Raw genomic sequence first — 461,373 nt, forward strand, 5'->3', positions numbered from 1 at the left:
CGCGCTCAGGTCGAGCGTCGCGCCCGCGCCGGCCAGGTCGAACAGACTGGCCGCCGACAGGCCGCCGCCCGCGCCCACCGCGAGCGTGCTGCCATTGCCGATCGTCGTGTTGCCGGTGTACGAGCCGAGCCCCGTGAGCGTCGTCGTTGCCGGGCCGTTCACGGCCAGGTTGCCGCCGCCGGTGATCGCGCCGCCCAGCCCAAGATTGTTCGCACCGCCAACCGTCAGCGTCGCGCCCGTGCCGAGATTCACCGCGTTGCCGAGCACGGTGCCGCCGACGCTCGTGCCGAGCGTGCCGCCCGCGCCCGCGACGTTCAGCGTCCCCGTACCGAGCGCCGCGCCGTTGCCGGCGATCAGCCCGCCGCCGCTCAGCGTCGTGCCGCCCGAGAACGTGTTCGCACCGAGCAGCGTCGTCGTGCCGCTGCCGGTTTGCGCGATCCCGCCGTTGCCGGCAATCACGCCGCCCAGGCTCAGATCCGCCGAGCCGTTCAGGCCGAGCGTCGCGCCCGCGCCGAGATTCACCGCATTGCCGAGCAAAGTGCCGGCGACGTTCGTCGCCAGCGTGCCGCCAGCGCCCGTCACGTTCAGCGCACCCGTGCCCAACGCCGCGCCATTGCCCGCGATGAGCCCGCCGGCGCCCAGCGTCGTGCCGCCCGAGAACGTGTTCGTACCGGTGAGCGTCGTCGTGCCCGTGCCGGTTTGCGCAAGGCTGCCGTTCCCGGCGATCGTGCCACCCAGGCCCAGGTCGGTCGCGCCGTTCAGCCCCAGCGTGACGCCGGTGCCGAGATTCACCGCATTGCCGAGCGTCACGCCCGGCACGCTCGCGCCGAGCGACGCCGAGCCGTTGACGTCGAGCGCGCCCAGGCCGAGCGCCGTGGCGCTGCCGACCACCAGGCTGCCGCCGGTCAGCGCCGTGCCGCCCGTGAACGTGTTGTTGCCCGTCAGTGCTTGCGAGCCGGTACCCGACAGCGTCAGCCCGCCCGCGCCGCCGATGTTGCCGGCGAAGACGCCGTTGCCGCTACCGGCCAACGTCAGGTGGTTCGCCCCGAGATCGATCGCCGAACCCGCGACGCCCGACAGCGTGCCGATCGACTGCGGCGTGGTCGCACCGGCCACGCTGAAGTGCGCGCCCGCGCCCGTCAGGTTGACCGGGCTCGACGCGGCAAGGCTGCCGCCCGCGCCGATTGCCAGCGTGCCGCTGCCGATCGTGGTGCCGCCGGTGAACGTCTCGGCCGCGGTCAGCGTCGTCGTGCCCGGACCGGTGACATTGAGGCCGCCGGTGCCCGAGATGATCCCGCCCAGCCCGAGGTCGTTCACGCCGCCCACCGTCAGTGCGGCGCCCGCGCCGAGCTGGATTGCATTGCCCAGCACCGTGCCGCCGACCGTCGTGCCGAGCGAGCCGCCCGCACCCGTCACGTTCAGCGCGCCCGTCCCCAGCGCGCCGCCATTGCCAGCGAGGAGCCCGCCGCCGCTCAGCGTCGTGCCGCCCGAGAACGTATTGGCACCGAGCAGCGTCGTCGTGCCGCTGCCGGTTTGCGCGATCCCGCCGTTGCCGGCGATCACGCCGCTCAGGCCGAGATCGTTCGCACCACTCAGCGCCAGCGTCGCGCCCGCGCCGAGGTTCACCGCGTTGCCCAATACCGTGCCGTTCACGCTCGCGCCAAGCGCACCGCCCGCGCCCGCGACATTCAGCGCACCGGTGCCGAGCGCCGCGTTGTTGCCGGCGAGCAGCGTGCCGGCGCTCAGCGTCGTGCCGCCGCCGAAGGTGTTCGCGCCGGACAGCGTGGTCGTTCCGGTGCCGCTCAGCACGAGCCCGCCGGTGCCGTTGATCGTGCCGTTCAGGCCGAGGTCGTGCGCGCCATTCAGCGTCAGCGACGCGCCGTTCAGGTTGATCGTGTTCGCGAGTGCCGCGCCGGCGGCCAGGTCCGCGCTCAGCGAGCCGCCGAGGCCGCTCACGTTCAGCGCGCCGCCAATGCCGAGCGCCGTGTTGCCTTCGACGATCAGGCTGCCGCCGCCCGTCAGGCTCGCACCGCCGGTGAACGTGTTCGCGCCGGACAGCGTCGTGGCGCCCGCGCCGCCGAGCGCCAGGCCGCCGGCACCGGCGATCGTGCCGCTCAGGCCCAGATCGGCCGCGCCGTTCAGGCCGAGTGTCGCGCCCGCGCCGAGGTTCACCGCATTGCCGAGCACCGTGCCGCTCGCGTTGGTCGCGAGCGAACCGCCCGTGCCGGTCACGTTCAGCGCACCCGTGCCCAATGCCGCGCCGTTGCCGGCGACGAGACCGCCCGCGCCCAGCGTCGTGCCGCCCGTGAACGTGTTCGTGCCGAGCAGCGTCGTCGTGCCCGCGCCGGTTTGCGCGAGACTGCCGTTGCCGCCGATCGTGCCGCCGAGGCTCAGGTCGGCCGCGCCGTTCAGGCCGAGCGTCGCGCCCGCGCCGAGATTCACCGCATTGCCGAGCAGCGTGCCGCTCGCGTTGGTCGCGAGCGAACCGCCCGCGCCGGTCACGTTCAGCGCACCCGTGCCCAATGCCGCGCCGTTGCCGGCGACGAGACCGCCCGCGCCCAGCGTCGTGCCGCCGGTGAACGTGTTCGCGCCGAGCAGCGTCGTCGTGCCCGAGCCGGTTTGCGCGAGGCTGCCGCCGCCACCGATCACGCCGCCGAGGCTCAGGTTGGCCGCGCCGTTCAGGCCGAGCGCCGCGCCGGCGTCGAGGTTCACCGCGTTGCCCAGCAGCGTGCCGCCGACGCTCGTGCCGAGCGAGCCGCCCGCCCCGCTCACATGCAGCGCGCCGGTGCCGAGCGCGGCGCCGTTGCCCGCGATCAGCCCGCCGCCGCTCAGCGTCGTGCCGCCCCCAAACGTGTTGAGGCCAAGCAGCGTCGTGGTGCCCGAGCCGGTTTGCGCGAGGCTGCCGCTGCCGCCGATCGCGCCGCCCAGCCCGAGGTTGGCGGAACCGTTCAGGCCCAGCGTGACGCCGGTATCCAGATTCACTGCATTGCCGAGCACCGTGCCGCCGACGCTCGTGCCGAGCGTGCCGCCCGCGCCCGTCACGTTCAGCGTGCCGGTGCCGAGCGCCGTGCCGGTGCCGACGACGATCCCGCCGCCGCCCGTCAGATTCGTTCCGCCGGTGAATGAATTGGCGCCGTTCAGCGTCAGCGTGCCGGTGCCGCTCGCGTTCAGCGCACCGCCGCCGCTCAGCGCCCCCGACAGCGCGAGGCCCGTCGCGCCGTCGACCGTCAACGCCGTGCCGAGCGCCACGTTGTTGAGCAGGTTCACGCCGGCCGCGCCGGCCTCGAGGGTGCCGCCGCCGGCAACGATCGTCCCCGTCCCCAGCCCGCCGCTGTTGTTGAGGATCGCGGTGCCGCCGGTCAGCGACGCGTCCGACGCGGTCGATGCGCCGTTGATGTGCCACGTGCCGCCCTGGACCGCGAGATGGGTGAAATTGCCGAACGTATCGACCGCGACGGTGCCGTTCGCCGCGCTGCCGGTAGCCGTGTTCAGCTGCAGGTTGAGCGTGTTGTTGCCGCCGAGGCCCGCATCGACACCGAGGCCGACCGACGATCCGGTCAGCGCATTGAACGTATTCGACGTACCGACGGCCGCGCCGAGCGACACGTTCCCCGTGACGGTTCCCGCATTGGTGAACGTATTGCCGGTGCCGGCCAGTCCGCTCGGGGCCAGCACCACGGAGCCATTGATCGCACCGCCGCTCGCGTTGGTGAAATTGACCTGCGCGCCCCCCGATGCCGTAACCACCTGCGCGGTCGGACCCGCGGTGAAGCCGAGAATGCCGGTCGTGCCGATCGTGCCGGCATTCGTGATGTTCGTCGTCCCGCCGATGCCGTTGTAGACGGTCAATGCCGGCCCGTTGCCCAGCAACCCGCTGGTCGAGCCCATCATCACGCCGGTGCTCGCGTTCGTGACGTTGACCGTGCTCGGGGACAGCACATTGCCGACGACCGTGCCGTTCGACACGACGCTCAGGCCGGCCAGCGAAGGGTCGATCGTTCCGTTGTTGGTCAGCGTGACGCCACTGCCCGTCAGCGACATCGCGGTCCCGCCGAACAACGGCACCACCGAAACGGTCGCGCCCTGGGCGACCGTGACGTTGAGGCCGTTCGTGCCGTTCGCGTAACTCGAGGTCGCGCCGGTACAGGTGACGGTGGGTGTTCCGGTGCAGGCGGCCAATGCTTCTGCGGGAATGACCCCGGCGCCGACCAGCGCGACCAGCATGCCGGTCGGAACGAGGAATTTCGGACGTGCATCCGCGCGCTTTTTATTCGAACCCATGCGCATACGCATAATCACACCTTCCCATAAAGAGAATCGACGACCCGAATCCTTCCCGCAATTGGGAATACGGAAAGGAAATACCGGAATGCGTTATTCGATTTTTCTGGATAAATGCCGCCCCGTCATCAAACCAAAACGGATGACCGGATTGACAACTGGCGAGAATTAATCAACTGGCATTATTTAATCAGCATTTTTTACTTTTAATCCCCCTGACCGGTAAATCTTCCACTTATTAGAAATCGCTGTTTCCGGCAGATCAAAACGCGACCGGAGAACCCACGCTGATTACGCGCCTCTATATCCAGGTCAAACGGCAGACGCAGCCAAAGTGCCCGCGCGGCAAGCCTTGCGCCACGAAAACAAACGCCGGAATCTCCCTCCGGCATTCAATCGGGGAACTGTTGTTTCATATATGGAATCACCTGTCTCCACCGTTCGATTCGCACTCCCCGCCTTGATCGCGAGTCCAATATAGGCTCGACTCGCAAACGTTTTCCATGGGGCCAGCGAGTTTTTGTCAAAACTCAACATTCTTTCTGCGACATTCGCACATTCGTATACTGTTTGTAAATTTTATATTTTAACTAATTAGCCTGAATTATTAAGAAAGGCAAAAAAGCCGATTTTCGAGATGCTGATTTTTTCTCGAATCTGCTTTAATTGGTTCACATCCGTCGCATTGCGGTTTTGTCTCGCGAACGATAACGCGGTGTCCAAGGGAGGACTTCACGATGGTGACGTTGAACATCAACAACCGGGCGGCGGACGTCGATGCCGATCCGTCGACGCCGATGCTCTGGGTGCTGCGCGACAACCTCGGCCTGACCGGCACCAAGTTCGGCTGCGGCACCGGCGACTGCGGCGCGTGCACCGTGCACGTCGACGGTCGGGCCGTGCGTAGCTGCACGCTCGCGCTGTCGTCGGTAGGAAGTGCGCGCATCACGACGTCCGAACACCTCGCCGACGATGCGATCGGCAAAGCCGTCCTCGACGCGTGGGTCCGCCACGACGTCGCCCAATGCGGTTATTGCCAGAGCGGCCAGATGATGAGTGCGGCAGGGCTGCTGCGCGGCAACAAGGCGCCGACCGATGCCGACATCGATCGCGCGATGGCCGGCAACCTGTGCCGTTGCGCCACCTACCAGCGCATCCGCTCCGCGATTCACGACGCGGCCAGCGCGCTTGCCTGAGACCGCCGGGAGACTGTGACCATGCGTATCCGCACTGCCGGGCGCCCGGCGAACACCCCCGCCCCCGCCGCTGCCTCCGACGCTTCGACCGTCACCGGAGCCGGTGCTCCGATGCTCGGCCGGCGCGACTTCCTGAAACTCACGATGGCGGCGAGCGGCTGTCTCGCGCTCGGCATCAAGCCGACGCGCGCCGGCGCCCAAGCCGGCATGACCCTTCGGACCTCGCCGCCTCAAGCATTCCTGATCATCGCGCCGGACAACACGGTGACGGTGGCCGTCAACCGGACCGAATCCGGCCAGGGCGTCAGCACCGCGCTGCCGATGGCGCTGGCCGACGAACTCGACGCCGACTGGCGCAACGTGCGCACCGTGCTCGCGCCGGCGGGCGAACCGTACAAGGATCCGGTGACCGGGATCCAGATGACGGGCGGCTCGACGTCGATCAACCATTCGTTTACGCAATACCGCGAACTCGGCGCGTCCGCGCGCGCGATGCTCGTCGCCGCGGCCGCCCGGCGCTGGAACGTCGATCCGGCCACGTGCCGGACCGCGCAGGGCGTCGTGACGTCCGGCAGCCACACCGCGACCTACGGCGAACTCGCGGCGGACGCGATGGCGATGCAGGTGCCGCAGCACGTGCCGCTGAAGTCGCCCGACCAGTTCCGCATCATCGGCAAGCCGACCCCGCGCGTCGATTCGCGCGCCGTGCTCGACGGAACGCTCAAGTACGGAATGGACTGGCGCCTGCCGGACATGATGGTGGCCGTGGTCGCGCGCCCGCCGCGCTTCGGCGGACAGGTTGCAAGCTACAACGCGGCGGCGGCCCGGGCCGTCAAGGGGGTGGTCGAGGTCGTCGAAATCCCGACCGATCGCGGCGGCACCGGCGTGGCCGTGATCGCGAACGGCTACTGGCCTGCCAGGCTCGGTCGCGATGCGCTGCAGGTCACGTGGAAGGACACCGGTTCGACCGTCACGTCCGCCGAACAGATGCAGGCATACAAGCAGCTCGCCGGCACGCCCGGCACCGTGGTGCGCACGGCCGATGCCGGCAACGCGCCGCCGGCGGCCACGCGCATCCGGCAGGACTACGAATTTCCGTACCTGGCTCATGCGCCGATGGAACCGCTCAGTTGCACGGTCGACGTCGGGCCGCCGAGCTGCGCGTGCGGGATCAAGATCTGGGGCGGTTCGTCGATGCAGACGACCGATCGCGCCGCGGTCGCGAAGGCACTCGGTGTCGCCCCCGAGAAAGTCCAGATCTTCACGATGATGTCGGGCGGTGACTACGGCCGGCGCTCGACGCCCACGTCGGACTACGTGGTCGAGGCCGCCCATGTGTCCGCCGCGTACCTGGCAGCCGGCCACCTGGGCCCGGTCAAGACCATCTGGACGCGCGAGGACGACCTGCGCGGCGGCTATTACCGCCCGATGGTGCTGCATCGGGTCGACATCGGCGTCGACGGCAGCGGCGCGGTGCGGGACTGGCAGCACGTCGTCGTCGGCCAGTCGGTGCTGAAGGGTTCGCCGCTCGAGCGCACGACGATTCGCAAAAGCGGCACCGATCCCGACCTCACCGAAGGCGTGGCGAACAGCCCGTACGGTTTCCCGATGCAGGTCTCGGTCCATCAGCCGGACGTCGACGTGCCGGTCCAGTCATGGCGCTCGGGCGGCAATACGCATACGGCGTTCGTGATGGAGACGCTCGTCGACGAACTCGCGCACGCGGCCCGCCAGGATCCGGTCGCGTACCGGATGGCGCGGCTGTCCGGCCCCGAGCACTCGCGCCATCGCCAGGCGCTCGCCCTGGCCGTCGACAAGTCGGGCTACGGCGCGCGCACGCTGCCTGCCGGGCACGCGTGGGGCGTCGCGATGCACGAAACCGCCGACACGGTCGTCGCGTATGTCACCGAGGTGTCGATCGAAGGCCAGCAGCCGCGCGTGCACCGCGTGACGGCCGGCGTGCATGCTGGCCGCATCGTGAACCCGACCGGCGCGGAAGCGCAGATCCAGGGCGGTGCGCTGTTCGGCCTCGCGACGACCAAGCCGGGTTTCGCGATCGACGTGGAGCATGGTGCGGCCCGCAACGCCGGCTTCGCCGACTACTCGCCGGTGCGGATGCAGGAAGCGGCGCCGGTGGACGTGTTCTTCGTCCCGTCGGACGCGCACCCGACCGGGTTGAGCGAGGCCGGCGTGCCGCCGATCGCACCGGCGGTCGCCAACGGCGCGTTCGTCCTGACCGGCGAGCGGATGCGCGCGTTGCCGTTCGCGCCGATGCTGGTCGCGTCGACCGCGCCCGTGATGCCGGCCGCAGCGGCGCCAGTGGAAGACGATCCGTACGCCGACCTGCCGGCCGGCGGTTGCCGGATGCCGCACAAGGCGAAGACGGCCACCTTGAAGCCGAAGGTCAGTCAAAGCCAGGCGGGCGTCGGGCAAGGCAGCTCGGTGCCCAAATTTCTCCGTCCCAAGCGGAAGGCAGGCATCCCGTGCATCGACGATCTCAAGAAGCCGACGACGACCTGATGCCCGTGATCGGTTTGGCGCGCCGAATGCCGGGATGGGAGGAGGCGTGTGCGCGGCGGCGTTTATCGGGTAGGTCACTGACGTTGAGGGCTCGCCCCGCGAGCCCGAATCCCGCGCGCCGCCGCCTGCCCCAGATTCCGCCAGGCCATCACCGCGCCCACCATCAGCAACAGAGCCGAAACGATCAATGCCCGCTCCATTCCAAGGACAAACGCCACGCCCCCTGCCTCACGAACGAAGAAGCCGAACAACGCGACGCCCATCACGCCGCCCACCTGTCGCGCCGTATTCAACAACCCCGACGCCACACCTGACTGCGCGCCGCTCACCGCCGCGAGCGCCGCGTCCATGATGGTCGGTATCGTCAACGCAATGCCGCCGCCTGCAAGCAGCATCGGTATCGCAAGCAACCCGCTGGAATGCGCAGCAATCGCCGGCCACATCGCCAGATAACCGACCGCCGAAATCGACAACCCGGCCGTCGCCAGCGTGCGCGCGCCCAGCCGGCCGGTCAGCCGCCCGGCGACGATACTCATGATCATCAGCACCCCCATCATCGGCAGAAACGCGACACCTGCGCGCACGGGGGTCATATGCCAGACCGACTGAAACAGCAGGCTCAATGTAAAGACGATGCCGTAGAAGACCAGGTTCGCGATCGCGCCGATCACGATCGAGCTGCGGACGATCCGGTCCTGCCACAACGCGGCCGGCAGCATCGCGTCCGGCTTGCGCGCTTCCAGCCGGACGAACGCGACGCCCAACGCAACGCACAACGCGAACGCACTCACGATGACCGGACTGCGCCACCCCAGCGCACTGATCTCGGTCGATGCGAACGTGAGCGCCGCCAGCGCAAGCGCACCGGTCAGTTGCGCGGGGAGATCGAGGCGCCTGCCGCCCTGCGCTTGCGTGTCGGGCGCGAACCGCCACGTCATCCAGATACCGGCGATGCCGACCGGCACGTTGACCAGGAAAATGCTGCGCCAGCCGACGGTAGCGATGAGCAACCCGCCGGCCAGCGGCCCCGCAGCCAGCGCGATGCCGCCGCCGGCGCCCCACCAGCCGATCGCGCGGCTACGCGCTGCCGCGTCGTCGAAGGCGAGACGCAGCACGGCCAACGAGTTCGGCACCAGCAGCGCGGCGCCGATCCCCTGAACGAGACGCCAGGCGATCAACGCGCCGATGGCATGCGCGGTGCCGCAGCCGATCGACGACAGCGCGAAGATCGCGTAACCGGCAATGAACATGCGCTTTGCCCCCAGCCGGTCGCCGAGCGCACCCGCCATCAGCAGGGTCGCCGCGAACACGAGCGCATACGCGTTGACGACCCATTGCAGGTCGGTGAGCGCGGCGCCAAACGCCGTTCGCAACGCATCGAGCGCAACGTTGACGACGCTGACGTCGATCAGGACGACCGCGTAACCGAGGCACGCCGCCGTTTGAACCCGCCGCGGATGAGGGGTGGATGAGGTCTGCATCGGCAATCCTTCGCATTCGGAGAATTGAAGCGTAGAGGATCGCCTTCTGTGCGAATATTCCGCAAAACAGCACGGCACCCTGGAGAAAATGCACCGATGTTCGACTGGGAAAACCTGCGTTACTTCGTGGCCGTCGCTCAAGCCGGGAGTCTTTCCGCGGCCGCCCGGCGATTAAACGTCGACCACGCGACAGTCAGCCGTCGCCTCGCCGCGCTCGAATCGGAATTGAAGATGCGCGTGATCGACAGGTTGCCGCGCGCGTGCCGGCCGACTGCCGCCGGCCGGCAGATCCTCGAATTCGCCGGGAAAATGGAGGAGCACGCGTTTGCGATCGAGCGCCTCGCGCTCACGGAACACCTGCCGATGCACGGCACCGTGACGATCAGCGTGCCGCCCGTGCTCGCCAACAATTTCTACGCGAATCATCTGTATGCGTTCGCGCAAATGCATCCGGGCATTCGGCTGTCGCTGGCCAGCCAGGCGCAAAGCGTCTCGCTCGCCCGCCGTGAAGCGGATATTGCCGTGCGCCTGTTCCGCCCCGAGGAGCCGCAAAACGTGACGCGCAAGCTGGGCGAGATGGCTTTCGGGCTCTATGCGAGTCGCGACTACGCGCACGCGTCGACGCCTGACGATTGGGCGTTCATCTGCTACGACGCGCAATTCGCCGAAATGCCGCATCAGAAATGGCTCGAGTCGATCGCTCGAGGTCGCCGCATCGCGTGCGAAGTCAGCGATATCACAACGCAGCAGGTCGCGGCCCGGACGGGCATCGGCGTGGCGGGCCTGCCCGTGTTCATGGGCGATGACGATCCGGGGTTGCAGCGCCTGCCGTTCGACGGGGAACCGTACTACCGCGAAATCTGGCTGGTCGTGCATGCCGATCTCAGGCATTCGCCGTCGATTCGCGCGGCGATCGACTTCATCGCTGACGTGACGGGCAGGACCTTCGCGCCGGATTCGCGGCAGTAGCGACGGCCATCGCCGTGGCATGCGATACCAGGCGCGGGGATCGATCGCGATGCCTGCGCCGAGCTTCACCACGCCCCTTCTTGCGGGCGCGCGGCGTCAACCACCCATCTGCACACACGCGCGCCCCATCAAACCACCGCCCTCAACCACCCCAGCACATCCCCCTGCGCACTCCCCGCCACCACCGGCTCCGGCGTCAACAAGCAGTAATGCGAACCATCCTCGACGAACCCCATCGGCGCGACCAGCACCCCGCTTTCAATATCATCGCGAACGAGATGCCACGGGCCGATCGCGACACCAAGCCCCGCAACCGCCGCCTGCAGACTGAAATAGAAATGGTCGAACGTCTGCCCCCGCCCCTTCGCGGCCGGCTGATTCGCCGCCACCGCCCATTCCTTCCACGCGTCCGGCCGTGTCCGCGTGTGCAGTCGCGGAACATCCGCCTTCAACGCACGACTGCCACGACGCGCGGAAAACCACGCATCGACCTTATCCGGCCGGCAGACCGGCCCCACCTGCTCCGCGAACAGCCGCTGCGCGTGATAACCCGCCGGCCACGCAAAGTCATCGCGCCGAATCGCCATGTCGATGCCGCTGTCGAATGAGAACGGACCGCCCGCGGCAGCCAGGTGGACGTCGACGCCCGCATGCCGCGCCTGAAAATCCGGCCAGCGCGGAATCAGCCAGCGCATCAGAAGCGTCGGCTCGCACGACAGCACCCAGCGCCGTGCCCGGGCAGCCTCGGTACGCAATGCCTGCGCGGCGTGACGCATCAGCCCCAGCCCGTCATGGACGGCCTGCGCCAGCTTGCGGCCCGCATCGGTCAGGAACACGCGACGGCTGCGCCGCTGGAACAGCGCGACGCCCAGGTCGTCCTCGAGCAATCGCACCGCGCGGCTGACCGCGCCATGGGTCAGGCACAGCTCGTCGGCCGCACGGCTGAAATTCTCGTGACGCGCCGCCGCCTCGAAGCAACGCAACGCCATCAGCGATGGCAGGTTCGTGCGAACCGATGGTGAGTCAATCTCACCATTCTGGTCAGAAATCATCGCTTTTCCCGCTGGAACATGACCCTTAAGATTGCGCCATCAAGCCATCAATCGCAAGGACAAGACGATGACCGAACTGATAGTTGTAGTCACCATCACGCTGCTGGCCGTGATCAGCCCGGGGCCGGATTTCGCGATGGTCACGCGCAACAGCCTGATGCTGTCGCGCCGCTCGGGCGTGCTCACCGCGCTGGGTATCGGGCTCGGCGTAACGGTGCACGTGAGCTACACGCTGCTGGCGTCGGCCTGCTGATCCGCCAGTCGCTGTGGCTCTTCAATGCCGTCAAGCTGGTCGGCGCGATCTACCTGGTCTACCTCGGCGTGAAGATGCTCATGACGAAGGCCGGCAACGGGCAGACGGATGCACCGGCCGCCCCGCTGTCCGACCTGGCCGCGCTGCGCACCGGCTTCCTGACCAATGCGCTGAACCCCAAGACCACGGTGTTCATCGTCAGCCTGTTCATGCAGGCCGTGCGGCCCGACACGCCGTTGATCGTGCAGATCGGCTACGGCGCGTTCATCGCCGTCGCGCATGCCGGCTGGTTCAGCCTGGTGGCCCTGTGCTTCTCCGCGACGGCCGTCCGCGATCGCCTGCTGGCGCTGCGGCACTGGATCGACCGCACCTTCGGCTGCCTGCTCGTGGGCTTCGGCGTCGCGCTCGCCATCGCGCGCGGCGGGCGCTGACGCGCCGCGCCGTCGACCACACCGGCGCGCTGCATGCGAAGCAGCCGCGCGCCGGTCACGGTGCGTCGTCAGTCTCAGCGCTTCGCGCTCAATCCCGCCCGCACGCCCGCCGGTTCCCGGCTGCGCCCGAGCAGCGCCGCCAGCGACAGATCCGCGAGCTTGCCGAACGGCGCACGCAGCAGGCTCGGCAGGTTCCAGCGCCCCAGCACGAACACGCCCTTCGCATGGCTCATCGCGCGGAATCCCTCGATGCCGTGATACGCGCCCATCCCGCTCGGGCCAACGCCGCCGAACGGCAAGTCTTCCTGCGCGACATGCAGGAGCGTGTTGTTGATGCCGACGTTGCCGGACGTGGTGCGCTTGAGCAACGACTCGCAGTCGCTGTCCTGCGCACCGAAGTAATACAGCGCGAGCGGCCGCGGACGCGCATTCACGTAGTCGACGACTTCGTCGATCGTGCGATACGTGCGCACCGGCAGGATCGGCCCGAAGATTTCTTCCTGCATGACGGTCGTGTCGTCGCCGGCCCCGACGATCAGCGTGGGCGCGAGCGTCCGCTTGCGGGTGGCCGCCTGCTGCGGGTTCACGCCCGCCTCGATCACGCGCGCGCCCTTGCTGCGCGCTTCGTCGACGAGGCTTTTCAGGCGATCGAAATGCCGGTCGCTGACGATCGACGTGTAGTCGGGGCTGGTCGGCCCGCCCGGATAGAAGCGCGCGACGGCCGCATCGTATTGCGCGACGAACGCGTCCAGGTCGTCTTCATGCACCAGCGCATAGTCGGGCGCGACGCAGGTCTGCCCGCCGTTCGACAGCTTGCCGAACACGATGCTGGACATCGTCCGGCCATTGACGTGCCCTCTCGCGACGATCGCCGGGCTCTTGCCGCCGAGTTCGAGCGTCACCGGCACCAGGTTGTCGCTGGCCGCCTTCATCACCTTGCGGCCCACCTGCGTGCTGCCGGTGAACAGCAGATGATCGAACGGCAAGCCGCTGAAGGCGGCGCCGACTTCCGGACCGCCGAGCACGACCGCGACTTCCTCGCTCGGGAAGGTTTCCGCGAGCATCCGCCGCATCACCTCGCTCGTGCGCGGCGTCAGTTCCGACGGTTTGAGCATCGCGCGATTGCCCGCGGCCAGCGCGGTGGCCAGCGGAATGAACGTGAGCGCGAACGGGTAATTCCACGGCGCCATCACGCCGATGACACCCAGCGGCTGGTACTCCACGTGCGCCTGCCCGGCCCGGTAAAAGATCCCGACGTGCCGACGCTGCGGCTTCATGAAGCGGCGCAGGTTGCGCGTCAGGTAGTCGATCGCCTGGATCACGCCGACCAGTTCCATGATCGCGGTCTCGTGTCGCGAGCGGTGCCCGAAATCGGCGCTGACCGCCTCCTCCACTTCGCTGCGATACGCGAGCACCGCGGCTCGCAGCCGCGCGAGCCGCGCCTTGCGCTGCTGCACGCTCGGCGGCCCCTCGCTCACGAACGCGTTGCGCTGGCGAGCCAGCAACGCCGCCGGGTCGAAGCTCGAGCTGGATTCTGCGGAAACGGCCATGGTGCACCTCACGAGGTTGCGTCGATGTAGACACTGTCAACTTGCATGCGGCGGATCATAGGCTCACAATGTGTTCCCTGTCAACATAGGAGCAACGCGATGTCGTCGGATGGGGCTGCGGACGCCGGGCAAAAGACTTATCACCATGGGGATCTGCGTCGCGCGATCATCGAAACGGCGCTCGACACGCTGCATGAACAACAGGGCTGGCAGTTCACGCTGCGCGAAATCGCACGGCGAGCGAACGTCAGCCATTCGGCGCCGTACCGGCATTTCCCGGACAAGGCCGCGTTGCTGCACGAGCTCGCGCTGATCGGCTTCGATCGGCTGAACGACGACCTCGCCGCGTCCGTCGATCCCGTAGCGGACGCGCCGGACGTGCTGCGCGCGCTCGCTTACGCCCATCTGGCGTTCGGCCAGCGCAACCCCGATCTCTATCGACTGATGTTTGCCGCGGATGCCGGCGAGCCGACGGACATCCATCTCGATCCGCGCGTGCAGGCGCCGTTCCTGCTGGTCGTCGACATCCTGGAACGCGGCCAGCGCGCCGGCACGATCCGCCCGCGCCCGGCGCTCGGCCAGGCGACGGCCTGCTGGGCGCATCTGCATGGCCTGACGATGCTTGCGATCGACGGGCGGCTGGTGCGCGAGAAGGTCGGCGATCACGCGATCGAAGATGCGCTGACCACCTTGCTGGACGGTCTCGTGCTACCCGCCAGCCCCGCGCGGTCAGCGAAGACGAAAAGGCCTTGACCTTCAACTTCACTTAAAGGTTATGGTTTGCCTCGGCAGCGTATCGAGGCCATGGGTATGGGTACTGCCATCCGACAATCCGGCGGCGCGTCGACGACGTCCGCCCGTGGCCGATGAAAGGGAACCGCATCATGAGCAAGCGCATCCTTCACGTCGTGAGTAACGTCGCGCACTACGCCGATCCGTCGCAACCGACCGGCCTGTGGCTGTCCGAGCTGACCCATGCCCATCACATCTTCGCGGCGAAAGGCTATGAGCAGCGGCTCGTGAGCCCCAAGGGCGGCGTGTCGCCGCTCGAGCCACGCTCGCTCAAATGGCCGCACGCCGACGCCGCCACGAAAGCGTGGCGCGCCGACAAGGCCAATGAAGCGCTGCTGGCCACCACCGCGCGCCCCGACGAGATCGATCCGGCCGATTTCGATGCGATCTACTTCACCGGCGGCCATGCGGTGATGTGGGACTACCCGGACGATGCGGGGCTGCAGCGGCTCACGCGCGAGATCTACGAGCGCGGCGGTATCGTGTCGTCGGTCTGCCACGGCTACTGCGGACTACTGAATACCAAGCTGTCGGACGGCTCGCTGCTGGTGGCCGGCCGCCGGATCACCGGCTATTCGTGGGTCGAGGAAATCCTGGCAGGCGTCGCGAAGAAGGTGCCCTACAACGTCGAGGAGCAGATGCAGCTGCGTGGCGCGCGCTACGAGAAGGCGCTGCTACCGTTCACGTCGAATGTAGTCGTCGACGGCCGGCTCGTGACCGGCCAGAATCCGCAATCGGCGAAAGCGACCGCGGAACAGGTCGTCGCGTTGCTGTGACGGGATGCGCCGGTGCGACGCCGCTAGGCGCGGGGCGACCGGCGGCGCACAACTGCTTCATCGAGATCGGCGGCGGCAGTCGTCGCCTTACCACTACTGCCCTCCACCGCACTCCCCGATGGGATGCGCGAAAGTAACCGCTTCGCATGGGTTGCACAATCGACCGACTCCGGTTTCGCGGCGATGTCGGCGATCAGTGCCACGATCTGCGCCTTGCTTTGCGCGAGCCGCGCCTCCAGCGCCTCGATGTCCTGCACCTTGGCACACAGCGCGTCCAGCAACGAAGCGCAGGGCCACTGCGCGAGGTCGGCCGGCATCAGCGTGCGAATCTCGTCGAGACTGAAATCCGCCTTCTGCGCGGCCGTGATCAGGTCGAGCACCGTCACCGCTTCCTGCGGATACGTGCGATAGCCGTTCGCTTCGCGCTCGACGAGCGTCAACAGACCGATGCGTTCGTAAAAGCGGATGCGCGAAGGGGTCAGGCCGGTGCGTTCCGCCAGTTCCCCGATCTTCATGTTCCGATACTCCCCGGCCGGATCGCGTCCGGCCATCTGTGCCATCTGTGTCGTCGTGACTGTCAGCTGTCTCCCGATGTTGATTTGCAATCCGATCTTTATCGGCTTCCTGTCGAATGGCGCGCGGACGATGCGCGCTCAAATCACTTCGAAACGCAGCCCCGCATGGCGCTCCAGGCGCTCGATGTAGCGCGCGTCGAACATCGTCGCGGGCGTCCAGAAGCCGCCGCCGCGGCCGGTCTTGACGCCGTCGCCGACGCAATCCAGCGCGAGACTGATCGCGGCCTGGCCGAGCATTTTTCCCGTGGAGCCGTAGCCGGGATCGCGGTCGCCGGTGACTTTCACGCGCAGGGTCTTCCCGTCGTCGGTGCGGCCGAAAAAGCGCAGATCGTAGCGGCCGGCCAGCTGCGCCGCGGCGCTCGGCCCCTCGCCGGGTTTCGGCAGCAGGAAGCGCTCCATCAGGCTGCGCACCGGCTTGACGACGACACCCACCATGAACGCGCCGAGACCGGCCACCATCGTCACCGCCGTCAGTCGGCCCTTCAGGCCCGTGCCCGTCATCACCGCTTCGTCATACGTGAAGCGGCTGCCGTACGCGTTGCCGGCAAGCGCATTGGAGCGATGCACGACGCGCTCGTTGATCGCCGCCATCACGAAGGGCGCGATCCACGCGTCGAAGTCGCGATCGAATGCGGCGGATCGCACCGCCTGCTGGCGCATCGTGAAGCCATGCCCCTTCGGGCACAGCGAATACGGATCGAGCAGTTCCCGGCGCAACGCCGGATCGGCCGCCGCTTCCCGGACGACGTTGATCACGCTCGCCACCGTGCCGCCCGACGCGCCGCCCTTCAGCGTTTTCACCCGCATCTTCACCTGCTCGGCCGGCACGCCCCACTGCTGCCGCGCCTGTTGCTGCAGAAAGAACACGCCCATGTCCGACGGCACCGAATCGAAGCCGCAGCAATGGACGATGCGCGCGCCGGATTGTCGGGCCGCCGGCTCGTACCTGTCGATCATCCGTTTGATCCATTGCGTCTCGCCGGTGAGGTCGCAGTAGTCGGTGCCGGTTTCCGCGCAGACCCTGACCAGCGGCTCCCCGTAAAGCGCATAGGGGCCGACGGTGGACACGACCACCCGCGTCTGCGCGCAGAGCGCGCGAAGCTGCGCTCCGTCGGCCGCGTCGGCGACGATGATCGGCACCGACTGCCCGGCCGCGCCCAGCGTATCCCTGACCTGCCTGAGCTTCGCTTCGGAGCGGCCGGCGATGGCCCAGCGCAGCGTTTCGCCGCTGCCTGACAGGTACTCGGCCAGGTAGCGGGCGAGGATCTGCCCGACGAAACTGGTGGCACCAAATACGACGAGATCGTGGGTCGGACGGGTCATGGGCGATTCCTTCGGCGCGGGCGTGCCGTGAAGTGGCGTGGCGTCAGCGTGGCTTTCCGGGTTCATCGAAGGCCTTCAACGGGGTCGGCAGGTTCAGCACCAGTTGCGCGTCCTTCACCACGTCCAGACGCAGGATGGTCGACGCGCCCAACCCGTCGAGCAACTGGCTCAGCGGGCCGCCGTGCCGCACGAGCTCGACGTTGCGCGGCAGCAGGCGCTGGGCGAACGATAGCGCATTCGTCTGCACTAACGTCTGGTGCCATTCGCCGTCGATGCGGTTGATCATCGTCGACGTGCCCATGTGCGACTGCGACGCGACGTTCGTCAGCGCGGGCATCGGTACGCTCAGGCTCAGGTCCGGCCGGCCGCCCGGACCGGCAATGCGGGCGCTGGCGGTGGCGCCGAGGTTCACGTCGATATCGGCGAGCCACTTGGGCAGCTGATAGCCGTGCACGCCGCGTACCCGCGCGATTTCCGTGGTGACCGGCAGCGCGAGCACGTGCGCGAAGAAGCTCCGGCGCCGCATCGAATCGAGCAGCTCGAGCGCGTGCGACCCGGTCGCGCCGGGCCGCCGGATCACCACCGCGACCGACACTTCGTCATACGGATCGTTGTCGCACACCGAATACGAGAAGAAGGTCAGCGCGACCAGCCCGTACCCGGGGAGCGCGCGCAGCGGCTCGAGCGGCACCGGCAGCGTGGTCCGCAGGCGTTCGAGCGGCGCCAGGAACAGCAACTGAATGCTGCTGGAACGGTAGTAGAAATTCGGCGCCCAGGTCGGGCCGACCCGCGACGCGACCTGACGCTTCGGAATCCGACGGAAAAAATCGATGTTCCCCGCCGCGGGATCGCGCGCTACCTCGTCGAGGTCAGGGTTCATCCGGAACCGGTCGTAGTACCCGCCTTCGGGCACGTCGACCTTGTGCGGACCGAATTCGACCTGTGTAAAACGCCTGTCCATGTTCGTTGCCTCTCGTCGATGATCGACCGTGGCAGGCAACACCCGATGCCCGCTGACTCACCGCCGTCAGCAAGCACTCTAAGATTTAAGTCAACTTTAAGGTCAAGGCCCCGAATAGAGGGGCACGTCGGATTGCATCCGGGCGACCGGCAGGCGCTCAGCATGCCAGTGCCGGATCATTTGGCGGTCGTGCGACGGCCCTTGCCGGATGTCGACACCTCGCCCGGATTGCGCAACCGGTCCATCACCCAGCGCGTACGCTCCGAGCAGGTCAGTTCGGTCGGCCGGTTCTTGATGCTGTCGATCGCGACGCGCAGTTGCGCCTTGTTCTCCTCGAGGCGCTTCTGCATCGCGTCGATCTCGGCGACTTTCCGTTCGAGCGCCTCCACCAGCCCGTCATGCTGCCAGTTGCCCGCTTTCAACGGCAGCAGATGGCGAATCTGTTCCAGCGAGAACCCGGCGCTCTGCGCGCCGGCGATGATCTCGAGCATCCACACCGCGTCTTCGCCGTAGTCCCGATAACCATTCGCACCGCGCTCGACGGCTGTGAGCAACCCTTCAGCCTCGTAGAAACGGATCCGCGAGGCCGTCAGGCCACTGAGCTTCGCGAGCTCCCCGATTCGCATACCTGCCTCTCCAGCGTGTTGACATTAAACCTAACTTTAAACCTAGAGTGAGCGCATCGCCAAGGCAGGCGGGCAGCGGATGCCACCGCATGCGCAGCGCCGGCCCGGCGACCCTCGCGACCGGCAGGACCGTCACGGATCGATATCGCCCACCGAACAGGAGCAGACATGGGATACGTCACAACGCAGGATGGCGTCGACATCTTCTACAAGGACTGGGGGCCGCGCGACGCGCAGGTCATCTTCTTTCATCATGGCTGGCCGCTCAGCGCCGACGACTGGGATGCGCAAATGCTCTTCTTCCTGGCACAGGGCTATCGCGTGATCGCACACGACCGTCGCGGCCACGGGCGCTCCAGCCAGGTCTGGGACGGTCATGACATGGATCACTACGCGGATGACGTCGCCGCGGTCGTGAATCACCTCGGCGTGCAAGGCGCCGTTCATGTCGGCCATTCGACCGGCGGCGGCGAGGTGATCCACTACGTCGCCCGTCACGGCGAAGACCGCGTGGCCAAGGCCGTGCTGATCAGCGCCGTTCCTCCGCTGATGGTCAAGACGGACAGCAATCCGGGCGGCCTGCCGAAAGCGGTGTTCGACAACCTCCAGGCGCAACTCGCGGCGAACCGCGCGCAGTTCTATTACGACGTGCCGGCCGGCCCGTTCTACGGCTACAACCGCGACGGCGCGAAGCCATCGCAAGGCGTCATCTGGAACTGGTGGCGGCAGGGCATGATGGGCAGCGCGAAGGCCCACTACGACGGCATCGTCGCGTTCTCGCAGACCGACTTCACCGAAGACCTGAAAAGCACCACGATCCCCGTGCTCGTGATGCATGGCGACGACGACCAGATCGTCCCGTATGCGGATTCCGGGCTCCTGTCGGCGAAGCTGGCGAGGAACAGCACGCTGAAGACGTATGCGGGCTTCCCGCATGGCATGCCCACGTCCAACGCCGAGACGATCAACGCCGATCTGCTCGCGTTCATCCGCGGCTGAACACCGACGGCGCCCGTGCGGCCTTCGGTTGCCCTTGCATCCGAAGGCCGCCTCCCGCCCGCGCTCGAACGCGGCTAGTCGAGCCCGCGCAGAAAGTCGGGAACGTCTTCACCGATCGACGCAAGATAGCCGGCCATCGCACCGGCGACCTTGCGCACGGCGGGACGTGCCGTCATCCGTTCACGCCACGCGAGCAGGCGGGGCGTTTCGTCCGTCATCGGTGCGCCCTTGCGCGCGCCGAACAGCTGCGCCATGTAGAACGCGATGTCGGCATAGGAATACGTTCCGGCCAGAAACGCGCGATCTGCCAGCACGTGCTCCATGCGCCGATAGTATTCGGCTGCCGCGGCGCGCGCAGCCTGTGCCGCCGGATCGTCCGGTGTCTCCTCCAGCCCCATCAGCCGGATGACGTGCGGAAAATAGAGTTCGTCGCTGCAGTGCTCGAGCTGACGCGCGATCGCGCGCGCCGCCGGATGCGCCGGCCACAGCGCGGGATCGGGCTTCAGGTCCTCGAGATACTCGAAAATCTGCGTGGAATCGAAGAGTTCCAGATCGCCGTCGATCAGCACCGGCACCTGCCGCTTCGGGTTGATGCGCAGCACGTCCGGATGCTTCGGATCGTAGCCGCGACGCTGGCTGAACGGCACCATCACCAACTCGAACTCGATGCCCTTCTCGTGCGCGGCTATCTCGACCTTCGCGCCAAACATGCTCAGCGGCCCGGAAATGATCTTCATCGTTTGATCCTCTGTGGTGTCCTGATGCGCAACCCGCGTCGATGAAACGGATCGGGAATGCGCGAAAGCATAAGCCCAAAAACATGACACCTCATGTCAGGTATTTGAGGTAACGTGTCGCTCATGAAAGCGAGCCGCCTGTTGTCGATCATGATGATGCTGCAAGCGCGCGGCCGGATGACCGCACCGGCGCTCGCCGAAGCATTGGAAGTATCCGAGCGCACGATCCTGCGCGACATCGACCAGCTCTCCACGGCCGGCGTGCCGATCTGGGGCGATCGCGGCCGCAACGGCGGCTTTCAATTGAGCGACGGCTGGCGTACCGATCTCACCGGGCTCACCGAGCACGAAGCGCACGCGCTGATTCTGGCCGGCTTGCCCGGGCCGGCGCGAGAACTGGGCCTCGACGGCATGGCAACTTCCGCGCGGCTGAAGATGATCGCGAGCCTGCCGCCCGGCTCGCGCGAGCATGCCGATCGCGTCGCCAGCCGGCTGCACGTCGACACCGTCGACTGGTACCGCGCGCAGGAAACGCCGGTTTTCCTGCGTGAAGTGGCCGATGCGGTGTGGGGTTCGTATCGTATCGACGTGAAATACCAGAGCTGGCGCGGTGTATCCCGCCGCGAACTCGAGCCGCTCGGCCTCGTGCTCAAGGGCGGCGCGTGGTACCTGGTTGCCAAGGTGGTCGGCAAGCCCGGCGCACTCACGTTCCGGCTCGCGAATATCCTCGAACTCGATGCATCGCGCCGCCGCTTCAAGCGGCCCGCGCGATTCGACCTCGCGACGCACTGGCGCGACGCGATGAGCCGGTACGAAGCCGACCTCGATCGGCTGACCGCCCATATCGCCGTTTCGCCGCGCGGCGAAACCTGGCTGGCCAACGCGCGGATCAAGGCCGAGCCGGTCGCGCATGAAAAAGGCAACACGGAGGTGCCGCCGGGATGGAAGGCGTTCCTGATGCCGATCGAATCGATCGAGCACGGCGCGCGGAAACTGCTGGGGTTCGGCGCACACGTGAAGATCCTCGGGCCGCAAGCGCTCAAGGATCAGTTCATCGACGAGTTGGCGCAGGTGCAGGCGCTTTATCAGGCAGGTGACGATTGAAGCTTCGCGTTGCGCGCCAAAGGGGTCACGGCGATTCGAAACAATGGAACCGTGGAGTCTTCGTCAAGCCAGCAACGCGTTGGCCAGATCCTGAAAGGGTGTGAACGCTGGGAAAGTCATCGGGGAAAGCGGTCGAGGTCGGGATGCCGATTATCGCCGCAAGCACCGCGAGGCATACGATCCGCAATCCGATGCGCCCTTGATTCCGACCGATCAGGCAAACCGTTACCTCCTGCAACACCCGGTTGGCTTATAGTGCGGGTTGCCAATTCGACGAGGAGCGCTGCAATGACACTGCTGGCCAATGGTGCGTTTGAAGTGAAGCTGAATCCGGAATCCCTGAGCGCCGTCGCGGAACAGACCCGGCTCGGCCGCATGTCGCTGGACAAGCAGTATCACGGCGACCTGGAAGCCGTCGGCCACGGAGAGATGCTCGCGTTTCGAAGCAGCGTCCAGGGCTCCGCCGGCTATGTGGCGATGGAAACCGTGCAAGGTGCGCTGGGCGGCCGCCACGGCAGTTTCGTCCTGCAGCACAGCTCCACCATGACCCGCGGGCAGCCGCAGCAGTCGATCACCGTCGTGCCCGATTCGGGCACGGGAGAATTGCTGGGGCTCGCCGGCTCGATGATCATCACCATCGACAACGGCCTGCATTCGTACCGCTTCGACTACACGTTGCCGGAATCGCCTCGGTAAGCCGGCTCATGCAGCCGATACGGCTGCTTCGTGTGGTCGCCGCGCCGGGGCAATGACGCCCTCCATGCAGCATTCACTTGCCCGATACCCGGCAATTGCGCTTCGACGAATAGCATTACCGGTTTCGATCGTGAACACGCGGATGCGTTCGACCGCGGTGACGCACTCACCCGTCACCGCGCCATGACACCACGATCGTCACGCGTTCAATTCCACGCATGGCGCGCCGGCCGCACACCGTTCAGGTAGTAGTTGCCGACGAGGTGATATTTCCAGCGCACCGGATCGTGCAGCGTATGCGTGCGTGCATTGCGCCAGTGCCGGTCGAGGTTGTGCTCGGCCAGCGTCGACTGCGTGCCGGCCAGCTCGAACAGCTTCTCGCCCGCGAGCAGCGCGACTTCCGTCGTCAGCACCTTCGCCTCTCCCACAGCCACCGATGCACGCGCGACATCGTCCTCGGTCACGTCGCCGCGCGCCGCGATCTCGTCGAGCGTACGCGCCGCACGCTCGAGCAGCGCCTCCGCCGCATGCAGCTGGATGTGCAGATGGCCGACCTCGCGAATCGTCAGCGGATCGTCGGCCGCCCGCTCGACGCCGCTGTCCACCCACGGCCGCGTGCGCGAGCGCACGAACGCCAGCGTATCGTCGAGCGCGGCCTTCGCGATGCCCGCGTCGATCGCGGCCTGGATGATCTGCGACAGCGGGCCGTTCAGCGTCGGCAGATCCGACACGCGCTGCGCCGGCAGTACATGCGACGCCGGCACGCGCACGTTGTCGAGCACGACGGTGCCGCTCGCGGTGGTCCGTTGCCCGAACCCCGACCAGTCATCGATCACGGTCAGCCCCGGCGCGGGCTGGCGAATGTACGCGAGCCACGCGTGGCCCGTGTCGTCGAGGCCGAGCACCGGCACGTAGTGCGCGAACAGCGCGCCGGTCGAATAGAACTTGGTGCCGTCGACGACGTAATCGTCGCCGTCCCGCCGCACGCGTGTCTTCAGGTCGAGCACGTGCTTCGTGCCCTTCTCCGAAAAGCCGTTGCCGAACCGCTTGCCGCTCAGCACTTCCGAGAACAGGTGACGCTTCTGCGCGTCGGTGCCGGTCAGCGCGATCACGTCGACCAGCCCGAAATGATTCTGCGGCAACTGCCCGAGCGACGGATCGGCCGCCGCGACGATCTTCACCACCTCCGTGAGCGTCACGTGCGACACGCCCGCGCCGCCGTATGCCTTCGGCACGGTGATGGCCCACAGTCCCGACTGCGAGAACCATTCGATCTCGTCACGCGGCAGCCGGCGCTCCCGGTCGCGCTCCGCCGCCCCTTCCGCAAGCCGCTTCGCAAGCGCATGCGCGGCCGCGATGGCCTGCGCGTCGTCGGCGATCACGTGTGCCGCTTGCGGTTGCGTTTCGACCGGCCGTTCCTGGATCGTGGCGCTCGTCTCTGACATCGGGCTCTCCTGCTGATTGACGGAAGCATTCAATCTAGCAGCGCCCCGCACGCCGGCAAACCGAGCGATTCGCACAACGATATTCCTTCGCATGACAAACGATGCGGTGTGCGGGCCGTAATAAACCGCGCGTCAGCGACGAAATCGACGCCCTGGCATCGACGCCACACCGCCTCGCCCGCGTAATGCCCGATGGCGATAACGATGTATGAATCCGTTATTGGATCGTCCGAAGCCGGCTTCCTATACTAGGGCCTGTTCACGCTAATAACGGGCTTGCGAACGCACCTTGCCGGACGTAGTGCAAGGAGTGAGGAGCGCCGTTTGGCCGAGCCAAACAAGCGACGATCGACGCCGCAATACGGCCGGCAAGGCGCGTTCCCCTGTTCGGAAAAATTCATTCGTGGGGCTGGCCACCAGAAGGGCCGATCGCCGCGTCATGCTCCTCGCGAATACGTTGAGTATTCGCTTCGTCGCAATCCTCGCGCTCGGCCCTTCTGGTGGCCAGCGCAAGCCCGTTATTAGCGTGAACAGGCCCTAGCCTGCCGGCATCGACGGCCCTGCCTTTCAAGGATCACCGCATGACTTCGTCTCCCCCAGCAACCGAACTTTCCACCGGCACCGACTATGACGCGCTTGCCAGCCGCTTCAGGCCCATCTTCGAACGCATCGCGGCCGGCACCGCGGAACGCGAACGCCACCGCGAGCTGCCGCACGAGGCGATCGGCTGGCTGAAGGCCGCCGGTTTCGGCGCCGTGCGGCTGCCGGTGCGCGATGGCGGCGCCGGCGCGTCCCTGCCGCAGCTGTTCCGGCTGCTGACCGAACTCGCGACTGCCGATTCCAATCTGCCGCAGGCATTGCGCGGGCACTTCGCATTCGTCGAGGACTGGCTGAACGCGCCGCCCGGCGCCGATCGCCAGATCTGGTTCGACCGCTTCGCGAGCGGCCAGCTCGTCGGCAATGCATGGACGGAAACCGGCGACGTGGCGCTCGGCCAGACCATCACGAAGGTATCCGAAAAGAATGGCCGTCTCGTGCTGAACGGCCGGAAGTTCTACAGCACCGGCAGCCTGTTCGCCGACTGGATCGACGTGTTCGCGCAACGCGCGGACGACGGCCGCGACGTGATCGTCGCCGTCTCGACCGCACAGCCCGGCGTGATCCGCGAGGACGACTGGGACGGCTTCGGCCAGACGACGACCGGCAGCGGCACCACGCGCTTCGAAGACGCGGCGGTCGACGCACGGGACGTGATCGACTTCGCGCGACGCTTCAAGTACCAGACGGCGTTCTACCAGCTCTTCCACGTCGCGACGCTGGCCGGCATCGGCCACGCGATCGTGCGCGACGCGGGCGACCTGGTGCGCCGCCGCACCCGCGTGTACAGCCACGGCAACGCCCCGCGCGCGGCCGACGACGCGCAGCTGCAGCAGGTGATCGGCGAGATCGCGTCGTGGGCCTATGCGGCCGACGCGCTCGCGCTGCGCGCCGCGCAGCCGCTGCAACGGGCCTACGAAGCGCACTTCGATGGCGACGAGGCGGCCGAGCACGATGCGAACGTCGCGGCCGAGATCGAATCCGCGCAAAGCCAGCTCGTCGTGTCGGACCTCGTGCTGCGCGCGGCGACACGCCTGTTCGACGCGCTCGGCGCGTCGGCGACCCGCAGCACGACGGCGCTCGATCGTCACTGGCGCAACGCGCGCACCGTGTCGTCGCACAATCCGCTCGTCTACAAGGCGCGGATCGTCGGCGACTGGGTCATCAACGGGCGCACGCCGCCGTTCGTCTGGCAGATCGGCAACGGCCCGGGGGCGCGTACGGACGCGAGCACGCATGCAGAAACAGGAGCCGCCCAATGAGCAAGACCATCCGCTTCAATGCGTTCGAGATGAACTGCGTCGGCCACCAGTCGCCCGGGCTGTGGGCCCATCCGCGCGACCGGTCGTGGCAATACAAGGATCTCGACTACTGGACCGACCTCGCCCGCGTGCTCGAACGCGGGATTTTCGACGCGATCTTCATCGCGGACGTGATCGGCTATTACGACGTCTACAAGGGCAGCAATTACCACGCGCTGCACCAGGCCGCGCAGATCCCGGTCAACGATCCGCTGCAGCTCGCCGCGCCGATCGCGATGGCGACCGAACATCTCGGCATCGGCATCACCGCGTCGACGACGTTCGAGCATCCGTACACGTTCGCGCGCCGGCTGTCGACCGCCGACCATCACACGAAGGGCCGGCTCGCGTGGAATATCGTCACGTCCTACCTCGAAAGCGGCGCGAAGAACGTCGGCGACAACGGCCTGCGCACGCACGACGACCGCTATGCGGTCGCGGCCGAATACGTCGAGGTGCTGTACAAGCTGTTCGAAGGCAGCTGGGAAGACGGCGCGGTCGTGCGCGATCGCGACGGCCGCGTGTTCACGCATCCGGAGAAGGTGCACGAGATCGGCCACAAGGGCCGCTTCTTCGACGTGCCCGGCTACCACCTGTGCGAGCCGTCGCCGCAGCGCACGCCGGTGCTGTTCCAGGCCGGTGCGTCCGGCCCCGGCAAGGCGTTCGCCGCGCAGCACGCGGAATGCGTGTTCGTCGCCGCGCCGACCCGCCCGCAGCTCGCGCGCTACGTGGCCGACGTGCGCGCGCAGGCCACGGCCGCCGGGCGCGATGCGAGCAAGGTCCTGATCTACAACCTCGTCACCGTGATCGTCGACGAAACCGACGAGAAGGCGCAGGCCAAGTTCGACGAGTATCGCAAGTACGTGTCGTACGACGGCTCGCTGGTGTTCATGTCCGGCTGGACCGGCATCGACTTCGGCCAGTACGCGCCGAACGATCCCGTCCGGCGCGTCGAAACGAATGCGATCGTGTCGGCGGTCGAGCACCTCGCGGGCGGTGACACCGCGTGGACGATCGAGGAACTGGCAGCCTGGGGCGGCATCGGTGGCCTGGGGCCGGTGTTCGTCGGGTCGGCGCAAACCGTCGCGGACATCCTGCAGGAATGGGTCGCCGCCACCGACGTGGACGGCTTCAACCTCGCGTATGCGGTGGCGCACGAAACCTTCGAGGACGTCGTGCGTTATCTCGTCCCCGAGCTGCAGCGGCGCGGCGTGTATCCGACCGGCTATGCGCCGGGCACGCTGCGCGAGAAACTGTTCGGCGGGTCGGCGCGGCTGCCGGACGAACATCCGGCCGCGCAGTATCGCGACATCGAGCAGGTCAAGCGCGATGCGGAGCGGGTGGCTGCCTGAGCGTGCCTTCAATGTGACGCCTCGTCGGCCAGCGTGCGGGCCGGCTTCATGACGCCCGGGTGCCCCGTGCACCACGACGCTCGCCCGCCACGCCGCGCGTGCGAGCGCCCTCCTCCCTCCGGCGTGCATTTGAGGCCGGATGCAAAACGACGGCATTGACCGGGAAGTCGGCGTGGACCCACGCACGTCGACAAGAAAGGGCAAGCTCATGTTGATCACTTTCAGCGGCTTGCCCGGCACCGGGAAGAGTACGCTTGCGAGCCGACTCGCCGTTCGCCTGGGAGCGGTCTATCTTCGCGTCGACTCCATCGAACAAGCGATCCGGACTTCGGGCATTCTGGACGAGGGCGCTGAAATGGGCGGCGCCGGCTATGCGGTCTGCTACAGCGTGGCGGCCGATAATCTGGCGATCGGAACCACCGTCGTCGCAGATTCCGTCAACCCGCTCGAGGTGACGCGAAACGCATTCAGGAACATCGCGGCGCACATCGGTGTTCCCGTGTTCGAAATCGAGATCGTATGTTCCGATCGGCAGCAGCATCGACAGCGTGTCGAAACACGGCAGTCCACCATTGCAGGGCTCGTGTTGCCCACCTGGCAGGAAGTCGTTGATCGCGATTACAACGCGTGGGACCGCCCGCACCTGCAGATCGATACAGCGTTCAAGTCCGTCGAGCAATGCGTCGATCAGATCCTTCGCGCGTTACCGGTGGCATGAACGGAAGGCGTGGAGTCGCGATCCACGTGTTCCGATACCGGAACACGGGATACCGGTGGTTGCGCGCCCGGTTGCGTTCAGGCAATGCCCTCCTCGTCATCGATATCCCGCGCCGTCGGCTCGTAACGCACGATCAGCAGGAACACGATCGGCGTGGCCGCGCTGATCGCGACCACCCAGAACATGTCCGTGCCGAGCCGCGCCTGCAGGATCGGCAGCACGAACAGCGCGAGCGCCTGGCCGATGCCGCACAGCGAACGCCCGAAACCGACGCCGGTGCCGCGGATCGCCGCCGGATACGACAGCGTCGGATAGATCATCATCTGCGCGCCCGGCCCGAACCCTTCCGCGAACAGCCAGGTGCCGAGCATCAGCAGCACGAAGCCGATCGCGACTGCGCCATGCGGATGCCCTGCCAGCGCGAGCGCCACGAGCGCGACGAACTGGAGCGCGAAGCCCGCGATCGCGACATGGCGCGACGCATGGCGATGGGCGAGACGCATGCCCAGCAAGCCGCCGGTGAACGCAAACAGCACGTTCAGCGCCAGCGACGCCGCGATCGTTTCGAACACGCCCGCGCCGAGAAACTGCGACAGGATCGACGGCAGGAAGAACGCGATCGCCGTGTATTCGAACGGGATGCACAGGTTCATCACGCTGGCGACGATCGTGCGCCCCAGGTACGGGCGCTGGAACAGCACGCGAATGCGCACGGGCGGCTGGCTCGGCGCGCGCCGGGCATCTTCCGCTTCGTGCGCATGAATCCCGTACGACTCGCGCAGAATCCGCGCGGCGTTGGCCAGGTCGCCCTGGTTCGCGGCCCACAGCGGCGATTCGTTCATGAACCGGTTCCTGAACAGAATGATGATCAGGGCGGGCACCGCGCCGAAGATCAGCGACGCGCGCCACAGCCACCCCGCATGCTCGGCGGGCAACAGGAAATACAGCCCGAAGATCAGCAGGAAGCAGACCGACGACGCCACGTACCACATCGGGCACCACGCCGCGAGCCGCGACGCCTTGTTGCCGCGCCCGTTGAACTTCGAGAATTCCGCGAGAAACGCCATCGCGACCGGCAGGTCGATGCCGACCCCGAGCCCCATCACGAAGCGCGCGCCGATCAGCACCCAGACGTTCGGCGCCAGCCCGGCCGCGATTGCCGCGACCACGAAAAACAGCATGTCGGCCATGAACACCTGATAGCGGCCGATCTTGTCGGTCAGCCATCCGCCGATCAGGCTGCCGAAGATCGTGCCGATCATGATCGCCGACCCGACCAGCCCGGTCAGCGCCGGCGTCAGGCCGAACTCGCGCGCCACGTCGTCGATCCCGTAGGACAGCGTCGTCAGGTCGTACGCATCGAGAAACACGCCGCCCAGCGCCAGCAGCACGATCATCCGGGCATGGCTGACCGAGCTGTCCACCGTGTTGATCAGCCGCGCGACGTCGCTTGCCGAGCGAATGGGCGAGGATACCGGTGTCACGGCGTTCAGATCGATCGAACTCATCGCATTCCTTAGTTTTTCGCCGCATGACCGGCGAGGTCCGCATGGAGCCGGAAGTCGGGCGTATTCAATCGCGGCCCGCAGAGAACCCAGGCAGCCGAGCGCTTCCCGCCACGCGACGCCATCACGTTCCGGCAGCACGCATTCTGTTCTCCCGATTCCGTTATCCCAAGCGATATAAATCGATAAATTAATCGGCCCGCGTCATAAAGTTGCTCGCCGCCCACGCTTAGCAGCAGCGTGCATGTTCAATCGCGGAATTCTTCGTTCACGGAGCGCCGATGCTTCGCTACATTGACCGGTCACCCTGCCTGTTCGCGGCATCTTGCCGCCCTTCCGGAGAATCCCCGATGAAGCTGTCCTGGTCCCGCGCGTGGCAATCCGCGGCCCTCGTCGTTGCCGCGTTCGCCAGCCTCGTTTCGGTGCATGCACGCGCCGCGACGCCCGCGGAGATCCGCGTCGACTATGCGTACTACTCGCCCGAGAGCTTGGTGATCCGCCACTTCGGCTGGCTCGAGGACGAATTCAAGGCCGACCGCACGTCGATTCGCTGGGTGCTGAGCCTCGGCAGCAATCGCGCGCTCGAATACCTGAACAGCGGTGCGGTCGATTTCGGTTCCGCGGCGGGCCTCGCGTCGGTGCTCGCGCGCGCGAACGGCAACCCGATCCATACGGTCTACGTGTTCTCCCGCCCCGAGTGGACCGCGCTGGTGGTCCGCAAGGATTCGCCGATCCGATCGCTCGCGGACCTGAAGGGCAAGAAGATCGCCGCGACGCGCGGCACCGATCCGTTCCTGTTCACGCTACGCGCGCTGCACACGGTCGGCCTGACCCGCGACGACGTCGAAATCGTCAACCTGCAGCATCCGGACGGGCGCACCGCACTCGCGAACGGCCAGGTCGATGCGTGGGCCGGCCTCGATCCGCACATGGCCGCGGCGCAGCTCGACGACGGCGCGCGCCTGCTCTATCGCAATGTCACGTTCAACACCTATGGGTTCCTGAACGTCCGCGACGCGTTCGCCAGCCAGTACCCGCAGGCGGTCACGCGCGTGCTGAAGGTCTACGATCGCGCGCGCCAGTGGATCGTCGCGCATCCGGCCGACACCGCGCAGATCGTCGCCGACGAATCGAAGGTGTCGCTGCCGGTGGCGAAGCTGCAGCTGCAGCGCAACGACTTCAGCGATCCCGTTCCGGGCGACACCCAGCGCGCGGCGCTGAAAGCGGCCGCCCCCGTGTTGACGGCCGAACAGCTGACCAAGCCCGGCGTCGATCCCGCGAAGATCGTCGATACGCTGATCGATCCGTCGTTTGCGCGCCCGCTCGTCGACGCGTCGCGCTGAGCTGCCGCCCATGACCGACACCGCCGCCCGCGACGACACGCTCGCGCCCCGCCGCCCCGCGTCGCCAACCGCCGGCCGGCGCGATCCGCTGCGCAGATGGCGAATCGCGGGCCTCGCGCTGCCGTTCGCGGCGCTCGCGTTGCTGGAGGTCGTCGTGCGGCAGGGCTGGCTGCCGAATCATCTTGTCCCCGCACCGAGCGAGATTCTCGACACGCTCGCCCGCCTCGGCGTCACACGCGTGGCGCGCCATGTCGGCGCGAGTACGCTGCGGGTCGCGGCGGGGTTCGCGGCGGGCGCGGGACTCGCGCTCGTCGTCGGCGCGGCGATGGGCCTGAGCCGCCGGATCGACGCACTGTTCGAGCCGACGTTCCAGGCGCTGCGCGCGATTCCGTCGCTCGCGTGGGTGCCGGTGTTGCTGCTGTGGCTCGGCATCGACGAAGCACCGAAGATCACGCTGATCGCCATCGGCGCGTTCTTCCCGGTCCACCTCGCGGTGGTCGCCGGCATACGCGACGTCGACCGCAAGCTCGTCGAACTCGGCGCGGTGTACCGGCTCGGCCCGTTCGCGCTGTTCCGCCGCATCCTGCTGCCGGCCGCGCTGCCGCAGATCGTCACCGGCTTGCGCACCGGCCTCAGCCTCGCGTGGATGTTCATGGTCGCCGCGGAGCTGATCGCGGCCACGCGCGGGCTCGGCTTCCTGTTGAGCGACGGCCGCGAAACCGGGCGCCCGGATCTCGTGTTCGGGGCGATCCTGCTGCTGGCGCTGCTCGGCAAGCTGACCGACGGCGCGATGGCGCGCATCGAGTCGCGCTGGCTCGGCTGGCGCGACGCATTCGACGCCACGCCACGTAAAGGGTCGACATGAGCACACGTGCTTCCTCACCCACGGCGGCCCGCACCGCGACTCCGCTGCTCGACCTGCGCATCACCCGCAAGCTTTACGGCGATCGCACGATCCTCGCCGACGTCCCGCTGCAGGTCGCACGCGGCGAAATCGTCTGCGTGGTCGGCCCGAGCGGTTGCGGCAAGAGCACGCTGCTGCGGATCGTCGCCGGTCTCGACACCGATTACCGCGGCAGCGTGAAGCTGGGCGGCGTCGCGCTCGACGGCCCGTCCCCGCGCGCCGGCGTGATCTTCCAGGAGCCGCGGCTGCTGCCGTGGCTATCGATCGCGGACAACGTCGGCTTTGCGGCCGGCCCGCGCGGCGGGCGCGAGCCGGCCGTCGCACGGCTGCTCGACGAAGTCGGCCTGGCCGGGGTCGCCCGGCAACTGCCGGCCACGTTGTCGGGCGGGATGGCGCAGCGCGCGGCGATCGCGCGCGGGCTGTTCGGCGAGCCCGACCTGCTGCTGCTCGACGAACCGTTCAGCGCGGTCGATGCGATCACCCGGATGCGGCTGCAGACGCTGCTGCTCGACGTCGTCGCGCGGCACCGGACGGCCGCGATCGTCGTCACGCACGATCTGGACGAAGCGCTGTATCTCGGCGATCGCGTGCTGATGCTCGCGCCCAATCCGGGCCGCATCGACGACGAGATCCACGTCGGGGTCGCCCGGCCGCGCGATCGGCGCGACCCGACGCTGGCCGTGCTGCGCGCGCGGCTGCTGGACGCATTCCAGCAGCTTCAGGATCGTGCCGACGAGACGACGCGCCGAACGCGCGACCTTCAGTCGTCCGAAGCCTGACTTCGCGCCGGCCGATTCACGACCGGCATCGCCCGGCCCCGATTCGGCACGCGCTCTGCACCGGAACGACGCATCCGTCATCGAATACCGGTGCGGCAGGATCGCAGTCGTATAGGAGCGCCGCCAGGGTGCGCGAGGTATCGCACGCCTGCTCACCTCTCAGCGAGGTGACATGCTGCAACCCACCGGCGCACTTCAACCGTGCGTATGCCGCAACTCGCCGTCGATCGTCTGTGGCAGTCTCAGCAGGTTGAAGATCGGGCAGATGGCCTCGACCGCCTGATGCAGCGCACGAATCGTGTCCGGCGGTTCGGGCGACACGATATCGAGCGTATAGCGGAGGTTGTGCGGAAACACCGGCACATGCTCGAACCCCGGCTGCTGCGCGAGTGGATGCTGGTCGCCGGTCACCTCGACCTCGATCGAGTCGATTTTCAGGCCGCGCTCCGCGGCCTGGATCAGCGTGATGTGCGTCAGGCAACTGCCGAGCACGCCGAGCTGCAGCTCCGGCGACGCCGGCCCGAGGTTGTAGCCCGCGAAGTCGGGCGGGCTGTCGCTGATCACCTGGAAGTCGCGAATGCGGATCTCCCGCACGCCACTGCGGCCCAACGCGCGCACGGTCGCTTTCAGCGGGGTCGCCTTGAGTTCGGGATTGTTACGGGCAGCTTCTTTTTTCGCGAGCCACGCGTCGCGCTTTTGTTCGAGATAGTCGTTCAGTGTCGTCATGTCGGGCCGATACGGTCGCAATGACCGGCCGCGCATACCGCGGCCAATCGAGAGGGAGCTTCATGCTATTCCCTTCCCCGATTGCCACGAAACGATCAATCCAGCAAAGCAATTCGCAGGATGTGATGTCGCATTGCGGCACGCGCGCTCGGCAATTTTCGGCTGTCGTTCATCCCCTCGAGTTATCCACAATTTCCGTGCATAACCCTGTGGAGAACGTTGGTGAAATTCCCCGTCCGCCTTGACCGGTAAGGATTGCGGCGACGCCGTGCTGCCTCGTGGGCCCTGAACGCAGACCCCATCGCATCGCGTTCGGCAATCGTCTCCGATCGTCTTGCTTCACCGTGCCGGTGCATGGATCGCGTCGACTTCTGCGGTCAAGACGTCCGCACCGGAAATGTGCCGCTTCGACACCGATGCACCGCGTCGGCCATCCGTCCGACCCGACGATCCAGCACCGCCACCGGCATCGGTGCATCAGGCGAGCGCCTCGTCACGCAGACGGAACTGCGCAACTGCCGCACTCAGCCGCGAGCCCTGTTCGTCGAGCGACAGCGCGGCGGCCGCGGCCTCCTCGACCAGCGCGGCATTGCGTTGCATCGTCTGCTCCATCTGGATGACCGCGGCGTTCACCTGCTCGATGCCCGACGCTTGCTCCTCGAACGCCTGGCCGGTTTCGCTCATGATCATGTTGACGCGCTCGACCGCCGCGACGAGCTCGGCCATCGCCGAACCGGCCAGTGCGACGAGGCCGCTGCCGTCTTCGACGCGCTGCGCGGAATGGCCGATCAGTTCACGGATCTCTTTCGCCGCCGACGCGCAGCGCTGCGCGAGCCCGCGCACCTCGGTCGCGACAACCGCGAAGCCGCGCCCCTGCTCGCCTGCGCGCGCGGCTTCGACCGCAGCGTTCAATGCAAGGATGTTGGTCTGGAATGCGATGCTTTCGATCACGCCGACGATCCCGGAGATTCGCGTGGAACTGAGCGAAATCGACGACATCGTCTCGACCACGCGCTGCATCGCCTCGCCGCCGCGTGACGCGATGCCGGCCGCGCCTTCGACATAGGTGCGCGCATCGCGCGCGTTGTCCGCGTTCTGGCGCACGGCAGCCGTCAGCTGCTCGACGCTCGCCGCCGCCTGTTGCAGCGAGACGGCCTGCTGCTCGGTGCGCGCCGACAGGTCGACGTTGCCGCTCGCGATCGTGCGGACGTCGCCGACGATCGTCTCGGTGCTCGCGCGCACCTGGTTCACGGTGACGACGAGGCCGTCCTGCATCCGCTTCAGTGCATGCAGCAGATAGGCCATCTCGTTCTCGCCGGGCACGACGACCGTTCCGGTCAGGTCGCCTTTCGAGATCTTCTCGAACTGGCCGACCGCGAGCTTGATCGGCTCGATGATCGCCTTCGCGAGCACGCGCTGCGCCAGGAAACCGACGACGAGTGCGAAGGCCGCGACTGCCGCCATCCCCCACACGATCCGGTGGAACTGCACGCCGGCCGCGTCATAGCGCGCCTTTTCGCGCGCGACCTGGAACGACTCGAGCGCATCGATCGCCTCCTGGTAGGCGGCGAACAGCTCGGGCGGCGCGGTACGCTGCGTGTCGAGGAAACCGAAGCCGTCGTCGCCGTCGAGTTGCGAGAGCGCCTTCAGGAACACGCGGTCGAGCAACGCGCGACGGCGATTCTGCAACGTGTCGAACAGCGCCTGCTCGTCGGCGTTGCGTGCGTGCAGGCCCGCATAGGCATCGAGTTCGTCGTTGCTCTGCTTGAGGAGCGTGCGGAGTTTCGCGATCTCTTCCTTGCCCGAGTGGCCGGCGCTGATGATCTGCGCGACGTCGCTCATGCGTTCGCGCAACACGAGCATCCGCTCGGAGCTGGTCTTCAGGTGCAGCAGCGACGCGGTGTCGTCGCGGTACATCGCCTCGAGCGAACCGTTGCCCATATAGAGCGCCGCGATGCTCGCGCCGACCACCAGCACGAGCAGCACGGTATAGCCGGCGATGGTCGCGACGAGGCCACCACGGATAGTGAGTTGTTTTCGCATGACGTTCCCTTGCGCCGGCCGGGCGCGGCCAGCGGCGGATGTGGATTCCGGATCACGAAAGACGCGCGCCGTGTCGCAACACGGGGCGCATGGGCTGCGAACGGGTTAACGGCGGGGGGAACGGGGAGGTTTTACCGATACGCGACGCGAATCTTGACGATTGCGACAGGGGCAGAAGCGAAGCGGTACGTGACGGGTGCGCGAAGCCGTGCCGATGATCACCTGGGCAGGAAGACAGGCATCCTGATCACTTCGACGCCCCCGGACGCGTATCTAGCCGCCGTTCGTCAGCCTCGAACGAATCTCGTCAACCGACAGGTCGCGCTGATGCGTCGCGATCTGCCATCGATTCCCCCACGGATCCTTCACCATCGCCCGCCGGTCGCCGTACGGCATGTCGGCGGGGGGTTCGAGCATGGTCGCACCCGCTGCAAGCGCCCGCCGATAGGTCTGGTCGGCGTCCTCGACATACACGTACAGGAATGCCGGGATCGGCTCACGCAGGCCATCTTCCCCGCTGATCATCACGACGGAATCGCCGATCCTGATTTCCGCGGGCAGCCCCGGGCGGTACTCGCCCTGTGCGTGAAATACCGTCCGGATGAATTCGATCAGGTTTTGCGGATCCGGCACGACGATGCGGGGCGTGACGGTGTGCCATCCATCGGGCTGGAACCTGGCCATGTCGGGCAGCCTCCGAAGAGATTTCCGGCGGGTATTGTGCGCCGGGCGCTTTCTGTCGGTAAAGGGGCGACGAGACGCTGCGCGGGAACCCGCTGCCGCTTCAATCGACGATGAACAGCCTGGCGCCCGTCCGTTTGCGACGCACGGCGCTCGCGACCGGGCCGCTGTCATTGCGGACCGCGATCGAATTGCCGTCGGGAACCCCTTCGGTGTGCGCATCCAGTGCGTCGACAACGGCCATCGCGCCGGCTCGGTTCGCGGTGCAGTCGTCCGACGCCGGCAGCACGCATCACCCGGCCCCGTCGCGCCCCTTCGGAAACACGCCACGGCTCATCGCATCGAGCTGCCGCCCGATCTCCGCGCGCAATTCGGCGGAGATCTCGAGGCTGTCGAGCAGTTTCGAAATCCACAGCCCGTCGGCGGCGAGCCGGCAGATCATCAGCGTCGCGGCCTGCTCGAGCGGCACGGGGTCGGGCCGTGTCCATTCCCGCATCGGCACCGACCAGCGCGCGCGCGTGTCCTGGTCGGTAATCATCGACGCGACCAGCACGCGCAGCACGTCGGTACTCGCGACCGCATGCGACTCGTCGAGCACCGCATGCATGTAGGCCCGCGCCACCGCGCCGGCGCCCTCGGCATCCGCCGCCACCCGCGCGGCCATCTGCGCGGCGAACCGCTCGGTCGCCTGGCCGAACAGCGCATCCAGCAGCCCCTGCTTGTTCGCGAAGTGATACTGCAGCGCGCCTTTCGTCACGCCGGCCCGCTCGGCCACCGCATCGAGCGTCAACGCGGCCACGCCGTGATGTGTCGCGATTTCCGATGCAGCCGCCAGCAACTGCGCACGCACCTGATCCGGCGCTTTTTTCCGGCGCACGCCGGCGGTGGGGACGGCCGGCGCCGAGGAGGCGTCAGGCGCCCGCGCACCGGCCGTTCCAGCCGGTTCGACGGGCACGGACGCATCGTGCGGCGCGGGTTCGAGGTGTTTTTTCATGGTGCGGATGGTAGCACCCGGCGTCTCGATATAAACATTCCGTCCGGATGGTATGATCCGCTGCATGACTACAGCCACCCCCTCCCCCTGGTCCGCGCTCGACACCGCCATCGCCCGTGGACGCGACGCCCTCGTGCGTCTCCAGCAGCCCGACGGCAGTTGGTGTTTCGAACTCGAATCCGACGCGACGATCACCGCGGAATACATCCTGATGATGCATTTCATGGACAAGATCGACGACGTGCGCCAGGAGAAGATGGCGCGCTACCTGCGCGCGATCCAGCGGCTCGACACGCACGGCGCATGGGATCTGTACGTCGACGGCGATCCGGACGTGTCGTGCAGCGTGAAGGCGTACTTCGCACTGAAGGCGGCCGGCGACAGCGAACATGCGCCGCACATGGTCCGCGCGCGCGACGCGATCCTGAAGCTCGGCGGCGCGGCCCGCGCGAACGTGTTCACGCGCATCCTGCTCGCGACGTTCGGCCAGGTGCCGTGGCGCGCGACGCCGTTCATGCCGATCGAGTTCGTGCTGTTCCCGAAGTGGGTGCCGATCTCGATGTACAAGGTCGCGTACTGGGCGCGCACGACGATGGTGCCGCTGCTCGTGCTGTGCTCGCTGAAGGCGCGCGCGCGCAATCCGCGCAACGTCTCGATCCGCGAGCTGTTCGTCACGCCGCCGGACGAGGAACGCCAGTACTTCCCGCCCGCGCGCGGCATGCGCAGGCTGTTCCTCGCGCTCGACCGCACGGTGCGCCACGTCGAGCCGCTGATCCCGAAGGGGCTGCGGCAGCGCGCGATCCGCCATGCCGAGGCGTGGTGCGCGGAGCGCATGAACGGCGAGGACGGGCTCGGCGGCATTTTCCCGCCGATCGTGTATGCCAACCAGATGATGCAGGTGCTCGGCTACCCGGACGACCATCCGCTGCGGCGCGATTGCGACAACGCGCTGGAGAAGCTGCTGGTCACGCGGCCGGACGGCAGCATGTACTGCCAGCCGTGCCTGTCGCCGGTGTGGGACACCGCGTGGAGCACGATGGCGCTCGAGCAGGCGCGCGGCGTGGCGGTGGCGGAAGACGGCGAGCCGGGCGACGCACGGCGCGCACTCGACGAACGCATCGCACGCGCGTACGACTGGCTGGCCGAACGCCAGGTGAACGACCTGCGCGGCGACTGGATCGAGAACGCGCCGGCCGAGGTCCAGCCGGGCGGATGGGCGTTCCAGTACGCGAACCCGTACTACCCCGACATCGACGACACGGCGGTCGTCACCGCGATGCTCGATCGCCGCGGCCGCACGCATGCCAACGCGGACGGCACGAACCCGTATGCACCGCGCGTCGCGCGCGCGCTCGACTGGATGCGCGGGCTGCAATCGCGCAACGGCGGCTTCGCGGCATTCGACGCCGACTGCGACCGCATGTACCTGAACGCGATCCCGTTCGCCGACCACGGCGCGCTGCTCGATCCGCCGACCGAGGACGTGTCGGGCCGCGTGCTGCTGTGCTTCGGCGTGACGAAACGCGCGGACGAACGCGAGTCGGTCGCGCGCTGCATCGACTACGTGAAGCGCACGCAGCAGCCCGACGGCAGCTGGTGGGGCCGCTGGGGCACGAACTACATCTACGGGACGTGGAGCGTGCTGGCCGGCCTCGCGCTCGCCGGCGAGGACAAGTCGCAGCCGTACATCGCACGCGCGATCGAATGGCTGCGCTCGCGTCAGCATGCGGACGGCGGCTGGGGCGAGACGAACGACAGCTACATCGACCCGAAGCTGGGCGGCACCAATGGCGGCGAGAGCACGTCGAACTTCACCGCGTGGGCGCTGCTCGCGCAGATGGCGTTCGGCGACTGCGAATCCGATTCGGTGAAGCGCGGCATCGCGTATCTGCAGTCGGTCCAGCAGGAAGACGGCTTCTGGTGGCACCGCTCGCACAATGCGCCGGGCTTTCCGCGCATCTTCTACCTGAAGTATCACGGCTATACCGCGTACTTCCCGCTGTGGGCGCTCGCGCGCTATCGGCGGCTGGCGGGCGCGGCGGCGGCGCGGGCGGCGGCCGCGCACGGTGCGACGGCAGTCAAGGCGGCGGCCACGGTGGTCGCCTGAGCGGTAACGTGACGGCGCAAGGCCGTCACACGAAACCCTCTTCGACCAGCGTGCAGCCGTGCGCCGTGATCTCGTGCCGCTGGCCCGAGCCGTCGACCACGCGGCTCCAGCTCGTCGACACGAGTACGGCCGCGGCGCCGTCGGCGTGCAGTGCATAGTCGAACCCGCCATACATGCCCGGCACCGCGAACCATACGCGTCCGGCCTGCGCGTCGAGTTCAAGCAGCGGCTCGAGTTCGGGCAGGCGCAGCGCGTCGACGCGCAGGTGTGCGATGCGGCCGAGCATCATCTCGTGGAAGTGGCGCTGGATGTCGCGCAGCGTATCGTCGGGCACGAAGCGTCGCGGCTGCGGTGTCAGCAGATCGATCAGATGCCGATGCCCGCGCTGCGCGGCCAGATCGACCGGGCGCGCACCCTGTGCATCGCGCAGCATGCGCCATGCGCCGAGCTGCAACAGTTCGGTGACGACTTCTTTCGGCGCACCGTTGTATGCAGCCTGGTGCAGCGGGGTATAAAGCGACTTCCCGCCAAGCCGTGTCGCGTTGACGAGCTTGTGCTCTTTTGCAATGCAATCGAGCATCGTCGCCCAGTCGCCGTTGCGCGCCGCGTCGGCCAACGCGTGCCGGCTCGCGACCTGCGTGTCGTCGAGCACGCCGACGCCCGTGATTCCATCCCATGCGATGCTCAATCGCTTTCTCCTTTCGGCTCTCGCGCATCCGGCCGGCGCGTCGTCCGCTCATCATAAGCGCTCGTCACGGCCGTGCGTTCGCGACACGAGACGCGGCGCCGGCTACCACCCAACCCACCCGCAAGTATGGAATCATGCGAACGCGCCGTCGGCGCGTTCATTTCACAACGACTCTGCACAACGACTCAGGATGCCAGCCGTGCTCGACATTTCCACCATCACCGACGCCCTCACCCCCAATGGCGAACCCGTGCAATACCGCGTGCCGCCCGAGAAGCTGCTGGCGGGCGACCCGCTGCAGACGCTCACGCCCGGCTTCACGAGCCCGTGCGGCCGCTTCTCGACCGGCATCTGGGAAAGCACGCCCGGCCGGTGGCGGGTCGCGTATACCGAAGCGGAATACTGCGAGATCCTGGCAGGCACGTCGGTGATCACCGACGAGGAAGGCAACGCGAAAACCCTGCGCGCCGGCCATCGCTTCGTCATTCCGCCGGGCTTTCGCGGCACGTGGGAAGTCGTCGAGCACACGCGGAAGATCTTCGTCGCGTACGAAGCGCAGCCGCAGGAATAAGCCGCACCGGCCCCGGCGTCGGAAACGTTACCGCCCGCCGTCGAGCGCGCCGAGGATCCCGTACGCGGCCTTCACGCGGTCCTCGTTCGGATAGCTGCGGTTCGCGAGCATCACGATCGCGATCCGCTTCGACGGGACGAACGCGACATAGGTACTGAAGCCGTTGGTCGAGCCCGTCTTGTTGATCCACGTATCCGCGCTCGGCGCGAGCGGCGGCTTGATCGCGGCGGCCGGCAACCCGTCGCGCAGCATCTTCATCGAATTGCCTTCGAGCAGCGTCGGCAGCGCGACCGGATACGGGTACTGCTCCCAGATCAGGTCCTGCGTCAGCGGCCCCGCGCGGAAGTAGCCGGTGTGCGTGCGTTCGAGCGCGCGCTGCAGGCGCGGCGCGGTCTCGATCAGCCCCATGTTCGCCTGCACGAAGCGCAGCAGGTCGGCCGCCGTGGTCCGCACGCCGTAGGCCGGCTGCCACAGCATGCCGCCCGTCATCCGGATCGGCTTGCCGTCCTGCGTATAGCCCTGCGCATAATCGGCCTGGCGTGCTTCCGGCACGTTGATGTACGTGTGCGTCATCCCGAGCGCGGGAAAGAGCCGCTGCTCCATCAGCACCGCGAAATCCTTGTGCATCGCCTTCGCGGTGAGCCACCCGAGCATGCCGACCGACACGTTCGAATACGTCCGGTACGTACCCGGCGCGTGTGCGGGCCGCCACGCGCCGAGATAGCGGATCAGGCCCGCGTCGTCGCGGATGCTGTCCGGCACCTGCACGGGCATGCCGCCGGACGTGTGCGTGCCGAGATCGCGCAGCGTCACGACACCGAACGGCTTGCCCTGCAGCGCGGGAAGGTATTTGCCCACCGGGTCGGCCAGCGACAGTTCGCCGCCCTCCTGCGCATCGGCCGCGAGTGTCGCCGTCAGCGTCTTGCTGACGGAGCCGATTTCGAACAGCGTATCGCCGGTGACGGGCTTGCCCGATTGCGTCGACATCACGCCGTAGTCGAACACGTAAGGCTTGCCGTCGGCGACGATGCCGATCGCCATGCCGGGAATCGCGTACTGCTTCATCAGCGGCGCGATGTGGCGGGTGACGGTGTCGTGGAGTTCGTCCTGGGTGACGGCGGCCGCGCGGCCGGCCGTGGCGGTAGCGCACGCGGCGACGAACAGGGTCGCGGCGAAGCGTGTCGCGTTGAATCGCATGGTTGCGGTTCCTTCTAGTTCTGATGGTTGCGTGGACAACGGATCCGGCCGTGCCGTGCGGTAGTCGCAGCGGCCGGCCAGCCGAAGCAGGACTATCCGCTGTCGATCGGCCGCCAACAATCGACGATATGTTGCGCGAGACTAAAGAAAATCTTATGAGATACGCGAAGGACTGCTTTGGCGTGATGCCATTGCCGAACCGCTCGTCGTTTTGCCGGAAAAACCTGTCGGTTTTAACAGCATGCAATCCGGCGGCCGAATCGCACCGCATCGAAAATCGGTGAAAAAGAGATAAGTCTTGTCAGATCCCGATGCGCTGGCGCATCGCGCGATTGATTCACCCGCGCGGATCGCAGTAGACTCGCGGAAGCAAAAAATAAGATCCATCCTGAGAGAACCAATGAATCGCCATTCGCTGATCGCCTGCTCCCGCGTCATGGGCTGTCGCCCGGTCGCGTGATTTTCACGCATCGACCGCTCCGCAGCGGGTACACGCCACGCCGCCGCGCGCCACGTGCGCGCCCGTTCGCTGCATCGCCCGCCAGCCGAAAGAACCGCCAGGGTCCCGCGCGCATGGCCCGCGCACGCCCTGCCTGACCGGAGAGCAACCCCGTGACCGAAACCGTGGCCGCGTCCGCCTATCGGCCGCGCGATGTCGTCAATGCGCCCGACATCAAGGCGGCCATCGCCCGCCGCAGCGCCGAGCGCGGCGATCCGGCCGACATCCGCGCGTGGCTCGGCAACCACTTCTTCCGCTGGGTCGTCGGCGCGTTCGAGCAGGCGCAGCCGCTCGATTCGCTTGCCGACTACCGCGCGCTCGCCGGCGCCGACCGGCCGGCGCCCGACTGGCTCGTGCGCCGGTTCCGTCCGCAACCGGCCTCCAGCGCGGCGGCCGATCCGGCGCCGCTGCCGGCCGTCGAACCCAAGCCGCTCTACTTCATCGATCCCGAGCACATGCTGCTGACCGACCGCGAGCGCGTGCTGGTCGAATTCCTGCGCTCGCGCGCCGGCACGCGGCTCGCGCAGAAGCTGCAGCGCATCACGTGCGCCATGGCGCTCGACATGTGGGAGCGCGAGCACCAGCGCATGCAGGCGCGTCGCGACAAGGGCTGGGTGCCGAGCAGCGGCCTCGCGCTGCGTGAGGTGCTGCGCACGCCGAACGGGATCGTGTTCGAATTCGCGGGCGACCACGCGGCGCTGCGCGAGGAACTCGCCTACGAGTCGTACTACATGCAGCACTGCCTGGGCCAGTTCGCGGATCGCCGCCGGCTGCGCGGCGGCTACGGCGAACAGTACGCGCAAGCCGCGCAGGAGGGCCGGCTGCGCCTGTTCACGCTGCGCGGCGCGGGCAACCAGCCGCACGTGACGATCAGCCTGCAGGTGACCGGCAACGGCCTGCGCATCGACCAGATCAAGGGCAAGCAGAACCGCCATCCGGTGCGCCGCTACGCCGACGACGTCCGCCAGTTCCTGCGCGCGCTCGCGCCGCGCGGCGAGCGGCATCCCGATTGCGAAGGCATGGGGCTCGTGTTCGAACCGGACACGCCGGGCGCGGGCACCGGCGAATGGACCTTCGTCACCGACGTGCGCTCGCCCGACCATCTGCTGAGCGTGATGAGCGAGAACTTCCACCTGATCGAGCATTTCCCGCAGCCGCCGGCGGTACTCCAATGGCTGTTGCTGCGCAACGCGCCCCATGCGCTTGGCCAGCTTCGGCAAATCGATCCGGCCGTTGCAGCGGCCGCGCGCCACGCATTGCCGGCCGATGCGCTGCCGGCCGTGCAAACGCCCGGCAGCGCACCGCCGGTCACCACCGCGTTCGAGATCGAAGGCATCGCGATCGATCCCGCGCTGTGCGCGACGTTCGCGTTGCCTGCGCCGGCAGGCGGGAGCGCGCCATGCTGAAATGGTTGATCGGCGCAGCCGTGCTGTGGGTCGTGTGGTACGTGTGGCGGTCGGTCCGGGTCGCGGCGCGGATGGTGCGCGAAGTCGACGCCGACCAGGTCGCGGGCGCCGACGCTGCGGTCACGGTCCGGCAGACTGCCGCCGTCAAGCTCGCCCAATCACTGGCCGAGCAGGCGCCGCCGAACCGCCGCCGCTGGTCGCTTGCACTCGCCGACATCCTGCTGATCCGCAACGGGCTGCGCTGCGATTGCGACGCGCTCGTGTACGCACTGCCCGATGCGCAGCGCGGCAAGCTCGCCGCCCAGCTGCGGCGCGAGCTCGACCTGCCGGCCGACCTGCCCGAGTGGCAGGTCGTGCAGCGCGTGCCGGCCATCCTCGTCGGCTGGATACGCGGCGTCGGCCGCTCGCACGAAGGCTTCTACGAACAGCTCGCCGCCGAAGGCCGCGTGCGCGATGCGCTGGCGTTCGATTGCGCGCGTACCGCGTTTCTCGTGCGCTGCATCGCATTGCTCGGCTGGGCGTCCGAACAGCATGCGTGGGTGGTATTGCTGCTCAATGCCCAGCGCGCGCAGGACAGCTTCGACAGCTGGGAAGATTTCGGGCTCGCGTATGCACGCGCGCGCCAGCACTGGCTGCGCGGCAGCGGCCAGGACGGCCCCGCGTCGTCGCGCGCGACCCAGGAAGTGCGCGAGCACCTGCGCAATCCGTCCGGAAACTGGCTTTCGCTGCCGTGGAAGCGCTACCGCATCTTCGACCCCCAACCCGTTTCGTCATGACCGCCGACACCGACATGTCCTCCGTTCCCGCCGACCTGATTCCGCCCGCGAAATCCCGCTGGTTCATCTGCGACGTCGACGCGCTGCTGCACGCAGGCGAGTTTGCCGCGCTCGACACGCAGCTCGATGCCGCGCTCGCCGCGAGCTTCACCGACCGCACCGCCGAAGCGCGGTACGTCGACGCACTGCCGGCCGACGTGCAACCCTGCATCGAAGCCGGCGCGGAAGGCCTCGCGCGCCTGCGCGCATGGCAGGCCGCGAATCCACGCTCCGCCCATGCGTGGCTGTGCGAAGCGCACTACTGGCACCACTGGGCGTACGAGTATCGCGGCGGCGGCTGGGCCGAGACGGTGACCGAAGCCGGCTGGATCGGCGCGCATGCATGCGCGGCGCTGACGATCGTCGCCGCGCTGCGCGCGCTGGTGCTTGCGCCGACGATGTGGAGCGCGCCGAAGGTGATCTTCACGAGCGTGTCGTCGTTCGGCGAGCCCGAGTGGCTCACGCAGCTCGTACGCGAGCGCCGCTGGCCCGTCACCGAACTGCACCTGAACGTCGGCGCCGAAGACGCAGCCACGCGCGCCGAACTGCAGCGCATGCTTGCGCGCTCGGGACTGAATCCCGACGAGCCGGTCGCCTGCCCGGCGGAATTTCCCGACGCGCTGCCCGGCCCCGTCCAGGGCAAGAAGCTGCGCAAGGAAAAGTGGTACTGGATGGAGGCGACGCTGCACATCCACCCGACCCAGTACTTCTCGATGCGCACGTTCATCTGGTACATGCAGCCGCGCTGGGGCGGCTCGCACGACCACGTCCGCGCCTTCATCGATTCCGATGCGTGCGCGCACCTCGACGCGGTCGAGAAAGACCGGCTGCGCCACGAGATCTGGCGCGACGAGTATTACGGCGAGACGCTGGATTCGGATGACGACGACGACACCGTACGCCGCGCGATGGCCGCGACGCTCGCCCGCGCGAACGCCGCGCTGCATCCGTATCACCGCTGGGAGACGCTGCACTGGCTCGCGCGCAGCCATTTCATGCGCAACGAAGACGAACAGGCGTACGCCCGCCTGCAGGAAGCCGAACGCAACGAGCCGATCGACGACAACCGCGCGATGGCGATGGGTTTGCGGCTGACGCTCGCCCTCGATCCGCACGGCGACTGGCTGACCGGCGCGATCCAGCGTGCGTCGGACGCACGCGCCTGCACGGCGGCGATGATCCTGCGCGGCTACGCGCATCGCACCGGCACGTTCGGCTTCGCCCAGGACGACGCGCGCGGCGCTGCATGGCTGGAAGCCGCGCGCCTGAACGAGCCCGGCTCGCTCGCATGGAACCAGCTCGCCACCGCGATGGAGGATGGAAACCGGCGCCCGGCCGATGCCTTTGCAATCTGCCAGCTCGGCTACGAGGCGGGCGGAAATTCATGCGGCTACCTGCTCGGCTGCTTCTACAGGGACGGTACGCATGTCGAGGCCGACCCATACCGCGCCGCCCACTTCTTCCGCGAGTCGATGGAGGCCGGCGGCAACGTGGCCGCTTATAAACTGGGATACACGTACCACCACATCGGCCAGACCAGCACGGATCGGGCCGAGCGCGCGCGCATGCAGGTCGAGGCCGTCGAGGCCGCGCGCAAGGCGCACGAGATGGGGCATACGGATGCGCTCGAGAGCATGCTGATGTTCATCAGCGACATCGAGGATCATGCGTCGCGCCATCGCTATCTCGACGAACTGCGCCAGCATGCCGAAGCGGGCCATCCGGCCGCGATGGCCACGCTGTCGTTCTGCCTCGCCGACATCGGCGACAAGTCGCTCTACGACTATCGCGAAGGCGTGCGCTGGATCATGGGCGCCCAGGCGATCGCACCGGACGACGAGTTCGTGCGCACCATCACGCGCATCAGCTACGAGGACGGCATGCTCTCGAGGCTGCGGTTCAAGATGCAGCGCAAGCAGATCAAGGCGCACGAGATTCCCGGCGCCGACAACGCGATGGTCTGAACCCCGGGCGGCAAATGCGCGCGCCCGCGGCCGGGCCGCGCGCGCCGTCCGAATCTCGACCGGACGGTCAGCCCGTGGTCGTCCCGCGCATTACCCCGGCAGCCGGTCGAGAAATGCCAGCATCGCCGCGTTGAACCGCTCGGGCCGCTGCAGCGGCGCGAAATGGCTCACGCCGGGCAGGGTCGTCAGCGTCGCGCCCGGAATCGTGCGCGCCAGGTACGCCGCGTGCTCGGGCCGGATGAATTCGTCGTGCTCGCCCAGCACGATCGTCACCGGCACGGCGATCGCCGCGAGATCCTGCGCGCGGTAATCCGGTTGCGTGCGCATCATTTCGCTGACCGACGCGACGAACGCGTCGAACTGGTCCGGCGTCGCGGACAATGCTGCGTAGTCCTTGCGGTGCCGTGCGAAGCAGCGGTCGAGCAGCGGGCTCGGCACGATCTCCTTCGTGCCGCCCGGGTCCATGTTGCACGCGAAGAAGAACACGCCGGCCGCCCGTTCCGGCGCGCGGTCGGCCAGCACGAGCGCGATGCACGCGCCGTCGCTCCAGCCGACGAAGCGCGCACGGTCGACGTGCAGCGCGTCGAGGACCGCCAGCACGTCGGAGGCCATGCGTTCGTAGGAATAGGGTTCGTCGTCGCGCGTGCTGCGGCCGTGGCCGCGGCTGTCGATCACGATCGCGCGGTAGCCGGCCGCGAGCAGCGCCGGCACCTGGTTGCCCCAGTTGCCGCTGTGGCCGAGGCCGCCGTGCAGCAGCACGACCGCCGGGCCATGGCCGAACGACGCGTGCCAGATGCGCGCGCCGTCGTGTTCCAGCCATCCTTGTTCATCGGCCGCCGGCAGCGGCGTGCCGCCTTGCGACTCGAAGCGGGCGAGATCGTCGTCGTTGAATTCCGCATGCATCGTTCAGCCGTCCTGTCGAGGGAGACGTGCTCGCGATTGTAATGCGTGCGGCCGACCTGGCCGCGACCGGTCAGGCCTGCGTCGACACCAGCCCGCCCGCCTGCGAGCCGCCCGATTTCTGGATCGCCGCCGCGAGTTGCGAGATCGCGGTCGACAGCGCCCCCGAGATCGCGCTGGCTTGCGCGCTCAACGACTGCTGTTCGATCGCCCCGGCCGGGTCGTCCTTTGCGCGCTGGCTCGCGCTCGCCATCTGCTGCTCGAGTGCCGCGAGTTGCTTCTGCAGCCGCTCGATCAGCGCCTTCAACTGACTGACCGCCGGATCGTCCGACGACGCACCCGATGCACCGAGCGTTTCGCCGGTGGCGCCGGCCGCATCCTTCGTGCCAGCGGTGGCGGTCGCACTCGTAGCACCCGAGGTACTCGTCGCGCCATCGGTGGATGACGTTGCAGCGGGCGCGGCGGACGTCGTCGCCGCAGCGCCGGACGAAGCATTCGCGTTCAGGTTGCTGTCCGCCAGCGGCAAGCGTGTGGTCGTGGAGAAATCGATCTGCATCGTGTCGGTCCGTATGTCGGTAAGCGAATCGTGACTGGGATGAAACTGCCTTCCAACTCGTTTACGGCATTCGTCACACGAAACTTGAGTATCGGGGACGGACTGATTTAACCGAAGATCGACCGGTTTAGCCACGAAAGGGCCAGATTGACGGCCCGGCGGCGCTGGTAAAATCGCCGCTTCGCCAGCGGGATCCGCGCGCCGATCGCCTCCGGGCACGAGTGCGCAACGCCGCCGGCTTCGACTCCCGCCCTTCCGGGCGCGGCACGCGGCACGTGCCGGCGCCGCGGTCGCGGCTGCGCGGGTCGCCTTTTTCGTCCGCCGGTGTGCCTCGCTCGCCCTGTCGAGCGGCGAGCACCATGCGGCGCGCACGCACTTCATCACGCATTCGAGGAACCCACGATGGCCCGCATCGGCGCCTTCTGCATCACGACGTGGCTTGCCGCCGCGATTCTCTACTTCGGCCAGCACTCCGTCGCGATGATCGTATTGAGCGGTGTCGTCGTATTCGGCGGGTTCGATCTGCTTCGCCCGTAAGCGCGCGGGCTCGACACGTTTCTCGATCCGTCACGGCCGGCCTGCCTGAAGCGAACGCCGCGGGCTTTCGACCCGGCGCGTCACCGGCTCGCTCCCGCTTGGCGCGCCTTCACGCAACCCACGCCTCCGTCAGCAGGCCGCGAACGTCGGCACCGTCGGCGCGACCGCCAGCGCGCGCTCGTTGAACAAGACCGGCACGCCGGCCGACCCCAGGCGGCAGTTCGGGCGATCGAGCCGCCACCCGTCGACGCGCAGCGCGATGCGCGACACCGGCGCGCCGCTCGCATGCGGCAGGTCGATCGTGATCTGCCGCTTCCCGCCGGGGATCGGGTTCAGGGAGTTGTCGCTGTAGAACGCCGGTAGCACGCGCGCGCCGGTCGACGGATCGAATAACCGGCGAGCGCTGCGCTGTATGACAGGAATTTCCGGCGCGATGTCGATTGAACGGTGTCGTGCTCCCGGATGGCGTTGTCTCGACGGGCGCGCAGGGTGGCCCCTGCGCGTCGTGCCCGCTTGGGTTTATCGCGCGCCGCCCTCGCGCATGCGCATCGCCGCTGCCGACCCGCCGGCTGTCATCTGCGTGTAGTCCGCGTTCGGCCCGGACGGCGGCGTCAGGTTGTCGGCGGCCGCCCATTGCGTCGGCGTCGCGGACAGCGTGTAGTTCATCGTCCCGCCATTGGCGATCTTGCCCAGCGGTAGCCATGACCCCGCGTAATCCGCGCCATTGACCTTCAGCGACTGGATATACGCGAACGACGGGCGCCCCGCGCTGTCCATCGCGACCTGCTTGTCGCTTTCGAGCCGGAGCGTCTTGCCGTTGCCGAACCACACCGTGATCCCGCTGAACTGCGGCGTGGACAGCGCGAGCCCCGCCTCCGACGGAATGACCGGGAACATCCCGAGCGCCGCCCACACGTACCAGCTCGACGTCGCGCCCATGTCGTCGTTGCCCGGCAGCCCGTCGCGAGCGGTCGTGAACGCCTTCGACATGATGATCGGGAGAACGTACTGTGCGCCGCTCGGCTGCCCGGCCCAGTTGTACCCCCACGGCGACTGGAACGACGGTTCGTTGCCGATGTACAGGGTGTTCGACGATTCGCCGCCGTTCAGGCTGCTGGAGGACGGCACGGTCGAGAACGGTGTCGTGATCGCGAACAGGTTGTTCAGCCGCGTGACGGCCGCCTGCTTGCCGCCGATCGCATCGATCAGCGCACTCCAGTCCTGCGCGAAGGTCCAGAAGTAGTTCGGTTCCGTCGATTCGTGGAACGAACCCTGCACGAGCGTGCCCAGCGTGCCGGGCGCCGAGCCGGCCGGCGGCGCATTGCGCGCGGCGATCACCTTGTTCGTGTAGTCGAAGATGTTGCGCCACCACCCGGCGCGCGTGTACAGCGTGCCGATGTTGTCCGGCGTTACCCCGACCGACGGCGCGTTCAGCACGCTCGCGGGCAGCGCCTGCAGGAACGCAGCAGCCGAGCGGTCGCTCAGCACGCGCTCGATGGTCGCCGACGACGAGTGACCGTCATCGCCCTGCGACAGGTAGTGGGCCGTCAGGAAATTGGCGAGGCCCGCCGCGCTCGTGCGGTCGTTGCAGGCGCTGGACGGATCGAACACCGACTGCTTCGTCAGGCGGGCAGCCGATACGAGGTCGAAATCGGTCGCGCCGAACTTGTACGCGCCGGCAATCACGTTCAGCGCATTGTCGCCCGCCATCGGCGTGGAGTCGTCGCTGCCGTCGACCCAGTGCGGGAACGCACCGCACTGCAACCCGTCGACGACGAGCGACTGCATCATGTCGCTCGACTCCTTCGGTGCGAGCAGCGCCAGCAACTGCGCTTGCGACCGGTACGTGTCCCACAGCGAGAAACCCGTGTAGTGGTTGCCCGCGCCGCCCAGCGATCCGTCGGCACGCCGGAATGCGTAATCACTGACCTTCGCCGTCGCCCGCGGCGGAATGGTGCCGGTCTGGTCGACCGACTTCAGATAGCTGCCATCCGCGTTCCTGGGCTGGCGCATGCTGCGGAATTCGCCGTTCGTGTCGCTGTAGAGTGTCGGCGTGCCGAACACGCGATAGAGCGCGGTGTAGAACTTCGTCAGGTTCGCCCTCTGCGTCGCGTTCAGCGCTGCGGGCGTCGCGGCCTGGTCGATCTGGATCGTGTTGAGGCGGTCATTCCACAGGCCGGACGCATTCTTGCGTGCGTCGTCGAATGCGAGCGTCTCGCCCTCGGCCTTCAGGTTCGCCTGCGCATTCCGGACGCTGACGGACGACACCCCGACTTTCACGGTGACGGTCCGGTCCGCGTCGGTCAGGTCGAACTGCAGCGTCGCCGCACCGTTGCTGGCCGTATTCACCGCGGAGGTGCCCGCCTGCTTGCGCAGCGGCTTGTCGAAGGTCGCGTAGAAATACACGGGCGCATTCCACACCGTGCCGTACGGCGTGCAGAACGCGGGCGCCACGGCCTGCCCGCTCATCGACTTGCCGTCGCTCGCGAGCGCCAGCGCGACGTGGTTCGCGGTGACCTTCGTGCTGCCCGAATCGCTGTTGCCGTTCAGCTTCGCGTCGATCGAGAAGAAGCCCTTGTCCTTGCTCGTGTACGTGAAGCGCGCGATGCCGGTGCGCGCGGTCGCGCTCAGCTCCGTCACGATGCCGTTCGCGAGACGCACCTTGTAGTACCCGGGTTCAGCCGTTTCATCCGCGTAGCGGTATCCGATGCCGATCGGCCGGCCGCCCGATGCCACGGCCGTCGCCGCGTCGGTCGGCAGCATCGCGACCGTGCCCTGCCCCGGGCACCCGACACCGCTCAGGTGCGTCACGCTGAAGAAGTCGATCGTGCCGCCCGACCCGCCCGACGACAGGTAGCCGCCCGAGCCGTTGAAGTCGTAGCGCGGCGTGTTCGGTCCGAAATTCACCATCCCGAACGGCACCAGCGCGCCCGGGCTCACGTTGCCCGCGTAGCCGGAATCCGCATTGACCTGCGTGCCGATCAACGGATTGACGAACTGCGTCAACGCCATGTCGGTGCGCTTCGGCGGGGCCGGTTGATCCGGCTGGGACGGCTGGGACGGCCCCGCCGTCGGCGGCACGGTCGACGGCGTGTCGCCTGCGCCGCTGCTGGGTGCCTGGACACTGTTCACGTCGTCGCCGCCACACGCGGCCAATGCCGCGCAAGCCAGTGCGGCGACGAGCAAGAGTCGTGGATTTTTCATATTTTCGTTTAGTACCGTTAATTAAAACGATGGATCCGGCGCCGATGATCATCCGGCACGCCGCCCGGCTTGCGGCCTTGCGCGGCACATCGATGCCGCGCGGCGCGACGTCGGCTGGCCCCCCCCAGGCGACGTCACGCTGACTTTCACATGCGAGCAGCCGGCGACGATCGTTGCTGCCGCAACCGTCGCCTCCACCGCCCTGACTCCCGGAACGTCACATGCTTCCCACGGGCTTACAGTGCCGCAACGACTGTTTATTCACTACAGGAAGTTTCCCGAATTTTCAGTTTGTTTAACTAAACAATCCGGGGTTAAGTGGCTTTGGGTACAAAGTTCCGCCATTTGTTGCGTTGCAACGGCGGCGCACAGGAGGTGTGCTTTGACGGGCGCCCGGCGAACCCGGGCGCCGCATGAACCTGCGAAACTGAACGAGTCGAGGCCGTGCGCGTCAGCGCGGCAACGTCCTCAACGAAGACGGCCCGCCCGTCAGCGCGATCCGCTTGCCCGTATCGCGCAGCTTGCCACCTTCGACCGAATAAAGCGCCAGCTGCCGTTCGACGTTGAACTGCACGATCACGTGCCGGCTGTCGGCGGTGAACACGATGCCTTGCGCGGCTTCGCCGCCGGGCAATTCGCTCACCTTCACGGCCTGCCCATTGCGGATCTCGAACAGCAGCACCTTGCCGATCTTGTGGCGGCCTGGGTTGTCGGCCGTCAGGTTCGAGCCGTCCATCGCCTGCACGGCGATCCACTTGCCGTTCGGCGAGATCGCGACGCCTTCCGGCAGTGACGGCACCGTCAGGTACTGAACCGTGCGGAACGGCACGCGCGACACGTCGATCAGCGCAACCGAATCGGCGTCGCCCGCCAGCGTGCCCGTATAGCCCGGCAACCCCGCGAGCCCGACGTTGCTGACGACGGCCCAGCGGTTGTCGCTCGACACGTCGATCGTGTAAGGCGCGACGCCGGTGCTCAGGCGCGACCCGCTGTCGGTCACCTTGCCGTCGTCGACGTTCAGCACCGCGATGCCCTGCTCGTCGCGCAGCGACACGAGCGCATGCTTGCCGTCATGGGTGAAGCTGATCCCGGCCAGCCGCTTCTTGCCGACCTTCAGGTTGCCGTCGAGCGTCACGTTCGTGCCGTCGATGCGCAGGATCGACACGCTGCCGTCGACGTTCGCGACCAGCGCGAGCTTGCCCGAGCGGTCGATCGCGATCCCTTGCGGATGCGTGCCGAGCTCGATGCGCGTGATCGACGGCGGTGCGGCGTCGAGATTCACGACCTGCAGGAACGTGTCGAACACGAGCTGCTTCGCGGCCGCGTCGTAGCGTGTCGGCGCGCCGACGAGCGCAAGCTTCGCGTCCGGCGTGATCGCGACGGCCTGCGGCGGCCCCTGGATGCCGTTCTCGACGTCGACCTGCAGCGCGACCTTCGGCGGGAACGTGCTGGCGTCGAGCAACGTCAGCGTGTCGGCGGGCGGCGACGCCAGATAGGTGTCGCGGCCCTCGACGCGCTGGTACTTGCCGTCGTTGCCGGACACGATCCAGTCGGCGGCGTGGGCGGCAACGGCCGTCGTGGCGAGGGTCAGCGCGGCGAGCAGGCGCGCGCTGCGCGGGCGAAAAGGATTCGAATGCATGTCGGTCGATTCTCCGGATCGGTTGCGGACACAATGGATGGCATCGACCCTGCTGCTCGACGGGTCGGTGCCATCGCATGATGCCCGAAAGCCGGCAAATCCGGCGTCTCGCGCCCGGTCCGCTTCCGTCACGCCATCCGTCACGCCATCCGTCGCGTGCCGGACGACGGCCATTCGCCCACCTCATCGAGCGGATACACGGGCCGCGCCAGCCGCTCGTAACGGAACAGCCCGTAGTCCGAACCCGTCACGCCGCGGCTGTCGCACTCGACCAGCGCAGCCGCGATCGGCACGAACACCGGCCGGCAATACATCCGCGACTTCAGCAGCAGGAAGCGCGCACGGCGCGGATCGACGCCGACGCTCTCGAACACGCCGAGATCCCACGGCTCCTGCGTCCGCTCGGTAATGACCAGCGTGGCCGCGCCGATGTCGAGCACGGCCGTGCGGCCCATGTATGCGCGCTGGCCCGTGTACGTCGGCCCCGTGATCACGTATTCGCCGTCGGTGAGCGCGCGCACGACGCCGGTCGCGCGAAACGGCTCGCGCCGCACGCCGCCGTGTGACGGCATGCGGTTGCCGACCGATACGGTGACGGTCGCGCCGACACCCGCGTCGATCAGCGTCGCGACGGCTTGCGGGTCGCACAACGGCCCGCTGACGATGCCGTCGAGTCCGTGCGCGAGCGCGGCCTCGAGCAGGTCCATCGTGTCGCATGGGCCGCCCGACATGCAGTTGTCGCCATGATCGAGCATCAGCACGGGGCGATCCGCGCCGCGCGCGAGCGCAGCGGCCTGCGCAACCGATTCGGCGAGCGGCGCGCTGCGATACACGAAATCGTCGCGTGCGTCCCAGATCTGCCGCGCGATGCGCTCGGCCACCGCGTCGGCGGCGGCCCGGTCGCCATCGGCCACCACCACCACGCTGATGCACGGCGCGGGAATGTCCGCGAGCGAGAAGCCGGGCAGCACCGATACCGCGAGCATCCCGTCGGCCTCGGCCGCGCGCGCGGCCTCCACCGCGCGCCGCATCGCGCCTTCCGCGCTCGCGCTGCGCAGCGTCGACGTCATCAGCGGCGGCTGCCGCCACGCGAGCACGGGCCGCGCGCGGCCGTGCAGCCGGTCGAGCAGCACGCGTGCCGCATGCTCGCCCGTCTCGACCATATCGACGTGCGGGTAAGTCTTGAAGCTGACGATCACATCCGCGTGATCGACCATCTTCTGCGTGACGTTCGCATGCAGGTCGAGCGCGACCGCGATCGGCACGCCGGGCAGCGCCGCGCGCACGCGTTCGAGCAAGTCGCCTTCGCCGTCCGCGCTCTGCTCGGCGACCATCGCGCCGTGCAGATCGAGCATCACCGCATCGCAACCGGGCGCCGCCGCGACGATCGCGTCGCAGATCGCCGCATACGCGTCGGCCGCGACCGGCCCGCTCGGGTTCGCGGCCGCCGAGACGGGCGTCACGATGTCGGCGCCTTCACGCTCGGCCGCGTCGAGAAACGCGGCCATCGCGGTGCGCATCCCGCGATTCGCGCGATAAGCGTCGTCGCCCCAGTCCGGGCCGTTTCGGCCGAACGCGGCAAGCGGCGTGGGCACCGGCGAGAACGTGTTGGTCTCGTGGTTCATCCGCGCGATCAGGATCTTCATCGTGCGCGGCCCTCCGCGCGCGCCATCGCACCGCGCCGGTCTTCGGTCGTGTCCATCATCTGCATCGTCGACATCCTCCCGATCGATCCATCGGTCCATCGATTCATCGATGGAAAGGCACGGCGGCGTCGATCAGGACGCCGCCCTTTCAGCGCATCCGCGCGTCGCTCAAGCGTACCCCGTCGTGCCCTTCGTCTCCAGATACTCGACGAGGCCGAACTCCGCATACTCGCGGCCGTTGCCCGAGCGCTTGTACCCGCCGAACGGCGCGGCCGGGTTCCATGCCGGGTAGTTGATGTGGACGTTGCCGACCCGCAACCGCGCCGCCACCCTGCGCGCACGCTCGATATCCTTCGACTGCACGTAGGCCGCGAGCCCGTAGACCGAATCATTCGCGAGCGCGACGGCTTCATCCTCGGTCCGGTAGGTCATGATCGCCAGCACCGGCCCGAAGATTTCCTCGGTCGCAATCGTCATGTCGCGCGTGACGTTCGAGAACACCGTCGGCCGCACGTAGAACCCGTCGCCGAGCCCGTCCGGACGCCCCGGCCCGCCGGCGACGAGCGCCGCGCCTTCTTCGATCCCGAGCCGGATGAAGTGCTGGATGCGGTCGAACTGCGTGCGGCTGACCACCGGCCCGATACCGGTCTCGGTCGAACGCGGATCGCCGACGACCGTGCGCTCCGCCTCCCGCCGCGCGGCCTGCTCGGCCAGCGCCAGATGATCGGCATGCACGAGCATGCGCGTCGGCGCATTGCACGACTGGCCGCTGTTGCTGAAGCAGCTGCGCGCGCCGCGCGTGACCGCATCCTCGATATCGGCATCGGGCAAGATCACGTTCGGGCTCTTGCTCCCGAGTTCCTGGTGCACGCGCTTCACGGTATCGGCCGCCGCCTTCGCGACCTCGACACCCGCGCGCGTCGAACCCGTGAACGACACCATGTCGACATCCGGGTGCCGCGACAGCGCATCACCCACTTCATGCCCGTAGCCGTGCACGAGGTTGAACACGCCGGGCGGCACGCCGGCTTCGTGCAGGATCTCCGCGAACAGGATCGCGCTGAACGGCGCGATCTCGCTCGGCTTGAGCACCATCGTGCAGCCGGCCGCGAGCGCCGGCGCGACCTTGCACACGATCTGGTTGATCGGCCAGTTCCACGGTGTGATCAGCGCGCATACGCCGATCGGCTCGTGCGACACCAGCAGCGAATCGGTCTGCGTGCTGAAGCGGAACGACTGCAACGCGCGGATCGTCTGTTCGAGGTGCGCGGTGCCGACGGCCGCCTGCGCCGCGCGCGCAAATGCGATCGGTGCGCCCATCTCCTGGCTGATCGTCTGCGCGACCTCCTCGTAGCGGCGCTGGTAAATGTCGAGCACGCGCCGCAGCAGCGCGACGCGCTCGTCCACCGGCCAGCGCGAATACGTGTCGAAGGCCTGCTTCGCCGCGCCGACCGCGCGGTCGACGTCGGCCGCATCGCCGATCCTGAGCTGCGCATACGGCCGCGCCGTGCTCGGATCGATCACGTCGATCGATCGTGCATCGGCCGGATCGAGCCACTGGCCGTCGATATAGGACTGTTGTGACGTTCTCATCGAATGCTCCTGAAATGAAGGACGCCGCGCTCAGTGCGTCGCCCGCGCATAGGTGTCGACGAGGATGTCGCGGATCTTCGCGACGAACCACACGATCTCGTCGCGCGACATCACGAGCGGCGGCGAGAACTGCACGATCGGCGTGCCTTCGTGATCGACGCCCGCGCGGCACAGCAGCCCTGCATCGAAGATCGCGGGGGCGAGCAGCGTCGACACGAACGCCTGCGCGCTGATGCCGGCCGCCCAGCGGCGCGCGGCCTTGTCGGTCACGAGTTCGAGCGAATAGTGGTAGCCGTCGCCGCGCACGTCGCCGACGCACGGCAGTTCGAGCAGGCCGTCGAGCGTCTGGCGGAACACCGCTTCGTTGCTGCGGACGTTCTCGAGCACGCCTTCGCGCTCCATGATCGCGAGGTTCGCGAGCGCGGCCGTGCACGCGACCGGGTGGCCGCCATAGGTCGCGCCGTGCAGGAACATCTGCTGCGGGCCGTCGAGCACCGTGTCGACCACCGCGTCGCTCGCGATCACGCCGCCGAGCGGCACGTAGCCCGACGCGATGCCTTTCGCGAACGTGATGATGTCCGGCTTCAGCCCGTAGCGCGCGGAGCCGAAATATTCGCCGAGCCGGCCGAACCCGCAGATCACTTCGTCGGCGACGAGCAGCACGCCGTGCCGGTCGCAGATGTCGCGCAGCCCGGCCGCATAGCCGGCCGGCGGCGTCAGGCTGCCGCCCGCGTTCTGCAGCGGCTCGACGACGATCGCGGCGACGGTATCCGGCCCTTCCTGCACGATCAGCGATTCGATCTCGTCGAGCAGGTGGCGCGTGAACTGCGCTTCCGTCTCGCCCACCGGTCGGCCGTAGCGCTTCGTATTGCCCACGTGCCGCACACCCGACATCAGCGGCTCGAAATGCTTGCGGAAGTTCGTCATCCCGTTCAGCGCGAGCGCGCCGAACGACGTGCCGTGATACGCGACGCGCCGCGCGATGAACTTGCGCCGCTGCGGCTCGCCGCGCGACTGGTGATACTGGCGCACCAGCTTGATCGCCGATTCGTTCGACTCCGAGCCGCTCGACGTGAAGAACACGCGGTTCAGCCCGTCCGGCGCGAGCGCTGCGAGCTTGTGCGCAAGCCTGATCGCCGGCTCGTGGCCCACCCCCCAGTTGGTCGCGAACGGCAGCCGCACCATCTGCTCGCGGATCGCGTCGCCGATTTCCGCGCCGTGGCTGTAGCCGACCTGCACGCAGTACAGCCCGGCCAACCCGTCGAAGTAGCGCTTGCCGTTGCGGTCGACGAGCCAGCAGCCTTCGCCGCGGTCGAACACGGTGAGCGCGTGGTCGCGATACGCATCGGCGTGCGTGAAATGCATCAGCAGGTGGCGTTTGCCGATGGCCTGCAGGTCCGCATCGAGATTGACGTCAACAGCGTTCATGGGTCGTTCCTCCTTCAGGGTTTCAGAGCCGGTGGCCGTCAGCCGGCCACCGGTCATTCAATTCATCGACAGCGTCGGCGCCGGGCGCGTGAAGCCGCGCGTGAGCCACACGAGCTGGCAGAGTCCGAGCACGAGCCAGCCGGTGCCGACGTAGAACGTCTGGCGCGACAGGCCCGACCAGAGCCACACGTTCATCGCGAAGCCGATCGCCGGCATCGCGCCGAACGCGATCCAGCCCGCGAAGCGGCGATGCTCGGGCCGGCACAGATAGCTGCGCATCACGCACAGGTTCACCACCGCGAACGCGACGAGCGCACCGAAGCTGATCATCGTCGACGCGAGATCGAGCGTGATGAACAGCGCGGACAGCGACACGATGCCGACCGCGAGCGTCGCGCGCACCGGCGTACGCAACCGCGCATGCAGGTGGCCGAAGACGCGTTCCGGCAGCACCCGGTCGCGGCCCATCGCGAACAGCACGCGCGTCACGCTCGCCTGGCCCGCCATTGCGCTCGCGAAACAGCCGGCCACGTACACCGCGACGAAGAACGCCGACAGCGTGCCGCCGCCGATGCGTCGCATCAGTTCGAGGCTGGCCGAATCGAGATCCTTGAAGGCGTGCCAGTCGGGAACCACCACTTGCCCGACGTACGCAACCAGCATGAACAGCACGCCGCTCGCCAGCGTGCAGAGCAGGATCGCGCGCGGCACCGTGCGCTTCGGCTCGCGTGTTTCCTCCGACAGCGTGGTGACCGCATCGAAACCGAGGAACGACAGGCACAGGATCGCGGAGCCGGCGAAGATCGCCCGCGCATCGCCCGACGACGGCAGCGCGACGGCCATCGACAGCCCTTCACCCGACGCGACCCGCGCGGATGCAATGAAGAAGATCGCGATGAACACGAGCTGGCTCGCGATCAGGATCAGGTTCACGCGATTGACGAGCCGGATGCCGACGATGTTCAGCCCGGTGATCAGCACGATGCTGCCGACGATCCATACGCTCGCCGGCACACCCGGGAAAATCTGCTTCATGTAGATGCCGATCGCGAGGTAGCTGATCATCGGGATGAACAGGTAGTCCATCAGCAATGCCCAGCCGACCATGAAACCGGCCGACGTGCCGAAATTGCGGCTCGCGAACGTATAGGCAGACCCGGCACTCGGCATCAGCCGCGCCATGTGGCCGTAGCTGCGTGCGGTGAACAGCATCGCGACCAGCGTGACCGCGTACGCGGCCGTGAGATGCCCGTTGGTCTCGCTCGTGACGATCCCGTAGGTCGTGAACACCGTCATCGGCAGCATGTACGCGAGGCCGAAGATCACCAGCGTCGCGAGCCCGAGCAGATGCGGCTTGCGGCGCTCGTCCGCGTCGCCTCGCATCGCGTGCGCGCCGAAGTCATGCGTCGCGGCGGCTGATGCGTATCGACCTGGGCTGTCGTTGTCCATGCTGTCCTCACGTGGGTGGCGTTCACGGCTTCAACTCTCGTTCGCCCGGCACGGCCGGCGGCGCACGACTGGGGGAAAGTGTGGTGCGCCAAAATATCGGCCACGAATGAGAAATACGGACGTAATCAGGGGATATTTTCGGACACGTCGCCGCGTGTCGCGCCCGCGAGCCATGCATGCTGCTGTGCGGTACTGGCGTTTTGCGGACATTCCGGCTATGTTCTACGCGCCTCCACTGCCGCATCCGCACCATGGCAAGCCCTTCCGACCGAAACCAGAGCCGTGCCGAACGCAGCCTGCGTTCGTCGCTCGGCCTCACGCGTCCGGCCGGGCGCCAGGAGGACATTCCCGCCACCGTCCACGCGATCGCGGTCGCACTGGACGAATGCCGCGTGCGGCATATCGACGGTGCCGCGCTGCTCGAAGGCACGGGGCTAGGCGCCGACGAAGTCGCGTCGCCGAACCTGCACGTGAATCGCGGCCAGGAACAGCGCTGCTTCCACAACCTGCTGCAATGCAGCGGCGTGCCGTCGATCGGGCTGTCGATCGGCGCGCGGCTGCACGTGTCGACGCTCGGCCTCGCCGGCTACGCGATGCTGATCAGCGGCTCGGTGATGCAGGCATTCCGGTGCATGGGCCAGTTTCCGCTGTTCATGGGGCTGTATTTCGATGTGCGTATCGATACGCACGCGGACGGCATGAGCGTGACCATCAGCCGCTACAACGGCGAACCCGATCTCGAGGTGTTCCAGGTCGACATGTGCCTGTCGAGCCTGCGGCTGATCGTGTCCGATCTCGTCGGCAAGCCGGTCTGGCCCGAGCAGGTGCAGCTCGCGCGCCGCACGCCGCGCAATGCGGCCGACTACACGCGCCACTTCGGCTGCAAGGTCATGTTCAATGCGGGCGACAACCGGCTCGTATTCTCGTCGGTGAACGGCACCGAGATGCCGCTGCTCGCGAACGAAGTCAGCTTCAATGCGCTGCATGGCCAGTGCGAGGCGCTCGAACGGCAGTGGGCCGCGTCGGTCGGCACGCGCTTCGCCGATCGCGCGAGGGAGCTGATGGCGCGCGACCTCGCGCGCTTCAAGTCGATGACGTCGCTCGCGGATGCCCTGCACCTGACGGAGCGCACGCTGCGCCGGCGGCTCGACAAGGAGGGCCTCACGTTCCAGTCGCTGCTCGACGATGTGCGCCGCGACGAAGCAGTGCGGATGCTCGACGATCCCGAGCTGACGGTCGCGGCCATCGCGGAACGTCTCGGCTACAGCGAGCCGCGCAGCTTTCGTCATGCGTATCGACGCTGGACTGGGCGCACGCCGCGCGCCGGCGACGCCCCCGATGCGTAAGGGGCGAGCGTTCAGTCCGTTCCGTACCGGGTCGAGCGCGGCCCGTACAGCAGCCCATTCGGCGGCCCGGCGGATAACAGCCGGCTGCTCGTCAACCCGGCCACGTCATGCGCCTCGTCCGTCAGCGCATGCGCGACCTGCTTAACGGCCGCCTGCACGAGCGAGCCCACGATCCCGAACACGTTGATGTTCAGGTTGTTGCCGACCTCCTTCCCGGTTGCACGACCCTCGCCTTGCCACAGCACGTCGCCGCTCTTCAGGTCGACGAGCCTCGCCGACGCCGCGACCACCGTCGTGCTGTCCACCACCTGATACACGGAGCCGTACTGCGTGACCTTCGAATACAGCGCGGCATCCGCACCGAAGATCTCGCGCAGCTTCGCGGGCGGCGTGCCCTGGATATCGGCCGCCTGCGTCAGCCCGTTTTGCCTGAACGTCTCGTCCATCACGGCGACCGGCACCACGTAATAGCCGGCCTCGGCGAGCGGCAGCGTCATCTGCGACAGCATCCCGTAGGTCGCGCCCACATCGGTGGTGTCGTTGACCGGCGGCAGCACGAGAATCGAGCGCGGCCGGCTCTGCTTGAAGGCCGCGTAGTCGGGGCGTTTTACCGGCTGCGCGCAAGCGCTGAGCAGCGCGGCGATCGACAGTACGGACAGCAGCTTGAATGAGAGTTTGTTGAGCATGATGCGCACGTCACTGTTGAGCGGTTTTCTGCGGAGCGGATTGCTTCTTCATCAGGAAATCCATGTAGGTGGACGATTCCGGAAACAGTTGCTTCTCGGCCTGCAACTCCTGTCCGGCTCGCTGCGCGTTGCCCACGCTCGCATACAGCATCCCGAGATGCGCATGGAAGCCCGGGGGCGGCGTCCCGCCCTTCGCGCGAATCGCCTGCAGCGCCTGTTCGAGCGCATCGATCTGCGCCTGCGGCGACGCCTTCCCCTTGAAGTACTCGTACACTTGCGGCTGATAGCCGTTCCACTGATAGAGCGGTGGCGTGGTCGGTGCCGCGCAGCCCGCGAGCAACATCGCGGCGGCCGTCGTCGGCAGCCAGATACTCCGTTTCATGGTCTGTTTCCTCGTTGTGCGATAGAAAATGCCGAAGCACGTCGCGCTTATTGCGCCGCCTTCAGCGCGCCTGCGTCGACCTGATCGACGAGATGGTTCACGGCTTCCTGAATCGCGAGATCGAGCACCTTGCCGTTGAGCGTCGAGTCGTAGCCAGCCGTGCCGCCGAAGCCGATCACTTCGCGGTTCGACAGGCTGAACTCGCCCGCGCCCTGGCTCGATGCGATCACTTCCGATGTCGTCGTGTCGACGACGTTCAGGTTGACCTTTGCATAGGCGACCTGCGTCTTGCCGCGGCCGAGAATGCCGAACAACTGGTGATCGCCAACGTCCTTGCGGCCGAATTCGGTCACGTCGCCCGTCACGACGTAGCCCGCGCCTTTCACGGCGGGCGCTTTCTTCAGGAAACCGGCTTCCTGCCTGATTTCGTCAAGGTTCTCGCGGTCGAGCACGTTGAAGCGCTTGCTCTGCTGCAGGCGCGTGACGAGGATCGTCTTCGCCTGGCCGCCGAGGTGATCGATGCCGTCCGAGAAGATGCCGCGCATGTAGCTCGAGCGGTTGTCGAACTTGCCGACCGCGATCGCGATCGGCTTGCCCGCGTACGGCTTCGCTGCACTGCTGACGACCGGCACGTCGAGCGTGCGCGACGATTCGGTTGCGCACGCACTCAATCCCGTCACGATGGCCGCACACGCTACCGTGTAGATATGACGATGTTTCAACACTTCATTCCCTCCTTGATCGTGTGCCAATTACTCAAAACTGCGCAGTCAGCTGGAAGCCGACCGTCGCGCATGCGGTGTCGAATCCGGACGGCTTGTAGACCGGCGTGCCGGCGAACAGGTCGTACGCGTATGCGCCGAACCGCGTCCCGACGCTGCCCTTGATCCCGATCGCGGCGCCCGCCAACTGCGTGCCGACCAGCGCGACCGGCTGCGGGCCCCATACGCGGCCGTAGTCGAGGCCCGCATAGACCGCGTGGCCGGTCTGCCCGATCGGCGCCTGCAGCTCGTTGCGCCAGTAGAAGCCGCGCGCGGCGGCGAGCATCGTTTCGCCGTCGAAGCCGCGCACCGAGTAGCGGCCGCCGATCGTCAGATCGTCGACGTAGTACAGCGTGTTGCCCGTGTACTGGCCGTGGACCGTCGTCACGTAGCGCAACGGCCGCCCCGCGAGCGCGAAGGGGACGGACAGGTTTCCGTCCAGCACCGCCATCCGGTAGCGATAGGTCGGACCGCCGCCGTACACGAGGATGTCGTCCTGCGCGCCGAACGCGCCGATGCCCTGGCGGTACGCGAGCGTGCCGTCGAACTGCGCGCCGCCGAAATAGTGGCGGTCGGTCAGGCCCAGTTCGACGAACGTGTTGTTGCGGCGCTGCTGCGGGATTTCGGTGTCTTCGATGAAGCTCTGGCCGAAGCGACGCGACAGGCGGATTTGCATGCCGAGTACGTCGTTCTGGCTGCGTGCGAGTACACGGTGCAGTTTTACGTCGACCGTCTTCGAGTTGCCGCTCGCGACGAACGTCTGGTTCACGCCCGCGATCCGCTGGTAGTAGGTGTTCGTGTAGGCGGAGAGCGTCGCCGTCCAGTAGCCCCACGGGATCGAATAGAAGCCGTTCCAGCCGTGCGAGCCGAGGCGCTTGTCGCCGAGTTCCAGGTCCTGGCTCGCACCGATGTTGAAGATGTCGTTCAACCCCAGCGGGTTGTCGATGCCGAGCGACAGGTTTCCCTGCAACCTGCCGGTCGCGCGCGTGCCCGAGTTGTCGACCGATGCGACCACCGTCCACGGCTTGCCGCGCTTCACGTCGAGCACGACGTCGCTTTCGCCGGGCGTGTCGGCAGGGACGATCTGCATCGTGACGTCCTGGCTCGACACGCGCTTCATCTGCTCGAGGCCCTGTTCGAGGTCGCGCAAATTTACGAGCGCGCCATTGCCGGTCGGGAAGGCGGTTTTCCACGTGCCACGCAGTTTCTCGTCGGCGAAGCGCACGTGACGGATCACGCCGGGGATCAGCGCGAGCGTCAGCGTGCCGGATGACAGGTCCTGTTCCGTCAGCAGCACGCGCGTCGTGACGTAGCCACGCGACAGGATGACTTGCGACAGGCTTTTGACGAGCATGTCGACGCCTTGTTTGCCGATGCAGGCGCCGGCGTAGTGATCGAGCCAGTTGCGGGCGAAGGCGAAGCGGTCCTGGGGGAGTGCCGATGCGGCGTGGGACTTCACCGCGTCAGGCAGTGCTTCTGGAACTTTGAGCACGTAGCTGTCGATGCGGAAGCAAGGCGATTCCTCCGGTAACGCAGGGCGAGCCTCGATGTCATGCATATCTGGGCGCACCGTCGGCGCGTGGACGGCGGTCTCGCGTTGTTGCGCCTCGCGTAGCTGTTGCAACTGCTGTATCTGTTCCGCGTTTGCGCGCGCGGCCGCCGCCGCGTCGGTGGCCGTCGGTCTTTGCTGCTGCGCAATTGCTACATGCGAGGCAAAGGCGAGTGGCAACACCACGAGTGGAAAAATGACCCTCATCTTATATTTCCTTTACATACTTCTTATACCAAGCCCTTTAATCAACCTTTAGTCGAATGAAATTTGGAATGATATTTTTCAAAGCGATATTACTTTGACAACCATAGCCAGCCACTCTCCGAGAACCCCAAACCACCTTGATCGAGAGATCAATCCCTTAAATAGATACCCAAAAATATCAGCATTGCAGCTAGCCCAAACGTCCCAAACAAAACAAACCAACTCCTTCGATTGAAAGGCGCGGAAGTCGAACCACCAACACACTCAATCAGCGCTTGCAATATAATTGAAACAACAACGAAAACCCACTTCACAGCACACACAACAAACCCTAACACCTCAAGCGCAAACAAATTAAATGTATTTTTACGATATGCGCTTACTCGTGGCCGCTTAAATTCCGGCCTACGATTAAATACCATTACTCACCCCCATCACTCTCAACCCCATGCCAGACCAAGGCAAAAAACTGGATTTTTATTGAAAGCCGATTTCCAAATCAGCCACAAACAGCTCAATCAATGTATGAGTCGCATCAGATTCTCGGCTTTCTATACTCGGCACGCACGTAATCCGTATCTGTCTTCGACCTCTTCTAGCGGGCGCCTACAGCCGCGCCTTTCAACCAGTTGCTTCGCGAGCGACTTTTCCTTCGGATGTAACTGCCGATTGAACCGGTCAACGTTGTACGCGAGAACACTCCCAACTCACCACCAACAACTCCACCAATCTACCCATCGTGATCATGTTCGCTACGAATGCCACCATACTTCACTCACTTCTTTACTCCCCCTTCTTTGCAGTCTGATTCGTAGCTCTTGCGAGCTCTCTTGCAGCTATTGTCGAAAGGTTTGATTTTTAGTAAATGTGCTCTGCTCGCATACCCGCCAACTGCCGCAACTCCCAACCCAAGCAGCACCAGAAATCCTCCATACGGTGCTGGTGGCACGTATTTACACGCGACAAAAATTATTAGAAGACCGATAACAAGCAGGATAGTCCGAACCCATCCTGAAAAATTTCCATCCTCGATAAATCGAATTTTCATTTATCTCCCCAATAATTAACGAAATTATTCCAGTATTTATTCATAAAATCCTGCATCTGCCGACCTGCGCTGCTGCTGTTGAACATGTTCGCCGTTTCATTTATCGCCGGACCGAATCCCGGCACTCGATCTGACAAATTTCCTGCGATCAAACCGGCGATTCCGGATACGGTATATTGGCCTACGTCGGGCTTAACAATTTGACCTAATGCATCGGCAAAAAATCCAGCAACTGTAGCCGCATAAGCTGCTGCTGAAAGACCACCAGAGTATGGCGATGGAATCGCCGCCATAGCAGCAACAGTCGCACCAAACCTCGCGGCATTCGTTGAAACAACCGACGTCGCATCCGCCGTCGTGTTCCTCATAGAGTTCGCATCCGACGTGTCGAACTTCGTAAATGGTCCGGTCAGCTTGACACTAGAACCATTTTTTCCAGTCTGGTCATACGTGATGTTCGGCACGCCATCCTGTGCCGCCCCGGAATTTTTCAGAATGAAGCTTTGCAACTCCGAACTTGGCTGCACCGTGATCTGCGTCAGTATCGGCTTGCCATCGTCAGTCGTACCAGCGTATTGCCACCGCGCTCCAGAATCAGTAGGCATCTGTCCGACCAAAGTATCAGGGGTGCCTAACTCTCGGTCTCCGACAATCGAGCCGCTCATGATCCGCATCTGATCCTCGATTTGTTCTAGTGTGTACTTGCCATCGCTCCTTTTGGCCAATTCCTTTGCGAGCGCCCTTTCATCAGGATGGAGTTGCCGATTAAACCGATCAACGTTGTACCCCGAGAACGCCCCCGACTCGCCGCCCACAACCCCACCCTCCCCCGTCGCGATCACATTCGCCAAGATATTGCCCAACGCCTTGTTCATATCGGCGTCACCGGTCGGATCGCTTCCCGCGATCGCGCTGCTCAGGTCGTTCAGCTTGCCTGCGGCGATCGACGCAATCGCTGCGCCCGCCGCACCGCCGACGGCATTCCCACCCGCCAGCCCCGTCACCAGCGCCGCGCCCGCGCCTTGCATCAGCGCGCGGTTCACGCCGCCTTCCTTCCATGCGTCAACACCGGCCTGATCGCCATTCTCCGTAGCGTTCTTCTTCATCCGGTCGGCAAAGTCGCCGATCCGGCGCGACACGGCCTCGCCTGCCGCACTGGCTGCCGACATCATGTCCGCCTGCTTGCTCAGCACGTTCTGCATGTCCGGCAGCCTGGCTACCGTGCCATTCGTCTCGGTCGTATCGCGGTTCAGACTCGCCACGTCCTGCTTCTGGTTCGTCGAATCCGTGATCGTGACGGCCCCCTCGCTCACGCCGCTCTTCGTCGTCGCGCTATCGCTGCCGCTGTCGTGCTGACCGAGCATGGGTGACGCGCCGCCCATGTTCTTGCCCGCTCCACTGCCGTGCGTGCTGTAGTTCATCCCGCCATCACCCGTCGTCGCACCCGCGCTGAACCCGCTCGACTTCGCGTCGTAGCTCGACTGGTTCTGAATATCCGAGAAAGACAACGATCCGGTCGTCAGCGAATTCTTCGATGCATCCGCGTCACTCGCGATCACCGCACCCTTCAGGTCGGTGTTGCCCTTGACGTTGAGATTGAAGCCGCCGTCGGCCGCCTGAATCCCGGCCTGCTCGGCGACGCCCGCATAGCTGCCCGTCGCGTTGCCCTTGCTCTGACTGAAGTTCGCACTGGCGCCGGCCTGGCTGACACTGAAGCCCCCACCGGTACTCGACTGATGCGCCGCGCTCGACAACGTGTCCTGCACGCTCGCAATGTTCAGGTTCCCGCCCACGTCGGCATTCACCTGATTCCCGCTCACATTCGAGCCGACGATGTTCGTATCGCCGCCCGAGATGATCGTGACCGTATTCGCCGCCTTCACATGGCTGTTGTTCTGCGTGGCCAGATCGCTGTTGCCGTCGCCATTGGCCTTCGACATCGCCGCCGACACGCCGAAGCCGCCCGTGCCCATCGACATGCCCACACTCGCGCTCTTCGATTCGTTCGTGCTGCGCGTCGAATCCGTATCCGTCGTATTGACGATATTGATCTGGTTCTTCGCCGCCAGGATCACGTCGTTCGCGTTCACATCCGAGCCTGCGATCGTCACGTTGCCGCTACCCGGCTGCCCATTACCCGTCGCGGCAAATGCAACCGTCCCACCTGCGTTTACGCTCGAACCGCGATTCGTCACGCTGTCTTCGCTGAACGCACTCTTGCTGCGACTGCTGCCGACGCTGACCTCCAGCTTGAACTGGGGCGTCCCGCCGGTCTCCAGTGTCTTGACCAGATCGCCAGCAGCCATGTTCGCGTCCCACGCCGCACTCGCTGCCGCCATCCCGCGCAACGCCGTCGCTCGGCCATCCTGGCTCTGGCTCGCCGCACGCGACTGGCCAACCGCGTTCGACACTGCATCGATCACCGGCGCCTTCAGCGCCAGCGTCATCCCGCTCTTCGAGATTTCCTGCGTCTGCGTGCGATGAGCGGTATCCTGCACCGCATCGATCATCACGTTCGCGCCCGCGCCGCTGATGTTCTTCGCGGCAATCAGGTCGCTGCCCGTCACATGCAGGTCGTTCCCGGCGGTGATGCTCAGATTGCCGTTCAACGAACCGATCGTGCTGCCGTTGTTCGACACCTCTCTCGTCTGGCTGGTCGTCTTCAGCGAACTGCTGCCGACCGATACCGACAGGCCGCCGCCCGACATCAGCCCTGTTTCCTTCTTCCGGTAGTAGCTCGACGACGCCAAGGTATCCTCCGACGTCGTGACCGTCACGTTGCGCGCCGCGCTCAGTGCGACGTCGTTCGTGCCGACGACTGTGCTGCCTTGGATAGTCAAATCCCGGCCGGCGGCAATCGTCACGCTATCCGCCGACACCAGGCTGCCCTGGTTCAGCGTCATCGTCTGGTCGACCCCGCTCGCGACCTTCGTTCCACTGACGATGCCGCTACGGCTATGCGTTTCGTGCGCATTCAGTTCGTGCGTTTCGGTTGCCGCGCCAATGTTCACGTCGCCAGCCGCCGCCAGCGTCGCATTGCCCTGGTCCAGGCTGATCGCGCTACCGATCACGTTCAGGTCCTTGCCGGCCAAGATCGCCACGCTGTCGCCACCGGTCAGCGTCGTACCCGTCAGGACTTGATCCGAGGAGTGGTAGGTTTCCGCATAGCTGCGGTTCCCTTCGTTGCCCGAGCTGTTGCTGTTCACGGTCGACGTCGCGCTCGCCGCGCCCAGCGTCACGGTGCCGCCGGCCACGATTGCACCGCCACCACGAAGCTCGATTTGCGCCCCCTTCGCGGTCAGGTCTCCACCTGTCGCGATCGCCGACTTGCCGGCGACCTTGACCGAGCTGCCCACCGACCGATTGATGTCCGTATCGGATACGCCATTCGCCCGCTTGACCACCTTGTGCTCGCCGACCTGCTGCGCGCCGAGTGTCCAGTCGCCGCCGACCTGCATCCCGAGATCGCCACCGACACTCAGGCTCCCCGCGTTCTGCTGGAAGTTGCCGCCCGTCGCGATCGCCGCGTTGCCCGCGACATCGATGTTCGCTTGCGGTCCGAGCGCCGTCGAGATGCGCGTCGCGCCGTCTGCGTTCGTCTGTTGGCGAGTCTGCGTCGCGGTATCGAGGATCAGATCGCCACCGGCCGCCAGCGCCAGACTGCCCGCCTTCACGCTCGCGGAGGTCAGGTCGACCGTTCCGGTCGTCGCGAGCGTCATCCGGCCGCCGCTTTGCAGTGCGCCGAAGCGGTTGTCGATGCGTTGACCACCGATCGACAGGCTGTCCGTTGCGCGAAGCGTGCCGCTGTTCGAGAACGACTGCACGTCCTTCAGGTCGATGTTGCCGGCTGCGATCAACGGGCCGCCACTCATGTCCTGCTGGCTCGCCCGCGTCAGATACACGACCGGCACCAGCACCGACTGCCCGTCGACGACGCGCGTCTCCATCAGCACCACGTTGCCCTGCAATTGCGCGACCTGCTCGGCCGACAGCCCCATCCCCAGAGGCAAATTGAGTGACTTCGAAAGCTCCGCCCCGGACGACAGCAGCGCCTGATACATCGATTCGATGTCCGTGTACGGCCCGAGCACGGCCTTGCCCGTCAGGGACGTGAACTGGTTGCGCACCAGCCATTGCTCGTAGAACCCGTCTCCCAGGCGCTTTTCCGTCTGGTCCGGGTTCAGCCCGAGTTGTCGCAGGTAGTAGTCGCTCGACATGAACGACCGCGTGTTCGTGAACGCCGGATTCGACTCGATCAGGTAGTTCGCATCCGGCGCCGGGCTCGGGCGGAACAGGCCACCCTGCGGGATCGTCAGGTTCTTCAGCACATCGACCGCCGTCGCGCTGGCGATCACCCGGTCGATGCCGCCGCCGATCGCGCCGACATCGATGCCCGGCGGCAAGCCGATCGGCGGAATTCCGGCGTTGCCGGCCGGATTGTCGATGCTCACTCCCGTACCGGAGAGCGTGCCGTTCGCGACGAAACTCGATTCGTCACTCGGCAACGCATATTCACGCGAATCCCCTGGCGCATTGCAGCCGGGTGCGTCGCAGAACGAGTAGCTCCAGATCCTGCCTTTGTACGTTCGGTACCAGTACTGACCGGTGTACGTGACCTTGATCTGCGGTGCGAGCTGCCCCTTCCAGCTATCCTGATCGAGCGTGCCGGGCATGGCGATGTCGCCCGCCGCCGTCACGCGACTCCAGTAATTCTGGAATGTGTCGACCGAGGAGGCATCCAGATTGCCGCCAACGACGATCTGCGCCACCGGGCTGATCTTCGAGACCAGGTTTGCCAGCAGCGTACCCGTGTAGGTCGTGTACAGGTAATCGCTGTTGTCCTTGCCGCCGTGCGGCGGCTCGATATACACACCGCCGATGTTCGCCGGATCCTTCACGTTGACTTCGCCGATCTGCCCGCTCAGGCTGATGCCGAGGCTTTCAAGCAGCGTGGCATCCACTTGCGAGGTCCACGCCGTCTGCATCTCGCGCCGCGTGTTCGTCACGAGCTCGGCATGCAGCGCCATGTCGCCGTCGGACTGGATCAGCCCCGACTGGTTCAGGATGCGTGCCGCCTTCGTGTATCGGCCCGCCGCATCCTTGCCCCCTGCCAGCACCCCGCGCCCCAGGCCGTAGATCGCGGTCAGCGCCGGGGTATCGGTCGACGTCGTGTCGTCGCGGTTCTCGATGGTCTGCGCGAGCAGTTCAAGCACACCGCTGCTGTCCGACGCGCCGATCAACGCAGTCGGGCCGACGTTCGCGAGCGTCGACGCAGCCGACAGCGACACGCTGCCGCCCACCAGCGCGCCGGTGTTGGTCAGCGTGTTCGATTTCGTGCGCAGCAAGCCGCCGGCCGACATCGCGCCGCTGTTGACGATGTCGCCCGCATCGAGATTCAGATCGTTGACGGCCAGCAGCCCGCCGGCGTTGCTGAACGTACCCGGCAGCGTAAACGCCAGATTCCGGCCTGCATTGAACCGGTAATCCGAGGTGTTCGTGAAATTGCCCTGCAGATACAGCGCCAGGTCGTTCCCTGCACTGTATGCGCCACCACCGTAAAGCGTGCTCGCGCTGACCGACAGGTTGCGCGTCGCACCGATCCGGCCGCCCGAGTTGGACACCGCGCCGGTCGTCGCAACGCTGACGTCGCCGTTCGCGCCGGTAATCCGGCCGCCGTCGTTGCTCAGGCCATTCGCACGAAGCCGCACGTTCGCGCCGCTCAATTGGCCGCCTTGCGTGTTGGTCACTGAACCCGCTTCGAGCGTCACGTCGCCGTTGGCAGCAAGCGAGCCGCCGGTGTTGTTCAGTTCGCCGCCGATCCGGGCCGACACCGAACCGAGCGCGGTCAGCATGCCGCCCATGTTGTCGAAGGCGCCCGCGGACAACGTCACCATTCCGCGGCTCGCGATCGAGCCGCCTGCGTTCGCCAGCAGACCGGAACCGAGGCCCGGCATCAGGGTCAACGCGCCCGTACCAGCATGGATGATCGTGCCGCTTGCGTTGTTCAGCATCGACGGTGCCAGCGTCAAATTCGCGCCGTTGGTCTGGATCGTGCCGTTCGCGTTGTCGAGCGTGCCGCTCACATTAAGCACCGTATCCTGACTGCCATACTGCGTAAGCGTGCCGCGCATGTTGTGCAGATCCGTTGCCTTCACGTTCAGCCGGTCCGCCGCCATCGTGCCTTCGCGGTTGTCGAGCAGGGCAGCCGTGACCTGCAGTGCCTGCTGCGCCGTCAGGCTGCCGTGATTGACGACCGTGCCCGCTTTTACCGATACGTCGCCATTGCTGCCGATCACGCCACCCTGTGCACCGGTCGCCGTCGTACCGCCGGCATTCGTCAGTTGGCCGCTCAGCGACAGCGACAGACCGTCCGCGCTCAGCGACACCATCCGACCCGCCGTGTTGTCGAGCGAAGTGCCCGTCACCGACAGCCCGCCACCGCTTTGCATCGTGCCGGCGTTGTTCGCGATCTCGCCTGCGTTCAGCGTTAATGCGCGGTCTGTGACGAGCGTGCCGTCGTGATTCGCGAACTGGCCCGACAGGTTGATCGCGAGCGGCCCGATTGCGGAAATCTGCCCGCCCCGATTCGAAAGAGCGCCTGCCTCGAGGGTCGTGCCTGCCCGGCTCGACAGCGTGCCGTGGTCGTTCGCGAGCCTACCCGCGGCACGCGCGTCGATCGCGCGTTGCGCGCTGGTCGTTGCGTTGGCCAGGTTGAGGTCGCCTGCCCGGGCACGCAGCGAAACGTTTGCGCTCGCGGCCGTCTTCGAGCCGGACAGATCGATGGCGATGCCCGTCAGCACGACGTCACCGCCCGCGACGTTCCGGCCCGTCGCCGTCAACTGGCCGGTTGTCGCAACGCTCAGGTCCCCGCTGCCGCTCACTTCGCCATCCGCATTCATGCCCGCACCCAGCGAACCCGTCGATGCAACGCTGCCGGCGGCGATGTTCAGGTTCTGCTGCGCTGCCAGCGCGCCGCTGTTTGTCAGCGCACCCGCTGTCGAGACCGACACGTTCTGCTGCCCGTAGGTCGTGCCGCTGTTCTCGATGCCGTCCCGCGCAGTGATCGTGAGATTGGCGGACGCATTCGTCTTGCCGCTCGACACCAGACGGCCATTCGATTGCAGCGCCAGGTCCCCCGACTGCGCAGCAATCGTCCCGGCATTAGCGACTCCGACGCCATGTTCGTTCGAGACCAGCAGGATCCTGTCGGCATACATGCCCCCCAGCCGACTCACGTCGATCGCCACGCCCGGCGCGGCGCCATTGCCTTGAATCGGCGTGGCCGCGAGCGTCGCGCGATCGACCTGATTGGTACCGGCGACTACGTTCAGGTTCTTTGCATGGATTGCCGCATTGGCCTGTACGGCACGCGTGATCAGGTCGACTTGATCGACGTTCGATGCGTTCAGACCCGCACCTTGAACCGTGATCAGCCCGCGATTGACGTGGTAGCCCGCGAGTGAGCCGTCCGCGCCGTAGTATGGCTGGCCAGTCGTCAATGTGGCGCGACTGGTATTGATGAAGCCGCCGCCGTCCACCACGATGCCGGCCGGGTTCGCGAGCACGATTTCCGCGCGGTTTCCCGCGACTTCGACATAGCCCCGGATCTGGCTCGCGGCCGTACTGTTGACCTGGTTGACGATGATGCGCGCCGATTGCCCGAGCCCGAAGTTCTGGTTGCCGTTGATCATCCCGGCCTGCTGCGTCTGCACCATCGTCGGCGAGTTGTTCAGGATCGCGCCGTTGCGTTGTACGTCGAACTGGTTGTACGTATTCACCGACACGCCTGTGCCCGACGGCTTCGCGATATTGACTTGCGGCAATCCGTTCGGCGTCGGGATCACGTGCGTCGGTGTGCCGGGCGTCGGTACGATCTGCGCCTGGATGATCGCTGGCGCCGCGCCGAGCATCGCGGCCATCGCCGTCACGACAACGCCGCGCGACGCGCCGCGCCGTTGTGGGCACGTCTCGCCACCGGCCAAATTCCCCGCGGCGGAAGCCGTTTCCCCGACAGCCACCACCATCCCCCGGGACCTGGAATACACCAGGCGGTAGGTCTTTCTGTTCATCGTTATTCTGCAGGCACTTTTCAGAGTGATGAACCATATTAGAAACGATTTCGAGAAACCGAAATCGTTTCATAAATACTACGAAGCAATATGAATCATATTCGTCTGATTGACATGCATCGAGAACCTTGCATGTGAATAATCGAACGGGATGACCAATACGCTTTCGAAGATCAAAAAAATCAAACCACCTACGCCAGGTTGATTTAAATTTTCATTCCTTAAATACGGTTGCATGAATTCCATCTACCCGATTCCAATTTCTCCGGTTACACAAAAATTTTCATTTAAATACACGCCTCCAATTTTCCTCAAACTATTTCGACCAACCAACACCCGACAATGCATATCGATCGCGCATCGAATAATCCTGATCCCGGAATGCACCTCGAACGGAACCGACTCGAGTAAAATGCCCGCAACCATCAAGCCGAGCGGGGCCACGCCTCCATTCCACTCGCACCGGCGCAACGCGAACACGACAACACGAACAAGACCCGCGGCATCCACCGGCGGCGCCGACCCGACCGGGCGTGGGCCGCCACGACGATCGCCCGCCGACCACGCCTCCATGAGCAAACCGATCCTGTACCTCCTCGCCGGCAACGGCAGCGCGGCCGACTGGTGGGATGATGCGCTGCCCCACTTCCGGCATTACCAGCCTGTGCCGCTGGAACTGCCGGGCTTCGGCGACAACCCCGCGCCGCCCTGCGAGGATCTCGCCGCCTATGCACAAGCGCTGCTCGACATGACCGAGGCGGGCCACGCGATCATGGCGGTCGGCGTGAATGCACTGCTGGTGCTGCACGCGTTGCAGCGACGCCCCGGCTACTTCAGCCGCAGCGTGCTGCTCGCGCCCGTCGGTGCGTTTCTGTGGGAACGGCGCCTGCCGAAACTGATGGCGCCGAAGCCGCTGCGCAAGACCATCCACTGGCTGCTTGCGCATTACCCGACGCTGTTCGCCCGCAAGTTCTCGAACCTGACCTGGACGCGCGCGCAGTACCGCCGCATGGGCGCCGGCTATGCGCGCTGCCGTGCGTTCCTGCCGCACTGGGATCTCGTGCGCGCCGATACCGCGCTGCCGCTGCTCGAGTGGGTCACCGATCGCATCGAACTCGTGTGGGGCGACCAGGACAACGTGCTCGGGGTGCGCCAGGCCGCCGCGTGGTCGGCCATCCTCGCGCGCGCGGACCTCACCGTCACGCTGCAGGCCGGCTGGGGACACTATCCGTGGATCGACGCGCCGGCGGCATTCGTGCACTGGCTCGAAGCGGGCGATGTCGGCTTCGTCGCGCATACCAAGGGCGGGCGCCTGGCGCTGGCGACGATGGCCGGCCTGCCCGTGCCGCCCGCGCTGTCGCTGACCCGCGCCGACGATTCGCGCCTGCCCGGCTTTCTCGCGAGCCAGCCCGACGCCGAGTGGGCGGTCCGCTCGTCGAGCCACGGTGAGGACCAGGCCGATGCGGCGAACGCCGGCCTCCATACGACGTTCCTGCGCGTACCGGCCGCGCAAGTGGCCGCGCGCGTGGCCGAGCTGCTCGACGGCGGCCTCGAGGAAGCGGTCGTGCAGCGCTTCATCACGCCCGTGCTGTCGGGCATCGCGTTCGTGCGGCATCTGGCCGTCGAAGTCGAATGGGTGGAAGGCCACCTCGAGACACTCGCCGACGGACAGGCCAGCCCGCAACGCGCGATCCTGTCGCGGCTAGGCGAGCCGTGGCAGCGCGGTACGTTCCCGACCGCGCACGGCTTGAGCGCGACGCAGCTGTGGGCCTTCCTGCAGCGTGTGCTGCGCGCGTTCCACTACGTGCCGGGCGACGTCGAATGGGCGTGGGACGGCCGGCAGCTGTGGCTGCTGCAGTACCGCCCGATCAGCAGCTACGGCTGGCATCGCCACCTGACCGCCGCGAACATCGCCGAGATCCTGCCGCCGCAGCCGAGCCGGCTGGTCGAGTATGCGCAACGACGCGCGGCCGGCAGCATCCCGGCGATCATGGCGCGCTGGGATGCACGCGTACTGCAGGATAACGAACCATTTACCGCACTCTATGGCGGCGCGTCGTACATCAACAACGACCTGTTCCTCGCCCGCCTCGCCGACTGGGGCGTGTCGGCCGGCAACTACAGCGGCGAGATCGGCGGCGCGACACCGCCGCTGCGCTGGCGGCCGCTGCGGCTGCTGCGTTCGCTGCCGGTGTTCTGGCGCATGCTGCGTGTCGCGCGCGGGCACCTGCCGACGCTCGAGCGCGGCTTGCAGCGCTTCGACCAGGAACTCGCGACGCTCGTCGAGCAACACGCCGACGGCCAGCAACTGGCCGACTGGTTCACACGCTTCTACGTGTTCGTCGTGCAGGGCAACCTGTGCATCGCGTCATCGCTGGCCAGCAGCGGCGGCGCACTGTGGGGCCGTCCGCCGACCGCATACGGCCAGCTCGACGACAGCCCGCATCGCCTGCCGTGGGAAACCGATCCGGGCACCACGCGGCCCATGCCTACCGATCTCCCGCTGCAGGCGTTTCCCGACTGGCCGCTGCCGGTTCGCGTGCTCCACGCACTCGGCGCGCGCGGCATGCGCGGCTGGTATCTGCAGGTGCGCGAGTGGTATCGCGACAACCTGATGCGCGTGTTCTTCCGCCTGCATCATGCGATGCCGGCCGCCGATCGCGACACGTGGTTCGCGCCGCATCCCGAGCGCCGCGAACGCAACGGCAGCTTCTGGCAGGACGGCAGCGAAGGCACCGACGAGGCGGCCGGCTTCATGATCTATCCGGGCCACACGCAAGGCGTGCTCGGCTACGACATCCTGCTGGAAGACACGCTCGATCCGGGCCGGCACGCGCAGTACCAGGCCGCGCGCGCCGTGATCGCGCGCATGGGCGGCCGGCTGTCGCACGGCGCGACACTGCTGCGCGAGCTGCGCAAGCCGTCGGCCGTGCTGCCGCGCGTCGATGCGGCGTGGGTCGGGCGCGAGGTGCGGCTCAGCGACGGCCAGCTGACGCTGGTCGAATGAACGCGATGCGGTGGCCGTCCGCCTGAGCCTGAACTGCGTGCGGGTCAGCGCACCGGCGCGCGGACGACTCCGTCGACCTTCAGCGTGCGCCGGTCGTGCGCGGCTTCGTATTCGACCGTCTGCGCGGGCGTGACGGCGCCGTACGAACGGCCGTTCACATAGACGATGCCGTCCCGCAGCTCGACCCGGTCGCCGTTGACCGTCGCGGTGGCCCGCTCGCCCTGCAGCACGGCGCCCGAGCAGCCGGCGCTCGAAAAGCTGCGTACCGACGTGCCCGGCATCGCGGCGACACCGCCCGGGTCCGCCGCATGCGCCGCGCTGCACGGCGGCGCATCCATGCTGCCGGCCGCGTGGGCCGCGCCCGCGCTGATGCCGCATCCGGCAAGCAACGCAATCGTCATCGGCTTCAGAGGGTTCATGGTGCGCTCCGTTGTCCGCCGCCGCGGATCGATGGCCGGCCGACGCCCTTGCTCGCATGGCGGGCAGGCCGGATGCACCCAGTATGCGTCCGCTTCGCGGCACGCCGCCATCCGCGTCAGTACCACTCGTCGCCGCCCCGGTTTGCGGCGACACCGGCCCCTGGAAACACCTCCTGGCGCGCAACCCGCCCCCATGAAAATCCGCCTTGATCAAGTTGCGATCCGCAACTATTATTGATTGCGATCCGCAACCATTCCAGGCCAGCCATGGACCTCATCGACGCTCCCGCCAAGCCTCGCGAAGCCACGATCCTCGAGCTGCGCGACTTCTCCCGCAAACTGGTTCGCGAGCTCGGCTTCATGCGCGCGACGCTGGCCGACAGCGACTGGGCGCCGTCGGCCGTCCACGCGATCCTCGAGATCGGGATGGCGCCCGGCATCAACGCCCGCGATCTGGGCAACATCCTGCGGCTGGACAAATCGAACACGAGCCGGCAACTCGCGCGACTCGAGGCGGCCGGTATCGTCGAGCGGCGCGTGTCGAGCGACGATGCGCGTGCGATCGAGCTGTACCTGACCGCCGAAGGGAAAAAGCTCCAGAAGAGAATCGACACGTTCGCGACGGACCAGGTGTCGAATGCGCTGCGCCGCATGGTGCCCGCCGACCAGCAGGCGCTGCTGCGCTCGCTCGCGATGTATGCCGATGCGCTCGCGCAAGACAACGCCGCGAAAGCGCCCGTCGCGGCACTCGACGCGCCGGCGATCCGCGAAGGTTACCAACCGGGCTGCATCGGCGATATCGCGGGCCTCCACGCGCGCTTTTATTCGGAACACTGGGGCTTCGGCGCCTTTTTCGAAAAACGCGTGGCGACCGAGCTGGCCGAGTTCGCCGGTGCGCTGCCGGCCGACGGCAAGGCGCTCTGGCTATGCCAGGAAGACGGGCGAACGCTCGCGTCGCTCGCGATCGACGGCGACCCGGCAACCGGCGTCGCGCACCTGCGCTGGTTCATCGTGAACGACGCGCTGCGCGGGTCGGGCATCGGGCGCCGGCTCATGACGGAAGCCATGCGCTTCGTCGACGTGCAGCGGTTTCGCGAAACCTATCTGTGGACGTTCAAGGGGCTGGACTCGGCGCGCCATCTGTACGAGTCGTTCGGTTTTGCGTTGACCAGCGAATCCGCGGGCACGCATTGGGGAACCGAGGTGGTCGAGCAACGCTTCAGCCGGCCAGGGCCATCGGGCGGCTGAGGGTCGATGGGACCGCTCCGTCGCGCTACCCCATCCCGAAGAGCGAATCGAAGACGTTCTTGATTTCTCGATGTAAAAGACGAACGCGCAGGATAACTGCACGCGAGCGACCACACGGCGCGCGGCCGGCGCGTCACTTGATGCGCTGCACGCGCGCGATGCCCCAGACGAGTATCGCGGTAACGACGGCGGTCACCCCGCTCGCGAGCCAGATCGACTTCGTCGTGATCCACGTCCCGATGAATGCGGCGGCAAAGATGCAGGCCGCGCCCCATTCGAGCACGTTGTCCAGCCGGTTTCTCGATCGATAGCGTGGCTTGTCGGACGGATCGCGCGGAATCGGTGCCGCCTGCCGCGCGCGCGGCGCGCAAGCGGGAAACGCCTCGACCAGCGCACGGCTCGGCCACGGGTGCGCATCGGCATGCGCGTCGCCCGATCCCGTCACTCGCCAGACGGCGTCGGCATCCGGCGCGCGGCGCAGTTCCTGGATCTCGCGGGCCAGGCCCGCATCGGGATCCTTCTGCCGCTCCAGCAACGCGACCTGCGCAAGTTCGGTTGCAAATGCGTCCGTGATATCACACACGTCCGGCAATCCGCTCGTGCGGACCAGCACGAATTCCCCGAACGCGGTGGCGACGTAGTCGACGAATGCATCGTAGATCGAACGGTAGCGCTCGCCGAGCAGATCGACGAGGGTGTCGCGGCGTGCGGCCGCACGCGCGAGCGCGTTCGCCTTCGTCGTGACCAGGTACGGATAGCGCGCGTCGCGCTCCTCGGGCGTCGCACCTTCCAGATATTCGTCGAGTTCGTCAGCCTGGTCCTCCGGATCGAAATCGTCGATGCGATACGCGAAGCGCACGTCGTCGGGCCCGAACAGCACGCGCCAGAACAGCGGAATGAACGCATTCGCTTCGAGCGACGGGCCGCCCGCCGCGAAATAGGCGTTCAATTCGCCTTTGCGCCCTTCGGGCATGCGCGGCCACGGCGGGCTCTCGAGAAACACGGGATGGGACATAACGCGGGCCCCCAGTCGGGATGATCGGATGTTTGTCTTTTTCGGAACGACTTTCACCAACGCACGACAGGCCGACGCATTTTGTCCGACTTTACAAACCTTGTCACCCCGGTCTTTCGACTGGCTTTCCGATGATCGTTCGGTGGCGATCCGGGCGGCAAACCGTCGAATAGTCCCATCACTTCGAATACATCATGGCCAGCAAAAGCAACCCCGCTTGCGCGATTTTCCCGTCATCGCCTGGGCATGCAAAAACGTCCGTTCCTCCGTTGCCGGCCACGACAGGCACGGCAGTTCCGCCATCATCCGCAGACGTCGCAGAAAGCCGGCCTTCGACCTCACCAAGTAGCCGCATCCCGCGCACGCCGCTGCGACCGGGCGCGTGCGCGGTCACCTTCTGCGTCCGCGTCTCGGGAATGTGATCGTCGCGCACTCCGTGCCGAGGCGCTCAGTCGACCGCCGGAATCCACGCGGCGGTCGCCGCGCCGCTCGCGCGGAACGCCGGAAACTTCGCGGCGAGTTCGGCCACGGTATGAATGTCGTTCTTCACGAGATCGTCGCGCGTGATCAGCGTCGGCTTCACCGCGATGCGCGCGCCCGGGTCCTGCCCTGCGACCAGCAGCGCGGCGGCCCGCACCGACACCGCGCCGACGACCGCCGGATTGGTCGCGGCCGTCGCGACCCACGCGCTGTTCGGCGCGCGGATGGCCTCGATGTCGGCCGTCGACACGTCCGCGCTGTAGATGCGGAGTTTCGACGAGAGCCGGGCCTCGTCCGCCGCGAGCTTTGCGCCGCGCGCGAACTCGTCGTACGGCGCGAACACGACGCGAATGTCGGGATTCGCGCGATACACGGCCGCCGCCTGGTTCGCGACCGATTGCGCGATCGGATTGTCGACGGTGCCCCAGCGCGCCTTTTCCTGCACCTTCGGGTGCGCACGCTTGAAATCGCGCCACGCGGCGTCGCGCCGGTCGAGCGGCGCGAATCCGGCCACGTACACGTACCCTGCCGCGAACGCGTCGCCGTTGTCCTTCACCGCCTGATCCAGCAGCAGGTTCGCCAGGTCGCGATCGTTCTGCTCGATCTGCGGCACCTTCGGATTGGCGAGATCGACGTCGAACGCGACGACCTTGATGCCTTTGTCGAGCGCGCGCTGAACGACGTCCTTCAGCGATTCCGGCAAGCCGTGATTGACGATGATCGCCGACACGCCGATGCTGATCGCCTGCTGAATCTGCTCGCGCTGCTCGGCCGCGTCCTGCCGGCCTTCGTAGATGCGCAGATCGACGCCGAGCGCGCGTGCCTGCTTCTGCGCGCCGGCTTCGTAGGCCTGGAAGAAATCGCCGGTCGACAGGTAGTTGACGAGCGCGATCTTCACGCCGCCCTTGTCGAACGGCGCAGGCGCCCCCTTGAGCGGGCCGGCGTGGGCCATGGGCGCACCGAGCACGAGCGCGGTGCCCAGCGCGAGTGCACCGAGTTTCAGTTCGATACGCGACTTTCGGCGAAGCAACGAGCGCATGGCGTGTCTGTCTCCCAACAAGGACGATATCGGCTCAATCTATCAGCGCGCCACGCGAATTCAAACCGACCGATTCGGCAATCGATATTACTTTGGATAACAAACGGTCTTGCCTGAAGATGATTCGAACCGCAGGTGCCCGAGCCTGGTCTCGGCGACCTCACGCATCACGCGCGGGCATCGGTACGGCGACCGATGCCGAACGTGAATGCAAGGGCCAGCACGAGCAGCACGCCCTTGATGAAATCCTGCATGTAGTAGGGTGCGTTCAGCATCGTGAGCCCGTTGAGCAGCACGCCGACGAACACCGCCCCGACGACCGTGCCGAATACGTTGGGCCGCTTCGCGCCCCACACCGCGTAACCGATCAGCGCAGCCGCCACCGCATCGAGCAGCAGCGAGTGGCCCGCACTCACGTCGCCGCGGCCGACCCGCGCGGCGATCAGCACGCCGCCCAGCGACGCGATCGCACCCGACACGACATACGCGGCGACGCGGTAGCGCGCGGCCGGCGCGCCGGCCAGCCGCGCGGCCGTTTCGTTGCCGCCGATCGCATAGATCACGCGGCCCCAGCGCGTCGCTTCCATCGTCACGCAGGCCAGCACCGTCACCGCCGCGAGCAGCAGGACCGGCAGCGGTACGACGTCGAACACGCGCAGCCGGCCGAGCGCGAGAAAGGCGTCGGGGAACACGCCCGTCGCATCTGTGCCGTCGGGCAGCACGGAACCGGTCGCGAGCGAACGGCCGCCGGTCGGGATCAACTGCAGGCCGGCCAGCAGGAACAGCGTGCCGAGCGTCGCGAGCTGGTCGGGCACGCGCAGCCGCGTAATCAGCAAGCCGTTGAACAAGCCGGCGGCCACGCCAAGCACGACGCACGCGAGCACGGCCGCCCATGCGCTGCCGTGCCAGACGACCAGCACGTAGCTCGCGGCCATCTGCGCGGTCGCGGCCACGCTGCCGACCGACAGGTCGAAGCCGCCGGCCGCGAGCGTGACCGTTACGCCGATGCCGAGCAACGCGACGATCGACACCGCCTGCAGGATGCTGAACAGATTGTCGACGTTCAGGAACGCGGGCTCCCTGAGCGCGAACACAACCACGAGGACGGCCAGCACGAGCAGGATGCCCGTCCGTTCAAGCACATCGCGGATGCGCGCCGGCCTGCCGCGCGACGACCGTTCGGCGGAGGCGGCATGGCGGACAGCGGGAGAAGTCACGGGTTTCATGAGCAGGCACGCACGATGGAAGAAGTGGAAGGCGGGCAATCGAGCGTCGCGCGGTCGAATCGCACGATACGATCGGCGATCTCGGCCGCTTCCTCGAGATCGCTGACGAACACGATCGTCGTGCGCTCCTGCGCATGACGCCGCAGCGTATCGACGATGTCGGCACGCGCACCCGCATCGATGCCCTGGAACGGCTCGTCGAGCAGCAACAGCCGCGCCGGTTCGGCGTGCCAGCGCGCGAGCACGACCTTCTGCTGGTTGCCGCCGGACAGGTGGGCGACGCGATCGTCGGGCCCGTCGCAGCGAATGCCGAACCGCGCGATCGCCGCCGCGGCGGCCGTGCGTTCGCGCGTTCGGCGCACCGCGCCGCTCGCGAACCAGCGCGACAGGAACGGAAAGCCGATCGTGCCCGCGATCGACGCGAACGGAACGCTGTCGGGAAACAACGACGTACGCCAGCGATCCTCGCCGGCCAGGAATACGCCGGCGCGAATCGCATCGGCGGGCGTTCGTGGCCGCCATGGCCGCCCGTCGAGCGTCATCTCGCCGGCCGCCGCGCGCACCGCGCCGAAGATCGTCCGCGCGAGGCGCGACTTGCCGCCGCCGACAGGGCCCGCGATCGCGACGATCTCGCCGCGCTGCACGTCGAGGTCGAACGGTGTACTGGTCGGCGTCAGCCGCATCTGCCGCACGCTGAAGCCTGGGCCCGGGCCTGAGCCTGAACCTGCGCCGGCTCCGGCCTGCCCGGCACGCGCCGGCACCGGTTCACGCGTACGCGGCAACGGCCGGCCGATCATCGTTTCCACCGCCGCGTCGAAATCGATCGGTGCGGCCAGGTCGGCAACGATCCGGCCGTCGCGGACGATCGCCGCGCGATCGGCGATGCGGCGCAAATCGCCGAGCCGATGCGACACCAGCAGGATGGCGACGCCATCGCGGCGCAACGCGTCCACCAGCACGAACAGCCGCTCGGCCTCCGCCGCCGACAGGCTCGCGGTCGGTTCGTCCAGAATCAGCAACGATGGCTGCCCCGCCAGCGCACGCGCCAAGGTGACGCGCTGCTGGTCGGCCAGCGACAGCGAGGCGAGCGGTGCGGCCAGGTCGACATCGAGCCCGACCCGCGCGGCGAGCGATCGCGCCGCGGCGCGCCGTGCGGCCGGCGGCGCGCGCCACGGCGAGGCCGGGTCGCACAGCCGGTCGAGCAGCAGGTTATCGGCGATCGACAGCGTCGGCACGACGGCGTCGGCCACCGACTGGTGCACGGTCGCGACGCCGAGCCGCTTGGCCGCTTGCGGCGACACCGGCCGATAGGGTTCGCCGCGCAGCGTCAGCGTGCCTCCGTCCGCTTGCAGCGCGCCGCTCAGGATCTTGACGAAGGTCGACTTGCCCGCACCGTTCGCGCCCATCAGCGCGACGACTTCGCCGGCGCCGATCGACAGGTCGAGCGCCGCCAGCGCGACGGTCGCGTCGAAGCGTTTCGCGACGCCCGTGGCGCTCAGGACAGGCGGTAACGTCGATCGATGGGGCCGATCGTCGCGCGTCACGTCCATCGTCTCGTTCGTCGCGCGACTCATGCCGGACGAGCCTCGTCGGCACGACGCGGTTGCAGCAGGAACAGGTCGTCATCGATCATGTCACGCCACTCCGATGAAAGTCGTCCGGCCTTGGTCGGCGGGTCAGCCGGCTTCAGCCACGGGAAACCGGAACGAAGCGCCATAGGCCGTGTCCGGCAGGCGGTCCCGCCCACTCAGCCGTGACCGGAAGGTGCCGCTCGCCGGCGTCGCTCGATACAGGCCGCGCTTTTTCAGCTCCGGCACGATCAGTTCGGCGAAATCGTCGAGCGTGCCCCGGCTGATCAATGGATTGAGCATGTAGCCGCTCGTCGTCGATTGCCGCGCATGCTCCGCGAGCTGGTCGGCGACTTCGTCAGGCGAGCCGACGAGAATCAGGTCGGTGCCGCGCGTGACATTCGCGAACTTGCGCCGCACGTCGCCGGCGGTGAGCGGCTTGCCGCTGCCGTCCGGCCGCACCACGTAGGACGTGAGCCCTTCCGTTTGCGTCGTCAACGGCTCGTCGTCCGCATAGCGGTCGATGTCGATGCCGGTGTCGCCCGCATAGCTGACGAGTTGAGCCTGCAGGTGATAGTGCTGCTGCAGCGCGTGGTACTTCTCCTTCGCGTCGGCCGACGAACGCGCCGTCACGATCCGCAGCACCGTGAGCGCCTTCACATCTTCCGCTGCCCGGCCGTTTTCGACCGCCAGCCGCCGGATTTCATCGAGGCCCGCGCGAATCTCGTGCGGATTCGACTTCGCGACGAACACCACTTCCGCATGCTTCGCCGCGAACTCGCGCCCCCGCCCGGACCAGCCGGCCTGGATCAGCACCGGCGAGCGCTGCGGCGACGGCGCACAGACGTGCGGGCCATGCACGCGATAATGCGTGCCTTCGTGCGCGATCGGCCGCACACGGTCGCCGCGCGCGTAGCGCGGCTCGCGCTTGTCGGCGACGACCGCGTCGTCCGCCCAGCTGCCTTCCCACAGCTTGTAGGCCACGTCGAGAAACTCCTCCGCGCGCGCGTAGCGTTCGTCGTGGCCAATCATCCGGTCGAGCCCGAAGTTGCGCGCCGCGCTCGTCAGGTAGGAGGTCACGATGTTCCAGCCGATCCGGCCGTTGCTCAGGTGATCGAGCGTGCTGAAGCGCCGCGCGAGCGCGAATGGATGTTCATACGTCGTGCTCGCGGTCACCCCGAACGCGAGCCGCTCGGTCTGCGCGACGAGCGCCGGAATCAGCATCATCGGATCGTTCGCGGGCGCCTCGACCGCCCACTGGACCGCCGCGTCGGCCGACCCGCCATGGACGTCGTACAGGCCGAGCACGTCCGCGAAGAACAGCATGTCGAGATCGGCCTGCTCGGCCGTGCGCGCGAGGTTCGACCAGAACGCGAGCGTATTCGCGCGCAGCCGCTCGTCGGCGGGATGGGTCCACAGGCTCGGCGCACCGCCGCAGCCGACGCTGGCCTGTTCGTAAAGGGAAAACAGCAAGGGGCGAGGATCGGACATCGTCGTGTTCAGTGCAAAAGCTGGAATCAGTTGGGTGCCGCCCACGCGCCGGACGATGCGCCGCGGCGCCGGGCGGGTGGGCGATCGTCGGGCTCGCGCGTCAGGTAGCGGTTGAGGTGTGTCTCGAGACGGGCGGCCGGAATCGTCAGCAGCGCGACCAGCACGACATAAACGATCGCCGCGCCGGCCAGCGGCTCATACACTCGCAAGGTTTCGAAACGAAGCGTATTGGCCGTCCCCATCACGTCGAACACCGTGACGGTCGACGCGAGGACGGTCGACTTCAGCAGCAGGATCGCTTCGCCGGTGAGCGCCGGCAGCGCGAGTCGCCACGCACGCGGGCCGACGATCCGGCGCAGTACACCCGCCCGCGTCATTCCGTACGCATAGCCGGCCTCGATTTCGCCGGCCGGCACCCCGGCAATCGCGCCGCGCAGGATCGTCGCGACATAGGCGCCCTCGTTCACGCTCAACGCGACGACCGCATACCAGAACGCGTCGCGCAGCAGCGGCGACGCCCAGCTGTCGCGCATCCATTCGCGCGGGACGATCTGGCCGAAGCCGTAATACAGCAGATAAAGCTGCACCAGCAGCGGCGTACCGCGCACCAGCATGATCCAGCCGCGCGCGGGCCATCGGCAGGATGCGTGACGCGAACCCGCCGCAAGCGCGAGCGGAATGCCGATCACCATGCTGGCGATACCCGACAGCAGCAGCAACGCCAGGGTGGTCGGCACCGCGGCGAGCAGCTTCGGCATCACCGTGTCGAGCAGGAACGTCAGCGAAAAATTCATGCGCAGGCGCGTCTCGTACCACGATTCACGTACCGTTCGAGCATCGCGAAAAGGCCCGTCGATGCGACGCTCAACAACAGGAACAGCGCGGCCGTGACCAGGTAAAAGAAGACGTAATGCCGCGTCGCACCGGCGGCGAGCTGGCTCGCCTTCAGCAGATCCGTGAAAGACCCGAGCACGCTGATGAACGACGCATCCTTGGTCGCGTTCAACCACACGTTGCCGACGCCGGGCAGCGCGAGCCGCGCCGCGACCGGAAGCCGGACGCGAGTCAAGGTTTGCCACGGGCTCATGCCGTACGCGTGCGCGGCCTCGATCTGCCCGACCGGCACGTTGACGAGCGCCGCGCGGAAGATATCGGTCAGATAGGCGCCCTGGATGAAGCCGAGCGACAACGCGGCCACGATGAACGGATCGAATGCGAAGCCGTCGGGCACCAGGCCGCTGCCGTGCAACGCGGACTCGAGCGCAGGTGCGACCGCATAGAACGCGAGCAGCAGGCACAACAGTTCGGGCAGCGCGCGCACGAGTGTCGTGTAAAGCCGTGCCAGCCATGCGAGCGGGGCGTGTCGCGACAGCTTGCCGAGCGCGCCCGCGATGCCGAGCAGCGTCCCGGCGCAGAACGACGCAGACGCGACGCCGAGCGTCAGTGCGAACGCACCGGCGAAGATCCGCCCGTAACCGCCGTCACCGAACGCGAGCAATGCCAGCAGCGAATCGTCCGCGGTCATCGGCTCAGCGCCCCTTCTCGATCGTACCCTTCAGGTTCGGATAGCGAGCGGTGATCGTATCCCACGTGCCGTCCTGCTGCAGTTGCGCGATCACGGTCGACAACTTGCCGCGCAATGCATCGCCTTGACGCACGCCCGCGCCGATGCCGAGACCCAGCACGGGATTGTCCGCGCAAGTGGCCTTGACCTCGAAATCCTTGCCGTCACGCGACGACAGGAAGGCCGTAAACAAGCCCTTCGCTTCCTGCACGTAATCGACCCGGCCCGAGACCAGATCCGCGAGCGCGTTGTCGAATTTGTCGAACGCCTTGATCTGGGCGTCGCGCTTGAAACGTGCATCGAGAAACGCCGAGAAGTTCGTGCCCGCCTCCACGCCGATCACGCGATCCTTGAAGGTGGCCGGCACCGCGCAATCGACGCGGCGCCGATCGCTTTTCGCGCCGACGAAAACGGTCGGCGACTCATAGTACGCACGACTGAAGTCGATCGCCTTCTGCCGTTCGCCGGTGATCGTCATCGATGACCAGATCACGTCGATCTTGCGGTTCTGCAGCGCGGGGATCAGCCCGTCCCATGCGATGTCGGTGAGTTCGCAGCGTACGTTGAGCTTGCTGCATGCCGCGTCGAGCAGGTCGACCTCCCAGCCCTTCCACTTGCCGGTGGCATCCTTCGAGAAGAACGGCGGGTACGACTCGGCGTCGATGCCGACGCGCAGCGTCGGTTGCGCCGCGTGGGCGGCCGGCAACAGGCCGATTACGAACAGTGCGGCCGCGGCACGGCGGACCGTTGAGGGCTTCAAGCGATTCATTTGGCAGACTTCTCGGATAACGTCGACATCGCCGGTGTTGCACCGGCATCGGGATGCGTGACTTTAGTGCCTGCCGATGCGTGTACCAAATGGTTATTTTTTCGATGGATATCTGATCGGAAGATATGCCGCTGCCCTACGTGCCTGAGGCGAGGATTACTCAACCATCGGCCTCGAAATCCGGCGTCTGTTGAGTTTGGAGAACGCCAGGGCGACGGTCCCCCAACCGACGAACTTCGCTTCCACTCGCTTCGCACAACGAGATCGAAACGCTCCTGGCGGATAGGGAATACCGTGGATTCGCACGTGCGGCCATCCGACATGCGCGACGGATGCCGCAATACGAGCAACGGCGTGTGCAAGGCAATCCGGCGGTGCGCGGCGACTTCCATCGGAGAACCAACGGCCGTGACCGACATGTCCGCATCCGTGATGTCCGACGATCGCGGCTGCAAACCGTCGAATATTCTCATCACTTCGAGCCTGTCTCGACCGGCAAAGCGGCCTCACACGCGCCGGTCGTCCACCCTCGTCATCACCCCCGGCGCGTTCATCGGCCTTCAAATCCCTAGGGAAAATCCCGAGACATCCTTACAGCGATTTACCTGATGATTCATGGAAGCGTCATGTTTCGGCGATTCAGGTGTCCACCAAGCTTTCAATTCGCGTCACGCAACCGATGCCGCCGCGCGGCACATGCGATGACCGAAACCTGAAACGGCAGCCGCCGGCGAATCGTCAGGTGTTCAATACTTTCAACAACCCGGTCGAGAGTAATCGTGAGATTCCGTGGCCCGCTGGTGCGGTGGAGACGAGGCGATGCGCGAAACCTGCGCGCCGCGATCGCGTCCTCCGACGACGGTGGCGGCGGGCAAAGCCCTCGCCAGCCGCTGTCGATCTACACCATCCTGTCCCGCCGCTCCGTTCGCCGCCACAACGCCGTCGCCGCGCGTGCATACGTCGCGATCCATACCGACGACGTGGCATCGCTGCTGCCTTAGCGCCCCGCCACTTTCCCCGACTCCGTTCGACCCATTGGCCGTGTCACCCGACCGGTGACGGGATCGGCTCGCGCTGCGTTTTCGAACGCGCTGCGCGCACAGTCGAACGGACTCCTGATCGTCTCGCATCGCGTTCGCTTCCTTCGAACGACGCTTGCGCACGCCCGCTTCATCCAATGAACCATCGCGCCACGACCCGCGCCTCGCGGCTCGACACGCGCACCGAAATGGAAGACCAAGTCATGCGAATCCGCACGCTTCGCCGCGCCGTTGCAACGGCCGCCATCCTGTCTGCCGCCGCGGCTGCCGGCACGACCGCCCACGCGGCCGGCGAACTGAACATCTACAACTGGTCCGACTACATCGCGCCGGATACGATCCCGACCTTCCAGAAGCAAACGGGCCTGCACGTCCGATACGACAACTACGACAGCGACGACACGCTGCAGGCAAAACTGATGTCGGGCAATTCCGGCTACGACGTCGTCGTGCCGACGTCGAACTACATGGCCAAGCAGATCCAGGCGAGCGTCTACCAGCCGCTCGACAAGTCGAAGCTGCCGAACCTCGCGAACCTCGATCCGCTGCTGATGAAGATGGTTGCCGATGCCGATCCGGGCAACCAGTATGGCGTGCCGTGGGCGTACGGCACCGACGGCATCGGCTACAACGTGCAGGCCGTGAAGAAGGCGCTCGGCGACAAGGCGCCGGTCGACAGCTGGGCGCTGGTGTTCGATCCGGCCAACATGGCGAAGCTGAAGAGCTGCGGCGTGTCGTTCCTCGACCAGGCCGTCGACGTGTTCGCGGCCACGCTGCAGTACATGGGCAAGGATCCGAACAGCACGAACCCGGCCGACTACCGCGCCGCGTACGACGTGCTGAAGAAGGTGCGCCCGTACATCACGCAGTTCAACTCGTCGGGCTACATCAACGATCTCGCGAACAACGACCTGTGCGTGGCGTTCGGCTATTCGGGCGACGTCGGCATCGCGCACCGCCGTGCCGCCGAAGCGAAGCGCCCATACCAGATCGGCTTCGCGAACCCGAAGGAAGGCGGGCTGCTGTGGTTCGACATGATGGTGATCCCGAAAGACGCGCCGAACCGCGACGCCGCATTGAAGTGGATCAACTACGTGCAGGATCCGAAGGTCAACGCCGGCATCACCAACGCAGTGTTCTATCCGACCGCGAACAAGGCCGCGCGCCAGTATGTGAAGCCCGCGATCGCGCGCGATACGTCGGTCTATCCGCCCGACGAAGTGCTGAGCAAGATGACGCTGCTCAAGCCGATGCCGCCGGAGATTCGCCGGCTGCAGAACCGGCTGTGGGCGCAGTTGAAGACGGGGCGCTGAACCGCGCGCCGGCGGCACGCCGTCGCATCGAAACCGGGGACATCACGTGCCAGGGCACCGACCTGCCACGCGCGCATCGCAACGACAGTCGTCGAACCGGTTGCGCGAACTATCGCAGCGCCTGCTCCGCCGCAAACGCGTGCTCCACGAAGCGGATCACGTCGTCGAACGACGACGTGCACGTCGCCCCCGCCGCCAGCTCGCGAAACGCACCGTCCGGCCCGAAGCAGATGAGCGGCTTGCGCCAGCGCCGCGCGAGCGCGATCTCCTCGGCCGTGCCGTGGCCGCCCGGCAGCGCAACGATCAGGTCGCTGCTCAGCACGTTCACGTAATTGCGGTTGATCGTATCCGGGGCGGCGCCCGGCTCGCGGCGCGGCAGCGGCGTGAGGATCGGGATGTCGACGAACGGATGCGGATAGCCGTCGAGCGGCACGAAGCCCGCGAGCGGATCGGCCTGCGTCGGCAGGATGCCGATCGACCGGCCGGCCCGCCCCGGCACGCCGGCGAACGCGCGCGCGACCGCCAGCATCACGCCCTGCCCGCCGCCCGTCAGCAGGTTGAAACCGGCCTGCGCGAGCCAGGCGCCGAGCGGCGCCGAAAACGCGAGCCACGGCTCCTTGCCCGAGCCCATCACGCCGATCGTCCTGTTCTTCTGTTGCATCGAAATTTTCAACGAAGTCTTTGTGTTGCGCGCGCCGACCGCGCTCATTCGAGCTCGACGCCCTTGAGCTCGGGAATCAGGAACAGCGTCGCGACCATGTCGAGCACGTAGAGGCCGGCGAGCAGCGCGATGGCCGTCTGGAACGAGTAGTGCGCGGCCAGCGCGCCGACCGCGACCGGGCCGAAGCCGCCGACCGCGCGGCCGATATTCCACAGCACGTTCTGCGCGGTGGCGCGTGCGGCCGTCGGATAGCCTTCCGACATCAGCGTCCCGTAGCCGCCGACCATCCCGTTGACGAACATGCCCATCAGCGCACCGGCCCACAGCATCGCGGTCGGGTCCGACAGCCGCGCATACGCGAGGACCGTCACGACCGCGCCGAGCTGGTACAGCAGGAACGTCGGCTTGCGCCCGATGCGGTCGGCCAGTTGCCCGAACACCCAGACGCCGATCATCATCCCGACGACCGTCGCCGCCGTCCACAGCCCCGACTTCGTCAGCGAGAAGCCCATCTGTTTCGACAGGAAGGTCGGCAGCCAGATCATGATCCCGTAGTAGCCGAAGTTCTGGACCGAACACAGGATCACGATGCCGACGCTCGTGCGCGCAGTGCGGCCGTCCGCGACGAGCAGGCGGAACGCGTTGGCCTTCGGCTGCGCTGCGCGCTGCACGAACGCTTCAGGCTCGTGCAGCCTGTTGCGCATCGCCCACGCGAGCAGCGCCGGCAGCACGCCGACCACGAACATTCCGCGCCAGCCGATGTGCTGCAGCAGGAACGGCGTCAGCAGGGCCGCCAGCAATACGCCGGCCTGCCAGCCGAGCGCGACGTAGCACGACACGCGTGCGCGTTTGCTCGCCGGCCACGCTTCCGCCGCGAGCGCCATGCCGATCCCGAACTCGCCGCCGAGCCCGATGCCCGCGATGGTGCGGTACACGAGCAGATCCTCGAAGCCCTGGGCGAACGCGCACAGCCCGGTGAAGATCGCGAACAGCAGGATCGTCCAGGTCAGCACGCGCACCCGCCCGTACCGGTCGCTCAATGCACCGAACAGGATGCCGCCCGCGACGGCGCCGATCAGAGTCCACGTGACCAGCGCGCCGCCCTGCCCGGGCGTCAGATGCAGCGCCGCCGTGATCGCCGGCAGCATGAAGCCGAGGATCAGCAGGTCGAAGCCGTCCATCGCATAGCCGATCGCCGATCCGGCCAGCGCTTTCCACGCGTACGCGCCGACCTGCTCCACGCGCGGGGCCGGCGGGCCGCCGAGCGACGAAGATTCTATGTTTGCTGCCATGGTGTCCTGCCACGATTGTCCGGCGACATTTTAAAGCCTGTAGCCGTGAGCGACGGGCCGGCCGCCCCGCCGGTGAAAAGGGTTCGCGCGCGCGTCGGCGCCCGCTTGCAGGACGGCGAGCGGGAATGGGCGGGGAATGAACGGGAGGAGAAAAACGGCGATCCGGTGTCGACGGCGAAGCCGGTAATGTCACGGTCAAGCCGGACACCGGATGAAAGGCAGCATGATGGCGGAGTGTTACCGGCCGGCCCGCTGGCGCGAACCGGTCGGCGCCGGGCGGCCTCGCGGCCCGGCCGGCTTCAGCCTTGATCGTCGCCGGGCCACCAGGTCTTGGCCTCGCGGTCGACGGCGAGTGCGGCGAGATCCTTGCCTTCGAGCCATTTCGGGCGCGGGCCGCGGCCCGACCATGAGCGGCCGGTCGACGGATCGTAGTACTTGGCAGGCGCCTTGCGTTTTCGCTGGACGATGTAACCGAGCGCGCTCAGCACTTCCTGCTGCGAAATTCCCAAAAGCTCGACCTGTTCCTTGAATGCCGCGAGCGCGGCCTGCTTCTCCTTCTGCTTCGCATCCGACAGCTTGATGTTCAGGTCCCGAAGTTGTGCTTCGAGTTCCTGCAGGGCCTGGGTCATGTATTCATCCTCTTTGGGCATGTTTTCGCAAAAAGCTCCGATGGCGGAACCTACCACGAAGTTCCGCCGACGGGGGCTGTCAAATGGGTGCATCGATTGCCTGAGCCGGCATGGCTTGCGCGATACGCACTAAACGACGCCGCGCGTCAATCAATGAGACAGGACCGGCCGGCAACGCGCAGCCCGCCATGTAAGAAGGCACGGCGAACGGCTGCGACAAGTAAGCGCCGCACCATGGCACTGGCGCGGCATGGCGCGAATGATAGCAGTGCTCGGCGTCGTATTACAGAAGGCGTCGATGCGGATACGTCCGATTACAGGCCGGTGTCGCCGGCGTCCCACGCGATCCGGTCGAACAGCGCGCGTAGCTTCGCGCCGCGCGCCGCGTTCAGCGCGGCCGCATGCGCGACGCGCCCGGCGAGATGCGCGCGGAAATCCGGATGCGCATCGCGATTCTGCGACGCGGGGCCGCTGCGGATGCAGTTGGTCAGGATGGCTTTCAGGAGATCGAACTCATCGCGCGCCAGGTTCGGATGACGATTGACGACCACGCCGGCCAGTTGTTGCCGCATGCCGCGCCGCATCACGCGGGTTTTGCGCAGTTGCAGCGCAAAGCCTTCCTCGAGCGCGATCGCGGCGACCCGGACCTGCAGCCGTTCGACGTCGCGCGCCAGCGTGCCGCCGCCGGAGAAGGCGAGATCGTCGGCATAGCGCGTGTAGGTTGCGCCGAGCGAACGCGCGAGCGCGGCGAGCCGCATGTCGAACCGGAACGCGCTCAGGTTCGCCAGCGCCGGCGACGTCGGCGCGCCCTGCGGCAGATGGCGCTCGCGATAACGCTGGCGGCCGATCCAGTCGAACCGGTCGCGCAGGTCCGGCGCGAGCAGCCGTGCGGACGGCACGCGGTTGGTGCACAGCCCGGTGAGCGTGCGCGCGACTTCGGCCGGATACCCGAGCGTGACGAACAGTGCGTGCACGCGGGCGGCGCGTATCGATACGAAGAAATCCGCGAGGTCGAAACGGACGACGACATCGCGATCCGCGTGGGGCGCCGCGAACGACACGATCCCGTGCCCCTTGCGAAAGCCGTGTACCGCGCCGTGCGGCGCGATGCGATCGAGCAGCCCGTGCAGGATGCGGCGCTGCGCGTCGCGCAGCCGGCCTTTCGGGATTTCGACGAGGCGGCTGCCGCCGCTGCGCTTGTCGTGCGCGACGTACGTGTAGTGATGCAACGGCGTGGCGCTGCTGCGCGCGTCGACGCGCCAGTGGTCGGACAGCCAGTCGAGCGCCGGCGCGCTCACGCCGAGCCAGCCGGCAAGATCGCCGGGCGCCGCCCATTGCGGCACGTCGCAGCCGGCGAGCGGCGCCGGCAATGGCCGCTGGACGGGGGGACGCCGGACGACGCGGATCACGGCCGGCCGATCCTCGCGATACCAGGCGCGGACAAACGCGGCCGCATCGGCCAGCACCTCAGCAAGCACGTCGATGCCGACGTCGTCCCAGTTCGCGCCGAAGCGGACGAGCGCGGCGTCCGCGCATTCGTGCGCCCACGGCTGCGCGCCGCCGAGCACGGCAGCCATACGCGCGATGACGCCGTCGCGCTCGGGCGACCCGGCGAGCATCGCCTCGGCAATCGTGCGGGTGGTATCGCGCAGGGATGAATGCATGGAGAAAGATGGGCGGGACGATGAGCCAACGTGACTGGTGCTGCGAGGGGAGGCGTTACGCCACGCGCAACCCGGCCCCTTGCGACGCATCGGGGTGTCAATCTCATCCACGGGGTAGCCCCGTAGTCCGGGAACATCGGCTGCCTGTTCCGGGCGTGTGCTTGACCCACCGGCCCGCGATGCGACTTTAATGGCCGCGAACGCGGCGTGTCAAACCGGGTGGCGATCCGGCGCCGCCGCGGCGTGCCGGATCGCGGCGAACGACTTACGCGTGCCGGGAAAACAGTTCGCGGTATGCGATCGGCGCGACGCCGATGCCGGCCATGTTGTTCAGCATCGTGGCCCAGGTCGCGTTGTCGCCGCTGACCGGAAACGATCGCACGCGGTTGGCGAGCAGCCAGAAGGTGCGCGTCATGCCGTTACTCATCGCGACTTCGTACCCGCTTCCTTCGAGTCTTAGCCGACCGGCGGCAGCGCCACCGGTTCGAGGCGGCCGGCCCGGAACGCGGCGGCGGCCGACGCGTATTTGCTGTCGAGCGGCATGACGCGACGCGGCACGCAGTCCTGCGAATTCAGTTGCGGAAACGCCGGGCTCGTGCCGAGCCATAGGCCGTAGAACCTTTGGGCGTCGAGATGCACGACGAAGCGCTCCGTTTCGGCGGGCGTTGCCGCCATGTAGCAGTCGGCCTGGCCGGGAACGACGACGCGCCACGTCGCGCGCTGCGCGCTCAGGTCGACCAGCTCGCTCGGCAGCGGCCGCGGCTGGATGGGAGACGGTCGTCCCGCTTCGCGCAGGTCGCGCGCGCGATCGAGTCCGATACGAAGACGTGTCAGCATGGGCCCTCTCTTTCCCTCGTGATTTGTTCGAATGCGTCAGGGGGCAGGCGATTACATCGTCACGTGTTTGCAATCCGTGGGCCGGTGTCCTGACGTTCCCGCTGTGGTCGGAAACTGGCGCAGTGTAGCGTCTTTCCGGGTCGGCACGATTCAACTCGGCCGGCGCCGACTGCAGCATCGACGGATGTGCGCCGCGCAGTTCGCGCACCGGTCGAACCACACGCCCGAACGCTCGAACCCTCATGAACGCCCATGCGCTTCGCCTGCCATGCCCGTCACACCATCAACCCGCGAATCAATATTCGCCGTCGATTATTTGAATATCGAAACAATCAAAAAACAAAAACAACAGCCCGCAGAATTCAGGAAAATCAAATTCAAACAAAAAATTATCGAATTCGATAAACGATAAATTAATACGATTGGCGCCCTCAAAATCAAATAAATAGTCTGTGTTGTGCGCCGCAACACCGTGATTCAAAGATCAACGAGATACGGTGGCGCAGCACGAATCGCTTCATTCGTGCTTTGTCGCAAAGTTTCCACCTTGTCAGGCCACCGTTGATTTCCCGGCATTTGTGAATCAGCAATCCGGAAAGGCATATCCGTCTTTCCGGGCGTGACCGATATTGTCAAATCGCTTTAAATCATTCAATACGAAAGGAAAGTCATGAAGAAGATTGCAACCGTGCTGTTTTCAGCACTGCTGCTCGCCTCCACGTGCGCGTCTGCGCAGGCGCTCTGCAAGGCCGGCAAGATCGACAAGCTCGAAACCGACGCCACCGGCAACCTGCTGGTGACCATTAACGACGGGATCTATTCGTTCAGCGCGAAGGAAGTTTATCCAATTATTTACCAGGTGTATTCGGAGAACAGAAACCTGTTTATCTATGGCAATAATTGTGCGAATGGCTCGCCGGCAACCCGCTTTGCCATTCGCTAATCGACCTTAACGCTCGACGATCATCAATACGTGGAGCACGGGGCTGGATTGACATTCCGAATCCAGCGCCATCGCGGGCCGTGGTGTCGACGCTGCGCGTCATGACACCACACCCGCGGCCCGCCCCACTCCCGTTCCGGTATCCGTGGAGTAGCCGTGCTTGCCGCGACGAGCCGAACGTTGTCGGGTATTTTTCATCCCGACCACCGCCGGCGCCCGCCAGGGCGCGCCGACCCGACGAACGCAGCAAGCCCGCGATCGCGGGAAGCTACCGCAGAAACGGCGCCAGCGCGTCGGAAGCTTCGGAGAACCGCTGCTCGAGAAAGTCGAGCAATGCGCGCACGCGTGGCGCCATATACGGCGTTCGTTGAAACAGCGCGTTCACCGGCACGTCCGGGCAACGCCACTCCTGCAGGAGCAGCTTGAGCCGCCCGGCCTGAAGATCGGCGCCGATGTCCCAGATGGATTTCATGGCCACTCCGCGCCCCTCGATCGCCCATTCGCGGGCAAGCGAACCATCGTTGGTCTGACGTGAACGGTCGAGCGGCGCGGTGAACGACGCGGTTTCCCCGTCGCGCGCGAAACGCCAGTTGTTCGCCGCGCCGGCCGCCGAAGAAAGGACGATGCATCGATGCTCACGCAAATCGTCGGGATGGTTCGGCATGCCGTGCTCGGCGATGTAGTCGGGCGACGCGCAAAGCGCGCGGCGATTGTCGGCCATGCGCTTGGCGACCATCGAGCTGTCCGCCGGCACGCCGAACCGGATCGCGAGATCGATATCGTCCTGCAGCAGGTGCGACAGCGAATCCGAGAGCACGAGCGTCAGCGTGACGTTCGGATGACGTTCGTTGAATGCGTCGAGCCATCGACGCAGCACGGTGCGCCCGAAATCGGAGGTGGCCGATACGCGCAACGCCCCGCTCACCGATGCACGTCCGGCCTGCAACGCCGCGCGCGCATCGTCCAGCGTTTGCAGCGCATGCTGGCAATGTACGAGATACAGACGACCTTCGTCCGTGAGGCGCAGCTTGCGGGTCGAACGCTCGAACAGCTGAGTGTGGAGTTCTCCCTCGAGCTTGACGAGCCGGGCGCTCGCCGCTGCGGGGGACAGTCCGAGCTTTCTGCCGGCCGCCGACAGACTGCCCTGGCTTGCTGCTTCGACGAAAAGGCGAATGTCACCGAGATTGTCCATGGTCGCGTCGCGCGAAAGGAATGTTGGGGTGTGCCGCGCGATGCGCCGCGGGGACCGGGCATGGTAACGCGATGCGGACGGACGAGGAAAAGGCCGACCGGCAGGATCGGCCCCCGGCCCGCTTACCTGGCGACCACGCCGAGCTGTTGCAGGAACGTCAGGTTGTCTTCGAGATGCCAGTTGTCGGTGATCTTGCCGTCGCGAATGCGATAGATGTCCGTGGCGATGAAGTCGACCACCTGCCCCTTGCCCTGCACGCCGTTGAAGGTGCCGGTGAAGTGACCGGTGAAGTGCAGATGAGTGACGACGCGGTCGCCGGCGACGATCATCTGTTCAACGTCGGCGTGGACGTCCGGCACGGCGCGATGGAAGCCTTGCGATGCAGCCAGCGGCCCGGCGATGCCCTGCGGCCGACCGGCGGGCAACGTGCGGTCCGTGAAATCGGCCGCCAGCGCCTCGCGGGCCTGGGCCTCGTCGCCCGTGCTCCAGAAGGTGTCGTAAAGGCGTGCCGCGCGAATCTGTTGCTCGGCCTGCTGCTTCGAGAGGCTCTTGTCGACGATCAGCGTTTTCGGCTGCACGAGATCGTCGCCGGGCGCGGCGACGGCAGGCAACGCGGTAGCAGCGGCGGCCGCGGCCAATGCGATGCGGGAAACGGCGGAAAGGACGGTGCGGGTTTTCATGACGTGCTCCTTGAGTAAGTACTCGATGCTCGATGAACGGATTGGATCCGACAGTGGTGCGACTTGGGTCATTCAGGCTGCAAAGCGGGCGGTGCGATTCGCTTGTGCGGTCTCGCGTCGATCAAGCCGGAACGCGAAAGTGGTCACCGCAAACGCCATCAGCGACACCGCGGCGGCCACGAGCGTGCCGCTGCGCAGGTGGGCATTGGCGAGAAATTCGGGGAACCATGCGAGGCCTGCGCCAGGCGCGGCCGCTTCGGCGAGCGCTTCACCGTGGTTGATGCGGAAGCGGAACTCGATGGCTGACGCGACCGTTCGCTCGTGTTCGATGAACTCGAGCGGCCGGTCGCGACCCGTGGTCGGCATGCGAAACGCAATGACGCGATGCGTCCGCAAATCGTCAACCGCACGAATCGTCGGATTGGCCACCAGGTCATCCGGATGCGCGCACAGGGTCAGCGCCGCTTCTCCGATACGACGGGCGACAAGTGAAGAGGCGTCGAGTGCCTTCGCACGATCGAACCGGTGCGAAGGCGCTCGGGCAGCCCGCTAGATCGTCTCGCTTTCGCGTACCGTAATCGGGCTTTGCAGGACGAACCGCGCAATGTCGTCCTTGCGCATGAACGCAACGCCCGGATGGCTCTTCGCATAACGCAGGAACGCATCCCATGCGCGCGTCATCTGCGGCGTGCCGCTGATACGGTCATGCGCGCTGATCGACATCATGCGCCGACGCGTTCCCGCTTCTTCGTACAGCTGATCAAAATCGAACTTGATCTGTTCAAGGAACTTGTCCGGCGAGTAATTGCGCCCCTCCACCAGCAGGATGTCGTTGTTGCGCAGCGTATACGGAATCACGACGAAATCCTTGCCGTTGACCTTTTCGATGAACGGCTCGTCGCGGCTCGTATCGTCGATGTGATAGACGTACCCCAGCTCCTGCAACAGCGACAGCGTGTTCGGCCCGCGTCGCAGCCAGTTCGCGTTGTAGCCGATCGGACGTTGGCCCGTCACCTCCTCCACCATCGATCGCGCCTGGATCAGAAACTCGCGTTCCTGCGGTCGCGACATCGCGTACTGCGAGTTCCACGTCGGCCCATGGCCCGACGCTTCGTGGCCGCGCGCCACGATTTCGCGCGCTACCTGCGGATGCCGCCTCGCCGCCTCGCCGATCATGTGACTCGTCACCTTCACGTCGTGACGGTCCCAGAGATCCAGCATTCGGGGAATGCCTTCGCGATACCCGTACGCAAACCACGCTTGCGCGGCAAGATCGGCGGGCACGCTCGCCGGGAAATCGACTTTCGGAAATGGGTTGTCGGCACCCTTCGGCGGCTGTCCGCCCGCCTCGAACTGCATCGAGATCGAAATGACCAGCCGTGCACCGTTCGGCCAGAATTCACCCTGTCCGGGCGCGGCTACCGGCGTCGATCGTGGGCTGCCCGTTTGCGCACCGGCCTGGGCGGATTGAAGCATCGCACCGACGGCGAACGCGCCCGCGCCGGCTCCGGCCGTGGTCAGGAACGAACGGCGCGTCGGTTGATCGGGCGCCTGCCCGGCCGGATCACGATCCACGTGATCGACTTGAATTGCCATGGACAATCTCCTCATGACGCGCAAGCGCGTCGCTCGCACCGCAACGCGATGCATGATGACGAATGAACGGGTATGGAATGTCACGCAGATATGTGCGCGTACAACCCATTGTCGGAAAGCGGCCCCGCTTTGAAAATGGGCCTTGGAATGAATAGACTTTCAATCCAGACCAAAAAATCGGTGTTCCGTCCGGATACGGCATGTCCGCTCGGCCTGCTGCGCTTCAATGCGCCGATACCCTTCGGTAAATGACGGTGAGCGCCGGCAGCAACGTCGGCGCCGTCGCATCGTGATGGCGATCCCTCGACCATCCGAACACGATCGGCCCCGCAAAACCGATAAGGCATCCGAATCAATTGATCGTCGCGATCCCCGCCATCTCGGCCGGGCCGGTCAATCGCATGGTCGGCAGGTGCCAAAACAGCGGCAATCGGTGCGATCGACACGTACGCACGATCGCTCGTCATGCCGACGATATCGGCCCTGCTCGCGCGACACCCGCAGTGATACGTGTCCGTTCAGGAACTTCCGGCTGCGGCGATCGACCGGGTCTTCAACCGACCCGGCCGCTACGCGATTGCACCGCCACCGTCGACCAGCACCGTCGAGCCGGTCGCGTACGGGGTCGACGCGAGGTAGAGCACGGCGTTCGCAACGTCCTCGGGTTGACCGACACGGCCGGCCGGCAGGCGCGCCGCGGCGCCTTCGTACATCCTGTCCCGCGCCTGCGCATCGAGCTTCGACCAGAGCGGCGTCGCGATCAGGCCCGGGGATACCGTATTCACTCGCACGGGCGACAGCTCGAGCGCGAGCCCCCGCGCCAGCGATTCGAGCGCCGCGTTGATCGCGCCTTGCAGGATCGAGGTCTTGCTCGGCCGCACGCTCAGGAAGCCCGACACGAACGTCAGCGACCCGCCCTGCCGAATGCGTACGGCCCGCGCGACGCGATAGGCTCCCCAGAACTTGCTGTCCATCGCCGCGTAGGCATCGGCGAGCGCGAGACCACGCACCGGCCCCGTGGGTGTCTGCGCGGCCGACACGACGACGTGGTCGAATTCGCCCGCCGAATCGAAAAATGCACGTACGCTCGTGTCGTCGGTCGTGTCCATCACACCGGTTCGCACGCCGTGACCGATCCTCGCTGCGCTCGCCGCCAGCTTGGCCGCGTCGCGCGACGCGATCGTCACGTGTGCGCCGCCCGCCGCAAAGGCCCGCGCGGCCGCTTCGCCGATCCCGGAACTTCCGCCGACCACCAGCACGTTTTGTCCATTGAATTGCATCGTTCGCTTCCTCCGATCAAAAGCGTGTTCCCGAGCATGAAGCCGTGCCCGTCGCACGCGTCAAATATGCTGAATACCGCTTGCGGCCGAGGATCATCGGCCGCTCACGCCGAATCGCCGAATCGCCGAATCGCCGCTGTCGCCGGCGAAGCCGCCAAACACCATGTGTCTCGCGAGACGATTCGGCGGATCCGGTCATCCGTTAGCAATCCCGGGCTGCTCATCGGCCGCGAGCGTCGTCACGAATTCGACGGAAACCCCCGGCGCAATGGACACGAACAACTGAAGCTCATTGGACAACGGTACTTCGCTCAGCGAGTAGTCGATCCGACTGCCGGATAGTCGATCGATCAACGTCGCCCATTCGCGGTGTGTGTCGACGCGAAGCGCAATGTGATCGATGCGCGGCGTGCTACGGCCTGCGTGCGCAGGTAGCGTCGCGCGCGTGACATGAATCATCGGGCGGCCATCGAGGTACAACCAGTAGCCATCCACCCTGAACGGCGGTCGAGGCCCGGTATCGAGACCGACGACCTCATCGAAAAAGCGGCGTGTACCGTCAATGTCATCGGTGACGATGGTGGCGTGGTCGAAATGCATGCTTCGTGTCCATGCGGGAAAGCCTGGTACGCATTCTGTCGCACGTCGGTCGGTCTTGATAATTGGCTTCGCCATTGAATGATCTTCAATGGCGACGAGAAGATGGGGGCCGCTCGATGCCTGGGATCTCGGTTTCGCCGCACGCCAGCGAATTCACGAGACACGATCTCGCCGCGACGCCATGGGCGCACGTGTGCGGCCCGCGAACGGCGCCCGACCCTACAGCACCTGCAGCACCTACAGCCCCTGCGGCGCATCGCGCAGCACGGCGCGCAGCGCGGTATCGAATGGCGTCGCGTGGTCGATCCCGGCGGCGCGCACGCGCGATGCGTCCAGGTGGCAGTCATAGGGGCGCGGTGTCGCGTCGGTCGGCTGGTCGATTCGCTTGAGCGCGGCGTCGATGCCGAGCGCGGCCGCGATCCGCTGCGCGATGTCGTACTTCGTCATCGGCTCCTCGCCCGACCAGTGGCGCAGGCCCGTGATCGACGCACCCGCGAGATGGCGCAGCGTCAGGTCGCGGATGACGTCCGCGACATCCGGGGTATACGTCGGGTAACGGATCGCCCATGCGTCCATGCCGACAGCTTCGGCGCCTGGCTGCGCAGACGCGACGATCGCCGGCACGAGGCTCGTGACGGCCGATTCGCTCCAGTCGACGATCGGGCCGAACAGCAGCGGCAGGCGCAGCACGCACGACAGCGGCGACGCGGCGAGCAGGGCCGCCTCGCCTTCCAGCTTCGTGCGGCCGTAGATGTTCAGCGGGTTCGGTGCGGCGTCCTCGCGGTATGGGGCCGCCTTGCCGTCGAACACGTAGTCGGTGGAGATGCCGAGCGTCCATGCGCCGTAGCGCGCGGCGAGCGCACCGATACGGGCCTGGGCCGTGACGTTGATGGCGCGCGCGGCTGCGGGATCGCGTTCGCAGACATCCGGTCGGCGCTCGGCCGCGCAGATGATCACGGCGGCCGGTCGGCAAGTGGCGAAGAGGTGTTCGAGGGCCGGCTCGTCGAGGACGTCGAGTTCGGCGAGGTTTTCCGGAGGCAGCGCCAGGCGTTTGGCGCCCGCGCTTTGCGGGTTCCGGATTGTCGCGACGAGGTTCAGCGACGATTCGCGGGCCAGCGATGCGGCAACCGCGCGGCCGAGGAGGCCGGCGGCACCGATGAGGAGGACGGTCGGGAGGTCAGTCGACGAGGTCGGATTTGGCATGGGCGGTCATTCGGATGACTGGGAAGTGCACGAGGTCGCGTTCGACGCTCGCGCTCGGGTCGCGGGGAGCATAGCCGAGTATGACAGCCGCTACATCGTGGCGACAGATCGGCAACCCCGCGACGAGCCCGCGTCACGTGAATCACGCGCGCCGCCGCCCCTGCGCGCGGACAATCCGCGGCGCCGCCACCTCACGCACCTCGCCCAAAAGCAAAGCCCGGTGCGCTTGCACGCACCGGGCCATCACCTCTGCGGAAAACCGCGCCCCGCGTTACTTCCGGTCGAGCGAATAGCGCCCCGGCCCGGTCAGTGCGAGCAACAGCAGCCCGCCGATGATGCTCACGTTCTTGTAGAAGTTGATCATCGCCATGTATTGCTCCATCCCCTGCAGCGCCCAGTAGCGATGGCCGATCAACGCGGTCGCGAGCGTATAGGCGGCGAACACCAGTGCGAGCGGACGCGTGTAGAAGCCGACCGCGATCAGCAGGCCACCGGCCAGCTCGACCGCCACCGCGATCGCGGCCGCCAGCTCGGGCGCCGGGTTGCCCGTCGACGCCATGTACGCGACCGTGCCCGAGAAGCCGCTCAGCTTCTGCCAGCCGAACAGCACGAACAGGATCATCAACAGCACGCGAGCCGCCAGCAACAGCTCGTCCTTCTTCGATTCCAGCGAAACGTAACGCATGACAATCACCCTTGAATTGACGGTTTGATGCGTCCGGTGCCGATACGCGCCAATCGGCGCGCCAGGTCGGCAACGAACCACTCCTCGCACGATCGGACAGCGAGCCGGCTGGCCCGCCGCCGAAGAATCCGCCCGGTCACGCCGCTCCCGGCGCGCTCCGGATCGGTTCTGGCGAAGCACGGATGCAGTCTACTGTCTCCCCACGAATCATCAATCCGCCAAAACAAGATTAGCTGTCACGATCAAGTGGACAATAGGGCGCAACAAGGCCGCGAGGCAGCCGCCACGAATCCGATCAAATGAATCCGCCCTTACGTTTCAACGACATGAAAACGGCCCATTCATCTCCGGCTTCCGTATCCAGTCGATATTGAAGCGCCACTAGTGATAACCGGCCGCATCGGAGTATCTCGATCGCGAGTCGACGAAACTTTATGTGCAAAAACCTGCCATCAGTGAATGAATTTTCAAACTCGACTTTCTTTCCAATCTGCGAAGCCCCCCTTCGGGGCAAAGACGTCTGGCCTGGAAATGCGTATTGGCAAACGAAAACGTTTCTCGGGCAAGCAGGTGGATGTCGTCCGCGGAGGATGCCGTCCGGTGGACAAGGATTTCAGCCCGATAGCGGCCGGGAAGAACACCTTCCTCGCACTATCGATCGATCCGGTGTTTAGCCGAGCAAGCGAAAAAGCCAATCAAACATTCACGCTCCCCGCAAGTTCTAAATTCCAGCAAAAAACCCTTAATAAATACAATAAAAACGGTACGCCGTTAACGGCAAAAAATCGCAAACCTTTAACCCCACTCCACCACCGCATTTCCGCCCACAATTTTCCCAACAATCATTACAAAAAATTACTAATTAATGCAGATTTAAATATACGATAGCGCACGTCCTTACGTTTTCCCGACATTCCCCTGACGCCCGGAACGCGGCGCTCCGGGCGCGGCCCGCCTGCGCCTCGACGCAGGCCGTCGACAGCCGCTCGTCACGGGAACGCTTTTCAACCAGAGACCCCCATGGCAACGAACATGTCCGTGAACAGCAGCGCGAACCCGAACAGCCTGTTGCAACAGGCAGCGCAATCGATCATCAACGGCTCGACCGGCAATGGGTCGATGGATGTCGGCTTGCTCGTCACGACGATGGTGAACGCGAAGACGGCCGGCCGGGCCGCGGCGCTCGCCGCGTCGCAGCAGACCGGCACCACGCAGATTTCCGCATTCGGCGCGCTGTCGTCCGCGTTGGGCGCGCTCGAAGCGAGCCTCGCCACGCTGGCGAATGGCGCGCTGCAGTCGACGTTCACCGCGGTCGCGAGCGGCAAGGGCCTGACCGCGACGCCGAGTGCAGGCGCGGTTGCCGGCACCTACACGATCGGCGTCACGCAGATCGCGACCGCGCAGTCGCTGGCTTCGTCGGGCGTCGACGGAAAGAAGGCGCTCGGCACCGGTACCCTGACGCTGTCGTTCGGCAACCAGTCGTTCAAAGTCGACGTCAACGGCACGAACAACACGCTGTCAGGCATCGCGGCCGCGATCAACTCCGCAGCGAAAAACCCGGGAATCAGCGCGACGGTCATCAACGGCACCGACGGCGCGCACCTCATGCTCGCGTCGTCGAAGACGGGCTCGGCGAGCACGATCAGCGTCGCGGTCGGCAACGTGGCCAACGACAACGGGCTGTCGAACCTCGGCGTCACGTCGACGGCCGACACGACGGGCGGCCCGTCGAAGATCGACTCGGCGAACGGCGCGGCCGCGTGGCGGCAAAGCGCCGTGGCGCAGGACGCGAAGTTCACGGTCAGCGGCATCGCGTCGACCAGCGCGAGCAACACGGTGACGGGCGTGCTGAACGGCATCACGCTGAACTTGTCGGCGGCCGCGGTCAGCGCAACCGATACGCAGACGCTGACGGTCAGCCCCGACACGAAGTCGCAGGCGGCCACGATCACGAATTTCGTGAACCAGTACAACGCCGTCGTCAAGACGATGGGCGCGCTGTCGAGCTACACGCCAGGGGCGAGCGCGCAGGGCGCGCTGATCGGCGATTCGACGCTGCACACGATCCGCAACGCCCTCGCGTCGACCATCGCGCGCGGCGTTCCCAACAAGAACGGCGACGGGCACACGAACCTGGCGGCGATCGGCGTGTCACTCGAGAAGGACGGCACGCTAAGGGCCGACAGCGCGAAGCTCGACAGTGCGCTGAACAACAACCCGTCGGGGGTCGCGCACCTGTTCAACGCGACGAACGGGGTCGGCAAGCAGCTGACCGACCAGATCGCGACCTTCACGAAGCCGGGCGGGATGATCGACCTGCGCACGAACGCGCTGGGCGCCGACCTGAAGCGCGTCACGCAGCAACAGACGAATCTGGCCGACTACGCCGCGCAACTGACCAAGCAGTACCAGGCGCAGTTCACGGCACTCAACGCGCTGATGGCCAAGATGAACTCGAACACGCAGTACCTGACGCGGCTGTTCGGCGGGGCCAACAGCAGCGGCACACTGGCGAACAAGTGACGCGCGTCCGGGCCGACCGACGATCGTGGCGGCGGCCGCCGGTCAATGGATCGACCGGCTCGCGCCGCCGCGCACGGTGTCCCGCGTGGAAGCCTCGCTCACGCACGCCCGGCAGTGCGCGAGCATGCGCCGGGTTCGGTTCCCCGTCCGGCACCGTCAACCTCGGCCGCCCGCGCGCGCACGATTACGCGGCGATCCTCCGCCGGAAATGCTCGGTCCCGGCCACGATCTTGTCGAGCACCGCATCGAGCGCCCAGAACCGCTCACGCACGTCGTAGTCGATCACGCGGCACCGGATCGACGCGAAGGTGCCGATTCGCTGGTGATAGAGCTTCGCGAGCGCCGGGTACCCCAGCGCCTCCGACACCGCCGACACGACGAGGAACGTCGACAGCTCGTCGGCCAGCGCCGGATTCGATGCCCCTTGCGTGCGCAACCACCGGTACAGGTCCGGATGGAAGTTGGTGAACACGCCGTTGAAGCCGGCGGACCCCGCCTTCATCGCGTCCCACGCAATCGCGGCGTTCGCGTTGAGGATCTTCAGCGGCGAGCCCTCGGCGAGCGCGACGCGCCGCTTCACCGTCTCCAGGTCGCAGCTCACATCCTTGAGCATCACGAAGCGGCCCGTGTCGATGCACGCACGCAGTTCGTCATCCGACAGCAGCCGCCGGTAAGGCGCCGGGCACTCGTACAGCCCGAGCGGCAGATCCGACGGCAAGCGCGCGAGCAGCCGGTGCAGGTGGTCGAGCAGCGCCGCGCTGCCCTTGCGCTGCGGATCGAGCCGGTTGGTCACGAGCACGACGCCCTGCGCGCCCGATTCGGCCGCCGCGCACAGCTCGTCGGCCTGCGCGTCGAGATCGTCGCTGATGTGCCCGGACGCGACGACCGGCACGCGCCCGGCCACCCGCTCGACCACGAAGCGCGCGAGTGCCGCGCGTTCGGCCAGGCTCAGGAACTGCATCTCGCTCGACTGCGCGACCGCGAACAACGCATCGGCGCCGTGCGCCAGATACCATTCGATGAGCCGCTCGAGCCCGGCGTAGTCGATCGCGCCGGCGTCGTCGAACGGCGTCAGCATCACCGGGACGATGCCCTCGATGGTCACGTTCGATTGCTGCGGGTGTTGCATCTGTTTCTCCTTGCTTCAGTGAATGCGTGGCGCATGCCGCGTGCTCAGGCCGGCAACGGCCCGGGCGCGGCGTTCGCGGCCTGCTCGGGAATCGGCTTGCGCACCAGCAGCAGGTACGCCATCGCGCCCGCGAACGCGATCGCCGCGGCCGCCAGCAGCGCCGGCACGAACGACCACTTCTGCGCGATGATGCCCGTCAGGATCGGCGCGAGCGCGCCACCGATGAAACCGCCGAAATTCTGGATCGCGCCGAGCGACGCAATGCGGCTCGGCGGCGCGGCTGCCGTCGCGAGCGCCCACGAGCAGGCCGACGCCGCGTTGGCGAGAAAGATCACGACCGAAATGCAGGCGAGCGCCACCGTGTTGCTCTGCACGAGCGCGGCGGGAATCGTGAACGCGACCATCCCGAGCATCGCGACCACCACCGCATTGCGCCGGCTCGCGACCGGCGAACGGCTGCGGCGCGTGACCAGGTCCGACAGCCAGCCGGCCAGCAGCGAGCCGACGAACCCGCACAGGAACGGCACCGACGCGGCAAAACCGGTGCGGATCAGGCTCATGTGCCGCTCCATCGTCAGGTAGCCCGGCAGCCAGGTCAGGTACACCCAGTTCAGGTACACGGAACCGAAATAGCCGATCAGCATCCCCCAGGTCGTACCGTGCGAGAACAGGCCGCGCCATTCGGCGAACGTCAGTTTCGGCGCCGCGACCGTGCTTTGCGCGTCGGCGTCGAGATAGTTGCGCTCGGTGGCAGTCAGTTGCGCGCGCACCGGATCGCGGTACAGCGCGAACCAGACGACGGCGACGACGAGACCGGCTGCGCCCGTCGCGATGAACGCCCAGCGCCAGTCGAACGACGCGACGAGGATCGACAGCAGCAACGGCGCAAGCGCGGTGCCGAGCGGCGACGCGGCGTTGAAAATGCCGGTCGGCGTGCCGCGTGCGCGCAGCGGAAACCAGTTGCTCACCACCCGCGCGGCCGACGGGAATTGCGGCGCCTCGCCGATGCCGAGCACGATGCGCGCGGCGATGAACCAGCCGAAGGTCGACACGATGCCGCCCGCCGCTTGCGCGATCGACCATACGATCAGGCCGATCCCGAGCAGCCGGCGCGGCCCGATGCGGTCGACCAGCCCGCCGACCGGAAACTGGCACAGCGCGTAGCTCCACGAGAAGGCCGACAGCAGCAGCCCCATCTGCGCGAGCGACAGCCCGAGATCGGCGCGGATCGCCGAGCTTGCAACGGCCAGCGTGCCGCGATCGAGGTAGTTGACGATGCCGCTCACCATCAACAGCGCGAGCGCGATGCGTTGCCCGCGCCGGATACGCGGCGGGGCGGGCGGAACGGTCGGGGTTTCGTTCATTGCGGTTGTCTCCATGTCAGTGATATCGGCCGGTTCCGGCCTGTCCGTCTGATGCGGAATTCAAGGTTCCAGGCATGCCACTTCGTCGCGCGTCGGAATCGAGGTCTGCGCGCCGTGGCGCGTCACGCTGATCGCGGCGGCGCGCTGGCCGAAGCCGATCGCGTCGTCCATCGACGCGCCGCCCGCGCGAGCGGCCGCGAACCCGCCGACGAAGGTGTCGCCGGCCGCGGTCGTATCGACGGCGACCACCGACATCGCCCGCAGGCGGCCGTTGCCTGCACCGCCGCGCCAGCACACGCCGCGCGCGCCGAGCGTGACCAGCACGTTGCCCACGCCCTTCGCGCACAGCGCATCGGCGGCGCGCACGGCGGACGCATCGTCGCCGACGGCGATGCCGGTCAGCGACTCGGCTTCGGTTTCGTTGACGACGAGGTAGTCGACCCGTGCGAGCAGCGCGTCGAACAGCCGCTGCGCGGGCGCGGGATTGAGCAGCACCGGCGTACGGTGTGCCGACGCGCAGGCAATGGCGCGCGCCACGGTGGCGACCGGCACTTCGAGCTGGCTCACGAGCATCGCCGCGCCGGCGATCGTTTCGCGCGCCGCATCGATCCGGCCGGCATCGAGGCGCGCATTCGCGCCGGGCACGACGACGATGCTGTTCGCGCCGCCTTCATCGACCGTGATCGTGGCCACCCCGGTCGCGGTGCCGGCGATCCGGTCGAGGTGCGTCACGTCGATGCCCTCTGCCGACAGCGCGTCGTGCAGGCGCGCGCCGAACGCGTCGTCGCCGACGCAGCCGATCATCGCGACCGACGCGCCCAGGCGCGCAGCCGCGACCGCCTGGTTCGCGCCCTTGCCGCCATGGACGGTCTGGAAATCGGTGCCGAGCAGCGTCTCGCCCGGCACCGGCAGGCGCGGCGCACGTGTGACGAGGTCGATGTTGACGCTGCCGACGACGGCGATGCGCGGGGAAGGGGTGTCTCTCATTTCCGAATGTAACCGCTTACATTTGCGACGGACAAAAAGGCCGGAATGGCCGTCGTCGATGAAAATTTCACGATATGGATAGAATATGCGTCTGACATAATACGGAAGCACGTCAAGATAGCGCTTACATTCTCACAGGGTCGAGCGAGAATGCAAGCGGCGCCACCACGAACCGAGGGTAAACAATGACGCATTTGACAACGCACCGCGCCGGCACCGCCGCTACGCCGGGAGCCGGCCGATGAGCTCGCCTCCGTCCCGCGCCGGCGCGCCCCGCGCGCGCCGCGGCAGCGGCCGCTCGGTGCTCGGCGATGTCGCGAAGCTGGCCGGCGTGTCGACCGCGACCGTTTCGCGCGTGTACAACGATCCCGGCAAGGTGTCGGCCGACGTGCAGCAGCGCGTGCGCGACGCGGCGCGCGCGCTGAACTGGATTCCGAATGCGGCGGGCCGCGCGCTCGCGTCCACGCGCACCCACATCACGGGCGCGATCATTCCGACGCTCGACGACCAGGTGTTCGCCTCGCAGGTCGCGGGCATGCAGACGGTCATGGCCGAGCACGGCATCACGCTGTTCCTCGGCTGCTCGAACTACGATCCCGCGCAGGCGCTGGACCAGGTGCGCGCGATGCTGTCGCGCGGCGTGGAAGCCGTGTCGCTCGTCGGCGAAGCGTATCCGCCGGAATTGTTCGAACTGCTTGCGATGCACCGCGTGCCGTACGTCGTCACTTATGCGTATCGCGACGACAGCCCGCACTGCTGCATCGGCTTCGACAACCGCGCGGCGTTCGCGCAGCTCACCACCCACCTGCTCGACCTCGGCCACCGCGATTTCGCGATCATCATGCAGCCGTCCGCCGACAACGACCGTGTGCAGGCGCGCCTGCGCGGCATTCACGACACGCTGGCCGCGCGCGGGCTCGCGGTACGCCCCGTCCATCAGCACGAAGGCGCGGCCACGATCGCGTTCGGGCGGGCGAGCCTGCGTGCGATCGCCGACAGCGACGCGGCCACGCGCCCGACCGCCGTGATCTGCGGCAACGACGCGCTCGCGCTGGGCGCGTTGCTCGAGGCGCAGGCGCTCGGCATCGACGTGCCCGCGCAATTGTCGATCACCGGCTTCGACGACATCGCGCTCGCGCGCGAGATCCAGCCGCCGCTGACGACGATGTGGGTCGACACCCACGCGATCGGGCGCCAGGCCGCGCAGGCGTTGCTCGACGCGCTCGAGAACGGCGCAACGGGGCCGGGGCACGCGGTGCTGCCGGAGTTGCGCATGCGGGAATCGGCTGCGCCGCCGGCGCAGGTTCGCGCAGGACGTAAAAAATAAAGACGCGCCGGGCAGCTTCGGCTGCCCGTCCCGCCCGTCACTGCATCACGTCGACCGGCAGCGTCTTGTCGAGATTGTCATGCCACGCCTGGATGGTCTTCGGCACGTTTTTCTTCCACGCCGGCACGTTCGTGTAATAGCGCATCCGTACGTTGTTCTTCGCGTCGAACACGAGCAGGCCGATCCACAGGTCGTTACCACGGCGCATCACGATCGCGGCATTCGTCGTCGCGATGCCGCGCACCCAGTACGACGCCACATGCACGTTCAGCCCGTCGAGATCCTTCTCGTCGGCGCTGTAATTGACGTTGTCGACGAGCGTCTGGTAGTCGGCGCCGAGCAGCTTGTGCGCGGCCGCGTTCTGCGTCGCGTCGTCGACGACCTTGAGGCTCAGCAGGTCGGCCGCCGGTTTGGCCTGGAACTGCGACGCGGTCACATACCGGCCGCCATAGACAACACCCGAGCCCGCACCGCAATCGACATCCGCGCCGTGTTGCGTGACGCCGATGCGCCCGCCCTTCCGTTCGAAATCGAGCCGGCATTTGTCGTTGCGGTAGGTGCCGCTGTCGCCGTGCAGCACGATGTCGCCATCGAGCCCGCCCGTATTCGCGCCGTTGTTGCCGCTCAGCTCGAAATGCAGGCGCGGCGCCGTGCCGGTAAACGTCAGCACGCCGCCAAACGACGGGTTGTCGCTCGTCATGTACCACGTCTGCTGCCAGCGGTCGGCGGCCAGCGGCTTGCCGTTCAGGCTCGCGAGCCGTTCGCGGTAGCGATCGCCGAGGCACTGCGCGTCGCCGCCGCACCGGTCGCGCTGCTTGAGCCACTTCAGCTGCGCGGCTTTCAGCGCGGCCGTATCGCCGCCTTTTGCGAGCGCCTGCTTCCACGCCGTCGCCAGGTCGCCGTCGAGCTTCGACAGCGCGGTATCCGCGCAGATTGCCTTCTCGGTGGGCGACGCGGCCCTCGCGCAGTCGAAACCGGCGGCCTGCGCGGCGAACGGCAGCAGGGTCAGCAACGCGGCGGCCGCGACGGATCGCAGGTGCGTGTGCCGCACGGCACGGGCGGAAATCGCGGCTTGCCCGCGCGCATTCTTTTGATTGTGGAGGGTCATCGGCTTGGCTCGTCGCAGGATCGCGCGCCTGTAGAAGCTACCTGCACGCGGCATTCGAGGTAAAAACGTCCGGCCCGGCATGCGGCGCATGCCGTTGCTCGCCGAAGCCTAACCCGAATGCGCGGCGCCGATCAATCGATGGTCGATGTCAGCGCAACCGTTCATGTGGCCGCGCGGCATTGCACGATGCCGTCACGCAATATGGCTTCCACTGCGGCATCGATGAACCCAATGAACACCATTACGCCATCTTCTTCGTGCGCGGCCAGCCCTTCGTCTTCCATCGACGAGAACCGGATGCGCCGCACGGCGACCTGGCACACGCGCGTGGCGACCGCGCCCTGCGCATCGGCCACGCGCACGATGCCCTTCGCGCGCAGGATCGTGCGCGGCAACGCCTTCAGCCACGCACGCAGCCGCGCCTTGTCGAGCACGTCCGGCGCGGCGACGGTAACGCTCGCGAACGCCGGCATCGCGTCATGTCCGATCACCCGGTGCGCACGCGCGAAACCCGCCGGCATCGCGCCACGCTCGGGCACCGCCGCATCGAACAGCAGCGCGAGCGGAATCTCGCCATGGCGCGCGGCGACGACGATGTCGGTCGGCGCACACGCGCGCACGTCGTCGAGTACCGCGTCGCGCCGGTCCGGCGCAATGCAGTCGAGCTTGGTCACGACGATCGCGCCCGCACCGTCGAGCTGTCGCTGCGCCATCGCGCCGACGAGCGGATCGGCGAGCGTGTCGCGCCACGCGAGCGCATCGGCGACGACGAGCACCGACGTCAGCCGGAACGCACCGTTCAGCAGCCCGATCTGCGCGATCTTCGCGGGATCGGCCACGCCGCTCGCTTCGACGAGCAGCAGGTCGGGCCGCGCGTCGCGCGTCGCGACGCGCGTCAGCGCATCGACGAGCGCGCCGCCGATCGTGCAGCAGATGCAGCCGTTGTCGAGTTCGATCACGTCGTCGCCGCGCGCCCGCACGAGGCGCGCATCGATGTTCACCGCGCCGAAATCGTTGACGAGCACTGCGATGCGCCGGCCGTGTGGCGCCTGCAGGATCGCGTTGACGACCGTCGTCTTGCCCGCGCCGAGATAGCCGCCGATCACCGCGAGGTCGATCGGTGCGGGCGCAGCCGCAACGGGCACGACGGCGTCGCCTGGCGCACTCATCGCGGCGACCGGAACACGCGCCCGCCGAGCACGGTGCCCCACACGGCGAGCGCCTTCAGGCGTGCGGGCGCACAGACCGAGGGATCATCGTCGAGCACCGCGAAATCCGCGAACTTGCCGATCTCGATGCTGCCGACGAGATGATCCATCCGCAACGTATAGGCCGCGCCGAGCGTGATCGCATGCAGCGCGTCGTCGACTGAAATCCGCTCGCCTTCGCCGAGCACACGCCCGGACGCCGTCTCGCGCTGCACCGCGCACCATGCGGTGAACAGCGGATTGAGCGGCGTGATCGGCGCATCCGAATGCAAGGCGAACGGAATGCCGAGCCGCTGCGCGGAGCCGGCCGCATCCATCCGGTTCGCGCGATCGGGGCCGATGGTCTGGCCGTAATGCGCGTCTCCCCAGTAGTACAGATGATTCGCGAAGAAGTTCACGCACATCCCGAGCGCGCGTACGCGCTTCAACTGCGCGGCATCGGCCATCTGGCAATGCTGCAGCGTATGACGATGATCGGGACGCGGATGGCGCGCGAGCAGCGTCGCCATCGCGTCGAGCACGACGTCGGTCGCTTCGTCGCCGTTGGTATGCACGTGCAGTTGCAGCCCCGCGCGATGAAACGGCTCGAACACGTCGACGAGCTGGGCGGGCGGAATCAGCCATAACCCGTTCGGCTGGCCACCCGCGTAACCGGGCCAACGCACGCGCGCGGTGAAGCCCTGGATCGAGCCGTCGACGATGAACTTCACCGGCCCGAAATGCAGCTTGTCGGTATTGCGCTCGATCTCCTCCAGCACGCTGTCGGCCGAACGCGCCGGATTGCGCTGCGGCGCGAACGCCGGCACGATCCGCACCGGGTAATCGGGATCGGCGGTGACGTCGCGCAGCGTGCGGTTGCCATCGGCCGACAGGTCGTTGACGAGATCGGTGGCCGTCGTCACGCCGGCCAGTTGCGCGACGCGCCCGAAATTCCAGACGGCGTGCGGCTTCTCGCTCGCGGAAATCGCGAGCTTGCCGCCGATCGTCTGATACACCGGCAGCATCGCCGCGAACTCCTGCAGCTCGCCGGTCGGGCGGCCGTCGGCATCGCGCGTCACGCCGTCGATGTCGGTGTCCTCGTCGATGCCGGCGCGCGCGAGCATCGCACCGTTCACGTTCATCAGGTGCACGCTCGCATGCAGGATCGCGATCGGCCGCTGCGCCGACACGCGGTCGAGTTCGTGCGCGGTCAGCCGCGCGGTGCCGAAGAAGATCGGATCGAAGCCCCACGCGAGCAGCGGCCCGTCGTCGGTCATCGCGCGCTCGGCTTCCGCGAGCCGTGCGAGCACCGCGTCGAGCGAGCGCAGCCCTGGCCACAGCGTGCCGTCGGGGCCGCGCCGGTCGTAGTAGCCGACGTACACGGCGTCCCACATCGCGCCTTCCATCAGGTGGCAATGCCCTTCGACGAGCCCCGGCATCAGCACCTTGTCGCGCAGCGTGTCGTCGGTCGTGCACGCGCCGAACCGCGCGTGCCACGTGGCCGCGTCGGCGGCGTCACCGACCGCGAGGATGCGGCCGTCGCGCACGGCGACGTGCGTGGCCGACGGCTGCGCCGGGTTCATCGTCAGGATGCGGCGCGCGGTGAACACCGTCACGGGTGCGGCCGGGGTTGCGGATGCTGGCATGTGTCACTGCTCTCCTTGCGGCGGACCGCCGATGGGTCAGGAAACGGCGTATTGCTTCACGGGACGGCCATGCAGCATCGCATGCACGGCCGCGACGACGAGCACGTTGACGACGAGGCACACGAGGCCGAGGTTGATGCCGCCGAAGTCGACATGGAGCACGTAGAAGATCATCGCGAGCACCTGGCCGCAGATCATCCCGGCCCCGACCGCGACCGGCCGCACGCGGCGCCCTGCGAGCAGGATCAGCACGCCCGGCAGGAACTGCGTGACGCCGTAGTACGTGGTGTTGATCAGCGTGAGCATCAGGTTCGGCGTGAGCATCGTGGTCGCGATCGACAGCAGCAGGTAGCCGACGATCACGTATTTCGCCGCACGCTTCTGGCGCGATTCCGGCAGGTTCGGCATCAGGTTGCGCGTGACGATCGGCCCGATCGCGAGGCAGATGCCGGCCAGCACGAGCAGCCCCGACAGCGCGGCGCCGGCCGCGACGAGGCCGATCAGCCAGCCGGGAAGCAGGTGCGTGACGGCGGCGAAGAACGCGTCGTTCGGCGACGCGAGCGTCAGGTTCGCGGTGATCGCGTAGTACGACGCGATCACGAGGAACGGATACATCAGCATGTACAGCGGCATCACGACCTGCGTGCGCCGGATCGCGTCCGGCCCACGCGCGGTGAAGAAATTCTGCGCGGCGAACGGCATCAGGTAGAAGCCGAGCGACTGGAACAGCATCGTGCTCATCGAGAAGCGCAGCTGCGATCCGCTCATCGTGTTGCTGACCTGCCGGCTCGCGGCGTCGAACACCGGATGCACGCCGCCCACCTGCCACGCGACGGTCACGCCCGTCACGACGATCGCGAGCAGCATCAGGATGTCCTTCAGAATCGCGATGTACGCCGACGCGCGCACGCCCGAAATCGCGATATAAGTGAACGCGAGCGCCGCGCACACGAGGATCAGGTACAGCGGCTCGACGTGCCAGCCGAGCCCCTTCAGCGCCGCGACGAGGCCGGTGAACTGCAGCTGCCCCCACGGGATCAGGAACAGGATCGATGCGCACGCAACGACCAGCTCGAGCCCGCGGCTGCGGTAGTGGCCCTTGAACAGGTCGGGCAGCGTGATCGCGTTGTGGCGCTTGCCGGCCTCCCAGATCTTCGGGCCGACGAAATAGCCGATCGGGTAGGCGAGCAGGATGTAGCCGAGGAACCACACGCCGTAGGTCGGCCCTTTCGCGTAGATGCCGCCGGGGAAGCCGACCATCGTGCCGATGCTGTAGATCTCGCCGGCGGTGAGGAAGAACACGAGCGCCGTGCCGAACTGGCGCGACGCGACGAAGAAGTCATGCACGCTCTGCTTGCCGCGGCCGCGGCCGGATCGAATGGCGAGATAGAGCGACAGCGCGATCAGCGCGGCGAAGACGACCGTGGACATGCGCACCTCTGCGAAGGAAAGGAATGCGTAGGGTTCGCCGGAAAGCGCGGGCGGCCGGCGCTCCGCAAGAAGCGGATGCGTGCGCTAGGCGGCGCTCGCGCGGCGGTCGAACAGCATCCAGCACGCGAACAGGCAGCCGGACGTCAGCACGAACCACGCGAAGATCCACATGAAGATGAACGGCACGCCCAGCACATAGCGGTCCTGCGCGGCTGCCCACGGCAGCACGCCGATCACGCCGAGATACGGAATACCGATGCCGATCAGATACCTGAGCATGCGTGTCTCCTCGAAAGCGGGTTCGTACGGAAGGGGCGTACGCGGAGGCGGCGGATGTCGCCAGCGCGGCATCCGGCGTCGAATCCAGTATTCGAAGACAAAAAGGCGCGGGATAGTGCCAGACGCGGGCAATCGCTTGGGCCAGTGGTCCATTGTCCGACGCGCCCCGGTCAGCGCGGCAACGATCCAAGCGGCAACCCGGCTCCGCTCCGGCGCGGCCAACGCCCACCGGTCATGGCGTCAGCCGCCAAACGGCATCAGCTCGTAACTCGTGCTCCGGCCGCCGGACGACGAGCGGCGCAGCACGCCATGCTCGACGAGTTCGGTGATGTCCCGCAGCGCGGTGTCTTGCGAGCACTTCGCCAGCGCCGCCCACTTGGTCGACGTCAGCTTCCCCTCGAAGCCGTCGAGCAGGCGATTCATCACCTTCACCTGGCGTTCGTTCATCGCGAAGCCCGCGCAGCGCTGCCAGAAACGCGCCTTGACCAGCACCGCGTCGAGCGTCGTGTGCGCGTGATCGATGGCACGGCCGAGCGCGGTCAGGAACCACGCGAGCCATTCGGTGACGTCGAGCGAGCCGCGCTGGGTCCGCTCCAGCACGTCGTAATACGCGTTGCGCTCGCGCTGGATTTGCGCCGACAGGCTGTAGAAGCGCTGCGGACTGCGGTCGGCGCGCGCGAGGACCAGATCCCCGAGCGCACGCGCGATCCGGCCGTTGCCGTCGTCGAACGGATGGAGCGTGACGAACCAAAGATGGGCGAGGCCGGCGCGGATCAGCAACGGCTCGACCGGCGTGGCATTGAGCCACGCGAGAAAGCGCGCGACCTCGCCGGCGAGGCGCGCGGCGGGCGGCGCCTCGAAATGCACGCGCTGCCGGCCGATCGGCCCGGACACGACCTGCATCGGCCCGGTGGCATCGGTGCGCCAGCCGCCGACCGTGATCCGCGACATCCCCGAATAGCCGGTCGGAAACAGCGCCGCATGCCACCCGAACAGACGGGCGTCCGTGACCGGCGCCGCCGCATGGGTGGTCGCGTCCAGCACCATGTCGACCACGCCCTCGACGTGACGATCGACCGGCGCCAGCGCGCCGATGTCGACCCCGAGCCGGCGCGCGATCGACGACCGGACCGATGCGACGTTCAGGCTTTCGCCCTCGATCGCGCTGGTCTTGACGACGTCCTCCGTCAACGCGGCGAGGCTGGCCTCGTCGCGCAGCGCCAGGCCGACATCCGCCAGCCGCCCGGCCAGCATGCCTTGCGCACGGCTGACGTCGGCGAGTGGCGTCGCCAGTGCAGGGAGGTCGAAGCGCCACGCGGGCCGGTCGGCCGACTCCCAGATGTAGGTGTAATCTCCGCTCATGATGCGGAGATTATCCCACCGATTCGCCGCAGAGCGCCATATTCTCCGCAAATCATGCGGAGAATAGCACCCCTATTCCCCGCAACCCGGCCCGCTACCGCGCCCGCCCGGCCCCGCCCTTCGCGGCCGGCGCCGCGTCGCCGAGCCGTTCCGCGAGAAACCCGATGAACGTGCGCAGCGTGACGAACCCTTCCCGATGCTGCGGAAACACTGCATTGAGCGTGATCGGCGACGGCGCGTACGCGTCGAGCACCGGTACCAGCGCGCCGCTGTCCAGCGCCCCGCCGACGATGAAATCCGGCAGCAGCGCGATGCCGAGCCCCGCGATCGCCGCGTCGCGCACCACCTCGCCGTTGTTCGCGACCAGCGGCCCCTGCACGTCGAACGTGCGCGCCGCGCCGTCGACGCGGAATTCCCAGCCGATGCGCCGCTCGCGCCCGTACAGCACGCACGTATGGCCCGCGAGATCGGCCGGCGTCTGCGGCGTGCCCTGCCGCTTCAGGTAGGCGGGGCTCGCGCACGCGATCATCCGCCACGCGCCGAGCGGGCGCGCGATCAGCGTCGAATCCTCGAGCGAGCCGATCCGCAGCACGAGATCGAAGCCCTCGCCGATCAGGTCGACGCGCCGGTCGGTCAGGTCGAGGTTCAGCCGCACGGCCGGGTGCGCGGACAGGAATTCGGCGATCAGCGGCGACACGTGCGTGATCCCGAACGACAGCGGCGCGCTGATTTTCAGCGACCCGTGCAGCTCGGTGCTGCGCACCGACATCGCCTGCTCGGCGTCGGCGATCTCCGCGAGGATCCGCTGCGCCCGCGCATAGAACTCCTGCCCCGATTCGGTCACCGCAAGGTTGCGCGTGTTCCGGTGCAACAGCCGCACGCCGAGCGACGCCTCCAGCGCCATCGTGCGCCGGCTGACGAATTGCTTGGACAGCATCAGCTGGTCGGCCGCCGCCGTGAAGCTGCCCGCATCGACCGTCGCGACGAAGATCCTGAGATCGTTGATTTCCATATTGTCCACTCCATAGCGACAGTCATTATCGCTACAGCCATTTATTTGTCAAATCGATTGACCTAAGATTCATCTCAACGAACGGCCGGGCCCACTTCCGAGGTCCGGCGTCTTGAGGAACAAAAATCATGATCGAAATCCGTGCAGCAAACCAACGGGGCCGTGCGGAGCATGGCTGGCTCAGCTCCCGTCATACGTTTTCGTTCGCGAACTACTACGATCCGAAGCAAGTCGGCTTCTCCGACCTGCTGGTGATCAACGACGACCGCGTCGCCCCGGGCCGCGGCTTCGGCACGCACCCGCACCGCGACATGGAAATCCTGTCGTACGTGCTCGACGGCGCGCTGGAGCACAAGGACTCGATGGGCACCGGTTCGGTGATCGTGCCGGGCGACGTGCAGCTGATGAGCGCGGGCACCGGCGTGCGCCACAGCGAGTTCAACCACTCGCCGGAACTGCCGGTCCACTTCCTGCAGATCTGGGTCGGGCCGGCCGAAAAGGGTGCCGAGCCGCGTTATCAGCAGACGAACGTCACGGCCGACGACAAGCGCGGCAAGCTCGCGCTCGTCGTCTCGCCGAACGGCGACGCCGGTTCGCTGAAGATCCGGCAGGACACGCGGATCTACGCAGGCTTGTTCGACGGCGATGAACGCGCGACGCTGGAACTGGCGCCGAACCGCTTTGCCTACGTGCACGTGGCACGCGGCAGCGTGACGGTCAACGGCGTGACGCTCGGCGAAGGCGACGGCGTGCGCATCCGCGACGAACAGGCGCTGACGTTCGCCGACGGGAAGGATGCCGAAGTGCTGGTGTTCGACCTGCGTCCGGTCGAAGTAACGGCCGAGTGGGCATGACGCCCGTTCGGGAAACCGGGCCCCGCTGAACGCGGGGCCCTTTTAATCGGAGATTCGCAACATGGCCAAGGTACTCGTTCTTTACTACTCGTCCTACGGGCACGTCGAAACGATGGCGCAGCATATCGCGGAAGGCGCGAAATCGGTGGCCGGCGTCGAGGTCACGCTCAAGCGCGTGCCGGAAACGATTCCCGTCGACCAGGCCCGCGCGATCGGCGTGAAGGTCGATCAGGCCGCGCCGGTCGCGACGGTGGACGAACTCGCCGACTACGATGCGATCATCTTCGGCACGCCGACCCGCTTCGGCAACATGGCCGGCCAGATGCGCACGTTCCTCGACCAGACCGGCGGCCTGTGGATGAAGGGCGCGCTCGTCGGCAAGATCGGCAGCGTGTTCGCGTCGACCGGCACGCAGCACGGCGGCCAGGAAACGACGATCACGTCGTTCCACACCACGCTGCTGCACCACGGGATGGTGATCGTCGGTGTGCCGTACGCCTGCAGCGGCCTCGTCAACATGAACGAAATCACCGGCGGCACGCCGTATGGCGCGACGACGCTCGCGGGCGCGGACGGCAGCCGCCAGCCGAGCGCGAACGAGCTCGATATCGCGCGCTACCAGGGCAAGCACGTCGCGGAAATCGCGAGCAAGCTCGCGTCGTAACGCGACGGCCCGGCCGTTCGGGCCGCCCCGCACATGCGCGAACGGCGCCGGTCGATCCGGCGCCGTTCGCGCTGTGCCGAGGTTACGGCCGTTACTGGCCCGATGCCGGGGCGGCCGGCGCCGCCTTCGTCGCGGGCGCCTTCTGCGCGGCGTTCTGCGGATAGTTGCTCTGGTCGTTGGTCAACCGGTAGCCGCTGCCCGTGCCGATCGCCTTCAGGTCCGACGCATGCCGCGCCCGGGCGGCCTTGCGGGCCGCCTTCTTCTGCGCCTTGTCGAGCTGCTTCTGCGTCGGCGCGGACGCCGGATCCTGCGCGTATGCCGCCGGCGCGGCGGTCAACAGCAGACCGAACGACGCCGTTACTGCTAGTGCCACCGATACCACGCGAGACTGCTTCATGGCCGGATCTCCTTGTCGATTGTTGAAAGTGGGTCGAACACCGGCGCGCACACGACCGCTTGCGACATCGGCGCCGTTGCAACGTTAGCCGATCAGTATTCCGTTGTCCGTGTGCGTTCCTGAATTCTCCTGATAACGGCCACGATACATGCGCACCGCGAAAGCCGCCGTTTCGGCGCCGCGCCGGCGCCATCAGGGAAACCGATAACCCGGCCCGGCGGGCGCTCAGATCCAGCGCGACAGCACCGGCAGCAGGATCGGCACGACGAAGGCGGTCAGCACGCCGTTCAGCCCCATCCCGAGCCCGGCGAACGCGCCGGCCTCTTCGCTGACCTGGAACGCGCGCGCGGTGCCGATCCCGTGCGACGCGACGCCGAGCGCGAAGCCGCGCACGGCCGGTTCGTCGACCCGCAACGCATTGAGGATCCCGCGTGCGCACACCGCCCCGAAAATCCCGGTCGAGATCACAAGCACGGCGGTGAGCGACGGAATCCCGCCGATTTCGGCCGCGACGGCCATCGCGATCGGCGTCGTCGCCGATTTCGGTGCCAGCGACGCGATTGTCTGGTGCGACGCGCCGAACAGCGCCGCGATGCCCACCGCCGACACGATCGCGGTCAGCGAACCCGCGAGCAGGCCGACCAGCAGCGGCACCGCGGCGCGGCGCAGCTTCGACCACTGGCGGTACAGCGGCAGCGCGAGCGCGACGGTCGCGGGGCCGAGCAGGAAATGCACGAACTGCGCGCCTTCGAAATACGTCGGATACGGCGTGTGGGTGATCGTCAGCAGCACGACGATCAGCGCGACCGCGATCAGCACCGGGTTCGCGAGCGGGTTGAAGCGCGCCCGCGCATAGACGGCCTGCGCGAACAGATAGGCGATCAGCGTGATGGTCAGGCCCAGCAGCGGGGTCGCGGCGAGATAGACCCAGATCGCGCCGAGTGTCGGGAAGGCCGTCATCGCGTGCCCTCCGCCGCGCCGTCCGCGCGCCGCTGTCGGCGCAGCAACGCGCGCGTGACGAGCGCGGTCACCGCGATCGCGAGCGTGGTGCTCGCCGCCAGCGCGACGACGACCGCGACCGCATCGCCGCGCACGCGGTCGGCCGACACCATGATGCCGACGCCGGCCGGCACGAACAGCAGCGACAGATGGCGCAGCAGCTCGAGCGCGGTCGGCTCTATCGCGTCGGCCACCTGCGGGCGCAGCATCACGAAGCCGAACAGCAGCAGCATGCCGATCACCGGGCCCGGCACCGGCAGGCCGAACAGGTAGGACACGCCTTCCCCGAGACACTGGAAAGTCAGCAAGACCGCGAATGCCTGCAGCATGAACCGCTTCTCCCGAACGGGGCCGCGCTGCCGGACGGCCGCGCGACCGATGGCCGGCGGGTTGCGGCGCCGGCGTGAACGATACGCGCGATCGTACCAACTTCACGCGCGATCGGACATCGCCGCGCGCAGCTGCGGGATGACACCACCGGCTGCACGGCGTGCGGCCTCCTGCCGCCACGCGTCATCCCGGCACCGGTTCGGCCGACATCGCGCTGCCCGGGTCGTGCGCGTTGCCGGATACGCCGGCCACGGGCAGCGTGAGCGTCACGGTCGTGCCCTGCCACGGGGCGCTGCGCACGTGGATCTCGCCGCGGTGCCGGTCCACGACCGCCTTCGCGAACGCCATGCCGAGCCCGACACCCTTCGTGTCGGGCTGTCCCGGCAGGCGAAAGCGCCGGTAACGCTCGAACAGGCGCGCCTGATCCTCGGCCGCGATCCCGTAGCCGTTGTCGCGAATCACGCAGCACACCGAAGCACCGTCGTCCGCCAGCTCGACGCTGCACGCGATGCGGGTATGCGCGGCGCTGTATTCGACCGCGTTCCGCAGCAGATTGACCAGCGCACGCGACAGCAGCGCCGGATCGCCATGCACGAGGGCGTCGTCGCACGACGGGACGTCGTCGATCGCGATGTGCTTGTCCCGCGCACGCGGCCAGATTTCGTCGCGAGCCTGATTCATCAGGTCGGCCACGTTGACGAGCTCCGACGCGTACTCGCCCGCCTCCGCCCGCGACACCTGCGCGAAACCGTCCGCCATCGCGAGCGTATGACGCGCCAGCCCGCCGATCTCGTGAAGACGCCCGCGCAGCGCGCAGTCGGGCGGGCAGGCGGCAGGCGCGTCCACAAGCACGATGACCGACGTGAGCGGCGCACGCATGTCGTGCGAGAACAGCGTCAGCATGTCGTTGCGCTGCCGCTCGAGCAGCGTGCGATGAACGTAGGCGCCACGCAGCGCGTCCAGTGCGTCGTTCACGTGCGCGATCTCGGGGCTCGTGCCCGGAACCCGGACGATCGGCGATACGTCGCCCTCGCTCAACGCGACGATGCGCCGGCTCAGCGCATCGAGCGGCTTCGACAGCGTCCGCTGCGTGCCGCGCACGAGCAGGAACAGGATCGCGACGCAACACGCCGCCTCGGCGCCGGACAGCATCATCCGCACGCGCGCCGCATCGCGCAGCGCCACCGCGCGCGCCCGCGTGAGGTCGAGCACGTGGTCGCGCAAGTGCGCCGACGCGTCGAGGTCGTGCATGATCCGCGACGCGAAATCCTCGGCGTTCATCGCATAGGTGCCCGTGCGCCCCGCGCGAAGCGTCGCGGCAACGAGCGGCAGGAAGCTGCCGTCCATTGTGTCGTTCAGCCGCGCCAGGTCGTTCGACAGCGTCGCGTCGTCGAGCGCCGGTGCAATCGCGCCGGCGATCAGTGCGCGCAGCTGCACGATGCGCCCGCGCATCTGTAGGATGCGCGCCAGCCGATCATTGTCGAGCGCCTCGTTCCTCACCAGCGGCGCGACGAACAGCGCGCCCAGCCGGCCGGTGTATTCACGCAGGTCGCCCAGCAGGCGCGCGAGGACCAGCGCGCCTGCCGTGTCCGGATGACGCATCGCCGTGCCCGCCATCACGCCGCTGGTCAGCGCCGCCAGATCGTCGGCGGCCGCGAACATGCGGTCCTGCGCAGCCTGCACCTGCCACGTCGCACGCGCCGCCGCGGGCCGCGCGGCGAGCGCATCGACTTCGCCGCGCGCGCCGGCCAGCCCGGCGCGTATCGACGCGAGCGCGTGCAGCGCGGCCCCGCGCTCGGATGCCCCGAGCGCCGCCGCCCGCGTGAGGTCGTCTCGCAGCGCATCGAGCGCCTGATCCGTGTGTGCGCGCGCATCGCGCACGGCCTGCGCTTGCGTGGCCGAATCGCGCCGCCGCAGCGCCAGCAAGCGGTTGGCCGGCCAGCGTTCGGCCGAGATCCGGTTCGACGCGATCATCATGCACTCGATCAGCGCGAAATCGCGCAGGTCGAGCATCCCCTGCCGATACTGCCGACAGCTTTCCCACAGATTCGTGCCGCACGCGACTGCCGTCAGCATCACGACGAGCACGATGCCGGCACGCATTCGCTGCCGGATGGACAGACCGCGGAGGTTCACGATGCCGGCTCGATGCGCACCGGATGCGCGCAGCCTTCTCCATCGGGCGAGCGCGCCGCGCCGGCCGACGCGAGGTGGCGACCGGCGTCATGCGCCGCGGACCGCGTGGGTCCTGCCGCGGCTGCCGTCGCCCCGCTAGCTTGCACACCATTCTCCCGATGAATCGCCCGCGGCGCTGCCGGTGCCGCGACTGGACGCGACGGCCGCCTGTACGTCGTGCCGTCGCGCATGACGCGTACCGGGCGCCACGCGCGGCGACGTCCCGACCGCGCGCTTGCCCGCACGCGCCGGCAGCCGGCAGGCGACGCACACGGGATGCCGGCGCAGCGCGTGGCGGTAGGTGATGAACGCCGCGCCGCAATCCCGGCATCGGGCGATGTCGAGCACGCCGGCGTCGACGAAGCGCACCAGCATCCACGCGCGTGTCAGGTCCAGCGGCAATCCGCAACTTGCGGCATCGCCCTGTTCGGCGTACAGCGTGTAGGCCTTGACGAGCGCCTCGAGTCGCGAGCAGCCCGCCTGGTTGCGCAGGAAGCGATAGATGCTGTGGAACAGCGATGCATGCAGGTTCGCGAACCACGTCATGTACCAGTCGATCGACGACGGCAGCAACCCCTTCGGCGCGGCCACGCCGCGCACTTCGCGATACAGGCGCACGAGACGGTCGCGCGGCAATCCGCACTCCACTTCCAGCATCTGCAGCCGCGCGCCGAGCCGGATCAGCGCCGCCGCGTGCATCGTCAGTTGCGCGTCGTCCGCGAGGCCATGCCGCCCGGCCCGACCGTTCACGATGTTTCCTCGTCGGGTAGCGCAAGGCCGGCCAGCACCATCGCGGTATGCACGCGCACGAGATCGACCGGCGGCGTCGCGCGGGTCAGTGCCGACAGCACACCGTACCGGCCCGGCCGCAATGCGCAGATCAACTGCCCCGCGGACGCGAGCTCGTTCATGTGCTTCATCGACAGCGCGGCCAGCGCGGCGGCGACATCGGCGGTCACACCCAGGCGAAACATGCCGGTTGCGCGATCCGACTGCAGCAGTCGCTGCGCAAGCCAGAGATACGACATGTTCAGTTCCCACATTGCATCGCTGTCGTTGGCAACCTTCATCGTTCACCTCGATTCATGCGCGATCAGGATCAATGATTCATCGTCAAAATGCGTGCCGATCATCCGGTTATGACGAACCGTTATTTTTTTGTGTTCGACGCGAATAACAGAAATTCACCGCCGCCGAACGACGCACATTGCGTGCGTGCAGCGCGCCGTCGATCAATCCTGAAGCGGCCGCCTGCTACGTCGCTCACATCGCCGCGATGCCGGCGACGCATCGAATGGCGCGCCCGCATTCACCTGCATTGCGAACTGTCGTGATTGAGTCTCGGCGATATTCCGCTGAATGTAAATGCGACGTTAGACGCAAGACAGATGCAGGACAAAAGCGACTTTAGTATTAAGACTTTCGTCTTGTACAATCCGGTTCGTTCGTATCGGTCCGACTCCGGATTCACTTATTCAAGCGTCCTCATGAAAATTCTGATCGTCGACGATCATGCGATCCTGCGGGATGGCGTGGAGATGCTGCTGCGCCAGAGTGACGACGACACGGTCGTCGTCCAGGCGAGCAGCGCCGATGATGCAGTGCGGCTGCTCGACGATCACACCGACCTCGACGCCATCGTGCTCGACCTGAAGCTGCAGGGCATGGACGGCCTCGACGCGCTCGCCGTCTTCGCGACGATGCGCCCGGGGCTCCCGGTCATCGTGCTGTCGTCGTCCGAGGATCCGGGCGCCGTGCGCAGCGCGTTCGCGCAGGGCGCGATGGGTTACGTGCCGAAGTCCGCCAGCCCGCGCACGCTGCTGTCCGCGATCCGGATCGCCCTCAACGGCGAACGCTACGTCCCGCCGCTCGTGCTCGACGACCCCGCGCTGCAGCATCAGGACGGCGCCGCTGCAGCACGCGGTTCGATGCTGACGCAACGACAGGTCGAAGTGCTGCGCTATCTCGCGGAAGGCGTACCGAACAAGGTCATCGCCGACAAGCTGGGCCTGTCCGAAAAGACCATCAAGGCGCACATTACCGCGATCTTCAAGGCGCTGAACGTCATCAACCGCACCCAGGCAGCGGCAGCCGGCAGGAAGGCCGGCCTCATCTGATCCGACGTCGGCTTGCGTCGCGACATTGCCATGCCGGCGCGGAACGCCTAAATTTTCCTCATTGTCCCCGCCCGTTCGAGGAGCGTGCGCATGACGCATGTCGACGAGCCGCCCGACGCGCCGGCCGACCATGAAGTCCCGTTCGACCTCGCCGCCGACGTGATCGCGCGCTGGCAGCGCCTCGTCGACCTGATGGCGGAAATCGTCGGCGTGCCGGCCGGGCTGATCATGCGCAACGTCGGCCGCGACATCCAGGTGCTGGTCGCGAGCCGCAACACCGGCAATCCGTTCTATCCGGGCGAATCGGCCGAACTGCACGGCTCGGGGCTTTACTGCGAAGCGGTCATCGCGAGCGGCGATACGCTGGTCGTGCCGGATGCGCGGCAATCCGCGCAGTGGCGCAACAATCCGGACCTGCGCGTCAACATGGTCTCGTATCTCGGCCTGCCGATCCGCTGGCCCGACAACACGCCGTTCGGCACGATCTGCCTGCTCGACTGCAAGGAGAATGCGTATTCGGAGCGCTACATCCGGCTCGTCGAGGAATTCCGCGACCAGATCGAAATGCAGTTGCAACTGATCCGCGCACAGCGGATCGCCGAACGCGAACGCCAGCGCGCCGCGCAGCTGGCCGAGAACTTCCGCCGGCAAAAGGATCTCGCGACGGAGGCCGTGCACGTCAAATCGAGCTTTCTCGCGGCCGCGAGCCACGACCTGCGTCAGCCCGTCCACGCGTTGAGCCTGTTCGTCGGCGCGTTGCGGCACGTGCCGATGCCGGCCGACGGCACGCTGCTCGTCGATCGCATCGACCAGTCCGTCAACGCGATGGACGCGCTGTTCACCGCGATCCTCGACATCTCGCGGCTCGATGCGGGCGTCGTGCCCGTCCATCGCCGGCCGTTCGCGATCGGCGCGGTGCTGGAGCGCGTGTGCCGCGAAGTCGCCGCCGACGCGCACGGGAAAGGCTTGTCGCTGTCGTACGTGCGCAGCACGGCGGTGGTCGATTCCGATCCGGTGCTGATCGAGCGCATCGCACGCAACCTGCTGTCGAATGCGGTGCGCTATACCGACACCGGGCGCATCGTCGTCGGCTGCCGGCGCACACGCCAGCACGTGCGCCTGCAATTCCTCGACACCGGGCGCGGCATTCCGGCCGACCAGCAGGCGCGCGTATTCGACGATTACTACCAGTTGCGGCGTCGCGGCGACGAGCCCGAACGGGGCGTCGGCCTCGGGCTCGCGATCGTGCGGCGCCTCGCGGGGCTGCTCGACTGTCCGCTGACGCTGCGCTCCGAACCCGGGCGGGGCTCATGCTTCGAACTGCAGTTGGTGCGGCTGGACACGGCCGTGCAGCCGGGCGCCGCCGCCGACGAGATCGCCGTCGACGAGGCGACGGCCGCCGCGCACCTCGTGGTCGTGATCGACGACGAAAGCGCGATCCGCGCCGGCATGTCGATGCTGCTCGAGCGCTGGGGCTACCAGGTCGTCACGGCCGCGTCGGTCGATGACGCGATCGCGTGCCTGGCATCGTATGAGGTGCGGCCGACCCTGCTGATCTGCGACCTGCACCTGCACGGCGACCAGAACGGCATCGCTGCGATCGCGCGCATTCGCGACGAGTACAACGCGGCGATTCCCGCGATGCTGATCACGGGCGACACGACCGCGCGACGGCCCGGCCGGCTGAAGCACGGCGGGTTCGTGCTGTTGCACAAGCCGGTGCCGAGCGACAAGCTGCGCGCGGCGATGGCGCGCCTGCTGCATGCGCAGGCGCCCGGGCAGCAGCGCGGGGCCAACGCCGGATAGTCGACGGTGCACCGGCGGCACGCAAAAGCGGCGGGCATCTGCCCGCCGCCGAGTCTTCGCACGCGCACCGCGTCAGGCGCGGCGCGCGTGCGGGCTTGCGCTTACTTCAACCGCGTCGCGAGCTCGTTCGCCATCGCCTTCGTCGCGGCCTTCGTCGGCGCATCCGTGGCCAGCGCATTCAGCAGGCCGAAATCATGGATGGTGCCGTCGTAGCGCGTGGTCGTCGCATCGACACCCGCTGCGTCGAGCTTGCGGCCGTATGCTTCGCCTTCGTCACGCAGCACGTCGAACTGCGCGACCTGGATCAGCGCGGGCGGCAGGCCCTTCAGCTGCGCGGTGCTCGCGCGCAGCGGCGACGCGTAGATCTCGTTGCGTTGCGCTTCGTTCTTCGTATAGGCGTCCCAGAACCACTTCATCATCGGCCGCGTCAGGAAGTGCCCTTGCTGATACGCGTTGTACGAACCCGTGTTGAAGTTGTGGTCCGTCACCGGCCACATCAGCCCCTGGAAGCGGATCGCGGGGCCGCCCTTGTCCTTCGCCATCAGCGCCACCACGGCCGCCATGTTCCCGCCGACGCTGTTGCCGACCACCGCGAGGCGGCTGCCGTCGACGCCGATCTCCGCGCCGTGCGCGGCCACCCACTTCGTCGCCGCATACGCCTGGTTGATCGCCACCGGGTAATGCGCTTCCGGCGACGGCGTGTAGTTCACGAACACCGCGACGGCGCCCGATTGCACGACGAGGTCGCGCACGAGGCGTTCGTGCGTCGGGAAATCGCCGAGCACCCAGCCGCCGCCGTGAATGAACACGAACACCGGCAGCGTGCCCGTCGCGCCCTGCGGGCGGACGATCGTGACCGGCACGGACAAGCCGTCCTGTTCGATCGTGCGGTTCGACACGTCGATGCCCGACAGGTCGACCTTCGTGCCGTTCTGCGCATCGACCAGCACCTGGCGCGCCTTCGCGGGGCTCAGCGTTTCGAGGCCCGGGCCCTTCTGGCCGTTCAGCGCGGCGAGGAATGCGCTCGTCGTCGCGTCGGGACCGACGGCGTCGGTGCCGGCGCCCGCGGCGAACGTGGTAGTCGTGACGGACAGTGCAGCGGCAACGGCGGCGGCGATCAGCAGCGGCTTGACGATCTTCATGGTGTAACTCCTTGGCTCAATCCGTGAATGACGATGTGACGGTGAATGTTTCGCAATGCGTACGATCAGACGAGCGTGAGCGTGACGTCGATGTTGCCGCGCGTCGCGTTCGAGTACGGGCAGACGACGTGCGCGCGATCGATCAGCGTCTGCGCGACGTCGCGATCGAGGCCCGGCAGCGAAATCCTCAGTTCGACTTCGATGCCGAAACCGTTCGGGATCGCGCCGATGCCGACGCTGCCTTCGATCGCGGCGTCCGCGGGGATCGCGATCTTGTCGCGCGCGGCGACGAACTTCATCGCGCCGATGAAGCACGCGCTGTAGCCGGCGGCGAACAGTTGCTCGGGGTTCGCGCCTGCGCCGCCCGCGCCGCCGAGCTCGCGCGGCGTGGTCAGCTTCAGGTCGAGGCCGCTTTCGGGCACCGTCGCACGGCCGTCGCGGCCGCCGGTGGCTTTTGCATGGGCGCGGTACAGCACTTTTTCGATCGACATGACAGACTCCTTTTTCAATCAGTGAGTGAAACAGCCTTCGAACCGGGGACCGCGTGCCGGCGGCTTCTTCGCCGGCTTCGCATTTGTTTATCTACTCATAGATAGATAAACACCCCCAAAAAAATGCAGAGGATCGATTCCTCTGCGCCAGCCATCTATCTACTACATGATAGATAACGAGATTCAATAAAAAGGCGGCGAACCGCCCTACCGCTCGCACGCCGCCGGTCAGCGTCGCGCTTTCCAGACGGCCTCGACATCCTCGAGACGCGCCCGCGTATGAAACAACCGACTCGCCAATACGCTGCCCTGGAACGCCGCGTACAACGTGCGCGCCGCCGTGTCGGGCTCGCCGCTGAACTGCAGCGTGCCTTCCTTCGCGCCTTGCGCCAGCAATTCCGCGAGCCAGCGCTCGTTGGCCGTGAAGAACGCCTGCACCGCCTGCCGCACGTTCTCCGGCAACGTTTCGATGTCGGACGCGAGCATTCCGCACAGGCAGATCAGGTTGCCGTCGCCCAGCGTGCGGCCGAACATCTTCGTGTACAGGCTCAGCTTCACGTCGGCCGGCAGCGCCGGATCGATCGCCCGCACGGCCGAGAGGACTTCGTCGCTGTAGGCCGCCACCGCTTCCAGCACCAGATCGTCCTTCGACGGGAAATAGTAGTGGATGCTCGACGTCTTCACGCCCACCAGGTCGGACAGGTCTCGATAGCTGAAGCCGTTGTAACCGCGCTGCATCATCAACGTGATCGCGTGGTCGAGAATCTGTTCGCGGACGGTCGGTTTCGTTTCCATGGACCGAACTTTATCTACTCATAGATAGATAGTCAAGAAGTATTTTTAGGGGCGCGATGACGATGCCTGCGAGCCCGATGCGCAAGGACGACGCCGTTCGCCTGGCCGGGCGGCTTACAAGCGGCCTGCAGCACGATCGAATCGATGCGACACTTCACGCCGGGCCACGCGAATCGCGGCGCAATGTCCATCGGCTGGACGAATGTGCCGGCACATGACGACCGCATCGCATCCGGCCCCGGCATCATCGGCCCGCTCGCTGCGTCGGGCCGCACAAGGAGAACAAGTCGATGTTTTCGTGGTTTGAACGGCGCCTGCCGACTTTCCCGCTCGAAGATCCCGTCACGCCGCCGCGGGGTTTCTTCTCGTTCGTCTGGGCGTGCACGAAAGGCGCGCGCAGCTGGATCCTGCTGATCGCGCTGACGTCGGCCGCGCTGGCCGCGTACGAAGCCGCGCTGTTCGCGATGATGGGCCGCGTGGTCGACTGGCTCGCATCCTCGACGCCGGCCGATTTCGGCGGCCGGCACTTCGGCACGCTCGCCGGGTTCGCGGCGATCCTCGCCGGCAGTGCGCTGCTGATCGCGCTGCATACGATGGTCAAGCACCAGGTGCTCGCGATCAACTTCCCGATGCGGCTGCGCTGGCTCTTTCACCGGCTGATGCTCGACCAGAGCCTGTCGTTCTACGCGAACGAGTTCGCGGGCCGCGTGACGACCAAGATCATGCAGACCGCGCTCGCGGTACGCGATGCGTTGTTCATGTCGGTCGACGTCGTGATCGGCGTCGCCGCCTATCTGATCGGCATCCTCGCGCTCGCGGCCAGCTTCGACTGGCGGCTGATGATCCCGCTCGCGCTGTGGGCGCTCGGCTACGGCCTGGCGTGCGCGTATTTCGTGCCGCGCCTCGGTGCCGTCGGCAGCCGCCAGGCCGATGCGCGCGCGCTGATGACGGGCCGCATCACCGACGCGTATTCGAACATCACGACCGTCAAGCTGTTCTCGCACACGCGGCGCGAAGCCGACCACGCACGCCGTGCGATGGAAGCGTTCAAGGCGACCGGCGACGCGCAGATGCGGCTCGTCAGCGCGTTCGAGGTCGTCAACCATCTGCTGTCGACGCTGCTGCTGGTCGGCTCGACCGGCCTCGCGCTGGTTCTGTGGATGCACGGCGAGGCGAGCGCGGGCGTCGTCGCGGCGGTGATCGCGATGGCGCTGCGCCTGTCGAGCTATTCGCACTGGATCATGTGGGAAATGACCGAGCTGTTCGAGAACGTCGGCACGATCCTGGACGGCATCAACACGCTGACGAAAGTGCACAGCGTGGTCGACGCGCCCGACGCGAAGCCGCTTGCGGTGCAGCGCGGAGAGATCGTGTTCGACAACGTGCAGTTCGCGCACGAGGACAACGATCGCGCGGTGTTCGACGGGCTGAACCTGACGATCCGGCCCGGCGAGCGGATCGGCCTGATCGGCCGCTCGGGCGCCGGCAAGTCGACGCTCGTGAACCTGCTGCTGCGCTTCTACGACGTGGGCGGCGGCGCGATCCGGATCGACGGGCAGGACATCGCGCACGTGACGCAGGACAGCCTGCGCGGCGCGATCGGGATGGTCACGCAGGATACGTCGCTGCTGCACCGGACGATGCGCGAGAACCTGCTGTACGGGCGCCCCGACGCGACCGAGCGCGAGATGCGCGACGCGGCCGTGCGCGCGGAAGCGTCCGAGTTCATCGACCGGCTGCGCGATCGCCATGGCCGAAGCGGCTACGACGTCGAGGTCGGCGAGCGCGGCGTGAAGCTGTCGGGCGGCCAGCGGCAGCGCGTCGCGATCGCGCGCGTGATGCTCAAGGACGCGCCGATCCTCGTGCTCGACGAAGCGACCAGTGCGCTCGATTCCGAAGTCGAAGTCGCGATCCAGCGCAGCCTCGACGACCTGATGCACGGCAAGACGGTGATCGCGATCGCGCACCGGCTGTCGACCATCGCGGCGATGGACCGGCTGATCGTGCTCGACGAAGGGCGCATCGTCGAGGAAGGGACGCACCAGCAGTTGCTGCAGGCGGGTGGTATTTATGCGGCGCTGTGGGCGCACCAGAGCGGCGGGTTCCTCGGGGAGACGGCGGATGTGGAAGGCGCGGAGCAGTGAGCTGCCCATCCGGACGCCGGTGACGCGCGGCCTCGTTACCCAGGCCGCGCGTCACCCGCGACATTACAAGCGCACGATCGTCGATTTCAGCTCGGTGTACTTGTCGAGCGCATGCAGCGATTTGTCGCGGCCGTTACCCGACAGCTTGTAACCGCCGAACGGGAAGTTCATATCATCGCTGCCGTCGCCGTAGCAGTTGACCCACACGGTGCCCGCACGCAGCCGCCTCGCCACCGCATGCGCGGTCGAGATATCGGCCGACCAGACCGCCGCGGCCAGCCCGTAGTCGGTATCGTTGGCGATCCGCACGGCCTCGTCGACATCGTCGAACACAATCACCGACAACACCGGCCCGAAAATCTCCTCGCGCGCGATCTTCGCATCCGGCTTCACCTCGAACACCGTCGGCTCGACATAGAACCCGCCCGTGTCCTCCTTCACGCGCGCGCCGCCCATGACAAGCTTGCCTTCGTCGCGCCCGGCACCGATATACCCCATCACGCGCTCGAGCTGCGTGCGGTCGACGATCGCCCCCATCGTCACCGACGGATCGAGCGGGTGCCCGGGCGCGAAGCGCCGCGACGCGTCGATCAGCTTCGCGACGAATGCATCCTTGATGTCGCGATGCACGAGCAGGCGCGAGCCGGCCGTGCACACTTCGCCCATGTTGAAGAAGATCGCGTCGGCAGCCGCCTGCGCGGCGCGGTCGAGATCGGGGCAATCGCGCAGCACGATGTTCGGCGACTTGCCGCCGAGCTCGAGCCATACGCGCTTCAGGTTCGACTGCGCGGCGCACGCCATGATCTGCTGCCCCGTGCGCGTCGACCCGGTAAACGCGATGCAGTCGACGTCACGATGCAGCGCGAGCGCCCTGCCCGGCTCTGCGCCGCCCGGCACGACGCTGAACACGCCGGGCGGAATGCCGGCCTCGCACGCGAGCTGCGCAACACGGATCGCGGTGAGCGGCGATTTCTCGGACGGCTTGAGCACGACGCTGTTGCCGGCCGCGAGCGCCGGCGCGAATTTCCACGCGGCCATCAGTAGCGGAAAATTCCACGGCACGACGGCCGCGACGACGCCGATCGGCTCGCGCGTGACGAGCCCGACCAGATGAGGGTCGACCGGCGCGACTTCGCCGCCGACCTTGTCGATCGCTTCCGCATACCAGTCGACACAATGCGCGGCGGCCGGCACGTCGATCGCCGTGGTATCGGCGATCGGCTTGCCGGTGTCGAGCGTCTCGAGCAGCGCAAGCTCGTCGAGGTGCGCGCGCATCAGCGCGGCCCAGCGCTGCAGCACCGCCTTGCGCGTACGCGGATTCATGCCGGCCCAGCTCCGCGCGTCGAACGCGCGGCGCGCGGCCGCCACCGCGAAATCGACGTCGTCGGTGCCGCAATCGGCCACGCGCGCGAGCACGCCACCGTCGATCGGGCTCACGCAGGCGAAGGTCGCGCCGGTGTGCGCGTGGCGCGCGTCGCCGTCGATGAACGCGCGGCCTTCGATCCGCAACGCGGCCGCGCGGGCCTGCCAGTCTTCGAATGTCGATTGATTCATGCGTTTCCTCGTGAAAACTCGCGGATCACGACCCGGTGACCGGATCGATCGGCGTGAAGATGCCCGCGCGCGCCTCGATCGCTTCGCCCGCGGCGAGACACAGTGCTTCCTCAAAGCGTCCGGCGACGAGCTGCACGCCGGCCGGCACGCCATCACGGATGCCGGTCGGCACCGACAGCCCGGGCAGCCCCAGCAGCGCGGTCGCGAGCAACGGCCCCTGCCGCTCGATGATCGCGCGCATCGCGTCGTCGCCGTGCTGATCGGCGTCGATCGCGAACGGCTGCGCGCACGACACCGGCATCAGCAGCAGCGGATGGCGCGCGAAGAACTGCTGCCAGTCGCGCAGCAGCGCGGTGCGCCGCGCGAGGCCGTTCATGTAGCCCTCGAGATCCAGCGGCGTCGCGAGACGGCGCTGGCTCGCGAACGCGGTACGGATCGCCGCGTCGCCGTGCTGCATGATCACGTCGCCGAGGCCGCCGCGCGCTTCGTTGGTCACCAGGTCCAGCCACAGTTCACACGCCTCGGCGAACCGCGGAGGCACCGCTTCCTCGACGACGCAGCCGGCTTCTTCGAGCCAGCGTGCGGCCTGCCGGATCGCATCGACCACCACCGGATCGGACGGCACGCCCGGCAGCGCCGGGCACACGGCCACGCGCGCGGGGAACGCGGCTTCGTGCGCATTCGGCGCGACCGGCATCCACCACGCATCGCGCGCGTCACCGGCCGCCATCGCGTCGAGCGCAAGCCGCAGGTCGCCGACCGTGCGCGCGAGCGGCCCCTGCACGGACGCGAGCTGCACCGCGAGCGTGCGGTCCTTCGACTGGGTCGGGTTGTACGCCGGCACGCGCCCGGTGCTGGGTCGCAGCCCGGCGACGCCGCACGCATAGGCCGGGTAGCGGATCGAGCCGCCCAGGTCGTTGCCGTGCGCGATCGCGCCGACGCCGGCGGCCACGGCCGCAGCGGCACCACCGCTGGAACCGCCCGGCGTCAGCAACGGATCCCACGGATTCGACGTGCGGCCGTGCAGGTCGTTGTCGGTGAACCAGCGGTACGAAAACGCCGGCGCATTGCTGCGCCCGATCACGATCGCGCCGGCCTTGCGCAGGTTCGCGGTCACCGGGCTGTCCTCGTGCGCGATCACGTCCGAAAACGCGCGCACGCCATTGGTCGTCGCATGTCCGGCCGTGTCGACGTTGATCTTCACCGTCACCGGCACGCCGTGCAGCGCGCCGACCGGTGCGCCGCGCGCGATCGCGGCATCGGCATCGGACGCGGCCTGCAACGCGCTGTCGGCCATCACGTCGACGATCGCGTTGATGACGGGGTTCACCGCTTCGAGCCGCTGCAGGCAACTGCGCGTGAGTTCGGTGGCAGACACGTCGCGACGCGCGACGCGCTCGGCCATCTCGGCCGCGCTGAGACGCCACAATTCCTGGGTCATGGGTTGCTCCTCCTTGATCTCGATGGTTGTCCTGAACCGGTCGCGTCACGCGAGCGGCTGTCCGGCTCGCGGTGCGTGCGACGCATAGATCTTGCGGCACGTTTCAACGACTTCCCACGTGCCGCGAAAGCCCGGCGGGATCACGAAGCGATCGCCGGCGCGCAGCACGCGCTCGCGGCCGTCCGCATCGCGGACGATCGCGACGCCGCTCAGCATCTCGCAATACTCGGACTCGTCGTACTCGATCGTCCAGCGGCCGGGCGTGCATGCCCAGATCCCGCAGCTGAACTGCCCGCACGGGCTGATGTAGTGATGCGACAGCGTCTGCTGCGGATTGCCGTCGAGCAGCAGCCCGCTCGGCACGCGGCTCTGCGTGAGCTTCGCCGGTGCCCGCATCAGGTCGACGAGATTCGTGATGTTGGTCATGAGTGCCTCCAGGGCATGAGTGATTCGAGACGTTTGGGTGCCGTGCGGACGGACGAGCCGCCCGCGCCGGTCAGAGCAGGTCCATCATCCGGTGCCAGGTCATCGCGAGCGCCAGCATCGGCGTGCGCAGCGCCCGCCCGCCCGGAAAGTCGCGATGGCGGATCCGGCCGAACAGGTCGAAGCGCGCGGCCTGCGCATCGATCGCTTCCGCGATCAGCCGCCCCGCCAGGCCCGTCACGTTGACGCCGTGCCCGGAAAAGCCCTGCGCGAAATACACGGTCGGCTCGAGCCGGCCGAAATGTGGCGCGCGATTCATCGTCGCGTCGATCAGCCCGCCCCACGCGTAGTCGATCCGCACATCGGCCAGCTGCGGGAACGTCTTCAGCATGTCGCGCCGCATCGCGGCCGCGAGGTCGCGCGGCGTGTTCGTCGAGCTGCTGGCCTTGCCGCCCCACAGCAGCCGGCGGTCGCGCGTCAACCGGAAATAGTCGAGTGCCGAATTCGTGTCGCAGATCGCCGCATCGGCCGGCATCGTCTCGGCCGCGCGCGCGTCGCCGAGCGGCTCCGTCGCGATCAGGTACGTCGCGATCGGAATGATCTTGCGCGCGAGCGCCGGCGCCAGCTGCCCCAGGTACGCATTGCAGGCCAGCACGACATGACGGGCATCCACATGCCCGCGCGCGCACCTGACGCGGTGATGCGGCGCGGCGCGATCGAGCGCGAGCGCGGGCGTGTCCTCGTGGATCGTCACGCCGGCTTCGCGCGCCGCACGTGCCAGGCCGAGCGTGTAGTTCAGCGGATGCAGGTGGCCGCTGCCTTCGTAGCGGAGGCCGCCGACGTAACGATCCGACGCGACGAAACGATGCATGTCGGCGCGCTCGACGACTTCGTAGCCGCGATAGCCGAAGCGGCTCGCCGCGGTATCGCGCCACGCGCGCAGCGCATCGAGATGGCGCGGCTTGTTCGCGGCGGTCAGGTAGCCGAAGGTCAGGTCGCAATCGATGCCGTACCGCTCGACCCGCCGCCGGACGATCTCGACCGACTCCAGCCCCATCGCCCAGACGCGCCGCACGTCGTCGTCCGGCAGGTAGGCCGAGAACGTGTCGATATCGCACGCGTAGCCGGCGATCAGCTGACCGCCGTTGCGCCCGCTCGCGCCCCAGCCGATCTTCGACGCCTCGACGAGCACGACCGAATGGCCGCGCTCGGCGAGTTCGAGGGCCGCGGACAGCCCCGTGAGCCCGCCGCCGATCACGCAGACGTCGGCCGTCTCGGCCCCGTCGAGCGACGGATGCCGCGCACGGTTGTTCGCCGTCGCCGCATAGTAGGACTGAACATGTTGCTGGTTTTCGAACTTGAGCATGTGCAAGACTCGTGAACGGCGTCGCGTCAGAACGCGTAGATGAGTTGGGTGGCGAGCAGGTCGTTCGACTTCTCGTACGACCCGTCGTGGCGCAGGAACACCTTGTTGCTCGCCCAGTCGTGCCGGTATTCGACCTTCACCGTCACTTGCTGGGTCGGGTAGAACAGCAGGTCGAATGCGGCGGCCTGCCGCGTCGTGCCCTTGCACTCGAACCCGACGCCGCCGTTCGCCTTCGACAGTGCGAGGCAATCCGCATCGATGCCGAAGCCGTTGTACGGATCCATCCCGTTGCCGTTCAGGCCGATCGACGAGCCGCCGCCGCCGTTCTTCCGGTTCACGAGCAGATCGTAGCGCAGCGTCGCACCCATGCGGCCGACCACCGGCGCATTGAACTTGCGGTGCGCGAGCAGCGACAGCCCGAACCACTGCGCGAGCCCGCCGTTGAACGCGCCGTGCTGCTGCTGGCCGTAGTCGAACTCGGCGTTGTACTGCGCATCGGCGAGCGTGTAGGTCGCGTCGGCCTCGCCGAAGAAGAACGCGCCATATGCGCTCGGCGCGTTGCCGCCCACGCCGTAGCGGACGTTGCCGGTCGCCGGGTCGACCGCGCTCGGCAGCGTCTGGCGGCCGATGCTGATCGAGCCGCCGACGTCGAGCGCGCTGCCGCGCAGGTAATCGACGCGTGCGGTGAAGGTCGGCACCTTGTTGCTCGTCGTGATCGGGTCGCCAAGCGCGTTGACACCGGTCTGCGTGACCGCCCCCGCGCTGCGGAACTGCTCGTTGCCGACGAAGAACTTCCACGCCCAGTGGCCGTCCGCGCTCTGGTAGTTGATGCCCGCGCCGATCGACGAGCCCGGATCGGAGAAGTCGTACAGCAGGTTGTGCGTGAGCGTGAGCATCTGGCTCGACTGCTGGTACTCGTAGCCGCCGAAGCCCGTCACGAGCCCGCCGGTAAGCGCCGTCGTGCCCGACAACGGCACGGTCAGGACGGCCGTGTCGATGATGTCCAGGCCGCTCGAGCCGCTGCCCGTCATCATCGACAGGCCCGCGCCGCGGTTCGGCATCAGCGTGATTTCCGCGGACGGCGCGGTCGGGCCGACACCGAACGTCTTCTTGATGTCGAGGAATACGTCACCGAACGTGCTGTTGTAGTAGGTGTACGCGTTCTCGTGGTTCGCGAACTGGAACGACGACGTGCCGGCGCCCCGGTTGACCACGTAGGTCGGGTCGAGGTAACCCGTCACCGACAGCCCGGCGATCGGGCCCGTGCGCGCGGCGTCGGTCAGCGAATCGACATTCAGCTGCTGGTTCGCGACCTGCTGCCGGATGTCCGACACATCGTCGTTGGTCAGCACGGCCGGCGCCTGCCCGTAGCCGGGCGCGGACGGGTCAGCCGCCGCGGCGGTGGCCGCGTTGGGCGTGTTCGACGCGTTTGCCGCGGCCAGTCCGGCCGAAGGCTTCGCGCCGAGCTGCGATTGCAGCGCGCTCATCTGCCGTTGCAGCACCGCGATCTGCTGCTGCAGCGTCCGGATCTGGTCGGCGCTCGAATTCGCCGCGGCCAGCCCCGGCAGCGCTCCGGCGATCAGCGCGCAGAGCATCTTTTTTTTCATGGAATGTCTCCTGGTCGTTCGTCTCTGTTCGTCACTTCGTGGGATGCGGGATGCGGTCGTGCAGCGACGGCGCGGCAGGCACGAGAGCGGGCGGCACGGCGGACGGCGACACGGGCGTGCCGGATGCCTCGGACGCGGCTGCCGCGTGCCACATCCGCGTGTCGCGCGCGTGCCGCCGCTCGCGGGCCAGCATCGCGCGGTTCACGACGACGACCCCGATCGTCACCGCCGTGATGAACACCGTGGCGAGCGCATTCATCTCCGGGTTGAGCCCCATCCGCACGCGGGAAAACACGACGAGCGGCAGCGTGGTCGACCCGGGGCCCGACAGGAACGCGGACAGGATCACGTCGTCGATCGACACCGTGAACGCCAGCAGCCAGCCGGACACCAGCGCCTGCGCGATCAACGGCAGCGTGATCACGAAGAACACCTTCCACGGCCGCGCGCCGAGATCGAGCGCGGCCTCCTCGATCGAACGATCGAGCTCCTTCACCCGCGACTGCACGATCACCGCGACGAACGACAGGCACAGCATCACGTGGCCGATCCAGATCGTCAGCCAGCCGCGTCCAGCCGGCCAGCCGAAGGCCTGCTGCATCGCGACGAACAGCAGCAGCAGCGAGATGCCCTGGATCACTTCCGGAATCACGAGCGGCGCGTTGATCATCGCGGCATACAGCGTGAAGCCGCGAAAGCGCCCCATGCGGGCGAGCACGAAGCCGGCCCAGGTGCCGATCGCGACCGACGCGGTGGCTGTCAGCAACGCGATCTTCAGCGACAGCCATGCGGCCGTGAGCAGTTCGTCGTCGTGCAGCAGCGCGCCGTACCACTTCAGCGAGAAGCCCGACCACACCGTGACCAGCTTCGACGCGTTGAACGAGTAGACGACCAGACTGACGATCGGGATGTACAGGAACAGGAAGCCCGCGCCCAGCACGCACGCGGACAGGATGCGATTCGCGCGGGTCATCGCCGTGCCTCCGCTTCGGTCTGGCTGCAGTGGAGCAGCGCCATCGGCACGAGCAGCACCACCACCATCGTCACCGTCACTGCGGACGCCATCGGCCAGTCCATGTTGTTGAAGAACTCGTCCCACATCACGCGGCCGAGCATCAGTGTGTTCGCGCCGCCGAGCAGTTCGGGGATCACGTATTCGCCGACCGCCGGGATGAACACGAGCAGGCTGCCCGCGACGATGCCGTTGCGCGACAGCGGCAGCGTGATGCGCCAGAATGCGGACCACGGCGTCGCACCGAGATCGTTCGCGGCCTCGAGCAGCGAGAGGTCCATCTTCACGAGGTGCGCGTACAGCGGCATCACCATGAACGGCAGGTACGAATAGACCATCCCGATGTAGACGCCCGCGTCGGTGTGATACAGCCGCAGCGGTGTCGCGATCACGCCGAGCGCCGCCAGCACGTGGTTCAGCAGCCCGTCGTCCTTCATGATTCCGACCCACGCATAGACGCGGATCAGGAACGACGTCCAGAACGGCAGCATCACGGCCATCATCAACAGGTTGCGGCGGCCCGGCGCCGAGCGTGCAATGAAGTACGCGATCGGGTAGCCGGCCAGCAGGCACATCAGCGTCGATGCCGCGGCCATCTTCAGCGAGCTAACGTAGGTGTTCATGTACAGGTCGTCCTGCAGCAGCAGCGCGTAATGCTTCAGCGACAGCACGACCTGCACGGTGCCGGCCTCCAGCCGCGCGAGCGCGGTGTACGGCGGGATGCCGAGCATCTGGTCGGCGAAGCTGATCTTCAGCACCAGCACGAACGGCAGCGCGAAGAACACGGCCAGCCACACGAACGGCACGCCGATCGCGACGCTGCGGCCCGACGGCAGGAAGCGCGACAGCATCGCGAAGCGACCCGGCCGCGAGCGGCCGGCGCCGGTCGATACCGGCGCGGACGGAGTAGATGCAGAGGTTCTCATCGTGGCGTCCTCACTGCGTCAGCACGACGCCGCTAGCCGGCGACCACGACACGAACACGTCGTCGTTCCACGCCGGTGCGTTGTCGTTCATCAGGTGCGAGCTCGACAGGTTCGACACCACCGTCTTGCCGCTCGGCAGGCGCACGTGGTACAGGGAATAGCTGCCCATGTACGCGATGTCGGTCACGACGCCGCGCGCCCAGTTGTGTTTCGAGCCCGGTTTCTCGCGCGACACGTGAATGCGTTCGGGGCGCACCGAGATGCCGACCGGCATCCCGAGCGGACCGGTGATCCCGTGGCTCACGTACATGCGGGCTTCGAGGTCGTCGCTTTCGACGAAGATGTGATCGGGTTCATCCTCCACGACCCGGCCCTCGAACAGGTTGGTCGAGCCGATGAATTCGGCCGAGAAGCGGCTGTTCGGGAATTCGTACACCTCGCCCGGCGCGCCGATCTGCACGATCTTGCCTTCGCTCATCACCGCGAGGCGGCTGGCCATCGTCATCGCCTCTTCCTGGTCGTGCGTGACCATCACGCAGGTCACGTCGACCTTCTCGATGATGTTCACGAGTTCGAGCTGGGTCTTCTGGCGGATCTTCTTGTCGAGCGCGGACATCGGCTCGTCGAGCAAGAGCAGCTTCGGGCGCTTGACCAGCGAGCGCGCGAGCGCGACGCGCTGCTGCTGGCCGCCGGAGAGCTGGTGCGGCTTGCGCTGCGCGTACTTGCTCATCTGCACGAGCGCGAGCGCATCGGCCACGCGCTCCTTGATCTCGTTCTTGGGCGTGCCTTCCTGCTTCAGGCCGAACGCGACGTTCGATTCGACCGTCATGTGCGGGAACAGCGCGTACGACTGGAACATCATGTTCACCGGGCGGCGGTACGGCGGCAGCGACGCGAGGTCCTCGCCGTCGACGAAGATCTTGCCGGAGGTGGCCGTCTCGAGCCCGGCGAGCATGCGCAGCAACGTCGACTTGCCGCAGCCCGAGCTGCCGAGCAGCGCGAACAGCTCGTTCTTCGCGATCGTCAGGTTCACGTTGTCGACGGCGGTGCTGTCGCCGAATTTCTTCACGACGTTTTCGATGCGCACGAAGGCGTCCGCATCGTGGCGGGCGGCGGCCGCAACCGATGCAGGGAGCGTATGGATCATCGTCGTCGCCCTCAACCGCCCGACTTCAGCTGCAGCCACAGACGGTTCTGCATCCGCGCGATGTCGGCGCTGCGCGGCATTGCGAGCGACGCCTTCGCGATCGTCGCGTCGGACAGGTAGATGCCCGGGTCCTGCACGATCGCCGGCGTCACGAACGGGCGCGCCGCCTTGTTGGCGCTCGGGTAGAAGATCTCGTTCGTGATCGCCGCGTTGGTCTTCGGGTCCTCGATGTAGTTGATCCACTTCAGCGCGGCTTCCGGATGCGGCGCATCCTTCGGGATCGCCATCACGTCGAACCACAGCAGGCCGCCTTCCTTCGGATTCACGTAGCGGATCTCGTACGCGCGTTTCGCGTCCAGGGTGCGCCGCCGCGCGATGCCGACGTCGCCCGACCAGCCAAGCACGACGCACACATCGTTGTTCGCCAGGTCGTCCGCATAGCCGGCGGAGCTGAACTGCGTGACGTACGGGCGGATCTTCTTCAGCACGTCATAGGCAGCTTGATAGTCGGCCGGGTTCTTGCTCTCCGGGTCCTTGCCCATGTACTGCAGCGCCGCCGCGAACGCGGCGTCCGGCGCGTCGAGCAGCGAGATGCCGCAGCCCTTCAGCTTCGCCGCGTTCGCAGGGTCGAACAGCAGCGCCCAGCTGTCGGTCGGTGCGTTGTCGCCGAGCCGCTTCCTGACCGCCTCGACGTTGTAGCCGATCCCCGTCGTGCCCCATGCCCACGGCACGCCGTACTGATTGCCCGGGTCGGCCTTCGCGACCATCTTCATCAGCACCGGGTCGAGGTTCGCGAGATTCGGCAGCTTCGACTTGTCGAGCTTCTGGTACACACCGGCCTGGATCTGCTGCGCGAGATAGTTCGACGTCGGCACGACGATGTCGTAGCCCGAGCTGCCCGCGAGCAGCTTGGTCTGCAGCGTATCGTCGCTGTCGTAGCTGTCGTAGCGCACCTTGATGCCCGACTGCTTCTCGAACACCGGCACCGTGTCCTTCGCGATGTATTCGGACCAGTTGTAGACGTTCAGGTTGGCATCGCCGGCACGCACCGGCAGGCTTGCCGCGGCGGCAAGGCCCGCCGACATGACGAACATGGCACGGACGGCCGGACGACAGCGAAATCGGACACGCATGGGGATCTCCAGAGAGTTGTAATCGGCCGTTGCGCCACGCTCGGGTGGACTCGCGGCAACGCCGTCAGACGGTTGCAGCACAGGGGTCAATGTAGAGATCGCGATTCGCACCGTCAGTCCCGAAAACCGGGACAAGCGATGTCGCGTGCCGGGGCCGTTTGAGTGGATTCCCATCTAGGCAATCGAAAATCGTCGTGATACGAGTAGCGCCACCTGAAATTTCCTGATGACCGAGCCCATGGACGCTGCGCTCCCCTCCCCCGATCTGCCGCTGAGCCACGTCGCGTTCGTGACCGAAACGCTCGGCGACATCGCACAGGCCGTCGGCACGCCGCAGTTCATGCGGGCCGTCTACGACACGCTCGTGCGCTACGCCGACTTCGACGCGGTGCACCTCGACTACGAACGGGTCGCGTCGTCGGGCCAGCGCAGCGTCGGCTGGATCGGCAGCTTTGGCCGCGAGCCCGAACTCGTCACGCAGGTGATGCGCCACTACTACCGGAGCTATGCGAGCGACGATGCGACCTACGCAGCCATCGACAGCGAAAGCGACATGCAGCTCGTACAGGTGTCCGCACAGCGCGTCGCAAGCGAGATCCGCCATCAGTTCTTCGACAGCGGCGACATCCACGACGAATGCGTGATCGCTGGCGTCACGCTCGGCACGCGCTACTCGATCTCGATCGCGCGCTCGCGGCGGCTGCCGCCGTTTTCGCTGAAGGAACTGAGCCTGCTGAAGCAGCTTTCGCAGGTCGTGCTGCCGCTGGCGTCCGCGCACAAGCGGCTTCTCGGTGCGATCTCGGCCGACGACGCACCGCGTGACGAACTCGATCTCGACCTCGTCGCTCAATGGCTGCCGGAATGGCAGGAACGGTTGACCGCGCGCGAGATGCACGTGTGCGCGTCGTTCATCCAGGGCATGACGTCGGCGGCTATCGCGCAATCGATGGGGCTCAAGACCTCCACCGTCGATACCTACGCGAAACGCGCGTTCGCGAAGCTCGGCGTCGATTCGCGCCGGCAACTGATGACGCTCGTGCTGAGAAACGCATCGCGGCGGCACGCCGCATAGCCTCGCTGCGTGCCGGCCGCCGGCAGGTTGCGCGCACACCCATCTCCGCGCCGCCTCATAACGATCCGACAATTTATTGGTTCCCTCGACGATGCGCCGTCCGTATCGTTCACCGACTCGTCAGACCAATCGACCCACGGGGGAATCCAACAATGAAACAGATCCGTTCATTCGCACTGCTCGCGCTGCCGGCCGCACTCTACGCCGCCGGCGCGCACGCGCAAAGCAGCGTCACGCTGTACGGTATCGCCGATGCGGGCATTGCCTACGTGCACAATGCGCAGAACGCGAACGGCAGCAACGCGTCGAGCCTCGTCAAGTTCAGCAGCGGCAACCTGTCGGGCAGCCGCTGGGGGCTGCGCGGCACCGAGGATCTCGGCGGCGGCCTGGCCGCGCTGTTCCAGCTCGAGAACGGCTTCAACATCGGCACGGGCGCGCTCGGCCAGGGCGGGCGCGAGTTCGGCCGCAAGGCCGTCGTCGGCCTCGCGAGCAGCACGTACGGTACCGTGACGCTCGGCCGCCAGTACGATCCGGTCGTCGATCTCGTGCAGGGCCTCACGCAGGACAACTACTTCGGCGGCGTGTTCGCGACGCCGGGCGACCTCGACAACTACGACAACAGCCTGCGCGTCAGCAACTCGGTGAAATACACGAGCCCGCTGATCTCGGGCTTCCAGTTCGAAGGCCTGTACGGCTTCGGCGGCGTCGCGGGCGCCACCGGCAGCGGCCGCACGTACAGCTTCGGCGCAAGCTACGCGAACGGCCCGCTGTCGCTCGGCGCCGGCTTCTTCTACGCGAACGGCGGCTCCACCGTCGCGAACGGCGTGCGCACGTGGTCGAGCAGCTCGGACACGCTGTTCAACACCGTGATCAACCAGGGCTTCTCGAGCGCGAAGTCGATCCAGATCGTGCGCGTGGCCGGCCAGTATGTGGCCGGGCCGGCGACCTTCGGCCTCGCGTATTCGAACACGCAGTACGGCGCGGACACGCTGTCGGCGTTCAGCCAGAACGCGAAGTTCAACAACGGCTCGGCATTCTTCAACTGGCAGTTCTCGCCGGCGCTGCGCGCGGGCGTCGGCTACAACTACACGTCGCTGACGGGGCCGAGTTCCGCGCACTACAACCAGGTCAACCTCGGTGCGGACTACGCGCTGTCGAAACGCACCGACCTGTATGCGCTGTTCGGCTACCAGAAGGCGAGCGGCAACACGCTCAACGCGAACGGCGCGGTCGTGAAGGCCGCCGCGTCGGTCGGCTCGTACGGCGTGAACTCCGGCACCGATACGCAGGAACTCGCGATCGTCGGGATTCGCCACAAGTTCTGATCGCGTCGCCGCACGGCGGCGACGACGACATCGAGGACATCGACGACAGCCGGCAGGCGCGCACCGCGGTGCGCGCCTGCGGCGTTTACACTGTCGCGATCCCGTTCCGCACGACACAAGGAGGCCGGCATGCTGACCGTATGGGGGCGCCGCAATGCATTCAACGTCCAGAAGGTGCTGTGGCTCGTCGACGAGCTCGCGCTTGCACATCGGCACGTGCCGGCCGGCGGACGGTTCGGTGTGCTCGACACGCCCGATTTTTTGGCGATGAACCCGCACGGGCGCATCCCCGTGATCGACGATGGCGGCACGGTCGTGTGGGAATCGCACAGCATCCTGCGCTACCTCGCCGCGCGTTACGGACGCCCCGGCTTCTGGCACGACGACCCCGCCGAACAGTCGCGCGCCGACCGCTGGATGGACTGGTCGCAAACCACGTTGCAGCCGACGTTCCTGAACGGCGTGTTCCGGGGCTACTTCCGGACGCCGCCCGAGCAGCGCGACACGGCACGCGTCGAGCAAAGCATCGCGCAGTGCGCGCAGCACTTCCAGGCGCTCGATGCAGCGCTGGCCGGGCAGCCGTTTCTCGCGGGCGACGCGCTCACGCTCGCCGACATCGCGGCCGGCACGCATCTGTACCGCTACTTCGAACTCGACATCGCACGGCCGGACATCCCGCACGTGCAAGCGTGGTACGAGCGGCTGAAAGCGCGGCCCGCGTATCGCACGCACGTGATGATTCCGTTCGACGATCTGCGCGGGCGGCTCGATTAGGCAATCGGCTGTCGCGCCGGCAACGGAACGGCTTGTAGGACGGTTGTAATGACAACGGCGTATGGTGCCGACCTGTACGGCCGCCCAACGTGCACGACGCAGGTCATGGCTGCCCCACTCTACAGGCAATGCAATGAGCGCTCAGGACATTGCGGTCGATGTCGCGTTCCGGACGGACCAGTCGGTTGCCGCGCACCGCAACGCCGGCCTCGACGCGTTGCGCGCCTGCCTGACGTTGCTGGTCGTGTTTCACCATTGCGCGATCACGTACGGTGCGCTCGGCGGGTGGTACTACCACGAGGTGGCCGCGGGGCCGTCGGTGGAATCCGCGCTGCTGACGCTCTTCTGCGCGATCAACCAGGCGTTCTTCATGGGCCTGTTTTTTTTCCTGTCGGGCTATTACACGCCGCACTCCCTCGATCGCAAAGGCGCTCCCCGCTTCCTGGCCGACCGGTTTCTCAGGCTGGGCCTGCCGCTGCTGGTGTACGGGTTTCTGATCGGCCCCGCAACGATCGCGCTGGCGCGGACCGCTGCCGGCCACCCGTTTGACGATACGCTCGGCAGCCTGTGGCGCCATGGCACGTTCGACACCGGCCCGATGTGGTTCGCCAAGGCATTGCTGATTTTCAGTGCGATTGCGGCACTCTGGAGCGCCGCGTTCGCGCGCACCGCGAGCCGACCCGTGCAGCATCCGTTCCCTTCCGACAGGGCCCTGGCCGCGGCGGCATTGCTGACGGGTCTCGCGGCGCTGGCATTGCGATCCCGATGGCCGGTAGGTGTCAACGTATGGGGGCTGCAGTTCGGGTATTTCGCGAGCTATGTCGTGTTGTACGCAGCGGGTTGCCGGGCAGCGCGCGCACGCTGGCTCGAGCGTCTTCCGCCACGGCAAGTGGGCACGTGGTGGCGCATCGCGCTGCTGACGCTCCCCGTCCTGCCGATCGTCTACCTGCTCGCGAAGCACGTTCCCGCGTTGCGCGGCCGCCCCGTCGACGTGGTGTACGCGTTCTGGGAGCCGCTAGTCGCATGGGGAACGATATTGTTTCTCGCCAGCCGCTTTCAGCGACGCTTCACTCGACTGGCGGGCGTGTGGCAGCCGCTGGCGCGACGCGCCTACACGATCTACATCATTCATCCGCCGGTGCTGGTCGGCGTTGCCCTCGCATGGCAAACCGTGAGGGCAGCCCCGTTCCTGAAGTTTGCCGTGACTGGCGGCCTCGCGTGCGTCGCGTGCTACCTGATCGCCGGCCTCCTGCTTCGCGTGCCCAGGCTCGCATCGATTCTGTAACTGCTGCTTCAGCGTCGCCGCATTCCACCGAATCCGCTCACGCCCCCGAACGGATGCATACCGCCGAATCCGTGGCCGACCGTGCCGGCCGGAAACGCACCGTGGTGAAAACCGGCACCGGTCGGCGCGCCGACGCGGCGATGGTCCACCCCGTTGAAGTGGACGACGTGATCGAAGTGGTGGAAATGATGGAAGCGGTGGAAGCGATCGACGAACACGAAGCCCACACCCGCGCCGATGAAAAGCGGCGGCCCCCAGTACCCCAGGTCGGCATACGGATAGTCCGCTGCCGGATACCATAAAACACTACCATCGGCGCTCTGCACGAACTGCCATGTGCCATCGTCCTGCAGGCACGCACGCCCGACGATTTGCTGCTCCGTGCCGTCGATGTTCGCTCGCGCGACGACCGCCCGGCAGTTCGTCGTCTCGTCCGCCAGATCGTCGTACGTTTGCGCAAAGACCGCCGCGGAACAGCCGAGACAGACGAACCCTATCCCGGATCGAAACCAGTTGCCCATGATCGGCTCCTGCCTGATTGTCCCCGACCACTCGACCGCGGGCGCGGCTGACGGCGCCCGGCAGATCGAATTGCTCGCGCACGATTCATCATGCGGTGCTCACGCGCCGCTGCATCGTGCAGGGTCTCCTGACGGCTAAACGATGTAGCGCGCCGGCTTATTCCAGGGGTCTGGTGCGAATGATCGACGCAGGCACCGTCGATTGGCGCCCGGCCTAGCGCCTGGCGAAGCGGTAGGCAGCCGCTGCCGTGATCCCGAATACCAGATGGGCCACGAGTGTGATCGCGCCACGAACCGGAATGAACCACGGGAAGATCGCGGTGAACGCGTACAGGTTGACGCCGTACAGGATGAGGCCGAACGCGCCGCCCACGAAGAGCGCGGCCGCGAGCGACAGGTTGCGAATCACCTTCGCCAGCACGGCCGCGTAGACGAGCGACAGCACCAAATGCACGATGGTCGCCACCGCCATGACTAGCGGATCGAAGCCGGCGGACGCGTCGAGCACGCCGCGCCCCATCACGATGGCCGCCGTGAGGCGTGTGTCGCGTAACAGGTTGCCGACCGCGTCGTCGCCGACGATCGGCCAGAGCAACAGCTCGACGACGGTCGAACCGACCGCCGCACCGAACGCTGCCCAGAGAACCGGGACGACACTGGCTCGTTTCAATTGACGCTCCCGTCGCAACCTGCCGATGCATTGCCGCGGCTTGCACCCCACCCGCTCCGGCGCCGGCCGCGCATCGCGTGCCCGTGAACCGGAACCGGGCAGCCACGCAAGATTACGACGCCCCTTCGCAATCCGACCAGTAGGCGAAAGGATCGCGATGTTTCGGATAGTTTTCGTCCAGCCATTTCAACAGCGTCGCCCGCGCGTTGTCCATGTCGGCTTTCAGCGACGAGGTCGTCAGTTCGTGCACTTCGATGGACTTTTCGCGGTCGATCACGAAGCAGTTCCAGTCGGGGCCGTCGAGATCCGGATCGTCGGACGCCTTCGACGACTTGCCCCAGCCGAACCCCTTGCGCGCGTCGATGTAGTACCGCGGATGCACTTTCAGATACGACATTTCGCCGCCCTGCAGGCTGCTCTCCGCGCGCAGCACGTCGTGTCCGTCGACGATCTGCGTGACTTCCGGCAGCCGGCGCGCTCGCCATCCGACGGGCAGCGTCGCGATGGCCTTGACGCTGTCGTACATCCCCCACTCCAGCCCCCACGCTTCGGCCATGCGCTTCATGAATGCGTTCGCATTCGGATAGCCGCGCAACTGGATCCGGGTCGACAGCGTGACCTCGATACCGCCGCGGCCGCCCGTGCCGGCGGATGCGTCGTCGGCGCTCGCTTCGAACGGATTGCCCGGACGCGACGCGCGCGTCGCATCCGCGGGCGCCATGCCCGAAAACAGCTGGTCGAGCGCGGCACGCGCTTTCGACGACTTGTCCGGCTTGTTCATTGTTGACCTCGCTCGCATCCGCACGGATGCATCCCTTTTCGAATTTCGTTCATCTCTCCACCTCATCGTTTTTCGCGGTCGCATTGTCGTCGATCCGGCGGCCCGAGCCTAGTGCCGCGTATCGCACAACGCTTTTTCGCTCCCGTCAGCTACCGTCGCGGGCCGACACGATACACCGGCCAGCGCTAGCCGCCTGCCCCCACCGCCGCCCGCATCCGCTCCATCAACGCCAGCACCTCAGGCCGATTCTCCCCCTTCGCATGCACGAAGTAATACCTGAGCACCGAATCGACTTCGTGCGGGCTCACGCGCACGAGTTCGCTGCGCTTCAGATAGGCGTCGGCGAGCGGTACCCGCGCCAGCGCCACGCCGAGCCCAGCCTCGGCGGCGGCCAGCACGAGGTTGTAATCCTCGAAGCGGCGATCCTGCGCGCGCGGCTTGAACGGCACGCCCAATGCATCGAACCACGTGCGCCAGCCGGTCACGTCGGAATCGTGCAGCAACGGCATGTCGAGCAGCGCGGCATCGCCGCGCCGGCGGCGCGCCTTCGCCAGTTGCGCGGCAAGCCGCGGATGCGCGACCGGATAGAGCCGCTCCGGCATGAACGCACGGGTGTCGAGCTGACGCCAGTTGCCGCGCCCGTACCGGATCGATAGATCCGCTTCGCCGCCGGCGATATCCACGTTGCGCAGATCGATGCCCAGTTCGATCCGCAATGCGGGCGCCTCGCTCTCGAGCGCATGCTGGCGCTCGAGCAGCCAGAGCTGCGCGAAGGCCGGCACCACGCTCATCCTGACCAGCCGCGGCGTACGCGGCGAGCGCCACTGATCGGCCGCACTGTCGATGATCGCGAACGCCTGCTCGATCCGGCCGACGAAGCGCTGGCCGTCCGGCGTCAGGCGCACGCCGCGCGCATGGCGTTCGAACAACCGCAGGCCGAGCCAGTTTTCGACAGCGGCTACCCGCCGGCTGATCGCGCCGTGCGTCACGCCGGAGACATCGGCCGCGGCCAGGAACGACCCCTCGCGCGCGACCGTGCACACCGTCTCGAGACTCGCGAGCGGCGGCCGCGCACCCGGCGCCGGCGCTGCGGCGGGCGACGCCGCCGGCGCGCGCTTTGCGCGGGTTGAAGCGCCGGCCGGCCGCCGGCTCGAGCTGTGAATCGTGGTCATATCTGCGTGCTGATCTGTGCGCTAGCTTAGCATCTTGCCACATCGCATCATTGCCGCATGAACACGCTCTCCACCCCGTCGTCGCGCGCTGCGCGGCAGCCGCTGATCGCGGCCGGCGCGGTCGCCTTCACGATCGTCTCGTGGGCGTCCGCTTTCCCGTTCATCCGGATCGGCCTGCATGGCCTGACACCACTACAGCTTGCGGCGGCGCGCTTCGCAACGGCGGCCGTGCTGATCGTCGCGTGGCTCGCCGTGCGACGGCCGCGCGTGCCGACCCGGGGCGACGCGCTGCGCTTCCTGCTGTGCGGCTTTCTCGGCATCGCGCTCTACAACGCGCTGCTCAATACCGGCGAGCAAACCGTCTCGGCCGGCGCGGCGAGCTTCATCGTGAATACGCTGCCGATCTTCACGGCGCTGCTGGCCTCGGTGTTTCTGGGCGAGCGCTTCAACCGCTGGGGCTGGCTCTGCTCGCTGGTCAGCCTCGCCGGCATCGCGGTGATCGCGCGTGGGCAGCCGGGCGGCCTCGTCCTCGGCGCGGGCAGCACGCTGATCCTCGGCGCGGCCCTGTGTTCGGCCAGCTATTTCGTGCTGCAGCGGCGGCTGATTCCGGTGTACGGCGCGCTGGCCTGCACCGCGTACACGCTGCTGGCCGGCGCGCTGCTGCTCACGCCGTGGCTGCCGGGCGCGCTCGTGGCGCTGGGCAGCGGGTCGCGCGACACCGCGCTGGCCGTGCTGATGCTCGGCATCTTCCCCGCCGCACTGGGTTACGCCACCTGGACCTTCGCACTCGGCTACTTCGGCGCGGCGCGTGCCGCCAACTTCCTCTACCTGACGCCCGCGGTCGCGACGGTCCTGTCGATGGTGCTGACGGGCGAGCGACCCGGCATCGAGACGGTGTGCGGCGGCCTGCTGGCGATTGCCGGCGTGATCTTCGTGGCGTTGCGCGGACGTTCTTAGGCTCGCAGCCGAATCGGGCCGGCCCGATCGCCCCGACGATCCGCAAGCGAGCCGGTCGGGACGAACCCCGGCATCTGCAGAGCGGAATGCATCGCGTGGGTCGTCTACCCGCGCCCGCTCGTCGACGCTGCCGGGCTCGACCGTTAGTTGCATTAAAACGAGGGTATCGATCGCGATGAAGCATGGCCCCGCAACCGGATGCGCAATCGAAATCGTCCAAACTGTGCAGACAAATCGACCGAACAGTTCCGGATTGACCGTGCATCGGTGTCCATGGCTTCGTTCCACCCGCCGGCCGAATAATGGATGCGTTCGTAAGGCCGTCGACAGCGAATCGCAGCCTGTGGCCTGCCGCGGCGCACGATTTCCGGCATCCGGCGCCGTCGAATTTCGGGCGCTGGTCGCACTGCGCCCGCCCCGCTACGTGATTCGCTGCAGCGCGCAAAATCGGCTTCATATATATTCATACGAATTGCACCGTTTCAGGCCCCGATTCGCCCGTTCACCCGGGCGGCACGTCGCGGGGCAGGACGCGATGCAATGAAGCCCATGATGGGTATGGAGACTCGTCCGATCGCCCCGACCTCGCCGTCGGCCGGTCGAGACGCGAATAGAAAGACATTCAAATCGGAGATGGCAGATGGAACGAAGCACTGTCGGCATGCGCTGCAAACCCCTGATCACCGTCGCACTGGCTGCCGCCGCATTCGCGGCCGCGTCGACCGCGATGGCCGACCAGGTCGTCAAGATCGGCAGCGTCGAACCGACGACGGGCGGCATCTCGCACCTCGGCAAGGACAACGAGAACGGTGCGCGCCTCGCGGTCGAGGAAATCAATGCGAAGGGCCTCACGATCGGCGGCAAGAAGATCACGCTGCAACTCGATGCACAGGATGACGCGGCCGATCCGCGCCAGGCTACCCAGGTCGCGCAGAAGCTCGTCGACGACAAGGTCGTCGCCGTCATCGGCCACCTGAACTCGGGCACGTCGATCCCGGCGTCGAAGATCTACAGCGACGCGGGCATCGTGCAGATCTCGCCGTCGGCCACCAACCCGACCTACACGCAGCAAGGCTTCAAGACGACCTACCGCGTGGTCGCGACCGACGCGCAGCAAGGTCCGGCGCTCGCAAGCTACGCGCAGGCGAAGGGCGTGAAGAGCGTCGCGGTGATCGACGATTCGACCGCGTACGGCCAGGGCCTCGCGAACGAGTTCGAGAAGAAGGCGAAGGCGCTCGGCCTGAAGGTGCTGTCGCACGACGCGACCAACGACAAGGCGGTCGACTTCCGCGCGATCCTGACGAAGGTCAAGGGCGAGAACCCGGACGCGATCATGTACGGCGGCATGGACGCCACCGGCGGCCCGCTCGCGAAGCAGGCGAAGCAGCTCGGCCTGCGCGCGAAGATCCTGTCCGGCGACGGCGTGTGCACCGACTCGCTGGCCGAGCTGGCCGGCCCGGCAGCCGACAACGTGCTGTGCTCGCAGGCCGGCGCCGCGCTCGAGAAGATGCCGGGCGGCGCGGACTTCCTCGCGAAGTACCAGAAGCGCTTCAACCAGGGCATCAAGTTCGATGCGCCGTTCGCGTATGACGCGGTCTACATCGCGGTCGACGCGATGAAGCGCGCGAACTCGACCGATCCGGCGAAGATCCTCGCGGCGATGCCGGCGACGAAGTACGAAGGCGTGATCGGCACGACGACGTTCGATTCGAAGGGCGACCTGACGCACGGGATCATCTCGATCTACGGCTACAAGAGCGGCAAGAAGACCTTCCTCGACCAGGTGAAGATGTAACCCGTCGCGGCGCCGGTGCGACGGGAACGCCACTCGTCAGCGCCGGCGCCGTGCGGGCCGAATTCTGATTCACGGAGACGAAGCATCATGTGCGCAATGGCGTATGCGGAATTTCAACAGGAGTTGAAGAAGGCACAGCTGACGGCGCGCGAGTTCGCCCGCCTGATCCGGATGAACGAAAGCTCGATCACGAACTATTCGAGCAAGGGTACGGTTCCTTCCCACCTCGCGGTCATCGCGAAACTGATCGGCACGATGGCCGCGCACGAGATCGATTTCCGGCGCGTGATCCGGCAGATGCGGATCGAACCGAAACGGCCGCGCGGCGGCGGTGCGTTTCCGGCGGTGGACAAACCGCGTTCCGGAAAGACGGCGAAAGCCGACGCCTGAGCCCAGGCATGCGTCGACGACGGCACGAGGCTTGCCGCTCGACGCTGAATCGAATGTCATCTCACGGGCAACGCGACACGCGACGCCCGACCGTCAAACCACCGCCCGCACGTGATCGAGCAGCGCCTGCAACGGGTGCCGCACCTGCTTCGACGACATCCGCTTCACCTGGCTGCGGCACGAATAGCCGGTCGCCAGCGCCTCACCTTCGTCCTCCGGCCCATCCACGTGCGCCGCCCACGATTGCGCATAAATCGTCTTCGACGTCGCGAGATTGCGCGCCTCGTGTCCGTAGGTACCCGACATCCCGCAGCATCCGGTGGCCTGGACCTTCAACCGCAGCCCGCGCCGCGCGAACACCTGGGCCCATTGCTTGCCACTGTCGGGCGCATTGGTCTTCTCGGTGCAGTGCGGCAGCAACCGGTACGACGCAGGCACGCCGCCGACACCGGCACCGGCTTCCGGCAACGTCTCCAGCAGCCATTCCTGCGGCAGCGCCACCTTCGGCACATCGGAAAGCCCCGTCACCTTCAGGTACTCCTGCCGATACGTGAGCGTCATCGCCGGATCGAGGCCGACCAGCGCGACACCCGAGCGCGCCAGCGCGGCCAGCTGCGTCGCATTGCGGATCGCCGCCTGCTCAAAGGCGCGCAGGAAGCCCTGCACGTGCAGCGCCTTGCCGTTCGGCGCGAGCGGCGCGAGCCATACCTGGAAGCCCATGCGCGCCGCCAGCTCGATCAGCGTCGCCAGTTGCTCGGTATCGAAATAGCGCGTGAAGGTGTCCTGCACGATGACGACGCTGCGTGCGCGCTGCGCGTCGCTCAACGCGGCGAGCGCCTGCGGATCGGCCGGCTTCACCTGCCATTGACGGATCACGGCCGCGAGGTCGAAGCGGCTCAGCAGTGGGCTGTCGACCATGCCGACGTGCCGCTCCAGCACCGTGCGCACCCATCCTGCCCGCATCAGCCCGTTGTACAGCGCGGGCACCCGCGCCATCCACGGCATCGTGAATTCGAGCGAGCCGATCAGGTAGTCGCGCAGCGGCCGCAGATAACGCTGGTGATACAGCTCGAGGAAGCGCGAGCGAAACTCCGGCACGTTCACCTTCACCGGGCACTGCCCCGCGCAAGACTTGCACGCGAGGCATCCGGCCATCGCGTCGTACACCTCGTGCGAGAAATCAGCTTCGCCGTTGCGCGCCGCGCGGCTGTTGCGCCAGCGCGCGGCCAGGCCGCCCAGGAACGGCTGCCGCGCACGCGCCGCCGCGACGACGTCGACGCCGGCCTGCCCTTGCAGGCGCAACCATTCGCGCATCAGCGACGCCCGCCCCTTCGGCGATTGCACGCGTTCGCGCGTCGCCTTCCACGACGGGCACATCGCGTCGTCCGGATCGAAGTTGTAGCACGCGCCGTTGCCGTTGCAGTGCATCGCGGTGCCGTAGCTCTGCCATACACGCTCGTCGATCTGCCGGTCGTGGTCGCCGCGCGTCGGCACTTCGTCGATCTTCAGCAGCCGCATCGTGTTCTCCGGCGGCGTCGCGATCTTGCCCGGGTTGAACTGGTTGTGCGGATCGAACGCGGCCTTCAGTTGCTGCAGCGACGGATACAGCTCGCCGAAAAACGCCGGCGCATATTCGGAGCGCACGCCCTTGCCGTGCTCGCCCCACAACAGGCCGCCGTGGCGCTGCGTGAGCTCGGCCACCGCATCCGACACGGGCCGCACCAGCGCCGCCTGCTTCGGGTCCTTCATGTCGAGCGCCGGCCGCACGTGCAGCACGCCGGCATCGACGTGCCCGAACATCCCGTATTGCAGCCCATGGCCGTCGAGCAGCGCGCGGAATTCGGCGATGTACGCGGGAAGGTTTTCGGGCGGCACGGCGGTGTCCTCGACGAACGGCTGCGGGCGCGCCTCGCCCTGCACGTTGCCGAGCAGGCCGACCGCGCGCTTGCGCATCGCATACACGCGCTTCACCGCGTCGTCGCCGGCCGCGAGCGTGTGGCCCAGGCGTTCCACGCTCGTATCGGTACGCAGATGGTCGACGAATGCGCGCACACGCGCGTCGACGTCGTCCGCATCATCGCCGCTGAATTCGATCAGGTTGATGCCGAGCGTCGGCCGGGCGTCGTCCTGCGGAAAATACTCGGCCACGCTGCTCCACACGAAATCCTTCATCGCCAGCATCAGCACCTTCGAGTCGACCGTCTCGATCGACAGCGGCTGGTGCGCGAGCAGCGCGCGGGCATCGCGCAGCGCGTCCATGAAGCCCGCGTAGCGCACGTTGACCAGCACCGAGACCTTCGGGATCGGCAGCACGTTGAGCTTCGCCTCGACGACGAAGCCGAGCGAGCCTTCCGCGCCGCACAGCACGCTGTTCAGGTTGAAGCGGCCGTCGGGTTCGCGCAGGTGCGCGAGGTCGTAGCCGGTCAGGCAACGGTTGAGCTTCGGAAACTTCGCTTCGATCAGCGCCGCCTTGTCGTCGCTGATGCGCCGCGCGGTGCGGTACACCTTGCCGATGCGGTCCTCGCGCGCGCAGCGGCGCTCGAGCTCGTCGTCCGCGAGTGCTTCGCTGTGCAGCTGCTCGCCGCCCATCAGCACGAAATCGAGCTCGAGCACGTGGTCGCGCGTCTTGCCGTACGTGCAGCTGCCCTGCCCGCTCGCGTCGGTGTTGATCATTCCGCCGACGGTCGCGCGGTTCGACGTCGACAGTTCCGGCGCGAAGAACAGCCCGTGCGGCTTCAGCGCCGCGTTGAGCTGATCCTTGACGACGCCCGCCTGCACGCGCACCCAGCGCTGCTCGACGTCGATTTCGAGGATCCGGTTCATGTTGCGCGACAGGTCGACCACCACGCCGTCGGTCAGCGACTGCCCGTTGGTGCCCGTGCCGCCGCCGCGCGCGGCCACCGCGACGTCGCGATGCGCGGGCTCGGCGAGCAGGCGCGCCAGCAGCCGGACGTCCTCCGCATGCGCGGGGCAGATCACCGCTTGCGGCAAACGCTGGTAGATCGAGTTGTCGGTGGCCTGCACCGTCCGGTTCGCATGGTCCGCGCGGATTTCCCCGGCGAATCCGGCGGCCTGCAGCGCGGCGAGAAAGTCACGGTACGCATGCGCGGGCGGGCTGGCGGGACGGGGCAACGAAGCGATCGACATGGGCTAAAAGCGGCAGTGTGGGTGGAACCGCCCGGTTCGCGTGGCCGAAACATGATTTTTTAGCAAGTTTCCACGCGACCGGGAATTCCAGTATCTTTGGATATTGCACGAGAAACAAACGAATTCTGCTCCGGCGAATATTGCATAAAACTCATGAATTACCGTCGCCTTACCCCGTCGATGTCGCTGCTGCTGGTGTTCGAGGCCGCCGCGCGGCATGAAAGCTACACGCGCGCGGCCGAGGAGCTGTCGCTGAGCCAGAGCGCGATCAGCCGGCAGGTGCAGACCCTTGAGGATCAGCTCGGCGTGCCGCTATTCCGGCGCGAGGGCCGCTCGGTCAAGCTGACCGAGGTCGGGCGCCGCTACTTCACCGAGTTGAGCGGCGCACTGGGGCGCATCCGCGGCGCGACGCTGCAGGCGATGTCGCACCAGGCGGGCGCCGGTACGCTGCGGCTCGCGACGCTGCCCACGTTCGGCTCGAAATGGCTGCTGCCGCACCTGCACGATTTCTACGCCGCGCATCCGGGCGTGACCGTGCACGTCCATTCGCGGATCGGCGCGATCGATTTCCTCAACGACGACCTCGATGCGGCCATTACCGTCGGCGCGGGCGACTGGCCGGGCCTGCACGCGCACCGGCTGTACAACGAGTTCCTGATCGCGATCGCGCCGCCGGACACGGGCAGCGCACGCCGCCGCAAGGCCGACGCACGCACGCCAGCGTGGGCCGCGAAGCAGACGCTGCTCGGCGTGACGAGCAACCAGCAGGCGTGGGCGGAGTGGTTTTCGCACTATCGGCTCGACCATCGGCAGATGCGCATCGGCCCGAGCTTCGAGCTCACGTCGCACCTGATCCAGGCGGTGCGGGCCGGGATGGGGATCGGGCTGGTGCCGAAGGTGCTGGTGGAAGACGAGCTGAGCCGCCACGAGCTCGTGTCGATCGGCGACGCGATCACCAGCCAGCGCAGCTACTACCTCGTCTACCCGCCGGGGAACGAGGCGCTGCCGTCGCTCGTCGCGTTCCGCGAATGGCTGCTGAAGTCGTGCTGAAACGCGGCCGGCGGCGGGCCGCTCAGGTGCGCCATTCGCCGAGAATCTGCTCGGCCAGGTAGTCGCACGGCGGGCGCGCGGACTGCGTGCTGCGCGCGAGCACGACCTCCATTTCGCCGAGCGGCGGCAGCCCGTGGCTTTCCGACAGCTGCACGAGATGATCGGGAATGCAGCAGCGCGCCAGCGGCGCGACCGCGAGCCCGGCCTCCACCATGCTGAGCAGGCCGAGGTGGCTCGGGCTCTCGTACGACATCCGGTACGGGATCTTCCGCCGGTTCAGCGCCTTGACCGCGTGATCGCGCGCCGTGCTGCCGCCGTGCGTGAAAAAGGCCACCGGCAGCGGCCGCTCTTCCCACACATTGCGCTTCGGCGACCCGACCCAGACGAGCGGTTCGAGCCGGATCAGCTCGCCGGTCACGCCCTTGATCCGCGTGAGGCACGCGAGGTCGACCGTGTTGTCCTTCAGCATCGGCACGAGCGCGCTGCTCGGCTGGCCGATCACGCGTATTTCCACGCGCGGATGCATCGCGGCGAACTTGCCGAGCACCTGCGGCAGCAGCGACGAAATGTAGTCGTCGGGCACGCCGATCGTCACGCGGCCGCGGACCTCCGGGCGCACGACCGACGCCCAGGCCTCGTCGCGCATCGCCAGCATCCGGCGGCCGTATTCGGCGAGCATCGTGCCGTCGTCGGTCGGCGTCACGTTGCGCGTGTCGCGGATGAACAGCGGCTTGCCGAGCGCGTCTTCCAGCGCCTTGATCTGCATGCTCACCGCCGACGGCGACCGGTGTACGGCCTGCGCGCCCTGCGCGAACGATCCGGATTCCGCCACGGCCACCACCATCGCGAGCACATCGAGGTCGAGCTTTTTCATCGTCTTCAGAAAAACTGATTAATCGATTCAGTTTATCCCGTTTTACTGTTCCCCTCCACGGTCGGACAATGCATCCCGTCAGCCCTTACTCGTTGCAGGAATCATCAGACATGCATACGTCCGGATCGCTCTACGGATTTCTCGTCATCGGCGGCATGCTCGCGGTCACGCCCGGGCCGAACATGGTCTACGTGATGTCGCGCTCGATCGCGCAAGGTCGCACCGCGGGGCTCATCTCGCTCGGCGGCGTGATGATCGGCTACCTGTTCTACATGTTCGGGGCGGCGTTCGGGATCACGACGCTGTTCATGAGCGTGCCCTACGCGGGCAGCGTTCTGGCCGTGGTCGGTGCGGCATACCTGTTGTATCTCGCGTGGCAGGCTGTCCGGCCCGGCGGCCGCTCGCCGTTCGAGGTGCAGGCGTTGCCCAGCGAGCGCCCGCTTCGGCTCCTCGCGATGGGCGCGACGACCAGCGTGCTGAACCCGAAACTCGCGATGCTGTTCATTTCGCTGCTGCCGCAGTTCATCGACTACGGGAACGGCAGCGTGCTCGGGCAATCGCTGCTTCTCGGTTCGCTGCTGATCACCGCGTTCGCTTGCGCGAACGGGCTGGTGGCGATCTGTTCGAGCCGCATCGCGACGTTCCTGCACGGGCGCCCGACGCTGCTGCTCGCGCAGCGCTGGGCGATGGGGCTCATTCTCGGCGGGCTCGGCGTGCAGATGGTGGTCGATGCGTCGAAGATGGCGGGCATGGCATGACGACCGCACGCGAGCCGCTGGCCTGAAAACGGAAGCGGCCGGTGGGCAACGTTGCCCACCGGCCGTCATGCGGGAAGCCCGCCGTCGGTGCGACCCGGTCACTTCGTCAGCAGCTCGGCCTCCAGCTCGCGCAGCCGCTCCGGGAACCGGACGCGCAACACCAGGAACCACCCGAGCCCGATCGCCAGCAGCGCGACGAACACATAAGGCAGCCACGCATAGACTCCCGCCGGCACCGGATACACGCTGCCGGCCAGCGGAATCGCGAGCAGCACGACCGCCACGACGCTGATCGCCACATGCCGCGCACGCAGCCGGCGCTGCCGGCGCAAGTAAAGCGGCGCGCCGATCGCCACCAGCACGTAGGCAAGCAGCCAGCCGTACGTCGCGATCGAACTGAGATAGCCATACGAATCGAGCAGCGCGGTGCCGCGTGCGGTGAACACCAGCGCGGTCACCAGCGCCAGCACCGCGATCAGCGCCACCGCGACGTGCGGCGTCGCATTCCGCTCGTGCGCCTGGCCCGTCGATGCATGCAGCACGCCCTGCCGCCCGAACGTATAGACGATCCGCGCCGCCGCATTGATCGACGAGAAGAACGCCGCGAAGAAGCTCAGCGCTACACCCGCGTCGATCAGCACGCCGACCCAGCCGGCCCCGAGCCGATGCGCGAGCACCGCGAGCGGGCCGTCGACCTGATCGAGCGGCGGCGTCTGCCCGTGGAACGCGCTCACCATCCCGTACGCGCCGATCACGAACAGGATCGCCGGCCCGACGACGCTGATCAGCACCGCACGCGGAATCGCGCGGAACGGGTCACGTGCTTCCGCGCCGAGCACGGTCGCACTCTCAAACCCGGTGAAGCTGAAGAACGCGAGCACCATCCCGAGCTGCAACTGCGTCGGCTTCACGCCTTCCAGCGTCAGTTGCGCGCGATCGACCGGATGCCCGCCGAACGCGATCGTCCCGACCACGACGACGGCGATCAGCAGCAGCGTCGCGAGTTCGACGAACAGCGTGAAGCGCGTGGACAGCCGGATGTCGCGAAACGCGATGTACCACGCGGCGAACGCGGTGACGACCGTGAGCCCGAGCACCGCGCCGAGCGGCGTCGCGCTGCCGAGCAGCCCGGTCTCGCGGCCCAGTACCAGAAACGTGTTGATCGTCCCCTGCAGGATGCCTGCGGCGGCCACCGCATAGGCGATCAGCAGCGACCAGCCGCAGATCGCGCCCCAGACCGGCCCGATGCCGGCCGACACGTACGCATACAGCGCGCCCGGCGACGCCGAATCGCGCGCGAACACCGAGATGCTCCACGACGCGAACAGCAGCGCGACGATCGCGAACAGATAGGCCAGCCACGTGCCGTTGCCGGCCGTCGCGAAGACGGCGGGGATCAGCACGCCGATCCCGCCCGACACGCCGACGAGGCCGATCGACTGCGCGATCAGCTCGGGCAGGCTGAGATAGTTGCGCCGCAGGCCGCCAGCCGGCGGCACGGTATGGTGCGCAGGCAATGCCTGCGCGGAGCTTGCTGGATGACTCATCGATTTATCTCGTCAGGAATGAAGCGAAGCCGTGTAGGCCGCCTGCGCAGCAGTGAAGGCTGCCAATGCGGCCACCGGGTTTCCTCGCCCATGTTTCGTCTCGGGAAATACGCCGGCACGACCCGGCTAATTCCACGAATGGCGCGCGGGCTTCACGCCATTGAGGTAGTAGTTGCCGATCGCGTGATACTTCCAGCGCACCGGGTCGTGCAGCGTATGCACGCGCGCGTTGCGCCAGTGGCGGTCGAAGTTGTATTTCGCGAGCGTCGACTTGCTGCCGCCGAGCTCGAACAGCTTGCTCGCCGCGAGCAGCGACACCTCGGTCGTCGCGATCTTCGCCTCGCCCACCGCGATCGCGGCCTGTGCGACCGTTTCCTCGCTCGGCTCGCGTTTCGCCGCGTCGACGAAGCGCCCCGAGCGCGCGAGCAGCGCTTCGGCCGCGTGCACGCGATACGCGATGTCGCCGATCTGCGCGACCGTCAGCGGATCCTCGCTCGCGCGTTCGACGCCGCTGTCGATCCACGGGCGCGCATGCTGCTGCACGAACGCGATCGTGTCCTGCAGCGCGGCGCGCGCAATGCCGAGGTCGATCGCGGCGGTCGTGATCTGCGCGAACGGGCCCGCGAAGGTCGGGCGGTCGTACGATCGCTGCGTGTGGAAAATTTCGAACGGGCTCACGCGCACGTTCTCGACGATCACCGTGCCGCTCGCGGTCGTGCGCTGCCCGAAGCCGCTCCAGTCGTCCACGACGGTCAGCCCTGGCGCACCCTGCTTCACGAACGCGAGCACGGCCTGGTCCGACTCGTCGAGCGCGAGCACCAGAATCCAGTGCGCGAACAGCGTGCCGGTCGAATAGAACTTGCGGCCGTTCAGCACGAACGCGTCGCCGTCGCGGCGCACACGCGTCTGGATGTCGAGCACGTTCTTGCCGCCCGCTTCCGAGAACGCGTTCCCATAGCGCGCGCCCTTCAGCACGAGATCGAAGAAGAAGCGCTTCTGCGCGTCGCTGCCTTCGAGGCGGATGTCCTCGATCAGGCAATAGTGGTTCTGCGGGATCTGGCCGAGCGACGGGTCGGCCTGCGAGACGATCGCGATCACTTCCGCGAGCGTCACGTTCGACACCTCCGCGCCGCCGTATTCGCGCGGCACGGTAATGCCCCACAGGCCGCTCGACGAGAACAGCTCGATCTCGTCGAACGGCAGCTTCCGCTCGCGGTCGCGCAACGCGGCGTGCTCGGCCAGGCGTGCCGCGACCTGGTGCGCGACGTCGAGTGCCTCGGCATCCGAGCCGATGACGGGAACGGAAGCGTGTGGGGTGCCCGCTTGTGGTTGCACGTTTTCTTCGATGATTTCCGTGGACATGTGATTTCCGGCAAAACTCATGAACCGGCCGGCGGTGCCGCAAAGCCTCCGCCAGCCTCCTGTTTCGATATCCGAAACGTTGAACCTGTATGACCCGCAAGGGCGGCCGACGTCATCCGTTCGGTCGGCCTGCGCGCGGCATGCGTGAATGCGCGCCGCGCACCACCCTCCGCGTCACGCGGCAACCGCCTGCTGCTGCGCCTCGAGCTCGCGCACGAGCGGCAGCACGCGCTGGCCGAAGTACTCGACTTCCTCGATGAAATGCAGGAACCCCGCGAGCACGAGGTCGACGCCGATCGCCTTCAGCGCGACGATGCGCTCGGCGATCTGCTGCGGCGTGCCGATCAGGTTCGTACGGAAGCCGTCGTTGTACTGCACGAGATCCTCGAATGTCGACTTCGCCCAGTTGCCCTCGCCTTCGGGCGATGCCTTGCCGGCCTGCTTCACCGCATCGCCGAACGCGTGCACGGCCTCGACGTGCGCGTGCCGGATGATGTCGTCGAGCACGGCTTTCGCCTCTTCCTCGGTATCGCGTGCGATCACGAACGCGTTGACGCCGATCCGCACGCGATGGTTGTTCGCCGCCGCCTTCGCGCGGATGTCGTCGATCTGCGCCTTCAGGTTCTCCGGCGTATTGCCGTTCGTGAAGTACCAGTCCGACACGCTCGCCGCGTTGTCGCGCGCCGCCCGCGAGCTGCCGCCCTGGAAGATCTCCGGATGCGGCTTCTGCACCGGCTTCGGGCTCAGCGTGTAGTCGTTGAAACGGTAGAAATCGCCCTTGAACGTGAAGTTGTCCTGTGTCCAGATGCCCTTCAGCGCCTGGATGAATTCCTTCGAGCGCCGGTAGCGTTCGTCGTGCTCGAGCCACGGCTCGCCGATCGCGGTGAATTCGCCCTTGAACCAGCCGCTCACGACGTTGATCGCGATGCGCCCGTTCGAGATGTGATCGATCGTCGCGAGCTGCTTCGCGACCACGGCCGGATGCCACGGCCCCGGCAGGATCGCGGCGAGCACCTTGAGCTTCGTCGTCGCATGCAGCAGCGCCTGGCTGAACGACACCGACTCGTGCTGGTATTCGGCGCCGTAGCCGGCCGTGAAGCGGATCTGGCTCAACGCGTAGTCGAAGCCGGCCGCCTCGGCCGTGCGCGCGAGCTGCTGGTTGTATTCGAGGCTCCAGTCGGTGCGCTGCTCGATCGTGCTGACGACGAGGCCGCCGCTGACGTTCGGCACCCAGTAGGCGAACTTGACGCCGTCGGCGGAAGAGTCGGTATGGCTCATGAGTGTGTCCTGGTCGGAAAAGAAAACGCAGTCGGCCTACGCGGCCGCGACGGAAAGCGCATGCGGGCGCAGTTGCGGCACCGCGCGATCGACGGCGAGCGCGATACGCGCGCGCAGCGCCGGGTTCGTGATCTGGTACTGGTCGAAATCGCCTTCGGACGCATACACGCCGATCGGCAGCGTGCGGGCCTGGAAGAAGCTGAACAACGGACGGAGCTGATGGTCGATCACGAGCGCATGACGCTCGCTGCCGCCGGTGGCCGCGAGCAGCACCGGCACGTCGATCAGCGCTTCGTGATGCACGAGGTCGAACAGGTGCTTGAAGAGGCCCGTGTACGACGCGCGATACACGGGACTCGCGACGACGAGCGCATCGGCCGTCTCGATCGCGCGGATCTGCGCATCGAGGTCGGCCGGCACCTGCGCGCGCGTCAGCGCGCCGGCCAGCCGACTGCCGATCTCGCCGAGTTCGATCAGCCGTGTTTCGATCGGCAGCGCGGCGCCGAGCGCCGCGACGATCGCGTCGGTCAGCGCCAGCGTGCGCGACGGCCGTTGCAAGCCGCCCGATATCGCGACCACGTTGATTGCATTGCTCATCGGTTGCATTCCCATTGTCGAGTCGGGTGCCGACGCACCCGTCACGTCATGGGTCAGCAAGGAGCGTGCCATTTCAACGATCGAGACGGAAACCGATCGTCTGCATGACGAAATGCATCGCGATCGACCGCCAGTCGCGGCGCCGCCGTTGTTCGCGCACGTCGATAAGCGTGCCAGCCATGGCGTCACAACCATATTCCACAGGGCGATGAACTCGGGGAAACAACGCTGCTGATCCGCTGCTGCGTGATCAGCAGCGCGATGTGCGGCAGGCGGGTTTTTCCGCTTCGACACGGATTCCGTCAGGCGCACGACGTCCATCGGCACGCATTGGCTCCCGCTTTTCCCGTTCACGCGCCGGCGCGACGCCTCCCACCGTTGCAGTAGCGCCGGCATGGCTGCCGCATCGTCGCTTTGCGTGCTGCCGATCGCCGTGCCGCGCGACCGTGCCGTGCGCGACTGCGTCCAGCGCAGCAATCCCGCATTGGTTATCAGAAATCGATGTTTCCCGCGTTGCGCGAAACGTTGAACACTCTGCTGATCACGCAGCACCCGGCCAGCAACGCCCGCCGCGGCCTGACCGATTTCGTGCAGCCACCCGACACATTCATCGTCATGACACCCATTTCCGTATCGCCCCGCGCGGAAGGCCTGCTCGTCGTCGCGCCGCCCCGCGACGAACCCGCGCCCCCTGACGCGCTGCAAATCGCCGAGCGCCTGGCGGCCGGCTTTGCATGCACCGCGGCCGAGCGCGACCAGCAGGGCGGCACGCCGAAGGCCGAGCGCGATCAGTTGCGCGACAGCGGCCTGCTCGCGCTGAGCATCCCGTCCGCCTACGGCGGCCTCGGCGCGAGCTGGCGCACGACGCTCGACGTCGTCCGCGTGCTCGCGGCCGCCGACAGTTCGCTCGCGCACGTGTTCGGCTTCCACCACTTGATGCTCGCAACGGTCCGGTTGTTCGGCGCGCCCGCACAGTGGGAATCGTGGTTCGAACGCACCGCGCGCCAGCGGTGGTTCTGGGGCAATGCGCTGAATCCGCTCGACGCGCGCACGATCAGCCGCTCGCGCGGCGCATGGCATGAATTCAGCGGCCAGAAGAGCTTTTGCTCGGGGGCGCTCGATTCGCAGATGCTGATCGCGTCCGCGCACGATGCGCAGACGCGCGCGTTCCTGATCGCGGCCGTGCCGACGCAGCGCAGCGGCATCTCGATCGCCGACGACTGGAACAACATCGGCCAGCGCCAGACCGACAGCGGCACGGTCACGTTCGAGAAGGTGCGCGTCGAGGATCACGAACTGCTGACGGACCCCGGCCCGCTGTCGACGCCGTTCGCGTGCCTGCGCCCGCTCGTCGCGCAGCTCGTGCTGACGAACGTGTATCTCGGCATCGCCGAAGCCGCGTTCAACGACGCGCGGCACTACACGCTGCACGAGGCGCGGCCGTGGCCCGGCGCGCAGGTCGCGAGCACCGGCGACGATCCGTACATCCTCGGCCAGTACGGCGAATTCTGGGTCGGGCTCGAAGCCGCACGCGTGCTCGCCGATCGCGCGGCGGACCGGCTCGACGCCGCATGGTCGCGCGATGCGGCGCTCACCCAGGCGGAGCGCGGCCAGGTCGCGCTCGCCACGGCCGCCGCGAAGGTGTCGGCCGCGCGCACCGGGCTCGATCTCTGTACGCGGATGTTCGACGTCGCCGGCGCACGCGCGACGCACGGCGCGCTGCGGCTCGACCGGCACTGGCGCAACCTGCGCACCCACACGCTCCACGACCCGCTCGCGTACAAGATTCGCGAGATCGGCGAATGGGCGCTCAAGCGAACCTATCCGACGCCGGGCTTCTACTCGTGAATCACACCCCTTCCGATGCGTGGCCAGACGCCGCGCCCGTCCTCACGCTGCCCGACCGGCCCGCGCTCGCGACATCCATTCGTGCCCGCGCGCAGGTGTTCGTCGACCCGCGCTCGGTCGCGCTGCTCGAGCGGATTCGCCTGGTCGCGCCGAGCGATGCGAACGTGCTGATCGTCGGCGAGACCGGCACCGGCAAGGAACTGATCGCGCGCCACGTGCATGGCCTCAGCCGCCGCAGCAGCGGGCCGTTCATCGCGGTGAACTGCGGCGCCTTCTCCGAGACACTCGTCGAGAGCGAACTGTTCGGCCACGAGAAAGGCGCGTTTACCGGCGCGTTCAGCGCGAAGCCCGGCTGGTTCGAAGCCGCGAACGGCGGCACGCTGTTTCTCGACGAGATCGGCGACCTGCCGCTGTCGATGCAGGTCAAGCTGCTGCGCGTGCTGCAGGAGCGCGAGGTCGTGCGGCTCGGTTCGCGCACCGGCGTGCCAATCGACGTGCGCGTGGTTGCCGCGACCAACGTGGATCTGCAGCAGGCCGTCGCGAACGGACAGTTTCGCGGCGACCTGTTCTACCGGCTCAACGTCGTGCAGCTCGCGGTGCCGACGCTGCGCGAACGCCCGGGCGACATCCTGCCGCTCGCACGCCACTTCTTCGACGACTACCGCAGCCGCCTCGGCTACGGGCCGCGCAGCATCGACCCGCGCGCCGAGCGCCGGCTCGAGGCACACAGCTGGCCGGGCAACATCCGCGAACTCGAGAACGTGATCCATCACGCGCTGCTCGTGAGCCGGAACGATTCACTGCAGGAGGCCGATCTGCATATCGCGTCGTCGGGTGTGCCGACGGCCACCTCGAGTACGTCGGCGCCGGAACCCGACGCGGCCGCCGGTGCACAGGCCGCACTCGAACGCGCGCTGCGCGACCTGTTCGACGAGGATCACGGCAACCTGTTCGAACGCATCGAGGACACCGTGATGCGCGTCGCGTTCGAATTCAGCCACCGCAACCAGATCCAGGCCGCACGGCTGCTCGGCATCAGCCGCAACGTGCTGCGGGCGCGGCTGATTCGCGCGAAGGAAATTGCGGCGGTGAAGTAGCCGCGTATGGGAGGCGCACCGCTGCCCGGCTCCGGCGGGATCGCGTCGCGTATCGTGCATCAACGTTCAAACCTGATGTATCGTGGCGCGAGCCAGAGCTTGAGCAGGCGATCGAACCGTAGCGGTAAACGATCAACGCAGCGTCTTTGTCGTCCACAGGTGCCCACCTCCCCAATCGGTGGACACCCATGCTCGTTGGTCAGCGCGCCTAGACGTCGAGAATGGTCCCCTTACGGCCGCTCAACCTCAATTGCTATAGATCAGACCACGAGCGGCGCCGTTGACGTAAATCCTGCCATACGTGTTCCAGTCGCCGGCCATCACGCCGGAGCCGCCGAATTGGTGCGCGTCATCGTTGAAGCGCGCCCACGTTGCACCCCCGTCGTCGGAATGGTAAATGCCCCAGACACCATTCAATGTGCCTTCCACATAAACCGCGGCCGAGTACGACGAACCGGCCGGCGCCTTGCCCAACGCGATCACGGTGGCGCCCGGCGTGCCATTGGTCGACGCAAAGACGCCGAGCTTCGTCCAGGTCGCTCCCGAGTCCACCGAGTGGTACACGGCCGTGCCGTCGGCCAGCCAGAGATCACCCTCCGCGTTCGGATTGACCACCATCGACGTATCCCCCCACGCATTCCAGGCCAGGTTCGCGTTCACCGAACCCTGGCTGAGCGCGAACGTGTGGCCGCCGTCGTTCGAGACGTAGATCTTGCCGCGCTGCCAGCTCCACGGTGCGCCGCCGGAGTCGTACGCATAGACCTTGTTCGGGTTCTTGCGGTCCGCGGCCAGGCGGTAGGCACGCGGGAAGCCGTTCCAGGTGGCACTGAACGCCGGCAGGTTGGTCGCCGTCCAGCTGGCGCCATTGTTTGTCGTGTACGACGGCACCGAGTCCGGCGGTGCCCAGGTCACGTTGTTGCGGGACGGGACGACCAGGTTGCCCACGTTGCTCTGGCTTGCCGCTGCGCCGTTGGGCAGCGACGCGAAGGTCGACCAGCTATTGCCGCTGTCGCCGGACCAGAAGCCCTTGGTCGCATGGCCGTTGGCGTTGTCGACGCCCGCGGCGGCAATGTACGTCGGATCGGACCACGACATGTCGGCCGAATTGCCGCTGCTCCACGTGTTCAACGGGCCTTTCGTCGGCCTCGTCGAGAGATCCGTATTGACCCACGTGCCGATGTCGCCGGCGCTGTTGATGAAGTTGTACGACGCGCCGGGCGGCGCCGTGACGAGCGCCAGCGTCACGGTTTCCTCGAGGTTGTCGACCTTGGGGCTCCAGGTTGGCGTGGGCGACGAGGCGTTCATGGTTTCGCAGATGCCGCCGCCGTGCACGTGCATGACGTGATCGCGATTGGCCGGGTCGATGGCGACGCTCTCGACCCAGCCGGCGCAGCCACCCGAGGCAGTGCCGGTATGCGGCATGCCGGCCTCGATTTCGCGCCACGTGCTGCCGCCGTCGTCGGATAGCTGGATGGTCTTGCTGGTGTTGCTCCAGCCGGTCATGCCCAGTGCGATGCGGGCGGACGCGCCCAGGCCGGAGACGGACAGGCCGCCAAAGCCGTTGCTGCTGGAGCGGTTGAGCAGCGTCCAGTTGCTGTCGTTACTTCCGCCGAATTTGTAGAGCGAGCTCGGTCCGCCGATGCCCTGGCCGACGCCCGCGTTGAACACCACGTAGAAGTTGCCGTCGGACGTGCGCACGACGTGCGGGATGTAGTAGCCGGACACCGTCGGCGGGACGGGCACCGGCGTCCACGAGAAGCCGCCGTTGGTGGACTTGTACAAGGTCGACGTCAGGCCCGCCGCGTTGGCGTAATCCGGGGCGACGGTGGCCCACATGATCCAGGTCGGCTGGCCGCTACCCTTGCCCGACGTATCGAAGATCACCTGTTCGACGCCGATCGGGGAACTGCCGCCGCTGATCGTGGTGGAGGACAGACCCGCGACCTGCGTCCAGGTGCGGCCCGAATCGGCACTCTTCCACAGGCCGGCCGTGCGCGATCCGTAGAACAGCGTCGACGGATTGTTCGGGTCGACCTGCAGGCGCTCGCCGGTGGCGCGGCCGTTGTCGTTGCCGCCCACCGGGAACGGCAGGTCGTAGTGCGTCCAGGTGTCGCCGCGGTTGCTCGAGATGTAGATGCGGCCGTTGTGACCCTGCGTCACGGTAATGCCGGTCATCATGTAGACGAGCTGATCGTTGTTCGGGTCGAGCGCGAGGCTTTCGACGCCGTGGAAATCGCCCTCGCCTGCACCGAAACCGATGCCGTCGGTGATGGGCGTCCACGTCGAATTGGTCGCGTTCCAGCGGTACGCGCCGCCGACGTCGGTGCGTGCGTACAGCAGGCTCGCGTTGACGGGATGGTAGATCAGGCCGGTGACGTAGCCGCCACCGCCCCACTTGACGCTGGTCCAGCTGGCCGCCGGCAGGTTGCTGCCGATGCCATTTCCGCCGATCTGGCTACGATTGGCGGCTGCATTGGCGCCCGCATGGGTCACGCCTGTCGTGCTATCGGATCCGTCACCACAGCCCCATAACGCACACGCCATCGCCGCAGCGGCAATCCATCGTTGATAAAACGCGGTCATCAGAAGTCCTTAAGGAAAGAGGTCCATCGCAAGGCCCGCCGTCGGGCCCTGCGTGATCAACTCGTCATGAGCGACGCAATCTGCGCAGCGCTGAGCGCACCGCGATAGATGCGGAAATCGTCGATCAGGCCGTGGAACGTGGCGTCGGCACTGTATTGCGATTTGCCCAGCCAGTTCTGCGTGGTAGGGCCAAGGCGGAACGGCGCCTGGAACATCGCCGTGTTGGTGGTGACGGGCGTGCCGTCCACGTAGATCGTGCCGGTCGCCCCCGAAAGCGTGACGGCCACATGCACCCATCGCTTGCTCGGCAGCTCGCTGGGGGCATCGATGATCTGCTCCGGCGGGCCGTCACCGGGGCCGTTGGCTGTCATCGCGAAGCGCATGCCGGCCCAGCCGTTGCGCAACTGCGCGCGCGGCGTGAACATCATGTAGCGGTGGAAGCCCGTGCCGAAGTCGAACAGGCGTGCCCACGTTTGCGCGCCGTTCCAGAACACCCAGCTGGCGATGGTGAAGTCCGACACGTCGACCAGCAAATCGTCGGGCAACGCGACATACGCGCCCGAGCCGTTGAGCGAGACCGCGTTGCCGTTGTGCCCCGCCGCCCACGTTGCGCCGTTGAGCGTGCCATTGCGCCTGTTGCCCGAGCTATCGGCGGCCGTGGTGCCGCTGCCTTCATCAAACGTAAGGTGCGCGAGCAGCTGCTGCGCCGTGATCACTTTCACTTCGTTGGAGAGCGCCGATTCGCCCGCAATCGTTTGCGCTGTCACGACGTAAAAATACGTGCCGGCAGCGGCTGGCAGATCCGTATAGGTCAGCAGATCGGTGATCCCGCTCTGGATGGTTTTGTATGGCCCGCCGGCAAGGGTGGCGCGCTTCACGTTGTAGCTGACGGCGTTGCTGCTGCCCCACCACGACAGCACCGCCTTGCCCGCGCTCGCGTAGCCGGTCAGGCCGGTCGGCGTTGCGGCGGGGGTGCCGGGGTCGAGCGTGCAAGTGAGCGTGCCGTAGCCAAGCTGATCGAAGCCGCCACTGTTCGGGCCATAGTTGCCGCCGCCACCTTCCGGTGCCACCAGTTCGGCAGCGCGCTTGGTATAGGGCGCCGCCAGACCTTTGCGGTTGATGTAATGGTTGGCCACCAATGCCCAGCAGGGCCGCCCCAGGGCGTCGCCTCGCCCACCGGCGGCGAACTGCGTCTGGGTGACGCCGGCGCTGTTCTGGTACGTGACGAAAGGCACCGTGTAGAACGCGCCGTCCGCCTGCTTCAGGTTGGCCTTGGCCACGTATTCCGCGCCCGCCAGAAAGCGATTGTTGTCGTAGCCGTACAGGTCGATGCCCTGATTCCACGCCATCTCGCAAATGGCGCCCGTCAATGCAATGCCGAGCGTGCTGTGGCCCTGGTCCCGGCCGGCTTCCTGCCATTGCCCGAGGTTGCCGGGGTGCAGGTAGTACACGGCTTGCCGGATACAGCCGTTACTGCCGCCGGTCTTGAAATGGGTGACGGCCTCGTTGACGAGCCCGGCATCGTCGCACAGCACGCCGATGGCCAGGATGCACGCGATGTTGGCCAGGCCCCAGTTGGCCCAGTAGTGCGTGTCCATCGCGGTGTCGACACGGGTCAGGAAAGCGTGACTGACCGGGTAGAAGACATTGCGCATCATTGCCTGAAACGCGGCAAGCCCGGCCGGACTCCAGCCGCTGTAGCCGCGCATGATTTCGGCGGCGTTGGCGAACTCGTAGCCGTAGATGCCGGCGGCGAGCGCCACGTCGCTGCCGCCAAGCGTCGTCAGCTTCGCGGCCCATTGGTCCAGATACTCCACGGCTTTGTCGGCGTAGCGTGTGTCGTCCGACACCTTCCAGCGCAGCGCGTCGCCATAGGCGGCGGCGATGTCGTTGTAGAGCGCGCCGTAGTTCTGACCATGCGTGGGATCATTGCCGCGATAGATGCCGACCTGCGGGTTCGGCTTGTTCGTCAGGCGCGTGTGACCGTTGGCGACGAGCACATTCCAGCTGTCGATCCACGGGGAAGCGTGGGCGCCGACTTTAGCGCGCATGCGTTCGAAATCCGCGTCGGTATGCAGCAAGCCGGGATGCGTGAAGGTGCGGGTTTGGGCAGTGCCTGCCGACGTCGCGCCTGCGTCGATACCGTCCGGAGCCGGAGCACCTCGGGACGCCTGACCGATGCCGTTCGCCGATGGTCGCTCACCGCCTGTCACCACGTCGCTTCCGTCGCCGCCGCATCCGGCCAGAAGCGCGGCACCAAGCCCCATCACGAAATGGCGTCGTGCAATATTCTCGATGTCGCCGAGTGGGACGATTTCCTCGGATGGCATCGTCGATGCTCCGTTGTCTCGCATATTGGGATCCCCAGTTTTTTAGCTATGGTCGAAGCAAAAATATGTACGAACCGTTCCGTATTCATCAGGAACGCGTAGCATTCTATCCAGTGCGACAGGGAGGTAATCAAGCGAAAAAAAACATATTCACTCATGACACGCAACTGTCACATCCGTGATGCACGGATTGAGGAATGCGCGAAGCGGCCGGGCACCGCCGTAGAACAAAACAAAGTCGAGCCTGGGCATGATCTGTTGTCCGTAGCGCACCCACGGCGCAGCACGCCACCTCGAATCCGACGACCCACCTGCCGATAGAAGTTCGGCGTTGACGGCTGCGGCCGAACTTGCATCTCTTGCCTCGCTCGGAATGCACGACCAAAGGCCGCGCATCTCACAACATGTGGGGGCGTGCGCCGCACTCCATACATCAACGTCCGAACCTGATGTATCGTGGCGCGAAGCGTGCGCGTCGCTTCGCCCGTGCGGAAGGTCATCCATTCCATGACCGCCTGCCCCCGGCGACAGCGCCCGCACGATCCTGCGCAACACGAAAGGCCGTCCGGCGCCCGTGCGGGCCCGGCCAGGCCTCGTTCACCGTCCGGAACCCGTCGCCATGAAAAAGCTTGTCAACCGCCCGTCCGATGTCGTGCGAGAAATGCTGGAAGGCATCGCGCGGCAGTCGCCGCATGTCGCGATCCTCGGCGACGAGCACGTGCTCGTCCGCCAGCCGCTGCCCGAACCCGCGCAGCGCCCCGTCGCCGTCCTATCCGGCGGCGGCAGCGGCCACGAGCCCGCACACGGCGGCTATGTCGGCGACGGGATGCTGAGCGCGGCCGTCTGCGGCGAAGTGTTCACGTCGCCGTCCACCGACGCCGTGCTCGCCGCGATCCGCGCCACCGCCGGCCCGAACGGCGCGTTGCTGATCGTGAAGAACTACACCGGCGACCGGCTCAATTTCGGGCTCGCCGCCGAACTCGCGCGCGCCGAAGGCATTCCGGTCGAGACGGTCATCGTCGCCGACGACGTATCGCTGCGCGGCCGCGTCGAGCGCGGCCAGCGGCGCGGGGTCGCCGGCACCGTGCTGATCCACAAGCTCGCCGGCGCGGCCGCCGCGCGCGGGCTGCCGCTCGCCCGCGTCGCGGCGATCGCGCGCGACGCGGCGGCCGAACTCGGCACGATGGGCGTCGCGCTCGACGGCTGCACGATCCCGGGCGCCGACAAGTCGGGCTTCAGCCTCGGCGATCACGAGATCGAACTCGGCCTCGGCATCCATGGCGAGAAAGGCGTCGAGCGCCGCGCGCCGCTGCCGGCCGATGCGCTGGTCGACACGCTGCTGTCGAGCATCGTCGCCGATCTCGTGCTCGACCGCGGCGAACGCGTCGCGCTGTTCGTCAACGGCCTCGGCGCGACGCCGGACATGGAACTCGCGATCGTGCTGCGCGCCGCGCACGACCACCTGCACCGGCGCGGCATCGTCGTCGCGCGCGCGTGGGCCGGCACGTTCCTGTCGGCGCTGAACATGCCCGGCTGCTCGATCTCGGTGCTGCGGCTGAACGACGAACGCGCGGTGCTGCTCGACGCGCCGACGCAGGCGCGCGCATGGCCGGGCGGCGGCGCGGTGAATACGCAGATCCGCGTGGCCTCCGCCGCCGCGCAGGAAGCGCCGCTGCCGCCCCTCGATGCGGCCGGCCGCGCGTGGGCCGCGCGCCTGCAACCGGCACTGCACGCGGTCGCGCAGACGCTGATCGATCACGAGCAGACGCTGACGGACCTCGATGCGGCGGCCGGCGACGGCGATCTCGGCGCGAGCATGCTGCGCGCGGCGCAGGCGATCCTCGCGCTGCCGGAAGCCGCGTACGGCACGCCGGCCGGCGCACTCTCGGCGCTCGGCGCTGCGTTACGCCGCGCGATCGCCGGCAGTTCGGGGCCGTTCTATGCAACTGCACTGCTGCGCGCGTCGCGCCGGCTGGCCGATAGCGCCGAGCCGTCGGCGCGCGACTGGGCCGCGGCGTTCCGCGGCGCGGTGGATTCGATCAGCGAACTCGGCGGCGCGCATGCCGGCGACCGCACGATGCTCGATGCGCTGGTCCCGGCCGTCGCGGCATTCGAGCGTGCGCTCGACAACGATCGCGATCCCGCGAGCGCGTGGGCCGCGGCGGTCGAAGCCGCCGAGCACGGCGCGCAGGAAACCGCCCGCATGACGCCGCGCGCCGGGCGCGCGAGCTATCTCGGCGAACGCGCGATCGGCACACCGGACGGCGGCGCGGTGGCGGTGTCGTATTGGCTGCGTGCGTTGCAGGCGCACATCGCGTAAAAGGGTGAAGGTTGAAGGCGCGACAGTGCGCCTTCAATGCAGCGGCACGCACGACGCCATGGCGCGCGACGTGCCGATGCCGTGGATCATTGCAATGCCGGTCGGCTTCGCCTCCGCCGACATTCGCATCGAACCGTCCGCAATCGATCAGCCCGTTTTCGTCCGCCCGGGCAACAACGCCGCACCAACCGCCGCCACGGCGAAACTCGCGAGCCAGCACCAATAGCCGATCGCGTCGAGATGCACGGGTTCGACGGTCCCGGCTTCATCGACGGCAATCTGGTGCTGCGACAGGAAACTCATCCCGAACAGCAACGCCAGACCGGCCAGTACGATCGCCTGCGCGCGGTAGCGCTTCACCGTCAGCAGCCAGGCGGCAAAGACGAACGGATTCGCGAGCCATGTATAGATGCCGTCGAGCAAGCCCATCCAGCCCGTCAGAAGCACCTGCCAGCCGTCGGCCCATGGATGCGGGGCGGGCGCGCCGGTGCGGAACGGCGTGGTGAACATGGCGACCAGATAGAACAGCACGCTGATCGCGAGCAGCACGGTCGTGGCGCGGCCCATCGGCAGGCGAACGGGCGCCATGGCGGGAGTCGAAGGTTTCATCGTCGGGCCGGGCGTCCGGCGTCGCGGCGCGCCGCCGGACACACCCGATGCACGTCGCTCAGACGCCTTCGACCAGCACGGCGCGATAGCGCGCGCCCTTGAAGCGGTGCTGGGCGACGGCCTGATATTCCGGGCCGTGATACCACGCGTGCGCGGCTTCCTTCGACGGGAACTCGACGATCACGACGCCTTCCGGGCCTTCGCCCTCGAGCGTTTCTTGCGGCCCGTAGGCTGCGAGCACCTTCACCGGATGCCCGGCGAGCGTGGCGCCGACCTTGCTCTGGTAGAGGTCGAATTCCTGCTGGTCCTGCATGCTTTCACGTGTAAACACGATGTAGGTGGCCAAGATACGTGCTCCTGATGCACTGCGTGGAAGGGAAAGGGACGACCGCGCATCGCCTCGTCCGGCAAACGGCACGCGACCTGCCCGCAGCTTACAGGGGATTGCCGACGAGCGTCGGGGCTGGCCGAGCGCGCCTCCGGCCGGCTTGCTGCGTGCGACACCGGTCAACCGCGTACGACTCCTGTCGCATGCGGATAACCGGCACGGGGCCCGTCACGCAAGCGTCGCCGTGGCCTGCATCGTCAGCCAGCCGTCGCGATCCTTCGCCCACAGCTCGATCGTCCGGCCATCATCCGACGGTTTGCCGCACAGCGTGAACGGCTCCCCGTCGAACGTCGGGCGCACCGCGCGGAATGCGAAGCTCGCGAGCGTCGCACCGGGCCGCTCGCGGTGCACGAGATCGACGAGCAGCGTCGCGATCAGCGGGCCATGCACGACGAGCCCCGGATAGCCCTCCTCCTGCGTCACGTAGCTGCGGTCGTAGTGGATGCGGTGACCGTTGAAAGTCAGCGCCGAATAGCGAAACAGCATCACCGCGTCGGCCGTGACCGTGCGCGACCACGTCTCGCCCGCCGGCGCAGCGACCGGCTTCGGCGCAGGCGAGCCCGGCTGCGGCGCATCGCGATAGACGATGTCGTGCTCCTCCTCGACACACAATGCGCCGTCACACTCGATCCGGTGCTGCACCGTCACGAAGACGAGCCGGCCGCTGCGGCCCGTCTTGTCCTCGATGTTCTCGATCGTCGATTCGCGCGTCGCGCGCCACCCCGTGCGCAGCGGCGCATGGAAGGTCAGGCGGCCGCCGGCCCACATGCGGCGCGGCAACGGCACGGGCGGAAGGAAGCCGCCGCGCTTCGGGTGGCCGTCGGGGCCGACTTCGGCCAACGGTGCGACGGGCAGGAAATAGAGCCAGTGCCACATCGGCGGCACGACATCGCCGGGCGGCGGGCGGTCGAGCGTGGCGGCGAGCGCGTTCAGCGGGAACGCGGTGATGTCGTCGCCGAGCGTTTCGGTCTTGCCCAGCCAGGCGTCGAGCGACGCCTGGCCGAGGGGCTGCGAGGATGAAAGGGACACGTGCGGAATCTCCGGGTGGCTTGCAACGGCCTCAATATGCACGCCGCGCGCCGTTTCGCGAAGCCGGATTTCCCGAACCCCGGCTTCGAACCGGCCTGACCTGCCGAGCGGCCCGGCCGGACGACTTTCATCTGACCATTCGATCGCAGCCGCCAAACGCGCCACCCGTTCCGGTAAAACCTTACAGCTTGACCATCCCCGGCACGCCGCCTAAATTGCATCAGACGATGCCTGCCGCGCCGCGTGCGACGTGTCATCCGGGTGACAAAAACGATAGTTTGCTATCGAATTAATTTGCCCCTATCATCTCGCCCATGACCAATCTGCACGACCTCCGCCTCGCCGTCAGCAGCCTTCTCGTGCTGTCCGCGCGCAAGTGGCGCCGCACCAGTGACGGCGTGCTGACCACGTACAACGTGTCCGAGGCCTGCGCGACGCCGCTGCTGATCGCCGGGCGCCTCGGAGAAGGCGTGCGCCAGGGCACGCTCGCCGAATACGTCGGCATCGAAGGGCCATCGCTCGTGCGCCTGCTCGACCAGCTGTGCGCGGCCGGCCTCGCGCGCCGCGACGAGGATCCGCACGACCGCCGCGCAAAAACGATCTCGCTGACGGCTGCCGGCCGTGCGGTCACCGCGAAGATGGAGGAAGACCTGCGCGTGCTGCGTGCACAGGTGCTCAAGGGTGTCACGCGCGCCGATCTCGAGGCGACGCTGCGCGTGCTCGACGCGTTCAATGCGTCCGAATCGCACACGCCCGCCGCGCGCCCCTCCCATACCGGCGACGCCACGTCATGACCTACCCGAGCCTTCGCGACTGGCTGTTCTCGGGCAAGACGTTCGCCGCGTCGATGCTCGCGCTGTATCTCGGCCTGTATTTCCAGTTGCCGCGCCCGTACTGGGCGATGGCGAGCGTCTACATCGTGTCGAACCCGTTCGTCGGCGCGACGCGCTCGAAGGCGCTGTATCGCGCACTCGGCACCGCGCTCGGCGCGGCCGCCGCGATCTTCTTCGTGCCGCCGTTCGTCGAGACACCGCTGCTGTTCGCGATCATCGTCGCCACCTGGTGCGGCACGCTGCTCTACCTCGCGATCTCCGATCGCACCGCGCGCAGCTACGTGTTCATGCTCGCCGGCTACACGATGCCGCTGGTCGCGCTGCCGACCGTGACCGATCCGTCCACCGTGTTCGACGTCGCGATCGCACGTACCGAGGAGATCGTGCTCGGCATCGTGTGCGCGAGCGTGGTGGGCAGCGCGATCTTCCCGAACCGGCTCGCGCCGACGCTGATCGAGCGCACCGACGCGTGGTTCAAGGATGCCGCGTTCTACGGCCGCGAGACGCTGTCCGGGCACATCGCCGGCAAGGCGCTGTCCGCGTGCCGGCAACGCCTCGCGGCGACCATCACGGGCCTCGAATTCCTGCTGAGCCAGCTGAGCTACGACCATGCGCACCCGCGCATCCTCGCGCGGGCGCAGGCGCTCGCTGGCCGGATGCAGTTGTTCCTGCCGCTGATGTCGTCACTCGCCGATCCGTTGATCGCGCTGATGCGCGACCTGCACATCCGGCCGGCCGGGCTCGACGAATTGCTTGCCGATGCCGCGAAATGGTTCGACGCGCCGCTGCCGGCCGTCAAGGCCGGCGCCGATGGCGACATGGCCGACGACCCGGTCGCGCAACGCCTGCGCGAGCGCATCGCCGCGCTGCAGCCGGCCGACGACGCGCTGGCGAGCTGGGACGGCGCGCTGCTGTCGAACGCGCTGTGGCGGCTGCGCCAGGTCATCGACATCTGGCAGGACTGCCGCTCGCTGCGCGCGCTGATCGGCAATGAAGCGGGCGTCTGGCAGCCGCGCTACCGGCACTGGCGGCTTGGCGGCACCGAGCGCTTCTTCGATCGCGGGATGATGCTGTTCTCGACGCTGACCGTCGTCGCCGCGATCGTGTTCGCGAGCTGGCTGTGGATCGCGTCCGGCTGGCACGACGGCGCCGCCGCCGTCACGCTCGTGGCCGTGTCGTGCAGTTTCTTCGCCGCGCTCGACGAGCCCGCGCCGCTGGTGTTCAAGTTCTTCCTCGCGACGACCGCGAGCGTCGTGTTCGCGGGCCTGTACCTGTTCGTCGTGCTGCCGCACGTGCACGATTTCGCGATGCTCGTCGTGATGTTCGCGGGCCCGTTCATCCTGATCGGCACGCTGCTGCCGCGCCCGCAGTTCAATATGGTGACGATGCTCGTCGCCGTGAACACGGCCACCTTCATCAGCATCCAGGGTGCGTACGACGCGGATTTCTTCGTGTTCCTGAACAGCAACCTCGCGGGTGTCGCCGGGCTGCTCTTTGCCTATGTATGGACGCGTGCGACGCGGCCGTTCGGCGCGGAACTCGCGGTGCGGCGCCTGCTGCGCTCGGGCTGGGAAGACGTCGCGCGCTCCGCGTCGACGCAGCCGCTCGACGACCAGCGCAACCACGCGTCGCGGATGCTCGACCGCGTCACGCAGTTGCTGCCGCGCCTCGGCGCATCCGACGACCATCGCCACCCGTCGATCGAGAGCTTCCGCGACCTGCGCATCGCGCTCAATGCGCTCGACCTGCGCCGCTCGCGCCGCCGGCTGTCCGGCGACGTACCCGACGCGATCGACCGCGTGCTGGCCGGCGTCACCGATCACTACGAACGCTGCGCCGCCGCGAACGCGCGCCAGCCGGCGCCGCCCGCGCTGCTTGCGACGATCGACGACGCCCTGCAACGCGTCGCGGGCCGCAACCTGCCGGCCGCCGCGCCGGCCGAAGACGGCGCGGCACCCGCCGCACCGGCCACGCCCGCCACGCATCGCCGGCTGCGCGACACGCTGCACGCGCTCGTCGGCCTGCGCCTGTCGCTGTATCCGGCCGCGGCCGGCCAGCCGCCGCAGGCGCCGGACGGAGCACGCGCATGATCCTGCTTTCCCATCCGTCCTTCCGACCGCGACCATGATCGGCGAAATCGACATTTTCGGCGTATTCGTGCCGGCCCCGCTCGTGCTGATGCTGATCGCCTACCTGATCAACATCGTCGTGCGCGCCGTGCTCGAGCGCGTCGGCTTCTACCGCCTCGTCTGGCACCGTTCGATCTTCGACCTCGGCATCTACGTGTTCGTGTTTGCCGCCGTCGTGATCGTTTCCCACCATCTCGTGGCTACCTAACGTGAAAAAAACCTGGCTCTCGGCAGGGCAAATCCTGCTCACCCTGATCGTCGTCGTCGTGGCTGCCGTCGTGCTGTGGCGCATCGTCAACTACTACATGTTCTCGCCGTGGACCCGCGACGGTCACGTGCGCGCCGACGTGATCCAGGTCGCGCCGGACGTGGCGGGCCTCATCACGTCGGTGCAGGTCGCCGACAACCAGGAGGTCAAGCGCGGCCAGGTGCTGTTCGTGATCGACCAGGCCCGCTACACGCTCGCGGAGCGGCTCGCCGAAGCCACGCTCGCGCAGCGCCGCGCGACGCTCGCGCAGGCGAAGCGCGAGTACGCCCGCAACCTGCAGCTCGGCAACCTGGTCGCGAGCGAGCAGGTCGAGGAAAGCCGCACGCGCGTCGAACAGGGCGAAGCCGCCGTCGCCGATGCACAGGTGTCGCTCGACACCGCGAAGCTGAACCTGCAGCGCACGACGATCGTCAGTCCCGTAGACGGCTACCTGAACGACCGCGCGCCGCGTGTCGGCGAATACGTGCCGGCCGGCCGCGCGGTGCTGTCGGTCGTCGACCGCAATTCGTTCCGCGTCGACGGCTACTTCGAGGAAACCAAGCTGCGCGGCATCCACATCGGCCAGCAGGTCGACATCATCGTGATGGGCGAGCCGCGTGCGCTGCGCGGCCACGTGCAGAGCATCGTCGCCGCGATCGAGGATCGCGACCGCACGCAGGGCGCGAACCTGCTGCCGAACGTGAACCCGGCATTCAGCTGGGTGCGGCTCGCGCAGCGCGTGCCGGTGCGCGTCGTGCTCGACGAAGTGCCCGACGATTTCCGGATGATCGCGGGCCGTACCGCGACCGTCTCGATGCGCGAAGCCGACACGCGCCGCAACGACCAGGCGAAGCCGGTGGCCGGCGCGTCGTCGGTCGTCGCGCCGGTATCGGCGGCTTCCGGCACGGCCGCCAGCGCGGCAGGAGCATCGCAATGAAGCGGCACGGTCTGCGCCTCGCCGCGACGCTCGCGCCGCTTGCGCTCGCACTCGGCGCGTGCAAGTCAGTCGGCCCCGATTACACGCTGCCGCAGCAGGCGTACGTGAATGCGCCGCTCGCGAACCATGCGCTCGACGATGCGAACGGCACGCTCGTGTCGCGCGACGCCGTGCCCGGCAACTGGTGGCAGCTCTACGACGACCCCGTCCTCAACGGGCTCGTGCGCGATGCACTGAAGTCGAACACCGACCTGCGCGTCGCCGCGGCCAACCTCGCGCGCTCGCGCGCGGCGCTGGAAGTCGCAAGCCAGCAGGGCGGCTTCTCGGGCCGCGCGGAAGCCGCCGTGCAGCGCGCCCAGGAGTCGGCCGAGCAATACCTGCTCGAGAACAAGCTGCCGGTCGTCAACGAAGGCGCGGTCGGCATCAACGTGTCGTACGAGATCGACCTGTTCGGCAAGCTGCGGCGCGGCGTCGAAGCCGCGCGCGCGGACAGCGAAGCCGTCAGGGCCGCCGGCGACCTGGCGCGCATCACGGTCGTCGCCGACGTCGTGCGTGCGTACGTCGAGTCATGCTCGGCCGGCGACGAGCTGGCTGTCGCGAAGCAGTCGCTCGCGCTGCAGAAGCAGCGCGTCGCGCTATCGCAGCGGCTGCGCGATGCCGGGCGCGGCAACCAGACCGACGTGACGCGCGGCGTGACGCAGGTGCGCACCCTCGCCGCCGATATCCCACGCTTCGAAGGCCGCCGCAAGGTTGCGCAATACCAGCTCGCCGCGCTGCTCGCACGTTCGCCAGCCGACCTGCCGAAGGCCGTTGCCGAATGCGAGCGCCTGCCGAGGCTGCGCCAGCCGATTCCGATCGGCGACGGCGCCGCGCTGCTGCGCCGTCGCCCCGACGTGCGCGCAGCCGAGCGGCAACTCGCGGCCGCGACCGCGCGGATCGGCGTGGCGACCGCCGCGCTGTACCCGTCGATCAGCATCGGTGCGTCGGCCGGCTCGGTCGGTGTCGCCGCCGACCTGTTCTCGTCCACGACGAATCGCTGGTCGTTCGGCCCGCTGATCAGCTGGTCGTTCCCGGTCAACGGCCAGCGTGCGCGCGTACGCGAGGCCGAAGCCGCAACAGGTGGCGCGCTCGCGCACTTCGACGGCGTCGTGCTGAACGCGCTGCGCGAAACGCAGTCGAGCCTCGCGACCTATGCGGCCGACGTGCAGCGCACGGAAGCGCTGCGTACGGCGTATGAATCGGCTCGCAATTCCGCCGACGAAACACATCGCCTCTATCTCGCCGGCCGCGAGTCGTTCATCTCCGATCTCGACGCGACGCGCACGCTGACGAGCGCGCAGGCGCAGGTGGCGGCAGCCGAAGGCCAGGTCGCGACCGACCAGGTTCGGCTCTTCCTCGCGCTCGGCGGGGGGTGGGATGACGACGGTACGACGGCCGCTCCGGACGCCCGTCCCGCCACCACGCGCACCGCCCCGACACCCGCGACCAGCGAGTAATTACGGCAGCGCTGTTATCTTCAGTACATCACGCGCACCTGGGGAAACGCTCGGCGGCGGCGGGCTTTCCTGATTCGCGCCATCGCGCCGGAAGGACGACGAACACCCACGTTGACGGTAAACTGGCCGATGCATTTCCATTCATCTTCCGCTGTCGAACAGGTAGCGGCATCCACCCGGAGATCCATCATGCGAACCAGCGCCCGCAATCATTTCGCCGGCCAGGTCAGCGCCGTCAAGACCGGTGCCGTCAACGACGAAATCACGCTCCGCACGCAGGACGGCCTCGACATCGTCGCCGTGATCACCCACGGCAGTGCGGCTTCGCTGGGCCTCGCGGCCGGCTCGAAGGCATTCGCGCTCGTGAAGGCGTCGTCGGTGATCGTGATGGTCGACGTCGACAGCAGCAAGGTGTCGGCCCGCAACTGCGTCGCGGGCACCGTATCGTCCGTTGCGAAAGGCGCGGTCAATTCGGAAGTCGTGATCCAGGCCGCGGGCGGCGCCGAAATCGTCGCGATCGTCACCAACGACAGCGTCGATCGCCTCGGCCTCGCAAGCGGCACGGCTGCGTCCGCGATCTTCAAGGCATCGAGCGTGATCGTCGGCGTCGAATGAGCGCGTGACGATCGCGATGGCGATCCGTCTGGCACCGCGCATTCACACGAATCACGCCGTGCGGCTACCGGTCGGATGCGTACGATGACCACCGCGATCGATCACGCTCGGCAACGGGGCGCCGCAAACAGATGCGCGCGCGATGCGCCGCACGCCCCATAAACGGTTACCTTGCGCACCGTATCGCCTGCTGGTCATGACGCGCTCAATGCCGGTGCCGGTGATGAATGTCCGGAAAATGCGCGTGGCTGTGCGTGATCGGCAGATGCACGTGCGGATGCGTGTGCGGTTCGTTGCCGTCGTACGCAAAATCGTGCGCATGCAGGTGATGTTCGTCGTGCCGATGCCGATGCGTGTGCTCGAGTGGCTCGTGGGTGTGCGTGTGTTCATGCCGTTCGCGAACGTGCAGCCAGATGCCGAGCGCCATCAGCACGGCAGCGATCCAGAACGTCGCGGGCGGCAGCGCGGGCCAGATCAGCAGCGACAGCACGACGCCGAACAGCGGCGCGATCGAGAAATATGCGCCCGTCCGCGCGCTGCCGAGATGACGCAGTGCGACGACGAACAGCACGAGGCTGATTCCGTAGCCGCCGAGCCCCGTCAGCATCGCGGCAGCCGTGACCGGGACAGCCGGCAGCGTCGCGCCGGTCGCCAGCGCGATGCCGATGTTCACGGGGCCGGCGATCAGCCCCTTCGCGCACGCGATGACCATCGCATCGTTTGCGGCCACCTTGCGGGTCAGGTTGTTGTCGACCGCCCAGCACAGGCAGGCGCCGACGATCAGCAACGCGCCGACCGGCACGCCTGCGTGGCCCGGCGTCCACGACAGCAGCGTGCCTCCGGCGACGATCGCGACCATCCCGAGGAACACCTGCGAATCCACGTTCTCGCGAAACACGACCCACGCGATGACGGCCGTCAGCACGCCCTCGAGATTGAGCAGCAACGCACTCGTCGCTGCTGGCGTGCTCGACAGCCCGAGCATCAGCAACGCCGGGCCGGCCACTCCGCCCGCCGCAATCGCGCCGGCCAGCCAAGGCAGGTCTGCACGCTGCAGCGGCGCGGCGTCGGCGGTCGTCGCATGCCGGTTGTGCAGGCGGCGAAGCAGGATCCCGATACCGAGCCCGACGCCGCTGCCGAGATAGAACAGGCCGGCGACCATGAACGGCGACATCGCGCCGATCAGCGCCTTGGCGAGCGGTGTTGCGGCGCCGAACAGCGCGGCAGCGGTGAGCGCGACGAGAATCGCGGAATGTCTCGAGTGCATGATTCGGTTCGAATTGACGTTGAAAGGCGCTGGCCGTCGCAGCGGGTTGCGTCGCGGTGGGCTTTTCGCCCCTTTCGCAATGAAAGCTGCATGGCAGCCGGCGAGCTTGCGTGCGACCTGACGACATCGACGAGATTATCGCGCGTCATCATGTCACGGTGACCGAGTGCGATCGTCCACGCGCCAGTCGACCGTTTCCGCACGCCGTTACTTTAGGAAAACGAATTAATCGAACGAAGCGTTGCCGCATTCGCGGCATGCGTACCGTTCATGCGCAAACGATAACGTCGAAACAACGCGCGTGCAGCACCGATCGGCGAACTTTCTTCGTCCGGTCGCGTGGTCTGTTCGAGGTGGGATAGATGAGAGCCCGGCACGTCGAGCACCGGAGGGAGCAGTCCTGACCTGCCTCGATCGAGGCAGGTCAGTCTGTCGGGTCATCCACCGCACGCGATGTGCGTGCGGGAAAGCGCCGTGCGGTATGCAGCGGCGCGGTGCGGATTACGCGTTTCCGGCCGTTTGCTGCTCGACCTGCGGCGCTGCGTCGGCTTGCGCTTCCACGTTTGCCGGTTGCGGCTCTGCGGCGGCCTCGGCGGGCTGTTCGGCCTTCGGCTGCTGGGGCGCGCCCTTGGCCGATTGCCCCGCGCCCTTGTTGCCGGGGCGACGAGCCTTCAGGCGGCGTGCCCGCGCTGCGTCGTCATGCGTGACGCGCCCTGCTTCGTTACCCTGCAGATCGACCCGCACCGCGTCTTCGACGAGGCACGACCAGTAACGGTTGCCACGGCACCACGTCGACATCGCTTCACGCAGTTCGGCTTCGTTGAGCCCGACGGCCTGTGCTTCACGGGCGAGGTCGTCCCAGATACCGACCTTGAGCGGCACTTTGGGGGCCGGATTCTTCGGGAACGCACGTGGAAACTTACGCTGCAGTTTGCCGATCGCAACGATGACCGGATCGACCGGCGCCGCCGGCTTCGCCGAAGCCGGCTTCGCGCGGTGCGCCGCTTTGCCGCCGGCCGCAGCCGGCTTGGCGCCACGCTGCGGCTGGTCGCCGGACTTCGGCTTCGCGCCGGTGTCCGCCGGCGCTGCCGGCCGCTTCGCGTTGCGCTCCTGCTTGGCCTTCGCTGCGAGCTGCGCCCGCAATTCGGCAAGTTGTTCAAAACCCATAAATTCAATCCACCAGGAATATAAGGTGTGGTTCGTGCGGCCATGCCGCGCGGCGCACAAGCGTCGCCGCCATGCGTGCGACCCGTCTGCCACCGATGCGGAACACTACGGGGCCGCATCGCGCACGCCACTCTGTTTTCAGGCACCCGGCCACGATGCCGGACAAGGCAGGAGTGGAAGTATACCGGTACGCGCGGCGGCCGGTTGACTCACTGGTCTGCGTTGGCCCGATTCGGGGTACCGGAAATGCGTCCGTGCGGTCGTGTTGCGCATTATATGGATACGTTTCCGGAAGTCACGCCGTTCACGCTCGTTGGCTGGAATCGGGGCCGTTTTCCGTGCTGCGATTGCCCCGGCGGCACCGCTCGACGCCCGACACGGGGCATTCCGCCTCGGGACGTCGAACGTGATCCCGCCGCACCCGTGCGTCTCGGCCCCGGCTGCGATTTTGCATCCCGGGCAGCGGCGTCGGCTGCGTGCGAATCGACGATCACGGCGATGGAGCGGCGCAAGTGCCGTACCCGTTCGACAGCATCGGTGCCCGCACACGACTCGTTGCGTCCGCACCCATCCCGCGGCGCACGAAGAGGCCGAAAAGTGCGTAGTATGGTCGGATCGATGTCGTCGGCAGCGTGCGTCGGCCCGTTTCGCCGCGTCCGACCGGCGCCCCACCGACATCCCGCTTGCCTGCAAAAGAACGAACCGGTTGCACGAAACGGAGCACAGAGATGGTTCCCCCAAACGACATCCCGCACGAAGGCATCACGCGCGAGGAGATTCACCATCGGCAAATCGACATGCGCGGCTATCGGCGCAGCGACGGCCGGTTCGAAGTAACGGCCTGCCTCGCGGACCGCAAAACCTTTGATTTCACGCCGCCGGGCGGCACACGCACGGTGGCTGCGCTGTCGCCGATCCACGACCTCGGCGTGACGCTGGTCTTCGACGCCGACATGGTCGTGCGCGCCGTGTCCACGTTCCTCCGGTCGCATCCGTATGCGCAGTGCCCGGGCGGCGGCGACTCGCTGCAGGCGCTCGTCGGATTGAGCATCGGCGCGGGCTGGAACAGCGAGATTCGCAAGCGCCTGCCGTCCTGCGATACGTGCACGCACCTGAAGGAGTTGCTCGGCCCGATCGCCACCACGGCCTATCAGACGATGGTCGGCATGCGGAAGTCGTCGCTCGAGGCGCGCGACAGCGACGGAAAACCGCTCAAGATCGACAGCTGCCATGCCTATGGCGCATCGCGCGATCTCGTGAAACGTCTTTGGCCCGAATATCACCGGCCTTCCGAGGCGGCAAAGGGCAGCTAAGGGCCGGGCATTCGGCCAGTCCCGCGCACCATACGGTCGTTGCCGCTCGAGGACGCGCACGTCGCATGCATGATCGTGCGTCGACCGGCCATCGCAGTTGCAGCGCCGGCGATCAAAAAACGCCTAGTGAGAGCCCCGCTGCAAGCCCGGCGCCCAATTCCGCGCAGCGCGCGAGATCGTCGCCGTCGATCGTCTTCGCCGCGAGGATGCGCTCCGGCGTCTGCGCGTGGGTACAGACGATCAGGCCCGGCGCCACGTTCTTCAACCGCCATCCGGTCGCGATCCGGTCGATCTGGCGCAGCGCGTTCTGCCCATCGCTTCCCGCGCAGATCATCACCGCATACGGGCGGCCGTTCACGCGATCGAGCACCGCGTAGTAACAGCGGTCGAAGAAATCCTTCATCAGCCCGGACATTGCCGCGAGATTCTCCGGCGTTGCGAACAGATAGGCGTCGGCGGCCAGTACGTCGTCCGCGCTCGTCGCATCGGCGCGCAGCAGCCTCACGTCGACGCCGGTTTGCTCGCGCGCAGCGCCGGCGGCCGCTTCGGCCATCTGTTGCGTGCCTCCGGTCATCGTGTGATAGACGATCAACAGCGTCTTCATTCGTCGTGACTCACGTTCGGTTTCAGGTGCGTTGACGGCGTCGCCGATTTCCGCGGAATGGCCAGAGGTCCGATGAGGCAACCCAGCGTTCGCAGCCGAGGATCTGCCGGCTTGCCCGTTCGCCGGTGCGAGGCACGCATCGATCATGCGCGTTGCGCCAGGTTCGATTCGCGCGAGTTCGACCGGATACACATACGGTCAGTCCGTTACGCCGCGCAATGCGTCGGCATGTTCCGGCTGCGCGTAGTACGCGAGAAACATGTCGGCGGCGGATTCAGCGACTTTTTGTTGCTCCGGCTCCGCGAGCGGCGGCTGGCCCATCGTTATCTGTGGCCAGAACGCGAATGCTTTCACGACACCGTGCAACTGATGCGCGGCAAACACGGGATCGGCGACGGACAGGCGTCCGGCCGCCGCGGCCGTCCGCACCCAGACCGTCATGTCTTCCTCGCGTTCGCCGAGGCGCTCGACCATGTCACGCGCACGTTCCGGCGAATGGATCGCCGCGCCGATCGCGACGCGTGCGAGCGACAGAAATGCCTCGTCGCTGAGCAGGCGCATTTTGCGATCCAGCAATGCGAGCAATTGCTCGCGCAGCGGCACATCGGCACGATAGGTTGGCGAACTGCCTGTCCGCGTCGCATCCCACAATTTTTGCAGGATGGCGGCGAACAGCGCTTCCTTGCCCGGGAAGTGGTTATAGACCGTGCGCTTCGACACGTCTGCACGCGCAGCGATGCGGTCCATGCTGGTCGCGTCGTAACCGGACGCGAGAAATTCCTCGATGGCCGCATCGACGATGGCCGCGCGCTTTCGATCGGTCAGGCGCTGAGGGGGAGTACTGGGATCCATTCAGAAATTTTACACCGGGTAGTTTACTTATCCCAGAAATAAACTACACTGTTTAGTATACTTTCTCTTCCGGACGAACCGACATGGCATCGCCTCTCGTTTTGATTCATCGCATTCTGGGTTTGGCGGCCGCCCGGCGCGGCCGCGCGCTGTCTGGCGGCTCGCCGCAGCACAACGGCGAGCGCTTCAGCAATGTCGCGCCCCGTCCGGTCGAGGGGTTGGGCAAAACGTTCGGGATCGCCTGGAACATGTTGTTCAACAAGCCGCGCAATACCGTGCCCACCGGGCTGTTACCCGTCGATTCGTTGACGCGCGCGGCGCTCGACGCGGCCCCCGATCGCAGCCTGTACCGGCTTGGACATTCGACACTGCTGCTCAAGCTGCGCGGCGAATTCTGGCTGACCGATCCCGTGTTTGCCGAGCGTGCGTCGCCGTTTCGGCGCGTCGGCCCGAAGCGCTTTCATGCGCCGCCGATTGCGCTTGAAGATCTCCCGCCGCTGCGCGGCGTGATCCTGTCGCACGATCACTACGATCATCTCGACCGCGACACGGTGCTCGCGCTTGCGGCCACCACCGGCGTGTTCGTGACGACGCTGGGGGTCGGCGACCGCCTGATCGAATGGGGCATCGACGCGAAGAAAGTTCGCCAGCTCGACTGGTGGCAAAGCGTCGACGTGGCCGGCCTGACGTTGACCGCGACCCCTGCCCAGCACTTTTCCGGACGCAGCCTGTTCGACGGCAACAGCACGCTGTGGGCGTCCTGGGTGATCGTCGACGACGACTTGCGCGTGTTCTTCAGCGGCGACACCGGTTACTTCGACGGTTTCCGGACGATCGGCGAGCGCCTCGGGCCGTTCGATGTCACGCTGATCGAAACAGGCGCATACGACGCGCAATGGCCGTATGTGCACATGCAGCCGGAAGAGACCGTGCAGGCGCACATCGATTTGCGCGGACGCTGGCTGGTCCCGATTCACAACGGCACGTTCGATCTCGCGATGCATCGCTGGCAGGAGCCGTTCGAGCGCGTCACGGCACTGGCAATCGTGCGAGGCGTCGATCTGTCGACGCCCAGGATGGGCGAGCGCCTCGCACTCGACGAACCGCATCGCGGCGAGCGGTGGTGGCGCACGGTCGACGAGCGCGTGACGTCGGTTGCGACGAAATCGCGCCGCTGGACGCTTTGCGCGTCGCAGGCCACGAAGTAAAACCCGCCGATCGTCGTCCATTTTTCCCCGGAGCGCGGCAAGGCCGCGACTCCGACAGGCGCGTTGCCGGCGTACCCGCACGTCGACGGGAGGCGACAACGCAGCCGATGAACTGCATGGTCGAGCCGAGCTTCGGTCTCGTCGTCCAGGGCACGATGCGGCCCACTCAGAGCGGCGACGTGTATCTCTGCGACGCCAACCGCTCTCTGATCACGTCCCTCGACTTGCCCGGTTCGATGCAGGTCATCGAAGCCAGCCGCGAAAGGCCATTTCTCGGAATCGGGCTCAAGCTTGATTTTCGCGTCACGGCTGAACTGATGGCGCTGGTCGCAGCGGATCACGAGGAAGCCCCGGCAGGCCGCGGCGTCGTTGTCGGCGATATGAACGAACCGCTCTACGACGCGGTGAACCGCTTGCTGGCGTTGCTGGATGACTCGAACGCCATCGCAGTTCTCGCTCCGTACATCGAGCTGGAAATCTATTACCGTCTGTTGACGAGCGACTAGGGTGCCCATCTGCGTCAGATAGCGTCCCCCGGCAGCCAGGGCAACCGCGTGTCGCGGGCGATCCAGTGGTTGCGGACCCATTACGACGAGTGGGTCGACGATCTGGCGGCGCAGGTATCCGCGGAATGCTTGGGTCGGCCCTTCACGCGTGAAGGGCGACCCGCTTGAGCCAAACGAGCGCAGCGAGATGCGCGCTTGTTGCCAGCTCCGGATTGATTGCTCGACAGCCCACCGCGAATTCAAGCTAAGTATCGAACGGTTCGTGGGCGCTTCGCGGCGTCGGAGCTGTATCCGCAATCGCATGTGTTCACTGGCTAGAGGCAAGTCGTCTCATATCGATGATTTGATGAGGACTATGCTGTCTCCGCAACCAAGTCGTCTTAGTACCCTCCGGACGCTCGTCCACAAACGCTGCAATGCTGGGAATCTCGCGCCACGCTGCGAACCATCGATTTGCGCGGCGAGGGTGTGCGTTGTCACGTGACAACTCTCGCAGCTAGATCCACGCAGGCGCCTAAGAAGGCGCTCGATGCCCTGCCCAGATGCATCTGATTCGCCTCAGTTCGATTTGTCTCGGCATCGATATCGACCGAATATGTTTTAAATACAACATTTTACGTATCATAAACTACAAAATGACCCGTATTCACATCGCCTCTGGCTCGAACAATGCGAAATGACCATGCGCCCCTATTTACGGGGCTGATCTCGATGATTTTGCGTGAAACAACATGAAGAATATAGCGCAACCCATTGCCAGATAAGGATTTCTGCGAACACCGAATTTCTGGAAAATGTTTCACGATCCGGCCCGGTTGAGTTGCTATGTGGCCATCAACCCTCGAGTTCGCTGCGAATCGCAGCCTCATTTGCATAGCTGCAGCGCAGAAGCTCTCGGCTGTACCGGTCACGCAACCCAAGGATCCCGCGGCAAGCCCTAGCCCCTCCCCTTCCGCACAGCACACTCGCAATGGAGGGCAGACCATCCCAATTAAATGGGGCCATATCAGTGAAGCCCGTTATACTCACTCGTGCGCACAACGCAGCAAGCTGACCGGCGCCTTCCTTCTCGCACGTGATCGCGAATAGTCAGCGATGTAGCCCCCCATATCTGCGGACCTATTGATGACTGAGGCTCTTCGACATAGGCGCCACGCCAGATATACGGCGCAACCCGTCGCTTCGGCACTCAATCTCCCCGATACAACACTTCAGTTGTCACGTGACAACGCCCCAGCCAGTTCACCCGAGAAACTGCATGTCGAGACGGGGCCGCGATACGAATCTCTTCTTTGGCGATCCATACGCTCATGCACTATGAAGTCCGATGACAAGTCGTCCTGGAGCCGATTCGGCACCGACGCGACCTGCCGCTCCGAACCGATTGTCACGTGACAACTCATCTGGCCAGAAGCACCCATGTTCAAACCAAAAGCCAGATTTCGAGCGTCGAATGATCTCGCCGTAGCTTTAAGTGGAATCGAAGGATGACCTAGCCGGATTACGTCGAGAAGGAGCAAAACTCTGCTGCTTGTCACGTGACAACCAGGTTTCCTTGCGACGGCCATGAACCGACTAACGAAAATCGTGGTGATTTTTACCGCAACCACCACGACCTCAAGCGCCCAGTCTCCATTTGCCAACGCAGCCATCGACATTGAGATCGAGATTCATCGAATTTCTACTCAATCCTCGTACTTGCTTTTCAATTTCGGTCGTCGATTTTATTTTTACTCGACCATCAATCACGACTGACTCGTTAGCCATTCGGCCCACTTGTCACGTGACAACCGCATCGATCCTTAAGACATACATCGCGTCGAAGGCTTTTCTGGACATTTTGATAATAACTGCATATATTACGCAAAACTCCGTGGAGGAATTTAATGGCTTTCAAGATCGCCGTCAGTAATCAAAAAGGTGGGACTGGAAAGACAACCATCTCCGTCAATATCGCCGCTGCATTCGAAGCTGGCGGCAACAAGGTCGCGCTGATCGATGCCGACCCTCAAGGCACGTCGGTCCGGTGGGTGACGAGCGGCGAGAACACGCTGCCGATGACGGTTCTCTCTCTGGCCCCTGCCGGTCGCGGCATCGGCGGCGAGATCAAGAAACAGGACGCGAACTTCGACGTGATCGTGGTCGACTGCCCCGGCAACCTCGAAGACCCGCGAATCGCCTCCGTACTCGAAGTCGCCGACTTCTGCCTCGTGCCGCTGTCACCGTCGCCGGCCGATCTCTACAGCACGGTCGCGATGATCCGCATGATCGAGTCGATGCGATCCATCCGTAACCCAAATCTTTCTTCCGCATTAATGCTGAATAGCGTTAATGGAAAAACTAAAATGCGTGAAGAAATTTTAAAAATTCTAAGGGCTGAAGAAATAGGGGAGCATCTGCTCGACAGCCAGATCGCGCAGCGCGAGGTCTACCGTCAGACGTTTGCGCTCGGCACCACGATCCATCACCACAATCGATATCTGAAGGGCCTGAAAGAAGCCCGTGCGGAAATCGAAAAGCTGGTCACGGAAATGGCCCAATACATCGCGTCGACGCGCGCTACCGGAGCCGCCCATGGCTAAGGACACATCGAAAGACAAGAAGCCGACCGGCAACCTGCATCTCGCAGCCGGCCTGTTGCGCGGACTCGCGCAGGAGAATGCGGCACTCGAAACGCGGCTGCCCGAACCGGCGGCCGCACCGAACGTCGTCGGCGAAACGGCGCCCGCCGTCGGGCCGGCCGCGGCCACGCCGGCCAGCGCACCGGATCTTGGCGCGCCTCAGAAGGTATTGGTCAAGGATTGCATTCCGAACCCGTTCAACCCGCGCGTGTTCTACTCGGAGTCGAGCCTGCACGAGCTCGCCCTGACGCTGAAACGGGAAGGGCAGATCGAACCGATCAAGGTTACGCGGCTCCCGGAGTTTCCCGGCAAGCTCGTGGTGATCGACGGACAACGCCGGCTCCGCGCGACGAGCATCAACGGCGATGAAACCATCAACGCCACGTTCCGCACGGATCACACGCCGGAGCAGCTCTACACGATCGCGTATCGCGCGAACCACGACCACGAACGCCAGACGATCTTCGACGATGCGGTCGCGTGGAAGCGTCTCCTCGACGAGAAAGTCTTTTCCGACCAGAACACGCTGGCGGAAAAGATCGGCAAGGACAAGGCATCGATCAGCAAGACGCTGTCGCTCAACGCACTCCCGAACACGCTCCTGGAACGGATGGCGAGCGCGAACGACGTGGTCGGCCTGCAGGCGGCGTACTTCCTGAAGCTGATCTTCGAGCGCCTGGGCGAGCCGACTGCCGACCGGCTGCTAACGGCCGTGATCGACCGGAAAAAGTCGGTTCGTGATCTGGAGAATTTCCTGCGTGCGCAAAGCGACGGCAGCAAGAAAGCGGGACGTACGCGTTACAGCGTTCGCCATGACTTCGCGCTCGAATCGCGAGCGATCGGCCAGTTGAAAACCTATCCGGACGGGCGTCTGGATCTGCAACTCAAGGGCGTCGACGCATCGCATCAGGAAGCGCTCGCCGACAAGCTCAAGACCGTCATCGACGCGTACGTTGCCGAACTGGCAACGACCACGCAACAGTAACGCGCGAAAGGCAGAAGGCCTCGCATCCGCGTTGCACCACGAAGCCGGACGACAACGTCCGGCGCGCGACGCGCATCCGGCTGCGAGGCCTGGTTCAGTTGCTGGCGAGACTGCTTTTCAGCAGGAATTCCAGCAAGTCGTCCGAGGTCGGTTCGCCCCACGTATCCAGCGCGAGCCATCGGAAGAAGCTGGTCTGCGCGAGCTTGCTCGCCTTCTTCTTCGGCGACAGCGTCAGGTCCTTCGAGCCTGCCACCGTCTCGTTGTAACGCTCGATCAGCTTGGTCTGGTCGTCGATCTCCAGTTCGCGGAAATACGCGCCGGCTTCCTCGACCTTCGCCGCCAGATATTTGTCGCGAATCTGTTCCTGCTTGCTCTGCGCGGATTCCTTCGCCGGCGCCGACGCTTCCGTTCCCTGCCCGTCGGACAGCGTGTAGCCGTGCGTGAGCGCCTTGCGGAAATACGCGGCCACGTTGTCGACCGGGGCCGCATTCTTCTTCGTAGTCCGATTGAGCGTATAGGCAATCGCCGCCTTGATGCGCTGCACGCCATATTGCGTGATCAGCCGGCGCGCTTCCGAGCGCGGGATGCCGAACTTCGCGACCTCCTCGACCAGCGCTTCATTCTTGACGTCGCCATCCTCCACCGTATCGGTGCTCTGCTTGCGCGTCACCTTGAACTGAACCGCCTCCACGCTCCGGCCGGACTTGTGTTCGATCAACTCGAGCGTGTGATCCGAAACTTCGTTCACCTCCTGAATGCATGGCACCAGGACCTTGCTCTTGAACAGCTTGTATTCCTTGTACGACTGCGACGCCTTGTCCTGGCCGAGAATGAGGTCACGAAATTTCGGCAGCGGGATCTTCGCGGTGATGCCGATCCCCTCGTAGCGCACCGTGTTTTCCCACAACGCGAGCGAGTGCGACCGCCGGAACTCGCGGGCGATCCGCATATCGATCAGTGCGTAGATCTCGGGGTTGAGCAACTCGCTGCGAATCTGGTCGGAGAAGCTGTACTTCAGCACCGATTGCTCGAGCTCCGCGCCGGCGAGCAGGCCCGACGCTTTCCAGACGGTCGACCGATCCGCGGCCAGATAGTCCCAGTTGACGACGGTACTGATCAGCGAGTTGACCGTGTCCTTCACGTACTTCGTATTGTTGCTGTTCAACCCGCTCTCGTGCGAAAGCGACGCAAGCGAAATCGAGAAGCTCGTCCGGCCTGGCTCGAAGGCCTCCTGTCGAAGCGCGTTCTTGATCAGCGAGCTGAACATCTTGCGCTGCTGCAGGCCGATCTTTCCGGACTTGGGCGCGATATGAATCGCCTGGACCGCCTTGCGCAGCAAGTCGGGAGGCTCGGGTGTCTGAAACAGTGAAACCTGTTTGTCTGAGCCTTTGCTTGCGGGCTTGCGCGGCATCGTAATGTCCGGATAAGGTGACCTTGTTGAGTGCGGACTTTATACCTTTTCCCGCCGAGGAGCAACGCCCTTGCTCCGGCTTTACTTGCACTGTCTCCGCTAACCTCCCGATATAAAAGGAAAATTCTCAATCAGAAGATTTGTGCGGGACCCCATATCCAGCTACCTTTCGACAAAAATGCTTCCCACAAGCCGCTACCTTTCATGCCCGGACGTGGAAACCCGGCATGAGATTTGCCCTTGGCGAGGTAACCATCCATGGGAAGCAAATGTGGAGAATCGGGATCGTTGGGTGAATTCGTGGTGCTCCGCAGCACAGACCAGGTTTCTTCCCATAACTTGCTACCTTCACCGATTCCCACAGGAGGGTACCTTTCGACAGGCTCCGGCTTCGATGCCTGCGCTGATTTCAGCCCTGAAGGCAACCATCGCCCCCATAAACGGCAACCCATTGTTTTCCCCATAAAAGGTTACCTGTCTGTCCCATCGATCCTGTCCGTGGGAGCGTGCCGCAGAAAATCCTTGAGAAAGGCAATCGAGCCGCCCCAAATGTGACCCATAACTGGCTACCTTTGAGGTGCCCCATAGCCGGCTACCCGAGAAAAATCACTGTGCGACCCGGCGTTCACGGATCCCAAAAGGCGCCCCATAAAAGGCTACCCACCGGCATCCCCATAGACGACTACCCAATGCGTTTCCGGGCCGATTTCCCATAACCGGGTACGCTCGCCCCATATCCACAACCCCGATTCCCCACAACGCGGTACCCGAATCCCCAAATCCACAGACCTTAACTCCCAAGCCCTTACACCTGTGCTCCCATAAATGGGTACCGAACATCCCTCAAACCCTTGTCAGATAAGGCTGTGAGCCGTCCAAAAGTAGTTAAAGAAGTAAACGTGGTTTACAAAAGATGTAAACACACGTGCGCTTCCACAGAAAGACGAACCCCATAAACCGCTACCAATGGGAGCCGTCTATGGTGTCCCTGGCATCTAAACACCTCGATTCGCGCCTGGAAACAATGACTTGGCGCCCTGTTCTACACAGGCTTCAGGCCCGACAAGGCTTCGAAGAAAGGTGAGTACACACTCACATGAGCCTGAAACGTAGAAACCTATGGGAGAAAAACGGTGGAAACGCCCCCGTTTCCAGGTACAGGTTCCCATTTATGGGATCCAAAAAGCGGCTCCGTGACCGCCACTGCGTCCGTTGTCGACCCGAAAAGCAGATCAGCGATCCGGAAACACGAATCTCGCTGGTTTCGTTCACAGCAGTTTGAAATCATCCGGGACGGCAGCCGAAGGGTTTTTTGCACTCATGCTTCGCTGTCCATGGACAAGTTTTTCCGTTCGCCCGCGCGCGTCTCTCGTCAAATTTAGCCTGTGGACCGTGTACGGAGGAAACAGGTGTCGTTCGCTTGTCTGCCTCGGTGGTCTTCCAACTTTCTACCTTTGGCGCCATCAACCGAATTTCGATGCTGTGCGCCTCGGCCACGAGGAGAGGCCCTGGAACGGCTTCCCGCAGATGAACCGGGTGGATCGCACTGTCGGCACGCGTCGCCGGCTCCTGGGTCGATCCAGGGCACGCCGCGAACCAACGTGAAGATGTGGGCAACCAAGAAGCTCACCGCAATCGAATTCGAGCGATGATCCCGAACATGCTCACCTTCCGACAGTTTTGAATCCTGTAAAAGCTCACCAATCAGGCAAGGCCACAGGAATCGACATGCTGTGCTGGCACCGTCACCCGTCTGGGACGCCGGGCAACCCAAGCTGCGGAATGAAAAGCCTGTGACTCGCGCAACGTGCGCGATGCGTTCCTGAGCAGAATCGGACGGCTCACAAGCGTTGCCGCGACATCGCAACCCAATGTGCCACGGTCACCAGACGAGCGCAGCGACATCGATGCGGCACCGTCGGCGCAGCCGTGAAGTGAATCCCGCTATTGTCTTCACCGCACGCAATGTGTTCACACCATTCGTCATACGGACCACAGGACCAAGCGGTGACGCGTTGTACCGGCTCAGGCAACGCTCGGCATCACAGTGCGGCGATTGGTTGCCGGATCGCGAATGCTGTGCGCCGTGGAGATGCAATCGTGCATACCTTGATCGCTGCAAAACCGAATCGTGGTCGTTTATGGGAGGAACCGCCGCTTGAGCCGCGTCGATTGGCAACACAGCACACAGTTCGACTGCTGATGCTGTGATCGCGACTGGCCTGATAACAGTCACATCAGGCGTGAGCATGCGGGCAACACCACCTGTGAAACAGTCGTGGATAACTCGCCTCGCACGGTACCGCGCGTACATGGTCCATCCTCCACGCTGAATCCTGGGTACATCGACCGCTTACTGTCGCCGCAGCAGCACGATCGGCACACGGATCGCTACGTGCGTCACACTTCGTCCTGTCCGTGACCGTCGACCGGCATCCACGTTTTCTCCCATACGTGTATCCCCAACTCCGTTCTCACGTTGGCGCCACATTTCTCGCGACGCGGTTATGATGCACAGGTCCCGAACGCGGCATGACAACCGATCGGGGCAGGGGCGGTATCTCGATGGTCTTTCAATCCGCGATAAACCAGAAAAGAGAGTTCAGCGATGCAAATCCAGATCAGAAAACTCACGCTGGCTGCTACCGCAGCTGCGTTCCTGTTCGGCTCGGCAGTTCCTGCGTTCGCGCAGACCGACGCCAGCGCACCCGCGGCACAGGACGCGAAGGCAGCGAAGAGCCAGGCACGCAAGGCGGCCCGGGCTCAACGCAAGGCAGAGCACAAGGCAGCGCGTGCGAAGAACAACGCCGAGCTGAAGAAACTCGAAGACGCCGGTTACAAGCCCGCGGCCAATGATCCGAACTATCCGCAGAACCTGCAGAACGCGGAGAAGAAAGCCGCCGGCGCTAGCCAGTAAGCGCCGTCCGGCGGCAAGCCACGGTTCGATCCGCGGCTTGCCGCGTGCGTCGCGGCTCCGCGGCGCACATCGAATACAGCATTCCCGGCATCGACGAAGGCAAACGCGATCCAGGCGCCTGCGTTATTTGTTTCGTATTCCTGTCTGTCTTGGCGCGCGCTCCGCACACCGACGCAGTCAATTCCGCACGCCCGGCGCGGCCGTATTTCCCGCCACCTTCAACCAGTCCTTGAATGCCCGCACCGCATCGTCGTTCGCGCGTGCCGAGGCCACGTACGTGAAGTAGCGCCACGGCGGCAGTGCCGGTTCGCTGAACGGCTGTACCAGCCGCCCCTCTGCGATGTCGTCTGCGACGAGCGCGATCGGACCCATCGCGACGCCGAGCCCGTCGAGTGCGCCTTGCAGCGTCAGGTAGAAATGCTCGAGGGTGAGCGAGTGGCGCGGCACGAGATTCGGCTGTCCGGCTGCCGCGAGCCATTCAGGCCACATGCCGGGATAGGTGGCAGCGTGCAGCAGCGTGAAGGCCGCCAGATCGGCAGGCGTATGCAACGGCCGGCCCTCCAGCAGCTTCGGCGCACACACCGGCAGCCGGACTTCGGACAGGAATTCCTCGGCAACGTAACCGTCGATGGCCTGCGGGCCGCCGCGAACGATCAGGTCGACCTTATCGCGCAGTTTGTCGATCGGCTCGTTCGACGTCGACAGCCGCACCTCGATGGCCGGATGGGCGACCTGGAACGAGGACAGCTTCGGCACCAGCCAGCGCAACGAAAACGTCGCAGGCGCGCTTACGCGCAACACGCGCTGCTGCGCGTGCCCGAAATGCTGCGCGGTGGCGAGCGCGATCCGGTCGAACGACGCGCCGACCTCGGCGAGATACGCGCGACCCGAGTCGGTCAGCTCGACCCGCCGGTTATGGCGCTCGAACAGCGGCCGCCCGAGCCAGGCTTCCAGCTGTTGTACGTGCCGGCTGATCGCGCCGTGGGTCACGCACAGTTCGTCCGCGGCCAGCGTGAAGCTGCCGAGACGCGCGGCGGCTTCGAACGCGCGCAGCGAATTCAGCGGAGGGAGTCGTCGGGCCATTGCATCTTTCGTATGATATTTACTCACACGATGGTTCAGGTTTAATCGTTTGATCGGGTGCTCAAGCTTCGCCAATATGGCACACAAACGGCCGGCTCGGCCGAACGATTGTCTGAATTTCTCACATGGAGTGCGGAGCATGCCGAACGTGGTGGTCGTGGGCGCCCAATGGGGCGACGAAGGTAAGGGGCGTGTCGTGGACTGGCTGGCGGCACAGGCCGATCTCGTTGCACGCTACAACGGCGGCCATAACGCGGGTCATACGCTGGTCGTGGGCGGCAAGACGTACAAGCTTGCGCTGCTGCCGAGCGGTGTCGTGCGCGGCAAGCGCGGCGTGATCGGCAACGGCGTGGCGCTCGATCCGGAAGCGCTGCTCGCGGAAATCGGGCGGATGGCCGAGCTCGGGCTGTCGGTGACGCCGGACAACCTGTCGATCGCCGAGAACGCAACGCTGGTGCTGCCGATCCACCGCGCGATCGACCAGGCTCAGGAGCGTCTGCGCCGCGAGCCGATCGGCACCACGCTGCGCGGGATCGGCCCGGCCTACGAGGACAAGGTCGGGCGTCGCGGGCTGCGGGTCGGCGATCTCGCGGAACCGGGCCAGCTCGCCGCCAAGCTGGATGTGCTCGTCGACCATCACAACGCGTGGTTCCGTGGCCTGGGGCTCGACGAGTATTCCCGTGACGCGATGCTGGCGACGCTGGTCGACCTTGCGCCGCGGATCCTGCCGTTCGTGCGCCCCGTCTGGGCCGATCTCAACGACGCGACCGACCGCGGCGAGCGCATCCTGTTCGAAGGGTCCCAAGCCGTGATGCTGGACATCGACTGGGGCACGTACCCGTTCGTGACGTCGTCCGGCACCGTTGCCTCGGCGGCGGCGGCCGGTACCGGGCTCGGTGCGTCGAAGCTCGGCCACGTGCTGGGCGTCACGAAGGCGTATGCGACGCGGGTCGGCGGCGGCCCGTTCCTCACCGAGCTGTCCGACGCGACCGGCGAAACGCTGCGTGCGCGCGGGCAGGAGTTCGGCGTGAATACCGGCCGGCCGCGCCGCTGCGGATGGCTCGACGCCGCGCAATTGCGTCAGGCCGTCAGGATCTCCGGCATCGATTCGCTGGCGCTCACCAAGCTCGACGTGCTCGACGGTTTCGAGTCGATCGAGCTGTGCGTCGGCTACGAACTCGATGGCGTGCGGGTCGATCACCTGCCGGCGAGCCTCGATGCACAGTCGCGAGCGAAACCCGTGTACGAGCGGTTCGACGGCTGGCGCGGCTCCGTGAAGGGGGCACGTGAACGTGCGGCGCTGCCGCGCGCCGCGCAGGATTTCATTGCGCGCGTCGAAGCGGTCGCCGGCGCACCGGTATCGATGATCACGACCGGCGCGGAGCGCGACGACACGATCGTGTTGCGTCATCCGTTCGAGGCGGCCGCCGCGGCCTGATACGTCGTACATGCCGTGAATCGCGTGGCGGCATCGCGGTTGGCGGGTAGTTTTTGCCGATCCGATGCCGGTCGTGCGCCGGTGCGACGGGGCGCGTATGCGCGCGATCCGGACACCGTGTGCACGGCGGCTCGGCGACACGATTCGGCGTCCGGATCACGCCGCATACGGCGAACTGGACACGTCTGCACTGCTACTGTACTGTTCCGCACAATTCGCGCCAGACCGGCCTGCGCCGGCGCTGCCGGCACCATGGCCGCGCGGTGGCGCGACGTGATCTCAATCCCGGGGACAGGTCGATGGACACGTTACAGATGATGCGCATTTTCGTCCGGGTGGCGGAAGAGGGCAGCTTCACGAGCGCAGCCCAGCGCCTGGATATCACGACGGCTTACGCATCGCGGTCGGTCGCGCAGCTCGAAACGCACCTGCGCACGCGCCTGCTCAACCGCAGCACGCGCCGCATCGCGCTGACCGACGCCGGGCAGCGCTATCTCGACCGCTGCCAGCGCATCCTCGGTTATATCGACGAAGCGGAAGCCGAGGCGGCCGACGCACAGGCAAAGCCGTCCGGGCGGCTGCATGTCCACGCGACGACGAGCTTCGGCCAGGCCTACGTGGTGCCCGCAGTCGTGCGCTACCGGCAGCGCTATCCATCGGTCGCGGTCGAGCTGACGCTATCGCAGCACGTGCCCGACATCATCGACGAAGGTTACGACGTGTCGCTGCAGTTGAGCGCGACGGAGTTGCCCGATTCGGGGCTTGTGTCGCAGCGGCTCGGTGAGGTGCACAGCGTGCTGTGTGCGTCGCCCGCGTATCTGAAGGAGCGCGGTACGCCGCGCACGGTGCGCGAGCTCGACGGCCATGCGTGCCTGCAGATCGTCACGCCCGTGTTTCCGCGCGACCGCTGGCACCTCGACGGTCCTGATGGCCCCGAGACATTCGACCTGCCGTTGCCGGATTTCCAGGTGAACATCGCCGATGCACTCGGCGCCGCGCTGCGCGCCGGCCTCGGCATCGGTTCGCTGCCGATGTCGTCGGCATTGCCCGCGCTGGCGAGCGGCTCGCTGGTGCGCGTGCTGCCCGACTACCGGCTGCAGAAGCTGACGGTCTACACGCTGTACGCATCGCGCCAGTATCTCGATGCGAAGATCCGTACGTTCGTCGATTTCCTGCGCGAATGCGTGCCCGAAATGCTGGCCACCGACGAAGCCGCACTGCATGCTTCCTGCAAGTCCTGACGTCGAACCTTCGGCATGTGAGTACGACGTCGCGCATCAATCGCGCAAATAATACGCAGTCCTGTATTTTGCGCGGATATCGGCTGCATCATCAAGGTCGACCAGGGCAATGATGCCCGGGTGACCGGCGTGCCGAACGCGTTCCCGATAACGCCGCCAGCTGTCGTCGGAAACGGCCACTCGTCGTGGACTTCAAAAACGAGAATCGTCTCCACTGCCGCATTGCAGCGGATGACGCCCGCCGAATTCGCGCGTCAGGCAACGGAATCCGCCTCGCCTGACCATTCAACCAGGCCGCAAATCTCCCGTTCCAACCGCGGCTCATTCCGGTTCGGGGTCGGTTCCACCGACCCCACCCGGGTGCATTTGAACTCCATTACAATCAGCCAAGCTGCGCCAACCGAAATGCGCGTAGGGCGGGGTTTCGAATCATTTCCTCCGAGGATTCTATCGAGGGGCAGTCGGCAAATTGCGCGCCGGCGTGAATCAAATCCCCCGCTTCTCGCGACGAAAAACCCTCGCGGAGCCCGCGGCACCCATGGCTCGCGATGCCAGATCACACCTATGAGCACACCAGACAACCGTGAGCCGCATCGTCGCCACCTCGTCGCCCTGGCGATCGACGACAACAGGCAGGCCTGGTACGAGATGGTCATCCCGTTCATCGTGTCGCTGCGCGCGACCGACTACCGGGGCCGTATCGGCGTCATCGGCTACGGCCTGTCCGCGGACAAGCAGCAACGGCTGCTGGACAACGGTATCGAGGTCTACACCGGGGTCGGGGCGGGCGCGTTGCCCTACGACCGCTACATCTCGGCGGCCGCGGTCTTCGACACGAGCCCCGAGCTGCGCACGCTCGCACTCTACGACGCCGACATCTGGTTTCCCGGGCCGCACTTCGACATCTTCGACGTCGTCCCCGACGACGATCACCTGCATGTCGCGCCCGACGCACACTTCTGCGAATTCGTGACGAGCCCGATCGTCGGCGAGCGGAAGGAGGCGTTGAAGCGCCAATGCATTCAGGACGTACTCGACCGGCTGAAGCATCCGCTGCAGGCAGGGCTCGTCGTGGGCGGCCGCGTGGCCTGGGCGCGGTTCGCGCAGCACGTTCACGAACAGGCGGGAAAGATCGGCCAGGACTTTGCCGCGATCTACGGGCTCGATACGACGTTCCTGCATTTATGGGGCGGGCTCGGTCATGTTCGGCTCGTGGGTTGCGAGCACAACTTCGTCACGAAGTGGGGGCTTCACGAGCGGCACGATCTCGATACGGGGCAGGTCGTGCTCGAGCATCGCGGCGCGCGCATTCGCGGCCTGCACATGACGGGAGACATTCGTTACCTGAACCGCTGGCGCTATCTGAGCCGCGATGCGCAGCGCGCGATGGAACTCGGGCAGGCGTTTGCGCTGGCGCTCGAAGCCGACGCCCGGGAACAACCGGCCGCGCTCGATGCGCCGCACGTCGAGCGTTTCGCCGCGATCGGGCTGGCGCTCGTCGCCGCGCACGAGGACGTGCTGCCGAACCTGCCGCGTCTCGCCGCAGGCGTCTCGTTCCGGAATCCGCACGGCTGCTCACTCAATGCGTGGGCGCCCCACCGGGTCGAGTTCGCGGTGACGTGCGAGCGGGCGGAAATCGACGTCAGCCTGTCGCACCTGACCGGACAGCCGTCGGCCATGTGCGCCTGGATCGAACACAACGGCGAAATGCAGCCGCTGGCACTGCCTCACAGTTTCAAGTTCGACGTGAAGCAGAACGATCGGGTGGCGCTGAGTGCGCGCTCGCTGCCCGGGCAGGCGTGTCATGCCGCATGGGATATCGTGATGCGGGAGGCGAACGCATGATGTCGCAACGAAGGGCATTGGCACATCAGGTGTCGGGGCGGCTGGGATGACGCGATGAAGACACCAAACCCGCCCTGTCGTACAAGTTCCGGATCTACCGCATGAGTTGCGATCGCATTTCCTTTCATTCGATTCTGTTGGCTCACCCGGCCGATGCCGTACTCGACAATCATCGCGCTTACTGCGCACGGCATGGATATACGCACACGGCGCATGCGATCGGCAGTCCGGGCAATAGCGATCGCATCCGTCTTTTATACAAGTACAGCCTGGCGAGAAAGGCGGTGGTCGCGGCGCGAGCCGATACGCTGCTGATCTTTGCCGACGATTCGGCAGTCATGTACGAGCCGCTTGCCGCGGATCGCGTGATCGGTGACGCGACGTACTGGATTGCCCAATGTGCGGTCCACAATCGCCCGGACGGGTGCTTCTTCATGCTTCGAGCAGGTCCCGCTGCACTGCAGTGGCTCGACGGTGTTCTCGACGTGCTGCGCGACCATGAAGCGGAATATGGTGCAAGCCGCTGGAACCACTTCGAGCTGGAGGGTATTCCGGCAACACCATACGACCAGCCTCTCGATGGCGCCGCATGGAGCAGCCTGCTCTTCATCCCCTTCGGCCACCATCTGCCCGAACACTCGGCCTTCGTGCTGTCGCTCAATCCGAGCGTACACAAGAACGTCCACGACGATCGAGTCACGAGCCGCCTTGTCGACTACCTCAATACGGTCCAGGCACGTGGCGGCCGGCTGTACGACGACGTCGACATGACACCGGTTTCCGGCGCGCCGTTCGAAGTCGTCAACCCGGGCCAGCCGTTCGCGTTGATCACGAGCTATACGCCGAACATTTCGCTGTACGCCGTCATTTCCGAGCGCAACATCACCGCCTACTGCCGGCGTCACGGCTACACGCACTACATCTACCGGGATACGCCGGCTCATCTGGATCGCAACGTAACGGGCAACTGGAACAAGGCTGCATTGCTGCTTCATCATTTCGATGCCCACCAGCAGGTGGGGTGGATCGATGCGGATATTCTGATTCATACCCCTCGACACCCGATTCACGAAGTCACAAGCAAGCAATCTTTCACGCTGGTGCGGGACATTGCCAACCATCGGCTAAACAGCGGCTTCATGGTTTTCTCCAACACACCCGAATGTCGCGCGTATCTTGAACGCGTTCAAGCGACCATCGATGCCGTGCCCGATAAACTTGGCGTCTACTCGTCGGGTGGAGACCAGATGGCATTTGTGTCCACGTGGGAGGCCGCGGGTGGAAACGCAACGATCCCGCTGTCGGACTGCGTCTCTTTGAACTCGCATCCGTCTCTCTATGATGCGGACAGTTTCATGATTCACTACATGGGCTATCCGGATCGCTTCCGCGCAGTCGTGATGCGATCGGATGCGTCGGATATCGACCGTCGTAATCGTGGTTGAGGTGCGGGACGCACTGCCTGCCCACGCTTCTCGCGGTTCCGGCGCCGCGGGAGTGGCGGGCGTGCTGCACACCGGTATCCGACGCGCTTGAATGGCGCGCCGGTTCGCGTGCGTCAGACGGCGAAAATCCGGCGCTGGTAGTCGAGGATCAGTTGGTCGACGTCGTGGCTGGAGCGTCGCGGCTGGCTTTTCGGCTCGAGCCAGAGCCATCGCATCATCCGGTAACGCGCCTCGACGCACATCAGCCACGCGTCCCAGTCCGACCAGTGGCGAAGCAACGGGATGTTGCGAATGTCGCGCAACCCGTCGCGAATCTCGTACACGTGGAAATGCTCGCCGGCGCGCTGGCACAACGCATCGAACGCCCGTGCGGCTTGCTCCGGGTCGGAAAGCAGGAAATCGTGAATTTCGATGATGACGTGGCTGCCGGAGAGCTGTTCCAGCAGCGCATCGTCGAACAGCTCGAACTCCGCGCCCTCGATATCGCACAGGATGACCCGCTCGGCCGGCGTGCCGCCGTACTCCGCCAGGGTCGCCGGCAGGTTGCGATCGGCCTGGCCGAAGACGGCGACCCGGTCCGCCAGCCCCATTTCCGCTGCCCGATGCTGGATGGCCTGGCGGCGCTGTTCGTCCATCTCGAAACACAGGCTGCGCGCGAAGACGTTGTTTCTGACCAGGCCGATGCCGAAGATCCCGTCGGCCGCCCCCAGGTCCACCAGCACCTTTTCGGGAGATCCGAGTGCTTCGAGAATCGCGCAAATGGCGATCTCGTAGGTGCCGAGCAGGTAGCCGCCCACCGCGACCTCCGCCCATTGACTGACACCGACGGGATACCCGCGAAGGATGCCGTATTGGACAACCGAGCCAGTCTGCTCACGCAGCAACTGCGACAGATAGTGCAGGCGAAGATTCGCGGCTTGAATCGAGCTTTGGTTGAAGTACTGTGCGTGGTCCATTTTTCTCGTTCTCTCGGGATGAGGAGGCGCGTCGGAAAATGCGGCGATGGGGCGCTTGGGCGAATGCGCGGCGTATTGATTAGGATCACATCATAGCGTGCCTGTGAGTGGGAGTATGAATATGGCAAGCGTAATTTTCATCGTGGCCGCCCGTTCAGCGCTCTTGTAGTCGGGCGTCTGCAACGGTGCGCGGAGATACCGGACGAGCGCGCTTCGTATGTCTTCCGAGAGATCGATCGCAGCCTGGATGACCTGGGGCGCGTGTCGACGATACTTTTGCATGCTTTCAGCACCCGCCACGCGGCTCGCGGCTTTGCGATGGACATGAATCGGTCGTGCAGGCGTTTGCACGTCGGTATCCGGTGCAGCCGTGAAGCGTTGCTCGGGGAGGGCGGGCATCACGATGCAGCCGGCCGCTCCGGCGCCTGCGTCGGCAACGGCGACGCACGGGTAAGCAAGACAACGGGCACGGGCAAGCCGTTGCCCCTGGTCGCGGAGGTTGCCCGACGCGAAAACGAAAACGCCACGAATGAAAATCCGTGGCGTTTCTTTTTCCGCAGTCTACGTAGCCGCTCGCGTGGGAGGCGGCGTTACGTTACCCCTGCTTTTCCCAAAGCGTGCGGCCGAAGAACGTCAGCGTGCGATCCCACGCCATTTGCGACCACACCGGATCGAACTGCGTGCCGGCGATGCGGCCGGGGCCGACAGCCGTTTCGTTCGCGAATGCGTGATGCGCGAGATAGCGATGGAACTCGACATTGACCTTCGCATCGGTCAGCTTCTTCTCGAGCGCATCGACCTGGTCGATCGCGAAGAACGCGTCCTGCGTGCCCCAGTGCCCCATCAGCGGCACCTTGAGCTTCGCCGGATCCAGGTAGTCGAGCGGCGGGAGGCCGTACCACGTGACGCCCGCGTCCGCATCGGCGAACTGCAGCGACAGCAGCGTGAGTGCGCCGCCCATGCAGTAACCCGTCACCGCGACACGAGAGGCAAGCGTCTTGAGATGCGTCACGGCGCCCGGAATGTCCTGCGAGGCCGCGTCGCCGAAATCGAGCCCGGTCATCAGGTGGTGCGCTTCCTCTTCCTCGACCGTCGACTTGCCGCGATACAGGTCGGGCACGAGCGCGAAGTAGCCGCAGCGCGCGAGGCGATCCGCGACGCCGCGGATCTGGTCGTTCAGCCCCCACCATTCCTGAATGACGACGACCGCGGGCGCGCCTTCGGTCTTCGCCGGCGTGGCGAGATAGCCCTGCAGTTCCTGGCCGTCCGGGCGTCGAAACGTGATCATGGAACCGGATGTTTGAGACATGAAACCGCTCCTTTTCGAAAAATGCGATGAGTGCGGCATCGGGGCCGGCCCGCGGGCGCGGCGACGATCGGGCAAGCCGGGCGTCGTGGTTCCGCTCGCGTTCGTTTCGGCCGGCGCCGACCACGCGGCCATTCTATGCGCAAACACCGGCTGCCGTCGTGAACGAAGCCGCGCGGCACGCGACTCGCAAGATCGCATCGATCGGGCGCGCGATCCGTTCCGGGAGCGGACGACCGGAAAACAAACACCCCGCCCCGACGAACGGGAGCGGGGTGTTTCGTTTGCTGCGCGCGTATCGGAATACGCGGTCGCGTGTCCGGCTTACTGGCCGAAATACACGGAGTCGCGGCCATCCTGCTTGACTGCGATCGCGCGGCCGGCGCGTACGCCGGCGGAGGCTTGCGCGCCGTAGCCGGTTTCATCGGCGTTCGTCACGCGGGCCTGGGCGGTCTGCAGCGCGCGCGGGTAATACTGATCGGAGACTTCGGGCTTGTAGCCGGCCTGTTCGAGCTGGACGAGTTCCGCGCGCACCTGGGCACGCGTCAGCTGTCCCGACGGATTCGATTGTGCAAATGCGCCGTACGAGGCGGACAGGGCGGTTGCGGCGACGACAGCGTAGATGAACGACTTCATGATGACCTCCGGTTTCATTGATTTCGCGCTTCGCTTGTTGCGTTCAGCGGTTGATTGCATCGTAGCGATCGCGTTACCGGTCGGAAATACGCGTTCCAGCGAATAATTATTGCAACTGGGTAAACGATCCGGGGCGGCGGGCATTTCATCCGATGATTGCGAGGCTGTCCGGCGCTTGATAGGAACTGCGGACAGAGCCATGAGTGTGGCGATGCCGTCGATCGGTCGGGGCCACAAAACGATCAGTTAAATCGCATTCCGAAATATTTTCGTGAGGCTGTTTATATCGCTCGTGCCGGATTTGTGGCGCACGGCCGCGTCACTCGACCAGGACTGCCTGCCGTTTCCGGTATTCGGCGGGGGTGATGCCGACGTGCCGGGTGAACGACCGCCTGAGCGTATCGACATTCGCGAAGCCGCATTTCGCGGCGACCTGTTTCGGCGTGTCGTGACCGTTCTCGAGCAAGTGGCGGGCGGCCGAAATGCGAGTCGCCTCGACCCATGCGGCCGGCGTCATGCCGACTTCCGCGCGGAACAGGCGTGCGAAGTGGCGCGGGCTCATGCCCGCATGCTTCGCCATCTCCGCTACCGAATGCTCGAGTTCCGGATTCGCCGCGATCCAGCGCTGAACTTCCTGCAGTACCGAACGTCCGGCGGGGCGTGCCTCGCCCTTGCGGCTGAACTGGAGTTGTCCGCCGGGGCGCTTGAAGAACATGACCAGTTGAGCGGCGACGCGCCGCGCGATCTCGCGGCCGAGATCTTCCTCGACCAGCGCGAGTGCGAGATCGAGCCCGGCCGTGACGCCCGCGCCGGTGCGCAGCTTGCCGTCGCGCACGTACAGTGCGTCCGCGTCGACGGCGAGCGACGGATACGCTTCGGCAAACGCATCGGCCGCAGCCCAGTGCGTGGTCAGGTGACGGCCTTTCAGCAGGCCGGTGGCCGCGAGGATGAACGCGCCGGTGCAGATCGAGCCGTAGCGCTTGCTCTGCACGGCCGCCGCCCGCAGCCACGCGAGGACGTCGGTGCGCAGTGCGATCCGGCCGGCGCTCGGCGCGCCGGCGACCAGCAGCGTGTCGATGCGTTCAGGAATGTCGGGAACGATCCAGTCGGGCAGCAACTGCGCACCGGACGAACTGCGGATCGGACCGGACTCGCTGGCGATGATCCGCAACGTATAGAACGGCTTCCCGCATTCGGCGTTCGCTTGCGCGAAGACGTCGAGCGGTGCGGAGACATCGAGCAGTTGAACGCCCGGAACGGCGAAAATTCCTACGACCTTCGGCATGATCGATGGTGTGTCGTGTCGAACGTGACGGGTAGCAGTATAGAGGCGCCAGCGGCGCGCGATGCTCGCAGACGGGCCTGTTTCCGGCGTTCTTCCTGCCGCGCGGGCGCCCTGTCCGTCCGTCGCGCAAAATGGCAGGATTTGACGTAATACGTCTATTGGAGACAGCTATCGGACGCCGGAGAATCGAGGGTGTTTTCAATGGAGGTCGATCATGACTGAGAACGTTGCAGGCATCACCATTCCCGATAGCCAATTGACGCGCGAAATCACCGAGCTCGTTCGCGATACCGCGTCTCCGTTGCTGTTCCATCATTCCAGCCGAGTGTTCTATTTCGCGGCGCTTGCGGGCCAGCGGCGCGGGCTGAAATACGATCCCGAGCTGCTCTACTGCGGCTGCATGTTCCACGACATGGGGCTCACGCACAAACACAGCAGCGCATGCGAGCGTTTCGAGGTGGACGGCGCCAACGCCGCACGCGATTTCCTGAAGGGCAAGGGCATTTCGCAGCAGGATATCGACGTCGTGTGGACCTCGATCGCGCTGCATACCACGCCGGGCATCCCGCAGCACATGCATCCGGTGATCGCGCTCGTTACCGCGGGCGTCGAGATGGATGTGCTGGGCCTGACGTATCCGGAATACAGCGATGTGGAGCGCGAGGCCGTCGTTCGTGCGCATCCGCGTACGCCGCACTTCAAGGAAGACATCATTCAGGCGTTCTACGACGGGATCAAGCACAAGCCTGACACGACGTTCGGCAACGTGAAGGCCGACGTGCTCGCCGACAAGGATCCGCATTTCCACGCAGGCAATTTCTGCAGCGTGATCCGGTCGTCCGCGTGGGCCGGCTGATTGCTCGCGGTATGGCGCACGATCCCGGATATTGAGTGGCGGTCGTGCGCGAAAAGTGAATCGTGGCTCCTGAATGGCCAAGTCGTGCGACTGTATATGGCAACCGCACGATCGAACCCGGGCACACGTGAACGCGGCATCGTCCGGCGATAACGCCATCATTCGGACAGCCGGCGCGGGCGGCCCCGCACCGTTGCAGGACGTCTGGCGCGATCGCGCAGTGATCCTCATGGCGCGGGCATCGCGACGACGCAGGTTCGGCTGGCGGCGGCGTCGAGGCAAGCGGGGGCGGGTTCGTGTTGCGGCATCGGCCGCGTCGCGGACCGAAAGGTACCCGTGTATGGGAGCGTAATTCGTAACGCTGCCGGATTTTCAACCGATACGAACGTTCCGATGGATTCCACACTTCATGACTTACCCGACAGCCCCTGTGTCGGTGTGTGCTCGACGTTGTTCGACGATGTCTGCAAGGGATGCGGCCGAACGGCCGACGAGGTCTCGCAATGGGTGTTCATGACCGACGACGAGAAACGCGCGATATGGGAGCGTATCCGGCACGAGTGCACGGCGATGCGGTTCCGTCGCGATGGACGGTGAATCGCCGGGGGCGGCGTTCCGGGTGATGCAGGCACGCTTGAAGAACGTCCACTTGTCCTGATCGAACCGATCGACCTTGCCGGGAAGGATGAGCCGGCCAAATTGGAGAAAACGAAATCAGTTAAAAAGTTGTTACGTGACAACCGTACGACGCTTGTCGGGACTTTATATACTGAATAATTGCACCCCATCCCGGGGCGAATCTTCGATTCGCGGCCACAGAAGCTTGCCATCCAGATGGAGGGGCACGTCGTCCTCGCCTCCGCCGGCACCTCGACGAGCACCACAGACACGCCCCTCATCCGCATCCGCAGGTTGTCGGCAAAACGCCTATAATGATTGGGCAAATTGCCGGGAGAGGTCATGAGCACCATTGCTTTCCATCCTTCGGGCGTCGCGCATCCGCGTCAGGCCGAATTCACGATTCTCGAACAGCTGCTGGCGATCCCTGTCCGATCGGGGGCCGATCTTGCCGAGCTGGCGAGCGCCCGCATCGACGTCTCGGTGATCGACCGTCTGTCCGAGCGCGGGCTGAAATCCGACGAGCTGGCCTTCATCATTCCGCGTCGCACGCTGAGCCATCGTCGTCAGGCGCACGAACGCCTGTCGCAGGAGGAATCCGACAAGGCGATCCGTCTCGCGCGCATCGTCGCGCAGGCGACCGCCACGTTCGGCGACCAGGAGAAGGCGATGGCGTGGCTGCGCAACGGGCTTCAGCGCTTCGGTGGCCGCACGTCGCTCGACATGGCGAGCACCGAGCATGGCGCGCGGCTCGTCGAGGAGGCCCTCACGCAGATCGACGAGGGGTACTTCGCTTGACGACGCTGTGGCGAATCAGCAATTTCGCCGACCTGAAAGGGATCGGCGGGTTGCGTGCCGGCGGGCGCTGGCATTTTGCCGGGCAGCCCGTCGTGTATCTCGCCGAGCATCCGGCGCTCGCCCTGCTCGAGACGCTCGTTCATTTCGAAATCGCCACGGTCGCGCAATTGCCGAGCGGATACCAGTTGCTTCGCATCGAGGTGGCCGATTCGGTCGATATCGCCGAAATCGCGGAGGGCGACGCGCCGGACGACTGGCGAACCAACGTCGACTGGACCCGCAGCGCCGGCACCGAATGGCTGCACACGCAGCCGAGCGCGCTGCTGCGCGTGCCGAGCGTCGTCGTGCCGCACGCGCACAACTTCCTGCTGAATCCGCTCCATCCGGCCGCTTCCGAGGTCCGTATCGCCGAAGTCATGCATTCGCCGTACGACACGCGGATTCTGCGGCTGATCCAGTCGCCGCCGGGCGAATAGGGCGCCGAACGTCACGCGGCCCGCGCCGAGCGCGGGCGGGTTCAGCGCTCGTGCGCGGCGCGATCCGCGGCCGCATCGGGCGGCAGCGTTTGCCGGATACGCGTGACCGTCCGCGTGCTGACGAGACCGAGCATCGCACTGACGTCGGCATGCGCGTGGCCCGCAAGCAACTGGCGCCGCGCATACGTATTGCGCAGCACGCGCGGGCTCATGTCCGCCGCGTGGAAACCGATCGCGGTCAGCGCGTCGCGCACCACGAGCAGCAGGAACATGTCGTTCATCGCGCCGCCGCCGCGGGGCGCGGGAAACAGCAACGCGGAGGGAGGCGTGTCTGCCGAGCGCGTCCGCCATGCGGCGAGCGGCGCCAGCGCAAATTCGGCGAGCGTGATTCGACGCGCCGGCCGCGCCCGATCGCGCGGCACGGCGAGCGCAGGCGGCTGCGCGTCGAGATCGGGCGCGTCGCAGGTCGCCGCCCGTATCTCGGCCGACGTGATGCCGCTCGCAAGCAGCAGTGCGACGATCGCGCGATTCCTGCAGTCGGTCAGCGTGTCGTTTGCTTGCGGCTGCACATGGCGCTGCAGCGCCGCGTCGGCATCGGGCGGCAGATAGCACGGCTCCGGTTCGCCGTCCGGCCAGGCGAGATCGCGCGTCGTCCGGCCGGCCGGATGGATCGTGCGCACGCCGATTTCGACCAGATGCCGGCCCAGTCGGTCGATCAGCTTCGCGTAGCGCACGCGGGTCGACGTGCCGGGCGCGCAGGTGCGCTCGAGTTCCGCCAGGAAGGCCGCGACGTGGTCGGGGCCGAACGTGGCCAGCGACACGCGTCGTGCGATCAGATAACGCAGGAACCGTTCGAACATCGCGACATGCTGCACGACCGATCGCGGCGCGAACGGCCGGCGATCGGCGCCGGTCGCGGCGGTTTCCTGCCACGTGCGGAAGGCGCCAACGGGGTCGTGAATCCAGCGATTCGTATCCATGCACGATTTATAGCCGGACGCGGTCACGCCGGCAATCGTCCCGATGTCCTATCGGCCGCCCGGCCCGATGCAAGCGACGTGTCAGTGCGCGGTACGCGTGTCGTCGATGCCGTCGTTGTTCATCGTCAGGTAGACCAGCACGAGCAGCAGCGTGATGAAGAAGCGGAATGCATCCGGCACGCCGTTCCATTGCTTCGACATCCACATGCCGAACCACTCGCCGCCGACCGACATGAAGGCGACCTGCCACGTGAGGAAGCCGAGCGTCAGGCCGGCAATCGCATACGCCTTGGCCGCACGGAATGCCGTATCGCCGGCGCGTCGCGCGCGCAGCAGGCGGGCACCGCCGATCCAGCACAGCACGGCCGTCAGCGTTTCCATCGAGATGATGCCGATATAGCCGGCATGATGAACCCATGTCGTGCCGATTGCGCGATACATGATCCCGTTGCCGGGGAACGTCGTGTCCATCAGGAACACGTGATGCACGAACGCGAAATTCGTCGCGTAGTCGGTGAGGTTGCCGAACGCGACGAGCGAGGCGAAAAAGGCCATGGCAAGCACCATGGCTGACTTGGAGAGACGAACCATCATAATGGACTCCGAAATGAATGGGCAGGCGAAAGCGCGACCGCGCGGCGATCAGCCGGCGTTCGGGGCGATACTTGCGTGAGCGTGTCCGGCGGGGCCGGCGGTTTGCGTGCGTGGCACGGCGGCGCGGAGATCGGGACTGGAAAACCTGAAGCCGGGGCGGCGTCGAGGAGACGCACGCGCCGGCTGGATCGAGTGCCCGCGCCAGGAGGGAGCGGCGATTGTCGGTCGAACGACGGGTGTCGTCAAGCGGGGCCCGCGCGCGTGTCGCGCTGCCGGCCGTCGTCGTCAGGCGTCGCGCGAAGGCGCGGTTGCCGCTGCCGTTCCCGCCTGTCCGCTTAGTCGCGCCAGCGCAGCGAACGCCAGTTGCGTTGCAATGGCCGCGAGCGTGCCGGCCGCCATGCCGTTGCCGAGCACGATCTGCACCGGTGCGCCGAAATGGCGATACAGGTTCGGCACCAGGATCGGCGCGAGGCCGACGACGAGCGCGGCCGCGAGCGTGTACTGGTTGGCGCGCGCGTGCAGGTCGACGCTGGCGAGCAGCCGGATGCCCATCACGCCGATCATCGCGAACACCACCAGCGCGGTGCCGCCGACCACGGCGGCCGGAATCGCATACGCGAGCCGCGCGAGCGGCGCGAACAGCGCGATGACGATCAGGATCGCGCCGGCGGCAGCCGTCACGTAGCGTGAGCGCACGCCGGTCGTCTGCACGACACCGATATTCTCGGCGCTGGTCACGATCAACGGCGTGCCGAACAGCGCGCCGGCGAGCGACGCCAGCGCATCGCCGCGTATCGTCTTCGGCACGTCGCGCGACAGCGAGATCGCCTTGCCGCACGTTTCTCCGACGGCGACCGTCTGCGCGGTGGCCTCGGCCATCGAGATCGCGGTGAAGATCAGCAGCGGCAGCGCGGCTAGCAGATCGAAGCGCGGCATCCCGAACGGCAGCCAGACCGGATAGGTGAACAGCGGGCCGCGCCACACGTCGGCGAGCGCCGGCATCGCATCGAGCGCCCAGCCGAGCGTCGCACCGGCCATCAGGCCGATCAGCACCGCGAGACGCCCGAGCGTGCCGCGAAACGCACCGGCCACGACGACGGTAGCGACGATCGTGGCCAGCGCGAGGCCGAGCGCGCGCGGCTGGGCAAAGTCGGCCGAACCGGGCTGGCCGACGACAATCGCCGCGTAGATCCGGATCAGGTTGACCGACACGAGCAGCAGCATCGCGCCGACGACGACGCGCGGAAAGAGCCGCAGGCAGCGCGTGAAGACGGGCAACAGCACCCAGTAGAACGCGCTGGCCAGCAACGCCGAGCCGGCCGCCGTCGGCAGGCCCGATTGCGCGGCGATGCCGGCGAACAGCATCGTCGGCGCACCGCCGGGCACCATCACGAACGGCATGCGTGCGCCGATCGGCCCGGCGCCGAGCGATTGGACCAGCGTGCCGATCCCGCACGCGAAGAACGTCGCGCCGATCAGCTGGACCGTCAGGTCCGCCGGCAGCGCGAGCACTTTTGCGATCAGGAACACGGCCGTGATCGGGGACGCGGCCATCGACAGCACATGCTGCAGCCCGAACAGCGCGAGCTGCCAGGCGGGCAGCCGTGCGTCGACGGGTGTTGAGATCGGATCGTGCGACACGGCAGGCCCCTTCGAAGCGAACGGCGACGAGCGCCGGAAACCGGCGGTGAACGAACGGTCAGGCCTGCAGCCAGGGCAGTTGCGCGGCGCTGTAGCGGAACGTCTGGAATACGCTGTTGAGCTGCCCGGGGCCGGTCTTGCGCGCGGCTTCGTCCGGGTATTCGGCGAACCACGGAATCACGTATTCCCAGACGACCTCGCCGGCGGGCGTCACTTCGAACAGCCGGCCCGTCGACGATTCGGTGATGTGCGTGTTGCCGTTCGGCAAGCGTTGCGCGTTGCCCATGAACGGCGTGTAGAACAGGTTCACGACATCATCCGCATACGACCACACGACGCGCTGCGTCGCCGGATCGATCTCGACGACGCGCGAGAACACGACGTGCGCGCCGTGGCGGAAATTGCCGTTGTCGAACGCGAGGATGTTGCCGTTCGGAAGCGGCACCGGCGCATGCTGGTGGGAAACGACGTCGGGCCCGATCCGCAGGTCGACGCGGCCGGTCGAGCGATTCACGCCGATGATGCCCGACGTCGTGCGCAGGCTCATCAGCACGCGGCCGTTCGCATCGACCGCGAGGCCGTTGACGAGCGGCCAGTGATAGCGCCCGAAACCGGCCGCGATCGGGAAATCCTCGGGCCGCAGATGGTCGCGCGCATGCCATTCCCAGACGATCTGCCCGGCCCGGTTCACTTCGCGGATCACGTCCGCATACATCACCTCGTCGTCGCCGTGTGGCGTGCCGCCCGGCACGCGCCGCGCGAACGCGGCGTCGACCGGCTCGCACGCGGCGTAGAGCAGATTGCCGTTCGGCAGCCACTGCGCATCGTGGTGGTGCGCGGGATCCTCGTAACGCCAGACGGTTTCGCCTTGCGGCGTGACTTCGTAGAAGTCGCCGCCATGCCACATCGACCACGGCGCATAGCGCGATTCGGATTGCGGATGGTTGCCGTTGTAGCCGAGGTTGCCGTTCGGGAGGATCACCGCATGGCGGCCGGGGCGTACGGGCATCTTCCACTGATGCACGACTTCGCCGTCGATGCCGACGAGATAGACGTTCCCGTCGGCCGTCTGCGGCGCGATGAGCGTATAGCCGCCAGCGGACAGGGCGGGATCGTGGGCGATGAGGCCGACGCCACGGCGGCGCTGGGTAATCTGGTCGACGGTTGTCACTGCAGTCTCCATTCGAATCGGATGCGGGGATGCAGCGGAATCTAGATGATCCGGACAGTCAGTAAAACTGGATTATTCTTGACGGCCTGTTCGGAAAAATCTAACGGACCTTTCATGCGTTCGATATCGCAGACATTCCGCTGTTTCGACGAGGTCGCGAGGCGCGGCTCGATTCGCAAGGCGGCCGACGCGCTGCACCTGACCGCTGCGGCGGTGCACCAGCAGATCCGCAATCTCGAGGACCAGATCGGCGTGCCGCTGTTCGACCGGCTGCCGCGCGGCATGCAGTTGACGCTCGCCGGCGAGATCGTGATCGCGGCCGTGCGGCGCGGCCAGCGCGACTTCGACAACGCGCTCACTCAAGTCGAGGACCTGCGTGCGCTGCGTCGCGGGCACGTGAACCTGGCGGTACCCGCGTCGACCGCGGAAAGGCTCGTGCCCGACGCGATCCTCGCTGCGATGCGGCGCTATCCGGGCGTCACGTACAGCGTGCGTTCGGGAAACGGCGAGAGCATCGTGCGCTGGGTCGAGACAGGCGAGGCCGATATTGGCTATGCGCTGCGCCGGCGCACGGCGGCGGGCGTCGTCGAGGTGCGCGCATTCGCTCAGCCGCTGGGTGTCGTCACGGCGCCCGGCCACCCACTTGCGGCGGCCGGCGGCAAGGTGCGGCTGCGCGACTGTTTCGCGCATCCGCTGATCCTGATGACGCCCGACACGGAGCTGCGCGCGATGTTCGACCAGATCGATGCGCGGCAGCCGCGCAACGTGCGGCCGCTGATCGAGACGGGCTCGGTGCCGATGGTGCGGCGCCTCGCGGCCGAAGGCGCGGGTGTCGGCTTCCTGATCGCCGAGAACGTCGCGGACGACGTGGCCGCCGGCCGGCTCGCGTGGACGCCGCTTGCCGATGCGGGGGCGCGCTCGTTCAGCTGCATCTATCAGCGGGCCGACATGAGCGCGACCGTTGCGATGACGATGTTTCTCGAGTTCTTCTCCGAGGCGATCGAAGCGATGGAGAGCGGCTTCGCGCGCGACGGTGGCGCAGCCGGCAAGCGCCGTCGGGCAGCAAAGTAACGCCATCGGCCGCGCAGGCGTATCGCACTGCGATGCAGTGCAGCACGCGAACCCGCGTGCGGAATCGGTGACGTTGCGCACACAACATCCGGCCGCGCGACGCCAATCCCTTATTGCGGAAAAAATTCTGTTCGTGGGACTATCGAACGCGTTGCCGGCGCACCGAGGGGGGCGCAGGCAGCGTGATGTCCATCGCAACGACCTACGAGAACATCGGCAGACAATGAACAGAACAGCGATTTTTCCGTATGCGTCCGCGTTGCTCGCGGCCGCCCTGTTGACGGCATGCGGCGGCGACGTCGAGAACGAAGCAGGCCGCACGCCGACACCTTCCACCGATGCGAGCTGCCTCGCGGTCGACAACAGCGGCGCGACGGTCGTGGTGGGCTCGAACCAGCCGGGCGACCCGTCGCTGCCGGAAGCGTCGTCGGGCTATCGCACCGGGATGAAGCCGGTTTATGCGAAGACCTATCTGGTGGCCACGTCGAACGCGTACGCGAGCGCGGCCGGCTGCGCGGTGCTGAAGAAGGGCGGCACGGCCGCCGACGCGGCAGTCGCCGTGCAGGCCGTGCTCGGCCTGACCGTGCCCGAGGCGACGGGCCTCGGGTCCGGCGGCGTGCTGCTCTACTACGATGCGCGCGGCAAGACGCTGCAGGCGTACGACGGCCGGGAAACCGCGCCGGCGGCCGCGACGGAGAACTATCTGCGCTACGTCGATGACGCGACCGACCACTCCGCACCGCTGCCGAACGCACGGGCGAGCGGCCGCTCGATCGGCACGATCGGCGTGCCGAGGCTGATCGAGGCACTGCAGCAGGATCACGGCCGCTTGCCGTGGCAGAGCCTGTTCGGCGATGCGATCACGCTTGCGACCAACGGCTTCCCGATCGGTGGCCGGCTCGCCGACGCGATCGCGGCGAACGCCGCGAACCTGAAGCGCGACCCCGAGGCCGCCGCGTATTTCCTGAACGCCGACGGCTCGCCGAAGACGCTCGGCACCGTGCTGAAGAATCCCGCGTATGCGCGCACGCTGACGCTGATGGCGCAGTCGGGTGCGAACGCGCTGTACACGGGGCAGATCGCGCAGGACATCGTTGCGAAGATCGCGACGACGAAGGGCGCGGACGGGTCGACGCTCACGCCGGGCAAGACGACCGTCGCCGACCTTGCCGCGTACCAGGCGAAGCGCCGCGATCCGGTGTGCACGACCTATCGCAGCTACTGGGTATGCGGGATGCCGCCGCCGTCGTCGGGCGGCATCGCGGTCGCGTCGGCGCTCGGCATTCTCGAGAACTTCGACCTGAAGTCGCTGAAGCCCACGGCGATCGATCTCGAAGGCGGCAAGCCGACCGTCGCGGGCGTGCACCTCATCACCGAGGCGGAACGGCTTGCGTATGCCGACCGCGACAAGTACGTGGCCGATACCGATTTCGTGCAGCTGCCGGGCGGCACGTGGAACACGCTGCTGAACAAGCCGTACCTGAAATCGCGCGCGGCGCTGATCGATCCGGCCAAGAGCATGGGCACCGCACAGCCCGGCAATCTGGGCGCGGTGCCGCTTGGTGTCGACACGACGCTGATCGAGCACGGTACGAACCAGTTCACGATCGTCGACGGCGACGGTAACGTGCTGAGCGCGACGACGACGGTCGAGTCGAGCATGGGTTCGTTCCACATGACCAACGGCTTCCTGCTGAACAACCAGCTGACCGATTTTTCCGCGAATCCGGTCGATAGCGCGGGCAATCCGGTGGCCAACCGCCTGCAGCCGGGCAAGCGGCCGCGCAGTTCGATGGCGCCGACGATCGTGTTCGGGCAGGCCGCGGACGGTTCGCGTGGCGATTTCGTGATGGCGACCGGTTCGCCGGGCGGCGGCACGATTCCGCAATATGTGGTCAAGACGCTCGTCGGCGCGCTCGACTGGGGACTCGATGCGCAGCAGTCGGCGGGGCTCGTCGACTTCGGTGCGAGCAACAGCCCGACGACCACGATCGGCGGCGAGCACCCCAACGTCAATACGGCGAACAACGGGGCGAACGATCCGCTGATCACGGGGCTGCTCGCACTCGGGCACAAGGTATCGACCTCCGCGCAGGCGAGCGGCGTCAATACCGTGATGCGTGTGACGGTCGGCCAGTCGCCCGCATTGCAGGGCGGCACCGATCCGCGGCGTGAAGGCGTCGTGCTCGGCGATACGTTCCGGCCGTAACCGGGCAGGACGCGCGGCCCCGAACTGCCTGCATGCAGCAGCGGGCGGTCGGGGCCGCGCGTCGCGAACGCGTCGCAATGACGAACACGCATCTGCTTGAAATGGACGCCGTCCTGTCGGCGCCGGGCTTTTTCGATTTCCTCGGCGACCTGGATTGCGATCGCGCGCTGGACAGCCGCGATGCCGAGCCGTTCGACGCGCTGTGGATGGCGTCGTTCGATGAAGTCGATGCCGATCCAGGCACGGCGGTCGACCGGCTGGCGGTGAGCGCGCCGAGGGAAAAGGCGTTCAAGCTCGCGCTCGGCGCAGCGGGGAACGCCGGTGTGGCGGCATGCGTATCCGACGATATCGAACTCATCGCGAGGAACTGGTTGTCGGGCCGCACCGATGGCTGGGCGACACACGTTCTTTGGAATGCTTATCGAAGCGGCCGGTTTCCCTGTTAGCCGTTTCGCCTGCCTGGTTTCCCGATCGGCTGCGGCATGCGCCACGCGGCACGCCTCCAGGTTCACTTGATCCACTGCTCAATTTCGCCGCAAGCCCCCGATTGTCAAACTATGTGAGGCAATCGTCAGCATTTGCAACGGAAGTAACAGTCCCCGCAAATCAGTCGTTTTGCGCGTCGGCGCCGCTACATTAGCTCCACCTGCCGCACGTCGCGGCAAGGCATGCGACAAGCCGCACGAAGGCGGCCCGCAGCAACAACGTCTTTGGGGAGAATGACCATGAACAAGATTCGTACGATTCTGGTGGGTGCTGCACTGACCGCGATGGCGACTTCGGCTGCGTTCGCACAGACGGCCCAGACCGGCGCCCAGGGTTCCGCAGGCGTCGGCGCGCAGGTTCAGACGCCGCTGCTCGGTGGCGGCGTGGGCGTGCAGGCTGGCGCCGGCGCGAATGCGGCGGGCTCGGGTTCGGGCGCGGGCAACGCCGTTGGCGGCGCGCTTGGCGGCGTCGGCAAGACGGTCGGCGGCGTGGGCTCGGCAGCCGGAGACGCGGTTGGCGGTGCGACGCATGCGGTCGGTTCGGCAGCGGGCACCGCGAAGGATGCCGCCGCATCGGCCGTCCACTCGACGAAATCGCACGTGAAGCACGTCGCGGGCACGGCAAAGAGCCATGCGCAAGATGCGATGTCGACGGCAGGTGACGTCGCAGGCGGCGCGAAGGCGAAGGCCGGCGAGGCGCTCGACGGCGCGACGAACTCGGTGCAGGGTGGCGCATCGGTCGGCGTGAAGGGTTCGGCGTCGGCGCAAGGCGGCGCGCTGTAAGCGTCACGCTTCCCGACACGGCCCGGCCCGCTTCGATGCGGGCCGGGCTTTTTTATGGTTCATCGCGGGAAACCGTGGAGCGTTTGAGGGGGATTGCGTAACCTGACGCCTGACTTTAAGGACGTCAGGAGGAGCAATTGCTCGATCGCAAGGCACTTCAGGCACTGGGCTGCTGGACGGGCTATCGGTTAGAGCGGGTGGAATGGCCGGAAGGAGAAGGCCGTACGCTGTCGCTGCATTTGAAGCCGGTCAGCAAGGTGATGTACTGCGAGCAATGCGGTGCACGGTGCCATCAAATCCACGAGACGACGGTTCGCCGCGTGCGCGATCTGCCGTTGTTCGAGTACCGGGTGGTGCTGCACGTCCCCCGCCGCCGGGTCTGGTGCGAACGCTGCGGCGGTCCGCGACTGGAGAAGCTGGTGTGGCTGGGCCGTTACCAGCGAGTGACGGAGCGATTTGCCAAGGCCTGCGAGAAACTGCTGCAAGCGGCCAGCGTACAGGCAGTGGCGGCTTTCTACGATCTGGGCTGGCACACGGTCAAATCGATCGACAAGATGCGCTTGCAAGCGCGTGTGGCTGAGCCGGACTGGTCGACGATCCGCTATCTGGCGATGGACGAGTTTGCACTCCATAAAGGCCATAGGTATGCCACGGTGGTGGTCGATCCGATCGGCCGGCAGGTGCTCTGGATTGGATCGGGACGCTCACGCGAGACGGCCCGCGCCTTCTTCGAGCAGCTTCCTGAGGGTGTCGCCGAGCGCATCGAAGCAGTCGCGATCGACATGACCACGGCCTACGAGTTGGAAATCAAGGCGCAGTGTCCGCAGGCCGAGGTGGTCTACGACCTGTTCCACGTCGTGGCCAAGTACGGGCGCGAGGTGATCGATCGGGTACGTGTGGATCAGGCCAATCAGTTACGCCATGACCGGCCGGCCCGCAAGGTATTGAAATCCAGTCGCTGGCTGCTGCTGCGCAACCGCCACAACCTGAAGCCCGAGCAGTCCGTGCATCTGAAGGAACTGCTGGCAGCGAATCAGCCCTTGTTGTGCGTCTACGTGCTACGCGACGAACTCAAACGGCTCTGGTTCTACCGAAAGCCTGCCTGGGCGGAAAAGGCCTGGGAACACTGGATCGAGCAGGCCCGGCAAAGCTGGATTGCCGCGCTGCAACTGTTCGCGCAGCGCCTACAGGGTTACTGGCACGGAATCCTCGCCCGCTGCCGCCATCCGCTCAATACCAGCGTCGTCGAAGGCATCAACAACACCATCAATGTCATCAAACGTCGGGCCTACGGGTATCGCGACGAGGAATACTTCTTCCTCAAGATCCGCGCCGCGTTCCCCGGTAATCCGCGATGAACCTTTTTTATTGGCGCGCGCGGCGCGCCGTTCATCCCGTCCTCGATACCGGGATGCGTCGGCGTTCGCCACCCATCCGGCGACGCGACAGGCCTGCCCGCCTGCCGGCACGGACCGGCAACGGGCGGCGTGTGCACCCCCTGCCCATCGCCCGCCGGCCATGCTTAAATAGCGAGGCTCCCGGTTGCCGGGCCGCCGCGATCGCGGCGCCGTCGGACACGGGCCAGCATGTCCGATCGACATCGTGACGACAGACGACACCAAAACGCCGTTCCGGCCAGCCCGGCGCGGCCCGATAACATTCCGAGGCATCACGTCATGACCATCCTGTTCCGTCTTCTCGCGCTCGCCTGCGCGCTCTGGCTGGCCGGCTGCGCAGGGTCGCCCCCGCCGTCCGGCAGTACCAGCGCATCGGCCGCCGCACCGGACGCCAGCGAACGCCGGGGGCTCGGCACGGCATGGGGCGAGTCGGTGCGATCCGAAACCCGTCAGGTCGAGTTCGAACGCGCGGATCCGGCGAAGCCGACGGATCTTGCTTCGGTCTACTACAACGACGCGTTGCCCGGACATCCTCCCGCGTCCCAGGTTCGCCGGTTGCCGACCCGCGTCGCGCTCGCCAACGGCGACATCGCGCTGTCGTTCACGGACGAAAAAGGCACGCCGTTGCGTCTGGCGCGCAGCGGCGGCCGCTGGCACATGGCGGGCGTCGAAGGTTCGCGCTACATGATCGTGCTGCGCAACCAGGGGCGCCGTTCGTTCGAGATCGTATCGAGCGTCGACGGGCTCGACGTGCTGTCGGGGCGGCCCGGCAGCTATACGAACGGCGGTTACGTGCTGTATCCGGGCCGCACGCTGACGATCGAGGGTTTCCGCAAGAGCCGTGACGAAGTCGCCGCGTTCCGCTTCGCGGCGGTGCCCGACAGCTATGTCGCGAATTCGAAGTATGGCGATGCCGCGAACGTCGGCGTGATCGGTGTCGCGGTGTTCGCGCAGAAGGAGAACGACGAGGAAGCGCTGCGCCGCAACGCGAATCCGTTCCCCGGCAATGACAACGGCTATGCACCGCCGCCGGTGCCGCGCGGCGAGTGACGGCACCTCGTGGATCGGCCGCGTGCGTCGTGACGAACGACGCGCGCGGGGCGATCCTCGATCGGGGCTGCCCGAACGGCATGCCGGCGCATGCGATGAACTTCACGACCATCCCGTGCGATTGATGCGGACACGGATCATCCCGATGAAATCGATTGTGTTGGAGCTCGCGGCGCTGGCGCTGCTGGCCTCGAATGCCGCCGTTGCCGTCGCCGAAACGCCGGCGCCCGAATCGGTGCGGCTCGCCAATGGTCACGAGATCGAATGGGTGCGCCCAGGGTTGTTCGAGGTCGACGCAGCCCGCCACCGGAAATCGGCACTGATCGTGCCGGCCGCGCTTCGCCATGCATTGCGCGATGCATCGAGTGTTGCGTTCCCGTCGGACCGTCCGAAGCGGATCGACGGCAAGGACTATCTGCTGGTCGTCATCAACCGCTCGTCGAGCAGCCGCCCGACAGGCTATTGCGGCGCGGGCGAAGAAGGGGTGCTGTACGTGCTGGAACTGCACGGCGCCCATGCCGTGCCGCGTTTCTCGCTACCGGTTCAAAGCTGCCTCGACACCGTTTCGCTCGACACCGACGGTGGCGCGCAATCGCCCTACCTGGCGATCGCGTGGCGCGACGACCCGGTCGGCATCGACATCCGGTGGGAATTTCTTTCTCACGGCGATGCAACGCATCGCGTCTATCGTTTCGTGGACGGCACGTTTGTCGAGACCGAGATTCCGCAGTAACGCGGCCGGGCTGCGGCACAATGGCTGTTCGAATTCGCATCGCGTGCGCCCCCACCATCCGGATCGATGGAGAGTCTCATGTCGTTACCCGCTTTCAGGTACCATCCCGACCCGCTGGCAACGGGTAGCGTGATCCGCTCGGACGCGCGCTGCGTGTGTTGCGGCGAGGCACGTGGTTACGTGTACGCGGGCCCCGTGTATGCGGTCGACGAGTACGAGCAATGCATCTGCCCGTGGTGCGTCGCCGACGGTTCGGCACACGCGCGCCTCGATGCGGTCTTTACCGACACGTACGGCATCGGCGGCGGCGAATGGGATGAGGTACCTGACGCGGTCGTCGACGAAATCGCCTGCCGCACGCCGGGCTTCCAGGGCTGGCAGCAGGAACGGTGGTGGACGCATTGCGGCGATGGCGCGCAGTTCATTGGCCGGGCAGGTGCAGGCGAACTGACCGCGCTCGGCCCGCAGGCCGTTGCGTCGATTCGGGAATCAACCGGACTTGACGAGGGCGGCGAGTGGGAGCGCTTCTTCGCCGCACTCGACAAGGACGGTTCGCCGACCGCGTATCTGTTTCGCTGCATCCATTGCGGCGATCTCGGCGGCTACCAGGATTGCGACTGATGGCCCGGCTGGCGGCACCGCACGTCGATCGCGGGCCCCATCGTCATGAAACAAAGGAATCTTCGTGAAGTTCATCCACGCGGCAGACATACACCTTGACAGCCCGTTGCACGGCCTGAGCGCGTATCCCGACGCGCCGGCCGCGCAGTTGCGCAACGCGTCGCGCGAGGCGCTGCGGCAGCTCGTGGATCGTGCGATCGAAGAGGACGTCGCGTTCCTCGTGATCGCCGGCGACCTGTACGACGGCGACTGGAAGGACCACAACACCGGCATCTTCTTCGGTCAGCAGATGGGGCGCCTGCGCAAGGCCGGTATCCGCGCGTTCGTCCTCGGCGGCAACCACGATGCCGAAAGCGAGATGACGAAGAAGCTGACGCTGCCCGACAACGTCACCGTGTTCGGCCACCGCAAGGCGGAAACCCACACGCTGCCTGAATTCGACGTCGCGCTGCACGGGCAGAGCTTCAAGGACAAGGCTGTCGTCGACAATCTCGCGATCGGCTATCCGGACCCGGTGCCCGGTTACTACAACATCGGCGTGCTGCACACGGCGCTCGAAGGTTATGCGGCGCACGCGAACTATGCGCCGTGCACGCTGGCCGAACTTCACGCGAAAGGCTACGACTACTGGGCGCTTGGCCACGTGCACGAATTCCAGCAATGGTCGGGGCCGTCCACGGTGGTGTTTCCCGGCAACCTGCAGGGGCGCCATATCCGCGAGACGGGCCGCCGCGGCGCGGTGCTCGTGACGGTCGAGCAGGGCCGCACGCAGGTCGAGCGCCTGTATCTCGACGTGCTGCGCTGGGAAGCCGTGTCGGTCGACGCGTCCGATTGCCTTACCGTCGCCGACCTCTCGAGAAAAATCGGCCAGTCGCTGGAAGCGCTGCTGACCGTCGACGGCCATGTGCCGCGCGCGGTGCGCGTGACGGTCACGGGGCGCACGCCCGCGCATGGCCTCTTTTTCGGCCGCGCGCCGCAGTTGCGCGCGGAGGTGCTGAACCAGATCGGCATCATCGGCAACGAGCGGCTGTGGCTCGAGAAGGTTCGGCTCGCGACGTCCGCGGCCGATCATCAGCCGGGCGAAAGCGAGCCGCTCGAAGCGCTGGAGGACCTGAAGCAGATCCTGGCCGACGCCGCGCGCGACCCGGATTTCCTCGAACTGCTCGAGCGCGACCTGAAGCCGTTCGTCGGCAAGGTGCGCAGCGACGTGAAGGAAGAGGTGCCGTTGTTGACGATGGCGCGCGCGGGCGAGCTGACCGCACTCGTCGAGCAGGTCGGGCCCGCGTTGCTCGCGCGGCTGGCGAGGGGGGAATAAGCGATGCGGATCAACCAGCTCGATCTGATCAAGTACGGCAAGTTCACCGACGAGACGCTGCGATTCCCGTCGGCCGGCGAGGATTTCCATGTGATCGTGGGGCCGAACGAGGCCGGCAAGTCGACGATTCGCACGGCCGTGTCGGAGCTGCTGTTCGGGATGAAGCTGCAGACACCGCTCGATTTCCTGCACAGCACGCCCGAACTGCGGATCGGCGGCGTGCTGGAGAGCGGCGCGGGCGAACTCGCGTTCCACCGCGCGCGCGGGCGCAGTCCGTTGCGCACACCCGCTGACGACAAACTGCCCGACGACTATCTGGCCGCCGTCCTTGACGGCGCCACGCGCGAATTCTTCGAGCAGATGTTCGGGCTCGATCACGGGCGTCTGGTCGATGGCGGTCGGAGCATTCTCGACGCATCCGACAAACTCGGCCAGGTGCTGTTCGAATCGGCTGCCGGTGTCGGCAGTCTCGGGCCGGTGCGTGAGGAGCTCGAAGCGCGTTCGGTCGAACTCTGGGCGCCGCGCCGCAGCGGCAGCGCGTTCGCACTCGCCGAATCGGCGTTCAACGAAGCCGTAACCGAACTGAAGACGGTTCAGGTGCGCACGCGCGACTGGGTCGAGCGCAAGGACGCGCGCGAAGCGGTCGAACAGCAGATCGAGCAGGCACGCGCGGAACAGCGTCGGCTCGAAGCGCTGCGCTCGAAGCTCGAACGCGTGCGACGGCTGGCACCGTACCTGAAGGAACTGACGGTCAAGGACGCCGCGCTGGCGGAACTGGGCCCGGTCGTCGAGTTGCCGCCCACCGCGTATGCGGACCTGCTGAAGGCGCAGGGCGATCTCGCGGCCGAACAGAAGGTGCTCGAGGAACGGCGTGCCGACCTGCTTGCAAAACGGCAGGCGCGCGATGCGATCGACGCCGACGCCGACACGCTGGTGCTCGAAGCCGACATCGAAGCGCTCGACCGGCTGCGCGGCGCGTGCATGAATCACGCGCAGGATCTGCTGCTGCTCGGCGCGGATGTCGAGCGGCACCTGTCCGCTGCGTTTGCAGCGGCCGCCCAGCTCGGCTGGCCGACCGACGAAGCGTCGCTACGTGCGTCGCTGCCGACCGCGTTGTCGCTGAAGACCGTTGCGAACCTGTTGCGCGAACACGGTGCGCTGCACCAGGCGCTTGCCGGCGCGCGCGAATCGCTCGACGAACGTACGCGCGAGCTTGCACAGGTGCAGGAACAACAGGCGCGCCTGTCGACCGTCGACGTGCCGGAGGCGCTGCGTGCGGCGCTGGCCGATGCGCAGGGCTTTCGCAACAGTGGTCAGCGCGAGCAGGCGCTCGAGCAGGAAATCGCCGCCGCCGAACGCACGTTGTCCGGCGCACTCGATGCGCTCGGCCAGTGGCGCATGCCGGTCGATACGCTGCGTGCGCTCGACGTGCCGTCGGCGGCGCGGCTCGGCACGCTGCTGAAGGAAGACAGCGCATGCGCGAGCGCGGTCGCTGCTGCACGCGACGCGCGGGACGGCGCACTCGAGGAGCTCGAGCGGCTCGAACTGCAGGAAAAGCACTTCGCGGAGAACCACAAGGTCGTCACGACCGCCGACGTGCTGGCGGCGCGCGCGCGACGCGACGGCGCGTGGGGCGATATCCGCAGCGGGGCGGTCGATCTCGCAACGGGCGCGCCCGCGGTCGACGACGCGATCCGCCTGGCGGACGAACTCGTCGACGCACAGCTCGGCGCGACGCAGGCGGCGGCGACGTTGCAGTCGCTGCGTCAGCAAGTCGAATCCGCACGTGCCGGCGTGACGCGCAAGCAGGTCGCACTGGACGAGCGCGAGCGCGAGCTCGCCGAACATCGCGACGCATGGGCCGCGCTCGCGACGACGGCCGCGGTGCCCGGCATGCCGCTGGCGGCGATGGGCGACTGGCTGGCGAAGCGCGACACGGTGTTCGCCGCGCAGGCCGACCTCGACCGGCTGCGCCGCGAATTCGACACGATTCGCGCCGCGCGGGCGGGTGCCGAAACCACGCTGCGCACGGCACTGCGTACCGTGTCGCGAGGCGGTGAGTCGGACGGTTTGGCGGCGCTCGTCGCGATCGCCGAGACCTTCGTACAGTCGGCCGAGAAGGCGCTCGCGCAGCAGGACAGCCTCGAGGATCGCGCGCGTGAAGCCGAACGCGGATGCGCGACGGCGCAATCGCGCGTCGGCCACGCACAGGCGGCCTACGATGCGTGGCAGGTGCAATGGCGCGACGCGCTGGCCGCCGCGAAGTTGTCCACGAGCGCGGCGACGCTGGCCGCGGCGGAAGGTGCGCTCGGCCTCGCCAACGCGGTGACGGCCGAACTGGCCGATGCCGATGCGCCGCGCAACCGGATCGCCGCGATCCGCGCCGAGCTGGCCGCGCTCGAGGCGGGCGCAAGGCGGCTTGCCGAAGCGCTCGCGCCGGAATGGTTGACGAGCGGAGACTGGCTGGACGTCGCGCGCCGGCTGACGATGCGCCTCGCGGCCGCCCGGGAAGTCGCGCGCGCGATCGGCCGTGCCGACGACGCTGTTCGGCAGGCCGACGACAAGGTCGCGGACGCGGCAGCCGCGGTGGCCGGTGCCGATGCGCGCATCCAGCCGCTGCTGCAACTGGCCGGCGTCGCGTCGATCGACGCGGCGCTGCCGCTGGCCGAACGCTCGGATCGCCAGCGCCAGCTTCGACACGCAGTCGATGCCGCGCACGAGGCACTGGTGCGCGATGGTGACGGCCTGTCCCGGTCCGCCGTCGAAGCGGAAGTCGCGGAGCAGGACATCGCCGACGTACCGGCACACCTCGAGGCGGTGAAACAGTCGCTCGGCGACGTCGGCAAGCGTCTGAACGAGCTTGCCCAGCAGCAGGTCGTGGCCGATCAGGCGTTCGGTGCGATCGACGGCCAAGCGAACGCGGCCGTTGCCGAATCGAAGCGACAGGAAGCGCTGGCGGCGATGGGCGAAGCAGCCGAACAGTATCTGGAGGCAGCCACGGCGAGCCGGCTGCTGAAGTGGGCGACGGATCGCTATCGCGACCAGAAGCAGGGGCCGATGCTCAGGCGCGCGGGCGAGATTTTCGCGGGGCTCACGCTGGGCGAATTCGCGCGGCTGACCGTCGATACCGAACGGACGCCGCCCGCGCTGTATGCACGACGGACGAAGGGGGCATCGGTCGAGGTCGCCGGGTTGAGCGAAGGGACGCGCGACCAGTTGTTCCTCGCGCTGCGGATCGCGGCGCTGGAGCTGCAGCTCGGCAGCCGGACCGCACTGCCGTTCGTGGCCGACGACTTGTTCATCAACTTCGACGATGCGCGCGCGAAGGCCGGCCTCGATGCGCTGCGCGATCTGTCGACGCGAACCCAGGTGCTGTTCCTGACGCACCACGACCACTTGCTGCCGCTCGTGAGAGAGGTATTCGGCGCGCGGGTCAACGTGGTCGAGCTCCAGCGCGCACCGGTGGGCGCGTGACGCAGGGCGGGCGTGACTGCCGGCGCGCGGAGAGGGTCATCGCGAACAGGTAGTATGTGCGGTTCCGAAATGCACGCGGCCGGTTCTGCCGGTCGCGGGTCAGGCCACACGAGGGGGGGAATATGAAAAAGCTGGTAGCCGCCATCGCGTTCGCGGCGGACAAACATCGCAATCAGCGGCGCAAGGACGAAGAAGCGTCGCCGTACATCAATCATCCGATCGCGCTCGCCGATGTGCTGGCCAACGAGGCCGGCGTCGAGGACGAACGTGTGATCGTCGCCGCCGTGCTGCACGACACGGTCGAGGATACGGAGACGACCGAGCAGGAACTGCTGCGACTGTTCGGCAAGGACGTGGCGGACATCGTGATGGAAGTCACCGACGACAAGTCGTTGCCGAAGGAGGAGCGCAAGCGCCTGCAGGTCGAGCATGCGGCGACCATCAGCCGACGCGCGAAGCTCGTGAAGCTGGCCGACAAGATCTGCAACCTGCGCGACATCGCGCGGCATCCCCCCGCGGACTGGCCGCTCGAGCGCAAGCAGGCGTATTTCGACTGGGCGAAGTCGGTCGTCGATCCGATGCGCGGTGTGCATCCCGGTCTCGAGGCGATCTTCGACACCGCCTACGACGCACGGCCGGCCGACTGAGGCGCCCGCATGCGATCCGCTCGAACCTTCGAATCCGCCACGTGGCAATCGCCAGCGGTGGCGGGTGTCGATGTGGGTGGCGAAAAGAAGCAGTGCGATCTCGTGATCCTGCGCGGACGGACAGTCGTCTACCGCGAGGAACGGATCGCGCCCGAGGCGGTGCCTGCGCTGTGCCTCGCCCATGACGTCGTGGCCGTGGGTGTCGACGCCCCGAGCCTGTGGTGGACGGGGAGCGGGCGCCGCGCGGCCGAACAGGCGCTCGCGCGCGAACGGATCTCGTGCTTTCCGACGCCGTCGCGGGAGCAGGCGATTGCAAGCACGTCAGGCTTCTTCGACTGGATGTTCATGGGAGAGCGTGTCTACCGCGCGCTCGCGGATGCGTATCCGCTGCTGACCAGTGCCCGCTATGCGGGCGGGCGCGCGAGCTTCGAAACCTATCCTTATGCGATCACTTGCGCGATGCTGGGGAGGGCCGTCGCATCGGCGAAGCAGAAACGCAACCAGCGCCGGCAATTGCTGGAACGACTGGGCGTCGACGTGTCGACGCTGAGGTCCGTCGATGCGCGAGACGCGACCCTTTGCGCGTTGACGGCGCAATGCGTCATCGACGGGAATGCGTACGCGTATGGCGATGCGGAGGGCGGATATATCCGCGTGCCGATCGTGAGCGAGACGATCGTTCTCGACACGCTGTAGTCGTGTCGCGCGGCCTGGGCGAGGGGTGTCGCGAAAAGGTGAGCTTTTGCGGGAGGGTTGCGGCCCGCGCGACGGCGAAGGCTTCAGGCCGGGACTGCAGGCCGGCAAACATCGGGATGGCTTGCGCACACGACATCATGCCGGTGCGCTATGCGATCCAGAGCGGCGTCGCTCAATCCTCGAGGATGGCTTTCGGTACGCTGGACAGGTCGCAGGCGTCCGCCTGTTCGAAATAGCCTTCGGCATCGTCGATCATCACGACTGCGACGTCGATCAGTTCGTCGAGCCGTTGCAGCAGCGACTCACGCCACTCGATGTCTTCGTCGCGTTCGGGCGTCTTGTCCAGTTGCTCGATGATCGAATCGGCCGTCTGTAGGAAAGGAATCGCCTGCTGATAGTTTTCGATCGAGACCATCGCTGCGTTGCGCGCACCGACGAGTCGCTCACGATGCTCGTCCGCCAGCTCGGATTCACCGCTGATCCGCGGCAATACATCCGAGATGCGCTGCAGAAGCGGTGGAGCCTGTTCTTCCAGGATGAGGGCGCGCTTGCGCAGCGCTGCATATTCGTCGCGAAGATCGGCGTCGCCGGATTGAGAGGTGCTGTCCATCGTGGATATGAGTGCGTGGTTCGGTCGCGGCATGATACTCGACGGCACCCGATTCCCTGTCCGTTCCGCCACCACCTATATAGAGGGACGAGCGGTATACGTCACAACAATAGAGGGTGCCCCGTGTTGCGATGCCTGCTCGGTCGAACCCCAAGCCCCCGTGCGCGGTAGCGCTCGGGGGTTTTTTCAAAATATTTTCACAAAGGGCTTGCGTAGACGGGGGTGGGTGCTTAGAATCACGCCTCTTTCGCGCTAACGGAAACGCGGCGCGGGAGAAGGGAAGCAGGGTTGGCGGTGTGCTGGAGTCTGGAGCGCGCCACTGGCCTGGAAGTTGAGCCCCGCAGTCGCAACGATGTAGTGTAAAAAGTTGTTGACGAGCTGCGAAACACGGTTCATAATCTCGCTTCTCTGCTGCTGAAAACGCAGCGCTGCCGGGAAACACGAAGTTCCTCGCAGAATGCTCTTTAAAAATTAACAGCCGATAAGTGTGGGCGCTTGATGAAAGCGAGCTGATCCTCGGATCAGATAGCGAAAGTATCAAGAGTCTCACACTAAAGTAAGTCAGGTTTATGAAGTGATTCATATTCCTGTCAGCTTTGAGTGAGCGACCGGTTCTTAACCGAACCGAAAACAGTAACAGGTTTAAACTGAAGAGTTTGATCCTGGCTCAGATTGAACGCTGGCGGCATGCCTTACACATGCAAGTCGAACGGCAGCACGGGTGCTTGCACCTGGTGGCGAGTGGCGAACGGGTGAGTAATACATCGGAACATGTCCTGTAGTGGGGATAGCCCGGCGAAAGCCGGATTAATACCGCATACGATCTACGGATGAAAGCGGGGGACCTTCGGGCCTCGCGCTATAGGGTTGGCCGATGGCTGATTAGCTAGTTGGTGGGGTAAAGGCCTACCAAGGCGACGATCAGTAGCTGGTCTGAGAGGACGACCAGCCACACTGGGACTGAGACACGGCCCAGACTCCTACGGGAGGCAGCAGTGGGGAATTTTGGACAATGGGCGAAAGCCTGATCCAGCAATGCCGCGTGTGTGAAGAAGGCCTTCGGGTTGTAAAGCACTTTTGTCCGGAAAGAAATCCTTGACTCTAATACAGTCGGGGGATGACGGTACCGGAAGAATAAGCACCGGCTAACTACGTGCCAGCAGCCGCGGTAATACGTAGGGTGCGAGCGTTAATCGGAATTACTGGGCGTAAAGCGTGCGCAGGCGGTTTGCTAAGACCGATGTGAAATCCCCGGGCTCAACCTGGGAACTGCATTGGTGACTGGCAGGCTAGAGTATGGCAGAGGGGGTAGAATTCCACGTGTAGCAGTGAAATGCGTAGAGATGTGGAGGAATACCGATGGCGAAGGCAGCCCCCTGGGCCAATACTGACGCTCATGCACGAAAGCGTGGGGAGCAAACAGGATTAGATACCCTGGTAGTCCACGCCCTAAACGATGTCAACTAGTTGTTGGGGATTCATTTCCTTAGTAACGTAGCTAACGCGTGAAGTTGACCGCCTGGGGAGTACGGTCGCAAGATTAAAACTCAAAGGAATTGACGGGGACCCGCACAAGCGGTGGATGATGTGGATTAATTCGATGCAACGCGAAAAACCTTACCTACCCTTGACATGGTCGGAATCCTGCTGAGAGGTGGGAGTGCTCGAAAGAGAACCGGCGCACAGGTGCTGCATGGCTGTCGTCAGCTCGTGTCGTGAGATGTTGGGTTAAGTCCCGCAACGAGCGCAACCCTTGTCCTTAGTTGCTACGCAAGAGCACTCTAAGGAGACTGCCGGTGACAAACCGGAGGAAGGTGGGGATGACGTCAAGTCCTCATGGCCCTTATGGGTAGGGCTTCACACGTCATACAATGGTCGGAACAGAGGGTTGCCAACCCGCGAGGGGGAGCTAATCCCAGAAAACCGATCGTAGTCCGGATTGCACTCTGCAACTCGAGTGCATGAAGCTGGAATCGCTAGGGAAACGCTGATCAATGGACCAACTTCCGAAGTTGCAGGCGAGATGGCTTCAAATTTTCTGGATGACGAAGCGAATCGGCGCTCAATTCAGTGAATTTGGCGCGTAAGCGAGCCTCCCCTGCTCGCATTTTTCATACGCATGACGGACTGCTCCCATGGACCGATCGCAACAGATTTCGCGCAATCACCAGATTCGCCAGAGCGAACAGGCTGAACAGTTGCGCGGTGTTCTTGGCCAAGCCCTTGTATCGGGTCTTGCGATGCTGAAACAGATTCTTGACGATATGAAACGGATGCTCAACCCGCGAACGGATCTGCGCCTTGGTTCGCTCGAGCGCGATCACCAGGTCCTTCAGCGCTCCTTCTTGCATCGCCTTGATCTTTCCCCGCCTGGCAGCGACGTGCCACTTCACGGCCTTGCCCGCCATTTCCTCGCGCTTGTCGACGCCAATGTAGCCCGCGTCGGCGAACACCTGCTCTTCATGCCCGTGCAGCAGGGCATGAGCTTGCGATACATCCGACACGTTGGCCGCCGTGCCAACCACACTGTGAATCAGGCCCGAGTCGGCGTCGACGCCAATGTGGGCTTTCATGCCAAAGTGCCATTCGTTGCCCTTCTTCGTTTGATGCATTTCCGGGTCACGGCTCTTCCCGGCATTCTTGGTCGACGGCGGCGCTTCAATGATCGTCGCGTCAACCAGCGTGCCTTCCTTCATCATCAGCCCACGCTCGCACAGCGAGATGCCAATCTCGTCGAACAACTTCCGTGTCAGTTCGTGTTCGATCAGCAGGCGCCGGAACTTCAACAGCGTGGTTGCATCAGGCACGTTCTCGATCGCCAGATCGATGCCGGCGAAGGCTCGCAGCGTGATGCTGTCATACAGCGCGTCTTCCAGTCCTTCGTCCGACAGTCCGTACCACTGTTGCACGAAGTAGATTCGCAGCATCCGCTCAAGGCCAATCGGCGGGCGACCTCGCGTGCCCTTCGGATAGTGCGGTTCGATGGCCGACAGCAAGCGCTGCCACGGAACGACCTTCTCCATCTCTTCCAGGAAGCGTTGGCGCCTCGTCACTCGCTTCTTGCCTGCAATTTCCGCTTCCGCGAAGCCGATCTGCCTCTTCATCGTCGTGGGTCCGTTCCGTGAGCTGTCTTCTAAACGTCCTCGGCTACGTCTGCGATGACCGCCGAGCCGAATAAATCAGCGTTTCCCTAGTAATCGCGGATCAGCATGCCGCGGTGAATACGTTCCCGGGTCTTGTACACACCGCCCGTCACACCATGGGAGTGGGTTTTACCAGAAGTGGCTAGTCTAACCGCAAGGAGGACGGTCACCACGGTAGGATTCATGACTGGGGTGAAGTCGTAACAAGGTAGCCGTATCGGAAGGTGCGGCTGGATCACCTCCTTTCCAGAGCTTCTCGCACAAGTTGAGCGCTCACGCTTATCGGCTGTAAATTTAAAGACAGACTCAGGGGTCTGTAGCTCAGTCGGTTAGAGCACCGTCTTGATAAGGCGGGGGTCGTTGGTTCGAATCCAACCAGACCCACCACCGTCTTGTGTGGCGGTACACCCTGAGGCAAACCTGTACATGGGGGCATAGCTCAGCTGGGAGAGCACCTGCTTTGCAAGCAGGGGGTCGTCGGTTCGATCCCGTCTGCCTCCACCAATCACCAACGCTAAGGGCTTGGTTCAGACACTGAACCGAGAATTTTGCATTGGCGATTGAGCCAGTCAGAGCGGTACGAAAGTATCGGCTGTCGTTCTTTAACAATCTGGAAGAAGCAAGTAATTTGGATAGCGGAAGCGTCTTGAGATGGACGTGAAAACTATCCGGGTTGTGATTGTATCGATGTATCTCAAGATGATTCGAACTTAATGTTTGACTCAATTGGAATACGGCACAACGCGAGAACTCAACCTGTAGCGACTGTCGCGAGACAGACTCGTTATAGGGTCAAGCGAACAAGTGCATGTGGTGGATGCCTTGGCGATCACAGGCGATGAAGGACGCGGTAGCCTGCGAAAAGCTACGGGGAGCTGGCAAACAAGCTTTGATCCGTAGATGTCCGAATGGGGAAACCCACTCCTTTTGGAGTATCCATGGCTGAATACATAGGCCATGCGAAGCGAACGCGGTGAACTGAAACATCTAAGTAACCGCAGGAAAAGAAATCAACCGAGATTCCCAAAGTAGTGGCGAGCGAAATGGGATGAGCCTTGCACTCTTTATTTGTATTGTTAGCCGAACGCTCTGGAAAGTGCGGCCATAGCAGGTGATAGCCCTGTAGGCGAAAACAGTATGAAAGAACTAGGTGTGCGACAAGTAGGGCGGGACACGTGAAATCCTGTCTGAAGATGGGGGGACCATCCTCCAAGGCTAAATACTCGTGATCGACCGATAGTGAACCAGTACCGTGAGGGAAAGGCGAAAAGAACCCCGGGAGGGGAGTGAAATAGATCCTGAAACCGCATGCATACAAACAGTCGGAGCCTCGTAAGGGGTGACGGCGTACCTTTTGTATAATGGGTCAGCGACTTACGTTCAGTAGCAAGCTTAACCGTATAGGGCAGGCGTAGCGAAAGCGAGTCCGAATAGGGCGTTCAGTTGCTGGGCGTAGACCCGAAACCAAGTGATCTATCCATGGCCAGGATGAAGGTGCGGTAACACGTACTGGAGGTCCGAACCCACTAACGTTGAAAAGTTAGGGGATGAGCTGTGGATAGGGGTGAAAGGCTAAACAAACTTGGAAATAGCTGGTTCTCTCCGAAAACTATTTAGGTAGTGCCTCGTGTCTCACCTTCGGGGGTAGAGCACTGTCATGGTTGGGGGGTCTATTGCAGATTACCCCGCCATAGCAAACTCCGAATACCGAAGAGTGCAATCACGGGAGACAGACATCGGGTGCTAACGTCCGGTGTCAAGAGGGAAACAACCCAGACCGCCAGCTAAGGTCCCCAAATATAGCTAAGTGGGAAACGAAGTGGGAAGGCTAAAACAGTCAGGAGGTTGGCTTAGAAGCAGCCACCCTTTAAAGAAAGCGTAATAGCTCACTGATCGAGTCGTCCTGCGCGGAAGATGTAACGGGGCTAAGCTATATACCGAAGCTGCGGATGCGTGCTTAGCACGCATGGTAGGAGAGCGTTCCGTAAGCCTGCGAAGGTGCGTTGAAAAGCGTGCTGGAGGTATCGGAAGTGCGAATGCTGACATGAGTAGCGATAAAGGGGGTGAAAGGCCCCCTCGCCGTAAGCCCAAGGTTTCCTACGCAACGTTCATCGGCGTAGGGTGAGTCGGCCCCTAAGGCGAGGCAGAAATGCGTAGCTGATGGGAAGCAGGTCAATATTCCTGCACCATTGTTAGATGCGATGGGGGGACGGATCGCGGAAGGTTGTCCGGGTGTTGGAAGTCCCGGTCGCTGCATTGGAGAAGGCACTTAGGCAAATCCGGGTGCGCAATTCAAGGGTGTGGCGCGAGCTCCTTAGGGAGCGAAGCAATTGGAAGTGGTTCCAAGAAAAGCCTCTAAGCTTCAGTCTAACGATGACCGTACCGCAAACCGACACAGGTGGGCGAGATGAGTATTCTAAGGCGCTTGAGAGAACTCGGGAGAAGGAACTCGGCAAATTGGTACCGTAACTTCGGGATAAGGTACGCCCTTGTAGCTTGATGCGCCTGCGCGCAAAGGGTGAAGGGGTTGCAATAAACTGGTGGCTGCGACTGTTTAATAAAAACACAGCACTCTGCAAACACGAAAGTGGACGTATAGGGTGTGACGCCTGCCCGGTGCCGGAAGATTAAATGATGGGGTGCAAGCTCTTGATTGAAGTCCCGGTAAACGGCGGCCGTAACTATAACGGTCCTAAGGTAGCGAAATTCCTTGTCGGGTAAGTTCCGACCTGCACGAATGGCGTAACGATGGCCACACTGTCTCCTCCCGAGACTCAGCGAAGTTGAAGTGTTTGTGATGATGCAATCTACCCGCGGCTAGACGGAAAGACCCCATGAACCTTTACTGTAGCTTTGCATTGGACTTTGAACCGATCTGTGTAGGATAGGTGGGAGGCTATGAAACCGGAACGCTAGTTTCGGTGGAGCCGTCCTTGAAATACCACCCTGGTTTGTTTGAGGTTCTAACCTTGGCCCGTGATCCGGGTCGGGGACAGTGCATGGTAGGCAGTTTGACTGGGGCGGTCTCCTCCCAAAGCGTAACGGAGGAGTACGAAGGTACGCTAGGTACGGTCGGAAATCGTGCTGATAGTGCAATGGCATAAGCGTGCTTAACTGCGAGACCGACAAGTCGAGCAGGTGCGAAAGCAGGTCATAGTGATCCGGTGGTTCTGTATGGAAGGGCCATCGCTCAACGGATAAAAGGTACTCTGGGGATAACAGGCTGATACCGCCCAAGAGTTCATATCGACGGCGGTGTTTGGCACCTCGATGTCGGCTCATCTCATCCTGGGGCTGTAGCCGGTCCCAAGGGTATGGCTGTTCGCCATTTAAAGAGGTACGTGAGCTGGGTTTAAAACGTCGTGAGACAGTTTGGTCCCTATCTGCCGTGGGCGTTGGATATTTGAAGGGGGCTGCTCCTAGTACGAGAGGACCGGAGTGGACGAACCTCTGGTGTACCGGTTGTCACGCCAGTGGCATCGCCGGGTAGCTATGTTCGGAAGAGATAACCGCTGAAAGCATCTAAGCGGGAAACTCGCCTTAAGATGAGATATCCCTGGGAACTAGATTCCCTTGAAGGGTCGTTCGAGACCAGGACGTTGATAGGTCAGGTGTGTAAGCGCAGTAATGCGTTCAGCTAACTGATACTAATTGCCCGTAAGGCTTGATCCTATAACAAGTCTGCCTTGTAGATCGGCGCCGTGCGCAAGCACCGGCCGCGATCCAAAGCGACAAGTTGGATTCTCGTGTGTGATACACACAACTCAAGATTACTGCTTCTTCCCAGATTGGTTGTGCTGCAAAGCTAGCACAACAACCCTCTTTGCCTGATGACCATAGCGAGTCGGTCCCACCCCTTCCCATCCCGAACAGGACCGTGAAACGACTCTACGCCGATGATAGTGCGGATTCCCGTGTGAAAGTAGGTAATCGTCAGGCTCCCTAAGCCAGAAACCCCCGCCCGAAAGGCGGGGGTTTTTGCATTTGCGTGACGGAAATGCACAAGAAATCGAAGCGGGTGGCGGTGTTCTCGGGACCCCACGGAAGAAACGCTTCGACAGACTCCCCATTCAAGAAACGACGACCGTAAATTCAAGCCCCGATTCAAAGTTCAGGGTCGTGGTCGAAAACCGCGGGTCGTTGTCGAGGTAGTGCTTGTACGGTCGAACGGCGTCCTCGGCTGTGTACATGTTGTCGGCCAGTACGACCGATCCCGGGCGCAGCAGGCGCTCGATCTGCTTGAAGAGCCTCAGATAGGCGTCGGCCCATACGTCGATAAACACCATGTCGAACGTACCGTCCAGTTTGGCAACAGTCTCGAATACGTCGCCCTCCCGCATGTCGACATAGGCATTCAGGCCCGCCGTCCTGACGTGATCGCGCAAGCGCGTGAACTTGAGCGCATCGCGTTCGGTCGCGACGACCACGCCACGGCCCAAGGTGCACAGTGCCTCGGCGAAATACAGCGTGGATACGCCGCATGAACTGCCGAGTTCAAGGATTCTGGCCGGTCGTTGCGAGAGCACCATGTTCCGCAAGAATCCGCCCGTTTCCGGCGACACGGCCAACGATAGCGGACTGCCTTCGGGGGAATCGAAGTCGTCGCTGGACAGCCCGAGCGTTTCGAGAAATCGCCCCCGCAGACGGGGCGCGATCGCTTCGTATTCCTCGGTTAGCGACAGAAAATCCTCGTTCGATCCCTGGAACTGCGTGCGGGCGCGGGCGACGATTTCGGTCCGGCTTTCTTCGTGGAGCCGCTGCAGAAGAGCGATGGTGGGTGACGCCATGTGCGTTTCCTTGAAGAGATTGATTCGGTCGACGACGTATTCAGCGGCGGCATCTCTCATCAGAGATGCCGCGCCGTCGCTCGATATCGGCGATACACGGAGTTGCTATACCGTTCGGGCGAGCGTGATTGCGCGTTCGGGGCACGCCGTCACACACAGTCCGCATGACCGGCACGCATCCGCATTCGGCGTATAGGCGACTTTCATTCCATGCACGCGCTGCTTCAGGCGATGCATCAGATCCAGGCCGAGGTAATCGACTTTGTCGATGCGCCGGATCTCGAACACGTTCTCGGGACAAACGGCGACACAATCCCCTTTGCCTTCGCAGCGCTTCAGATCGACGACCGGCGCAATCATCCCCGGCTTCTGTTTGCAGTCGCCTGTTGATTGGTCGGGCATAGTCATTCTCCCGTGGGCCGGTTGCTGCCGGATCGCCACGCGGTTCGGAACTGCTCGCGTTCCTCGGGTGTCATGGACTCCCACTTGCGCCAGTGGCGTCGACCGCGCCAGCCGCGATGACCGCGGAATCCGCCGAACAGGATGCGGCTCAACACGAGCAGGCCCAGCGCGTGCGCGAAGTCGATCGTACGGGCGCCGACGAATAGCGCCGGCATGACCCAGTTCCATAACATCATGACGACCCATCCGAGCACGCCTATCGCGATCAACACGAGAAGCGCCTTGCCCGCACATCTGATTCGAAAATTCATCTGTCGATTCCTCTAGGTGTTATCCAGTTCGTCATAAATGGGCTGCAGTCGGGCACGCAAATGCAAGACCGCATAGCGTTTGCGAGCGAGCAGCGTATTGAGCGCGACACCGCTTTGTGCGGCCATTTCCTTGAAAGACCGGCCCTCCAGCTCGTGTGCGATAAAGACCTCCCGCTGATTCGTCGGCAACTCGTCGAGCGCATCCTGCAAGGCCTTGAGCACGAGCGTGCGCGCGTAGCGTGCTTCGGGGCCGGCATCATGCGCAGGTAGCGCGAGGTCCAGGCGATATTCACCGTTTATGTCATCGTCGACCTCGAACAGATCGGTCAGCGGCTGTTCCCTCTTTTTGCGAAAGCGGTCGACGATGCGGTTGCGCGCGGCACGGAAAAGCCATGCACTCGCCTGCTCGATTGGCGCAGGAAGCCGATACGCCTGTACGAATTCGTGAAACACATCCTGCAGGATGTCCTCGGCGTCGTCCGGGTCGCGAATCCGGCGCCGGATGAAATTCACTAGCCTCGATCGTTCACGCATCACTGTCGCTGTGATGTCGCGGTCTGGGTCGGTCATCGTGTGCGAAGTGGGTGGCGATTCCATGTGCCTGAAGACGTTTCAGGCGCGCGAATATTGTGGCGAGAGAAAAAAATCTGCTGCTGAACGCGTCGGCGTTGCGAAATACCCATTCCCGCCGGCCACGCGCCAAGGGAATACCCATCGTAGGCGACCCATCAAGCAGGCTTGCCAGAAAGGAACGGATACCTCGTCTCGTCCTCTTGCTTCGATACGCTGAACCCGGTGCGCGCCCGCAGTTGCCCATGAGGCAGTCGACCGGATCGCGATGCAGATAGGCTTTCAATCCGTCGGCGAACCGGAACTTGGCAACCTTCCGCGTATCCGGACGAGCGTTGCCAGTTCTTCAAGGCTCCCTGCTACACGCCCCGGTCAGTCCACACGGTATCCGCTCTTGTAGCCTCGGCTCGTCCGTCTTCCCATCCACGCTACTGCCGATCCCGTTGCCACACTGGTCTGGCCAGTCAGGCCTTAAGTTCCCGTAGCCGCTGTCGTTAATCAGGACGTTGCCCGCTTTCGGCGACCCCATTCATATAACGCGGTAACGGAGATCGAAGTCATCATGTTGTCCTCGATTCGTGCACGGATACTCGCGACCTGCGTCGCCATCGTGGTAACGGCGTTGGCCGTGACAGGCGGCCTGGTCTATTACGTCGTCAAGCAACACAACGACGAGACAATCGACCAGAATCACAAGTCGATCCTCGCCGGGCACGCGCTGGCGATCAACGAATGGGTGGCCAGCAGAGGCCGGGAAACCCAGGCACTCGCGGACACGATTGCAATCGGCGGGGGTGATCCGCTGCCCGTGCTGAAGCTGCTCGGGAAGTCGGGCGGCTTCGAGGTGTTGACGCTCGGCCTGCCGGACAAGACCGCGTTCTCGAACGTGCCGCTCGCGCCCGGCTACGACCCGACAGCACGCCCGTGGTACAAGCAGGCCGTCAGCGCCGGCAGCCTCGTCGTGACGGCACTCTATCGCGACGCAACGACCGGCAAGCCGGCGGTTGCGTTCGCGGTACCCGTGGTGCGCGACGGCACGGTGAAGGGCGTGCTGGCCGCCAGCCTGTTCATGGAAAGTGTGAGCTCGATCGTGACCTCGGTACACCCGACGCCCGCGAGCTTCGCATTTCTGGTGGACAAGAGCGGGCGCGTGATTGCGTCGGCCAAGACCGACCTGATCATGAAGCCGGCAACCGGTCTTTCGCCGGCACTCGACGCCGACCACCTCGGCGCGCTGCAAACCGCGTCCGAGCCCGTCGCGGTCGACATCGACGGCGCCACTAAGCTGCTGCGGGCCCAGCCGATCGCCGGTACCGACTGGTCGCTCGTGCTCGCGCTCGACAAGGCCGACGTGACGGCCGGCATGCGCGCGGTCGCGACGACGACGCTGGCGGCGATCCTGATCGTGGCCGTGATCGCGGCCGCACTCGTCGGTGCGATGACGAACGCGGCCTTCAAGCGGATCCTGCTGGTGCGCGACGCGCTGACGGATGTGTCGACCGGCAGCGGCGACCTGACGAAACGCCTGCCGGCCGATGGCGCGGACGAAGCCGCGCAGATCGCGCATGCGTTCAACCTGTTCGCCGAAAAGATCAGTACGATCCTGCTGCAGATTCGCGAGTTCAGCGAATCCGTCAACCTCGCGAGCGCCGAGATCGCGCAGGGCAACCAGGATCTGTCCGGCCGCACCGAGCATGCTGCATCGAGCTTGCAGGAAACCGCCGCCGCGCTCGAGGAAATCGCCGGCACGGCCCGCAATTCCGCCGATGCCGCGAGCCAGGTGAGCCGTCTGGCGGAATCGGCGTCGGACGTCGCGGTGCGCGGCGGCACGGTCGTCAGCGAAGTCGTGTCGACGATGAACGAGATCACGCAGGCGTCGAGCGAGATCGCCAACATCGTCGGCGTGATCGACGGTATCGCGTTCCAGACCAACATTCTCGCGTTGAACGCTGCCGTCGAGGCCGCACGTGCGAACGAGCACGGCCGGGGCTTTGCGGTCGTCGCGGGCGAGGTGCGTGCGCTCGCGCAGCGCAGCGCGCAGGCGGCCAAGGAAATCAAGCAGTTGATTCACTCGTCGGTCGAGAAGATCGAGGGAGGCTCGGGGCTCGTCCAGACGGCCGGCACGACGATGAACGAAATCGTCGAGGGCGTGCGCAGCATCACGAGCGTGATTGCGGAAATTACCGTTGCCGCCAAGGAGCAGAGCACGGGGATCGAGCAGGTGAATCAGGCGGTGTCGCATCTCGACAATGCGACGCAGCAGAACGCGGCGCTCGTCGAGCAGTCCGCGGCGGCCGCGACGTTGCTGCGCGAGCAGGCTGCCCGGCTCGCGCAGACGGTCGGCGAGTTCAAGCTCGAGGACCGCCGTGCGATGACGTCGCAGCCAGCGTGAGAACGGCGATACCGGGTAAGTCCGGCGGCGGTGCCGACGGACGCTGCAATCAGATCGTGATCCTCAAGATCGGGAAGAACCTCCCCGGGACGACGCTCGATTCCTTTTCGCCGATTTTTTCAGCGCCGAGCGCCAGATAGAACGGAACCGCATTGGGGTCCGCTTCGATCACGAAGCTTCTGATCCCTCTCGCGGCGCTTTCCCTGCGGACCTCTTCCCACAATGCCCGGGCGACACCGCGGCCCATGTGGTCGGGATGGACGAACAGCCATCCGGGCGTCGGGCGATCCGATGCCGACGACGCGCGGACCCAGAACCCGATGATTGCCGCGCCGGATTCCGCAACGTATCCGATCGACCCGTCGATCGTCTCCGGCGCAATCGTGAGATCGCTCTGCCACAAGTCGAGCCAGTCCTGCGGATAGCCCCAGTGTGCCTTCGACATGCGAGCCAGTCGCGTGAGGGCGTCCGCGTCCGCGGCACGGGCAGCACGTACGGTAAATGCTTGGTGCATCTCGTCTCCTGTGATGGCCGCCCCATTGGTTGGAGGAGGTATCGCCCGGCATGCATCGACCCAACGCCGGATTTGCCGCTTGCCGACTCGAACGAAGGCCAGGCTCGGCGCGGCTACGCGACCTGCGATGCATGCCCGGCGGCGACGCGCCAGCCCGCGGATGATCGGCGCCAGAGCCGAGTATAGGCAAACATGCCGTCGAACGCCGTGCCGTCGAAATGGCCGGCGAGTCTCGCCTTCGTCGTGGTCAGGATCATCTCGCCGATCGCGTATGCGTGTGTTTCCTGCACATCGAGCCTGTCGAGGCGCAGCAGCTTCGCGCGATGCGCGGCCAGGTCGTCCTCCTTCGAGATGACCTGGCCGGTCGGAACGGTGAACACCAGGTCGTCGTCCAGCAACGCATCGAGCGCTTCGACATCGTTGGCCAGCATCGCGGCACGAAGGGCGATTTCACTGGGTTCGATCGCTGTACGGATTGCATCCATGTCAGGGCCTCGCATCGTCTCTGAAGGGTTGTGGTTCAGCTCATACCGGCGAGCAACAGCAGCAACGAACATGCCGCACCGACGAATACCGTCTATCGCGCGTTCGACAGCGATTGGCGCCGGACGAGCATCACCACGCAGATGCCGATCGACGCGATGACGTTGACGGCCGGATAGAACGCGACCGCGACGCTCCACGTGCTTAACGCCAGCAACGCCAGCGCGTACTTGAGCACGCACAGCGCGAAATACGCGAGGCTCTCGCTCCACGGATCGCGGATCGTCTTGCGGACGGTCGGGCCGAGGCCGGCCAGTTCGATCATCGTGACCAGACAGATGGAGATCGTCGGGTCGTCGGTCAGCATCCACAGCGGAATGGCCGACAGGGCCGCGACCAGGAAAAACCAGTCGACACGTGTCCAGCCGCGTTCGCCCCGAAAGATGCTCGCCACCAGCGTCAGAAAGCAGGTGACGGCAATGGCTGCCGTGCACCACGCGGACGGCCCGGCACCCGCGACGAACTGGCCGGCCGCCGCGATCGCCGTGACGACCGACCACACGAGCCAGGTGAACAGATGCGGGCGAACCGTGCGCCGGTAGATGGCGAGCGCATACGGAATCGCCGCCAGCAAAGACACGGCCGTTCCGATCACGCCAAAGATTGAAGCGGTGCCCTGATCGACACTGATCATCGACGCATCCTCGTTCGCGCAGGCCGACCAGTATGTGGTCGGATGGGCAGGCGCGCAATGTCGTGCCGGCCAGATGTCGCAGCGGGTGTCACATCGCGGCGCACTGGGAAGCCGATGCGATCACACGCAAGCAAACGGCACCGGGATTGAGACGTGGCAGGAAAACCCACTGCACGACCGCAAAATGAATAGAAATAACCTCTTCAATGAGAAGAAAAACTGTTCTTTCAAATCTCTTTTTGACGACCGACAGTTTGCCAACCGGACGACTGCGGCGATGCGCGGCGGTCATGGGCATCGGTCGTGCCCGCTGGCGCTTTCGTCGGGTCGAGTTCAGGCGCAGAACAACGCATACACGCCTGGTCGTCAAAACGGAGTCTCGAATGAACCCAACTTCAGCAGAAACTCATCAGCACGCGGACTGGAGACGTCTCGCGGCGCAAGTGGTCCCGAGAACGCTCGCGCATATCGGCGGGCGCGGCGTGGCGGCTCGAAGCGGCCGGACGTTCGCCGCGATCAATCCGGCGACGGAGGCCGTCATCGCGGAAGTCGCGTCGTGCGATGCACCGGACGTCGACGATGCGGTGCGTGCCGCGCGTCACGCGTTCGAATCCGGCGCCTGGTCGCGTTGCGCGCCGGCCGAGCGCAAGCGCGTGCTTTGCCGGCTCGGCGAACTCATCGCAGCGCACGGTGCGGAGCTCGCGCTGCTCGACTCGCTCAACATGGGCAAGCGCGTGGCCGACGCGTTCAGCATCGACGTGCCGGCCGCCGGCGGCCTGTTCAGCTGGTACGGCGAAGCCGTCGACAAGCTGCATGGCGAAGTCGCGTCGACCGACCCCGGCAACCTCGCGATCGTCACGCGCGAACCGTTGGGCGTGGTCGGCGCCGTGGTGCCGTGGAATTTTCCGCTCGACATGGTCGCGTGGAAGGTTGCGCCGGCGCTGGCGGCTGGCAACAGCGTCGTGCTGAAGCCGGCGGAACAATCGCCGCTGTCGGCATTGCGGCTCGCGGAACTGGCGCTCGAGGCCGGCCTGCCGCCGGGCGTGCTGAACGTCGTGCCGGGCTACGGCGAGACGGCGGGGCGTGCGCTCGGGCTGCATCCCGACGTGGACGTGCTCGCCTTCACCGGATCGACGGCCGTCGGCAAGAAATTCCTCGAGTACGCCGCGCAGTCGAACATGAAGCAGGTGTGGCTCGAGTGCGGCGGCAAGAGCCCGAACCTGGTCTTCGACGATACGGACGATCTCGACCTGGCCGCACGCAAGGCGTGCTTCGGCATCTTCTTCAACCAGGGCGAGGTGTGTTCCGCCAACTCGCGGCTGCTGGTCCAGCGTTCGATTCACGATGCGTTCGTCGACCGGCTGATTGCGCATGCCGCCGCGTTCATGCCGGGCGATCCGCTCGATCCGGCGAGCGGGATGGGCGCCATCGTCGACGAGCAGCAGCATCGGCGCGTGCGCGAGTGGATCGCACGCGGCCGCGATAGCGCGACGCTCGCGATCGGCGGAGGCGCGCCGCGCGTCGACGGCAAGGGCTACTTCATCGAGCCGACGATCTTCATCGACGTGAAGCACGACGACGCCATCGCGCGCGAGGAGATCTTCGGGCCGGTGCTGTCGGTGATGGCGTTCGACACCGAGGACGAGGCCGTCCGGCTCGCGAACGATTCGATCTATGGGCTGGCCGCATCGCTCTGGACCGGCAGCCTGTCGCGTGCGCACCGTGTATCGGGCCGGCTGCGTGCCGGCACGGTGTCCGTCAACACGGTCGATGCGCTGAGCGCGCAGACGCCGTTCGGCGGGTTTCGCCAGTCGGGCTTCGGCCGCGATCTTTCGCTGCATGCGATCGACAAGTACACGGGCCTCAAGACGACCTGGATCAGTTACTGATTCGATGCGGCGGCGCGCGTGCGGGTGCGCCGCGCAACACGACAACGTTTTTTCATCCACACAACGAACCGGAGACTCGCCCATGAATGCGCCCAACTTTCCGCATCGTACGACGCAGGACTATCAACGCAGCGACGCCGCGCATCACCTGCATGCGTTCGTCGACCAGAAGGCGCTGAACGAGGAAGGCGCGCGCGTGATGGTGCGCGGCGAAGGTATCCATCTATGGGACAACGACGGCAACCGCTACCTGGATGGCATGTCCGGGCTGTGGTGCACCAACGTCGGCTATGGGCGGCCGGAGCTGGTCGACGCCGCCGCGCGGCAGATGAAGGAACTGTCCTACTACAACATGTTCTTTCATACGACGCACCCGTCGGTGATCGAACTGTCGGAGCGGCTGTTCGCGCTGCTCGGCAATCGCTTCAGTCATGTGGTGTATACCAATTCGGGATCCGAATCGAATGAAGTGCTGATTCGCACCGTGCGGCGGTTCTGGGACGTGATGGGCAAGCCGCAGAAGAAGGTGCTGATCGGCCGCGTGAACGGCTATCACGGGTCGACGGTCGGCAGCGCATCGCTGGGCGGCATGGCGTTCATGCATGAAATGGGCGACCTGCCGATTCCGAACATCACGCACGTGGACGAACCGTACTGGTACGCGAATGGCGGCGACCTGAGCCCCGAGGCATTCGGCAAGCAGGCGGCGCTGTCGCTCGAGCGCAAGATCCTCGAGATCGGCGCGGAGCGCGTGGCCGCGTTCGTCGCGGAGCCGTTCCAGGGCGCGGGCGGGATGATCTTCCCGCCGGACGGCTACTGGCAGGAAATCGAGCGCATCTGCCGCCAGTACGACGTGCTGCTGTGCGCGGACGAAGTGATCGGCGGCTTCGGCCGCACCGGTGAGTGGTTCGCGCATCGTCACTTCGGCTTCGAACCGGACCTGATCTGCATGGCCAAGGGGCTGACCTCGGGCTACGTGCCGATGGGCGGGCTGATCATGAGCCGACGCGTCGGCGATGCGCTGGTCGACAAGGGGGGGGTCTACGCGCACGGGTTGACCTATTCGGGGCACCCGGTCGCGGCCGCCGTCGCACTGGCCAACCTCGACGTGCTCGAGCGCGAAGGCCTCGTCGAGCGCACGAAGACGGATACCGGGCCGTACCTGCAGAAGGCGCTGCGCGATGCGTTCGGCAATCATCCGCTCGTCGGCGAGATCCAGGGGGTGGGTGCGGTCGGCGCGATCCAGTTCGCGAAGAACAAGGCGACGCGCGAGCGCTTTGCGAACGAGGCCGACCTGACCTGGCACAGCCGGACGGTCGGGTTCGAACTCGGCGCGATCGTGCGTTCGACGAACGGCCGACTGATCGTTGCGCCGCCGCTGGTGATCGATCACGCGCAAATCGATGAACTGGTCGACACGATGCGCAAGGCCGTGGATGCCACCGCGCGCGAAGTGCTCGGGATCGACTGCTGATCGTTGAGCGACGCGCTTCCGTCCGATGAGAGTCGGGCGGGAGCGGATCGAATCATGGGGACCGCCGCGTGCAGCCACCGTGGCGGCTATCCGACAAGTTGAAGACTGGGCGTCGTGGTCGGTGGTCGCGATAAGGCGATGTGCCGCCGACTGCGTATTGATAAGGAATGCAAATGGTACGGCTCGTGTGTTGAAGTCCGCACGGCTTTGAGCCGGCCACGTATTCCCGGCCACCCTGTAGCCCCCGAATCCACGAACATCACAACAGAAACAAGGAGACGAAATGAGTCAGGGCGAGTCCATTGCTCATCTCGAGGAAAGCACCATCCAGCCGATTCCGTTGACCGAGCGGCACGGCAGCGCGAAGGACCTGTTCACGATCTGGTTCGGGTCGAACATCATGATGCTGACGATCGTCACCGGATCGCTCGCGACCACGGTGTTCAAGCAGCCGTTCTGGTGGGCGGCGCTCGCCACGCTGGTCGGCAGCCTGATCGGCGCGGTGTTCATGGCGTTGCATTCCGCGCAGGGGCCGCAGCTCGGCGTGCCGCAGATGATCCAGACCCGCGGGCAGTTCGGGTCGTTCGGCGCGCTGCTCGTGGTCGGGCTGGTGGTCGTGATGTACGTGGGTTTCTTCGCATCGAACTGCGTGTTCGGCGGGCAGGCGCTGCACAGCCTGAGCGCCGACATCCCGCTCGATGCGGGCGTCGTGGTGATCGGCCTGATCAGCCTGCTCGGATCGATCTACGGCTACAAGCTGATCCACGCGTATGCGCGGCTGTTGAGCTGGTGCTCGGGCAGCGTGCTCGTGCTGGCGTTCGTGTGGATCATCTTCGTGCACGGACTGCCCGCCGATACGTTCTCGAAGCATTCGCTGAACCTGTCGGGCTTCCTGGGCGCGATGTCGGTCGCCGCGCTGTGGCAGATCGCCTATGCGCCTTACGTGTCGGACTATTCGCGCTACCTGCCGCCCGATACCGGACCGCGCACGGCGTTCTGGTCGAGTTACTGGGGCTGCGTGCTCGGTTCGTTCTTCCCTATGCTGCTCGGTTGCCTGGTGGGGCTCGCGACGCCCGACGGCAATGTCGTGAGCGGCCTCACGGGCCTCACGCAAGGGATCAGCGTGCTCGTGATCGTCGTGCTGTCGTTCGGCATCGCGGCCAGCAATGCGATGGAACTGTATTGCGGCGCGCTATCGGCCATCACCGTGCTGCAGACGCTCTTTCCGTCGTGGTCGGGCAAGGCGCGTGCGCGGGCGATGACCGCGATCGTGCTGTGCGGCATCGCGCTCGCGATCGCGCTGTTCGGGCAGGACAATTTCCTCGCCGGCTACACGAACTTCATCCTGTTGCTGCTGTACGTGCTCGTACCGTGGACCGCGATCAACCTCGTCGACTATTACCTCGTGTGTCACGGCGAGTACGACGTCGATTCGTTCTTTCGGCAGGACGGCGGCATCTACGGACGCTTCAATACGATCGCCGTTGGCTCGTATGTCATCGGCATCGTCGCGCAGGCGCCGTTCATGGCGACCGATCTCTATACCGGAGAACTGGCGAGCCGGCTCGGCGGCGCGGACGTGTCGTGGATCGTCGGTTTGTCGCTGACGTCGCTCGTCTACTACGCGGGATGCAAGCTTTTCTCGCGGCCGCTGCAGCGCGTCGCGTGAGCGTTTCCGGGTCGGCCGGGCATGCAGTGTCGACGGCTACGTGCCGCATCATCCGCTCGCCACGCCCGGCTCTCCCTCCGCCGCATGCACGTCCCGCCGGAACGCACCCGGGCTCGTGCCCGTCCACTTACGGAATGCGCGATGAAACGCGCTCGGCTCGGTGAAGCCGAGCTCGGCCGCGATCTCCGCGACGCTGAGCGCATGCCCGCGCAGCAGCGACTGGGCCAGCGCGCCGCGCAGCTCGTCCTTGATTGCCGCAAAGCTTTGCCCTTCGCTGCGCAGCCGCCGCCGCAGCGTCGCGGGCGTCGTGCCGAGGCGCACGGCCAGCGTATCGAAGTCGGGCCACTCCGCGGCCGGTAGCGTCTTCAACTGCGCACGCGTCTTCGCGACCCAGCCCGTGTCGTGCCGGTAGCGGACGAGCAGGTTGCCGGGCGCGCCGCGCAGGAAGGTCTTCAGCGCCTGCTCGGAGCGGATCGTCGGCAGCGCGAGGTACGCGGCGTTGAATGCGAGCCGGCTGTCGGGCCGGTCGAAATGCACGGGCACGCCGAAGAACTGGTGATAGTCGCTGCGCTGGTCGGGGCTCGGGCACGCGAAGTCGATGCGCTGCAGCGGGATGCGCCGGCCGATCAGCCAGCACGCGACGCCAAGGAGGATCAGCCAGAACGTCCGGTACGCGAACGCCGGGTAGGGCGTGCCCGTCTGCGTCAGCACGATCTGCGCCTGCCCGTCGGCCACGATGAGCTCGCCATGCGGCTCGTCCAGCACCACGCGCAGGAACTGCAGCGCGCGCCGCAGCGCCTTGTCGAGCGTGCCGGCGTGCAGCACCGCATGGCACAGCAGCGTGAAGCTGCCGCGCCGCATCGGGCGCGCGGCGAGCCCGAAGAATTCGTCGTCGAGCGCAGCGGCGATCGCGAGCCACAGCCGGCCGTACTGCTGCGGCGTGACGGGCTCGCGCACGGCGGCCGGCAGGCCGGCGGCGCGTAGCACGGCCTCCGTCGGAAGGCCTTGCCGGCGCAGGCATGCGAGCGCGTCGTCGACGAAATCCGGCGAAATCATCTGCGGCCCCATTTTCCTGCATCCTCCCGACATGGCAAAAGCGATCACGATTCTAGATTCGGTTTGTCATTGATTGCAATGTACGGGCTGTCTACTATCGAACTATCCCCGACGCGCCCCTGGCTCGCCGGCGGCCATAACGCACAGGAGACACGCATGTCTGATGGAGCTACCGCCCGCGCGGTGCCGGCCTACGCCGACGCCGTGGCCCGGTTCAGTATCGAGACCGCCGCGCAGCAACTGCACGGCGACCTGGAGCGCGGCCTGAACGCGTGCGTGGAATGCTGCGACCGGCACGCATCGGCGGACGCGATCGCGCTCGACTGGATCGACGCCGGCGGCCAGCACCATCGCTACACGTTTGCGCAGATGAAGGCGCTGTCGGCCCGCGTCGCGAACCTGCTGGTCGCGCAGGGCGTGAAGCCGGGCGACGTGGTGGCGGGCCTGTTGCCGCGCACGCCCGAACTCGTCGCGACGATCCTCGGCACGTGGCGCGCGGGCGCCGTCTACCAGCCGCTGTTCACCGCATTCGGCCCGAAAGCGATCGAGCACCGGCTGCGCATGAGCGATGCACGCCTGGTCGTGACCAACGTCGCGAATCGCGCGAAGCTCGACGAGATCGCCGGTTGCCCGCCCGTTGCGACGGTGCGCGAGCCGGGTGAAGCGCTGGCGGAAAGCGACATCGATTTCCGCGCGGCGCTCGAGGCGCAGTCCGACGCGTTCGAGCCGGTGCTGCGCAAGGGCACGGACCTGTTCATGATGATGTCGACGTCGGGCACGACGGGCTTGCCGAAGGGCGTGCCGGTGCCGCTGCGTGCGCTGCTCGCGTTCGGCGCATACATGCGCGACGCGGTGGACCTGCGTGTCGGCGACCGGTTCTGGAACATCGCCGATCCGGGCTGGGCATACGGCCTCTATTACGCGATCACGGGCCCGCTGCTGCTGGGCCACGCGACGACGCTCTACGAAGGCAGCTTCACGGTCGACAGCACGTACGACCTGATCGAACGGCTCGGGATCACGAGCCTCGCCGGCTCGCCGACGGCCTACCGGATGCTGATGGCGGCCGGCACGGACGCGGCGGCGCGGCTGAAGGGCAAGCTGCGCGTGGTCAGCAGCGCGGGCGAACCGTTGAATCCGGAAGTCGTGCGCTGGTTCGACGCGGCGCTCGGCGCGCCGATCTACGATCACTACGGCCAGACCGAACTCGGGATGGTCGTGAACAATCACCACGGCCTCGCGCATGCGGTCCACGCCGGGTCGGCCGGCTTGGCGATGCCCGGCTACCGCGTCGCGGTGCTCGACGACGCGAGCCGCGAGCTCGGCCCCGGCGAGCCGGGCAACCTCGCGATCGACATCGCACGCTCGCCGCTGCTGTGGTTCCACGGCTACTGGCAGCAGGACACGCCGGCGATCGCGGGCGGCTATTACCGGACCGGCGACAACGTCGAGCTGGAGCCGGATGGCACCGTGAGCTTCATCGGCCGCGCGGACGACGTGATCACGTCGTCCGGCTACCGGATCGGCCCGTTCGACGTGGAAAGCGCGCTGATCGAGCATCCGGCCGTGAGCGAGGCCGCCGTCATCGGCGTGCCCGATGCGGAGCGCACGGAGATCGTCAAGGCGTTCGTCGTGCTGTCGAAAGGCTATGACGGCACGCCGGCGCTGGCCGACGAACTGAGCTTGCACGTGAAGCGGCGGCTGTCCGCTCACGCCTATCCGCGCGCGATCGACTTCGTCGACGCGCTGCCTAAAACCCCGAGCGGCAAGATCCAGCGCTTCGTATTGCGCAAGATGGAAGCCGAGAAGGCCGCTCAACCCTGAACACAACCTGTACGGACTGCGAATGGATATCAAGGATCGCGTTTTTCTGATCACGGGCGCCGGTTCCGGCCTCGGCGCCGCGGTGGCGCGCATGGTGATCGCGGAGGGCGGCAAGGCCGTGCTGCTGGATGTCAACGAAGAGGCCGGCGCGGGTCTCGCGCACGAGCTTGGCGCGGCCGCACGCTTCGTGAAGACCGACGTGACGAGCGAAGCCGACGGCCAGGCGGCCGTCGCCGCCGCGCGTGACGCGTTCGGCCGCATCGACGCGCTCGTCAACTGCGCGGGCGTCGCACCGGGCGAGAAGGTGGTGGGCCGCGAGGGTCCGCATTCGCTCGACCGCTTCGCACGCGCGGTATCGATCAATCTGGTCGGCACGTTCAACATGATCCGGCTGGCCGCCGACGCGATGTCGAAGCAGGAGCCCAATGCCGAAGGCGAACGCGGCGTGATCGTCAACACCGCGTCGGTCGCGGCGTTCGACGGGCAGATCGGGCAGGCCGCGTATGCGGCGTCGAAGAGCGGTGTGGTCGGCATGACGCTGCCGATCGCGCGCGAACTCGCGCGGTTCGGCATTCGCGTCGTGACGGTCGCGCCGGGCATCTTCGCGACGCCGATGATGGCCGGCATGCCGCAGGACGTGCAGGATGCGCTCGGCAAGAGCGTACCGTTCCCGCCGCGGCTTGGCCGCCCGGAAGAATTTGCGGCGCTGGTGCGCCACATCGCCGAGAACACGATGCTGAACGGCGAAGTCATCCGTCTCGATGGCGCGTTGCGCATGGCACCGCGCTGACACTGGAGGAAGCGAATCATGACGACTCAGGATCCGATCGTAATCGTGGGTATGGCGCGTACGCCGATGGGTGGTTTCCAGGGCGACCTGGCGGCCGCCAGCGCGAGCGACCTTGGCGCGGTAGCGATCCGCGCGGCGCTCGAACGCGCGAACGTGCCGGCCGAGCGCATCGATGAAATCGTGTTCGGCTGCGTGCTGCCGGCGGGCCAGGGCCAGGCGCCGGCGCGGCAGGCCGCGCTGAAGGCCGGTCTGCCGCTCGCGGCGGGTGCGACCACGGTCAACAAGATGTGCGGCTCGGGGATGAAGGCCGCGATGTTCGCGCACGACCTGCTGCTGGCGGGCTCGGCAGCCGTGGCCGTCGCGGGCGGGATGGAGAGCATGACGAATGCGCCGTACCTGCTGCCGAAGGCGCGCGCGGGGATGCGCATGGGTCACGGGCAGGTGCTCGACCACATGTTCCTCGACGGGCTCGAGGACGCGTACGAGAAGGGCCGCCTGATGGGCACGTTCGCCGAGGATTGCGCGCAGGCCTACCAGTTCACGCGCGAGGCGCAGGATGCGTTCGCGATCGCATCGCTGACGCGCGCGCAACGGGCGATCGCCGACGGCCACTTCGTGTCGGAGATCACGCCGGTGACCGTGAAGGCCGGCAAGACCGAAACGGTCGTGTCGATCGACGAACAGCCGGGCAAGGCGAAGCTCGACAAGATCCCGACGCTGAAGCCGGCGTTCCGCGATGGCGGCACGGTGACGGCCGCGAATGCGTCGTCGATCTCGGACGGCGCGGCCGCGCTCGTGATGATGCGCCGCTCGGAAGCCGAGCGCCTCGGCCTCACGCCGAAGGCCGTGATCGTCGGGCATTCGACCTACGCGGACAAGCCGGGCCTGTTCGCGACCGCGCCGATCGGCGCGCTGCGCAAGCTGTCGGAGAAAACCGGCTGGAACCTGCGCGACGTCGACCTGTTCGAGATCAACGAAGCCTTCGCGGTGGTGCCGATGGCCGCGATGCGCGATCTCGACCTGCCGCACGAGAAGGTCAACGTGCACGGCGGCGCGTGTGCGCTCGGGCATCCGATCGGGGCATCGGGCGCGCGCGTGATGGTGACGCTGCTGGCCGCGCTCGAAACGTACGGGATGAAGCGCGGCGTCGCGTCGCTGTGCATCGGCGGCGGCGAGGCGACGGCGATCGCGATCGAGCGCGTCGTGTAACGTATCGCGCAGCGCGCCACGCGTCGTCCGCATGCGGCGACGCGGCCGACGGGTATCGCACGGGAATCACCTGAGCGATACCCGTTTTGCTTTTGGCGGATCGCGTTTTCTGGCTACGCCTTTGCCTTCGCCTCCGGCGACACCGCCCCGCATGCGCGAATCACGAGCTGCACGACCTGTTCGGTCTTCTCGTCGTACGCCTTCTGCGTGAACGTGCGCTTGCCGCTCAGCGCGCGGATCTGCGCGTCGAAATCGGCGTAGTGCTGCGTGGTGGCCCAGATCAGGTACATCAGCGCATGCGCGTCGATCGGCGCGAGCAGCCCGCGCGCGATCCAGCCGTCGATGACCTTCACGCGCGTATCGAACCACGGCTTCACGCGTTCCGACAGGATGTCCTGCATGTGCTCCGCACCGTGGATGATCTCGTTGGCCCAGACCTTCGAGCCGAGCGGGCGCCGCCGCGACAGCGCCATCTTCGCGCGCACGTAGCCGCTGATCGCTACCACCGGATCGTCGTCGGCTTCGAATGTCCCGGCCGCGCGATGCCAGTCCTCGAACAGGTCGTCGAGCACGCGGCGGTACAGCGCAAGCTTCGTCGGGAAGTAGTAATGCAGGTTGGCTTTCGGCAGGCCGGCGCGCTCCGCGATCATCGCGGTGCTCGCGCCGTCGAGCCCGCGTTCCGCGAACACGGCCTCCGCGCAGGCGAGCAGATGCGCTTCGTTGGACTCGCGGATGTGCGCCTTGCGTCGCCGCAAAGGCACGGGCGTTTCGTCGCTGTCGGTGGCTGCGGTTGCCGCCTCGTCATGTCTCATCGTTGCCCTCGCGCGGCGGGGGTGCCGCGTTGGGCTTCATTCTAGCCGCTGATTCGCATCGAACGCACGCGTACCGATTTCGCGTAGTCATCGCCATGCTGCGTTGCGGTGGCACGTTTCTCGCTCCATTCATTCACGCAAGAAAGAGATTGATTTGGTCATTTTGATCGTCTAAAACCTGTCCAATCGGACAGGATTCGACGCGCGGCGAAAACCTTTCGGCCCGATTCGTCGGACGATCTTCGCGAACGACCGGGCATGCACCGCGCTTGGGCGGCGTTGCCCCGAAACAGGCATGACACGCACCGGCACAGACCGGGCTGACGACATCACCGACCCCACAGGAGCGATACGAATGAACGCGGTATCGGAAACAGTGAAGCGGGCAGCTTTCGACACGTCGATCAAGGTCGACGGCAAGCGGTTGTGGGACAGCCTGATGGAAGTCGCGAAGATCGGCGCGACGCCGAAGGGCGGCGTGTGCCGCCTCGCGCTGACCGATCTCGACAAGGCCGGCCGCGACCTGATCGTCGGCTGGGCGAAGGCGGCCGGCTGCACGGTGACGGTCGATACGATGGGCAACGTGTTCATGCGCCGCGCGGGCCGCGTGGCCGATGCGGCACCGGTCGTCACGGGCTCGCACGCGGATTCGCAGCCGACCGGCGGCCGCTTCGACGGCATCTACGGCGTGCTCGGCGGCCTCGAGGTGATTCGCAGTCTCAACGATCATGGCATCGAGACCGAGCATCCGGTCGAGGTCGTGATCTGGACCAACGAGGAGGGCTCGCGCTTCGCGCCGGCGATGGTGGCATCGGGCGTGTTCGCGGGGGTGTTTTCGCTCGAATACGGGCTGTCGCGCAAGGACGTGGACGGCAAGACGATCGGCGAGGAACTGGCGCGGATCGGCTATGCAGGCGACGTGCCGTGCGGCGGACGCAAGCTGCACGCGGCGTTCGAACTGCATATCGAGCAGGGGCCGATTCTCGAAGCGGAATGCAAGACGATCGGCGTGGTGACCGACGCGCAGGGGCAGTGCTGGTACGAGATCACGTTCACCGGCCAAGAGGCGCATGCGGGGCCGACGCCGATGCCGCGGCGGCGCGATGCGCTGCTCGGCGCGTCGCGCGTGGTCGATCTCGTCAACCGGATCGGCCTCGATCATGCGCCGTTCGGCTGCGCGACGGTCGGCATGATGCAGGTCTACCCGAACTCGCGCAACGTGATTCCGGGCCGCGTGTTCTTCACCGTCGATTTCCGTCATCCGGACGACGCCGTGCTCGCGAAGATGGATGCCGCATTGCGCGAGGGCGTGGCGCGCATCGCGGGCGAGATCGGGCTCGAGACCGAGCTTGAGCAGATCTTCTATTACAAGCCGGTCGCGTTCGACGCGGCCTGCGTGGAAGCGGTGCGCAGTGCCGCCGACCGCTTCGGCTTCTCGCATCGCGACATCGTGTCGGGTGCGGGCCACGACGCGTGCTACCTCGCGCAGGTCGCGCCGACGTCGATGGTGTTCGTGCCGTGTGTCGACGGCATCAGCCACAACGAGATCGAGGACGCGACGCCTGCCTGGATCGAGGCCGGCGCGAACGTGCTGCTGCACGCGATGCTGTCGCGCGCATGCGAGCCGGTTTCATGACGCCAGGGCCGTAGCAACCGGCAGGCTGCTCGACGCCTGACAGCCTGACCGTAGCATTCCTAACAACGACCGCCCCGACTGTGCATTCGCAGCCGGCGGGGACGGCTTTGTCTCCACCCAGTCGAAGGAACGCGTATGACCACCCAGCCAACCGGCGATATCGCCGCGCATCGCCTGTCGTCCACGCAACTCTCGTGCGAATTCGCCGACATCGCGCCGCTGCTCGATCCGACTGCCGCGGCGGCCGCCGCCAGCCGCTGCCACTACTGCTACGACGCGCCGTGCGTGCAAGCCTGCCCGACGCAGATCGACATCCCGAGCTTCATCCGCAAGATCGGCAACGGCAACCTGAAGGGCGCCGCGACCGACATCCTGTCGGCGAATCCGCTCGGCGGGATGTGCGCGCGCGTGTGTCCGACCGAGATCCTGTGTGAAGGCGCATGTGTGCGCAACCATCAGGATGCGCAGCCCGTCGCGATCGGCGCGCTGCAGCGGCACGCGACCGACTGGGCGATGGAAACCGGCGCGGTGCGTTTCACGCGCGCGCCGGACACGGGCCGTCATGTCGCGGTGGTCGGCGCGGGGCCGGCCGGACTCGCGTGTGCGCACCGGCTCGCGCTTGCCGGGCATCGCGTCACGCTGTTCGACGCGCGCCCGAAGGCCGGCGGCCTCAACGAATACGGGATCGCCGCATACAAGACCGTCGACGATTTCGCGCAGCGTGAAGTCGAGTGGCTGCTGTCGGTGGGCGGCATCACGTTGCAAACCGGCGTCGCGCTGGGCCGCGACATCACGCTCGGCGCGCTGCGTGAGCAGCACGACGCGGTGTTTCTCGCGATGGGGCTCGGCGGCGTGCGTGCGCTGTCGATCGACGGCGAGCAACTGAACGGCGTGATGAACGCGGTCGACTTCATCGAGCAGGTGCGGCAGGCCGATGCGCTGGAGAACGTGGCGGTCGGGCGGCGCGTGGTCGTGATCGGCGGCGGCAATACGGCCATCGATGCGGCGGTGCAGAGCCGCAAGCTCGGCGCCGAGCGCGTGACGATGGTGTACCGGCGCGGCGTGGAGGCGATGAGCGCGACGTGGGCCGAGCGCGAGTTCGCGCAGAAGAGCGGCGTCACGCTCGTCACGCACGCGAAGCCGGTGCGCATGGCGGGGGAGAGCGGGCAGGTGACGGGTGTCGAGTTCGAGGCGGCATCGGGCGAGCGCTTCACCGTCGAGGCGGACATGGTGCTGAAGGCGATCGGCCAGACGCTGGTGCCGGACGCCATCGACGCCGCGCTGCTGACGGCGGACGGCGCGCGCATCGCGGTGGACGCCGACGGGCGCACCGCATGGCCCGACGTGTGGGCCGGCGGCGACTGCGCGGCGACGGGCGGCGTCGACCTCACGGTGCAGGCCGTGCAGGACGGCAAGCGCGCGGCCGCGTCGATCGACGCGACGCTCGCGCAGCGCGACGCGAAGGCCGCGTGAGTGCACCACGCGCGTCACCCACCACGAGCACAACCCACACGACCCCACTCTCACGGAGCCGACCATGGCCGACCTTCGCTGCACCATCGCGGGCATCACTTCGCCGAACCCCTTCTGGCTGGCGTCCGCGCCGCCGACCGACAAGGCCTACAACGTGAATCGCGCGTTCGAGGCCGGCTGGGGCGGCGTCGTGTGGAAGACGCTCGGGCTCGATCCGCACGTCGTCAACGTCAGTTCGCGCTATGGCGCGGTGCAGTGGAACGGCCAGCGCATCGCGGGGCTGAACAACATCGAGCTGATCACCGACCGTCCGCTCGACGTGAACCTGAGAGAGATCGCGCAGGTGAAGCGCGACTGGCCGGACCGCGCGCTGATCGTGTCGCTGATGGTGCCGTGCAACGAGCGCGACTGGAAATGGATCCTGCCGCTCGTCGAGGACACGGGCGCCGACGCGGTCGAGCTGAACTTCGGGTGTCCGCACGGGATGAGCGAGCGCGGGATGGGCGCGGCGGTCGGACAGGTCCCCGAATATGTGGAGATGGTCACGCGCTGGGTGAAGGAGGGCACGAAGCTTCCGTGCCTCGTGAAGCTCACGCCGAACATCAGCGACATCCGGATGGGGTCGCGCGCCGCGTACAAGGGCGGCGCGGACGGCGTGTCGCTGATCAACACGATCAACTCGATCGTCGCGGTCGATCTCGACCACATGGCGCCGATGCCGATGGTCGACGGCAAGGGCACGCACGGCGGCTACTGCGGCCCGGCGGTCAAGCCGATCGCATTGAACATGGTCGCGGAGATCGCGCGCGACCCGGAAACGCCGAACCTGCCGATCTCGGGCATCGGCGGCATCTCGTCATGGCGCGACGCGGCGGAGTTCATGGTGCTCGGCGCCGGCAGCGTGCAGGTGTGCACCGCCGCGATGCATTACGGATTCCGGATCGTGTCGGACCTGGCCGACGGATTGTCGAACTGGATGGACGAGAAGGGCTACGCGACGCTCGACGACATCCGCGGCCGCGCGGTGCCGAACGTGACCGACTGGAAATACCTGAACCTGAAGTACGACATCAAGGCGCGCATCGACCAGGACCGCTGCATCCAGTGCGGGCTGTGCCATATCGCGTGCGAGGACACGTCGCACCAGGCGATCACCGCGACGAAGGACGGGGTGCGGCATTTCGAAGTGGTCGATTCGGCGTGCGTCGGGTGCAATCTTTGCATGCATGTGTGTCCGGTCGAGCAATGCATCACGATGGAGCGTGTCGATTCGGGCGACTACGCGAACTGGACCACGCATCCGAACAATCCGGCGAGTGCGGACGCGGGGGCGAGTGCAGGCGCGGCGGCCCCCGAGAAGCACGCGAAGAAGGCTGCTTGACGGCGTCCGGCGACGCAGGTCATCCTGCATCGCCGCCTTTCGTTCCACCCGGGCCGGCATCGGACGATGCCGGCGCTGATGTTTTAGTGGAGTGCGTTCGATGAATCACGCAGCGAATCCCGCCGATCCCGACAGCGCCGCGGCGCAGGGCGGCAGCCTGTACAACGACGACCTCGCGCCGACGACGCCGGCGCAGCGCACGTGGAAGTGGTATCACTTCGCGGCGCTGTGGGTCGGGATGGTGATGAACATCGCGTCGTACATGCTGGCGGCCGGGTTGATCCAGGAAGGCATGTCGCCGTGGCAGGCGGTGATGACCGTGCTGCTCGGCAACCTGATCGTGCTCGTGCCGATGCTGCTGATCGGCCATGCGGGCGCGAAGCACGGGATTCCTTACGCGGTGCTCGTGCGCGCGTCGTTCGGCACGCAGGGCGCGAAGCTGCCGGCGCTGCTGCGGGCGATCGTCGCGTGCGGCTGGTACGGGATCCAGACCTGGCTCGGCGGCAGCGCGATCTATACGCTGCTGAACATCCTGACCGGCAATGCACTGCATGGCGCGGCGCTGCCGGTCATCGGCATCGGGTTCGGGCAGCTCGCGTGCTTCCTCGTGTTCTGGGCGCTGCAGCTCTACTTCATCTGGCACGGCACCGATTCGATCCGCTGGCTCGAGAGCTGGTCCGCGCCGATCAAGGTCGTGATGTGCGTGGCGCTGGTGTGGTGGGCAACGTCGAAGGCGGGCGGCTTCGGCACGATGCTGTCGGCGCCGTCGCAGTTCGCCGCGGGCGGCAAGAAGGCCGGGCTGTTCTGGGCGACCTTCTGGCCGGGGCTGACCGCGATGGTCGGCTTCTGGGCGACGCTCGCGCTGAACATCCCCGACTTCACGCGCTTCGCGCATTCGCAGCGCGACCAGATGATCGGGCAGTCGATCGGGCTGCCGTTGCCGATGGCGCTGCTGTCGGTGGTGTCGGTCGTCGTGACGTCGGCGACCGTCGTGATCTACGGCAACGCGATCTGGGATCCGATCGACCTGACGAGCCGGATGACGGGCATCGGCGTGGGCATCGCGCTCGTGATCCTCACGCTCGATACGATGTGCTGCAACCTCGCCGCGAATCTCGTCGGCCCGGCCTACGACTTCTCGAGCCTGTGGCCGAAGGCGATCTCGTACCGCACCGGCGGGATGATCACCGCGACGATCGCGATCGTGATGATGCCGTGGAAGATCCTCGCGACGACGGACGGCTACATCTTCACCTGGCTCGTCGGCTATTCGGCGCTGCTCGGGCCGGTGGCTGGGATTTTGATGGTCGACTACTTCCTGATTCGCGGCACGCGGCTCGACACGCGCGAACTGTTCGACGAGCGCGGCGGCTTCAGCTACGCGCGCGGCTGGAACCCGGCCGCGCTGGCCGCGCTCGCGGTCGGCGTGCTGCCGAACCTGCCCGGCTTCCTGCATACGGCCTTTCCGGCGTCGTTTCCGAACGTGCCGGCATTCTTCAACACGCTTTACACGTACGCGTGGTTCGTCGGCCTCGTGCTGGCGTCGTGCGTGTACGGCACCTGGATGAAATGGCGCGCCGGACAGCACGCGCAGATCGCGCGCGCCTGATGCGGCACCCGACAGTCAACGAGGAGGCAACCCCATGGCAATCCTGATTCGTGGCGGCACCGTGGTCGATGCGGACCGTTCCTACCGCGCGGACGTGCTCTGTGCAGCCCCGGAGGACGGCGGCACGATCCTGCAGATCGCCGAGCAGATCGACGCACCGGCCGGCGCGACCGTCGTCGATGCGCACGGCCAGTACGTGATGCCGGGCGGCATCGATCCGCATACGCACATGGAACTGCCGTTCATGGGCACGACCGCGAGCGACGATTTCTATTCGGGTACGGCCGCCGGGCTCGCGGGCGGCACGACGAGCATCATCGACTTCGTGATCCCGAGCCCGAAGCAGCCGCTGATGGATGCGTTCCATGCCTGGCGCGGCTGGGCCGAGAAGGCGGCGGCCGACTACGGCTTCCATGTGGCCGTGACGTGGTGGGACAAGAGTGTGCACCGCGACATGGGCACGCTCGTGCGCGAACACGGCGTGTCCAGCTTCAAGCACTTCATGGCGTACAAGAACGCGATCATGGCCGACGACGAGGTGCTCGTGAACAGCTTCTCGCGTGCGCTCGAACTCGGCGCGTTGCCGACCGTGCACGCGGAAAACGGCGAGCTCGTGTTCCAGTTGCAGAAGGCGCTGCTCGCACGCGGGATGACGGGGCCGGAGGCGCATCCGCTGTCGCGGCCGCCGGAGGTCGAGGGCGAAGCCGCGAACCGCGCGATCCGCATCGCGCAGGTGCTCGGCGTGCCGGTGTATATCGTGCATGTGTCCGCGAAGGACGCGGTCGATGCGATCACCAAAGCGCGCAGCGAAGGGCTGCGCGTGTTCGGCGAGGTGCTGCCCGGCCACCTGGTGATCGACGAAGCCGTCTATCGCGATCCGGACTGGACGCGTGCGGCCGCGCACGTGATGAGCCCGCCGTTCCGCTCGGCCGAGCATCGCGAGGCGCTGTGGCGCGGGCTGCAGGCGGGGCAGCTGCATACGACGGCAACCGATCACTGCGTGTTCTGCGCATCGCAGAAGGCGATGGGCCGCGAGGATTTCACGAAGATCCCGAACGGCTGCGGCGGTGTCGAGGATCGCATGTCGGTGCTGTGGCATCACGGCGTGAATCATGGCCGCATCACGCCGAACGAGTTCGTGCGGATCACGTCGACGAACGCCGCGCAGATCTTCAACCTGTATCCGCGCAAGGGCGCCGTGCAGGTGGGCGCCGATGCCGATCTCGTCGTGTGGGACCCGGCCGCGACGAAGACGATCTCGGTGAAGACCCATCATCAGCAGGTCGACTTCAACGTGTTCGAGGGGATGACGGTGCAGGGCGTCGCAACGCACACGCTCACGCGCGGCGGGCTCGCGTGGGCCGACGGCGATCTGCGCGCCGTGCGAGGCGCGGGCCGCTACCTGAAGCGCCCGCCGGCGGCCAGTTACTACGAGGCCGCGCGGATCGCGAACCGGTTGCGCGAGCCGCATCCGGTCGAGCGCGCCGGCTGAGCGTTGCGTGTCGCGCGGGGCGTGTCGGTTGGAACGACACGCCCCGCGCATGTTAGAGCGTGCGTCTCCGTTCGTGACGGCACCGCTCATGCCGCCTCCCCGTATCACGCCAATGCGCTCAATATTTGGGACGGATGGAGCGTGATCGCGCCTTTCCGATCTCCAGGTACATAGAACAACTGAGCAAATCAACGCAACACGCGATGTCGCGCAAATGCGACCATTTTGTTTGCGTTGTCGACGTGCATGCCCGCGAGTAATATCCACCGACGGCGTTGCGCAGGCGTGCCGGGCCGCCCGCCGAACAATCCAACAACATTGAGAGCAAGGAGTACGAGGTGGATATTCTGCGCAGTCTCCTGGGTATGCTGTTCCTGCTGCTGGTGGCCTATCTGCTGTCGAACAACCGGCGCGCGGTGAGCGGCCGGACCCTGATCGCGGCGCTGTGCACGCAGCTGGCGATCGGTGCACTGGTGCTGTTCGTGCCGGTGGGCCGTGCGGTGCTGGCGGGCGCCGCGAACGGCGTCAATCGCGTGCTCGACATGGGCAATCACGGCATCGCATTCGTATTCGGTGGGCTCGTCGACAGCCGGATGTTCCAGCTGTTCGGCGACGGCGGGTTCGTGTTCGGCCTGCGGGTGCTGCCGATGATCATCTTCGTGACCGCGCTGATCGCGGTGCTGTACTACATCGGCGTGATGAAGTGGATCGTCGCGATCCTCGGCGCGGCGCTCGCGAAAGTGCTCGGCGTGAGCCGCATCGAGGCGTGCTCGGCGGTGGCGACGATCTTTCTCGGGCAAAGCGAGATGCCCGCGCTCGTGAAGCCGTTCGTGCGGAACATGACGAGCGCCGAGATCTTCACGGTGATGGCGAGCGGCATGGCGTCGGTCGCGGGGTCGGTGCTGGTCGGCTACGCCGGCCTCGGCGTGCGGATGGAATACCTGCTCGCCGCGTCGTTCATGGCGGTGCCGGGCGGGCTGCTGTTCGGCAAGCTGCTCTATCCGACGGTCGAGCCGAGCCGCGTCGTGGTCGACGGGCTCGACTTCGACGACAAGCGGGCCGCCAACGTGATCGAGGCGGCGGCGTCCGGCGCGTCGGTCGGGCTGCGGATCGCGATCAACGTCGGCGCGATGCTGATCGCGTTCGTCGGGCTCATCGCGCTGATGAACCTGATCGTCGGCGGCGTGGCCGCGTTCGTGGGCTTTCCGCAGATCACGCTGGTGGGTATCATCGGCCACCTGTTCGCACCGCTCGCGTGGATCATCGGCGTGCCGTGGCACGACGCGGCGCTGGCCGGCAACTTCATCGGCGAGAAACTGATCTTCAACGAGTTCGTCGCGTATGGCGACCTGTCGCCGTACCTGAAAGGCGGCGAGCACGTCGCGGCCGCCGGCCTGCAGGTGCTCGACCCGAAGACGCTGGCGATCGTGTCGTTCGCGCTGTGTGGCTTCGCGAACTTCTCGTCGATCGCGATTCTCGCGGGCGGCTTCAGCGCGGTCGCGCCCGAGCGCCGCTCGGAAGTCGCGCGGCACGGCCTGCGCGCATTGACGGCCGCGACGCTGTCGAACCTGATGAGCGCCGCGATCGCCGGCCTGTTCTTTTCCCTGCATTGAGCCCGCAGCGGCCATCGACCGATCGAGGAGAGGCAACGATGTTCTTACCGCAGGAATTCATTCGCCGAAAGCGCGACGGGCAACCGCTCGATCGTGACGGGATCGCCGCGTTCGTGCGCGGCGTGACCGACGGCAGCGTGACCGAGGGCCAGGTGGCCGCGTTCGCGATGGCCGTGTATTTCAACGACCTGAGCACCGACGAGCGCGTCGCGCTGACGCTCGCGCAGCGCGACTCGGGCGACGTGCTCGACTGGCGCGCGCTGGATCTCGACGGGCCGGTGATCGACAAGCATTCGACCGGCGGCGTCGGCGATGTCGTGTCGCTGATGCTCGGGCCGATGGTGGCCGCGTGCGGCGGCTACGTGCCGATGATCTCGGGGCGCGGGCTCGGACACACCGGCGGCACGCTCGACAAGCTGAGCGCGATTCCCGGCTACAACGTGGCGCCCGACACGGACGCGTTTCGCCGCACGGTGCGCGACGTCGGCGTCGCGATCATCGGGCAGACCGCGCGGCTCGCGCCGGCCGACATGCGCATCTATGCGATTCGCGACGTGACGGCGACCGTCGAGTCGGTCGCGATGATCACCGCGTCGATCCTGTCGAAGAAGCTCGCGGCCGGGCTCGACGGGCTCGTGATGGACGTCAAGGTCGGCTCCGGCGCCTTCATGCCGACCGCCGAGAAATCGGCGGAGTTGGCGCGCAGCATCGTCGACGTCGGCAACGGCGCCGGGATGAAGACGACCGCGATCCTCACCGACATGAACCAGTCGCTCGCGCCGTGCGCGGGCAATGCACTCGAAGTGGTGTGCGCGATCGACTATTTGACGGGCAAGTCGCGTCCGGCGCGCCTGCATGAGGTCACGATGGCGCTTTCCGCTGAGCTGCTCGTCACCGGCGGCCTGGCACGCGACGTCGCAGAAGCGCGCGCGAAGTTGCAGCAGGCGCTCGATACGGGTGCGGCAGCGGAACGCTTCGCGAGGATGGTCACCGCGCTCGGCGGCCCTGCGGATCTGATCGATGCACCTGCGCGTCATCTCGCGCGGGCGGAGGTGATCGTGCCGGTTCCGGCGCGCACGAGCGGCGTGGTGCAGCGGGTCGATTGCCGCGCGCTCGGGCTGGCGGTCGTCGCGCTCGGCGGCGGCCGCACGCGCGCGGCGGACGCGATCGACTACAGTGTCGGCCTGACGGCGCTCGCGGAGATCGGGCAGCGTGTCGAGGCCGGCGAGCCGCTCGGCTACGTGCATGCCCGTGACGCCGCAGCCGCCGCGCACGCGGTGGACGCGCTCCAGCGCAGCTACGTGCTGGGCGAAACCGGTGATGCGCCGCCGACCATTTATCAGCAGATCGGCTGACCAATCGCAGGTACGGGCACAGGCGATCACTTCGCTTGACGTCACGGATGTATCGCGACGGTCGGGGCTTGGCCGCGCCGATACCTCCCCGCACACAATCGAGGGTATGACGAGATGGAACGAAACGAACTGATCGACGCGGCGAAGGCCGCGCGCGAACGCGCGTATGCGCCGTATTCGCGCTTCAAGGTCGGCGCGGCGCTGCAGGCGCGCGACGGGACGGTTTTTCACGGCTGCAACGTCGAGAACGCGTCTTACGGTCTCTGCAATTGCGCGGAACGCACGGCGATGTTTTCGGCCATTGCCGCCGGTTATCGTCCGGGGGATCTCACGCGGCTCGCGGTGGTGGGCGACACGGACGGCCCGATCGCGCCGTGCGGCGCGTGCCGTCAGGTGATCATCGAGATCGGCACGCCCGACATCGAAGTGATCCTGGCCAACCTGAACGGGGCCGTCGAGGTCACGACGGCCCATGCATTACTGCCGGGCGCGTTCCGGTTGTAACGGCGCGCGCTTCTCGAGTCACGCGCCGCCCGCATCACGCGCCGTCGCGCGCGTCGCGGATCGGGATCACCGTGCGTGCGCCGCACTGGCGCAGCAGGTCGCGCAGCTCGTTGATGACCGGAAACACCTCGTGGTTCCAGTCGGCGCCCTGGGCGTCGTGCGCTTCCTGCTCGCGCTCGACGATCCAGCGATCCTCGCGGAAGATGCGCTCGGTGAACCAGACGAGCAGCGGCCACGCGAGATCGAGCGCGAACGGGATGCCGGGCTTGTGGATCGACAGCAGTCCGAACGTGCGGTTGGTGCGCTGCTCGGCGTCGAGCGGCACGTAGACGATCCACAGGTCCATCACGAGCGTGCCTTCGCTCGAGCGGATCTGCAGTGTCTGGTACGGGTAGCCGGTGCGCACCGTCATCACGCTCTTGTCGGACTGGTCGGCCGGCTTCTTGCTGGCGCCGAACACGAGCGCTTCGCCCACCGGCTGCTTGCCTTCCATCCGCGCGAACGTGTAGTCGACCTCGACCCAGTCGTCGCCGCGGCGCCGGCCCACCGAGCGCGCGCGCATCTGCCCCATCTGCTTGCGATGCAGGAACTGATGGTTCATGTCCATCAGGTTCTCGTGCATGAACGAGTAGTGGCACTTGACCTCGCGGCCGAAGCGGCGCGTCTTGTATGCGCGGTTGTCCGCCGATTCGAGCGCGGGGAACGGCCGGGTATCGGCGAGCGTCGCATCGCCCGGGAACACGAAGATCAGCCCGTGCGCTTCGCGGCACGGATACGCGCGCACGCCGTTGGGCAGCCGCTCGCGGCCGAGGTACGGCACGTCGACGCAGCGGCCGCTGTCGCACGCGTAGGTCCAGCCGTGATAGCAGCAGCGCAGTGTCTCGCCGCTCACGACGCCCGCGTGCAGCGGCACCTGGCGGTGCGCGCAACGATCCTCGAGCGCATACACGGCGCCGGATTCGGTGCGCACGAGCACGATCGGATCGCCGGCGAAGCGCACGCCGAGCGTCTTGCCGCGTTTCAGCTCGCGCGACCACGCGAGCGGATACCAGTGATCGGGATGAATCGGCACGCGGCGCAGGTCGCGCACGGCCGCGCCGGAAGAGGGTTCTCCAAGGATGCCGCTGTCAGGAATGGGCACTGCGCGCATGCGTGACGTCTCCAGGCTGAACAGGGATTCCGGGCGCCGCATGATGCGGCGGGGATCTGGAGAAGTCTACGCGAAGTTGCCGGTCGCGGCGGACGCGATGCGGGTTTGCCCCGGCACGGCGGTCGCGGTGTCGTTGATGCAGCGCAAACCGGGTCGAAGGCGGCGCGCGCGTGGGTTGGGGTGGCCGCACGAGCCCGGGCCGCGCGGCAGGCACCACGTCGTCACCCCGTCACGCGGCCGCTTGCCGGTCACGAGCGCGCATCGCGCCACAGTACCGCGTCGGTGCGGTACAGCGCCGGGAAGTGCTGCTTCAGCCCGGTGATCTTCGGCATGTCGTTGTACGCGATGTACGGCGCGTCGGGGTGCAGTTCGAGGTAGTTCTGGTGATACGCCTCGGCCGGATAGAACCCCTTGTAGTCCTCGACGCGCGTGACGACGGGCGCCGGAAACACGTGCGCGGTGCTGAGCTGCGCGATGTACGCGGTCGCGACCGCGCGTTGCTGCGCGGTGGTCGGGAAGATCGCCGACCGGTACTGCGACCCTTCGTCGGGGCCCTGCCGGTTGAGCTCGGTCGGATCGTGCGCGACCGAGAAGAACACCTGCAGCAGCCGGCCGTACGTGATCTGGGTCGGGTCGTAGACGATGCGAACCGATTCCGCGTGCCCGGTCAGCCCCGAGCCGACGAGCGCGTAGTGCGCGGTTTCGGACGCGCCGCCCGCATAGCCGGCCGTGACCTGCTTCACGCCCTTCACGTGCTCGAACACGCCCTGCACGCCCCAGAAGCAGCCGCCGGCGAACACGGCCGTCTCGTCGTGCGAGGCGCCGGGCGTTTCGTCGAGCGTCGGCGCGGGCACGGTGCGCATCGGTTCGGCGGAATTGACGATGCGCTGGTAGCCGAACACGGCGGCGGCCGCGACGGCGATGGCGCCGATGCGGCGCAGCATCGCCGTGCGCCGTTGCGGTGCCGGGCTGCGGGAGGAGGGGATGTTCACGGTGTGCTCCTTCGAAAGGCGGTGTGGGAAGCGGGTGGCCCGGACGCGGCGCTGGTGCGCCGCGTCCTGCCGGGATCAGCCGAACGTGAACGCATACGCATTCACGCCGGGATCGAGAAACTCGATCGCGAACGTGCGGTCGGCGATCGCGCCGGGCTGCCGGACCAGCTGGTACAGGCGCTGGCCGTTCACGGTGCCGTAGCCTTGCGCATCGACGTCGCTGCCGTGCGCGGCACCGGGCGCCGCGCCGTCGAGCGTCACGCGAAAGCGCACCGGCTTGCCGTCCTCGCCGGGGCCGAGCACCAGGTGCAGGTCGCGTGCGTGGAAGCGATAGACGATGCGGCCGGCCGGCGCCGCGAGCGTCGCGCGTTCGGCGCCGACCTGCCACATGCCGGCGAGGCCCCAGTCATTGAGATCGGGCTGGGCCGGCTCGGCGTAGTGGTACGCCGCGTCGCGCACCACCCCGCCCGGCGACATGAAAGCCTCGGCGCGTGCGTAGCCGACGTAGGTCTCGGGCGAGCGGACGTCCGCGCTGTCGGCCGCGGCGAGCGCCCCCTTCGCGGGCGCACCGGCGAGCCCGATCGGCACGTTCAGCGCTTCCGGATGGCCGGCCTCGGCGAGCAGCGACTGGATCGCGCGCTCCGATTCCGCGTATTCGCCTTCGCCGAAGTGGTGACGGCGCACGCGCCCCTGCGCGTCGACGAAGTAGTGTGCGGGCCAGTATTCGTTGTTGAACGCGCGCCAGATCGTGAAGCGGTTGTCGATCGCGACCGGGAAGTCGATGCCGAGGTCGTGCACGGCTTTCTTCACGTTGCCGGTGTCGCGCTCGAACGCGAACTCCGGCGCGTGCACGCCGATCACGACGAGCCCGTACGGCGCGTACTTGCGTGCCCAGGCGGTCGTGTACGGCAGCGTGCGCAGGCAGTTGATGCACGAATACGTCCAGAAATCGACCAGCACGACCTTGCCGCGCAGGCCGGCCGCCGTCAGCGGCGGCGAGTTCAGCCACTGCACCGCGCCGTCGAGCGACGGCAGCGTGCCTTCGACGGGCAGCGCGGCCGGCGCATGCGTCGTATCCACCGCGCGCATCATTGCGCCGCCGGCGATCGGCCCGCCGTTGGCTTGCGCGCTCTCGGCAGCCGCGGCCATCATCGCGCCGCCGTTCGTGTCGACGGCGGTGTTGCCGGTGGCGGCCATCGCCGCCGGTGCGCCCGGTGTGCCGTTCGAACGTCCGCCGAGCCGGTCGACGAGCTTCGTCTCGAGTCCACCCGTCGTGACGGTCGACAGTTGAGCGAGCGCACCCGTATCGAGGCCGAGCGCGATCGCGCCGACGCCGGCCAGCAGCGCCGCGCCGATCCCGCGCTTGATCCATTCGCCGGCGCCGAGCGAGCGCTTCATCGCGGCGAACACCTTGCCGCCGATCACGAGCGCGACGCCGAGCGACGTCGCCGCGCCGGCCGCATACGCGACCAGCAGCAGCGTCGTGCCGACGCTGGCGCCGCGCAGCGCGGCCCCGGTCAGCACGAGCCCGAGGATCGGGCCCGCGCACGGCGCCCACAGCAGGCCGGTCGCGACGCCGAGCAGCAGCGACGACGCGGGGCCGGCCGGGCGGCCGTCGCGTTGCGCGAAGCCGGTGAGCCGGTTGCCGGCAGCGACGAGCGGACGCGTCAGATGCTCCGCGAGGCGCGGCATCAGCAGGGTCAGGCCGAAGATCGCGAGCAGCACGATCGCGACCCAGCGGCTGGCCTGGTTGGCCTGCGCGACCCAGCCGCCGCCGACGGCGGCGAGCGTCGCGACGACGGCGAACGTGAGCGCCATGCCGACCAGCAGCGGCAGGCCGCTGCGGACGAACGGCTGGTCGGCGCGCGCGAACACGAACGGCAGCACGGGCAGGATGCACGGGCTCAGGATCGTGAGCACGCCGCCGAGGTAGGCAAGGACGATGAGCAGCATGGTGCGTTCTCCAGTCGGTCGGGAGTTCGGGGCCGGATCAGGCGGCGGCGGGGTGGAAGGTAAGTGCGAGGCCGTTCATGCAGTAGCGCAGGCCGGTCGGTTGCGGGCCGTCGTCGAACACGTGGCCGAGATGGCCGCCGCAGCGGCGGCAGTGCACTTCGGTGCGGATCATCCCGAACGACGCGTCGGTGTTCGTGGCGACCGCGTGGTCGAGCGGCTTCCAGAAGCTCGGCCAGCCGGTATGGCTGTCGAACTTGGTGGCCGACGAGAACAGCGCGAGGGTGCAGCCGGCGCACGCGAACGTGCCTTGCCGGTGCTCGTCGTTCAGCGGGCTGGTGTACGGCCGCTCGGTGCCGGCTTCGCGCAGGACCGCGTACTGGGCGGGCGTGAGCCGGCGATGCCATTCGGCGTCGCTGAGGGTGACTTCAAACGGGGCGGCCGTCTGCGGGGTGGCCGGCGATGCGGCGAACGCACGGCCGACCAGCGCGCGGCGGCCGACGGACGACAGCGTCGCGAGCACGGCGAGGCCAGTGGCGCCGGCGAACAGCAGATGTCTGCGGGTGGGCATGATGGGCTCCTGGCAGCAGGTCCTGAAAATATGCGCCCATCGTAGTCAGCGGCCGGTGTCGAAGTCCTCACGGAAAGTTAAATGAATTGTGATGTCTCAGGTGTTCCGTCGGAGTGTGCTGGAATCCGTCGAAGCTCCAATGGGCAAGGGCCTTTGAGCGGGTGAGCCGCCGATATTTACCGAGTACCGGTTCGCGCCGCGATTTTTAGTGTTTTTTTAGTGTTCGTAGCGTTGCGCGGTGAATCCGGACTTTGGCTTGCCAATCAAATCGGACTGGGGAATGAACGTTGTTCGACGGCGGTCGCGAATCACGCCGAGCGTCTGATGCGCATTGATGGACGGATGAGTTTGCAAGCTAGCGCGACCGGCGTGTGGTGCGCGTGTGGGCGCGGTAGTTTGACAGTTTTTACGTAGAAACTTCAGGGGGCGAGTCAGGACGTGCGCGGTTGCCCCAGTGAAAGAGGGGCACGATGCGCTCCGCCGAAGCGGTCCATGTCGAGGCAGGATCCGGCGGAATGAAGGGGAACATATCAAGGGCTATGTTGCCCTTCATTTCGGGGCATCGCGCCAAAGCTCTACGCTCGGGGTGGTTCTGTATGCTTGGCGTTGGCGCCGAGGGCTTGGAGGTTTTTCCACTCCGGTTGGGACCGCCGTAGAGGTGGCTTTGTCTCAAACGGTGCTGAATCTCAATTGCAAGCACCTACATTTAGCGGTGGCGAAAGGCGAGGGCCTTGCCAGACAGATTGTTTAATTCTCTCCGCGGTGCGGAGAGAATTAAGGGTTTGAGCGCTCGGTGGTGGGTAAGCCACCCACATATCGATTTGTCGTCGATCTCGACGCTGCAAAGGTCAGAAGAGGGGCCTTCCGGATTTCCTTGTACCGGGCGCGCCTCGGCCGAGTCTGGTTTGCTTGTCGTAGAAAAAGATCACTAAGAGTGATCTTTTTTATTCAAATTCAAACCGCCCTGCCTTGGCAGAAATTCGACATGGCTGCATCCACCGGATACGGCGAACGGGCGGGCGTCATCAATCGCGCGCGTCCAGCGCGGGCTGAAGTGCGGTCTCGCCGGGCGTTGCCGGTTCACGGCCGTGGCGGGCCGCGGAGGCATGGTCGGGCCGGATCCTGAACCAGATCGCATACATCGCCGGCAGGAACACGAGCGTGAGGATCGTCCCGGCGAACGTGCCGCCGATCAGCGTGTACGCGAGCGTGCCCCAGAACACCGAATGCGTGAGCGGGATGAACGCGAGCACGGCCGCCATCGCGGTGAGAATCACCGGGCGCGCCCGCTGCACGGTCGCTTCGACGACCGCGTGGAACGGATCCAGCCCCGCCTGTTCGTTCTGGTGAATCTGGCCGATCAGGATCAACGTGTTGCGCATCAGGATCCCCGACAGCGCGATGAGGCCGACCAGCGCGTTGATGCCGAACGGCTGCCCGAACAGGATCAGCGTGGGCACCACGCCGATCAAGCCGAGCGGGCTCGTCATGAATACCATCACCATCGCGGAGATCGAGCGCACCTGGAAGATGATGATGACGAGCGTGACCGCCAGCATGATCGGGAACAGCGGCAGCATCGCCTTCGTGGCCTTGCCGGATTCCTCGATGGAGCCGGCTTCCTCGATTCGATAGCCGCTCGGCAGCGCGGCGACGATCGGCTGAAGCTGCTTTGTGATCGCAGCCGACACGTCCGGCGGCTGCAGGCCGTCGGCGATGTCGCCGCGCACCGTGAGCGTCGGCACGCGATCGCGCCAGCGCATGATCGGCTCTTCCATCCGCACGTCGACCTTGCCGACCTGCGACAGCGGGATGCGCTGCCCGTTCGCGCCGGCGAGCGTGAAGTCGTCGAGCCGCGCCGGGTCGAGCCGCGCATCGCCGCCCGAGCGCGCGATCACCTGCACGGTCCGGATATCCTCGCGCACCGCGGTGACGGGCACCCCGGTCAGCAGGAACTGCAGCTGCTGCGCGACCGCGCTGGACGTCAACCCGACGGCCTGCAGGCGGTCCTGCTGCAACGTGAAGTGCAGCGTCGGCGCGCGCGTGCCCCAGTCCGCATTGACCGTGCGCATCATCGGGCTGCCGTTCATCAAACGCTCGACATCGGTCGCGATACCGCGCAGCGTGTCCGGATCGGGACCCGTGATCCGGTAGGCCACCGGGAACGGCGAATACGGACCGAACACGAGCTGCGTCACGCGCACACGCGCTTCGGGCGCGAGGCCGTCGGCGATGGCCCGCCGCAGGCGCGCCTTCAACGCGTCGCGCTCGTCCTGGCTGTCCGTGCGGATCACGATCTTCGCGAACGACGGATCGGGCAGTTCCGGCCCCATCGCGAGATAAAAGCGCGGCGCGCCCTGGCCGACGTACGCGGTGACGATCCTCGCTTCCTGCTGCTTCGCGAGCCACGCCTCGACCTTCGACGTGGCGGCGCTCGTTTGCGAAATCGACGTGCCGTACGGCATCTGCACCTCGATCAGCACCTCGGGACGATCGGAGATCGGGAAAAACTGCTTCTTGACGACCGCCATGCCGAGAATCGCGAGCACGAAGAGGGCGACGACCGACCCGGCGACGAGCCATTTGCGGGCGATCACGCGCGTCAGCAGTTGCCGGAAGCGGTTGTAGCGGGGCGTGTCGTAGATCGCATCGTGGCCGCCTTCGAACTTCTTGAAGTTCGGCAGCATCTTCACGCCGAGGTACGGCGTGAACGCGACGGCGACGACCCACGATGCGATCAGCGCGATCCCGACGATCCAGAACATGTTGCTGGTGTATTCGCCCGCGGTGGAGCGTGCGAAGCCGTTCGGCATGAAGCCGACCGCGGTGACCAGCGTGCCGGCCAGCATCGGCGCGGCCGTATGGCTCCACGCATACGCCGACGCGGCCACGCGGTCGTAGCCTTCCTCCATCTTCACGACCATCATTTCGATCGCGATGATCGCGTCGTCGACCAGCAGCCCGAGCGCGAGGATCAGCGAGCCGAGCGTGATGCGGTCGAAGTTCTTGCCGGTGGCGGCCATCACGACGAACACCACGGCCAGCGTCAGCGGCACGGCCGCGGCGACGACGAGGCCCACGCGCCAGCCCATGCTGACGAAGCTCACCAGCATCACGACGAGCAGCGCGGCGAAGAACTTGACCATGAACTCGTCGACGGCCGAGCTGATGTTCACGGACTGGTCGGTGACCTTGGTCAGGCTCATGCCGAGCGGCAGCGCCGCGTTGATCGCGCCGACTTCCCGGTCCAGCGTGCGGCCGAGCTCGAGCCCGTTCCAGCCGTCGCGCATCACGACGCCGAGCAGCAACGCGGGTTCGCCGTCGTTGCGAATCAGGAAGGTGGACGGATCTTCGTAGCCGCGCTCGACGGTCGCGATGTCGGACAGTTTCAGCGTGCGGCCCTGCGCGACGATCGGCGTGTCGCGAATCTTCTGCAGCGTGTCGAACGCGCCGTCCACGCGAATGAAGATCTCCGGCCCGCGTGTCTCGACGGAGCCGGCCGGCGTCAGCAGGTTCTGGCCGTTGAGCGCGGCGAACACGTCCTGCGGGCTCACGCCGAGCGTCGCGAGCCGGTCGTGCGACAGCTGCACGTAGATGCGCTCCGCCTGTTCGCCGATGATGTCGACCTTCTTCACGCCCGGCACATGCAGCAGCCGCTGGCGCTGCGCCTCCGCATCGCGCACCAGCAGGCGCTGCGGTTCGCCCTTGGCCTTCAGCGCGAACAGCGCGAACGTGACGTCCGCGTATTCGTCGTTGACCAGCGGGCCGATCACGCCGGCCGGCAGATCGTTCGCCACGTCGCCGATCTTCTTGCGCGCCTGATAGAACTGCTCCTGCACCTCGGACGGCGGCGTGCTGTCGAGCAACGTCAGCGTCGTGAACGCGAGGCCGGGGCGCGTGTAGGTTTCGCTGCGGTCGTACCAGCGCAGCTCCTGCATGCGCTTTTCGATCTTTTCGGCTACCTGGTCGTGCATTTCCTGCGCGGTCGCGCCCGGCCATGCGGTGACGATGGTCATCACCTTGACGGTGAAGGCCGGGTCTTCCGCGCGGCCGAGCTTGAAGAACGACACGAGCCCCGCGAGCGAAATCAGGCAGATCAGGAACAGCGTGATCGCGCGCTCGCGCACCGCGAGCGCCGACAGGTTGAAGCGGCGTTCGCTCACGGTCGTGCTCCTTCGCTCGCGAGCGTGGCGGCCGGCGCGGCCACGCGAACCACATCGCCGTCATGCAGCAGCTGCGCGCCGAGCGCGACGACCCGCTCGCCTTGCCTGAGGGCGCCGGACACGCGTGCGCTGTCGTCATCCACATGCTCGACCGTGACCGGCCGCCATCCCACCTTGGCCGGCTCGCCTGCGACGACCCACACGCCGGGCCCTTTGCCCCCGTCCAGCAGCGCGCCGATCGGCACCTGCAGGCCGGCCTGCGGCGTCGCGCGTGCGTCGTCCGGCAGGCGGATCGTGACGGTCGCGCCCAGCGGCGCGGCGGCTAGCGGGCCTTGCAGCACGTAGCGCGCGTCGAACGTGCGCGTTCGCGCATCCGCGGTATCGGAGAGCTGGCGCAGCGTGGCGGGGACACTCGCGCCCTGCTTGCCGAACAGCTCGGCCTGCGCGACGGAGCCGACCGCGGGGCGCAGGGTTTCCGGCAACTGGATCACGGCTTCCCGGCTGCCGGCGTGCGCGAGCCGTACGACCGGCTGGCCGGCGCTGACGACCTGGCCGGGCTCCGCGAGCGTGTCCATCACGACGCCGTCGCCGTCCGCGACGAGTTCCGCATAGCCGGTCGCATTGCGCGCGACGCCGGCGTCGGCCTCGGCGGCGCTCAGCTGGGCTTGCGCGGCATCGGCCGCTGCCTTGACCTGGTCATAAGCGGAGGCCGATATCGCGCCGGTGCCGCGCAGGTCGCGGTAGCGCGCTTCGTCCTCGGCGGTCTGCCGCGCGCGTGCCCGTGCCGCGGTCACGGCTTCGTCGCGTGCGCGCGCCGCGAGTTTCAGGTCGACGGGATCGATCCGCATCAGCAACTGGCCGCGCCGGACGGTTTGCCCGGTATCGACGAGCCGCTCCAGCACCTTGCCGGACACCCGGAACCCGAGATCGCTCTGCACCCGGGCGGCGACGGTGCCGGTAAACGAGCGGAACGCGGGCGCGGCTGCCTGGACGATGGCGGTGCGCACGAGCGGCGCCTCCGTGCGCGGATCGGACGGCGCTTTTCCGCTGCAGGCGGCTAGCGCGAGGGGCAGTGCGGAAGCGACTGCGAGGAGAGCGAGGCGACGCCGGACCATGAAAGACCCACTGACGAAGTGATCGGGGCTTTCATTGTGTATCTAGTGACCAATATAGTCAATGGTCACAATCGAAGCCGGTTCAAGGGGCGAGGCTGCGGAGCACCAGGCTCGACAGCTGCGCGGGCGCGGCGTCGGTCGTGTCGAGGTTGTACTGCAGCAGCAGCGGATTCAGGTATGGCCGCATCACGAGGTAGATCGCCGTCGCGGTTTCGTCCAGCGGCGTCTTGCGCTCGAACTCGCCGCTTTGCCGGCCCGCCTGCAGCACCTCCTGCAGCAGTTGCTGCACGCGCGCCTCATAGGCCTGCACCGACTGCCAGTTGCCGGTGGCGGCCGACGCGGCGATGTCGTACAGCTTGCGGTCGCGGAAGAACAGCCGCAGGCTCGCTTCCGTAAAGACCTTGAACATGCGCCGCAGCTTTTCGGTGGGCCGTTCCGCTTCCGCGACGGCGGTACGCACGTCGGTTTCGATTTCGTGCAGGCAGTTCGCGCAGATCATCTCGCCGATCGCCTGTTTCGACTCGAAGAACTTGTAGATATAGGCCTTCGAGAAACCGATGGACTTCGCGAGGTCGGACACGGTCGTCTTCTCGTAGCCATACCGGCTGAAGTGCTCGGTGGCGGCGGCCACGATTTGATCGCGCACGTCGTGATCGGCCGGGCCGCGCGCGGGCGCGGGGGAAGCGGTGTTTTCTTTCATGGATTGCGGCTGGCAGGGATAGACAACGAGTGACTATTTGGTATTATAGTCACTACCTGATCTTGGCTGAAACCGTCATGCTACCGAAACCCATCGTTGCCGCGGTGCTTGCCGCGCTCCTGTCGGCGGGATGCGCCGTCGGCCCCGACTACGTGCGGCCGGACATCGCCATGCCGCAGCGCTTCCAGGGCCAGGGCGCCGTGGAGCAGCGGCGCGCGGCGGCCGACGCCGAGCTCGCGACGTGGTGGACGGGCTTCGGCGATCCGCAGTTGACCCGGTTCGTCACGCTCGCGCTCGCGCAGAACCTCGATCTCGCGCAGGCCGCCGCACGCGTGACGCAAGCGCGTGCCGGGCTCGGTGCGGCCAATGCGGCGCTGCTGCCGTCGGGCAACGTGACGGGTCAGGCCGCGCGCGTCTACCAGTCGGTCGAAACGCCGTTGGGGCGCGTGCTGAATTCGACGCCCGGCTTCGACCGTCACGGCAGCGACTACGAGGCCGACTTCAGCGCGAGCTGGGAGGTGGACGTGTTCGGCGGGTTGCGCCGCGGGCGGGAAGCCGCGCTCGCCGATTATCAGGCCTCCGAAGCAGCGGCGGTCGCCACGCGCCTGGCTGTCGCCGCGCAGACGGCGGACATCTACATCACGATCCGCGGGTTGCAGGGCCGGCTGAAGGTTGCGCGGCATCAGGTGCAGACCGAACAGGATCTGTTGTCGACCATCAATCTGCTGTATGGAAAGGGGCTCGCGGCGGAGCTTCAGGTCAGGCAGGCCGAAGGCGCGCTCGCTCAGGTTCGCGCAACGGTGCCGGTACTCGAAGCGGCGCTGGACACGGCGATGAATGCGCTCGACGTGATGCTCGGCTCGCCACCCGGTACGTATCGCGCGGAATTGCTCGACGGCGGCGACGTGCCGGCTCCACCGCGGATTGCGGCGACGGGCACGCCGGGCGAACTCCTCAGGCGGCGGCCCGACCTGATCGTCGCCGAGCGGCGCCTTGCGGCGTCGAACGCACGCATCGGCGTGGCCATTGCCGAGTATTACCCGAAGTTCTCGCTGAGCGGGTTGATCGGCAGCGCGACGACGATGGGCGCGGGCAACCTGTTTGCCGGCGGCGCGAACCAGGCTGCCGGCGTGCTCGGCCTGCGTTGGCGTTTGTTCGACTTCGGGCGCATCAATGCGCAGATTGCCGACGCCAAAGGGAAGGATGCCGAAATGCTGGCCGCATATCGGCTCGCCGCGCTGCATGCGACCGAGGACGTCGAGAACGCGTTCTCCGCCCTCGTCAAACGCGACGAACAGGTGGCCGTGCTCGCCGACGGCGTCGAATCGCTCGGCCGCGCGAGGGCCGCGTCGTTCGCCGCGTACCAGAAGGGCGTCGTCAGCCTGATCGAGGTGTTGCAGGCCGATGAAAGCCTGCTGCGCGCGTCGGACGAGCGCGTGCAGGCGAAAACGGAAGCGGCCCGGGCGTCGGTGGCTGCGTTCAAGGCGCTCGGCGGTGGATGGCAAGGGCCGGCGTCCGAGGCCGTCGCCAGTCGATAACGGCCGTACGTGCCGACGCGTTGGCGGGGCGTGACGTCGTCGTCACTGTTGCCGAATGGCCGGCCAACGTCTGTCGATCCTGGCTGCCCTGACGGCTGCCCATCATCGTCTTCGCGCGGGACGACCTGACGCAAGCATCGGATTCTTACCGGCATGCGGCAGCAGCGCCGAGGCCATATCTTCAATCCGTCGTCGCCCGGCGGGCTCGTCGTATTTGCCGCGACTGGCTGCTACCACGCGACGAAATTCGCGGTCAAGCTCAAGCGCTCACACCCCACACGTCACATCCCCAACGACGCCCTCGGCGCCGTGACGGATGAATTCTCTCCGCACCGCGGAGAGAATTCAGGCTATGCCCGCCGGGGCTCATTCCTTGCTCGATTGTTTTCTCGGCAGTTCCGAGAACGTTCGAACAAGGAGGGCTTGATATGAAAGCAGTCGTATTTCACGGCATCGGCGACATTCGCATCGACACGGTGCCCGATCCCGAAGTCACCGACGCGACCGACGCGATCGTGCGCCTGACGGCCAGCGCAATCTGCGGCACCGACCTGCACATGGTGCGCGGCACCCTCGGCGGGATGAAGCCGGGCACGATCCTCGGCCACGAGGGTGTCGGCATCGTCGAGACGGTCGGGCGCGACGTGCGCAACCTGCGGCGCGGCGACCGTGTGCTGATTCCGTCGACGATCGCATGCGGCAGTTGCGCGTACTGCCGCGCGGGCTACACCGCGCAATGCGACGTCGCGAACCCGGGCGGCCCACGCGCGGGTACCGCGTTCTTCGGCGGTCCGGCCGACACCGGTGCGTTCGACGGGCTGCAGGCCGAATACGCGCGCACGCCGCTTGCGCATGCGAGCCTGATTCGGCTGCCGGATGCGATCGACGACGATCGCGCGATCCTGATGTCGGACATTTTCCCCACCGGCTATTTCGGCGCGCAGCTCGCGGAAGTGAGTGCGGGCGATACGGTCGCCGTGTTCGGCGCGGGGCCGGTCGGCCAGTTCGCGATCGCGAGCGCGAAGCTGATGGGCGCCGGGCGCGTGATCGCAATCGACCGCGTGGCATCGCGCCTCGAGATGGCGTGCGCGCAAGGCGCGGAGATCGTCGATTTCGCGGAGGACGATCCGGTCGAGACGGTGCTGCGGCTGACGGGCGGAATCGGCGTCGATCGCGTGATCGACGCGGTGGGCGTCGACGCGATGCGCGCGACGCACGGGCCGGCCGCGGCCGATCGCGACGCGGCGCGTGCATTCGATGCGGAAGTCGATGCGATCGCGCCGCACCGCAAGCCGGATGGCCGCAACTGGGTGCCGGGCGACGGGCCGTCGCAGGTGCTGCAATGGGCGGTGCGCGCGGTCGCGAAAGGCGGCACGGTGGCGGTGATCGGCGTGTACCCGCCGGCGGCGCGCGTGTTTCCGGTCGGCGATGCGATGAACCGCAACCTGACGATCAAGATGGGCAACTGCAATCACCGCACGGTGACGCCGCCGCTCGTCGAGCTCGTGCGCAGCGGCGCATTCGACCCGCTGTCGGTGCTCACGCGTTGCGAGCCGCTGACGAATGCGATCGATGCCTATCGCGCGTTCGACACGCGCGAGCCGGGCTGGATGAAGGTGAAGCTGACGCCATGACGATGTCAACCGAAACCGGGAGGACGGCGATGAACGCTCCATACGACAACTGCATGGCCGCCTGCGACGCGTGCGCACACGCGTGCGATGCGTGTACGGCCGCGTGCCTCACCGAACGCGACGCGCAGGCGCTGGCCGACTGCATCGCGCTCGACATCGAATGCGCGCAGCTGTGCCGCTTCGCGTCGGGCGCGATGGCGCGCCGCAGTGTGCTCACGCCGAGTGTCTGCGCGCTGTGCGCGCAGGCATGCGACTTGTGCGCGGCCGAGTGCCTGCGGCATGCCCACGATCATTGCCGCCGCTGCGCGCTCGCGTGTGAAGCATGCGCGGCGATGTGTCGCGCGGTGGCTTGAGCACGGCGGTCACGGTGTGCGGCGAACCCGGTGCGCGACGCGCTGCAGCAGCGCGTCGAGCACGGCAATTTCGACGGGCTTCACCAGATGCTCGTCGAAGCCTGCGCGTGCGGTGCGCTGCAGGTCCGCCGCGCTGGCATGTCCCGACAGCGCGACGCAGGTCGTGTCGCGCAGCGCGTCGATCGCGCGCAACTCGTGCAGGAGCGTGAAGCCGTCGACGTCGGGCATCGTGAGATCGAGGATCATCAACTGCGGGGCGTAGTCGCGGGCGAGCGCCAGCGCGTCGTGCGCGTTGTAGGCGACGCGCGGCGCGTGTCCTTTCACCTGCAGCAGCACGGCGAGCGTGTCGGCCGAATCGCGATTGTCGTCGACGATGACGATACGGAGCGGCGTCGTGTCCGTCTGCGCGGACTTGACCGGCCCGCGCACGTCGCCGCGGGTCGCGCGCGCCATGCGGTCGATCGGCAGCCGCACCGTAAACGTCGCACCGTGACCGGGCCCGGCACTTTCGGCCGAGATGCGCCCGCCGTGCAGTTCGACGAACGTCCGGCAGATGGCGAGCCCCAGCCCGAAGCCTTCGGCCGGCCGCCGGCCCGCCCCGCTTTCCTGCTCGAACAGGTCGAAGATGGTTTCGAGCGCGTCGCGCGCGATGCCGACGCCGCGATCGGTCACGCGGATCGCGACGACCGGCCCCTCGATCGTGGCGCCGACGTCGATGCGTCCGCCGAGCGGCGAGAACTTCGACGCATTGTCGAGCAGGTTGTGCAGCACCTGGACGAGCCGCGCATCGTCGCCGTGCAGCGGCACGGCATCGGGCGGCAGATCGACGTGGATGTGCTGCCCGCGCGCGGCCAGCTTCGGCTGGATGCTTTCGACGCCGCGGCACACGATGTCGCGCACGGTAAGGGGGCGATCGTTCAGCTCGAGCTTGCCGGCGGTGATGCGCCCGACGTCGAGCAGGTCGTCGACGAGGCGCGTCAGTTGCGTGACTTGACGATGCACGGCGTCGCGGCACTGCGCGAGCGCGGGCGCCGGGTTGGCCAGGCTCTGCAGCACGCCGACCGAATGGCGCAACGGCGCGAGATGGTTGCGCAGCTCGTGCGCGAGCATCGCGATGAACACGCTGAGCCGGTGCGTCGACGCTTCGAGCTCTTCGAGGCGCTTGCGCTCGGTCATGTCGCGCGTGATCTTGATGAAGCCGCAGAGCTGGTTCGAGTGATCGTGCACGGGCGTGATCGTCACGTTCGCCCAGAACTGCGAGCCGTCCTTGCGCACGCGCCAGCCTTCGTCCTCGAAGTGGCCGTTGGCGGCTGCTTCGGCAAGCCCGAGCGACGGCCGGCCGGCCGCGATCGCGTCGGGCGGATAGAAGCGCGAGAAGTGGTGGCCGACGATCTCCGCGGCGCGATAGCCCTTGATGCGCGCGGCCCCGGCGTTCCAAGTCGCGACGTTGCCGTGCGGATCGAGCATGAACACCGCGTAGTCGGTGATCGACTCGACGACCGTCTGGAACCGGAACTCGGCGAAGCGGTGCAACAGGTCGCGCGCGTCGGATTGCCCGAGCGGCGGGGGAGGCGAGCGAGGATTGATGTCGTCTTTCATCATCGGAGCAGCTTGTCGAAGACGGGCGGGCAAGGGCCGCCCGGCCGCCGTCGGGCGACCCGGCAGCGGCGGTACGAATCGGATTGGCACCCCGAAAGCATAAGGGAACTCAATTCGGCTGATCAATGAGCGCGCATCGGTTGTGCCGATCGCCATTCCGGCCGCGCGCAATGGGTTCCGGTGTGCGGCGCGGCATGCCGATTGCACACGCTTGCGTTCCGCCCGCCGTGCCGCGTTGGCCGGCTGCGCGCGGCCGCGAGCCTCGCAAGGAGCACGACATGAACAGCACGCTGAACCCCGACAACGAACCGTCCGACCCGGACGACGACAATGCCAGCCGCGGCCGCGACGGCCGCGCGCTGGGCCCGAGCGATTCGTCAGACAGCGGCAGCGACACGGCCGGCGCGCGGCGTCATCCGTTCGACGTCGATTCGCCGCTCGACGAGCACGCGCTCGAACGCGGCGATGCCGCGCTCGACAGCGATACGGACCGTGCGGGCACCGGTGAGCGCGCGTCGGCGGACGGCGATTCGACCCTCGATGAAAGCATGGACATCAAGCCGGACCGCACCGAGCGGCTGAGCGAGCCCGGCGGCACGACGCCACCGGATGACGGGGACCAAGCGGGCGATGACGGCACGCCGTGACCCCCGGCACGCAAAAACTGCAATCGCATTGCAGATAAGGTGTCCTGCAGCGGAATGCCGTTGCGATGCGCGTCGGTCTTCCATCGGCCACGACCTCGGCACGCGACTTGCATTCGACCTGACCGACGCGCGCCGTGACACGGCATGGGGCCGTGCGCGGCGCAGGCGCGATCAAGGAGGGGCACGATGCAACGACGATATCCCGGACGGCATGGCGAACGCGGCGGGCCGCCCGACTGGCAGGAGCGCCACGAACGCGCACCCCGAGGCGCCGGCGAGCGCGGCAGCCCGGACGATCCGTCGCGATGGCCCGACGCGGGCGACGAGCCGGCGTACCGCCGCTTCGCGAGCGAGGACGTCGGTCCGGAAGACTGGGGCAGCGAATGGAGCGAACGCGCGGCGCGGCCGGTCGGCCAGCGGCGCGGCGGGGCCGATGCGGGCTGGCAGGGCGACTTCCCGCGCCGGCCGGCGCGCGAACCCGAGCCCGGCTACGGCGAACGCGACTATCACGCGCAGGGCCGCGACTGGCGGGAAAGCCCGTATCGCGGCGTTCCCCCGGAGTTTCGCGGGCATCACCGGATGGGCGGGTACGACCGCGACCGTGCCTATGGCGATCCGCGCGACGATCCGCGCTACGGCGGCGACGCCCGGGACTTGTCGCGGTTCGGCAGCGACGCCGAACGCGACGCGCTGCGCCATCGTCGCGGGCCGAAAGGCTATACGCGATCGGACGAGCGGATCCGCGAAGATGTGTGCGAGCGGCTCGCGCATGCCCTCGAGATCGACGTGAGCGACGTTACGGTGCAGGTGCAGGACGGCCGCGTCGAACTGGACGGTACGGTGCCGGCGCGATGGATGAAGCATGGCATCGAGGATCTCGCCGACCGCTGCATGGGCGTGCGCGACGTCGAGAATCGCGTGCGGGTGCGTCGTGACGACGACGAGCACGATTCGCGGATGGTGCTGCATCCCGACCAGCGGACCGTGACGCCGACGCAGCCTGCCGTGCTCGATCCCGAGCCGGGGACCGTCGAGCGCGACCGCGAGCGCAAACCGCATCACTGAGCGCTCGTGCACGAACCGGCGCGCTCCGAATCGCCTCGCGCACGCATGGCGACGGGAACCGACGATATGCCGCGCGGGCAGTGCTCGTGATCGTCACCGGCAAGTACGGCGGCGGCTTCGTCACGTTCGCGATCGATGCGAGATGCACGGCCGTGTTTGCGCGCCGGCGGACGCGTTGCCAGCGGCGCGTCGTTCGCCAGATCGACACCGCGCACGATCGAGAAGGCTGCGCGCTGCCCGAGAGCCGGGCGCTGTCCGGCCACGCGCGCGAGCGCGACCGCGACCGCACGCGCGCCGCTCGAGGCCGGTTTCCACGCTTACACCTGACCCACCCCGCGGCAACGGCCGACCGGATCGCGACGTTGCGCGCACGCGCATTTCCCTTTGGAGACACCCATGTCCAACCCGCCACTCGAAGCGCTGACCGGCCGCCCCGCCGGTAGCGCGTTCGTCGACCGCCCGACCGCGGTCGCCGCGGTCGAACTGCTGCTGCCGAGCCTGTCGGCCGCGCTGCAGAGCGACTTCGTCGGCGACAGCGGCTGCCTGCACATCGTGATCATGGATCCCGCGCTCGGGCCGCACGACGCGCCGTTCGAGGACGCGATCCTGTACGAGTTCTCGTTGCCCGACCCGAAGGACTGGGACGCCGACTACCGGGCGTATGCGCGCGCGAAGGCGCGGCTGTCGTGGGAAACGGGCCGCGACGGCCACGTCGTGCAGGCGCTCGAGCCATACCGGCTGCGCGCGGGCGATACGAACCTGTGGGGCGGGGTCGCGCTCGGCGGGATCGTGGTCGGCGTGTCGGGCGCGCAGCCGTGGTTCGACGAGGCGTTCGCGGGCTGCATCGCGCACTGCCTGCGTGCGCTCGCGAAGCGCCGCGCGCAGGCGACGCCGGACGCGCTGGCGATCTGAGCGCGACCGTGCGGGGCGGTTTTTACAGCAGCTTATAAAAAAGCCAGCGATGGCGTGCCGGCGCGCGACGCGGTACGGGCGCCGGCCAGTCGGCACGGTTCTCGCTGTATCTCCTGCATCGACGTTTGTCGCGACAAGCGTCACCCAGCCAGTCCGGATGCGTCCGGACGTTCGCAAGGAGGTGCAGGTGAACGACGTCAAACACGATTCCGCCCAAACGCCGCTCGCCGGCCGCGTCGCGCTGGTGACCGGCGGCGGCCGCGGGCTCGGCGAGGCCATTTGCGAAGACCTGGCGCGGCACGGCGCGCACGTGATCGTCGCCGATCTCGACGGCGACCGCGCGGCCGCCGTCGCGCAGCGGCTCGAACGGCACGGCGGGCAGGCGGTCGGCCGGCCGCTCGACGTGCGCGACGAGGCGTCGGTGCTGCAGGTCGTGCACGACGCGCGGGAAGCGCTCGGCGATCTCGACGTGATCGTCAACAACGCGGCGATCGACGTGACCGCGCCGATCGACGACGTGAGCGTCGACGCGTGGCGGCAGGTGCTGATGACGAACCTGCTCGGCCCGTACCTGATGTGCCACGCCGCCGTGCCGATGATGAAGGCGCGCGGCACCGGGCACATCGTCAACATCGCGTCGACCGCGTCGAAGCGCGCGTGGCCGAATGCGTCCGCCTATCACGCGACGAAGTGGGGGCTGCTCGGCCTGTCGCATGCGCTACATGCCGAACTGCGGCCGGCCGGCGTGAGCGTGTCGGCGATCGTCGCGGGCGGGATGCGCACGCCGTTCCTGCTCGACCGCTTCCCGGACATCGACGCGGACACGCTGCAGCCGGCCGAGAACGTCGCGGCCGCCGTGCGTTTCGTGCTGATGCAGCCGCCCGGCACGGTGGTGCCGGAAGTGATGGTGCTGCCGATGAAGGAGACGTCATGGCCTTGAAGCGCGAAAGGGGGCTGCCCGGCGCCGTGCTGATCGACAAGGACGGCACGTTGCTCGACGACGTGCCCTACAACGTCGATCCGGCGCGGATGCGTCTCGCCCCAGGCGCGGCACGCGCGCTGCGCACGCTCGGCGCGACCGGCATGCCGATCGTGGTCGTCTCGAACCAGCCGGGCGTCGCGCTCGGCCGCTTTACGGAAAACGAGCTTGGCGCGGTCCGCCGGTGTCTCGCCGAACTGTTCGAAGCAAACGGCGCGACACTGGCGGATTTTTTTTACTGCCCGCATCACCCGCGCGGCAGCGTGCCGGCTTATACGATTGACTGCGTCTGCCGCAAGCCGCGCCCCGGCATGTTGCGTCGCGCGCTGGCCACGCTGGGCGTCGTCCCCGAATGGAGCTGGATGATCGGCGACATCCTCGACGACGTCGAGGCCGGGCGCGCCGCGCGTTGCCGCACGATCCTCGTCGACTGCGGGCACGAGACCGAATGGCGCACCGGCGCCGCGCGCACGCCGCACCACGTCGTCGATCGCGTCGACCGCGCGGCCGACATCGTCGCGCGCGAAGCCGTGCGGCGGCACGGCACCTGGGGCCGGCGATGAACGCCGCGTGGCGTCGCGCACGACGCATCCTGTGTGTGCGGCTCGACAGCGTCGGCGACGTGCTGATGACGACGCCCGCGTTGCGCGCGCTGCAGGAAAGCGGCGAGGGTCGCCGGCTCACGCTGCTGACGTCGCGCACGGGCGCCGCGCTGGCGACGTACCTGCCGATGGTCGACGACGTGTGGACGTACGATGCGCCGTGGGTCAAGCACCCCGACGTGCGCGGCGATCCGGTCGCCGATCTCGACATGATCGATCGGCTGCTGGCCGGCCGTTTCGATGCGGCCGTGGTCTTTACCGTCTACAGCCAGAATCCGCTGCCCGCCGCGATGATGTGCTGGCTGGCGGGCATTCCGCTGCGGCTCGCGCATTGCCGCGAGAACCCGTACGAACTGCTGACCGACCGCGTGCCGGAAAGCGAACCGGAGTCGCACGTGCGGCACGAGGTGGCGCGGCAGCTCGCGCTCGTGCGCGCGATCGGCGCCACGACGTCGAACTGGCGGATGGCGTTCGAGCCCGGCGACGCGGCGCGGCGTGCGGTCAGTGCGCGGTTGCGGGCCACGTTGCAGCGCATCGGCGGCCCGCGCCGGCCGGGCGCGCCGTCGGCGCGCTGGCTCGTCGTGCATCCGGGCGCGAGCGCGGCGTCGCGCCGCTGGCCGGCCGAGCGCTTCGGCGAGGTGGCCGCGAGCGTCGCGCCGCTGTTCGACGGGATCGCGGTGACGGGTAGCGAGAGCGAGCGCGCGCTGGTCGACACGGTATGCGCCCGCGCGGGCCCGCGCGCGGTGCCGTTGGCGGGCGTGCTGTCGCTCGGCGAACTCGGCGCGCTGATCGAGACGGCCGACCTGCTGCTGTCGAACAATTCCGGCCCGGTGCATCTCGCGGCCGCGCTCGGCACGCCGGTGGTCGATCTCTATGCGCTGACCAATCCGCAGCACACGCCGTGGCGGGTGCCGCACCGGGTGCTGAACGTCGACGTGCCGTGCCGCAACTGCTACCGCAGCGTGTGCGATCAACCCGGCCATCCGTGCCTGCGGGAGGTGAGCGTCGACGATGCGGTCGCCGCCGTGCACGCGCTGCTGCGCGGTCGGATGCGCCATGCGCGGCGCGCGGCCGTGCGGGCCGCCATGCAGGGTGACGGACCGGTCGATGCGAGCCCATCGAACGTGATTCCGTTCTCGCCCGCCATCACGAGGAGCTGACGCATGCCCGAACCGATCCATACGCTCGGCATCAACGCCGCCTTTCACGACAGTGCCGCGTGCCTCGTGCGCGACGGCGTCGTGATCGCGGCCGCCGAGGACGAACGCTTCACGCACGTGAAGCACGCGAAGCGCCCGGTACCGTTCTCGACCTGGGAACTGCCCTACCATGCGATCGACTACTGTCTCGCGGAGGCCGGCATCGCGCTCGCGGACGTCGACCACGTCGCGTATTCGTACGACCCGTGGTTCGAGCTCGAACGCGACACGGCCGAGCCGTCGCTGACCTTGCCGCTTTCGCCGTCGGCCCACGCGCCGCGCAATGGCGGCGCGTCGCCCTGGCATCCGCTGTTCCTGTCGTCGATCGTGAACGCGCCGCGCCAGCTCGCGGGCGGTGCGCCGCACCACCTGCAGCGGCGGTTTCGTGGTGTCACGCACGACGGGCCGTTCCGCTGGCATTTCGTCGAGCACCATCTCGCACACGAGGCGAGCGCGTTTCTCGCGGCGCCTTTCGAGCGCTGCGCGGTGATGACGATGGACGGGCGCGGCGAGCGTGCGACGACCAGCTACGGCGCGTTCGACGGCCGGTCGTACCGGCGGCTCGGCCAGGTGAACCTGCCGCATTCGCTCGGGTTGCTGTACGAACGCGTGACGCGCTACCTCGGCTTCCTGCATTCGTCCGACGAGTACAAGGTGATGGCGCTCGCGTCGTACGGCAAGCCGGTGTTCGCCGACGCGATGCGCAAGCTGGTGCGCTACGACGGCGACGGACGCTACGCGATCCTCGACGGCGATCTCGTCACGCTGTTCGGCCCGCCGCGCGAACGCGGCGGCCCGATCGAGCCGCATCACTGCGACATCGCGCATGCGTTGCAGCTCGTGCTGGAAGAAACGGCATTGCAGGCGGTCGACTGGCTGGCCGCCGGCACCGGCGAGCGGCAGCTCGCGATGGCCGGCGGCGTCGCGCTGAACTGCGTGATGAACGCGAAGATCCGCGATCGCGGCCCGTTCGACGACGTGTGGGTGCAGCCCGCCGCCGGTGACGCCGGCACCGCGCTCGGCGCGGCGTTGTGGACCGACTTCCGGATGCGCGGCGAGCGCGGCGCATGGCGGATGGACCATGCGTATCTCGGGCCGGCGTACGGCGACGATGCGATCGAGGCGTTCCTGAAGGACGCCCAGCTGCCGTACCGGCGGCTCGCCGACGTCGCCGCGCAAACGGCCGCGCTGCTCGCGGCGAACCGCGTGATCGGCTGGTTCCAGGGGCGCATGGAGTTCGGCCCGCGCGCGCTCGGCGCACGCTCGATCCTCGCGTCGCCGACCGACCCGGACATGCAGCGCAAGCTCAACCAGATCAAGGATCGCGAGGACTTTCGGCCGGTCGCGCCGGTCGTGCTCGAAAGCAAGGCGCATCACTGGTTTCGCGGCGGACGGCGCACGCCGCTGCGCGCGCCGTTCATGCTGTTCGTGTACGACGTCGCGCCCGGCGCCGAAGCGACGATTCCGGCCGTGCGCCATATCGACGGCACCGCACGCGTGCAGACCGTCGACGAGGCCCAGCACCCGCTGCTGCACGCGTTGCTGATCGAGTTCGACGCGCTCACCGGCGTACCGGTGCTCGTCAACACGTCGTTCAATACCCGCGGCGAGCCGATCGTCTGTTCGCCGCGCGACGCGCTCGAATGCTTCTGGACGTCGCCGCTCGACGCACTCGTGATCGGTTCGTTCCTGCTGGAGAAACCGAGATGAACGCGCGCGACACGCAACGGCCGCCGGTCGTGTCGGTCGTCGTGCCGACCTACCGGCGGCCCGACCTGCTCGAACGCTGCCTCGACGCACTGTGCGTTCAGGTGTTCGACCCGACGACCTACGAGATCATCGTGGTCGACGACGACGCCGCCGGCAGCGCGCGGCCCGTCGTCGAGCGGTGCCGTGCGCGCGTGACCGACGTGCCGGCGATCCGCTACATGACCGCGCCCGCCACGCAGGGGCCGGCCGGCGCGCGCAACGTCGGCTGGCGCAGCGCGTGCGGCGCGTTGATCGCGTTCACCGACGACGACACGATTCCCGATCCGGCGTGGCTGCGCCACGGCACGGCCGCGTTGCTGGCCGAACCGTCCGCATCCGCCGCCGCGGGCCGCATCGACGTGCCGTTGCGGCCGCACCCGACCGACTACGAACGCGACGCGGCCGGCCTCGCGCACGCGGAGTTCGCGACCGCGAACTGTTTCGTGCGGCGCGGGGCGCTCGAGCGGGTCGGCGGCTTCGACGAACGCTTCACACGCGCCTGGCGCGAGGACGCGGACCTGATGTTCGCGTTGCGCGAACATGCGGGGCCGATCGTCGACGCCGATGCGGCGTGCATCGTGCATCCGGTGCGCCCGGCGCGCTGGGGCGCGAGCATCGGCCAGCAGTCGAAGGTCTATTTCGACGCGCTGCTGTACAAGAAGCACCGTGCGACCTACCGCCGCCATATCCGGCCGGTGCCGCCGTGGCATTACTACGCGGCGGTGCTCGCCGCGCTCGGCGCGATCGTGTGCTTCGCGGCCGGGTGGCCGGCGCCAGGCGCGGCATGCGCGGTGGTGTGGGCCGTGATTACCGCGGCGTTCTGCGTGAAGCGCCTGCGCGGCACGCAGCTCACGCCGTCGCACGTGGCCGAGATGATCGTCACGTCCATCGCGATTCCGCCCGTGTCGCTGTACTGGCGCATGCGCGGCGCGCTTCATTTCCGGGTCCTGTTCCTATGACGACCGAACCTGCCGATTTCGAGCGCGTGCGGCGGCCGACGCGCATCGTGGTGTTCCGTGCGCTGCAGCTCGGCGACATGCTGTGCGCGGTGCCCGCGTTGCGTGCGCTGCGGCGCGGTGAACCCGACGCGCGGATCACGCTGATCGGGCTGCCGTGGGCGCGCGAGTTTGCGTCGCGCTTCTCGGACTACCTCGACGGTTTCATCGCGTTTCCCGGTGCGCCGGGGCTCGGCGAACAACCGGTGCCCGACGCAGCCGCACGTGAAGCGTTCATCGCCGAGTGCCGCGCACGAGATTTCGACCTCGCGATCCAGCTGCACGGCAGCGGCACGCACACCAACGCGATGGTCGCGTCGCTCGGGGCCACGCGCACGGCCGGCTTCGTGCCGGCCGACGGTGGCGCGACCCGGCTCGACCACACGCTCGTGTGGCGGGACGACGAGCCGGAAGTCACGCGATACCTGGCGCTGATGCGCGCGCTCGGCTATGCGGAATGGGGCGACTACCTCGAATTCCCGCTCGGCGGGCTGGATTACGCGTTGTGGCACGTGCTGTGCGACGAGCATGCGCTCGATCCGGGGCGCTACGTGATCGTGCATCCCGGCGCGCGGATGGCGTCGCGGCGCTGGCCGGTCGAGCGCTTCGCGCTCGCCGCACGGCAGCTCGCCGACGACGGCTGGCAGATCGTGTTGACCGGCACGCGCGCGGAACTGGCGCTGGCCGGTGCGTTCGCCGAGCATCTCGCGCGGCCCTGCGTGAACCTGTGCGGCCGCACGCCGCTCGGCGCGCTTGCCGCGCTGATCGGACGCGCACGGCTGGTGTTGTGCAACGACACGGGCGTGTCGCACGTCGCGGCGGCGCTCGGCACGCCGAGCGTGGTCGTCGCGTGCGGCAGCGACACGGCCCGCTGGGCGCCGCTCGACGGCGCGCGGCATCGCGTCCTCGCGAACTATCCGGCGTGCCGGCCGTGCATGTTCGACACGTGCCCGTATGGGCACGAATGCGCGACGGCGATCGGTGTCGGCGACGTGGTCGAGCGGGCGGGCGAACTGCTGGCGGAGGAGAGGCGTCATGTCACGTAAGCGGCTGCGCGTGCTGACCTGGCACGTCCATGGCAACTACCTGTATTACCTGTCGCAGGCGCCGCACGATTTTTTCCTCGTGACGAAGCCGCACGATCCGCCCGGCTATGCGGGCCGCGTCGGGCACCTGCCATGGGGCGACAACGTGCACGAGGTGCCGGCGGAGTGCGTGCGCGACACCGCATTCGACTGCGTGCTGTACCAGCACCAGAAGCATTACGAGCACGACCGCCTGATGCTGCTGAGCGATGACCAGCGTGCGTTGCCGACCCTGTTCGTCGAGCACGATCCGCCGCGCGCGCATCCGACCGATACGCTGCACCCGGTGCAGGATCCGAACGTCCTGCTGGTGCACGTGACGCCGTTCAATGCGCTGATGTGGGACAACGGCGTGACGCCGACGCGCGTGATCGAGCATGGCGTGCTGATGCCGGACAACGTCGCGTATCACGGGACGTTGCCGAAAGGCGTGACGGTCGTGAACAACCTCGCGCGCCGCGGGCGTCGGCTGGGCGCCGACCTGTTCGAGGCCGCGCGTCACAGCGTGCCGCTCGAACTGGTCGGGATGGGTTCGGCCGAGCTGGGCGGGATCGGCGAGGTGCCGAACCCGGCACTGCCGCACTTCCTGTCGCACTACCGGTTCTTCTTCAATCCGATCCGCTATACGAGCCTCGGGCTCGCGGTGATCGAGGCGATGATGATCGGGATGCCGATCGTCGCGCTCGCGACGACCGAGATGGCGCTGCTCATCCGGAGCGGCCGCAACGGCATGGCCGATACGCGGCCGGCCGTGCTGATCGATGCGATGCGCATGCTGATCCGCGATCCCGATCTCGCACGCGAGTGGGGCGCCGCCGCGCGACGCGACGCATGCGAGCGCTTCGGCATCGAGCGGTTCGTGCGCGACTGGGACGCGGCGTTGCACGACGTCGCGACCTGAGCCGCACGCGTGCCGCGCGGGCTCAGGGCGTCGGTGCGTCGGGCGGGTTCGGCACGTTCGACGGGGTCGGTACGTTCGACGTGCCGGTTCCGCGAAACGCCTCCCGTTCATGTTCGGGCAGGAGCGCGAGCCGGTTGTACAGCGTCTTCAGGCTGATGCCGAGCGCTTTTGCGGTGCGCGGCTTGTCGCCGTTGAAATGCCGCAGCGACGCGACGATGAAGCGCTGCTGCGTGTGCGCGAGGGTCGTGCCGATATGCAGCGTGATCGCGTTGTGACGATATTCGTCGCGCGGCGGCGCACGGCGCGGCAGCTGCAGTTCGATCTGCTCGTCGGCGAGGATGAACGCGCGCTCGAGCGTATTGCGCAGCTCGCGCACGTTGCCGGGCCACGTATAGGTGCGCAACGCCTTCATCGCCTGCATGGACAGCCGCTTTCTCGTGCGGTGCCGCGCATTCAGCCGCTCGACGATCTGCAGCGCGATCTCGTCGACGTCGTCCTCGCGCTGCCGGAGCGCGGGCACGTGCAGCGCGACCGTCGCGATCCGGTAGAACAGGTCCTCGCGCAGCCGCCCGCTGCGCACGGCCTCGACCGGGTCGTGATGGGTGGCGGCGACGATCCGCACGTCGAGCGGGATCGATTCGTGGCCGCCGACCCGCACGATCGTGTTCGACTCGAGCGTGCGCAGCAGCTTGACCTGCAGCTCGGCCGGCATTTCGGCGATCTCGTCGAGAAACAGCGTGCCGCCGCGCGCGGCCTCGAACATGCCGACATGCTGCGCGACGGCGCCGGTGAAACTGCCTTTCTCGTGACCGAACAGATGCGATTCCGCAATGTCGTGAGGAATCGCGCCGCAATTGACGGGAACGAACGGCCCGCGGCGGCGTGGGCTCATGTCGTGCAGGAGCCGCGCGACGATGTCCTTGCCCGCGCCGCTTTCGCCGACGATCAGCACGCCGACGCGCGTGACGGCTACACGCGACACCTTCAGCAACAGGGTCTGGATCGTACGCGAGCGGCCGAAAAGCCGCATGCCGTCATCGACGGATTTCGACATGGTGTGATATCGAGTGGGAAGTTTGACCGAATGCGTCGAGACCAGGTGAAAAAATGACGTGGCATGCGTCACCGTTTTCCTATACCGAGAATACCTGTTATACCGGCGGTGAGACATTGAATCTGCAATGCGTGCCGCGCGGCCGGATAGATTTATTCGATAGGCGGAGAATGCACGACACCATTCTTCTATACTGCTAAGCGTTGCATCCCGGGCAGGAGCGCTCGCCCATCCAGTCATGCGCAGCGCGGCGCGTGCCGCCGCGAAACGAGGCGGAGACGGTGCGCTGCGCGTCCGTCGCGGTTCCGGCCATGCAGGGTCGGGCCGCTTCACGAGGAGCCTCGATGCCCTATGTTCTGATCGTCGAAGACGATGCCGATACGCGCACCATGCTTGCGACGCTCGCCCGCACCCAGCAACTCGCCTGCGACACGGCCGCGACGCTCGAGGAAGCGCGCACGCTCGTGTCGACGCATACGCCCGATCTCGTGCTGTGCGATCTCGTGCTGCCGGACGGCAACGGGATGGACCTGTTCGATGCGTTGCCGAAGCGCTCGCATTGCGAGATGGTGCTGACCACCGGCCACGCGAGCCTCGAAACCGCGATCGACGCACTGCGGCGCGGCGCAACCGACTACCTGGTGAAGCCGCTGAACATGCAGCGGCTGAACAGCATCTTCGCGCGCGTGCCGCGCACCACCGCGTTGCATGAAGAGATTGCCGAACTGCGTTCGGAACTGCAGCGCCTCGGCCGCTTCGGCCGCATGCTCGGCAGCTCGCCCGCGATGCAGGCCGTCTATGACGCGATCGGCCGCGTGGCGCGCACCGAGGCGTCGGTCCTGCTGACGGGCGAATCGGGCACCGGCAAGGAGCTGGCCGCGCAGACGGTGCACGACCTGAGCCTGCGCCGCCGCGGCCCGTTCCTCGCGGTGAACTGCGGCGCGATCGCCGCGAACCTCGTCGAAAGCGAGATGTTCGGCCACGACCGCGGCAGCTTCACGGGCGCGGAGCGCCAGCACAAGGGCTTCTTCGAACGCGCGGACGGCGGCACGCTGTTTCTCGACGAGATCACCGAGATGCCGCTCGAGTCGCAGGTCAAGCTGCTGCGCGTGCTCGAGACGGGGCGCCTCACGCGGCTCGGCTCGACGCGCGAGATCGACGTGGACGTGCGCATCGTCGCGGCGACCAACCGCGATCCGGAGGCCGCGATGGCCGACGGCAAGCTGCGGCCCGACCTGTTCCACCGGATCAACGTGTTCCCGATCCCGCTGCCTTCGCTGCGCGAGCGCGGCGACGACATCCCGATGCTCGCCGATGCATTCCTGCAGCGCTACAACGAGGAAAGCGGCCGTTCATTGCGCTTCTCGGCCGCCGCGCGCGACGCGTTGAAGACTTACGCATGGCCCGGCAACGTGCGCGAGCTGCGCAACTTCGTGCAGCGCGCGAGCATCTTCAGCGATACGGACCTGATCGATACGCTGCCGCCGCCGATCATGGACGAACTGTCGAGCATGGTCGATTCGCATGACGATCGCGTCACCGTGCCGTTCGGCACGCCGCTCGAGGAAGTCGACCGCAAGCTGATCCTCGGCACGATCGCGCAATGCGGGGGCGTGAAGGCGCAGGCGGCCGAGGTGCTCGACGTCAGCCTGAAGACCATCTACAACCGGCTCGCGCAACTGGATGACGATGCGGGAAAGCCGGATTCGTGATGGTGCCGCCGCGCTCATGCTCCGTTGCACGCATCCCGACGCGCATCGCGCTCGAGCTGGCGGCGCAGGCGTTCCACGTGCGGCGGGATCGTACGGCGCTCGCGCAGGATCCACGCCAGGCCCGCGAACGTGCGCGCGAGCATGCGCTCGCGCCACAGGCGCGGCAGCAGCCGCACGGTGTGCCGCAGCGCGGCCGGGGCTGGCCACCTGAGCCACGCGGTCCATACCGCGTTGCGGGTGGTCACGCGTGCGCGCGTGCGCGTGTCGCGCTGCGGCGACGGGTCATGGTGGACCGTGAGGTGCGGCGCATAGACGAGCCATCCGCCGGCGCGGTACAGGTCGAGCGCGAGCAGCGCTTCCTCGCCGCCGAGAAAGTAGCGCGGATGGTAGCCGCCCGCCTGCATGAACGCGTCGCGCCGGAACGCCGTCGCGCCGGCCAGCAAGCCGAGGATCGGGCGGCCGGGCAGCGTGACGGGCGCGTCGAGCGGGCTGTCGGCCATCAGGCGGCAGGTCGGGTCTTCGCGCTGGTCAGCGCCGACGAGCACGCGCGCGGTAACGGCCGCGACGTGCGGATACGCGTCGAGCAGGTCCGCGGCTTGCTCCATCGACCCAGGCGCCCACCAGGTGTCGTCGTCGCAGAACGCGACGTGGCGCGTGCGGGCGACGGCCACGCCGAGATTGCGGCCGGCCGCGCCGAGATTGTCGGGCGCCTGCACGAGTACGACGTGCGGAAAGCGCTGGCGGATCAGCGCGGCGGTCTCGGCTTGCGCGGCATTGTCGACGACGACGATGGCGGGCCGGTCGGGCAGCGACGTGAGCCGGGCCAGCGTATGCGCGAGTTCGGCCGGTCGTCTGAACGTCAGCACGACGGCGGTCACGCGCGCTTCGGGCGGCGGCGCAACGTGGCGCGCGGGGGTTACGCGAACGTGACGTCGCATTCGAGCCGCCAGTATGTTTCGGGTTCCTTGAGATCGGCGCGCATATGAGGATCGAACAACGCAATCTGGCTCGCATACGCGGCGACCGCGTCGGCTTTCGCGGCGATGGCTTCCGTGCGGTCGCCGGCCGGGTCGCCGGCCGGATGGGCGATCCAGCCGCGCTCGCGCCAGCCGCTCACGCGCCGGGCCATCAGCCCCGCGATCCGGCGGTACGGTACGTCCTCGTAGAAGCGCCACACGCGCGCCGCGTCGTGCGACGCGCGGGCGCGATCCAGCAGCGACAACGCGGCCTGCTGCACTTGCAGATGATCGCGGTGGAACAGGCCGGCCGGCGCGAGGACGCCGAACCCGGCGTGGGCGTCGATCTCCCGTGCCACGCGCGCGGCAATCGCGGCCGATGCGGCGGGCGTGCCGTATTGATCGTCGAGAAAGTCGAGCCAGACCGGCCGCGCGTCGAGCCGTGCGAGCGCGCGCCGGTCTTCGTCGCGGCGCGCGCGCACGGCTTCGTCGGCGCGATCGAAGCCTGCACGGCGATCCCACGGCGGCGCCGGCGCATCGCGCGGCGGAATGCCGGCGAATACGGTGACGACGATCGAGCCGGGCGCTGCCGCAAGCAGTCGCCCGCAACTGAAGACGGCGTCGTCCAGATGCGGCGAGACAACGAGCCAGCGTGTCGGGGCATGCGTCACGAGATGATCTCCCTGGTGGATGGCCAGCCGGGCGAGCAGGCAGCGTGCCCGGCCGTCGTTGGCCGGGGGCGCCCGGACACGCGCGACAGGAAGGCGTCCGATGATTGAAATGACCCATCCGCGCGCCGGCAATTACGTGATGGCCGTGATGCTGGTCGCGATCGCGACCGTGCTGCAGGCGCTCGCGATCCGCTTCGGCGGCGTGAACCTGCCCTTCGTGCTGTACTACCCGCTGCTCGCGGCCGCGGCATGGGCGACGTCGTTCCTGTTCGGCGTCGCGTCGACCGTGGCCAGCGGCATACTCGTGTGGACGTTGTTCCTGTCGGATCCCGCGGCCTATACGCAGCCGCTGCCCGTTCGGCTTGTCCAGCTCGGCACGTTCATGCTGGTCGGCGTGCTGGTGTGCGCGCTCGCGGCGATGCTGCGCCACACACGGCTCACGAACGACCGTGCGCGCCGGCGCGAGGCGGCCGCGCGGCAGCAGCTCGAAGCCGTGTTGCAGGCACTGCCGCACGGTGTGATCGCGGCCGATGCGAACGGGCGGCTCACCTACCTCAACGCGGCCGCGGCCGCGCTCGTCGGCTGCCGGCCGGAAGACGCGACGGGGCGGCCCGCGCGCGACGTGCTGCGGATCGTCGACCACGCAGGCCGCCGCGTGCCGACGACCCCGCTCGAACGCGCGCTCGGCGGCGCCCATGCGACCTCCGACCGGCACTGGCTGCAGGCGGTGGGGGGCGGCGATCCGGTACCGGTCGTCGAGGTGGCGTCGCCGCTCGGCGACCTGCACGGCAACATCGACGGCGCGGTGATGATCGTGCGCGACGCCAGCGCGGACCGCGCGCGGGTCGACGCGTCGCGTCTTCAGCAAGCGGTCGTCGACGCATCGCCCGACGCGATCGTCGGTGTCGACGGCGACGGCCGCATCGTCAGCTGGAACCCGGCCGCGCAGCGGATTTTCGGCTACGACGAAGACGACGCACGCGGCCGTTTGCTCGATTCCCTGGTCGCGATGCGCTGGCTGCGGCGCAGCCCGCTCGCCGAATCGTTCGACGGCCTGAGCGACGCGCTCGGGCCCATTGAACTGCTGTGCGTCCGGCGCGACGGCCGGCGGTTTCGCGCGACCGTGTCGGCCCGCCCGTTGCACGGCGATGCGCGCGCGACCCTCGCGCTGTCGCTGACGCTGCACGAGACCGGGGCGCGACGCCGGAATGATCTGCGCGCGACGCGGTCGCTGCAGGGGGCGCGCGACCAGGCCGATACGTCGAACCGCTTGAAGGACGAGTTGCTGGCCACGGTGTCGCACGAACTGCGCACGCCGCTGAACGTGATCTACGGTTGGGTCGAGGTATTGCGCAATTCGGTCGACCACGCGCTGCAGCGTCAGGCGATCGATGCGATCGACCGCAGCGCGCGCTCGCTCACGCGGATGGTCGGCGACATTCTCGACGCGTCGTCGCTCGCGACCGGCAAGCTGCGGCTCGATGCGGCGCCGGTCGACCTCGCGCGGCTGTTCTCCGACTCGGTCGGCACGTTCCAGACGGCCGCGTCGTCGGCCGGCGTCATGCTCGAATTCGCTTGCGGGTCCAGCACGTTCATCGTGTCCGGCGACGCCGAACGGCTGCGGCAGATGCTGTCGAACCTCGTGTCGAACGCGCTGAAGTTCACGCCGGGCGGCGGCAGCGTGCATGTCGGGCTGGTGCGCAACGGCACGCAGGCGGTGTTGACCGTGGCCGATACGGGGCAGGGGGTCGCGCCCGAGTTCGTGCCGTACGTCTTCGACATGTTCCGTCGCGCGGACGATTCGCCCGCGTCGTCGCGGCGCGGGCTCGGCCTGGGGCTGTCGATCGTGCGGCATATCGCGGAGCTGCACGGCGGCACCGTGACGGCCGAAAGCGCGGGCCGCAATCTCGGCGCGACGTTCACGGTGAGGCTGCCGGCCGGCTGGCAGCCGGCCGGCGCGATGGCGTGGGGGCTCGCGCAGGCGGCCGACCGTCAGGCGCCGCTCGGGCTCGCCACGCAGCGGATCCTGATCGTCGACGACGATGCGACGACGCGCGCGAGCCTGACGGCCGCGCTGACGACGTTCGGCGCGGCCGTCACGGTCGCGTCGTCGGGCCGCGAAGCGCTCGCGATGGCTGCCGGCCTGCAGCCCACCGTCGTGCTGTCCGATCTCGCGATGCCGGACGGAGACGGCTTCTGGCTGCTCGACGCGCTGAGGCGCGGGGCCGGCAATGTCGACGGCGACGGCAACGGCGACACGCGAAACCTGCGCGTGCTCGCCGTCACCGCGCACGCGGGACTGGCGGATGAGCGCCGCGCCCTCGAGGCCGGCTTCGACGGCTATCTGTGCAAGCCGGTCGACGTGCGCGAACTGGCGCAGAAGATCATGCTCGTGACGAAGCGCGACGACTGACGGCCGGCGCGCGCCGGGCGCGCCGGCGTCGTCACTGCGCCGGTGCCGGGCGGCGCGGCATATCGGCCTGCGCGAGCAGGTGCGACGCGATCTGCGTGCTGCGCACGAGATCGCCCGGTTGGTGAAGCGCGGCCTGCCGATGAATGAAGTACCGGACGGTACGCGCGAGCCCGGTGGCGAGCGGCGTGGTCGCGCGCCAGTCGAGGCGCCGCTGCGCGGCTTCGAGGTTCGGCCGTCGCTGGCGCGGATCGTCGGACGGCAACGGCCGGAACTCGATCGCGACCGTCGCGCCGACGATCCGCACGACCTCGCGCGCGATGTCGAGCATCGCGATTTCGGCATCGCTGCCGAGATTGACCGGCTCGCTTGCGTCGCCCGGCTCATTCATCAGCCGGATCAGCGCATCGACCATGTCGTCCACGTAACAGAACGAGCGCGTCTGCTTGCCGTCACCGTAGACGGTCAGCGGCGCGTCGGCGAGCGCCTGCGTGATGAAGTTCGACACGACGCGGCCGTCGGCCGGATGCATGCGCGGGCCGTACGTGTTGAAGATGCGCGCGATCCGCACGTCGACGCCGTACTGGCGGTGATAGTCCATGAACAGCGTTTCCGCGCAGCGCTTGCCTTCGTCGTAGCAGGCGCGCAGGCCGACCGGGTTCACGCGGCCGCAGTATTGCTCGTGCTGCGGGTGGACGTCGGGGTCGCCGTACACCTCGCTCGTGGACGCCTGCAGGATGCGCGCCTTCACGCGCTTCGCGAGGCCGAGCAGGTTGATCGCGCCGTGCACGCTCGTCTTGGTCGTCTGGACGGGGTCGCGCTGGTAGTGGACGGGCGATGCGGGGCACGCGAGGTTGTAGATCTCGTCGACCTCGACATAGAGCGGAAACGTCACGTCGTGCCGCATCAGCTCAAAGGTCGGCGCGTCGAGCAGATGCGCGATGTTGTCCTTCGCGCCGGTGTAGAAATTGTCGACGCACAGCACGTCGTGGCCGTCCGTCACGAGGCGTTCGCACAGGTGCGAGCCGAGGAAGCCGGCGCCGCCGGCGACGAGCACGCGTTTGCGATCATGGCCCTTCATCATGCGTTCTCCTTGCGATGGGCGAGCGCGCCCGATGTGATCGACACGGGTGTGCGGTGACCGGTGCCGGCCGACGCGCCGGCGCTGCGCGCTCGGGCGACGTCGCGATAGATGTCGACGAGCCGGTCGGCCACGCCTTGCCAGGTATAGAACCGGTGCGCACGCAGGTAGCCGGCGCGTCCCAGCGCCGCGCACAGATCGGGTTGCGCGCGCAGCTCGACGAGCCGCGCGGCCAGCGCGGCGGGATCGCGCGGCGGCACGAGATAGCCGGTCTTGCCGTCTTCCACCGTCGTGCGGATGCCACCGACGCGGCTGCCGATCACCGGCGTCGCGCAGGCCATGGCCTCGACCGGCGTGATGCCGAACGGCTCGTACCACGGGGTCGTGACGAACACGTCGGCCGCGCTGTAGTACAGGTGCAGGGTGTCGCGGTCGCGCCGGCCGACGAAGGTCACGCGATTGGCGATCCCGAGGTCGTGCGCGAGCCCGGCGAGGCGGGCGAGTTCCGGGTCGCGGGCCGGGTCGGGCGTGGCCTGGCTGCCGCCGACGATATAAAGGTGGGTCGGCCGGCGCGGGTCGCGCGGCATGCGGGCCAGCGCGTCGATCACCGTGTCGATGCCTTTGCGCGGCACGAGGCGGCCGAGCTGCAGCACGACGAACGCATCCTGCGGCCAGCCTAGCTGCGCGCGCGCGTCGATGCGCGGCGTCGGCCTGAGTTCCCGCACGTCGAAGCCGCACGGCACGATCTCGATGCGCGCGGCGTCGGCGCGATAGTGCGTCGTCAGGTCGAGCGCATCCTGCGGGCATTCGGCGATCACGCGGTCCGAGCGACGTGCGAGCGTGTCCTCGATCGCGAAGCGCGCATCGGGGAAGCCGTCGGCGTCGCCCTGATGCAGCCGGCGCACGCGGCCGAGCGCATGGAAGGTCGTGACGAGCGGGATGCCGAGCTGTCGCTTCACGCGCAATGCCGCGTCGCCCGACATGAAGAAGTTCGCATGCATCACGTCGACCGGGTCGGGCTCGCGTCGCATGCGCGCGACCATGCTGTCCGCAAACGCGACCATGTACGGCAGCAGCCGCTCCTTGGGCACGTCGGTCGGTGGCCCGGCCGGTACGTGGATCACACGCATGTGCGGGCCGATCGGCACGACTTCCGGCAGGTGCGGATTGTCGCAACGCGTATACACGTCGACGTCGAGGCCGCGCTCGGCCAGTTGCTTCGCGACGTTCGCGACGTAGATGTTCTGCCCGCCGGCATCGACGCCGCCGATCACCCCCAGCGGCGATGCGTGCTCACTGATCAACGCGATTCTTTGCATGGTGTTGCTCCCGGTGTCGGGGCCGCGGGGATGGGCCGCCGTTGCCGGGGGTTCGGCAAGCGGCGTACCCGGTGCGTTGCCCGTGGCGACCCCCGTCGGGATACCGAAAAAATTACAACGGGTTGGATGAAAGGGCGTCTGATCGGGCGAACCCGCGGCAGCACCGCACCGGCACCGCACCGGCACCGAGGCACGCGACTTGCGCTGTCCCGCTCACCCGCCGGCTATCCCGGCTCGACGAAAGGAGGTCACGATGAAGGCATTCCCGCTGCAAGTCCGTTCCTTGAGGATCCGTCGTCGCAACGCGATGCGCGCCGGCATGGCGATCGCGATCGCCGCCACCACGACGTGCGCGGTGATCGCGCCGAATGCGTTCGCCGCCGGCGACGACAGTGCCGCGTCCACGTCGACGTCGACGACGTCGTCGTCGCATACGACCACCGGCACGAAAATTCGCGACGCCACGATCACGACCAAGGCGAAGGCCGAGCTGGTCGGAACGAGCGGGCTGTCGTCCGGCGACATCCACGTGAAGACGCGGCGCGGCATCGTGACGCTCACCGGCAGCGTGCCCGACGAGCAGCAGCGCACGCAGGCCATCGGCGTCGTGAAGCAGGTCGACGGCGTGCAGGACGTGCGCGATCAGTTGACGATCCGGGCCAAGTGACCGCGGCCGCGCCGCACAAGGAGTCCAGCCATGAACTGCATGCTCAAACCGGTCGGCGAGCAGACGATCGTGATCACCGGCGCGACGAGCGGCATCGGTCTCGTCACCGCGCGCAAGGCCGCGCGCCGCGGCGCGAAGCTGGTGCTGTTCGCGCGGAACGAAGCCGCGCTCAATACGCTGTGCGAGGAACTGCGCCAGCATGGCGATCTCGCGGTGGCGGTCGCGGGCGACGTGGGCAATCTCGAGGATCTGCAGCGCGCGGCCGCCAAGGCCGTCGAGACCTACGGCGGCTTCGATACGTGGATCAACAACGCCGGCGTGTCGATCTTCGGCCCGGCTTCCGCGGTGCCGCTCGACGACCAGCGCAAGCTGTTCGACACCAACTACTGGGGCGTCGTGCACGGCTCGCTCGTGGCGGCCGACCACTTCCGGCGCAAGAACGACTTTCACGGCGGCGCGATCATCAACATGGGCAGCGAGGCGTCCGACGCGCCGGTGCCGTTGCAGAGCGCGTATGTGGCCTCCAAGCATGCGGTGAAGGGCTTTACCGATTCGCTGCGGCTCGAGATGGAGGGGGACCACCTGCCGGTGTCCGTGACGTTGATCAAGCCGGCCGCGATCGACACGATGTTCGTGATGCACGCGAAAAACTACATGAACGTCGAGGCGAAGCTGCCGCCGCCGATCTACGACCCGGAACTGGTGGCCGACGCGATCCTGTTCGCGGCCGCGCATCCGCGCCGCACGCTGTTCGTGGGCGGCGCGGCGAAGTTCACGTCGGCGAGCGCGTATCACGCGCCGCGCCTGTTCGATCGCATCGCGTCGCGGCTGTTCTGGCGCAGCCAGCGCACGGATCGCCCGGCCCGGCCGCGCGACGACAACGCGCTGTACGAGCCGCGCCATGCGCTGCACGAGCGCGCAGGCATGGACGGGCCCGTGCTGCGCGGGTGCGCCTACAACACGGTGGTTCAGCGGCCGAAGGTGGCGGGGGCGCTCGCCCTCGGTGCGGCGGCGCTGGTGGTCGCCGCGCTGGCGCGTGCGCGCCGCGCGTCGACGTGATTTCGTTCATTCCCAAGGAGAGATTCATGACATCCCGACAGCATACGGGCCACGAATACAGCCACTCGCGCGCGCACGAAGGCGAGCGCACGCAGCAGGACCACGACAAGGGCGGCCATCAGGGCGGCCACGGCAAGGCGCCGAGCCCGATCGACGTGCAGAAGGCGTTGAAGGGCATGGGCTATCCGGCCAGCAAGGCGGCCGTCGTCGAGTGCGCGGAACGCTCGCATGCGGACCCCGGCGTGATCGACATGCTCCGCCGCATTCCCGATCGCGAATACGGCACGCCGGCGTCGGTGTCGAAGGAACTCGGGCGGCTGATGTGAGCGCCGCCCCGTCGCGCCGTGTGCGGCTGCACGCGGCGCCACCCCCGTCACGAGGAACACGACCATGGCGATGATCGTCGCAGGCCGCTTCACGACGTTCGACGAAGCGGAAGGTGGGGCGCGCCACCTTTACGAGCGCGCGTTCGGTTCGGACGACGTATCGATCTTCTTCCTGAATCCCGCCGGACAGCATGCGCGCTTTCCGATCGGCGGCGACGTCTATGCCGATACGGCGGCGAAGCCCGGCGGGCGCGGCGCGATGATCGGCGCGATCCGCGGGGTGCTGATCGGCCTCGTCGTGGGGCTCCTCGTCTATGCGATCGGCGTGCGCTACTGGTTCGTGCCGGCCGCCGCCGCGCTGGCCGGCGCGTATCTCGGCGCCTTCGGCGGCGCGCTGGGCCGCATGCGCGGCGAGCAGGCCGAGGGCAAGGGCACGCTCGCGCGGAGCGAAGCCGGCGTGATCCTTGCGGTGCGCGTGGCGCCCGACACCGCCAATACCGCGGAAGACGTGTTGCGCGCGACCGGGGCGTCGTCGATCGAGCGTGTCGAGGGCGACTGGCAGGACGGCGAGTGGCGCGACTTCGATCCGGTACGCCGGCCCGGCGAGCCTGCATCGAGCGACCATCCACGCTGAATTTTTTACGCCCGCTTGTAGCGTTGCGCGCGCAATGATGGCGTTGCCCGGTGCGGCACGCCGCTTGCGAGCGATTGACGACACCGTTCAGGGAGGAACGCACCCATGACTACCGCACAGACTCCGCCGCCTCAGAAGCAGGACCACCAGCCGGGCACCGAGCGCGACATGCATCCGCAGCCGCGCGACTCGGCGGCCGACTACGTCGGCAGCGGCAAGCTCGCCGGCAAGGTCGCGCTCGTGACGGGCGGCGACAGCGGGATCGGCCGCGCGGTTGCAATCGGCTTCGCGAAGGAAGGGGCCGACGTCGCGATCGTCTACCTGAAGGAGTCCGACGACGCCGCGCAGACGAAGCAGTTGATCGAGCAGGCCGGCCGGCGTTGCGAGGCAATCATGTGCGACGTCGGCGATCGCCGGCAGGCGCACGATGCAGTGGCGCGCACGGTCGAGCGGCTCGGGCGGCTCGACGTGCTCGTGAACAACGCGGGCGAACAGCATCCGCGCCCCGGCGTCGAGGACGTGACCGAGGAACAGCTCGAACGCACGTTCCGCACGAACGTGTACGGGATGTTCTTCTGTACGCAGGCGGCGCTGCCGCACATGAAGCACGGCGGACGCATCGTCAACACCGCGTCGGTGACCGCGTATCACGGCAATCCGACGCTGCCCGACTACTCGGCGACCAAGGGCGCGATCGTCGCGTTCACGCGGTCGCTGTCGGCGGAGCTGGCCGAACGCGACATCCGCGTCAACGCGGTCGCGCCGGGGCCGATCTGGACGCCGCTGATTCCGTCGACGTTCACAGCCGAGCAGGTCGCGAAGTTCGGCGCGAACGTGCCGCTCAAGCGGCCGGGGCAGCCGGACGAACTGATCGGCTGCTATGTGCTGCTCGCGTCGGAAGGCGCGAGCTACATGACCGGGCAGACGCTGCACCCGAACGGCGGCTCGATCGTCGGCGGCTGATGGCCGTCTCTCGCCAAATGCAAGGAGGAAGCCCATGAAACGATCCCACTGGACGATCGCGGCGTTCGCCGCGGCCCTGCTCGCCGCCGGCGGCCTCGCCCGCGCGCAGATGCCGAGCGAGCCGCCCGCATCGAATTCACAGGTGCCGGGCGGCGTGATCAACCCGTCGTCGGGCGCGGGCGACGCGATGATCGCGAAAGCGCCGCAGGGCGGCGACGCGGAATTCGTCGACAAGGCGGCCATCGCCGGCAAGGCCGAGGTGCAGGCGAGCCAGCTCGCGCTGCGGCAGGCGCAGTCGCCGGACGTGCGCGCGTTCGCGCAGCGCATGGTGGCCGATCACGGCAAGGCGAATGCGCGCCTGAACGAGATTGCCGCGCGCCAGGGCATGAAGCCGCAGGTCGAGCAGATCCAGGACCCCGACGTCGAGGCGCTGCGCGGCAAGCACGGTCGCGATTTCGACGCTGCGTACGTCGCGGCGGTCGGCCCGGATGCGCACCGCAAGGCCGTCGCGCTGTTCGAAGGCGAAGCGCGCAACGGGCGGGATCCGCAATTGAGGGAGTTCGCGAGCACCACGCTGCCGACGCTGCGGCATCACCTGAGCATGGCGCAGGCGCTCGAACGCAAGGTGGGCGCGCACTGACGCGCGCCCGTTCAACCCCGGGCCGCGCGTGCGGCCCGTCTTTTTGGAGAGTCAGTCATGGCCCATCGGCAACCGAAGCATGAAGGCATCCTCGAATTGCTCTGCCAGGCATACGAAACCGAGCTTGGCGGCGCGAAGATCTACGAAGCCGCGCTGCAATGCGCGACCGACGAGGATCTGCACAAGGAATGGGAGAAGTACCACCGCGAGACGCTGCATCACCAGGAGGTGCTGCGCAAGGTGTTCGACACGCTCGGCATGGATCCCGACGCGCAGACGCCCGGCCGCAGCGCGGTGGCGGCCATCGGCAAGGCGCTCGTGCATACGATCGAGCAGGCGCGGAAGCAGGCCGACCCGGCGGTCGCGCAGGTCGTCGCGGCTGAGTGCGTGGTGCTCGCCGAGACCAAGGATCACCTGAACTGGGAGCTGATCGGCTATGCGGCCGACCAGCTGTCGGGCGATGCCGCGAAGACGTTGAAGGACGCGCACGACGAGGTCGAGGCCGACGAGGATCATCACCTGTATCACACGCGGGGCTGGGCGCGCGAGATGTGGATCCAGTCGATGGGCTTCAAGGCGGTGCTGCCGCCGCCGGAAGAAGTGAAGAAGGTCGAATCGGCGGCGGATGCAGCGCGCGCCGAAAAGTCGCGCGGCAAGATGATGTAAGTGCGGCGGGCCGGGCCTGGCGGGAGGCGGTCAGCCCGGCCCGGCGCGACGAAAGCGGCGTGCGCCACGAACGGTCGATGCGCGGCTCAGGTCAGCAGGTCGACGACCATCGTCACGACCGACGCCGCCATCAGCACGACGGCGAGCCAGCCGGAGGTTTTCGACACGGTGCCGCTGCCGGGTTGCCCGGCCGCCTCGCGCCGCTGCGACAGCAGCATCACCATCACGAGCATCGGTACCGCCGCGACGCCGTTGAGCACCGCGCTCCAGTACAGCGCCTTGATCGGGTCGATCGGACTTACGCACATCGCGATGCCGACGAACACGCACAGGGCCAGCACCGCATAGAACGTGGGGGCCCGCCGCACCGGCTCGTTCAGCCCTTCGCGGAACTGCCACGCTTCCGCGCAGCCGTACGCGGCACTGCCCGCGAACGCGGGAATCGCGAGCAGCCCGCAGCCGACGATGCCGAACGCGAACACGAGAAACGCGGCTTCGCCGGCGATCGGTCGCAGCGCTTCGGCGGCTTGCGCGGTGCTGCCGATGTCGTGCCGGCCGTGCTCGAAGAACACGGCGGCGCCGATCACCATGATGCAGAACGACACCGCGTTCGTGACGACCATGCCGAACCACGTGTCGAACGTGACGCGCCGCTCGGTCTCGCTGCGCGTGTCGTGCTCCGTGGATGCGGTTTCCTCGACTTCGAGCGCGGCCTGCCACACGAACAGGTACGGGCTCAGCGTCGTGCCGAGCACGGCCACCGTCGTGGTCGCATACGCATGCGTGAATTCGATCCGGGGCAGCACGATCGCGTGCAGTACGGCGTGCCAGTCGATCTGCACGAAGCCGAGTTCGAGCACGTAGGCGATCAGCCCGAGCGTCATCCATTTCAGCCAGCGTGCATAGCGTTCGTACGACAGCATGACCTGCAGCGCGAGCGACGCGACCCCGTAGACCGGGGCATACCAGTAGCTGTGACCGCCGATCACGAGCGCGGTCGCGTCTCCCATCGCCGCGAGATCGGCGCCGACGTTGACGACGTTGACGATCGCGACCATCACGATCAGCGCCTTGGCGAGCCGGTCGGAGTAGTGCTCGCGAATGCCCGCGACGAGGCCCGCGCGGTTGCGGCGCCCGATGAACGCGGACGCGAGCTGCACGGCCACCATCATCGGCAGCGTGACGACGATGATCCACAGCATGTTGAAGCGGAACTGGCTGCCGGCCTGCGCGTAGACGGCGATGTTGCTCGGATCGGCATCGGACGCCCCCGCGAGCAGGCGCGGGCCGAGCCGCCGGTACCACGGTGTCGGGTTGCGCGGCGCGGCGCCCGCGGCCGGCTGCACGTCGTCGCCGGGTGCGCTCACGGGGTGCCTCCCCGTGCGCCGGGCCGGCCGTCGCGATCGGGGTCGCCGTCGCGGTCGGGTGCGCCGGCCAGGCGCGAGGCGGTGCGCAACGCGTCGACGAGCGTCCGGTACGCGTGCTCGCGCGAATCGGCGCCGCGCGTGCGCAGCACGTACGACGGGTGATAGGTGGCGACGACGAGCAGGCCTTGCGCCGTGCGAACCGGTGTGCGTGCGGCCTCGAGCGTCGCATCGTTGTCCTGCAGCAGCGCGCGCAGCGCGGTGCCGCCGAGCGCGACGACGACGCGCGGCCGTACCGCATCGAGCTCGCGTTCGAGCCAGTAGCGGCATGCGGCCACTTCGCGTTGCGCGGGCGTTTTATGCAGCCGCCGCTTGCCGCGCGGCTCCCATTTGAAGTGCTTGACCGCGTTCGTCAGGTAGCAGTGCGCGCGCTCGATCCCGGCTTCGTCGAGTGCGCGGTCCAGCATGCGCCCGGCCGCGCCGACGAACGGCAATCCCTTGCGGTCTTCCTGGTCGCCCGGCTGCTCGCCGACCAGCATGATCGTCGCGTCGACGGGGCCGGCCCCGGGCACCGGCTGCGTCGCATGCTCCCACAGCGCGCAGCGGCGGCATGCGCCGAGTGTCGCCGGGGCATCGTCGGCGTCGTCGGCGGCGGGCGGCGTCTGGCGCGTCATGTGGCAATGCCCGTGCGGCCCGCGGCGCGGCACGTGGCCCACGCCAGCGGGGTGGAACGGAAACGAAAGCGCAGCGTGACGCGCATGAGGGGCTCCGGTACGACGATTCGTACCGATGCAGCAACCGCCGTTCCGCCTCGGCCGGGACGGGCGCGTGGTTTGCGTGGAGGCAGGATCAACGACAGGAGAAACGCGATGCTTCCCGATCCCGGCGACGATCCGGCCGCGGACGACGTGCTGCTGTGGCGCGCCCCCGACAGCGTGCCGCGGCGCCCGCGTCGCGTGCTGATCGTCGACGACTATCGCGACGCGGCCGATGCGCTGCGCCTGCTGCTCGAGGCGCGCGGCTTCGAATGCCGCATTGCCGTCGATCCGTTCGCCGTCTGCGCGATCGCGCGCGACTGGCAGCCGTTCGCGGTCGTGCTCGATATCGCGATGCCGGGCCTCGACGGGCTGCAGCTGGCGGCGCGGCTGCGCAACGATCCGCACACCGGCGACATGCTGCTCGTCGCGTGCAGCGGGCTCGCGTCGCGACGCGATTGCGAGGCGGCGAAGCAAGCCGGGTTCGACGCGCACTGCGCCAAACCGCTGACGCCGCACCGGCTGCTGGGCTATCTGGATGCGGCGAGCGGCCGCGCGGCGCCGGACGGGGCGGTTACACGGCGCTTGTAAAAAAGCCGCCGGGGCGGCGCGTCAACCGCCGGTGAGCGTGGCGGCGCGCCGGGCGGACCGGCCCGCGACGACGGCCAGCGCGCCGGCGAACGCGAGCAGTGCCGCGCTCATCGCGAAGGTCGCGCGGTAGCCGTGCAGGTCGAACAGCATCCCGCCGATCGTCGCGCCGAGCCCGATCGCGAGTTGCACGACCGCCACCATCAGCCCGCCGCCGGCTTCCGCATCGTGCGGCAGCGTGCGGGCGAGCCACGTCCACCAGCCGACCGGCGCGGCGGTGCCGAGCAGCCCCCATGCGCCGAGCAGGCAGGCGGTGGCCGCCGTGGAGCCGCCGAACACCAGCAGCGCCGCCGCAATCGCGGCCATCAGTGCCGGCGTGGCCACGAGTGTCCGGTAGAGCCCGCGTTCCAGCACGCCGCCGATCAGGACCGTGCCCATGAAGCCGGCGACGCCGATCACGAGCAGGAGCAGCGACAGCGTGACGGTGCCCGCGTGCGTGACGGTTTCGAGGAACGGACGCAGGTAGGTGAACAGCGTGAACTGGCCCATGAAGAACACGCTGACCGCCGCCATGCCGAGCGCGACCGGCGGCCGGGCCAGCAGCCTGAGCGCGTTGGCCGACGCGCCGCGCGGCGCGGACTGCATCGACGGCAGGCTGACGAGCTTCCAGCCGAATGCGATCGCGGCGACCGGCACGACGCAGAAGAACGCCCAGCGCCACCCGACGATTCCGCCCAGAAAGCTGCCGAGCGGGGCCGCGACGACGGTTGCCAGCGCATTGCCGCCGTTCACGATCGCCAGCGCGCGCGGCACGTGCGGCGCCGGCACGAGGCGCATCGCGGTGGCGGCCGACATCGACCAGAAGCCGCCGATCGCCACGCCGATCAGCGCGCGGCCGGCGATGAACGCCGCGTAGTTCGGCGCGAACGCGACGAGCGTGCCGGACACGATCGTCAGCAGGGTCAGCACCAGCAGCAGCGGCTTGCGATCGCGCCGGCCGGCGAGCGACGCGATGAACAGGCTCGTGACCAGCGCGAACGCGCCCGACACGGAGATGGCCTGGCCGGCCTGGCCTTCGCTGACGTGCAGGTCGCCTGCGATCGGCGTGAGCAGGCTGACCGGCATGAACTCGGAGGCGACCAGCGCGAACGCGCCGAGCGACATCGCGAGGACGGCGCCCCATGCGGCCGCACAGTCGGGTGCCGTGCCGCGATCGGGGCTGGAGACGGATGGCATGTCGGAAACCGGATCGGAAAAAAGGAAGGGGCGCGCGCGCTCAGTCGCAACGCGTCGAGGCGCCGTGCACGGCGAGTTGCGTGCGCGCGTCGTCGGCGCGCCCGGCCTGTACTCGGGCCGCGGCGGCCTGGGCGTCGTCGACCCAGCTGCGCGGGTTCATGCGCGCCGGATTGAAGCCGGCGGCCGCGTAGCGCTGCATGTCCTGGCGGACCTGCTCGCGCGTCAGGCCCGGTGCGGATTGCGCGAACGGCGAGCCGGACGCGACCAGCGCGGCGATGGCGGTAACGGCAGTGAGAAAGCGGGTAGTCATGAGGTGGGGCTCCGGGATGCGGGTAGTCCGAGCATCCGGGCGCTGCCGCGATGCATCGGGTCGATGGCTTCGCAGTCTAGTGATTCGTCGCGGATCGATTAAGTAGCACGGCGCGCTTGGACTCATGAGCCAGACTGATGAATCGCCGCCCGCGGTGCTACGATGGGCGTCCGTCCCGACCGGAGTGTTTCGACATGGCGCGCGAAAACCTGAACGACCTGCTCGTGTTTCTCGCGGTGGCCCGCGAGCGCAGCTTCACGCGCGCGGCCACGCGGCTCGGCGTGTCGCAGTCGGCGCTGAGCCATACCATTCGCGATCTCGAGGCGCGGGTCGGCGTGCGGCTGCTGACGCGCACGACGCGCAGCGTGTCGACGACCGACGCGGGCGAGGCGCTGTTCCAGGCGGTGGCCCCGCGCATCGACGAGATCACCGCGCAACTGGCCGCGCTGTCGGATTTCCGGGACAAGCCGGCCGGCGTGGTGCGCATCACCGCCACCGAGCATCCGATCGATACGATCATCTGGCCCAAACTCAGGCAGGTCCTGCCCGACTACCCGGATATCCGCATCGAGCTGTCGGTCGATTACGGGCTGTCGAACATCGTCGAGGAGCGCTACGACATCGGCGTGCGCTACGGCGACCAGGTGGCCAAGGACATGATCGCCGTGCGGATCAGCCCCGATGTCCGGATGGCGATGGTCGCGTCGCCGGCCTATCTCGACGGCCGCAAGCCGCCGAAAAAGCCGCAGGACCTGCTCGAGCACGATTGCGTCACGTTGCGGCTCGCTACCGCGAAGGGCATCTATGCGTGGGAGCTGAAGAAGGGCAGGAACGACGTGCTGGCGCGCGTGAACGGCCGGATCACCTGCAACACGCAGCCGCACATGGTGCAGGCGGCGCTCGACGGCTTCGGCATCGCGTTCGTCACCGAGGACATCGTGCTCGAGCATGTGCGCAGCGGCCGGCTGCGGATCGTGATGCCGGACTGGTGCCCGGTCTTTCCCGGCTACCACGCGTACTATCCGAGCCGCCGCCCGGCGTCGCGCGCGTTCACCGTCGTGATCGACGCGCTGCGGCATCGCGCGTAGCGCGGGTCGCCTGTCACCTGCCGCCTGTTGCCTGTCGTGTCCGGGCCGTCGTGGCGACGGCCGGCAAGAAAAACGCCCCACGCGGGCGGGGCGTTCGAAGCGGCTGCGCCGCTGAACCGGCGCAGCGTGACGGCGCGATCAGAGACGGTCGCGTGAGCGCGGATCGTTCAGTTCCTCGGTCGGGTCGGTCAGCCCGAGTTCGTCGCCGGCGCTCCAGTACGGCGTGCTGCCGTAGAACTCGTGCAGCGGCGCGGCCCATTGCGGATCGGCCATCGCCGGCCAGTGGTCCTTGTCGAACCCCGGTGCGTTGCGGATCCGCTCGGACGACACCGACAACAGGAAGCATTTGCGCTCGGTGTCGAGCGTGAGCGCGCTCCACGGGATCGCGTGCAGCTTGTCGCCGATGCCGAGGATGCCGCCGCTCGACAGTACCGCGTAGGCGACGCGGCCCGAGCGCACGTCGAGCATGATGTCCTTGATCTTGCCGACGTCGTCGCCGTCGGTCGTATAGACCTTGTTGCCTTCCAGCGTATCGGCCGCCATCACGTCGGGGCCGGGGCCGGCCGCCGTCGCGGCGCCCTTGCCGATGATGCGGGTTTGACCTTGATCGGAAGTCTGCATGGTTTCCTCCAGGCTGCATGGGGCGCGACGGTGCCCGGGGCGGGCCCTGCGGGTCGCGCGGGTGGGTCGGGACGGGGCGGGGGGCGCTCCGTCACGTCTGCTTCGGTTGCGACACGCCTTCGAGCGTGTTCGCGAGATCGTCCCGCTCGGGGCCGGCCATGCGGGTCGCGATGTCCGCGAGCGACAGCATGCCGACCAGCCGCTTGTCGTGATCGACGACCGGCAGGCGGCGCAGTTGCGCGTCCGCCATGTAGTGCTGGATCTCGTCCAGCGAATCGTCGTCGAAACACCATTCGATCGGGCCCGATGCGACTTCGTGGATGCGCGTCTCCGGCGGCTTGCCGACCGAAATCGCGCGCACCGCGAGATCCCGGTCCGTCACCATCCCGATCAGCCGGTTGTTGTCGCACACCGGCAGCGCGCCGATGTCGTAGCGCTCCATCAGTTGCGCGGCATGGCGGATCGAGTCGGTCGGTGCGATGTGCACGACGTCCTGCGACATGATTTCGTTGACGCGATGCATGAATTTCTCCTCTCGAGTTCGGTAGTGCAATGGATCGAAATGGGCCGCACAAATCAGCAAGCCGCGTGCCGGGCGCGCTCATGCGTCGCCGCGTTCGCGCTTGTCCTGCCACGGCCCGGCGTCGTGCGTGCCGGGCGGCGTGTCCGGCTCGATGCGCGTGACGCCGCCGGTCGCGGGCGGGTCGCTCGCCGGAAACGTGTCCTCGAGCTGCTTGTCGATATGACGTTCCGAATGGCCCGTCCGCGCGCGGTCGCGGTGCTTGAGCGGCGGCGACGGATCAGGTTGGCGTTCGTGTGCCGGCGCGTCGTGGCCGGTCCGGGTCGAATCCTTCATCGCAAGCCTCCGTGTCGATGCCGATGGCGTGTTTCCTCCGCAACGGCCGTGCCCGGTCTGCGCCGGGATGCGTCGCGATGCGCCGGACGCACGCGGCACGCGGCACGCGACTTGCCGCGAGGGCGATGACGATGACGCAGGCGGATGGCGCAACCGGTGCCGGCCGTGTCTACATCTACATCGAGCGGGAGGCACGATGACGATTCCGAAACGACGACCGGGCGTGCGCTACGAGGTCAACGTATGCGGCGGCGGATTCGATTCGTTGAAGAGCCATTTCAACGAATGGAAGCATGAACCGCTGATCTACCGGCCCGAGCGCCGGATGTTCGAAGGCAAGGCCGACGTGAGGCCGCTCGGCGGCGAGACGTTCGGCTCGACCGAGCCGGCGCGGTTCGCGCTGCAGCGCGCGTGCGAGCCGTCCGATTCGTATGCGCTCGCCGCGCAGGTGCGCGATGACGGCCGCGAGCTGTGGCTCGTGATGGCCGCTTTCGACGCGTAGCCGCGCCCTTGCAAGATTTGCAGCGGACGGTGTAGCGAAGGCACGGCAGGCCGTTCGCGGCACCCGCGTGCGCGTCGCGGCGGAGTGGCTGATGACGGCCACGACGGCATGCGGTTTGCGCACCCTGGGCCGGCGAAGGTCGCGCTTGCGACCGACCCGCCGACCCCGCAAGGAAGGAGTGCCGATGACACCTGACACAGCGCAGTGGTTGCAGCGGCCCGAACCGCCGCTACCCGACATCGGGCCGGATCCTGAACCGCCCGATCCCGACGACGTGCCCCCCGACCTGCCGGAGCCGTACCGGCAACCCGAGGGCGACCCGCCGGGGCATGCGCCGCCCGAGCGCGAGCCGCCCGCGCATACGCCGCCGATGGGCGTGGTATCGCGAGCGCGCACCGAGGCATCGCCATGAGCGTCCGCGTGCAGCCCGGCGTGTTGCGCGACATCGCCAAAACGCTCGGCCGCCATTTCGAGGCGCGCGCGATGCCGTTCCATATCGAGGAAAAGCCGCTCGGCGCGCTGCATATCGGCTTTCGCGTCGACGGTCATCCGGCGTCGCTGACCGTGGCGTTCGACGCGGACGCGTTCGCCGCGCTCGAGCAGGCCGGCATCGATGCGCAGCGCCGTGCGCTCACGCGCGTGGCGGTGGAATTCGACGCGATGATGGCGCGTCGCGCCCCGACCGCGTACGCCGGCGATTTCCATTTCAACCGGCTATGAGACGCCGGTCACAGGGAGGATTGCGATGAACCCGATCCAGAAGACGATACGCATGGGCGTCGTTGCGTGCGCCGCCGTGTGTGCGCTCGGCGCATGCACGCAACCGGCGAACGGCCCTTACGGCGCCCGTGGTGCGCCACCCGACAGCCGTGGCGCACAGTCGACCACGACGATGCCGCAGGGCGCGGCGGGCGGCGAAGCGGCCGACGGGCCGTCGACCGGCTCGAACGGTGCGCAGGGCGACCGGCCGCTGCCGGGCACGCCGCCATTGATGCAGTACTGACCCGGCGCCGGGACATCACTCACGGTCCGTGCGCGGAATCGCGCGCGCCGAGCAACGCGCCGTCGATGGCGGCGCACGGCACGCCGCGCCGCGATGCGGCCGGAGGAAACCGATGGCGAATCCGCGCGAACACCTGGAAGACTGGCTGCGCGATGCGTATGCGATGGAGCGGCAGGCCGAGATGCTGCTCGCCGCGCAACTGAAACGGCTCGACCACTATCCGCAATTGCAGGATCGCTTGCGCCAGCATCTCGACGACACGCTCGGCCAGCAGGCGCTCGTCGAAGCGTGCCTGATGCGGCTCGGGACGACGCCGTCCGCGATCAAGGACCTGGCCGCGCGCATTGCCGCGTACGGCCGGATCGCGAGCGGCATGCTCGCCGTCGACGAAGTGGTGAAGGGGGCGTTGGCGGGTTACGCGTTCGCGCACGTCGAGATCGCCGCGTATACGGCGCTCGCCGCGGCCGCGCAGGCGGCCGGCGAAGCGGAGATCCACGCGTGCTGCGAACGGATCCTGCAACAGGAGCGCAGCCTGGCCGCGTGGCTGCTGCGCCACCTGCCGGCACTGACGACCGCCTTTCTCGATCGTTCGGCCGTCGATCGCATCGATGCGAAGCGCTGACGGTTGACGATCCTGCATGCTTCGCGGCTTACGGAATGCATGTCCAAAACTTGCCGCCGGCTTGTAAATAATCCGCTCCCGTTTGCGGCGACACGCAGGGCGACCCCGCCACGGACGCGCTTCAACGAGCTGGCACGTTCAATGCATGAGGCAGGCAGACGGTGAACCGCAAGTCGACCCACAGGGCGGCTTTCGAGGCGGATTCGCCGCGGCCACGCGGCCGAGGCATCGTTCTTGCGCAGGGCACCGTGACGAAGGATCGTCAGGCGATGACGATTTCGCGAGCCGGCCCGTGGTGCCGCGATGCGGCGTGACGGCCGGGCGATTCGACCACGTTCAACCACCTGCGTGCCACCGCTTGCCGCGAGGCACGCACCCACGAGAGGAGCACGACCATGCCAGCCAAATCGCAGGCGCAGCAACGCGCCGCCGGGGCCGCCCTGTCGGCCAAGCGCGGCGAGACGAAAATGAAGGACCTCAAGGCCCCGTCGAAGTCGATGGCCAAATCGATGAGCGAAAAGGAGCTCGAGAAAATGGCCTCCACGCCGACCCACGGCAAACCGAAACACAAGCACGACGCCTGATCGACGCCGATACGTACCGGTGACCGCTGTCATCCAGGAGGGTTCCATGCTTCGATACGCCATCATCTTCTTCATCATCGCGATCATCGCGGCCGTGTTCGGCTTCGGCGGCATCGCAGCCGGCGCGGCGGAGATCGCCAAGATCCTGTTCTACATCTTCGTGGTGATCTTCCTGGTCACGCTGCTGCTGGGCGTCGTCCGACGATGAGCGTCACGCCCGACCGGTCGCAGCGCATCGCGGAACTCGAGCATGCGCTCGCGAACGGTTTCCCGTCGGAATCGACCATTGTCGTGCACGCGGACGATGCGTCCGGGCGGCTGACGATCCAGGTGTCGTGGGTGCGTGTGCCGGCCGACGCAAGCGCGCGCGACTGGCGGTGCGCGGTCGACCTGCGGTTCGATCCCGACGTGATCGCCCGCTATGCGTCGCTCGACGCGGCCGACCGGTTGTGTGCGCGCACCCGTCTGTGCGACAGCGCGCGGCGTGCGGTGGACGCGCGCAAGCCGCGCGTCGAGGACGCGGCGATCGAGTGCGACGCCGCGCTCGACGTGACGCGCGCCGAACTCGACGCGGCGTTGCGCGCACCCTGACTGAAGCCACCGCCGGCCGGCGGGTGCGGTTGCGCCCGGCCGCGCCGGTTTTCCTGCTGTCCGCCCGTGCGCGCCGCGGCAACGCGGTGCGCGCGTGGCGGATCCCCTTCCGAATGCCACGAGGATCTGTTCGATGACCCATTCCCCCTCAACCGGCAAGACGCCGCCCGCCCAGTCGCAGGACAGCGCGAAATCGCGCCAGCTCGACGAGCACCGTTCGCGGCCCGACCACGAGGCGCTGCGCACCAACCAGGGCGTGCGGATCGCCGACAACCAGAACACGTTGCGCGGCGGCCCGCGCGGCCCGTCGCTGCTCGAAGACTTCATCATGCGCGAGAAGATCACGCATTTCGATCACGAGCGCATCCCGGAGCGGGTGGTGCATGCGCGCGGCTCGGCCGCGCACGGCGTGTTCCGCGTGTACGAGCCGATGGCCGACTACACGAAGGCCGCGTTCCTGCAGGACCCGGCCGCCGAAACGCCGGTGTACGTGCGTTTCTCGACGGTCCAGGGGCCGCGCGGCTCGGCCGACACCGTGCGCGACGTGCGGGGCTTCGCGGTGAAGTTCTATACGGAAGAGGGCAACTACGACCTCGTCGGCAACAACATGCCGGTGTTCTTCATCCAGGATGCGATCAAGTTTCCCGATTTCGTGCATGCGGTGAAGCCCGAGGCGCCGAACGAGATGCCGACCGGCGCGTCCGCGCACGACACGTTCTGGGATTTCGTGTCGCTGGTGCCGGAGACCACCCACACGGTGCTGTGGCTGATGTCCGACCGCGCGCTGCCCGCGAGCTACCGCGCGATGGACGGCTTCGGCGTGCACACGTTCCGCTTCGTGAACGCGGCCGGCGCCGAGCGTTTCGTGAAGTTCCACTGGCGGCCCGTGAGCGGCGCGTATTCGCTGCTGTGGGACGAGGCGCAGCGCATTGCCGGCCATGACCCGGACTTCAACCGGCGCGACCTGTGGATGGCGATCGAGCGCGGCGATTACCCGGAGTTCGAACTCGGCGTGCAGATGATCGATCCGGCCGATGCCGACACGTTCGACTTCGACCTGCTCGACCCGACCAAGCTGGTGCCGGAAGAACTCGTGCCGGTGCGGCCGATCGGCCGGATGACGTTGAACCGCAATCCCGACAACTTCTTCGCGGAAACCGAGCAGGTCGCGTTTCATCCGGGGCACGTGGTGCCCGGCATCGACTTCACGAACGATCCGCTGCTGCAGGGGCGCCTGTTCTCGTATACCGATACGCAATTGAGCCGGCTCGGCGGCCCGAACTTCCACGAGATCCCGATCAACCGGCCGGTGTGCCCGTTCGCGAACAACCAGCGCGATGCGATGCACCGGCAGACGATCAACGTCGGGCAGGCGTCGTACGAACCGAATTCGACGAGCGGCGGCTGGCCGCGCGAGACGCCGCCCGCGCCGGCCAGCGGCGGCTTCGAGACCGTGCACGAGCCGCTCGAAGGCGACAAGGTGCGCGTGCGCAGCGAGACGTTCGCCGATCATTTCTCGCAGCCCGCGCTGTTCTACCAGAGCATGACCGAGATCGAGCAGCGGCATATCCGCGACGCATACTGCTTCGAGCTCGGCAAGGTGACGCAGCCGCACATTCGCGAGCGGGTGGTCAACGACATCATCGCCCGCTTCGACGCGGGGCTGGCCGCGCAGGTGGCCGAGCGGCTCGGGCTGCCCGCGCCGCACGGGGGCGCGACGCCGACGGTCGCGCAGCGTTCGCCCGCGCTGAGCCTGATCGGCCGCTCGAAGCCGGGCATCCAATCGCGCAAGATCGCGCTGATCGCGACCGCCGGCACGAGCGAGGCGCTCGTGCAGCAGGTGCGCGATGCGCTGCAGGCCGCGCATGCGGTGCCGACGATCGTCGCGCCGACGCTGGCGCCGATCGGCAGCATCGTGCCGCAGGCGACGCTGGCCGGCATGCCGTCGGTGATGTTCGACGCGGTGTTCGTGTGCGGCGGCGACGGCGACGGCCGCGACCTCGCGCACAGCGCCGACGCGCGGCATTTCGTGCGCGAAGCGTTCAAGCACCTGAAGCCGATCGCGGCCGTCGGGTCGGGGCGGCAATTGCTGAGCGCCGCCCACCTGCCGGACCCGGCCGAAGGCGTGTGCGTCGGGCAGGCCGTCGATCTCGATGCAGTCCTGAACGACCTGTCCGACCACCTCGGCCGCCATCGCGTCTGGGCACGCGAGCAGCAGGCCGCCGAGTTGCCGGCCTAGCGCCACGCGATCATGGACGTCGTCGTCGCACTGTTCGGACAGGGCCGGATGCTCGGCCCCGGGCAGATGGTGCTGCGCTCGATCGTCGTGTTCGCGATCGCGCTGGTGCTGATCCGCATCGCCGGGCGGCGCGCGTTCGGCCAGCGTTCGCCGTTCGACTACGTGGTCGGCATCCTGCTCGGCGCGATCCTGAGCCGCGCGGTGGTCGGTGCGTCGCCGTTCGTCGCGACGGTGGCCGCGTCGCTCGCGATCGCGCTGCTGCATCGCGTGATCGGCCTGGCCTGCTTGCGCTCGCGCCGGCTCGAGCGGCTGCTGGTCGGCGCGGAACGCGAGGTGTATCGCAACGGCCGCTTCGACGACGCGCAGATGCGCGCGGCGCTGATCACGCCGACGGACGTCCATGAGAGCGTGCGTCAGGCGCTCGGCGCGGACGACCTGTCGGACGTCGATGCGGCGATCCTGGAGCGCAACGGCCACGTCAGCATCGTGCGGCGCAGCCGTTCCCGAAAGCCCTGACGGTTGCGTGCGGCGACGGACGCCGCAAGGAGGACATCGATGACACGCATGATCTGGAAAGGCGCGATCAGCTTCGGGCTCGTTCACGTGCCCGTGCAGCTGTTCCCGGCCACGCGCACCGTGAAGCCGTCGTTCCGGCTGCTCGACAAGCGCTCGATGGACCCGGTCGGCTACCGGCAGGTCAACAAGCGCACCGGCAAGGAAGTCACGCGCGAGGACATCGTGCGCGGCTACGAGTACGAGAAGGAGCGCTATGTCGTGCTGACCGACGACGAGATCCGCGCGGCGAACCCCGAGTCGACGCAGACCGTCGACATCGTCACGTTCGTCGATGCGGGCGCCGTGTCGTTCCTGTATCTCGACACACCGTACTACCTCGTGCCGGACCGCAAGGGCGAGAAGGTCTACGCGCTGCTGCGCGACGCGCTGAAGGACAGCGGCAAGATCGGCATCGCGCACGTCGTGATGCGCGACCGCCAGCATCTCGGCGCGCTGATTCCGGTCGGGCCGCTGCTGGCGCTCGATACGCTGCGCTGGCAGGAGGAACTGCGGCCGCTCGACGAACTGTCGGTACCGGCCGACGACGCGAAGCGCGCCGGCGTCAGTGCGCGCGAACTCGCGATGGCGAAGAAGCTGATCGACGACATGTCGGGCTCCTGGACGCCCGACGAGTATCACGACACGTTCCGCGACGACATCCTCGAGCTGGTCGAGCGCAAGGTGCGCGCGGGCCGCATCGAGGAAATCGAGGATCGCCCCGCGCAGACGGCGCGCACGGCGAGCAACGTGGTCGATCTCACCGAGCTGCTCAAGCGCAGCCTGAAGGGCGGCGGTGGTGCGCGTGCCGCGCGCGCGGACGACGACGAGGAAGACCGTGCGCCTTCGCCTTCGCCATCGACGGGCGCGCGCCGCAAGCCGGCAGCGAAGACATCCGCGAAGGGCGCGGCGAAGAAACCGGCGAATGCAGCGGCGAAGCGCGCGGCCGCGAAGCACGGCGCGACCGGCACGCACGCGGCGAAGAAGACCGCCGTGCGCCGCAAGCACGCCGCGTGACGACGCGGGGAGGAGGGTGACGCGATGGCCGGCAAGCTCGAACCCTATCGCCGCAAGCGCCGCTTCGACGCGACGCCGGAACCCGAGGGGGCGCACGGGCGGCGGCGCGTGCGCGCGGATGCGGATGCGGACGCGAGCGTGCAGAGGGCGCATGGGCCGCATAAGGCGCACGACGCGCATAAAACGCGACCGTCCGCGCGCACGGCCCGACCGCTGCGCTTCGTGATCCAGGAGCATCACGCCCGGCGGTTGCACTACGATTTCCGTCTCGAACTCGATGGCACGCTGAAGTCATGGGCGGTGCCGAAAGGGCCGAGCGTCGACCCGTCGGTGAAACGGCTGGCCGTGCACGTCGAGGATCATCCGCTCGAATATGCGTCGTTCGAAGGCGAGATCCCGGCCGGCCATTACGGCGCGGGCTCGGTCACCGTGTGGGACGAGGGCACCTGGACGCCCGACGGCGGCGTTGCCCGGGCGCGCGACGGCTACCGCGCGGGCAAGCTGACGTTCCGGCTCGACGGCACGAAGCTGCACGGCGGCTGGGCGCTGGTGCGCAGCGGGCGGCAGCAGGGGCGCCAGGAGCAATGGCTGCTGATCAAGGAGCGCGACGACGACGCGCGCGATGCGGCCAGCTTCGATGTCGTCGCGCAGCAGCCGGGCAGCGTGCATGACGGCCGGACACAGGCGGCGCGCAAGGCGCCTGCCCATCCGCCGCATGACGGCGGGGCGCGCACGACGGCGATCGATCCGTCGCAGGTGGAAGGCGCGGTGCGCGCGGCATTGCCCGAGCGCGTGACGCCGCAACTCGCGACGCTCGTCGATGCCCCGCCCGCGCACGACGACTGGCGCTACGAAGTGAAATTCGACGGCTACCGGATCCTGGCCCGGATCGCGGGCCGCGGTGCGCGTCGGCACGTCACGCTGATGACGCGCGAAGGCCGCGACTGGACCGCGAAGCTGCGCATGCAGCGCGACGCGCTCGCGGCGCTCGAGGTCGACAACGCGTGGCTCGACGGCGAGGCCGTCGTCCTGGGCGAGCACGGGCTGCCCGATTTCCAGGCGCTGCAGAACGCGCTCGGCGCGGGCCGTTCGGACGCGGTGACGCTGTTCGTATTCGACCTGCCGTTTCTCGACGGATACGACCTGCGCGATGCGCCGCTCACCGCGCGACGCACGCTGCTCGAACCGTTGCTCGCCGGCAGCGATCCCGCGCGGCTGCGCTATTCGCCCGATCTCGGCGACGACGTCGCGTCGCTGATCGCGAGCGCGTGCGACACGGGGCTCGAAGGGCTGATCGGCAAGCGCGCGGATTCACGCTATCGCGGCGGCCGCTCGTCCGCGTGGATCAAGCTGAAATGCCGGCGGCGCCAGGAGTTCGTGATCGGCGGCTATACCGAGCCGTCGGGCAGCCGGCACGGCTTCGGCGCGCTGCTGCTCGGCGTGTACGAACCGGCCGCGGGTGGCAAGCCACCACGCGGCAAACCGCCGTTGCGCTATGTCGGCCGGGTCGGCACCGGCTTCGACACGCGTCTGCTCGACCGGCTCGCGGCGACGCTGCGCGAGCACGAACGCGGCACGACGCCGTTCGACCCGCCGCCGCGTGAACGGTCCCGCACGCGCGTCCACTGGGTCGAGCCGACGCTCGTCGCCGAATGCGAATTCGCGGAATGGACGAGCGACGGCATCGTGCGGCAGGCGGCGTTCATCGCGCTGCGCGAAGACAAGCCGGCGCGGCAGATCGTCCGCGAAGTGCCGCGGCCAACCAAAACGGAGGCGACGATGAACGAATCCCGCGCGGCGCGCAATGCATCCTCGCGTGCACCGCAACCCGATCCGGCGCACGGCCGCACGCGCGGCGCGCGTGCGGCAGCGTCTGCCGGCGACACGCCGCGCGCGGCCGCTGACCATCGTGTCGGCCGCGTGCGCATCACGCATCCCGAGCGGGTGCTCGATCCGCACAGCGGCACGCGCAAGATCGACCTCGCGCACTACTGGCAATGGGTCGCGCCGTGGCTGCTGCCGGACCTGAAGGGCCGGCCGGTGTCGCTCGTGCGCGCCCCGGGCGACATCGCCGGCGAACTGTTCTTCCAGAAGCATGCCGAGCGCCGCGAGATCCCGTACGTCACGCAGCACGAAGGGCTCGATCCCGGCCATGGGCCGCTGCTGTCGCTCGACAGCGTCGATGCGCTGCTTGGCGCCGCGCAGATGGGCACGGTCGAGCTGCACACGTGGAACGCGCACGCGTCGAACATCGAGCGGCCGGACCGCATCGTGTTCGACCTCGATCCCGATCCGGCGCTGCCGTGGCGCGCGATGATCGACGCCGCGCAGCTCGTGCGCGGGCTGCTCGACGAGCTGGGGCTCGTCTCGTTCTGCAAGACGAGCGGCGGCAAGGGGTTGCACGTCGTCGTGCCGCTCACGCGGCATGCGGGCTGGGACGACGTGAAGGATTTCTCGCGCGCGGTGGCGCAGCACGTTGCGGGCGCGCTGCCCGACCGTTTCACGGCGACGATGGGGCCGCGCCACCGGCGCGGCAAGATCTTCGTCGACTACCTGCGCAACGGCCGCGGCGCGAGCACGATCGCCGCGTATTCGGTGCGCGCGCGGCCCGGCATGGGCGTATCGGTGCCGCTCGACTGGGACGAGGTGCCCGATACGACGGGCGGGGCGCAATGGACGATCGACACGCTGCCCGAACGCCTCGATGCGTTGAAACGCGATCCGTGGGAAGGCTATGCGCACACGCGGCAGCGCATCACCGCGGCGATGCGCGCGCGGCTGGGCGCCGAAACGTGAATGCGTCAACGCCGACGCGGCAGACGGGGGTGCCCGTTTACCGGCGGCGCTGCGGAAATCCCGCGTGCGATCACGGATGCCGACACGACCGCCAGCACGCATGCCGACGGCGGCATGGGCCTTGCTGAAAGGAAGGGGCAGGAATTTCCTTCACGTGGTCTCAATCTGGGAGAAAACTTCATGAAATCGGTATCCGAATCGAAGTATGTCGCGCCGCGCATGCTGGCGTGCGCGGCTGTCGCGATCATCGCGGCCGCGCCTGCCGCTTGGGCGCAGAACTCGCAGCGTCCGGACGAGGGCACCGGCGCGCCGAATCCGTCGATGGACATGTCGACACCGGGCACCAACGGCAATACGACCGCGCCGCCTCCGCCTGCCCCCATGCAGCGGCAGGGTGCGACACAAGGCACGCGTTCGCACAGCGGATCGGCCGGCCATGTGAAGCCGGGCGGCGGCCCCAACGGCGCGGGTGCGGGCGGCAGCGGTGCCGGCAACGGCAACGGCGGCTCGCCCGGGTCGACGGGCACGGGCGGCGGCGGTGCCGGCGGGGCGGGCAGCGCGGGTTCCAGCGGCTATTGACGGCGCCGTGCCGACGAAGGCGGCGAGGTTTCCCGGGACGGGCGCGCCGCCACGACACAGGAGGGCATCATGCAATTCAATTCCCGGAACCGGCGGGAGAACGAAGAGATCGACGAGATCGACGGCGACGCGATCGAGGCGGACGATCTCGATACGACGGTCCATGTCGACGTCGCGACGGGCAGGATCAAGTTCCACTCGACCTGGGCGCTGACGGCCGATGCGCCGCCGGAATTCGCCCGGCATGCGGTCGAACTGGCGCTCGACAGCGACACGATGGAGCGGTATGCGTCGCTCGACGACGGCACGCGGATGCGCGTGCATGCGATTTTGCACGACACGGTGCAGGTGATGCTCGACCGTCTGCCCGATACCGATGAGAGCCTGACGCTCACGATCGAAGTGACCGACGCGATGCTGGACGCGGCGAGTCGCCTGCAGTAGCGGGGTGAGCGACGCCGTCTCACGGTTCGCGGGCGGCGGTCGCCGCGCGGGCGCCATCGGGCCTTGCACGCGGGAAATTCGCGTGCCGGGCGCGCATCCTCGATGCCCTGCGCCGTTTTGATCGTGCTCGGATCCTTGTCGAACGCGAACAGCCGCCCGCCCGGCGCGAAACCGTTCCCGGATGGCGGGCGCGTCACGTGGGCGGAAGCGGCACGCCGCTTGCTGCGACACCGGCGCGGCACGACGTGTGCCGCGTCACTGAAGGAGGGCTTCATGAGCGGAAGACTGGTTCATTGCAAGGTGGCGATTCTCGCGGTCGACGGCTTCGAGGAAGCCGAACTCGTCGAACCGCAGCGTGCGCTTGCGGCCGAAGGCGCACAGGTCGACGTGATTTCGCAGAAGCCGGGCGAAATCCAGGGCTTCAGGCACGTCGACAAGGGTGCGCGCGTAAAGGTCGACCGCACGTTCGACGACGCACGCGAGGGCGATTACGACGCGGTCGTGCTGCCCGGCGGCGTGGTGAACGGCGACGCGATCCGGATGGTGCCGGCCGCGCGCGAGTTCGTGACGGCGGCCGTCGGGGCCGGCAAGCCGATCGCGGCGATCTGCCACGGCGGCTGGCTGCTCGTGTCCGCCGGCCTCGTGGAAGGCCGCACGATGACGAGCTGGCCGAGCCTGCAGGACGACATCCGTCATGCGGGCGGCAAGTGGGTCGACCAGGAGGTCGTACGCGACGGCCCGTTCATCACCAGCCGCAAGCCGGATGACCTGCCGGCCTTCAACGGCGCGCTGATCGATTCCCTGGCGCCTCGGGCGGCGTGAGCCCGTGGCGGCCGCGCCATGCGTCGTGTCACGCTGACCGACGCACCGGCCACGTTCCGCGCCATTACAAACCGTTGAAAACATTGCACCGCGAGCCGGCGTGCGTCGAGCCTGCGAGCCCGACGCACGTGCGACTCACCGTGCGATCGCGACCGGCGAGTTGACGTTCACGACGGCGGCGCCGTGCTCGAACGGCGGCGCAGGCAGGAACCGGTCGATCACACCGGCTTCGAACAGCAGGCAACAGGTCGATCCGCCGAACTGGAAGTAGCCGATCTCGTCGCCCTTGTCAACGCGCTGGCCCGGCACGACGTCGATCACGCAGGACGACACGTCGCCCATGCCGACGAACACGGCGGCCACGGTGCCGATGCCGGGATCGTCGCAGGCGATCGCGACCACGGCGCGCGTCGCGACCGCCGTGATGTATCCCTGGGAGTCGTTCAGCCCGGCCGGGTCGGCGCCTTCCGCCTCGACGATCGAGTAGTAGGTGCCATGGACCCGGTACGCATGCGTGACGACCCCGCGCACCGGCGCGTGCCAGCGATGGTAGTTGTACGCGCTGAGATACGCCTGGTACAGGTCGCCGCCGACGAAGCGCTCGGCGAGCGACAGCCGGGCCGGCGTGAAGATGTCGCGCAGCGAATACGGTTGCGCCTTGATCCAGAACCGGTCGCGCAGCTTCACGTTCGATTCGATGTGGTACGGCGCGGCCTCGCACGCGCTGACGATCACGTGCGGATCGTCGGGCGCCGCGACCGGGCGCGCGCCGTCGCGAAAGCGCCGCGTGAAGAAGTCGTTCCATGACGTGAAGCCGCCGTGCGGCTGGTCGTCGCGATACTGGAACTGCGATAGCCCGATGCGCTTGCTCGCGGCGTCGCAGAACCAGCCGTCGGGCGCCGACGTGTCGAGATGCGCGCGCGAATGCGGGCCGCCCAGGAAGCCGCACCATACGTTCAGCACGTTCTGCAGATGCGCGTTGACGGCGGCGTCGCGAAACAGCGCATGGCCCGACGGCATGCACATCGGCCAGTCGAGAAAGGCATTGATCGGGCACACGATCAGGCTCGCGTCGCTGAACGGCGGCGTGTAGGTCATCAGGTGGTCCAGGACGGTCATCAACCCGTCGATCGACGTATAGCCGAGCCGGCGGCCGGATTCGACCGCCTCCTCGATCGCGCGGACGAGGGTCATGCGTAGCACCGCGTGGTCGTCGAACAGCCGCGCGAGTTCCTGCACGGCCGGCGTGCGCAGCCGGTCGCCGGCATGCGCGCGGGCCTCTGCCGCGACTTTTTCGCGGAACGCGGCCATGTGCGCTTCCTCGCGGGCCATCCATTCGCCGAGACGATGGCGCTGGGGCGGTGGCGGGTTGAGGTCGGTCGGCATCGTGGTCTCCGGGGCGATGATCAGGAATCGATGCAAGGAGCAATCCGCCTGCCCGGTCGGGGCATCGATCTTGCGGATCGAGTGCGCGCCCGTGGCATGCCGCAAGCGCGACGAGCCGCTCCGGCATGCATTCGCGGATTGTTCTGTTTCACGCAACATGCTTATGTTGTCTGCCGACCTACTGCCGAATTCACGATGATCCTAGGATGTGTCGCGCAGGCTGTCGCGCAAGCACCAGGGTGAGCACTTCATGGGTGCGACTCATGGTTGAAGCGCGAGCCTTGAATCCGCGTCGACGACCGGAGCATGCACGGCATATCGCTTGTCAATCCGGTCGTGCGAATCATCACACCGAACTTCTCTCAGGATCCCGCCATGAGATGGGGTATTTTTCTGCGATCGAGTCTTTGCTCCACGGTACTTTGCGCAGCCGCGCCCGCAGTTGCTTTTGCTGATCCGCTGACTGTCACGGTTGACGATCTCGATCATGACGGTCAGTTAACGAATGCTCAGGTGTACAACGGATTTGGATGTCGTGGCGACAACGGCTCGCCTCGCATCTCGTGGGCACACGTTCCGGCTGGTACCAGAAGCATCGTCGTCACAATGTACGATCCCGATGCCCCGACCGGGGGGCTCGGCTGGACGCATTGGGTAGTCGTCGATATCCCGCCTTCGGAAACGTCGATTCGGAAAGGGGCATCAGGCGATGTGCGGCTCATGCCGGTGGGCGCGCTCGAGACGCTGACCGATTTTGGCGAATCCCGGTACGGTGGGCCATGCCCGCCGCAGGGCGAATCTCATCGATATATCGTGACGGTATCCGCGTTGTCCATTCCGCGTGTCGACGTGAAATCGACGTCGAGTCCGGCGGTCGTTGCCTATCAGATGCATGGAAACATCCTTGGACAGGCACGATATATCGCGACTTATCACCGAGCGTCGAATTGACCGTGAGCGCCGGTTTGCTCGCGGCCCAAACTCGCTGCTTCGGCCGCCTTTGTGGCGCCACGCAGGCGCCGGCATGCAGCGCTCGTGCGAATGCCCTGACGCTGAAGCGCGCCTGCTCAGGCGTCGGCGCCCTTGCACTTCATGCTCGCGATACGCTGGTCCGGCCGGGTGCGGTAGAACACGAAGGTCGTCGCCCCCGGGCCCTGATTGCCGCCCTCTTCGTCGACGTAGGTTTCCGCAAACACCGGCACGGCGGCGTTGGCGATGGTGACCCGGAAGAACACGTTGCTTTGTGTGTTCGGCGCGGTGGTGCCGTAGTCGAGCGCGCATCGGCCGGCGATGCGCTTGACCGAGGCACGGCGGCCGAGCTGGCGCAGCAGGATGTCCTGCGTGTCGTCGCTCGGGTAGAACTTGCGCAGCGCGATCGACAGGACGGTGGTCGCGTTGCCGTTGAGGACGACGCCGACGTGGCCTTCGTTGTCCGTTTTGATGCCGGCTTCCTCGCCGACCTTGCCGTCCGGCACGTCCACGTCGCCGAAGCCGGTGAGCAGCGTGCTGCCGCTACGGTAGTGCGTGGTTTCGGCGGAATGGCCGTCTGGATTGCCGAGCGGCTTCGCGTCGCGCCAGTGCACGCCGGGCAGGTTGTCGAACGCCGGCCAGGTTGCCGGTTTCGCCGCGCCGAATACGCCCAGCAGCGTTTGCAGCGGCGATGCTGGGGTCGTTTCCGGCACATGAGCGGCCGGCAACGACACCGCGGATGCGGGGTCCGCCGTCGGGTTGGCGGGCGGCATGGCGCGCTTGCACGCGCTTAGGCCGAGCAGCAGGACGCCGGCGGACAGCGCACACCACTTCACGGTACGGCGCACATGTGTTTGCCCGTCGCCGGGATGGCGGGAGTGCATTAACCGCCGAATAGCACTTTCATGAAACGTGTTCATTTCCCAAATATTAGGACCGGAAAATATATCGAGAAGTAGAAACACGGCGATCGTCGTGCGGGCGCCGATTGCCTCGGCCTTGCTGATCGCGATTCTAGTCAAAGTAGATCGACTAGTATACATTCGTCACATCGTTCTTCTCGCTTCGTCACGGTGTGGGCCGGATGCCTAGCGATGAAGGGTCTCCGCGTATGGCTCGGGAGACACAGCGATGGTGCACGATGTGCGGCGGCCGGGTGCCTTGCTGGAACCGCTGCGCGCGACGGTCATTGCGGTATCCGTTTCCGACGGGGGCCGTCTGCTTCAAACCCCGTACATGTGTCGGCCTGCGTGACGCTGTTCGCGGGCGGCGGTGCTAAGATGCCGCCCTGTAGTCAGGAGATGCATGAATGCGCGCGAGCAAACGCCAGCAGGTGGTCGACAAGGCAGGTGAGCTGTTTTCCCTCCATGGCTTTCATCCGGTCGGCATCGACCGGATCATCGCCGAAGCGGACGTTGCCCGCATGACGCTCTACCATCACTTCGCCGGCAAGGACGATCTGATCAAGGCCGTGCTGGAACAGCGCTACACCTTCATCATGGAGAGCATCGCCGCGAAGCTCGACCCCATGCCGCACGCCGCTGCGCGCCTGAAGGGGATTTTCGACTGGTACGGCACGTGGTTCCGCAGCCCGGCGTTCGCCGGCTGCCTGTTCGAGCGTGCGCTGGCCGAGTTCGGCGCGACCTGCCCGAAGGTGACCGACGTGGCGGTGCGCTATCGGGACGACTTGCTGGCCCTCATGGAGCAACTGCTCGCCGAGATCGTTCCGCGTCGCCGGGCGCGGCAGCTGGCAGGCGTGTACGTGATGTTGCTGAGCGGGGCGACCGCGGATGCGCGTGCGATCGGCGATGCGCAGGCTGCCGCAAGGGCCTGGCAGGCGGCGGAGATGTTGCTTAACGAGTCCAGGGTCGCAGCGGAAAGCATGCGTAAGGGCCGTAGCCGTCGTGCTTGATCGTCGAGGCCCTTGTTCAGCCTTCGCGCAACGTCGGCCGTAGCGCACGCTCGCGTCGCCGCCAGCGAGCGGCAACGCGCGAATCGGCGGCCCTGGCCGACGCCGGCCACGATCGGCGGGCCGGCATCGACAACGCATCAATACGACAGACCGAATCCGAACGGATACAACGGATGCGCGGTATCGTGCGGCACGTCTTCCCGCTGCGCCGCGACCTCCGCCATCGACGACGGCAGCTCGAACGGCAGCTTCCCTTGCGGTTGGCCTTTCCCGGTCAGCACGTCGAACAGCGCGGCATCGGTCACGCCGAAATTGGCGAGAATCGCGGTGGCCTTGTCCTGCACGTTGGTCAGGATCGCCGGGCGATCCATGTACACCGAGACGATCGACTTCGGCGCAAGCGCGGCCTGCTTGATGGCTTCGTAGTCCGCACTGCCGTCGACGAACGCGAGACTGCCTTCATGCTGCATCGAGCCGAACATGTAGTTCGGGTGCAGCGTTTGATAGGGCGTGCTCACGCGGAGAATCGCCACGTCTGCGGCTTGCGGCGTATCGACGACCTGATAACCATATTGCCGTGCGACGGCGGGATCGATGCCGTACAGCCAGACCTTCTTGCCCGACGCCGTCATCGGCAGCAGCTTGCCGTTGTTCTGCAGCAGCACCATCGAGCGGCGCTGCGCATCGAGTGCCTGCGCCTGGAAGTCGGCATTTCCGGCGATCTTGCCGGCCGCGTCCGCATCGACATACGGATGGTCGAACAGGCCCTGCTGGAATTTCTGCAGCAGGACGCGATAGGCCGACTCCGACAAGCGTTCTTCCGACAACTGCCCGCGATTGACGGCGTCGATGAGGTCGCTCGGATCGTCGTCTCCGCCGAACTGGTCGATGCCGGCGTTGACCGCCCGCGTGAAACGCTGCACGCGGGTCGCGCCCTCCATCCCCCAGGGCATGCCCAGTCCGACGAACGACGGCGCCCCCGACGACACACCGTTGATGCAGTTCGCGTCGCAGTCGTCGGCGATCAGCCAGTCGGACACGATCACGCCGTTGAAGCCGTATTTCCCGCGCAGCAGGTCGGTCAACAACGCCTTGTCGTAAGCGCCGCCGACCGGCTCCAGCGTGATGCCGTCGACCGTCACCGTCATGTCCGGTTCGGAATAGGTCGGCATGACCGAGCCGACGTTGGCGGCGAAGGCGCCTTCGAACGGCTTCAGGTGATAGGCGAAATTGTTGCCCGGATAGGTCGCATAGCGGCCGTAGTAGTTGTGGCTGTCGAAGCCGAGTTTCTGCGCGCCGTATCCGGCCCAGTGCTTGACGACCGCGATGACGCTATTGGCCTGGATGCCGTTGCTGCCGCCCTGGAAGCCTTCGATATAGGCCTGGACCTGCGAGCGGGCGAGATCGGCGTCTTCGCCGAACGTGCCGTTGATGCGGGCCCAGCGCGGCTCGGTCGCGAGATCGGCCTGCGGTGAAAGCGCTTCGGTGATGCCGACGGCGCGATACTCCTGGCGCGCGATATCGCCGAAGTTTCGCGTGAGTGCCGCGTCTCCGATCGCGGCGAAGCCGAGCGTTTCCGGCCATTGCGAGAAACCGCTGCTGCCTGCGCTGGCGCCGAGCGTGTACTGGAAATGATTGCGCGGGTCGGAGCTGATCGTCACCGGGATGCCGAGCCGCGACTGCTCGGCCAGCGCCTGGATCTGGTTGGCCTGGACGGCCATGGTGTGCGCATCGGCACTCATGCGCGTGATGTAGGTATTGACGCCCCGCTGATTGATGAGCGTCTTGAGCGCGGCCAGGTCGTAAGCGGAGCCGGTGCCCGCACCGGTCGTGTCGTTCAGCACCGGCGCGGTGCCGTGCATCATCAGGCCGGCTTTCTCGGCCAGCGTGAGGCGGCCGACCAGGTCGCGTGCGCGTACTTCTGCGCTCAGCCGCCAGTCTTCGTACGGTTCGAGCTGGCCGCTCTTGTCCATGTCCTTGAACTTGAGACCGTCCTTGGTGATCAGGTTCAACGTCGTGTAGCCGAAGTCCTGCTGCGTGACCGGCGTGGAAGAGGAATCGACGCCGCCGCAGGCAAACAGCCCCAGGGCGAGCGCGGTGCCCGACGCGGCCCATGCCGAGCGGTGAATGGCTGATCTCGTGATGCGTTGCATGCTTGTCTCCTGAATCGGATTTTTTTGGCGCGGCCGTGATGCATGACGCATGGCCGCAGGCCACTTTACCGAGCTGTTTCAGGAGACGTTTTGCCGCCGGGTGCAGTTTTTGCCCCGCTGGGGCGCGATGTGTCAGGCGATGCGATCGGGGGGATTTTCAACGCGGTCTATCGGCTTCGGGAGCCGGCTCGCCGCTCGTCCGCCCGCGCCCGCTATGCGTGAACGGCCACCCGATATCGCGTGGTCTGTCGATAGACGGCGTCCGGATAAAGGATCACGTCGCCGCTCAAACCGGCCATGTTCACCTGGTTCGGAAAGCCGCCCGCCTCCAGGCACAGCGCCGCGTGTGGCGTGCAACGCGTGCCGCCGCTCACGTGCAGGCCATCGAGATAGTTGCCCGTATAGAGTTGCAGGCCGCGCTGATCGGTCGACATGATCAGCTCGCGGCCGCTTTCCGGGTCGTAGACGCGGGCGACGGGCCGGGCCTCGTGCGCGCCGTCGCCCAGGACGAAGCAATGATCGAAGCCGCGCGCGCGGGCCAGTTGCGCGTTCGGCCAGTCGAGGCGCGCGCCGATCGGCGCGCTGTGCCGGAAATCGAACGCGGTACCGGTCACGTCGGCCGTGCCGGTCGGGATCAGCGCCTCGTCCACTTCGAGGAACGCGTCGGCGTCGATCTGCAGCAGATGGCCGCGCACGTCGCTGCCCGCGCGCCCGCTCAGGTTGAAGTAGCTGTGATTCGTCAGGTTCAGCGGCGTCGGCGCATCGGTGCGCCCCGTATAGTCGATCGTCAGCGTGCCGTCGTCGTCGAGCGTGTAGCGAACCTGCACGGTCACGTTGCCGGGAAAGCCCCCGTCGCCTTCCGGCGAGTCGAGTCGAAGCGTGAGCCCGCCGCAGTCGTCGATCACGTCCCAGCGCGCGCGATGAAAGCCGTTCGCGCCGCCGTGCAGCAGGTTGCCGTTCTCGTTGCGGTCGAGCGGGTAGCCGATGCCGTCGAGTTCGAAGCGCGCACCGGCGATCCGGTTCGCCCAGCGGCCGACCGTCGCGCCGAGGTACGCGCCGGATTCGAGGTACTCGGCCGGCGTGTCGTGCGCGAGCACGATATCGGCGAAGCGCCCCGTGCGATCGGGCGCGAGCCACGACACGACGGTCGCGCCGAGGTCGCTGATGCTCACGCGCATCCCGTGCGCGTTGCGCAGCGTGTAGCGTCGAACGGGTTCGCCGTCGGGCAGCGTGCCCCACGGGTCGGCATGCACGCGCGCCGCGCCGTGCGTCAGGGAGGAAGAATCGGTATCGATGTGCATGGTGGAGGTCAAATGGGCGGCGGCCGTCAGTAGGAGGCTGACGCGGCCGCGCGTTCCTGGTATTCGCGCGGCGTGCAGCCGAGTTCGCGCCGGAACACCGCGTACATGTATTGAAGCGACGTGAACCCGCAACGGATCGCGACTTCGGCGCTCGACGCCTGCCGGCCGGCGAGCAGCGCCTGTGCGGCTTCGAGTTTGTGGCGCAGGATTTCCTGGTGCACGGTGCGCTGCAGTTCGCGCCGGAAGTGCTCCTCGAGCAGCGAGCGCGACACGCCGACGTAGTCGGCGACCTGTTCGGTCTTGATCCCCTGGCACGCGTACTGGCGAATGAAATGCCGCGCGCGCATCACGTGCGGGCTCGCCAGCGGCTGGTGGCGGGTCGACTCGAGCACGTTGATGCCGACCGGCGGCACGAGAATGCGCTGCCCGGGAAAGCGCGCGCCGCGCAGCATCCGGTGCAGCAGGTGCGCGGCGGTACGGCCCATTTCCTCGGTGCCCTGGATCACCGACGACAGCGGAATGCGCGTCAGCGTGCGCGTGAGCGGATCGTTGTCGATGCCGATGATCGCCACCTGTTCCGGCACCGCGATCCCGGCGATCAGGCAGGCCTGCAGCAGGTGCCGCGCACGCGCATCGGTCACGGCGATCACGCCGACGGGTTTCGGCAGCGCATGCAGCCAGTCGATCAGCTGTTCGATCGCGTGATTCCAGCCCGATGCGCTCGTCGACAGCCCGCGGTAGATCGGCGCATCGAGCCCGTCCGCGCGCGCGAGCCGGTCGAACGCGAGCTCGCGCTGCTGCGCCCAGCGGTTCTCCTGCGCGATCGGCAGGCTGTACATCGCGAAGTGCGCGAGCCCTGCGCCGATCAGGTGCGTATAGGCGAGCGACACGAGCTTCGGGTTGTCCGTCGCAATATATGGGACATCGTCGGGATACTGGGCCGGATCCTCGTACGACGAGCCGACCGCGACGACCGGCAGCGGCGAGCCCGCGAGTGCGCTGGCGACGGCGGGATCGTCGAAGTCCGCGATGATGCCGTCGCCGTCGAAGCGCTCGATGCCGGTGAGCCGGCAGCGGAAGTCGTCTTCGAGGAACAGGTCCCACACGACGCGCGTCGTGTGCAGGTACTGGCCGATGCCGCTGATGATCTCGCGGTCGTAGACCTTGTTCGCGTTGAACAGCAGCGCGATGCGATGCGGTGTCTGGGCGGAAGGGACGCGTGTCATCTCGATCTCGGGGCACGCGCGTCGTGGGGCGCGGTGCCGTTGTCTCCGGGGCGCGCCCGGGTCGGCGGCGCGCGGTGTCTGGTGTGTGGCGATTGTAGGGCGGAACGCGCGCCGCGCGCAGCGGCTGGCAAGAAACATTAAGCGTGCTGCGCAATTTCGCAATTGCCGCCCGGCAGGGGCGCGGGCACGATCCAGCCTACCGAATTCGGCCGCGTGCGCCACCCCGACGCACGTTGCGCTGCAACAAGACCCAGCACGGAGACGCCATGTCGTATTTCGAACACATTCCCGCGATTCGCTACGAAGGCCCGCAGTCGGACAATCCGCTCGCGTACCACCATTACGACCCCGAGCGGCGCGTGCTGGGCAAGACGCTCGCCGAGCATCTGCGGATCGCCGTCTGCTATTGGCACACGTTCGTGTGGCCGGGCCACGACATCTTCGGGCAGGCCGCATTCCAGCGGCCGTGGCAGCAGCCGGGCGACGCGCTCGAGCGGGCGCGGCTGAAGGCCGATGCCGCATTCGAATTCTTCACGAAGCTCGGCACGCCGTTCTATACGTTCCATGACACCGACGTCGCCCCGGAAGGCGACAGCCTGCGGGAATATGCGGCGAATTTCGCGCGGATGGTCGACTATCTCGGCGAGCGCCAGCAGGCGAGCGGCGTGCGGCTCCTGTGGGGCACCGCGAACCTGTTCTCGCACCCGCGCTTCGCGGCCGGCGCCGCGACGAACCCGAACCCCGACGTGTTCGCGTGGGCCGCGACCCAGGTGTGCCATGCGCTCGACGCGACGCACCGGCTCGGCGGCGAGAACTACGTGCTGTGGGGCGGGCGGGAAGGGTACGAGACGCTGCTCAATACGGACCTGAAGCGCGAGCGCGACCAGTTTGCCCGCTTCCTGTCGATGGTCGTCGAGCACAAGCACCGGATCGGCTTCAAGGGTGCGCTGCTGATCGAGCCGAAGCCGCAGGAGCCGACCAAGCACCAGTACGACTACGACGTCGCGACCGTGCACGGCTTTCTCGTGCAGTACGGATTGCAGAACGAAATCCGCGTGAACATCGAGGCGAACCACGCGACGCTCGCCGGCCACTCGTTCCATCACGAGATCGCGAATGCGTTCGCGCTCGGCGTGTTCGGCAGCGTCGACGCGAACCGCGGCGATCCGCAGAACGGCTGGGACACCGACCAGTTCCCGAACAGCGTCGAGGAGCTGACGCTCGCGTTCTACGAAATCCTGCGTCACGGCGGCTTCACGACCGGCGGGATGAACTTCGACGCGAAGGTGCGCCGCCAGAGCATCGATCCGGAAGACCTGTTCCATGGCCACGTCGGCGCGATCGACGTGCTCGCGCTCGCGCTCGAACGCGCGGCGGTGCTGGTCGAGAACGACCGGCTCGACGCGCTGCGCCGGCAACGCTATGCGCAGTGGGACGACGCGTTCGGCCGCAAGATCCTGGCGGGCGACTATACGCTGGAGTCGCTCGCGGCCGATGCGCTTGCGCGCGGCGTGAACCCGCAGCACGTGAGCGGCGCGCAGGAGCGCTGCGAGAACATCGTGAACCAGGCGATCTACGGGCTGCGCTGACGCCATGTACATCGGACTCGATCTCGGCACGTCGGGCGTGAAGGCGGTGCTGCTCGACCGCGACGGTGCGGTGCGCGCGAGTGCGAGCCGCCCGCTCGTGGTGAGCCGGCCGCAACCGCGCTGGTCCGAGCAGGCCCCGCGCGACTGGTGGGATGCCGCGTGCGGCGTGCTGGCCGCCCTCGTCTCGGATGCGCGCACGGCGGGTATCGAGCCGCGCGACATCGACGCACTCGGCCTGACCGGCCAGATGCACGGCGCGACGCTGCTCGATGCGCACGGTGAGGTGTTGCGCCCCGCGATCCTGTGGAACGACGGTCGCGCGGACGCCGAGTGCGCGGAACTGGAACGGCTCGCGCCCGCGCTGCGCGCCGTGGCCGGCAACATCGCGATGCCGGGTTTCACCGCGCCGAAGCTGCTGTGGGTGCGCCGTCACGAACCCGACGTGTTCGCACGCATCGCCCACGTGCTGCTGCCGAAGGACTACCTGCGCTACCGGCTGACCGGCGCATTCGCGACCGACCCGTCGGATGCCGCGGGCACGCTGTGGCTCGACGTCGCGAAGCGCGACTACGACGACACACTGCTGGCTGCCTGCGGGCTGTCGCGCGCGCAGATGCCGGCCGTGTTCGAAGGCAATCGCGTCACCGGCACGCTGCTGCCGGCCGTCGCACGCGCGCTCGGGCTGCGCGAGATCCCGGTGGTGGCCGGCGGCGGCGACAACGCGGCCGGCGCGGTGGGCGTCGGCATCGTGCGGCCCGGCGATGCGCTGCTGTCGCTGGGCACGTCGGGCGTCTATTTCGCGGTGTCCGACGGGTTCCGCGCGAATCCCGAATCGGCCGTGCACAGTTTCTGTCACGCGCTACCGGATACGTGGCATCTGATGTCCGTGATGCTGAACGCGGCAGGCTGCGTCGACTTCACCGCGCAACTGGCCGGTTACGACGGCGTCGCGGCGCTGCTCGACGATGCCGAGACGCATGCGCGCGCGAGCCGCCCGTGGTTCCTGCCTTACCTGAGCGGCGAGCGTACGCCGCACAACGACGTGAATGCGAAGGGCGTGTTCTATGGGCTCACGCCCGACACGCAGCGTGCGGATCTCGCGAACGCGACGCTCGAAGGCGTCGGCTTCGCGCTACTCGACGGCATCGATGCGTTGCATGCGGCCGGGCTCGCACCCGACAGCATCACGGTGATCGGCGGCGGCTCGCGCAGCGCGTACTGGACGCAGATGCTCGCCGACCTGAGCGGCCGCGCGCTGACCTTGCGCGCGGGCGGTGAAGTGGGGCCGGCGCTGGGCGCCGCGCGCCTCGCGCATCTCGCGCTCGAACCGGATGCGCGGCTCGACGACGTGTGCCCGCAGCCGCCCGTCGTCGCGGTACGCGAGCCGGACATGGCGCGCCACGCGTGGTATCGCGACGCGCGGCGGCCGACGTTTCGCGCGCTTTACCGTGCGCTCGAACCGGTGTTTGCGACGGGCGCTTGACGGGCGGATCGCTGATGCGATGCGCGTCGCACGATGCCGTGCTTTGCAGTGACTCGATGCGGGCGGCGCATTCCGGCGACCTCCCGCGGTTCGTGAGGTGGTTCCATAACAAGGAGTCTGGAGACATGAAAACCGTGACGCGTCGTACCGTATTGAGTTCGCTTGCCGGCGCCGCTGCGCTGGCGCTGTTCGCGCTGGGCGCACCGCTCGCGCATGCGAGCAAGGACAAACCTGAAATCGGCTTCTGCATCGACGACCTGCGCGTCGAGCGCTGGTCGCGCGATCGCGACTATTTCGTCGCGGCCGCGACGAAGCTCGGCGCGAAGGTGTCGGTGCAGTCGGCCGACGCGAGCGAGGAGCGGCAGATTTCGCAGATCGAGAACCTGATCTCGCGCGGCGTCGACGTGATCGTGATCGTGCCGTTCAACTCGAAGACGCTCGGCAACGTCGTCGCCGAAGCGAAGAAGGCCGGCATCAAGGTCGTGTCGTACGACCGGCTGATCCTCGACGCGGACGTCGATGCGTACATCTCGTTCGACAACGAGAAGGTCGGCGAGCTGCAGGCGCAAGGCGTCTACGACGCGAAGCCGAAGGGCAACTACTTCCTGCTCGGCGGCGCACCGACCGACAACAACGCAAAGATGCTGCGCGAAGGACAACTGAAGGTGCTGAAGCCTGCGATCGATCGCGGCGACATCAAGGTCGTCGGCCAGCAGTGGGTGCCCGAATGGAGCGCGTCGACCGCGCTACGCATCACCGAGGATGCGCTGACCGCGAACAACAACAAGATCGATGCGATCGTCGCGTCGAACGACGGCACGGCCGGCGGCGCGATCCAGGCGCTCGCGGCGCAGCATCTGGCCGGCAAGGTGCCGGTATCCGGGCAGGACGCGGATCTCGCGGCGGTCAAGCGCGTGATCGCCGGCACGCAGACGATGACCGTCTACAAGCCGCTCAAGCTGATCGCGAGCGAAGCGGCCAAGCTGGCCGTGGATCTCGCGAAGGGCACGAAGCCCGCGTTCAACGCGCAGTACGACAACGGCAGGAAGAAGGTCGACACCGTGCTGCTGCAGCCGACGCTGCTGACCAAGCGCAACGTCGACGTCGTCGTGAAGGACGGCTTCTATACCCAGGCGCAGCTGGCGAGCCAGTAACGGCGCGACGCGCGGGCGGCGCAACGGCGCGCCCGCGCGCATCCTGCGAGGCAATGAACGAATGACGGAACCCTTGCTGACGATGCGCGGCATCGTCAAGACCTTCGACGGCGTGAAAGCGCTCGACGGCATCGATCTCACCGTGCGGCCCGGCGAATGCGTCGGGCTGTGCGGCGAGAACGGCGCGGGCAAGTCGACGCTGATGAAAGTGCTGTCGGGTGTCTATCCGCATGGCACGTGGGACGGCGACATCCGCTGGGAAGGCGCGCCGCTCGCCGCATCCGGCGTGCGCGACACCGAGCGGGCGGGCATCGTGATCATCCACCAGGAGCTGATGCTCGTGCCCGAACTGTCGGTGGCCGAGAACATCTTCCTCGGCAACGAGATCACGCTGCCGGGCGGGCGCATGCACTTCGCCGCGATGGTCCGGCGCGCCGAGGAATTGCTGCGCGAATTGCGGATCGACTCGATCAACGTCGCGCAGCCGGTGATGAATTACGGCGGCGGCCACCAGCAGTTGATCGAGATCGCGAAGGCGTTGAACAAGGATGCGAAGCTGCTGATCCTCGACGAACCGTCGTCGTCGCTGAGCGCCGCCGAAACGCGCATCCTGCTCGACATCGTGCGTGACCTGAAGCGGCGCGGCGTCGCGTGCGTGTACATCTCGCACAAGCTCGACGAGGTCGCGGCCGTCTGCGATACGGTCACCGTGATCCGCGACGGCCGGCATGTCGCGACCGAGCCGATGCACGCGCTCACCACCGACCGCATCATCGCGATGATGGTCGGCCGCGAGATCCGCGACCTGTATCCGCGCGAGCCGCACGCGATCGGCGAGGTCGTGCTGGAAGCGCGCAACGTGACCTGTCGCGACGTGACGAACGCGCGTCGCAAGCGGGTCGACGACGTGTCGTTCAGCGTGCGGCGCGGCGAGATCCTCGGCGTCGCCGGGCTCGTGGGCGCGGGCCGCACCGAGCTGATGCAGGCGATCTTCGGCGCGTATCCGGGCGCGTGCACGGCGACCGTGCTGATGAACGGCCGGGTGCTGTCGATCCGCTCGCCGGCCGACGCGATCCGCGCCGGGATCGCGATGGTGCCCGAGGACCGCAAGCGCCACGGCATCGTGCCGCAGCTCGGCGTGGGCCACAACATCACGCTGGCGGTGTTGCGGCGCTTCGCGGCGCGCGGGCGGATCGACGCGGCCGCCGAACTCGATGCGATCCGCACCGAGATGCAGCGGCTGTCGGTGCGCGCCGCGCATCCGTTCCTGCCGATCGCGAGCCTGTCCGGCGGCAACCAGCAGAAAGCGGTGCTCGCCAAGATGCTGCTGGCCGAGCCGCAGGTGCTGATCCTCGACGAGCCGACGCGCGGCGTCGACGTGGGCGCGAAGGTGGAAATCTACCGGCTGATCTTCGCGCTGGCGAAGCGCGGCGTCGCGCTGATCGTCGTGTCGTCGGAGCTGCCCGAGGTGCTCGGGCTGGCCGATCGCGTGCTGGTGATCGGCGAAGGCGAGCTGCGCGGCGATTTCGTCAACCAGGGCCTCACGCAGGAACAGATTCTCGGCGCCGCGCTGAAACCCGCGCGGCTGTCCACCGAACCCACCGCAATGAGCGCGACATGAATTCCGAACTTTCTTCCTCGACCCCGGCGACGCCGGACGCCGACGCGCAGCGTTCCGCCGGCCGCCCGGCGCGGCTGCCGCTTCGCCAGATCTTCGCGCGCTACAAGCTGCTCGCGCTGCTGCTGGCGGTCGTCGTGATCTGGACGTTCTTCTCGGTGCTGACGGAGGGCGCGTTCGTCACGCCGCGCAACGTCTCGAACCTGCTGCGGCAGATGTCGATCACCGGCATGCTCGCGTGCGGGATGGTGTTCGTCATCATCGCGGGCGAGATCGACCTGTCGGTCGGCTCGCTGCTCGGGCTGCTCGGCGGCGTCGCGGCGATCCTCGACGTCAACCGTCACTGGCCGGTCGCGGCGACGATCCCGGCCGTGCTCGCGCTCGGCGTGCTGATCGGGTTGTTCAACGGCTGGTGGTCGACCTACCGGCGCGTGCCGTCGTTCATCGTCGGGCTGGGCGGGATGCTCGCGTTCCGCGGGATCCTGCTCGGCGTGACGGGCGGCTCGACGATCGCGCCGGTGTCGGACGGCTTCGTGTTCATCGGGCAGGGCTATCTGCCGCGCCTCGCGGGGGACGGCCTCGCGATCCTGCTGTTCGCGCTCGTGTTGCTGCTGGTGGTGCGGCAGCGCGCGACGCGGCGGCGCTACCGGCTCGCGGTCGCGCCGCGGTGGCAGGACGTCGCGAAGATCGTCGGCGCGGGTGCCGTGCTGTTCGCGTTCGTCGCGACGCTCGACCGTTACGGCGGCATCCCGGTGCCCGTGCTGCTGCTGCTCGTGCTGCTCGGCGTGTTCTCGTGGATCGCGACGCAGACCGTGTTCGGCCGGCGCATCTACGCCGTCGGTTCCAACCTGGAGGCGACGCGGCTGTCGGGCGTCGATACCGACCGCGTGAAGCTCGCGATCTTCGCGCTGATGGGGCTGATGTGTGCGTTTGCCGGGCTGGTGAACACGGCGCGGCTGGCGGCGGGGTCGCCGTCCGCGGGCACGATGGGCGAACTCGATGCGATCGCCGCGTGCTTCATCGGCGGCACGTCGATGCGCGGCGGGTCGGGCACCGTCTACGGCGCGCTGATCGGCGCGCTCGTGATGGCGAGCCTCGACAACGGCATGTCGATGCTGGACGTCGACGCGTACTGGCAGATGATCGTCAAGGGCGCCGTGCTGGTGCTGGCGGTGTGGATCGACGTGGTGTCGCGGTCCAACCGGCGCTGACGTGCCGGTCGGCGCCGGTCGGTCGCGAGTCGACAAAGAGGAAGACCATGGAACGAAACACGATGCGCGTGCCGGATGTGGCCGTGCTTGCGGCCGGGCCGTTCGCGATGCCGGACGACGGTTCCGTGCTGCGCCTGGCTGACCCGCGCGACCGGCAGGTGATCGCGGATGCATTGCGCGCGCTGCTGCGCGAGCGTGCCGAAGCGCTCGCGTTCGCGATGCGCATGGCCGACCAGTGCGGCCGGCCGCGGCCCGATGCGGCCGATTTCGCGCTGACCGACATCATTCGGCTCGCTCGCATCGTCGAGCGGATCGAGCGGGACGGGGTGGCGAAGCGCGCTGCCGTGCCCGCGGACGCGCGCTGACGGGAGAGGCGGCCGACGCGCGGGCCGAAAACCGATTGCGCCGCGCATGCCGCGCGGTCGACGTTCAGTGCAGCGAATCGAATCGCACGCCGATCGGGGGGGCGAGGATTCCCCGCGTCACGGGCTGACGCGGCCGTTGCCTGATAACGCGTCGTTGGCCCGGCCGATCCTGACGCGCACCCTGCGCGGTCGCCGCCGCTTCCCGCCACTGTCATCGTTTGCGTTCGAGATGGCATGACTTGCAGCGGCCGGAGCGGGAGCAGGCAAGGTGCGAACGGAATCGATGCGCATGTGGGCTCGACGGGAAGCGCCGGGCAGGACGCTGGACCAAAGGCCGTCCAGCACCCGAGGCTTTCGCCCGGCTTTCCGGGGGAGCCGGAGCCGCCCGCCCGGCAGGACACCGGTGCGCTGCATGACGATCGTGGCGGCTTCGCACGACCGGCGATACGCTATGCTGTCGTCCTCAGCCGCCAGCCCGATCCGATGAAGCGTCCGTCGTTTTCCACCCAACTCGTCATGCTCTGGGCACTCGTCGCGGCGCTGTGCGCGACGCTGGTCGCGGTCGTCTGGATCACCGCGAGTTCCGCCGAGAGTCAGCAGGTCGCGAGCGCGAAGGCCGCCGGCGCGTCGGCCTGCGAGGCGGTCGCGTCGCGTTACAGCGCGTCTTCCGCGTCGCCGGGCGCCGGTCCGGCCCCGGAGCTGATGCATGCGATCCTCGACATCGTGCTTTCCCGCGCCCCCGACATGGAAGGCGGGTTCTGGATGCCCGGCGCCGCGCCTGCGGCGAACGGCTTTCTCGCGTATTCCTTTCCCACCTACCAGGGCAGCGGCGTCAAACACGACGTACCGGAAGCGGAAACGCCGCTGATCCTCCGCACGCTGCGCGCCGCGGCCGCGACGCGTGCCGCAACCGCGAACGTCGTCGAAGGCGCGCAGGATGCCGTGGTCGCGGCGGCCTGCCCGGTACGCGGCGGATCGGGGCTGTACGTGTGGATGCTGACGCGTGCGCGCCCGCCGCTGGGCCGGCACGGCGAGTTGCTGGCCACGGGCCTCGCGGCCGTCCTCGCCGTGATTCTGGCGATCGCGGCGGCGCTGGCCGTGGCGCTGCGCCGATGGAAGCGCAATCTCGCGCGGATCGAGAGCGGGCTGGGCCCAGACGGGCGCGAGCATCATCTGCCGTACGTCGGCGAGCCCGATCTCGACCGCGTCATCGACGCGTTCAACGAGCGGGCGCGGCGCGCGGACCGGCTGCAACAGCAGGCCGACGAATTGCGCACGCGCCTCGCGCAGGCCGAACGCTTCGGCATGCTGGGCAAGCTTGCCGCGCAGGTCGCGCACGAGATTCGCAATCCGATGGGCGCGATGCGGCTGAAGGCGGAAAACGCGCTGGCCGGCGATGGCCGGCGGCAGCAGGACGCGCTGCGCGTGATCCTCGCGCAGATCGAGCGCATCGATGCGCAATTGTCGAGCCTGCTCGCGCTGACGCAGCCGGTGCGCCCGCATGCGACACGGGTCGACGTCGATGCGTGGCTCGCGCAGGTCGTCGACGCGCACCGCGAGCTGGCGCAGCGGCAAGCGATCGACCTGACGCTGTCGCTCGCGGGGCAGGGCGAACGGCTCGCGTGGCCGTCGGATTGTCCCGCTTTCGATCCCGACCAGATGCGGCGGGCGCTCGACAACCTGCTGCTCAACGCGCTGCACCACGCGGGCGACGGCGGCGCGGTCACGCTCGCCGCCGAGCGGCGCACGGTCGCCGGGCGCGACTGGCTGTGCCTCACCGTGTCGGACAGCGGCCCCGGCGTGCCGGCCGCGCAGCGCGAGCGGATTTTCGAGCCGTTCGTGACGGGCCGCGCGGAGGGCACGGGCCTTGGTCTGGCCGTCGTGCGCGAAGTGGCGGCGGCGCACGGCGGGCACGCGCGCCTCGACGGGGGCGCCGCATTCGTGATTGAAATTCCATGGCAAACATCCTCATAGTCGACGACGACGCGGCCTTTCGCGACAGCCTCGCCGAAACGCTCGCCGATCTCGGTCATCGGGCCATCGAGGCCGCCTCCGGCCGCGCCGCGCTCAGCGCGCTGCGCGATGGCGGCGTCGTTGAATGCATCTTTCTCGATTTCCGCCTGCCGGATCTGGACGGGCTGGCCGTGCTCGCGCAACTGCGCGACGATCCCGCGCTGGCCGCGATTCCGGTCGTCATGCTGACGGCCCATGCGACCAGCGACAACACGATCGAAGCGATGCGGCTCGGCGCGTTCGATCACCTGACGAAGCCGATCGGGCGTCGCGACATCGCGCAACTGCTCGAGCGCATCGTGTCGGCGAATCAGCCGCCCGCGCGCGCGCCGGGCGACAGCGATTTCGCGGGCGAACCGTCGGCGGACCGGCCGCGACTGCTGGGCGTGAGCGCCGCGATGCGCGACGTGCAGAAGCAGATCGGCCGCGCCGCGATGAGCGACGCGACCGTGCTCCTGACCGGCGAGACGGGCACGGGCAAGGAGGTGGCCGCCCGCGTGCTGCATGCGGCGTCGGCGCGGCATGCGGGGCCGTTCGTCGCCGTGAACTGCGCGGCCATCCCGGCCGACCTGCTCGAAAGCGAGTTGTTCGGGCATCGTCGCGGTGCCTTCACGGGCGCGCATGCCGATCGCGCGGGGCGGCTCGTGGAGGCCGACGGCGGCACGCTCTTTCTCGACGAGATCGGCGACATGCCCGCCGCGATGCAGGCGAAGCTGCTGCGCGCGCTGCAGGAGCGCCAGGTGATGCCGCTCGGCGCGGATCGCGCCACGGCGATCGATATTCGCGTCGTGGCCGCGACGCACCGCGACCTCGCCGCGGCCGTCGCGGACGGCACGTTCCGCGAAGACCTCTTCTATCGGCTGAACGTCATTCCTTTGCACCTGCCGCCGCTCGCGGAGCGTGTGGCCGACATCCTTCCGCTCGCCGCGCATTTCCTCGGCAGCGCGGCGGGCACGCGCGCGCTGCATCTGACGAACGACGCGCAGCGCGCGCTGCTCGATCACCGCTGGCCGGGCAACGTGCGGGAACTGCGCAACGTGATGGAGCGGGCGGCCGCGCTCGCCCCCGGGCCGGCCATTGGCGCGGCCGATCTCGGCCTGGCCGCCGGGCCGGCGCGCGAGCCGCACGCCGATGCGGTGCCGGCGCACCTGCTCGACATGCCGCTGCCCGATGCGCTGGCGACGGTCGAGCGCGCGGCGATCCTGCGCGCGCTCGAGCGCGCGAACGGCAACCGCGCGGAAGCCGCGCGGCAGCTCGGCATTGGCCGCCAGTCGCTCTATGCGCGCATGGCGAATCTCGGGATCGAGCGCGGCGACTAGGGCGTGTTCACGCTAATAACGGGCTTGCGCTGGCCCCCAGAAGGGCCGAGCGCGAGGATTGCGACGAAGCGAATACTCGACGTATTCGCGAGGAGCATGACGCGGCGATCGGCCCTTCTGGGGGCCAGCCCCACGCATGTATTTTTCAAACAGGGGAACGTGCCTTTCCGCCCACATTGCGGCGTCGTGCGTCGCTTGTTTGGCACGGCCAAACGGCGCTCCTTACTCCTTGCACTGCGGGCGGAAAGGCGCGTTCGCAAGCCCGTTATTAGCGTGAACACGCCCTAGGCTAGTCTCGCCGTTTCGACTGTCGGGAATGCCGACATCCGGCGACGCGACGTGTCGGGAAATCCGACAGGTTTCGCGCGCGTCGTCGTTCGGCGCACGGCCGCGCGGGGCGTCGCGGGTTGGCACGGGTATTGCAGATATCGATGCATCGCAACCCGTCGCCGGAGCCCGTCATGAAGTCGTACCTGCCTGTCGTTCGATCGCGGCCGCGGCGCCGTGCCGCCGTGCGCCGCTCGTCTCGCATGCTCTGCGCGGCCGCGCTCGTTGCCGTCGCAACGGTCAGCGTGGCGCAGGTGCCGCCCGCACCGCGCGCGGAAGATCCGGCCGGCGCCATGCTGCCGCCGCCGCCCGCTCCTCCTCGGCCTCGCGCGCTGGTGCCTGCCGTGCCTGGAAACGACACCGCACGGCATGCGCTGGTGTCCGGCACGCTGTCGCGCCTGACGATCAACCCGGAAGGCACCGTCGACGGCTTCGTGTTCTCCGACGGCACGCTCGTCCGCCTGCCGCCGCATCTCGGTTCGCAACTGACTGCGCTCGTGAAGACGGGCGACCGCGTGACGGTCGCCGGCGAACGACGCGTCGACGATGAAATCCGTGCCCGCGTCGTCCGCAACGACGGCACCGGCGCGTCGCTGTCCGATCAGCCGCCCGCGCCCGTCGCGCCGGTGCCGCCCATGCTGCGCGGCGTCAACCTCGCCCGCCTGAGCGTGTCCGGCGTCGTGCGCCGCGTGACGCGCGCGCCGCGCGGCGAGCCGGACGGCGTGATGCTCGACAGCGGCGCGATCGTCAAGCTGACCGTTCCGGCCGCGCAGCAATTCGGCGCGCTGCTCGTCCCCGGCGAGCGCGTGGCCGCGGTCGGCTACGGCACGCGCAACGCCTACGGCGAAGCGCTGCAGGCGACGGCGTTCGGCGCGCCGGGCCATGTCGTGAATCTCTATGACGATGTCGCGCGCTGAGCGCGACGCCATTCCGAAACCCATCGAAAGGAGTCCTGCCATGCATTGGATCGATCCCGCCTGCCTGCCCGAAACGCGCGGCCGCGTCACACAGTTCCTGCTCAATCCGCACGGAGACATCGACGGCCTGATCCTGAACGGCGACCTGCAGGTTCACGTGCCGCCGCATCTGGGCCGCGAACTGGTGCGCCATGTCGCGGTCGGCGACCGCATCCGCGTGCGGGGCGTCAAGCCGCGTCGCGCCGAGATGATCGCGGCCGTGCAACTGACCGGCCGCGACGGCGTCGACATCGTCGACGACGGGCCCGCGCATGCGGCGCCGGCGAAGCCGACGCACCCCGCTCGACAACCGCTGGAATCGAGCGGCGAAGTCGCGTTTGCGCTGCACGGCCCGAAAGGGGAGTTGAACGGCGCGTTGCTGACGAGCGGCGTCGTGTTGCGGGTGCCGCCGCATGCGGCTGAAGCGCTGCACGCGTATCTGCGTCCCGGTGTCCATGTGCAGGCGTGGGGGCACGGCGTCGTCACGCCGCACGGCACGACGCTCGACGTGAGTGAGATCGCCGAGCTCGTCGATGCGGATGCCGAATGATCGTGCGACGCTGAGACGGCCATGAGAGCGGCACGCGCGCTCGAAGCGCTCAACTTCTTCCTCGCCGACGTGCAGGCCGGCATCGGCCCGTTCATCGGCGTCATCCTGCTGTCGCGCGGCTGGGGCGCCGATGCGATCGGCTCGGTCATGACGCTGGCCGGACTCGCCGCGATGGCCGCGACGCCGTTGGCCGGCGCGCTCGTCGACACGGTGCGCGCGAAGCGGGCGCTGATCGTCGCGGCGACCGCGGTGACGGCGCTGGCGTCGCTGGCGATGAGGTTCGTCCACGGCTATCCGGCGGTGGCAGCGTCGCAGGTCGTGGCGGCGGTCAGCGGCGCGGTGCTGGCGCCGGCCGCCGCGGGCGTGACGCTCGGCATCGTGCGTCGGCAAGGTTTCGACCGGCAGTTCGGGCGCAACCAGATGGCGAACCACGCCGGCAACGTCGCCGGTGCGGCGCTCGCCGGGTGGCTCGGCTGGCATGTCGGATTCGACGCGGTGTTCGCGCTGGTCGGCGTGTTCACGCTCCTCGCCATCGTGAGCACGCTGGCGATTCCCGGGCACGCGATCGATCACGCGTCCGCACGGGGTCTCGATCCTGCCGGTGCCACACCGGGAACGGATGCTGCGCATCCGCATGCGTCGGCATCGGCATCAGCATCGGCGTCGGCATCGGCATCGGCATCGGCACCGCCGTCGCGCGTCGGCGGCCTGCGCACGCTCGCCGACAACCGGCCGCTGGTGCTGCTCGGCGCATCGCTCGCGCTGTTTCATCTCGGCAACGCGGCGATGCTGCCGCTCTACGGGATGGGCGTCGTCGTCACGCATCGCAGCAACGCGAGCGCGTTCACCGCCCAGACGATCGTCATCGCGCAGTGCGTGATGATCGCGGCGGCCTGGCTCGCGCCCCGGCTGATTCGCGCGCACGGTTACTGGCGGGTGCTGCTGTTCTCGTACCTCGTGCTGCCGGTGCGCGGGCTGGTCGCCGCGGCGTGGCTGAGCGAAGCGGGCGTGTGGCCGGTGCAGGTGCTCGACGGCATCGGCGCCGGGCTGCAAAGCGTGGTCGTGCCCGCGCTCGTCGTTCACCTGCTGCACGGCTCCGGCCGCGTGAATGCCGGGCAGGGCGCCGTCGCGACCGCGCAGGGCATCGGCGCGGCGCTCAGCCCGGTGCTCGGCGGCGTGCTCGCGCAACACTTCGGCTATCCGTCCGCGTTCGTCGTGCTGGGCGCCGTGTCGACGGGCTCGCTCGCGCTGTGGCTCGGTCATGCGCGCTCGCTGAGCAGCGTGTGCGGCAAACCCGCCGATCTATCGGCGACATCGTCGTGAAGGCGATGTCGATTTCCATGCCTCGATCCCCTTGCCCATGAATCCTGTTTCGCTTGCCTGGCTGATTTCCGCGCTCGCCACCGCGGGCGTGATCACGCGTCCGTTCGGCTGGCCCGAGGCCACCTGGGCCGTGAGCGGCGCGCTGCTGCTGGTCGTGTTGAACCTGTTGCCGGCTGCCCAGGCGCTGGACGCCGTCGCGAAAGGCGGCGACGTGTATCTCTTCCTGACGGGCATGATGCTGCTGTCCGAGGCGGCTCGTCGCGAGGGGCTGTTCGACTGGGTCGCGACGCACGTCGTCAATCTCGCGCAGGGCTCGCCGCGGCGGTTGTTCGCGTTGATCTACGGGGTCGGCGTCGTCACCACGGTGTTCCTGTCGAACGATGCGACCGCCGTCGTGCTGACGCCCGCGGTCCTTGCCGCCGCGCGCCGCGCGAAGGCCGACCCGATGCCGCTGCTGTACAGCTGCGCGCTCGTCGCCAATGCCGCGAGTTTCGTGCTGCCGATTTCGAATCCGGCGAACCTGGTGCTGTACGGCGCGCACATGCCGGCGCTCGGCGTCTGGCTCGCGCACTTCGCGGCGCCGTCCGTCGCGTCGATCGTCTGCACGTTCGTGATGCTGCGGATCGTGCAGCGGCGTGCGCTGTCCGGCCGTTGCGAGTCCGCGCTGCCGGTGCAGCCGCTGACGCGCGGCGGCCGCATCGCGCTGGCGGGCATCGCCGCAACGGCCGTCGCGCTGATGGCGGTGTCGGTCGCCGATCGCCCGCTCGGGTTGCCGACCGCGCTGGCGGGCGTCGTCACGGTCGCGTGCGTGGCGATGCGGGATCGCGCGGCGTGCGTGCCGATCGTTCGCGCGATTTCATGGAGTGTGTTGCCGCTCGTCGCGGGGCTGTTCGTCGTCGTCGAGACGCTCGACCGGACCGGCGCGGTGCGCGCGCTGGCGGGCCTGCTGCACCTGCTGATGCAAAGCGGCGAGCACGTCGCCGCGGCCGTGGCCGGCGTCGCGGTCGCGCTGGTGTCGAACGCGGTCAACAACCTGCCCGCCGGGCTGATCGCGAGTTCGACGATCCACGCCGCGCACAGCCCGCAAACGGTGGTCGACGCGATTCTGATCGGCGTGGATCTTGGCCCGAACCTGTCGATCACCGGTTCGCTCGCGACGATTCTGTGGCTGACGGCGATCCGGCGCGAAGGGCTGCAGGTCGGTTTCCGCGCATTCCTCGCGGTCGGCGCGTGCGTGATGCCGCCTGCGTTGCTGCTCGCGCTGGGCGCGCGGTTCGTGGTCGGCGGCTGACGCGCGATGCGCGTCGCGTCAGCCGCCCCGGCCGCGCTAGAACGAGTACGCGAGCGACGCGAACAGGCTGCGCGGAGCGCCCGGCGTGACCCACAGGCTGTTGTACGAGCTGACGTAGGTGGTGCGGTTGAACAGGTTGTTCAGCACGACCGACGCCCGCAGGTGCTTGTTGACCTGCACGTAGCCGTTGAGCTGCACGGTCGCGTAGGCCGGCAGCTCGAAGCCGTCCTGCGTGTTGGCCGTGTTGCCGGCGCGGCGGCCGACATAGATCACGCCGGCGCCGGCGCCGGCCTTGTCCGCGAACGGCAGGGTCGTCTCGTACATCAGCAGCGCGCTGCCGCTCAGCCGCGGTATGTCGACGAGGCGCGCGCCGGGCGCCAGCACGGTATCGCGCGTGACCTCGGCATCGACGTACGCGAGGTTGACGAGGCCGCGCAAGCCGTGGCCCAGGTCGCCGCTCCATTCGAATTCGACGCCGCGGCTGCGTACTTCGCCGGCCGCGCGCGAGAAGCCCGCATTCGCCGGATCGGCGGTCAGCACGTTGCGCTTGGTCACGTAGAACGCCGAGACGGTCGTGAGCGAGCGCGCGCCCGCCCATTTCGCGCCGGCTTCGTAGCCGTGGCCTTTCTCGGGATCGAACGCGTTGCCGCCGACGTCCGCGCCGTTGTTCGGCCGGAACGAATACGCGGTGTTCGCATAGAACGACCACGCGGGGCTCATTTCATACACGACGCCGAGACGCGGGCTCACCGCGGTCTGCAACTGGCTCGTCGTCACGCCCGTCAGGCGGTTGTCGATCGACTGGTGGAAGCGATCCCAGCGCAGCCCGGCCAGGATCTTCCAGTGCGGCCCGAACGCGAGCGTGTCCTGCGCGTAGACGCCTTGTCCGTTGTCGCGTTCAAGCAGGTTGGTCGCGGTACGCAGCGCGGGCGCGGGCTGGCCGTAGACCGGATCGAAGATGTCGATCGCATACGGCGCGGCGGCGTTCGGCGTCGAGCGCGCGACGAACTGGTCATAGTTGAAGCGATACGCGTCGACGCCCATCACGAGCGTGTGGCCGATGCCGCCGGTGCGGAACGCGCCGGTGGTTTCGAGCCGGCCTTGCAGGTCGTTCGAGTGAAACGCGACCTGCCGGTAGCGGCGCCACAGCGTGCGGCCGTCCGGCTGCAATGCGAATGCCTCGGACGAGCGCCCCGACAGGTCGGTGTTGCGTTGCGCGACGCCGGCATTGATCGACCAGCTCGAATCGATGCGGTGCTCGAGCGTGAACTGATGGCCCGTGTTGCGCACGTCGTAGTCGCCGTCGCGCGGCTCGCCGAGAAAGCGCGACGCGGGGATCACGCCCAGCTGCCCGTTGACCGCCAGCACGCCGCGGTCGAGCGGCGCACGCTGGCGCGCGCTCTCGAATTCGTAGTGGAGCGTCGTGTCCGCGCCGATGTCCCACGTGAACGACGGCGAGAACAGGTAGCGCTTGCTCGACACCGTGTCGCGAAAGCTGCCGTTGTTCTCGTTCATCGCGACGAAGCGGTACGCGAGCGTTTTCGTGACGGGGCCGGTCGAATCGAGCGTCTGTCGCAACGCACCGTAGCTGCCGGCCGACACGCCGATGGTGTTCGCGCGGGCGAATTGCGGCTGCTTCGTCGTATAGCTGATGATCCCGCCCGGATCGCCGCGGCCATACAGCGCGGACGCCGGCCCCTTGAGCACTTCCATGCGCTCGAGGCTGACGGTGTCGCGCGGCACGCTCATCCCGCGATTCCACGAAAAGCCGTTGACCAGGTAGTCGGTGCCGGACGTGCCGCCGTCGCCGGCGAAGCCGCGCACCGCGTAGTTGTCCCACAGGCCGCCGAAGTTGTTCTGGCGCGAGACGCCCGCGACCCAGTCGTACAGATCGTCGCCGCGCGTGGCGGCCACCGTCTGGATCAGCTTCGTATCGACGCTGCTGACCGCGAACGGAATCTCCATCACGTCCGCCTCGCTGCGCGTCGCGCTCGTCGATTCGCGCGTGCGGAACGGCGCCGTCGCGCGTTGCGCGGACACCTCGATGGTCGGCAGCGCCGTCTCCTGCGCGTCGGCGGCGCCCATGCCGGCCGTGCCGACAACGATGGCCAGCGGTGCGGCCGCCCAGTTCCTCCTGCTCATACCCGTCCTTTTCCTTGTTGTGTCGTTCGCGTTCGGGCACGGCGGGCGGCATTGCGCCGGCATCTGTGTTCCAAACAGTACATTTGCGCGGCAATTTAATGCAAATGAGAGGCATTTGCAATCGTAATTTTGAGACGGGGTGGGGGCAGGACGACGGGCGGTGCGGCGGCGGTCGCGGAACGCGCGGAAGCGCGCTTTTAGCGACGCCAGGGAGCGCTGGTTCTTCGTCGAGCGGAAAGCGGCGACCGGCAATGTCCGGGTCGTCGCGTCTTGCGTGGTTCGATCAGGCAGGCCGACGTCGAGCGACGTCACGCCCGCGCGGGTTGCCGCGCGGGCTCGAATCACGCATCAGCGGATTTCATGGAGATCGGCACCGTTCATCCCGTGGCGCCGTGCGTCGTGGTGCGACGACGAGCGTGCCGGCGCAAGTGCGTGGGTCAATCCGGATCGGCTTTCAGCCCACCCTCGATCCACCGCGCTTCCGACGCGCGAAGGTGCGCGCGGATCGCCGTTTGGGCCGCGATCGGGTCGCCGGCCTGCAGCGCGAGCAGCACGTCCTCGTGCTCGCGCACCGCGGCGGTCCACGTCTGCGGATTCTCCGCGTGGCCGCGCATCGCGGTGGCGATCGGGTCGTGGCGGCTGTCGAACAGTTCGCCGACGAAGCGGGTGAGCACCGAGTTGCCGGCCGCTTCCGCGATCAGCATGTGGAACTGCCGGTCGGCTTCGACGGGAGATTTGCCGGCCTCCGCCAGCCGCTTCATGCGCTGCACCGTGCGGCGCAGCCGCTCGAGCATCGCGGCCGTCATCCGGGCCGCGGCCAGCGCGGCGACGCTGCCTTCGACCGCCGCGCGCGCCTGCATCAATTCCGACGGACTGTCGCCGAGCGTGGCGATCGGGCCGACCGCGTCGGCCGCCGTGTCGCGCACGTACACGCCGGAGCCCATGCGGATCTCGATCTGGCCGCCGATTTCCAGCGCGATCAGCGCCTCGCGAAGCGACGGGCGCGAGACGCCGAGCGTCAGCGCCAGCTCACGCTCCGGCGGCAGCCGCTCGCCGATCGCGAATTCGCCCTGGCGAATCAACGCGACGATCTGGGCTGCGACCGATTGGTAAAGCCGCTTGGGTTCTGTCGATTTCATCCGATGGAGTGGGATCAATGCGCTTTGGGCGCAAGCGCGTGTCGCGGAGTCTATCACGCCTGCCGCATCGCCCCGTGTGGCGGCGGGTTCATCCCGATGTCCGGGTTTTCACTGTTGGTAAGATCAGATTGGAATAGTTAAATTGGCTTGACCAAAACAGGTTTGGTTGCTGTAATTCATCCGAATTGGACTGACCAGCGAGTGCCGAGGTCGATCCACCCCAAGGAGACGCAATGGCAATGCCTCGCAATCTGCCCGGTCAGGCCGCGCACGACGCAGCGGACCGGGAGATCCTGCGCCTGGACGGGATTCGCAAGCGCTTTCCGGGCGTCCTCGCGCTCGACGGGATTCGCCTCGACCTGCGCCGCGGCGAGGTGCATGCGGTGTGCGGCGAAAACGGCGCGGGCAAATCGACGCTGATGAAGATCATCAGCGGCCAGTACCTGCCCGACGACGGCGTCGTTCACTATCGCGGCGCGCCGGTGCAATTTCGTTCGGCATCCGAAGCGCAGGCGGCGGGCATCTCGATCATTCACCAGGAACTCAATCTCGTCCCGCACCTGAGCGTGGCGGAGAACCTGTTCCTCGCGCGCGAGCCGCGGCGCGGCCCGTTCGTCGATACGAAACGCATGAACGCGGATGCGGCGCGCTGCATCGCGCGCATCGGGCTGAACGTGGCCCCGACGACGAAGGTCGGCGTGCTGTCGATCGCGCAGCAGCAGATGGTCGAGATCGCGAAGGCGCTGTCGCACGACGCGCGCGTGCTGATCATGGACGAGCCCACGTCGTCGCTGACGGAAGCGGAAACGGTGCAGCTCTTTCGCATCATCGAGGAGCTGCGCGCCGACGGCGTGGCGATCCTGTATATCTCGCACCGGCTCGACGAAATGGCGCAGATCGTCGATCGCGTGACGGTGCTGCGCGACGGGCGCCACATCTCGACGGACGCGTTCGCCGACGTGAGCCTTGACGACATCGTCGCGCGCATGGTCGGACGCACGCTCGACGACGCCTATCCGTCACGGCAATCGGTGCCGACCGACGAGGTGCTGCTCGACGTGCGCGAGCTGCGCCGCGACGGCGTGTTCGGGCCGGTGTCGTTCGCGCTGCGGCGCGGCGAGATCCTCGGTTTCGCGGGCTTGATGGGCGCCGGGCGCACCGAGATCGCTCGCGCGATCTTCGGCGCCGATCGCGTCGACGGCGGCACGATCGCGCTGCACGGGCGGCCCGTGACGATCCGCTCGCCGCGCGAGGCGATCCGGCACGGCATCGCGTATCTGTCGGAGGACCGCAAGAAGGAAGGGCTCGCGCTGCCGATGCCCGTCGCGGCGAACCTCACGCTCGCGAACGTGCGCGGCATCGCGTCACGCTTCGGATTCCTGCGCTTTGACGACGAGCTCGCCGTCGCGCGCCGCTACGTGCAGGACCTCGCGATTCGCACGCCGTCGGTGCACCAGCGCGTGCGCAACCTGTCCGGCGGCAACCAGCAGAAGGTCGTCATCGGCAAATGGCTGTACCGCGGCTCGAAGATCCTGTTCTTCGACGAGCCGACGCGCGGCATCGACGTCGGCGCGAAATTCGCGATCTACGGGCTGATGGACCGGCTCGCCGCCGACGGCGTCGGCGTGGTGCTGATCAGTTCGGAATTGCCGGAGCTGCTCGGCATGACCGACCGGATCGCCGTTTTTCACGAAGGTCGGCTGACCGCATTGCTCGACACGAAACACACCAGTCAGGAGGAGATCATGCACTTTGCGTCGGGGCGTTCCCATGCTTGAAATGACATCCGATCGAAGCCAGGCCGACGAACGGGCGGCGCGACAGCGGCGGCGCGACCTGATCCAGAAGTTCGCGGCACTGGGCAGCCTCGTCGTGCTCGTGTTCGCGTTCTCGATAACGAGCGCGGCGTTCTTCTCGGTCGACAACCTGATGACGGTCGGCCTGCAGGTCACGTCGATCGCCTATCTGGGCGTGGCCGCCACCTGCGTGATCATCACGGGCGGCATCGACCTGTCGGTCGGCTCGGTGCTCGCGCTGGCCGGCGTGTGCGCGGCGCTGCTGGTCAAGGCCGGCGTGCCGGTGCCCGCCGCGATGGCGGCCGGCATCCTGGTCGGCGCGCTGTGCGGGCTCGTCAACGGCATCTGCGTGACGCAGATGGGCCTGCCGCCGTTCATCGCGACGCTCGGCATGATGCTCGTCGCGCGCGGCATCGCGCTGCAGATCACCGGCGCGCGGCCGGTATCGGATCTCGGCGACGCGTTCGGTGCGCTCGGCAACGGCGCGCTGCTGCGGATCTCGCGCATCGGCGCGGACGGCTTTCCCGACACGACCTTTCCCGGCATTCCGTATCCGGTCGTAATCATGGTCGTGCTGTTCGTCGTGGTGTCCGTGCTGCTGTCGAGAACGTCACTGGGCCGCCACATCTACGCGGTCGGGTCGAACGCGGAAGCGGCCCGGCTGTCGGGCGTGAACGTGCAGGGCGTGAAGCTGTTCACCTACGTGCTCTCGGGCGCGCTCGCGGGCGTGACCGGCTGCGTGCTGATGTCGCGGCTCGTCACCGGGCAGCCGAACGAAGGCGTGATGTACGAGCTCGACGCGATCGCCAGTTCGGTGATCGGCGGCACGTCGCTGATGGGCGGCGTCGGCACGATCTCCGGCACGGCGATCGGCGCGTTCGTGATCGGCGTGCTGCGCAACGGCCTGAACATGAACGGCGTATCGAGCTTCATCCAGCAGATCATCATCGGCGTCGTGATCCTCGGCACGGTGTGGATCGACCAGTTGCGCAATCGCCGGCCCTGACCGGCAGCAAGCAGTCCCTACCAACGAGAAGCGGAGCGAGACATGAACAAATCCATCCTGCTGGCGGCATCGGCGTGCGTGTTCGCGGTATGCAGCAGCGGTGCGTATGCGGCGGGCGGCGAGATCGCGGTGATCGTCAAGACGGTCAACTCGAACTACTGGCAGAACGTGCAGAAAGGCGCGAAGGCGGCGCTCGACGGCGCGAAGGGCTACACGATGACGTTCCAGGGCCCGGCGGCCGAGTCCGACATCAGCGGGCAGGTCAACATGGTCGACAACGCGGTCACGCGTCACGTGGCGGGCATCGTGCTCGCGCCGTCCGATCCCGATGCGCTGGTGCCCGCGATCAAGAAGGCGTGGGAAGCGCACATTCCCGTCGTGCTGATCGATTCGGCGATCGCGGACGCGGGCAAGCCGTACTACCAGGCGTTCCTGTCGACCGACAACGAGAAGGCGGGCGCGCTGTGCGCGAAGGCGCTGATCGACCGCGTCGGGCAGTCGGGCAAGATCGCGATCATGTCGTACGTGCCGGGCGCGGGGTCCGAGGTCAGCCGCGTCGGCGGGTTCCGCAAGTACATCGAGAGCCATTCGAAGCTGCAGGTCGTCGGCCCGTACTACTCGCAATCGCAAATGGCGACCGCGCTGAACCAGACGACCGACGTGCTGTCGGCGAACCCGGACCTGAAGGGCATCTTCGGCGCGAACGAGCCGACCGCGGTCGGGATGGGCCGCGCGCTGAAGCAGTCGGGCAAGGCGGGCAAGGTGGTGGCGATCGGGTTCGACGGCAACGAGGACCTGCAGGGCTTCGTGCGCGACGGCACCGTGCAGGCGATCGCCGTGCAGGGCTCTTGGCAGATGGGGAACCAGGGCGTGCGCACGGCGCTCGACGTGATCGAGCGCAAGCCCGCGCCGAAGCTGATCGACACCGGCGTCGTGATGGTCGACAAGCAGAACCTCGATTCGCAGGCGGCGAAGAATGTCCTGTACTGATCCCTTTCCCGCATCCAGTCACGCCTCATGAACGCACACGATACGCGCACCTTGCCGCGCAGCGGACTGACGGTGTCCGCACTCGGCCTCGGCTGCTCGCAGCTCGGCGGCCTTTATCGGCCGATGTCGGCCGCCGATGCCGCCGCGCTCGTCGACGCCGCGTGGGCGGCCGGCCTGCGTTATTTCGACACCGCGCCGTATTACGGCTACACGCTGTCCGAGCGGCGCGTGGGGGCGGGGCTCGCCCCGCGCGAGCGCCGCGCCTTCACGCTCAGCACGAAGGTCGGGCGGCTGATGCGGGCCGACGCGAGCGTGCGGCCGGGCGACGACGGCTGGGCCGAGCCGCTGCCGTTCCGGCCCGTCTACGACTACAGCTACGACGGGATCATGCGCTCGCACGACGACAGCCGGCAACGGCTCGGGCTCGCACGGATCGACATGCTGTACGTGCACGACATCGGCGCGATGACGCACGGCGAGCGTCACGCGCGCTACTGGGATCAGTTGACGCGCGGCGGCGGGTTTCGCGCGCTGGATGCGCTGCGTTCGGGCGGCGAGATCGGCGCGTTCGGTCTCGGCGTGAACGAGTGGGAAGTCGCGGCCGACGCGCTGAACGAAGCGGCGCTCGACGCGGTGCTGCTGGCCGGCCGCTATACGCTGCTCGAACAGACGGCGCTCGAGCCGCTGCTCGACGCGTGCGCCCGTGACGGGACGGCGATCGTGATCGGCGGCGTGTTCAATTCCGGCCTGCTCGCCGGCAACGGCAAGTTCAACTATGCGGACGCGAGCGCCGACGTGATCGACAAGGCCACGCGGCTCGGCGCGCTGTGCAACCGCTTCGACGTGCCGCTTCCCGCCGCGGCGTTGCAGTTTCCGTTCGGCCATCCGGCCGTCGTGTCGTGCGTGGTCGGCGCGCGCAGCGTGGCTCAGCTGGCGCAGAACATCGCCTGGTTCGAGCGCCCCGCGCCGGCCGAACTGTGGGAGGCGCTGCGCGACGAAGGGTTGATCGACGCGCACGCGCCGGTGCCGGGAGCATGCGCATGACCGCACGGATCGACGCCCATCAGCATTACTGGCGCATCGGCGCGCGGGCCGGCTGCTGGCCGCCGGCCGAACTCGCTGCGATTCACCGGGATTTCGACCCCGCCGATCTGGCGCCGCTGCTCGACGCCGCGCGTATCGATACCACCGTTCTCGTGCAGTCGCTGCCGAGCGAAGCCGACACGCGCTTTCTGCTCGATCTCGCGGCTGAAACGCCGAGCGTCGGCGCGGTGGTCGGCTGGGTCGACCTGAAGGCCGACGACGCACCCGCGCGGATCGCGGCGTTTGCGTCCGCGCCGAAGGCGCGCGGCTTGCGACCGATGCTGCAGGATCTGCCCGACGACGCGTGGATCGACGATCCGCGGCTGGATCGCGCGGTCGCCGCGATGCTCGAGCACGGGCTGCGGTTCGATGCGCTGGTGATGCCGCGCCATCTCGATGCGCTGCATGCGTTCGCGCGACGCCACCCGGATTTGCCGATCGTGATCGATCACGGCGCGAAGCCGTTCATCGAGCGCGGCGAGATGCAGCCGTGGCTCACGTCGATGCGCCGGCTCGCGCACCTGCCGAACCTGCATTGCAAGCTGTCCGGCCTCTGGACGGAGGCCGGGCCGTCGGCCGGCCCGGATGCGGTGCGCGCGCGCACGCGGCCGTATGTCCAGGCGCTGGCCGACCTGTTCGGGCCGACGCGCTTGATGTGGGGCAGCGACTGGCCGGTGCTGCGGCTGGCGTCGGCGTGCGGCGGCTACGACGAATGGCTGGCCGCATGCGAGGACGATGTCGCGCAGTCGCTCGGCGCCGCGGCGCTCGACGGCCTGTTCGGCGGCAACGCGCGCCGCTTCTACCGGATCGACACCGCACGCCACGACGAATGAACCCGAACGAAAGGAAACCGACATGCTCAGCGTGATTTGCGAATCCCCCGGCGTGCTGCGCGTGCAGCAGCGCGAGCTGCCCGTGCGCGGCAGCGGCGAAGTGCTGTTGCGCGTGCAACGGGTCGGCATCTGCGGCACCGATCTGCACATCTACACCGGCAACCAGCCGTACCTCGACTATCCGCGCGTGATGGGCCACGAGCTGTCGGCGGTCGTCGTCGAGGCGGAACCGGAGTCGGGGCTCGGCGCCGGCGACGCGGTGTACGTGATGCCGTATCTGTCGTGCGGACACTGCGTCGCCTGCCGTCACGGCAACACGAACTGCTGCGTGAACATCAAGGTGCTCGGCGTGCATCGCGACGGCGCGCTCGCCGAATACCTGAGCGTGCCCGCGCAGTTCGTGCACAAGGCCGACGGCATTTCGCTCGACCAGGCGGCGATGCTGGAGTTTCTCGCGATCGGCGCGCATGCGGTGCGCCGCGCGGACATCCGTGCCGGGCAGCGCGCGCTGGTCGTCGGCGCCGGGCCGATCGGCATGGCCGCGATGATCTTCGCGAAGCTGCGCGGCGCCGACGTCACGTGCCTCGACACGCGGGCCGACCGGCTGGCGTTCTGCCGCCAGCATCTGGCGGTCGATGCGGCGGTGGAGGTGGGGGAAGGGGACGCGGCGCATCTCGCGTCGTTGACGAACGGCGAGTATTTCGATGCTGTGTTCGATGCGACGGGCAATCTCGATGCGATGAATCGCGGGTTCGAATTCGTCGCGCACGGCGGCAAATACACGTTGATCTCAATCGTGCGCGGGCACGTCGCGTTTTCGGATCCCGAATTCCACAAGCGGGAAACCACGCTGCTCGCGAGCCGCAATGCGACGGCCGAGGATTTCGCGACGGTGCTCGATGCGATGCGCGCGGGGCGCATTCCCGATCGCGCGCTGAACACGCACCGGATGCGGCTCGACGAGGTGCCGGACGCGCTGCCGCGTCTGCTGGATGCCGGGCAGACCGTCGTGAAGGCGCTCGTCGAATGCTGATCCGTCGAATCCGGCACGCGGAGCGCACGACATGGTGACGCCGCCGATCCTGCAGTTCGGCACGAGCCGCTTCCTGCTCGCGCACGTCGACCTGTTCGTCTCCGAGGCGCTGGACGCGGAGGAGGCGATCGGCGGCATCGGCATCGTGCAGACGACCGGCAATCCGGCCAGCCGCGCCCGCATCGACGCGTTGCGCGCCACCGGCCGCTATCCGGTGCGGATTCGCGGGCGCGAGCGCGGCGGCGTGGTCGACGAAGTCGTCGAATGCCGCGCCGTGCAGCGCGCGTGGGACGCCGAGCGCGACTGGGCGGATATACGCGGCGCCGCGATCGAGACGGTGCGCGTCATCGTGTCGAACACCGGCGACGCAGGCTATCGCGCCGATCCGCGCGACGCCGCGGACCTGCTGGATCACCCGGAACATGCACCGCACGGCTTTCCGGCGAAGCTGCTCGCGCTGCTGCATGCGCGCTGGCAGGTGCGGCCCGATGACGGCGTGTCGATCCTGCCGTGCGAACTGGTGACGAACAACGGCGACACGCTGCGCGACATCGTGCTGGGCCTCGCGCGCCAGTGGCGGCTGCCCGACGCGTTCGCCGACTATCTGGGCCACCGCTGCACATGGGTCAACTCGCTCGTCGACCGCATCGTGTCCGAGCCGCTGCATCCGGTCGGCGCGATCGCGGAGCCCTACGCGCTTTGGGCGATCGAACGGCGTGCGGGCATGGCCCTGCCGTGCCGGCACGCGCAGATCGTCGTCACCGACGATTTGCGCAGCCACGAGCGCCTGAAGCTGTTCTTCCTCAATCTCGGGCACAGCTGGCTCGCGGAGCAGTGGCTCGCGGCCGGGCGCGATGCAGGGCAAACGGTGCTGGACGCGATGAACGATGCGCGGCTGCGCGACGGGCTCGAGGCCGTGTGGCGCGATGAAGTCGCGCCGGTATTCGTGGCGCTCGGCTTGCGCGAAACGGCCGAACGCTACGTCGACAGCGTGCGCGAGCGCTTGCTCAATCCGTTTCTCGCGCATCGCATCGCCGATATCGCGGTCAACCATCGCGAGAAGGTCGCGCGGCGGATCGCGCCGCTGCTCGCACTCGCGGATTCGCTCGCGTTGCCGGCCGAACAACCGCGGTTGCGGCAACTCGTCGCCCGCCATGAACCGGCGGCCGGCGCTCCGGCGGCCGGCATCGCAATGACAGGGAGAAAGGCATCGTGAAGCAACCGGCAATCGTGATCCTTCACGGCAACGACAACGTCGCCGTCGCGCTCGATGCGCTGGCGCCCGACGTGCCGATCGACGTGCGCGGCGCACCGCTGCGACCGGCAGATGCGATACCGGCCGGCCACAAGGTCGCCACCGCGCCGATCGCGCGCGGCAGCGCGATCGTCAAATGCGGGCAGCCGATCGGCGTCGCGCTGCGCGACATCGCCGCGGGCGAGCACGTGCACGTGCACAACGTCGGGATGCCGGAGGAGCATACGCACGACGGCGGGCCTGCCGACGACGCGCATGAGGTCGAGACGGATCGCCGCGATACCTTCGACGGCTTCGTGCGGCCCGACGGCAGTGTGGGGACTCGCAACTACGTCGGCGTGATCGCCAGCGTCAACTGTTCGGCGAGCGTGTGTCATGCGATCGCCGATGCGTACCGGCACGGCGCGCTCGATGCGTTCGATCACGTCGACGGCGTCGTCGCGATCACCCATCAGAGCGGCTGCGGCATGTCGGCGACCGGGGACGGCATCGAGCTGCTGCGGCGCACGCTCGTCGGCTATGCACGCAACCCGAATTTCGCCGGCGTGCTGCTCGTCGGCCTCGGCTGCGAGGTCAACCAGGTCGGCGCGCTCGCGCAACGGCTCGACGCGGCGGCGCCCGGCACCGTGCGCACGCTGGTGATCCAGGACGAGGGCGGCGTGCGCGACACCGTGGCCAAAGGCGTGTCGATCGTGCGCGAACTGGTGGAGGCGGCCGACGGCGCGCGTCGCAGCGCCGTGCCGGCCTCGCGGCTGACGGTCGGCCTGCAATGCGGCGGGTCCGACGGCTACTCGGGCATCACCGCGAACCCGGCGCTCGGCGCGGCCGTCGATCTGCTGGTCCGCAACGGCGGCACCGCGATTCTTTCCGAGACCCCCGAGATCTACGGCGCCGAGCATCTGCTGATCGCGCGGGCGGCGTCGCGCGACGTGGCCGAGCGTCTGCTCGGCCGGTTGCAGTGGTGGGCGCGCTACGTTGCCGACAACGGCGGCGAGATGAACAACAACCCGTCGCCCGGCAATCTCGCCGGCGGCATCACGACGATTCTCGAGAAGTCGCTCGGCGCGGTGTCGAAGGGCGGCCGCTCGCCGCTGCGAGCGGTCTACGACTATGCGGAGCCGGTAAGGCAAGCCGGGCTCGTGTTCATGGATACGCCCGGTTACGACCCGGTGTCGGCCACCGGGCAGATCGCCGGCGGCGCGAATCTCGTGTGCTTCACGACGGGCCGCGGTTCGGTGTTCGGCTCGAAGCCGGTGCCGACGATCAAGATCGCGACGACGACCGGCCTGTTCGAGCGGATGCAATCGGACATGGATTTCGACAGCGGCGGGATCGTCGCCGGCGCGCTCTCGGTCGGCGAAGCGGGCGAGCGGCTGTTCCGGCTGATGCTCGACGTCGCGTCCGGGCGGCCGTCGCGCAGCGAGGAGAACGGCATCGGCGACCGCGAATTCGTGCCCTGGCTGCGCGGCGCGGTCATGTGACGCGCGACGCGGTGTACGGCCGCCCGCGCAATCGGACTGGGAAGGAGACGTTGCGATGGAAACCATCATGCGCAAGCCGGCGACCGGCGAAGCCGGCCGCGGCGATCAGCTGTCGGAACTGGAGAAGGGCTTGCTCGGCGAGGCGCTGCGCTTGCTTGCCGAGACGCGGGCGCGGGCGCTGGAACTGTGTGTGGAGGTGAACCGGCGACAGGGCGGCGCCACCCCGGATGTCCACGACTTCAACCTGCCGACGATCATCGAGCTGCAGCGGCGCTTCGGTACGCGGTCTTGCCCGTCGGGCGAAGCCGGCACGGCGGCGCCTGCGCGCTTTGCGTGAGCCCGGCCCAGGCCCAAGTCCAAGCCAACGCCAACGCCAACGCCAACGCCGAAGCCGAAGCCGAAGCCGAAGCCCAAGCCCAAGCCCAAGCCCAAGCCCAAGCCCAAGCCCAAGCCCAAGCCCAAGCCCAAGCCGCCCTCGAGCGGCCTCGCTGCCAGGATCGATGCCCGCTGCCGGCTACGTCGCCGACAGCGTGACCGACACGCCCGTCGCGGTATAAACCGGCGTGGCCTTGAACCCGTCGACCGTCACCGTCGAGAACTTCGCGGCGGCCGCCGCGCCGTCGATCAGCGCGATGGTGTCGCCGGCCTTCGGCGTGTAGCCGTTCACGAATTTCACGTGCAGCGTGCCGCCCGTGACGGTGAGCGTGCCGCCCACGCGCAGGCGTCCGCCGCCGTTGCCGTCGATGTCGAGTTCGAGCGTCGTGTTGTCGAGCTGCGTATAGCGGGTCGCGATCGTCACCGGTGCATTGGCCGCGATCTTCACGCCGCCGCCCGAGCCGACGTACACGTCGCCGTTACCGAACGCCGTCGTCGACGCGGCCGCGAGCGTGCCGCCGCTCACCTGCGTGCCGCCCGTGTAGCGGTTGTTGCCCGCCAGCGTCAGCGTGCCGCTGCCTTGCAGCGTCAGCTTGCCGGCGCCCGCGACGTCGTTGCGCCACAGGTCGGCCGCATTGAGCCCGCCCTGCGACGCATCCATCGACACGATCACGTTGCCGTTGAACGCGCCGTAGCCGTCGGCGGCCGCGAACAGGTTCAGGCGGCCCCAGCCTTCCGCATCGTCCATGACCGGATAGCCGGACGGCACTTCGGTCGTCTTCAGCACGACGCGCCGCTGGTCGGCGCTCAGGTACGGGAAGCGCGTCTGCAGCAGGATCTCCGCACCCTTCGGCACGACCGGCGGCGCGTCCGTCGATTCGATCGCGCCGAAGCCGAACGTCATGCGGCGCAGGAACGCGGCCTTGTTCGTCGTGTAGTCGGCGAACCGGTCGGTGGCCGTCGTGCCGGAGTGGGCAAAGGCGGAGAACGTCGTGGCGCTCGTCCCCGTCAGTTGCTGCAGCGTCTGATGGGCTTGCGTGTACGCGGCCTGCGCGTCATTGGCGTACGCGGTCAGGTTCGCCGCGCTGACGGCCAGCGCGAGCATGCGGCCGCCGATCACGTCGAGCGGCGAATGCATGCCGGCGAGGATCCGGTTCTCGCCCAGTTCGAGGCCGCGGCTGAGCATTTCCTGGAAGCGTTCCGGCACGAGCCACGCCATCGTCGTCGCGTCGCGCACAGCCTCGGCCGTGTGGCCGCTGATGAAACCGCCGTCGGTCGCGGGCGTCGTGCTTTCGGCCGGCACGAGCGTCGGCGCGACGATCACGCTCGTGCTCCAGCGGTACGGGCGCGCATATTTGAAGAAGCGCTTCGACGGTTCGGTCGACGCGTTGTTGCCCATTTCGTTGAGCAGGTCGACGACCTTCCCGAAGCTGGCGTTGCCGCTGCTGCTGCCGACGCCGACGTTGTTGCCCGAGTCGTTGTACAGCACGGTCGTCGCATCGGCGGGCACGCTGGTGATGCTGGTCGTCTGCTGCGCCGCGGTGCGCCACGCGGCGGTGAGCGGGCCCATGCCGTCGGTCACGCTGTAACCCTTGCCGCGCCGGTCGTCGTAGTACGCGGCATCGGCCTGCTGCGACGTGCGGGCGGTTGTCGCGTTGACCACGTACTGCACGTTGGCCGATAGCACCGCATCGTTCAGGATCGTGCCGCACGACACGCCGCTGTTCGGCAACCCGGAGCAGGTCGACGGCGAGATGGCCGGGAACGCGCCGTTTGCCGGCGCGCTCACGCCCGCATCGACCAGCATCGTCGCCGGTTGCCAGAGATCGAGGAAGCGGCTCAACACGCGCACCGCGGCGTTGGTCGACAGCGTCGCATAGCGTGCATCGCCGCGCTGGTTGGTCGCGACGTTGTCGACGAACGCGGGCGCGCTCGGGATCGGCGCGCTGTCGACGAAGCCGGGGTCGGCGGGCGGCGCGGGAACGGCCGCCGCCAGGGTGCTGGTCGACGTGACATCATCGCCGCCGCCGCACGCAGCCAGCACGATCGCACTCGACAAGGCTGCGACGTGCAGCGGGAAACGGCTTCGTGACGCAAACATGCAAGACTCCATCCTGATGGTCGAAGATGGAGGATTGTGGTGAGCGATCGTTACGCGGCCGTTACGGATTTGTTTCGCGTCGGATGCAATGCGCGCGAATTCCCACTATCTGGTTAATTTCGGGTGCTGAGCATGTCGGGCGCGGGATTCGATGCGTCCATCGCGGGCACGCGCGCGGTGGGAGGCTAGGCGCCGGCCGCCCGCGTGTCGAGCCGGAACAGCGATACCGCCTCGGCAAGCCGGCCACCCTGTTCCTCGAGCGACTTCGATGCGGCGGCGGCCTGTTCGACGAGCGCCGCGTTCTGCTGGGTGACTTCATCCATTTGCGTAATGGCCAGATTCACTTGCTCGATGCCGCGGCTCTGCTCGTTCGACGCGGCCGCGATCTCGCCCATGATGTCGGTCACGCGCGCAATCGCATGCGTGACCTGGGTCATCGTCTCGCCCGCGTTGTTCGCGATATGCGAGCCGTCCTGGACTTTCCGGACCGATTCCGAGATCAGCTCGCGAATTTCCTTCGCGGCGCTCGACGAGCGCTGCGCGAGACTGCGGACTTCGCTGGCCACCACGGCAAAGCCGCGGCCCTGCTCGCCGGCGCGGGCGGCCTCCACGGCCGCGTTGAGCGCGAGGATGTTGGTCTGGAAGGCGATCCCTTCGATGATCGCGGTGATCTCGGCGATCTTGGCGGAGCCGGCGCTGATGTCCGTCATCGTGTCGACCATCAGACCGACTGCCGTGCTGCCGCGCTGGGCGACTTCCGATGCGTTGTTGGCCAGCCCGCTCGCCTGCTGCGCATTGTCGGCGTTCAGGCGCACGGTGGACGTCAGCTGCTCCATGCTCGATGCGGTCTCCTGCAACGAGGCGGCCTGCTGTTCCGTGCGGGACGACAGGTCCTGGTTGCCGGACGCGATTTCGCCGGCGCCCGTCGCGACGTTGCTGGATGCGGTACGGACCTCCGAGATCAGGCGGATCAGGTTCGCCTGCATGTCGCGCATCGAGGCCAGGACGCTGCCGGCCGGCGCGGCGCCGGTCGTGGATTCGGCGCCGAGGTCGCCGGCGGCGATATGGCCGGCGATCTCGCTGAGCACGGCAGGCTCGGTGCCCAGCGCGCGCAGCAGGCCGCGGGTGATGAACACGCCCAGGATCGCGGCGGCGGCTGCCGCCGTGATACACATGACGATCAGCATCAGTCGTTGTGATGCATAGCGGTCGGCCGATTCCCTCACCAGTTGCTCGCCTTGCACGCGGGCGAACGTCGCATAGGCGTCGGTGGCGGCGACGAGCCTGGCCAGCAGCGGCCGACACTGTTCGTTGATCATCGTGATCGCCTGATCGCGGCGGTTGTTCGCCGCCGCGTCGACGATGGCGCGCGCCACGGGGCCGTACTGCGCCTCGACCGCGCCGATTTGCCGGACCAGTTCGCGGGCCTGGTCGGTCGCGCCGCTCCCCTCGCGTACTGCATTCGTCAGTTCGCCCAGCAGCGCGCCGACGTCGTGGTCGGCCTGCAGCGCCGCGTCCTTCTCGATGTCCGCATCGCGCGGCGCGGTCGCCAGCACCTGGTTGCGGGCGGCGATCGCACGCCGGTCGACCGCGACGCGAACCTTGTCCGCCAGGATGGCACGGGCGTTGGTGCCGTTGACGTAATGGTCGAATGCCGCGTTCGCATTGCCGAGCGATACGATGCCGAGAATGGAGACGAGCAGCACCATGCACGTCAGGAGACTGAACGCCAGGGTCAGCTTCGTGCGAACCGTTAATCGTCGATTATTCATGTGGGGGTCCAGTTTCATTGATATCAAGTAGCGTTCCTTATTATCGGATTGGTACATGAACAATTTAGGACTGTTGTCCGACGCAATCGTTTGCGTAGGGGCCGCTGCCGAGAAAAAGATGCAGGCCACGATCCGTGGCCGATCAGGTCAAGCCACGCGAGCGTGTTGCTCCGCTTCCGCGCAACAAACCCGGTTGCGGCCTTCGCGCTTCGCACGATAAAGCGCCATGTCCGCCTGATGCGACAGCGCGTGCACGGACGGGGGGCGTGCGCGATGGCCGGTCGCGCAGCCGATGCTGACGGTGAACGCCGGCACGGTTTCCGCGAAGCCGTCGAGCCGGTTGCGTTCGACTTCGCGGCGAATCGCCTCCGCGACCTGCGCGGCCCCGCTTTCGTCGGTATCCGGCAGCACCGCGACGAACTCCTCGCCGCCGTAGCGCGCGGCCAGATCGCCGCGCCGTCGCGTGTGGGTGCGGATGCATTCGGCGAGAAAGCGCAGCGCCGTGTCGCCTTCCGCATGCCCGTGCCGGTCGTTGTACTGCTTGAAGTGGTCGGCATCGATGAACAGGATCGACAGGCTGCCGTTGCTGCCGCGCTGCAGCCGTTCCCATTCGTCGGCGAGCGCGATATCGAGCGCGCGGCGGTTGCATAAGCCCGTCAGCGGATCGGTCCGCGTGAGATCCGTGAGCAGCGTCTGCTTGCGCAGGTTGTCCCGCAGCGCAAACGCGAGCAGCCAGACCACCGCGCAGAAGAATGCGCTGATCACGGTGGCGGACACGCCGACCGTCCACGACAGGCGCGTGATGCTCGCCAGCACGTCGCGCTCGGCCGGCGCGACGACGGCGATCAGCGGCGTGCCCGGCACCCGCTGGTACGTATACAGCCGCTTGGTGCCGTCGATGATCGAACGCGCGGGGTAGAAGCCCGATTCGCTGTGCACCATCCGGTCGAACGCTTTCGAGCGACGCAGGTGGTTCATCTGGTTGTCGTTCAACGACGGATTTCTCGCGAGGATCGCACCGTCCGCGCGCAGGATCGCGCTGACCCCGTTCGGCCCGACATCGAGCCCGGACAGGAGCTGCTCGAAATAGGCGATGTCGATGGCGACCACCGCGATGCCGTTGAACGTATGGTCCGGCCGTTCGATCCGCCGCGACAGCGCGATCGATTCCTTGCCGTCGCGCGAGCGTGCGCGATACGCCTCGGACACGTAGAGGCCGACGTTGTCGGCATCGCGATGGACCTTGAAGTAGTCGCGATCGCTGAAGTCCCAACGATGGGTCGTGCCGCAGCAGCCGTCGATCAACTGGCCGTGCCGGTCGGTCACGCCCATGCCGGTCACGTATTGCGCGGCGGTGCGCTCGAACAGCAGGTCGTGCCGCAGCCCGGCATCCATGCGCCGCACCGCGGGCTTGCCGAGATCGGACGCGAGCGCGACCAGCGCGTTGTTCGACGTTTCGACGGTGCGCGCGATCTGGCTCACCAGCACGGCGGCGACGTTGCGCGACGTCTCGTGCGCGTGCTCGATCACTTCGCTGCGCCCGACCCACAGGGTCGCCGCGCTGATCCCGAGCGCCGCCAGCGACATCAACGTGCCCAATGCGCCGACGACAAGATGGTTGCGTCCGGCCCAGTCGGCGATTTTCTCGATCGAGGTGGTTGCGGGCATGCTCGTGCTCGTAGGGGAAGCCGGTTGCGACGGTTCCGGCGCGGGTCAAATCCGGGTTAACGGCACGGTTAACAGAAAATCGAGGCCGGCAGGGCCGCCAGTGGGCGCGGGCAGTCGCGCACGGGAGCGCAAACGTGTGCGAGCCCGCGTGGCCGGTCCTGCAAAGCGGAGGATAGTGCGTTCGCCGCGCGCGGAACGAGGGGCGGCGACACGCGCCGCCGGCACGTCGATTGATAACCCATCGACATCAATCCTTCCAAAAATTGCACTTATCGTTTGCCCGGCGACGAGCGAACATGCCGGAAAACGACAATCGATCCACCCCTCCCGCATATTTCCGGATTTTCAGGAGACACCCGATGCACCCCTCGTCCAGCCTTCCGAACGCCCGTTCGAAGGCCGCTGCGGTTTTCCGCGTCACCGCCGGGAATTTTCTCGAGCAGTTCGACTTCTTCCTGTTCGGCTTCTACGCCACGCAGATCGCCAACGTTTTCTTTCCCGCGCAAAGCGAGTTCGCGTCGCTGATGATGACCTTCGCCGTGTTCGGCGCCGGCTTCCTGATGCGGCCGTTGGGCGCCATCGTGCTGGGCGCGTATATCGACGACGTCGGCCGCCGCAAGGGCCTGATCGTCACGCTGTCCATCATGGCGAGCGGCACCGTCCTGATCGCGTTCGTGCCGGGCTACGCGACGATCGGCCTGCTGGCGCCCGCGCTCGTGCTGCTCGGGCGGCTGCTGCAGGGCTTCTCCGCCGGCGCGGAACTGGGCGGCGTCTCGGTGTATCTCGCCGAACTGGCGACGCCCGGCCGTAAGGGCTTCTTCACGAGCTGGCAATCCGCCAGCCAGCAGGTCGCGATCGTCGTCGCGGCGGGCCTGGGCTTTGCGCTCAATCAATGGCTGAGCGCGTCGGCCATCGCCGCATGGGGATGGCGCGTGCCGTTCTTCGTCGGCTGCATGATCGTGCCGTTCATCTTCATGCTGCGCCGTAACCTGGAGGAAACCCAGGAGTTCAAGGCGCGCAAGCATCGCCCGGGCATGAAGGAAGTGTTCGGGACGCTGGTGCAGAACTGGGGCGTCGTGGTGGCCGGCATGATGCTGGTCGCGATGACCACCACGAGCTTCTATCTGATCACGGTCTACGCGCCGACCTTCGGCAAGACCGTGCTGCACCTGAGCACCGCCGACAGCCTGCTCGTGACGCTCTGCGTCGGCGTGTCGAACTTCGTGTGGCTGCCGATCGGCGGCGCGCTGTCCGACCGGATCGGCCGCCGGCCGCTGCTGGTCGGCATGACGGTGCTTACCGTCGTGACCGCCTACCCGGCGCTGTCGTTGCTCGCGCACGCGCCGTCGTTCGTCAACATGCTGCTCGTCCTCCTGTGGCTCTCGTTCATGTACGGGATCTATAACGGGGCGATGGTCGTCGCGCTCACGGAAGTGATGCCGGTGCAGGTGCGCGTCGCGGGCTTCTCGCTCGCGTACAGCCTCGCGACGGCCGTGTTCGGCGGCTTCACGCCGGCCATTTCGACCGCGCTCATTCACGCGACGGGCGACAAGGCCGCACCGGGCTACTGGATGAGCTTCGCCGCGGTGTGCGCGCTGCTGGCGACGTTCGCGCTCTATCGTCGCCACACGGCGACGCTGACGCCCGCGCATTGAGGCCCGGGCCATCCGGAATGCTTGCCAACCCAGACGAATCCGCACGACCACGACCATGATCATGAGAAACCTGCTTCCGAAATTTTGCGCGGCCGCGCTCGTCCTGGCCACGGCAGTGGCCGCCAACGTGCAGGCCGCCGAACTGCACGTGATGAGCTCGGGCGGCTTCACCGCCGCCTACAAGCTGCTCGGCCCCCGGTTTGCCGCCACGACGGGTAACACGCTCGATACCGCGCTCGGCCCGTCGATGGGCAAGTCGCCCGAGGCGATTCCGAACCGGCTCGCGCGCGGCGAGCCGGCCGACGCCGTCATCATGGTCGGCTATGCGCTGGACGACCTGATCAAGCAGGGCAAGGTGATCCCCGGCTCGCGCGTCGAGCTGGCCGACTCGCGCATCGGCGTGGTCGTGCGCGACGGCTCGGCGAAACCCGACGTCGGTTCCGCCGAAGGTCTCAAGCAGGCGCTGCTGCAAGCGAAGTCGATCGCGTATTCGGACAGCGCGAGCGGCGTCTACATCGAGCGCGAGCTGTTCAAAAAACTCGGCATCGAGGACCAGGTGAAGTCGAAGGCGAAGATGATTCCGCGCATTCCGGTGGCATCGGTCGTCGCGAACGGCGACTACGAGATCGGCTTCCAGCAGGTGAGCGAGCTGCTGCCGGTCAAGGGGGCGACCTTCGTCGGCAAGATTCCCGAATCGCTGCAGTCGGTCACGCGCTTCGCGGCCGGCATCCCCGTCGGCGCGCAGCATCCGGCTGAAGCGAAGGCACTGCTCGACTATCTTGCGTCGCCCGACGTGCAGACCGACGTGAAATCGACCGGGCTGGATTCCGTCCCCGCTCATTGAGGCTGATCGACGGGAAGGTTGGCCTCAGACCGCCTTCCCGTCACCGTCACCGTCGACATTGGCATCCGCGGCGGCACGGCCCGCATCGACCCCGTTCGGGGCGACCGGCCCTCCGGCAGCGAGCCGCTGCGCAAGACGCGTGCGATCGCATGCGCGTTCCCACATCGACACGAAGATCACCGCGCACGCGTTGCTGATCACGCTCGTCAGCGCCCGCGCCTCGGACATGAAACGATCGATGCCGACCAGCAGTGCGACCCCGGCGACGGGCAGGTCGCGCATGACGGCAAGCGTGGCGACCAGCGCCACCAGCCCGCTACCGGAAACACCGGCCGCGCCCTTGGACGTGAGCAGCATCACGGCGAGCATCACGGCGATCTGCGACGCGGAAAGGGGCACGTCGCACGCCTGCGCGATGAACAACGCGGCGAGCGTCAGATAGATCGCGGTGCCGTCCAGGTTGAACGAATAGCCGGCCGGCAGCACGAGACCCACGACACCCTTGTCGCACCCGAGCGATTCCAGCTTGACGATCAGGCGCGGCAGCACCGGCTCCGACGACGACGTCGCGAGGACGATGAGCAACTCTTCGCGCAGGTAGCGCAACAGCCGCCACAGCGCGAAGCCGTGCAGCCGCGCGAGCGGGGCGAGCACGAGCGCGACGAACAGCGCGCAGGCCGCATAGAAGGACACCACCAGCTTCGCGAGCGAGCCGACCGAACCGATCCCGAAGCGGCCCACCGTGAAGGCCATCGCGCCGAACGCGCCGAGCGGGGCGAGCCGCATGATCATCGCGAGCACGCGAAAGACCACCTGGGCGACCCCGTCGATCAGCGCAAGCACGGGCTGGCCGGCCCGCCGGTGCGCATTCAGCGAGAAGCCGAACAGCAGCGACAGCAGCAGCACCGGCAACACCTCGCCTTGCTGGAACGCGCCGAGCATCGTATCGGGGATCACGCTCAGCCCGAATGCCACGAGCCCGCGCGGCTGCGCCTCCTTCGCGTACTGCGCGAGGATGCTCGCATCGAGATGGTGAACGTCGATGTGCAGGCCGGCGCCGGGGCGCAGCACGAACGCGATGACGAGCCCGACGGCGAGCGCGACGGCGGTCAGCAGATAGAAGAGCGCCAGCGCGCGAACGATCGTGCGGCCGATCGCCTTCCCGTTCGCCAGTGACGTGATGCCCGAGACGATCGTGCAAAAGACGATCGGCGCGATGGTCATCCGCACGAGCCCGACGAACGCGTCGCTGAGCGATTTGAGCGCCGCGCCTGCGTCAGGCCACACGTGACCGACGGTCACGCCGAGCAGCATCGCGAGCAGCACCTGCACGTAGAGCGATTTGAGCAGCCTGGCCAACCTCACGGAACGGTCTTCCTTCGTGTCGCTTGTGTCGTTGTCACGCCGAGGCATCGCTGCTCGCGATGCCGTCGCGCTTCGCGTCGACGATCATCCGGTGAAACGCTTCGGCGGCCGGCGTGAGCGGCCGTCCGCGCCGCTTGACGATGCCTACGCGCCGTTTGACGACCGGCTCGACGAGCGGCACGCTCGTGAGAATCGGATGGTCGTGCCCGGGCATCGCCATCGAGGGCACCGCGGCGACGCCGAGCCCGGCCTCGATCAAGCCGAGCAGGGTCGTCACGTGGCGCGCTTCGCACACGCTCGGCCCGCGCGGCGCCACGGCGGCCAGCGCCTGGTCGAGCAACAGGCGGTTGCCGGAAGTCTTGTCCACCGACACGTAATCGTGCTCGTACAGTTCGTTCCAGGTCACGCGCTTCTTGCGCGCGAGCGGATGGTCGCGGCGGCACGCGGCGACGAAGCGCTCCTGGAGCAGCATCTTGAACTCGATGTCGGCTTCCTGGCTGCCCATGAAGCTCACGCCGAAATCGGCTTCGCCGCTGATGACGGCGCCCAGCACCTCGTTCGCGCTCGCGTCCAGCAGCTTGACCCGGATGCGCGGAAAGCGCCGATGATAGCGCGCGATGATGGCCGGCAGAAAGTAGTAGGCGACCGACGGCACGCACGCGATGGTCACATGGCCGAGGCGGCTCGACGACACGTCGCGAATGCCGAGCAGCGCCGCGTCGAGATCGTCGAGCAGCTGTTCGGCGCTCTGCGCGAACACGCGGCCGACCGTGGTGAGCGCGACGCGACGCGTGGTGCGCTCGAACAGGCGCACGCCGAGCGCTTCCTCGAGCTTGTCGATCCGGCGACTCAACGCGGGCTGGGAAATGCTGACCGATTCCGCGGCCTTTCGGAAGCTGCCCGTTTCCACGACCGCGCGAAACGCCTGCAAGTCGTTCAAGTCGAAGTTGATCCCCACGGGCGCGTCTCCGCATCTCAGATGGGGCGTATTTTGCATGATTTCGCCGGGCGGCCGCATCGGCGCGGCACGCAGGTGGGCCACCCTTGATCGCAACCGCGTGCGTGAGGGGGCGGCCTGGCCGTCGATCCGCCGCGCGTCGATGTCGATGGGGGCGTCGCGGCCCCGGGCGTTACGGCGCAAGCAGGCCGCGTGCGGCCAGATTCGCGTACAGCGCGCGCACGCCGAAGGTCCACGGCGCGATCTCGGTGCAGAGCCGCACGGTGTTGACGAGTGCGCCGAGTGCGGGCGTCGAGAGGGTGACGCGGTCGCCCAGGTGATGCGTGAATCCGCCGCCGGGCGCGTCGCGGTCCTGGATCGGCGAGAACATCGTGCCGAGGAACAGCATGAAGCCGTCCGGATACTGGTGATGTGCGCCGCAGGTCTGCGCGACGAGGTCGAGCGGGTCGCGGCTGATCTCGTGCATGTGGCTGATGCCGTCGAGGACGAAGCCGTCGTCCGCGCCTTCGACGCGCAGCGACACGCTGGCCTCGCGCACGCTGTCCAGTGTGAAGCCATCATCGAACAGCCGCACGAACGGGCCGATCGCGCACGAGCCGTTGTTGTCCTTGCATTTGCCGAGCAGCAGCGCCGAGCGGCCTTCGATGTCGCGCAGGTTCACGTCGTTGCCGAGCGTCGCGCCCACCGGCCGGCCGTCGCTGGCAACCGCGAGCACGATCTCCGGTTCGGGGTTGTTCCAGACCGATACCGGCAACAGCCCCACGTCCGCGCCGAAGCCCACCGCCGACATCGGCTGCGCCTTCGAGAACACTTCGGCATCGGGGCCGATGCCGACTTCCATGTATTGCGACCACGCGCCGCGGCGCTCGAGTTCCGCCTTCAGCCGCATCGCGGCGTCCGAGCCCGGCACGATCTTCGACAGATCGGTGCCGATGGTGGCCGTGATGGTCGCGCGCACGTCCGCTGCTTTCACCGGGTCGCCGCCGGCCTGTTCCTCGATCACGCGCTCGATCAGGCTGACGGCGAAGGTCACGCCGCAGGCCTTGATGGCCTGCACGTCGCACGGTGCGAGCAGGTGGGTCGCGCCGCGCGTGCCGTCGAGCGCCGCCTGCAGCAGCGGCTCGACGCGGCCGAGCGATTCGCCGGGCGCCGTGCGCGCGAGGGCGGCGGCGTCGGGGCGGTCGAACAGGTCCGCGGTGGTCGGTACGGTGCGCGTGATGTCGATCACTTCGCCGTCGCGCACGGCAACGACGCTCGGGCCCGCATGGGCGCCGTCGTGCCGCCACACACGGCCGATCAGCAGCGCTTGCGCCAGGTCGTGCGGCAGGCAGTCGGAAACGGAAAGAGTACGCATGGTCAGCTCGGCAAGGGTCGTGGGCAGGAGGGTCAGTGCGAATGGCGCGGGTTGCCGCGTTGTTCGATCACCTTCAGGTACAGCGTGGCCGGTTCGAGGCAGCCGCCGGTGGACAACTGGCCGACGAACTGGCGATAGAGTGCCTGCCACGGCGTTTGCGCCTGCGGCACCGTGCAGCTCGCCGTCTCGCGACGGCGCGCGAGTTCATCCTCGTCCACGAGCACGTCGACGCTGCGGCGATTCAGGTCCACGCGAATGCGGTCGTTCGTGCGCAGCAGCGCCAGGCCGCCGCCGACCGCCGCCTCGGGCGACACGTTCAGGATCGACGGGCTGGCCGACGTGCCGCTCTGGCGCCCGTCGCCCAGGCAGGGCAGCGAGCTCACGCCGCGCTTCACGAGTTCGGCCGGCGGCGCCATGTTGACGACTTCCGCGCTGCCCGGATAGCCGACCGTGCCGCAGCCGCGAATCACGAGGATGCAGCGCTCGTCGATGTTCAGCGCGGGATCGTTGATGCGCGCGTGGTAGTCCTCGGGGCCTTCGAACACGATCGCGCGGGCCTCGAACGTGTTCTCCGCGCCCGGCTCGGCCAGATAGGTCCGGCGGAACGCTTCACCGACCACCGACATCTTCATGATCGCGCTGTCGAAGAAGTTGCCCGACAGCACCATGAAGCCCGCGCCATGCTTGAGCGGTGCGTCGGGCGTGCGGATCACGTCGCGGTCGGCGTCGGGCGCGGTGTCGGCGATCTCGCCGATCGCGCGGCCGGACACGGTCGCGCAGTCGCGCCGCAGCAGGCCAGCCGCATCGAGCTGGCGCAGCACCGCAGGCACGCCGCCGGCGCGGTGGAAGCTCTCCCCGAGGTACTCGCCAGCGGGCATGCAGTTGACGAGCAGCGGCACCGATTCACCGAGGCGCTGCCAGTCGTCCAGGCCCAGTTCGACGCCCATGTGGCGCGCGATCGCGATCAGGTGCGGCGGGCAGTTGGTCGACGCGCCGAGCGCGGACGCGACGACGATCGCATTCTCGAAGGCCGCGCGCGTCATGATCGTCGACGGGCGCACGTCTTCGCGCACGAGCTCGACCGCGCGCTTGCCGGTGGCGTACGCCATCTGGCCGCGCTCGCGGTACGCGGCGGGGATGCTCGCGCAGCCCGGCAACGACAGGCCGAGCGCCTCGGCCAGGCTGTTCATCGACAGCGCCGTGCCCATGGTGTTGCAATGGCCGATCGACGGCGACGAAGCCGTGGTCAGCTGCATGAAGCCTTCGTAGTCGATCTCGCCGGCGGCGAGCAGGTTGCGCGCATGCCAGATCACCGTGCCCGAGCCGACGCGCTTGCCGTCGTGCCAGCCGTCGAGCATCGGCCCGCCCGACAGCACGATCGCCGGCAGGTCGACGGTCGCGGCCGCCATCAGGCAGGCGGGCGTGGTCTTGTCGCAGCCGGTGGTCAGCACCACGCCGTCCAGCGGGAAGCCGTGCAGCACTTCCACCAGCCCGAGGTACGCAAGGTTGCGGTCGAGCGCGGCGGTCGGCCGGCGGCTTTGCTCGGCCAGCGGATGCACGGGGAATTCCATCGGAATGCCGCCCGCATCGCGGATACCCGCCTTCGTGCGCTCGGCCAGTTCGATGTGGTGGCGGTTGCACGGCGCGAGGTCGCTGCCCGTCTGCGCAATGCCGATTACGGGGCGGCCCGATTGCAACTCCTCGCGCGTCAATCCGTAGTTCATGAAGCGCTCGACATAGAGCGCGGTCATGTCGGCATGCGCGGGATCGTCGAACCATTCCTGGCTGCGCAGGCGGCGCGGTGGCTGTGACATGGCGGGCTGTCTCCGAAGGGCCTCGTTCATTGTTGCATGCCGGATTGGTACCGGTAACATCGAGTGGATGTTAGCACGGGGTTTTTGCGTGGCGGAAGGGAATTTTTGGGTGCGGGTGGCGCAGGGGACGGAGAAAGCGCCGTGCGCGGTGCACCGGTTTCCATCCAGTCGAACGGCACCGTATCGACGCGCATTGGCCGTCAACGCGGCCTTTCGTTCATGCGATGGCGGGGCGGCGTAAGGGCAGGGGGCGGTACGCAATCGCGTCGTTCGCGCGCGTCTCGAGCGCACGCCGGTGCTCGCCGGTTCTCGCCGGGCGCGACCGGGCCGGTCGCCGGCCCGTCACGCGCTTTCGCGCGCGACGATCGTGTAGTCGATACGGATGCTTTGCGATTCGACCGGCTCGCCGCTGTCGCGCGCCTGCAGTGCCGCCAGCAGTGCCTCGCCCGTGCGCAGGCCGATGCCGTATGCGTCGACCGATACGGTCGTGATGGCAGGGTGGCAGCATGCGGCCACTTCGAAGTTCCCGAAGCCGGCCACCGCGATGTCCTCGGGCACGGACAGGCCGCGCCGGTGGCATTCCATGATCGCGCCGAATGCCGACATGTCGCTGACGCACATCACGGCATCGGTGTCCGGCCACTGCGCGAGCAGGGCCGCCATCGCGGGCCCGCCGTGGCTCATGGTGATCGGCGATTCGCCGAGCCGCACGACGCGCGGCTCACCAAGCTTCAGCGCCTTGATCTCCGCCTGGTATCCCTTGAGCCGGTCGAGGCCGCGCCGATCCAGCTCGCTCGCGCCGCCCAAAAAGCCGATGCGCCGGTAGCCGCGCTCGGCCAGGTGGCGCACCATCGCCCGGGCGGCGCGCACGTTCGAGAAGCCGACGGCGGTGTCGATCGGACGCGTGGGCAGGTCCCACATCTCGACCACGGGAATGGCCGAGCGTTCCAGCACCTTGCGTGTCGCATCGGTGTGCTGCGCGCCCGTCAGCGCGATGCAGCGCGGCTGGTGCCGCAACATCGAGCGCACGAGCCGTTCCTCGCGTTCGAGATCGTAGTCGGTGTCGCCGAGCAGCAGCTGGAGACCTTCGGGTTCGAGCGCATCGGTCAGGCCGCGCACGGTGTCGGAGAAGTTGGAACTCGACAGCGACGGCACCAGCACCGCGACGAATTCCGAGCGCCCCGACGACAGCGCGCCGGCGGCCGCGTCCGCCACGTAGCCGAGCTGGTCGATCGCCGCGCAGACCCGCGCGCGCGTCTCGGCGGCCACGCTGTGGCCGGCGAGCACGCGCGACACCGTCATCTTCGATACGCCGGCGAGGCGCGCTACGTCGGACATGCGGGGCGGCCCGGCAGGCCGGACGGCGGTGGGACTGGGCATCGGAATCGCGATCGGACGGAAGCTGGAAAGGCTACATCATACCGGTGCCGCAGCCGCGTTCATGCGTGCCGCGCCGCCCCGTCGCGGCGATGCGCGCACTAGGGAAACCACGCGTTCCCCGGCGCTTGTACGCGCCGGTTGACGCGTGCTACCTTCCAACGCGTTACCGGTATCAGTGCGTCGATTGCTCCCCGCTGCCTCATCGGCGTTTTTTTTGCCACGGAATGTTATCGGTAACATCGATGTGTCGAAGAACCGCCGGTACGAAGAAGACCTACACAATCAGGAGACAGACCGATGCCATCCATTACGCAGGCCGCTGCCGCCCCGGCCGCGGCCGATTCATCCGACGACGCGCTGTATCGCAAGGTGATGCGGCGCATCCTGCCGCTGCTGCTGCTCTGTTACGTCGTGGCCTACCTGGATCGCGTGAACGTGGGCTTTGCGAAGCTGCAGATGCTCGACGACCTGAGCTTGAGCGACGGCGTCTATGCGCTCGGCGCCAGCATTTTCTTCTGGGGCTATTTCCTGTTCGAGATGCCCAGCAACCTGTTGCTGCACCGCTACGGCGCGCGCTTCTGGATCGCGCGGATCATGATCACGTGGGGCATCGTGTCGTCGTCGATGGCGTTCATCGTGCCGCTCGCGCAGTTCTTCCACGTGCAGACGTCCACGATGTTCTACGCGTTGCGCTTCCTGCTGGGCCTGTGCGAAGCCGGCTTTTTCCCGGGCGTCATCCTGTACCTGAACTACTGGTTTCCGGCGCGTCGCCAGAGCGTGGCCATGTCGGGCTTCCTGGTCGCGATCCCGCTGAGCCTCACGCTCGGCAGCGTGGTGTCCGGCTGGCTGATGGAGCACACGCACGGTTTGTCGGGCATGAGCGGCTGGCAATGGATGCTGCTGCTCGAAGGGCTGCCGTCGATCGTGGTGGCGTTCGTCGTGCTCGCGTGCCTCGGCGACGGCCCGCAGTCGGCGAAGTGGCTGTCCGGCGACGAAAAGGCGCGGCTGGCGCGCAACCTCGAAACCGAAGCCGCGCACAAGTCGCACAGCATCGGCGCCGCGCTGCGCAGCCCGCGCGTCTGGCTGCTCACCTTCATCCTGCTCACGTTCAACACCGGCTTTTACGGGCTGGCGTTCTGGCTGCCGTCGATCATTCGCGCGTCGGGCGTGCAGAGCCCGCTGCATATCGGTGTCCTGACTGCCATTCCGTACCTGACGGCCATCTTCGCGATGGTGTGGAACGCGTCGCACTCGCGCAAGACCGGCGAGCGCCGCCTGCACGCGGCGATTCCCGCGCTGATCGGCGGGGTCGGCCTGATCGCGAGCGCGGCGCTGGCGCACAACGTCGCGCTGTCGATCGTATTCCTGACCATCGCGACGTGCGGCATCCTCGCGCTGATGCCGATCTACTGGACCTTTCCGGGGCAGATCCTGTCCGGCACCGCGGCGGCGGCCGGCATTGCGCTGATCAACGCGGTGGGCAACCTGTCCGGGTTCACGGGCTCGATGATCACCGGCATCGCCAAGCAGATGACCGGCGACATCAACAACGGCACCTATGCGCTGGGCGCGTGCCTGCTGGTCAGCTGCATATTGATCGCGACGATTCCGCGCGACATCCTGCAGCCGCCGGCGGCGCGGTAGGGCCTTCGGCCGGGCCGGGCATCGCGCTGCCCGGCGTCGGATGTCTCACGTCACGTGAATCGTCGCAAGCAGGACTTTCGGCAAAAAGAGGATCGCGTGTGAGTTCGCTCGCCCCCCCACACGCGGCATGCCGGATGCCTCGAGCCACGGACACCTGGCGCACGACCCGGCTGTCTCATAGGCGGCCGTCATGCGTCCTCCAGCGCGAAGCGCACCTTGTTTCCGAGCGTGCGCAACCGTTCGACCGGTTCGTTCGAGAACACGAAACGGACATACTGCTCGCCGTGTGCGACGCCCCATCCGGTCATCGCCGTCGCACATACGCCGCGGCGCAGCAACCGCTCCGACATCTGCGATCCGGTCAGGCCGAAGTCGGAGACACGCAGCAGCATCGACCAGCCGCCCGCCGGCATGCCGAACGGGAGCCCGGACAGTTCGGCGGCGATCGTGTCACGCCGCCTTTCGAGTTCGCTCACGTAGCCGGGCAGATCGGACGCGGAATGCTCGAGCGCGACCGCCGCAGCCTCCTGAGCAATGCCGACCGGCACCACGACATTGGCAAGCGACACGGCCACCAGATCGGGAATCAGCCATTCCGGCGCGACGATCCAGCCGACCCGCCAGCCAATCATGCGCAGCTCCTTCGACGCCGCGCCGACCGTCACCGTACGCTCGGCCATGCCGGGCAGGCCGGCGGGATGGATGACCGTGCGCCCATCGAACAGCAGCCGCTCCATCGCACTGTCGAGGATCAGCAGCAGATCGTGCTGCACACACAGGCTCGCGATCCGTTGCCAGTCGGACGCCTCGAAGACACCGCCCGAAGGCATCGACGGCGACATCAGCAGCATGGCCCGCGTTTTCGGGCCGATTGCCGCCCGCAGCGCGGCCTGGTCCAGCTTCCATTCGCCGCCCGGCGTGAAGGCGAACGGAACCTGCCGCGGCACGCCGCCCGCCAGGCGGACGCGGTTCAGCAGGCCCGCGTACGTCGGATCGGTGACGATCACTTCGTCACCGGTCTCGACGGTGGCAAGCAGCGTGTTCAGAATGCCGGAGAGCCCGCCCGCCGACACCACCACCTGGTCGGCCGTGAAGCGCTGCCCCGAAAGCGCCGACACGTGGGCGGCAGCGCTCGCGCGCAGCCGATCCTGACCGACGAACGGCAAATAGGAGTTGGCCGAGTCTCGCTCGATGGCCTCCCGGGTGAAGGCGAGCGCCTCCGCAGTGGGCGGGATGTCGGTATCGAGATTTTCGAGCCGCAACAGGTCGACGTCGGCATGATCGGCGATCGAACCCATGCGATCGACGCCGATGCCGGCAATGTGCTGCAGACGCTCAGGACGGTGGTGGCGCATCGAGCCTCCGAGTTTGTTACAATTTAATAGATAATATATGCATGGTGGTCGGCATGAACTTTGAAGTCAAGGAAGATCGCTCGCTGGCCGATCGGATCGCTGCCGCGTTGGCGGACCGCATCATCTCGGGCGTCATCGCGCCGGGCGAGTGGCTGCGTCAGGACCACATCGCGGCCGAGTTCGGCGCGAGCCACGTGCCGGTACGCGAGGCGTTCCGGCGGCTGGAAGCGCAAGGGTTGGCCGTGGTGGAACCGCGAAGGGGCGTGCGGGCGGCGCCGCTCGAGCCGGCGGACGTGCTTGAATTGGCCAAGATGCGCGCTGCTTTCGAGGCGCTGGCGCTGCGCGAGGCGATGCCCGCTCTCGACGCCCGTGCGTTGGATGAACTCGATGCGATCCTCGATCAGGAGTCGGCGGCGCGCGGTATCGCCGTGCTCGGCACGCTGAACCTCAGGTTTCATCGCGCATTGACCGCGCGGTGCGGGATGCCGCGGCTCATCGACGCAATCGGCGACATGCATCGGGCCAGTTCGCGGCATCTTTACGCGACGTGGCAGCAACTCGACTGGCAGGATCGCTCGAACGACGAGCATCGGAACATCGTTCAGGCGATACGCGACGGCGATGTGGACGCGGCGTGTGCGGCGCTGTCCGCGCACATTCTGGCTGCGGGGGATGCGCTGGCTCAGGCGTTGGGTAGTCGGTAGGCACGGGGGCAAGCTGGCGTCGTCGAGTGGTCGCAAAGGCCGGGTTTGGGAATGGCTGCATCCGACGAATGCCGAGGCTGCGCGATCGATGCTGCAACGCTATCCCGCAGGCGAGACGGCGGCCGAGCCAACGTGACTCTTGGCCTCCTGTCCGGCAGGTGGCAGAGACGGGTTGCAGGCCCGTAACTGCGTCGGTGTTTCACAACTGAATCATTCGCGCCGATCTTCCCCCATTCCGTTTGCATCCGCTTGCAGGTGCGTTGCGCCGTCGACTGAGCGTCGACGCTTCACGGTTCAAGTCTGAAACATTTCCCCCCTCTCATGCCTTCCTTCATCGGTGTCGCAAGACGCTGTCCCCGCGCGTCAACCGTGTGCGACCGATGGTGCGCAATTTGCTTGTTCGCTGACCGTGCATGGGGGAACGCATGCGGGAAGAAGCAATGAGAGCGCGTCGAACATCGCGTCAGTTTCTTATACGGGGAACAAGAATCATGAATCGACCACACTGGAAGCAGCAGCGGGGCGTTGCGGTTGTTGAATTCGCATTGGTGCTCCCTTTGCTGCTGTTGATCCTGTTCGGCATTGTCGAATTCGGTCTCGTTATGTTCGACCAGGCCGTCATAACCAACGCGAGCCGCGAAGGTGCGCGAGCCGGGATCGTTCTGAAATCCCCTAAAGCTTCCACGACGGATATTCAGAATGTCGCGCTCAATTACTGCCAGACTCACTTGATCAGCCTGGGTAGCGCGTCAACGCCTACCGTCGCCGTTCCGTCGGGTCAGGGCGGGAGTTTCGGCACGCCGCTCACGGTGACGGTCACGTATAAATTCACCGGCCTGGCTCTAGGTTCGTGGATCGGGCCATTGACCAAGCTGTTGACCTTGACAGCGACCACCGTCATGAACAACGAGTGAGGAGCCGGCCATGGATCACACTCGTTTCCGAGGTGGGCGGTCATCGCGCACGTGCAGACATTCGAAGTACGCTGGCCTCGCTTCGAAGCGCCGCCGGGATCAGCGAGGCGCGGTAGCGATAACGGTCGCTGTCTTGCTGACGATACTGCTCGGTTTTGGTGCGCTGGCGATCGACGTCGGCTATCTTTTTGTCGTGCGCAACGAGCTTCAGAATGCCGCCGACGCTGCAGCGTTGGCCGGTGCGCCATGTATCTATCCGCGAGCGCAATGCGGCAACACGAAGTCGACGGCTCCCGATTGGGCCACGGCCCAGGCGCAGACGGTACAGAGCGTCTCGTTGAACAAGTCGTCAAATGTGACGCTGGTCGGATACGCGACCGATGTGACGTACGGCTATTGGGACGTGACGGGGAGCGTCAAGGGTCTTCAAACCACCATGCCGGCGTCGCCGGCCGTCGGCGAGCCGGCCGTGCAAGTCGTCGTCACGCGTTCCGGAACGAAAAACGGTGGCGGCGTTCCTTCCTTTCTGGCGAAGGTCTTAGGTTTTCAGTCGGTACCCGAGAGCGCGGTGGCTGTCGCGGTTATTTCGGACCCCGGAAATGTCGGCACCGGCGCGCTCTTCCCGGTTGCGATGACGAAATGCATGTACGACCAGTATTGGGATTCGACGAACGGAAAACCCAAGGTCGCAACCTCCACGACGCCGCCTGGCCCTGGTCAACCCAATCAGGTCGCCGGTCAGCCGTACACCTTTTACGTGACCTCGTCCTACCATGCCGGGCCTTGCGAGGCGAGTCAGTGGACGACGTTCGATACCACCGCCAATGATGTGCCGACGGTGCGGAACCTGATAGCCAGCGGCAATCCGAATCCGGCAGCGGTCGGATCGCCGAGCGGCGTTTGCTCGACCGCTGACAACACGTGCACGTATATCCAGCCCGGCACGAAGACGACACTGTATTCGTCCGTCAACGCGTGTAGTGCGGCCGGCACGAAGGCCTGTGAATATGTGCTGATCCCGATTGTTCAGGATCTCACGACGTCGTCCTACGAGCGGATTCTGGCATTTGCATGCGTGCACATTGACGGCGCGAGTGGCGGGAGTGCGAAATACATCCAGATGGAGATGAGCAACAATCCGGACAAATGCCAGGCATCAGGGGCGGGTGGCATCGGGGCCAACTACGGCGCGTACTCGCCTGCGCGCCTGGTCGAATGAGCGAAAGGAGATCACCGACATGTCGATCGGCCCGGGCACCGGTGAGCGGCCGTTCGATCCGCAACGACAAACGATGATTGCCGCATGCCCCATCCAGTGCCTGTATGCAGGGTATGCATGAAGCTTGACCGAATGCCGCCGCCAGGCCCGCGCGGCGGTTCAATCACCGAAACTGCCGGGCGCGTTTACGCCGCTTTGGCTGCCGCCTCCTTTGCGAGCAGACGCTGCGCCTGCGTGTCACCTTTTCCTGCTTCCTGCGCGGTTTGAACCGAGGTCTCCGTTGCTTCCGCCAGCATCGCGCGCGCGGCGCTGCTGATGTTGACCGTATACGACGACGTGGACGTGCTGGTGCTTGATCCAGCGGCCGAAGAAGCGGTTGCTCTCGCGGCCGGAGCCGTCGACGCCGACCCCGAAGTCGATGCAACCGACGGACCCGGTGCCTGCGCAGTACTTTGACTGATTGCCTGGATGGATATCCGATTCTCCCGATAGAAAAGGTGTGTACTGCGTTCCTTTTATCGGCGTCGATTCATGAAACATGCGCAGTATATTTTTGCCGTTTGTAGCCGTTCTTAATCATCTGTTAAGAAATGGCGACAATCGGTCTCGTGCTGCGTCTCCAGGTCAAGGCCATCGGGTGAGCCGGTTGCTTTCGATTATTGCGCATGCGGTGGCGGCGACCTGTCATGCGCCTGGCTAACTGTGCGTCACGCCACGAGCAGACAAACGGCAGCGTGTACCTTAGACTCTTGCCGCAATGACCATTGAGTGGCTGGAGGCTTCGTCAACGAGAGCATCCGCGAGACGCATCCGGTTCAGGGACGACATCGCCTTTGTCCATCTGACCAGCATCCGAGCGAGTCTCGAAAGGTTGGGCAACCGTATGGAAGCGTTGCTGCGGCAAAGCCGCTCGGCCGACGCGGTGAAGCCTGTGAACGATGGAAGTATCCAAGGATGCTGTATGGCGACCAAGCTGTCATTTGAAGTTCTCGAAGTTTTGGATGCAATTGACCGGACCGGTACATTCGCCGATGCGGCCGAGTGGTTGCATAGAGTTCCGTCCACGCTCACTTACCTCGTGCAAAAGCTGGAAAGCGACATGGATGTCGAGCTGTTCGATCGCAGCGGCAGACGGGCGAGACTCACGGAAGCGGGTCGTGCTGTTGTGGAAGATGGGCGTCGACTTTTAGACGCGGCCCGACGCCTGGAGGTCAAAGCAAAAGGTATTCGAGACAGTTGGGAATCGGAGCTTCGACTGTGCGTCGATGCAATCTTGCCGATCCGGTCCTTATGGCCGTATGTCCATGCCTTCTACGACCTGGAGATGAATACCCAGCTCAGTCTTTCCACCGAGGTGCTTGGGGGCGTGTGGGATGCCCTGGTAACGCGGCGTGCCGATCTCGCGATAGGGGCGTTCGGCGAGCCGCCGCATGCCGCCAATATTGCGGCCCGGCCAATCGGAACCATCCGGCACGTTTTCGTCGTGGCACCGGACCATCCACTCGCCCGCATGCCCGAGCCGTTGGAGAGCGAAACGATCGCAAGATATCGGGGTGTCGTCATCAGTGACACTTCTCGCGAACTGCAACCGCAATCTGTGGCCACCCGTGACGGACAGCCTCTGATCATCGTGCCGACGCTCGCAGCTAAACTGCAAGCGCTGTGCGAAGGTATCGCTGTCGGGATGCTGCCCGATCTCGTAGCGAAAGAACCGATACACGAAGGCAGGCTGGTCGCGCGTCGCATCGTGGGTGTGCGCGAGTTCACGAATGGCTACCTCGCCTGGCGCGAGGACAAGGTGGGGAACGCCTTGAACTGGTGGATTGCGCAACTGGACAGCGCCGATCTGCTTGAACGGCTCCTGACGCCGCGTCAAGAGAGTAAAGGGCAGCCCGGGGCGCCTGCTTGCGCAGTCCGTTACCAAAGCGCGTAGTGACAGCCCATCAGTGCGACTGTCTGAGGACCTTCGCCCGTGCATGCAGTTGGACGTTCGAAGGTCAGCTTGGCACTGAACCTTGCTCCAACGGCGGTAGTGGATCGATTGATCGCCATGTCCTCCACGAGCAATCGACAACCTGGAACTATACTGGGCAACCTGGAGGCTTCAATGACCGATCACGACAGACTGCATCCACTCCGTCCGCTCCTGAAAAACTGGGTTTGGGAGCATGGCCGAATCGGGACTCGCTATCTCGACTGCGTAGATGGCGAAATCAGGTTTGACGAGGGCAAGAAGTCGCATTTCGCGGCCGAGAAATATATCTATGTGCCCCTTGGCAAGGGCGCTGAAGACGATGCATCTGCGGAGGGTCCTGCGATCCACGAGGCCGGACTTGCCCGGTTTTTGCGGGCCGCGCAGTTGGGTACGCCGGAGGAAGCCGGTTCCGTAGCGGATGTCCAGCGCGCAGTGCAGGACTGCGTGGAGATTGGCCTGTTCAGCGCATATCAATGGGAGGCTCGAAAGGCGTTTGCCCGATACGCGCAGGAACCCATGTTCGATGACGAGATACGCGCGGCGGTTGTCGACGACATCCGGCGAATTTACGCCGGCGTGCGGGAGCAACTGGCGCTGTACGATTTCAGTGTGCTTCACGGCTTGCCCATGCCGCTGCTTATCGGCGACACGCCTTTCATCGACTGGCGCGTGCGTGCCAGCCCGGCACTTCCGTTTGTATCGCTCCCGCTGGGACCTTACTGCCTGCTGGTGGGCGCGCCGTCAGGCAGGAAAAGCCGAATCGCCCCGGTCGTCTGGAAGGCCGCTGCCGCGATGGGCCCGTTGAAGGATCACAACCGCCAAATCGAGGAGCAGGCACGTTTGTGGCTGGTAGCGACCACGGATGACCAACTCGTCGCGGCGCAAAGCCGTATTGCTGCCGCCATCGGCTCCAGGCAGGGGAGTGAGAAACCCTGACCGAAGTTGACCTTGAGCAGATCGTCGGCGGTGGCTGAGTGATGAGCGGTAGTCGGTTGCCTCGTCGGGCGGTTATTGCCTGCAACTATCGTCGGATCACCGGGTTTTCCTGTTTTTCCGTACGTTGCAATGCGGTAATGTCGCCATGCGGCCAGGAACGGTCGTTGGACTGCTGCCCGTAGATTGGCGATAATCCGGGCCACCAAAACGATAGGTATTTCGAAATGGCTGCTTCCCTCACGGCGTTGGCGTCGCATGGTATTCGACTCGAACTGAACACCTATGGGTCAGCGGGCGGCGAAGCCGATGTTCGGCAATGAAGCGGATAGACCACCTCGAAGAGATCATTCGAGACTCATTCGGTCTTTGGATCACAGGCCTCTTTGACTCAATTAGGCACTGGAATCCAACCTTTTCATTTGACGAATACAAGGCTGCGTTTTTTGACGTAGTCAGGCAATTGTTAGGGAAACGCTGATTTATTCGGCTCGGCGGTCATCGCAGACGTAGCCGAGGACGTTTAGAAGACAGCTCACGGAACGGACCCACGACGATGAAGAGGCAGATCGGCTTCGCGGAAGCGGAAATTGCAGGCAAGAAGCGAGTGACGAGGCGCCAACGCTTCCTGGAAGAGATGGAGAAGGTCGTTCCGTGGCAGCGCTTGCTGTCGGCCATCGAACCGCACTATCCGAAGGGCACGCGAGGTCGCCCGCCGATTGGCCTTGAGCGGATGCTGCGAATCTACTTCGTGCAACAGTGGTACGGACTGTCGGACGAAGGACTGGAAGACGCGCTGTATGACAGCATCACGCTGCGAGCCTTCGCCGGCATCGATCTGGCGATCGAGAACGTGCCTGATGCAACCACGCTGTTGAAGTTCCGGCGCCTGCTGATCGAACACGAACTGACACGGAAGTTGTTCGACGAGATTGGCATCTCGCTGTGCGAGCGTGGGCTGATGATGAAGGAAGGCACGCTGGTTGACGCGACGATCATTGAAGCGCCGCCGTCGACCAAGAATGCCGGGAAGAGCCGTGACCCGGAAATGCATCAAACGAAGAAGGGCAACGAATGGCACTTTGGCATGAAAGCCCACATTGGCGTCGACGCCGACTCGGGCCTGATTCACAGTGTGGTTGGCACGGCGGCCAACGTGTCGGATGTATCGCAAGCTCATGCCCTGCTGCACGGGCATGAAGAGCAGGTGTTCGCCGACGCGGGCTACATTGGCGTCGACAAGCGCGAGGAAATGGCGGGCAAGGCCGTGAAGTGGCACGTCGCTGCCAGGCGGGGAAAGATCAAGGCGATGCAAGAAGGAGCGCTGAAGGACCTGGTGATCGCGCTCGAGCGAACCAAGGCGCAGATCCGTTCGCGGGTTGAGCATCCGTTTCATATCGTCAAGAATCTGTTTCAGCATCGCAAGACCCGATACAAGGGCTTGGCCAAGAACACCGCGCAACTGTTCAGCCTGTTCGCTCTGGCGAATCTGGTGATTGCGCGAAATCTGTTGCGATCGGTCCATGGGAGCAGTCCGTCATGCGTATGAAAAATGCGAGCAGGGGAGGCTCGCTTACGCGCCAAATTCACTGAATTGAGCGCCGATTCGCTTCGTCATCCAGAAAATTTGAAGCCATCTCGCCTGCAACTTCGGAAGTTGGTCCATTGATCAGCGTTTCCTTAGATGACGGTAAGATCATGTTCATCGCCCCAGGAGCAGACTGCTATATATCTCCTGCGAATCCACGTCCCCGATATACCATCTACGATCGAGATGCCCAGTGGCACGAGACGCCCGAAGAAATTATTCGCCAGCTCCGGGTTCAATGGCCGAGTCACGTGTGTGATGCAAACGATGTAGAGCTGACTGTCTATTTCTACACGATCCCAGGCGTAATCTGGGTCGGCGAGGGCGGAAAACTATACGCCTCATAGAGAGCCAATAGACTGTTGAATGACCGCTCCCAGAAAACACGAAGGCCTGTTCCGGATCGCAATGAGACGGGTCATCCGTCCCAGTGCGGCCGGGAAGCGACGTTCCGACGTAACAATCGTACGCCCACGTATGGACGGTCATGCCTGTTGCATCATGCCCAAGCAGTCAAGCACTGCATGAGTCTGGCCGCCGCTGCCGTAAGCCAATTATTTTGGCGTCTGATACATTCAGTTGGAATCCATTTCGGGGATACGTCATGAAGCTTCGTACCGTGTATTTGAAGGTGAGTGATATGAGGAAGTCCACTTCTTTCTGGGAGCGACTTCTCGGATATGAACCGCTTAAGCAGTCCGACAAGTGGACTGAATTCATGATCGGCACAAACAGACTGGGCCTTTTGTTAAACGATTTTGGAGATGAGATAAAAGGTAGCAGCTCCGTGCCTGTATTTGAGTTCGAAGAGAATGCGCTTCACGAATTCGTGAAGCGGGCAACAGAAAACGGAGCCTCCGTCGTGATGGACGGATTGAAGATCGAGTCCATGAAAAGCATCGTATTGAGCAGCCCGGACGGACACGAGTTCGAGCTTTGCATGTGCCGCAACTAACCAACAGCTTTTCAGTTGGTCGCATCGACGGCACCCCGTGGCGTGACATCTTCATCTCGATCGACGGCTCACGACGCGCTGCGTCGCGCCCGCCGCAACTGCAGCCACAGTGCCGATATCAGGAAATAGGCGGCGCCTACCGCCGCGTAGCCCGCGATCTTCACGATAGCGGGCGGCATGGACGCGTGACTTTGGGCGATGAACAGCACGCCCGCGAGCGCGGATTGCGCGCCGCTCAGGATCATCGCCCACTGCGCGCCGACCTGTTTCCAGCGGCGCAACGCCGTGCCGAGCTGCAGCAAGCCGGAAAGAATCGCCCAGATGCCGAACACCGTGAGCACCGCATGCATGCCGGCATTCAAAGCCGCAAAAACCGCCAGCGTCGTGGCCGCGCTGATCGCGACGTTGACCGCCTGGGTGCGGTTCGTCGCCGCTCCGCCGCTGCGGGCGAGGTCGACGAAATTGGCGAGCGCATCCCAGGCCGGATAAACGATCAGCAGGATCGCCGCGCCGGCCGCGCTCTGCCGGCCGACGGAAAATGCCAGCGCGACCCACAGCAGCGAGAATATCGCCCGGGAAAAGTAGTACCGTTTCAGCCATTGCGCGTCGGCGGGGGCACGGAATTCGGGGGAGTGATCAGCCATTTGCATTCCTTCATATATCGGATCGTCGTTCCGGCCGGCGTGCGGCGTGTCCGCCGTGCGGAGGTCGTGCCGACCGGATCTCCAGTGCACCGAGTATCGCGATCGTCGCGGCCGCCCGCCATCGGTCGGATGTCCGATGGCGAAGGCGCGCCCATCGCGCGCACCGGGCAACGGCCGAAATCGCTTCCGGCCGAATGCGCCGCGTAGCCGATCCGCACGCGCATGCACGGCGCGACGTCGTCGCGTATGATCGTTTTCCCGTTCCCGTGAATGCCCGCGCCCCATCCGATGCCCGACGCCGAAGCCCGTCACGCCCCGCTGCGCATATTCGACGCCGTCCGCGCGCTGGCCTTCATCGGCGATCTCAGCATGGGGCAGCCGACCGATCATTCGCTGCGCACCGGCTGGCTGGCGGCACAGCTCGCGCACGCGGCGGGCTTCGACGCATCGGTGTGCGACACGGCCCGCGAAGTGGCGCTGTTGCGCTGGTCGGGCTGTACCGCGAACGCCGCGGGTTTCGCTCAGGCGTTCGGCGACGATGTCGCGATTCGCGCCGCGATGCTCGAGAACCGGCCCGGCCTCGCCGAAGCGGTCGGCCGCGCCGGCGCCGCGATGATCCCGCTCGCGCAAATCCACTGCGAAGTGTCGGGCGAAGTGGCGCGAATACTCGGCCTGTCCCACGCCACGGAAACCGCGCTGCGGCACATTTTCGAAAGCTGGGACGGCAACGGGCTGCCCGCCCGGCTCGCGCGGGAACAGGTGCCGGCCGCCGTGTCGATCGTCACGCTCGCGGGCGATCTCGACGTATTCAGCCGCACGTACGGCATCGAGCAGGCCATCGAATGGATCGGGCAACGCGCGGGCGCACGCTATCCGGGCGTGCTCGTCGAGGCGGCCGCGCACGACGCCGCGGGCTGGCTCGCGGCGCTCGATCACCTGCCGCCCGACGGTCTCGATGGCGCATTGGCCACGCCCGATATGCAAGGCGCGACCTCCGCCGAATTGATCGCGGACGTCATCGATCTGAAGCTGCCGTGGATGACCGGGTTCTCGCGTTCGGTCGCCGTGACGGCGGCCGCGTGTTACGAGCGCCTGTCGCCGGATGCGGCCGCGCGCGAACGCGTCTACCGCGCCGGGCTGATTCATGGCATCGGCAGGGCCGCCGTGCCGAACGACGTGTGGAACCTGCCGACGCGGCTGCCTGCAAGCGCATGGGAAAAGGTGCGGCTCGTGCCGTACTGGACGGAGCGCGCCGGCAGGCAGACCGGCGCGCTCGGTGAAGCGGCGGTGCTTGCGTCGTATGCGTACGAGCGGCAGGACGGTTCCGGTTATTTCCGCGGCGTGCGCGATGCGGCGCTGACGCTGGAAGCGCGCGTACTCGCGGCATCGCTGGCGTGGGTCGCGTTGCGCTCGGCCCGCCCATGGCGGGCGGCGCTCGACGATGCGGCCGCCGCCGGCCAATTGCAGGAAGAAGCGGCGCGCGGCCGGCTATGCGGCGACGTGGTCGCGGCGCTCGTCACGGGGGGCGCACCTGCGGCCCGGCGCATGGCCGCTCGCGCGTCGCACGACGGTCCGCGCCTGTCGCCACGGGAAATCGACGTCCTGCGGGCCATCTCCCGAGGGGCGAGCAACAAGCAGGTCGCGCAGGCGCTCTCGATGAGTCCGAGCACGGTGCGCACCCATGTCGAGAAGGCGTTTCGCAAGCTCGAATGCTCGACGCGCGCCGCGGCGACGCTCAAGGCATCGGCGATGGGGTTGCTTTGACGCGATCCGTGACGCTGATTCGCTTCCGCGTGCGCGGACGGACGGCCCGCGCCCGCCCAATCAATCCAGCCCGCCCTGGCACAGATACTTGATCGACAGGTAGTCGTCGAGCCCGTAGCGAGAACCTTCGCGGCCATAGCCCGACTCCTTCACGCCGCCGAACGGGGCGGCCTCGCTCGCGAGCGCGCCTTCGTTGATCCCGACGATGCCCGTTTCGAGCCGCGCCGACACGCGCGCGATGCGCCGCACGTCCTGCGTGTAGAAATACGCGGCGAGGCCGAACGGCGTGTCGTTGGCGGCGTCGACGGCGTCGTCCTCGGTGTCGAACCGGAACAGCGGCGCCACCGGGCCGAACGTTTCCTCGCACGTGAGCTGCATGTCGGCGCTCGCGTCGGCGAGCACCGTCGGCGCGTAGAAGTTCGGCCCCAGCTCGGTGAGGCGCTTGCCGCCCGTCAGCACGCGCGCGCCGCGCTCGACGGCATCGCCGACGTGCCGCGCGATCTTGTCCACCGCGCGCGCGTTGATCATCGGGCCGATCTGCGCGGCCGGGTCGGTCGCCGGCGCGACCTTCAGCGCGGCGACGCGCGCCGCGAGCTTCGCGGCGAACGCGTCGTACACGCCGGCCTGCACGTAGATGCGGTTCGGCGATACGCACGTCTGCCCGCCATTGCGGAACTTCGCGGCCATCAGCCCGTCGACCGCGGCGTCGAGCTCGGCATCGTCGAACACGATGAACGGCGCATTGCCGCCCAACTCGAGCGACAGCTTCTTCAGCGTCGCGGCCGAATCGCGCGCGAGCAGCTTGCCGACGGCCGTCGAGCCGGTGAACGTGATCTTGCGCACGCGGCTGTCGGCGAGCCAGTCGGCGGCCGCGTCGATGCCGCGCTCGCGCGACGCCGTGATCAGGTTCAGCACGCCTGCCGGCACGCCGGCTTCCTGCGCGAGGAACGCGAGCGCGAGCGCGGTGAGCGGCGTGTCCTCCGCGGGCTTCGCGACGACCGTGCAGCCGGCCGCTAGCGCCGGCGCGATCTTGCGCGCGATCATCGCGAGCGGGAAGTTCCACGGCGTGATCGCCGCGACGACGCCGATCGGCTCCTTCACCGCACTCAGCCGCTTGCCGCGCTGCTGCTGCGGAATGATGTCGCCGTACGTGCGCGTCGCTTCCTCGGCAAACCACAGCACGTACGACGCGCCGTACGCGACTTCGCCGCGCGCTTCCGCGAGCGGCTTGCCCTGTTCGCGCGACATCAGCTTCGCGAGATCGTCGGTGTTCGCGACGATCGCCGCGTGCCAGGCTCGCAGTGTCGCCGCGCGGTCGCGAGCGGGCGTCGCGCGCCAGGCGGGCAGGGCGCGTACCGCCGCGTCGGTGGCCGCGCGCGCATCGGCGGCGCCGCTGTCGGGTGCATGGGCAACGGTGTCGAGCCGCGCCGGATCGGTCACGGGGAAGCGGCTGCCGTCGAGCGCGTCGCGCCACGTGCCGTCGATCAGGTTGGCGGAGCGCAGGAGTTCGGTGCGGGTCAGCGAAAGCGGCATGGCAGGTCCTTGGATGAAGCGGTACGGCGACGACGGCGGCGCGGCACGCGCGCGACTGTCCCGTACGGACAGCGACGCTGCCGTATTCGCGGGGGCCGCGCGCGGCGCGTCAGTGACGTTCGCCGAACAGCGATTCGAGCGGGTAGTGCCGTTTGACGAACGGCGATTTGATGATCACGTAACTGAAATACTTCTCGATGCCGATGTTCTGCTCGAGCAGCCCTTCGACGATCGTCTGGTAATGGCTCACGCTGCGCGTGATGAACTTCAGCAGATAGTCGTAGCCGCCGCTCGCGAGGTGGCATTCGACGATCTCGTCGACGTTGCGGATCGCCGCGACGAAGCGGTCGAAATCCTCGCGTCGATGGTCGGCCAGCGTGACTTCGGTGAACACGACCTGCACGTCGCCGAGCTTCTCGAGCTGGATATGCGCGCCGTACCCGCCGATGTAGCCGGCCTTCTCGAGCCGCTTCACGCGGATCAGGCAGGGACTGGGCGACAGCCCGACCGCATCGGCCAGTTCGACGTTGGTCATGCGGCCGCGCTTCTGCAACTGGGAGAGGATGCGCAGGTCGATGCGATCCAGCTTGCTGTCCGTCATGTTCACGTGAGTCGGGAGTCGGAAAAATGGAATGTCCGGTTACTTTAGAGTCGAAAGATATCCGCCACAAGCCCGGCTTTCCCTTGGCCCGTCAGGCCGGCAGCGCGTGCGCGGCATCGAGCGCGCGCTGCACGCCCGCGTCGGCCAGCACGTCGTCGAGCGTCTTGCGCACGCGCTCGAACAGCAGGTCGAATTCGCCCGCGGTGAAGCTCAGCGCCGGCGCGAAGCCGAGCACGCCGTCGCCGAACGCGCGGAAGACGATGCCGTTCGCATAGGCGGCCGCCGCGATCTTGTCGGGCACGTTCAGTGCCGGATCGAAGCGCGTCTTGTGCGCCTTGTCGGTCACCAGTTCGAGCGCGCCGAGCAGGCCGACCGAGCGTGCGTCGCCGACGAGCGGATGCGCGCGCAGCGCGTCGAGGCCCGCGGCAAAGCGGGGCGCCATCGCCTGGCCGTTCGCGAGCAGCCCGCCTTCGTGATAGAGCTTCAGCACCTCGAGGCCGATCGCCGCGCTCACCGGATGCGCGGAATACGTATGGCCGTGGCCGACCACCGGCGAATCGGTGCGGCTGCCCGCGATCCCTTCGTAGACCTCGTCGGACATCAGCACCGCGCCCATCGGCGCATAGCCGGCGGTCAGCCCCTTCGCGACGGTCATCAGGTCGGGATCGACCTGTTCGGCCTCGCACGCGAACAGCGGGCCCGTGCGGCCGAAGCCGGTGATCACCTCGTCGGCGACGAACAGGATGCCGAGGCGCCGGCACGCGTCGCGCATCGCCTTCAGCCAGCCGGCCGGCGGCACGATCACGCCGCCGGAGCCCTGCACGGGCTCGCAGAAGAACGCGGCGACGTTGTCCGCGCCGAGTTCGGCGACCTTCGCTTCGAGCGCGGCGACCGACGCGGCGATCAGCGCCTGCGGATCGCTGCCGAGCGGATGGCGATACGGGTAGGGCGACGGAATATGGTGCTGGTCCGCGCGCGGCAGGTCGAAATGGCGGTGGAACGCCGGCAGCGCGGTGAGGCCGGCGCCGATCGACGACGAGCCGTGATAGCCGCGCTCCAGCGCGATCATGTGCTTTTTCGACGGGCGGCCGGTCGCATTGAAATAGTGCGTGATGAAGCGGATCGCGGAATCGACCGCGTCCGAGCCACCGAGCGTGAAGTACACACGATTCAGCGACGGCGGCGCGAGCGCGGCGAGGCGTTCGGCGAGTTCGATCGCCGGCTGCGAGCCGAAATGGAAATAGCCGGTTGCGTACGGCAACTTGGCCAGCTGGTCGGCGGCAGCTTTCACGATGCTGTCGCGGCCGTAGCCGACGTTCACGCACCACAGGCCCGAGAACGCGTCGAGCAGCGTATGGCCGGCGGCGTCGCGCAGGAATACGCCGTCCGCGGATTCGAGCACGGTGACGCCGCGCGCTTCGTGCGCACGGTAGTTGACGACGGGGTGGATCAGGTGTTGACGATCAGCTTCGATCAGCGCGGCTTGGTTCATGGCAGGCAGGACTCTCGTCAGGTGTCAGCGGTGAGGTCATGCTAACGGGCGACAAATCCGGATGCGTCTTCAATTTGCTGCCCGAAACGTATGCGCGCGGCGTTTGCACGGGGCGCTTCGGCATTTTCTGCTGCGCGCCCCGTGCGGCCGGACATCGACGTCAGTAGCCGCGCGCGCGATCGACGACGCCGATCATCGGCTGCCCCGCGCGATGGCGCGCGAGGTTCGCGAGCACCGCATCGACCGCGGTGTCGGGCCGCGTCGCGCTCGCGATGTGCGGCGTGATGCGGATGCGCGGATGGACCCAGAACGGATGGCCGGCCGGCAACGGTTCGGGGTCCGTCACGTCGAGGATCGCGCTGTCGACGCGGCCGCTCGCGAGCGCCGCGAGCAGCGCGGCTTCATCGAGCTGCGGGCCGCGCCCGACCTGCACGAGCGACGCGCCGGCCGGCAGCGCGTCGAACACGCGCGCGCCGAGCAGCCCGCGCGTGCTGTCGGTCAGCGGCAGCAGGCAGATCAGGATGTCGGTGCGGGCCAGGAACGCGTCGAGTGCCGCGTCGCCCGCGTAGCACTCGATGCCGTCGAGCGAGCGCGGCGTGCGGCTCCAGCCGGCGCACGGGAAACCGAAGCGCCGCAGCGTGTCGAGCACGGCGTGGCCGAGCGTGCCGAGCCCGAGCACGCCGACGCGCCGCGATGCCGCCGCGCGCACCGGTTTCTCGTGCCACACCTGCTCGCGCTGCTGCGCCGCATAGTCGAACAGGTCGCGATGGATCGTCAGCACGGCCTGCGTCACGTATTCGACCATCCCTTCGACGATGCCCGGCTCGATCATCCGCACGACGGGGATGTGCGACGGCACGCGCGACAGGTCGAACTGGTCGATGCCGGCGCCGACCGAGAACACGACTTCGAGATTCGGCAACAGCGCGACCGGATCGTCCGGCGGCTGCCAGGCGGCGAGATAGCGGACGGCCGCGGCGTCGCCGAGGTCCGGCCAGATCCGGAACGGCAGGTCGGGCGCCTGTTGCGCGAAGCGTGCCGCCCACTGCGCGCCGCGCACCGGGTCGGCCTTGTAGAGAAAGCTCATCGTGTGTCCCGTTCAGCCGAGCGCCTGGCTCACGATCGCGAACGCGCGCAGCGCCGGGTCGCGCGCGGGCGTCGTGCCGCGCGCCATCGTGACGACGGTATCGACGCGCGGCAGCCCGAGCCCGTCCAGCCAGTCGGACAGCCCGCTGTCGCTCGGCAGGTCGACCCGCACGAACATCCCTTCGTTCAGCGCGAGCCAGTGGCTGATCAGCGCCTGCGCGCGCAGCGCATCGGGCGCGATCACCGGCCCGATCACGTGGCCCGGGCCAAAGCGGCGGAACAGCGCGAAGCCGAGCAGCTCGCCGTCGCGATCGAGCGCGATGCCGTTCGCGACGTCGAGCAGTGCGTCGATCACCGCGCCGCGTTCGTAGCCGGCCGCGCGCGACGCGAGCGCGGCGAGGCGCGGCCCGTCGTTGGTGCCGAGCGGGCGCAGGCGCTCGCCGGGCGGCAGCGAGATCAGCGGCGGCCGGAACGCCGCGCCCTGATGCTGGTTGATCGTATCGATCGGCGCGAAGCCGAACGCCGCGTACAGCGGCTCGCGTCCCGGCATCGCATGCAGAAAGACGGTGCGGGTGCCGAAGTCGTCGAGCGCGCGGGCGAGGAGCGCGCGCTCGATGCCGGCGCCCGCGCGCTCGGGCGACACGATCAGCATGCCGAGCGCCGCGTGCGATTCGCCGAGGCGCCAGCCCAGCGCGGTCCCCACGACGCCGGTCTCGTCTTCGGCCACGATGCCGCCGCCGAGCTGGAGCACGAAGCGCCAGTCCTCGAGCCGGTGCGGCCACTTGACCGCCTCCGACAGCCGATGGGCGGCGGGCAGGTCGGTGTCGGCGAACGGGCGATAGGTGAGCGTGCGGGAAGGGTTGAGGTCGGACACGCCGGACTCCGGATGGGTGGAAATGACGCAGTCACTCTGCCAGCGCGGGTGCGGCGCGGATAGGACGATTCGCCTGTTTTCCGGCGGGGACGGGCCCGCCCGCGAGATCGACGCAAACCCGTTCGATCGACGCGGACGAACGCGCGGATCGTGCCGGCGCGGCCGGTCAATCCCGCCACTCGTGCTGTGCGAACAGCACTACGATGAATGCACGGCGGCGCTGCCGCCTGCCGGCGGGCCGCGCTGACAGGCGAGCCCGCTGCGGCAGCGCGGCGCCCACCGGCCGGCCCTGCCGCGCCGCGCCCGATCGCGCCGCAGATCGTGCTGCATGCGGCGGGCAACTTGCGGCGATTGTGCGTTTTGAGCGGCGCCGAACGATGCGCGAACGACTTTTTGCCCTGATTCAATTTCGTTGAACCCAGCCCATCCCCGGCCGTGCCGGGGCTTCACACCGACAGGACCCGACCATGATCCAGTTTGAACCGAAGTACATCACCTTCGACTGCTACGGCACGCTGACCCATTTCCGGATGGCCGAGACGGCGCGCGAAATCTACGCGGACCGGCTGTCGCCGGCGACGATGGAGGCCTTCGTGCGCGCATTCGCCGCCTATCGGCTCGACGAGGTGCTGGGCGCATGGAAGCCGTATCGCGACGTGGTCGTCAACTCGGTCCGTCGTACCTGCGCGCGGCTCGGCGTGACGTTCGACGAAGCCGAGGCCGAGCTGTTCTATCACGCAGTGCCGACCTGGGGCCCGCACCCGGACGTGCCGGCCGGGCTGTCGCGGCTGGCGTCGAAGTACAAGCTGGTGATCCTGTCGAACGCGATGGACGACCAGATCATGAGCAACGTCGACAAGCTCGGCGCGCCGTTCCATGCGGTGTTCACCGCGCAGCAGGCGCAGTCGTACAAGCCGCGCATGCAGGGCTTCGAATACATGTTCGACAAGCTCGGCTGCAAGCCGGAGGACGTGCTGCACGTGTCGTCGAGCCTGCGCTACGACCTGATGACGGCCGAGGATCTCGGGATCAGGCACAAGGCGTTCGTGAACCGCGGCCACGAGCCGGGCACGCCGTTCTACAACTATTACGAAGTGTCGGACATCGGCCAGCTCGCGACGCAACTCGGGCTGTAAGGCGCTGCGCCGGCCGATTCGTCGATCGGCGTGACGGGGCGGGACGGGACGCGGCCGCGATGCCGTCGCGTCCAATGCCACCCGTCGCGCGTTCGATCAGCGTACGAAACGAGGGTAATTACCGATATCGAGTCGTTCAAGACGGGGCCGCCCGGGCCGATATATGTACCGAACGGTTAATATTTCGAGGCCCCGCATGAAGTTGTCCACCAAACTGCTGATGCTCGTCGCCGCGGCGCTGCTCGGCGTCGTCCTGCTCGCCGCGTTGTCGCTGCACACGCTGCGCGACGCGCTGATCGACAGCCGCCGCGAAGAAATCGTCATGCTGCTGACCAAGGCCGAGCATCTGGTCGATTCGTATCGCGCGATGCAGACGAGCGGCACGCTCACGCAGGAGCAGGCACAGCAGCAGGCCAAGGCCGCGCTGGCGGCGCTCAATGCGAATTCGAAGAGCTACTTCTGGGTCACGACGTCCGACGGCGTCAACCTCGTCCACCCGAACGCGAAGTTCATCGGCACGCGCGCGAAAGGCAATCGCACGACCAGCGGCCTCACCGACAGCGAGGCGTACCGCGCGGGCATGGCGCAGTCGCATTTCGCGCTCGTCGACGTGCTGATCAAGCGCAGCCCCGACGCGGACCTGGAGCCGAAGCTGCAGGGCGTGGTCGCGATTCCCGACTGGGACTGGTGGATCGGCACGGGATTTTTCTACGACGACATCAACGCGGCGTTTGCCCGGCTCGCGACGGTGCTCGGCGCGATCACGCTCGTCATCGCCGCGGCGCTCGCGGCCATCGCATGGGGCGTGCTGCGCAGTGTCAGGCGCACGCTGGGCGGCGAGCCCGCGCATGCGACGCAGATCGCCGCCCGCATCGCCGCCGGCGAACTGGACGTGCAATTCGATACGGCGCACGCCACGCCCGGCAGCCTGCTCGTCGCGCTCGGCGACATGAAGGCGCGGCTGACCGACACCATCGCCGAAATCCAGACCACGACCCACTCGATCGCCACCGGCACCGGCGAGATCGCGCAAGGCAACCTGGACCTGTCGCAGCGCACGGAGCAGCAGGCCGCGTCGCTGCAGGAAACGGCCGCGAGCATGGAGCAGATGACGTCCACGGTCAAACAGAACGCGGACAACGCACGCCAGGCGAATGCGCTCGTGGGCCAGGCGAAGGAGGCGACCGAACTCGGCGGCGCCGCCGTGCAGGCGGTCGTCGAGACGATGCGGCAGATTTCGGACGGGTCGGTGCGGATCGCCGACATCACCGTCGTCATCGAAAGCATCGCGTTCCAGACCAACATTCTCGCGCTCAATGCCGCGGTGGAAGCCGCGCGGGCCGGCGAGGAGGGGCGCGGGTTCGCCGTCGTCGCATCGGAAGTCCGCTCGCTCGCGCAACGCAGCGCCGCGGCCGCGAAGGACATCAAGGGATTGATCGACGCGTCGGTCGAGCGGGCCGGCAGCGGCAGCCGGCTCGTCGAGACGGCGGGCGAGCGCATGACGGAGATCGTCCGGTCGATCGACCGCGTGGCCGACATCATGGGCGAGATTTCGGCCGCATCGGCCGAGCAGAGCACCGGCATCGAACAGATCGGGCTGGCGGTCGCGCAAATGGACGAAGTCACGCAGCAGAACGCCGCGCTCGTCGAGCAGGCGGCTGCGGCCGCGTCGTCGCTGGACGAGCAGGCGGCGCGCCTGCGGGCCGCCGTGTCGGTATTCCGGCTCGCTGCGTGACGGCTGCGCGCCGTCCGCCCGCGGCCGGCGCATCGTCCTGCCTGACCGCCTGACCGCCTGACCGCCTGACTGCCTGACCGTCTGACCGTCTGACCGTCTGACCGTCTGACCGTCTGACTGCCTGACCGCCTGACCGCCTGACCGCCTGACCGCCTGACCACCTGACCACCTGCGATGCGCCGCGCCGGCACACGCCTTGCGTGCGCGCCGACATGCCGGGGATGGACGCGTCGCCGCCTGGCGGCGCGGCTCCCGACGGCTGCACGGGCCCGGTTCAGGGGCAGTCCCGTCATCCTCTGGTCCTCCCCCAAAGCCGCTCGTAGCGAGCGGCATTCTTCTGAACTTTCCTGCGCGACGTACCGTCGCGATCCCCGCTGCCGACGCCCGTGCGTGCGGCGATTCGCCGTGACGTACCGCTCGTTTCAGCCGTCGTCGCCAGGCGCGCACGCGTTCGATACAAACATGCGGTTTGCGTGAGCCAAACGCGCGCCGGATGCCGAACGGGCAATTTTGTCGGCGCAATCTGCGGCGGCTGCGGCCTTACGATTTCCTGCATCGACACGGGTTGGGCAGCCGCCGCGACACGCCGCCGGGCACACGGCCACGCGGATGCGCACGCAGCAAATCATGCTGCGCAGGCCACCCAAAACGGTCGATTCGTATCGTGCGGGCCGCCCGAATCGCGACAAACCGCATTTTGGCGATGCTTAAATGAATTGCATGACGACGTTGCGACCGCCACCAGCACGCGGGCGCGGCGGGATTCGAGAACACGCTGGACCCAAGACCCCACTTTCCACAGTCAGGAGCAGTTCGGATGAGCGACGATATCGACAATGGCGGCAAGGGCGGCTTCACGCGCCGCGACATGATGAAGGTCATGGCGGCGGGCGGCATGATGGCCGCCGGCGCCGGCGGACTGCTGATGACCCCCGGCTCGGCATTCGCCGCGCCCGCGCCGAAGCGCGGCGGCAAGATCCGGGTCGCGAACGAAGCCGGCTCGACGGCCGATACGCTCGACCCGGCCAAGGGCTCGACGGGCGCGGACTACACGCGCTTCTTCATGTTCTACAGCGGCCTCACGCAGCTCGATGCGAGCCTCACGCCGCAGATGAACCTCGCCGAATCGCTGCAGACGACCGATGCGAAGACCTGGATCATCAAGCTGCGCAAGGGCGTCACGTTCCACGACGGCAAGCCGGTCGGCCCGGCCGACGTGGTGTTCTCGCTGATGCGCCACAAGAACCCGGCCACCGCGTCGAAGGTCAAGACGCTTGCCGAACAGTTCACGGATGCGAAGGCGAGCGGCCCCGACGAAGTCACGTTGACGCTCGCCAGCGCGAACGCCGATCTGCCAGTGATCCTCGCGACGCCGCAGCTCGTGATCGTCAAGGACGGCACGACCGACTTCTCGACCGGTATCGGCTGCGGCCCGTACAAGCTGAAGTCGTTCAAGCCGGGCGTGTCGACCGTCGGCGTGCGCAACGACAGCTACTTCAAGCCGGGCAAGCCGTATCTCGACGAGATCGAGCTGATCGGCATCAGCGACAGCGCCGCGCGCCTGAACGCGCTGCTGTCGGGCGACGTCCACCTGATCAACGCGATCGATCCGCGCTCGACGCAACGGGTTTCGTCGACGGCCGGCTACGCGCTGAAGGAAACCAAGTCGGGCCTCTATACCGACCTGATCATGCGCAGCGACAACCCGATCGTCTCGAGTCCCGATTTCGTCGAAGGGATGAAGTACCTGTTCGATCGCGAGCAGCTCCGCACGGCGGTGTTCCGCGGCTACTCGGTGATCGGCAACGACCAGCCGATTCCGCCGGGGCACCGCTACTTCAACGCGTCGCTGCCGCAGCGGCCGCACGATCCGGACAAGGCGAAATTCCTGCTGCAGAAGGCCGGTGCGCTGGGCGCCGCGCTGCCGCCGATCTATGCGACGTCCGACGCGAACGGGTCGATCGAAATGGCCGTGCTGCTGCAGCAGGCCGGCCAGAAGATCGGGCTGAACCTGCAGGTCAACCGCGCATCGCCCGACGGCTACTGGTCGAACCACTGGATGAAGCACCCGCTCACCTTCGGCAACATCAACCCGCGCTCGAGCGCCGACGTGCTGTTCACGCAGTTCTTCAAGTCGGATGCGCCGTGGAACGAATCAGGCTGGAAGAACGCGAGGTTCGACCAGTTGCTGCTCGCCGCGCGTTCGGAAACCGACGACGCGAAGCGCAAGCAGATGTACGGCGACATGCAGGTGATCGTCGCGCAGCAGGGGCGGGTCGGCATTCCGGCGTTCATCAGCTTCCTCGACGGCTACGACAAGCGGCTCGCGGGCCTCGGCTCGATCCCCACCGGGCCGATGATGGGCTTCACGTTCGCCGAGAACGTGTGGTGGAACGCATGACGTTGTGGCTGGCCGCCGTCGCGCGGCCGGTGCGGGCCACCGTGCCGGCCACGCGCGGTTTTTTCTGGAGTGCCGCACCATGAACCGAATTCTCATTGGCCTGATCGGCCGGCGCATCGCGGTCACCGCGCTGACGCTGCTGATCGTGTCCGCGATCATCTTCATGATCACGAACCTGCTGCCGGGCGACGCCGCGCAGGCCGCGCTCGGCCAGTCGGCGACGCCCGAGACGGTCGCCGCGCTGCGCCAGCAGTTCGGGCTCGACATGCCGGCGCACGTGCGTTACGTGCACTGGCTCACCGGCCTGTTGCACGGCGATTTCGGCCGGTCGCTGTCCGGCGACATGCCGGTGTCGGAGCTGATCGGCGGACGCCTGCCGAAATCGCTCGCGCTCGCGGCGATCACGACCGCCGTGTCGGTGCCGATCGCGCTGCTGCTCGGCATCCTCGCGGCCGTCAAGCGCGAGTCGGTGGTCGACCGCGTGATCAGCCTCGGCACGCTGTCGCTCGTCGCGACGCCGGAGTTCCTGATCGCGACGGTCGCCGTGCTCGTGTTCGCGGTGAAGCTGCGCTGGCTGTCCGCGTTGTCGTACAGCGGCCCGATCGAAAGCCTGCACGACTTCCTGCGCGCGTATGCGATGCCGGTGCTGACGCTGTGCGCGGTCGTGATCGCGCAGATGGCGCGCATGACGCGCGCCGCGGTGATCGAGCAACTGAGCGCGTCGTATGTCGAGATGGCCGTGCTCAAGGGCGCGAGCCCCGCTCGCGTCGTACTGCGCCACGCGCTGCCGAACGCGATCGGCCCGATCGCCAATGCGATCGCGCTGAGCCTGTCGTACCTGCTCGGCGGCGTGATCGTCGTCGAGACGATCTTCAACTATCCGGGCCTGGCGAGCCTGATGGTCGACGCCGTCAGCAACCGAGATTTCCCGCTGGTCCAGGCGTGCACGCTGATCTTCTGCGTCGCGTACCTGACGCTCGTGCTGTTCGCCGACCTCTGCTCGATCGTGTCGAACCCGCGACTGCGCACCTGAGCGTTCCGTCCACCTTCCGAGATGCCGCCCATGCACCCGACCGAACCCGTTCAACGCAGCAGCGCGCTGCCGCCATCCGGCGACCCGCCCGTGGGGCGGGGCAGCGTGCCGCCTGCCGCGCCTGCTCCCGACGAGCCGCGCAAGCGCCGCCGCGTACGCATCGCCTTGACCGCCGGCGGCCGCGTCGGCCTGTCGATGGCCGGCCTGATGCTGTTCATCGCCGTGTTCGCGCCGCTGCTCGCGCCGCACGACGTCGGCACGATCGTCACGCCGGACGTGTTCGCGTCGTTCAGCGCGAAGCTGCCGTTCGGCTCCGACTTCCTCGGCCGCGACATGTTGAGCCGCATCCTGTACGGCACGCGGTTGACGGTGCTGCTCGCGCTCGCCGCCGTGCTGCTCGCCGCGGTGACCGGCACGACGCTCGGGCTGCTCGCGACCGTGTCCGGCCGCGCGGTGGACGAGACGATGAGCCGGCTGCTCGACGCGCTCACGTCGATTCCGTCGAAGATGTTCGCGCTGATGTTCGTCGCCGCGTTCGGCTCGTCGCTGCCGCTGCTGGTGCTCACCGCCGCGGTCAGCTACATGCCGGGTTCCTACCGGATCGCGCGTGCGCTGGCCATCAACATCAGCACGCTCGAATTCGTGCAGGTGGCGAAGGCGCGCGGTGAAAGCGCGCTGTACATCGCATGCGTCGAGATGCTGCCGAACATGATCCATCCGATGCTCGCCGATACGGGGCTGCGCTTCACGTTCGTCGTGCTGCTGCTGAGCGGCCTGAGCTTTCTCGGGCTCGGCGTGCAGCCGCCGTATGCGGATCTCGGCTCGCTCGTGCGCGAGAACATCGCGAGCCTCGGCGACGGCTCGGCCGTCGCGATCATGCCCGCGGTCGCGATCGCGATCCTGACGGTGGGCGTCAACCTGATGATCGACGGTTTGCCGCATCGCGGCCGCCGCAAGGGCGCGGCTGCCGCCGCGGGAGAACACTGATGCGGGATGAATCGACTCCGGAATCGACGCCGCTCGTCGAGGTGCGCGGGCTGCGCGTGGTCGGCGGCCGGCCGGGCGGCGCGGAAACGACGATCGTCCACGACGTCGACTTCGACATCGGGCGCGGCGAGGTGCTCGCGCTGATCGGCGAATCGGGCTCCGGCAAGACGACGATCGCGCTGTCGCTGATGGGCCATGCGCGCGCCGGCTGCCGGATCGCCGGCGGCTCGGTGAAGCTCGGCGGCACGGACGTGTGCACGCTGGGCGCGCAGGCCCTGACCGCGCTGCGCGGCCGCAAGGTCGCGTATATCGCGCAGAGCGCGGCCGCCGCGTTCAATCCGTCGCGCACGATTCTCGACCAGGTGATCGAGAGCGCGCTGATCCACAAGACGATGACGAAGCGCGATGCGCAGGCGAAGGCGGTCGAGCTGTTCCGCGCGCTCGCGCTGCCCGAGCCGGAGACGATCGGCAAGCGCTACCCGCACCAGGTGTCGGGCGGGCAGTTGCAGCGGCTGATGGCCGCGATGGCGCTGATCACCGATCCGGAACTGGTGATCCTCGACGAGCCGACCACCGCGCTCGACGTGACCACGCAGATCGACGTGTTGCAGGCGTTCAAGAGCGTGATCCGGCGCTGCGGGATGAGCGCGGTGTACGTGTCGCACGATCTGGCCGTGGTCGCGCAGATGGCCGATCGCATCGTCGTGCTGAGCGACGGCGTGATCCGCGAGACGGGCGCGACCGAACAGATCCTGCATGCGCCGGCGCATCCGTACACGCAGAGCCTGATCGCGGCGGTCACGCCGAACGATGCCGAACGCGACGCGAAAGAGGCGAGCGCCGCGCCGGCGCCGCTGCTCGAGGTGCGCGGCGCGGTCGCCGGCTACGGCGGCCGGACCGCGAAGGGCTGGCCCGCGAAGCTGATCCTGCACGAAGTCGACCTGCGCATCGGGCGCGGGCAGACGGTCGGCGTGATCGGCGAATCGGGGTCGGGCAAGACCACGCTCGCGAAAGTGATCGCGGGCCTGGTGCCGGCGACGGCCGGGCAGATCCTGCTCGACGGCGAGCCGCTCGCGCTCGATATCGGCAAGCGCTCGAAGGAGCAGCACCGCCGCGTGCAGATCGTGTTCCAGAACGCCGATACCGCGCTCAACCCCGTGCATACCGTCGAGCGCACGCTGGCGCGGCCGCTCGCGTTCTATCACGGGATCCGCGGTGCGCGGGCCCGGCAGCGCGTCGCGGAGCTGCTCGAACTCGTGCGGCTGCCGCAGGCGGTGGCCGGGCGGCGCACCGGAGAATTGTCCGGCGGGCAGAAGCAGCGCGTGAACCTCGCGCGCGCGCTCGCGGCCGAGCCCGACCTGATCCTGTGCGACGAAGTCACGTCGGCGCTCGATACCGTGGTGGGCGCGGCGATCATGGACCTGCTGCGCGACCTGCAGACGAAGCTCGGCGTGTCGTACGTGTTCATCACGCACGATATCGCGAAGGTACGCGCGATCAGCGACGACATCGTCGTGCTGTACGCGGGCCGTCGCGTCGAAACCGGCAGCCGCGACGCACTGTGCGCGCCGCCTTATCACCCGTATTCGCATCTGCTGGTGTCGTCCGCGCCGGAGCTGCGTGCGGGCTGGCTCGACGATGCGGCCGAGCGTTGCCACCGGCCGCTGGTGCCGATCGGCGCGCGCGAGCACGAGGCCGAGCTGTGTCCGTTCCTGTCGCGCTGCGCGATGCGCGTGGACGGCGTGTGCAACCGCACGGCCCCGTCGCTGCGCACGCTCGGGAACGGCGCGCAGGTGCTGTGCCATCGCAGCGAGGAAGATCTCGCGCGCTTCCAGGCGGAGCCGGTGGAGGCAGGCGGCGCGACGGTGCAGCCGGTACGGCTGTGATGCGCGCCATCGTTCGTGCATCGTGCCTGCCCGCGCCGGCGATCGACGTTGCGCATAGTGTGCTGCGGCAGGCGCGCAAAACGGCAAATGACGCGTGTGGCGCGCGCGAATACGCGGCAACTGCGCTTTTTGATGGTGATTCAATGATTCTCATTGGACGGTCGCCGATCGTCGTCGCCGGAATGCTCGAGAAAATTCGATGAAACTGGAATCGTACTGGCTGGATACCCGTCCCGCGTTTCGCGCCGGCAGCGAAGGGCCGGTCGAAGGGCGTGCGGACGCGGTCGTGATCGGCGGCGGTTTCACCGGCTTGTCGGCGGCGCTCGCGCTCGCGCAGCGCGGCGTGTCGGTGGTCGTGCTCGACGCCGCGGAGATCGCCGGCGAAGCGTCCGGCCGCAACGGCGGCCAGTGCAATACCGGTGTCGCGCAGGATTATGCGTCGCTGGCCGCGCGCATCGGCGCCGCGCAGGCGAAGCAGTTTTATCGCGCGTACGAAAGCGCGGTGAAGAGCGTCGAGACGATCGTCACCGAACAGGCGATCGACTGCGATTTCCGGCGCGCGGGCAAGCTCAAGCTCGCCGCGAAGCCGCAGCATTTCGCGGGACTCGAAAAGACCTTCAACGCGTTGCGGCGCGACGTCGATCCGGACATCGAACTGATCGAGCCGTCACGCATCCGCGATGAAATCTGCTCCGACGGCTTCCACGGCGGCCTCCTGCAGCGCAACGGCGCACAGATGCACATGGGCAAGTTCGGCGTCGGGCTCGCGCAGGCGGCCGTGCGTGCGGGCGCACGCGTGTACGAGCACGCGGCCGTCACGCAGCTCGACCGGCTGGACGGCGAGCGGCACCGGATCACCTCCGCCCGCGGCACGATCGTCGCCGACCGCGTGCTGGTCGCGACCGGCGCCTCGCAGCACGGGCCGTTCGCGTGGTTCCGGCGACGCATCGCGCCGGTCGGCAGCTTCATCGTCGTGACCGAGCCGTTGCCGGATGCGCAGTTGAACCGGCTGTTTCCGCATCGCCGTGCATACGTGACGTCGCGCCAGATCGGCAATTACTTCCGCGTGACGCCCGACAACCGGTTGCTGTTCGGCGGCCGCGCGCGCTTCGCGATGTCGAGCCCGCGCTCCGATGCAAAAAGCGGCGACGTCCTGCGTGCGGGCATGGCCGGCTATTTCCCGGAACTGGCGAACGTGCGGCTCGACTACTGCTGGGGCGGGCTGGTCGACATCACCGCCGACCGGCTGCCGCGCGCGGGCCAGCATGACGGGCTCTATTACTCGATGGGCTACAGCGGCCACGGGGTGCAGATGTCGGTGCACATGGGCCGCGTGATGGCCGACGTGCTGTATGGCGCAGTCGCGTCGAACCCGTGGCGCGAGCTCGACTGGCCGGCGATCCCGGGCCATTTCGGGCACGCGTGGTTCCTGCCGGTCGTCGGCGCGTATTACCGGATGCAGGATTTCCTGCACTGAAGCGAGCGCCCGGGAGAATTCGATATGACAGTGCAATTCATTGGCTCGGTGGGCTCGCAGCCCGTGTCGCCCGCGATCGGCGACGTGCTGCGCACGATCGACGCATCGTTCGCGCAGCCGCTGAACCTGGACACGCTCGCGGCGGTGGCCGGGCTGAGCGTGTCGCGTTTCACCGCGCGTTTTCGTAGCGAAACGGGGCTGTCGCCGCACCGTTATCTGTGTCTCGTGCGGATACGGCGGGCGCAGGACCTGTTGCGTGCCGGTCTCGCACCGTCGGTCGTCGCGACCGACGTCGGCTTCTTCGACCAGAGCCATCTGTGCCGGCATTTCCGGCGCGTACTCGGGATCACGCCGCGCGATTACGTGGTCGCCCGCACGGGCGGCGCGCCGGTGCGAACGCCATCGACGCGCCCGCGCGCCGCACACCGCGAAGCGTCGTGTCACGCGGCGTAAGCGCACGCATGGACGACATGCCCCGCTGAGGATGTCCGGCACAAGCGCCGGCGAACGACGATTTCCGATATCGCGTGACCGCTTTCGAACGAATCCGTCACGCACTGCACAGGAGCAGAAATGACCGCAGTTTTCGTGTTGCACCGGGCCGACGGCGCACCGTCTTCCACCGCATTCCGCAAGCAGGCGTTCGGCGCGAGCGATCCGTTCGCGTCGCATCGCGAGATTGCGTGGGAAGGCCCCGACGCGATGGCCGCGGGGCGGATCGTTTTCGACGGCGAACTGGACGTGGCGAGCTTTCCGCACATCGAAACCCTGGCCGTCATCCAGGGCGAGCTGACGCTCGAAGCGGCCGGGGCCGCGCCGCTGGTGGTCGGCCCGGGGCAAGGCGCCGTCATCGGCGGCGGCACCGCACTGCGCATCGCCGCGCAATCGCCGGTAGTCCTGACGTTCTGCGCGGCAGCGTGCGCGCAACCGACGAAACGCGGCGTCTTCGCGCTGCGTGCCGACGCCGACTTCAAGCCGTCGGCCACGCTGCCGGCCGAGGCGCTGCTCGGCCCCGCGCCGCAATGCCGCAGCGACAACGTGTTCACCGACGACGGCGCCGGCTACTGCGCGGGCACGTGGGATTCGACGCCGTATCACCGGATCGTCCGGCCGCATCGCGCGAACGAGTTCATGTTCCTGCTGGACGGCGGCGTGCGGTTCGCGGCGCCCGACGGCAGCGTGCAGTCGCTCGGCACCGGCGACGCGCTGTTCGTGCCGCGCGGCGCGTCGATCGGGTGGGAAAGCAGCGAGCGCGTGGCGAAGTTCTACGTGATGCAGAACGTCAAACCTTCCACCGAACGAGACTAAGCATGTCCCCTCCGCTGCGCCATATCGAAACCTTGTCCACGCCGCCGGCCGCGGCCGACGTCGTCGTGATCGGCGGCGGCATCATCGGCGTCTTCACTGCCTACTACCTGGCCCGCCGCGGCATCTCGGTCGCGCTCGTCGAGAAGGGGCGCATCGGCGCCGAACAGTCGAGCCGCAACTGGGGCTGGTGCCGCCAGCAGAACCGCGATGCGCGCGAGTTGCCGATGGCGAGCAAGAGCATCGATCTGTGGGAACGATTCGCGGCCGAATCCGGCGAAGACACCGGCTTTCATCGCTGCGGGCTGCTGTATCTCAGCAATGACGAAGCCGAGTTGTCCCGCTGGGCGAGCTGGGGCGAATTCGCGAAGACGGCAGGCGTGACCACCTACATGCTCGACAGCAAGCAGGCCGCCGAACGCGGACGGGCAACCGGGCGGCAGTGGAAGGGCGGCGTGTTCTCGCCGACCGACGGCACGGCCGATCCGGGCAAGGCCGCGCCGGCCGTGGCCGCCGCACTGATCAAGCTGGGGGGCAGCGTCCACCAGCACTGCGCGGCGCGCGGCATCGAACTCGAAGGCGGCCGCGTCGCGGGTGTCGTCACCGAGGCCGGCGTCATCAAGACCCGAACGGTCGTGATGGCTGGCGGCGCCTGGGCGTCGTCGTTCTGCCGCCAGCTCGGCATCCGGTTTCCGCAGGCGTCGATCCGTCAGTCGATCCTGAGCGTATCGCCCGTCGACACGCCGCTGCCCGATGCGATGTACACGTCCGGCGTGTCCATCACGCGCCGCAGCGATGGACGCTATGCACTCGCGATCAGCGGCCGCGCGCGCGTGGATCTGACGCCGCAGTTCCTGCGCTTCGCGCCGCAATTCGTGCCGATGTTCGCGAAGCGCTGGCGGAACCTGCTGCCGGGCGGTCTCGAAGGCGTGCGCGGCGGCCATGAAACGCTGAAGCATTGGCGCCTCGACGCGCCGACGCCGATGGAAGCCGTGCGCATTCTCGATCCGAAGCCCGACATGCCGACCGTCACCGAAACGTACCGCCGCGCGGCCGAACTGTTGCCCGAACTGCGCGATGCGAAGATCACGCACGCGTGGGCCGGGTTCGTCGACAGCACGCCGGACGGCGTGCCGGGCATCGGCGAAGTGCCGGGCGTGCCGGGGCTGATCCTCGCGGCGGGGTTTTCGGGGCATGGCTTCGGCATCGGGCCGGGCGCCGGGCACCTGATCGCCGATCTCGCGTCCGGTGCGCAACCGTTCGTGGACCCGGCGCCATACCGGCCCGGCCGGTTCAGCGAGTCCGCGTGGGGCAAGGTCGCCGATTTCTGATGCAACGCCGTCACATGGATGAGAGTCCGCTCGTATCCGACGCGCATCGCGCCACGCCGCCCGAGAGCGGCCGGATCGGTGCGGTGAACGTTCGCCGGCCCGGCAGTGCAATGCGACAGCTTGGGAGTGCCTGATGCGTTTCAGTTCGTACTGGCTCGATACGTCGGAGCCATTCGTGAGCCACTCGCCGGAGTTGCCCGACGGCAGTTGCGACGTGGTGGTGGTGGGCGGCGGGATCACCGGTTCGGCCGCCGCGCTGGCGCTGGCCAAGAAGGGTGCGCGCGTGGTCGTCTGCGAGGCAGGCACCGTCGGGCAGGCGGCGTCGGGGCGCAACGGCGGCATGTGCAACAACGGCTTCGCGCAGGATTATGCGTCGCTGTCGCAACGTCTCGGCACGGAACTGGCGAACCGCCTGTATCTCGCGTTCGACGCGGGCGTCGACACGGTCGAGCGGCTCGTCAACGAAGAGTCGATCGATTGCAATTTCGCCCGCACCGGCAAGCTGAAGCTCGCGGCGAAACCCGAGCACTACGACAAGCTCGCGCGCAGCCACGCATTGCTCGCGGCGAGCGTGGACCCCAACACGCGCCTCGTGACGAAGGCCGAACTGCGCGACGAGATCGGCTCGGATCGTTATCACGGCGGGTTGCTGTTCGGCAAGAGCGCGGGGATGCATGTCGGCCGATATGTGTGCGGCCTGGCGCGTGCGGCCCAGGCGCGCGGCGCGCACATCGTCGAGCAGGCGCCGGTGCTCGGACTGAAGCGGCAAGCGGGCGGCGCGTATGCGGTCCGCACACCGCGCGGCGAGATCCGTGCGCGCCAGGTGCTGCTCGCGAGCGGCATTTCGCACGTCGGGCCGTTCGGCTGGATCCGCCGCAGGGTCGTGCCGGTGGGTGCCTTCATCATCGTCACCGAGCCGTTGCCGCGCGAGTGGCTCGATCGCCTGTTGCCGACGCGCCGGATGGCCACCGACACGAAGAACTTCGTCAACTTCTTCCGCACGACGCCCGATAATCGGCTGCTGTTCGGCGGGCGCGCGCGGTTCGCCGCGTCGAACCCGCGTTCGGACGAAAAGAGCGGCGCGATCCTGCGGCATCAACTGGCCGCCGTGTTTCCCGAGCTGGCCAACGTGCGCATCGACTATTGCTGGGGCGGGATGGTCGACATGACGGCCAACCGGCTGCCGCGCGCGGGCGAGCGCGACGGCGTTTACTACTCGATGGGCTACAGCGGCCACGGTACGCACATGGCCACGCTGATGGGCACGTTGATGGCCGAGATCATGGACGGGCGCGCGGAGCTCAACCCGTGGCAAGGTTTCGACTGGCCGGCCATTCCCGGGCATTTCGGCAAACCGTGGTTCCTGCCGTTCGTCGGCGCCTGGTATCGACTGAAGGACACTCTGCAATGAATTCCCCTGTTGTTCACCTGAGGCAAGCCGGCAGGCTCGATCGCTTCTTCATCGACGGCGACTGGGTGTTGCCCGACGGCAGTGACCGGTTCGCGGTCGTCAGCCCGTCCACCGAAGACACGCTGGGCGAGATCCCGCTCGGCAGCGCACGCGACGCCGACCGCGCGGTGCAGGCCGCGCGCCGCGCGTTCGAGCGCTGGTCCGCGACTTCACCGCAGGAACGCGCCGCGTTGCTCGACCGTGTGCATGCGCTGATGCTGGAGCGTGCCGAACTGTTCGCCACGGCGCTCGCGCTGGAGATGGGCGCGCCGATCGCCTATGCCCGCGGCGCGCACGTGCCGCTCGCGGCCGAACATATCCGCGTCGCACGCGACAACCTGGCGAACTACGCGTTCGTCAGGCAGCGCGGCACGACCGCGGTCGTGCGCGAGCCGATCGGCGTCTGCGCGCTGATCACGCCGTGGAACTGGCCGATCTACCAGATCACCGCGAAGGTCGGGCCGGCGCTCGCGGCCGGCTGCACGGTCGTGCTGAAGCCGAGCGAACTGTCGCCGCTCAGCGCGCTGCTGTTCGCGGAAGTGATCGCCGATGCAGGCGTGCCCGCCGGCGTATTCAACCTCGTGAGCGGCAGCGGCGAGACGGTGGGCGCCGCGCTGTCGTCGCACCCGGACGTCGACATGGTGTCGATCACCGGATCGACGCGCGCCGGCGTATTGGTCGCGCAGGCGGCGGCGCCCACCGTCAAGCGCGTCGCGCAGGAACTGGGCGGCAAATCGCCGAATATCGTGTTGCCGGATGCGGACCTGTCGCGCGCGGTCCCGCCGGGCGTGGCCGCCGCGTTCCGCAACATGGGGCAGTCGTGCAGCGCGCCGACCCGGATGATCGTGCCGCGCAAGGTGCTCGGCGCGGTCGAGGAGCTGGCTGCTGCGGCGGCGCGCACGCTGGTCGTCGGCGATCCGTTCGCCGAGGCCACGACGCACGGGCCGCTTGCCAACCGCGCGCAGTTCGGGCGGGTCGCGCAGATGATCGACGCGGGCATCGACGAACGCGCGAAGCTGATCGCCGGCGGCCCCGGCCGGCCCGCGGGGCTCGATCGAGGCTTTTACGCGCGGCCGACGATTTTCTCCGACGTGCGTACCGACATGACGATCGCGCAGCAGGAGATCTTCGGCCCGGTGCTGGCGATCCTGCCGTACGACACCGTCGACGAAGCGGTCGCGATCGCGAACGACACGGTCTACGGGCTCGGTGCGCACGTGCAGGGCACCGACAAGGCGCAGGCCCGCGCGGTGGCCGCGCGTATCCGGGCGGGGCAGGTGCATCTGAACTACCCGGCATGGGATCCCCAGGCGCCGTTCGGCGGCTACAAGCAGTCGGGCAACGGCCGCGAGTACGGGATCGAAGGGATGGAGGAGTATATGGAGATCAAGTCGATCGTCGGCTTTTACGACTGACCCGGCCGCCGCGCGCGGTTCGCGCCGGCGGTACAGTTGGAAGCCCGCTACTTTCCGAAGGTGCCGAAATTGGAATTGGAAAACTCCGTCATTCCCGACCCGTTGCTGCAGGCGCATCACGCGCACTGGGCAAAGCTGCGCCGCGACCTGCATGCGCATCCCGAATTGCGATTCGAAGAACACCGGACGGCCGACGTCGTCGCGAGCGAGCTCGAAGCGCTCGGCTATGCGGTGTCGCGCGGGCTGGGCGGCACGGGCGTCGTCGCGAGCCTGCCGGGCGCCGATCCGGCGCGCGGGATCGTGCTGCGCGCCGATCTGGATGCATTGCCGATCCACGAAGCCAACGATTTTGCGCATGCGTCGTGCACGCACGGGATCATGCACGCGTGCGGCCATGACGGCCATACCGTGATGCTGCTCGGCGCCGCACGCGTGCTGAAGGAGCTGCCGCAGTTGCCCGGCACCGTCCATTTCGTGTTCCAGCCGGGCGAAGAGGGCGGCGCGGGCGCGCGCAGGATGATCGACGACGGGCTGTTCGAGCAGTTCCCGACGGAGGCGGTATTCGGCATGCACAACTGGCCCGGGTTGCCGGCCGGGCATTTCGGGTTGCGCACCGGGCCGATCATGGCGGCCGGCTCGCGCTTCAGGATCACGGTGACGGGCAAGGGCGCGCATGCGGCGCAGCCGCACCTGGGCATCGATCCGGTGCCGCTCGCCTGCTCGATGGTGCTGCAATGTCAGACCATCGCCGCGCGGCACAAGGACCCGGTGGATCCCGCGGTCATTTCCGTCTGCATGTTCCATGCGGGCACCACGGACAACGTGATTCCCGACACCGCCGAGTTGCGCGGCACGATCCGCACGCTGTCGTCAGCCTTGCAGCAGAAGCTGCAGCACGACGTGCGGCTCGCGTGCGAGGCGCTGGCGAGTGCCTATGGCGCGCAGGTCGACGTGGAGTTTTTCCAGTACTACCCGGCGACGGTCAACACGCCGGCCGAGACGGCGCTGTGCGAAGCGGTGATTCGCGACACGTTCGGCGACGCGCGCTTGGCCCGCGACGTGCCGCCGAACATGACGTCCGAGGATTTCGGTTTCATGCTGGAGGAGCGGCCGGGCGCTTACGTGCTGATCGGCAATGCGCAGGACGGCGCGAGCGCACCGGCGCTGCACCACCCGAAATACGACTTCAACGACGAGATCATTCCGGCTGGCGTCCGCTATTGGATCGCGTTGGCGCAGCACTACTTCGCGCGATCGCGATGATGCGCGCATCCGGCATTGAAGTCGGGCCGCGGCGCGCGACGACACTTTTTAAAGACTGCTTGATGAAACAGGACAACGAAATGAACGATTCCGACACGATGCCGGCGCTTCGCTACCGGCGCTTCACCGCCGCGGACGTCCCCGCGGCCCATGCGCTGACCGTCGCGCTTCGCTGGCCGTTCAGGGCGGAAGACTGGCAGTTTTCCGCGGACACGTCGACCGCATTCGCGGCCGAGGAAAACGGCGTGGTGATCGGCACGGCGATGTGCTGGAAGTACGGTGCCGATCGCGCTGCGATCGGGCATGTGATCGTGTCCGACGCGCATCAGGGGCGAGGCATCGGCCGCAAGCTGATGGAGCTGCTCATCGACGAACTGGGGCCGCGCGTCACGTTCCTGCATGCGACGCCGGCCGGTCGGCCGCTGTACGAGAAGCTGGGTTTCAACGTGTGCGGCTCGCTCGGCCAGTATCAGGGGAACGTGGTGCGGCCGGCCGCCGTGATCCTGCCCGAAGGCGTGCGGCTGCGCGCCGGAACGCCGGCCGACTGGTCGCGCCTCGTCGAGCTGGACGCGCGTGCGTCCGGCCTCCAGCGCGATGCGTTGATGGCCGCGCTGTTCCAGCGCGGTGAAAGCGTCGTGCTCGAACGCGATGGCGAGGTGGTCGGGTTTTCGGTGCTGCGGCGCTTCGGGCGCGGCGACGTGATCGGCCCGGTGGCCGCACCGCGCGCGAGCGACGATGCGTATGCGAAGGCGCTCGTCAGCCATTGGCTGACGCAACGGGAAGGCGAATTCGTCCGCATCGACGTGCCGGACGGGACCAGTCTGCCGGACTGGCTGGCCGAACAAGGTTTGGCGCGGGTCGATACGTGTTCGAAGATGGTGCGCAACGCGCCCGCCGCAGCGCACGAAGGGCCGGCCGATCCGGCCTGCGGGCAGTACGCGCTCGTCAGTCAGGCGATGTTGTAGCCTGCGGGGTGGCCTTGCATGATCGGTGAGCCCGGCGGCGCGAGGGGCGCACAGCTGGCGGGCTACCAGATCCGCGACCCTCTCGCATCGAAGGCGCTCGTCGTCGCGCTGGCGAAGCATGTGCCGGAAGATCGCGGCCACACCATCTGCTATCTGAGCCGGCAACACCTGCCGACGCGCATCCGCATCTTCGTCGATTTCATGACCGAGCAGATTCGCGCGCTCGACCTGAACTGCATGACGCAGTTCAACCGGGAACTCACGGTTGCTTCGTCGACGGGATTGGCTGCTCGAAGCATTCAGGGCTTGGGGGGAAGCGGGCGGCCCGCCGGCTTCCATCGAATTCTTCCACTGGTCACGATTTTTTCGTCGATCGAAGCAACGACGAACCACGCAGGGTAAGTCGAGTGCGTAAAGCCGCCTGCCGAATGATCGATAACGGTGTTTTAATGAATGCGCGGTTTATTCAATGTCGCGCAATTAAAGTCGAGACAAAACCGGCTGAAATTCAAAACGAATCGGACGTTTGATAAAAATTAAAAAACGATCAATACGGAACGTTTATTTTTCCGGTTTTTGCGGATAAGGTTCGGTTCGGTGAAAGTGATTTGTCAGAAAACGCGGCGCTTCATCATCGCGTGCCGCGGTTTCATCGGGTGGCCGCTTTTGCCGATCAGTGTGCGCGACGCCGTGTCGACAGGAACCCCCTGCCGGGGATCCTGCGGCAGGCCCGACACGCGCATATCCGTTCCGACATCGATGTCATGAGGGCCCATGAACAAGATCATCCGCAGATACGTTGCTTCCGTGATGCCACGCTCGTTGACCGGCCTGGCACTGCTGGTCGCCGCGGCCGGTGCTCACGCGCACGGCCGTTTGACCGAACCGCCTTCGCGTATCGTGCTGTGCACGCAAGGGCAGAATCCGAACTGTCATGTCGACGCCTGGCACGCGAACGCGATGGAGAACGGCAAGTTCTTCCCCGCAACGCAAAGCGGCCTGTCCGATCCGTTCGCGCCGGCCGACGCGAAGAATGCCGCACCGCCGCCGGACGGCGAAATCGCCGGCGCCAGCACGAATGGCCCGCTGCCCGTGCTGAACGAGCAGTCGCCGAGCCGCTGGCAGAAGATCCCGCTGCGGCCGGGTGCGTTGCAGAATTTCAAATGGGAATTCAGCGCCGTGCACAAGACGCGTCGCTGGAACTACTTCATTACTCGCGCCGACTGGAACCCGTCGGAAAAGCTCACGCGCGCGCAGTTCGAGCCCACGCCGTTCTGCACGATCCAGAATCCCGGCCAGCCTTACTGGGATCCGAACGCGAACCTGGTGCCCCAGCAGCCGACCATTCATCAATGCCGGTTGCCGGTGCGTAGCGGTTACCACGTCATTCTGGCGGTCTGGGAAGTCGCGGATACGGCGATGGCGTTCTATCAGGTCGTCGACGCGACGTTCACCAACGGCGATACGACACGCAGCCCGTTCTGATACGGCGGCGACACGACACGCCCGGCGATGCCCGGGCGTCATGAACGGAAGAACACCGCTCAAGCGCGCGGATGCGCTCGCCGACCGACCGGGCCGTGTCCCGCTCGGCTTGCCGAAGCAGCCCCATCATTGCCCCTCCGCCCACCCGCGCGACGCCGTCGTACGGCCGGATCGCATCGCCTGAATTTCATCGATTTGAACAATCAGTCGGATGGCTGCGAGCTATCCGTTTGAATGATCGCATCGCGACAATTGCAATAGGGCGACGCGATCGCGTGAATATTTCGGGTTTTGATATTGACGGAAATAATCGATTTCAAGGTTGATGCCTGATGATTATGTAGTATAACAAATCGAAGTGCTGGCGCTGAATTGAAGGATCACTACATCGTCCGTCGAATTGTTTTGCGTCGTTGAGATAAAGACGGAATCAATATCGGAATGTGTCTTCAAGTGGCAATTTTGTCAGGTTGATTTCTTTTGAATTCGACCTGGGCGGAGCGTTGTCAATCGAAAGGGGAAATCATGAGCCAGACCGGAATCGAGGGTATGAAAATGAAGCGCAACCAGCCAACCGGAATCATGCGGCGATCGACCTTGAAGGGCGCGCTGGTGCTTCTGCTGGCAGGGTCGTTGTTAGGTACCGGCACCGTCGCTGCCGCGGCGGGCGGGACAAGTACCGGCACGGCGCCGGCATTCGTCTATAGCCCGTACAAGGACGCGACGATTTCGATGAACTGGAACACCAACGTCATCTCGACGAACGTCACGGGTCAGCTGAGCCCGGTGCTGTCGGTGCTGCCAACCGGTGTTCATACGCTGACGCTCGCGTTCGCGACCGGTGAATGCGGCAGCGAGAACTGGGCGGGCGTCGACGGCGGCGCGATGGCGGCTGCCAATGTGCCGCTGTTCACCGCGGCCAACGTGAATTACGTGATTTCCACCGGCGGCGCGGCCGGCATGTTCACATGCGGGACGGATGCGGGGATGGCGGCCTTCATCGATCGTTATGCATCGAGCAATCTGATCGGGATCGATTTCGATATCGAGGGCGGGCAGACGCAACAGGTGATCAACGATCTCGTCCAGCGCGTGGCCGTCGCCCAGCAGAAATATCCCGGCCTGCGCTTCAGCTTTACGCTCGCGACGCTCGCCCCTTCCCAGCAGGGCGCGACCACGGCCAGCTCGTGGGGCGCCAGCGCCCCCGACAGCTTCAACATCTACGGCGACTGGGTCATGCAGGCGATCCAGGCGGCCGGCCTGAAGAACTACACCATCGACCTGATGACGATGGACTACGGGTCGGCTAGCGCGGGGAACTGCGTGGTCGCGAACGGCACCTGCCAGATGGGGCAGTCGGCGATCCAGGCGGCGATGAACCTGCACGATCACTGGGGCGTCCCGTACAGCCAGATCGAGCTGACGCCGATGATCGGCGGCAACGATGTGGTCGGCGAAACCTTTACGCCGGCGGACGCGGACACCGTGGCGCAGTTCGTGAAACAGAACGGTCTCGCGGGTGTCCACTTCTGGTCGTTCGACCGTGACGTCGATTGTCCGCCCGGCGCCGCCTCGTCGACGTGCAATTCGATCGGCGGTGTCGGTACGCTTGGTTATGCGAACCGGTTTGCCAACCGCCTGGCGCCCGGCAAGTGAACGCAGCCGGGCAGGAAGGAGACCATGCGGGCGCCCGTGTCATGGCGACGAAGTTTCGCATGGTCTCCGGCTTTCGCGATCGGCAACCGGAGGCATCGCCGAGTGCAGGCGTTGAACGGCCGTTGCCGCCCGAATGCGCGCTGATCCGCAGGATCGCGGCCGCCGTGACGACAAAATTCGACAAATCGGAACAGATGGGCGGGGTGTTCCCGCCTACCATCCGCACGTACCTCGCGCATTCCCGTACCGATGCCGCATCGGTCGCGGCATCGCCCGCATCGCGCTGCACGCGTCTTCCTCGCACCGCCGCATCCTGACAAGCCGCCAACAGAGCAAAGGATTCGCCATGTCCGCAAGATCGTTCGCTTCATTCGTGCTGATGCTGCTGCTCGCGGCGTGCGGCGGCGACTCCGATTCGTCCGTGCCCGGCAGCGCGTTCGCGGCCGCCTCGGCGCGTGCGTCGCAGGTCGCCACGTGGAAACCGCTCGTACCCGGCACGAGCTGGCAATGGCAGATCGACGGCAACCGGATCAACGAGACGGTGCTGGACGGCGTGAACAACCCGCGCAAGATGTTCGACGTCGACATGGAGCTGACCGATGCCGGCACGATCCAGCGCCTGAAGGCGAAGGGCATCTATGTCGTCTGCTACATGGAGGTGGGCGGGCGCGAGGACACCCGTGGCGACGCCGGCAAGTTTCCGGACAGCGTGCTCGGCAATCCCGTCGAAGGATACGAGGACCACGAACGCTGGCTGGACATTCGCCAGACCACGATCCTGATGCCGCTGATGCTGGCGCGGCTCGACCAGGCGAAGAAGAAGGGCTGCGACGGCATCGAGCCGGACCTCGACGACAGCTATCGCCAGGAAACCGGCTTTCCGCTGACGCGCGACGATCAGCTGCGGTACAACACGGCGTTGATCGCCGCCGCGCACGATCGCGGGATGTCGATGGGCCTCAAGAACGGTTCGGGAATCGCCGCCGCGATGGCGAAAGTGGCCGACTGGGCGCTCAACGAGCAATGCAACAGGTTCCACGAGTGCGGCGACTACGCGAGCTTCATCGCGCTGAACAAGGCCGTGTTCAATGTCGAGTACACGCGCCCGGACGGCATGACGCTCGCGGCGTTCTGCCCGGCGGACAACCAGGCCAATTTCGACGGCATCCTGAAACTGTCGAGCGACACGCTCGCGGCGCTGCCGCGTGCGGCGTGCCGGTTCGAGTGAACGGCGGCGCGCGTCGCCGCGTGCGATCGCACCGGCCGCGATGACGACACGGGCATCGCGACTGCGCGCACGGACGGGGGCGTGCGCGCAGGCATCGGTGCGGCATCGACGGCATGCCGGTTCGCGGCCCGCGTCGCCCGGGCCGGCCATTGACGCAGGTCAACCCCATTCCTCATGCAAGCCATACAGTCGAGTCGAACGCTCGCGCGATGCCGCACGCCACTGCGCGCCGCATGCGGGATGGCGGCGGCGACGGGGCCGGACTCGCGCCGGGCGTGTTCATGCCGCCCGCTGGCGGGCGGATCGCGATGCGTTGCGGGGCAGGGTGATGAATCAACGGTTATGGGCGCTCGGCGTGCTGCTTGCATTGAGCGCGTGCGCCGGCGCGGAACGGAACGCGGCCTTCCGCGCGACGGAAACGCAGTTGTTCGCGACACGCCAGGCCGCGGTGCTGCAGTGTTCGACGCCTGCCGAATGCGACCTTGCATGGCACTTCGCACGCCGCTATGTCGAAGCGCATTCGTCGACCCGGATCACGCGCGCCGATGCCGATACGATCGAAACGGCGGCGCCGTTTCTGGCCGGAGAAGTGTATCTGTGGGCGTCCCGCACGGCATCGGGCGGCACTTCGGTGATCCGGCTCAAGGCGATGTGCAAGGGCATGTACGACAGCGACGGCGGCCCGGGCTGGCGGTACGACGCGTGCGCGACGAAGATCCTCGACATCGAGCGGGGCTTCCGGTCATACGGGAACCCCGCGCGTTCGTCCGACGCGCCGACAGCGCCCGTCGTGCCGCGATGATCCGGCGTCGCGCGCCCACTCGCGTGCCGGTTTCCGCATGATTTCGAACCGTTGACCTCCGTCAACGCCTGCTTCCGGCGAACGCCGATGATGAAAACCAGGCCGAACGCCGCCGGCGCATCGGTTCATCCAGCGAGGTCGGTATGTATACGAACATCATGGTCGCCGTGGACGGCAGCCCTTCATCGCAACGCGCGCTCGACGAGGGCCTGAAGGTGGCGCGCTCGTACGGTGCGCGCCTGTTCGCCGTTTTCGTCGTCGACAAGTCGCTGATGATCACGTTCGGCGGACGGATGGACCCGGATGCATTGCTGGACGAGATCCGGCGCGACGGTGCGTCGGTTCTGCGACACGTGGAACGAACCATCGCGCACGCGACAGTCAATGGCGAGACGGAACTCCTGGAGACCGAGATCGGCGAGAGTGTCGCCGAACGGCTGCAGCGTTACGTCGTCGAGCGGTCGATCGATCTCGCGGTGGTCGGCACCCACGGGCGGCGCGGGGTCCGACGGCTGTTCCTCGGCAGCGTCGCCGAACGGTTCCTGCGCGGATCGAGCTGCCCGGTCCTGCTCGTGCGCGGCAGCGACGCCGCACCGGCCGCAGCGGCAGCTTAGGGCCGCCATGCACGGGGCGCCGCCAGCCGGCGCCTGCCCGTGCGCAACCTGCCGAGGTGCCCATCATGCAGATCTCCTTTCCTTCCGAACATCCGACGTATTGCGGCCTGGATCCGGCGCTGACCTTTCCGGCGCTGGTCGAAGGCCGCCGCGTGCATTGCGCGATCACCGCTGCGGCGCTGGAGGATCACTTCCGCGCGGCGTCGCCGCGCGAGCAGGATCTCGTGGAGGCGTTCGCCCGCCACCGTCCCGCGATCGAGCGCGCCGCACGCTGCCTGCTCGAGGAGATGGGCGGCCGGCCGATCCTGCTCCACAGCGGCTATTTCCGGTTCTGCACGTGAGCGCCCGCAGCCGTTGACGCGCATCAAGCGCGTGCCGATACGGGCAGTTACGCTGGAATCCTGAGGATCGTTCGTCCGTTGCGCGGCACACGGTGCCGCGCCAATCCGGTCTTCGTCATGGCGTCGCGCGGGCGGGACGAACGCGCGGCCCGCCTGTCTATCGTTCAAGGAGTACGAACCATGAGCAATGTCACGCGTTACGATCCGTTTTCGATCGAACCCGTCGCCGACCTGTTTCAGGGGCTGTTCAGGCCGCTGCGCGGGATGACGCTGACGGACGAGCCCGACCTGGCCTCGATGAAGATCGACGTGACGGAAAGCGACAAGGCGTACACGGTCAACGCGGAACTGCCGGGCGTCGCCAAGGACGACATCGACGTCCAGGTGACGGGCAGCACCGTGTCGATCCACGCGAAAGTCGAGCGCAACCAGGAACAGAAGGAGGGCGAACGCGTGATCCGCCGCGAGCGCTACAGCGGCGCGATCAGCCGTTCGTTCTCGCTGTCGGGCGAGATCGACGACGCGAACGCAACGGCGACTTACCAGGACGGCGTGCTGTCGCTGACGCTGCCGAAGAAGGCGCCGGTCGCGCAGAAGAAACTGGCCATCAGCTGATCGGACGGCCGGCAGCGGGCGATGCGGGCACGCGTCGTCCGAACGGAGCTATCGGCGCGCGGCGCGATCCGCGCGCCGTTTCATCGAGGCAATCGCCCGAACGCCTGCGCATTCGACCCGGTGCCGCCGGCGCGGGCGCGCTCCGTCTGCGCGTCGTGCGGCGTCCGTTGACCTGCATCAGCGCTCCCTCGCCGCGCGTGTGCAAATCTGGAGACGTGCGGCGCACAGGCGCGCCGCGGCTCACGGGAGCGCAGGCGATGAAGACCGACAAGCAGTTGAAGCAGGACGTTCAGGACGAACTGGAGTCCGACCCGGCGATCGACGCGACACGTATCGGTGTCGAGGTCGTCAACCGGATCGTGACGCTCTCGGGTCATCCGCCGAGCTATGCGGAGAAACTGGCGATCGAGCGGGCGGCGAACCGCGTGGCCGGCGTCAAGGCGCTCGTCGTCGACATGACCGTGCATCTGCCGGACGACGACGTCCGCACCGACGAGGACATCGCGAACGCGGTGCGTTCGGTGCTGCACTGGACGGTCGGGCTGCACGACGACGCGGTGAAGGTGCAGGTCGAACACGGCTGGATCACGCTGTCCGGCAGGGTCGAATGGGCCTATCAGAGCCATCTGGCCGTGCGGGCGATCTCGCAGATGCGCAGCGTGACCGGCGTGACCGACCATATCGCGGTGCAGGGGGCGATCGGCTCGGCCGACATCGGCGGCAACATCAAGCGCGCGATCATGCGCCATGCGGAGCGCGAGGCGAAGCACATCGCGATCGAGGTGCGCGACGGCACGGTGCGGCTGTCCGGCAAGGTCGGCTCGTTCTCCGAGCGCAAGGCCGTGCGCGGGGCGGCATGGTCGGCACGCGGCGTGCGTGCCGTCGTCGACGACCTGGTCGTCGAGTAACGCCGGCAAGCGGCAACCGGATGCGCAATCCGCGCGGAAGGGGGAGTCAAATGACACTGTCAGGCGAGGTACACGATGCGGACTGGTCGGTGGCGGTCGAGACGATCGCCACCGGAACGGGCGGCTACCGTTGCAGGATCCACGTGACGCTTGTGTCGCCGGACGGCGCGTGCGAGCGTACGTTCGCGCACAGCCGGACCCACGACACCGAGCGCGAAGCCGCGATCGACGGGCTGCGCGCCGGGATGACGTGGGTCGAGATGCGAAAGTCGAACATGTTCACGGTCTGAAGCCGCGGCGGTCGTGAACGCGTTGCCTGAGTCGCGATGTTTCGTTCGTCATCCGATGCAGTCGATGCCGCATCGCGTGTGCATCGACGTGCGTGACCGTCCGACCCCGATCACGGGCGGCGTGCGGCGGCGCGGGGCGCACGACGGGTGCGCCGCCGCCCATACCAGTCGCCGATCGCGCGCCAGATGTCGGGGGCGGATTCGCAGTACGTGAACAGGTCGAGATCGCGGCGGTCGATCATCCCTTCGTCCGCGAGGAAGGCCAGGTCCACCGCGCGGCGCCAGTACGCTTTGCCGACGAGGATGACCGGCAGCGGCGGGATCTTGCGCGTCTGCAGCAGCGTCAGGACTTCGAACAGCTCGTCGAACGTGCCGTAGCCGCCGGGGAAGAATACCGCCGCCTTCGCGCGTTCGAGCAGGTGCAGCTTGCGGATCGCGAAATAGTGAAACCGGAAGCAGAGACCGGGCGTGATGTAAGGGTTCGGCGCCTGTTCGCGCGGCAGCTCGATGTTGAAGCCGATGCTCGGCGCGCCGCACTCGTACGCGCCACGATTGGCGGCCTCCATGATGCCGGGGCCGCCGCCGGTGACGACGGCGAGCCGCGCGGTGCGCGTGCACCGGTCGGCGTGGCCGACGATGCGCCCGAATTCGCGCGCGACGCGGTAATACACGCTGTGCTCGACGAGCCGGCTCGCCGCCGCGACGGCGTGACGCCGGCCCGCATCGTGCGGACGCGCTGCCAGCAGGCGATTGGCCTCGTTCAGCCGCGCGTTCGCGACGGCCGGGGCAACGATGCGCGTGCTGCCGTAGATCACGACGGCATGGCCGATGCGTTCGTTCTGCAGGCGTTCCTCGGCCTTCCAGTAGTCGAGTTGCAGCCGGATGCCGCGCATGCCCGTGCGCTGCAGGACGGTGGCATCGTCGTCGGCGGGCGTGCGGTTCGGGCGGTTGGCGAGACGCGGCGCGCGATGCGGGATGCGCTGGACGCGGTCGTCGCCGACGATCGCATCGGGCCGCGTGCGTGCGCGTTTGACGCGCGTGTCCACCGCCGTCAGGCCGGCGGCGGTACGTCGGCGCACTCCGCCTCGACGAACGATACCGGCGGGAACGCGTTTGACGACGGTCGACATGAGCGGCTGGCTGGCGGGCCGGTTACTGGCTGAGCACCCACTGCACGAGCTGGTGCGCGTCGTCGGCGGACAGCGGGCCGCCGCGATCCTCGGCGGACGGCATCGGCGTGTCGCCCCAGTGCACGCGGCCGCCGACGCGCAGCTTGCGTTCCAGTTCAGGCGCGGCCGCCGGATCGCCGCGGTAGCGCTGCGCGATGTCGTGGAACGACGGCCCGAGGAACGTCATGTCGGACGTATGGCAGAACATGCAGTGCTGCGCATTGACGAGATCGGTCGGCTCGGGCACGGCCGTTTGCGCGGCGGCAAGGTGCGCCGCCGTGACGGTCACGCAGAAGGCGGCGTAACGCAGAAAGCTCATGATGTTTCCTCGTCCGGATCGGAAAGGCAGCGCCGCCGGGCGCGCTCACGAAACGACTTCGTCGAGCGGGCGGCGCGGCGAGTGCGGCGTATGCGGGCCGCGCCCGACCCGCAGCAGCAACTGCGGCTCGCCGTGCAGCCCGAGCATGTGGCGCAGGTGCGCGCGCAGCCCGGCCGTCTCGATCGGCTGGTTCAGGTACGACGCGGTATAGCCTGCACGCGTCGCGACGAGCAGGACGCGCTCCAGCGCCTGTCCGGCGGCGAGCCACGCGTCGCGATCGTCGCGCACGGTGGAGATGCAGACGACCAGCGGCGATGCGCCGACGAGCTGGTGATGCAGCGCGGCCAGCCCGTTGCCGAGATCGAAGGTCCGCACCGCCATCGTCACGACGGGCGCCGCGAAATCCAGCAGCGTCGGCACGCCGGCCGCGAACGCCGGCATGCCGTCGGCGTGCCGGCGCGGATCGATCCAGCTCGCCAGTTCGCGCCTGAAGCGCGGGTCCGCGAACTGCTGCTGGTCGGCCTCCGCGACCAGCTCGGCCACCCGTGCGCGGTGCGCGATCGAGTCGACGCAGGTGATCTCGGCGCCTTCCGCGACGCCGGCCGCGATCAGCGCCTGCTGCAGGTCGTCCGGCACGGCGGTCGAGTCGAACGGCGCGCGCGTCGTGACGCGCTCCGGAATCGCATCGAACAGTGCGCCGAGCGACGCGTCGGAATAGCCGTCGTCGCACACCCGGACCAGCGCGAGCAGATCGGGATCGATGTCGGACGGAAACGTGCTGATCGTGTGGGCGAGCCCGGCGTGATCGAGCGCGACGCGCAGGTTGAGCAGGGCCGCACCGCAGCTGATGATCAGCTCGCGATCGAACGGATCGATGACGGGCAATGCGCGCACACGATCCGCGCAGACCGCGATCGTGGGGCCGTCGACGATGAACCGCCACGGCTGCGAGTTGTGGCTGGACGGGGCCAGCACCGCGTAGGCCAGCAGCGACCTCAGATGCGCTTCAGGGTGGGCGCTTGCGGCTAGTGGGGGAACGGATACCATTCGATCATCTCCTGGTCGCCACACGTTGGGCGTGATGCCACTTCATCGTGTCAGCAACCGCCCGTCCGCCGTTGACCCACATCAAGCGCGCGTCACCGGGCCGTGCGTACGCGACGCGCAGCGACTAGCGTGGAGAGGTGAAGCGCATGCACCGGCGCGCGCGAGGAGGCGAGCATGCTTGCGATGATGTTTGACGGCACGACACCGCATTTGCGCGAGGTGCGCGTGCCGGACCCGTTGCCGGCGGCGGGCCAGTTGCTGATCGACGTACACGCATGCGGCGTGTGCCGGACGGATCTCCACGTCGTCGACGGCGAGCTCGCGCATCCGAAGCTGCCGCTGATCCCGGGGCACGAAATCGTCGGCACGGTGCGCGCGCTCGGCGCGGGCGTGACGGGCTTCGCGGTGGGCGAGCGCGTCGGTGTGCCATGGCTCGGCTCGACGTGCGGCCATTGCGCGTACTGCGCGACCGGCCGCGAGAATCTGTGCGACAGCCCGGGATTCACCGGCTATACGATCGACGGCGGCTACGCAGAGCGCACCGTCGCCGACCACCGCTATTGCGTGCATCTGCCGCGGCGCTACACCGATCTCGAAGCCGCGCCGCTGCTGTGTGCGGGCCTGATCGGCTATCGAACCTTGCGCATGGCGGGCGATGCGCGGCGCGTCGGCATCTACGGCTTCGGCGCGGCGGCGCATCTCGTCGCGCAGGTCGCGCATGCGGAGGGGCGCAAGGTGTTTGCGCTGACGAAGCCCGGCGATACCGTGGCGCAGCAGCTGGCGCGTTCGCTCGGTGCCGCGTGGGCCGGCGGCAGCGACGAAGCGCCGCCCGAGGCGCTCGACGCCGCGCTGATCTTCGCGCCGGTGGGCGCCCTGGTGCCGGCCGCGCTCCGCGCCGTCGACAAAGGCGGGACCGTCGTGTGCGGCGGCATTCACATGAGCGATATCCCGGGTTTTCCGTACGCGTGGCTGTGGGGCGAGCGCCGCATCGTGTCGGTCGCCAACCTGACACGTGCGGACGCGGTCGAATTCATGCGGGTCGCCGAGGCGGTGCCGCTGCGAGTCGAGGCCGTGCGCTACGCGCTGACCGATGCGAACCGCGCACTCGACGATCTTCGCGCAGGGCGTTTGTCCGGGGCGGCGGTACTCGCGATGCGCGGCTGATGCGCGGGCCGCGCGCGGCGCGTTCAGATTCGCCCGAGGCCTTCCGGGTCGACGATGCGGATCTGCTTGCCTTGCGCGGCGACGAGCCCCTTGTGCTGGAACTTCGACATCATGCGGCTGACCGTTTCGAGCTTCATCCCGAGATATTCGCCGATCTCGTCGCGCGTCATCCGCAGCACGAATTCGGCGGCCGAGTAGCCGCGCGCCTTGAAGCGCGTGGACAGGTTCAGCAGGAACGCGGCCACGCGCTGTTCGGCGGTCATCGTGCCGAGCAGCAGCATCAGCGCGGATTCGCGGACGATTTCGCCGCTCATCATCTGGTACACGTGATGCTGCATCGGCCGGACGTCGCGGCACATCTGCTCGAGCTGGCCGAACGGAATGATGCAGACGGTGCTGTCCTCGAGCGCGATCGCGTCGCCGTTGTGGTGCCCGGTGTGCACGCCGTCGAGCCCGAGCGATTCGCCGACGATCTGGAAGCCGGTGATCTGCTCGTCGCCGTCGCGATGCATCACGATGGTCTTGAACGATCCGGTTCGGACTGCGTAGATGCTGTTGAACGCATCCCCCGCGCGAAACAGCGTTTCGCCGCGCCTGACGTGCCGCGTCGTGCAGATCATCGCGTCGACGCGCGCGAATTCGTCAGGAGAAAGGTCGGCCGGCATGCAGACGGTCCGCAACGCGCACGTCGAGCAACGGGACGCGGCGCGCTTCGGTTGGTCCGCCCGGTCGACGGAATGCAACGGGATGAACGGGCGTAACGGCGTGGTCGGCGAAACTTCGGCAGGGCGCTGCATGATCGGCTCCAGTACGTTCAGGACGGCGACGAGCCGCCGTAGGCGGGATCGCGCGGGTGGTCGCGCCCGCGGCCCTGACGGTTGTCGCACTCATGGTGAAGAACCGCGCCGGACGAGCCGGGAGACCTGTCCCGACGGCGAGTGCCGCCTTTGCTCCGCGACGCGCGTGCTTGTTTTTCTTGATCTGGAGTATGGATGTTGCGCGGCGTCAAGGAAATCAGCCGCCATGGAAGATGCAGTAGGTCACATGGAAGTGATGTAGGCGGTTTCCTACACGGGTGCGGCATTCTGTCCGGGCGCGACGCGCGGGCGCACCGGTCGTGCGCCCGCGCCGCCGTCAGAGTTCGTCCGGGTCGTCGAACAGCTTGTGGCGCATCGCATAGCGCACGAGCGCCGTGTCGTTCGGCATTTGCATCTTCTCGAGAATCCGCGTCTTGTAGGTGCTGACCGTCTTGACGCTGACACAGAGCGCTTCCGCGATTTCGGAGATCGACTCGCCGATGGTGACGCGCCGGAACACGTCGAATTCACGGTCGGACAGCCGCTGGTGCGGCAGCAGATCGGTCGGCTCGTTCAGGCTTTGCGCGAACTGCTCGGCCATGGTCAGGCTGACGTAGACGCCGCCCGCCGCGATCTTGGTCAGCGCCGCGATCAGCTCGGCGCTCGCGCTCTCCTTGGTCATGTAGCCGGATGCACCGGCGCGGAACGCGCGCACCGCGTATTGCTGCTCGGCGTGCATCGTCAGCACGAGGATCTGCAATGCCGGCTGCTCGTCCTTGATCTGCCTGATGAGTTCGACGCCGTTGCGGCCGGGCATCGACAGGTCAAGCACCAGCACGTTTGCGGGGGTATCCCGCACGCGCGCGATCGTGGACGTGCTGTCGCACGCTTCACCCGCGACCTCGAAGCCGCTGGCATTCTGCAGGATGTGCCGCAGACCGTCCCGGACGAGGGCGTGGTCGTCGGCAATGAGTACCCGGATCATGGCAATCCCTTCCTTGCCGGATCGCGTGGCGCGGGCCACGCGGCGGCATGCGTCGATCATCGTCGCGGACCGGCGCGCTCGATCGTTCGATGGTGGCCGACGCCGATGACCGGACGATGTCCATCGTCGTCGGGGCCGGATCGGCACGGGGTCCGGTTCGTCGATGCCCCGAAATTGTGCGCCGGTCGCCGGCGTTCGCCAATCGGGATCGATGCGGACTGCCGCCGTCGCGTGGGCTTGACCGGCATCAACCGGATCGCGTCGGCCGGCCCCAGACTGGTTCGGCAAGCCGGTCGATGCCGGGCAACGACAGGGAGACGTCATGTATGCACGGATCTTCGCAGCACTGGACGGCAGCCGCGGTGCGCGGCTCGCGCTCGACGAGGCGATCGCGCTCGCCCGCCATTCAGGCGGCCTGATCGTCGCCGTGTGCGTGGTCTCGGACGCGCCACGACGGACGGACGTCGACCGCGGCTATCTCGACCCGCGCGATCCGGCGTGGCTGGATGCGGACAGGGCCGCGATCGCGGTGGCGGATGCAGAGGCCGCGTTTCGTCTGTGCGGCGTGCGCGGCATCGCGCACACGATCGACGCGTGCGGCGACGCGGTGTCGTCCGTGCTGGCGCGCGCTGCTGCGGAATGCGACGCGGACTTGATCGTGATGGGCACGCATGGTCGCCGCGGCATGCGCCGCGCGGTGCTCGGCAGCGTCGCCGAATCGCTGGTGCGCACCGCCGACCGGCCGGTGCTGGTCGTGCGTGAGGGGCGGGGCGCGTGCGCGGCCGTGTTGTGACGGAAGAGGGCAGCCGCAGGCGGCTGCCCCTTCGTCATGCGTGCGTTGTCAGTGCGACAGCAGCACCGGCACCGTCATCGTCTCGAGGACGGTGCGCGTCGCACCGCCCAGCACGCGTTCGTGCATGCGCGCATGGCTGTACAGGCCCATCACCAGCAGATCCGCATGCAGGTCGGTCACCCGGTTCAGCAGCGTCGCGCCGACGCCGACCGACCGGTCGCGCGGCGTCGTCGAGAACGACGCGCGCACGCCGTGCCGCTCGAGATACGCGGCGACGTCGACGCCCGGCGGCGTCTTGTCCGGATCGGGTTGACCGTGCACGACCGTCTCGACGTTGACGAAGCGCGCGCGGGCCAGCAGCGGCAGCGCGTCGGCCATCACGCGGGCGGCTTCGCGCCCGCCGTCCCAGCCGATCAGCACGTTCTCGCCGATCGTTCGCACGTCGCCCGCGTAGGGCACGACGATCGCCGGACGGCCGCTGCCCATCACGACATCCTCGACGAAATGGCGCGCGACGTAGGTCATCCGATCGTCCGGGTCTTCCTGGCCGAGGATCAGCAGGTCGGCGTGGCGTGCGTGCAGAATCGCGGCGGCAGTTGCGTCGCCGGCCGGCGCCTGCCACTCGACGCTGCGCCCCGCGCGCTCGGCGGCCGTCAGGAATTTCTCCTCGGCCTCCTTGCGCCGCTGGTCGCACAGGCGTTCGTACACGGCCAGCTTCAGCGGCTCGTCGGGCCGCCGCAGCGGCTCGAAGAGATCCTGGCAGACCGCGTAGAGGCCGATCAGATGCGCATTCCAGCGCGCCGCGAGTTCGAGCGCGAGGTCGACGCGGGTCGCGCAGCGCGCGCTGTCGTCGAGGTGGACGAGCAGGGTCTTGTAGCTCATGACGGCTCCTTTTCGGTGGAGGCTGCGACGGTCTCGGCGGGTTTGCCGGACGGGCAGCCTGCCGGAATCATCAGCACCGGGCACGTGGCCAGCCGCAGCACGCGCTCGGCCACGCTGCCGAGGAAGAGGCGCTGAACGCCGCGCCGGCCGTGCGTGCCCATGATGATCAGGTCGGCTTCGATTTCGTTGGCAAGACTGACGATCCGGTGCGGGATGTCCTCGCCCGCCGGCGCGACGTTGGAGATCTGCGGCGTGCCGGCGACGTCGCGCGCCTTCAGGCGTCGCGCCGCGTCTTCGGTGACGCGGAGCCCTTCTTCGCGAAAGGCGTCGACCAGGATCGACGGGTCGTAGCCGTACATGTCGTAGGCCGGCACCAGGAAATCGACGACGTAGACGGGCGTCAGCCGCGCACCCGTCTCCGACGCGATGGCCAGCGCGGCGTCGAGGGCACGGGACGACGTGTCGCTGCCGTCGAGCGCAACCAGAATGTTCGAGTACATGGCATGTCCCTTGAACGGAGGTGGATGAAATCATCATCGGCGCGTGCGCGCCAATCGCGCTGATCTGGATCAAGCGTCGCGGTTGGCGCGCAGCACCCCGACCGCGGCGCGCGCGGCGATCCACGCTTCGTTGGCCGGCTCGACGACAACCGTGACCGCGCTCGACGCGGACGACACGACCCGCGCATGGTCCGCGTTCGCGCCCGCGTCGATGTCGATGCCGAGCCAGCCGAGCGCCGCGCAGATCCGCTCGCGCAACACGGCCGAGTGCTCGCCGATGCCGGCGGTGAAGACCAGCATGTCGAGGCCGCCGAGCAGCGCGACGAGCGCACCGGCTTCGCGCACGATGCGGTGGACGTAGAGTGTCAGCGCATCGCCGGCCAGTGCGTCACCGGCGGCTTCGCATGCCAGCAGCACACGCGGATCGCCGGAAGCGCCCGACACGCCCTTGAGCCCCGACTCGTGATAGAGCATGTGACCCAATGCTTCGGCGGACAGCTTGCCGGCCGCGAGCAGGTGCAGGACCACGCCGGGATCGAGTGTCCCGCAGCGCGTGCTCATCATCAGCCCGTCGAGCGCCGAGAAGCCCATCGTCGTCGCGACGCTGCGGCAGTCGCGCATCGCGCACAGGCTGGCGCCGCTGCCGAGATGGGCGGCGATCACGCGGCCGTGCGCACGTGGGCCGAACTGCTCGTCGAGCACGACGGCCAGGTATTCGTACGACAGACCATGGAACCCGTAGCGGCGCACGCCCTGGTCGAACCATGCGTGCGGCAGCGGCAGCAATTGTTCGGCGCGCGGCAGTGAGCGGTGAAACGCGGTATCGAACACGGCGACCTGCGGCACGTCGGGAAACGCGTCGCGCAGCGCGTCGATCGCATCGAGGCTGTGCGGTTGATGCAACGGCGCGAGCGGCGTCAGCGTGCGCAGCGCGTCGAGCACCGCGTCGTCGACCACGACCGGGTCGACGTACCGGGCACCGCCATGCACGACACGGTGTGCAATGGCGCCCAGCGCGATATGCGGCAGTTGCACGCGGATCCACATCGCGACCTGCGCGAGCACCGCACGGTATGGATCGCCCGTGTGCAACGGCAGCGTGCCGCCCGGCGCAGCGTCGAAGCGGAGCGACACGCCGTTGCCGGTTTCGCTCGCTTCGCCCTCGTGCAGCGGCCGTCGCACGGGGTCCCCATGCGGCGGATACGCGAAGACCGCGAATTTCACGCTCGACGAACCGGCATTGACGACGAGCAGCGCGAGCGTACGCATCGACCGGCTCAGTGCGACATCAGCACCGGGAGCGTCATCGACGCGAGCACCGTGCGCGTGGCGCCCCCCATGATCAGTTCACGCCAGCGCGGATGCCCGTAGGCGCCCATGACCAGCAGGTCGGAACCCGTTTCATAGGCACGCGACAACAGCGTGTCGCCGATTGCCGCGCCGGTACCGGTGTCGATATCGAGTACGTTCACGTCGCGCGCATGGCGCGCGAGCATCAACGCGGCATCGGCGGCCGGAATGCGCGTGGTCGCCGCTTCGGAATCGCCGTCGACCACGGCGACGACCGTCGTGCGCTTCGCGTGCTCGAGGAAGGGGAGCGCGTCGTGCGCGGCACGGGCGGCCTCGCGGCTGCCGTCCCACGCGACGAACACCCGTTCGCCGATCGACGGGAATTCGCCGGTGTACGGCCAGAACAGCACCGGGCGGCCGGCGGACAACACGAGGTTCTCCGGAAACTGGTCGTCGATGTAGGTTTCGGGATCGTTCGGGTCGCTCTGGCCCGCAATCACGAGATCGGCAAGGCGCGCGGCGCGCGGCACGGCCACATTCGCGCGCTCGTCCGCGCGAACCCAGGTGGCCGGCACTTTGGCCCGCGCGGTTTCCGCATGGAACAGCCGCTCCAGTGCAGCGAGCCGCTCGTCGCGTTGCTCGCGGTGCGCGCGGAAATAGTCGGCGGAACCGGCCATCACGTAGAACGAATGCGGCTCCGGCGTGTAGACCGCGAACAGGCCGGTGAGATGCGCACCGAAGCGCCGGGCAAGACGCAACGCGAGCTCGAGGCGCGAATGCGCGCGGGTGCTCGTATCGAGGTGCACGACCAGGCTTTTGTAGCTCATCGGAATCGCTCCATCGACGGGTGATCCGCCAGTGCAATCCAGTCTACGAAGCAGGGTTTCCGCGTGCTTGACTCAGATCAACGGGTGCCGTGCGCCACGGTCGCACAGTGAAGTGGACGCCCATTCACCGACCGGATCGAAGGAGCGAATGCGATGAGCCCCCATGCCTTGACCACACCGAACGACGCTTGCCGCGCGGGCTGCGATCTCGCGTTGCGCATGGCCGCGCTGGCCCGCGACTGGCAGCACGAATGGAACACGCTGGCAGGGCGGCGCATCGAGCGGGACCGCGTCGCGGTGCGCGGCCTGCAGCAGGCGCTCACGGTGACGACCGAGTGGACGGCGTTCGGCGAAGCAGCCCGGCACGTGATGCGCGACTACACGATCGCGACCGTCGCGCTCTGGCAGGACGCGACCGAGCTGTGCATGCGCGGGCAGTTCGAGAGCGCGAGTGCGTGGCGCACGTGGCTGCGCGATTACGGCACCGGCGCGCTGTCGCGCTACCAGACCTTCTGGTGGCCCGATCTCGGGCGGCTGGCCGTGGTCAACGAGGCGAGCATGCCGTGGCGCGACTGGATGGCCGCGTTCGAACTTGGCATCACGGAAGCCGTCGATGCAGGCGACGAGGCCGCGGCCGTCCGGCGTCTCGACGGCAGCCACGCGGTGCGGGAGCACGATCATGTCCGCTGAGCGCGTCGCTTTCGTCACCGGCGGAATGGGCGGCCTCGGCGCCGCGATCAGCCGCCGCCTGCACGAGGCCGGCATGACGGTGGCGGTGTCGCACACCGAACGCAACGACCACGTCGCGACGTGGCTCACGCACGAACGCGAGGCGGGCCGCACGTTTCATGCGTACGAGGTCGACGTGGCCGACTACGACTCGTGCCAGCACTGCGCGGCGCGCGTGCTGGCCGAGTTCGGGCGCGTCGACGTGCTCGTCAACAACGCGGGCATCACGCACGATGCCACCTTCGTGAAGATGACCAAGAGCATGTGGGATGCGGTGCTGCGGACCAATCTCGACGGCCTGTTCAACATGACGAAGCCGTTCGTGCCCGGGATGATCGACGCCGGCTTCGGCCGGATCGTGAACATCGGGTCCGTGAACGGGGAGCGCGGCGCGTACGGGCAGGCGAACTACGCGGCCGCGAAAGCCGGCATCCACGGCTTCACGAAATCGCTGGCGCTCGAACTTGCGCGGCACGGCATCACGGTCAACACGGTGGCCCCCGGCTATCTGGCCACCGCGATGCTCGAGTCGGTACCGAAGGAAGTGCTCGACACGAAGATCCTGCCGCAGATTCCGGCCGGCCGCCTCGGCGACCCCGACGAAATCGCCGCGCTCGTCGCCTTCCTGTGTTCCGACGCGGGGGCGTTCGCAACCGGTGCGGAATTCGACGTCAACGGCGGCATGTACATGCGATGAAAGCGTCCGTCGTCCGTGTGCCGCGCCCGCGCGAGTCGAGGCAGCAATCCGATCGGGACCGCCGGAAAGCCGGCACGCCCGAGTGCGCGCCGGCCGACGCGACACCCGCCGAACAATGGAACCGCGCCGCGCATGCGAACGTCGCCGCGATGACGTTCGGGCTGTCGCCCGTGTCGCTGGCGCTGGCCCTGCTCGACTGGGGCGCGCACCTGGCGGTGTCGCCGGGCAAGTGTTTCGAACTCGCGACGCAGGCGTGGCTGGCGGCCGCGCCCGTGGCGGCGGAGAAAGGCGCGGCGGACGACACCGACACGGACGGCCAGGCCGTGCATGCGGGGCGCGCCGATCCGCGCTTCGCCGCGCCCGCCTGGTCGGGCTGGCCGTTTCGCGCGTATCGCGACGGCTTCCTGTTGGTCCAGCGCTGGTGGCGCGACGCGACGCGCGGCGTGCCGGGTGTCGAACGCCACCATGAGGAACTGGTCGGTTTCGCCGCGCGTCAATGGCTCGACGCGTGCTCGCCCGGCAACTTCCTGGCGACCAATCCCGTCGCGCTCGACGCGACGCTGCGCAGCGGCGGCGCGAACCTCGCGGCGGGGGCGCGGCACTGGCTCGACGATGCGAACGCGTGGCTCGATCGCGCCGGCGGCACGCGTGGCCGAGACCCGCGGGCGTACCTGCCGGGGCGCGACGTGGCGATGACGCCGGGCCGGGTCGTGTGGCGCAACGCATTGTGCGAGCTGCTGCAATACGACCCGACGACACCGCGCGTCGCGCGCGAGCCGATCCTGATCGTGCCGTCGTGGATCATGAAGTACTACATCCTCGATCTGCAGCCGCACGATTCGCTGATCCGCTTCCTGGTCGACGCGGGCTACACGGTGTTTGCGGTGTCGTGGCGCAACCCGGGTGCGGAAGCGCGCGATCTCGGGCTCGACGATTACCTGCGCGACGGGTGCCTGGCCGCGCTCGACGTCGTCCGGTCGATCTGCGGCGAGGCGGTCCATGCGGCCGGCTATTGCCTCGGCGGTACGCTGCTGGCAATCGGCGCGGCGGCGCTCGCACGCGACGGGCGGCAACATGAAGCCCTGCGATCCGTCACGCTGCTCGCGGCCGAGACCGATTTCAGCGAACCCGGCGAACTCGGCCTGTTCGTCGATGCGAGCGAACTGTCCGCGCTCGACGCGCTGATGTGGCGGCAAGGCTACCTGGACGGCGCGCAGATGTCCGCCGCGTTCGAACTGCTGAACGCGCGCGACCTGATCTGGTCGCGGATGATGAGCGAATACCTGCTCGGCAGGCGCACGAAGCCCAACGACCTGATGTCGTGGAATGCGGACACCACGCGCATGCCGTACCGGATGCATTCGGAATACCTGACCCGGCTGTTCCTCGACAACGATCTCGCGGCCGGCCGCTACTGCGTCGACGGGCGGCCGGTCGCGCTGTCGGATCTCGACGTGCCGACGTTCGTGGTCGGCACCGAGCGCGATCACGTGTCGCCGTGGCGCTCGGTCTACAAGCTTCATCTGCTGACCCACCATGCATTGACCTTCGTGCTGACGGCGGGCGGCCACAACGCGGGCATCGTGTCGGAACCCGGTCATCCGGGCCGCCATTACCGCTGCGCGACCCGCGAACCCGGCGCGCCTTACCGCAGCCCGTGCGACTTCATGCGCGACACGCCCGCGGTGGACGGATCGTGGTGGACCTGCTGGCGCGACTGGCTGCATGCGCGCTCGTCGGGTGACGTGCCGGCCCGCACGCCGGCCGCCGGGCTCGCGGCGGCGCCCGGCGCCTACGTGCTCGAGACATGAACGGGCATCGGCATCCGGGGCCGTGCGGTGGCGCGTACCTGCCCGGCCTGCTGCCGAGCGCGGACGGCGCCTGGCCCGGGCTGATCGAGCGGGCCCGCCACGCAGCGCCGCTTGTCGTGGCCGTCGTGCATCCGTGCGATGCAACCAGTCTCGTTGCGCTGGCCGAACTCGGCGAGTCGCCGCTGGCGGCCGCGATCGAGCCGCTGATCGTCGCGCCGCGCGACAAGGTGCTGCGTGTCGCGCACGATGCGGGCGTCGATCTGTCGCCGTGGACGATCGAGGACGTGCCGCACAGCCATGCGGCGGCGGCCCGCGCGGTCGAACTCGCGGCGGCCGGCCGTGCCGGCGCGCTGATGAAGGGCAGCCTGCATACGGACGAGCTGATGGGCGCGGTCGTCGCCGCCGAATCGGGGCTGTGCACCGACAAGCGCATGTCCCACTGTTTCCTGATCGAGACGCCGGCGTATCCGCGTCCGTTCATCCTGACCGACGCGGCGGTGAACATCGCGCCGGATCTCGCGCAGAAGGCGGCCATCGCGCAGAACGCGATCGACGTCGCGCATGCGCTGGGCGTGGCGTGCCCGCGCGTGGCCGTGCTGTGTGCGGTCGAGACCGTCAATCCGGCGATGCGCTCGACGCTCGACGCGGCGGCGCTTGCGAAGATGGCCGAGCGCGGCCAGCTCACGGGCGCGATCGTCGACGGCCCGCTCGCGCTCGACAACGCGATCTCGCTACGGGCGGCGCACGACAAGGGGATCGATTCGCCGGTCGCCGGCTGCGCCGACATCCTGGTCGTGCCCGATATCGAAGCGGGCAACCTGCTCGCGAAGCAGCTCGAATACCTGGGCGGCGCCATCAGCGCGGGCATCGTCGTGGGCGCGCGCGTGCCGATCGTGCTGACGAGCCGCGCCGATGGCGCTGTCGTCCGGGTCGCGTCCTGCGCACTCGCGATGGTGCTGGCACAGGCGCGACATGCGTCGCCATCCTGATGAATGAACCTGCAACCCTTTCTTTCGATGGAGGAACCACGATGAAAGCACTCGTCTACCACGGGCCCGGGCGCAAGGCGCTCGAAGAGCGGCCCATGCCGGAACTGCAGTCGCCCACCGACGCGCTCGTGCGCATGACGCGCACGACGATCTGCGGCACCGATCTGCACATCCTCAAGGGTGACGTGCCGACTTGCGAACCCGGCCGCATCCTCGGCCACGAAGGGGTGGGGATCGTCGAGCAGGTCGGCGCCGCCGTCGATGCGCTGAAGCCGGGCGATCATGTGTTGATCTCCTGCATCTCGTCGTGCGGCCGCTGCGAATACTGCCGGCGCGGCCTGTATTCGCACTGCACGACCGGCGGCTGGATCCTCGGCAACCGGATCGACGGCACGCAGGCCGAGTACGTGCGCATTCCGCATGCGCAGACGAGCCTCTACCGGATTCCGCCGGGCGCGGACGAGGAGGCGCTCGTGATGCTGTCGGACATCTTGCCGACCGGGTTCGAATGCGGCGTGCTGAACGGCAAGGTGCAGCCGGGCTGCTCGGTCGCGATCGTCGGCGCGGGCCCGATCGGCCTGGCGGCGCTGCTGACCGCGCAGTTCTACTCGCCCGCGCAGATCATCATGATCGACCCCGACAGCAACCGGCTCGACGTGGCGCATCGCTTCGGCGCGACCGATTGCATCGACGGCCGCGCCGGCGACCCGGTGGCGGAAGTGATGAAGCTGACCGACGGCGTCGGCGTCGATTGCGCGATCGAGGCGGTCGGGATCCCGGCGACGTTCGAAATGTGTACGTCACTGGTGGCGCCGGGGGGCGTGGTCGCGAACGTCGGCGTGCACGGGGTCAAGGCCGACCTGCACCTCGAGAAGCTGTGGGATCGCAACATCTCGATCACGACCCGGCTGGTGGACACGGTCAGCACGCCGATGCTGCTGAAGACCGTGCGCGCCGGGCGCCTCGATCCGAAACGCCTGATCACGCACCGGTTCTCGCTCGACGACGTCGAGCGCGCGTACGACACGTTCGGCCGCGCCGCGCAAACCCATGCGCTGAAGGTCATCATCGAAGTCGGTTGATGGCCGGGTCGCGCGCGGCGGGAACCGGCAGGCGACACCCGGTTCCCGCCGCCGTACGGTGGGGCACGCCGTCAGGAGGAAAGCGCGGCCGGCTTGCGCGTGTCGCCCGATTCGACCGCATCGAGATCGACGCACTGCGCATACACCGGCACCTCGCACGGCCAGTGCAGCCGCTCCGCGATGCGCCGCCGCATCGCGTCGGCCGCGGCCGGCTCGCCATGCGTGACGAAGGTTCGCACGGGCGCGCGCTGCATCGTGCCGAGCCAGCGGAGGATCTCCTCGTAGTCGGCATGCGCGGAGAGCGTCGTGATCGACTCGACCTGCGCGCGCACGCGCACGTACTCGCCGTGGATCTTCAGCGTCGGCTCGTGCGCGGCCAGTGCCGCACCGCGCGTGCCGGCCGCCTGGTAGCCGACCAGCGCGATCGTGTTGCGCGCATCGGGCGCGTAGCGGCTCAGGTGGTGCAGCACGCGGCCGCCGGTGGCCATCCCGCTGCCGGCGATGATGACCATTGGGCCCTGATGGTCGGCAATCGCCTTCGACTGCTCGACCGAGCGGATCATCGTGGCCACGTGGCCGAGCGCGTTCGCTTCGGAAGGCGTGAGCCGGTGTTCGAGGATATGGTGACGATAGATTTCGGTCACGTCGGTGGCCATCGGGCTGTCGACGAATACCGGCACGCGCGCCATCCGGCCGGACGCCTTCAGGCGCGCGATGTAATGCAGGATTTCCTGCGCGCGGCCGACGGTGAAGCACGGCATCACGACCACGCCGCCGCGCGCGAAGGTTTTGTCGAACAGCGCGGCGAGTTCGTTCTCGGGGTCCGATTCCGGATGCAGGCGGTCGCCGTACGTCGATTCGACGACCAGGTAGTCCGCATGCGCGGGCGCCAGCGGCGGCTGCATGATCGGGTCGTGATAGCGGCCGAGGTCGCCCGAGAAGGCCAGCACCTTGTGATCCCAGTGCATTACGACGCTCGCCGCGCCGAGAATGTGCCCGGCCGGCAGCAGGCGGAACGCGAGCCCGCCGCCGAGCGCCGTGCATTCGTCGAACGCGACGGGCTTCAGCAGGTGCAGCGCGCGCTGCGCATCGTCCAGCGTGTAGAGCGGCTGCGCCGGATGATGCTTCGAGTAGCCGTGGCGGTTCGCGAACTCGGCTTCTTCCTCCTGCAACCGCGCGCTGTCGCGCAGCATGATGTCGCAGAGTTCGGCCGTGGCCGCCGTGCAGTACACCGGCCCGCGAAATCCTTCGCGTGCCAGCACCGGCAGATAGCCGGTATGGTCGATGTGCGCGTGCGTGAGCACGACCGCGTCGAGCGTGTCGGGCGCGACCGGCAACGGGCTCCAGTTGCGCAGCCGCAGGTTCTTGGTGCCCTGGAACAGGCCGCAATCGACCAGCACGCGCCGGTTGCCGTGCTCGACCAGGTATTTCGAGCCGGTCACGGTTTCGGTCGCACCGAGAAATGTCAGTTTCATGGATCGCCTCACGGAAGTGGACGGAGCAGTGAGTCGATTACAACGCGGATGCGCGCGAAGCGATTGATGGAAATCAGGGATTGCCGTATCCGTGCCCCGCTCGGGCCAGGTTCGTCGTCCGGCCGCGGCGGCTTCGGTTTGACGTCAATCAACGCCCGGGCAGGACGGCGGCACGATAGTGGTCGCATGCGCGCAGGCGATGTCGCGATTCCGCCGTCCGCGCAGGCCGCGTACATCGGGTACGCATCGCACGACGAGATCGCGACGCTTTCGGGACACCCCATCATGACGCTGATCGCCAACCTGGACGGCGCGCGGACCGGCTACCGGCTGTGCTTCGTCCGCGCACCCTGGGCGTGGTTCACCTGCCTGCCGCTCGATCTGCAATGCGGCCAGAGCTGGGCCGACGTGCCCTACCAGGACATCGCACAACCGCCTTACAGCGATTCGCGCGCGCAACTGCTGCGCGTGGCGTTCGACGCGCCGCGCCTGCTGTCGCCCGAAGCCGGCCGGCATGGGCGGGACTGGAGCGTCGAGCAGATCAATGGCGGCGCGGTGCCGTGGCTGCGCAGCGAGGAATTTATCGACGCGATGAAGCTGGCCGTGCCGGCCGGGGCCACGCTCGCCGAATTCGTCGAGACGGTCGAGGCTGCCGGCGGCACCGTCTACGGCCCGCTCGGGTGGGCCGAGCTGCCGCCGTGGCAGCGGCCCGACGTTGGGGCGCACACGCAAACGGGCTGACGCTGGTTGCCCGCACCGCCGCGTGTCAGCCCGCGTCGCTCCGACCGCCGAGTGCGACGATCGTCAGCAGCACGGGAACGCGAGGCCGGCGGTCAGCGCGGGGAGCGTCGCGCTGTCGTTCATGTTCGGCTTGAACGCGAGGCGGAGGATGCCGTTCATGAAGGGCGATGCCGCGGTGGCCGCAGGTGTTACGGGCGGTCGCCCGGGGCGAGATTCAGCAGGACGACGAACGAGAGGATGCTCAGGATCAGCGTGACGATCGCGTACCTGAATACCCGTTCGTCGAACAGCATCCCGTGGATGATGCCGGCCAGCGATGCGAGCGCGATGAACACGCTCAGCGTCGCGAGCGCGATGCGGTATTGCCTGCGGTTCATGATGGTCTCCTGGCGCGTGGCTGCCGTACGGTTGCGAAACGCGCGGGTCGTCGCGGGTTTCGCCGCGTCTGGCGTCATGATCGCGTCGCGCGTCGCCGCACGGTTGATCTGCATCAACGGACGCATCCGGCATTCGCGCACCTGGCGGCCACGGCCGCCGGCACGTCGTTGGTTGATCCTCGTCAAGCCACAGCCGCCACCGTGCGCGATGCTGAAGCCGGTGCAGCCCCATCGCCGATCGCGAATGTCGCGACCGGTCCGGGGCGACGGGAGACCGACATGAAGTCCGATGCAGCACTCAAGCAGGACGTCGAGCAGGCGCTGTTCTGGAATCCGGCGATCGACGCGCGACGGATCGACGTCGACGTGCGCGATCGGATCGTGACGTTGCGCGGCACGGTCGACAGCTGGGGCCAGAAACTCGAGGCGCAGAAAACGGCGCTGCATGTCGAGGATGCGCGCGCGCTCGTGCTCGAACTGAACGTCACGCCGCCGGAGAATGCGTGCGCGGATCAGGAACTGGCGATCGCGATCACGTTCGCGCTCGGCTGGCAGGAGGCGCTGCGCAATCACAGGATTCGCGTCGAGGTCGATCACGGTTGCGTGACGCTCGACGGCGAAGTCGATCATGCCTACCAGAGTCGGGCGGCGGAAAAGATGGTCGGCCGGATGATCGGCGTCGTCGGCGTCGCGAATCGCATCCGCGTGCGCGCCGACCACACGGTGCCGGACGTCGGCACCCGGATTGCCGAAGCGCTCGCGCGTCGCGCACAACGTGAATCCGCCGGGATCTCGATTGCCGCCGACGACGGCGTCATCACGCTGACGGGCAAGGTCGCGTCGCTCGCCGAAAGGCGCGCCGCGTGCGGTGCGGCCGCGTCGGTCAGGGGCGTGCGCGAGGTCGTCGACCGGTTGACCGTTGCATGACGATGCACGAGCGGGCCCGCGCCCGCCGTGTCGGCCTGATGCCATGAAAAAAACATTCGATTACTCCGCACTGCTGATCCCGTTCGCGTTTGCCGTGCTGGTGGCGTATCAGCTGCTGATGGCCCAGCCGGCCACGACGTCGATCTCGTACAGCGATTTTCACCGCCTGGTCGACGCGCGGCTCGTCGACGATCTGGACATCGGCCCGTCGTCGATTTCGGGCGTGCTGCGCATGCCGCAGGCCGGTGCGAACCTGCCGGCGTCCGACGCGGCCGCCGTGAAGAAAGCGGGCCCGCCGTGGCGCTTCACGACGAACCGGGTTTCCGACGACCGTCTCGTCACCGACCTCACGGCCGCCGGCATCCGCTATCGCGGCGCGCCGGATTCGGGCTGGCTCGAGACGCTTGCCGGATGGCTCTTGCCGGTGATCGTCCTCGTGACGTTCTGGAGTTTCATGATGCGCCGGCCGGGCGGGGTCCGTGACCTGAGCGGCATGGGCAAAAGCCAGGCGCGCGTGTACGTGCAGCAGGAAACCGGCATCACGTTCGACGACATCGCCGGCATCGACGAGGCGAAGGCCGAGCTGCAGCAGATCGTCGCGTTCCTGCGCAACCCCGAACGCTACCAGCGGCTCGGCGGCAAGATCCCGAAGGGCGTGCTGATCGTCGGCGCGCCGGGCACCGGCAAGACGCTGCTCGCGCGCGCGGTGGCCGGCGAGGCGGCCGTGCCGTTCTTCACGATCAGCGGCTCGGCGTTCGTCGAGATGTTCGTCGGCGTCGGCGCGGCGCGCGTGCGCGACCTGTTCGAGCAGGCAAAGCAGAAGGCGCCGTGCATCGTGTTCATCGACGAACTCGATGCGCTCGGCAAGGCGCGCGGCGTCGGCCTGATGTCCGGCAACGACGAGCGCGAGCAGACGCTGAACCAGCTGCTCGTCGAGATGGACGGCTTCCAGGCCAATTCCGGCGTGATCATCATGGCCGCGACGAACCGGCCCGAGATCCTCGATCCGGCGCTGCTGCGGCCCGGGCGCTTCGACCGCCACATCGCGATCGACCGGCCCGACCTGAATGGCCGCAAGCAGATCCTGGCCGTGCACACGAAGCGCGTGAAGCTGGCCCCGGAAGTCGACCTCGCCGAGCTGGCGCAGCGCACGCCGGGCTTCGTCGGCGCGGATCTCGCGAACGTCGTCAACGAGGCCGCGCTGCATGCGGCCGAACTCGGCAAGCAAGCGATCGGCATGGCCGACTTCGACGAAGCGATCGACCGCGCGATGACGGGCATGGAGCGCAAGAGCCGCGTGATGAACGACGAAGAAAAGCGGACCATCGCGTACCACGAAGCCGGGCACGCGCTCGTCGCGCAAAGCCGCGGGCATTGCGATCCGGTGAAGAAGGTGTCGATCATCCCGCGCGGCATCGCGGCGCTCGGCTACACGCAGCAGGTGCCGACCGAGGATCGCTACGTGCTGCGCCGGAGCGAGCTGCTCGACCGGCTCGACGTGCTGCTCGGCGGCCGCGTCGCCGAGGAGATCGCGTTCGGCGACGTGTCGACCGGCGCGCAGAACGATCTGGAACGAGCGACCGCGCTGGCGCGCCACATGGTCATGCAGTACGGGATGAGCGCGAAGCTCGGGCTCGCGACGCTCGACGATGCGACACCGCAGGGCGGTTCGCCCGGCGTGTGGACGCCGGGCGACGGCCGGTGCAGCGAACACACCGCGCAGTTGATCGACGAGGAAGTGCGCGCGCTGCTCGAAGACGCGCACGTGCGGGTCGCGGCGACGCTCGGCGAGCATCGTGACGCGCTCGAACGGATCGCGCGGTGCCTGCTGCAGCACGAGTCGATCGATCACGACACGCTGGTGGCGCTCATGACGCCGCCGGATGATCGCTGCGCGGCGCCCGAGCCGGCGCGCGCCGATGCGGAGCCGGTAGCGGCGACGGACACGTCGGCCTGATTTACCACCGGCTACTGTCTACCGGCGAACGTCGTGTCGCGAAGTGGCAAAATTGGCCAATTAATGCCTTTTTGTGGTTTTTCATCCGAATGTCATCCCGCGTCGCGATAGTGCGGAATCGTGCGCCGATCCTGGTAACGAACGACGTGAGCCGGCCGGTTCGCGTCGCACATGGAAATACGTCCAGGGGACGCGGCAAGCAGCAACCGATACGCTCGCCCTGAAAGGGCGGCGCATGTCATCTCGACACAAGGAACGTGCAATCGTGAACGCCATCGCAGCGGCAGACGCTTATGACGTGATCATCGTCGGCGCCGGCATCGTCGGCCTCGCCCATGCTTATACGGCGGCGCTCAAGGGGCTGCGCGTCTGCGTGATCGAACGCGATGCCGCATGCGTGGGCGCGTCGATCCGCAATTTCGGCTTCGTCACCGTCACCGGGCAGCACGCCGAACATAGCTGGCGGCGTGCGCGGGCGAGCCGCGAGGTCTGGGCGGACGTCGCGCCGCAAGCCGGCATCGACGTGCTTCACCGGGGCCTCCACCTGATTGCGCGTCGCCCCGAGGCGATGCAACTGATCGATGCGTTCATGCAGACCGGCATGGCCGACGGCTGCCGGGTCATGATGCCCGGCGAGGCAAAGGCCGTCGCGCCGGAACTGCGGCTGGACGGTGCGCAAGGCGTGCTGCACAGCCCGCATGAACTGCGCATCGAGCCGCGTACCGCGATCGCGTTGCTGGCGTCCTGGCTGGCGGAACGCTTCGATGTGCGATTTCGTTACGGCGAGCTGGTGCACGAGGTGCGCACGCCGACCGTGCGTACGTCGCGCGGCGTGTTGCACGCGGAGCGCGTGATCGTCTGCGGCAATGCGGACAGCCGTCACTTGTACGGCGACTGGTTCGCGCGGCACGCGGTGCGGCTGTGCCAGTTGCAGATGCTGCGCGTGCGGCCGCGCCGCCCGCTGGCGCTGCGCGCCGCGGTGATGAGCGACCTGAGCTTGCTGCGTTACGCGGGTTTCGCGGCGCTGCCCGCCGCCGACGCATTGCGCACGCGCCTGACGGCGGAGGAACCGGTGTGCCTCGGTTACGGCATCCACCTGATCGCGGTGCAGAGCGCGGACGGCAGCCTCGTGGTGGGCGATTCGCATGAATACGGCGCCGCACCGCTGCCGTTCGCGACGCAGGAGATCGATGCGCAGATCCTGCGCCTGTTGCACGAGACGCTGGATGTGCCGGAGCTCGACATCGTCGAACGCTGGACCGGCAGTTATCCGTCGGCAGCCGATGCCGATTGCGTAATTGAAGCGCCGGATGACGCCACGCGCGTCGTCGTCGTGACGAGCGGTGCGGGGATGAGCACGGGCTTCGGGATCGCGCAGGACGTGTTTGCGGCGTGGTGAGGGCGGGGCATGCACGTCATGTAGTCGCCGGGTTCGCGGGAGGCGCACGAGCGATACGCCTGCCGGCACGACCGCGGGATTCGATTGGCGGTTTTAGCGTGTTTAGCGAAACAGTCGAATCATGAATTTGTCTAGTCATCCTGACCGAAAGATCGGATGAAATGCACCATGTTCGTGCCGTGGATCACCACCGCGACGCACGTCGGAGCCCCGGAATTAGGGGATTTCCCGCGTTTCCCCGGTTTTTTTTGATCAACGCTTGTCGCTCCATTTTTCTTCTTGCATGCTTGTATAGACAAATTCCTGAGGCCGCTTGCATGACCGAAGGGATGACGATCTTCAACACAAGGAGAAATCTCGTGAACGGCAAGCGCATCAAGTGGGCAGTCAGGACGATCGGCATCATCGCGGCGGCAGCGGTCACGCTTTCCGCGCCGGTGCAGGCGAAGGAATGGAAGACGGTGACGGTGGCGCTCGAGGGCGGCTACGCGCCGTGGAACCTCACGCTGCCGGGCGGCAAGCTCGGCGGCTTCGAGCCCGAACTGCTCGCTAACGTGTGCGAGCGGATCAAGGTGCAGTGCAACATGGTCGCGCAGGACTGGGACGGGATGATTCCTGGGCTTCAGGCCGGCAAGTTCGATGTCCTGATGGATGCGATCTCGATCACGCCTGATCGCGAGAAGATCCTGCTGTTCTCGCGCCCTTATGCGGCCACGCCCGCGACCTTCGCCGTCACCGATACGAAGATCCTGCCGAAGGCGGCGCCGGGTGCGCCGATCGTCAAGCTGTCGGGCGACGCGAATGCCGACAAATCGACCGTCGACGCGCTGCGCAAGCAGCTGAAGGGCAAGACGATCGGCATCCAGTCGGGCACCGTCTACACGAAGTTCATCAACGACAGCTTCAAGGACATCGCGTCGATCCGCGTGTACAAGACCTCGCCCGAGCGCGATCTCGACCTCGTCGCCGGCCGCATCGACGCATCGTTCGACGACGTCACGTACTACGCGGCGAACAACACGAAGAAGGACACCGCATCGATCGTGCTCGCGGGCCCGAAGCTCGGCGGCCCGATCTGGGGGCCGGGTGAAGGGCTCGCGTTCCGCAAGCAGGATGCCGACCTGAAGACGAAGTTCGATACGGCGATCGGCGCCGCGCTCGCGGACGGCACCGTGAAGAAGCTCGCCGACAAGTGGTTCAAGACCGACGTCACGCCGTAAGCACACGTCCGGCCGCCGCCGCGCAAGCGACATGAGCCGCGCGCGGCGGCGCGCATCCTGCCGATCCTATCAACGCATGCCGGGAGGCACGCATGGCGATCCTTGAAATGCTGGGCTTCGGAACCGAAGGCTGGGGCGGCGTGCTGCTGCTCGCCGCGCTGATGACGGTGGCGCTGACGCTTGCCGCGCTCGCGGTCGGCGCCGTGATCGGCGCGGGCATCGCGGCCGCGAAGCTGTCGCGCTATCGCAGCGCCCGCCTGCTCGGCGACCTGTACACGACGGTGTTTCGCGGCGTGCCCGAACTGCTCGTCATCTACCTGTTCTATTTCGGCGGCTCGACGCTCGTCACGGCCGTGGGCCAGTGGTTCGGCGCGGAAGGCTTCATCGGCGTGCCGCCGATCGTGATCGGCGCGCTCGCGGTGGGGATGATTTCCGGTGCGTACCAGGCCGAGGTGTATCGCGCGGCCGTGCTCGCGGTGTCGAAGGGCGAGCTCGAGGCGGCGCGCTCGATCGGCATGCCACGCAGCATGGTGCTGCGGCGCATCCTGATTCCGCAGGTCCTGCGCTTCGCGTTGCCCGGCATCGGCAACGTGTGGCAGCTGAGCCTGAAGGATTCGGCGCTGATCTCGGTCACCGGGCTTGCCGAGCTGCTGCGCACGAGCCAGATCGCGGCGAATTCGACCCATCAGTATTTCGTGTTCTTCGTCGCGGGCGGTGCGCTCTACCTGGTCATGACGGGGCTGTCGAACCGCGTGTTCAACCGGGCCGAGGCGATCGTCGGCCGATCGTTCCGCCGCAACTTCGCACGCAACTGACGGAGCGCCCATGTCACTCGATTTCGATTTCCTGTTCGACACGCTGCGCCAGCTGCTCGCGGCGGTACCGACCACGCTCGGGCTGTTCTTCGCGTCGCTCGTGCTCGGCGGCCTGCTGTCGCTCGTGATCGTCACGATGCGCGTGTCGCCGCGCTGGCTGCCGAACCGCTTCGCGCGTGCCTACATCCTGGTGTTTCGCGGCTCACCGCTGCTGATCCAGATGTTTCTCGTGTACTACGGGCTCGGCCAGTTCGGCGTGATCCGCGAGAGCTTCATGTGGCCGCTGCTGCGCGAGCCGTATGTGTGCGCGGTGCTGTCGCTCGCGCTGTGTACGGCCGGCTACACCGCCGAGATCCTGCGCGGCGGGCTGATGGCCGTGCCGGTCGGGCAGATCGAGGCCGGCTATTCGATCGGCCTGTCGGGTTTCGCGCTGCTGCGCCGGGTGATCGGCCCGATCGCGCTGCGTCAGTGCCTGCCCGCGTATTCGACCGAAGCCGTGCTGCTGGTGAAGTCCACCGCGCTCGCCAGCCTCGTAACCGTGTGGGAGGTGACGGGCGTCGCGCAGCAGATCATCCAGCAAACCTACCGGACGACCGAGGTGTTCGTGTGTGCGGCCCTCATCTACCTGGGCCTGAACTTCATCGTCGTCCGCCTGCTCGGCGCGCTCGAATGGCGGCTGTCGGGCCACCTGCGTGCGCCGAAGCCGTCCGGCGCACCCGCGGCCGACGCACGCAATGCGCGACGTGTCGCATCCTGACCGCGTCCTTCCTTCCAGGAGAAATCGATGAACTCTGCTGCTCCCGTCGCCCTGTCGGTCAGGAACATCCACAAGTCGTTCGGCGATCACCACGTGCTGAAGGGCATTTCGCTCGACGCGCACGAAGGCGACGTCATCTCGATCCTCGGTGCGAGCGGCTCGGGCAAGAGCACCTTCCTGCGCTGCCTGAACCTGCTCGAAACGCCCGACGACGGCTCGGTCGCGCTCGCCGGCGAGGAACTGAAGATGAAACGCGCGCGCGACGGCAAGCTGCATCCCGGTGACCGGCGTCAGGTCGACCGCATCCGCTCGCAGCTCGGGATGGTGTTCCAGAACTTCAACCTGTGGTCGCACATGACCGTGCTCGACAATCTCGTCGAAGGGCCGCTGCGCGTGCAGAAGCGCAGTCGCGCGGAGGCGGTCGAGGAGGCCGAGGCGCTGCTCGCGCGCGTCGGCCTCGCGGACAAGCGCGGCTACTATCCGGCCCATCTGTCGGGCGGCCAGCAGCAGCGGGTCGCGATCGCACGGGCGCTCGCGATGCATCCGAAGGTGATGCTGTTCGACGAACCGACTTCCGCGCTCGATCCGGAACTGGTCGGCGAGGTGCTGCGCGTGATGCGCTCGCTCGCGGAGGAAGGGCGCACGATGCTGGTCGTCACGCACGAAATGGGCTTCGCGCGGCATGTGTCGAACCGCGTGATGTTCCTGCATCAGGGCGAGGTCGACGCGGACGGCACGCCGGGCGAACTGTTCGGCGGCCAGTGCTCCGAACGCTTCCGCCAGTTCGTGTCGAGCCATCATGACCGTGCCGCGAACTGAGGCCGCCATGACCGTATTCCGTTCGGCCCGGCCGCTCGACTGGCGGCAGATCGCGGCGGTGGCGGCCGGCGCGCCGCTCGCATTGACCGACGACGCGCGCGGGCGAGTCGTCGCGGCGCGCGAACTCGTCGACGCAATCGTCGCGCGCGGCATTCGTGCGTACGGCGTCAACACGGGCGTCGGTGCGCTGTGCGACGTGATCGTGTCGCCCGAGCAGCAGGGCACGCTGTCGCGCAACATCCTGATGAGCCACGCGGTCGGCGTGGGCGCGCCGCTCGGTGCGGCGGAAACGCGCGCGATCATCGCGGCCGCGATCAACAACTACGCGCACGGGCATTCCGGCGTGCGCGCCGACATCGTCGACCAGCTGGTCGCCTTGCTCGAACACGATTGCCTGCCGGAAGTGCCGGCGCACGGGTCGGTCGGCTACCTGACCCACATGGCACACGTCGCGCTCGTCTGTATCGGCCACGGCCATGCACGTCATCGCGGCGAACGCGTGCGTGGCGACGAAGCGTTGCGCCGCATCGGCCGCGAGCCGCTGGCGCTCGGTGCGAAGGAGGGGCTGAGTCTCGTCAACGGCACGCCGTGCGTGACGGGGCTCGCCGCGCTCGCGCTCGCCCGCGCGGAGCGGCTGCTCGACTGGGCCGACTGGATCGCGGCGACGAGCTTCGAGAATCTCGGCGGCCAGCTCGCCGCGTTCGATCCGGCCTCGCTGGCGCTGCGCATTTCGCCCGGCATCGGGCACGTCGGCGCGCGCCTGCGCGCGATGCTCGCCGACAGCGCGATGCTCGCCGCGGCGAACGGGCGGCATACGCAGGACCCGCTCAGCCTGCGCACGATTCCGCACGTGCACGGCGCGGCGCGCGACGTGCTGGCGGTCACGGCGGAAGTCGTCGACCGCGAGCTCGCGTCCGTGACCGACAATCCGATCGTCGCGGGCACGCGCGACGCGCCGACCGTCCATTCGCAGGCGCATGCGGTCGGCGCGGGCATCGCGCTCGCGATGGACAGCCTCGCGGCCGCGATGGCGCAGGTCGCGGCGATTGCCGAGCGGCGGCTCGACCGGCTCGTCAATCCGCTCGTGAGCGGGCTGCCGGCCTTTCTCGCGGCGCCGGGCGGCACGTGTTCCGGGTTCATGATCGCGCAGTACACGGCGGTCGCGCTGGTGGCGCAGAACCAGCGGCTTGCCGCGCCCGCGAGCCTCGACGGCGGCATTACGTCGGGCCTGCAGGAAGATCATCTGTGCCATGCGACGCCGGCCGCGCTGAAGGCGCTCGACATCATCGAGAACACCACGCGTGTGCTCGCGATCGAGTTGCTGGCCGCCGCGCAGGCGTACGACTTGCAGGAAAACGAAGCATCGCGGGCGGCGCCGACCGACGCGCTACGGCGTTACGTGCGCGAACGCGTGCCGGCGTATCACGACGACCGGCCGCTCGCGGACGACATCGCGAGCGCGGCGGCCATCGTCGCGGGCGTGCCGCCGTCGCTGGGGTGACGCAGCGGCGGGGCGACGCTCGGCAGGTCATCCCATCTTCATTCGATCGAGGGCGCATGAACGAAGCGGAACGATACACGGCGGCCCGGCCGGGGGCCGTACCGGGCGACGACGTGCCGGCGCGCGCGCTGCCGGCCTACCAGCAGATCAAGCGCTACGTGGTCGAGCGGATCGCGAACGGCGACTGGAAGCCCGGGGGCGCGATTCCGACCGAAGCCGAACTGGTCAAGGAGTTCGGCGTGGCGCGGATGACGGTGTCGCGTGCGCTGCGCGAGCTGACCGCCGAGCGTGTGCTGACCCGCATCCAGGGGGCGGGCACCTTCGTCGAGCGCCGTCATTACGAATCGACGGTGCTCGAGATCCGCAACATCGCGGACGAGATCGCCGAGCGCGGCCATCGGCACAGTGCGCGCGTGATGACGCTGGAAAGCAGTGAGGATCCCGAAGCGGTCGAAGCGCTCGGGCTGCGCACGGGGCCGGTGTTTCATTCGCGCATCGTGCATTGCGAGGAGGGCGAGCCGATCCAGTTCGAGGATCGCTACGTCAATCCGGCGCTGTTTCCCGCGTATCTCGAGCAGGATTTCACGGTCGAGACGCCGAACCACTACATGGTGCGGCTCGCACCGATCCAGCGCGCGGAATTCCGCATCTACGCGCAGAAGCCCGATGCGCAGGTGCGCCGGCACCTCGTGATGGAAATCGGCGAACCGTGCCTGCTGCTGCGGCGGCGCACGTGGGTCGGCGGGCAAGTCGCGACGTCGGTGCAGCTGTGGCATCCGGCGTCACGGTTTCATCTGGCGGGGCGGGTGTAGGCAGCGGGCGGGCCGCTGCCGCCGTTCGACGTCGTTGCCCGAAGGCGATCGTCGGGGCGGGTCGGGCAGCCGGCTGCCCGATGCGCCCGGCCCGTGCGGCCGGCATTCAGGCCGCTTGCGCGTGCCGGTTGACTGGGTACGCGAGCCCGAGATGCTCGCGCAGTGTCGCGCCTTCGTAATCGCGCCGGTAGACGCCACGTTCCTGCAGGATCGGCACGACCTTCGTCGCGAACTCGGTGAACGCCGTCGGCGTGCCGCCGCGCACGATGAAGCCATCGGTGGCGCGCGCATCGACCCACGCCTGCAACCCGTCCGCCACCTGCTCGGGCGTGCCGGCGAACGCGGGGCGCGGCGTGGCCGCCTCGAGCGCGACCTCGCGCAGCGTCAGGCCGCGCTCGGCCGCGTCGCGCTTGATCGTGTCGGTGGTGCTGCGGAACTGGTTGCCGCCGAGTTCGCCGAGATCCGGGAACGGCGCGTCGAGCGCGTATTGCGTGAAGTCGTGGTGATCGAAGTAGCGGCCGAGATAGTCGAGCGCGTTGTCGATCGTCACGAGCCGCGCCGTGTCCTGATACTGCGCCTCCGCGTCGGCGGCCGATGCCGCGACGATCACGCTCGTGCCCTGGAACACCTTCAGGCTGTCGGGTGCCCGGCCGCGCGCCGCGAGCCGCTTCTGCACGTCCGCATAGAACGCCTGCGCGAGCGGGATCGTCTCCTGGCGCGTGTAGATGGCATCGGCATGCTCGACCGCGACCCCCTTGCCGTCCTCGGACGCGCCGGCCTGGAACAGGATCGGGCGCCCCTGTCGCGAGCGGCCGATGTTCAGCGGCCCGGCGACCGAGAAGAATTCGCCGGCGTGATTCAGCGTGTGCAGCTTGTCCGGATCGAAGAACACGCCGCTCGCCTTGTCGCGCACGAACGCGTCGTCTTCCCACGAGTCCCACAGCCCTTTCGTCACGGTCAGGAATTCCGATGCGATCCGGTAGCGCAGCGCATGCTCCGGATGTTTGTCGCGCGAGAAATTCTTCGCCGAGCCTTCGAGCGGCGACGTGACGACGTTCCAGCCGGCCCGGCCGTCGCTCAGATGGTCGAGGCTCGAGAACTGCCGCGCGACGGTGAACGGATCGCTGTACGACGTCGACAGCGTGCCGACCAGCCCGATCCGCTCGGTGACGAGCGCGAGCGCCGACAGCAGCGTGAGCGGCTCGAAGCGGTTCAGGAAGTGCGGGATCGATTTCGCGTTGATGTGCAGGCCGTCGGCGACGAACAGCAGGTCGAACTTCGCGGCCTCGGCCTGCCGCGCGAGCTCGCGCACGAAGGCCACGTTGATGCTCGCGTCGGCGACCGCATCCGGATGCCGCCACGCGGACATGTTGCCGGACGCGCCCTGGATGATGGCGCCGAGATGGATCGGGCGGGAGGTAGTGGAAGTCGGTTGGCTCATGACGGGCAGGAACGAGAGAGGGAGGGTGTCATGCGAACGCGGCGCGCGTCGGGCAGCGTGGGCAGCGCGTCGAGCAGCGACGCGGTGTACGGATGCGACGGCGCGGCGAACACCGTGCCGACCGGGCCGCTTTCGACCACGCGGCCGCGCCGCATCACGAGAATCCGGTCGGCGACGTGATGCACGACGCCGAGATCGTGCGAAATGAACAGCATCGCGGTGCCGTGCTCGGCCTGCAGGTCGGCGAGCAGGTCGAGCACCTGCGCCTGGATCGACACGTCGAGCGCGCTGACGGGTTCGTCCGCGACGAGCAGCGCCGGATTCGGCGCGAACGCGCGCGCGATCGCGACGCGCTGCCGCTGGCCGCCGGACAGTTCGCGCGGATAGCGGTCGATGCAGCCGGCGCCGAGCCGCACTTCGTCGAGCAGCTGCAGCACGCGGCGGCGGCGCGCATCGCCGCGCACGCCGATCGCGTCGAGGCTCTCGCCGATGATCTGGCCGACCGAATAGCGCGGGTCGAACGAACTGTACGGGTCCTGTGCGATCAGCTGCAGCCGCGCGCGGCGGGCCCGCCGTGCGGCTTCGGGCACGCCGCTCCACGGTTCGCCGTCGAGCGTGACGGTGCCGTGGTCCGGCTCGATCAGGCCGAGCACGATCCGCGCGATCGTCGATTTCCCGGAACCGGATTCGCCGACGATGCCGAGCGTTTCGCCGCGCGCCAGCGCGAACGACACGCCGTCTACCGCGACCGGCGTGTCGTGGCTGCCGTAGCGCTTCGTCACCGCGTCGACGGCAAGCACTTTCTCGCGGGCGTCGATCCGCTTGGGCGGCAGCGGGATGCGCGGGGCCGCGGCTGCGGTGTCGGCGTCGACATCGACCTGCGGATCCGCCGCGAGCCGGAACCCGCGCGACGCGGGCGTCGGAATCGCGGCGAGCAACTGGCGCGTGTACGGATGCGCGGGTGCGGTCAGCACGTCGCGCGCCGGCCCCTGCTCGACGACCTGGCCGGCCCGCATCACGAGCACGCGATCGGCGAGTTCGGCGACGACCGCGAGATCGTGGCTGATCAGCAGCAGCGCATCGCCGGCCTCGCGGCGCGCGCGCAGCAGCGACAGGATCTGCCGCTGCACGGTCATGTCGAGTGCCGTGGTCGGCTCGTCGGCGATCAGCAGCGAAGCACCGCCGGCGAGCGCGGTGCCGATCAGCACGCGCTGCCGCAAGCCGCCCGACAGCTGGTGCGGATACTGCGGCAAGCGCCGTTCGGGCTCGTCGATGCCGACCGAACGCAGCAGGTCGGCGCTGCGCGCGTGAACGTCGCGCCGCCGCGTATCGTGCAGCGCCTCGGCGACGAGATCGCGCACGCGCCACAGCGGATCGAGCGACACGAGCGCGTCCTGCAGCACGTAGCCGATCCGGCGGCCGCGAATGGCGCGCCAGTCGCGTTCGCGATGGCGCCGCGCATCGGTGCCGGCGATCTCGAGGCGTTCGGCGTCCACCACGGCGTGCGGGCCGTTCAGCCCGACGAGGCTGCGTGCGGTGACCGACTTGCCGGAACCCGACTCGCCGACGAGCGCGACGCATTCGCCGGCATGGACGGCCAGGTCGAGCGGCCCGACGACGGGGCGTGTGCCGCGCGGGCCGCGGAACCCGATCGTCAGGCGTTCGACGTGGACGAACGGCGCGGCGTGCGGTGCCGGTGCGAAGGTCGTCATGTCGTCTCCCGGCGTTCGAAGCGTGCCTGCCAGTAGCCGCCGAGCGCGTTCACGGCGACGACGGCCGCGGTGATCGCGAGGCCGGGCCAGACCGCGATCCACCACGCGTTGTACAGGTAGTTGCGGCCCTCGGCGAGCATCAGCCCCCACTCGGCGGCGGGCGGCTGCGGCCCCATGCCGAGGAAGCTCAGCCCCGACGCGCCGATGATCGCGGTGCCGAGCCCGACCGTCGCGAGCACCGGCACCTGCGCGATCGCGTGCGGCAGCACGTGGCGCCACACCAGCACCGCCGGCGCGAGGCCGAACGTGCGTGCCTGCTCGACGTAGCCGGAGCCGGCGACGACGAAGGTCTGCGCACGCACCACGCGCGCGAAACGCGGCACTGACGCGACGCCGAGCGCGAACACGAGGTTCGTGGCGCCCGGGCCAGTAAACGAGATCAGCATCAGCGCGAGCAGCAGGTCGGGGAACGCGGACACCACGTCGAGAAAGCGCGAGATCAGTTCGTCGAGCCAGCCGCGCGCGAGGCCCGCGAACAGCCCGAGCGCGGTGCCGAACAGCGTCGCGACCGCGATCGACGCGGCGCTGATCGACAGCGAGTAGCGGGCGCCGTAGACGACCCGCGAGAAGATGTCGCGGCCGAGCTGGTCGGTGCCGAGCCAGTGTTCGGTGCTGCTGCCGAGTTGCGCGGCCAGCGGATCGGCGGCCAGCGGGTCGTAGCGCGTGAGCCAGCCGGGGGCGATCACCGCCACTGCGTTCAGCAGCAGGTAGACGGCCGCGAGCGCGAGGCCCGGATGGCGGCGCAGCCAGCCGGCCGCGCCGAGCGGCGCGCGCGGGCGCCACGACAGGTCGAGGGGCGTGGACATCGGTGTCTCCGGTTCAATGCCGCGCGCGGCGATCGCGCAGGCGAGGGTCGATCAGCAGGTAGAGCAGGTCGACGGCCGTGCTGAGCGCGACATAGATCGCCGCCGACAGGATCGCGATCGCGAGGATCACCGGCATGTCCTTCGACAGCACCGCGTCGACGGTGATCTTGCCGAGGCCGGGCCGGCCGAACACCTGCTCGGTGATCACCGCGCCGCTCAGCAGGCCGCCGACGAGCCAGCCGGCGAGCGTGACGGCCGGCAGCGCCGCGTGGCGCAGCGCGTGCCGCACGCGCAGCGCGAGCCCGCCGATGCCCCACGAGCGCACCGTCAGCGCATACGGCTCGTCGAGCGCGCGCTCGATGCCCTGGCGCAGCACGCGGCCGATCACCGCGCCCTGCGCGAGCCCGAGCGACAGCGCCGGCAGCACGAGCGACGCGAAGCCGCGATCGCCGGCGACCGGGAACAGCTTCAGCGTGAAGCTGAACACGAACAGCAGCATGATCCCGAGCCAGAACGACGGCGTCGACGCGAGCAGCAGCTCGACGCCGGACGCCGCCCGCCCGGCCCAGCGGCGGCCGGCCGTCAGCACCGCGAGGCCGACCGCGAACACGAGCGTCACGACGAGCGCCGCGCCCGTCAGCTTCAGCGTCGGCCACAGCTGGCCGATCACGAGCGGCGCGACGTCGGTGTTCAGGATGTACGAGCGGCCGAAGTCGCCGTGCAGCACCCGCCACAGGTAGTGCAGGTACTGCAGCGGCAGCGGCTCGTCGAGCCCCCATTCCCGGCGGATCGCGGCTTCGATCTGCGGTGTGGTCAGCTGCTCGCCGATCAGGATGCTGACGATGTCGCCGGGCGCGACGTGCACGGCCGCGAACGACAGCGTGATCGCGGCCCACAGCACCAGTACGCCGGTGGCGAGCCGCGTCGCCACCGGCGAGCGCAGCACGCGGCGCCACGCGGCCGGTGACGAGGCGGGCGGCGCGGCGGGCGTGGGCGCCGCGGCGTCTTGAACGGAAACAGGGACGGCGCTCGGATGGTTCATGCTCGGCTTCTCCTGCCGGTGCCGCGCGCGGCGGACCGGTGTGGCTGGCTCGCTTACTTTTTCACCCAGACGTCGTACGGGTTCTCGGGCATCTGCGCGAACGGGCGGAAGCGCAGGCCCTGGACGGCCTTCGCGGCGGCGATCTGGTCCTCCGGCTCGTACAGCGGCACCGCGTACGCCTGCTCGTTGATCGCGAAGTGCTGCAGCTCGCCGTACAACGTCTTGCGCTCCGCGACGTTCTGCGTGCGCGCGGCCGCCTGCAGCCAGCGCGTCAGTTCCGGTGCCGCCGCGCGGCTGTAGTTCAGCGCGCCGCCGCGATCGACGGGCAGGTAGTGGCCTTCGATGTCGATGCCGTCCGGCGGCGTGTTCGAGTTCGCGATCGAGCCGAACTTGCCGGTCTTGCGCGCCTCGACGTACGTGCCGTCGTCGACGTACTGGATCTTCAGGTCGACGCCGAGCCGCTGCCGCGCCTGCGCCTGCAGCGCCTGCAGCAGCACGTCGCGCTGGTCGCGCACGGTCGCCTGCGCCTGGATCACCGCGATCGTCAGCCGTTCGCCGTTCTTCGTGCGGTAGCCGCCGCTGTCGCGTGCGCTCCAGCCCGCTTCGTCGAGCAACTGGTTGGCAAGCTTCGGATTGTTGCCGTAGGTCTTTTCGATGCGTGCGTCGTAGAGCGGGTCGATCGGCGACGTGATGCCCCATGCGCGCGTGCGCTCGCCGCGATAGATCGACTGCACGATGCCGGTCGTGTCGAGCCCTTCGAGCAGCGCGCGGCGCACCTTCACGTCCTGCGTGGGGCCGTAGCCGACGTTCAGGAACAGCGAGTACGGCGTGCCGGTGTTCAGCGCGTGCTGGTAGGTGAAGTCCGGGTTCTTGCGGATCAATGCCGCGTCGTTGCCGGATACGCCCTCGATCACGTCGACCTGGCCGGACAGCAGCGCGCCGGTGCGCACCGACGATTCGGGCAGGAACCGGTAGACGATCCGGTCGAGGTACGCCGGGCCCTGATGACCCGCCGTCGGCGGCGCCCAGCGATAGTCGGGATTCCTCGCGAATTCGATTTCCTGCCCCTTCACGTAGCGGCGCAGGATGAACGGGCCGGTGCCGGCGACGTCGGTGCCGCCCGCTTTCACGCTCGGCCGGTCGAACGCGTTCGGCGACAGCAGCGCGAACCGGCCGGCGAAGGTCAGGAACGGCGCATACGGCGCGTCGAGCGTGATCACGACGGTGCGCGCGTCCGGCGTCTTCACGTCCGCGACGTGCAGGATCTGTGCCGCGAGCTGGCTGCCGCCCGAATACGCCGGATTGCGTGCGTTCAGGAAGTTGCGCGCGACGGCCTGCGCGTCGAGCGGCGCGCCGTCGCTGAACTTCACGCCGTCGCGCAGCGTGAACGTGTAGGTCTTGCCGTCGGGCGACACCTTGTAGCCGCTCGCGAGCCACGGCACGAAGCTGCCGTCCGGTTTGCGCGCGAGCAGGCTCTCATACACGTTGCGCAGCAGCAGCTCGACCTTGTCCTGGCCGTTCAATTGCGGATTCAGCGTGCGCGGCTCGGATTCGACGCCCCAGGTCAGCGTGCCGCCCGTGACGGGCGTGCCCTGGGCGAACGCCGCGGGCGGCAAGGCGAGGGCGAACAGCAGCGCGGCCGATGCCGTGCGGCGCGACGCGCGGAGCGTGGAAGCCGGAAAAGCGAGGGTCATGCGGGGCAATCCTTTACAAGTGGCATGGCGGGTGGAACGGGGCGCGACGAAGCGCGGTGCGAGACGAGTGTCGAGACGGCGCGCATGGAACGTCATGCGCTGGCGCGAAGACGCTCGGCGCCCGGAGCGGCATCCGCCGCCGGCGGTTCCCGGTAGAGATCCGGGATCAGGATCTTTCTCAGCCAGACGAGCGGCGTGCCGAGCGTGTTCGTCGAGCGGTCGAACGCGACATAGCCGTGCCGCTCGTAGTACGGCTGCAGCCACGGATGATTGGTCGCGGTCGCGAGATAGGTCGCGGGCGCCTTGACCTGTTCGGTCAGGAACTGCGCTTCCACGTGGCCGAGCAGTGCGAGGCCGAGCCCCTGCCGCTTGAACGCGGGCGCCACCGCGAACCAGTGCAGGAACGGATACGGCGTGCGGAGGCGCTCGCCGGACACCCACGGGAACCGCACGGTCAGCGTCGCGGCAGGCGCGCGGCGGCCGTCGGCGTCCGCGCGCTCGAGCACGAAGGTCGTTTCGCGCGTAACGGTCTGCGCGACGTGCTCGATCGGCGAGCGAGTGATGTTGAAGTGCACGCCCTGCGCCACGAGCGGCGCATACGCGTCCTGCAGCAACGCATAAAGGGCCGGCACGTCGTCGGCGCCGGCAATGCGGATCGTATCGGTCATCGTGCGACGCCTTTGAGGTCGGGTTGACGGGTGACGGCGGCGGTGCGCGGTGCATGCGGCGTTTCTTCGGTCGCGCGTCGTGACGCCGCCGGGTCGTTGCCGTCCGCCGCCGCACCGGCCAGCAGCCGCAGCGACGCAATCCTCGGTGCGGCATCGGCAAGCGGTGTGTCGACGACGAATTCCGCGATCCCGTGGCGGCGATGCAGCGTGTCGAGTTCGCGCAGCACGTCGTCGCGCGTGCCGTGCACGATCCGCGTCTCGCGTGCGTCGATCCGATGCGGCCCATCGCCCGCCTGGCGGATGTACGCGTGCGCCTGTTCGAGACTGCCGACGTTGACTGCCGGCGTGTCGCCCACTTGCACGCGAAAGCCCTGATGCCCGCTCGCGAGTCGCGCGGCCGCTTCGCGCGTGGCGGCGACGATCACGGATACGGCGAGCAGCGGCGTGCGGCCGCCCGATGCGTGGCGGTATGCGTCGAAGCTCCGTTCCAGATCGGCGGTGGATGCGTTGAGGTGCGACGCATAGACGAACGCCCAGCCGAGCTGGGCGGCCAGCGCGGCGCTTTCGGCGCTCGCGCCGAGCAGGAACGGTTGGGCGGCGACGGGCGGAAACGGTGTCGCGTGCAGCGTGGCGGCTTCGTTCCCCGCGTCGCCCGGCGGCGTATGGTTGCCGTCGAGATGGCGCTTCAGCTCGGCGGCGAGTTCGGCGAACGACGCGCGTCGCGCCGGGTCGTAGCCGGCTTGCAGCGCGCGCGTCGACAACGGCAGCCCGCCCGGCGCCTTGCCGATGCCGAGATCGACACGATCGGGTGCAAGTGACGCGAGCAGGTTGAAGTTCTCGGCGATCTTGTACGGGCTGTAGTGCTGCAGCATCACGCCGCCCGATCCGACACGAATTCGGCGAGTGTGGGCGAGCACATGCGCGATCAGGATTTCCGGCGACGGGCACGCGAGCGCGGCCGTGTTGTGATGCTCGGCGAGCCAGTAGCGGTGATAACCCGCGTCGTCGGCAAAGCGGGCGAGCGACACGCTGCGCGCGAGTGCATCCATGGCGGTTTCGCCCGGTGCGACGGGGCTCTTGTCGAGCACGCTCAGGCGAAACGGGAGGGCGGACAATGCTGCGGCGGAATGAGGGGCGTCGGACGTCATGAGGGTGCGACCGGCGCGGTTCGAAGCGGCACGATCAACGGGTTAGGCATGCCGGATTATTTTTCGACGCCGTTTGCCCGGTCAAACAATCAAGAAGAATATCGAAAGCCGAAAATATTCGTTCCGGCTCACCGGGTGGCCTGCGTTATGGTCGATGGCTGCGCGCCTTGCGGCGCACGCATGGACCCCGCCGGACGCCCCGGCGCGCGATCGTCGGCAGCACGGTGTCGGCGCGGGTCCGCCGATCGAACGCAATCGTGGGGAATACGAATGAACGAGCGAATCATGTCAACCGGCCGACCCGAGGCGCATGCCGGAGCCGCATCATGAGCGAGACACGCAGACGGCTGAAGACGCTCGTCGGCGCTGCGAGCGTGCTGGTTGCGCCGGGCGATGCGGATCCCGCGCAAGGCATGCGTCGCGCGGCGGCGCTCGCGCGCAAGGCGGAAGCCGAGAAGATCACAGGCCTCTTCACGGCCGACCTGTTGCAGGCCGATCCGGCCGGGCTCGCCGGCAGCACCGGCAGCCAGGAGCCGATCGTCGCGCTGGCCGCACTGAGCCAGGCGACGTCGTCGATCGGGCTCGTCGCGACGGTGTCGACCACGTATCACCATCCGTACAACCTCGCGCGGCTGATCGGCACGCTCGATCACGTGAGCGGCGGCCGCGCCGCGTGGAACGCGGTGACGTCGTCGGTCGGCGAGGAGAATTTCGGCGACGCCGCATTGCCCGACCCGGAGCAGCGCTATGCGCGCGCCGCCGAATTCGTCGAAGTGGTCAACGCGCTGTTCGACGCGAACGCTCCCGACGCGGTGCGACGCACGGCGAGCGGCGGCGTGTCGGTCGATCCGCTCAAGCTCGGGCCGATCGATTACCGAGGCGCGCACTTCCAGGTGCAGGGGCCGTTGAACGTGCCGCCTTCGCCGCAGCGGCGTCCCGTGCTGTTCCAGGCGGGGCAGTCGGCGAGCGGCGTGACGCTCGGCGCGCGGTTTGCGGAAGTCGTCTACACGTCGCAGCCGACGCTCGAGGATGCGCGCACGTTCGTCGGCGAGCTGCACCGCCAGGCGACCGCATTCGGCCGGGCAGGGCGGCTGCCGCTCGTGATGAACTCGTTTCACTCGGTGATCGGCGAATCCGACGCCGACGTCGCGCGACGGCTGCGCGACAAGCATGAGCGCATCGATTACGAGCAAGGGCGGCTCAAGCTCGCCGACATGCTCGGCGGCGGCGTCGACTTGCGCGACCTGCCGCTCGACCAGCCGTTGCCGGGATCGCTGCTGCCGGCGATCGATAGCGTGCATCGCCGGCGCGGCCGCGTCGCGATCTTCGTCGGCTATGCGCGGCAGCGCCTGACGTTGCGCGAACTGATCATCCGCGCGCAGGAAACCGGCCACTGGTTCGTCGCGGGCACCCCCGAACAGCTCGCCGATGCGATCGAAACGCGTTATCGCGCGGGGCTCGTCGACGTGCTGTCGCTGCACGGGCTCGGGCAGCCCGACCAGGAGGACCTGCTGCTCAACGGGCTGCTGCCCGAATTGCGCCGGCGCAACCTGCTCGATACCGATTACCTCGGCGACGATTTCCGCACGAATCTGGGGTTACCGGCCTTGCAGCGCGAGACCGCGACGGCTTGAACGGCTAAACGGCGAGCGGGCGGCGCGTGTACGATGGCGGGACGGCGCTCCCGTTTCATCCTCGCGCCGCAACGTCGACGCAAGGATACTGATGTGACTCACGAGATCACGACGCTCCCGCAACTCGAGGCCATCTACGGGACGCCGAATGAACGGGCACTGTGGAAGGAAATCGACCACCTGAACGACGACTACCAGGCGTTCGTGCGCGCGTCGCCGTTCGTTGCGCTATCGTCGGTCGGGCCGCACGGCACCGATGTTTCACCGCGCGGCGATGCAGCGGGATTGGTGTCGATCGTCGATCCGAAGACGCTCGCGCTGCCGGATCGGCCGGGCAACAACCGGATCGATACGCTGCGCAATATCGTGGCCGATCCGCGCGTGTCGCTGCTGTTCCTGATTCCCGGCGTCGGCGAGATGTTGCGCGTGAACGGCCGCGCGACGATCAGCGCCGAGCCCGGCCTGCTCGCGCGCTTTGCCGTCGACGGGAAAGCGCCGCGCACGGTGGTGCTGATCCACATCGACGCGGCTTATTTCCATTGTTCGAAGGCGATCGTGCGTTCGCGGCTCTGGGATTCGGGCACGCGGATCGAACGTGACCAGTTGCCGAGCGCGGGTGCGATGCATCGGCGATTAAGCGGCGGCACGTTCGACGGCGAATCGTACGATCGCGACCTTCCGGCGCGCACGGTCGCCGGGCTGTATTGAGTGCGCGAGAGGCGATCTGAGCGCGCATCGGTGCGGATCGTCCGCCCGGATCGGGTGTCGCATTTCACCGTCGCATTGAACGACTGAAGTCGAATGAGACCCGGCGACGGGGGCAGGGAACGGCTACTTCACGCGCCGGCATCTGCCTGTTGTTCGCCCGGAAACCGCGACCCGCAGCGATACCTGGCCGCGGGCCGCGCTTCGATGTGCGATCACGCAGCCGTCAAGCGTGACGCCGCGCACCGCATTCGCCGCAGAACAGGTCGTCGGCGGCCATCGGCTTGTTGCACTGCGCGCAGGCCGTGGCCTCGTCTGCGGCGGGCGATTTTGTATCCGATGCCGTCTCCGCTGCGCCCACCGCGCTGGCGGCATGCGAGTCGCGTGCTTTCGCAAGGTGATCGGCGGCGCGTTCGCGTGCCTGTTCGGCATGGCGTTTCGCGTCCGCGACGTGCTGGCTCAGCTTCTCTTCCGTTGCGGAGAAATCGACGCCGCTGACCGTCTGCAGATAGATGAGGCACGTGCCGTTGACGAACGTCAGGAATGGAATCACGAGACCGATCGCGATCAGCAGGCCGTTGCCGAAACCGTACGCGCCCAGGTAGGCCATGCTGCGGTAGTCGAATCCGCCTCCTGCCGCATCCATGCCAAGGCCGTAGGTGCTGGCATGCCGGCTG

At 67.2% G+C, this 461,373-nt stretch carries 401 protein-coding genes, 2 tRNA genes, 3 rRNA genes, 6 pseudogenes and 1 other annotated feature (2 of these 413 running past the window's edge); of the genes and pseudogenes, 221 read left to right on the top strand and 191 right to left on the bottom strand.

Annotated elements, in window-relative coordinates:
- A protein-coding gene (locus CFB34_RS36175) for an autotransporter-associated beta strand repeat-containing protein (protein ID WP_089444452.1) crosses the window boundary here: on the bottom strand, positions 1-4,293 show its 5' portion. Its footprint begins 8,430 nt before the window's first position; 4,293 of the gene's 12,723 nt are visible here — the first part of the coding sequence; the start codon lies at positions 4,291-4,293; the stop codon falls past the left edge of the window.
- Between the two features lie 725 nt (positions 4,294-5,018).
- On the opposite strand from CFB34_RS36175, the gene CFB34_RS36180 reads away from it, so the two are divergent.
- Positions 5,019-5,477 carry a (2Fe-2S)-binding protein gene (locus CFB34_RS36180; protein WP_089444453.1) on the top strand — a complete coding sequence of 153 codons (459 nt, stop codon included), beginning with the start codon at positions 5,019-5,021 and terminating at the stop codon, positions 5,475-5,477.
- 21 nt (positions 5,478-5,498) lie between these two features.
- Positions 5,499-7,997, top strand: coding sequence for a xanthine dehydrogenase family protein molybdopterin-binding subunit (locus CFB34_RS36185; protein WP_089444454.1), 2,499 nt, complete (start codon positions 5,499-5,501; stop codon positions 7,995-7,997).
- A 74-nt stretch (positions 7,998-8,071) separates the two neighbouring features.
- Here the strand turns inward: CFB34_RS36185 and CFB34_RS36190 are convergent, their stop codons facing one another.
- Positions 8,072-9,619 (bottom strand): MFS transporter, encoded by a 1,548-nt coding sequence (locus CFB34_RS36190; protein WP_242808766.1) that lies wholly within the window; start codon positions 9,617-9,619, stop codon positions 8,072-8,074.
- Here CFB34_RS36190 and CFB34_RS36195 point away from each other — a divergent pair.
- Positions 9,575-10,447 carry a LysR family transcriptional regulator gene (locus tag CFB34_RS36195; protein WP_089444456.1) on the top strand — a complete coding sequence of 291 codons (873 nt, stop codon included), beginning with the start codon at positions 9,575-9,577 and terminating at the stop codon, positions 10,445-10,447. The two genes, CFB34_RS36190 and CFB34_RS36195, sit on opposite strands and share 45 nt — an antisense overlap.
- Positions 10,448-10,575: 128 nt before the next feature.
- Here the strand turns inward: CFB34_RS36195 and CFB34_RS36200 are convergent, their stop codons facing one another.
- A complete protein-coding gene (locus CFB34_RS36200) occupies positions 10,576-11,499 on the bottom strand; it encodes a LysR family transcriptional regulator (protein WP_089444457.1) in 924 nt (307 codons plus the stop codon).
- 67 nt (positions 11,500-11,566) lie between these two features.
- Between CFB34_RS36200 and CFB34_RS36205 the strand changes: the two are divergent.
- Positions 11,567-12,183: pseudogene (locus tag CFB34_RS36205) on the top strand (LysE family transporter).
- A 74-nt stretch (positions 12,184-12,257) separates the two neighbouring features.
- Here CFB34_RS36205 and CFB34_RS36210 read toward each other — a convergent pair.
- Positions 12,258-13,733, bottom strand: a complete 1,476-nt coding sequence (locus tag CFB34_RS36210) for a coniferyl aldehyde dehydrogenase (RefSeq protein WP_089444458.1) — start codon at positions 13,731-13,733, stop codon at positions 12,258-12,260.
- A gap of 99 nt (positions 13,734-13,832) precedes the next feature.
- Here CFB34_RS36210 and CFB34_RS36215 point away from each other — a divergent pair, with 99 nt between their 5' ends.
- Both CFB34_RS36215 and CFB34_RS36220 read left to right on the top strand, forming a co-directional pair.
- On the top strand, positions 13,833-14,486 hold the full coding sequence (locus CFB34_RS36215; RefSeq protein ID WP_089444459.1) for a TetR/AcrR family transcriptional regulator: 654 nt from the start codon (positions 13,833-13,835) through the stop codon (positions 14,484-14,486).
- Between the two features lie 131 nt (positions 14,487-14,617).
- Entirely contained in the window at positions 14,618-15,301 is a 684-nt protein-coding gene (locus CFB34_RS36220; protein WP_089444565.1) for a type 1 glutamine amidotransferase domain-containing protein, read from the top strand.
- A gap of 23 nt (positions 15,302-15,324) precedes the next feature.
- On the opposite strand, the gene CFB34_RS36225 is transcribed toward CFB34_RS36220, so the two are convergent.
- The 4 genes from CFB34_RS36225 to CFB34_RS36240 form a co-directional block, all read right to left on the bottom strand.
- Positions 15,325-15,816 carry a MerR family transcriptional regulator gene (locus tag CFB34_RS36225; protein ID WP_179243800.1) on the bottom strand — a complete coding sequence of 164 codons (492 nt, stop codon included), beginning with the start codon at positions 15,814-15,816 and terminating at the stop codon, positions 15,325-15,327.
- Positions 15,817-15,954: 138 nt separating this feature from the next.
- Positions 15,955-17,199 carry a saccharopine dehydrogenase NADP-binding domain-containing protein gene (locus tag CFB34_RS36230; RefSeq protein ID WP_089444460.1) on the bottom strand — a complete coding sequence of 415 codons (1,245 nt, stop codon included), beginning with the start codon at positions 17,197-17,199 and terminating at the stop codon, positions 15,955-15,957.
- A 43-nt stretch (positions 17,200-17,242) separates the two neighbouring features.
- Positions 17,243-18,160 carry an acetoacetate decarboxylase gene (locus tag CFB34_RS36235; protein WP_089444461.1) on the bottom strand — a complete coding sequence of 306 codons (918 nt, stop codon included), beginning with the start codon at positions 18,158-18,160 and terminating at the stop codon, positions 17,243-17,245.
- A gap of 176 nt (positions 18,161-18,336) precedes the next feature.
- Positions 18,337-18,786 carry a MerR family transcriptional regulator gene (locus CFB34_RS36240; protein WP_089444462.1) on the bottom strand — a complete coding sequence of 150 codons (450 nt, stop codon included), beginning with the start codon at positions 18,784-18,786 and terminating at the stop codon, positions 18,337-18,339.
- A gap of 168 nt (positions 18,787-18,954) precedes the next feature.
- Here CFB34_RS36240 and CFB34_RS36245 point away from each other — a divergent pair, with 168 nt between their 5' ends.
- Complete coding sequence (locus tag CFB34_RS36245; RefSeq protein ID WP_089444463.1) at positions 18,955-19,785, top strand: alpha/beta hydrolase; 831 nt, start codon at positions 18,955-18,957, stop codon at positions 19,783-19,785.
- Positions 19,786-19,859: 74 nt separating this feature from the next.
- On the opposite strand, the gene CFB34_RS36250 is transcribed toward CFB34_RS36245, so the two are convergent.
- A complete protein-coding gene (locus CFB34_RS36250) occupies positions 19,860-20,522 on the bottom strand; it encodes a glutathione S-transferase family protein (protein WP_089444464.1) in 663 nt (220 codons plus the stop codon).
- Positions 20,523-20,645: 123 nt separating this feature from the next.
- Between CFB34_RS36250 and CFB34_RS36255 the strand changes: the two genes are divergently transcribed.
- Positions 20,646-21,626: a YafY family protein gene (locus CFB34_RS36255; RefSeq protein WP_089444465.1), complete on the top strand. Its 981-nt coding sequence runs from the start codon at positions 20,646-20,648 to the stop codon at positions 21,624-21,626.
- A gap of 288 nt (positions 21,627-21,914) precedes the next feature.
- On the top strand, positions 21,915-22,322 hold the full coding sequence (locus CFB34_RS36260; RefSeq protein WP_089444466.1) for a DUF3224 domain-containing protein: 408 nt from the start codon (positions 21,915-21,917) through the stop codon (positions 22,320-22,322).
- Positions 22,323-22,528: 206 nt separating this feature from the next.
- Here the strand turns inward: CFB34_RS36260 and CFB34_RS36265 are convergent, their stop codons facing one another.
- A complete protein-coding gene (locus CFB34_RS36265) occupies positions 22,529-23,767 on the bottom strand; it encodes an SfnB family sulfur acquisition oxidoreductase (RefSeq protein WP_089444467.1) in 1,239 nt (412 codons plus the stop codon).
- 581 nt (positions 23,768-24,348) lie between these two features.
- Between CFB34_RS36265 and CFB34_RS36270 the strand changes: the two genes are divergently transcribed.
- From CFB34_RS36270 to CFB34_RS36280, 3 genes are all read left to right on the top strand, one after another.
- Positions 24,349-25,626, top strand: coding sequence for an acyl-CoA dehydrogenase family protein (locus CFB34_RS36270; RefSeq protein ID WP_089444468.1), 1,278 nt, complete (start codon positions 24,349-24,351; stop codon positions 25,624-25,626).
- Positions 25,623-27,017, top strand: a complete 1,395-nt coding sequence (locus CFB34_RS36275; RefSeq protein ID WP_089444469.1) for an LLM class flavin-dependent oxidoreductase — start codon at positions 25,623-25,625, stop codon at positions 27,015-27,017. The genes CFB34_RS36270 and CFB34_RS36275 overlap by 4 nt, the downstream gene beginning before the upstream one ends.
- Positions 27,018-27,156: 139 nt before the next feature.
- The gene (locus CFB34_RS36280; RefSeq protein ID WP_242808767.1) at positions 27,157-27,735 is read left to right on the top strand and encodes an AAA family ATPase; all 579 of its coding nucleotides are present in this window, start codon (positions 27,157-27,159) and stop codon (positions 27,733-27,735) included.
- Positions 27,736-27,812: 77 nt separating this feature from the next.
- Here CFB34_RS36280 and CFB34_RS36285 read toward each other — a convergent pair whose 3' ends face one another.
- Complete coding sequence (locus CFB34_RS36285; protein WP_089444470.1) at positions 27,813-29,243, bottom strand: MFS transporter; 1,431 nt, start codon at positions 29,241-29,243, stop codon at positions 27,813-27,815.
- Positions 29,244-29,590: 347 nt separating this feature from the next.
- Between CFB34_RS36285 and CFB34_RS36290 the strand changes: the two genes are divergently transcribed.
- From CFB34_RS36290 to CFB34_RS36300, 3 genes are read left to right on the top strand one after another with little or no spacing between them, the layout of a single operon-like run.
- Positions 29,591-30,583: an aliphatic sulfonate ABC transporter substrate-binding protein gene (locus tag CFB34_RS36290; RefSeq protein ID WP_089444471.1), complete on the top strand. Its 993-nt coding sequence runs from the start codon at positions 29,591-29,593 to the stop codon at positions 30,581-30,583.
- A gap of 10 nt (positions 30,584-30,593) precedes the next feature.
- Positions 30,594-31,448 (top strand): ABC transporter permease, encoded by an 855-nt coding sequence (locus CFB34_RS36295; protein ID WP_179243791.1) that lies wholly within the window; start codon positions 30,594-30,596, stop codon positions 31,446-31,448.
- Positions 31,445-32,266, top strand: a complete 822-nt coding sequence (locus CFB34_RS36300) for an ABC transporter ATP-binding protein (protein WP_089444472.1) — start codon at positions 31,445-31,447, stop codon at positions 32,264-32,266. Before CFB34_RS36295 ends, CFB34_RS36300 begins: the two co-directional genes overlap by 4 nt.
- A gap of 195 nt (positions 32,267-32,461) precedes the next feature.
- Here the strand turns inward: CFB34_RS36300 and CFB34_RS36305 are convergent, their stop codons facing one another.
- The 5 genes from CFB34_RS36305 to CFB34_RS36325 form a co-directional block, all read right to left on the bottom strand.
- Entirely contained in the window at positions 32,462-32,992 is a 531-nt protein-coding gene (locus CFB34_RS36305) for an OsmC family protein (RefSeq protein ID WP_089444473.1), read from the bottom strand.
- Positions 32,993-33,469: 477 nt separating this feature from the next.
- Positions 33,470-35,035 (bottom strand): methyl-accepting chemotaxis protein, encoded by a 1,566-nt coding sequence (locus CFB34_RS36310; protein ID WP_089444474.1) that lies wholly within the window; start codon positions 35,033-35,035, stop codon positions 33,470-33,472.
- 273 nt (positions 35,036-35,308) lie between these two features.
- A complete protein-coding gene (locus tag CFB34_RS36315; protein ID WP_089444475.1) occupies positions 35,309-35,719 on the bottom strand; it encodes a VOC family protein in 411 nt (136 codons plus the stop codon).
- A 100-nt stretch (positions 35,720-35,819) separates the two neighbouring features.
- The gene (locus CFB34_RS36320) at positions 35,820-35,960 is read right to left on the bottom strand and encodes a hypothetical protein (protein ID WP_179243792.1); all 141 of its coding nucleotides are present in this window, start codon (positions 35,958-35,960) and stop codon (positions 35,820-35,822) included.
- 48 nt (positions 35,961-36,008) lie between these two features.
- Positions 36,009-36,710: a TetR/AcrR family transcriptional regulator gene (locus tag CFB34_RS36325; RefSeq protein WP_089444477.1), complete on the bottom strand. Its 702-nt coding sequence runs from the start codon at positions 36,708-36,710 to the stop codon at positions 36,009-36,011.
- 52 nt (positions 36,711-36,762) lie between these two features.
- On the opposite strand from CFB34_RS36325, the gene shc reads away from it, so the two are divergent.
- A complete protein-coding gene (shc, locus tag CFB34_RS36330; protein ID WP_089444478.1) occupies positions 36,763-38,817 on the top strand; it encodes a squalene--hopene cyclase in 2,055 nt (684 codons plus the stop codon).
- Between the two features lie 25 nt (positions 38,818-38,842).
- On the opposite strand, the gene CFB34_RS36335 is transcribed toward shc, so the two are convergent.
- Positions 38,843-39,505 (bottom strand): ankyrin repeat domain-containing protein, encoded by a 663-nt coding sequence (locus CFB34_RS36335; protein WP_089444479.1) that lies wholly within the window; start codon positions 39,503-39,505, stop codon positions 38,843-38,845.
- A gap of 190 nt (positions 39,506-39,695) precedes the next feature.
- Between CFB34_RS36335 and CFB34_RS36340 the strand changes: the two genes are divergently transcribed.
- Complete coding sequence (locus CFB34_RS36340) at positions 39,696-40,076, top strand: cupin domain-containing protein (protein ID WP_089444480.1); 381 nt, start codon at positions 39,696-39,698, stop codon at positions 40,074-40,076.
- Positions 40,077-40,103: 27 nt separating this feature from the next.
- Here the strand turns inward: CFB34_RS36340 and ampC are convergent, their stop codons facing one another.
- Together ampC and CFB34_RS36350 are read right to left on the bottom strand one after the other, a co-directional pair.
- A complete protein-coding gene (gene ampC / locus CFB34_RS36345) occupies positions 40,104-41,273 on the bottom strand; it encodes a class C beta-lactamase (RefSeq protein ID WP_089444481.1) in 1,170 nt (389 codons plus the stop codon).
- 153 nt (positions 41,274-41,426) lie between these two features.
- Positions 41,427-41,744 (bottom strand): hypothetical protein, encoded by a 318-nt coding sequence (locus CFB34_RS36350; protein ID WP_143329568.1) that lies wholly within the window; start codon positions 41,742-41,744, stop codon positions 41,427-41,429.
- 141 nt (positions 41,745-41,885) lie between these two features.
- On the opposite strand from CFB34_RS36350, the gene CFB34_RS36355 reads away from it, so the two are divergent.
- The 3 genes from CFB34_RS36355 to CFB34_RS36365 are packed head-to-tail and all read left to right on the top strand — an operon-like array spanning position 41,886 to position 45,957.
- Positions 41,886-43,178 carry a hypothetical protein gene (locus tag CFB34_RS36355; RefSeq protein WP_089444482.1) on the top strand — a complete coding sequence of 431 codons (1,293 nt, stop codon included), beginning with the start codon at positions 41,886-41,888 and terminating at the stop codon, positions 43,176-43,178.
- Positions 43,172-43,954 carry a DUF1266 domain-containing protein gene (locus CFB34_RS36360; RefSeq protein ID WP_089444483.1) on the top strand — a complete coding sequence of 261 codons (783 nt, stop codon included), beginning with the start codon at positions 43,172-43,174 and terminating at the stop codon, positions 43,952-43,954. The genes CFB34_RS36355 and CFB34_RS36360 overlap by 7 nt, the downstream gene beginning before the upstream one ends.
- A gap of 14 nt (positions 43,955-43,968) precedes the next feature.
- A complete protein-coding gene (locus CFB34_RS36365) occupies positions 43,969-45,957 on the top strand; it encodes a DUF4034 domain-containing protein (protein ID WP_242808768.1) in 1,989 nt (662 codons plus the stop codon).
- Positions 45,958-46,047: 90 nt separating this feature from the next.
- Here CFB34_RS36365 and CFB34_RS36370 read toward each other — a convergent pair whose 3' ends face one another.
- Both CFB34_RS36370 and CFB34_RS36375 read right to left on the bottom strand, forming a co-directional pair.
- Positions 46,048-46,860: an alpha/beta hydrolase gene (locus tag CFB34_RS36370; RefSeq protein WP_089444485.1), complete on the bottom strand. Its 813-nt coding sequence runs from the start codon at positions 46,858-46,860 to the stop codon at positions 46,048-46,050.
- Between the two features lie 70 nt (positions 46,861-46,930).
- Positions 46,931-47,413 (bottom strand): hypothetical protein, encoded by a 483-nt coding sequence (locus tag CFB34_RS36375; protein WP_089444486.1) that lies wholly within the window; start codon positions 47,411-47,413, stop codon positions 46,931-46,933.
- 402 nt (positions 47,414-47,815) lie between these two features.
- Between CFB34_RS36375 and CFB34_RS39150 the strand changes: the two genes are divergently transcribed.
- Positions 47,816-47,950 carry a hypothetical protein gene (locus tag CFB34_RS39150; RefSeq protein WP_006767081.1) on the top strand — a complete coding sequence of 45 codons (135 nt, stop codon included), beginning with the start codon at positions 47,816-47,818 and terminating at the stop codon, positions 47,948-47,950.
- Positions 47,951-48,079: 129 nt separating this feature from the next.
- On the opposite strand, the gene CFB34_RS36380 is transcribed toward CFB34_RS39150, so the two are convergent.
- The 7 genes from CFB34_RS36380 to CFB34_RS36410 form a co-directional block, all read right to left on the bottom strand.
- Positions 48,080-48,391, bottom strand: a complete 312-nt coding sequence (locus tag CFB34_RS36380) for a beta-mannosidase (RefSeq protein ID WP_306427089.1) — start codon at positions 48,389-48,391, stop codon at positions 48,080-48,082.
- 78 nt (positions 48,392-48,469) lie between these two features.
- Positions 48,470-51,154: a glycoside hydrolase domain-containing protein gene (locus tag CFB34_RS36385; RefSeq protein WP_089444487.1), complete on the bottom strand. Its 2,685-nt coding sequence runs from the start codon at positions 51,152-51,154 to the stop codon at positions 48,470-48,472.
- Between the two features lie 451 nt (positions 51,155-51,605).
- Positions 51,606-52,793 carry a beta-propeller fold lactonase family protein gene (locus tag CFB34_RS36390; RefSeq protein ID WP_089444570.1) on the bottom strand — a complete coding sequence of 396 codons (1,188 nt, stop codon included), beginning with the start codon at positions 52,791-52,793 and terminating at the stop codon, positions 51,606-51,608.
- Between the two features lie 140 nt (positions 52,794-52,933).
- Positions 52,934-54,439 (bottom strand): M81 family metallopeptidase, encoded by a 1,506-nt coding sequence (locus CFB34_RS36395; RefSeq protein WP_089444488.1) that lies wholly within the window; start codon positions 54,437-54,439, stop codon positions 52,934-52,936.
- A gap of 168 nt (positions 54,440-54,607) precedes the next feature.
- Entirely contained in the window at positions 54,608-56,032 is a 1,425-nt protein-coding gene (locus CFB34_RS36400) for an aldehyde dehydrogenase family protein (protein WP_089444489.1), read from the bottom strand.
- Between the two features lie 30 nt (positions 56,033-56,062).
- Positions 56,063-57,460, bottom strand: coding sequence for an aspartate aminotransferase family protein (locus tag CFB34_RS36405; RefSeq protein ID WP_089444490.1), 1,398 nt, complete (start codon positions 57,458-57,460; stop codon positions 56,063-56,065).
- A gap of 57 nt (positions 57,461-57,517) precedes the next feature.
- The gene (locus CFB34_RS36410) at positions 57,518-58,909 is read right to left on the bottom strand and encodes an APC family permease (protein WP_089444491.1); all 1,392 of its coding nucleotides are present in this window, start codon (positions 58,907-58,909) and stop codon (positions 57,518-57,520) included.
- 251 nt (positions 58,910-59,160) lie between these two features.
- Between CFB34_RS36410 and CFB34_RS36415 the strand changes: the two genes are divergently transcribed.
- Positions 59,161-60,255 carry an AraC family transcriptional regulator gene (locus CFB34_RS36415; protein ID WP_089444492.1) on the top strand — a complete coding sequence of 365 codons (1,095 nt, stop codon included), beginning with the start codon at positions 59,161-59,163 and terminating at the stop codon, positions 60,253-60,255.
- A gap of 11 nt (positions 60,256-60,266) precedes the next feature.
- Here the strand turns inward: CFB34_RS36415 and CFB34_RS36420 are convergent, their stop codons facing one another.
- The 6 genes from CFB34_RS36420 to CFB34_RS36445 form a co-directional block, all read right to left on the bottom strand.
- Entirely contained in the window at positions 60,267-60,941 is a 675-nt protein-coding gene (locus tag CFB34_RS36420) for a DUF799 domain-containing protein (RefSeq protein ID WP_089444571.1), read from the bottom strand.
- Between the two features lie 10 nt (positions 60,942-60,951).
- Positions 60,952-61,323: a DUF4810 domain-containing protein gene (locus CFB34_RS36425; protein WP_089444493.1), complete on the bottom strand. Its 372-nt coding sequence runs from the start codon at positions 61,321-61,323 to the stop codon at positions 60,952-60,954.
- A 47-nt stretch (positions 61,324-61,370) separates the two neighbouring features.
- Positions 61,371-62,045, bottom strand: coding sequence for a CsgG/HfaB family protein (locus CFB34_RS36430; protein ID WP_218828650.1), 675 nt, complete (start codon positions 62,043-62,045; stop codon positions 61,371-61,373).
- A 34-nt stretch (positions 62,046-62,079) separates the two neighbouring features.
- Positions 62,080-63,840: a ShlB/FhaC/HecB family hemolysin secretion/activation protein gene (locus CFB34_RS36435; protein WP_089444495.1), complete on the bottom strand. Its 1,761-nt coding sequence runs from the start codon at positions 63,838-63,840 to the stop codon at positions 62,080-62,082.
- A 775-nt stretch (positions 63,841-64,615) separates the two neighbouring features.
- Complete coding sequence (locus CFB34_RS36440; protein ID WP_143329569.1) at positions 64,616-64,888, bottom strand: hypothetical protein; 273 nt, start codon at positions 64,886-64,888, stop codon at positions 64,616-64,618.
- On the bottom strand, positions 64,885-70,842 hold the full coding sequence (locus tag CFB34_RS36445) for a hemagglutinin repeat-containing protein (protein ID WP_315855530.1): 5,958 nt from the start codon (positions 70,840-70,842) through the stop codon (positions 64,885-64,887). The genes CFB34_RS36440 and CFB34_RS36445 overlap by 4 nt, the downstream gene beginning before the upstream one ends.
- Between CFB34_RS36445 and CFB34_RS36450 the strand changes: the two genes are divergently transcribed.
- Positions 70,748-70,990 (top strand): hypothetical protein, encoded by a 243-nt coding sequence (locus CFB34_RS36450; RefSeq protein ID WP_242808817.1) that lies wholly within the window; start codon positions 70,748-70,750, stop codon positions 70,988-70,990. The two genes, CFB34_RS36445 and CFB34_RS36450, sit on opposite strands and share 95 nt — an antisense overlap.
- Before the next feature lie 81 nt (positions 70,991-71,071).
- On the opposite strand, the pseudogene CFB34_RS36455 reads toward CFB34_RS36450, so the two are convergent.
- Positions 71,072-72,957: pseudogene (locus tag CFB34_RS36455) on the bottom strand (filamentous hemagglutinin N-terminal domain-containing protein); the annotation flags it as partial.
- Positions 72,958-73,528: 571 nt separating this feature from the next.
- Between CFB34_RS36455 and CFB34_RS36460 the strand changes: the two are divergent.
- The gene (locus CFB34_RS36460) at positions 73,529-75,964 is read left to right on the top strand and encodes a PEP-utilizing enzyme (RefSeq protein WP_179243793.1); all 2,436 of its coding nucleotides are present in this window, start codon (positions 73,529-73,531) and stop codon (positions 75,962-75,964) included.
- Between the two features lie 44 nt (positions 75,965-76,008).
- Here CFB34_RS36460 and CFB34_RS36465 read toward each other — a convergent pair whose 3' ends face one another.
- Positions 76,009-76,383, bottom strand: coding sequence for a sugar ABC transporter ATPase (locus tag CFB34_RS36465; protein ID WP_089444497.1), 375 nt, complete (start codon positions 76,381-76,383; stop codon positions 76,009-76,011).
- 267 nt (positions 76,384-76,650) lie between these two features.
- On the opposite strand from CFB34_RS36465, the gene CFB34_RS36470 reads away from it, so the two are divergent.
- Positions 76,651-77,631 (top strand): helix-turn-helix domain-containing GNAT family N-acetyltransferase, encoded by a 981-nt coding sequence (locus tag CFB34_RS36470; RefSeq protein ID WP_089444498.1) that lies wholly within the window; start codon positions 76,651-76,653, stop codon positions 77,629-77,631.
- 133 nt (positions 77,632-77,764) lie between these two features.
- Here the strand turns inward: CFB34_RS36470 and CFB34_RS36475 are convergent, their stop codons facing one another.
- From CFB34_RS36475 to CFB34_RS36515, 9 genes are all read right to left on the bottom strand, one after another.
- A complete protein-coding gene (locus CFB34_RS36475) occupies positions 77,765-78,646 on the bottom strand; it encodes a hypothetical protein (RefSeq protein WP_089444499.1) in 882 nt (293 codons plus the stop codon).
- 178 nt (positions 78,647-78,824) lie between these two features.
- Positions 78,825-79,079: a hypothetical protein gene (locus tag CFB34_RS36480; RefSeq protein WP_143329972.1), complete on the bottom strand. Its 255-nt coding sequence runs from the start codon at positions 79,077-79,079 to the stop codon at positions 78,825-78,827.
- Positions 79,080-79,094: 15 nt separating this feature from the next.
- Positions 79,095-80,165 carry a substrate-binding domain-containing protein gene (locus CFB34_RS36485; RefSeq protein WP_089444500.1) on the bottom strand — a complete coding sequence of 357 codons (1,071 nt, stop codon included), beginning with the start codon at positions 80,163-80,165 and terminating at the stop codon, positions 79,095-79,097.
- 167 nt (positions 80,166-80,332) lie between these two features.
- The gene (locus CFB34_RS36490; RefSeq protein WP_089444501.1) at positions 80,333-81,391 is read right to left on the bottom strand and encodes an ABC transporter permease; all 1,059 of its coding nucleotides are present in this window, start codon (positions 81,389-81,391) and stop codon (positions 80,333-80,335) included.
- Positions 81,388-82,965, bottom strand: a complete 1,578-nt coding sequence (locus tag CFB34_RS36495) for a sugar ABC transporter ATP-binding protein (RefSeq protein ID WP_089444502.1) — start codon at positions 82,963-82,965, stop codon at positions 81,388-81,390. Before CFB34_RS36495 ends, CFB34_RS36490 begins: the two co-directional genes overlap by 4 nt.
- A gap of 102 nt (positions 82,966-83,067) precedes the next feature.
- Positions 83,068-84,450, bottom strand: coding sequence for an NtaA/DmoA family FMN-dependent monooxygenase (locus CFB34_RS36500; protein ID WP_089444503.1), 1,383 nt, complete (start codon positions 84,448-84,450; stop codon positions 83,068-83,070).
- A 26-nt stretch (positions 84,451-84,476) separates the two neighbouring features.
- Positions 84,477-85,244 carry an ABC transporter permease subunit gene (locus CFB34_RS36505; protein ID WP_089444504.1) on the bottom strand — a complete coding sequence of 256 codons (768 nt, stop codon included), beginning with the start codon at positions 85,242-85,244 and terminating at the stop codon, positions 84,477-84,479.
- Complete coding sequence (locus CFB34_RS36510; RefSeq protein ID WP_089444505.1) at positions 85,241-85,975, bottom strand: ABC transporter permease subunit; 735 nt, start codon at positions 85,973-85,975, stop codon at positions 85,241-85,243. The genes CFB34_RS36505 and CFB34_RS36510 overlap by 4 nt, the downstream gene beginning before the upstream one ends.
- Before the next feature lie 4 nt (positions 85,976-85,979).
- Positions 85,980-86,783 carry a transporter substrate-binding domain-containing protein gene (locus tag CFB34_RS36515; RefSeq protein WP_089444506.1) on the bottom strand — a complete coding sequence of 268 codons (804 nt, stop codon included), beginning with the start codon at positions 86,781-86,783 and terminating at the stop codon, positions 85,980-85,982.
- A gap of 779 nt (positions 86,784-87,562) precedes the next feature.
- Here CFB34_RS36515 and CFB34_RS36520 point away from each other — a divergent pair.
- Both CFB34_RS36520 and CFB34_RS36525 read left to right on the top strand, forming a co-directional pair.
- Positions 87,563-87,784 carry a hypothetical protein gene (locus tag CFB34_RS36520; RefSeq protein WP_089444507.1) on the top strand — a complete coding sequence of 74 codons (222 nt, stop codon included), beginning with the start codon at positions 87,563-87,565 and terminating at the stop codon, positions 87,782-87,784.
- Positions 87,785-88,026: 242 nt separating this feature from the next.
- Positions 88,027-89,136, top strand: coding sequence for a polyamine ABC transporter substrate-binding protein (locus CFB34_RS36525; protein WP_089444573.1), 1,110 nt, complete (start codon positions 88,027-88,029; stop codon positions 89,134-89,136).
- Positions 89,137-89,245: 109 nt separating this feature from the next.
- On the opposite strand, the gene CFB34_RS36530 is transcribed toward CFB34_RS36525, so the two are convergent.
- From CFB34_RS36530 to CFB34_RS36555, 6 genes are all read right to left on the bottom strand, one after another.
- Positions 89,246-89,797 carry a DNA-binding protein gene (locus CFB34_RS36530; protein WP_179243794.1) on the bottom strand — a complete coding sequence of 184 codons (552 nt, stop codon included), beginning with the start codon at positions 89,795-89,797 and terminating at the stop codon, positions 89,246-89,248.
- 44 nt (positions 89,798-89,841) lie between these two features.
- Positions 89,842-91,089 (bottom strand): MFS transporter, encoded by a 1,248-nt coding sequence (locus CFB34_RS36535; RefSeq protein ID WP_089444509.1) that lies wholly within the window; start codon positions 91,087-91,089, stop codon positions 89,842-89,844.
- Between the two features lie 299 nt (positions 91,090-91,388).
- A complete protein-coding gene (locus tag CFB34_RS36540) occupies positions 91,389-91,718 on the bottom strand; it encodes an H-NS histone family protein (RefSeq protein WP_046547167.1) in 330 nt (109 codons plus the stop codon).
- A 314-nt stretch (positions 91,719-92,032) separates the two neighbouring features.
- Complete coding sequence (locus CFB34_RS36545) at positions 92,033-93,382, bottom strand: reverse transcriptase family protein (protein ID WP_089444510.1); 1,350 nt, start codon at positions 93,380-93,382, stop codon at positions 92,033-92,035.
- Positions 93,383-93,647: 265 nt separating this feature from the next.
- Entirely contained in the window at positions 93,648-93,797 is a 150-nt protein-coding gene (locus tag CFB34_RS36550; protein WP_242808770.1) for a hypothetical protein, read from the bottom strand.
- A 41-nt stretch (positions 93,798-93,838) separates the two neighbouring features.
- Entirely contained in the window at positions 93,839-94,219 is a 381-nt protein-coding gene (locus CFB34_RS36555; protein WP_242808771.1) for a hypothetical protein, read from the bottom strand.
- A 670-nt stretch (positions 94,220-94,889) separates the two neighbouring features.
- Here CFB34_RS36555 and CFB34_RS36560 point away from each other — a divergent pair.
- A complete protein-coding gene (locus CFB34_RS36560) occupies positions 94,890-95,162 on the top strand; it encodes a hypothetical protein (RefSeq protein WP_089444511.1) in 273 nt (90 codons plus the stop codon).
- A gap of 268 nt (positions 95,163-95,430) precedes the next feature.
- On the opposite strand, the gene CFB34_RS36565 is transcribed toward CFB34_RS36560, so the two are convergent.
- From CFB34_RS36565 to CFB34_RS36605, 9 genes and pseudogenes are all read right to left on the bottom strand, one after another.
- The gene (locus CFB34_RS36565; RefSeq protein WP_089444512.1) at positions 95,431-96,354 is read right to left on the bottom strand and encodes a LysR family transcriptional regulator; all 924 of its coding nucleotides are present in this window, start codon (positions 96,352-96,354) and stop codon (positions 95,431-95,433) included.
- 122 nt (positions 96,355-96,476) lie between these two features.
- The gene (locus CFB34_RS36570; RefSeq protein ID WP_089444513.1) at positions 96,477-97,034 is read right to left on the bottom strand and encodes an ester cyclase; all 558 of its coding nucleotides are present in this window, start codon (positions 97,032-97,034) and stop codon (positions 96,477-96,479) included.
- Positions 97,035-97,106: 72 nt separating this feature from the next.
- Positions 97,107-97,526: pseudogene (locus CFB34_RS36575) on the bottom strand (LysR substrate-binding domain-containing protein); the annotation flags it as partial.
- A 57-nt stretch (positions 97,527-97,583) separates the two neighbouring features.
- Positions 97,584-98,630, bottom strand: a complete 1,047-nt coding sequence (locus CFB34_RS36580; protein WP_089444515.1) for a polysaccharide deacetylase family protein — start codon at positions 98,628-98,630, stop codon at positions 97,584-97,586.
- 80 nt (positions 98,631-98,710) lie between these two features.
- The gene (locus tag CFB34_RS36585; RefSeq protein ID WP_179243795.1) at positions 98,711-99,097 is read right to left on the bottom strand and encodes a hypothetical protein; all 387 of its coding nucleotides are present in this window, start codon (positions 99,095-99,097) and stop codon (positions 98,711-98,713) included.
- Between the two features lie 102 nt (positions 99,098-99,199).
- A complete protein-coding gene (locus CFB34_RS36590; RefSeq protein ID WP_089444516.1) occupies positions 99,200-99,910 on the bottom strand; it encodes an SDR family oxidoreductase in 711 nt (236 codons plus the stop codon).
- Between the two features lie 195 nt (positions 99,911-100,105).
- Positions 100,106-100,510, bottom strand: coding sequence for an extradiol dioxygenase (locus tag CFB34_RS36595; protein ID WP_089444517.1), 405 nt, complete (start codon positions 100,508-100,510; stop codon positions 100,106-100,108).
- A gap of 237 nt (positions 100,511-100,747) precedes the next feature.
- Complete coding sequence (locus CFB34_RS36600; RefSeq protein WP_089444518.1) at positions 100,748-101,713, bottom strand: SDR family oxidoreductase; 966 nt, start codon at positions 101,711-101,713, stop codon at positions 100,748-100,750.
- Between the two features lie 271 nt (positions 101,714-101,984).
- Entirely contained in the window at positions 101,985-102,398 is a 414-nt protein-coding gene (locus CFB34_RS36605; RefSeq protein WP_089444519.1) for a DoxX family protein, read from the bottom strand.
- Positions 102,399-102,857: 459 nt separating this feature from the next.
- On the opposite strand from CFB34_RS36605, the gene CFB34_RS36610 reads away from it, so the two are divergent.
- Both CFB34_RS36610 and fliD read left to right on the top strand, forming a co-directional pair.
- Complete coding sequence (locus tag CFB34_RS36610) at positions 102,858-103,286, top strand: hypothetical protein (RefSeq protein WP_143329570.1); 429 nt, start codon at positions 102,858-102,860, stop codon at positions 103,284-103,286.
- A gap of 132 nt (positions 103,287-103,418) precedes the next feature.
- Positions 103,419-104,921: a flagellar filament capping protein FliD gene (gene fliD / locus CFB34_RS36615; RefSeq protein ID WP_089444520.1), complete on the top strand. Its 1,503-nt coding sequence runs from the start codon at positions 103,419-103,421 to the stop codon at positions 104,919-104,921.
- 184 nt (positions 104,922-105,105) lie between these two features.
- Here the strand turns inward: fliD and CFB34_RS36620 are convergent, their stop codons facing one another.
- The 3 genes from CFB34_RS36620 to rbsK are packed head-to-tail and all read right to left on the bottom strand — an operon-like array spanning position 105,106 to position 108,401.
- Positions 105,106-106,050, bottom strand: a complete 945-nt coding sequence (locus CFB34_RS36620) for a dihydrodipicolinate synthase family protein (protein ID WP_089444521.1) — start codon at positions 106,048-106,050, stop codon at positions 105,106-105,108.
- A gap of 44 nt (positions 106,051-106,094) precedes the next feature.
- Positions 106,095-107,414, bottom strand: a complete 1,320-nt coding sequence (locus tag CFB34_RS36625) for an MFS transporter (RefSeq protein WP_089444522.1) — start codon at positions 107,412-107,414, stop codon at positions 106,095-106,097.
- Between the two features lie 60 nt (positions 107,415-107,474).
- Entirely contained in the window at positions 107,475-108,401 is a 927-nt protein-coding gene (gene rbsK / locus CFB34_RS36630) for a ribokinase (RefSeq protein WP_089444523.1), read from the bottom strand.
- 241 nt (positions 108,402-108,642) lie between these two features.
- Here rbsK and CFB34_RS36635 point away from each other — a divergent pair, with 241 nt between their 5' ends.
- Positions 108,643-109,728: a LacI family DNA-binding transcriptional regulator gene (locus tag CFB34_RS36635; protein WP_089444524.1), complete on the top strand. Its 1,086-nt coding sequence runs from the start codon at positions 108,643-108,645 to the stop codon at positions 109,726-109,728.
- A gap of 37 nt (positions 109,729-109,765) precedes the next feature.
- Here the strand turns inward: CFB34_RS36635 and CFB34_RS36640 are convergent, their stop codons facing one another.
- The 7 genes from CFB34_RS36640 to CFB34_RS36670 all read right to left on the bottom strand — a co-directional run bounded on the left by CFB34_RS36640 (position 109,766) and on the right by CFB34_RS36670 (position 117,753).
- The gene (locus tag CFB34_RS36640) at positions 109,766-110,836 is read right to left on the bottom strand and encodes a lysozyme inhibitor LprI family protein (protein ID WP_242808772.1); all 1,071 of its coding nucleotides are present in this window, start codon (positions 110,834-110,836) and stop codon (positions 109,766-109,768) included.
- Positions 110,837-110,997: 161 nt separating this feature from the next.
- Positions 110,998-112,005: a GTP-binding protein gene (locus CFB34_RS36645; RefSeq protein WP_089444575.1), complete on the bottom strand. Its 1,008-nt coding sequence runs from the start codon at positions 112,003-112,005 to the stop codon at positions 110,998-111,000.
- Positions 112,002-113,669, bottom strand: a complete 1,668-nt coding sequence (locus CFB34_RS36650) for an amidohydrolase (protein ID WP_089444525.1) — start codon at positions 113,667-113,669, stop codon at positions 112,002-112,004. Before CFB34_RS36650 ends, CFB34_RS36645 begins: the two co-directional genes overlap by 4 nt.
- 36 nt (positions 113,670-113,705) lie before the next feature.
- Positions 113,706-115,100: a sodium:solute symporter family protein gene (locus tag CFB34_RS36655; protein WP_089444526.1), complete on the bottom strand. Its 1,395-nt coding sequence runs from the start codon at positions 115,098-115,100 to the stop codon at positions 113,706-113,708.
- 84 nt (positions 115,101-115,184) lie between these two features.
- Positions 115,185-115,379, bottom strand: a complete 195-nt coding sequence (locus tag CFB34_RS36660) for a DUF3311 domain-containing protein (RefSeq protein WP_089444527.1) — start codon at positions 115,377-115,379, stop codon at positions 115,185-115,187.
- A 240-nt stretch (positions 115,380-115,619) separates the two neighbouring features.
- A complete protein-coding gene (locus CFB34_RS36665) occupies positions 115,620-116,741 on the bottom strand; it encodes a Fic family protein (protein ID WP_218828649.1) in 1,122 nt (373 codons plus the stop codon).
- A 94-nt stretch (positions 116,742-116,835) separates the two neighbouring features.
- Entirely contained in the window at positions 116,836-117,753 is a 918-nt protein-coding gene (locus tag CFB34_RS36670; protein WP_089444528.1) for a LysR family transcriptional regulator, read from the bottom strand.
- 128 nt (positions 117,754-117,881) lie between these two features.
- Here CFB34_RS36670 and CFB34_RS36675 point away from each other — a divergent pair, with 128 nt between their 5' ends.
- Positions 117,882-118,607, top strand: a complete 726-nt coding sequence (locus CFB34_RS36675; protein WP_089444529.1) for a pirin family protein — start codon at positions 117,882-117,884, stop codon at positions 118,605-118,607.
- Between the two features lie 61 nt (positions 118,608-118,668).
- Positions 118,669-119,271 carry an NAD(P)H:quinone oxidoreductase gene (gene wrbA / locus CFB34_RS36680; protein WP_039355294.1) on the top strand — a complete coding sequence of 201 codons (603 nt, stop codon included), beginning with the start codon at positions 118,669-118,671 and terminating at the stop codon, positions 119,269-119,271.
- A gap of 91 nt (positions 119,272-119,362) precedes the next feature.
- Here the strand turns inward: wrbA and CFB34_RS36685 are convergent, their stop codons facing one another.
- The 6 genes from CFB34_RS36685 to CFB34_RS36710 all read right to left on the bottom strand — a co-directional run bounded on the left by CFB34_RS36685 (position 119,363) and on the right by CFB34_RS36710 (position 124,242).
- On the bottom strand, positions 119,363-119,668 hold the full coding sequence (locus CFB34_RS36685; protein WP_089444530.1) for a hypothetical protein: 306 nt from the start codon (positions 119,666-119,668) through the stop codon (positions 119,363-119,365).
- 225 nt (positions 119,669-119,893) lie between these two features.
- Positions 119,894-120,628: an LrgB family protein gene (locus CFB34_RS36690; RefSeq protein WP_089444531.1), complete on the bottom strand. Its 735-nt coding sequence runs from the start codon at positions 120,626-120,628 to the stop codon at positions 119,894-119,896.
- The gene (locus tag CFB34_RS36695; protein WP_089444532.1) at positions 120,625-120,996 is read right to left on the bottom strand and encodes a CidA/LrgA family protein; all 372 of its coding nucleotides are present in this window, start codon (positions 120,994-120,996) and stop codon (positions 120,625-120,627) included. Before CFB34_RS36695 ends, CFB34_RS36690 begins: the two co-directional genes overlap by 4 nt.
- A gap of 184 nt (positions 120,997-121,180) precedes the next feature.
- Positions 121,181-123,133 (bottom strand): HAMP domain-containing sensor histidine kinase, encoded by a 1,953-nt coding sequence (locus CFB34_RS36700; protein ID WP_242808773.1) that lies wholly within the window; start codon positions 123,131-123,133, stop codon positions 121,181-121,183.
- A gap of 135 nt (positions 123,134-123,268) precedes the next feature.
- Entirely contained in the window at positions 123,269-123,922 is a 654-nt protein-coding gene (locus CFB34_RS36705) for a FlhC family transcriptional regulator (RefSeq protein WP_089444533.1), read from the bottom strand.
- Entirely contained in the window at positions 123,919-124,242 is a 324-nt protein-coding gene (locus CFB34_RS36710) for a flagellar transcriptional regulator FlhD (RefSeq protein WP_039355302.1), read from the bottom strand. The genes CFB34_RS36705 and CFB34_RS36710 overlap by 4 nt, the downstream gene beginning before the upstream one ends.
- Before the next feature lie 417 nt (positions 124,243-124,659).
- Between CFB34_RS36710 and CFB34_RS36715 the strand changes: the two genes are divergently transcribed.
- Both CFB34_RS36715 and CFB34_RS36720 read left to right on the top strand, forming a co-directional pair.
- Positions 124,660-125,289, top strand: coding sequence for a response regulator transcription factor (locus CFB34_RS36715; RefSeq protein WP_089444534.1), 630 nt, complete (start codon positions 124,660-124,662; stop codon positions 125,287-125,289).
- A 90-nt stretch (positions 125,290-125,379) separates the two neighbouring features.
- Entirely contained in the window at positions 125,380-127,095 is a 1,716-nt protein-coding gene (locus CFB34_RS36720; RefSeq protein ID WP_089444535.1) for an ATP-binding protein, read from the top strand.
- Between the two features lie 101 nt (positions 127,096-127,196).
- Here CFB34_RS36720 and CFB34_RS36725 read toward each other — a convergent pair whose 3' ends face one another.
- The 3 genes from CFB34_RS36725 to CFB34_RS36735 all read right to left on the bottom strand — a co-directional run bounded on the left by CFB34_RS36725 (position 127,197) and on the right by CFB34_RS36735 (position 129,523).
- Positions 127,197-128,237, bottom strand: coding sequence for an alpha/beta hydrolase (locus tag CFB34_RS36725; RefSeq protein ID WP_089444536.1), 1,041 nt, complete (start codon positions 128,235-128,237; stop codon positions 127,197-127,199).
- Between the two features lie 65 nt (positions 128,238-128,302).
- A complete protein-coding gene (locus tag CFB34_RS36730) occupies positions 128,303-128,728 on the bottom strand; it encodes an organic hydroperoxide resistance protein (RefSeq protein WP_089444537.1) in 426 nt (141 codons plus the stop codon).
- Positions 128,729-128,956: 228 nt separating this feature from the next.
- Positions 128,957-129,523 carry a TetR/AcrR family transcriptional regulator gene (locus CFB34_RS36735; protein WP_089444538.1) on the bottom strand — a complete coding sequence of 189 codons (567 nt, stop codon included), beginning with the start codon at positions 129,521-129,523 and terminating at the stop codon, positions 128,957-128,959.
- 290 nt (positions 129,524-129,813) lie between these two features.
- Between CFB34_RS36735 and CFB34_RS36740 the strand changes: the two genes are divergently transcribed.
- Positions 129,814-131,667, top strand: a complete 1,854-nt coding sequence (locus CFB34_RS36740; protein WP_089444539.1) for an ABC transporter ATP-binding protein — start codon at positions 129,814-129,816, stop codon at positions 131,665-131,667.
- Positions 131,668-131,730: 63 nt separating this feature from the next.
- On the opposite strand, the gene CFB34_RS36745 is transcribed toward CFB34_RS36740, so the two are convergent.
- The 9 genes and pseudogenes from CFB34_RS36745 to CFB34_RS36785 form a co-directional block, all read right to left on the bottom strand.
- Complete coding sequence (locus CFB34_RS36745; RefSeq protein ID WP_089444540.1) at positions 131,731-133,221, bottom strand: aldehyde dehydrogenase; 1,491 nt, start codon at positions 133,219-133,221, stop codon at positions 131,731-131,733.
- 25 nt (positions 133,222-133,246) lie between these two features.
- A complete protein-coding gene (locus CFB34_RS36750) occupies positions 133,247-134,662 on the bottom strand; it encodes an amidase family protein (RefSeq protein WP_089444541.1) in 1,416 nt (471 codons plus the stop codon).
- 45 nt (positions 134,663-134,707) lie between these two features.
- Positions 134,708-135,088: a cupin domain-containing protein gene (locus CFB34_RS36755; protein WP_089444542.1), complete on the bottom strand. Its 381-nt coding sequence runs from the start codon at positions 135,086-135,088 to the stop codon at positions 134,708-134,710.
- A gap of 70 nt (positions 135,089-135,158) precedes the next feature.
- Complete coding sequence (locus tag CFB34_RS36760) at positions 135,159-136,451, bottom strand: FAD-binding oxidoreductase (RefSeq protein ID WP_089444543.1); 1,293 nt, start codon at positions 136,449-136,451, stop codon at positions 135,159-135,161.
- 26 nt (positions 136,452-136,477) lie between these two features.
- Positions 136,478-138,058 carry a DUF3138 family protein gene (locus CFB34_RS36765; RefSeq protein WP_089444544.1) on the bottom strand — a complete coding sequence of 527 codons (1,581 nt, stop codon included), beginning with the start codon at positions 138,056-138,058 and terminating at the stop codon, positions 136,478-136,480.
- A 31-nt stretch (positions 138,059-138,089) separates the two neighbouring features.
- The gene (locus CFB34_RS36770; RefSeq protein WP_089444545.1) at positions 138,090-139,031 is read right to left on the bottom strand and encodes an ABC transporter permease subunit; all 942 of its coding nucleotides are present in this window, start codon (positions 139,029-139,031) and stop codon (positions 138,090-138,092) included.
- A complete protein-coding gene (locus CFB34_RS36775; protein WP_089444546.1) occupies positions 139,028-139,996 on the bottom strand; it encodes an ABC transporter permease subunit in 969 nt (322 codons plus the stop codon). Before CFB34_RS36775 ends, CFB34_RS36770 begins: the two co-directional genes overlap by 4 nt.
- 10 nt (positions 139,997-140,006) lie before the next feature.
- Positions 140,007-141,086 (bottom strand): annotated as a pseudogene (gene potA / locus CFB34_RS36780) (polyamine ABC transporter ATP-binding protein); the annotation flags it as partial.
- A 68-nt stretch (positions 141,087-141,154) separates the two neighbouring features.
- Positions 141,155-142,228: a polyamine ABC transporter substrate-binding protein gene (locus CFB34_RS36785; RefSeq protein ID WP_242808811.1), complete on the bottom strand. Its 1,074-nt coding sequence runs from the start codon at positions 142,226-142,228 to the stop codon at positions 141,155-141,157.
- Between the two features lie 286 nt (positions 142,229-142,514).
- Here CFB34_RS36785 and CFB34_RS36790 point away from each other — a divergent pair, with 286 nt between their 5' ends.
- The 4 genes from CFB34_RS36790 to CFB34_RS36805 all read left to right on the top strand — a co-directional run bounded on the left by CFB34_RS36790 (position 142,515) and on the right by CFB34_RS36805 (position 146,732).
- The gene (locus CFB34_RS36790; RefSeq protein ID WP_089444579.1) at positions 142,515-143,348 is read left to right on the top strand and encodes a helix-turn-helix transcriptional regulator; all 834 of its coding nucleotides are present in this window, start codon (positions 142,515-142,517) and stop codon (positions 143,346-143,348) included.
- 152 nt (positions 143,349-143,500) lie between these two features.
- Complete coding sequence (locus tag CFB34_RS36795) at positions 143,501-144,673, top strand: porin (protein WP_039364476.1); 1,173 nt, start codon at positions 143,501-143,503, stop codon at positions 144,671-144,673.
- Between the two features lie 129 nt (positions 144,674-144,802).
- Positions 144,803-145,447, top strand: coding sequence for a glutathione S-transferase (locus CFB34_RS36800; RefSeq protein WP_089444580.1), 645 nt, complete (start codon positions 144,803-144,805; stop codon positions 145,445-145,447).
- 133 nt (positions 145,448-145,580) lie between these two features.
- A complete protein-coding gene (locus tag CFB34_RS36805) occupies positions 145,581-146,732 on the top strand; it encodes an acyltransferase (protein ID WP_089444581.1) in 1,152 nt (383 codons plus the stop codon).
- An 8-nt stretch (positions 146,733-146,740) separates the two neighbouring features.
- Here CFB34_RS36805 and CFB34_RS36810 read toward each other — a convergent pair whose 3' ends face one another.
- The 4 genes from CFB34_RS36810 to CFB34_RS36825 form a co-directional block, all read right to left on the bottom strand.
- On the bottom strand, positions 146,741-147,253 hold the full coding sequence (locus CFB34_RS36810) for a hypothetical protein (protein WP_089444582.1): 513 nt from the start codon (positions 147,251-147,253) through the stop codon (positions 146,741-146,743).
- Between the two features lie 214 nt (positions 147,254-147,467).
- Positions 147,468-147,923: a sodium:proline symporter gene (locus CFB34_RS36815; RefSeq protein WP_089444583.1), complete on the bottom strand. Its 456-nt coding sequence runs from the start codon at positions 147,921-147,923 to the stop codon at positions 147,468-147,470.
- Positions 147,924-148,035: 112 nt separating this feature from the next.
- Positions 148,036-148,704 carry a nitroreductase gene (locus tag CFB34_RS36820; protein ID WP_089444584.1) on the bottom strand — a complete coding sequence of 223 codons (669 nt, stop codon included), beginning with the start codon at positions 148,702-148,704 and terminating at the stop codon, positions 148,036-148,038.
- 185 nt (positions 148,705-148,889) lie between these two features.
- Positions 148,890-149,876 carry a LysR substrate-binding domain-containing protein gene (locus CFB34_RS36825; protein WP_089444585.1) on the bottom strand — a complete coding sequence of 329 codons (987 nt, stop codon included), beginning with the start codon at positions 149,874-149,876 and terminating at the stop codon, positions 148,890-148,892.
- 57 nt (positions 149,877-149,933) lie between these two features.
- Between CFB34_RS36825 and CFB34_RS36830 the strand changes: the two genes are divergently transcribed.
- The 3 genes from CFB34_RS36830 (at position 149,934) to CFB34_RS36840 (ending at position 153,018) form a co-directional block, all read left to right on the top strand.
- On the top strand, positions 149,934-150,833 hold the full coding sequence (locus tag CFB34_RS36830; protein ID WP_089444586.1) for a DMT family transporter: 900 nt from the start codon (positions 149,934-149,936) through the stop codon (positions 150,831-150,833).
- Positions 150,834-151,473: 640 nt separating this feature from the next.
- The gene (locus CFB34_RS36835; protein WP_089444587.1) at positions 151,474-152,628 is read left to right on the top strand and encodes a branched-chain amino acid ABC transporter substrate-binding protein; all 1,155 of its coding nucleotides are present in this window, start codon (positions 151,474-151,476) and stop codon (positions 152,626-152,628) included.
- An 87-nt stretch (positions 152,629-152,715) separates the two neighbouring features.
- Complete coding sequence (locus CFB34_RS36840) at positions 152,716-153,018, top strand: DNA-binding protein (RefSeq protein ID WP_089444588.1); 303 nt, start codon at positions 152,716-152,718, stop codon at positions 153,016-153,018.
- 93 nt (positions 153,019-153,111) lie between these two features.
- Here the strand turns inward: CFB34_RS36840 and CFB34_RS36845 are convergent, their stop codons facing one another.
- Positions 153,112-156,165, bottom strand: coding sequence for an FAD-binding and (Fe-S)-binding domain-containing protein (locus CFB34_RS36845; RefSeq protein ID WP_089444589.1), 3,054 nt, complete (start codon positions 156,163-156,165; stop codon positions 153,112-153,114).
- 153 nt (positions 156,166-156,318) lie between these two features.
- Here CFB34_RS36845 and CFB34_RS36850 point away from each other — a divergent pair, with 153 nt between their 5' ends.
- Positions 156,319-157,215, top strand: a complete 897-nt coding sequence (locus CFB34_RS36850; RefSeq protein WP_089444590.1) for a LysR substrate-binding domain-containing protein — start codon at positions 156,319-156,321, stop codon at positions 157,213-157,215.
- Between the two features lie 22 nt (positions 157,216-157,237).
- Here the strand turns inward: CFB34_RS36850 and CFB34_RS36855 are convergent, their stop codons facing one another.
- Positions 157,238-158,089, bottom strand: a complete 852-nt coding sequence (locus CFB34_RS36855; RefSeq protein WP_089444591.1) for a LysR substrate-binding domain-containing protein — start codon at positions 158,087-158,089, stop codon at positions 157,238-157,240.
- 110 nt (positions 158,090-158,199) lie between these two features.
- On the opposite strand from CFB34_RS36855, the gene CFB34_RS36860 reads away from it, so the two are divergent.
- Complete coding sequence (locus tag CFB34_RS36860; protein WP_089444592.1) at positions 158,200-158,847, top strand: LysE family translocator; 648 nt, start codon at positions 158,200-158,202, stop codon at positions 158,845-158,847.
- Positions 158,848-158,945: 98 nt separating this feature from the next.
- Here the strand turns inward: CFB34_RS36860 and CFB34_RS36865 are convergent, their stop codons facing one another.
- From CFB34_RS36865 to msuE, 4 genes are all read right to left on the bottom strand, one after another.
- Entirely contained in the window at positions 158,946-160,394 is a 1,449-nt protein-coding gene (locus CFB34_RS36865; RefSeq protein WP_089444593.1) for an APC family permease, read from the bottom strand.
- Between the two features lie 126 nt (positions 160,395-160,520).
- Positions 160,521-161,756: an SfnB family sulfur acquisition oxidoreductase gene (locus tag CFB34_RS36870; RefSeq protein ID WP_089444594.1), complete on the bottom strand. Its 1,236-nt coding sequence runs from the start codon at positions 161,754-161,756 to the stop codon at positions 160,521-160,523.
- Between the two features lie 174 nt (positions 161,757-161,930).
- Positions 161,931-163,034, bottom strand: coding sequence for a dimethylsulfone monooxygenase SfnG (gene sfnG / locus CFB34_RS36875; RefSeq protein ID WP_089444595.1), 1,104 nt, complete (start codon positions 163,032-163,034; stop codon positions 161,931-161,933).
- 36 nt (positions 163,035-163,070) lie between these two features.
- Entirely contained in the window at positions 163,071-163,631 is a 561-nt protein-coding gene (msuE, locus tag CFB34_RS36880) for an FMN reductase (RefSeq protein ID WP_089444633.1), read from the bottom strand.
- Positions 163,632-164,132: 501 nt separating this feature from the next.
- On the opposite strand from msuE, the gene CFB34_RS36885 reads away from it, so the two are divergent.
- Complete coding sequence (locus CFB34_RS36885) at positions 164,133-165,479, top strand: acyl-CoA dehydrogenase family protein (protein WP_242808774.1); 1,347 nt, start codon at positions 164,133-164,135, stop codon at positions 165,477-165,479.
- Positions 165,476-166,576 (top strand): sigma-54 dependent transcriptional regulator, encoded by a 1,101-nt coding sequence (locus tag CFB34_RS36890; protein ID WP_089444596.1) that lies wholly within the window; start codon positions 165,476-165,478, stop codon positions 166,574-166,576. Before CFB34_RS36885 ends, CFB34_RS36890 begins: the two co-directional genes overlap by 4 nt.
- Positions 166,577-166,822: 246 nt before the next feature.
- Here the strand turns inward: CFB34_RS36890 and CFB34_RS36895 are convergent, their stop codons facing one another.
- Both CFB34_RS36895 and CFB34_RS36900 read right to left on the bottom strand, forming a co-directional pair.
- Entirely contained in the window at positions 166,823-169,069 is a 2,247-nt protein-coding gene (locus CFB34_RS36895; RefSeq protein ID WP_242808775.1) for a dockerin, read from the bottom strand.
- Positions 169,070-169,215: 146 nt separating this feature from the next.
- Positions 169,216-171,489, bottom strand: coding sequence for a LamG-like jellyroll fold domain-containing protein (locus tag CFB34_RS36900; protein ID WP_089444598.1), 2,274 nt, complete (start codon positions 171,487-171,489; stop codon positions 169,216-169,218).
- Between the two features lie 619 nt (positions 171,490-172,108).
- Between CFB34_RS36900 and CFB34_RS36905 the strand changes: the two genes are divergently transcribed.
- Positions 172,109-173,809, top strand: coding sequence for a dihydroxyacetone kinase family protein (locus tag CFB34_RS36905; RefSeq protein ID WP_089444599.1), 1,701 nt, complete (start codon positions 172,109-172,111; stop codon positions 173,807-173,809).
- Positions 173,810-173,956: 147 nt separating this feature from the next.
- Here the strand turns inward: CFB34_RS36905 and CFB34_RS36910 are convergent, their stop codons facing one another.
- The 3 genes from CFB34_RS36910 to CFB34_RS36920 form a co-directional block, all read right to left on the bottom strand.
- The gene (locus tag CFB34_RS36910; protein ID WP_089444600.1) at positions 173,957-174,397 is read right to left on the bottom strand and encodes a hypothetical protein; all 441 of its coding nucleotides are present in this window, start codon (positions 174,395-174,397) and stop codon (positions 173,957-173,959) included.
- A 79-nt stretch (positions 174,398-174,476) separates the two neighbouring features.
- Positions 174,477-174,764, bottom strand: coding sequence for a DUF1330 domain-containing protein (locus CFB34_RS36915; protein ID WP_039369252.1), 288 nt, complete (start codon positions 174,762-174,764; stop codon positions 174,477-174,479).
- 210 nt (positions 174,765-174,974) lie between these two features.
- A complete protein-coding gene (locus CFB34_RS36920) occupies positions 174,975-175,835 on the bottom strand; it encodes a MaoC family dehydratase N-terminal domain-containing protein (RefSeq protein WP_179243796.1) in 861 nt (286 codons plus the stop codon).
- Between the two features lie 314 nt (positions 175,836-176,149).
- Here CFB34_RS36920 and CFB34_RS36925 point away from each other — a divergent pair, with 314 nt between their 5' ends.
- The 6 genes from CFB34_RS36925 to CFB34_RS36950 all read left to right on the top strand — a co-directional run bounded on the left by CFB34_RS36925 (position 176,150) and on the right by CFB34_RS36950 (position 182,092).
- Positions 176,150-176,629: a MarR family transcriptional regulator gene (locus CFB34_RS36925; RefSeq protein ID WP_089444601.1), complete on the top strand. Its 480-nt coding sequence runs from the start codon at positions 176,150-176,152 to the stop codon at positions 176,627-176,629.
- A complete protein-coding gene (locus tag CFB34_RS36930; protein WP_089444602.1) occupies positions 176,626-178,758 on the top strand; it encodes an FUSC family protein in 2,133 nt (710 codons plus the stop codon). The genes CFB34_RS36925 and CFB34_RS36930 overlap by 4 nt, the downstream gene beginning before the upstream one ends.
- A 34-nt stretch (positions 178,759-178,792) precedes the next feature.
- Positions 178,793-179,005 (top strand): DUF1656 domain-containing protein, encoded by a 213-nt coding sequence (locus CFB34_RS36935; RefSeq protein ID WP_011350409.1) that lies wholly within the window; start codon positions 178,793-178,795, stop codon positions 179,003-179,005.
- A 1-nt stretch (position 179,006) separates the two neighbouring features.
- Positions 179,007-179,981 carry an HlyD family secretion protein gene (locus tag CFB34_RS36940; RefSeq protein ID WP_089444603.1) on the top strand — a complete coding sequence of 325 codons (975 nt, stop codon included), beginning with the start codon at positions 179,007-179,009 and terminating at the stop codon, positions 179,979-179,981.
- Positions 179,978-181,477: an efflux transporter outer membrane subunit gene (locus tag CFB34_RS36945; protein WP_089444604.1), complete on the top strand. Its 1,500-nt coding sequence runs from the start codon at positions 179,978-179,980 to the stop codon at positions 181,475-181,477. Before CFB34_RS36940 ends, CFB34_RS36945 begins: the two co-directional genes overlap by 4 nt.
- A 189-nt stretch (positions 181,478-181,666) precedes the next feature.
- Positions 181,667-182,092: a TOBE domain-containing protein gene (locus CFB34_RS36950; RefSeq protein WP_089444605.1), complete on the top strand. Its 426-nt coding sequence runs from the start codon at positions 181,667-181,669 to the stop codon at positions 182,090-182,092.
- A 205-nt stretch (positions 182,093-182,297) separates the two neighbouring features.
- Here the strand turns inward: CFB34_RS36950 and CFB34_RS36955 are convergent, their stop codons facing one another.
- Together CFB34_RS36955 and CFB34_RS36960 are read right to left on the bottom strand one after the other, a co-directional pair.
- Positions 182,298-183,359 carry a DMT family transporter gene (locus tag CFB34_RS36955; RefSeq protein ID WP_089444606.1) on the bottom strand — a complete coding sequence of 354 codons (1,062 nt, stop codon included), beginning with the start codon at positions 183,357-183,359 and terminating at the stop codon, positions 182,298-182,300.
- Positions 183,360-183,860: 501 nt separating this feature from the next.
- Positions 183,861-184,526 (bottom strand): ProQ/FinO family protein, encoded by a 666-nt coding sequence (locus tag CFB34_RS36960; protein ID WP_089444607.1) that lies wholly within the window; start codon positions 184,524-184,526, stop codon positions 183,861-183,863.
- 728 nt (positions 184,527-185,254) lie between these two features.
- On the opposite strand from CFB34_RS36960, the gene CFB34_RS36965 reads away from it, so the two are divergent.
- On the top strand, positions 185,255-185,839 hold the full coding sequence (locus CFB34_RS36965; protein ID WP_089444608.1) for a DUF2889 domain-containing protein: 585 nt from the start codon (positions 185,255-185,257) through the stop codon (positions 185,837-185,839).
- A gap of 112 nt (positions 185,840-185,951) precedes the next feature.
- Here CFB34_RS36965 and CFB34_RS36970 read toward each other — a convergent pair whose 3' ends face one another.
- Positions 185,952-186,443 carry an NAD(P)H-dependent oxidoreductase gene (locus tag CFB34_RS36970; protein WP_089444609.1) on the bottom strand — a complete coding sequence of 164 codons (492 nt, stop codon included), beginning with the start codon at positions 186,441-186,443 and terminating at the stop codon, positions 185,952-185,954.
- Positions 186,444-186,641: 198 nt separating this feature from the next.
- Positions 186,642-187,295: a TetR/AcrR family transcriptional regulator gene (locus tag CFB34_RS36975; RefSeq protein WP_089444610.1), complete on the bottom strand. Its 654-nt coding sequence runs from the start codon at positions 187,293-187,295 to the stop codon at positions 186,642-186,644.
- Between the two features lie 83 nt (positions 187,296-187,378).
- Here CFB34_RS36975 and CFB34_RS36980 point away from each other — a divergent pair, with 83 nt between their 5' ends.
- The 4 genes from CFB34_RS36980 (at position 187,379) to CFB34_RS36995 (ending at position 192,615) form a co-directional block, all read left to right on the top strand.
- The gene (locus tag CFB34_RS36980) at positions 187,379-188,503 is read left to right on the top strand and encodes an MBL fold metallo-hydrolase (protein WP_089444611.1); all 1,125 of its coding nucleotides are present in this window, start codon (positions 187,379-187,381) and stop codon (positions 188,501-188,503) included.
- Positions 188,419-189,009, top strand: a complete 591-nt coding sequence (locus CFB34_RS36985) for an AraC family transcriptional regulator (protein ID WP_256979888.1) — start codon at positions 188,419-188,421, stop codon at positions 189,007-189,009. Before CFB34_RS36980 ends, CFB34_RS36985 begins: the two co-directional genes overlap by 85 nt.
- A gap of 1,886 nt (positions 189,010-190,895) precedes the next feature.
- Positions 190,896-191,591, top strand: coding sequence for a ParA family protein (locus tag CFB34_RS36990; RefSeq protein ID WP_089430033.1), 696 nt, complete (start codon positions 190,896-190,898; stop codon positions 191,589-191,591).
- Positions 191,584-192,615: a ParB/RepB/Spo0J family partition protein gene (locus tag CFB34_RS36995; protein WP_089444612.1), complete on the top strand. Its 1,032-nt coding sequence runs from the start codon at positions 191,584-191,586 to the stop codon at positions 192,613-192,615. Before CFB34_RS36990 ends, CFB34_RS36995 begins: the two co-directional genes overlap by 8 nt.
- A gap of 94 nt (positions 192,616-192,709) precedes the next feature.
- On the opposite strand, the gene CFB34_RS37000 is transcribed toward CFB34_RS36995, so the two are convergent.
- Positions 192,710-194,026, bottom strand: a complete 1,317-nt coding sequence (locus tag CFB34_RS37000; RefSeq protein WP_089444613.1) for a replication initiation protein — start codon at positions 194,024-194,026, stop codon at positions 192,710-192,712.
- A gap of 2,608 nt (positions 194,027-196,634) precedes the next feature.
- Here CFB34_RS37000 and CFB34_RS37005 point away from each other — a divergent pair.
- Positions 196,635-196,943: a hypothetical protein gene (locus tag CFB34_RS37005; RefSeq protein WP_046547226.1), complete on the top strand. Its 309-nt coding sequence runs from the start codon at positions 196,635-196,637 to the stop codon at positions 196,941-196,943.
- A gap of 177 nt (positions 196,944-197,120) precedes the next feature.
- Here CFB34_RS37005 and gcvA read toward each other — a convergent pair whose 3' ends face one another.
- The gene (gene gcvA, locus CFB34_RS37010) at positions 197,121-198,026 is read right to left on the bottom strand and encodes a transcriptional regulator GcvA (RefSeq protein WP_089444614.1); all 906 of its coding nucleotides are present in this window, start codon (positions 198,024-198,026) and stop codon (positions 197,121-197,123) included.
- A gap of 139 nt (positions 198,027-198,165) precedes the next feature.
- Between gcvA and CFB34_RS37015 the strand changes: the two genes are divergently transcribed.
- From CFB34_RS37015 to CFB34_RS37030, 4 genes are all read left to right on the top strand, one after another.
- The gene (locus CFB34_RS37015; RefSeq protein ID WP_089444615.1) at positions 198,166-199,464 is read left to right on the top strand and encodes an adenylosuccinate synthase; all 1,299 of its coding nucleotides are present in this window, start codon (positions 198,166-198,168) and stop codon (positions 199,462-199,464) included.
- A 299-nt stretch (positions 199,465-199,763) separates the two neighbouring features.
- Complete coding sequence (locus CFB34_RS37020) at positions 199,764-200,705, top strand: LysR family transcriptional regulator (RefSeq protein WP_089444616.1); 942 nt, start codon at positions 199,764-199,766, stop codon at positions 200,703-200,705.
- A 564-nt stretch (positions 200,706-201,269) separates the two neighbouring features.
- Positions 201,270-202,550, top strand: coding sequence for a hypothetical protein (locus tag CFB34_RS37025; protein WP_089444617.1), 1,281 nt, complete (start codon positions 201,270-201,272; stop codon positions 202,548-202,550).
- Positions 202,551-202,651: 101 nt separating this feature from the next.
- Positions 202,652-203,995, top strand: a complete 1,344-nt coding sequence (locus tag CFB34_RS37030; RefSeq protein ID WP_089444618.1) for a hypothetical protein — start codon at positions 202,652-202,654, stop codon at positions 203,993-203,995.
- A gap of 113 nt (positions 203,996-204,108) precedes the next feature.
- On the opposite strand, the gene CFB34_RS37035 is transcribed toward CFB34_RS37030, so the two are convergent.
- From CFB34_RS37035 to CFB34_RS37050, 4 genes are all read right to left on the bottom strand, one after another.
- A complete protein-coding gene (locus CFB34_RS37035) occupies positions 204,109-204,951 on the bottom strand; it encodes a hypothetical protein (RefSeq protein ID WP_089444619.1) in 843 nt (280 codons plus the stop codon).
- A gap of 595 nt (positions 204,952-205,546) precedes the next feature.
- Entirely contained in the window at positions 205,547-206,260 is a 714-nt protein-coding gene (locus CFB34_RS37040) for a dienelactone hydrolase family protein (RefSeq protein ID WP_089430049.1), read from the bottom strand.
- 321 nt (positions 206,261-206,581) lie between these two features.
- Complete coding sequence (locus CFB34_RS37045; protein ID WP_222153302.1) at positions 206,582-206,893, bottom strand: DUF4148 domain-containing protein; 312 nt, start codon at positions 206,891-206,893, stop codon at positions 206,582-206,584.
- A gap of 319 nt (positions 206,894-207,212) precedes the next feature.
- The gene (locus tag CFB34_RS37050; RefSeq protein WP_089444622.1) at positions 207,213-208,178 is read right to left on the bottom strand and encodes a GlxA family transcriptional regulator; all 966 of its coding nucleotides are present in this window, start codon (positions 208,176-208,178) and stop codon (positions 207,213-207,215) included.
- Positions 208,179-208,392: 214 nt separating this feature from the next.
- Here CFB34_RS37050 and CFB34_RS37055 point away from each other — a divergent pair, with 214 nt between their 5' ends.
- From CFB34_RS37055 to CFB34_RS37070, 4 genes are all read left to right on the top strand, one after another.
- Positions 208,393-209,034: an HD domain-containing protein gene (locus CFB34_RS37055; RefSeq protein WP_011349307.1), complete on the top strand. Its 642-nt coding sequence runs from the start codon at positions 208,393-208,395 to the stop codon at positions 209,032-209,034.
- Positions 209,035-209,427: 393 nt separating this feature from the next.
- Positions 209,428-209,631 (top strand): DUF1289 domain-containing protein, encoded by a 204-nt coding sequence (locus CFB34_RS37060; RefSeq protein ID WP_089444623.1) that lies wholly within the window; start codon positions 209,428-209,430, stop codon positions 209,629-209,631.
- 363 nt (positions 209,632-209,994) lie between these two features.
- Positions 209,995-210,450: an antitoxin Xre/MbcA/ParS toxin-binding domain-containing protein gene (locus CFB34_RS37065; protein WP_089444624.1), complete on the top strand. Its 456-nt coding sequence runs from the start codon at positions 209,995-209,997 to the stop codon at positions 210,448-210,450.
- Positions 210,447-210,926, top strand: coding sequence for an RES family NAD+ phosphorylase (locus tag CFB34_RS37070; protein WP_089444625.1), 480 nt, complete (start codon positions 210,447-210,449; stop codon positions 210,924-210,926). The genes CFB34_RS37065 and CFB34_RS37070 overlap by 4 nt, the downstream gene beginning before the upstream one ends.
- A gap of 41 nt (positions 210,927-210,967) precedes the next feature.
- On the opposite strand, the gene CFB34_RS37075 is transcribed toward CFB34_RS37070, so the two are convergent.
- The 4 genes from CFB34_RS37075 to CFB34_RS37090 all read right to left on the bottom strand — a co-directional run bounded on the left by CFB34_RS37075 (position 210,968) and on the right by CFB34_RS37090 (position 215,324).
- Positions 210,968-211,906, bottom strand: coding sequence for a tyrosine-type recombinase/integrase (locus CFB34_RS37075; protein WP_089444626.1), 939 nt, complete (start codon positions 211,904-211,906; stop codon positions 210,968-210,970).
- Positions 211,907-211,987: 81 nt separating this feature from the next.
- Positions 211,988-212,500 carry a DUF2165 domain-containing protein gene (locus tag CFB34_RS37080; RefSeq protein ID WP_089444627.1) on the bottom strand — a complete coding sequence of 171 codons (513 nt, stop codon included), beginning with the start codon at positions 212,498-212,500 and terminating at the stop codon, positions 211,988-211,990.
- 285 nt (positions 212,501-212,785) lie between these two features.
- Positions 212,786-214,141 carry a solute carrier family 23 protein gene (locus CFB34_RS37085; protein WP_089444628.1) on the bottom strand — a complete coding sequence of 452 codons (1,356 nt, stop codon included), beginning with the start codon at positions 214,139-214,141 and terminating at the stop codon, positions 212,786-212,788.
- A gap of 58 nt (positions 214,142-214,199) precedes the next feature.
- Positions 214,200-215,324 carry an aryl-sulfate sulfotransferase gene (locus CFB34_RS37090; RefSeq protein WP_089444629.1) on the bottom strand — a complete coding sequence of 375 codons (1,125 nt, stop codon included), beginning with the start codon at positions 215,322-215,324 and terminating at the stop codon, positions 214,200-214,202.
- A 102-nt stretch (positions 215,325-215,426) separates the two neighbouring features.
- Between CFB34_RS37090 and CFB34_RS37095 the strand changes: the two genes are divergently transcribed.
- From CFB34_RS37095 to CFB34_RS37150, 12 genes are all read left to right on the top strand, one after another.
- Positions 215,427-216,383: a LysR family transcriptional regulator gene (locus CFB34_RS37095; protein WP_089444630.1), complete on the top strand. Its 957-nt coding sequence runs from the start codon at positions 215,427-215,429 to the stop codon at positions 216,381-216,383.
- Between the two features lie 223 nt (positions 216,384-216,606).
- On the top strand, positions 216,607-218,592 hold the full coding sequence (locus tag CFB34_RS37100; RefSeq protein WP_089444631.1) for a gamma-glutamyltransferase family protein: 1,986 nt from the start codon (positions 216,607-216,609) through the stop codon (positions 218,590-218,592).
- A 77-nt stretch (positions 218,593-218,669) separates the two neighbouring features.
- Complete coding sequence (locus CFB34_RS37105; protein ID WP_179243797.1) at positions 218,670-219,038, top strand: hypothetical protein; 369 nt, start codon at positions 218,670-218,672, stop codon at positions 219,036-219,038.
- A gap of 279 nt (positions 219,039-219,317) precedes the next feature.
- Entirely contained in the window at positions 219,318-219,860 is a 543-nt protein-coding gene (locus tag CFB34_RS37110) for a hypothetical protein (protein ID WP_089444637.1), read from the top strand.
- A 137-nt stretch (positions 219,861-219,997) separates the two neighbouring features.
- Positions 219,998-221,218, top strand: coding sequence for an ISL3 family transposase (locus tag CFB34_RS37115; protein WP_089460197.1), 1,221 nt, complete (start codon positions 219,998-220,000; stop codon positions 221,216-221,218).
- A gap of 318 nt (positions 221,219-221,536) precedes the next feature.
- Positions 221,537-222,307 carry a hypothetical protein gene (locus CFB34_RS37120; protein ID WP_089444638.1) on the top strand — a complete coding sequence of 257 codons (771 nt, stop codon included), beginning with the start codon at positions 221,537-221,539 and terminating at the stop codon, positions 222,305-222,307.
- Positions 222,308-222,452: 145 nt separating this feature from the next.
- Entirely contained in the window at positions 222,453-223,040 is a 588-nt protein-coding gene (locus CFB34_RS37125) for a hypothetical protein (protein WP_089444639.1), read from the top strand.
- A gap of 78 nt (positions 223,041-223,118) precedes the next feature.
- Complete coding sequence (locus CFB34_RS37130; protein ID WP_089444640.1) at positions 223,119-223,661, top strand: CbrC family protein; 543 nt, start codon at positions 223,119-223,121, stop codon at positions 223,659-223,661.
- Positions 223,662-223,725: 64 nt separating this feature from the next.
- Positions 223,726-224,976, top strand: a complete 1,251-nt coding sequence (locus CFB34_RS37135; protein ID WP_089444641.1) for a DNA repair exonuclease — start codon at positions 223,726-223,728, stop codon at positions 224,974-224,976.
- Between the two features lie 3 nt (positions 224,977-224,979).
- On the top strand, positions 224,980-228,450 hold the full coding sequence (locus tag CFB34_RS37140) for a YhaN family protein (protein ID WP_089444642.1): 3,471 nt from the start codon (positions 224,980-224,982) through the stop codon (positions 228,448-228,450).
- Positions 228,451-228,572: 122 nt separating this feature from the next.
- The gene (locus CFB34_RS37145) at positions 228,573-229,097 is read left to right on the top strand and encodes an HD domain-containing protein (protein WP_043185438.1); all 525 of its coding nucleotides are present in this window, start codon (positions 228,573-228,575) and stop codon (positions 229,095-229,097) included.
- 9 nt (positions 229,098-229,106) lie between these two features.
- Positions 229,107-229,793 carry a DUF429 domain-containing protein gene (locus CFB34_RS37150; protein ID WP_089444643.1) on the top strand — a complete coding sequence of 229 codons (687 nt, stop codon included), beginning with the start codon at positions 229,107-229,109 and terminating at the stop codon, positions 229,791-229,793.
- A 172-nt stretch (positions 229,794-229,965) separates the two neighbouring features.
- Here CFB34_RS37150 and CFB34_RS37155 read toward each other — a convergent pair whose 3' ends face one another.
- Positions 229,966-230,403 (bottom strand): ATPase, encoded by a 438-nt coding sequence (locus tag CFB34_RS37155; protein ID WP_242808777.1) that lies wholly within the window; start codon positions 230,401-230,403, stop codon positions 229,966-229,968.
- 644 nt (positions 230,404-231,047) lie between these two features.
- Here CFB34_RS37155 and CFB34_RS37160 point away from each other — a divergent pair.
- A 16S ribosomal RNA gene (locus CFB34_RS37160) occupies positions 231,048-232,516 on the top strand.
- On the opposite strand, the gene CFB34_RS37165 is transcribed toward CFB34_RS37160, so the two are convergent.
- Positions 232,515-233,507 carry an IS5-like element ISBmu2 family transposase gene (locus tag CFB34_RS37165; RefSeq protein ID WP_006412423.1) on the bottom strand — a complete coding sequence of 331 codons (993 nt, stop codon included), beginning with the start codon at positions 233,505-233,507 and terminating at the stop codon, positions 232,515-232,517. The two genes, CFB34_RS37160 and CFB34_RS37165, sit on opposite strands and share 2 nt — an antisense overlap.
- A gap of 139 nt (positions 233,508-233,646) precedes the next feature.
- Positions 233,647-233,779 (top strand) — a sequence feature (16S ribosomal RNA rRNA prediction is too short).
- Positions 233,780-233,856: 77 nt separating this feature from the next.
- Here CFB34_RS37165 and CFB34_RS37170 point away from each other — a divergent pair.
- From CFB34_RS37170 to rrf, 4 genes are all read left to right on the top strand, one after another.
- Positions 233,857-233,933 (top strand) — tRNA-Ile (locus CFB34_RS37170).
- Between the two features lie 41 nt (positions 233,934-233,974).
- Positions 233,975-234,050 (top strand) — tRNA-Ala (locus CFB34_RS37175).
- Between the two features lie 286 nt (positions 234,051-234,336).
- Positions 234,337-237,218, top strand: a 23S ribosomal RNA gene (locus CFB34_RS37180).
- Between the two features lie 154 nt (positions 237,219-237,372).
- Positions 237,373-237,485, top strand: a 5S ribosomal RNA gene (rrf, locus tag CFB34_RS37185).
- The 16S, 23S and 5S rRNA genes sit together here with 2 tRNA genes alongside, the layout of an rRNA operon.
- A 131-nt stretch (positions 237,486-237,616) precedes the next feature.
- Here rrf and CFB34_RS37190 read toward each other — a convergent pair.
- The 4 genes from CFB34_RS37190 to CFB34_RS37205 form a co-directional block, all read right to left on the bottom strand.
- Positions 237,617-238,333: a class I SAM-dependent methyltransferase gene (locus CFB34_RS37190; protein ID WP_089444020.1), complete on the bottom strand. Its 717-nt coding sequence runs from the start codon at positions 238,331-238,333 to the stop codon at positions 237,617-237,619.
- 105 nt (positions 238,334-238,438) lie between these two features.
- On the bottom strand, positions 238,439-238,735 hold the full coding sequence (locus CFB34_RS37195) for a 4Fe-4S dicluster domain-containing protein (RefSeq protein WP_089443782.1): 297 nt from the start codon (positions 238,733-238,735) through the stop codon (positions 238,439-238,441).
- 2 nt (positions 238,736-238,737) lie between these two features.
- Positions 238,738-239,046 (bottom strand): hypothetical protein, encoded by a 309-nt coding sequence (locus tag CFB34_RS37200; RefSeq protein WP_089443783.1) that lies wholly within the window; start codon positions 239,044-239,046, stop codon positions 238,738-238,740.
- Between the two features lie 12 nt (positions 239,047-239,058).
- The gene (locus CFB34_RS37205) at positions 239,059-239,643 is read right to left on the bottom strand and encodes a sigma-70 family RNA polymerase sigma factor (RefSeq protein ID WP_089443784.1); all 585 of its coding nucleotides are present in this window, start codon (positions 239,641-239,643) and stop codon (positions 239,059-239,061) included.
- Between the two features lie 535 nt (positions 239,644-240,178).
- Here CFB34_RS37205 and CFB34_RS37210 point away from each other — a divergent pair.
- Positions 240,179-242,008 carry a methyl-accepting chemotaxis protein gene (locus CFB34_RS37210; RefSeq protein WP_089443785.1) on the top strand — a complete coding sequence of 610 codons (1,830 nt, stop codon included), beginning with the start codon at positions 240,179-240,181 and terminating at the stop codon, positions 242,006-242,008.
- A 49-nt stretch (positions 242,009-242,057) separates the two neighbouring features.
- Here the strand turns inward: CFB34_RS37210 and CFB34_RS37215 are convergent, their stop codons facing one another.
- From CFB34_RS37215 to CFB34_RS37230, 4 genes are all read right to left on the bottom strand, one after another.
- Positions 242,058-242,522 (bottom strand): GNAT family N-acetyltransferase, encoded by a 465-nt coding sequence (locus tag CFB34_RS37215; protein ID WP_089443786.1) that lies wholly within the window; start codon positions 242,520-242,522, stop codon positions 242,058-242,060.
- Positions 242,523-242,635: 113 nt separating this feature from the next.
- Positions 242,636-243,007 (bottom strand): nuclear transport factor 2 family protein, encoded by a 372-nt coding sequence (locus CFB34_RS37220; RefSeq protein WP_089443787.1) that lies wholly within the window; start codon positions 243,005-243,007, stop codon positions 242,636-242,638.
- A 92-nt stretch (positions 243,008-243,099) separates the two neighbouring features.
- Positions 243,100-243,699: a hypothetical protein gene (locus CFB34_RS37225; protein ID WP_089443788.1), complete on the bottom strand. Its 600-nt coding sequence runs from the start codon at positions 243,697-243,699 to the stop codon at positions 243,100-243,102.
- Positions 243,700-243,787: 88 nt separating this feature from the next.
- Positions 243,788-243,991, bottom strand: a complete 204-nt coding sequence (locus CFB34_RS37230) for a hypothetical protein (protein ID WP_143329548.1) — start codon at positions 243,989-243,991, stop codon at positions 243,788-243,790.
- A 91-nt stretch (positions 243,992-244,082) separates the two neighbouring features.
- Between CFB34_RS37230 and CFB34_RS37235 the strand changes: the two genes are divergently transcribed.
- From CFB34_RS37235 to CFB34_RS37245, 3 genes are all read left to right on the top strand, one after another.
- The gene (locus tag CFB34_RS37235) at positions 244,083-245,588 is read left to right on the top strand and encodes an aldehyde dehydrogenase (RefSeq protein WP_089443789.1); all 1,506 of its coding nucleotides are present in this window, start codon (positions 244,083-244,085) and stop codon (positions 245,586-245,588) included.
- Positions 245,589-245,670: 82 nt separating this feature from the next.
- Entirely contained in the window at positions 245,671-247,062 is a 1,392-nt protein-coding gene (locus CFB34_RS37240; protein ID WP_089443790.1) for an aspartate aminotransferase family protein, read from the top strand.
- 283 nt (positions 247,063-247,345) lie between these two features.
- On the top strand, positions 247,346-248,731 hold the full coding sequence (locus CFB34_RS37245; RefSeq protein WP_089443791.1) for a cytosine permease: 1,386 nt from the start codon (positions 247,346-247,348) through the stop codon (positions 248,729-248,731).
- A 48-nt stretch (positions 248,732-248,779) separates the two neighbouring features.
- Here CFB34_RS37245 and CFB34_RS37250 read toward each other — a convergent pair whose 3' ends face one another.
- A complete protein-coding gene (locus CFB34_RS37250; protein WP_089443792.1) occupies positions 248,780-249,799 on the bottom strand; it encodes an AraC family transcriptional regulator in 1,020 nt (339 codons plus the stop codon).
- A 144-nt stretch (positions 249,800-249,943) separates the two neighbouring features.
- On the opposite strand from CFB34_RS37250, the gene CFB34_RS37255 reads away from it, so the two are divergent.
- From CFB34_RS37255 to CFB34_RS37265, 3 genes are read left to right on the top strand one after another with little or no spacing between them, the layout of a single operon-like run.
- Complete coding sequence (locus CFB34_RS37255; RefSeq protein ID WP_089443793.1) at positions 249,944-251,611, top strand: acyl-CoA synthetase; 1,668 nt, start codon at positions 249,944-249,946, stop codon at positions 251,609-251,611.
- A gap of 22 nt (positions 251,612-251,633) precedes the next feature.
- Positions 251,634-252,401, top strand: coding sequence for a 3-hydroxyacyl-CoA dehydrogenase (locus CFB34_RS37260; protein WP_089443794.1), 768 nt, complete (start codon positions 251,634-251,636; stop codon positions 252,399-252,401).
- An 18-nt stretch (positions 252,402-252,419) separates the two neighbouring features.
- Positions 252,420-253,610, top strand: a complete 1,191-nt coding sequence (locus CFB34_RS37265) for an acetyl-CoA C-acetyltransferase (RefSeq protein ID WP_089443795.1) — start codon at positions 252,420-252,422, stop codon at positions 253,608-253,610.
- 113 nt (positions 253,611-253,723) lie between these two features.
- Here CFB34_RS37265 and CFB34_RS37270 read toward each other — a convergent pair whose 3' ends face one another.
- Entirely contained in the window at positions 253,724-254,422 is a 699-nt protein-coding gene (locus tag CFB34_RS37270) for a TetR/AcrR family transcriptional regulator (RefSeq protein ID WP_089443796.1), read from the bottom strand.
- 355 nt (positions 254,423-254,777) lie between these two features.
- Between CFB34_RS37270 and CFB34_RS37275 the strand changes: the two genes are divergently transcribed.
- The 8 genes from CFB34_RS37275 (at position 254,778) to CFB34_RS37310 (ending at position 265,485) form a co-directional block, all read left to right on the top strand.
- Complete coding sequence (locus tag CFB34_RS37275) at positions 254,778-256,058, top strand: Zn-dependent hydrolase (RefSeq protein WP_089443797.1); 1,281 nt, start codon at positions 254,778-254,780, stop codon at positions 256,056-256,058.
- Between the two features lie 135 nt (positions 256,059-256,193).
- Positions 256,194-257,531: an NAD(P)-dependent oxidoreductase gene (locus CFB34_RS37280; protein WP_089443798.1), complete on the top strand. Its 1,338-nt coding sequence runs from the start codon at positions 256,194-256,196 to the stop codon at positions 257,529-257,531.
- Positions 257,532-257,595: 64 nt separating this feature from the next.
- Positions 257,596-258,912 carry an NAD-dependent dihydropyrimidine dehydrogenase subunit PreA gene (gene preA, locus CFB34_RS37285; RefSeq protein WP_089443799.1) on the top strand — a complete coding sequence of 439 codons (1,317 nt, stop codon included), beginning with the start codon at positions 257,596-257,598 and terminating at the stop codon, positions 258,910-258,912.
- 100 nt (positions 258,913-259,012) lie between these two features.
- Entirely contained in the window at positions 259,013-260,521 is a 1,509-nt protein-coding gene (locus CFB34_RS37290; RefSeq protein ID WP_089443800.1) for an NCS1 family nucleobase:cation symporter-1, read from the top strand.
- Positions 260,522-260,555: 34 nt separating this feature from the next.
- Complete coding sequence (gene hydA, locus CFB34_RS37295; protein ID WP_089443801.1) at positions 260,556-262,013, top strand: dihydropyrimidinase; 1,458 nt, start codon at positions 260,556-260,558, stop codon at positions 262,011-262,013.
- 338 nt (positions 262,014-262,351) lie between these two features.
- Positions 262,352-263,626 (top strand): NupC/NupG family nucleoside CNT transporter, encoded by a 1,275-nt coding sequence (locus CFB34_RS37300; RefSeq protein ID WP_089443802.1) that lies wholly within the window; start codon positions 262,352-262,354, stop codon positions 263,624-263,626.
- Positions 263,627-263,664: 38 nt separating this feature from the next.
- On the top strand, positions 263,665-264,981 hold the full coding sequence (gene deoA, locus CFB34_RS37305; RefSeq protein WP_089443803.1) for a thymidine phosphorylase: 1,317 nt from the start codon (positions 263,665-263,667) through the stop codon (positions 264,979-264,981).
- Positions 264,982-265,095: 114 nt separating this feature from the next.
- On the top strand, positions 265,096-265,485 hold the full coding sequence (locus CFB34_RS37310; RefSeq protein ID WP_089443804.1) for a cytidine deaminase: 390 nt from the start codon (positions 265,096-265,098) through the stop codon (positions 265,483-265,485).
- A gap of 34 nt (positions 265,486-265,519) precedes the next feature.
- Here the strand turns inward: CFB34_RS37310 and CFB34_RS37315 are convergent, their stop codons facing one another.
- The 7 genes from CFB34_RS37315 to CFB34_RS37345 all read right to left on the bottom strand — a co-directional run bounded on the left by CFB34_RS37315 (position 265,520) and on the right by CFB34_RS37345 (position 276,126).
- Positions 265,520-266,635: an aromatic ring-hydroxylating dioxygenase subunit alpha gene (locus CFB34_RS37315; RefSeq protein ID WP_089443805.1), complete on the bottom strand. Its 1,116-nt coding sequence runs from the start codon at positions 266,633-266,635 to the stop codon at positions 265,520-265,522.
- A 248-nt stretch (positions 266,636-266,883) separates the two neighbouring features.
- Positions 266,884-267,579, bottom strand: a complete 696-nt coding sequence (msrA, locus tag CFB34_RS37320; RefSeq protein ID WP_089443807.1) for a peptide-methionine (S)-S-oxide reductase MsrA — start codon at positions 267,577-267,579, stop codon at positions 266,884-266,886.
- Positions 267,580-267,702: 123 nt separating this feature from the next.
- Positions 267,703-269,580, bottom strand: a complete 1,878-nt coding sequence (locus CFB34_RS37325; protein WP_089443808.1) for a cytochrome c biogenesis protein DipZ — start codon at positions 269,578-269,580, stop codon at positions 267,703-267,705.
- A 37-nt stretch (positions 269,581-269,617) separates the two neighbouring features.
- The gene (gene msrB / locus CFB34_RS37330; protein ID WP_089443809.1) at positions 269,618-270,148 is read right to left on the bottom strand and encodes a peptide-methionine (R)-S-oxide reductase MsrB; all 531 of its coding nucleotides are present in this window, start codon (positions 270,146-270,148) and stop codon (positions 269,618-269,620) included.
- A gap of 1,025 nt (positions 270,149-271,173) precedes the next feature.
- On the bottom strand, positions 271,174-274,311 hold the full coding sequence (locus CFB34_RS37335; RefSeq protein WP_089443810.1) for an efflux RND transporter permease subunit: 3,138 nt from the start codon (positions 274,309-274,311) through the stop codon (positions 271,174-271,176).
- Positions 274,308-275,426, bottom strand: coding sequence for an efflux RND transporter periplasmic adaptor subunit (locus CFB34_RS37340; protein WP_089443811.1), 1,119 nt, complete (start codon positions 275,424-275,426; stop codon positions 274,308-274,310). The genes CFB34_RS37335 and CFB34_RS37340 overlap by 4 nt, the downstream gene beginning before the upstream one ends.
- An 82-nt stretch (positions 275,427-275,508) precedes the next feature.
- On the bottom strand, positions 275,509-276,126 hold the full coding sequence (locus tag CFB34_RS37345; protein WP_089443812.1) for a TetR/AcrR family transcriptional regulator: 618 nt from the start codon (positions 276,124-276,126) through the stop codon (positions 275,509-275,511).
- A 77-nt stretch (positions 276,127-276,203) separates the two neighbouring features.
- Here CFB34_RS37345 and CFB34_RS37350 point away from each other — a divergent pair, with 77 nt between their 5' ends.
- The 4 genes and pseudogenes from CFB34_RS37350 (at position 276,204) to CFB34_RS37360 (ending at position 279,651) form a co-directional block, all read left to right on the top strand.
- Positions 276,204-277,664 carry an efflux transporter outer membrane subunit gene (locus tag CFB34_RS37350; protein ID WP_089443813.1) on the top strand — a complete coding sequence of 487 codons (1,461 nt, stop codon included), beginning with the start codon at positions 276,204-276,206 and terminating at the stop codon, positions 277,662-277,664.
- A 141-nt stretch (positions 277,665-277,805) separates the two neighbouring features.
- A pseudogene (locus CFB34_RS39230) lies at positions 277,806-277,922 on the top strand (oxidoreductase); the annotation flags it as partial.
- A gap of 170 nt (positions 277,923-278,092) precedes the next feature.
- Entirely contained in the window at positions 278,093-279,298 is a 1,206-nt protein-coding gene (locus tag CFB34_RS37355; protein ID WP_089443815.1) for a zinc-dependent alcohol dehydrogenase, read from the top strand.
- A gap of 29 nt (positions 279,299-279,327) precedes the next feature.
- The gene (locus CFB34_RS37360) at positions 279,328-279,651 is read left to right on the top strand and encodes a four-helix bundle copper-binding protein (RefSeq protein WP_179243805.1); all 324 of its coding nucleotides are present in this window, start codon (positions 279,328-279,330) and stop codon (positions 279,649-279,651) included.
- 9 nt (positions 279,652-279,660) lie between these two features.
- On the opposite strand, the gene CFB34_RS37365 is transcribed toward CFB34_RS37360, so the two are convergent.
- Positions 279,661-281,253 (bottom strand): ATP-binding protein, encoded by a 1,593-nt coding sequence (locus CFB34_RS37365; protein ID WP_089443816.1) that lies wholly within the window; start codon positions 281,251-281,253, stop codon positions 279,661-279,663.
- 275 nt (positions 281,254-281,528) lie between these two features.
- Between CFB34_RS37365 and CFB34_RS37370 the strand changes: the two genes are divergently transcribed.
- The 11 genes from CFB34_RS37370 (at position 281,529) to CFB34_RS37420 (ending at position 291,384) form a co-directional block, all read left to right on the top strand.
- Positions 281,529-281,897: a chemotaxis protein gene (locus tag CFB34_RS37370; protein WP_089443817.1), complete on the top strand. Its 369-nt coding sequence runs from the start codon at positions 281,529-281,531 to the stop codon at positions 281,895-281,897.
- A 186-nt stretch (positions 281,898-282,083) separates the two neighbouring features.
- Positions 282,084-282,962, top strand: coding sequence for a BON domain-containing protein (locus CFB34_RS37375; protein ID WP_089443818.1), 879 nt, complete (start codon positions 282,084-282,086; stop codon positions 282,960-282,962).
- 80 nt (positions 282,963-283,042) lie between these two features.
- Positions 283,043-283,405 (top strand): hypothetical protein, encoded by a 363-nt coding sequence (locus CFB34_RS37380; RefSeq protein ID WP_143329973.1) that lies wholly within the window; start codon positions 283,043-283,045, stop codon positions 283,403-283,405.
- Complete coding sequence (locus CFB34_RS37385; protein WP_089443820.1) at positions 283,359-283,874, top strand: hypothetical protein; 516 nt, start codon at positions 283,359-283,361, stop codon at positions 283,872-283,874. Before CFB34_RS37380 ends, CFB34_RS37385 begins: the two co-directional genes overlap by 47 nt.
- A 157-nt stretch (positions 283,875-284,031) precedes the next feature.
- Entirely contained in the window at positions 284,032-284,814 is a 783-nt protein-coding gene (locus tag CFB34_RS37390; RefSeq protein ID WP_242808778.1) for an SDR family oxidoreductase, read from the top strand.
- Positions 284,805-285,416, top strand: a complete 612-nt coding sequence (locus tag CFB34_RS37395; RefSeq protein WP_089443821.1) for an HAD-IIIA family hydrolase — start codon at positions 284,805-284,807, stop codon at positions 285,414-285,416. Before CFB34_RS37390 ends, CFB34_RS37395 begins: the two co-directional genes overlap by 10 nt.
- Positions 285,413-286,615, top strand: coding sequence for a glycosyltransferase family 9 protein (locus CFB34_RS37400; RefSeq protein ID WP_089443822.1), 1,203 nt, complete (start codon positions 285,413-285,415; stop codon positions 286,613-286,615). Before CFB34_RS37395 ends, CFB34_RS37400 begins: the two co-directional genes overlap by 4 nt.
- A gap of 3 nt (positions 286,616-286,618) precedes the next feature.
- The gene (locus CFB34_RS37405; RefSeq protein ID WP_089443823.1) at positions 286,619-288,364 is read left to right on the top strand and encodes a carbamoyltransferase C-terminal domain-containing protein; all 1,746 of its coding nucleotides are present in this window, start codon (positions 286,619-286,621) and stop codon (positions 288,362-288,364) included.
- Complete coding sequence (locus tag CFB34_RS37410) at positions 288,361-289,362, top strand: glycosyltransferase (RefSeq protein WP_089443824.1); 1,002 nt, start codon at positions 288,361-288,363, stop codon at positions 289,360-289,362. The genes CFB34_RS37405 and CFB34_RS37410 overlap by 4 nt, the downstream gene beginning before the upstream one ends.
- The gene (locus tag CFB34_RS37415) at positions 289,359-290,444 is read left to right on the top strand and encodes a glycosyltransferase family 9 protein (RefSeq protein ID WP_089443825.1); all 1,086 of its coding nucleotides are present in this window, start codon (positions 289,359-289,361) and stop codon (positions 290,442-290,444) included. The genes CFB34_RS37410 and CFB34_RS37415 overlap by 4 nt, the downstream gene beginning before the upstream one ends.
- A complete protein-coding gene (locus CFB34_RS37420; RefSeq protein WP_089443826.1) occupies positions 290,434-291,384 on the top strand; it encodes a glycosyltransferase in 951 nt (316 codons plus the stop codon). The genes CFB34_RS37415 and CFB34_RS37420 overlap by 11 nt, the downstream gene beginning before the upstream one ends.
- A 22-nt stretch (positions 291,385-291,406) precedes the next feature.
- On the opposite strand, the gene CFB34_RS37425 is transcribed toward CFB34_RS37420, so the two are convergent.
- A complete protein-coding gene (locus CFB34_RS37425) occupies positions 291,407-292,438 on the bottom strand; it encodes a sigma-54 dependent transcriptional regulator (protein WP_089443827.1) in 1,032 nt (343 codons plus the stop codon).
- A 344-nt stretch (positions 292,439-292,782) separates the two neighbouring features.
- Here CFB34_RS37425 and CFB34_RS37430 point away from each other — a divergent pair, with 344 nt between their 5' ends.
- Positions 292,783-294,150 (top strand): sigma-54 dependent transcriptional regulator, encoded by a 1,368-nt coding sequence (locus CFB34_RS37430; RefSeq protein ID WP_089443828.1) that lies wholly within the window; start codon positions 292,783-292,785, stop codon positions 294,148-294,150.
- Positions 294,151-294,164: 14 nt separating this feature from the next.
- On the opposite strand, the gene CFB34_RS37435 is transcribed toward CFB34_RS37430, so the two are convergent.
- Positions 294,165-295,088, bottom strand: a complete 924-nt coding sequence (locus tag CFB34_RS37435) for a glycosyltransferase (protein ID WP_089443829.1) — start codon at positions 295,086-295,088, stop codon at positions 294,165-294,167.
- Positions 295,067-295,777, bottom strand: a complete 711-nt coding sequence (locus CFB34_RS37440) for a PIG-L family deacetylase (protein WP_089443830.1) — start codon at positions 295,775-295,777, stop codon at positions 295,067-295,069. Before CFB34_RS37440 ends, CFB34_RS37435 begins: the two co-directional genes overlap by 22 nt.
- A gap of 100 nt (positions 295,778-295,877) precedes the next feature.
- On the opposite strand from CFB34_RS37440, the gene CFB34_RS37445 reads away from it, so the two are divergent.
- Positions 295,878-298,190, top strand: a complete 2,313-nt coding sequence (locus CFB34_RS37445) for an ATP-binding protein (RefSeq protein WP_089443831.1) — start codon at positions 295,878-295,880, stop codon at positions 298,188-298,190.
- A 31-nt stretch (positions 298,191-298,221) separates the two neighbouring features.
- Here CFB34_RS37445 and CFB34_RS37450 read toward each other — a convergent pair whose 3' ends face one another.
- Positions 298,222-299,268, bottom strand: coding sequence for a UDP-glucuronic acid decarboxylase family protein (locus CFB34_RS37450; protein WP_089444023.1), 1,047 nt, complete (start codon positions 299,266-299,268; stop codon positions 298,222-298,224).
- Positions 299,268-300,587, bottom strand: coding sequence for a glycosyltransferase family 1 protein (locus CFB34_RS37455; protein WP_089443832.1), 1,320 nt, complete (start codon positions 300,585-300,587; stop codon positions 299,268-299,270). The genes CFB34_RS37450 and CFB34_RS37455 overlap by 1 nt, the downstream gene beginning before the upstream one ends.
- A 253-nt stretch (positions 300,588-300,840) precedes the next feature.
- Here CFB34_RS37455 and CFB34_RS37460 point away from each other — a divergent pair, with 253 nt between their 5' ends.
- The 7 genes from CFB34_RS37460 (at position 300,841) to CFB34_RS37490 (ending at position 305,542) form a co-directional block, all read left to right on the top strand.
- Positions 300,841-301,254, top strand: a complete 414-nt coding sequence (locus CFB34_RS37460) for a BON domain-containing protein (protein ID WP_089443833.1) — start codon at positions 300,841-300,843, stop codon at positions 301,252-301,254.
- 30 nt (positions 301,255-301,284) lie between these two features.
- Positions 301,285-302,313 carry an SDR family oxidoreductase gene (locus CFB34_RS37465; protein ID WP_089443834.1) on the top strand — a complete coding sequence of 343 codons (1,029 nt, stop codon included), beginning with the start codon at positions 301,285-301,287 and terminating at the stop codon, positions 302,311-302,313.
- A gap of 26 nt (positions 302,314-302,339) precedes the next feature.
- Entirely contained in the window at positions 302,340-302,639 is a 300-nt protein-coding gene (locus CFB34_RS37470; RefSeq protein ID WP_089443835.1) for a DUF2795 domain-containing protein, read from the top strand.
- A gap of 64 nt (positions 302,640-302,703) precedes the next feature.
- Positions 302,704-303,273 carry a hypothetical protein gene (locus CFB34_RS37475; RefSeq protein WP_089443836.1) on the top strand — a complete coding sequence of 190 codons (570 nt, stop codon included), beginning with the start codon at positions 302,704-302,706 and terminating at the stop codon, positions 303,271-303,273.
- A 105-nt stretch (positions 303,274-303,378) separates the two neighbouring features.
- Positions 303,379-304,236, top strand: coding sequence for an SDR family oxidoreductase (locus tag CFB34_RS37480; RefSeq protein WP_089443837.1), 858 nt, complete (start codon positions 303,379-303,381; stop codon positions 304,234-304,236).
- A 34-nt stretch (positions 304,237-304,270) separates the two neighbouring features.
- Positions 304,271-304,876 carry a DUF4142 domain-containing protein gene (locus CFB34_RS37485; RefSeq protein ID WP_089443838.1) on the top strand — a complete coding sequence of 202 codons (606 nt, stop codon included), beginning with the start codon at positions 304,271-304,273 and terminating at the stop codon, positions 304,874-304,876.
- A gap of 57 nt (positions 304,877-304,933) precedes the next feature.
- A complete protein-coding gene (locus tag CFB34_RS37490; RefSeq protein WP_089443839.1) occupies positions 304,934-305,542 on the top strand; it encodes a DUF892 family protein in 609 nt (202 codons plus the stop codon).
- Positions 305,543-305,628: 86 nt separating this feature from the next.
- On the opposite strand, the gene CFB34_RS37495 is transcribed toward CFB34_RS37490, so the two are convergent.
- Positions 305,629-306,909, bottom strand: coding sequence for a divalent metal cation transporter (locus CFB34_RS37495; protein WP_089443840.1), 1,281 nt, complete (start codon positions 306,907-306,909; stop codon positions 305,629-305,631).
- Positions 306,906-307,580, bottom strand: coding sequence for a UdgX family uracil-DNA binding protein (locus CFB34_RS37500; RefSeq protein WP_242808779.1), 675 nt, complete (start codon positions 307,578-307,580; stop codon positions 306,906-306,908). The genes CFB34_RS37495 and CFB34_RS37500 overlap by 4 nt, the downstream gene beginning before the upstream one ends.
- A 195-nt stretch (positions 307,581-307,775) precedes the next feature.
- Between CFB34_RS37500 and CFB34_RS37505 the strand changes: the two genes are divergently transcribed.
- Positions 307,776-308,252 (top strand): response regulator, encoded by a 477-nt coding sequence (locus tag CFB34_RS37505; protein WP_089443841.1) that lies wholly within the window; start codon positions 307,776-307,778, stop codon positions 308,250-308,252.
- Between the two features lie 21 nt (positions 308,253-308,273).
- Here the strand turns inward: CFB34_RS37505 and CFB34_RS37510 are convergent, their stop codons facing one another.
- Together CFB34_RS37510 and CFB34_RS37515 are read right to left on the bottom strand one after the other, a co-directional pair.
- Complete coding sequence (locus CFB34_RS37510; RefSeq protein WP_089443842.1) at positions 308,274-309,485, bottom strand: MFS transporter; 1,212 nt, start codon at positions 309,483-309,485, stop codon at positions 308,274-308,276.
- Between the two features lie 40 nt (positions 309,486-309,525).
- Positions 309,526-309,795, bottom strand: coding sequence for a DUF4148 domain-containing protein (locus CFB34_RS37515; protein ID WP_089443843.1), 270 nt, complete (start codon positions 309,793-309,795; stop codon positions 309,526-309,528).
- Between the two features lie 194 nt (positions 309,796-309,989).
- Between CFB34_RS37515 and CFB34_RS37520 the strand changes: the two genes are divergently transcribed.
- Positions 309,990-310,883 carry a LysR family transcriptional regulator gene (locus CFB34_RS37520; RefSeq protein WP_089443844.1) on the top strand — a complete coding sequence of 298 codons (894 nt, stop codon included), beginning with the start codon at positions 309,990-309,992 and terminating at the stop codon, positions 310,881-310,883.
- Positions 310,884-311,021: 138 nt separating this feature from the next.
- Here the strand turns inward: CFB34_RS37520 and CFB34_RS37525 are convergent, their stop codons facing one another.
- The 3 genes from CFB34_RS37525 to CFB34_RS37535 form a co-directional block, all read right to left on the bottom strand.
- A complete protein-coding gene (locus CFB34_RS37525; protein ID WP_089443845.1) occupies positions 311,022-311,504 on the bottom strand; it encodes a PRC-barrel domain-containing protein in 483 nt (160 codons plus the stop codon).
- Between the two features lie 91 nt (positions 311,505-311,595).
- Positions 311,596-312,027 (bottom strand): CBS domain-containing protein, encoded by a 432-nt coding sequence (locus CFB34_RS37530; RefSeq protein WP_089443846.1) that lies wholly within the window; start codon positions 312,025-312,027, stop codon positions 311,596-311,598.
- 78 nt (positions 312,028-312,105) lie between these two features.
- Positions 312,106-312,360, bottom strand: a complete 255-nt coding sequence (locus CFB34_RS37535; RefSeq protein ID WP_089443847.1) for a hypothetical protein — start codon at positions 312,358-312,360, stop codon at positions 312,106-312,108.
- Positions 312,361-312,556: 196 nt separating this feature from the next.
- Here CFB34_RS37535 and CFB34_RS37540 point away from each other — a divergent pair, with 196 nt between their 5' ends.
- The 15 genes from CFB34_RS37540 (at position 312,557) to CFB34_RS37610 (ending at position 324,111) form a co-directional block, all read left to right on the top strand.
- On the top strand, positions 312,557-312,862 hold the full coding sequence (locus tag CFB34_RS37540) for a hypothetical protein (RefSeq protein ID WP_089443848.1): 306 nt from the start codon (positions 312,557-312,559) through the stop codon (positions 312,860-312,862).
- Positions 312,863-313,046: 184 nt separating this feature from the next.
- Entirely contained in the window at positions 313,047-313,274 is a 228-nt protein-coding gene (locus tag CFB34_RS37545) for a hypothetical protein (protein ID WP_089443849.1), read from the top strand.
- The gene (locus tag CFB34_RS37550) at positions 313,271-313,582 is read left to right on the top strand and encodes a hypothetical protein (protein ID WP_089443850.1); all 312 of its coding nucleotides are present in this window, start codon (positions 313,271-313,273) and stop codon (positions 313,580-313,582) included. Before CFB34_RS37545 ends, CFB34_RS37550 begins: the two co-directional genes overlap by 4 nt.
- A 25-nt stretch (positions 313,583-313,607) precedes the next feature.
- Positions 313,608-313,865 (top strand): hypothetical protein, encoded by a 258-nt coding sequence (locus tag CFB34_RS37555; RefSeq protein WP_089443851.1) that lies wholly within the window; start codon positions 313,608-313,610, stop codon positions 313,863-313,865.
- 112 nt (positions 313,866-313,977) lie between these two features.
- Positions 313,978-314,487, top strand: coding sequence for a DUF892 family protein (locus CFB34_RS37560; RefSeq protein WP_089443852.1), 510 nt, complete (start codon positions 313,978-313,980; stop codon positions 314,485-314,487).
- Between the two features lie 395 nt (positions 314,488-314,882).
- Complete coding sequence (locus CFB34_RS37565; RefSeq protein ID WP_089443853.1) at positions 314,883-315,071, top strand: DUF3008 family protein; 189 nt, start codon at positions 314,883-314,885, stop codon at positions 315,069-315,071.
- A 46-nt stretch (positions 315,072-315,117) separates the two neighbouring features.
- Positions 315,118-315,279 (top strand): DUF1328 family protein, encoded by a 162-nt coding sequence (locus tag CFB34_RS37570; RefSeq protein ID WP_006767422.1) that lies wholly within the window; start codon positions 315,118-315,120, stop codon positions 315,277-315,279.
- Positions 315,276-315,662 carry a DUF3022 domain-containing protein gene (locus tag CFB34_RS37575; RefSeq protein WP_089443854.1) on the top strand — a complete coding sequence of 129 codons (387 nt, stop codon included), beginning with the start codon at positions 315,276-315,278 and terminating at the stop codon, positions 315,660-315,662. The genes CFB34_RS37570 and CFB34_RS37575 overlap by 4 nt, the downstream gene beginning before the upstream one ends.
- A 133-nt stretch (positions 315,663-315,795) precedes the next feature.
- Positions 315,796-317,901 (top strand): catalase HPII, encoded by a 2,106-nt coding sequence (gene katE, locus CFB34_RS37580; protein ID WP_089443855.1) that lies wholly within the window; start codon positions 315,796-315,798, stop codon positions 317,899-317,901.
- Positions 317,902-317,913: 12 nt separating this feature from the next.
- A complete protein-coding gene (locus CFB34_RS37585) occupies positions 317,914-318,417 on the top strand; it encodes a YetF domain-containing protein (protein ID WP_089443856.1) in 504 nt (167 codons plus the stop codon).
- A 39-nt stretch (positions 318,418-318,456) separates the two neighbouring features.
- A complete protein-coding gene (locus CFB34_RS37590) occupies positions 318,457-319,470 on the top strand; it encodes a Ku protein (protein WP_089443857.1) in 1,014 nt (337 codons plus the stop codon).
- Positions 319,471-319,494: 24 nt separating this feature from the next.
- On the top strand, positions 319,495-322,266 hold the full coding sequence (ligD, locus tag CFB34_RS37595) for a DNA ligase D (RefSeq protein WP_089443858.1): 2,772 nt from the start codon (positions 319,495-319,497) through the stop codon (positions 322,264-322,266).
- A gap of 180 nt (positions 322,267-322,446) precedes the next feature.
- Entirely contained in the window at positions 322,447-322,845 is a 399-nt protein-coding gene (locus CFB34_RS37600; protein ID WP_089443859.1) for a hypothetical protein, read from the top strand.
- 69 nt (positions 322,846-322,914) lie between these two features.
- Complete coding sequence (locus CFB34_RS37605; RefSeq protein WP_089443860.1) at positions 322,915-323,289, top strand: DUF3022 domain-containing protein; 375 nt, start codon at positions 322,915-322,917, stop codon at positions 323,287-323,289.
- Between the two features lie 273 nt (positions 323,290-323,562).
- Complete coding sequence (locus CFB34_RS37610) at positions 323,563-324,111, top strand: type 1 glutamine amidotransferase domain-containing protein (RefSeq protein ID WP_089444024.1); 549 nt, start codon at positions 323,563-323,565, stop codon at positions 324,109-324,111.
- A 135-nt stretch (positions 324,112-324,246) separates the two neighbouring features.
- On the opposite strand, the gene CFB34_RS37615 is transcribed toward CFB34_RS37610, so the two are convergent.
- Positions 324,247-325,497: a phosphatidylserine decarboxylase family protein gene (locus tag CFB34_RS37615; RefSeq protein WP_089444025.1), complete on the bottom strand. Its 1,251-nt coding sequence runs from the start codon at positions 325,495-325,497 to the stop codon at positions 324,247-324,249.
- A 375-nt stretch (positions 325,498-325,872) separates the two neighbouring features.
- On the opposite strand from CFB34_RS37615, the gene CFB34_RS37620 reads away from it, so the two are divergent.
- Positions 325,873-326,448 carry a YbhB/YbcL family Raf kinase inhibitor-like protein gene (locus CFB34_RS37620; RefSeq protein WP_089443861.1) on the top strand — a complete coding sequence of 192 codons (576 nt, stop codon included), beginning with the start codon at positions 325,873-325,875 and terminating at the stop codon, positions 326,446-326,448.
- Positions 326,449-326,564: 116 nt separating this feature from the next.
- On the opposite strand, the gene CFB34_RS37625 is transcribed toward CFB34_RS37620, so the two are convergent.
- Positions 326,565-327,509: a hypothetical protein gene (locus CFB34_RS37625; protein WP_179266744.1), complete on the bottom strand. Its 945-nt coding sequence runs from the start codon at positions 327,507-327,509 to the stop codon at positions 326,565-326,567.
- Positions 327,510-327,775: 266 nt separating this feature from the next.
- Between CFB34_RS37625 and CFB34_RS37630 the strand changes: the two genes are divergently transcribed.
- Entirely contained in the window at positions 327,776-328,378 is a 603-nt protein-coding gene (locus CFB34_RS37630) for a TetR/AcrR family transcriptional regulator (protein ID WP_089443863.1), read from the top strand.
- Between the two features lie 137 nt (positions 328,379-328,515).
- Here CFB34_RS37630 and CFB34_RS37635 read toward each other — a convergent pair whose 3' ends face one another.
- The 3 genes from CFB34_RS37635 to CFB34_RS37645 form a co-directional block, all read right to left on the bottom strand.
- The gene (locus CFB34_RS37635; protein WP_089443864.1) at positions 328,516-330,531 is read right to left on the bottom strand and encodes a glycoside hydrolase family 3 N-terminal domain-containing protein; all 2,016 of its coding nucleotides are present in this window, start codon (positions 330,529-330,531) and stop codon (positions 328,516-328,518) included.
- A 212-nt stretch (positions 330,532-330,743) separates the two neighbouring features.
- Complete coding sequence (locus tag CFB34_RS37640) at positions 330,744-331,832, bottom strand: aldose epimerase family protein (RefSeq protein WP_089443865.1); 1,089 nt, start codon at positions 331,830-331,832, stop codon at positions 330,744-330,746.
- Between the two features lie 26 nt (positions 331,833-331,858).
- Positions 331,859-333,058 carry a DNA-binding transcriptional regulator gene (locus tag CFB34_RS37645; protein ID WP_089443866.1) on the bottom strand — a complete coding sequence of 400 codons (1,200 nt, stop codon included), beginning with the start codon at positions 333,056-333,058 and terminating at the stop codon, positions 331,859-331,861.
- A gap of 266 nt (positions 333,059-333,324) precedes the next feature.
- Here CFB34_RS37645 and xylA point away from each other — a divergent pair, with 266 nt between their 5' ends.
- The 12 genes from xylA (at position 333,325) to CFB34_RS37705 (ending at position 348,257) form a co-directional block, all read left to right on the top strand.
- Entirely contained in the window at positions 333,325-334,647 is a 1,323-nt protein-coding gene (xylA, locus tag CFB34_RS37650) for a xylose isomerase (protein WP_089443867.1), read from the top strand.
- A 4-nt stretch (positions 334,648-334,651) separates the two neighbouring features.
- Positions 334,652-336,130, top strand: a complete 1,479-nt coding sequence (gene xylB, locus CFB34_RS37655; protein ID WP_089443868.1) for a xylulokinase — start codon at positions 334,652-334,654, stop codon at positions 336,128-336,130.
- 125 nt (positions 336,131-336,255) lie between these two features.
- A complete protein-coding gene (gene xylF / locus CFB34_RS37660) occupies positions 336,256-337,284 on the top strand; it encodes a D-xylose ABC transporter substrate-binding protein (RefSeq protein ID WP_089443869.1) in 1,029 nt (342 codons plus the stop codon).
- A 61-nt stretch (positions 337,285-337,345) separates the two neighbouring features.
- Positions 337,346-338,905, top strand: coding sequence for a D-xylose ABC transporter ATP-binding protein (gene xylG, locus CFB34_RS37665; protein ID WP_089443870.1), 1,560 nt, complete (start codon positions 337,346-337,348; stop codon positions 338,903-338,905).
- The gene (locus CFB34_RS37670; protein WP_089443871.1) at positions 338,902-340,113 is read left to right on the top strand and encodes a sugar ABC transporter permease; all 1,212 of its coding nucleotides are present in this window, start codon (positions 338,902-338,904) and stop codon (positions 340,111-340,113) included. Before xylG ends, CFB34_RS37670 begins: the two co-directional genes overlap by 4 nt.
- 47 nt (positions 340,114-340,160) lie before the next feature.
- Positions 340,161-340,478 (top strand): hypothetical protein, encoded by a 318-nt coding sequence (locus tag CFB34_RS37675; RefSeq protein WP_089443872.1) that lies wholly within the window; start codon positions 340,161-340,163, stop codon positions 340,476-340,478.
- Positions 340,479-340,961: 483 nt separating this feature from the next.
- Positions 340,962-342,452, top strand: a complete 1,491-nt coding sequence (locus tag CFB34_RS37680; RefSeq protein ID WP_089443873.1) for a HAMP domain-containing sensor histidine kinase — start codon at positions 340,962-340,964, stop codon at positions 342,450-342,452.
- Positions 342,434-343,810 carry a sigma-54 dependent transcriptional regulator gene (locus CFB34_RS37685; protein WP_089443874.1) on the top strand — a complete coding sequence of 459 codons (1,377 nt, stop codon included), beginning with the start codon at positions 342,434-342,436 and terminating at the stop codon, positions 343,808-343,810. The genes CFB34_RS37680 and CFB34_RS37685 overlap by 19 nt, the downstream gene beginning before the upstream one ends.
- Positions 343,811-344,271: 461 nt before the next feature.
- Positions 344,272-345,054 carry a hypothetical protein gene (locus tag CFB34_RS37690; RefSeq protein WP_089444026.1) on the top strand — a complete coding sequence of 261 codons (783 nt, stop codon included), beginning with the start codon at positions 344,272-344,274 and terminating at the stop codon, positions 345,052-345,054.
- A gap of 40 nt (positions 345,055-345,094) precedes the next feature.
- Positions 345,095-345,643 carry a hypothetical protein gene (locus CFB34_RS37695; protein ID WP_089443875.1) on the top strand — a complete coding sequence of 183 codons (549 nt, stop codon included), beginning with the start codon at positions 345,095-345,097 and terminating at the stop codon, positions 345,641-345,643.
- A gap of 21 nt (positions 345,644-345,664) precedes the next feature.
- A complete protein-coding gene (locus CFB34_RS37700; protein WP_089443876.1) occupies positions 345,665-346,966 on the top strand; it encodes an MFS transporter in 1,302 nt (433 codons plus the stop codon).
- Positions 346,967-347,003: 37 nt separating this feature from the next.
- Positions 347,004-348,257 carry an arsenic transporter gene (locus CFB34_RS37705; RefSeq protein ID WP_089443877.1) on the top strand — a complete coding sequence of 418 codons (1,254 nt, stop codon included), beginning with the start codon at positions 347,004-347,006 and terminating at the stop codon, positions 348,255-348,257.
- A 36-nt stretch (positions 348,258-348,293) separates the two neighbouring features.
- Here the strand turns inward: CFB34_RS37705 and CFB34_RS37710 are convergent, their stop codons facing one another.
- On the bottom strand, positions 348,294-350,399 hold the full coding sequence (locus CFB34_RS37710) for a TonB-dependent receptor (protein ID WP_089443878.1): 2,106 nt from the start codon (positions 350,397-350,399) through the stop codon (positions 348,294-348,296).
- Positions 350,400-350,836: 437 nt separating this feature from the next.
- Positions 350,837-351,538 (bottom strand): FadR/GntR family transcriptional regulator, encoded by a 702-nt coding sequence (locus tag CFB34_RS37715; protein WP_089443879.1) that lies wholly within the window; start codon positions 351,536-351,538, stop codon positions 350,837-350,839.
- 233 nt (positions 351,539-351,771) lie between these two features.
- Between CFB34_RS37715 and CFB34_RS37720 the strand changes: the two genes are divergently transcribed.
- Genes CFB34_RS37720 through CFB34_RS37760 form a run of 9 tightly spaced genes read left to right on the top strand, consistent with a single transcriptional unit; the run spans position 351,772 to position 361,352 of the window.
- Positions 351,772-353,316, top strand: a complete 1,545-nt coding sequence (locus CFB34_RS37720) for a sugar ABC transporter ATP-binding protein (protein ID WP_089443880.1) — start codon at positions 351,772-351,774, stop codon at positions 353,314-353,316.
- On the top strand, positions 353,309-354,340 hold the full coding sequence (locus CFB34_RS37725) for an ABC transporter permease (protein ID WP_046546495.1): 1,032 nt from the start codon (positions 353,309-353,311) through the stop codon (positions 354,338-354,340). The genes CFB34_RS37720 and CFB34_RS37725 overlap by 8 nt, the downstream gene beginning before the upstream one ends.
- A gap of 42 nt (positions 354,341-354,382) precedes the next feature.
- Positions 354,383-355,330 (top strand): ABC transporter substrate-binding protein, encoded by a 948-nt coding sequence (locus CFB34_RS37730; RefSeq protein WP_011549866.1) that lies wholly within the window; start codon positions 354,383-354,385, stop codon positions 355,328-355,330.
- A 27-nt stretch (positions 355,331-355,357) separates the two neighbouring features.
- On the top strand, positions 355,358-356,374 hold the full coding sequence (locus CFB34_RS37735) for an aldo/keto reductase (RefSeq protein WP_089443881.1): 1,017 nt from the start codon (positions 355,358-355,360) through the stop codon (positions 356,372-356,374).
- Positions 356,371-357,246: an amidohydrolase family protein gene (locus CFB34_RS37740; RefSeq protein WP_089444027.1), complete on the top strand. Its 876-nt coding sequence runs from the start codon at positions 356,371-356,373 to the stop codon at positions 357,244-357,246. The genes CFB34_RS37735 and CFB34_RS37740 overlap by 4 nt, the downstream gene beginning before the upstream one ends.
- A 22-nt stretch (positions 357,247-357,268) precedes the next feature.
- Positions 357,269-358,279, top strand: coding sequence for a zinc-binding alcohol dehydrogenase family protein (locus CFB34_RS37745; protein WP_089443882.1), 1,011 nt, complete (start codon positions 357,269-357,271; stop codon positions 358,277-358,279).
- A gap of 34 nt (positions 358,280-358,313) precedes the next feature.
- Entirely contained in the window at positions 358,314-359,495 is a 1,182-nt protein-coding gene (locus CFB34_RS37750; RefSeq protein ID WP_089444028.1) for a D-mannonate oxidoreductase, read from the top strand.
- The gene (locus CFB34_RS37755) at positions 359,492-361,015 is read left to right on the top strand and encodes an altronate dehydratase family protein (RefSeq protein WP_089443883.1); all 1,524 of its coding nucleotides are present in this window, start codon (positions 359,492-359,494) and stop codon (positions 361,013-361,015) included. The genes CFB34_RS37750 and CFB34_RS37755 overlap by 4 nt, the downstream gene beginning before the upstream one ends.
- A 55-nt stretch (positions 361,016-361,070) precedes the next feature.
- Positions 361,071-361,352, top strand: coding sequence for a hypothetical protein (locus CFB34_RS37760; protein ID WP_089443884.1), 282 nt, complete (start codon positions 361,071-361,073; stop codon positions 361,350-361,352).
- Between the two features lie 177 nt (positions 361,353-361,529).
- Here CFB34_RS37760 and CFB34_RS37765 read toward each other — a convergent pair whose 3' ends face one another.
- The 3 genes from CFB34_RS37765 to CFB34_RS37775 all read right to left on the bottom strand — a co-directional run bounded on the left by CFB34_RS37765 (position 361,530) and on the right by CFB34_RS37775 (position 366,931).
- Positions 361,530-363,491 (bottom strand): phosphatase PAP2 family protein, encoded by a 1,962-nt coding sequence (locus CFB34_RS37765; RefSeq protein WP_089443885.1) that lies wholly within the window; start codon positions 363,489-363,491, stop codon positions 361,530-361,532.
- Between the two features lie 185 nt (positions 363,492-363,676).
- A complete protein-coding gene (locus tag CFB34_RS37770) occupies positions 363,677-365,263 on the bottom strand; it encodes a methyl-accepting chemotaxis protein (protein ID WP_089443886.1) in 1,587 nt (528 codons plus the stop codon).
- A 147-nt stretch (positions 365,264-365,410) separates the two neighbouring features.
- Entirely contained in the window at positions 365,411-366,931 is a 1,521-nt protein-coding gene (locus CFB34_RS37775; protein ID WP_089443887.1) for a sensor domain-containing diguanylate cyclase, read from the bottom strand.
- A 359-nt stretch (positions 366,932-367,290) separates the two neighbouring features.
- Between CFB34_RS37775 and CFB34_RS37780 the strand changes: the two genes are divergently transcribed.
- The gene (locus CFB34_RS37780) at positions 367,291-368,586 is read left to right on the top strand and encodes an MFS transporter (protein WP_089443888.1); all 1,296 of its coding nucleotides are present in this window, start codon (positions 367,291-367,293) and stop codon (positions 368,584-368,586) included.
- Positions 368,587-368,647: 61 nt separating this feature from the next.
- The gene (locus CFB34_RS37785) at positions 368,648-369,430 is read left to right on the top strand and encodes a substrate-binding domain-containing protein (RefSeq protein WP_089444029.1); all 783 of its coding nucleotides are present in this window, start codon (positions 368,648-368,650) and stop codon (positions 369,428-369,430) included.
- A 24-nt stretch (positions 369,431-369,454) separates the two neighbouring features.
- Here the strand turns inward: CFB34_RS37785 and dctA are convergent, their stop codons facing one another.
- The 5 genes from dctA to CFB34_RS37810 all read right to left on the bottom strand — a co-directional run bounded on the left by dctA (position 369,455) and on the right by CFB34_RS37810 (position 376,301).
- Positions 369,455-370,795 carry a C4-dicarboxylate transporter DctA gene (gene dctA, locus CFB34_RS37790; protein WP_089444030.1) on the bottom strand — a complete coding sequence of 447 codons (1,341 nt, stop codon included), beginning with the start codon at positions 370,793-370,795 and terminating at the stop codon, positions 369,455-369,457.
- A 34-nt stretch (positions 370,796-370,829) separates the two neighbouring features.
- Positions 370,830-371,753, bottom strand: a complete 924-nt coding sequence (locus tag CFB34_RS37795; RefSeq protein ID WP_089443889.1) for a LysR family transcriptional regulator — start codon at positions 371,751-371,753, stop codon at positions 370,830-370,832.
- Between the two features lie 172 nt (positions 371,754-371,925).
- Positions 371,926-373,107 carry a fumarylacetoacetate hydrolase family protein gene (locus CFB34_RS37800; protein ID WP_089443890.1) on the bottom strand — a complete coding sequence of 394 codons (1,182 nt, stop codon included), beginning with the start codon at positions 373,105-373,107 and terminating at the stop codon, positions 371,926-371,928.
- Between the two features lie 32 nt (positions 373,108-373,139).
- A complete protein-coding gene (locus CFB34_RS37805; protein WP_089443891.1) occupies positions 373,140-374,921 on the bottom strand; it encodes an IlvD/Edd family dehydratase in 1,782 nt (593 codons plus the stop codon).
- A gap of 342 nt (positions 374,922-375,263) precedes the next feature.
- Positions 375,264-376,301 (bottom strand): LacI family DNA-binding transcriptional regulator, encoded by a 1,038-nt coding sequence (locus tag CFB34_RS37810; protein ID WP_179243807.1) that lies wholly within the window; start codon positions 376,299-376,301, stop codon positions 375,264-375,266.
- Between the two features lie 297 nt (positions 376,302-376,598).
- Here CFB34_RS37810 and CFB34_RS37815 point away from each other — a divergent pair, with 297 nt between their 5' ends.
- The gene (locus tag CFB34_RS37815; protein WP_089443893.1) at positions 376,599-377,945 is read left to right on the top strand and encodes an MFS transporter; all 1,347 of its coding nucleotides are present in this window, start codon (positions 376,599-376,601) and stop codon (positions 377,943-377,945) included.
- 188 nt (positions 377,946-378,133) lie between these two features.
- Here the strand turns inward: CFB34_RS37815 and CFB34_RS37820 are convergent, their stop codons facing one another.
- On the bottom strand, positions 378,134-379,300 hold the full coding sequence (locus CFB34_RS37820) for a pyridoxal phosphate-dependent aminotransferase (RefSeq protein ID WP_089443894.1): 1,167 nt from the start codon (positions 379,298-379,300) through the stop codon (positions 378,134-378,136).
- 53 nt (positions 379,301-379,353) lie between these two features.
- Here CFB34_RS37820 and CFB34_RS37825 point away from each other — a divergent pair, with 53 nt between their 5' ends.
- From CFB34_RS37825 to CFB34_RS37860, 8 genes are all read left to right on the top strand, one after another.
- Positions 379,354-380,004: a GntR family transcriptional regulator gene (locus CFB34_RS37825; RefSeq protein ID WP_242808780.1), complete on the top strand. Its 651-nt coding sequence runs from the start codon at positions 379,354-379,356 to the stop codon at positions 380,002-380,004.
- A gap of 491 nt (positions 380,005-380,495) precedes the next feature.
- Entirely contained in the window at positions 380,496-380,918 is a 423-nt protein-coding gene (locus CFB34_RS37830) for a TadE/TadG family type IV pilus assembly protein (protein ID WP_179243808.1), read from the top strand.
- A 118-nt stretch (positions 380,919-381,036) separates the two neighbouring features.
- Entirely contained in the window at positions 381,037-382,137 is a 1,101-nt protein-coding gene (locus CFB34_RS37835; protein WP_256979890.1) for a pilus assembly protein TadG-related protein, read from the top strand.
- Between the two features lie 315 nt (positions 382,138-382,452).
- Positions 382,453-382,593: a hypothetical protein gene (locus CFB34_RS37840; RefSeq protein WP_179243809.1), complete on the top strand. Its 141-nt coding sequence runs from the start codon at positions 382,453-382,455 to the stop codon at positions 382,591-382,593.
- A gap of 505 nt (positions 382,594-383,098) precedes the next feature.
- Positions 383,099-384,070, top strand: coding sequence for a LysR family transcriptional regulator (locus tag CFB34_RS37845; protein ID WP_089444031.1), 972 nt, complete (start codon positions 383,099-383,101; stop codon positions 384,068-384,070).
- Between the two features lie 174 nt (positions 384,071-384,244).
- Positions 384,245-385,048, top strand: coding sequence for a hypothetical protein (locus CFB34_RS37850; protein WP_089443898.1), 804 nt, complete (start codon positions 384,245-384,247; stop codon positions 385,046-385,048).
- A gap of 553 nt (positions 385,049-385,601) precedes the next feature.
- Positions 385,602-386,594: an IS5-like element ISBmu2 family transposase gene (locus CFB34_RS37855; protein ID WP_006412423.1), complete on the top strand. Its 993-nt coding sequence runs from the start codon at positions 385,602-385,604 to the stop codon at positions 386,592-386,594.
- Between the two features lie 643 nt (positions 386,595-387,237).
- A complete protein-coding gene (locus tag CFB34_RS37860; RefSeq protein ID WP_089443899.1) occupies positions 387,238-387,588 on the top strand; it encodes a VOC family protein in 351 nt (116 codons plus the stop codon).
- 68 nt (positions 387,589-387,656) lie between these two features.
- On the opposite strand, the gene CFB34_RS37865 is transcribed toward CFB34_RS37860, so the two are convergent.
- A complete protein-coding gene (locus tag CFB34_RS37865) occupies positions 387,657-388,232 on the bottom strand; it encodes a DUF308 domain-containing protein (RefSeq protein ID WP_089443900.1) in 576 nt (191 codons plus the stop codon).
- A 288-nt stretch (positions 388,233-388,520) separates the two neighbouring features.
- Here CFB34_RS37865 and CFB34_RS37870 point away from each other — a divergent pair, with 288 nt between their 5' ends.
- Positions 388,521-389,996 carry an HD domain-containing phosphohydrolase gene (locus CFB34_RS37870; RefSeq protein ID WP_089444032.1) on the top strand — a complete coding sequence of 492 codons (1,476 nt, stop codon included), beginning with the start codon at positions 388,521-388,523 and terminating at the stop codon, positions 389,994-389,996.
- Between the two features lie 60 nt (positions 389,997-390,056).
- Here CFB34_RS37870 and CFB34_RS37875 read toward each other — a convergent pair whose 3' ends face one another.
- The 5 genes from CFB34_RS37875 to CFB34_RS37895 all read right to left on the bottom strand — a co-directional run bounded on the left by CFB34_RS37875 (position 390,057) and on the right by CFB34_RS37895 (position 395,582).
- Positions 390,057-391,529, bottom strand: coding sequence for an NAD-dependent succinate-semialdehyde dehydrogenase (locus CFB34_RS37875; RefSeq protein ID WP_089443901.1), 1,473 nt, complete (start codon positions 391,527-391,529; stop codon positions 390,057-390,059).
- Between the two features lie 109 nt (positions 391,530-391,638).
- Complete coding sequence (locus CFB34_RS37880) at positions 391,639-392,130, bottom strand: winged helix-turn-helix transcriptional regulator (RefSeq protein ID WP_006749694.1); 492 nt, start codon at positions 392,128-392,130, stop codon at positions 391,639-391,641.
- Between the two features lie 91 nt (positions 392,131-392,221).
- Positions 392,222-393,622, bottom strand: coding sequence for an aspartate aminotransferase family protein (locus CFB34_RS37885; RefSeq protein ID WP_089443902.1), 1,401 nt, complete (start codon positions 393,620-393,622; stop codon positions 392,222-392,224).
- Positions 393,623-393,782: 160 nt separating this feature from the next.
- Positions 393,783-394,709 carry a glyoxylate/hydroxypyruvate reductase A gene (locus CFB34_RS37890; RefSeq protein WP_089443903.1) on the bottom strand — a complete coding sequence of 309 codons (927 nt, stop codon included), beginning with the start codon at positions 394,707-394,709 and terminating at the stop codon, positions 393,783-393,785.
- 12 nt (positions 394,710-394,721) lie between these two features.
- Positions 394,722-395,582 (bottom strand): GNAT family N-acetyltransferase, encoded by an 861-nt coding sequence (locus CFB34_RS37895; protein WP_089443904.1) that lies wholly within the window; start codon positions 395,580-395,582, stop codon positions 394,722-394,724.
- Positions 395,583-396,049: 467 nt separating this feature from the next.
- Between CFB34_RS37895 and CFB34_RS37900 the strand changes: the two genes are divergently transcribed.
- The 16 genes and pseudogenes from CFB34_RS37900 to CFB34_RS37975 form a co-directional block, all read left to right on the top strand.
- The gene (locus tag CFB34_RS37900) at positions 396,050-396,718 is read left to right on the top strand and encodes a haloacid dehalogenase type II (RefSeq protein WP_089429371.1); all 669 of its coding nucleotides are present in this window, start codon (positions 396,050-396,052) and stop codon (positions 396,716-396,718) included.
- Positions 396,719-396,914: 196 nt separating this feature from the next.
- Positions 396,915-398,453: a methyl-accepting chemotaxis protein gene (locus CFB34_RS37905; RefSeq protein WP_089443905.1), complete on the top strand. Its 1,539-nt coding sequence runs from the start codon at positions 396,915-396,917 to the stop codon at positions 398,451-398,453.
- A gap of 817 nt (positions 398,454-399,270) precedes the next feature.
- Complete coding sequence (locus CFB34_RS37910; protein ID WP_089443906.1) at positions 399,271-400,854, top strand: ABC transporter substrate-binding protein; 1,584 nt, start codon at positions 399,271-399,273, stop codon at positions 400,852-400,854.
- 79 nt (positions 400,855-400,933) lie between these two features.
- Positions 400,934-401,887, top strand: a complete 954-nt coding sequence (locus tag CFB34_RS37915; RefSeq protein ID WP_089443907.1) for an ABC transporter permease — start codon at positions 400,934-400,936, stop codon at positions 401,885-401,887.
- Positions 401,888-401,917: 30 nt separating this feature from the next.
- Positions 401,918-402,874 (top strand): ABC transporter permease, encoded by a 957-nt coding sequence (locus tag CFB34_RS37920; protein ID WP_089443908.1) that lies wholly within the window; start codon positions 401,918-401,920, stop codon positions 402,872-402,874.
- Entirely contained in the window at positions 402,874-404,760 is a 1,887-nt protein-coding gene (locus CFB34_RS37925) for an ABC transporter ATP-binding protein (RefSeq protein ID WP_089443909.1), read from the top strand. Before CFB34_RS37920 ends, CFB34_RS37925 begins: the two co-directional genes overlap by 1 nt.
- Positions 404,760-404,963 carry a hypothetical protein gene (locus tag CFB34_RS37930; protein WP_143329550.1) on the top strand — a complete coding sequence of 68 codons (204 nt, stop codon included), beginning with the start codon at positions 404,760-404,762 and terminating at the stop codon, positions 404,961-404,963. The genes CFB34_RS37925 and CFB34_RS37930 overlap by 1 nt, the downstream gene beginning before the upstream one ends.
- The gene (locus tag CFB34_RS37935; protein WP_089443910.1) at positions 404,960-406,237 is read left to right on the top strand and encodes an FAD-binding oxidoreductase; all 1,278 of its coding nucleotides are present in this window, start codon (positions 404,960-404,962) and stop codon (positions 406,235-406,237) included. The genes CFB34_RS37930 and CFB34_RS37935 overlap by 4 nt, the downstream gene beginning before the upstream one ends.
- Positions 406,238-406,261: 24 nt before the next feature.
- Positions 406,262-406,690 carry an AraC family transcriptional regulator gene (locus CFB34_RS37940; RefSeq protein WP_089443911.1) on the top strand — a complete coding sequence of 143 codons (429 nt, stop codon included), beginning with the start codon at positions 406,262-406,264 and terminating at the stop codon, positions 406,688-406,690.
- A gap of 120 nt (positions 406,691-406,810) precedes the next feature.
- A complete protein-coding gene (locus CFB34_RS37945) occupies positions 406,811-407,545 on the top strand; it encodes a cupin domain-containing protein (protein WP_089443912.1) in 735 nt (244 codons plus the stop codon).
- Positions 407,546-407,547: 2 nt separating this feature from the next.
- Positions 407,548-408,873: an FAD-binding oxidoreductase gene (locus CFB34_RS37950; protein ID WP_089443913.1), complete on the top strand. Its 1,326-nt coding sequence runs from the start codon at positions 407,548-407,550 to the stop codon at positions 408,871-408,873.
- A 133-nt stretch (positions 408,874-409,006) separates the two neighbouring features.
- A complete protein-coding gene (locus CFB34_RS37955) occupies positions 409,007-410,284 on the top strand; it encodes an FAD-binding oxidoreductase (protein ID WP_089443914.1) in 1,278 nt (425 codons plus the stop codon).
- Positions 410,281-411,738, top strand: coding sequence for an aldehyde dehydrogenase family protein (locus CFB34_RS37960; RefSeq protein WP_089443915.1), 1,458 nt, complete (start codon positions 410,281-410,283; stop codon positions 411,736-411,738). Before CFB34_RS37955 ends, CFB34_RS37960 begins: the two co-directional genes overlap by 4 nt.
- A gap of 75 nt (positions 411,739-411,813) precedes the next feature.
- Complete coding sequence (locus CFB34_RS37965) at positions 411,814-413,001, top strand: M20 aminoacylase family protein (RefSeq protein ID WP_089444033.1); 1,188 nt, start codon at positions 411,814-411,816, stop codon at positions 412,999-413,001.
- Positions 413,002-413,081: 80 nt separating this feature from the next.
- Positions 413,082-413,966 carry a GNAT family N-acetyltransferase gene (locus tag CFB34_RS37970; protein ID WP_242808782.1) on the top strand — a complete coding sequence of 295 codons (885 nt, stop codon included), beginning with the start codon at positions 413,082-413,084 and terminating at the stop codon, positions 413,964-413,966.
- Between the two features lie 48 nt (positions 413,967-414,014).
- Positions 414,015-414,257, top strand: a pseudogene (locus CFB34_RS37975) (LysR family transcriptional regulator); the annotation flags it as partial.
- Positions 414,258-414,577: 320 nt separating this feature from the next.
- Here CFB34_RS37975 and CFB34_RS37980 read toward each other — a convergent pair.
- Complete coding sequence (locus tag CFB34_RS37980; protein WP_179243810.1) at positions 414,578-414,742, bottom strand: hypothetical protein; 165 nt, start codon at positions 414,740-414,742, stop codon at positions 414,578-414,580.
- A gap of 34 nt (positions 414,743-414,776) precedes the next feature.
- Between CFB34_RS37980 and CFB34_RS37985 the strand changes: the two genes are divergently transcribed.
- The 10 genes from CFB34_RS37985 (at position 414,777) to CFB34_RS38030 (ending at position 421,905) form a co-directional block, all read left to right on the top strand.
- Positions 414,777-415,451: a lytic polysaccharide monooxygenase gene (locus CFB34_RS37985; protein WP_089444034.1), complete on the top strand. Its 675-nt coding sequence runs from the start codon at positions 414,777-414,779 to the stop codon at positions 415,449-415,451.
- A 525-nt stretch (positions 415,452-415,976) separates the two neighbouring features.
- Positions 415,977-417,107, top strand: coding sequence for a glycosyl hydrolase (locus CFB34_RS37990; RefSeq protein ID WP_242808783.1), 1,131 nt, complete (start codon positions 415,977-415,979; stop codon positions 417,105-417,107).
- The gene (locus CFB34_RS37995; protein WP_179243811.1) at positions 417,104-417,424 is read left to right on the top strand and encodes a hypothetical protein; all 321 of its coding nucleotides are present in this window, start codon (positions 417,104-417,106) and stop codon (positions 417,422-417,424) included. The genes CFB34_RS37990 and CFB34_RS37995 overlap by 4 nt, the downstream gene beginning before the upstream one ends.
- Positions 417,425-417,453: 29 nt before the next feature.
- Positions 417,454-418,335 carry an endo alpha-1,4 polygalactosaminidase gene (locus tag CFB34_RS38000; RefSeq protein ID WP_179243812.1) on the top strand — a complete coding sequence of 294 codons (882 nt, stop codon included), beginning with the start codon at positions 417,454-417,456 and terminating at the stop codon, positions 418,333-418,335.
- A gap of 328 nt (positions 418,336-418,663) precedes the next feature.
- Positions 418,664-419,137, top strand: a complete 474-nt coding sequence (locus CFB34_RS38005; RefSeq protein ID WP_089443919.1) for a hypothetical protein — start codon at positions 418,664-418,666, stop codon at positions 419,135-419,137.
- Positions 419,138-419,280: 143 nt separating this feature from the next.
- Positions 419,281-419,751 carry a universal stress protein gene (locus CFB34_RS38010; protein WP_089443920.1) on the top strand — a complete coding sequence of 157 codons (471 nt, stop codon included), beginning with the start codon at positions 419,281-419,283 and terminating at the stop codon, positions 419,749-419,751.
- Positions 419,752-419,816: 65 nt separating this feature from the next.
- Positions 419,817-420,092, top strand: a complete 276-nt coding sequence (locus tag CFB34_RS38015; protein ID WP_089443921.1) for a DUF1488 domain-containing protein — start codon at positions 419,817-419,819, stop codon at positions 420,090-420,092.
- A 180-nt stretch (positions 420,093-420,272) separates the two neighbouring features.
- Positions 420,273-420,707, top strand: coding sequence for an Hsp20/alpha crystallin family protein (locus tag CFB34_RS38020; protein ID WP_089443922.1), 435 nt, complete (start codon positions 420,273-420,275; stop codon positions 420,705-420,707).
- Between the two features lie 257 nt (positions 420,708-420,964).
- The gene (locus tag CFB34_RS38025; protein WP_089443923.1) at positions 420,965-421,615 is read left to right on the top strand and encodes a BON domain-containing protein; all 651 of its coding nucleotides are present in this window, start codon (positions 420,965-420,967) and stop codon (positions 421,613-421,615) included.
- Between the two features lie 50 nt (positions 421,616-421,665).
- Positions 421,666-421,905: a hypothetical protein gene (locus tag CFB34_RS38030; RefSeq protein WP_089443924.1), complete on the top strand. Its 240-nt coding sequence runs from the start codon at positions 421,666-421,668 to the stop codon at positions 421,903-421,905.
- 110 nt (positions 421,906-422,015) lie between these two features.
- On the opposite strand, the gene CFB34_RS38035 is transcribed toward CFB34_RS38030, so the two are convergent.
- The 3 genes from CFB34_RS38035 to CFB34_RS38045 are packed head-to-tail and all read right to left on the bottom strand — an operon-like array spanning position 422,016 to position 424,440.
- Positions 422,016-423,035 (bottom strand): TIGR00730 family Rossman fold protein, encoded by a 1,020-nt coding sequence (locus tag CFB34_RS38035; protein ID WP_089443925.1) that lies wholly within the window; start codon positions 423,033-423,035, stop codon positions 422,016-422,018.
- Positions 423,036-423,057: 22 nt separating this feature from the next.
- A complete protein-coding gene (locus CFB34_RS38040) occupies positions 423,058-423,393 on the bottom strand; it encodes a c-type cytochrome (RefSeq protein ID WP_089443926.1) in 336 nt (111 codons plus the stop codon).
- A 45-nt stretch (positions 423,394-423,438) separates the two neighbouring features.
- The gene (locus CFB34_RS38045) at positions 423,439-424,440 is read right to left on the bottom strand and encodes a nitroreductase family protein (protein WP_089443927.1); all 1,002 of its coding nucleotides are present in this window, start codon (positions 424,438-424,440) and stop codon (positions 423,439-423,441) included.
- A gap of 174 nt (positions 424,441-424,614) precedes the next feature.
- Here CFB34_RS38045 and CFB34_RS38050 point away from each other — a divergent pair, with 174 nt between their 5' ends.
- Positions 424,615-425,604, top strand: a complete 990-nt coding sequence (locus tag CFB34_RS38050; RefSeq protein ID WP_089443928.1) for a zinc-dependent alcohol dehydrogenase family protein — start codon at positions 424,615-424,617, stop codon at positions 425,602-425,604.
- Between the two features lie 23 nt (positions 425,605-425,627).
- Here the strand turns inward: CFB34_RS38050 and fnr are convergent, their stop codons facing one another.
- Both fnr and CFB34_RS38060 read right to left on the bottom strand, forming a co-directional pair.
- The gene (gene fnr / locus CFB34_RS38055) at positions 425,628-426,401 is read right to left on the bottom strand and encodes a fumarate/nitrate reduction transcriptional regulator Fnr (protein ID WP_089443929.1); all 774 of its coding nucleotides are present in this window, start codon (positions 426,399-426,401) and stop codon (positions 425,628-425,630) included.
- A 337-nt stretch (positions 426,402-426,738) separates the two neighbouring features.
- Entirely contained in the window at positions 426,739-427,386 is a 648-nt protein-coding gene (locus CFB34_RS38060; protein WP_089444036.1) for a response regulator transcription factor, read from the bottom strand.
- A 322-nt stretch (positions 427,387-427,708) separates the two neighbouring features.
- Between CFB34_RS38060 and CFB34_RS38065 the strand changes: the two genes are divergently transcribed.
- Positions 427,709-428,179, top strand: a complete 471-nt coding sequence (locus CFB34_RS38065) for a universal stress protein (protein WP_089443930.1) — start codon at positions 427,709-427,711, stop codon at positions 428,177-428,179.
- 48 nt (positions 428,180-428,227) lie between these two features.
- Here CFB34_RS38065 and CFB34_RS38070 read toward each other — a convergent pair whose 3' ends face one another.
- From CFB34_RS38070 to CFB34_RS38085, 4 genes are all read right to left on the bottom strand, one after another.
- Entirely contained in the window at positions 428,228-429,061 is an 834-nt protein-coding gene (locus CFB34_RS38070) for a universal stress protein (protein ID WP_089443931.1), read from the bottom strand.
- Positions 429,058-429,561 (bottom strand): universal stress protein, encoded by a 504-nt coding sequence (locus tag CFB34_RS38075; protein ID WP_089443932.1) that lies wholly within the window; start codon positions 429,559-429,561, stop codon positions 429,058-429,060. Before CFB34_RS38075 ends, CFB34_RS38070 begins: the two co-directional genes overlap by 4 nt.
- 69 nt (positions 429,562-429,630) lie before the next feature.
- A complete protein-coding gene (locus CFB34_RS38080; protein ID WP_089443933.1) occupies positions 429,631-430,830 on the bottom strand; it encodes an acetate/propionate family kinase in 1,200 nt (399 codons plus the stop codon).
- A gap of 8 nt (positions 430,831-430,838) precedes the next feature.
- Complete coding sequence (locus CFB34_RS38085; RefSeq protein ID WP_089443934.1) at positions 430,839-431,678, bottom strand: universal stress protein; 840 nt, start codon at positions 431,676-431,678, stop codon at positions 430,839-430,841.
- Positions 431,679-431,831: 153 nt separating this feature from the next.
- Between CFB34_RS38085 and CFB34_RS38090 the strand changes: the two genes are divergently transcribed.
- The 5 genes from CFB34_RS38090 to CFB34_RS38110 are packed head-to-tail and all read left to right on the top strand — an operon-like array spanning position 431,832 to position 436,986.
- Positions 431,832-432,368, top strand: coding sequence for a hypothetical protein (locus CFB34_RS38090; RefSeq protein WP_089443935.1), 537 nt, complete (start codon positions 431,832-431,834; stop codon positions 432,366-432,368).
- Positions 432,358-433,104, top strand: coding sequence for a beta-ketoacyl-ACP reductase (locus tag CFB34_RS38095; RefSeq protein WP_089443936.1), 747 nt, complete (start codon positions 432,358-432,360; stop codon positions 433,102-433,104). The genes CFB34_RS38090 and CFB34_RS38095 overlap by 11 nt, the downstream gene beginning before the upstream one ends.
- Entirely contained in the window at positions 433,101-434,915 is a 1,815-nt protein-coding gene (locus tag CFB34_RS38100; protein ID WP_089443937.1) for an alpha/beta fold hydrolase, read from the top strand. The genes CFB34_RS38095 and CFB34_RS38100 overlap by 4 nt, the downstream gene beginning before the upstream one ends.
- The gene (locus tag CFB34_RS38105; RefSeq protein WP_089443938.1) at positions 434,912-435,904 is read left to right on the top strand and encodes a bifunctional enoyl-CoA hydratase/phosphate acetyltransferase; all 993 of its coding nucleotides are present in this window, start codon (positions 434,912-434,914) and stop codon (positions 435,902-435,904) included. The genes CFB34_RS38100 and CFB34_RS38105 overlap by 4 nt, the downstream gene beginning before the upstream one ends.
- 41 nt (positions 435,905-435,945) lie before the next feature.
- Positions 435,946-436,986 (top strand): zinc-dependent alcohol dehydrogenase family protein, encoded by a 1,041-nt coding sequence (locus CFB34_RS38110; protein ID WP_089443939.1) that lies wholly within the window; start codon positions 435,946-435,948, stop codon positions 436,984-436,986.
- 71 nt (positions 436,987-437,057) lie between these two features.
- On the opposite strand, the gene CFB34_RS38115 is transcribed toward CFB34_RS38110, so the two are convergent.
- Positions 437,058-438,461 (bottom strand): MBL fold metallo-hydrolase, encoded by a 1,404-nt coding sequence (locus CFB34_RS38115; protein WP_089443940.1) that lies wholly within the window; start codon positions 438,459-438,461, stop codon positions 437,058-437,060.
- A 285-nt stretch (positions 438,462-438,746) separates the two neighbouring features.
- Between CFB34_RS38115 and CFB34_RS38120 the strand changes: the two genes are divergently transcribed.
- Entirely contained in the window at positions 438,747-439,202 is a 456-nt protein-coding gene (locus CFB34_RS38120) for a hypothetical protein (protein ID WP_089444037.1), read from the top strand.
- A gap of 188 nt (positions 439,203-439,390) precedes the next feature.
- Here CFB34_RS38120 and CFB34_RS38125 read toward each other — a convergent pair whose 3' ends face one another.
- Positions 439,391-439,579 (bottom strand): DUF2964 family protein, encoded by a 189-nt coding sequence (locus CFB34_RS38125; RefSeq protein ID WP_089444038.1) that lies wholly within the window; start codon positions 439,577-439,579, stop codon positions 439,391-439,393.
- 279 nt (positions 439,580-439,858) lie between these two features.
- Here CFB34_RS38125 and CFB34_RS38130 point away from each other — a divergent pair, with 279 nt between their 5' ends.
- The 9 genes from CFB34_RS38130 to hutC all read left to right on the top strand — a co-directional run bounded on the left by CFB34_RS38130 (position 439,859) and on the right by hutC (position 449,786).
- Positions 439,859-440,506, top strand: coding sequence for a BON domain-containing protein (locus CFB34_RS38130; protein WP_089443941.1), 648 nt, complete (start codon positions 439,859-439,861; stop codon positions 440,504-440,506).
- A 43-nt stretch (positions 440,507-440,549) separates the two neighbouring features.
- A complete protein-coding gene (gene ftsH, locus CFB34_RS38135) occupies positions 440,550-442,463 on the top strand; it encodes an ATP-dependent zinc metalloprotease FtsH (RefSeq protein WP_089443942.1) in 1,914 nt (637 codons plus the stop codon).
- A 235-nt stretch (positions 442,464-442,698) separates the two neighbouring features.
- Positions 442,699-443,862, top strand: coding sequence for a TIGR03364 family FAD-dependent oxidoreductase (locus CFB34_RS38140; RefSeq protein WP_089443943.1), 1,164 nt, complete (start codon positions 442,699-442,701; stop codon positions 443,860-443,862).
- 359 nt (positions 443,863-444,221) lie between these two features.
- The gene (locus CFB34_RS38145; protein WP_089443944.1) at positions 444,222-445,082 is read left to right on the top strand and encodes a transporter substrate-binding domain-containing protein; all 861 of its coding nucleotides are present in this window, start codon (positions 444,222-444,224) and stop codon (positions 445,080-445,082) included.
- Between the two features lie 92 nt (positions 445,083-445,174).
- A complete protein-coding gene (locus CFB34_RS38150; RefSeq protein ID WP_089443945.1) occupies positions 445,175-445,897 on the top strand; it encodes an ABC transporter permease subunit in 723 nt (240 codons plus the stop codon).
- A gap of 10 nt (positions 445,898-445,907) precedes the next feature.
- Positions 445,908-446,654, top strand: a complete 747-nt coding sequence (locus CFB34_RS38155; RefSeq protein ID WP_039353366.1) for an ABC transporter permease subunit — start codon at positions 445,908-445,910, stop codon at positions 446,652-446,654.
- A 27-nt stretch (positions 446,655-446,681) separates the two neighbouring features.
- Positions 446,682-447,473 (top strand): ATP-binding cassette domain-containing protein, encoded by a 792-nt coding sequence (locus CFB34_RS38160; protein WP_089443946.1) that lies wholly within the window; start codon positions 446,682-446,684, stop codon positions 447,471-447,473.
- Between the two features lie 7 nt (positions 447,474-447,480).
- Positions 447,481-448,974, top strand: a complete 1,494-nt coding sequence (gene hutH / locus CFB34_RS38165) for a histidine ammonia-lyase (RefSeq protein ID WP_089443947.1) — start codon at positions 447,481-447,483, stop codon at positions 448,972-448,974.
- Between the two features lie 56 nt (positions 448,975-449,030).
- The gene (hutC, locus tag CFB34_RS38170) at positions 449,031-449,786 is read left to right on the top strand and encodes a histidine utilization repressor (protein ID WP_089443948.1); all 756 of its coding nucleotides are present in this window, start codon (positions 449,031-449,033) and stop codon (positions 449,784-449,786) included.
- A gap of 106 nt (positions 449,787-449,892) precedes the next feature.
- Here the strand turns inward: hutC and CFB34_RS38175 are convergent, their stop codons facing one another.
- The 7 genes from CFB34_RS38175 to CFB34_RS38205 all read right to left on the bottom strand — a co-directional run bounded on the left by CFB34_RS38175 (position 449,893) and on the right by CFB34_RS38205 (position 458,357).
- Positions 449,893-451,227 (bottom strand): LLM class flavin-dependent oxidoreductase, encoded by a 1,335-nt coding sequence (locus CFB34_RS38175; RefSeq protein ID WP_089443949.1) that lies wholly within the window; start codon positions 451,225-451,227, stop codon positions 449,893-449,895.
- Positions 451,224-452,939 (bottom strand): ABC transporter ATP-binding protein, encoded by a 1,716-nt coding sequence (locus CFB34_RS38180; RefSeq protein WP_089443950.1) that lies wholly within the window; start codon positions 452,937-452,939, stop codon positions 451,224-451,226. Before CFB34_RS38180 ends, CFB34_RS38175 begins: the two co-directional genes overlap by 4 nt.
- Complete coding sequence (locus tag CFB34_RS38185; RefSeq protein WP_089443951.1) at positions 452,936-453,805, bottom strand: ABC transporter permease; 870 nt, start codon at positions 453,803-453,805, stop codon at positions 452,936-452,938. Before CFB34_RS38185 ends, CFB34_RS38180 begins: the two co-directional genes overlap by 4 nt.
- A 13-nt stretch (positions 453,806-453,818) precedes the next feature.
- Positions 453,819-454,847, bottom strand: coding sequence for an ABC transporter permease (locus tag CFB34_RS38190; protein ID WP_089443952.1), 1,029 nt, complete (start codon positions 454,845-454,847; stop codon positions 453,819-453,821).
- A gap of 53 nt (positions 454,848-454,900) precedes the next feature.
- Positions 454,901-456,541 carry an ABC transporter substrate-binding protein gene (locus tag CFB34_RS38195; protein ID WP_089443953.1) on the bottom strand — a complete coding sequence of 547 codons (1,641 nt, stop codon included), beginning with the start codon at positions 456,539-456,541 and terminating at the stop codon, positions 454,901-454,903.
- Between the two features lie 92 nt (positions 456,542-456,633).
- The gene (locus CFB34_RS38200) at positions 456,634-457,209 is read right to left on the bottom strand and encodes a GNAT family N-acetyltransferase (protein WP_089443954.1); all 576 of its coding nucleotides are present in this window, start codon (positions 457,207-457,209) and stop codon (positions 456,634-456,636) included.
- Positions 457,206-458,357: an MsnO8 family LLM class oxidoreductase gene (locus CFB34_RS38205; RefSeq protein ID WP_089443955.1), complete on the bottom strand. Its 1,152-nt coding sequence runs from the start codon at positions 458,355-458,357 to the stop codon at positions 457,206-457,208. The genes CFB34_RS38200 and CFB34_RS38205 overlap by 4 nt, the downstream gene beginning before the upstream one ends.
- 326 nt (positions 458,358-458,683) lie before the next feature.
- Between CFB34_RS38205 and CFB34_RS38210 the strand changes: the two genes are divergently transcribed.
- Both CFB34_RS38210 and CFB34_RS38215 read left to right on the top strand, forming a co-directional pair.
- Entirely contained in the window at positions 458,684-459,991 is a 1,308-nt protein-coding gene (locus CFB34_RS38210) for an NtaA/DmoA family FMN-dependent monooxygenase (protein WP_089443956.1), read from the top strand.
- A 93-nt stretch (positions 459,992-460,084) separates the two neighbouring features.
- Complete coding sequence (locus CFB34_RS38215; protein WP_242808784.1) at positions 460,085-460,699, top strand: pyridoxamine 5'-phosphate oxidase family protein; 615 nt, start codon at positions 460,085-460,087, stop codon at positions 460,697-460,699.
- 223 nt (positions 460,700-460,922) lie between these two features.
- Here the strand turns inward: CFB34_RS38215 and CFB34_RS38220 are convergent, their stop codons facing one another.
- Positions 460,923-461,373 carry the 3' end of a hypothetical protein gene (locus CFB34_RS38220; RefSeq protein ID WP_089443958.1) on the bottom strand. The gene runs 725 nt beyond the window's last position, so the window shows 451 of its 1,176 coding nt (coding positions 726-1,176); the start codon falls outside the window, past its right edge; the stop codon is at positions 460,923-460,925.

The organism is Burkholderia sp. HI4860, from assembly GCF_002223045.2.
Taxonomy (GTDB): Bacteria; Pseudomonadota; Gammaproteobacteria; order Burkholderiales; family Burkholderiaceae; genus Burkholderia.

Bases quoted from the DNA above. Each gene is read 5' to 3' on its own strand.
- CFB34_RS36180 (WP_089444453.1), top strand. From the start codon at position 5,019: ATGGTGACGTTGAACATCAACAACCGGGCGGCGGACGTCGATGCCGAT.
- CFB34_RS36185 (WP_089444454.1), top strand. From the start codon at position 5,499: ATGCGTATCCGCACTGCCGGGCGCCCGGCGAACACCCCCGCCCCCGCC.
- CFB34_RS36195 (WP_089444456.1), top strand. From the start codon at position 9,575: ATGTTCGACTGGGAAAACCTGCGTTACTTCGTGGCCGTCGCTCAAGCC.
- CFB34_RS36200 (WP_089444457.1), bottom strand. From the start codon at position 11,499: ATGATTTCTGACCAGAATGGTGAGATTGACTCACCATCGGTTCGCACG.
- CFB34_RS36210 (WP_089444458.1), bottom strand. From the start codon at position 13,733: ATGGCCGTTTCCGCAGAATCCAGCTCGAGCTTCGACCCGGCGGCGTTG.
- CFB34_RS36215 (WP_089444459.1), top strand. From the start codon at position 13,833: ATGTCGTCGGATGGGGCTGCGGACGCCGGGCAAAAGACTTATCACCAT.
- CFB34_RS36220 (WP_089444565.1), top strand. From the start codon at position 14,618: ATGAGCAAGCGCATCCTTCACGTCGTGAGTAACGTCGCGCACTACGCC.
- CFB34_RS36225 (WP_179243800.1), bottom strand. From the start codon at position 15,816: ATGAAGATCGGGGAACTGGCGGAACGCACCGGCCTGACCCCTTCGCGC.
- CFB34_RS36230 (WP_089444460.1), bottom strand. From the start codon at position 17,199: ATGACCCGTCCGACCCACGATCTCGTCGTATTTGGTGCCACCAGTTTC.
- CFB34_RS36235 (WP_089444461.1), bottom strand. From the start codon at position 18,160: ATGGACAGGCGTTTTACACAGGTCGAATTCGGTCCGCACAAGGTCGAC.
- CFB34_RS36240 (WP_089444462.1), bottom strand. From the start codon at position 18,786: ATGCGAATCGGGGAGCTCGCGAAGCTCAGTGGCCTGACGGCCTCGCGG.
- CFB34_RS36245 (WP_089444463.1), top strand. From the start codon at position 18,955: ATGGGATACGTCACAACGCAGGATGGCGTCGACATCTTCTACAAGGAC.
- CFB34_RS36250 (WP_089444464.1), bottom strand. From the start codon at position 20,522: ATGAAGATCATTTCCGGGCCGCTGAGCATGTTTGGCGCGAAGGTCGAG.
- CFB34_RS36255 (WP_089444465.1), top strand. From the start codon at position 20,646: ATGAAAGCGAGCCGCCTGTTGTCGATCATGATGATGCTGCAAGCGCGC.
- CFB34_RS36260 (WP_089444466.1), top strand. From the start codon at position 21,915: ATGACACTGCTGGCCAATGGTGCGTTTGAAGTGAAGCTGAATCCGGAA.
- CFB34_RS36265 (WP_089444467.1), bottom strand. From the start codon at position 23,767: ATGTCAGAGACGAGCGCCACGATCCAGGAACGGCCGGTCGAAACGCAA.
- CFB34_RS36270 (WP_089444468.1), top strand. From the start codon at position 24,349: ATGACTTCGTCTCCCCCAGCAACCGAACTTTCCACCGGCACCGACTAT.
- CFB34_RS36275 (WP_089444469.1), top strand. From the start codon at position 25,623: ATGAGCAAGACCATCCGCTTCAATGCGTTCGAGATGAACTGCGTCGGC.
- CFB34_RS36280 (WP_242808767.1), top strand. From the start codon at position 27,157: ATGCAAAACGACGGCATTGACCGGGAAGTCGGCGTGGACCCACGCACG.
- CFB34_RS36285 (WP_089444470.1), bottom strand. From the start codon at position 29,243: ATGAGTTCGATCGATCTGAACGCCGTGACACCGGTATCCTCGCCCATT.
- CFB34_RS36290 (WP_089444471.1), top strand. From the start codon at position 29,591: ATGAAGCTGTCCTGGTCCCGCGCGTGGCAATCCGCGGCCCTCGTCGTT.
- CFB34_RS36295 (WP_179243791.1), top strand. From the start codon at position 30,594: ATGACCGACACCGCCGCCCGCGACGACACGCTCGCGCCCCGCCGCCCC.
- CFB34_RS36300 (WP_089444472.1), top strand. From the start codon at position 31,445: ATGAGCACACGTGCTTCCTCACCCACGGCGGCCCGCACCGCGACTCCG.
- CFB34_RS36305 (WP_089444473.1), bottom strand. From the start codon at position 32,992: ATGACGACACTGAACGACTATCTCGAACAAAAGCGCGACGCGTGGCTC.
- CFB34_RS36310 (WP_089444474.1), bottom strand. From the start codon at position 35,035: ATGCGAAAACAACTCACTATCCGTGGTGGCCTCGTCGCGACCATCGCC.
- CFB34_RS36315 (WP_089444475.1), bottom strand. From the start codon at position 35,719: ATGGCCAGGTTCCAGCCCGATGGATGGCACACCGTCACGCCCCGCATC.
- CFB34_RS36320 (WP_179243792.1), bottom strand. From the start codon at position 35,960: ATGGCCGTTGTCGACGCACTGGATGCGCACACCGAAGGGGTTCCCGAC.
- CFB34_RS36325 (WP_089444477.1), bottom strand. From the start codon at position 36,710: ATGAAAAAACACCTCGAACCCGCGCCGCACGATGCGTCCGTGCCCGTC.
- shc (WP_089444478.1), top strand. From the start codon at position 36,763: ATGATCCGCTGCATGACTACAGCCACCCCCTCCCCCTGGTCCGCGCTC.
- CFB34_RS36340 (WP_089444480.1), top strand. From the start codon at position 39,696: ATGCCAGCCGTGCTCGACATTTCCACCATCACCGACGCCCTCACCCCC.
- ampC (WP_089444481.1), bottom strand. From the start codon at position 41,273: ATGCGATTCAACGCGACACGCTTCGCCGCGACCCTGTTCGTCGCCGCG.
- CFB34_RS36350 (WP_143329568.1), bottom strand. From the start codon at position 41,744: ATGCGTGAAAATCACGCGACCGGGCGACAGCCCATGACGCGGGAGCAG.
- CFB34_RS36360 (WP_089444483.1), top strand. From the start codon at position 43,172: ATGCTGAAATGGTTGATCGGCGCAGCCGTGCTGTGGGTCGTGTGGTAC.
- CFB34_RS36365 (WP_242808768.1), top strand. From the start codon at position 43,969: ATGTCCTCCGTTCCCGCCGACCTGATTCCGCCCGCGAAATCCCGCTGG.
- CFB34_RS36370 (WP_089444485.1), bottom strand. From the start codon at position 46,860: ATGCATGCGGAATTCAACGACGACGATCTCGCCCGCTTCGAGTCGCAA.
- CFB34_RS36375 (WP_089444486.1), bottom strand. From the start codon at position 47,413: ATGCAGATCGATTTCTCCACGACCACACGCTTGCCGCTGGCGGACAGC.
- CFB34_RS39150 (WP_006767081.1), top strand. From the start codon at position 47,816: ATGGCCCGCATCGGCGCCTTCTGCATCACGACGTGGCTTGCCGCCGCG.
- CFB34_RS36385 (WP_089444487.1), bottom strand. From the start codon at position 51,154: ATGAAAAATCCACGACTCTTGCTCGTCGCCGCACTGGCTTGCGCGGCA.
- CFB34_RS36390 (WP_089444570.1), bottom strand. From the start codon at position 52,793: ATGCATTCGAATCCTTTTCGCCCGCGCAGCGCGCGCCTGCTCGCCGCG.
- CFB34_RS36395 (WP_089444488.1), bottom strand. From the start codon at position 54,439: ATGAAGATCCTGATCGCGCGGATGAACCACGAGACCAACACGTTCTCG.
- CFB34_RS36400 (WP_089444489.1), bottom strand. From the start codon at position 56,032: ATGAGAACGTCACAACAGTCCTATATCGACGGCCAGTGGCTCGATCCG.
- CFB34_RS36405 (WP_089444490.1), bottom strand. From the start codon at position 57,460: ATGAACGCTGTTGACGTCAATCTCGATGCGGACCTGCAGGCCATCGGC.
- CFB34_RS36410 (WP_089444491.1), bottom strand. From the start codon at position 58,909: ATGGACAACGACAGCCCAGGTCGATACGCATCAGCCGCCGCGACGCAT.
- CFB34_RS36415 (WP_089444492.1), top strand. From the start codon at position 59,161: ATGGCAAGCCCTTCCGACCGAAACCAGAGCCGTGCCGAACGCAGCCTG.
- CFB34_RS36420 (WP_089444571.1), bottom strand. From the start codon at position 60,941: ATGCTCAACAAACTCTCATTCAAGCTGCTGTCCGTACTGTCGATCGCC.
- CFB34_RS36425 (WP_089444493.1), bottom strand. From the start codon at position 61,323: ATGAAACGGAGTATCTGGCTGCCGACGACGGCCGCCGCGATGTTGCTC.
- CFB34_RS36435 (WP_089444495.1), bottom strand. From the start codon at position 63,840: ATGAGGGTCATTTTTCCACTCGTGGTGTTGCCACTCGCCTTTGCCTCG.
- CFB34_RS36440 (WP_143329569.1), bottom strand. From the start codon at position 64,888: ATGAAAATTCGATTTATCGAGGATGGAAATTTTTCAGGATGGGTTCGG.
- CFB34_RS36450 (WP_242808817.1), top strand. From the start codon at position 70,748: ATGTTGTCGAAGGCGCCCGCGGACAACGTCACCATTCCGCGGCTCGCG.
- CFB34_RS36445 (WP_315855530.1), bottom strand. From the start codon at position 70,842: ATGCCGGGCCTCGGTTCCGGTCTGCTGGCGAACGCAGGCGGCTCGATC.
- CFB34_RS36460 (WP_179243793.1), top strand. From the start codon at position 73,529: ATGAGCAAACCGATCCTGTACCTCCTCGCCGGCAACGGCAGCGCGGCC.
- CFB34_RS36465 (WP_089444497.1), bottom strand. From the start codon at position 76,383: ATGAACCCTCTGAAGCCGATGACGATTGCGTTGCTTGCCGGATGCGGC.
- CFB34_RS36470 (WP_089444498.1), top strand. From the start codon at position 76,651: ATGGACCTCATCGACGCTCCCGCCAAGCCTCGCGAAGCCACGATCCTC.
- CFB34_RS36475 (WP_089444499.1), bottom strand. From the start codon at position 78,646: ATGTCCCATCCCGTGTTTCTCGAGAGCCCGCCGTGGCCGCGCATGCCC.
- CFB34_RS36485 (WP_089444500.1), bottom strand. From the start codon at position 80,165: ATGCGCTCGTTGCTTCGCCGAAAGTCGCGTATCGAACTGAAACTCGGT.
- CFB34_RS36490 (WP_089444501.1), bottom strand. From the start codon at position 81,391: ATGAAACCCGTGACTTCTCCCGCTGTCCGCCATGCCGCCTCCGCCGAA.
- CFB34_RS36495 (WP_089444502.1), bottom strand. From the start codon at position 82,965: ATGAGTCGCGCGACGAACGAGACGATGGACGTGACGCGCGACGATCGG.
- CFB34_RS36500 (WP_089444503.1), bottom strand. From the start codon at position 84,450: ATGTCCGATCCTCGCCCCTTGCTGTTTTCCCTTTACGAACAGGCCAGC.
- CFB34_RS36505 (WP_089444504.1), bottom strand. From the start codon at position 85,244: ATGAATTTTTCGCTGACGTTCCTGCTCGACACGGTGATGCCGAAGCTG.
- CFB34_RS36510 (WP_089444505.1), bottom strand. From the start codon at position 85,975: ATGACCGCGGACGATTCGCTGCTGGCATTGCTCGCGTTCGGTGACGGC.
- CFB34_RS36515 (WP_089444506.1), bottom strand. From the start codon at position 86,783: ATGAATCGCTTGAAGCCCTCAACGGTCCGCCGTGCCGCGGCCGCACTG.
- CFB34_RS36525 (WP_089444573.1), top strand. From the start codon at position 88,027: ATGCGAATCCGCACGCTTCGCCGCGCCGTTGCAACGGCCGCCATCCTG.
- CFB34_RS36530 (WP_179243794.1), bottom strand. From the start codon at position 89,797: ATGCAACAGAAGAACAGGACGATCGGCGTGATGGGCTCGGGCAAGGAG.
- CFB34_RS36535 (WP_089444509.1), bottom strand. From the start codon at position 91,089: ATGGCAGCAAACATAGAATCTTCGTCGCTCGGCGGCCCGCCGGCCCCG.
- CFB34_RS36540 (WP_046547167.1), bottom strand. From the start codon at position 91,718: ATGACCCAGGCCCTGCAGGAACTCGAAGCACAACTTCGGGACCTGAAC.
- CFB34_RS36545 (WP_089444510.1), bottom strand. From the start codon at position 93,382: ATGCATTCATCCCTGCGCGATACCACCCGCACGATTGCCGAGGCGATG.
- CFB34_RS36550 (WP_242808770.1), bottom strand. From the start codon at position 93,797: ATGACGCGCACCTTCTGGCTGCTCGCCAACCGCGTGCGATCGTTTCCG.
- CFB34_RS36555 (WP_242808771.1), bottom strand. From the start codon at position 94,219: ATGCTGACACGTCTTCGTATCGGACTCGATCGCGCGCGCGACCTGCGC.
- CFB34_RS36560 (WP_089444511.1), top strand. From the start codon at position 94,890: ATGAAGAAGATTGCAACCGTGCTGTTTTCAGCACTGCTGCTCGCCTCC.
- CFB34_RS36565 (WP_089444512.1), bottom strand. From the start codon at position 96,354: ATGGACAATCTCGGTGACATTCGCCTTTTCGTCGAAGCAGCAAGCCAG.
- CFB34_RS36570 (WP_089444513.1), bottom strand. From the start codon at position 97,034: ATGAAAACCCGCACCGTCCTTTCCGCCGTTTCCCGCATCGCATTGGCC.
- CFB34_RS36580 (WP_089444515.1), bottom strand. From the start codon at position 98,630: ATGGCAATTCAAGTCGATCACGTGGATCGTGATCCGGCCGGGCAGGCG.
- CFB34_RS36585 (WP_179243795.1), bottom strand. From the start codon at position 99,097: ATGACGAGCGATCGTGCGTACGTGTCGATCGCACCGATTGCCGCTGTT.
- CFB34_RS36590 (WP_089444516.1), bottom strand. From the start codon at position 99,910: ATGCAATTCAATGGACAAAACGTGCTGGTGGTCGGCGGAAGTTCCGGG.
- CFB34_RS36595 (WP_089444517.1), bottom strand. From the start codon at position 100,510: ATGCATTTCGACCACGCCACCATCGTCACCGATGACATTGACGGTACA.
- CFB34_RS36600 (WP_089444518.1), bottom strand. From the start codon at position 101,713: ATGCCAAATCCGACCTCGTCGACTGACCTCCCGACCGTCCTCCTCATC.
- CFB34_RS36605 (WP_089444519.1), bottom strand. From the start codon at position 102,398: ATGCGTTACGTTTCGCTGGAATCGAAGAAGGACGAGCTGTTGCTGGCG.
- CFB34_RS36610 (WP_143329570.1), top strand. From the start codon at position 102,858: ATGAATTTTCAAACTCGACTTTCTTTCCAATCTGCGAAGCCCCCCTTC.
- fliD (WP_089444520.1), top strand. From the start codon at position 103,419: ATGGCAACGAACATGTCCGTGAACAGCAGCGCGAACCCGAACAGCCTG.
- CFB34_RS36620 (WP_089444521.1), bottom strand. From the start codon at position 106,050: ATGCAACACCCGCAGCAATCGAACGTGACCATCGAGGGCATCGTCCCG.
- CFB34_RS36625 (WP_089444522.1), bottom strand. From the start codon at position 107,414: ATGAACGAAACCCCGACCGTTCCGCCCGCCCCGCCGCGTATCCGGCGC.
- rbsK (WP_089444523.1), bottom strand. From the start codon at position 108,401: ATGAGAGACACCCCTTCCCCGCGCATCGCCGTCGTCGGCAGCGTCAAC.
- CFB34_RS36635 (WP_089444524.1), top strand. From the start codon at position 108,643: ATGAGCTCGCCTCCGTCCCGCGCCGGCGCGCCCCGCGCGCGCCGCGGC.
- CFB34_RS36640 (WP_242808772.1), bottom strand. From the start codon at position 110,836: ATGACCCTCCACAATCAAAAGAATGCGCGCGGGCAAGCCGCGATTTCC.
- CFB34_RS36645 (WP_089444575.1), bottom strand. From the start codon at position 112,005: ATGAGTGCGCCAGGCGACGCCGTCGTGCCCGTTGCGGCTGCGCCCGCA.
- CFB34_RS36650 (WP_089444525.1), bottom strand. From the start codon at position 113,669: ATGCCAGCATCCGCAACCCCGGCCGCACCCGTGACGGTGTTCACCGCG.
- CFB34_RS36655 (WP_089444526.1), bottom strand. From the start codon at position 115,100: ATGTCCACGGTCGTCTTCGCCGCGCTGATCGCGCTGTCGCTCTATCTC.
- CFB34_RS36660 (WP_089444527.1), bottom strand. From the start codon at position 115,379: ATGCTCAGGTATCTGATCGGCATCGGTATTCCGTATCTCGGCGTGATC.
- CFB34_RS36665 (WP_218828649.1), bottom strand. From the start codon at position 116,741: ATGAGCGGAGATTACACCTACATCTGGGAGTCGGCCGACCGGCCCGCG.
- CFB34_RS36670 (WP_089444528.1), bottom strand. From the start codon at position 117,753: ATGGAAATCAACGATCTCAGGATCTTCGTCGCGACGGTCGATGCGGGC.
- CFB34_RS36675 (WP_089444529.1), top strand. From the start codon at position 117,882: ATGATCGAAATCCGTGCAGCAAACCAACGGGGCCGTGCGGAGCATGGC.
- wrbA (WP_039355294.1), top strand. From the start codon at position 118,669: ATGGCCAAGGTACTCGTTCTTTACTACTCGTCCTACGGGCACGTCGAA.
- CFB34_RS36685 (WP_089444530.1), bottom strand. From the start codon at position 119,668: ATGAAGCAGTCTCGCGTGGTATCGGTGGCACTAGCAGTAACGGCGTCG.
- CFB34_RS36690 (WP_089444531.1), bottom strand. From the start codon at position 120,628: ATGACGGCCTTCCCGACACTCGGCGCGATCTGGGTCTATCTCGCCGCG.
- CFB34_RS36695 (WP_089444532.1), bottom strand. From the start codon at position 120,996: ATGCTGCAGGCATTCGCGGTCTTGCTGACTTTCCAGTGTCTCGGGGAA.
- CFB34_RS36710 (WP_039355302.1), bottom strand. From the start codon at position 124,242: ATGAAGGTTGCCAACGACAGCGATGCAATGTGGGAACTGAACATGTCG.
- CFB34_RS36715 (WP_089444534.1), top strand. From the start codon at position 124,660: ATGAAAATTCTGATCGTCGACGATCATGCGATCCTGCGGGATGGCGTG.
- CFB34_RS36720 (WP_089444535.1), top strand. From the start codon at position 125,380: ATGACGCATGTCGACGAGCCGCCCGACGCGCCGGCCGACCATGAAGTC.
- CFB34_RS36725 (WP_089444536.1), bottom strand. From the start codon at position 128,237: ATGAAGATCGTCAAGCCGCTGCTGATCGCCGCCGCCGTTGCCGCTGCA.
- CFB34_RS36730 (WP_089444537.1), bottom strand. From the start codon at position 128,728: ATGTCGATCGAAAAAGTGCTGTACCGCGCCCATGCAAAAGCCACCGGC.
- CFB34_RS36735 (WP_089444538.1), bottom strand. From the start codon at position 129,523: ATGGAAACGAAACCGACCGTCCGCGAACAGATTCTCGACCACGCGATC.
- CFB34_RS36740 (WP_089444539.1), top strand. From the start codon at position 129,814: ATGTTTTCGTGGTTTGAACGGCGCCTGCCGACTTTCCCGCTCGAAGAT.
- CFB34_RS36745 (WP_089444540.1), bottom strand. From the start codon at position 133,221: ATGAATCAATCGACATTCGAAGACTGGCAGGCCCGCGCGGCCGCGTTG.
- CFB34_RS36750 (WP_089444541.1), bottom strand. From the start codon at position 134,662: ATGACCCAGGAATTGTGGCGTCTCAGCGCGGCCGAGATGGCCGAGCGC.
- CFB34_RS36755 (WP_089444542.1), bottom strand. From the start codon at position 135,088: ATGACCAACATCACGAATCTCGTCGACCTGATGCGGGCACCGGCGAAG.
- CFB34_RS36760 (WP_089444543.1), bottom strand. From the start codon at position 136,451: ATGCTCAAGTTCGAAAACCAGCAACATGTTCAGTCCTACTATGCGGCG.
- CFB34_RS36765 (WP_089444544.1), bottom strand. From the start codon at position 138,058: ATGAAAAAAAAGATGCTCTGCGCGCTGATCGCCGGAGCGCTGCCGGGG.
- CFB34_RS36770 (WP_089444545.1), bottom strand. From the start codon at position 139,031: ATGACCCGCGCGAATCGCATCCTGTCCGCGTGCGTGCTGGGCGCGGGC.
- CFB34_RS36775 (WP_089444546.1), bottom strand. From the start codon at position 139,996: ATGAGAACCTCTGCATCTACTCCGTCCGCGCCGGTATCGACCGGCGCC.
- CFB34_RS36785 (WP_242808811.1), bottom strand. From the start codon at position 142,228: ATGTCGGCGGGCCTTGCCGCCGCGGCAAGCCTGCCGGTGCGTGCCGGC.
- CFB34_RS36790 (WP_089444579.1), top strand. From the start codon at position 142,515: ATGGACGCTGCGCTCCCCTCCCCCGATCTGCCGCTGAGCCACGTCGCG.
- CFB34_RS36795 (WP_039364476.1), top strand. From the start codon at position 143,501: ATGAAACAGATCCGTTCATTCGCACTGCTCGCGCTGCCGGCCGCACTC.
- CFB34_RS36800 (WP_089444580.1), top strand. From the start codon at position 144,803: ATGCTGACCGTATGGGGGCGCCGCAATGCATTCAACGTCCAGAAGGTG.
- CFB34_RS36805 (WP_089444581.1), top strand. From the start codon at position 145,581: ATGAGCGCTCAGGACATTGCGGTCGATGTCGCGTTCCGGACGGACCAG.
- CFB34_RS36810 (WP_089444582.1), bottom strand. From the start codon at position 147,253: ATGGGCAACTGGTTTCGATCCGGGATAGGGTTCGTCTGTCTCGGCTGT.
- CFB34_RS36820 (WP_089444584.1), bottom strand. From the start codon at position 148,704: ATGAACAAGCCGGACAAGTCGTCGAAAGCGCGTGCCGCGCTCGACCAG.
- CFB34_RS36825 (WP_089444585.1), bottom strand. From the start codon at position 149,876: ATGACCACGATTCACAGCTCGAGCCGGCGGCCGGCCGGCGCTTCAACC.
- CFB34_RS36830 (WP_089444586.1), top strand. From the start codon at position 149,934: ATGAACACGCTCTCCACCCCGTCGTCGCGCGCTGCGCGGCAGCCGCTG.
- CFB34_RS36835 (WP_089444587.1), top strand. From the start codon at position 151,474: ATGGAACGAAGCACTGTCGGCATGCGCTGCAAACCCCTGATCACCGTC.
- CFB34_RS36840 (WP_089444588.1), top strand. From the start codon at position 152,716: ATGTGCGCAATGGCGTATGCGGAATTTCAACAGGAGTTGAAGAAGGCA.
- CFB34_RS36845 (WP_089444589.1), bottom strand. From the start codon at position 156,165: ATGTCGATCGCTTCGTTGCCCCGTCCCGCCAGCCCGCCCGCGCATGCG.
- CFB34_RS36850 (WP_089444590.1), top strand. From the start codon at position 156,319: ATGAATTACCGTCGCCTTACCCCGTCGATGTCGCTGCTGCTGGTGTTC.
- CFB34_RS36855 (WP_089444591.1), bottom strand. From the start codon at position 158,089: ATGAAAAAGCTCGACCTCGATGTGCTCGCGATGGTGGTGGCCGTGGCG.
- CFB34_RS36860 (WP_089444592.1), top strand. From the start codon at position 158,200: ATGCATACGTCCGGATCGCTCTACGGATTTCTCGTCATCGGCGGCATG.
- CFB34_RS36865 (WP_089444593.1), bottom strand. From the start codon at position 160,394: ATGAGTCATCCAGCAAGCTCCGCGCAGGCATTGCCTGCGCACCATACC.
- CFB34_RS36870 (WP_089444594.1), bottom strand. From the start codon at position 161,756: ATGTCCACGGAAATCATCGAAGAAAACGTGCAACCACAAGCGGGCACC.
- sfnG (WP_089444595.1), bottom strand. From the start codon at position 163,034: ATGAGCCATACCGACTCTTCCGCCGACGGCGTCAAGTTCGCCTACTGG.
- msuE (WP_089444633.1), bottom strand. From the start codon at position 163,631: ATGAGCAATGCAATCAACGTGGTCGCGATATCGGGCGGCTTGCAACGG.
- CFB34_RS36885 (WP_242808774.1), top strand. From the start codon at position 164,133: ATGTTTCCCGCGTTGCGCGAAACGTTGAACACTCTGCTGATCACGCAG.
- CFB34_RS36900 (WP_089444598.1), bottom strand. From the start codon at position 171,489: ATGCCATCCGAGGAAATCGTCCCACTCGGCGACATCGAGAATATTGCA.
- CFB34_RS36905 (WP_089444599.1), top strand. From the start codon at position 172,109: ATGAAAAAGCTTGTCAACCGCCCGTCCGATGTCGTGCGAGAAATGCTG.
- CFB34_RS36910 (WP_089444600.1), bottom strand. From the start codon at position 174,397: ATGGCGCCCGTTCGCCTGCCGATGGGCCGCGCCACGACCGTGCTGCTC.
- CFB34_RS36925 (WP_089444601.1), top strand. From the start codon at position 176,150: ATGACCAATCTGCACGACCTCCGCCTCGCCGTCAGCAGCCTTCTCGTG.
- CFB34_RS36930 (WP_089444602.1), top strand. From the start codon at position 176,626: ATGACCTACCCGAGCCTTCGCGACTGGCTGTTCTCGGGCAAGACGTTC.
- CFB34_RS36935 (WP_011350409.1), top strand. From the start codon at position 178,793: ATGATCGGCGAAATCGACATTTTCGGCGTATTCGTGCCGGCCCCGCTC.
- CFB34_RS36945 (WP_089444604.1), top strand. From the start codon at position 179,978: ATGAAGCGGCACGGTCTGCGCCTCGCCGCGACGCTCGCGCCGCTTGCG.
- CFB34_RS36950 (WP_089444605.1), top strand. From the start codon at position 181,667: ATGCGAACCAGCGCCCGCAATCATTTCGCCGGCCAGGTCAGCGCCGTC.
- CFB34_RS36955 (WP_089444606.1), bottom strand. From the start codon at position 183,359: ATGCACTCGAGACATTCCGCGATTCTCGTCGCGCTCACCGCTGCCGCG.
- CFB34_RS36960 (WP_089444607.1), bottom strand. From the start codon at position 184,526: ATGGGTTTTGAACAACTTGCCGAATTGCGGGCGCAGCTCGCAGCGAAG.
- CFB34_RS36965 (WP_089444608.1), top strand. From the start codon at position 185,255: ATGGTTCCCCCAAACGACATCCCGCACGAAGGCATCACGCGCGAGGAG.
- CFB34_RS36970 (WP_089444609.1), bottom strand. From the start codon at position 186,443: ATGAAGACGCTGTTGATCGTCTATCACACGATGACCGGAGGCACGCAA.
- CFB34_RS36975 (WP_089444610.1), bottom strand. From the start codon at position 187,295: ATGGATCCCAGTACTCCCCCTCAGCGCCTGACCGATCGAAAGCGCGCG.
- CFB34_RS36980 (WP_089444611.1), top strand. From the start codon at position 187,379: ATGGCATCGCCTCTCGTTTTGATTCATCGCATTCTGGGTTTGGCGGCC.
- CFB34_RS36990 (WP_089430033.1), top strand. From the start codon at position 190,896: ATGGCTTTCAAGATCGCCGTCAGTAATCAAAAAGGTGGGACTGGAAAG.
- CFB34_RS36995 (WP_089444612.1), top strand. From the start codon at position 191,584: ATGGCTAAGGACACATCGAAAGACAAGAAGCCGACCGGCAACCTGCAT.
- CFB34_RS37000 (WP_089444613.1), bottom strand. From the start codon at position 194,026: ATGCCGCGCAAGCCCGCAAGCAAAGGCTCAGACAAACAGGTTTCACTG.
- CFB34_RS37005 (WP_046547226.1), top strand. From the start codon at position 196,635: ATGCAAATCCAGATCAGAAAACTCACGCTGGCTGCTACCGCAGCTGCG.
- gcvA (WP_089444614.1), bottom strand. From the start codon at position 198,026: ATGGCCCGACGACTCCCTCCGCTGAATTCGCTGCGCGCGTTCGAAGCC.
- CFB34_RS37015 (WP_089444615.1), top strand. From the start codon at position 198,166: ATGCCGAACGTGGTGGTCGTGGGCGCCCAATGGGGCGACGAAGGTAAG.
- CFB34_RS37020 (WP_089444616.1), top strand. From the start codon at position 199,764: ATGGACACGTTACAGATGATGCGCATTTTCGTCCGGGTGGCGGAAGAG.
- CFB34_RS37025 (WP_089444617.1), top strand. From the start codon at position 201,270: ATGAGCACACCAGACAACCGTGAGCCGCATCGTCGCCACCTCGTCGCC.
- CFB34_RS37030 (WP_089444618.1), top strand. From the start codon at position 202,652: ATGAGTTGCGATCGCATTTCCTTTCATTCGATTCTGTTGGCTCACCCG.
- CFB34_RS37035 (WP_089444619.1), bottom strand. From the start codon at position 204,951: ATGGACCACGCACAGTACTTCAACCAAAGCTCGATTCAAGCCGCGAAT.
- CFB34_RS37040 (WP_089430049.1), bottom strand. From the start codon at position 206,260: ATGTCTCAAACATCCGGTTCCATGATCACGTTTCGACGCCCGGACGGC.
- CFB34_RS37045 (WP_222153302.1), bottom strand. From the start codon at position 206,893: ATGAAGTCGTTCATCTACGCTGTCGTCGCCGCAACCGCCCTGTCCGCC.
- CFB34_RS37050 (WP_089444622.1), bottom strand. From the start codon at position 208,178: ATGCCGAAGGTCGTAGGAATTTTCGCCGTTCCGGGCGTTCAACTGCTC.
- CFB34_RS37055 (WP_011349307.1), top strand. From the start codon at position 208,393: ATGACTGAGAACGTTGCAGGCATCACCATTCCCGATAGCCAATTGACG.
- CFB34_RS37060 (WP_089444623.1), top strand. From the start codon at position 209,428: ATGGATTCCACACTTCATGACTTACCCGACAGCCCCTGTGTCGGTGTG.
- CFB34_RS37065 (WP_089444624.1), top strand. From the start codon at position 209,995: ATGAGCACCATTGCTTTCCATCCTTCGGGCGTCGCGCATCCGCGTCAG.
- CFB34_RS37075 (WP_089444626.1), bottom strand. From the start codon at position 211,906: ATGGATACGAATCGCTGGATTCACGACCCCGTTGGCGCCTTCCGCACG.
- CFB34_RS37080 (WP_089444627.1), bottom strand. From the start codon at position 212,500: ATGATGGTTCGTCTCTCCAAGTCAGCCATGGTGCTTGCCATGGCCTTT.
- CFB34_RS37090 (WP_089444629.1), bottom strand. From the start codon at position 215,324: ATGGAGACTGCAGTGACAACCGTCGACCAGATTACCCAGCGCCGCCGT.
- CFB34_RS37095 (WP_089444630.1), top strand. From the start codon at position 215,427: ATGCGTTCGATATCGCAGACATTCCGCTGTTTCGACGAGGTCGCGAGG.
- CFB34_RS37100 (WP_089444631.1), top strand. From the start codon at position 216,607: ATGAACAGAACAGCGATTTTTCCGTATGCGTCCGCGTTGCTCGCGGCC.
- CFB34_RS37105 (WP_179243797.1), top strand. From the start codon at position 218,670: ATGACGAACACGCATCTGCTTGAAATGGACGCCGTCCTGTCGGCGCCG.
- CFB34_RS37110 (WP_089444637.1), top strand. From the start codon at position 219,318: ATGAACAAGATTCGTACGATTCTGGTGGGTGCTGCACTGACCGCGATG.
- CFB34_RS37120 (WP_089444638.1), top strand. From the start codon at position 221,537: ATGACCATCCTGTTCCGTCTTCTCGCGCTCGCCTGCGCGCTCTGGCTG.
- CFB34_RS37125 (WP_089444639.1), top strand. From the start codon at position 222,453: ATGAAATCGATTGTGTTGGAGCTCGCGGCGCTGGCGCTGCTGGCCTCG.
- CFB34_RS37130 (WP_089444640.1), top strand. From the start codon at position 223,119: ATGTCGTTACCCGCTTTCAGGTACCATCCCGACCCGCTGGCAACGGGT.
- CFB34_RS37140 (WP_089444642.1), top strand. From the start codon at position 224,980: ATGCGGATCAACCAGCTCGATCTGATCAAGTACGGCAAGTTCACCGAC.
- CFB34_RS37145 (WP_043185438.1), top strand. From the start codon at position 228,573: ATGAAAAAGCTGGTAGCCGCCATCGCGTTCGCGGCGGACAAACATCGC.
- CFB34_RS37150 (WP_089444643.1), top strand. From the start codon at position 229,107: ATGCGATCCGCTCGAACCTTCGAATCCGCCACGTGGCAATCGCCAGCG.
- CFB34_RS37155 (WP_242808777.1), bottom strand. From the start codon at position 230,403: ATGGACAGCACCTCTCAATCCGGCGACGCCGATCTTCGCGACGAATAT.
- CFB34_RS37165 (WP_006412423.1), bottom strand. From the start codon at position 233,507: ATGAAGAGGCAGATCGGCTTCGCGGAAGCGGAAATTGCAGGCAAGAAG.
- CFB34_RS37190 (WP_089444020.1), bottom strand. From the start codon at position 238,333: ATGGCGTCACCCACCATCGCTCTTCTGCAGCGGCTCCACGAAGAAAGC.
- CFB34_RS37195 (WP_089443782.1), bottom strand. From the start codon at position 238,735: ATGCCCGACCAATCAACAGGCGACTGCAAACAGAAGCCGGGGATGATT.
- CFB34_RS37200 (WP_089443783.1), bottom strand. From the start codon at position 239,046: ATGAATTTTCGAATCAGATGTGCGGGCAAGGCGCTTCTCGTGTTGATC.
- CFB34_RS37205 (WP_089443784.1), bottom strand. From the start codon at position 239,643: ATGGAATCGCCACCCACTTCGCACACGATGACCGACCCAGACCGCGAC.
- CFB34_RS37210 (WP_089443785.1), top strand. From the start codon at position 240,179: ATGTTGTCCTCGATTCGTGCACGGATACTCGCGACCTGCGTCGCCATC.
- CFB34_RS37215 (WP_089443786.1), bottom strand. From the start codon at position 242,522: ATGCACCAAGCATTTACCGTACGTGCTGCCCGTGCCGCGGACGCGGAC.
- CFB34_RS37220 (WP_089443787.1), bottom strand. From the start codon at position 243,007: ATGGATGCAATCCGTACAGCGATCGAACCCAGTGAAATCGCCCTTCGT.
- CFB34_RS37225 (WP_089443788.1), bottom strand. From the start codon at position 243,699: ATGATCAGTGTCGATCAGGGCACCGCTTCAATCTTTGGCGTGATCGGA.
- CFB34_RS37230 (WP_143329548.1), bottom strand. From the start codon at position 243,991: ATGACCGCCGCGCATCGCCGCAGTCGTCCGGTTGGCAAACTGTCGGTC.
- CFB34_RS37235 (WP_089443789.1), top strand. From the start codon at position 244,083: ATGAACCCAACTTCAGCAGAAACTCATCAGCACGCGGACTGGAGACGT.
- CFB34_RS37240 (WP_089443790.1), top strand. From the start codon at position 245,671: ATGAATGCGCCCAACTTTCCGCATCGTACGACGCAGGACTATCAACGC.
- CFB34_RS37245 (WP_089443791.1), top strand. From the start codon at position 247,346: ATGAGTCAGGGCGAGTCCATTGCTCATCTCGAGGAAAGCACCATCCAG.
- CFB34_RS37250 (WP_089443792.1), bottom strand. From the start codon at position 249,799: ATGGGGCCGCAGATGATTTCGCCGGATTTCGTCGACGACGCGCTCGCA.
- CFB34_RS37255 (WP_089443793.1), top strand. From the start codon at position 249,944: ATGTCTGATGGAGCTACCGCCCGCGCGGTGCCGGCCTACGCCGACGCC.
- CFB34_RS37260 (WP_089443794.1), top strand. From the start codon at position 251,634: ATGGATATCAAGGATCGCGTTTTTCTGATCACGGGCGCCGGTTCCGGC.
- CFB34_RS37265 (WP_089443795.1), top strand. From the start codon at position 252,420: ATGACGACTCAGGATCCGATCGTAATCGTGGGTATGGCGCGTACGCCG.
- CFB34_RS37270 (WP_089443796.1), bottom strand. From the start codon at position 254,422: ATGAGACATGACGAGGCGGCAACCGCAGCCACCGACAGCGACGAAACG.
- CFB34_RS37275 (WP_089443797.1), top strand. From the start codon at position 254,778: ATGAACGCGGTATCGGAAACAGTGAAGCGGGCAGCTTTCGACACGTCG.
- CFB34_RS37280 (WP_089443798.1), top strand. From the start codon at position 256,194: ATGACCACCCAGCCAACCGGCGATATCGCCGCGCATCGCCTGTCGTCC.
- preA (WP_089443799.1), top strand. From the start codon at position 257,596: ATGGCCGACCTTCGCTGCACCATCGCGGGCATCACTTCGCCGAACCCC.
- CFB34_RS37290 (WP_089443800.1), top strand. From the start codon at position 259,013: ATGAATCACGCAGCGAATCCCGCCGATCCCGACAGCGCCGCGGCGCAG.
- hydA (WP_089443801.1), top strand. From the start codon at position 260,556: ATGGCAATCCTGATTCGTGGCGGCACCGTGGTCGATGCGGACCGTTCC.
- deoA (WP_089443803.1), top strand. From the start codon at position 263,665: ATGTTCTTACCGCAGGAATTCATTCGCCGAAAGCGCGACGGGCAACCG.
- CFB34_RS37310 (WP_089443804.1), top strand. From the start codon at position 265,096: ATGGAACGAAACGAACTGATCGACGCGGCGAAGGCCGCGCGCGAACGC.
- CFB34_RS37315 (WP_089443805.1), bottom strand. From the start codon at position 266,635: ATGCGCGCAGTGCCCATTCCTGACAGCGGCATCCTTGGAGAACCCTCT.
- msrA (WP_089443807.1), bottom strand. From the start codon at position 267,579: ATGCTGCGCCGCATCGGCGCCATCGCCGTCGCGGCCGCCGCCGTGTTC.
- CFB34_RS37325 (WP_089443808.1), bottom strand. From the start codon at position 269,580: ATGCTGCTCATCGTCCTTGCCTACCTCGGCGGCGTGCTCACGATCCTG.
- msrB (WP_089443809.1), bottom strand. From the start codon at position 270,148: ATGCCCACCCGCAGACATCTGCTGTTCGCCGGCGCCACTGGCCTCGCC.
- CFB34_RS37340 (WP_089443811.1), bottom strand. From the start codon at position 275,426: ATGGTCCGGCGTCGCCTCGCTCTCCTCGCAGTCGCTTCCGCACTGCCC.
- CFB34_RS37345 (WP_089443812.1), bottom strand. From the start codon at position 276,126: ATGAAAGAAAACACCGCTTCCCCCGCGCCCGCGCGCGGCCCGGCCGAT.
- CFB34_RS37350 (WP_089443813.1), top strand. From the start codon at position 276,204: ATGCTACCGAAACCCATCGTTGCCGCGGTGCTTGCCGCGCTCCTGTCG.
- CFB34_RS37355 (WP_089443815.1), top strand. From the start codon at position 278,093: ATGAAAGCAGTCGTATTTCACGGCATCGGCGACATTCGCATCGACACG.
- CFB34_RS37360 (WP_179243805.1), top strand. From the start codon at position 279,328: ATGAACGCTCCATACGACAACTGCATGGCCGCCTGCGACGCGTGCGCA.
- CFB34_RS37365 (WP_089443816.1), bottom strand. From the start codon at position 281,253: ATGATGAAAGACGACATCAATCCTCGCTCGCCTCCCCCGCCGCTCGGG.
- CFB34_RS37370 (WP_089443817.1), top strand. From the start codon at position 281,529: ATGAACAGCACGCTGAACCCCGACAACGAACCGTCCGACCCGGACGAC.
- CFB34_RS37375 (WP_089443818.1), top strand. From the start codon at position 282,084: ATGCAACGACGATATCCCGGACGGCATGGCGAACGCGGCGGGCCGCCC.
- CFB34_RS37385 (WP_089443820.1), top strand. From the start codon at position 283,359: ATGTCCAACCCGCCACTCGAAGCGCTGACCGGCCGCCCCGCCGGTAGC.
- CFB34_RS37390 (WP_242808778.1), top strand. From the start codon at position 284,032: ATGCGTCCGGACGTTCGCAAGGAGGTGCAGGTGAACGACGTCAAACAC.
- CFB34_RS37395 (WP_089443821.1), top strand. From the start codon at position 284,805: ATGGCCTTGAAGCGCGAAAGGGGGCTGCCCGGCGCCGTGCTGATCGAC.
- CFB34_RS37400 (WP_089443822.1), top strand. From the start codon at position 285,413: ATGAACGCCGCGTGGCGTCGCGCACGACGCATCCTGTGTGTGCGGCTC.
- CFB34_RS37405 (WP_089443823.1), top strand. From the start codon at position 286,619: ATGCCCGAACCGATCCATACGCTCGGCATCAACGCCGCCTTTCACGAC.
- CFB34_RS37410 (WP_089443824.1), top strand. From the start codon at position 288,361: ATGAACGCGCGCGACACGCAACGGCCGCCGGTCGTGTCGGTCGTCGTG.
- CFB34_RS37415 (WP_089443825.1), top strand. From the start codon at position 289,359: ATGACGACCGAACCTGCCGATTTCGAGCGCGTGCGGCGGCCGACGCGC.
- CFB34_RS37420 (WP_089443826.1), top strand. From the start codon at position 290,434: ATGTCACGTAAGCGGCTGCGCGTGCTGACCTGGCACGTCCATGGCAAC.
- CFB34_RS37425 (WP_089443827.1), bottom strand. From the start codon at position 292,438: ATGTCGAAATCCGTCGATGACGGCATGCGGCTTTTCGGCCGCTCGCGT.
- CFB34_RS37430 (WP_089443828.1), top strand. From the start codon at position 292,783: ATGCCCTATGTTCTGATCGTCGAAGACGATGCCGATACGCGCACCATG.
- CFB34_RS37435 (WP_089443829.1), bottom strand. From the start codon at position 295,088: ATGCGACGTCACGTTCGCGTAACCCCCGCGCGCCACGTTGCGCCGCCG.
- CFB34_RS37445 (WP_089443831.1), top strand. From the start codon at position 295,878: ATGATTGAAATGACCCATCCGCGCGCCGGCAATTACGTGATGGCCGTG.
- CFB34_RS37450 (WP_089444023.1), bottom strand. From the start codon at position 299,268: ATGAAGGGCCATGATCGCAAACGCGTGCTCGTCGCCGGCGGCGCCGGC.
- CFB34_RS37455 (WP_089443832.1), bottom strand. From the start codon at position 300,587: ATGCAAAGAATCGCGTTGATCAGTGAGCACGCATCGCCGCTGGGGGTG.
- CFB34_RS37460 (WP_089443833.1), top strand. From the start codon at position 300,841: ATGAAGGCATTCCCGCTGCAAGTCCGTTCCTTGAGGATCCGTCGTCGC.
- CFB34_RS37465 (WP_089443834.1), top strand. From the start codon at position 301,285: ATGAACTGCATGCTCAAACCGGTCGGCGAGCAGACGATCGTGATCACC.
- CFB34_RS37470 (WP_089443835.1), top strand. From the start codon at position 302,340: ATGACATCCCGACAGCATACGGGCCACGAATACAGCCACTCGCGCGCG.
- CFB34_RS37475 (WP_089443836.1), top strand. From the start codon at position 302,704: ATGGCGATGATCGTCGCAGGCCGCTTCACGACGTTCGACGAAGCGGAA.
- CFB34_RS37480 (WP_089443837.1), top strand. From the start codon at position 303,379: ATGACTACCGCACAGACTCCGCCGCCTCAGAAGCAGGACCACCAGCCG.
- CFB34_RS37485 (WP_089443838.1), top strand. From the start codon at position 304,271: ATGAAACGATCCCACTGGACGATCGCGGCGTTCGCCGCGGCCCTGCTC.
- CFB34_RS37490 (WP_089443839.1), top strand. From the start codon at position 304,934: ATGGCCCATCGGCAACCGAAGCATGAAGGCATCCTCGAATTGCTCTGC.
- CFB34_RS37500 (WP_242808779.1), bottom strand. From the start codon at position 307,580: ATGACGCGCCAGACGCCGCCCGCCGCCGACGACGCCGACGATGCCCCG.
- CFB34_RS37505 (WP_089443841.1), top strand. From the start codon at position 307,776: ATGCTTCCCGATCCCGGCGACGATCCGGCCGCGGACGACGTGCTGCTG.
- CFB34_RS37510 (WP_089443842.1), bottom strand. From the start codon at position 309,485: ATGCCATCCGTCTCCAGCCCCGATCGCGGCACGGCACCCGACTGTGCG.
- CFB34_RS37515 (WP_089443843.1), bottom strand. From the start codon at position 309,795: ATGACTACCCGCTTTCTCACTGCCGTTACCGCCATCGCCGCGCTGGTC.
- CFB34_RS37520 (WP_089443844.1), top strand. From the start codon at position 309,990: ATGGCGCGCGAAAACCTGAACGACCTGCTCGTGTTTCTCGCGGTGGCC.
- CFB34_RS37525 (WP_089443845.1), bottom strand. From the start codon at position 311,504: ATGCAGACTTCCGATCAAGGTCAAACCCGCATCATCGGCAAGGGCGCC.
- CFB34_RS37530 (WP_089443846.1), bottom strand. From the start codon at position 312,027: ATGCATCGCGTCAACGAAATCATGTCGCAGGACGTCGTGCACATCGCA.
- CFB34_RS37535 (WP_089443847.1), bottom strand. From the start codon at position 312,360: ATGAAGGATTCGACCCGGACCGGCCACGACGCGCCGGCACACGAACGC.
- CFB34_RS37540 (WP_089443848.1), top strand. From the start codon at position 312,557: ATGACGATTCCGAAACGACGACCGGGCGTGCGCTACGAGGTCAACGTA.
- CFB34_RS37545 (WP_089443849.1), top strand. From the start codon at position 313,047: ATGACACCTGACACAGCGCAGTGGTTGCAGCGGCCCGAACCGCCGCTA.
- CFB34_RS37550 (WP_089443850.1), top strand. From the start codon at position 313,271: ATGAGCGTCCGCGTGCAGCCCGGCGTGTTGCGCGACATCGCCAAAACG.
- CFB34_RS37555 (WP_089443851.1), top strand. From the start codon at position 313,608: ATGAACCCGATCCAGAAGACGATACGCATGGGCGTCGTTGCGTGCGCC.
- CFB34_RS37560 (WP_089443852.1), top strand. From the start codon at position 313,978: ATGGCGAATCCGCGCGAACACCTGGAAGACTGGCTGCGCGATGCGTAT.
- CFB34_RS37565 (WP_089443853.1), top strand. From the start codon at position 314,883: ATGCCAGCCAAATCGCAGGCGCAGCAACGCGCCGCCGGGGCCGCCCTG.
- CFB34_RS37570 (WP_006767422.1), top strand. From the start codon at position 315,118: ATGCTTCGATACGCCATCATCTTCTTCATCATCGCGATCATCGCGGCC.
- CFB34_RS37575 (WP_089443854.1), top strand. From the start codon at position 315,276: ATGAGCGTCACGCCCGACCGGTCGCAGCGCATCGCGGAACTCGAGCAT.
- katE (WP_089443855.1), top strand. From the start codon at position 315,796: ATGACCCATTCCCCCTCAACCGGCAAGACGCCGCCCGCCCAGTCGCAG.
- CFB34_RS37585 (WP_089443856.1), top strand. From the start codon at position 317,914: ATGGACGTCGTCGTCGCACTGTTCGGACAGGGCCGGATGCTCGGCCCC.
- CFB34_RS37590 (WP_089443857.1), top strand. From the start codon at position 318,457: ATGACACGCATGATCTGGAAAGGCGCGATCAGCTTCGGGCTCGTTCAC.
- ligD (WP_089443858.1), top strand. From the start codon at position 319,495: ATGGCCGGCAAGCTCGAACCCTATCGCCGCAAGCGCCGCTTCGACGCG.
- CFB34_RS37600 (WP_089443859.1), top strand. From the start codon at position 322,447: ATGAAATCGGTATCCGAATCGAAGTATGTCGCGCCGCGCATGCTGGCG.
- CFB34_RS37605 (WP_089443860.1), top strand. From the start codon at position 322,915: ATGCAATTCAATTCCCGGAACCGGCGGGAGAACGAAGAGATCGACGAG.
- CFB34_RS37610 (WP_089444024.1), top strand. From the start codon at position 323,563: ATGAGCGGAAGACTGGTTCATTGCAAGGTGGCGATTCTCGCGGTCGAC.
- CFB34_RS37615 (WP_089444025.1), bottom strand. From the start codon at position 325,497: ATGCCGACCGACCTCAACCCGCCACCGCCCCAGCGCCATCGTCTCGGC.
- CFB34_RS37620 (WP_089443861.1), top strand. From the start codon at position 325,873: ATGAGATGGGGTATTTTTCTGCGATCGAGTCTTTGCTCCACGGTACTT.
- CFB34_RS37625 (WP_179266744.1), bottom strand. From the start codon at position 327,509: ATGTATACTAGTCGATCTACTTTGACTAGAATCGCGATCAGCAAGGCC.
- CFB34_RS37630 (WP_089443863.1), top strand. From the start codon at position 327,776: ATGCGCGCGAGCAAACGCCAGCAGGTGGTCGACAAGGCAGGTGAGCTG.
- CFB34_RS37635 (WP_089443864.1), bottom strand. From the start codon at position 330,531: ATGCAACGCATCACGAGATCAGCCATTCACCGCTCGGCATGGGCCGCG.
- CFB34_RS37640 (WP_089443865.1), bottom strand. From the start codon at position 331,832: ATGCACATCGATACCGATTCTTCCTCCCTGACGCACGGCGCGGCGCGC.
- CFB34_RS37645 (WP_089443866.1), bottom strand. From the start codon at position 333,058: ATGACACGCGTCCCTTCCGCCCAGACACCGCATCGCATCGCGCTGCTG.
- xylA (WP_089443867.1), top strand. From the start codon at position 333,325: ATGTCGTATTTCGAACACATTCCCGCGATTCGCTACGAAGGCCCGCAG.
- xylB (WP_089443868.1), top strand. From the start codon at position 334,652: ATGTACATCGGACTCGATCTCGGCACGTCGGGCGTGAAGGCGGTGCTG.
- xylF (WP_089443869.1), top strand. From the start codon at position 336,256: ATGAAAACCGTGACGCGTCGTACCGTATTGAGTTCGCTTGCCGGCGCC.
- xylG (WP_089443870.1), top strand. From the start codon at position 337,346: ATGACGGAACCCTTGCTGACGATGCGCGGCATCGTCAAGACCTTCGAC.
- CFB34_RS37670 (WP_089443871.1), top strand. From the start codon at position 338,902: ATGAATTCCGAACTTTCTTCCTCGACCCCGGCGACGCCGGACGCCGAC.
- CFB34_RS37675 (WP_089443872.1), top strand. From the start codon at position 340,161: ATGGAACGAAACACGATGCGCGTGCCGGATGTGGCCGTGCTTGCGGCC.
- CFB34_RS37680 (WP_089443873.1), top strand. From the start codon at position 340,962: ATGAAGCGTCCGTCGTTTTCCACCCAACTCGTCATGCTCTGGGCACTC.
- CFB34_RS37685 (WP_089443874.1), top strand. From the start codon at position 342,434: ATGGCAAACATCCTCATAGTCGACGACGACGCGGCCTTTCGCGACAGC.
- CFB34_RS37690 (WP_089444026.1), top strand. From the start codon at position 344,272: ATGAAGTCGTACCTGCCTGTCGTTCGATCGCGGCCGCGGCGCCGTGCC.
- CFB34_RS37695 (WP_089443875.1), top strand. From the start codon at position 345,095: ATGCATTGGATCGATCCCGCCTGCCTGCCCGAAACGCGCGGCCGCGTC.
- CFB34_RS37700 (WP_089443876.1), top strand. From the start codon at position 345,665: ATGAGAGCGGCACGCGCGCTCGAAGCGCTCAACTTCTTCCTCGCCGAC.
- CFB34_RS37705 (WP_089443877.1), top strand. From the start codon at position 347,004: ATGAATCCTGTTTCGCTTGCCTGGCTGATTTCCGCGCTCGCCACCGCG.
- CFB34_RS37710 (WP_089443878.1), bottom strand. From the start codon at position 350,399: ATGAGCAGGAGGAACTGGGCGGCCGCACCGCTGGCCATCGTTGTCGGC.
- CFB34_RS37715 (WP_089443879.1), bottom strand. From the start codon at position 351,538: ATGAAATCGACAGAACCCAAGCGGCTTTACCAATCGGTCGCAGCCCAG.
- CFB34_RS37720 (WP_089443880.1), top strand. From the start codon at position 351,772: ATGGCAATGCCTCGCAATCTGCCCGGTCAGGCCGCGCACGACGCAGCG.
- CFB34_RS37725 (WP_046546495.1), top strand. From the start codon at position 353,309: ATGCTTGAAATGACATCCGATCGAAGCCAGGCCGACGAACGGGCGGCG.
- CFB34_RS37730 (WP_011549866.1), top strand. From the start codon at position 354,383: ATGAACAAATCCATCCTGCTGGCGGCATCGGCGTGCGTGTTCGCGGTA.
- CFB34_RS37735 (WP_089443881.1), top strand. From the start codon at position 355,358: ATGAACGCACACGATACGCGCACCTTGCCGCGCAGCGGACTGACGGTG.
- CFB34_RS37740 (WP_089444027.1), top strand. From the start codon at position 356,371: ATGACCGCACGGATCGACGCCCATCAGCATTACTGGCGCATCGGCGCG.
- CFB34_RS37745 (WP_089443882.1), top strand. From the start codon at position 357,269: ATGCTCAGCGTGATTTGCGAATCCCCCGGCGTGCTGCGCGTGCAGCAG.
- CFB34_RS37760 (WP_089443884.1), top strand. From the start codon at position 361,071: ATGGAAACCATCATGCGCAAGCCGGCGACCGGCGAAGCCGGCCGCGGC.
- CFB34_RS37765 (WP_089443885.1), bottom strand. From the start codon at position 363,491: ATGTTTGCGTCACGAAGCCGTTTCCCGCTGCACGTCGCAGCCTTGTCG.
- CFB34_RS37770 (WP_089443886.1), bottom strand. From the start codon at position 365,263: ATGAATAATCGACGATTAACGGTTCGCACGAAGCTGACCCTGGCGTTC.
- CFB34_RS37775 (WP_089443887.1), bottom strand. From the start codon at position 366,931: ATGCCCGCAACCACCTCGATCGAGAAAATCGCCGACTGGGCCGGACGC.
- CFB34_RS37780 (WP_089443888.1), top strand. From the start codon at position 367,291: ATGCACCCCTCGTCCAGCCTTCCGAACGCCCGTTCGAAGGCCGCTGCG.
- CFB34_RS37785 (WP_089444029.1), top strand. From the start codon at position 368,648: ATGAGAAACCTGCTTCCGAAATTTTGCGCGGCCGCGCTCGTCCTGGCC.
- CFB34_RS37800 (WP_089443890.1), bottom strand. From the start codon at position 373,107: ATGCGTACTCTTTCCGTTTCCGACTGCCTGCCGCACGACCTGGCGCAA.
- CFB34_RS37805 (WP_089443891.1), bottom strand. From the start codon at position 374,921: ATGTCACAGCCACCGCGCCGCCTGCGCAGCCAGGAATGGTTCGACGAT.
- CFB34_RS37810 (WP_179243807.1), bottom strand. From the start codon at position 376,301: ATGCCCAGTCCCACCGCCGTCCGGCCTGCCGGGCCGCCCCGCATGTCC.
- CFB34_RS37815 (WP_089443893.1), top strand. From the start codon at position 376,599: ATGCCATCCATTACGCAGGCCGCTGCCGCCCCGGCCGCGGCCGATTCA.
- CFB34_RS37820 (WP_089443894.1), bottom strand. From the start codon at position 379,300: ATGCGCCACCACCGTCCTGAGCGTCTGCAGCACATTGCCGGCATCGGC.
- CFB34_RS37825 (WP_242808780.1), top strand. From the start codon at position 379,354: ATGAACTTTGAAGTCAAGGAAGATCGCTCGCTGGCCGATCGGATCGCT.
- CFB34_RS37830 (WP_179243808.1), top strand. From the start codon at position 380,496: ATGAATCGACCACACTGGAAGCAGCAGCGGGGCGTTGCGGTTGTTGAA.
- CFB34_RS37840 (WP_179243809.1), top strand. From the start codon at position 382,453: ATGTTGACCGTATACGACGACGTGGACGTGCTGGTGCTTGATCCAGCG.
- CFB34_RS37845 (WP_089444031.1), top strand. From the start codon at position 383,099: ATGGCGACCAAGCTGTCATTTGAAGTTCTCGAAGTTTTGGATGCAATT.
- CFB34_RS37850 (WP_089443898.1), top strand. From the start codon at position 384,245: ATGACCGATCACGACAGACTGCATCCACTCCGTCCGCTCCTGAAAAAC.
- CFB34_RS37855 (WP_006412423.1), top strand. From the start codon at position 385,602: ATGAAGAGGCAGATCGGCTTCGCGGAAGCGGAAATTGCAGGCAAGAAG.
- CFB34_RS37860 (WP_089443899.1), top strand. From the start codon at position 387,238: ATGAAGCTTCGTACCGTGTATTTGAAGGTGAGTGATATGAGGAAGTCC.
- CFB34_RS37865 (WP_089443900.1), bottom strand. From the start codon at position 388,232: ATGGCTGATCACTCCCCCGAATTCCGTGCCCCCGCCGACGCGCAATGG.
- CFB34_RS37870 (WP_089444032.1), top strand. From the start codon at position 388,521: ATGCCCGACGCCGAAGCCCGTCACGCCCCGCTGCGCATATTCGACGCC.
- CFB34_RS37875 (WP_089443901.1), bottom strand. From the start codon at position 391,529: ATGCCGCTTTCGCTGACCCGCACCGAACTCCTGCGCTCCGCCAACCTG.
- CFB34_RS37880 (WP_006749694.1), bottom strand. From the start codon at position 392,130: ATGACGGACAGCAAGCTGGATCGCATCGACCTGCGCATCCTCTCCCAG.
- CFB34_RS37885 (WP_089443902.1), bottom strand. From the start codon at position 393,622: ATGAACCAAGCCGCGCTGATCGAAGCTGATCGTCAACACCTGATCCAC.
- CFB34_RS37890 (WP_089443903.1), bottom strand. From the start codon at position 394,709: ATGAGCTTTCTCTACAAGGCCGACCCGGTGCGCGGCGCGCAGTGGGCG.
- CFB34_RS37900 (WP_089429371.1), top strand. From the start codon at position 396,050: ATGATCCAGTTTGAACCGAAGTACATCACCTTCGACTGCTACGGCACG.
- CFB34_RS37905 (WP_089443905.1), top strand. From the start codon at position 396,915: ATGAAGTTGTCCACCAAACTGCTGATGCTCGTCGCCGCGGCGCTGCTC.
- CFB34_RS37910 (WP_089443906.1), top strand. From the start codon at position 399,271: ATGAGCGACGATATCGACAATGGCGGCAAGGGCGGCTTCACGCGCCGC.
- CFB34_RS37915 (WP_089443907.1), top strand. From the start codon at position 400,934: ATGAACCGAATTCTCATTGGCCTGATCGGCCGGCGCATCGCGGTCACC.
- CFB34_RS37920 (WP_089443908.1), top strand. From the start codon at position 401,918: ATGCACCCGACCGAACCCGTTCAACGCAGCAGCGCGCTGCCGCCATCC.
- CFB34_RS37925 (WP_089443909.1), top strand. From the start codon at position 402,874: ATGCGGGATGAATCGACTCCGGAATCGACGCCGCTCGTCGAGGTGCGC.
- CFB34_RS37930 (WP_143329550.1), top strand. From the start codon at position 404,760: ATGCGCGCCATCGTTCGTGCATCGTGCCTGCCCGCGCCGGCGATCGAC.
- CFB34_RS37935 (WP_089443910.1), top strand. From the start codon at position 404,960: ATGAAACTGGAATCGTACTGGCTGGATACCCGTCCCGCGTTTCGCGCC.
- CFB34_RS37940 (WP_089443911.1), top strand. From the start codon at position 406,262: ATGACAGTGCAATTCATTGGCTCGGTGGGCTCGCAGCCCGTGTCGCCC.
- CFB34_RS37945 (WP_089443912.1), top strand. From the start codon at position 406,811: ATGACCGCAGTTTTCGTGTTGCACCGGGCCGACGGCGCACCGTCTTCC.
- CFB34_RS37950 (WP_089443913.1), top strand. From the start codon at position 407,548: ATGTCCCCTCCGCTGCGCCATATCGAAACCTTGTCCACGCCGCCGGCC.
- CFB34_RS37955 (WP_089443914.1), top strand. From the start codon at position 409,007: ATGCGTTTCAGTTCGTACTGGCTCGATACGTCGGAGCCATTCGTGAGC.
- CFB34_RS37960 (WP_089443915.1), top strand. From the start codon at position 410,281: ATGAATTCCCCTGTTGTTCACCTGAGGCAAGCCGGCAGGCTCGATCGC.
- CFB34_RS37970 (WP_242808782.1), top strand. From the start codon at position 413,082: ATGAACGATTCCGACACGATGCCGGCGCTTCGCTACCGGCGCTTCACC.
- CFB34_RS37980 (WP_179243810.1), bottom strand. From the start codon at position 414,742: ATGGGCCCTCATGACATCGATGTCGGAACGGATATGCGCGTGTCGGGC.
- CFB34_RS37985 (WP_089444034.1), top strand. From the start codon at position 414,777: ATGCCACGCTCGTTGACCGGCCTGGCACTGCTGGTCGCCGCGGCCGGT.
- CFB34_RS37990 (WP_242808783.1), top strand. From the start codon at position 415,977: ATGAGCCAGACCGGAATCGAGGGTATGAAAATGAAGCGCAACCAGCCA.
- CFB34_RS38000 (WP_179243812.1), top strand. From the start codon at position 417,454: ATGTCCGCAAGATCGTTCGCTTCATTCGTGCTGATGCTGCTGCTCGCG.
- CFB34_RS38005 (WP_089443919.1), top strand. From the start codon at position 418,664: ATGAATCAACGGTTATGGGCGCTCGGCGTGCTGCTTGCATTGAGCGCG.
- CFB34_RS38010 (WP_089443920.1), top strand. From the start codon at position 419,281: ATGTATACGAACATCATGGTCGCCGTGGACGGCAGCCCTTCATCGCAA.
- CFB34_RS38015 (WP_089443921.1), top strand. From the start codon at position 419,817: ATGCAGATCTCCTTTCCTTCCGAACATCCGACGTATTGCGGCCTGGAT.
- CFB34_RS38020 (WP_089443922.1), top strand. From the start codon at position 420,273: ATGAGCAATGTCACGCGTTACGATCCGTTTTCGATCGAACCCGTCGCC.
- CFB34_RS38025 (WP_089443923.1), top strand. From the start codon at position 420,965: ATGAAGACCGACAAGCAGTTGAAGCAGGACGTTCAGGACGAACTGGAG.
- CFB34_RS38030 (WP_089443924.1), top strand. From the start codon at position 421,666: ATGACACTGTCAGGCGAGGTACACGATGCGGACTGGTCGGTGGCGGTC.
- CFB34_RS38035 (WP_089443925.1), bottom strand. From the start codon at position 423,035: ATGTCGACCGTCGTCAAACGCGTTCCCGCCGGTATCGTTCGTCGAGGC.
- CFB34_RS38040 (WP_089443926.1), bottom strand. From the start codon at position 423,393: ATGAGCTTTCTGCGTTACGCCGCCTTCTGCGTGACCGTCACGGCGGCG.
- CFB34_RS38045 (WP_089443927.1), bottom strand. From the start codon at position 424,440: ATGGTATCCGTTCCCCCACTAGCCGCAAGCGCCCACCCTGAAGCGCAT.
- CFB34_RS38050 (WP_089443928.1), top strand. From the start codon at position 424,615: ATGCTTGCGATGATGTTTGACGGCACGACACCGCATTTGCGCGAGGTG.
- fnr (WP_089443929.1), bottom strand. From the start codon at position 426,401: ATGCAGCGCCCTGCCGAAGTTTCGCCGACCACGCCGTTACGCCCGTTC.
- CFB34_RS38060 (WP_089444036.1), bottom strand. From the start codon at position 427,386: ATGATCCGGGTACTCATTGCCGACGACCACGCCCTCGTCCGGGACGGT.
- CFB34_RS38065 (WP_089443930.1), top strand. From the start codon at position 427,709: ATGTATGCACGGATCTTCGCAGCACTGGACGGCAGCCGCGGTGCGCGG.
- CFB34_RS38070 (WP_089443931.1), bottom strand. From the start codon at position 429,061: ATGAGCTACAAGACCCTGCTCGTCCACCTCGACGACAGCGCGCGCTGC.
- CFB34_RS38075 (WP_089443932.1), bottom strand. From the start codon at position 429,561: ATGTACTCGAACATTCTGGTTGCGCTCGACGGCAGCGACACGTCGTCC.
- CFB34_RS38080 (WP_089443933.1), bottom strand. From the start codon at position 430,830: ATGCGTACGCTCGCGCTGCTCGTCGTCAATGCCGGTTCGTCGAGCGTG.
- CFB34_RS38085 (WP_089443934.1), bottom strand. From the start codon at position 431,678: ATGAGCTACAAAAGCCTGGTCGTGCACCTCGATACGAGCACCCGCGCG.
- CFB34_RS38090 (WP_089443935.1), top strand. From the start codon at position 431,832: ATGAGCCCCCATGCCTTGACCACACCGAACGACGCTTGCCGCGCGGGC.
- CFB34_RS38095 (WP_089443936.1), top strand. From the start codon at position 432,358: ATGTCCGCTGAGCGCGTCGCTTTCGTCACCGGCGGAATGGGCGGCCTC.
- CFB34_RS38100 (WP_089443937.1), top strand. From the start codon at position 433,101: ATGAAAGCGTCCGTCGTCCGTGTGCCGCGCCCGCGCGAGTCGAGGCAG.
- CFB34_RS38105 (WP_089443938.1), top strand. From the start codon at position 434,912: ATGAACGGGCATCGGCATCCGGGGCCGTGCGGTGGCGCGTACCTGCCC.
- CFB34_RS38110 (WP_089443939.1), top strand. From the start codon at position 435,946: ATGAAAGCACTCGTCTACCACGGGCCCGGGCGCAAGGCGCTCGAAGAG.
- CFB34_RS38115 (WP_089443940.1), bottom strand. From the start codon at position 438,461: ATGAAACTGACATTTCTCGGTGCGACCGAAACCGTGACCGGCTCGAAA.
- CFB34_RS38120 (WP_089444037.1), top strand. From the start codon at position 438,747: ATGACGCTGATCGCCAACCTGGACGGCGCGCGGACCGGCTACCGGCTG.
- CFB34_RS38125 (WP_089444038.1), bottom strand. From the start codon at position 439,579: ATGAACCGCAGGCAATACCGCATCGCGCTCGCGACGCTGAGCGTGTTC.
- CFB34_RS38130 (WP_089443941.1), top strand. From the start codon at position 439,859: ATGAAGTCCGATGCAGCACTCAAGCAGGACGTCGAGCAGGCGCTGTTC.
- ftsH (WP_089443942.1), top strand. From the start codon at position 440,550: ATGAAAAAAACATTCGATTACTCCGCACTGCTGATCCCGTTCGCGTTT.
- CFB34_RS38140 (WP_089443943.1), top strand. From the start codon at position 442,699: ATGTCATCTCGACACAAGGAACGTGCAATCGTGAACGCCATCGCAGCG.
- CFB34_RS38150 (WP_089443945.1), top strand. From the start codon at position 445,175: ATGGCGATCCTTGAAATGCTGGGCTTCGGAACCGAAGGCTGGGGCGGC.
- CFB34_RS38155 (WP_039353366.1), top strand. From the start codon at position 445,908: ATGTCACTCGATTTCGATTTCCTGTTCGACACGCTGCGCCAGCTGCTC.
- CFB34_RS38160 (WP_089443946.1), top strand. From the start codon at position 446,682: ATGAACTCTGCTGCTCCCGTCGCCCTGTCGGTCAGGAACATCCACAAG.
- hutH (WP_089443947.1), top strand. From the start codon at position 447,481: ATGACCGTATTCCGTTCGGCCCGGCCGCTCGACTGGCGGCAGATCGCG.
- hutC (WP_089443948.1), top strand. From the start codon at position 449,031: ATGAACGAAGCGGAACGATACACGGCGGCCCGGCCGGGGGCCGTACCG.
- CFB34_RS38175 (WP_089443949.1), bottom strand. From the start codon at position 451,227: ATGAGCCAACCGACTTCCACTACCTCCCGCCCGATCCATCTCGGCGCC.
- CFB34_RS38180 (WP_089443950.1), bottom strand. From the start codon at position 452,939: ATGACGACCTTCGCACCGGCACCGCACGCCGCGCCGTTCGTCCACGTC.
- CFB34_RS38185 (WP_089443951.1), bottom strand. From the start codon at position 453,805: ATGTCCACGCCCCTCGACCTGTCGTGGCGCCCGCGCGCGCCGCTCGGC.
- CFB34_RS38190 (WP_089443952.1), bottom strand. From the start codon at position 454,847: ATGAACCATCCGAGCGCCGTCCCTGTTTCCGTTCAAGACGCCGCGGCG.
- CFB34_RS38195 (WP_089443953.1), bottom strand. From the start codon at position 456,541: ATGACCCTCGCTTTTCCGGCTTCCACGCTCCGCGCGTCGCGCCGCACG.
- CFB34_RS38200 (WP_089443954.1), bottom strand. From the start codon at position 457,209: ATGACCGATACGATCCGCATTGCCGGCGCCGACGACGTGCCGGCCCTT.
- CFB34_RS38205 (WP_089443955.1), bottom strand. From the start codon at position 458,357: ATGACGTCCGACGCCCCTCATTCCGCCGCAGCATTGTCCGCCCTCCCG.
- CFB34_RS38210 (WP_089443956.1), top strand. From the start codon at position 458,684: ATGAGCGAGACACGCAGACGGCTGAAGACGCTCGTCGGCGCTGCGAGC.